Below are 461,373 nucleotides of genomic sequence, written 5' to 3'. Positions count from 1 at the left end.
GCAGCAAAAGAAAGTTTAGAGAACTTGATAGGCTCGTTCACTATCTTTCTGGATAAACCATTTATTGTTGGTGATTTGGTTAAAGTTGATGGAGTTGAAGGAACTGTAGAAAAGGTTGGTTTTAGAAGTACTAGAATACGAACATCAGAGAAAACGATGGCTACAATACCAAATCGGGGGATGATTGATGGAGTTCTTGAGAATCTTTCTTTAAGGAATTCGCGGAAGGTAGCATTTACAATTGGCTTAACTTACGAAACAAACGCAGGCTCTGTTAAGAAAATTGTTTCCGAAATTGAAGATTATATTAGCAATAGAGAAGGAACAGCAGATGTAAGTGCCTCTTTCAAAAGTTTTGGAGAATCAGGATTGAATATTGAGGTTTCTTATTTTGTTGTGATTTTAAACAATGCAGAATTTCTAAAAATCAGACAAGAAATAAATTTGGAGATTATGGATATTGTAATGAAAAATAAATCTGATTTTGCTTATCCAACACAAAGATTAATTAGCGATATACCATTAGCAGCACACGATAAAGAGGTTGGAAACGACACAACGGATTAATCATTATTAAAAATAACAAACAAAAAAGCCGATTTAGAATTACTAAATCGGCTTTTATATTTTTATACAATCCTTTTAGCTAATCGTGGCCAAGGTTGTTATTCCACCTTTCACTACTTGATTAAGTTCTACGTTAACTTTTGTTCCAACGGGAAGAAAAACATCAACACGCGATCCGAATTTAATAAATCCGAACTGTTCGGTTTGAACAACCTGATCGCCTTCTTTAACGTACCAAACAATTCTGCGAGCTAACGCACCCGCAATTTGACGAAACAGTACAGGCGTTCCGTTTTTGTGCTCTACAACTGTGGTTGTACGCTCGTTTTCTGTAGAAGATTTCGGATTCCAGGCCGCAAGGTATTTTCCTGGGTGATATTTAAAGAATTTAACCACGCCTGAAATTGGATTTCGATTAATGTGCACATTTACTGGCGACATAAAAATGGAAACCTGTAAACGTTTATCTTTAAAGTATTCGCCTTCTTCTGTTTCTTCAATAACCACAACTTTTCCATCTGCAGGGCAAATAACTAAGCTTTCGCCAGATGAAAAACTACGACTTGGGTTACGGAAAAACTGCAATACAATAATAAATAATGCAGCAGAGAAGATGTAAACAAACCAACGTAACCAGGTTACATCATAATATTTGTAATCTATAAGTGCATTAATAATGAAAATAAATAATATGCTTAAAGCTATTGTTGTGTAGCCTTCTTTGTGTATGGTCATTGTGCTAGAAAATTTGAAACAAAGGTGCGAAAAATAAATTAATCCTATCTATAAATTATGCTTCTGTGGCCCTATAGATATCAGTTAAATTTCTTCCTAGTCCGTTATAATCTAAGCCATAGCCAACAACAAATTCGTTAGGAATCTCAAAACCAATATATTCAAGTTCTTCTATTTCATATTTAAGAGCCGTAGGTTTTAGCAACAAAGAACTCACTTTTACAGAGGCTGGGTTTTTCTCTTTTATTGTTTTTAAAATATGTGTTAAAGTTAGGCCAGTATCTACAATATCTTCAACTATAACAATATCCCGTCCTTCAATATCATCAGGCAGGCCAATTAACTCTTTAACTTTGCCAGAACTTGAAGTGCCTTCGTATGATGCAACACGCATAAATGCAACTTCACAAGGAACGTTAATTTCTTTAATTAAATCGGCCATAAATAAAAAGCATCCGTTTAGTACGCCAATAAATAACGGGCATTTCTGCTCGTAATCAACGTTCATTTGAATGCCTAATAGGCGAATTCTTTTGCTTATCGTATCGTTTTCTAAAAAAATCTCGAACTCTTTATCCTCTACTTTTATTTTGTGCATGCTAGTATTATTTGCGACGAAGTTAACGGTAATTATCAGATAATTTATTGCCCGTTTTCCAGTTCCTTTTCTTTTCTGCGCTGTTCCCTACGCTCCTGTCTCAACTGCTTTTTAGTTTTTGCAGTGTCAATAGGTTTTGAAATTTTAGTTGTTGTATCTTTTTTTCCACCGCCGAAAATCCGATCGAATAAGCTTTTGTTTTTGTCTTGCATAACAACAGGCGCAACATCATTATCGTCGTCATTATCGAAAACTGCTGTGTCTATAACGGCTGTGTCTGGCGCTAAATAACGACGTAATCCTTCTCTTAATCGAACATTGTAAAAGCCATAACCAGAAGTATCAGATGGTGTTAATCCTCTTCTTGCCATGATGTTACCCATAAACCTGAAATAGTTGAACATATACGGCTTCAAGCTTCCATCAGCCATAAATTTGTACATTGACGCTTTAGGCTTAGGTACAATACTGGCTAAGAAAAGTCCATCACCTATCGTTAAATCAGCAGGTTGCTTACCGAAATAATATCTCGAAGCCTCACCAATACCATAAATGTTTTGGCCTAATTCCATAATGTTAAAATAAACCTCAAGCATTCGTTGTTTGCTAACCAAATGATTATGTTCAATTAGCCAAACTATTAAAATCTCTTCAGCTTTGCGGGCAAGCGTTTTTTGGCGACTTAAATAAATGTTTTTTACCAATTGCATGCTAATTGTACTTCCGCCGCGTTTAAATTTCTTCTCTTTGAAATTTACCGCAATTGATTTACGAATAGATTCTTCTACGAAACCATTATGGGTAAAAAATGAGGGATCTTCAGCCGTTAGAACGGAGTTTACAAAATTCTTGGAAATTGCATTAAGTGGTGTAAAATTCGGATTCGACGGGCCAATTGTAATATCACGCATCGGCTTACCATATTCGTAAGGCGTATAAACAAAAGGGCTGTTAATTTTTTGTAAATCGGTTTTACCCCATTTTAAAATTTTGAAACCAACCGGCGTTAAAGTAGAACTGAACCGAACGCTATCTGGAATTGCAGTGTCTAAGTGAAAGTTTAGGTTGTATTTTATTTTACCTTGAACTTTTAAACCTTCCAACGATTCGAACAAACCTTGTGGAAACGCATCGAAAATAGCCTGTGCATCTTGTTCTTCAGCATCCAATTTAAGTTCGTAAATTTTATTTTTTCCTAAGGTATATTTAACGTATGGATGAATTGAAGCATTTTTTAAATATGCTGTAGAGGTGCTATCCAGTGCAATATAATTAGGTCCGACTAAAACATCTGCGTCAAGCTTGGCGCTTTGAACAATTATATCATTACTCGCAATTCTTGGCTGATTTATCAACATGTTTTTAACCGACCACGAGCCTGAAATTTTATAATCATCTCCGCTATATTTCGCGTTTTTTAATTCGGTTTGAAGCGTATCGAAACTTAATTTTGCATGAAGTTTATTGTTTAGATAAGGTAGCTCCAATTTCTTCCCATCGGCATAAGCGGTAATACTTAATTCCTTGCTTCCTGGATTAACATAACCATCGAAATGCCACGTAGATTCGCCGTTATTAACATTAATGGTCGATTTTAAATCGCCGCCATCTATCGTAGCCACTGTTGCAAAACTTAGTCTAGCTGTATCATTATCATTTAACTTAAACACCATGTTTTTTACATCCATATCATCAGGAATTTTGTATAAAACCTGGTTTAATAAATTACTGGCTATTTCTGATAAGTTTACTTTGCTTTTGGTTTCGGTGCTGTCTTTTTTCTTTCTTTTAAGGATGAAGTCGATGTTACTAATAGAATCTTTAAACACGATGTTTACAAAACCCTCATTAAGCTTTAGTTCTGCTAGTTTAACATTGCCAAAAATTAAAGGGAACAACTTAACACCTACGCTAAGCTCGTTAAGATTAACCAAAGTATCTCTGTCTTTAGGTACAACAGATATTGCAGTCATTTTCACGGTGCTTAATCCCGTAAATCCTGCCGAACCAATTTTAACATCCAGATTATAGTCTTTGTCAGCTTTAGCAATTGCCTTAGCTACCATTTTTTTCAAAAGTGCCTCCCTTTTGCTATAGGCAACCGCTCCAAGCGCAATGCAAACAATAAAAAACACGCCTAAAATCCAGGCACCTATTTTTAAATATTTTTTTGGGACGTTAATTTTGGGTATTCGCATATAGTGTTAAAATGGTTAATTGCTTAAACGTAACAATTAAATGTTTATTTCGTGTTAAAATTACAGTTTAAAAGCCTAAATAAAAGTATTTGTGGCTATGTTTTGTTAATTTTGGATTTAAATTAATATAATGCAGATTAGCCCACAACAAGTTTTAGATGCCTTGAAAAATGTAGAAGATCCAGATCTTAAAAAAGACCTGGTAACCTTAAACATGATTAAGGATTTGCAAATAGTTGATACTCAAATAAACTTTACACTCGAACTTACTACGCCAGCATGCCCTATGAAGGATATGTTGAAAAATGCCTGCACAAATGCAATTAAGCATTTCGTATCAGCAGAAGCGGAAATAAATATCAATATAACCTCTAGAGTTACACAGCCAACAAACTCATCTTCATTAGATAACATCAAAAACATCATTTTGGTTTCATCTGGAAAAGGTGGTGTTGGTAAATCTACAGTGGCTAGTAATTTGGCCGTTGTTTTAGCAAAAGATGGTGCGAAAGTTGGCTTAATTGATGCTGATATTTATGGCCCATCGGTACCAACCATGTTTGATTTGGTTGATGCAAAACCAGGAGCTGAAGAAACCGCAGATGGTAAAACGAAAATCTTACCTATTGAAAAATACGGAATCAAGTTATTGTCGTTGGGCTTTTTTGCTGATCCAGGTCAACCAGTGCCTTGGCGTGGTCCAATGGCTTCGAATGCAGTAAAGCAGTTATTTAACGATACCAACTGGGGCGAACTAGATTATTTAATCGTTGATTTGCCTCCAGGCACTGGCGATATACACATTACAATTACGCAAAGTTTCCCAATTTCGGGAGCTGTTGTAGTTACAACACCTCAGCAAGTTGCATTAGCCGATACACATAAAGGTTTAGCTATGTTCCGCATGCCTGGTATTAATATTCCAATTTTAGGCGTAATCGAAAATATGTCTTACTTTACGCCAGAAGAATTACCAGAAAACAAATATTACATCTTCGGAAAAGGCGGGGGAACAAAACTTGCAGAAAGATTTGACGTTCCGTTTTTAGGAGAAATTCCGATTATTCAGAGTATTGCTGAGGCTGGGGATAATGGAAAGCCAGTAGCTTTAAATGAAAACCCATTGTTGGACGTTATATTTGGAGATATAGCAAGTAAAATTGCTCAGCAAATATCTATCAACAATGCGCAAATGGTGAATTGCTAAAAAATTACTATTTTTATAAATTAATAAACAAATAATGAATTTAACAGAGCAAGTAGAACAAGCATTAGAAACTATCAGACCATATTTAAAGGCCGACGGGGGTGATGTTTCTGTTGAAGAAATTACATCAGATGGCGTGGTTAAGCTAAAGTTATTAGGTAACTGTGGTTCTTGTCCAATGAGTTTCATGACAATGAAATCCGGCATTGAGCAGGCAATTATGAAAGCTGTACCAACTATTACATCGGTTGTTGCGTTAAACATGGCCGAGCAAGAATAGCTTTAACAATATTTAACACCGAAGTTTTATTATTAAAATTACTTTTGTCTTAATGAGATATTGTTTTGCCCTAATCTTGCTTGTTTTTTCTGTCACGGCTTTTGGTCAACAAAAAACCGACAAGGATAAACTGATCCAATTTTCTGGTATTATAACTGATATCGATAGCGGCAATGTAATTCCTTACGTTACTATAACGAATCTTTCTGCAAAAAGTAAAAGGGTAGGTGCCGATTACCGCGGCTACTTTACTTTTATTGTAAATCCTGGCGATACGATTTTGTTTACTGCAATTGGTTACAAAAAGTTTTCTACAATTATCCCATTAGGTACACCAGATAGTAAATACACTATCATGGTAAAATTAAGAGCAGAGGTAATTAATTTGCCTACTGTTCGTGTTTTTCCATGGGCAACTACAGAGGAATTTACCCGTGAATTTCTTTCTATGAAACTAGCGGATGACGATTTGGCAATTGCTAAAAAGAACCTTTCGCGGTCATCAATTAATGGCTTAATACAAGCCTTACCGCGTGATGCTGGAGAAATAGGAAGCCAAAATTATCGATATAATTTCGATCGGATGATTAACAAAAACATGGTTCAAACCAATCCCTTGTTAAATCCTTTTGCATGGGGTAAGCTAATGCAACAAATTTTTGATGGGGATAAACAACGAAGCGATAATTAGTAGCTAACGATGAATTTTTTGCCATTTAAGGCATTTGAATTATCTACAAGCCTATCCCCGATTCAGGTAAAGGAAAGAATAATTTCTAATACATTAGTTGTTAAACAAGAACACTTTAAGCAATACAAAAGACTATTTAAAGGATCTGTTTCTGAAAACTCGTTTAAAATTTCCAGAGTACTTTCTTACAGCAACGGTTTTAAGGCAGATATTTTCGGTGTAGTGGAAATCACAGAAACAGAAACTCTAGTGAAAATAAACATGAAATTGAAACCTCTTGTTTCTATTTTCTTAATAATGTGGTGTAGTTTTGTAGGTTTCGCTTTATTGGTAATTTTAATAGCTGCGATCAACGATTCTAAAATTATTTTAGGATGTTTATTCCCTTTAAATATGTTGGCATTTGCTTATGGGTTAGCAAAGATTTCATTTAATAGCGATGCTAAAACAGTAAAAAAAATCTTGATTGAGATACTTGAAGCAAGAGAACAAGCATAGAGGTATTTTATTAAATAAAAAAAGGGAAAACGTTTCCATTTTCCCTGCAATATTTTAATTAAGAAATTTATCTTTTCTTGCTTTTATTTGGAAACTTCATTTTGTAATCTGTTTTTATATTTCCCTTAGAAATTGCGTCCAGTTTGCTTTTGAGCATCGTTTTACGTAAAACACTTACTTTGTCTGTAAATAATTTCCCTTCAATATGATCATACTCATGTTGAATTACACGGGCCGACATTCCATCTACATCATCTGTGTGCTCTACAAAGTTTTCATCCAGATAATTAATCTTCACATTTGGTTTACGTGAGATATTTTCACGGATATCAGGAATACTTAAACACCCTTCGTTAAAAAACCAAGGTTCACCAGTTTCTTCTAAAATTTGTGCATTGATAAAAACCTTTTTGTAGCCAGGATTTCCATCCTCATCTTCGCCGGTATCTACAATAAATAAACGAATTGGTAAACCAATTTGAGGTGCAGCTAAACCAACACCATTTGCATAATACATGGTATCAAACATATCGCTAATCAATTGTTTCAATTCTGGATAATCTTTGTCAATATCGGTTCCTATTTTTTTTAAAACAGGGTCTCCGTAAGCTACTATAGGTAATTTCATTATGTGTTGTGTTTTTTCAGATCTAAAATCCGACTCATTAATTTGGTATACTTTTGTCAATCTGAGTTCGTTGAAAACAGACTCAAACACCTAAGATGTTTTAGGATTACAGTAATTATTTTACAAAAATAAGAATTATTCCTCTATTGGCGAGAATGTAAAGATATTCAGCTGTTCTATATCTAAAACTTCATTAGCCACGTTTATTATTTGATCGGTAGTTACCGCGTTAATTTTCTCGAAAACGGTTGCTAAAGAATCAATTTGATTGTGGTCGATTAAGCTTTTAGCCATCGAAATAATTAAGCCAATTCTATTTTCTTCGCCTAAAGCAATTTGACCGATAAATTTGTTTTTTGCTTTATGTAATTGCAGTTCGTTTAGCGGTTTTTCCTTAAGCTTTTTTATTTCTTTGAAGATTAGGGATAACGCTTTAATTTGCTTTTCCTTATCTGTTCCAAAGTAAATTGAAAAGATCCCAGTATCACTTAAAGGAGAAAAATTTGATTCGATGGTGTAAGCAATTCCATACTTCTCTCTAATTTGAAGATTCAAAACAGAACTCATGCCATTTCCGCCAAAATAGTTATTTAATAACATTAAAGGCACTTTTTCATGCTGATAGGTTGAATAAGCCTGTGTGCCTAAAATACAATGCGATTGCATAATTGGCTTGTAAATGGCTGTACTGGATTGTTGTAGAATAGCTGGTTTGAAACGTTCTTTAGCTGGTGTATTTTCTTCAACATCGGCAAAGTGTTTTGTGCCTTTATTAACCACGCTGTTTAAAGTGTAGTTGCCCAAAACTGCGATTACGATTTCGTTGGTGCGGTAATTCGCTTTTCTGAAATTGATAACATCTTCCCTGGTAAAATTCTGAACAGAATCAGTTGTACCTAAAATGTTATTTCCCAATGCATGGCCTGCGAAAAGCATATCTTCGAAATCATCGTTAATTGCTTCTTCAGGTTGGTCTAGGTAAGATGCGATTTCATCTAAAATAACACTTTTCTCCTTATCCATTTCTTCCTCAGGAAAAGTAGAGTGGAAAATGATATCGTTAAAAAGGTCTAATGTTCGATCTAAATAAGGGTTTAGAAAAGAAGCATGGACGCAAGTATATTCTTTAGTTGTGTAAGCATTTAAATCTGCGCCAACACTCTCTAATCGATTTAAAATTTGATTTGTACTACGTTTTTCGGTTCGCTTAAAAATTAAGTGCTCGATAAAATGAGCTAAGCCAGCTTTGTTTTCGGGTTCATCTCTAGAGCCTGTGTTAATAATAATGCAAGCGTGAGATATTGCTGAAGCCGAAGGCACATGCAATATGCGAATGCCGTTAGATAAAGTATGAACATTGTATTCCATTGGATGGCAAAGATAAAGCTAATTGCTTACAATGCCTCCTACTCAGAGTATTGCAATTGTAAAGAGGATATCAATTTATGATAAAAACTAAAAATCAGTTAAGCTTTTGGCCTAACTGATTTAGATTGAAGAACTATTTTTCGATACCTTCAAGAGCGCATAAAAATGCCCATCTAAGAGAAACATCTTTCAGGTAATCGAATCGCCCTGAAGCACCACCATGGCCGAATTCCATGTTTGTTTTAAGTAGTAAAACATTTTTATCGGTTTTCGTTGCCCGAAGTTTGGCTACCCATTTTGCAGGTTCAAAATATTGTACCTGACTATCGTGTAAGCCCGTGGTAACCAGCATATTTGGGTAAGCTTTCTTTTCTACATTTTCGTAGGGCGAATAGCTTTTCATATAGTCGTAAGCATCTTTTTTCTTTGGATTTCCCCACTCATCAAACTCATTTGTAGTAAGCGGAATGCTTTCATCTAACATGGTGTTTACCACATCAACAAACGGCACATCGGCAATTATACCATTCCATAAATCTGGAGCCATATTTGCAACTGCACCCATTAATAGGCCTCCTGCGCTACCGCCATGCGCATATAAATGATTTTTTGAAGTGAATTTTTGATCAACTAAATATTCTCCTGCTGAAATGAAATCGGTAAATGTGTTTTTCTTTTTCATTAGTTTTCCGTCCTCATACCACTGGCGGCCCATTTCTTCTCCACCACGAATATTGGCAATAGCAAAAACAAATCCTCTGTTTAGTAAACTTAATCTTGGCGAAGAAAAAGTTGCATCGGTGCTGGAGCCGTAAGAGCCATAAGCATACAGCAATAATGGTGCTTTTCCGTTTTTATCCAAACCTTTTTTATAAACTAAAGCTATTGGGATTTTAGTTCCATCTTTTGCCGTCGCAAACACCCGTTCTGATACATAATCTTTTGCATCGTAACCCCCAAGAACTTCTTGTTGTTTCATTAGTTTTTTATCTTTTTTCTCCAAATCATAATCGTAGGTAGAGCTTGGAGTAACTAAAGATGTATAAGAATATCGAAGCGTTTTGCTGTTATACTCTGGATTGGCTCCAATACCAGCAGCATACACAGGTTCGTCAAACTTTAAATAATAATCGCTACCGTCGTTTTTCAAAACATGAATTTCTCTTAATCCGTTTTTACGTTCAGATAAAACAAGGAAATCTTTAAATTCTTCGCCAGATTCTAATAGGACATCGTTTCGGTTTGGAATCACTTCTTTCCAGTTTTCTTTGCTGGTATTATTTAATGGGCATTCCATTAGTCGGAAGTTTTTAGCATTCCAGTTGGTTGTAATGTAAAACTTACCATCAACAGGCAACACATCGTACAAAACATCTTTAGAACGAGGCGAGAAAACTTTAAAGGCCGATTCTGGATGATCAGCATCTATCATTCTAAACTCGTTAGTTAATGTTCCAGCTGAGGAAATGAAAATATATTTGTCGTTTTTTGATTTTCCAACGCCAATATAGTTGGTATTATCTTTTTCATCATAAACAACTACATCAGTTTTTGCATCGGCACCAAGCTGATGTTTTTTAATCTTCTCACTTAATAAAGTAACTGGATTTTTCGACGTATAGAAAAAGGTTTTATTATCGTTAGCCCAAGCCACAGCCCCCTGTGTATTCGTAATGGCATCTTTATAAATCTCGCCAGTTTCTAAATTCTTAATGTTTATGGTGTATTGTCTTCTCGAAACTTTATCAACACCAAAAGCAAGTAGTTTATTGTCGGGACTAATACTAAATCCGCTGGCGCTGTAATAAGCATGGCCCTTTGCCATTTCATCAACATCAAGAAGCACTTCTTCACGAGCAGTTAAGCTGCCCTTTTTACGGCAATATTTAAAATATTGTTTACCATCTTCGGTTTTTGTATAATAAAAGTAGCCATTTTTTAAAACAGGTACAGATTCGTCTTTTTCTTTAATTCTGCCTTTCATTTCTTTAAACAAATCTGCCTGAAAAGCATCGGTACTTTTCATCATAGTGTCTAAATAACTATTCTCTGCTTTTAAGTAATCAACTACTTTGGTGCTATCTGGGCCTTTCTTAAAATAATCGATCATCCAATAGTAGTTATCCGCTACAGTATCGCCATGTATAATTCGATTATGAGGAATAATTTCTGCTATTGGAGCTTTAGCATCTGGCCATTTCATAGGTTCCATTTCTTTCTTTTGTGGGTTGTTACAAGCCGAAATTGCGCTGAGCAAAACCAGCGATGGTAAGATAAGTTTCATGATTGGTTCGGGATTAGTTAACGCAATTTAACAAAAAACCCGGAACCTTTTAATTTTGCTTGTGTAACGGATTTGATTTGAAGCAAATAGCTAATAAACCAATCACAAGACTATGGTGTTTAATGGTAATATCTTTTGAAAAAGATATTTCTATTTATACAGATAATTAACCAGCCTTTTGTAGTGTAAAAGCGAAGGTTGTGCCAATTCCTGGTGTGCTTCTTACCGAAATAGTTTGCTGATGAGCTTCGAGAATATGCTTTACAATTGCAAGCCCTAAACCTGTACCTCCAACCTCACGAGCACGGTGTGTATCGATACGATAAAAACGTTCGAATAAACGAAGCAAATGTTTCTCCTCGATTCCAATTCCATTGTCGGTAACTTCAATTAAAACCTGATCGTGAAGCTCGAAAATCTTAATAGCAGTTTCTCCGCCTTCAATGCCGTATTTAATGCTGTTAACCATTAAATTAATTAGAACCTGACGGATTTTTTCTCTATCGGCCATAACAGGTGTTATTGCGGTGTATTTATCCTTGAAGAAAAGTTTAATGTTTTTAGCTTTGGCTCTATCTTCCAAATTCTCCATTACCTCCTTAGCTAATTGAACGAAATCAAATTTTAGATAATTTATTGGTGCCTCGCCAGTTTCCAGTTTGGCAATAACATCTAAATCGTTTATTAAATAACTTAATCGTTCTACATTGCTTTCGGCTTTCTTTAAAAATTTCATAGCCATTTCGGGGTCGTCAACAATGCAATCTTGCAAAGTTTCTACATAACCTTGAATAGCAAATAATGGTGTTTTAAACTCATGAGATACATTAGACAGAAATTCTCTTCTAAATTGTTCTTGTTTTTTTAACAAATCTATTTCTTTTTTCTTTGCTCCTGCCCATTCTTTTACTTCCTGTTCTACATCGTTAATTGGATCTGGACTTACATATTCGCCCAGTGCATCCTTTAAATCTTTGCCAAGCTTAAGATTATGAATTAATTTGTAAATCAGCTTAATTTTGGTGTAAATGTATTTCTCTAAAAGATAATAGAAAACTAAAAAACTACTTAAAAAAGAAACGCCGAAAGAAATGGCAAGGTAGTACAAGCTGTGTTGAAAATAAAAGTTAACCATCCCTATGGATAGTGCGACAGCCAAAGCGGTGAATAAAACCAATACACTTAATTTCATTCGGCAATTTAGTGGTTTTTATATTAATGGAATGTTAAGTGAGTTGCTTTTCAGTTAAATATTTCCAATACCTTTTTGGCACATGCTGTACATGCAATTTAGTGTTTTTACGGGCTACAATGTTTGCACTTTTAAAATAATCTTTCCAAAGTGCGGCATAAAGTTCTTCTTTTTCATCCATTAATACAGCTTCGGGCTTTGCTTTATTAATTCCATTGGTAAAACTGATCGTTATTTCTTCAACAGTGATTAAATTGTAATGCAAGCCGTATTTACGCTTTAAATCGTAAATAATCCATTGCTGATCGGCATAACGATTTTTAAAATGGTTGGAGATTAGCGGTAAAACATTGAAATCAGGATCAATACTTGCATAAAACATTCCATCGCCTGTTTTCTGGAAACGAATAAAGGCTTCCATTCTATGCTTTTCACGCTCAACACTTTTAGCATATTTAGATAAGGCAATTACATTTTCATTACCATAATTGCTTTCGGCTCCTGCAGGATTTTGGAAAATATAACAAGCAAAATGGAACAGATGATTGTAAGCTTCTGGTATTTCGGAGAGGTAGCTGCAATAAAATTTACGTAACCAGTCTTTTTTTAATTTCTTTTGTAAGCCAGCCCAAACTCTATCTGCTTTTTCTGATGCAGTTAACACCGTAAAACTTTCAGCAAATGCTTCAGGCTGAAAAATATCGATGGATTTAAGCATTACTTTTCCTGGTTTACGTTCAAACCATTCGAACACAGCAGTTAAAAGTCCAGGAAGTGATCCATCGAAAATATACGTCATTGTAAGCCTACTAATAATTTAAAATAAAATCATTTGATTGCTATCCGTTTTTAAGTATTTACTCTGGCTTTCAGCTAAAATAAAAGCCTTAATCTGCGTGCCTTGATAATCTCTCATCTGATAAGGACTATCCACGCAAGTAATAAAATGTTTAGCTCGGTTATAAGCTACACCAATTTTTTTTAGCTGATCGATTCTCAGTTTACCAAATTTCCGTGCCTTAACAATTTTTTGTGCAGACATAACCCCAATACCAGGAATGCGTAAAATCATCTTGTAATCTGCTGTATTTATATCAACAGGAAAATGTTGCATATTTCGTATTGCCCAACTCAGTTTTGGATCAATATCTACATCCAAATTTGGGTTTGCATCATTTAAAATTTCCTGAACCTTAAAGCCATAAAACCGCATTAACCAATCGGTTTGGTACAACCTGTTTTCTCTTAAAAGCGGTGGCTGCGTACCCAAAATTGGCATCCTTGTATCATTACTAATTGGAACGTAGCCAGAATAATAAACCCTTTTTAGAGCGAAATTTTTATAGAAAGCATTAGCGGTGTACATAATATCTTTATCGCTTTCTGGAGTTGCCCCGATTACCATCTGTGTACTTTGCCCAGCTGGTACAAATTTAGGCACATGTTTAATTAGTTTCTTTTCATCGCGAAGCTGAATCATTTGTTTGTTCACAAAATCTAAAGGTTTAATTACATCGGCATGGCTTTTTTCAGGCGCTAGGAGTTTAAGCCCAACTTCTGTTGGCATTTCCAGATTAATGCTCATTCTATCAGCATAAAGGCCAGCTTCTTTAATTAATTCATCACTTGCCCCAGGGATGGTTTTTAAATGAATGTAGCCATTATAATTTTGTTCCAGGCGAAGCTTTTTGCAAACCAAGAGTAAACGCTCCATTGTAAAATCGGCATTTTTAAAAATTCCCGAGCTTAAAAATAAACCTTCTATATAATTTCTGCGATAGAAATTCATAGTCAGTTCGACAACCTCATCTACCGTAAAAGCAGCACGTTTTACATCATTGCTTTTTCGCGAAACGCAAAACAGGCAATCGTAAATGCAATGATTGGTTAGGAGAATTTTAAGCAATGAAACACATCGCCCATCTTCGGTATATGTATGGCAAATGCCTGAAGAATGACTATCTCCTAGGCCTTTACTATCATTTTTTCTTGTTCCGCCACTTGATGAGCAGGATACATCATATTTGGCAGCATCGGCCAAAATATTTAACTTTTCACGAATTCTATCAAAAGACATAGGACGACTGTTTACTAACAAAGATAGTTTAAAAAACTAAAAATATTAGTAATTAAAAGTGTTAATTCCTATTCTTTATAAGAATAAATTTAACCTTGCGCCCAGTTTTGAAAAACTTTTTTTTGTGTTTTTGGATGAGTGATCATGTATGTATCTTGATAATAACTCAAGTCATTAAAAAATTTATCAGCTTCTAATTCATTATATTTTATGGCACTGAAGTTAGCCGTGATACTTGGGTTGCTAAAAGTTATACGATGGAAATTTCTACCTGTTTTTGAACAAAATATTTCGGATATACTCGTTACATTTTCCCATCCAGAGAAAAATTCCTTTGTTTGATACAGCAAGCTTTTTTTCTCTAAAGTAAAAAAAATGCCTTCGTGGCTAATGGTTGCCTGGCATGGCACGATAATAACATTGTTAATTAACCATCTTAATGTTGCAACCATAATTAAAACGGAGATTACAATTATGGTGATAAATACAAATTCTGGTAAGTGCGATGGTAGGCTAAGTAAAATTAATAAGGTTACACCAGCGATAAGTACTGGAACAGCAATCATCGAAATCAACAAGATGGTGTTTTTATGATAATTTAGATTGAAAGTTTGCATGGTGTTAATTTTTTAATAAATGTAACACCTTGACCACTTGAATAAAATACCCCTTTTTGGGTATTTTATGGAGGGTATAAATACCCTACTCCTTTTAGGGGTTTAGTTTCCTTCCCACTCTTTGTAAAAGTGTTCAAGATACTGAAGCATAAAATTATGGCGCTCTAAGGCTATAGCTTTTCCTGCTTCAGTATTCATCATATCTTTTAACAGCAATAGTTTTTCGTAGAAATGATTAATAGTTGGTGCGCTTGTATTTTTGTAGCTCTCTTTAGTTAAATGCTGCTCGGGTTTTATAGCTGGATTATATAAAACACGGTTTTTAAAGCCTCCATAAGTAAAAGCCCTGGCTATACCAATTGCGCCTATAGCATCTAACCGATCAGCATCTTGTACTATTTGCATTTCCATTGATGTAAAACCTACCTCATCAAAACTATTTTTAAAAGACATATTTTGAATAATCAGTTTTACATGAGAAACTATGTCCTCCTCCACTGCAATCGATTTTAAAAAATCTTCGGCAATAGAAGGTCCTAATTCCTCGTCACCGTTGTTAAACTTAGGATCGGCAATGTCATGTAAAAGCGCAGCCAAAGCAACAACCAAAGTATTGCCCTTTTCAACCTCGTTAATGTTTATTGCTGTTTTATAAACTCGTTCGATGTGAAACCAATCGTGGCCTGCTTCAGCATTTTCTAAGGTTTGCTTAACAAAATCTATAGTCGAATTTACTGTATTATTCATGAGGTCTAATTTCTTCAAAGGTATCAGAAATAAATACAGTAAAAAGAAATTGATTTTGCTTTTAAGAAAATAACAAACTAACTAACTGTGCTAGTTTTTTTCTCCTCAGAAGAAATACTTTTTATTAATTCTACATGATCGAGCGTAAGTAGTTGAGTTGCTTCTACATCTAAAATTTCTGCAACTTGAAACAAACGCTCTATAGTAAGTTTACTATAACCGAGTTCAATTTTACTATATGCATTTTGCGAAATCTTTAATTTCGCGGCCAGATAATCTTGAGTGTAATCTCTATATTCTCTAATTTTTCTAATGTTTCGGGCTACATTCTTCGTCTTTAAAGCCAATAGATCTTCCATAGGTAACGATATTTTTTATATACTAATACCAATAAGTACGCAAATTGTTCAACAAAGGATTTCAATAGGCGTAATTTTTACTCTAAATAGGGGTTTAGGAATGAATAAAGCAAATATTAAATTGGAAAAGAATGAATAAAAAGAATGATTTATCATTTTTCAAATACTTTATTTGCTCAATCGAATGGGTTTTTAATATGCTGCCGAATATACTGTGCCTATATACTAAGACTTACAAATTGTAGAAACATAATTTACCACGAGAATCTGAGTTCCCGTGGTAATATTTTACTTTGATAAGAGTGATGGTTGTTGCCTAATTTTCAACAAGAGGCGCTCTGCGACTTCCATCATATAACTCATATTCTAATAAACGGCAATCTAATTTTCCGTTGTAGAATTCTACTTTTTGTGATGCCTTTAATCCAATTTTCTTTGCTAAATCAGGATTTCCTGTAAAAATATAACCAGTATAACCTTTGCAATCTTTTTTCATGAAATCACCCATACGTTTATAGGTAAGCTCTAATTTGCTGTGAACACCTAACCGTTCGCCGTATTCTGGGTTAAAAACGACTACGCCAGCTTCGCCTTCAGGAACAGGTGTAATTTCGAAATCACAAACCTGAAAATCAATTAAAGTATCAACACCTGCAGTTTTTGCATTCCTACGTGTAACCTCAACTGCATCTTCAGATAAATCGGAAGCAACAATTTTTAAGTCGATATTTTTAATTACCTGATCTTTTAAAATCCTTCTTTCAGCGAAAAACTCTTCCTCATTATAGCCCATAATATGCATAAAACCATAATTCATGCGATATAAACCTGGCGCACGATTAGTAGCAATTAAGGCAGCTTCGATTGCCAATGTTCCAGAACCACACATTGGGTTTATAAAAGGCGATTTTTTATCCCATTTGGTTGCATATATAACACCAGAAGCCAATGCCTCTAACATTGGTGCTTTGCCAGGTATTTTGCGATAACCGTGTTTGGCTAAAGTTTCGCCCGATGTATCCATAAAAACATCAGCTTCTGCATCTTTCCAGTATAAATGAACAACCGTTTTATTTGCATCTGAACCAGAATTTGGGCGAATGCCTTTTTTCTCTTTTAAACGATCTACAATTGCATCTTTAACCTTTAGATTAGCAAAAAGCGGAGTAGTAATGTTTGGGTTATCAACATTAGAAGTTACAGAAAAATAACCCGTAAAATCAATCAATTCTTCCCATTCAATAGCCGAAATTTCATTGTATAAATCGTCTGGCGTAACAGCCTTAAAACTTTTAATTGAATACAAAATCTGACTGGCACAGCGCAAGTTTAAATTTAGCTTAATACACTCTGTAAGGGTGATATTTAGCTCAACGCCTGTAGCAAACGCTCTTTCAATCGTATAACCCAGAGCCGTAACTTCATCTTGTAAATATGGAGAAAGACGTTTGTTGCAGGTAATAATTACCTTGCTTTTATTGTGGAAAACTTGCATCATAATATATGCGAAGTTATCAATAAAATTATTGAGATTTGATGTTTAGAGTACAATATTAGTATTAGTTATGGAAATTAAAGGAAAAGTACACGAAGTAGGTGCCACACAACAAGTAAGTGAAACGTTTAAAAAACGTGATTTAATAATAGAATACGCAGAAAATCCAACATATCCGGAATATATCCGTTTTGAGGCATTACAAGATAAAGCGGGATTATTAGATAGTTTTAAAGCAGGCGATGAGGTTGAAGTTTTCTTTAATTTACGTGGCCGTCCTTGGACAGATAAAACAGGAAAAACATCATATTTTAACAGTTTGGTAATCTGGAGAATCAATGCTATTGCAGCTGGAGCAACAGCGGCAGCTACTCCTGCTTATGCAGCACCAGCTGATGTAAGCAATGCACCAGGTGAAGACGATGATTTGCCTTTCTAAATAAAGAATCTTTTTTAAGTAAACAATTTTGATAAATGCCAGGGCTTTTGCTCTGGCATTTTTTTTAACTAAAAACTTTAAAACAACACAAAAGCTTTGTAATCACTTTGTGTTTTGCGTGTTAAAATATGTTAAAAGCATACGTGTCAAGGGCTTATTAAGTATTTTTACAATCAGTTCGTTTTTTAGATATTGATTCGTAATTTTTTAATCGTCGTTTCATTTAAATAAAACCGACAAAGAGGGTTTAATGAAGAAAAAAAGTTTTTGGTTTATTACCGTATTAATGACGGTAGCTTTGCTTGGCGTTTTTGTAATGCAATTGTATTACATACGGGAAGCTTATAATCTAAAATCGCAACTTTTTGATGAGCAGGTAAATCAAACTTTAACATCTGTTGTTAATAAAATTCAACGCCTTAGTGCTGCAGACCGAATTACCAGAAAGGATGCAGAGAATAAAATAAAGAGAAGCCAGGATGTTAGACAGCGCTTGCTCGATATTAAGGATTTAAAGCAACAATATGCTCAGGCTGCAGAACTTAGAGAGTCTGAACGCGAAAATCAGATAGAAAATTATCTTAACCAGCAAGATAGTTTAATTCGTACCTCTTATTCGGCACCAAAAGTAATTACCGAAAAAGAGTATGCATCGCTTTCAAGCCTGGATAAACCAGGGCTTGGGTCTGCTCGGTTAGATATGCAAATGGACGCTGTTGTAGACATTAAAAGCCTGGTTATAAAAGGCTATAGTATGCGTTCTAAATTGTTTTCGCCTGATACAAAAACTTTTAACTTCAGAACATCTCAAAATTTGCCAGATACGATAAGGTACCAGGTGTTTGAATCGAAAACAGGTAAGCCATTATTGCTTGGGTTGCCAAAAATTTCTGATGATTTAGAAAAGAAATTTAAACGCGAAGATGCTATCGCAAAGCGAAAACTTGAGATACAGATTGCGGCTTTAGGCAAGGTTCCGACAGAATATTCGAGGTATAAAATGCTGGAAGATGTGGCCAGAGAAATATCCGAAGAAAAAACACCAATATTAGAACGTATTAATTTTGGCTCTTTAAATAAAAGATTAAAGAAGGAATTTTTAAATCATAATATCACCCAAGACTATAACTTTCAGGTTAAACTTGCAGAAAAAGATTCCGTGCTGTTTTTGCAAGCATCGAACCCTAATTTTGCATTTTTACCCAGTAATACTTATCGTACCGAACTTTTTAACAACGATTTATTTCGAGATCCAGGGATGTTAGAAGTTAGTTTCCCAGATAAAAACTCGGCTATTATTGGCAATTTGAGTGCTACTTTGGCTTCTTCGGTTGGGCTTTTGCTTGTACTCGTTTTTATATTCAGTTATACGCTTTATGCGATATTAAAGCAGAAAAAAATCTCTGAAATGAAAACAGATTTCATTAATAACATGACACACGAGTTTAAAACACCGGTGGCGACTATAATGATTGCAAGCGAGGCGCTTAAAGATCCAGAGGTTACTGAAGATAAATCGCGTTTAAAACGCCTTGCAAATATTATTTATGATGAAAATGTTAGGCTCGGCAGTCATATAGAAAGAGTTTTGAGTATTGCACGTTTAGAAAAAGGCGAGCTAAAAATGGAAAATGCAGAGGTTGATATGAACGATTTGATTGTGATCGTTTTGGATAGCATGAGCCTGCAGCTTCAAAAGAAAAATGCAATTTTAACTGTAAATACCGATGCAGAAAATGCAGTCGTTTTCGGTGATGAACTTCATCTTTCGAATGTGTTGTATAATTTAATTGATAATGCAAATAAGTACAGTAATGATTCGCCAGAAATAACCATTACTACCAAAAATTCGGGTAAAAATTTAATTATAGATATTTCTGATAAAGGTATTGGTATGACTAAGGAGCATTCGAAAAGAATTTTCGACCAGTTTTACAGAGTACCAACTGGTAACTTACACGATGTTAAAGGCTTTGGTCTTGGGCTGAATTATGTACAGGATATCATCAAAAAACAGAATGGAACAATTAAGGTAAGGAGCGAAAAAGATAAGGGAACTACTTTCGAAATATCTTTACCTTTATAAACATACAAATCAATTATCGGTACAAAGCGGGGCTTTATCGATACATTGAGTAATAGCAGGGATAATTTAACTAATATGGCTTAATTATAAGTATATCCAACTTAAATTAAACCCTGATGCAAAATCTGAATCAAACCTTAAGTGGTAGCGTTTTTAGTGAAAAGAGCGTTTACACGAATAAACTAAAAAAAATGAAAAAAATACTTCTGGTAGAAGACGATCCGAATCTAGGTTTATTATTGCAAGATTACTTACAGTTAAAGGGCAAGTTCGATGTTGTTTTATGTACTGATGGCGAAGATGGTTTAAGGACATTTAACAAGCAAAGCTTCGACCTATGTATTTTAGATGTAATGATGCCTAAAAAAGACGGATTTACTTTAGGTAAGGATATTAGAAAGGTAAACGGACAGGTGCCAATTATTTTTGCAACAGCTAAAACTATGCTCGAAGATAAATCTGCGGCCTATGATTTAGGTGGCGACGATTATATCACAAAACCATTTCGTATTGAAGAACTTTTACTACGTATAAATGCGATGTTTAAACGCGTGTCAAATAAATCGAATAATGGCGATGAGGCTGAGGAAAGTTTATTCACCATTGGTAAATATAATTTTGATTACACGACGCAAATTATTACCAATGAAGATCAGATTCAAAAATTATCAACAAAAGAAGCAGAACTATTACGCTTATTGTGTTTAAAGAAAAATGCTGTTTTAACCAGAGAAGAAGCTTTGCTCACCATTTGGCACGATGATAATTATTTTAACGGGCGCAGTATGGATGTGTTTTTGAGCAAACTTCGTAAATATTTAAGAGGCGATTCTCAGGTTGAAATTATTAACGTACACGGAAAAGGCTACAAACTTTTGGTAAGCTAAACTTCGAAAATCACTATTTAAACATACAAATTTTGTTGAACCGCAGGAATTAAATTTCTTTCCTGCGCAAGGGTAAATAAAGTATCAATTGCTTTTCGGCCTTCTTGCCCTAAATTAATACTGTATTTATTTACATAAAGCTCTATGTGTTTGTACATTACAGCCTCATCCATTTCTTGTGCGTGTTCGCGAATAAACTCAATACACGATTTTGGATGTGCAAATGCATATTCTACCGATTGACGAACCAAGCGGTTTACTTTTAATTGAATTTCGCGATCTAAATTTCTGTTAATTACAATTCCACCTAAAGGAATAGCACAGCCCGTAAGTTTTTCCCAATAATCGCCCAAATCAACAATTTTATTCAATCCCTTATCCTGATAAGTAAAACGATTCTCATGGATGATTAGGCCCAGATCAATTTTTTCATCAATCAACGCCGCTTCAATTTCCGAGAAAACCATTATTTCTTTGTTCTGCAAATGTGGGTAAGCAATGCCTAAAAGGAAATTCGCTGTAGTATATTTTCCAGGGATACCAACCTTTAAATCGGCATTAAGCTCGCCTTGAAATTGGTTTTTGCTAATTAGCAATGGCCCAACACCGAATCCTAATGCGCTACCAGCATCAAGCAAAGCATATTTATTAGCTACATAAGCAAATGCATGAAAACTTAGTTTTGTGATATCTAATTCACCTCGTAACGCTTTTTGGTTTAATGTTTCTACATCATCAAAAACAACCTCAAATTCTAAGCCTTCAGTGTCAATTTTGTTGTGAATTAACGCATCGAAAATAAAAGTATCGTTTGGGCAGGGAGAAAAACCAAGTGTAAGTTTCATACTCCAAAATTAAGGGCTTTAATAAATTACTTCGTCATAATCAATTCATATCTGTAAGAAAAGAGATTGCCCAATCGTTTAGGTTTTTTATTGCTAAACCAATTTTCCAATTATCTTTATTGCGTGGCTCAACATAGTTGGATATGCTTCGTATTTGCAAACAATCTATTTTTTCATAATGGCAGGCATATAAAATGGCAGCACCTTCCATACTTTCTGTAGTTGGATTTAGCCGTTTAATTAAATTTTTAATGTTTTTGTCGTTACCGCTAACCCGATTTACCGTAACGCCCGAAACTTTTGGCAAACCTGTATTTATGGTGCTATTGCTCTTATAAGTATTCTCTCCAAAGCCTAGATCGGTAATGGCAATAAAATTTTCCCCATCTTCTGCACCAAGTTCGGCAAAAGTATCTTCAGTAATGTTAACCACTTTACCTAGCTCTACTAATCTATCGAAGCTTCCTGCAATGCCTAAGTTTAAAACCAGGTTATACTTCGGAGATAAGTGTTTGCCCAAAGAGAAAGCTGTGGCAACCATTCCAACGCCTGTAATTAAAACATCAAAGTTTTTATCTTCGATGAAATCGCCTTCCTGTAAACTAAAATGTTGATACAGGAATGTTAACTCGGCTTTGGTAGCAGCCACAACTAATGTTTTCATGGGTTTAAAGTTAAAGAAAGCACATCGAAAGTTCCGTATATTAAACGGCTAAGTTCATCATTGGTATTACATCTTCCATAATTATCATCAGCCTTTCAAGGTAATACGTATATTTGTACTTTATTTTTTTATAATGATTTATATAACAAGGAAAGCATCATTTAATGCAGCGCATAAGCTGGCCCGAACCGATTGGGATGATGATAAAAATACAGAAGTTTACGGTAAGTGCGCAAATCCGAACTGGCACGGACACAACTATTGGTTATATGTAACTGTTAAAGGCGAAATTAATCCTGAAACAGGTTTCTTAGTGGATTTGAAATGGCTAAAAGATGTAATGAATACTTATGTTGTAGACAAGGTTGACCATAGAAACTTAAATCTTGATGTAGATTTTATGAAAGGTAAACTGGCTTCGACAGAGAATTTAGCAATCGCCGTTTGGGAACAACTTTTAGCTCCGATTGCTGAAAGTGGTGCAGTTTTACATTGCGTTAAAATCTACGAAACTGAGAATAACTATGTTGAATACTTTGGTTAAAAACCTATATTAATGAGCAATAAAGAAGAATATACAAGCGGTTATTCAAAGATAGATCGTTACAACGAAGATAAAATTGAGGCTGTAGCTACCCATTATAAAGATATTTTAAGTCAGTTAGGTGAAGACCCAGAACGTGAAGGATTAATAAAAACACCCGAACGCGTTGCGAAAGCTTTGCAATATTTAACACATGGCTACGATTTAAAACCTGATGAGATTTTAAAATCGGCAATGTTCGAAGAAGACTATAGCCAAATGGTTGTAGTTAAAGATATCGAAGTATATTCTATGTGCGAACACCACATGCTTCCATTTTTTGGTAAAGTGCATATTGCATATATCCCTAACGGTCATATCGTTGGCTTAAGTAAAATCCCTCGTGTGGTTGATGCATTTGCTCGTAGACTGCAAGTTCAGGAGCGTTTAACCAATGAAATTAGAGATTGCATCCAGAATACTTTAAGTCCGATGGGCGTTGCTGTAGTAATGGAATGCAGGCACTTATGCATGGCGATGCGTGGTGTGCAAAAACAAAATTCGGTTACTACAACCTCGGCTTTTACGGGTACATTTTTAAGTAACGATAAAACAAGATCAGAATTTTTAAGATTAATAACCGCAAGTTTGGATTAATCTGCAAAGCCTAAAAGGCATTTTGAAACTGTAATTAATAATATTAACTAAACATTTAATTTCTCCTTAAGGAGATTTAAAGAATATGAAAGCATATATTTTTCCTGGACAGGGAGCACAATTTGTAGGCATGGGTAAAGATCTTTACGAGAACCCACAAGCAGCAGAATTATTTGAAAAAGCAAACGAGATTATTGGTTTCCGTATAAGTGATATTATGTTCGCTGGAACTGATGAAGAGTTAAAACAAACTAATGTAACACAACCAGCAATTTTTTTGCATTCGGTTATTTTAGCCAAAGTTTTAGGCGATAATTTTAAACCTGATATGGTTGCTGGCCACTCTTTGGGCGAGTTCTCGGCATTGGTTTCGGCAAATGCATTAAGCTTTGAAGATGGATTACGACTTGTGATTGCCCGTGCAAATGCAATGCAAAAATCTTGCGAAGCACAACCTTCTACAATGGCAGCAATTTTAGGCTTGGCTGATGATGTGGTAGAAAAAATCTGCGCAGAAATTGACGCAGTTGTTGTGCCTGCAAATTACAATTGCCCTGGTCAGTTGGTTATTTCTGGTAGTATAGAAGGGATTGATTTAGCATGTGCCAAACTAACAGAAGCAGGTGCAAAAAGAGCTTTAAAGCTAAATGTTGGTGGTGCATTCCACTCTCCGTTAATGGAGCCAGCTAAAATAGAATTACAAGCTGCAATCGAATCGACTAATATTTCGGCGCCAATTTGTCCTGTATATCAAAATGTTGATGCAAAACCATATACAGATCCAGCCCAGATAAAAGAAAACTTAATCAAACAATTAACAGGTGCTGTACGTTGGACACAAACCGTTGAGAATATGTTGGCAGGTGGTGCTACAGAATTTATAGAAGTTGGACCAGGAAATGTTTTGCAGGGTTTAGTTAAAAAAGTAAGTCGCGAGGTTACAACTGGTAGCGCAAATGTTGCTTAAATATCCTAAAAAATAATTAGTTTCAACGCCATAAACAAAGCTGTTTATGGCGTTGTTTTTTATCAATATTTAATATCTTTATCAAAATCGATGAAATTGAGCTTTGGTGTAAAAATAAGATTTCTATTGCTTGTTTTGGGTTGCTGTCTCATTGCAACCTCCCTCTCATTAAGTCGGTTTACAACAAAAGATGAACTTTTAGAACGTGATGCTAAGAAAGTTCAGGAAAATCTTCTAGTAAAGGAAGAAATTGTAAATGATTTTCTTTCAGATAAAGTGCAGATTGCACAGGCAAAACATTTTGGAGAGAACGCTCAAAAAAGCTTAGATTTTCTTGAGTTTTATCGAAAAAATGGTATTAATCTTCAAACTTTTCAAAATAATGTTTTAAAGTTCTGGAGTACAATCAAGATTTCTGATATCAATCCATCATCGATTAAAGAAGGCAGCTCTGTGTTGTTTTTTTCTAACGGATGGTATGAGGTTGTTAAAAAAACTGATGGCGATTTCACGCTGATATTTTTAATTTCTATTCAATCTCAATATGCTGTTCCTGAAAATAAATATTTCAAGAATGACATGGATGGGCTTTTATCCGATTCAAAAATTATAACCCTATCATCTTATAATGATAAAGATGTATACTCAATTAGAAGTCGCGATAATACTTTTCTTTTTGGATTAAAGGTTAAACCAGGTTATGCCGATGATTATTATTCGCAGACGCAGTTGTGGCTTTTTGTTGCTGGCATTCTTTGCATCTGTATGTTCTTTAATTCGCTATGTTCTTTAATTGCCCGTAAAGGATATTTAGTTTTTGGAAGCCTGTTGTTTCTTGCTTTTTTTCTTATCGGTAGATTAACAGATGTTAAGTATGGGTGGTTCAATCATCATTTCCCTTTAGAATTATTCGACCCTAAAATTTATGCAAATAGCGATTTAATACCCTCTTTGGGCGATTTATTAATGAACGTTGTTGCTGGAACCTGGTGGCTATTATTTGTTTACAACCATAAGGAGCAATATAAGTTTGGTAAGTGGGTAAGTGAAAGCAAATGGTTAGGCATTTTAATTCATGCTCTTTTACTTGCACATGTAGGTATTATAGCATTCTTTGTTGATGATCTGTTTTTTGGGTTGATAAACAATTCTAAAATCAATTTCGATATCATCAATATTTTAAAACTTAGTGGTAATAGCTGGGTAAGTATAGTGATTTTGTGTTTGGTATGGTTTCAGATTTATATCATTACCATAGTTTCGATCCAGGTTAGTAAACAATTAAATGTAACCAATAGGGAGCGACTAATTCTATTTTTAATTGGCTTTGCTGGTGTTTTTGTCTATCGGCTTGTAAATGATTTTACTGCTTTCTTTATTGTTTACGCGTTGGCTCTATTTATCATTGCCAGGCTATCTTACTTAAACGAGAAACACTTTTCTGTTGGCTTATTGGCGATTCTGTTTTTCTGTCTTGCTTTCAATACTTCCATTAAATATATCAAGTATAAAGATATTAAAGAGCGTAGCGAACGGGAGTTGTTAGCAAGAAAAGTACAGTCATCAGAAGATCCAAATGCAATTATTGCCTTGGGTAAATTAGAACGACAACTGCTCGAAGATGAATTTTTAGTAAAATACTTTACCAAGGGAACAGCAAATTTTGCTACATTAAAGAACCACATTCGTGGCTATTTGGATGGTTATTTAAACCGCTACGATTATAATATCTATGATTACAATAAATTCGAAACGGCATTAAATAATTTGGGTGCTGCGCCTATTGAAAAGTATAAAAAGTTAGTTGAATCGGGCTCAATTAAAATCGAAGCTTCTAACTTTTTTTATCAAATTAATAACACTTTTGGCTACCAGGATTATTTTGGTATAGTACCCGTTTTAAAAGATAATAACCTGTTAGGAACCTTGATTATAGAGCTTCGATCTAAGCCTTATAACTATAATAACCGTTTGCCCGATCTTTTGGCTGAGCAAAAATATGGTAAGGATGAAGAGTTTAAAGGATATTCAATTGCCCTATACAATAACAACAAATTACTTAACCAGTCTGGTGCTTACACGTATCCTTTAAACGGGAGCATTTTTAAAGGTAAGTTAGATGATTTTGTAACCACAAGCGATGATGTGTTGCGCTACAGCCACCTTGTTTTTAAACCTACGCCCAATAAAATGGTTGTAATAAGTAAAGAAAAGGTTGGGTATGTAGAACGTTTAGCAGCACTTTCCTTCTTTTTTTTAGTGTTTATTATATTCTGTATTATTCTTTATGGTTTAGTTTGGCTCATTAAAAATCTCGATGATGATCGGGTGGGATGGTTTAGTATTAACCGTTCATTAATGATTAATGCGAACAAAATCCTTTACAAAACCCGTATTCAGGTTTCGATTGTATTAACAGTTGTCGCTACCTTATTAGTAGTCGGCTGGACAACTTATTTGTACATGAACAACGAATACAGAGGCCAACAGGATGTTTTAATTAAAGATAAGATTAGAAAGGTACAGCAGAACTTTGAGAAGCAAATTTTTAATAATGGAAAAATAAGTGCTGATGAAAATTCCATAGCCGATTTTAATAATTTTGCTGATGTTAATAATGCCGATTTAACCCTGTATGATACTAAAGGCAATGTAATAATGACCACCTATCCTAAACTTTATAATTTTAAAATTATAGGGCGAAAAATGGGTGCAAAAGCTTATTTGAATCTAAATGGACTTCAACGTTCGGAATTTATAAATCAGGAAGAAAAGATTGGTAACCTGACTTATGCTGCGGCTTATGCGCCTATTAGAAATGCACAGAATAGAACCATAGCTTATATAGGTTTGCCTAATTATTCTAACGAGGATGAGTATAAAGATAAAATCGCTCTTTTTGTAAGTAACCTAATCAACCTTTATGCGTTGGTTTTTGTTGCAATTGGTGTGCTTGCAGTGTTCCTGGCTAATCAAATTACCAATCCTTTAACTTTTTTACAAGAAAGCTTCAGTCGTACAAAAATCGGACAAAGAAATGAACCAATAGTTTGGCGTAGGCACGATGAGATTGGTTCTCTGATCAAAGAATACAACAGCATGATTGCAGCACTCGAGGATAGTGCCACTAAACTCGCTCAATCGGAACGTGAGAATGCCTGGAGAGAAATGGCTAAACAAGTAGCCCACGAAATTAAAAATCCATTAACACCGCTTAAATTAGGCGTTCAGTTATTAGAGAAATCGTGGAAAGAGAAAGACCCAAATTTTGAGCTGAAATTTAATAAGTTTAGCAAGTCTTTTATCGAGCAGATTGATAGCCTATCTAAAATTGCTTCCGAGTTTTCTAACTTTGCTAAAATGCCCGATACCAAGCTAGAGCAAACACCAGTTCTGGCTATTATTGAGCAAGCAAGAGAGGTTTTTAAAAGCGCTGAAAATGTAGATATAACTGTTACTAACAAATCTGAGATTAACATTTATATTGAAGCCGATCGTGATCAGTTGTTGCGTACTTTTAACAACTTGTTTAAAAATGCTATAGAAGCAAATGACGGAGACGGGCAGTGCATTATAAATATCTTGGTTTATAACGATAACCGAAATGCCTACATAGAAATTGCCGATAACGGTAAAGGTATTCCTGCGATTTTACACGATAAAATATTTGTTCCAAATTTTACAACCAAAACTTCGGGCACAGGTTTAGGTTTAGCTTTTGTTAAACAAGCAATTGAAAATGCTGGCGGCAATATCAGTTTCTTATCGGTAATAGGAAAAGGAACAACTTTCTATTTGAATTTCCCTTTAGTTTAAATGGACGAAGTTTATCTTAACTCCAGTTGGGCTTTGCCCATTGTTGTGCCGTCTGTGTAGAGAATAACCGTGTAAATGCCTTTAATATAAGGTTTAGGGTTAGCCCAATCAATTGTGAAGGTACTATTGTCGTTATTGTAATTTATAAAAACAGAGTGGGTAAATTGCATTTCCTGTCCGTCGGCTTCGAAACGATTGTTTTCATTTGCCAAAAGATTTCCAGCAGGATCGAAAACTCTCAAAAATACATTATGATGCCCTTTTTCTGCAAGTTCGTTTGGAGTAACGTTGAAACGAATGCTTAATTTTTCTGCTGTAGATGATTTGGTTACCTCAATCTTCTTGCCACTAGATTTTGTTCTAAAGGCAATAATTTCAGCATTTTGAACTTTTAATGCTGCGGCAACTTTTACTTTTGCATTTAAGTTAGAGTTTTCGGCAGCTAAATTGTTTGCCTTATCGTTGGCATTTTTAACTGAATTTTCAAGGCTATCTCTCGCTGTTTTTAAAAAAATATTTTCTTTTTGGAGCTGGATAATTTGATCGTTATAGTTTTTAATAAAAACCTTTAACTCATTTATTTGTGTTTGTGCTTTGTCTAGCTCATCCTGGGTAATTTGTCCTTTTTCGAGTGCGAGCTTTAATTCTGCTATTTTTTCTCTCGCTAGTTTCTGCTCGTCAAGCAGCTTGTCATTTAAATCAAGGTTAAGTGCGTTAACCTTATCTAGTTCTACTTCAATTTTTTCTACCTCTAGCCTAAGTTTATCTTTTTCGGTGCTTACCGTTACCAGCCTTTCGCCTTGTTGCTTATCTTTGAAAAATAAATATCCGTTTGTACCAATTAATGCTGCGATAACAATGATAAGGAAGTAAATTTTATTTCTATCGCCTTTATTAACGTTTTGTGATTCCATTTTTAATAATGCTCTTTCGTTTCAGTTTAATATACTTATGTCTTCACAGGTAAATGGTAACAATCAGGTATGAGTAAATGCGGCGCAAATTAAAATTTTTAATAAACATATATGAGTTTTTAAAAAAAATCGTTTAATTGCTAATGTTCAAATTGTATTATAATTTAAACAGATTAACATTTCTAATAAAATAACTAACAGAAATAATGCTTAAAAACTTTCTATACGCACTTTTATCTTTAACAATACTACCCTATATATTAAATGCTCAATCATTAACAAAAATTGCACCAAAAAGAGAGTTTAGAGGTGTCTGGATAGCTACTTTATCGAATATAGACTGGCCTTCGAGAGCTGGTTTAACCGGTGATCAGCAAAAACAGGAACTAATTGGGATTCTAGAGCGTCACAAAAGTCAAGGAATTAACGCAATATTGTTACAAGTAAGGCCAGCCGCCGATGCTTTTTATGCTAAATCTCGCGAACCATGGAGCCAGTGGTTGATGGGTAAACAAGGCATTGCTCCTGCTGATGGTTACGATCCGCTAGCATTCGCGATAAAAGAGGCACATTTTAGAGGAATGGAATTGCACGCCTGGTTTAATCCCTATCGGGCAAGTATGAATAGTGTAACACCTCTAAGCGCCGATCACATTACTAAAAAACACCCAGAATGGTTTTTTACCTACGGTGGGAAAAAACAATTCGATCCTGGTATTCCAGAGGTTAGAGAATACATTACTCAGGTTATTTTGGACGTAGTAAAAAATTATGATGTAGATGGAATACATTTTGACGATTATTTTTATCCGTACCCAATTGCAGGACAAAAAATAAACGATGGTGATACCTTTTATAAAAATCCGAATAACATCTCGAATATAAAAGATTGGCGACGTAATAACGTGGATCTTTTAATTAAAATGGTTGATGATAGTATCCATCATTATAAGAAATATGTTAAGTTCGGAATAAGTCCATTTGGTATTTGGCGTAATAAATATGAAGATGCAGAAGGTTCGGCCAGTAGCGGGCTATCTAATTATGCCGAGCTTTATGCCGATAGCCGAAAATGGGTAAGAGAGGGTTGGGTAGATTATATCAATCCACAGATTTATTTCACATTTACCAGAAAAGTTGCACCGTTTGGCGTATTGTTAGATTGGTGGGGTAATAACGCATACGGAAGACATGTTTACATCGGTCATGGTGCTTATTTAGTCAATTCGAAAGCAGAAATGGCATGGAGAAATCTTTCTGAAATTCCGAATCAAATCAGAACATTAAGGGATAATAATCGGGTTCAGGGAAGTGTATTTTTCTCATCCAAATCGTTAAGTACAGTCGCCAGATCAGTTGCAGATTCGCTAAAAACAGATTTATATAAATACCCAGCTTTGCCACCACAAATGCCCTGGCTGGATGAAACACCCCCAAATGAACCGCAAGCTTTAACTGCCGATGCCAAGAAAGATGGGGTGCATTTGAAATGGCTGATGCCTTTGAAAGCTAAAGACGGAGAAACTGCTTCAGGCTTTGTTATTTACCGATTTGCAGAAGGAGAAAAGATATCCGTATTAGATCCTAAAAACATCCTAAAAATTAGCTTTGAAGATTTTCTTTCTTTTATCGATACATCAGTTGAAAGTGGAAGACGATACAGTTATTTAGTTACCGCATTAGATCGCTTGAAAAATGAAAGCGAACCTAGTGGCCCTGTTGGTGTAGAAATTCCTTTAGCAAAGGAGTAATTACACCTTAATAATGATGTTCTTTTTGTACATAAAGTAAAGTAAAATATAGAAACCAAGTACATAGGTTATTGCCCAAACTAACGATGCGTTTATTGGCGAAAAAAACGGTGTATAACAGGTTTCGTAAAAGCGAACCAATATGCCCGTTTTATTTCCATCAGGTTTTGTTACCTGAATTAAATTGAGCAGTCTTGGCATTAATCCCGCAAGGAAAAAAACGGTTATCGCATTTACACCATAAACAACAAATGGTGTAGTGAATTTTTTATAACCTTGAACATCAATAATCCAATAGCAGAGCGCTAATGCAACTGAAGCCAGGCCACCAGCATATAAAACGTAAGAACTTGTCCATAGAGATTTATTGATCGGAAACTGTAAATCCCAAAGTAAACCTAAAACGATTGTAGCAATGCCAGCGCTAAATAACCAGGCCACTTTTGTGGCGTTATCTACGTCTTTTCTTCGCATCCATATCCCAACTAAAATGCCAAAAAGGCAAGTTCCAACTGCAGGTAAAGTGCTTAAAACACCTTCTGGATCCCAGGTTTTTGATGATGCCCAGGTATGTGCTTCAGTTAATACGCCTCTATCAATCCAGGCGGCAAGGTTGGTTTCTTTTTCCATATTCGGATAACCAACTCCAGGCACAGGAACCAATGTCATTAATATCCAGTAAATAAAAAGGATTAGAATGAGGGTTTTAAATATTGTTTTTTGACTTGCCTTTAAAAAGATAATACTACTGATTATAAAAACGATTCCAATTCTTTGCAAAACCCCTAATAACCTTACAGTTTGTAAGGCATGAGCAGGATCGTTAATCAGCTTTCCAAAAATAGCAAGGAAAAACCCCAAAAAGTATAATATTAAACCCCGTTTTATGGCCTTAATAATTGTCTTTTTATGTGTTGATGGATCTGCTTTACTGCTACTCATTGCAAATGCAATCGATACACCTACTATCCAAAGAAAGAAAGGAAAAACTAAGTCGGTTGGGGTGCAGCCATTCCATTCTGCGTGCTCTAAAGGTGCATAAATATGGCCCCAGCTACCAGGATTGTTAACTAAAATCATGGCGGCTACTGTTAGACCCCTTAAAAAATCTAAAGAGAGTAATCGTTGTTTAGGCTGGGTCATTATCAGGATGGGTTAGTTTGAGGAACTAATTTAGAATATTGTTTTTATAATGAGAAATAATTCGATGTGGTAGAAGGAAACAAAAAATCCTGCCTTGAATTAACAAAGCAGGATTTCCTTATTTATATACTGTAGCTTTTAATCCTCAAATTTCCAGCGAACAAAGGCTTCCATTGCTTCATATTCTGCTAAACCAAGTTCATCGTAAGCCATAGCTGTTTCACGATTTCTGTCTTCAGCCCTTTGCCAGAATTCTCTAGCATCATCACCAGGGAAAACAGCTCTATCTTTTTGACTTTGGTGTTTGAAAATAGCATATTTCTTACGCTCCAGCTCTTGCGGACTAATTGGCACCGCCATTTCGATTTCATGTGTGTCAAACTCTTGCCATGCACCACGGTACATCCATAACCAGCAATCTTGCGCCCAACTTTCAGTTTTACGCAAACGATTAAGCGCCGCCAATATAATGTTGAAACATACAATATGAGTGCCGTGTGGATCTTCAAAATCGCCAGCTGCAAAAACCTGATGAGGTTTTACTTTTTGCAATAACTCAACTGTTAAGTCGATATCAGCATTCGTAACAGGGTTTTTTTGATTCTTTCCGCTTTCGTAAAAAGGAAGCGCCTGGAAGTGAATATGGTCATCTTCTAAACCACAATAACGAGCACCAGCAATTGCTTCACCTTTTCTAATCAATCCTTTCACCGTTTGAATCTCTGGCGTATCTACCTGGTTTGGTTTTTTCTGCTCCATAAAAGTTCTCATCTTTTGATAAAGATCTTTTAGGTGTGAATTATCCATGCCCATTTTTTCTGTAAAATCTACATTAAATTCTACAAATCGTAAAGCATCATCATCCCAAACAGCAGTATTACCAGATGTTTGATAAGCAACGTGAACATCGTGCTTCTGATCTACCAAGCGGATAAAGGTACCCCCCATTGAAATTACATCATCATCAGGATGTGGAGAGAAAATAATTACCCGTTTTTTAGCAGGCTCTGCCCTTTCAGGACGTTGAGAATCATCGGCATTTGGTTTGCCACCTGGCCAACCTGTTATGGTGTGTTGTAATTTGTTAAAAATGTGGATATTGATATTGTAAACGGGTCCTTTTTCGGTTGCCAGCTGTGCCATACCATTATTATTGTAATCGTCTTCAGTTAATTTTAAAACTGGTTTTTTTAGTGTGTTTGCTAACCAGATTACCGCTTTACGAATAAAATCTTCGGTCCAGATGCAATCCTTAACCAGCCAAGATGTATTAAAGCGGGTTAATCCTGATGCGGCAGGTGCATCGAGAATAAACTCAACATTATCTGATAATTGAAGGTAAGTTGCAGGAACATCCCCAGAGATTTCGCCCTCAACTGCCTTTTTGATAATCGAAGCCTTTTTACGGCTCCAGGCCATTAAGATAATTTCTCTTGCTTTGAAGATCGTGCCAATACCCATGGTAATAGCTTTTGTTGGTACAAAAGTTTTTCCACCAAAATCGCGGGCTGCATCTCGTCTTGTTAAATCATCAAGTGTAACTAAACGTGTTCCAGAATTTGGAGCAGAACCTGGTTCGTTAAAACCAATGTGACCAGTACGACCAATACCTAAAATTTGAATGTCCAGGCCGCCTAAATCTCCAATCTTCTTTTCGTAATCTAAGCAGAATGCAGGAATGTCTTCCAATGCCAACGTTCCATCTGGAATGTGTACATTGTTCTTGTCGATATCGATATGATCGAACAGGTTTTCGTTCATAAAGGTAACATAACTCTGCGCCGCATTTGGCTGCATTGGATAGTACTCATCCAGGTTGAAAGTAATTACGTTTTTAAAACTTAAACCCTCTTCTTTGTGCAGTCTAACCAGTTCGGCGTAAACTGCAATTGGGGTAACACCTGTTGCTAAGCCCAGTACGGCAGGTGTGTTGTTTGCTTGTTTTGTCTTGATAAGAGCCGCAATGCGTTGCGCAACATTAACAGAAGCAATTTTTGGATTTTCAAACACGCTCACAGGGAGTTTCTCGAAGCGCGTTTCCTCCAGTAGATTTAATCTTGCCATTTTTTTTGTATGGATTATGATGTACGGAGCAGTAAATATAACTAGTTATGCCCGATTTTAACAAAGGTTATTTACTTTTATTGCAACTATTTATCAAAAATTAGGTTAAAGCCCAAAACAAACGTTTGATTGTTTTGATTAAAAATCACTCACTTATGAACCCTCAGATAGAAAAACTATATACTAAAGCAAATAAAGCAAAACGCTTAATTATTGGTTTAATGAGCGGCACCTCTATGGATGGTTTAGATATTGCACTTTGCAGTGTAACAGGAAGTGGGATAAAAACAAATATTGAGGTTTTAGAATTTAAAACAGGTGATTTTTCTGATGACTTTAGAGCAAAAATAAAAGCAGTATTTTCCAAAAGACAAGTCGATTTACAATTAGTTTGCTTAATGAATGAACACATTGCCCATGTTCATGCAGCATTGATAAATGAAGCATTGAACGAATGGGGTTATAAAAATGAAGATGTTGATTTTATTGCCAGCCACGGACAGACTATCTTTCATGCACCAAAATCTTTGCACAAAATGGATGAATATCCAAACGGAACCTTGCAAATTGGCGATGGTGATCATATTGCAGTTAAAACAGGAATTATCACACTTTCTGATTTCAGGCAAAAGCATTTGGCGGCAGGTGGTGAAGGCGCACCATTAGCTGTTTATGGCGATTTTTTAATGTTTTCTAAACAAGATGAAGATCGTGTAATGTTAAATATTGGGGGCATTGCTAATTTTACTTACTTGCCAGGTTCTTTAAATGCCAATGAAATTTTTTCTACTGATGTTGGCCCAGGCAATACCTTAATGGACCAGTATATGCAACAACACTATAATCAGTTTTACGATAAAAACGCCACAACTGCTCTAGCTGGCGAACTAAACAGGGAGCTGTTATCTACATTGCTCGATTGTGATTTTTTTGAAGTTGGCTTTCCTAAAACCACTGGTCCTGAATTATTTAATCTTGATTATCTGGTAAACGCCCAAAAAAAATCATCAACAGAAAACATAGAAAAAGAAAATGTGATGGCAACTTTGTGTCATTTCTCGGCAGAAACAATTTCAAATGCAATTAAAAAATGCTTTGGAAATGATGCATCTGCCTACATATTTATGAGTGGAGGTGGGATGCATAATCCCTTGCTTGTTCGTTTATTAAAATCAAAATTGCCGAATTGTATTTTTTCAACAACCAGCGATTTAAATATACATCCAGATGCTAAGGAAGCTGTTCTTTTTGCTGTGCTTGCAAATGAAACGCTTTGCGGAGGCCAAATAAACTTTGGTGAGAGACAAGGGGTACCGTCTATTTGCATGGGTAAGATTAGCCTTCCTGAATAAAATATTTTGTTTGTTGGGGATTTTACTAAATTTGTTTTTATCTAATCTTCACTAAATCCTAATTTTATGGAAAAAATTTACCTCAAATGGTCATCAAGATTTTTTGCAATTTTGATGATTCCACTTCTGTTGCTATTGTTTACAGAAATAGCAAGCGCACAAAATAAACGGTATAACATTACTGGAAAAGTAACAGAAGGCGCAACAAAAGACCCAATTCCTGGAGCTGTTGTCAAAATTTTAAATACGAGTTTAACAACCAGCACAACGGCCAATGGAAGTTACAGTTTTGCTGTAGATTTATCGGCAGGCAAATATCAGATACAAATTTCTTATGTTGGCTATAAAACATTAACCCAAACAGTTGATTTGGGCAGTAGTGATCAGGTGCAATTAAACGGCGCTTTAACTGGTGATGCTGTTGGTTTGGATGAAGTAATTGTAACAGGTACATCGCAAGGAACAACAAGAAAACAACTTGGTAGTTATGTGAGTACAGTTAAAGGTGATGATTTAAATAAAGCACCAAGTGGTAATGTTTTATCTTCTTTGCAAGGTAAAACTCCTGGAGCTCAAATTAGTCAAAACAATGGTGACCCTGCTGGTGGCATGTCGGTAAGGTTAAGAGGTATTAGTTCTGTTTATTCTTCTTCTGAGCCACTTTACATTATTGATGGTGTTATTGCAAACAATTCTACGACCAGAGTAACCAATACCTCTGGAAATTATGATGGTAATAATTTTGTCGGCTCTATTGGGCAAAATAGAATGGTTGATATTAGTCCATCAGATATTGACCACATTGAGATTTTAAATGGCGCAGCTGCGGCAGCTATTTACGGTTCAAGAGCAAACGCGGGCGTAATTCAAATTTTTACTAAAAGAGGAAAGACCGGAGAAACGCAGGTAAGTTTCAATACAAGCTTAACCATTAGCGAACTTAGAAAACAAATAGAGGTTAACCAAGCGCCACTTAAATTTGGTGGTTCTGTTAACGATTTTACTCAAGATATTATTCAAACGGTTGGTAATCCTGCAGTGTTATTAACCAATACAACTCCAGTAACACGTTATAATTATCAAGACTATATTTTTCAAACAGGTGTTGGAACTGATAATTCGGTTTCTGTATCTGGAGGTAACGATAATACAAAATTTTATACTTCGGCGGGTTATTTCAAAAATCAGGGTATTATAAAAAATACCGATTTTACCAGATATAATTTCAGAGCAAATTTAGATCAGAAAATTAACAACTGGGCTAGAATGACAGCAGGCTTCAATTACGTACATAGCGACGCAAATGAAAAACCTGATGGAAATTCATTCTTTTCGCCAATGAACTCAGTAACCATAATTGGTAACTTCCACGATATTTTTGCAAGAGATGCACTGGGTAATTTACTAGCTGTTGGTGAGCGGGGTCGTGTTAACCCAGTTTCTGTTATTGAAGATATTAAGCAACGTCAGTTTTCTAATCGCATTATTGCAAACACAGGTTTAAAGCTAAATCCTGTTAAGAACTTAACGGTAGATTATACAATGGGTGTTGATAATACCATTCAGAATGGTACAACATTTATACCGCCATTTGCCTACAATGTAAGTACAGGCTTTTATGGGGGTGGTGCTACTTTAGATCCATCACTTAATGGTTATGCTAGTGCTGCAAATGCAACTACAACTTTGTTTAACAATGAGCTAAACTTTACTTACGATGCTAAATTAACGTCGCTTTTAAGTTCTACTACACAATTAGGTGGCTCATATCAGTATCAAAAAGATTTATACAGCTTACTTAATGGAAGAGGTTTAGCGCCTTTTGTAGAAACAGTTAATGGTGCAAGTTCAATTTTGCCAAACAATGATAGACGGTCAGAATTTTCTATTTCTGGTGCATATTTGCAACAAAACTTCAAATACAAGGATCATTTATTCGTAACAGGAGCAGTACGTGTAGATCAATCTACTGTTTTTGGTGAAGATAACCGTACTCAATATTATTTAAAGGGGAATATCAGTTACGTGCCATCATCTGCAGATTATTGGAAGGATTTTGGCGTTAGTTCTTGGTGGAATGCCTTTAAAGTTAGAGCTGCCTATGGCGAATCGGGTAATTTAACTGGTATTGGTCCATACGATCGTTATAATGAATATACTTCAAGTTCTTATGTAGGAAAAATTTCTCTTGTTTCGAGTGGACAGTTGGCTAACACAAATGTTAAGCCAGAGCGCCAGAAAGAACTGGAAGTAGGTACCGATATGGGTTTTTTTAATAACCGTTTAAGCTTAACATTTAGCTGGTACAATAAAAATGTGAAGGATTTATTAATCCCAGTGGTGGTTGCGCCAACAACTGGTTTCTCTAGCTTACTAGATAATGCAGGCTCAATTCGTAATCGTGGTTTCGAGTTAATGGTTAGTGGTGTGCCATTAAAAACTAAAGATTTCAGCTGGAACACAACTGTAATTTTTAACCGCAATAGAAATAAGGCCGTTGGTACTGGCGGTTTAAGATTGCTTTCAACTAACCCAGGTGCTCCAGTAGCCATTATCGATGGACAACCAATTGGTGTTTTTTACGGTACTTTCTTTGCCCGCAATGCGGATGGAAGCTTATTGACAAACGCAGCAGGCATTCCTCAATTGGAGCGAGGTGTACAAACATCCTCTACTTCGTACACGGTTCAGCGTGATGCTAATGGCTTACCAAGTGGTACAACTTTACGTAAGGTTCTTGGCGATCCAAATCCAGATTATACAGCATCTTTTGTAAATGATTTCACTTACAAAAAACTAAGCTTACACATTCAGCTGGATGCTGTGCACGGCGGTGAAGTTTGGAACGCAGATTGGCGTACCAGACAAGGTGTTGGAAACGGTAAAGTTGCAGAACAAGAAGATTTAGGTCAATTACCAAGAGGTTACATTGCTGGTGTTTATGCAACCGAGGAATGGCGGATAGACGATGGCTCTTTTGTTAAATTAAGAGAAATTTCATTGAGCTATAATTTAGGTAAAGTTTCATTTGTAAAAGACCTAACGGTTAACGTTAGTGGCAGAAATTTAATTAGCTGGGATAATTACAAAGGTTACGATCCAGAGTTAAACTCTGGAGGGCAATCAACTATTTTAAGAAATATCGATTTTGGTTCGGTGCCAATTCCTCGCACATTTTCTTTGGGTTTACAGGCTAAATTTTAATTCTTAAAAATTAATCGTTATGGAAATTATCAAAACAAAATATTTCTCTTTTATGATAATGATTGCAGCCTCGTCTGTGCTGTATTCATGCAAAAAAGAATATAAAGACCCTAATGGGGCAATTGCTGCCGATGTTTTGGCATCATCAAAAGGTTTGACGGGTGTATCGGTTGGTTTGCAAAGAGTTTATACGGTTAGCAGACCTGGCTTACTTTTTAACTCGATTACAGCAAATGGATTTGTAACCAATGAAGTGCTTTTACGTAATTCTGGAAATATTCCAGAATTGCAATTAAGTACAGGAGGTAGCGCTGTTGATGGAACAAATTCCATTTTACTAAACTTATGGACAAATGCAAATAAAATTGTTTACGATGCGGATAATGTAATTGTTAACTCGGCACTTTTAGCGGACAAAAATTATGCTGCTGGTTTAATTGCTTATTCGAGTATTTTTAAGGCAATGGCTATTGGCAATATGTCTCAATATTGGGAAAAGGTTCCGTCTTCAATTGGGGCTAATGTTTCTTTTGTGACACGTGTAGAGGGTTTTAATAAGGCAATTGGTGTTATTGATAATGCACTTGCAGTTATTGCTGCTAATCCAATGAGTGCAACATTTTTAGCACAAATTCCTGCAGGGATTGATATCACGAATACGCTATATGCCTTAAAAGCAAGATATGCGTTATTTGCAGGAAACTATACGCTGGCTTTGACTGCCGCAAACCTGGTTGATTTAACCAAAAAATCATCTTTTAATTTCGATGCCATAACCCTTAATCCGATTTTTGAAATATCAACATCAACAAATAACGTGTTTCAACCAACGGATGCAAATTTGGGCTTAACAGGTGTTAATATTCCAGATGCAGCAGATAAGCGTGTTGGTTTTTACACTACAACTGCTACAACAGCGCCAACTGTACGTATCAATGGTTTTGGGGCGGCTGTTTCAACCGCTTTTCCAATTTATTTACCTGGTGAGATTACTTTAATTAAAGCAGAGGCTTATGCTCGTCAGGCTTCGCCGAATTTGAGTAGTGCATTAACTGAACTTAATAAGGTTGTTACTAAAACTGCAGCTGCGGATCCATTCGGAGTTGGAGCTGCCTTGCCTGCCTTAACAGGAACATATACACAACAACAACTGCTAGATCTTATTTATAAAAACCGCTGTATAGAACTCTATATGTCGGGTTTAAAACTTGAAGATATGAGAAGGTTTAATCAACCACTTACGGATAGAAAAAGGAATTTTTTCCCTTATCCTTTCCAGGAAAGAGATAATAACCCAAATACGCCAGCAGATCCAACTTTTTAAATAACAAGAGCGCTCCTAATACGAGCGCTCTTCGTTTTTATTGCATGTCATTATTTAATAGTAGCCAGCCTTTTTTTGCTTAATTATTATGCTAATCTAAAACCTGTTAGATGGTATTTTTGTGGGGATCAAGTGCATGTCAAGTCCATAGCAAGTCCATGTTTTTCCGTAAAAAGACGGACTTATTATTTAGTGTTCTTGTTTTTACTTGGAACAAGCCCCGACTATAACCACCAGATGAATGGGCTTATCTATGAAGATAGATGCGAGTTTTATTAGGGATGATCAACCCCTGCCTTACTGATTAAAGAATGTTAATGTTTTTTACACGATAACCAGCAAGTGCTTCATCATTTTGATCTAACTCTGTGATGAGATAACTAATACTTTCAATGGGGCAAACTTTTAACCTCAACGAAATGTCGAGTTTTTCTGAAATGCATAGCACAGCTGATTTTTTTGAAGCAGCCAACATCGCTTTTTTCAATTGATTAATTTCCCAGTCGGTGTCTGTTAACCCCTCTTCTGGATGAATTGCGCTTGTTCCCATCAGGCATAAATCAACTTTAATATCGGATAGTTGACCAATAACATGACCACCATAAGTAATTTGAGAGGTTTTAGAGAAAAGTCCTCCTATTAAAATCACTTCAATATTGTTGTATTTTGCCAGTTCTACTGCTACAAGCGGACTAAGCGTAAAAAAAGTGGCTTCCAGATTCTCTGGTAGCTGTTTTACAAACTCCAGGATGGTTGTTCCGCCACCAGTTAATACAACCATGCCATCTTTTATTAGGCTTGTTGCTTTTTTTGCGATAACAATTTTACTGTCTCTTGCATATACCGTGCTATCATCGAACGATGAATGATAAGATTTCGATAAAGCACCCCCATGCACTTTAAAAAGACGGCCCTGATCAACAAGTTCTTGTAAGTCTCTTCGGATGGTATCTTCCGAAACATTTAGCAATTGAACTAAATCGGATGTGAGCACCCGATTGTGCAGATTGATTTGTCGCATGATAAAATCATGGCGTTCTTTTTTCAGCATAGTTGTGATTGGTTTACGCTAATGTAAAAATTATTTTAATTATTTGCGTGTTTTTGCGGTTTTGTGCAATTATATTTTGTTTCGGCCTAGTAAATAGTTTGTTAAATTGTTTCATTTAATAAAAAACATTTATCATATTAGCTAAATAATTAAAAACGTGCGTTATTGTGCGTGTTTTTTTTAGCTAACTAACTATACAAACAACAAAACTTTTACTAACCATTACTGGCAGTTTATGAAAAAAAAGCTACTCTTAGTTTTTATCGGTACGTTTTTGTTGCTGGCTCATGCCATTGCGCAGCAAATAACCGTTACTGGTCGGGTTACGTCGTCTGACGGGCCTATACCAGGTGTTTCCATTAAAATAAAAGGAGGCACATTGGTATCTCAAACGGGTGCAGATGGAAACTACTCCATTAAAGCATCTAAAACCGATGTATTAACATTTTCTTATATCGGTTATGCAACCGTAGAAAGAAGTGTTGGGAACAACACCACAATTAATGTAGCTATGACAAGCGATGTAGGTAAGCTGGATGAGGTAATTGTTACCGCACAAGGAATTACCCGTTCTACACGAGCTTTAGGTTATGCTACCCAAACAATAAAGGGTCCAGAAATTGCTCAAACACAGAGAGACAATTTTTTAACTGCTTTGCAGGGACGAGTTGCGGGTGCTACAATTACCCCGACAAATGGTACGCCAGGTGCATCTGCAACAATGATTATTAGAGGAGGTGTATCTCTGGACGGTGATAACCAACCATTATTTGTTGTGGATGGATTGCCAATTTCTAACAGAACATTTAGTGAGTATAATCTGGTTGGTCAGGGTACTTTTAACCGTCAAAATGATTATGGCAATAGAGCAATGGATATTAATCCAGAAGAAATTGAAACTTTGACAATATTAAAGGGTCCAGAAGCATCAGCTTTATATGGAACACAAGGCGCTTCTGGGGCAGTAATTATAACAACTAAAAGAGCTAAAGCAGGAACTGCAAGAGTTGATTATAGCAACTCTTTCCGTGTTGAGAATGCTTATCGTTTCCCAGATATTCAAACGGTATATGGTGGTGGTGCAGGGGGCGTTTTTGATGAGGAAGTTAGAACCAGAACCTATTTTGGAGCAAAGTATCCTGCAAATAGAACGATTTACGATAATGTCGGCAATTTTTATAAAACAGGATTTACCCAAAAGCATAATGCATCGGTAGAAGGAGGAAGTGAAAAGCTATCTGTTCGTGCATCAATTGGATATACTGACCAAACTGGCGTTATACCTGGTACTGGTTACAAAAACCTAAATGCAAAAGTTATTGCTACTGCAAATATAAGCGATAAAATTAAAATGAATGCTTCTGTCAACTTTATTAATTCTAACACAGATAAAACATATAAAGGCGCTAATAGCCCTATGCTAAGTTCTTTAACATGGCCTTTGGTTGATGATATGAGAAACTATTTAACGGCTACAGGTGATAGAAGAACCATTACAGGAAGTTACAGCGCGGAGTTAGATAATCCTTACTGGGCTGTAGATAAAAATCCAAACACAGAAAAAAACAACCGTGTACTAACTAATTTTGGAATTGATTACACGCCTACAAGCTGGCTGAGCATGACAGCAAGAGGTGGGGCAGATGTTTCGGCTGGACAGGGGTTGTCAGCCTACCATCCTCAATCTTATGCTTCAAACGTAGCAGGTACAGTTTATTCTGGTGGTGGTATCAATACCTTCAACTCCAACGAAAGGATTTTTAATGGATCATTCGTAGCTTCACTTAAAAAGGATTTTGGAAAGTTTAAACCTGTTTTACGTTTAGGTAGTGATATTACTGACAATTCGTATCAAGTAAATTCTCAATTTGGTACGAGGTTTTATCAAGCAAGCTTTTACAGTATGAATAATACAGACCCAACAACTCAACGTGTAGCTTATACAGATGAGTTGAGGAGGAAAGTTGGTTATTTTGCTTCTGCGGAGTTAGGCTATGATAACTTTTTGTATTTAACTTTAACGGGTAGACAGGATTTATCATCAACATTACCAATTAATAACTATAGCTTTTTTTATCCCGCAACTTCGCTAAGTTTTGTGTTTTCGGAATTAGCTCCTTTTAAGAAACTAGATTGGTTAACTTTTGGTAAATTGCGTGCTTCTTGGGGACAGTCAGGTAAAGATGCTAGAGTTGCCTATGTAACCAAAACTAAATTGGTTGCGCAATCAACAACTGGTGGTGGTTTTGCAACTGATGTTACAGCTGGTAATCCTGATTTAGAAGCTGAATTTACAACTCAAAAAGAAGCTGGTATTGAACTAGGGTTTTTTAATAATCGTTTATCATTAGATTTCAGTTACTATAAAGCGCTATCCAATAAACAAATTACGGCTCCTCGTTTAAGTTACGCAACAGGTGCAATTCTTCAATATATCAATAGCGGTAAAATAGAATCGCAAGGTTTTGAACTTTTAATTAAGGGAACACCGATCAGAACTGCTAATTTTTCTTGGGATATTTCTGCAAACGCATCAAGAAACAGAGGAAAAATTACTTCATTACCGGGTGATCAGGATGTGTTTTATGTGTCGGATAGTTGGTTATTTGATAATGTTAGGGCCCAGTACACCGTTGGATCTTCGATATCAGCATTTGCAGGTATTGATTATCTCCGAAATAATCAAGGTCAGATTTTAATTAATCCTCAGAATGGTATGCCGATAAAAGGGAGCAATTTTACTCCAATAGGCGATAGAGCACCAGATATTTCAGTTGGCTTAACAAATAGTTTTACCTACAAAAATTTTAACGTTTCCTTCTTATTGGATATTAGAAAAGGTGGGGATATTTATAACGCAACAGAACTTTACTTGTATGCAAGGGGAATGTCTAAATTGTCTGAAGATCGTGAGGTACCAAGAGTAATATCAGGAGTGCTAAAAGATGGATTGGAAAACTCTGCCAATCCAACCCAAAATAATATATTGGTAACTCCTTATATTACTACAAGTTATTACTCAACTTATTACAATACATTAGATTTTCTTCAGAAAGATATTAATTGGATTAGGTTGAAGGATATTACTTTAAGCTACAGCTTGCCAAAAAGTCTATTTGAAAAAAGTAGTGTTTTTAAAAGTGTAAACATTTTTGCAACTGGAACAGATTTGCTATTAATCACAAATTACAAGGGAGTAGATCCCGCTGTTAACGGCTTGAGTGCGGCGTCTGGCGGTTTGGGTGGTACTGGGATTGATTTTGGATCATTTGGTTTGCCAAGAGGTTATAACTTTGGTGTAAGGGTTGGATTTTAATAATTAAAAAATGAAAAAGACATATATAATACTAGCTGCTTTTGTAGTAATTGTATTTTCAGGATGCAAGAAATATCTTGATATAAATACAGATCCAGCGACTCCACAAAATCCAGAGAGCAGAACATTAACGCCACCTCTTTTTGCACAAATGGAAAGAGGCATTCAATTTGATTCCAGATATTTAGGTGGATTGATCCAGTATTTTGGTGGAAACGTTAATGTTGGAGAAACTCATGGGTGGATTGCTGGTAGCGATGCTATGGGGGAGATTTGGAGAACAAATTACTATGGTTTAGGTGCAAATCTTAATTTAATAATCGATGAATCTACCAAACAACAAGAATACAATTATGTTGGCCTAGCCCAAGCATTAAAAGCATGGAGTTGGCAAACAACTACTGATTATCACGGAGAAATTATTTTGAAACAAGCCTACGAGCCAAACCGCTATATTTTTGACTATGATAAACAGGAAGATGTTTATGCAGAGGTTGTAAGATTAGCTAACGAATCCATAACCAATCTTTCTCGTACCGATGGTGCTGGTACAGTGGCAAAAATGTCGGCGGCCGATTTGGTTTATGCTGGTGATAATTCAAAATGGATAAAATTTAACTATGGTGTCTTAGCTAGAAATGCTAATAACCTAATTAACAAAGCAAATTATAACCCAGCTAAGATAATCGAATATGTAGATAAAGCTTTAGCTAGCAATGCTGATAATTTTTTGGTTCCAAATACTGGATCAACTTCTGCTAATGGTAATTTCTTTGGACCATTGAGAGCAAACTTAGGTAGTTACCGTCAAACCAGAATGATTGTTGGCTTGCTTGATGGAACCTATTATACTGGTACGCCAGGAACTGTAATTGATCCAAGAATAATTAATATGATTACTCCATCTGTGGATGGGGTTTATAGAGGCACTAATCCAGGTTCAAGCGATCCAGGCACGGTAGCTTTAAGAAATCAAATTCCAAATCCCTGGGGTAGCTTAGGAAGTGCAAATCCTGGTGCAACTTTCGGTAAATATTTATTTAAAGATAATGTGGGCTTTCCAATTATGACATATTCTGAAATGCAATTTATTAAAGCTGAAGCTGCATTTAGAAGTGGAAATACGACTTTAGCTTATACTGCATATTTAAATGGTATCTCTTCAAGTATCGATTTTGTAAGTGGTTTGGGTACGGCTATAACAACTGCTCAAAAAACAGCGTATTTAACCAGTGCATCAGTTAAACAAAGTGCTGGAAATTTAACACTTAGAGATATTATGCTGCAAAAATACCTTGCATTATATGGCTATGGGTTTGTTGAAACCTGGTGTGATTTAAGAAAATACAATTACAATGCTGGCGATACAAAAGGAAATAATCCCTATTTAGGAGTTTTCGTATTCCCTAGTTTATTTTTTGCGGATAATGGAGGAAAACCTGCACAAAGATACCGCCCTAGATATAATTCAGAGTATTTGTGGAATGTGGCAGCACTTAAAGTTATAGGCGCTGATCAACCAGATTATCACACTTATAAAATGTGGTTCTCACAACCTTAATCAGAAAAGTTATGAAAAAAATATTATATATATTATTGGCCGTTATAGCTATGTTTACTGCCTGCAAAAAAGGTGATTTAGTCGAAAGCACTCCTTACAATAAGATTAACGCTGGAGACCCTACATATTCATATCTAAGATTTATAAATATTACTCCCGGAAGTCCTAATATTAATTTCTATTTAAATTCTACAAGAGTTACTGGAGCTTATAATGCATTGTCAGGAGAAACAGGGTTTGGTTACTTGACCTTTTTTCCAAACCTTGGAGGCCAATACGTGCCAATTACACCAGGTAAAAATACAATTGATGCAAAGATTGTTTCTTCAGCAACAACAGACGCCAACTTGAATGTTTTTAACACTCCCATCGAAACGGTTGGTGGTAAGTATTATTCACTATTAACCACAGGTGCTTACACAACAGATAAAAAAATATCTAATTCAGTTTTATTAGAAGAGGTTAAGCCATTATTAGATACAACTAAAATTTTGGTTAGATTAGTTAATTTGTTTAACGGTGGAACTGCAAATTTAGATATGGTGCAAAAAAGTACAGGGCAAGTTTTGATTTCAAATGTTGCACAAAATATGGTTTCGCCATATGTAGCAATTCCATTACCTGGTCAAGCGAATGTTTATGTTTTTAATTATACTGGAACTACCACTGCTCCTATAGCAACATATTCAGTAACTGCAACATTAACTAAAGGACAAGCATACACTTTCTTTGTTCGAGGAATAAATGGATCGACAGCTTTTCCGTTTGGAACAAATTATACAACTTCGTTTTACTAAGTGTAAAGTTATTTCTATCTCATTCAAAAACCAAGTCACATTTTGACTTGGTTTTTTTGTATCTTAATCTTTTTAATTTGATGAAAAAGCTTTTGTTTTTTTTCTTTTTAACGTTAATTTTTAATGAATTGAAGGCTGCGGTTTTTACGGTAACTTCTAACGCTGATTCTGGCCCTGGAAGTTTACGTGAAACTATTGGCCTAGCAAATGCAAATGGAATTAATGAAGTTGATTATATAAGGTTTAATTTACCTGGTTCATCTCTTGCTGCTATTACTATTGCTCTAGAAAGTGAATTGCCGATACTTACATCTAATATGGTTATTGATGGTACTTCACAACCGCTCTCAGTTTTAGGGAATCCAAATATTAAGATTAGCTTAATTAGGGCAACAGCCAATTACTTCAATGGATTGAGGCTGGATAATGCAAAGAATATAGAAATTTATGGAATGTCTTTCAGTAATTTTAAAGCCGATCCACAAGGTTCAATTGACGAAAAAAAATCTGGTATTTATCTTTATAATTCTTCAAATATTATAATTGGCGCCCCTAATAAACAAAATTGTTTTGGTGGTAATTATGCAGGGATCTTGTCTCCCTTTATTATTCCAAAAGCGAATATTGAAAGCATAAAAATATCCTCAAATATTTTTGGCTTAAGTGAAAATGGATTGAATTCAGCTCCAAATGATACAGGGATTGACCTCAGTTTTTTACGCAATGGAATAATTGGAGGAGATACGGCAGAGGAAGGAAATTTATTAGCAACTAATACACGTACAGGAATTGCATTGGGCGCCGCTGAAGATGCCATTAAAATTGCTAATAACATTATCGGATTAGACAAGAATTCAAATTTAAAAGCATCTCCAGCAGCAAATGGAATATACGTTAATGGTGTAAATAGTGCACCCAATATCGTAAATAATATTATTGCTGGACAACTACAAGGTATTTTGATTGACTATGTAAATGGAGGCTTTGTTATCGCTGGTAATAGAATAGGAACAGGTTTAATAGGCTCAGAAAACCTTGCAAATTCAACAGGTATACATATTAACTTTTCTAACATAAAGGGGGTGATAGGTGGAACTAAATTTAATGAAACCAACTTTATTGCTTATAATAGTGTAGCAATTCTTATCGAAAACTCTTATCCCATTTCTATTTTAAAGAATAGTATTTATTGCAATAAAGAGGCTGTAACATTTAAGAACGTTTCGGTAAGTCAGGTCAAAATCAATTCGATAACAACAAATGAAATCAGCGGTGTTTATTTACCAAATTCTAAAATAGAATTATTTCATACTGATGATTGTGGTGATTGCCAAGGAAAAACCTGGGTTGCAACAATATTAGCCGATGCAAATGGAGCCTGGAGTTTTAATGGTTCTGTTGCAAATAGAGTAACTGCCATGGGAACAAATGCTGATGGAGCAACATCTACGTTTTCTAAACCGATTATCGATGATGCCGATAAGCAAATTATTGGAGTTTATTGCGGAAATACTAATGGAAGTATTAAAAATATTCATGTCTTTGATTCTAATGTTTTTCAATGGATTAACGCCGCTGGGCAGGTTGTTGGTAATACAAAAGATTTAGAAAATGTTGGTGCTGGTACTTATTATTTAAAAGCAGGCCAATTAGGTGCTTGCGATGTCAAATCTGCAACTTATACCATCAGCTCTCAAGGAAATGGAATAGATGATTCTAATAAAAAAATTACCGATGTATTATGTGGTAAAGCAACAGGAAGTATCAAAAATATTTTCATAGCAGATAACCTAACCAGAACTTGGTATAATTCGGCAGGTAATATAATTTCAGTATCAACAGATTTAGAAAATGTTATCGCTGGCAGTTATTACTTTAAGGCTTCTTCTGGTGCTTGCGAAATTACTTCTGCTGTTTACACAATAAAAAATAATGACATAACTTTTAAAGTAAAAACGGTTGATATAGCACCTGCGAGTTGTGGCAAAAGCAACGGATCGGTAAAGGTACTCGCCTACGAAACCCAATCTCCAATTGTTTTTAGTTGGAGCGATAATGCAGGAAATGTGGTGAGTAATACAGAAAATTTAATTGATGTTTCACCAGGAACATATACATTAACCGTTTCAAACGGAAATAACTGTACTAATGTGGCGGGCGTTTTTAGTGTTGGATTAACAGAATTACCAATAATTAACCTGTCAAAAATGCAACAATTCCTAAGTTGTGATGGCAAAACGGTGAGCACATCAGCTATTGAGGTTATTGGAAGTACGGGGCCATACATTTATAATTGGCTTGATGCAAATGGTAACAACGTTTACCAAGGGCTGAATATTCAGGGAACAAAGCCTGGGAAATATATTCTGAGTATAACCGATAAATTTGGATGCTCTGTAAATACAGAAACTATTGATTTCACACAATTAGAAAACAAAACACTGCAAATTCCGAATTCTATAACACCGAATGGCGATGGTATAAATGATACCTGGAAAATTATTGGGGCTTCCAATTATCCTGATGCTGAATTTTATGTTTTTAATCGTAATGGCGATAAAATATTTTATTCAAAAGGTTATGTTAAAGATTTTGATGGTACTAAAAACGGTAAAACATTATCGGTTGGAGTTTATTATTATATGATTGATTTAAAAACCGATTGCGGTAAACTCAGTGGTAGCTTAACCATTCTGAAATAAAAAAAGGCAGCCCCTTGGCTAGTCGTGGTCGGAAGATTTTTCTTCCGACCACGACTAGCCCTTGGCTGCCTTTTGTAAACTATTAATTATATGTTATTACAAAATTTTAAATCCTAAACTCAATTGGAATAAGTTTGGTTTTTGCGAGTATTTTTCACTTTTACTGATGTTTGTTAAACCAGCTTCGTAACGTAAATCAACAGAGATACTACCTACGTCAACACCTGCGCCAGCCTGAACACCGAAAGCCTGGTTTTTGTAATTACTAAAATCTGTTGCTTGTTGGTAAGCCGAGCTAAATGTTGAGCTATCATCTAAAACTAGTGATAAAACAGGTCCTGCCATAACACGGAAGTTCAGATTTTTAGCACCAAACTTTGTTCCTAATAAAACTGGAATATCTAATGTTGTGAATTTCACTTTTCCTTCGGCAGCAACTTCAGTATTGCTGTTATTGGTAAAGCTGATAAATTTATTGCCCTTGCTGCCTATGTAAGCCTCTGGTTGTACGTAGAAACTTGCGCCACCAATACGTGCCCAAGCTCCAACCTGGTAGCCTAAACGATTTTCTTCACTTGCAAAATCAGCATTAATTTTGGCAAGGTTTACACCCGCTTTAATCCCGAGATTGAAAGTTTGAGCCTGAGCAGTAGCCCAGCCAATAGATAGAAAAACAATAGAGAAGATGAGTTTTTTCATTTTTTTTTGAGTTTAAATTTGTGAGTTTTATTCCTTTAGTGTTTATAACGCACTTTTAACACAATTATCATGCTAAAGTAAATTGCCTTTCATCTTTTTTATAAAAATGCGTGGAAAAGCTACACATCAGCCATAAATATTTTTACTTTTGCATTAAATCAATTTAGAAATGGCAAATTTTCAACTAACAAAAGATAACGCAGAAAAAGTTAAGATTAAGTTCTTTAGAAAGTATCGTGATCTTGTTAATGAACCTTTAGAATTTGTGCCAGGTGGCGAAGACAAATTGGTTGAAGATATTATGCGACTTGTAAAACGCGATCGTACCTACGTTGAGTTTACGCTACAAAAAGCGCTTGCCGATACTAAAGGCAACAGACTTTAATCTCTTTCTATTTTATTATTTCGTGTTTTAAAATCTTATTCAAAAAGTAACGATTAATTTATGCTTTTGGCCGTATAAGCTGTTTTTAATCTTTATCTCTTTTTGTACATTTACCTTTTGTACTTTGCTAATCAATATAAATAGTTGCCGATAAATTCATCGTGCTATTTTGTTTTCAAGAAATAAGGGAATGAAGAAATTTAAATATGCAATTGTTGCAGCCGTATTCAGTATTGCTGCTATATCCTTTTCTTTTAAAGAGGATTTGTTTCTGGTTTCTAAAAACCTCGATATTTTTGCTTCCCTGTATAAAGAAATCAATATAAATTATGTTGATGAAACCAGTGCGCCTGAACTAATGAGAACAGGTATCGATGCGATGTTGGAAAGCCTTGATCCATATACGGAGTATGTTCCAGAATCGGAAATTGAAGATTACAAACTTAAATATGTAAGCACGCAATATGGTGGTATTGGTGCAGGAACGGTTTTAATTGAAGGTAAGCTATTTGTAAGCGAAATAAGTGAAGGCTACCCAGCAAATAAAGCCGAAGTTAAAGCAGGCGATCAGGTAATAAAAATCAACAATATTGACATTAAAGGTAAGGACAGGGCGCAAATAAGTCAGTTGTTACGTGGTCCAAAAGGTACTGTTGTAGATTTAGCCATTATTAGAGATGGAAAAGAAATAGCCAAGAAATTAACCCGTGAGGAAATTAAACAACCAAATGTTTCGTATTCGGGCATGGTTGGTGATGGTATAGGTTACATTAAACTGGATAAGTTTCTCGAAAACTCAGGACAAGAAGTTAAGGATGCATTAGTGAATATCAATAAAGAAAACCCTAAAGGCATCGTACTCGATTTAAGAAATAACGGCGGTGGAATTTTACAGGAGGCCGTAAAAATTGTAAATCTTTTTGTAGATCGAGATCAGTTGGTTGTAACGCAGAAAGGTAAGAATGTAGAGAAAACCATCACTTATAAAACACAAATTCCTCCAATTTCGCCAACGGTACCGCTGGTTGTTTTGGTTAATGGAAATTCGGCATCTGCTTCGGAAATTGTGGCGGGTTCCTTACAGGATTTAGATCGTGCAATTGTAATCGGTCAGCGTAGTTATGGTAAAGGTTTAGTACAGCAAACCTTTAATTTACCTTACAACAGCTTGGTTAAAGTTACCGTAGCTAAATACTACACGCCATCGGGCAGATGTATTCAAAAATTAGATTATGCACATAAAAATTCTGATGGTATTGCAGAGCGTTTTGCCGATTCGACGGTAACCATGTTCCAAACTAAGGCAGGTAGAAACGTATACAGTGGCAACGGAGTTTACCCAGATGTGGTTGTTGATGCACAAAAATTAAGTCCGATTACGATTACCATGCTTAATAAAAGTATGTTTTTTAATTATGCAAATCGATATAAAAAGGAAAAACCAAGCTTGGCATCAGCAAAAACATTTCAAATTACCGATGCCGATTATAATGCTTTTGCTGCATCGCTGGCAGATAAGGATTTAAGTTATCAAAGTAGAACGGAGCGTTTGCTTACCGAATTGCGATACGAAGCAGATAAAGAAAATAAAACTGCAGAGGTTATGGCCGATTTAGAAAATTTAAAGAACAAGCTAACTTCTGCAAAGAAAACCGATTTGGCTAATCACAAAGCGGAAATAAAAAAGGTGCTCGAAACCCAAATTGTTAGTCGCTATTTCTATGAAAAAGGCAGAATAGAGCAAAGTTTTCAATACGATAAGGAGTTGGCTGCAGCTAAAACACTTTTTACCAACCAAACTCAAATGCTGGCAATTTTAAAAGGTGATGGAAACTATAAAATAATTGGTAAACCTGTAAAGGAAGCAACCATTGTAGATTAATAAATTTTTAAGCTCGTAATATGAAAAATCTATTAATTGCCATTGTTTTTCTATTATTAGGTTTGAGTGCGAAGGCTCAAAACTATGAACCTTCTGCATCCAACTTAAAGCAAAGGGAATGGTTTTCTAATGCCCGTTTTGGCTTATTTATTCACTGGGGGCCCTTTAGTATTCCTGGAAGTGGCGAATGGGTAATGAACGACCGCAAACTCACAGTTCATAATTACACCAATTTAAAAGATTTTTTTAACCCGATTGATTTTGATGCAGCAGCTTATGTAAGTATGGCTAAAAATGCGGGCATGAAATACATTACGTTAATCACCAGGCATCACGACGGATTTAGTATGTGGGATACCAAGTATTCGGATTTTAATATTATGAATACGCCATATAAAAAGGATATTGTAAAAATGGTGGCCGATGAGTGTCATAAACAAGGCATTCAACTTTATTTTTATTATTCTTTGCTTGATTGGCGCAGAGAAGATTTTCCGCATGAAACTGGAAGAACAGGACAAAATTCAGGAAGAAAAGGAAAGGGCGATTATGCAAGTTATTTGCAATTTATGAAAAACCAGTTAACCGAGCTTTTAACAAATTATGGCGAAATAGGTGGAATCTGGTTCGATGGGCACTGGGATCAAACAGCACCAGAGGGTGAAGCAGATCGCTCGTCGCGGATAGATTGGAAATATGATGAAATTTATGGCTTGATACATAAGCTTCAACCGCAATGTATGATTGGTAATAATCATCATTTAACCCCGTTTGCTGGTGAGGATTTTCAAATGTTCGAAAGAGATTTACCTGGCGAAAACGCATCGGGATTAAGTTTTCAAACCGCATCAGATAAATTGCCTTTAGAAACTTGCGAAACCATATCAAAATCATGGGGTTACAACTTAAGCGATACCAGTTATAAAACCAATAAACAATTGGTAAATATGCTGATTAAAGCCTCAAGTTTAGGTGCTAATCTATTGCTCAATATAGGCCCAATGCCAAGTGGTAAAGTTCAACCCGAATTTCAAAATCGACTTGCCTCTATGGGCGAATGGTTAAAAGTTTATGGCGAAAGCATTTATAATACAAAAGCTGGTTTTGTAGAGCCTCAGCCTTGGGGAAGTGTAACCCAAAAGGATAATAAAGTTTATATCCACATTTTAGATTCTAAAAATGCTTCTGTGGCTTTCGATAAGTTTCCTTATAAAAAAATTACGAAAGCTTATTTATTAAAGGATAAAACGCCAATTAAATTTATCCATAAAAAAGGGCTTACTGAGGTTTATACGGGTTTTGCCAACGAAGAAATTGATAACGTTGTCGTATTAGAAGTTGCTAAATAAAGTTAATTTTAAATTGAAATAAAGAATATGTTAGAAAGAGGTAAAACGTTTTACGTATAATTGCCTTTTTATTTTTCTTAAACCATAATAATCATGCAGTTCAAAAAAATAATTCTTCTTTTATTTGTTGTTTTGAGCGTAAATACCTTTGCGCAGCAGAAGACTAATTTTACTCAATACGTAGATCCATTAATTGGTTCGGCTCAACACGGCCACGTTTTTGTTGGTGCCAACGTGCCTTTTGGAGCAGTTCAGTTAGGCCCAAATAATATTATGGAAGGTTGGGATTGGTGTAGTGGTTATAATTATGTTAGTAATACGATAACTGGTTTTGCCCACACACATCTAAGCGGAACGGGTATTGGCGATTTGGGGGATATTTCTATAATGCCTGCTACTGGAAAATTAATTCTAGAAAAAGGTAAAACTGCTGATGGCGAAGGCTATCTTTCTAAATTCTCTCATCAAAATGAGAAAGCTAAAGCTGGTTATTACAGTGTTCTGTTAGATAAATATGGTATTAAAGCAGAACTAACCGCTACTGAACGCGTTGGCTTTCATCAATACACTTTTGAAAAGAACGCTAAAAATCCTCATATTATTATCGATTTAATTGAAGGTATTGGATGGGATAAGGCTGTAGAATCTTCGTTAAAACAAGTTGATGCGACTACAATTGTTGGACATAGAAATTCAAAAGGTTGGGCTAACGATCAACGTTTGTTTTTTGTAATTAAACTATCTCAACCAGTTAAAAACCTGGTATTATACGATAGTACAGTTGTCAAATCTGGAAAAGATTTAAAGGGTAAAAAGCTTAAGGCAGCAGTTGAGTTTGCTGCCATCTCTGGGGATAAATTGCAGATAAAAGTTGCTTTATCGCCAGTAAGTATTGAGAATGCATTGCTAAACCTAAAAACAGAATTACCTGGTTGGGACTTTTCTTCAACTGTAAAAGCTGCAGATTCAAAGTGGAATGCAGCTCTTTCGAAAGTAAAAATTGATGCTTCGGGTACAACAAAAAAGATTTTCTACACGGCGCTTTACCATACCATGGTTGCTCCATCATTATATAATGATGTAAACAAAGATTATTTAGGAACAGATAAAAAGGTTTACAGAAAGGCAGCATTTAATAATCTAACCACTTTTTCCCTTTGGGATACTTATCGTGCTGCGAATCCATTGTTTACTATTATTCATCAGGATAAGGTAAGTGATGTGGTGAATACCATGCTGGCAATATATAAACAACAGGGAAAATTGCCTGTTTGGCATTTAATGGGAAGCGAAACCAATACTATGGTTGGCTATCATGCTGTTCCAGTTATTGTTGATGCCTATTTAAAAGGTTATCGTGGGTTTGATGTAAACCTGGCTTACGAGGCCGTTAAACAATCGGCTATGCAGAAAACCAATGGCATAGAGTATATTCAGGAGTTAAAACATATTCCTACTGATAAAGTTGAAGAGTCGGTTGCCAAAGCTTTAGAATATGCAATTGATGATTATTGTATTGCTATGATGGCAAAAGCTTTAAATAAAACTGAAGATTATAAATATTTCAGCAAAAGAGCACAATTGTACAAAGAATATTTTGACCAGGATTCTCAGTTTATGCGTGGCAAACTATCAGATGGAAAATGGCGGACTCCATTTAGTCCTGTTGCAGCTAAGCATCGTGGAGATGATTATACCGAAGGTAATGCATGGCAATATACCTGGTTGGTGCCTCAAGATGTTGAAGGTTTGATAAAATTATTTGGGGGTGATCAACCGTTTACAAAAAAATTAGATTCTTTGTTTATCGTTCCTTCTGGATTAAATGAGGCAAGTTCTCCAGATATTTCTGGATTAATTGGTAATTACGCCCAAGGAAACGAACCAGGACACCATATCCCATACTTATATGCTTATGCTGGTCAGCCGTGGAAAACAGCCGATTTAATCAGAAAAATCGATGATGAATTTTACACAGCGAAACCCGATGGATTGTGTGGTAATGAAGACGTTGGTCAAATGAGTGCGTGGTATGTTTTTTCATCATTGGGTTTTTACCCAGTAAATCCTGCGAATGGAGCTTATGTATTCGGTACACCTTTGGTTAAGGATGCAATAATAGAGCTCGGAGCTGGTAAAAAATTCAATATAAAGGTTGTAGATAATAGTGCTGAAAATAAGTATATCCAAAAAATAGTATTAAATGGTAAACCTTACAGTAAATCTTTCTTACTGCACAAAACCATTATGGCGGGTGGAAATATTCAGATTTTTATGGGCAGTAAACCTTCTGAAACCTGGGGTGTAAAAGCAGAAGACAGACCTGTTTCGGGCAAATAGGAAATGTATAGTTTTTTAATGTTTACAATCTTATCATCTCAATAAATGAAAAAAATCAGTTTTATTATTCTTTGTTTACTATCTGCTTTTTGGGCAAAATCGCAGCAGCGTTATGAATTGAATTCTGGCTGGCTTTGCGCCAATGTAAAAGAAGTAAATGCAAACGGGTTACAGATTTCAGAAAAAGGTTTCGCCGTTAGCAGTTGGATGAATGCTACTGTTCCTGGAACAGTGCTGACCACATTATTGAATAATAAAAAAGTTCCCGATCCATTTTATGGGATGAATAATGAAAAAATTGCAGACATATACAAAACAGGAAACGATTATTATACTTATTGGTTTGTAAAGGATTTCGATGAAAAGGCAATCGGTAACGAACAGGTTTGGTTGCAATTCAGAGGTATAAATTATAAAGCTGATATTTTTTTAAATGGTAAAAAGGTTAATCCACAGATTATAGAAGGGATGCATTTGCGTTCGCAGTTTAACATTACAAAACTTCTTGCTGCTAATGGTAAAAATCGTTTAGCAGTAATTGTTCATCCGCCAGATGTGGTTGGAAATCCAAATGGTGGGCAAGGTGGCGATGGTACAATTGCACGAGGTTTAACCACGCAATATACTGCGGGTTGGGATTGGATTCAACCTATTCGCGATCGTAATACAGGTATTTGGGATAAGGTAACGATAGAGAAAACGCAAAGTATTAATATTTTAAATCCACATGTAGTTACCCTTGTTCCAGGCAAGCGCTTGGCAGAAGGGAAGCAAAAACCAGCAACAATAAAAGTTTCGGTTGAAGTTGAAAATCCAAGTGTTAAGACTGTTTCTGGGTTTTTGCAATATGCCATAGATGGACAAGTTATAAAGAAAGCGGTAACCATTAAAGCGGGTGAAAGAAGCGAAATCAGCTTTCCTGATTTTACCTTACTAAATCCAAAATTGTGGTGGCCAAATGGTTATGGCGCACAATATCTTTACGATTTAAAAATTCAATTCATCAGCGCAGCTAAAACCTTGGATCAGGAAACTTTAAAAGTTGGTGTTCGACAGATTGATAATATTTGGAATGAGCACACCAAAAGTATGGGTGCTTATGTAAACGGACAAAAGATTTTTATTAAAGGTGGCAACTGGATTATTTCTGACGCGATGCTTCGTTTTACAGATGCCCGTTACGATGCAGAAGTTCGTTATCATAAGGATATGAACCTGAATCTGATTCGCATTTGGGGTGGGGCAATTCTCGAAAGACCTGAGTTTTACAAGGCTTGTGATCAATATGGTTTATTGGTTTTTCAGGATTTTTGGTTTAGTGGCGATTGCAATGGCCGTTGGGTAGATCCAATGAAAAAGGACGACCAATGGACCAGAAGAAAATATCCTGATAATCATCCCTTGGTTTTAACTGCCATTGAAGATCAGGTTAAAATGATCCGTAACCATGCTTCTTTAGCTTTTTGGTGCGGAGGAAATGAAATTACACCGCCAGATGATATTTTGCAGCCAATAAAAAATGATATTCTACCTCGTTTAGATGGAACCCGAATGTTTTTCGATTTCTCTAACAGCGATGAGATGTCTTATAATACCATTGGTGGTAATGGCGATGGACCTTATGGAATCCAAAATCCTCGGAGCTTTTGGGGCGATAAAACTTTTCCATATAACTCAGAAGTTGGTTCTGTTGGGGTTGGTGATTATGAATCTTTAGAGAAATTCATTCCTGCAGAAAATATGCTTGCTCCTCAGTTTAAAGAGAAACCAGATTCGGTTTGGGATTATCATAAATACATTGGCTATGATGAGCATATTAATCCGTATGGAAAAGCGAAAGATGTTAAAGATTTCGCTATGAAGGCACAATTAGTCAATTATGATCAATATCGTGCTTTAATGGAAGGGTTTTCTAACAAAATGTGGGATTGGTACACGGGTTCAATCATTTGGAAAACTCAAAACCCATGGACGGCCTTGCGTGGACAGATGTACGATTACTATTTAGATCCTAATGCTTGTTTGTATGGTTTAAGAAAGGGTAGCGAACCTTTACACGTAATGATGAACCCGATTGATAGTATGGTTACGGTGGTAAATAATGGATTTACAACACGTGATAATTTACTTGTTCAGGCTAAAGCTTATGATATGGATGGCAAGGAATATTTTTATTCTCAGGTTTTCAATTCAATAGGCCCATCATCGGTTAGAAGATATTTTCCTTTAAACGATTTCTTAATTAAATTGGATAAAAAGGAAGGTGTTTTTGTTTCTCTAAAAATTTTAAACGAAGCTCAAGATGTTTTGAGTGAAAACTTATATTGGCTTCCTGGTAAGGATGGCAGATATTCTGGCTTGCAAAAGATAAAAACAGTTGTGCCCATTATAGAAGCTACAGAAAAGAGAAAAGGGCAGATTGCTGTTACGCTTAGCAACGCTAAAGATAATCCTGTTGCATTTTTTAACCGTATCGCATTAGTTGATGCAGTTTCAGGCAAACGGATCTTACCCGCATTCTACTCTGATAACTATATTAGCGTCTTGCCAGGCGAAAGCAAAACGATTACAGTCGATTATTCAGGAAGCCAGAAAACAGCTGTAGAAGTTTATGGCTGGAACGTTGAAAGAAAGAAAATCGAAGTTCGATAACTCCTACTTCGTTATTGCTAGTATGTGCTAGTCGGGATTTGTAGTCCAGACTAGGATCCGCGGATTTCAAATCGCATTTCGGCATTCGAGATTGCAAATCTCGACTAACGGACGATATAAAACAAAAAAGGCGATACTGTTTTGTGCTAGTCGGGATTTGTAGTCCAGCCTTAGGATCCGCGGATTTCAAATCCGCTTTTTTGGCACTTCGAGAATTGCAAATCTCGACTAACGGAAGATATAAACAAAAAAAGCGATACCGTTTTAAGTATCGCTTTTCAATATTTTATATTTTTTAGCTTAGCTTACACCATGAAGTTTCACTTTTAAACCATCCATATTATTATGTAACTGCAACTGGCAGGCTAAACGGGAGTTTGGCAATAAATCAGGCAAAGTATCTAACATTGCATATTCATCATCAGTCATTTCGTTAAGCTTTTCTTCGCCTTCTAATACATCAACACAACAAGTAGCACATAATGCCATTCCGCCACAAGTAGCCAGAATATCATATTCAGATGCTTTTAAAAACTCCATCAAACTTAAGCCCATATCTGTTGGTGCTTCGTGAGAGGTAACTGAACCATCCGGTTCTTGCATATATATTGTAATGTTGTTCTCCATTTTATTGTGCTCTACTTATATTATTAGCAAATATAGGTAATTGCTTAAAATTCAGAAACTCCGTTTACAGTTGTATATTTCATTGTGTATTTAACCCCAGGATTCATATAAGAATAAGCACTATGACTCATTAAGGCTGCCTCGTGGAAACCACAAAGAATCAATTTTAATTTGTTTGTGTAAGTGTTGATATCGCCAATTGCATAAATACCTGGGATATTTGTTGAATAATCATCGGTATTTACCTCAATAGCACTTTTGCTGATATTTAAATTCCAATCTTCAATAGGCCCTAACTTCGGACTCAAACCAAATAAAGGTATTAAATGGTCTGCCTCAACCAGAGATTTTTCCATGGTGCGGTTTTGAACGATTTCAACTTTTTCAAGTTTATCCCCACCGTGAACAGCATGAAGATTACTATTTAAAACGAGGTTAATTTTTCCGCTTTCGGCCAATGCCATAACTTTAGAAACTGAATCTGGTGCGCCACGGAAGCTTTCACTTCTGTGAACCAATGTTAATTCAGAACAAACTTCAGCTAGGTAAATTGTCCAGTCTAAAGCAGAGTCGCCACCACCAGCAATAACCATTTTCTGATCACGATATTTCTCTGGATCAAGAATCATGTAGTTTACACCTTTACCGTTCTCAAAGTTTTCAAGATTTTCTACAGCTGGTTTACGAGGTTCGAAACAACCTAAACCACCTGCTATAACCACAACCTTAGCTTCGATAATGGTACCCATGTTTGTAGTTAGAACGAAATCAGCTTCGCCACGTTTCTCCAAACCTTCGATACGTTCGCCTAAGGTAAACGTAGGATGGAAAGGTTTTGCCTGTTCCATTAAATTATCGATAAGTTCCTGTGCTAATACAGAAGGATAACCAGGAATATCGTATATCGGTTTCTTAGGATAAATTTCAGAAAGCTGACCACCAACCTGAGGAAGGTAATCAATTAAATGGCAACGCATTTTTAATAAACCGGCTTCAAAAATGGCAAATAAACCAACCGGACCAGCGCCTATTACGGCTATATCAGTAGAGATCATTCAAAAAAAATTTACGCAAAGTTACGAAATAAACTTTTATCAATATCCTTATTTAGAAATATTCCAGATAATTTTGTAAGACTGTTATATTCAGTATTTTGTATGCCTAAATTTAGGTAAAAACAAAAGTTAAAGGAATTTAGGTGTTCAAAACAAATTATAATTGGTCTATGGGTTTAGTGGGATAATCTAATTCATCGTTTTAGTGCACTAAATATTTTATTTCTTACTCTCCATAAATCGCTTCATCTTTCCTAACTACAAGTGCTTAATGGATTACCATTTCATTTCTAAATTCTGGAATACGAAACTCCAAATATCTGTGGCTTCCTCGATTAATTTCTTTGTAGGTTTTCCAGCCCCATGGCCCGCTTTTTTATCAATTCTGATTAACATTGGGTTTTCGCCTTTGTATTTTTCTTGCAAAGTTGCTGCAAATTTAAACGAATGTGCAGGTACAACACGGTCATCGTGATCGGCTGTTGTGATTAGAGTAGCTGGATAGTTTACACCTATTTTAATATTATGTAATGGTGAGTACTTTATCAGGTAGTCAAAGTCATCTTTTTGATCGCTTGTGCCGTATTCTACTGCCCAGCCCCAGCCTACTGTAAACTTATGATAACGTAGCATATCCAAAACGCCAACAGCTGGTAGAGCCACTTTGAAAAGTTCTGGTCTTTGGGTCATGCAGGCGCCTACTAACAGCCCTCCGTTCGAACCACCAGATATCGCAATTTTGTCGGGATTGGTGTACTTCTCTTTGATTAGATACTCTGCCGCACCAATAAAATCATCAAAAACATTTTGTTTCTTTTCAAGCATTCCAGCTTTATGCCAAGCTTCACCATATTCACTCCCACCCCTTAAACTCGGCTGTGCATAAATTCCTCCATGTTCTAAAAACAACATCCTCGATAAACTAAAGGTTGGTGTTAAAGAAATCTGGAAACCACCATAAGCATATAAAAATACAGGATTATCGCCATTAAGCTTAATGCCCTTTTTATAAACCATAAACATTGGCACCTTTGTTCCGTCTTTCGAAGGATAAAAAACCTGTTTGGTTTCGTAGTTATCGGTGTTAAACTTTAATGCTGATTTTTTGTAAAGCGTAGATTCACCTTGTTTAATATCGTAACGATAGCTAGTGCCTGGCGTAATAAAGTTTGTAAAGGAGTAGAAAAATTCTATATCGTCTTTGTAGCCACCAAAACCTCCAACTGTGCCGATATCTGGCAGCTTTACATCTTTAATTTTATTACCGCTCAAATCAAACTGAACAATATTGGTGCTGGCATCTTTAAGATATGAAGCCCATAAAAATCCACCACCCGAACTGGCACCTTCTAAAGCAAGTTTTGATTCGGGGATAATTTTCTGCCAATTTTTAGGGTCCGAATTTTTTGGGTCGACCAAAACCACCTGTTTATTTGGTGCATTTAAATCGGTGTTGATTAAAAGCTTATCGCCATCGTTAGTAATTACACTGTGGTTGTTTTCGAAACCTTTAACCAATGATTCGATCTTATTGTTTAAGCTAGTTAAATCCTGGTAGTATAAAGCATTGCCCGAAGTGCCAGCACTTGCATATAAAACTAAAAAGTGCTCGTCTTCCGTAACATCAGCTCCAAAATATAAATTTGGATTTGTATTATCTTCAAAAATTAATTTATCAGCGGTTTGTGCTTCGCCTAACTTATGGAAGTAAACCTTTTGAAACTTATTGGCGCCCGAAAGTTCCATACCCTTAGTTGGTTCATCATATCGACTATAGTAAAAGCCGTCACCTTTCCAGGCTGCGCCAGAGAACTTCGTCCACTTTAACTCGTCGGCTAATTTTGTTTTGCTGGCAACTTCCATAACGTAAATATTGCTCCAATCAGAACCCGATTGCGCTATCGAATAGGCAATGTATTTTTTATCATGTGAAAAGCCTAATAAGGAAACCGATGCCGTTCCATCAGCAGATAGTTTATTAGGATCTAAAAAAAGTTCTTCCTTACCTTCCAAACCTTTCTTTATAAACCAAACGCTTTGATTTTGCAAGCCATCATTTTTGGTAAAGAAATAATATTCTCCAGCTTTAAATGGTGCGCTTTCTTTAGGATAGTTCCATATTTCGGTTAAGCGATTTTTTATATCCTCTCGATATGGAATTTGCTCAAGGTAGTTTTGGGTGATTTTGTTTTCTTCGTCAACCCAATTTTTTGTTTCTGTTGAAGTATCATTTTCTAACCAGCGATATGGATCTGCAATTCTTGTTCCAAAGTAATTATCGGTGGTATAATCTTTTTTAGTTTCTGGATATGTCATTAATAGTGTTTTTCTGGAGCTTTCTCTGTCCTACTCAAAGGCAAATAAACTTAGAGCAAAGAAGCTTAATATGATTTGCTTTTTCATTTCCGCAATGATTTATTTACTAATATATGTTTTTCTCTTTGGCTAGACTGGTTTAGGCTTTATTACTTTAGCCTTTCAGGTTTAATCTTTTTCTGCTTTCCTCTTTTTCCTTTACCTTTGAAACTGTACATGAGTAAAAATATTTATTTCGCTTCCGATTTTCATTTAGGCGCACCCAACTATGCTGATAGTCGTGTTCGCGAAGAGCGGATTGTAAATTGGTTAAATTTCATTGAGCCTAATTGTGCCGAACTATTTTTAATGGGCGATATTTTCGATTTCTGGTTCGAATACGAAAAGGTAATCCCAAAGGGATTTATTCGATTGCAAGGGAAGTTGGCACAAATGGCCGATTCAGGAATAAAAATCTATTTCTTTAAAGGCAACCACGATATGTGGGTTCGCAACTATTTTACCGAAGAAATCGGGATGAAAATTATCAGCGATGAAATGATCATGGAACGTTCGGGGAAGAAATTTTACCTTCATCATGGTGATGGTTTAGGACCTGGCGATCGAAAATATAAGTTTTTACGTAAAATTTTCAGAAGTAAACTTTGCCAATGGCTCTTTGCCCGATTGCACCCAAATTTGGGTATTAGTATTGCTAACGGCTGGAGTGGAAACAGTAAAAAAAGAAAAGGCGCAGAGGAGGTATTCTTTGGTGATCAATATGAATGGTTAGCTATTTACTCAAGAGAAATTTTGCAAAAAGAACACTTCGATTACTTTATTTATGGACACAGGCATTTACCCCTCGATTTAGATTTAGGTAATGGTAGTCGCTATGTAAATACAGGCGAGTGGCTTAATTACAGTTCTTATGCTGTTTTTGATGGGGTTGATTTAAAACTCGAATATTTTAATGCAGAATAAGTTTTTCGCGATTACTATATCATTTTTTACCATCCGAGGTATGTAAAAAATATAGGCTTAGAACTAGATTTCTTAGGTTTTTGAATCTCGAGAATAAAGTATTGATTTTTTCATGTCATTATCAGAATTTACTAATTGTTAAAGCAACAATCATTTCATTTTCAAGATCTTTTAATAAGCCAATTCTTTAATCTGCCTATGCATTCGGCTTTTTTACTTATTTTTGCATTTCTTTATCTATTTGTTATTTTTCAGATGGTAAAGAATTTCAATTTGATTATACTATGTTAGATAAATTAGAGGCCATAAAGCTGCGTTGGGAAGATGTTGAGGAGCAATTAAGTAATCCTGATGTAATTCAGGATATGAAGAGGTTTGCAGCTTTAAATAAAGAATATAAAGATTTAGGCAAAATTGTAGATGAATACAAAATCTACAAAAATGTGATGAGTAATATTGAAGCCAATAAAGAAATTTTAGCGGCTGAGAAAGACCCCGAAATGCGTGAAATGGCAAAAGAGGAGTTAGATTTGTTGTTAAAGCAACAAGAGGAAATGGAAAGCAACATTCGCTTGATGTTGATTCCGAAAGATCCTGAAGACGCTAAGAATGCTGTATTTGAGATTCGTGGTGGTACTGGCGGCGATGAAGCAGCTCTATTTGCAGGCGATTTATACCGCATGTACACCCGTTATTTTGAAACCAAAGGATGGAAAGTTGAAACGGTTGATGTAACTGAAGGAACTGCTGGTGGTTATAAAGAGGTAATTTTAAAAGTTAGCGGAGATGACGTGTATGGTCAATTAAAATACGAAAGTGGCGTGCATCGTGTGCAACGTGTTCCAGATACCGAAACTCAAGGGCGTGTACATACTTCGGCAGCATCTGTTGCGGTACTGCCAGAAGCAGAAGAGATTGATTTGTACATTAATCCAGCTGATATAGAATTACAAACTTCACGTTCAGGTGGTGCTGGTGGACAGAATGTAAACAAAGTTGAAACAAAGGTTCAGCTTACGCACAAGCCTTCGGGGATAGTTGTAGTTTGCCAGCAAGAGCGTTCGCAATTGGGTAACCGGGTTATTGCAATGGAGATGTTGCGTAGTAAGCTTTACGATATCGAATTGCAAAAGAAAAATGGTGATATTGCAGCTAAACGTAAAACGATGGTATCTACCGGAGATCGTTCGGCTAAGATTAGAACTTATAATTATCCGCAAGGAAGGGTAACCGAACATCGCATCGGATTAACAATGTATAACCTGCCAACGATCATGGATGGTGAGATTCAGGAAATTATTGATGGGCTTCAGTTTGCAGAGAATGCTGAGAAGATGCAAGAAGGCGCTGTAAATTAAGGTGTTGTAATTATTTGAAAAAAAAGTTTGCGAATTAAGATATTGTCTCTATATTTGCAACCTCGAAAGAGGAAAGAGGTTCTAACTTTAAAGAAGAACAAAAGGAGTGGTAGTTCAGCTGGTTAGAATGCCTGCCTGTCACGCAGGAGGTCGCGGGTTCGAGTCCCGTCCATTCCGCCAAGTGACATTACAAAATGTATCAAAAGCCTCTAGAATGTATTTCTAGAGGCTTTTTGGCTTTTACAGCATCCCAAAAAATTCTGATTTTCTTAAAATATAGGTGGACAAATAGAGCGCACTTTGCTGTTTATAAAATTGGCGCACCAAAACCGGTATAACAATCCGTTAATCAGGCTGTTCGAATGCCGAGCATCTTGACTGTAAAGAACAACAGGATCAAGCAAAAAAGTTGGGGAGTTGAGAAGTTTATTTAATTTTGTTCAACATTATTATTTTGGACAGCTCAATATTATCTTTTATACTACCAGAAGGGTTAACTGAATACTTCGAACTTGATAAGTTCGAACTTTCTGAAGGCTCTTACCATATTTATCTTTTAGAGAAAAACATTCATCCCGAAGAGTATTCAGGAGAGAAGTTGATTTCTAAAGGCTTTTTCGATGAAATCACCGTTCGTGATTTTCCTTTGCGTGGAAAACCTTGTTTTTTGAAGGTGAAGCGGCGCAAGTGGCAAAATCTCAATACAAAAAAGATTGTTTTCAGGGATTGGAACCTGGTTGCCGATGGCACCAAGATGACTACCGAGTTTGCATTTTTTTTTGAAAAGCTATTTGGATTCAAGCCCAATAAGCTGTAAAACGCTAGGTCATTTCTTTGGTGTTGACGGCAAACGTCTTGAGGAACAATATGCTAGCCATCTGAGTGGATTTACCGTTTGGGATCAGCTGCAGCATGCTGAGGACTGGCTTATATTTCCTGAAAATATGGGTGAATATCTTTCCATAGATGAAACCAGCCTGTCGCAGGGAGAGTTGTATACCGTTTTGACCAATAAGGCTGCAAAAGGTAAAAAAGGTGCCCTTGTTGCAATTATTAAAGGAACCGAAAGCGAATCGGTGATCAAAGTCCTATCTCAGATCAAGGTAGGCTTGCGCAGAAAAGTGAAAGAAGTTACTCTTGATCTTGCTCCAACTATGTCTCGTATCGTTAAACGGTGCTTTCCTCAGTCCAAACTGGTCTCTGACCGGTTCCATGTTCAGCAACTGGCTACCGAAGGCGTCCAGGAAATAAGGATAAGACATAGATGGGAGGCGATAGAACAGGAAAATAAGGAAATGGAGCTGGCCAAGACTGTAAAAAAACGATGGGTGCCGGAATTACTTGAAAATGGTGATACAGTAAAACAATTGCTCGCAAGAAGTAGATACTTACTGTTCAAGCGAGAGGTCAACTGGACACCTTCACAATCACATCGGGCAGAACTTTTATTTGGCTTGTATCCTGATCTTGAACAGGCCTATAAACTGAGTCAGGGTTTGTCCACTATACTCAGTACATCCAAGGACAGGATAATTGCTTTTAAAAAGCTGGCCATCTGGTATAATCAAGTAGAATCCGCTGGATTCAAATCGTTTAACACAATTTCAAGAACAATCCAGAACAACTACGAAACGATACTAAACTACTTCGATAACAGATCAACCAATGCCTCCGCAGAATCCTTTAATGCAAAGATAAAGGCTTTTAGAGCACAGTTTCGAGGGGTTAGAAACGTAAAATTCTTTCTATTCAGATTATCTAAAATTTATGCATAGAATTGCTCCCCAACTTTTTTGCTTGATCCGAACAACAATCTTAATTTTATAACTTTTAAATTATTTTAAAATGAGTGCAAAATTTAGTTTGTTATTCTTCCTTAAGAGAAGAGGGGGACATGTTGGAGGTGATCTTCCGGTTTATTTAAGAATTACAGTTGATGGAAAGAGGGCGGAATTGGCAATTCAGAGAAAATGTGATCCGGAAAAATGGAATGCAAAGAAAGGTTGTATGGTTGGGACAAAGGATTCTGTGAAAGAATTCAACGCATATCTTTTAGCATTTCAAACCAAGGTTTATGAGATTCAGAGGTCTTTTCTCGCTAGTGATAGTCCTCTGGAACCGGAATTAATAAAAAGAAATCTGACTGGCAAAGATAGATCGGCCAAAATGTTTCTTGAAGTTTTTGAGGAGCACAATGAAAATATGCGAAAGCTTGTCGGCAAGGATTATTCTATGGCAACGCTTACTAAATATTCCACCTGTCTTAAATCATTAAAGTTGTTTGTGCAATTTCATTATAAGACTAGTGATATCAATATTCGTTTAATGGATTTTGCGTTCCTTACATCGCTTGAAATGTATTTAAAAACGCAAAAGGGAGTTGGGCACAATACAGCGATGGGCTATGTGAAAAAGGTAAAAAAAATAATCCATTTCTGTGTCGCCAATAAATGGCTTACTTCCGATCCCTTTATGGCATTTAAAGTTTCGATAAATAAAACATCGAGAACCTTTCTCAGTGAGGCGGAGGTGAAAAGTTTAACAAACAAGGAATTCAAAATCCAGCGATTGGCAGAAGTCCGGGATATGTTTCTTTTTAGCTGCTATACAGGGCTTGCATATGTTGATGCTGCAAAGCTCACAAAAGATGTAATTATAAAAGGTGTTGATGGAACAACATGGATTGTGACGGACAGAACGAAAACTGGTGTAATGGCAAATATTCCGCTTTTGCCTCAAGCGGAAAAAATCATTTATAAATACAGTAAACATCCGAAAGTATTGGTTACAGGTAAACTGCTACCAATGATTAGTAATCAGAAAGTAAATGCCTATTTAAAAGAAATATCAGTCCTCTGTGGGATTACGAAAGAACTCTCCCATCATTGTGCGCGCCATACATTTGCGACTACAATCACCTTGTCAAATGGGGTTCCAATTGAAACAGTTTCAAAAATGCTTGGTCATTCCAGTCTTAAGTCTACCCAACATTACGCCAAGGTATTGGACAAAAAAGTTGCCTCAGATATGATGAAACTAAGTCGTGTTTTGTTCTCGAATATAGAGTAATATTAAATTTTAAGTCTCAAGCGTTGTAGCTGTAACAATTGTAACCAAACTGAATCTTGATTTGCATTGAAAGTTTCATAAAGATTTGTTAGAATTGCCTTCTAAAGGAAGAGATCTAGAATTCTCATGGCGGAACACTCGTTGCAAAAATAAATACAAACTCATAGAATATCAGTAGTATCCAGAGTTCAGCACCTTGAATAAATTATATATAAGTAGGAAATGGGGGGTTCTCAAAAAAGGTCATTTAATTCTGTCGTGGGGGAACAGCAGTTGTCAAAAGATCTCTTTAAAGATATAAACTAAAATAAACAACAGACAAAGAAAAGGAGAGTAAACCTAAGGTCGCATTGCTAAATAGGTGACCTTAGGTTTATTTGATATAACAAGATTTATTAGATAACTAGCTGTAAATTGTGTTTTACCCTGCTTTCCTAAAAAGTAATTTCTTAACCTTTAAAATATAAGGGATAAAGACCAATAAAAAGAAAAAAGTAAACATGAGCGCTATATTTAACGATACTTTTTTTGATGTAAGATATAGATCCAATATTAATTCATTGCCTTTAAGTACCTTAACTATAGGGCTACTATTGGGTTTATCGTATAGTCTTGGAATTGTGAAAACATTAATGTTATCTCCAATCTTAATTTTTTGAAAGATATCATTAATTAGCCTCCTGTCTTTTAAAATAAAGGCACGATCCTGATAAGAGGAAAGCTTGAGTATAGCTGTATTAATATCTACGCGATTATTCTTCGTATTTAAAGGAGCAATGTAAGTAACTTCCCCAATAAATGATTTAAGATCACTTTCCTCAACACTGTAACCGTAAAACCCATCAATGGCGTACCACAGAAAAAAGGCTGCTGGTAAAAGTAGAAGCGCTTGCCAATGACCAAACAATATTTTGATTTTTTTCATAAGAGGTTACTATTTATCTAATACTACTTTTCATTAATGTTTTCTGAAAAATTGCCTTTTGTCGGGCTTTTTCTTCTGGTAGAAGGGGCTTCTTTGCAGATTTGAAAACACTTATTTTTTCATTAACACTCATTTTTTTTAGTTCAGGATACTTTTTAGTTAATGAAATTAATAGTGCTCTTTTCAGAATGTCTAGTTTTGCAAACTGATCTGGTTTTTCTAGGCCAGCTTCTCTGTAATAGGATGTCAAGCCCTTGATTGTTCTCTGAGAAACTCTTGTATCTTTGCTATGAGTTCTTTTGATTGAGAAGTCCACTGCTAAAAGCGCCTCTGTTTGCATTTTGGAAATCTCGGAATATACCAAAAAGCTTGAGTCTTTCTTAAGTTTAGTAACCAAAGCATTTCTCATGTAACCTTGCTCAACCCTAGAAAGTTTGCTATAGTCTACATTGGATTTACTTTTCAAGTATATAAAAGAAAATGAAACTGTGCAAATTGCTAATGCGCAGATTATAAAGTTATTTGATATGTTTTTCATGTCTGTTTAAATTTAGTGCCCTGAATATGAGTTGTAACAAGAATTATATGCTTGCTGGAGCTGAGCATAAGACGAGTAATAATCATTCTCGAAGGCAATTCTTTTATCAACGATACAATATAAAATATTTTGCTTAGCTTCAGCAACGTCGGTAACAAAACCGGCTACCCCTTCCCAATCAATACTAGCAAGTGACCCCCCTTGGGTGGCACGTGCATCTAAAATTGCTTCATAAATGGAAGGAAAGATTGACAGTAAGTCCGCAAATGGCATCCCTAAATTGTCTGCATAGCATTGAGCCTCATCGTGATCTAATCGATCATTCAAATTATTTAGATCATCAACCCAACGTTGCGTTTGTATATCTAAGCAGCTTACTAATAGTTGGTTTAGGGCATCATTTGGATCAGGACAATTGCCATAGTCTGCGCAAGGATCATAACTGAACCCACACTCTGGGATTTCTGAAGCATATGGGCCGTTGCAAGGGTCGTATTCGCCGCCGCTCCCTCCTCCATCGTCACTACAGGAAGGGTCTTCATAACAGTGATTATCAACCATAATTTGTGTGCATTCTATATCATAGCCATTACTAGTTTCGGGATTTGGGGCACCCTCAACGCACTCCATTTCATAGACCGGGTCGCATACAGGAGGACAATTTGAACTCATAGTCTTGACCACAGAGTTACTAGTAGCAGCAAGCATTGATCGCTTTTTGGCACTAATAATTGCTACAGAACTCTGTTTAAGATTAACTTTTTTTAATTTATTATCCGAATCTCTTCTATAGATAAAGAGGCTCTTCTGGTTCAGAGATCTGAATTCTAGATAACCAGTAAAGTTTTTTTGCAAATGTTTTATCGTATTCCCACCCGTGTTATTTCCATATTTTGAAATGAAGGATCTATCGGGTATAAATGTTATTATTCGAGACATAACTTTCCCTTGCTCATTACGATAAATCACTATTTTTGAAAAGGACGCTTCGAGCATTGCTAAACCAGACTGCTGGGTACCGGGATTTCCAGCGAACGAGTATGCAGTAAGCCTAGCTTTAGAGAATCTGATTGGAGCCTCAACCATCTCGAGATTACCTTTAGTAAATCTCTTGGCCATTTTCCACTTTATTGTAGATTTTCCACTAAAAATAAGATTTCCGGCAAGTTTAGCTTCTTTTTCCCCTTCATCAATTTTTGCTCTCAAGTGTTTATAATAGTAATCCTGGACGTAGGATATTGAAAATCCTTGCTCAGCAAGAATTTGTTCTTCTTCAGTTGTTAAAGTGTTTTTTCTGCATGATATTAGGCACAGGAACAAAAAAAATAAGGCATAGTGACGCCTAAGATTTGGTGAGGTAAGTTTCATGGAGAGTTAAAATTTAGTTAATCAAGTATACGAATTATTTTTATACAGTGTAGGATAATACTACATAAAAATAAAATTTATCAGTTGATTTTTGTAATCCCAGACTATGAAAGCGTCTTTTAATTTTGACTTATGGACCTAATTTTTTTAATCGCATAAGCTCTAATAAATTTAGATTTTTCAGAATGTACTTTAACTGGTATCGTTAGAAGTGCCTGAGCAGTCTTTAATGCTTTCAAATCGTCTCCTTGCTTTATATAATAATCAAGCAAAGCTTTTCTTGTTCCTAATCTATTTGGAACCATGAAAATAGCTGTCAAATAGAATTTCTCCGCCTTATTATCAGAAAGTTTCTCATAACATTTACCAATTCTCATATAAGTAGTGTTGCTTTTTCTTAAATCTAAGAGCTTTCCATATGTAAAAATAGCTTCATTGTACCTCCCTTGATATTCGCAAACTTGAGCATAGGTGCTCAAAAATGCTGGATCGTCCTTAAGCTTAGCTTTAAGTTGGCCTAACTCGCGATATGAAGTGTTACTAAGACCAAATAGATGTAAGTCTTTAACGTCGTTAAAATTATCTTGCGCGCCAACCTTTCGGAAAATTGAAAAACAAAACGTCGAAAATATAACGCAGGTCATTATCATAGAAAAAAAAGCTAAACTACGCATAGCTTTGCTACTGGGATAATTATATAATAGTGTTGAAAATGAAACTAAAAATAATAACTGAAAAAACACCTTTTCGAAAACGTGTGTAAACAATGCTGCGACAGAAATCATTAAAATAAAAATTATTGACAATGAGCAAAAAAAATGAATTTTCCCTGCATTCATGTACCTATGAATTGATAGCCCTAACGTCAAAAAGACCAATATGATTGTTAGCCATCCAATTATTCCTGTTTCAATAACAAATTGCCAATAATCATTAAAAGCATAGTAGGTGTTGTCTGCTAATAACAGTTCCTTCAAAGTGAATTTTTCAACTTTGAAATAATCCGCCTGATATAGTAAATATATGTTTTTAAATTGCCCATAACCAATTCCGCTAAGCCAATTTTGCTCATAAATACGGCTTGATATTTTATATATGAAGATTCTACCTAAGCTTGAATCAACTTTATAGCGTGACATTAACAAAGTAGTGGTAACCAGGAATAGAAAGATTGATATGTAAAAATTCAATTTCCGAAAGGAGCGATGAAAAACTGAATACAACGTAAATATTAAGGAAGTTAAAGTGCCGATAAAAAATGCCCTACTATCAAGTAGCACTGATGAAATAAAGCATAGTGATAGTACTAAAAATAATAGATATATTTTATTCATGGAGAGTCGATAATATAAGTGAAGATATGAACTTTATATTCTTCTGCACTAGTTAAATTTACAAACGTATTAATATAGCATCAACAAGTTAGTGAAACATTTTCCTTAAATATCAAAGTGCTTAAATTATGAACTGAATGTTTTTTCAGTGAGAGTATAAATCTTAAATTATATACAAAAACTTTTTGCATATTTAATTAGAAAGTTTAAATTATAACATGTTCAGAACTGCATCATGACAGAATACTTTAAATTCCGAAACCCATTTGATAAAAGCCCCCATAAGTTTGAGATTGGTAATCCAATTAAATTTGACAGGAAAAAAGGAGATAATTTTTTCTTTAAAAAATTCTTCAGCCTTGAACCAGCAGAATATGGTGAGTATTATGAATACCATCTCGAGTGGTTTCTAACTAATAATGCAAATGCGGAAAACGAATTCTTTATCCATGTTTTAGATAAAATTGAAGACCAGATTGTCCATTACCATAAAAAAAGTATAACGGCATTAGATACAATTAAAAGCCTTGAAGCCTTAAGGAAATTTAGGGATGTTCTTGTGCGGTTCGACAAGTGGCATATTAAAAAGAGCTTAGAAATAATTGTTTCTGAGAAGGATATCGAGATATTAAGATTTAAGCAAGAAATTCTACGATTAAAGAGTCAAATTAAATCATTAAACCGTTACGAGTCGGATCAAAAAATAAGACTTCTGGACGGGAATTTACCACAGTTAATAGATTTGGTTAAGCAGATTCAGAATCTCGAAATGCCTGATGGGAAAAAGTTAGCTCGCTCACAATCCCAAAGCCCCTGGTATAAGATGATTGCCAGATATTTTCAGCATGGAGAGAACGAAATTTCGATTGAGACCCTTCGAAATTACTTTCCTGCAAACAAAACCAGCAAGCTTATAAAGGGCTCCGATGTTTCAGAATCCATCAAACTCTTTAAAATTGTACCAATCAAATCCGAGCTCTAAAACAAAACAGTTTTGATTTGACCAAACCCTATGAGTGGTCATATAAAATGGTATTTTATGATTCAATTTTGTATAGGCAATGTAGCCAAACTAATTGAATTTTATGTCTATAGAAATTATGACCAAATCTGATTTGATGGATTTCAAATCAGATCTATTTAAAGAACTTAAAACTTTTCTGGCTCCAGAAAAACCGACCGATAAAAAATGGCTTCGCAGCAATGAAGTCAGAAAATTATTGGGCATATCCACCGGAACCCTTCAAACCCTTAGAAATAATGGAACGCTAAGTTTTACCAAAATTGGCGGAACCATGTATTACAGCATGGAGGAGATTAATAAGGTTTTGCAGTTTCCAAAAAAGCCAAATATTCTGAGATGAGAATGGCTACACCATTATCAGTATTCCTGTGCAAGGCAGCGGAAGACCAGGTGATTTCGCCCATACACATTAGTCTCTTTACATCGATCGTTCAATGCTGGGCCAGTGGCGGTCGAATGAATCCGGTTGTTGTCACCAGGAAAAAGCTAATGAGGATTTCAAAGATCAGATCAACCAGCACCTACCATAAGTGTATCACGGATTTATCCAGGTCAGGTTACATTACTTATATGCCATCTTTCAACCCCGCAGGAAGTCTGATTTTTTTAAATAAATAACCTTTTATGAACCTATGGTCTGCGACGGGTTTTTCTAAAAAACTTTGAGGGAGCAAGTTTATGTTTTTGCTATACAAAAACCTTTTTCGCTCTGGCGAAAAAGAACTTGCCTTTTTACTCCCGATGGTCGCAAAAAGTAGGTGAAGAAAAATTAGAACCCTGATGGAAGAACTATTTAGTGCCGGAAAGTCCAAAGGTGGCAGGCCAGTAAAGAAGATAAAACGAGAAAAAATTATTATGGTTCGATTGAGCAAAACGGACCATTTTATCATTGAGGGAAAGGCTAATAAGGCTGGAATTAAAATCAGTGACTGGTTTCGCCAGGCGGCTAAAGCAGGAAAGGTTTCACCGAGAATAAGTCCCGAAGATTTGAAGGTATTCAGGATGCTGGCAGGAATGGCGAACAACCTGAACCAACTTACCAAGCTTTCTCATGAGCAGGGGCTATTGGTGTTCCAGAAAAAGTGCAGGGAGTTGATAGTTGAGATACATGAATTGGTTGCTAGGTATTTAAAAGGATGATAGGAAAGGTTGTGATCGGCAAAAGCTTTGGTGGGTGTGTTCGTTATGTGGCAAATAAAAAGGATGCAGAGATTCTTTATGGGGATGGTATTAGAATGGATAATCCATCCCTTATGATAAAGGATTTTGATTTGCAAAGAAAAATGAATCCGGAACTTTCAAAAGCTGTAGCCCATATTTCTCTTAGCTGGAGTGAAGTTGATAGAGATAAATTGAGTAATGAAAATATGTTGTCAATGGCAATGGAATATTTGAAGCTCATGGGCATAAGAAATACACAGTTGCTTGTTGTCCGCCATAACGATAACCATCACCCCCATTTACACATAATTTATAATCGGGTGGATAATGATGGTAAGACAATCTCTGACCAGTTCCAGTTTAACAAAAACGTTGCAGCCTGCAAAGAAATAACCGTAAAGCATGGGTTGTTTATAGCAAAGGATCGAGACAAAGTTAACAGAAAGGCCCTCAAAGGGAGCGATAAGATCCGTTACCAGCTTTTTGACCAAATCAAAACAGCACAAAAAAGTAGTGAAAACTGGGACAGCTTTGGAAATAAACTATCCAATACCGGTATTGGAATGGTTTTCAAATATAAGAATGGTAGTAACGAAATACAGGGCGTTTCATTCAAGAGCGGAGAATATACTTTTAAAGGTTCGGAAATCGACAGGTCGCTAAGTTATGGTAGACTCAATGCCTTTTTTCAGGATAACTCTGTTCAACAAGATGCTGGTAAAATAAGATTTCCGGATCAGGAACATGATGAAAGCACTGCTAGCAAGGAGACGTTTAGTGAATCCTCTAAACTGACTGAAGTATTGGAAATTCTGTTTACGCCGACGTTCTCGCCAATTCAGGCTGATCCAGAGCCTAGAAAAAAGAAAAAGAAAGGAACCAGTTATGATGAAGAGCAAAGTCAGGGAAGAGGCAGGTAATTACAAATTAAATGCAATCTTATGGAAAACATAAATGAAAAGTTAGAAAATATAGAAGAGATCATGGATCTGCTTATCGGTCAGCTGAAATTCCAGGATGAAAAGTTATCGGCTATTATTGAGCATCAGAATTCGCAGGCGGATGAGGCCATTGCAATTACTACGCCTGATGGAGGAATCATGCCTTCTATTGATGAGCTTAATAGATTTGCAGTTTCGATGAATGAGTTAAAGAAAAAAATAGAGCAGTTACCTGAAGCGTTTAAGGTAAAGCACCAACATCACTATGAGATAAAATCAAAGTTCTATTTTGTTGGTGCAATAATTATTTTTCTTGTTGTTGCAATTTCCTTAGGAAGTTCCATCTCTTTAATCTTAAGGAACAGCGAGCTCAAAACCGAATCAGATAAATTTAAGGTCATACGCGGTGCCTACCCTGAGCTATCCATTGAAATTGACGGGCATTACCTGAAAGACAAAGATAACCTGATGAAAAACGCTGATCTCCAAATCCATCAGCAGCAGGTATTAATCGAGGCAAGCTTAAAGGAAGCCAAGGCAAAAAAAGATTATGAAACGGCACGGAAATCAAAAAAGAATTTAAAGGATAAGCAGAAAAAAGCTAATTGATAATTACCCACCACGCATTTGTGGCCTGCAAACCCTGCCACTCAACCCACCTCAGGTTTGCGTTTTACATCTACGAAAAAATCCTGCCCATTCTAAAATTCCAGAATGGACAGGCATTTGGTGTAGGACTATCTTTTTTTTAAGCCATAGGTTTGCACAATCTGTTGAACGAAGGGCTCCAAGTGGGTATCATAATGTTTCTTTAGTACAGGCAACCGAAAACTTATTTTCGAGAAATAAGATACGACTTCAGCATCAGCGATCGAGCCTAACAAGTAAAACTTCATCGGCTTCTTTTCTGCAGCAGCAAAAAAGAACATGTTAAAAATTGGCGCAAAATTGGAGAGCTTGCCATTAACCATAAATTTTAGGTCAAGGAAATAGTATTCTCCTTTGTCAATAAGAAGAAATTTCAGTTGAGGTATATCACTCGCAACCTGGCAGAAACGAATATCTTTTTGTGTCGGCTTTCCTTTTATGTATCTCAAGCCATAAATCCATTGATAGCACATGAACCTTTCATACACAAGTTGTGGAAGTGCACTTTTCCAAAGATCAAACTGTAATTTTTTCCTTTCGGAAAAAGTTCTGCTATAATTTTCGTCCTTATGGTTTTTCATTTGAAAATAGAAAGAGTTCTCCCACATTTCTTCACAAATGTCGTTCAAATTAAGCTGCTCTGAATTGAGCTCCAGATCGTCTGATATCGTTTTACTGTTTAAGTATGTCAATAATGATTTAAAATTTCTTTTGTCATTATTTAGGGTTGCCGTAAAAGGAATAAGTAGGGTTAATTCTTTTTCTTCATTGTATCTCTCGTGTAGGTTTAAGGGGTCTAAAATACAATATGCGATAACTGGTGTATCATTTTCTAATGAATCCGATAATTGTGGTTCAAGAAAAATATTTCTTCTTGCCTCATTTTTTAGCGGAATAATGGGAAGCGAGACGCTTGGTTTAAAAAGATTTCTAAATGTCTCTTTCAGTTTAACGGTTAGCCCCTTGCTATTGCTCGCGATTTTCAGGTATTTAGAAGTTCCATTATCCGCATCAAAGAAATCCGGATAGTAATAGTCCTCAAAGCTTTTTTCATGATAAAACCATAAATATTTATTTAGAAAAAAGTAGGCATATCTGCTTAGATAAAATTCATCTGTATCCATGCTGCAACTGATAAGTAAATGATCCTGCGTTACTTTCAGGTATATTATTTCGACATCTTCATTTTCGATACTGATCGAGGCGGTAAGTATTTCGTTGACAAAACGCAAATGTTTAATGCTAACTGAAAGATAGCCGCGTTTTGGAGGCCTGAATTCCGAAAGTGAATCTAGGGTTTTCCGTTCAAGCAACCGGGTTCCGTTTTTGAAAGGGAGTTTAAAAAACCTGTAAAAAGGTATATCGGGAGTTAAATTATTCAAAACCTACCCCCATTTCTATTTGCATCTCGTTTTGCAATTTAAACTCAGCTATTTTACTGGTGCAAATCTCTTTAGTAAGTTCAAAGAATGCATATGCCTTTGATACAAGCTTATCTGCGACGTCTGAATCAACTTTAAAAGTGTCCTTATATCTTGCCTGGGAATAGCTCTTTAGTAAAATTTCAAATAATAAAAGATCGTCTTTTGTAGTTCTAAAAAGATTGGAAGGTTCTTCTGAAAAGCAACAGCAGAGATCGAGTTGACGGCCTAAGTGATGAATATCTGATCTGTAAGCGAGATTAACTCTGATCAATGCAATGGTACATTGTTCGATGACCTGGTGGGTCAAAAAAACGGCAATGGCATAATGTTGATTAGCATAACTATCTGCTGCTGCATCTAAAAACCCCTGTGCCAATTTTATCCTATGTTCAAAATGCTTTTTGGCCTTTTCAAAGTTTTGGCTGTGGTCAAACTTTATTTTGATCTCTTGCATCAGGATTCCGGTATTATTATAGAGAAGCCTCCCTTCGTTTAAGATCGTAATGAAAAACCTGTTGTTTTTTTGGATACACTCCTCAATCGTTTCATTTCCATGGGAAAGTATAGTAATCTTGCCATCATTAAAGTGTGAACGACAAAAGTCTTGGGCTTCATGTTCATTCCTTGTTGAGCTTTCCATTATCATTAGCAGAAAGTAATGTGGCTCGTCTTTAATTAGACAGGAGGTAAAGCAACCTGAACGATTGTTGGATTTTAAGATTTTGGAAAATGAGTAAATTTTCATCGGCTCAAATTTCTTTACAAGTATTTCAACAAATGAATTTAGTCTAGCCCAGGTGGATGGTGAATAATTTAAGTTTTCTACTATCATGGCATTTTCAATTTATTTTCTAATTTCCAAATTACCATCGCTGTACCGAACCAACGCAGATTGTTTTATACAATAGCTTGGTTGTTTTTTACCAAAGAAAAATTTTAGATATATTTGGAATATGGAAACCTCAGAAAAAAACACTCGCATGCATTTAGGACGGAAAATTAGCCGCTTAAGGGAATTAAGAGGTATGAAGCAAGACACATTAGCCTTGGAATTGGGTATTAGTCAGCAATCTGTAAGTAAACTTGAACAAAGTGAAGTCATAGAAGATTCTACGCTAGAGAAAATCGCTTTAGTATTGGGGCTTCCTGCTGATTCGATAAGAAATTTCGATGAAGAAAAAATGATTTATAATATTCAGAATAATTACGAAAATTCAAATAATACTGGTGCAAATGTTGGTTACCAAGTCACCTTCAATCCGCTTGAAAAAGTTATTGAGCTATATGAGGAAAACAAGAAATTATACGAAAAGTTATTAGCAAGTGAGAAAGAGAAAGTTGAAATTTTAAAAGGTAACTTTAATAAGACATTTTAACCATATAGCTAGTAGAACAACTTGTCAATATTTTATGGTTTATGAGAAAGAGTTTCAAAATGGATATGTAAAAATGTTAATTTCTTCCCTTGGCTACATGTAGAATATACTTTTATTAAAATCCAAATAGTTTATCATAAGCTGAATTGTTCTAAAAAGCTTTCAGGGTTTACAGTGTATTTGGCATTGCCCTGAAGGTTTCGCCATTTAGCTCACAACCACCTTTTGCATGCATTGGATGGTCAGATTGAATTGTCGGATCTTTTTGATTAGTATTAAATTTTGACTTTCCCCACTGTTTAAAGAAAAATGCTGTGTTAGATTCTTGACATCTATCTTTTATATGCTCTATCCAAACTTTTTTTATTGGTCTTGCTTTTGGCCCTGATTCACCCCCTACTATTACCCAGTCAATATTTTTTAGGTCAAGAAACCGAATCGGGGCTATCATTGGTTCAATCGAAAGGAATTTAGTCTTTGCAGTAGTGAGTCGTAATTCATCGATTCTAAAAGTATATTTTTCACTTTCTACAGAAACCCCCATCCAAATATTATCTGTCCAATTAAGTAAGTTCGATAACTGAAGCAAGCGTTCCGATCTTTTAGTTAGTATTTGATAAGTGTGCTTAGGAGTTTGGTTCATTACTGAAAATACAGCCTGAATATACTCAATCGGAACTTCTGGGTGGAACAAATCACTCATTGAGTTTACAAACACAATTTTTGGTTTCTTCCATGTGAATGGCGTATTGAGTGAGGCTGGTTGAAGTCGTATTTCAAAACCATCTTTATATTTTTCAGCACCCATTAATTTAAGTCGTTTTGCCATAACCTCAGCATAGCAAAATTTGCAGCCTGGACTTATTTTGCTACAACCCGTAACGGGATTCCAAGTTAATTCGGTCCATTCTATGCTAGATTGTGACATGGTTATAGTTTTTTCAAAATTACTGAATTTGCGAGTTTATTTATTAATATTAATTTTTTAATTGATATGTTAACAAGTGGGGTTTTTTGTATGTTTTATCATAATTCACCATTGGAGATGTAGATGCGTATTTTATAAGCCCCTCCTTCTTCATTTTTTTTAGGCATTCGTTAGCGTGTGCACCTAGAAAACCCTTGTTCATGCAGAAATTGAAAAGCTCTTTGTTATTTAGAATTTCGCCAGATAAAATCTTGGTTTTAATTTCATCTTGGAACGACTCGACTCGACTTCGACCACGGTCTCCAGTGAAAATGTTCATTTGATTGACCGTAGCATTATCATAAATATCAAAATTAGCCTGTCCGTTATCAGCATTTCGACTCCATGCAACACCTAAGAACTTATCTACTGCGCGAATATGGGAGGCGCCAAAAATTATCCCGTGGATATTTTTGCCTTTCTTAAGGGAAAAGGGGTATAGTTTCAACTTCGTAGCTTTTGGAAGTTTTTGTCTTAGTTGCTCAATTACACTGATATGTATAAATTTATAAGGATTTTTCTTTGCTTCGACCATGTCGATGTCTAGATTCATTTTGAATTCTTCCTGTTCGCCGAACCGCCAGAAGTATGAAGAAGAAATAAAATATAGGAAATCTGTTTGGAAGGTTTTTTCAAGCTCGAGGAAATATTTTTCAGATGTAAATTTGATTCCATTTTGATCCAAATAAACTAAAGATGGTGTTGATTTTATATTGAGTAATAATTTAGGAAATAAAGTTTCAAAATCTTCATTTGAATATTCGATGTGAACTCTGTGTTTTAAGCTGGGATTACAATCCATAAATTCATCGCATGATTTTTTGAGTAGCGCGAACTTTTCTTGTTCCTTTTTATTAGGCTCAAATTCGTTAAGAAAAATATTAATTTTAACATTATTATTAAAAATGTGCCCTCTTTGCTCTAGAATCCTATTTAAAAGCCTTATTGGACTCCCCGCTATACCTAGCTTATCGTAGCCGGTTCCAGCAAAGAAATCAAAAATTTGAATCACTGGAGTTTTTTGCATTATGAAAGTAGGTAGCCATGCTTGAGCGTAATCCTCGAATATCTCGAGTTTCATAATTGTTTCTTCGCTAAAGGGCTTGTCATGTAGGTTTTTAGAAGCCATGATTTACAGTTGAGAGTGTTAAGCAGCAATCTAATAGTTTTTTGTAAATTAACCAAACTAAAGGAATAACTCTTTCCTCAAAAAAATCTGAATCTACTTCCAATAATTTGGAGAGGGCTTTATCCTTCTTAGTTCTTTTAATTAAGAACTTACCATAGCAAACTTTTTTCATGGTATTTTCGGCTCACTAATTCCCTTTTCTCAGCATAAGTTTAAGTTTTTGAAATAATCATTATTAAGCATTAACTTTGTTTTTACCTCTATTGTTCTATTTCAGCCTTATAGTAATAGAGTTGAATACATTAGGATGAAAAATTTTGTTGCACATCCATACTTTAAAAAATTAATCTAAAAAATGCCTGGAACGATACCTAACCCTTTATGGTTATATAGGATCATACATTGTGACAACATTGATTTTATCCTTAAAAACGGAATCTACGTCAGAGGACATGCTAGTCATGATCCCAATTACATTAACATTGGCAATAAGGACATAATTAGCGTCAGAGATAATTTTAAAGTTAAACTAGATGGTTACGGTAATATTGGAGAATATGTTCCTTTTTATTTTGGCAAGCAATCCATTATGTTATATAACATATTGACTGGACATGGTGTACCTAAACATAATCCTCAAAATATAGTCTATCTTTGTTGCGAAATTAATGATTTAACAGGTACTTGTAAGAAGTATTTCTTTTCCGATGGTCAAGCCAACAAAGCATTCACGGAACACTATAATGATTTAAAGCATCTTGGTGAAGTTGATTGGGATGTAGTACTGGGTGAAGATTTCACTATGAATGGAGATAGTGACAGACCACGGAGGTATATGGCAGAATTTTTGGTTCACGAATTTATACCTGTGGATTGTATAAAGAAAATTATTGTTTTTAATCAGGCTAAAAAACAAGAAGTTGAAAAACTCGTTTTAGATAATGGCTACAAAATTCCAGTTCGAGCAATTAAGGAAGGTTATTTTTTTTATTTCTAATTAGGATGGTAAAAATTGTTAGTGGTAACATGTTGGATGCCAAAGTTGATGCTTTGGTGAATACCGTTAATACTGTCGGCGTTATGGGCAAAGGGATTGCTTTGCAATTTAAAAATTCGTTCCGTAACAATTATAAGGTATATGCTGACGCTTGCAAAATGGGGACTTTCCATATAGGTGAGGTGCTTGCTGTTGAAGATCAAAATCTCGATGGAAAGAAGCTGATAATCAATTTTCCAACTAAGGAACATTGGAAGCAACCTTCAAAAATCGAGTATATCGAGAAGGGTTTAATAGCTCTGGCCAAATATCTTAAAGAACATAAGATTAAGAGCGTTGCATTACCTCCACTTGGTTGTGGCAATGGAGGGTTAAAATGGGGTGATGTAAAACTATTAATAGAAAAACATCTTGCTGACGTTGATAGCGAGATCTTTGTTTATCAACCTAACGATGCAGTCAAAACTATACTTCAGAAGGAAGAGACAGGGGCTAAAACGAAATTAACCCCCGCCAGAGCAATGTTATTATACTGCTTGTTTTATTATGAAGCGATGGGTGAATATACTAGCTTGTTTGCGGCAAATAAGCTTGCGTATTTCCTCCAACGGATGGGTGAGGATCTCAAGCTTAAATTTCAGGCCCACCATTATGGCCCCTATGCACTAGGCGTGGGACATGTTCTGCTTGCAATGAATGGGAGTTTTATTAAAGGCCTCGAACAGAATGAAGCCAAAGCTTTCGAGCCCTTGAAGCTCAATTATGAAAAGCTTGAAGAGGTTAAGGAATATGTGAAGTTAAAGTTGACGGACAAACAGGTGCAACGATTGAAATCATTAATATCCTTCATTAATGGGTTTGAGACAGAACTGTCTTTAGAAGTTTTGTCATCGGTTGCGTTTTTACTGGAAAAGAATCCTCATCAAACCCTTACTGAAATAAAAGAAGGTATTTTTAGTTGGAACTATAGAAAGAAACAGCTTTTTAAGGATAGATATATCGAAATTGCATACGGACACCTAAAGACTTACTCAGGTGCTGAAAATTTATTTGCTGATCTTAGCTAGAAGTCAACTTGTTTGTGGTTGCAATAAGTTATATTCAACATTTAATTAAGATCGATCCAAAAGTGATTCAGCAAAATATATTTTCAATTGATATTTCTTTTGTTATTCCACTTGTATTGATGTATTAATAAATTATTAATACATTTGAATATAGAATTGTTGTTCTTAAATAGATTTATTGGTGTGCATTTAGAGCGCATTATATTTTGTGATTTTTAACTTATTGTTAAATAGATATTTACGTGGTTTAGTTCGAGTCCCGTCCATTCCGCAACAAAAGCCTTAACTTGAAAAAAGTTGAGGCTTTTTTGTTTCAATGCCTTTTCTGATGAAAATAATTAGAATGACATTCAGTAGGTTACGGTTTTAAAAGGGGAAATCTAGCTTAGAATAGTGATAAACTGAAATTAGTATCTATATTTGCCATCCCGAAAGGGGAAGAGGTTCTAACTTTAAAGAAGAACAAATGGAGTGGTAGTTCAGCTGGTTAGAATGCCTGCCTGTCACGCAGGAGGTCGCGGGTTCGAGTCCCGTCCATTCCGCAAACGAAGTCTTAACTTGGAAAAGTTAGGGCTTTTTTGTTTTTTGGCTTAATTTTATTGTAAGGCTTTCTATGTTTATATTATTCAAAGTGTAAAAGATGGATCTTTTATAAAGGCTTTACTGAAATCCACCCTACAGACTTATCCAACATAACAATGGAGAATCGAATATACCCAGTTTAAAAATGCTATGGATTTTTGTTTATCTCGAAGAAGCAAGCTCGGAAAAAAAAGTGGATTCATTAGAGAAAAGGTGCTAGAAAAATATAGCCATGCTCAGGTTTATCAACCTATTGGCTCCTCAAAAAGTAAAATTTCACGATTAAATAGTTTAGAGTGATAATGTTGCCTGTCATCCCCAATATCATTGGGGAAGGGTTCGAGTGCTCCCGACCTTGTTTGGGACAACAAATACCTTAACTTGAGAAAAGTTGGGCTTTTTTGTTTTCCCTGAAATACATCGACATTAATCAGGTTTCGGCAAAATTTTCGCTAGGCTTCTGAAACTTTCGATTAGCCGTACTCTATTAGACTTTATTGCTGCGAACCTGAAAAGCAGTCATCTCTAAAAACTTTAGCCTTTAAGATTTATTAATATTAAAGGAACATGGGTGAAGTAGTTTTGCTTAATCAAAAAAAACAGCATTGAGCGAATTACTAATTGCATCTTTAAAACGTGATGATAGCCTTGCAATGGAGCAAATATTCGGCATCTATTGGGAAAAGGTATTTGATGCTGCGTTTAGAAAAGTTTGTAATGAGGATGTTGCTCAAGACATTACCCAGGAAATATTCATTTCGCTGTGGGAGAATCGGAAAAGTTTAGAATTAACCGGAAATCTCTCTGGATATTTGCATGGCGCTGTAAAATACAAGGTGATTAACTATTTCAGATCCAATGCTATTAAAGAAGGTCATCAGGCAGAATTTGCAGTTTTAATGAATCAGCAGCATGTAAGCACAGCCGACGAAATTTTAATTCTACGAGATACTTCCAAAGAGGTTGAAAATGCGTTGCAAAGTTTACCAGAACGTATGCGGCTAATAATTTCGATGAGCCGAAAACAAGATAAATCGATAAAAGAAATTGCCGCTGAACTAAATATTTCTGCACAAACGGTTAAAAACCAAATTACTGCGGCAATGAAATTACTCCGTGAAAACCTCTCCTATCTGTTGTTTATAACCTTTTTTATCCGTTAATAGAAACTTAACAAATACGTAACATCTTTCGTTAGTACTATTTTAATTTTGAAACGACATGTATTCAAATGACGGAAGAAGAAGCAAAACAGGTGCTGCAAAAATATTTGGATGGAAGGGCAAGTACTGCCGAAGTTAAACAAGTCGAGGATTGGTATCCTCAATTGGATGTTCCTAACCAGGAAGTTTCCGATGAACGAAAACTCTTAATCCGATCTGAGATATTGGTAAACATTAGAAAGGCTATAGCTAAAAAGGAGGATAGAAGATCTTTTTCAGCTACTTATTGGTTCAAGATAGCAGCTGCGGTTACTATACTGGGCTTTATATTTTTTGGATTGTGGAAGCAAAAAGATCAGTACAAAACGGCTTCAACTCAAACTATTGTATTTACAAAAGCAGGCGAGCGGAAAAATATAACCCTTAATGATGGCTCGGAGGTTACACTAGAACCTTTAGCTAAACTAACTTACCCAGGCAAATTCGGTAAAAACTCGCGTAAAATTAAGCTTTTGGCTGGCGAAGCCTTTTTCTCTATAGCCCATGACGAGCAAAGGCCTTTCCACGTCGAGCTTCCTTCAAATTTAAATGTTAAGGTTTTAGGAACTTCATTTAGAATCCGTGCCGATATCGCAAAAAATGAGATAGAAGTTGCTGTTGCTACGGGTAGAGTTGCGGTAAGCAACAATGGTAAACTCATTAGTAAGCTAGTCAAGGACGAAGTTCTTCAATACAGTAAAACTACAGGGCAATCTTCAATTCATATAAACAAGCTCATCACTCCAGTTAAAATAGAATTTAATGGCTCTACCCTTGGTCAGGTAATTAAGCGGATCGAATATGTGTACAGTATTAAAATTTCGCTTTCAGATAAATCGCTCTCTAACTTGAAGAGTACAGCAACCTTTAATAGTGTTCAGCAGCCTAATGAAATTCTTGACATTATTTGCAGTCTGCACCACTTAAAATTCAGCTCAGATAAAAATCGTAAAACATTTAAAATATATAAATAATGAGCGGCTAAGTCATTTAAAGAACCTGTCCGCGTGAATTTTTAAAGGACAAATCACAACAATTTACTAATTATTACAAGCAATCAAACAAATGAAAACAACCTCGTCCAAGAGGACTCTATCTCCTTATCGAATCATGAAATATTCGTGTTTAACATTTTCAATTATCTGCATATTCTGCAGTTCCCTTCTCGCATCGTCTGGCATGGCCCAACGATTGGCGAAAAGCAAGGTTAGCATTAAAATAAGTAAGGGAACCAAACTTAGTGATATTGTTCGCGAAATCGAAGGCATTTCAGGGCTCAATTTCGTTTATAATCCTGATCTTCTTCAAGAAAAAAACACTTATGTAAGTGGAGAATTTAAGATGGAGCCCGTTCGCTCTTTATTAGATAAATTGGGGCTCAGTGTTGTAGAAAAGGACGATTATGTAATATTAAATAATGCAACTTTTAACAAGCCCGACAGGATTGTAACCGGTACGGTTAAAGATTCTACAGGTTTGGCGTTGCCTGGTGTATCTGTTAAGGTAATTGGTACGCAAACAGGAACGATTACTGATGCTAATGGTGCATTCAGAATTGAAGTTGGCGGACAAACGGTGCTCTCCTTTTCGATGATTGGTTATCGTACAAAAGAAATTGCAGTTAATGATAACCAGATAATCAATATTGTACTAAGCGAGGAAAGAGCCTTGTTGGCTGATGTAATTGTGGTTGGTTATGGAACGCAGAAAAAGGAAACTTTAACGGGAGCAGTAAGTTTAGTTTCACTTGATAAATTATCATCAAGATCGGTGAACAGTGTGGGCGAAGTTTTGGCAGGAAAATCTCCTGGTGTAATTGTTACCAATGAAGGCGGCGACCCTACCTCTACCCCACGAATCAACATTAGAGGTGCAGGCGGTATAAATGGCGAAAGCGTTCTTTATGTGATCGATGGTTCTATTTTCTTAGGTACACCACAGCTAAATCCTAACGATATTGAATCTATCTCGGTATTAAAAGATGCTGCGGCAGCAATTTATGGGGCTCGTGCCTCGGGTGGTGTAATTTTAATTACAACCAAAAAAGGAAAAAAAGGAAAAATGCAAATTGCTTTCGATGGTAAGATAGGTCAGCAATCTGTCTGGAAAAAGTTGGAGGCACTTAACGCAGTACAGCGTGCTCAGGTTGCGGCAACTGCCGCGAAAAATGGCGGAACAACGATTTTACCTGCTTTTGATCTAACTAAATATCCTGATGGGCAGGTTACCCGAACCAATTGGATGGACGAAGTTTTTAGAGATGGAATGTTACAGGATTACAACGCTGCCTTAAATGGAGGAAGTGAGAAATCGAACTTTTATTTAAGTTTTAACTACCGTGATGCAGAAGGCATTGTTCTGAATACTAAAACCAAGCGGTATAATTTCAGAATTAATTCTGAGCACGAGCTTACTCCATGGTTAAAGGTTGGCGAAAATTTATCGTATAGCAGCACAAACGGAAATGGTGCAAATACAAGTAGTGATTACACTGGAGCACTTTTATCAGCAATTTATTATCCAACTAATGGTACGCCTTATAACGCTAATGGGAGTTTTGCGGGTTTGCCTGGAGGTCAGTATGCTGGCGACTACGGAGATATTGTTAACCCTGTTGCCGAATTACAACGTATTGATATTAATAATCCCGTAAATGTTTTAGTTGTTAATCCTTATGCTACCCTTCAATTAGCTAAAGGTTTAACCTTTAAATCTAATTTAAGCATTACTAAGTCAAACTCACAGTTCAAAAGTTTCACACCGAAAAGACCAGAAGTCGGTAAGCCAGTATTAAGTAATAGTTTGGTTCAACGGTCGGATGCTTCGAACGATATTTTGGCCGAGCAAGTAATTAACTATCATACCAATTTTGGTGTTCACCAACTCGATTTTACGGGTGGTTATACCTATCAAAAAACAACGAGTAATGGTCTTTACGCATCAGGATCGGGTTTTGATGATGAATCTCATCAATACAGGTATTTAACTAATGCCACGATCATACAGCCATCATCAAGTTATTACGATGCAAAGTCAATTTCTTCTGTTTTCTTAAGAGCCAACTATAATTACAAGGAAAAATATCTTTTATCCTTAATTGGCAGACGAGATGGTTCTTCAATGTTATCAAAGGAAAACAGATTTAGAAATTATGGTTCAATTTCTGCAGGCTGGGCGATTAATAAAGAAGAATTTTTAAAATCAGCAAACTGGTTAAATGAATTAAAGTTAAGAGGAAGTTACGGCATACTTGGTAATCTGGGTAGTCTATCCACTTCGGCTGTAAACCCATTACTTGGTGCAACACAAAGTTACTTTGGGCAAACCCCAACCTTACAAAATGGTTACGTACAAACTATATTGGCAAATAAAAATCTTACCTGGGCAGAAAGCAAGCAAACCAATATTGGTTTGGATTTTACTGTACTTGATCGATTGAGTTTAGTTGCCGATTATTTTATCAAGGAAACGGATAAGATGATTTTAACCCGATCGTTGCCTGGTACGGCGGGATTAAATACCCAAACCATTAATGCGGGTATTGTGAAGGATAAAGGTATAGAGTTGGGGTTAACTTATAACAGTGCAAAAAATACGGCTTTTACTTACTCTGTAAACGCAACACTTACCAAGTTAAACAATAAGGTTCAGGAATTGGCGCCAGGTTTAACACATATCGCCGTTGGAACGAATTTCAGAAACGAATTAGCGCCATTAGCAATCACAATTGGGCAGCCTTTATACAGCTATTATGTTTTAAAAACAGATGGTATTTTCCAAAGTCAGGCTGAAGCAGATAATTATAAAAATGCAAACGGGCAAAAAATTCAACCAAATGCAAAAGCTGGTGATTTTAAATTCATTGACTTAGACGGAAGTGGTTCGATTGATGGCAAAGACCGCTATTTTGCAGGCAGTGCTTATCCTGATTTTTCTTATGGTTTAAGTTTTAACGCAAGCTACAAAAACTTCGATTTTAATGTTTTTGCGCAAGGTGTTCAAGGTAATAAACTTTTCAATGCTGTTAAAAGAACTACTTATAGTGCAAGTGGCCCATCTTACAACAAGTTGGTTGGTATTTTAGATGCCTGGTCGCCAGAAAATCCTAACGGAAAAGTGCCGATTATTTCAACAAGCGATAATAATGGAAACTTTAATGCATCCGATTTCTACATTGAAGATGGTTCTTACCTGCGTATTCGTAACGTAACCTTAGGTTATAGCTTACCAAAATCTCTTACAGGAAAACTTAAAACTGGCGCTATTAGAGTTTATGCAACTACAAACAACTTATTTACCATTACTAATTACTCAGGCTTCGATCCAGAAATCGGCATGGATAATAACGGTCTTGATGTTGGTCGTTACCCACAGGCAAGAAGCTTCATATTTGGTCTAAGTGTTAATCTTTAATCTATAACAAAATGAAAACGAATATAAAATACCTTGTAATATTAGCAGTAACAGTTTTTGCTTCATGCACAAAACAATTAGATATCGTACCAGAAGGCTCACCATCTGCACAAAACTTTTGGAAAACAAAAGAAGATGCTATTAAAGCTGAAGGTGGTATGTATGAAAAATACAATGAAGAAGATTTTTACGGCCGAGGCATGTTCTGGTTCATCAATGCCAGCGATGATATGGTGACTGGCCGTAACAAACCTGAAGCCGATAACATTAAAAATTTTAACCGTACTTATATTGGCGGAGGCTACACCGAATCGCAGTGGAGCATGCGTTACGCCATAATTAAGAGAGCGAACGATATTATTTCCAATGTTCCTGGTATTGCGATGGATGATAATCTGAAAAAACAAATTATTGGCGATGCGTACTTTAATGCGGGTTTGGTCTATTTTCAGCTTGCTGCAAATTATGGTAATGATAAAGCAGGGATACCGATTGTAATGCCAGAGTCTGATGCTTCAGTTGCTGTTCCAAGAGCTAAAAATGTGGCAGAGAATTACGATTATATTATCTCGTTATTTTTAAAGGCGGCAGATAATCTTCCAAACTTTACTGCAATGGCAACCACCGATTACGGTAAAGCGCACAAAACCGCTGCTTGGGCTTATCTATCAAAAGTTTATTTGTACAAGAAAGACTATGCAAATGCAGCTAAATATGCCGATATGGTAATCAATTCGGGTCAGCATAATTTGTTGAGTAATTTTGTAGATGTTTTCAAAGCCTCTAATAATTGGTCTAAAGAGTATATTTGGTCGGTAGTTTGTACGCCTAATGGTGGCGGTACAGGTTGGGGTAGTAAATTGCCAGGGGTAATGTTAACTAACAAAGCCTGGGGTATTTATAATGGGTGGGGTTATTATTTGCCAACTAAAGAACTTTTTGATTCTTACGAAACTAGCGATTTACGTAGAGATGCTACCATTTTAAAACCTGGAGATAAGTTTATGTTCTTTGGTACCGAACGCAGTTTTACTAAAGATGCAGGTGCCACATCAAATTATCAGTTTAAAAAATATATGGAACCGTTTTCTTATGCAAATCCAATCCCAACTCACGTAAATCCGAACGGAGATAATGGTACTACTGATTTGAATATGCCTTTGATGCGTTTTGCAGAAGTGCTTTTAATTAAAGCAGAAGCCGCCATTAATTTAAATGGTGCAGGTGGTGGCGATACAGAATTGAATAAAATTAGAGTTAGAGCGGGGTTAGTTTCAAAAACCGGGATGACATTGACCGATTTAAAACGTGAACGCCGTAATGAGTTGGCTGGTGAATGGGCCGATCGCCATCGCGATTTAGTAAGGTGGGGAGACGCGGAAACAACGTATGCCAAACCATTGCATGATTATGATGGCGCTGTAATCTGGCCAGCAAGAACTTTCAATCCACAAGTGCATGATGTTTGGGCGGTTCCGCAAAGAGAGATTGATAACAGTTCGGGTGTAATAAAACAAAATCCAGGATGGTAAAAAAAACTAAATTTATTTGGTTGTTATTTGTAGCCTTTGGCATTCAGTCGGTTTCTGCACAGCAGAAACTGACTGCCAATAACGGCCATAGTCATAACGATTATAAGCAACAAATTCCCTTGCTAGAGGCTTATTATGCAGGTATGGGTTCGATCGAAGCCGATGTGTTTTATCGTGATGGAGAATTATTTGTAGCGCATGAGAGTAAAGAAATAGAACCTGGTAAAACATTAAAAAAACTTTATTTAGAGCCTTTGTTCGCTTTTTTTAAGAAGAACGGGAATCATGCTTATTCAAATCCACAGCTAAAACTTCAATTGGTTATCGATATAAAAGATGATTACCAAAATGTTTTAGCCACATTATTAAAGCAACTTAAGGATTACGAATTGGTTTTTGATCAGGATAAAAATCCATCGGCCATAAAACTTTTAGTGAGCGGAAACATCCCTCCTGTAGATAAATTTAGTGACTATCCTGCCTTTGTTTATTTTGATGGTCGGCCAGGTAAAAATTATACATCAGAGCAGCTGAAACATATAGGGATGATTAGCGATGACCTTTCTAAATATTCTGTTTGGAATGGAAAGGGCACACCAACACCTCCTGATTTAGAAAAAATGAAAGCTTTAATTGCCGAAGCTCATAAAGCAGGTAAACCATTTCGGTTTTGGGCAACTAAAGATAGTCCGAATAGTTGGAAAGAATTGGAACAAATGGGTGTTGATTGGATTGGAACCGATAATCCAGCAGCATTGAGTAGTTTTTATAAAAACAGAAGCAAATTAGAATTTGTCAATCCAAAGGGTTATCAACCTTATCAGCCTACATACAAAAATGATGGTTTACAAAAAAAGGTAAAAAATGTTATCCTTCTGATTGGTGATGGTATGGGGCTGGCACAAATTCAGGCTGGTTTAACGGCAAATTTTGGGCAATCGAACATCGTAAACATTAAGCACATTGGTTTTTCGAGAACTGAGGCTTTAAATTCTGACTTTACAGATTCTGCAGCTGGTGGAACAGCAATGGCAACTGGGCAAAAAACGAATAATCGTTATATTGGTGTTGATGCAAGTGGTCAGTCATTAACATCCATTCCAGATCGTATGTCTCAATTTGGTATTAAAAGTGGCATTATCAGTAGCGACGATATTACAGATGCAACTCCGGCCGCTTTTTATGCGCACCAAATTGAAAGAACGATGTCGCAGGAAATTGCTGCGGATTTTCTCAAAAGCCCTATCGATATTCTTATTGGTTCACGCCGTAAAAGTTTCATGGAGGGAAAGAATATTGATCTGATAAAGAAGTTAGAACGTAAAGGCTATCAAATTAAAACGAATCTATCCGATTTTACTTCAACAGAAGCGGGTAAACAAGTTGTACTTTTAGATGACTCTGCAACGAGAACTGTTATTGATGGTAGAGGAGAAATGCTTAAAACATCATTGCTTAAAACCATTGCTATTTTATCGAAAAACCAAAGTGGCTTCTTCATTATGGCAGAAGGTGCACAGATAGACCATGGCGGACATGCAAATAATTTGCCAATTGCGGTTACCGAACAACACGATTTTGATAGACTTGTAGGTGAGGCGTTGAGGTTTGCCGATGCAAATGGTGAGACCTTGGTAATTGTTACGGCTGATCACGAAACTGGCGGGCTATCGCTTTTAGATGCATCATATAAAAAAGGCATGGTGCGTGGCAACTTTAGTACGGATGATCATACAAACATTATGGTGCCAGTTTTTGCGTATGGTCCAGGTTCGGGAAGTTTTATTGGAGTTTATCCAAACACATCTATATTTAAAAAAATTATCGAAGCCTATGGGCGGGAATAATTATTAATTAATAACTACTGCTTATCACTATCTAAAGATGTTTAAATCGGTATTACGGGCAAAGATTAAGTTTATTTTAATTTTTTATTAAAAAAATATTGTGAATTAAATTAAATTCCTATATTTGCACCTCCTTAAACAAAGGGAAATGATTCCGTAGCTCAGCTGGTAGAGCATTACACTTTTAATGTAGTGGTCCTGGGTTCGAATCCCAGCGGGATCACAGAAAGCCTTACAGAAATGTAAGGCTTTTTTGTTGTGTGCCGGGCATGGCAATTTACTATACGGTGTAAGTCCGGAGCACGCTTTGCAGTAGGAAGTGCTAGTTTAAGGCAAGGGTGTCGTAGGTGACTACGAATCTGAAGGAAGCCAGAAGCAAATATGGGGGCTTACGAACAGGAACTGTATATAAGGCGGGTCAATGTGGGCGATGTTGCAACACAAACAGAAACCCTATACTGCATAGGCATTGATACGTAGATACAGAGGCCGCATCCATTGAAAGTAGATTGTCTTACCCCGGGAGATCTGATTAAATTCTGTCAAAGGTATGCGCGAATGCCGTAGAGGAAACGCTGTTCAGAATAAGAATGAGCATGTGGTTTAATCAGAAGTCAGCTGACTCCATATTACTGTTTTTTTTTTACAGGAAGGGATGAATGCTAGGATGGCAAAGGAAATATGAAGTTTATGGCAAAGCGTTCACAGCAGAACCACATTAGAGAACTGCTTATATGAGGGTAGGACGGAATCCGAGAGTAAAGTATAAGAGGAGCTGAGCTGAGCCGTGCAACCAATATGCACAATGCCTGGGAAGGAGTTTTTTTTTTTAGTACTATGCTTGAAGAAATATTAGACATCCGAAATGTACAAAGAGCCTTTAGGCGGGTTACCGCTAATAAGGGTGCTTGTGGTATTGATGGTATGCAGACCGATGAACTTCGCGACTACCTCAATACCAACTGGCAGTCATTACGAGCTGATATTTTAACAGGTCATTACCGACCTCACGCTGTAAGAAAGGTAGAGATACCTAAGAATGGTGGCGGTAAAAGGATGCTTGGCATCCCAACGGTTATTGACCGACTAGTCCAACAGTCCATTTCTCAGTGGCTGAGCCCAAAGTACGAGGGTGACTTTTCTTCTGGTAGCTATGGTTTCCGCCCAAACCGCAATGCCCATCAGGCCGTGCTAAAGGCTCAGGAATATCTTAACACAGGTTACACCTGGATTGTGGAACTTGACCTGGATAAATTCTTTGACCGGGTAAACCATGACAAACTCATGCAGCTGTTGTCATTAAAGATAAAGGACAAGCGGACATTGAAGCTTATTCGTCTTTATTTGAGTGCAGGAATCATGGAAAAGGGCTTGGTAAGCCCAAGAAAAGAAGGTACGCCGCAAGGCAGTCCATTAAGTCCATTATTGTCAAATGTTATCCTCCATGAACTGGATGCTGAGTTGGAAAAGCGTGGACATCGGTTCGTACGTTATGCTGATGATTGCAGTATTTACCTGAGAAGCAAGCACTCAGCACATCGGGTGATTGCGAGCATTTCGGTTTATCTGGAAAGCTGCCTAAAACTAAAGGTTAACATGGAGAAAAGTAAGGTAAGCAGGCCAAGCGAAAGTAGTCTGCTTGGTTTCTCATTTTATGGTGGCAAAGAGGGATGGAAGATTCGCATCGCACCCAAATCCTTAAGTGCCATCAAAGAGAAAATAAGAATGCAAACCAAACGCAGCAAACCAATTCCATTACACCAACGGATATCAAATCTTAAGGAAATGATTCACGGTTGGGTTAACTACTTCTCTATTTCAGATGCAAAGAGTTATATGGTAAAACTGGACGAGTTGATGAGAACCAGACTGCGGATGATTCTGTGGAAACAATGGAAAGGTGTAAAGTGCAGAGCGAGGAACCTAATGAAGATGGGCGTGATAAAATCACGGGCTTATCAGTTGGCAAATACCCGAAAGAGTTACTGCAGAACTTCAAACAGCCCCACACTACTCACGACACTTAACAAGGAGTTATTCATTGGCCTGGGATTAGATGGATTCGCTAAGTATTACTATTGGAAAACGACACACCAAACGAAGTTATTCTAGCAAACCGCTGTATACCGAACGGTACGTACAAGGTGTGAGAAGACAGCAGGGAAACTAATTCCCTGCTTCTTACTCGATTCGATTCCATTTTCTTTTCCAAACTTCTCGTTTGTCACATTTTCTGCTTGGTCTATCCCATTTATTCCTGCCATTATTCTACCTATGTTACCTTGCTTTACATTTAATAATAGTTATAACGCTTGATAAAAGCCCCTAAATTAATAGCAATGAAACCACACTTACTTATTCTACTCTTCTGCTTCAGTTCTAAATTATTTGGACAGAAATTACCCGATCCTACTCGTCGCCTAGATTTTACTATAGAAAATGTAAAGTTCGAGAGTGCGGGAGCTACTTTATCAGGAACAGTTTTTAAGCCTAAATACATACAATCGTCAGTTGTTATTGTGCATGGTTCTGGTCAGGAAAAAAGGATGGCAAATATGGCTTCGCTTTTGGCAAGTAACGGAATTGCTGTGCTAACTTATGATAAACGTGGCGTAGGAGAATCGGGTGGTGTTTATGCTGGGCCTGAAGTTGGAACCAATAATATTGATTCTTTAAACCTTAACCTTTTAGCATTAGATGCGAGCGCAGCATTAAATACGCTTGCTGCACATATCCCGACGCATGGCGGATCATTAGGATTAATGGGGTTTAGTCAGGCTGGTTGGGTAATTCCAATTGCTGCAACAATAAATCGTAATGTGAAGTTTATGGTCATTTTTAGCGGTCCAGTTGTTACCACCCTTGAGCAGTTGCGCTTTCAGTTTTATACACAGGGCAATACAAATTTTTGGGAAACTCATACGGAAGCTGATGCTCGTGAACACATAAATAACGACATTGATCGATATAAATTTACAAGTACTGATCCACGAACGGCACTCGGTAAGCTGTCTATTCCTGGGCTTTGGCTTTATGGAGGAAAAGATATACAGGTTCCAGTAAATTTATCAATAGAACGCCTTAATGTGCTTAAGGCAAAAAGTATGCCTTATGATTATCAGGTTTTTCAAGCATATGGGCATAATACAGCATCATCGAAATCAAATGAACCAATGAATGTTGCGATACAATGGATCAAAGGCTTGAGTAACCAAGCCAAAGTAAAAGATTAATATTACAATAATTTTAATCTTTTTTGTATCTATATAAATCGTCAGCAAATGTTTTTTGCCCATCGTTGAAGATGTTTGCACTATTGGAGTTAATAATTAATCCCTGAGCCACTTCTAATAATTTCATTTAGGTTATTATTTGTGCTTCCGCGATTAGTTCAATGTTTTTTGATGCTTTGATTTCAGCTGCAAGGCAATTTTTCAATTAGTAAATCACATCTTAATGTTTATGCACCCATAATGTCTATAGTGAATTGGCATAGCAATTTCTGTTGAAAAGTTGATATCTCTTAAGGTTAATTCGTGTTTCATGCATTTATGGTAAACACTTTCCAATAAACTTGGGCCAAGCGATTTGTATATTTCAATTGCAGCACCAATTACATTGTATGTGATTTCACGCAGGTAGGATTTTGTTATAACAACAAAGGGTTGAAATCTTTTTTTACCATATAGATATATTTCATATAGATTTTAATGGAGTTTCATCTATTCACTTCTATATTTCCATCTTTCTATATGGCTAGTGAATAAATTGTATGGCTCAATAGCTGTAATTTTTGATTATCGTATTAAAGGGATGTATTGCACTTTCTAATCTTGCAAACTTTCTTTAACGGCATTATCTGGCAGGCCAACCATAAGATATTTATTACCTGCGCTAATGCTAACTTCTATTGTGATGGTAAGTGCATTTACACCATACACAGCGCTTCCTTATGTTTTTACAAGCATGAATCATTAAGCTGAAAAATGAATGGGCTGTTATATTATTCTGGGAATGAATAATTTAATTGGTTTTAGCTAATATAAGCATATGATTTATATTTAATAAGAACATTTTACGACTAAGCGTTTATTGTACTGTTTTCAATAGTGCTTAGATCTAAACCTTAAATGCAGAGTATTCAAAAACCATTATTACAAAGCCAATGTTGCATCTAAAAAAAAACGCATCTAGAGAGATGAAATAATAATCAGCCTTTAAGGCTTATCGCTTAAACCTTTATGGTTTTTCCTAAAATAATTTTACCTTTGACCTCACAAAAAATGAAAATATAAAATCCAATTAAGGATCACATAATATGGCTAAAGCATCAGAAATTAAAACGGGTAACATTCTTCGTGTAAACAATGAATTAGTTACTGTTGACGAATGGAATCACCGTACACCAGGTAAAGGCGGCGCTTTTTATACTGGCAAGTTTCGTAACATTAAATCGGGCAGAATTGTTGAAGCTCGTATGAATACCGACGAAGCAGTTGAAATTTGTCGCGTTGAAACCAGCGATTATCAATATCTATACGAAGATGGCGATTATTTAGTAGTAATGGATAACAATACTTACGAGCAACATAATGTTGAGAAAACTTTATTTGGTTCGTCTATTAAATTCTTAAAAGAAGGTATGAGTGTTATTGTTTCTATGGAAAGCGACGAAGCAATTATGGGACAGTTGCCAAACTTTGCTGAATTCGAAATTACTTACTCGGAGCCAGCTGTTAAAGGTGATACATCTACAAATGCTTTAAAAGCTGCAACGCTTGAAAACGGTGTTGAGGTTAAAGTTCCATTGTTCGTTAACCAAGGCGATAAAATTAAAGTAGATACACGTACAGGAGAATATGTTGAGCGTGTAAAATAATTTTTACGAAGAAATTTTATTTAAAAGCCATCAAGTTTAATTTTTTGATGGCTTTTTATATTTTAAACGATTTTAGCATTTTGATAATATCCTAATCGTTATCGAGCTGGTCTTCTACTTCTTTAATAAGCCTGTTTTTACCATTATAATAGGTTTCTGGATTAGAAAAGTCTTCAATAATATGTTCGATTTTTTGATCTTTATCGTTGCTGAGCGTTTTAAATTCGTTAACCACTTGATATGAGTTCATATCCCCAAAACCTCTTAATTGCTTTACTCTAGCCAAAAAATCCTTTAACTGGGTATTTTGCTTTTTCATACCCAAAAATATTAATTCCAGACTATTTAATACTACGTATTATCTACTTTTTTGCAAACAATATCGATTAGTTATATACAATTGTTGTTAAATGTCTCTTAGAGCTAGTTTTTGTATGTGAAATTATCACTTTTGGAAGTGCGAATTTAATTTCTCCAACTTCAGCAAGTTGTTCGATCAGAATTAGAGCTTATCCAGCTTAAAATAACCTAAATGAATTTCATCTTCAATTAAATTAGGCGCCTCAGATATCTGAAGATGATAGTTTTTCTTCTGTTTTTGATCGAGAATATCTTCTACCTTGTGTATATCATCTACATCAATTCCATACTTCTCATCTATATGGGAGTTTGCACCTTTTATAGAATTAGATTTAAAGAATACTGTTTTCTTTGCATCCTGAACAGCCTGCGCTCTATCGTTCTGAACCGTTAATACTGTATAATGTTGCTCTTCGAGTTTGTTGCTTTGATAACCACCCAAATTAATAAAGAAGAGTTTGTTTTCTGAAGGATTAATAAATGCGGAGCGTGCAATAACCTTAACTTCAAATCCATTTACCGTATTTACTTCTCGCCAGCCATCTATATGGATGCTATTACCTGCCTCTGGCCAAAACGATTTTATTTGAGGAACCAGTTCTTTTAAAGAATGTGCAATTCCGAAGAAATAATCGTGTTGTTCTACATTTCTTTTTGGAGCTTTTGACCCTAGCAACAGCATAAAAAGTTTAGGTGTAGGTTCTTGAGTTTCGTTTATCATATCTAAATTTAAACGCATAACTTTTTAACAAGTTTTAAGTAAATCAGTTTTTTAAAAGCGCATTTACAATTTTTGCCGAAGCAGCTTCGCTGAAATCTAAACCCGAATAATCGGGATTATAGCCGCCGATATAGGGTACAGCCATCATATAAATTCTCTCATTCAAAGAGCCATAGCCATCAACTATTTGGAAATTATCATTAATGGTTATTCCTGGCACATCAAGGTAATAATCTTGTTTGTTAGTTTGGCTTATGTTTTTTACACCATTATTTAAAGCAGAAATTGCAGCATTATTATTCCTGAATTTAATCTTTGCTGGGCTAACTGTTCTCTTATCAATAAGGCTTTTATATGGAATTTCTCTAAAAGATAAGTGCGGCTGGCCAACACAATCTACAAAGGTTTTGAAACGAACTGCCTGCTGATGATTATTTTCGTCGGTATAATAATAAATTACGCCACCATCTTCCTGTGGCTCTTCACTGCTATCATCGCCAACAGGAATAATTTCCAATAAGCCAGATTCGTTTAAAGCCAGCATTTCCTCAACCGAACTTTGTGGTACAAATGCAATTACGATCGAAATTAATGGCATTAAGGTTTTCTGTAACCGAAGTGTATCCTCTGCAGAAAAATATTTAGCAGGATAGTTCATAACAAAACTTAATACGGCAAGCATTTCTTTCCAGTAAACAGACTCTTCCTCTTCTATCGATTCTTCGGCTTCTAAATATTCGGCTTTAAAAAGTTTAAACGGATCTTTACCTTCCCTGAAATTCATCATTATGCCAACGAACTCCTCCATGCTTAAATCTTTAATTTTTTGATAGAAACCTGGCCTTTTCTCTATGAATGAATTTTTAAAATTTTTCTCAAAAAGATAATCAAGCGATAAAAAACCATCGTTTATTGCTCGGTTTTTCTCAATCTCCGATGGGCTTAGTACAGCATCTTTTAGTAAATGCGGATCTTCAAGATGAAACCTTACCGCAGGCAATAAACCACTTCTCGAATGCATAACCAATTTAAAGTTTTGCTGCTCTGGATTTAAGGTATAATTCACTTTCCCGTTCTTGTCGGTGCTAAAATTGCCATTTGCTCGGGCCAACGTTCTGATGGCATCAATTGCCGTAAGCGAAGAACCTTTAATGGCAACAGGATGATTTATTTTGAGCTTCAATTTTGATGGCGGGTACGGAGAATCATAGTAACCCGAAATTTTACCTTCGTTTCTTTTAGGCCAGCGGTGCCCTGTAGAAATAATTACCTGATCATATTCATAAACGGATTTATCAACTAATTCTACAACAACTTTATTCAGTTCTGGATAATCGATTATATCTGAAACTTCTTTATTCAGATAAATGGTTAAAGAAATTCCTTTTTCTTTTGCCTGCGTCTTGAGTAATTCGAACTGCGCAGAAAGGTATTGCCCGAAAAATAAGCGAGGCATTACTTTATAGTCATTAAAATGATCTCGATTAATGTGAAAATGCTGCAATGTTTCTTCAGGAACAGTTTGAATCCATTCTTCTACCGAAGTAACCAACTCTGGAATCTCATTTCCCGAAACATTTGTAATATGCTCATCATTTGCACCTTCCAAACTATAGGGCATGCCCGCACCCAACTGATTCTTTTTTTCGAAAATATCAATACTGATATCAATCTCGTTAGATTCGACTAATCTTTTTAACAAAAAAAGGCCGCTTGGTCCGCCGCCCAAAATAGCCAAGTGTTTAAATTTCTTCAATATATTATGATTTGATCCCTTTTGAACTGTGATAACCTTTCTCTTTAAGAAAAGTTTTAATCCTCGGGCTTTATGGCATTAAATTAATAGAAATTTAATTTCATCTACTTTATAACTGCCTTTATCGATTTTTTGATAAATGCTTAAAACAATCTTCTATCGTTTACGTTTTTTAAGCCTCTGAATTAGGATAATTGATGCGCTCTTTCATGCCTTTATTCCTAGGAAAAGAATTAAAAAAGATGGATCAAGGTAGAAAACAAACGCAAATCGAAGCAAGCAATAAAATGATGGGAACATTTCTTATCGCAATGGCAGTATTTATTCTGATAACTTATACATTTAACTTAGTAGATTCGAAAAGCAAGTGGATTAAAAAAATTGAGCAACAATTTGTAGCTAAAAGCCGTTGAATTTATAAAATTTTGCCATCAGATTTTCGAAAAACACAATAATTTGTAGCTAACGCGATGATTAGGATTAACAATCCGCCAAATTCTCTTGTTTCTTCAATCCATGGTTTGGTAGCTTTCATACTTTGTACAATATTTTCTGCTTCATGTTCTTTATACCAAATTAGAACACCTGTTTTATCAAACAAAAGGAAAAGTGCATAAACTAAAAAAACTAAAATTCCAGCCAGGTATGCTTTCGGAAAATATTTCCCTGTAAAGGCCTTATAACAAAACCATGCACCATAAAGGTATATGGGCACCCAGATATACGGGTCGGGATCGTTGTATTGAAGTGCTGCGGAAAGAATAAATAAAAGGCAGAAATTAGATTAAAAGCTTTCAAAAGTGGTTTAGGCTAAGGTTTAGAAAGCTTAAAGATATAAATTAGTAAACAAGTTTATATCCTTGCCCTCTTATGCTGATGATAAACACCGATGGATCGTCTTTTAGGTATTTTCTCAGTTTTGTAATAAACACATCAAGGCTGCGGCCAGAAAAATAATCGTTGTTATTCCATAAAATATTTAAGATGGTGTTGCGCTCAAGCATATTGTTTCGGTTTAGCAAAAGCATCTGTAAAATTTCGGCTTCGCGATTGGTTAAAACTTTTTGAATGCCTGCTAAAACTAAAATCCCTTCAGGATAGTAAAACTGAAAAAGGCCAATTTTTATAGCTTGTTTCTCTTTTTCTTCGGGTTTAAAAACCAACCTGTTTTGACTTAATAAGGCTTTTATTCTGATAACAAGTTCTTCAATGCTGAATGGTTTTTTAAGGTAATCGTTACCGCCGCTTTCAAATCCGGTTACCACATCGTTGGGTAGCGATTTTGAAGTGAGGAAAATAATAGGCGTTAGCGTATCGGTTTGTCTAACTTGTTTTGAAATTGAAAATCCGTCTCCATCTGGAAGCATAACATCTAAAACCAGAATATCAGGTTTACTTGTGTGATATTTAGAAATCGTGTCAGAAGCAGTTTGAGCATGAATCACTTCAAAACCCTTTAATACTAAGGTTTCTTTAACAATTTCAGCTAGAGCAGGCTCATCTTCTGCCAAAAGGATTTTACTCATAGCGGCCAGCCCAAAATTAATGTTGTCCCAATGCCTAATTTACTTTCAATTTTATACCAGCCTGTATGTTGTTGCATGATCTGTTTAACATAGTTTAAACCTAATCCATGCCCTTTAACAGGGTGATTATTGCCCGTACTCACCCGATAAAATTTATCAAAAACCATTAAGGTTTCTTTTTCAGCAATGCCAATTCCATTATCCTTAAGTTTTATAACCAGGTAATTTCTGTTTTTTTCTACGGTAATTTTGATGCTAGTATTGTTAGTTGAATACTTAATTGCATTATCTAAAATGTTGTTGATGGCGTGCTGAAATTGAAACTTATCTGCAATCAAATGACTTTGGTTACTTGTATTTTGATATTGGATCGTAATTGTTTTTGCGTTTGCCAATTGATGCAGGCTAATTAAATCTCTTATGGCATCGTCAATATTAATCTCTTCTTTATTTATTTTTGATATTCCTTCATCATATATCGCCAAATTCATCACTTTATCTACCAAAAGATTCAGGCGCTCAATTTCATTTTTTGCGTAGGCCAAATACCTTTCCGTTTTTTCTTTATCCTCTAAAACAGCTTGATTTTTTAAAGCCTCAATTGCTACTGAAACCGTTGCGATTGGAGTTTTAAATTCATGAGTTATATTACTGATGAAATCGTTTTTTATGGCGGACAAGCGTTTTTCTTTGAAGAGACTTTTTAAAATAAAAATCATGCAGCCAGAGATAATGAGAATCATAGCCAATGATGAAAATAAGATTAAACCAATTTTAGAAAGAGTGTAAGAAATCGGGCTTTTAAACATTGCCCTAACATAATGCTGGTTATCGGTATACCTGTAAGTCGAAAAAGCTTTGGTAATAACTGGGTAAGACTTCGCTAATTTTGAATTTGAAATGCTTTTGTTATTCGTACTATCTTCCTTTTTTACCATAAAACTGTAAGGTACCTCGATATTTCGTTCTTTTAGATAAAGATTAAATGCTGGGCGGAGTCTGGTTGTATCGAATTGATATTTCTTTGCCTGTTCATTCATAAATATACCCAGTTTTTGCGTCCTGTAGTAAATGATGTGTTGTTCAAGGTCTTCGTCTCTCATCAGAAGTGCCAAAGCTCCTGCAACGTGTTTTCTAACACTGGTATCTCTTTTATCTTTCGGAAGTGCTTTACTATAATTAGCTAAGCTAAAAGAAGAGGAAAACTTATCCTTTGCATTTCCTTTGGCAGCTATTGTGTAAACGTACTTTTTATCGTCTTTATGAAACTTTGCACTAATTATGAATGCGTTTGTATCAAGGATTTTATTTTCGACAATTTTTTGTATCGTATCACAGCGTAAACTAAGTTCCTTTTTTATGCCGTCTTCAAAGGCAAGGTTTACTTCTTTTTCGAAATTTACCTTCGTAACGTTATAGTATTTAACAATCCAATAAGCTTGTAATGCCAATAAACCCGTCATTGCAACAAAGCAAACAATAACTAACAAACTGGCCTTTTTACGCATAATTCAAATGTATATAATTCTTAAGTGTCAATTAAGCTCGTTAACATAATATAACCTTAATTAACCTATTGGATAACTTTTCTCAAATTTCCAATCTCCAATTTTGAATAAATATTTTAAAATTATGAAGCTAATATTTTTTAATCTCTTTTTTGCTTTGATAGCAATCAATACTATGGCTCAGGGTTTACAGGCCAGAACTGGAGAACAGTTTCCTGATATCCCGATTCAGAATTTAATTAATGCGCCTATTAAATCAGTTTCGCTTAATAAGCCACAAAACAAAATTTATATTTTAAATATCTGGGGAACCTGGTGTTCTCCCTGCTTGCCAGAAATGGATACCCTTGCAAAATTACAGCTCGCCAATCTGAGTACAATTCAGGTTATCGGTTTATCAGATGATACACCAGAAAGATTACATACCTATTTGAAAAAGAAACCATCCAAAATATGGCTTGCAAGCGATACATCTGGCTTTTTTTATGATTTGTTTGCGCTGGCTTATGTGGGTCAGAGTATCATTATTAATCCTAAAGGAAAAATTGTAGCGCTTGTTAAAAGCGATTCCATTAATCAACAGATGATAGATCGACTGATCAAGGGTGAAGTCATAAGATCGAGCGGAGAAACTAAAAAGGAAAAATTATCTGGTAACGGAGATCCTTTTGCGGTAGACTCAACTTTAAATCATAGCTTTTCGTTAAGAGGTTACATGCAAGGGCAACCTTCGGGCAGTAAAAGATATCTCGATAAAGGAGCCTATAGAAAAAGAAGGATTAGTTTTACCAACACAACAATTTTAGGTTTGTACAGTAATGCATTTGGTATTGTTTCTCAAAAACAACTGGTCTATGAATTGCCAGAAAAAGAAGTTTCAAATTATGAAAATAAAGAAACCCTTTACTCCCTTGATTTACTTGTTAAGCAGGAAGAAAAGGATAGTTTGATGAGTATTTTACAGAAACATCTTTTATTAAATTTACCTGTAAAGGCCAGAATTGAATATCGCGTTATACCCGTTTACGCTTTGGTTAATAAAAGTTATAAAGCCATTGAATCTGCTAAAAATGAGCTTAGCTATAGTTTTAGCGGACGAGGCTACGACGCTACTGGCGCAAAAATGGCAGATTTTGCAGAAAGCTACTTAACAAATGAACTTGCTTTGCCCGTGATCGATGAAACGGGTTTGGATAAACGATACGATATAAAAACCAATGTGGAAATGAGAACTAAAGATGGTATTATGAAATCGATAAATGACATTGGCCTAGATGTAGTTAAAAAGGAGAAGAAAATGAAGATTTTGGTCTTTTACAAATAGCTTTAAACGCAAAGAGGCACGGATTTTTCCGTGCCTCTGCTTTGTTATAGTTAGTAATATCCTATGAGAATAATTCTTGCTCGTCTCTATTTTCTGTTGGGATTTTTTTTAAGAAATCATCAAACGCCGGGCCTACGTGATCAGAGTAAATTCCATAGGCATCTAATATGTAACCCAGTTCATTTTCTTTATCTTCAGTAATGTAAAGTACCGAATTATCTCCTGGATCAGAATCTCCTTCGAAGCGATAAGTTTTAACAATTACTAAATCATCTGGTTTATAAATCTTCCCTGTCTGACTTTGCATTTTACCGTGATCCGTCATCTTTAACTCGTTATCTTTTCCTTTCAGCCTCAATTTCTCTAAAATTTGGCTTAAAGTATTCATGGCAGTTGGCTGTTCCATCGTTATAAGTTTTTATTAAAGGTTAAACAAGTAGTATTCGAAATGGTTTGATCCTTTGCGTTTTTGTTTAAAACTAAATGATTGTCAATCTGTTAATTATTAAACTAAATTTTATAGCATGAAAAAATATCTTCTAACATTAGCAATTGCCAGTGTAGCATTTTTAAGCGCTTGTACTAAAGCAGAAAAAGAAATTGCCTCAGCTGCTTTAACTGAAACTGCTGACGCCTCTAAAACTATTGGAACAGCAAAGTTTTACGAGTTAAGTGATGGTAAAATAAGAATGGATCTGGAAATGAATTTTGCATCCAGGGCGGATAGTAATGTTGCTGTTCATTTTCATGAGCATGGAGATTGCGGTGATATGGGTATGAATACTCATGGGCATTGGAATCCTACAAAGGAAAACCACGGTAAATGGGGTTCAGCAGCTTATCATTCTGGCGATATCGGTAATATCATGCTCGATAATAAAGGACAGGCAAAAATTTCTATAACTACAGATCGATGGAGTGTAAAAGAGGGCGATTTGAAAAACATTATCGGTAGAGGAATAATTGTTCACGGCGGAACCGACGACTATGTAACTCAACCTACGGGTAATTCGGGGCCCAGAGTTGGCTGCGGAGTAATTGAAGCCGTTAAATAACAACTTTTCTAAAGGCAAGGCGGGCGATTGAAGAAATTTGATCGCCGTTTTTATGCAATTTATAATTTGTTGTCATCATGTTGATAAAACCTAAACAATATGGCAACAATCGAAATTTCTAAAAGTGGCAAGGCCGCCAACGGAAGAACCCAAAAAACAGCACCAAGAGTAGATTTAACGGCGATGGTAGATTTAATGTTTCTGCTCACCACATTCTTTATGCTCACCACATCTTTGTCAGAACTTAAGGCGGCAGATATTGCAAAGCCTGTTCACGATGATGTTCCAATAGCGTTGCCTGCATCCAGAACGATGACGATTTTGCTCGGTAAAAACGATCAGGTTGTATATTACATGGGCGAAACAGATCAGGCAGTGCTGCGGAGATTACCAATAAATGTAATAGCAGAAACTATTCTCGCCAATAAATTAGCGATTGCTAAGCTGTATCAAAATAACCCTGCTAAGTTTATGATTGTTGTAGTAAAGCCCACTAAAGATTGTAGTTATAAGAATCTGGTTGATTTAATTGATGACCTCAAAATTGCTGATGTAAAATCTTATTCTATAGATGATGAAAATTTAATTCTAAAGGAAACCGATTTTCTTAAAAGCAAACTTTAGTATAATACATTCTAGGTTAAGTCGGATTTACTTCGGAATTAGTTCGGACTTGTGACAGTTGGGCCCGACTAAAATGCGAATCAAACCTAAATTAACTGTGTTACAATCCTTAATTTGTTATCTACTCATATCGTTATATACTAGAAAAGCCCCGACTTTCTCCGGGCTTTTCCAATAAATATTACCGTTAAAATTAAATACCGAATTCAGCTTTAACTTTATCTACAAAATCTAACTTTTCCCAGGTAAAAAGCTCTACTGAAACTGTTTTTTCTTCACCGTTTGGTGTTCTGAAAGTTTTAGTAACGTTTTCTGGTTTACGACCCATGTGGCCATATGCCGCAGTTTCGCTATAAATTGGGTTTCTTAATTTTAAACGTTGTTCGATAAAGTAAGGGCGCATATCGAAAATCGATTCTACCTTCTTACTGATCTCGCCATCAGTTAAACCTACTTTAGAAGTACCATAGGTAACCACGTTTATAGAGGTTGGTTTTGCAACTCCGATCGCATAACTCACTTGCACTAAAATTTCATCAGCAAGGCCTGCAGCAACTAAGTTTTTAGCAATATGGCGAGTTGCATAAGCAGCACTTCTATCTACTTTACTTGGATCTTTACCAGAAAAAGCACCACCACCGTGAGCACCTTTACCGCCGTAAGTATCAACAATGATTTTTCTTCCTGTTAAGCCCGTATCTCCATGTGGTCCGCCAATTACAAATTTTCCAGTTGGGTTAATGTGGTAAGTAATCTGGTCGTTAAATAAATGAGCGTATTGAGGATATTTTGCTTTAATTCTAGGAATAAGGATAGAAATTAAATCCGATTTTATTTTTGCCAGCATTGTTGCTTCTTCATCAAAATCATCGTGTTGAGTAGAGATTACAATTGCATCAATTCGTTGTGGCTTATTATCATCAGAGTATTCTAAAGTTACCTGCGATTTTGCATCGGGGCGTAAATAGGTAATTTCAGCATTCTCTCTTCTTAAATTTGCCAATTCTATTAATAAAGCATGAGATAAATCAAGCGCCAAAGGCATGTAGTTTTCAGTTTCGTTAGTTGCATAACCAAACATCATACCCTGATCTCCAGCACCTTGTTCTTCTTTCGTTGTTCTATCTACACCTTGGTTAATATCCTGCGATTGTTCATGAATGGCAGATAAAATACCGCAAGAGTTTGCCTCAAACATGTATTCACTTTTGGTATATCCAATTTTCTTGATTACATCACGAGCAATTTGCTGTACATCTAAATAAGTTTTAGATTTTACCTCTCCTGCTAAAATAACCTGTCCTGTTGTTACCAAAGTTTCGCAGGCTACCTTCGATTCTGCATCGAAAGCTAAAAAGTTATCAATTAATGCATCCGAAATTTGATCGGCAATTTTATCAGGGTGGCCTTCAGATACAGATTCTGATGTAAATAAATACGACATTTATTAAATATTTAAGATGAAATTAAAACAATTTAATAAGTGCTAATGTTCCCTGAAACCAGGTTCAATTGTGTATAGGAAGGTATTAGCACTTTTTTTTGAGTGGTTGCAATCCCGTTTCGAATTTCGAAACATCGCAAATCAATCCACTTTTAACGCTGCAAAATTAGCATATTTTCTTTATTTCAAAAATTATAGATTATTTTGTATCCTCATTCAAAAGCTTTGCAAGTCAAAACCAATATCTTATTTGTAATCAATCCCATATCAGGTGGGAAAGCAAAATTACGCATCCCGGCACTTATAGATAAGTATTTGGATAAGGAAAAGTTCAATGCTAACTTCCGTTTAACCGAATATGTGGGGCACGCCACCGAAATTGTAGAAGAGGCAATTACGAAAAATTTTGACATAATTGTGGCAGCGGGCGGCGATGGAACGATAAATGAAGTGGCCAGTAAAGTGCTTGAACACAAAAAAATACTGGGTATTTTGCCACTCGGCTCGGGCAATGGCTTGGCTAGGTTTTTAAATATTCCGCAAAATTTAAAAGAAGCAATATTATTAATCAACCAATTGAAAACCGATGTAATCGATTCAGCTTATTTTAATAATAAAAGTTTTTTTAACCTGGCAGGAATGGGTTTCGATGCGCATTTAAGTGCTGCCTTCTCAAAAGATAAAAAGAGAGGCTTAACGGGTTATATAAAGCTAAGTTTAAAAGAGGTTTTTAATTATAAAGATGAATTATACATTTTAAACATTGATGGGGTTGAATATAAAAGAAAGGCTTTTGCAATAACAGTTGCAAATTCATCTCAGTACGGTAATAATGTCTATATCGCACCAAATGCATCCGTTAAAGATGGCCTGCTCGATGTTTGCATTATAAAGCCCTTTTCATTGTTTAAATTGCCCGTTCTTAGTTACGTAATGTTGAAAGGCACAGCCGAAACTTCCGATATGATTGAGATAATAAAGGGTAAAAACATCAAAATAAGCCGTGCGCAAGATGGACCAGTACATGTAGATGGCGAACCATTAAAAATGGGTAAAGAATTAGAGGCTAAAATCAATCCTTTATCTTTGGAAGTAATTGTTCCATAGAAATTTTAATAATGAAACAGAAAAAAAACAGTTTAAGTGATTTGGGTGGAATTATGTATTCTACCAATCCTGAATTTGAATACGAACAGGAGGTTGATCATACGGTAACAGCTCCAAACCAACAGCAAGATTTGAGGGTAATGCTTGATAAAAAGAATCGTGGTGGAAAAGCAGTAACCTTAATAACAGGCTTTAAGGGTAAAACCGAAGATCTTGAGGTTCTAGGTAAAATGCTTAAAAATAAATGTGGTGTAGGTGGCTCGGTAAAGGATGGAGAAATTCTTATTCAGGGAGATGTTAGAGACAAGGTGATGGTTATTTTGCAAAAAGAAGGTTTTAAGGCAAAAAAAGCAGGCGGTTAAATTATTGCTTAGTGTATTTTTTTAATTTTTTTAACGATAAATTAAACGTTTTAATTTGTTGATTGACAGTTAATTAAATCATAGTGTATAAGCTACAATATGTAAAAAAAGGCATAAAAAAATTCTGTTTTTTGTAAGATATGTCTTTACATTTGCTCCACTAACTAACTTATTGTTATGAGCAAAATGGAACTACAAGCGCCTGATTTAAGCTATTTAAATCTGAAGGCAGGTTTGGGTGTTAAATATCAGTTGTCCGCAGCCGAATTGGTTAAAGAAGCCCTAGAAAATAAAGAAGGCACTTTAGCATCATCAGGCGCATTAGCAATTGATACAGGAAAATTTACAGGGCGTTCGCCTAAAGACCGATTCATCGTTTGTGATGATGTAACGGAAAATACCGTTTGGTGGGGCGATATTAATATCAAATTCAGTCCTGATAAGTTTAACTCGCTTCTAAATAAAATAACATGTTATCTTAGCGATAAGGTTTATTATGTTAGAGATGCATCTGCTTGTGCAAATCCAGATTATTCAATTTCCATAAGAGTGATTACTGAAACGGCTTATCAGAACCTTTTTGCTAATAATTTATTTATCCGGCCTGATGAAAAGGATTTAGGTACAACACCCGAATGGACAATAATTGCAGCTCCAGAATTCTCGGCCGATCCATTAGTTGATGGTACAAGGCAAGAGAATTTTTCTATTATCAATTTTAGCAAAAAAATGATTTTAGTTGGGGGAACAGGTTATACGGGTGAGATTAAAAAAGGTATATTTTCTGTTTTGAACTTCTTATTGCCTATGTACAGAAACACGCTTTCTATGCATTGTTCGGCAAATGTTGGTGTTGATGGAGATTCAGCAATTTTCTTTGGCCTGTCTGGTACAGGTAAAACAACCTTATCGGCTGATCCAAAAAGGGCTTTAATTGGCGACGATGAGCATGGCTGGAGCGAAAGTTCGATCTTCAATTTTGAAGGTGGCTGTTATGCAAAATGTGTTGATTTAACCCTGGAAAAGGAGCCTCAGATCTATAAAGCTATAAAATTCGGTTCCTTGTTAGAGAATATAAACTTTTTTCCTGGCACAAATGATGTAGATTTTGCAAATATCAACAAGACAGAAAATACAAGGGTTGCTTATCCGATAGACTATATTGATAACTCCGTTATACCTTCTGTTGCGGCTACACCTAAAAATATATTTTTTTTAACCGCCGACGCATTTGGCGTACTGCCACCAATCTCTAAATTAGATGTAGAACAGGCTATGTTTCATTTTATGAGTGGCTATACGGCAAAAGTTGCAGGTACCGAAGCGGGCATTACAGAGCCTCAGCTAACTTTTTCAGCTTGCTTTGGTAAAGCATTTTTGCCATTACATCCGTCGAAATATGCCGATTTGCTCGGTAAAAAAATGAAAGAACAAAAAGTTAATGTGTGGTTGGTTAATACAGGTTGGACTGGCGGCCCCTATGGAATTGGCAAAAGAATGAAACTAAGCTACACCAGAGCGATGATTACTGCCGCTATCAATGGAGATTTAGATCATCCAAATTATAAACAGCATCATGTATTTAAATTAATGATGCCTTTACATTGTCCTAATGTACCAGATGAAATTTTAGACCCGTCTAAAACATGGGATAGCCAGGAAGAATACTTTTTAAAAGCATACGAACTGTCGAATGCTTTCAGCGAGAATTTTAAGCAGTTTAAACAGGTAAATAATCCAAAAGTGCCTCAAGAAGTATAAAAAATGTGTTAAATGTGGGTTTAAATGCATTTTTTACTTAAAAAATTTGCAATTCGATTTTTTTTTAGTTTTCATTGTGAAAGAATTGCCTCTGGCTGAGGCAATTTTTTTGTTATATGTACAGTTATAAACGGCAAACTAAAAAGTTAAGTAACGATTTAATTGTTTATTGATTTATTAATTTGTAATTTAAAATCAATTTATAAATTTGTTTTCGCAACAAAATCAGATAAACGTACGTTGTGTGTATTACAAAAGAAAAACAGCTAAAAAATTAAAAACAAGAACTAAAACTAAAAATTAAAAAAAAATGGCAAACGCACCAAAACCAACAACTGTTAAAAAAGAAAGCTCTTCAAGCGCTTCAAATGTATTTGCAACATTTGTGATTCCAATTTGTATCGTTATTGGATTTGTTATCTGGAACTTCGTATTAGGAGCTTCTGACAACTTTATCGGAGGAGACAACAACAATTTACCATTACCTAACAACTATCCAGGTACAGCTTACAAAGGTGGTCCAATCGTAGCCGTTCTAATCGGTTTATTATTAACAACAATCGTTTTCTCTATCGAGCGTTTAATCGTTATTGGTAAAGCAAGTGGAAAAACTAGTTTAGATACTTTTATCATCAAAGTAAAAGGTTTATTAAACGCAGGTAACATCGAAGCGGCTAAAGCAGAATGCGATAAACAAGAAGGTTCAGTTGCAGCTGTAATTAAATCTGGTTTGAAAAAATATAGCGAAGTTGAAGCAGATACTAATATGGATGTTGAGCAATCAATCGTTGCTATCCAAAAAGAGGTTGAAGAAGCTACAGCTTTAGAAATGCCAATGTTAGAGCAAAACTTAACAATCATTGCTACTTTAGTATCAATCGGTACATTAATCGGTTTATTAGGTACAGTAACAGGTATGATTCGTGCATTCGCAGGTTTAGCTAACTCTGGAGCTCCAGATCAGTCGGCATTAGCGGTAGGTATCTCTGAGGCATTGATTAACACAATGACTGGTATCGCTGTATCTACTTTAGCAATTATCATGTACAACATCTTAACTTCTAAAATTGATAAATTAACTTATGCAATTGACGAAGCAGGATTTAGCATCGTTCAAACATACGCTAGTTCACATAAATAAGAATTTTGAAAAAATTTTTACCGGCTTTATGGAAAACCGGAAAAAAGATCATCATTATTAAAAACTAGTAAAAAATATTATGCCTAGAATTAAAGTTAAAAGAACAAGTACCGTAACAGACATGACCGCTATGTGCGATGTTGCTGCCCTGTTACTTACCTTCTTTATTTTAACTGCTACTGCAAGGCAACCTGAACCATTAGCTGTATCAACACCTTCATCTACATATGAATTTAAGGTGCCTGCAGAAAATAATGCCATTTTAACAATTGGACAGAAAAAGGTTTTCTTTGAAGTAGCAGGACAAAAAGTAAGGGCAAGAACTTTAGAATTAATGGGAGAGCAGTATAAAATTGCTTTTACCCCAGAAGAAGTTAACAGATTTTCTGTTATCGCTACATTCGGTGTTCCTGTTGCAAGTTTGAAACAATTTATCAATATGCCAGGTGGCGATCGTATGAATCCAGGAGTACAAACTGGTATCCCTACTGATTCAACTGACAATCAATTAAACGCTTGGGTTTTAAATGCTCGTAAAGCAACTAAAGAACTGAACAATGCTGATATGAGAATCAGTATTAAAGGTGATGCTAAAGAGGAATACCCTACCGTGAAAAAGGTGATTGATATTTTGCAGAAACAAAAAATGAACAAGTTTTTGTTAGTTACAAACGCAGAAGCTAAAAAGACTAAATAAGAAATGGCAGAATTAAACACAGGCGGGAAGAAAGCCACACCAAGGATCGATATGACCCCAATGGTGGATTTGATGTTTCTTTTGGTTACATTCTTTATCTTAACTACATCAATATCTACGCCACAAGCGATGGATATTGCTAAACCAGATAAGGAAGATAATTTGCCAGAGAACAGGTTAGCATTAAAAGCGACCAAAACGATGACTGTTTTATTAGGTAAAAACGATAAAGTAGCATGGTATATGGGCGAAGCTGGAAAAAGTGCTCCAACAATTGAATCTTTTTCTCAAATCGAAAATTCAATCAACGAAAATAGAACAAAAGCAAACGCTTCGGGTGTTGCTGGAGAATTTACAGTTTTAGTAAAACCTACTTCAGGTTCTACTTTTAAAAACTTTGTTGATATGATGGATGAGCTTGAAATTCTTAAGGTAAAGTCTCGTCAGATTGATGATGACAATATCCTTGATAACGAGAAAGCTTTCATGAAAGAAAGAGGTATTTTATAATTAATAAGATCAGTAATCCATGTCGAAGTTAGATATATTTAGAAAGGAATGGCTGGAAGTCGTTTTTGCTGATAAAAACAAAGCTTACGGCGCATATCAATTAAGAAAAGGTAGCGCTGGGAATACTACAAAAGCCCTTATATGGGGTTCAGTTGTGTTCTTGATTTTGTTTTTCTCACCAAAAATCTACAGCTTAATTAAAGGGGCGATTCCAGAGGAAGAGCAGTTAAAAGCACAAGAAGTGGTTTTAGCTCCACCTCCACCGGTTAACCCAGATACACCACCGCCACCACCGGTAGAGCCACCACCACCAAAAGTGGATCAGGTGAAGATGCCACCTCCGATTGTAAAACCGGATATTGAAGTTAATGAGGAGCCACCTACAGTTGAAAAACTGAAAGAGGCAGATCCAGGACAAAAAGATATTAAGGGTGATCCTACTGCGGAAATTAGAATTGCTGAGCCGGTTGGCGAAGGACCTAAACAAGAAGCAGCAGTTGCTGTAGATGATAATAAAGTTTATGACTTTGTTAGTATTGAAAAAGTACCTGATTTTCCAGGTGGTATGAAAAAGTTTTACGAATACTTAGGTAAAGCAATTAAATATCCTCCAATGGCACAGGAAAACAATGTTCAGGGTAAAGTATTCTTATCTTTCGTTGTAGAAAGAAATGGAGAACTTACTGATATTTCAGTTATTCGTGGTCCAGGTAGTGGTACTAATGAGGAAGCTGTTCGTGTACTTAAAGCAAGTCCACGTTGGGTTCCTGGTATTCAGAATGGTAAACCTGTACGTGTTAAATACAACATTCAGGTAAACTTTACTCTTCAGTAACAAAATGTTAAATTTTGATATTTTTAAGCAAAAATCGCCTAAACAGCGGTTTTTGCTCATTTTAGGCCTTGTCATGTTTGTTTTTTATTGCTGCATTGGCCTGGCTTGTATATTCTGGAAAAATCTTCCGCTAAATATAGGCCAACCCTATAAAATAGCAATTGGAATATTCCTTATTATTTACGCTTTTGTACGACTATTAAGCCTTGGGAGGCGCGATTAATATTAAATGAGAAACGTCCTAATATTATTGAGTTTACTAACTGTTTTTTCTTGCAACCGCAAAAAAACAGATGAAATTAAAGAAACTCGTACAAGTGGTACCATAAAGATTTTGGTTGATGAAACTGTTGGTCCTTTAGTACAACAAGAAATTGATGTTTTTAAAATTGATTACCCACAGGCGACATTTTTAACAACATTTAAACCAGAAGAAAAAATAATTCCAGCGTTTTTAAATGATAGTGTAAGGGTTATCGTTTTACCCAGAATGCTAACAAAACAAGAAGAAAAATATTATACCCAAAGAAATATTAAGATTAATACATCGCGTTTCGCGGTAGATGGAATAGCATTAATTACAAATCAAAGTAATATTGATAGTGTAATTAACGTTAAGGATATTGTCGATATACTTCAAGGCAAAAGTTCTGCTAAACAATTAATGTTTGATAACACTTATTCGAGTACATTTAAATACTTGAAACAACTGGCAAATATTAATCAGTTCCCTTCAAAAAACGTTTACGCTAAAAACACTGCTAACGAAGTGATTAAGCTAGTTGCTGAGGATAAGAATTTTATTGGTATTTTGGGCGTTAACTGGCTCTCTGAAAAGAATCCAGAATTTGTTAAGGTAAAAGAAAAAATTAAGACTTTAGGGTTGAAAAATTACAAAGGCAAACCTGGGGATGATCAGTTTTACAAGCCAACTCAAGATAATCTTATAAATGGAGTTTATCCCTTTTTAAGGAATATTAATATAATCGATTGTGAAGGACGTGACGGTTTAGGCACAGGATTTGCAGTATGGCTAAGAAGCCAGCGGGGACAGCTTATCGTACTTAAATCTGAACTTGCTCCACATAAATTAATGCCGAGAACAATAAATTTTAAAGAATAATAATAAATTGAACCACCGGTTGTAAGAAACAATCAAAATTAAAAGAAAAGAATAATCAGATGAAGCTTACATACGATTATGTAAGTTTATAACCATTAAAAAAACAGATTAAAGAACTATGAAAATTTTAAAGAAAGCAATAACCTTAAATGTTGGTTTGGTGTTGATAGGTTCTGCAGTTTTTGCTCAAAATTTAAATGACGCGAAAAAAGCCATTGATGCTGAGCAATATCAGAAAGCATCATCAATGCTTAAATCTTTAGTAAGCTCTCAGGCGTCTAATGGTGATAACTATTACAATTTAGGCCTAGTTTATTTAAAAACAGGTTATATTGATTCTGCAAGAGCAGTATTCAATAAAGGTATATCTGCAGATGCCAAAAGCGCATCTAACTATGCAGGTTTAGGAGAGGCAGATATATTATCTGGTAATGCAACATCTGCTAAAACAAATTTTGATAAAGCGGTAGCAGCTGCTCCAAAAGATTATAAAACTTATTTAGCGATTGGTAAAGCTTATTTAGCGCAAGATAAACCTAGCGAAGATGTGTCTAAGCCAGATTTCGCAAATGCTATTGCTAATTTAACTAAGGCTGATGAACTTGACGCTAAAGATAAAGATGCAGAAGTTTTTATTGGTTTGGGTGATGCTTATGCTTTACAAAAGAAAAATTCTGAAGCCATTGGCCCTTATTTCCGTGTTGGAGATATTGATCCTACAAACAGAAGGGCTGGAACTCAGTTAGGTAAAATGTATAAAGAAGCTCGTTCATTTGCTGAAGGTGAACAGGAATTAAACAAAGTTATTGCTGCTGATGCAAATTATGGCCCTGCTTACCGTGAGTTAGGAGAGCTTTATTTACAATGGAGTAGTTTTGGAACAGATAAGCCAAAAGCTGCAAAAGCAACTGAATTGTACAAAAAATACCTTGATTTAACTGATAAATCTTTAGAATCTCAGTTGCGTTATATGCAATTCTTATTCTATGCGAAAGACTATCAGGCATTAGAGCAAGTTGCATCTTCAATTCAAGTTCCTGCAAACGATCCTAAAGGAATCATTGTTTCCAGATTAAAAGGTTGGTCTGCTTATGAGAATAAAAACTATCCTCAGGCATTAACAAACTTGACTGAATATTTTGCTAAACAAAAGGATACAACCAAAAATCTTGCTTATGATTATCTTTATTTAGGTAAGGCGCAGTTAAAAGCTGGTCAAGATAGTTTGGCTTTAATCAATATTACTAAAGCAGTAGCTAAAGATTCTACCAACGCTGATGCATTATCTGAAGTAGCTAAAAGCCTATACGATGCTAAGAAATTCGGGAAAGCTGCTCAAGTTTATGAGAAGGCTATAAAAGCTAATCCAAATGGAAAAGGCTCATTATATAACTATTATTATAATGCTATGGCTAACTATTTCGATTATGGAGCAAAATATAGCGCTAAACAAAATCCTTCTAAAGATATTTTGGTAAAGGCTGATTCCGCTATCGCAAAAGTAATACAAATTTCTCCTGATACTTATGATGCTTATGTAACTAGAGCTCGTATTAACAGTTTATTAGATGACGATAAAGACCCTAAAGGCTTAATGATTCCTTTTTATGAGGAATACATCAAAAAGATCAGTGAAAAACCAGAATTAGTTACTGCAAATGCTAAAAAACTTTCTGAGGCATATGATACTATCGGTGGTTTCTATTTCTATAAAGACAAAGCAAAAGCAAAAGAATATTTTGATAAAAGTGTATCCGTTTATCCTTCAGGAACGTTTGCTGCTGCTAAGTTGAAAGAGCTAGCGGCGCCTGCTCCAAAGGGAAAAGGTAAGTAATTACAACAGTTAAATAATTTTAGAAAAGGCAGAGTTTGGTTACTCTGCCTTTTTCTTTTACTTTTGCATCAGAAAATAAAGATTATGCAAGCGCAAAGTACCTCAATAGATTTTTTACCAATTATATTTCAAGTAATTGTTGCATTAGGTTTTGTAGTAACCACTTTAGTTGCTACACACTTTTTAGGTCCAAAACGTAAAACCAGTGATAAGCTTGAAGTTTTTGAAGCAGGTGTTAAATCTGTAGGTAATGCTCGTCAACCTTTCTCCATTAAGTATTTTGTTGTTGCTATCCTTTTCGTATTATTCGATATCGAAGTTATTTTCATGTATCCGTGGGCTGTTAACTTCCGTGAGCTTAGAATGGATGGAATGATAGAAATGTTCATTTTTATGGGCACGCTTCTATTAGGTTTTGTTTATGTAATTAAGAAGAAAGTTCTAGATTGGAACTAGCCTATTGATTGTTTTTAACACAAGCAATACTCAATTTACAAGGTTAGTTGGAGATCTGGAGTTTACTTGTGTATCAATTACACTTACTTGCTGGGTTTTAATTTATTTAGAAAGGTTCTAAATCAAGCTAAGCTAGTTTAATTGCCTTTAAAATATTGTAAATTTGTTGCTCATTCTGCAAAGGGATGAGCATTTTTTGTTTATAAACATGAGTGAAATTAATATAGTTGATGCGCCTCCAGGAACCGAAGGACCTGGCTATTTTGCCACTTCTTTAGATAAAGTGATTGGTTTGGCACGTTCAAATTCATTATGGCCTCTACCGTTTGCAACATCTTGTTGTGGAATCGAGTTTATGGCAACCATGGGTTCGCATTACGATTTAGGTCGTTTTGGTGCAGAGCGTTTGAGCTTTTCTCCCCGTCAGGCCGATGTTTTAATGGTAATGGGTACAATTGCTAAAAAGATGGCGCCAGTACTTAAACAAGTATATATTCAAATGGCAGAGCCACGTTGGGTTATGGCTGTTGGTGCTTGTGCAAGCAGCGGTGGTATTTTCGATACCTATTCTGTGTTACAAGGTATTGATGAGGTTATTCCAGTAGATGTTTATGTGCCGGGTTGTCCGCCAAGACCAGAAGCTATTTTAGATGGTTTTCAGCGTATTCAGGATTTGGTTAAAAACGAATCTGGCAGAAGAAGAAACTCTGATTATTATAAGGAACTTTTAGGTCAATACGGTATTAAGTAATGGAAGAAACTACACTAAATAACGATATTCATACTAAGCTGACTGAAAAGTTTGGTGAAAAGGTTACAGCTGTTTCTGAACCTTATGGTTTGTTAACTTTTGTAACGTATAAAGATGTTATCGTAAACGTGCTTTCGCACCTTAAGGACGAATTAAAGTTTAACTTCTTAACTGATATCACAGCTGTGCATTACCCTGGTCAAGATCATGGTATTGCCGTAGTTTACCATTTAAACAACATGGTTGAGCGTGTAAGAATCAGAATTAAGGTTTTCATTTCAGAACAAAATCCAACTATTCCTACGGCAACCACGGTTTGGAAAGGAGCTAACTGGATGGAACGTGAAACTTATGATTTATTCGGAGTTAAGTTTGAAGGTCACCCTGATTTACGCCGTATTTTAAATATGGATGATTTAGGTGTTCACCCGATGTTGAAACAATATCCATTGGAAGACCCAAACAGAGTAGATAAAAAGGACGAATTTTTTGGAAGGTAAACCCTTGGCCTCTAAAGGGGAATTGGATAGAATATATAAGTAAATAATTAACAAATTTGAAAGGAGTTCCGAGTTTTCGGAATTAAGGTCTATGAATCATAACCATCCGGTATATACAGATAACGATCCGCAAAGTGAGTTGGTAACCTTAAACTTAGGTCCAACACACCCTGCAACACACGGTGTTTTTCAAAACGTTTTGCAATTAGATGGCGAGCGTATTGTTAGCGGCGTTTCTACAATTGGGTACATTCACCGAGCTTTTGAAAAGATTGCCGAACATCGCCCGTTTTATCAAATTACACCATTAACTGACCGTTTAAACTATTGTTCTTCACCTATCAATAATATGGGATGGCATATGACGGTTGAGAAATTGTTGAATATCCAAATGCCTAAGCGTGTAGATTATCTTCGCGTAATCATCATGGAGCTTTCCCGTATTGCCGATCACATTATTTGTAACACAATTATTGGTCAGGATACTGGAGCAACAACAACTTTCCTTTACCTTTTTCAATTTCGTGAACACATTTATGAGATTTTTGAGGAGGTTTGTGGTGCCCGTTTAACAACAAATATTGGTCGTATAGGCGGTTTTGAAAGAGATTTCAATGATATTGCTTTTGCTAAAATCAATAAATTTTTAAAGGAGTTTCCAGTAGCTTTGAAAGAGTTTGAAAACCTTTTAACCCGTAATCGTATTTTTATCGACAGAACTGCTGGTGTTGCTGAAGTAACTAAAGAAGCTGCTTTAGAATATAGCTGGACTGGTCCGTTGCTTCGTGCAGCTGGAGTAGATTACGATGTTCGTGTAGCTGATCCATATTCTTCATACCAAGATTTTGATTTCGAAATTCCAGTAGGTACAAGTGGTGATATATACGACAGGTATTTGGTGCGTAATGAAGAAATGTGGCAAAGTTTACGCATTATCGAACAAGCGCTTTTGAAGTTGAAAACAGAAGAAAAAGGTGTTTTTCATGCTGATGTTCCTGATTTTTACCTTCCCCCAAAACAAGAAGTTTACAACAATATGGAAGCATTAATCTATCACTTTAAAATTGTGATGGGCGAAATTGATGCTCCAAAAGCAGAAGTTTATCACGCTGTAGAGGGCGGAAACGGCGAGCTAGGTTTCTATCTGATTAATGATGGTGGCCGTACGCCTTATCGTTTACACTTCCGCAGACCAAGTTTTATAAATTACCAAATGTTTGCACCAATGAGCGAGGGAATGTTATTATCCGATGCCATTATCAACATGAGTAGTATGAATATTATTGCAGGAGAATTAGATGCTTAAAGTAGAAGAACAAACACCTGTAGTGTTTTCATCAGAATTGCTAGCCAAGTTTGATGATGTTAAGAGTCGTTACCCTGAAGGTAAGCACAAATCAGCGTTGTTACCACTATTACATTTGGTGCAGGCAGAATATCTTTGGGTACCTACATCAGCAATGGATCAAGTTGCCGAATATTTAAATATTCAGCCGATTGAAGTTTACGAAGTAGCCACATTTTATACGATGTACTTCTTAAAACCACAAGGTAAATATGCTTTGGAGGTTTGCCGTACTGGTCCTTGCTGCCTGGTTGGAGCAGAAAAAATATTAGAGCACTTAGAAAATAAGTTAGGTATTAAAGAAGGTGAAGTTACAGCAGACGGTTTATTCAGCTTTAGAGGAGTTGAATGTTTAGCGGCTTGTGGTTTCGGTCCGGTATTGCAAATTAGCCCGGAATACACTTTCTATGAAAACTTAACTACCGAAAGTGTAGATAAACTGATTGAAGATTTGAAAAATAAATAAGATTTGAGAAACCAGATATGAGATATGAGAATTGGCAATTTGCCTAACATCTCAGGTCTCACATCTCACATCTAAAAAATAATGAGTCGCAAATTATTACTTGAGCATATAAACGTACCAGGCATCAATACACTTGAAGTCTATCGCCAAAAAGGTGGGTACCGTGCTGTGGAAAAAGCTCTTAAAACTTTAACACCTGAAGAGATTGTTGAAGAGGTTAAGAAATCTGGTTTACGCGGTCGTGGTGGTGCGGGTTTCCCAACGGGAATGAAATGGAGCTTTTTGGCTAAACCAGAAGGTGTTGCACGTTATTTGGTTTGTAACGCTGATGAGTCTGAGCCAGGAACTTTCAAAGATCGCTACTTGATGACTTACATACCTCACGCTTTAATTGAGGGAATGATTGTTGCCAGTTTTGCTTTGGGTGCAAAGGTTTCATACATCTACGTTCGCGGAGAAATGATGCCTCAAATTCGTATTCTGGAAAAAGCAATTGCTGAGGCAAAAGCTGCAGGATGGTTGGGTAAAAATATTTTAGGAACAGGTTACGATTTAGAATTATATGTTCAGCCAGGTGGTGGTGCTTACATTTGCGGCGAAGAAACTGCATTATTAGAATCACTTGAAGGTAAAAGAGGTAATCCGAGAATTAAACCACCTTTTCCAGCTATTGCAGGTTTGTATGGGTGCCCAACGGTAGTAAATAACGTAGAGTCGATTGCTGCAGTAGTACCAATTATTAACGATGGTGGCGATGAATATGCTAAAATTGGTATTGGTAGAAGTACAGGTACAAAATTAATATCAGCATCGGGTAACTTAGTAAAACCAGGTGTTTACGAAATAGAATTAGGTTTACCAGTTGAAGAATTTATTTATTCTGATGAATATTGTGGTGGTATTGCTAACGGTAAACGCTTAAAAGCAACCGTTGCAGGTGGTTCATCTGTGCCAGTTTTGCCAGCTAACCTAACATTGAAATATGCTAATGGCGAACCTCGTTTGATGAGTTACGAATCTTTATCAGAAGGTGGATTTGCTACTGGAACCATGATGGGTTCAGGTGGTTTTATTGCTTTTGATGAAGATCAATGCATCGTTCGCAATACCTGGAATTTCTCTCGTTTTTATCACCACGAAAGTTGCGGACAATGTTCGCCTTGCCGTGAAGGTACAGGATGGATGGAAAAAGTATTGCACAAAATTGAACACGGTCATGGAACGATGAGTGATGTAGATTTACTTTGGGATATTCAACGTAAAATTGAAGGTAATACAATTTGCCCGCTTGGCGATGCAGCAGCATGGCCGGTTGCAAGTGCAATTCGTCATTTCAGAGATGAATTTGAGTGGCATATTAAAGAGCCAGTTAAGAGTCAGCAACAAAATTATGGTATTGCTAACTATGCTGTGCCGATAGAAAAAGTTGTTGTAACGGAAGAGAAATAATTTTCCCACGGTTCGTGTCATCACGAAACGAAACATGAAATATAGAATTGGTTTGTGGAGACACGAATCAGGGCGGGAAAGCAAGAGTTTTAACGCTACGTCATTGCGAAGAACTAAGCAATCCTAATGCGATGACATATTAATAAAGAGATTGCTTCGTGCCTCGCAATGACGGCATGAGCATAAAAAATAAAAGATTATCATTAACCATGAGTGAAAAAGTTAAGGTTACGATAGACGGAATAACTGTAGAGGTTGATAACGGAACCACTATCCTAAATGCTGCAAGGCAAATTGGAGGTGATATCGTTCCGCCAGCAATGTGCTATTATTCTAAGTTAGAAGGAAGTGGTGGTAAATGCCGTACCTGTATTGTTAAGGTAACAAAAGGTTCGGAAAAAGACCCACGCCCGATGCCAAAATTGGTTGCGTCTTGCCGTACAACCGTAATGGATGGTATGGAAGTGTTGAACATTACTTCGCCAGAGGTTTTAGAGGCACGTGCAGGTGTGGTCGAAATTTTATTAATTAACCACCCTTTAGATTGCCCTGTTTGCGATCAGGCTGGTGAGTGTGATTTGCAGAATTTAGGTTACGAACATGGCTTGCAAAAAACTCGTTACGAGTTTGAGCGTCGTACTTTTGACCGTATTGATATTGGCGATAAAATTCAATTACACATGAATCGTTGTATTTTGTGTTATCGTTGTGTTTTCACTGCTGATCAGATTACAAACAAACGTGTTCATGGTATTTTAAACCGTGGCGACCATTCTGAAATTTCAACTTATATTCAACAGGCTGTTGATAACGATTTCTCAGGAAACGTAATTGATGTTTGCCCAGTTGGTGCTTTGACTGATAAAACTTTTCGTTTTAAAAACCGTGTTTGGTTTACCAAGCCAGTTGATGCACATCGCAATTGCGACCATGAAAAATGCAACGGTAAAGTAACGCTTTGGTATAAAGGTGAAGATGTTATTCGTGTAACAGCACGTAAAGATCAGTTTGGCGAGGTTGAAGAATTTATTTGTAATACTTGTCGCTTTGATAAAAAGGCAACTTCAGATTGGACGATCGAGCACCCAACTCATATTGATGATACTTCGGTAATTGCATCGAACCATTACGAAACATTAAAACCACTGCCAGTAATTATGCCAAACGTAGCATTACAGGCAGCGAATGAAATTGAGTTACATAAAACAGTAAAATACTAATGGATACAGGTTTTATCATAGAGAAATTTATTCTGGTAGCTGTAATTTTCGGTATCAGTTTAGTCGTAGCCATGTATTCTACTTATGCAGAACGCAAAGTTGCTGCATATCTTCAAGACCGTTTAGGTCCAGATAGAGCAGGCCCTTTTGGTATTTTACAGCCTTTGGCTGATGGTGTAAAAATGTTTATGAAAGAGGAAATCATTCCCTCTTCATCAAACAAATGGTTATTTATTGTTGGGCCAGGCTTGGCTTTACTTTGTGCTTGTATTGGTACAGCCGTTATTCCTTGGGGAAGTCCGATGGAAATTGGCGGTAAAATGGTTCCGCTGCAAGTTGCTGATATTAATGTTGGAGTTTTATACATTTTTGGTGTAGTTTCTTTAGGTGTTTACGGCGTTATGATTGGTGGTTGGGCATCGAATAACAAATATTCATTATTAAGCGCCATTCGTGCTGCATCACAAAACATCAGTTACGAAATTGCAATGGGTTTGTCTATCATCGCTTTGCTTTTGATGACCAATACATTAAGCTTGAAAGAAATTGTTGACCAGCAACACGGTTGGAGATGGAATGTATTGTACCAGCCATTAGGATTTTTAATCTTCATGGTATGTTCTTTTGCAGAAACTAACAGAGCACCATTTGATTTACCGGAGTGTGAAACCGAGTTAATCGGTGGTTACCATACCGAGTATTCTTCAATGAAATTAGGTTTCTATCTATTTGCTGAATACATCAACATGTTTGTTTCATCAGCAGTAATGGCAACATTATATTTTGGTGGATATAATTATCCTGGAATGGATTCGATGGCGGTTTGGCTAGGTCCGACATGGGCACCACTTTTTGGTACAGGTATTTTCTTTGCGAAAATAATCTTCTTCATCTTTTTCTTCATGTGGGTACGTTGGACAATCCCGCGTTTCCGTTATGATCAATTGATGAATTTGGGCTGGAAAGGTTTAATACCTTTGGCTATTGCCAACATTATAATAACTGGAATTGTGATTGCGATTATTGAGAAGTTTTAATTATGGAATCATTAAGTAATAAGAAAAAAGTACTGGAACAAAAGCCGTTAAGCTTTATGGAAAGGATGTACTTACCTGCTATTGCAAAAGGTATGGGCATTACCATTAGTCACTTATTCAAAAAAGAGGCTACTATAAGATATCCAGAAGTAGAACGTGAATTCTCAGCTAACTTTAGGGGGATGCACTCGCTTAAACGCGATGAAAACGGGAAAGAGCGTTGTACAGCTTGTGGTTTGTGTGCACTATCTTGCCCAGCTGAAGCAATCACTATGATAGCAGCAGAACGGAAGAATGATGAAAAGCATTTGTATCGCGAGGAAAAATATGCAGCAACTTATGAAATTAATATGTTGCGTTGTATTTTCTGCGGATTATGTGAAGAGGCTTGTCCGAAAGAAGCAATTTACCTGGACGGACCAATTGTACCTGCTGATTATTTACGTAAGGATTTTATTTACGGGAAAGATAAGTTGGTTGAAGCTCCATTGGAGATGAAAAAATAAAAATACGGTCCGTGAGGACACGAATCACGGCAATTGAAAAATATTGTCATCCTGAGCTTGTCGAAGGAGTAAACATATAGTACAATCCGTCATTGCGAGGAACGAAGCAATCCTAATGCGATAGACGTTAAATAAATAAGATTGCTTCGTGCCTCGCAATGACGAGGAGTACAAACAAATAACAAATTAATGAGTACACAAGTATTCTATTTCGTAGCCACATTAAGTATCATCTTTTCGCTGATGGTGATTTTTGCAAAAAATCCGATCCATAGCGTTCTATACTTAATTCTTACCTTTTTCACATTCACAGTACATTATGTATTGTTGAATGCGCAGTTTTTGGCTGTTGTAAACTTCATTGTTTATATGGGTGCAATTATGGTATTATTCCTATTTGTACTAATGCTCCTCAACTTAAATAAGGAAACCGAGCCAGTAAAATCTCCTTTGATCAAAATTGTGGGCGTAATTGCAGGCTGTTGCTTAATTGTAACCTTAGTTGGTTCTTTTAAAGCTGCAACCATTACAAGTCCTTTAATTTTGAAAAATCCAGGCTTAGGTTTGGTAGAAAACTTGGGTAAAGAGCTTTTTGGGCCATTCTTATTGCCATTCGAATTATCATCTCTATTACTATTGGCGGCAATGGTTGGAGCAGTTTTATTATCTAAAAGAGATGAGGTAGAAGCATAATGGAAAATCTAACTACACAAATGGCAGGCGTACCACTAAATCATTACATCTATTTATGTGCAATTATTTTCACAATTGGTGTAATTGGCGTGTTAACCCGCAGAAATGCAATCGTAATTTTTATGTCGGTTGAATTGATGTTAAATGCAGTGAACTTGCTTTTAACAGCTTTCTCTGTGCATAGCAACGATCCTTCAGGACAGGTTTTTGTATTCTTCATTATGGCGCTTGCTGCTGCAGAGGTTGCAGTTGGTTTAGCGATTATTGTAATGGTTTACAGAAATACAAAATCGATAGATATTAATGTTTTAAATCGCCTTAAGTGGTAAATATATATTAAGAATGACAATAGAACAATTGATTTGGTTAGTTCCGTTACTTCCTTTTTTAGGGTTTGTAATTAACGGGCTGGGCAGAAAATCTTTATCTAAAGGACTTGTTGGTATCATTGGAAGTGGGGTAATTTTAGCCTCTTTCCTTATCAGCGTAGTTATTTTCTTTAGTTTACAAGGCGATACACAAAAATCTCACGAAGTATTTTTATTCGATTGGATTAGCGCTGGAACATTACACATTCCTTTATCATTTCTGATTGATCCGTTGAGCTCAATCATGCTTTTGATTATTACGGGGATTGGTTTCTTAATCCATCTATATTCGACCAGCTACATGCATGATGATGAAGGATTCGGTAAGTTCTTCTCTTATCTGAACCTGTTTGTGTTTTTTATGCTTTTATTAGTATTGGGTTCAAACTACATCGTAATGTTTATCGGTTGGGAGGGTGTAGGTTTATGCTCATACCTTTTAATTGGTTTCTGGTACACCAATAGTGCCTATGCATCTGCAGCTAAAAAGGCTTTCGTAATGAATCGTATTGGTGATTTAGGTTTCCTATTAGGTGTTTTTTTAATGTTCAACTTCTTCGGAAGCGTTGAGTTTTCAAAAATATTCCCACAGGCAGCGAACATGTTGCCAGGTAACAATACCTTGGTTTTGATTACCATTTTGTTATTTATTGGAGCTTGTGGTAAATCGGCACAGTTGCCTTTATTTACATGGTTGCCAGATGCGATGGCTGGGCCAACACCAGTTTCTGCTTTAATTCACGCTGCAACGATGGTAACGGCTGGTATTTATATGATTGCCCGTTCGAGTGTATTATTTGACCTTGCTCCATTTACCCAACACATTATTGCAATTGTTGGGGCAGCAACAGCATTGGTAGCAGCTATTATTGCGCTAACCCAAACAGACATTAAAAAAGTATTGGCCTATTCAACTGTATCTCAATTAGGGTATATGTTTTTAGGCTTAGGTGTTGGCGCTTATACAGGTTCATTCTTCCACGTTTTAACTCACGCATTTTTCAAAGCATTATTATTCTTAGGGGCAGGTTCGGTAATTCATGCTATGCATCACGAACAAGATATGCGCCACATGGGTGGATTGAGAAAGAAACTTCCAATTACTTTCTTAACGATGATGATTGGTACCATTGCAATAGCTGGTTTGCCGCCATTCTCTGGTTTCTTCTCTAAAGATGAAATTTTAGCGCATGCCTTCCAGTATAGTCCAGTGCTTTGGGGTATTGGCGTATTAACGGCATTCTTAACCGCTTTTTATATGTTCAGAATGATGTTCCTTACTTTCTCAGGAAAATATCGCGGAACGCATCATGAGGAAAGCCATGTTCATGAATCGCCAGCAGCAATGACTACACCGCTAATAATTTTAGCCGTTTTAGCCGCAATTGGTGGAGCAATTAACATCCCTCACGTTTTCGGTGGAAACGAATGGTTAGCACATTGGTTGACTGGAGCGGGTGTTTCGCAACATGAATTAGATTTAAGTCATTCAACTGAGTTTACTTTAATGGGTGTTTCTGTCTTAGCAGCTATTTTTGCTTTACTTTATGCTTATACCAGATACGTTAAAGGTGCTCGTGTTCCTGTTGCAGATGAAGCCCCACGTTCTGCACTGGCAAAATTATCATACAATAAATTTTATCTGGATGAGATTTACGATTTCATCATTACAAAACCTTTAGATGCTTTTTCAAGATTCTTCTATAGGATAATCGATACCAAGTTTATAGATGGAATTGTAAATGGATTAGGTTGGAGTACAAACGAGGCCAGTAAGGGCATTCGTTTATTACAAAGTGGAAACGTAGGTTTCTATATTTTTATGATGGTAGTTGGTATCATCGCATTGCTATTATATACATTTTTATACATATAAAAAGGGTTCAAAAATAAATAATGGAACAACTTTTACTACTTATATTTCTCCCACTTGCAGGTGCTATTATTACGGCCTTTGCAGGTAAGTCGGCTAAAATCGTTTCGACCGTAATTTCGGTTGTTTCTTTGGGGCTTGCTTTGTTTATCGCTTGTAGCTTCATTCCAAATGCAAGTATACAGTTTGAGGCAAATTTACCATGGATTGCAGATTTAGGTATTCGTTTTCATGCGGGTATTGATGGAATTAGCATGCTTGTTGTGTTGCTTACCAATTTGTTGATTCCGATTATAATTTTATCGAGTTACAGACATAATTATAAAAATCCAGCGGCTTTCTACGCATTGATCTTATTTATGCAAAGCGGATTATTATTGGTGTTTACGGCGATGGATGCTTTCCTTTTCTATATCGGGTGGGAAGCCGCTTTAATTCCAATTTATTTTATCTGCGCATTTTGGGGTGGAAAAGATAGAATTCGCATTAACATGAAGTTCTTCGTTTATACAATCGCAGGTTCATTGTTTATGTTGATGGGGATCATTTATCTGTACTTACAGAATCCTGCTCACAATTTTGATATTCAAGCATTTTATGCTTTAAATTTAGATAGCGCACAACAAGGCTGGATTTTCTGGGCTTTCTTTATAGCGTTTGCCATTAAAATGCCAATTTTCCCTTTCCACACTTGGCAGCCAGATACTTATACAGCCGCTCCAACTCAGGGAACGATGTTATTATCAGGTATCATGTTAAAAATGGGTATTTACGGTGTAATCAGATGGTTGTTACCAATTGTACCAACAGGTGTTCAAGATTGGTCTTGTTTGGCAATGGTGCTTTCTATCATCGGGATAGTGTATGCATCACTAATCGCATTTACACAGAAAGATGCTAAGCGTTTAGTTGCTTATTCATCAATTGCTCACGTTGGCTTAATTTCGGCAGGTATATTTGCATTGAATCAGCAAGGTATGCAAGGTGCAATGGTACAGATGTTAAGTCACGGTATTAATGTAGTTGGTTTGTTCTTCGTTTTAGATATTATTTTCTCAAGAGTAAAAACCAATAAAATTGAAGAATTGGGCGGTATCGCTAAAGTTGCACCTCAATTAGCAATTACATTCTTAATAATTGTTTTAGGTACAGTGGCTTTACCAGGAACCAATGGTTTTATTGGAGAGTTCTTATTGCTAATGGGCGTTTATAATTACGGAATTTGGGCAGCAGCAATTGCAGGTTTAACTATTATTTTCGGAGCAGTTTATATGTTGCGCATGTACCAGAACGTAATGCTTGGCAAAACCAACGAATTAACCATTACATTCACCGATATTCAGGGAACTGAAAAATTGGTTCTTTATATTATTTGTGCTTTGATTATTATTTTGGGTGTATATCCGAAACCGTTATTGCACTTAACAGAGGCATCTGTACAACATTTATTAGAACAGGTAAATCAAAAATTAACATCAGTAAAATAAGCAATGAATATTATCATAACCATTAGTATAACCGCTTTTATTGTACTTTATGCAGGTTTGTTTAAAGCAAAGAAAGCATTATTGCCGCTTACTGTTGTTGGCCTTCTTACTGCGTTGGGTTTTACTGCTGCTGCATGGAATGGCAATGCAGTACACTTCGGAATGATGCAAACCGATAATTTCGCTTTAGCATTTTCTGGTGTTTGTATTATCGGAACACTTTTAATTTTCTTATTAACACAAAATTATTTCCACTCGAAGAGTGATAACATAGCAGAATATTACACCTTAATTCTTTTCGCCCTTGCGGGGATGATTATGATGGTGTCTTACAAAAACATGGCGATGTTATTTGTTGGTTTGGAAATCATGTCAGTAAGTTTATATATTCTTGCAGGCATTCGTAAAAAGGATTTTGCCTCTAACGAGGCTTCGTTGAAGTATTTCTTAATGGGTGCTTTTTCAACAGGATTTTTACTGTTTGGTATTACTTTAATTTATGGTGCGTCAGGTTCATTCGACTTAGATAAAATCCAAACTTATTTAGTTGATAACAATAAGGCGATTTCACCAATCTTTTATCCAGGTGTGATCTTAATGATGATTGGTTTATGTTTTAAAATAGGCGCTGCTCCATTTCATTTCTGGACTCCAGATGTTTACGAGGGGTCGCCAACATTAATTACCACCTTCATGAGTACCGTGGTTAAAACTGCTGGTTTTGCTGCTTTCTTAAGGTTATTCGCTGATGTGTTTGCACCACTTCATGATTTCTGGGTTGTCCCTTTAATTGTGATTGTTTGCTTAACTCTATTTATTGGAAACGTTACCGCATTGTTTCAAAAGAACTTTAAGCGTATGCTGGCTTACTCGAGTATTTCTCACGCAGGTTACTTATTATTTTCGTTAGTTGTTCTAAGTGCGAATTCAGAAAACAACGTTTTAGTTTATGCAGCGGCATATACATTTGCATCAATCATTGCTTTTGCTGTATTAATTCTCGTTAAACAAAAAACAGGAAACGATAGCTTTGAAAGTTTTAATGGCTTAGGAAAGAAAAATCCTTTAGTTGCTTTAGCGCTTACCGTTGCTATGTTATCGTTAGCTGGTATTCCCCTAACTGCAGGTTTCATCGGTAAATATCTGATGTTCTTAAACGTAATGGGCGAATATCAAACGCTATTAGTTGCGTTTGCAATTCTAAATGCATTAGTTGGGTTTTACTACTATTTCAAGGTTATTGTTGCTATGTGGTTTAAAGATGGTGCAGAAATTGAACTTTCTACACCAGCACAATACAAAGTTGTTTTAATAATTTCAGTAGCAATTACACTTATTTTAGGTATTTATCCTGCGATTATATTAAACCTGATATAGGTATGCACTTGTTAGAGAATTATTTGTAGTTTTACGAATAATTGAATATGCACGATTTTTGGACTAACCTTCAGCATTTAATTTCTCCCGAAAAATTATTGAGGGAGGGCGGTTTCTATCTTGTTGTATTCGTTATCTATGCTGAAACTGGCCTGTTCTTTGGCTTTTTTCTTCCAGGAGATTACTTACTATTTTTAGCGGGCATGTTTGTAGCAACGGGCAAACTCGATGTTAACATTGCCGTACTTCTTGCAGGACTGTGTATAGCAGCTGTTTCAGGAAATTTTACAGGTTATTGGTTTGGTAGAAAAACAGGGCCAGTATTGTACACCAGAAAAGACAGTTTTTTCTTCAAAAAGCGATACTTAAAAGCTGCTGAGGAATATTACAACAAACAAGGTGCTTTTGCACTCATAATGGGCAGGTTTGTTCCGATAGTTAGAACTTTTGCACCGATTTTTGCTGGTGTTGTAAAATTAGATTTTAAAAAGTTTGCCTTGTATAATATAGCAGGCGGAGTACTTTGGATTTGCTCCCTTACGTTACTTGGCTATTTTCTAGGCAAAAGATTCGAAAAGGAAATTAACGATTACTTACTATATATTATTATTGGCTTTATCATTATCACAACTATCCCTTTATTGATTACCTTTGTGAAAAGTAAAGTAAAAAGCCCCGAAGAGGAAAAAGAAGATTTAAATTAAAATGGCAAAAGACGAAACCCACGCTTGGCATAGCGTATCCCCTGGAAAAAACGTTCCAGAAGTTGTAAACGCAATCATTGAAATTCCAAAAGGCTCAAAAGCCAAATACGAAATAGATAAAGAATCTGGTTTAATTAAATTAGACAGGGTTCTTTTTTCATCAGTAATGTACCCAGCAAACTATGGCTTTATTCCGCAAACTTATTGCGATGATAAAGATCCGTTAGATATTCTGGTGCTTTGTTCGGTAGATGTTTACCCTATGACATTGATTGAAGCAAAAGTTGTTGGTGTTATGCATATGGTTGATAATGGCGAACAAGACGATAAAATTATTGCAGTTGCTGCACATGATATGTCTGTAAACTATATCAATGATTTGGATGAATTACCTCCACATCAAATGAAAGAGATTGTTCGTTTCTTTCAGGATTATAAAGCATTAGAAGAAAAAAATGTAACTATCGAACATTTACTTGGTGTTCGTTATGCGCATAAAGTAATTAAAGAAAGCATAGAACTTTATAATACAACATTTAGAGAATTAGCTTAATGGATTTACCCACGGTTTGCTTGTTTTTGAATTTAAAATTAAGCGCAATCCTTCCATCATCAAATTTGGCGATGGTCGCCTTGCAGGAAACTGATACTACTTCGGTTGGATGGCGGTTATTTTTTGCCTTATTTTTAGTATTGCTTAACGGTTTTTTTGTTGCGGCAGAGTTCGCAATTGTTAAGGTTCGTGCATCGCAAATTGAAATTAAAGCAAAATCAGGCAGTCGCGTAGGGAAAATGGCCAAAACCATTATCCATAATTTAGATGGCTATTTAGCCGCAACACAATTGGGTATAACGCTTGCATCACTAGGCTTAGGTTGGGTTGGTGAAGGCGTTATGCATACCATCTTTAAAAATCTTTTTGATAGTTTGCAATGGGGCTTTAGCGACGCTACAATTCATACGGCATCAACTATCGTAGCTTTTTCGCTAATTACCATCATGCACATTGTGTTTGGTGAATTGGCTCCGAAATCTTTTGCTATTCAAAGACCAGTTGCAACTACTTTATTTGTCTCTGTTCCTTTGCAGATTTTTTATGTGGTTTTTAAACCATTCATTTGGACTTTGAACAGTCTTGCCGCAATTATTCTTAAACCGTTTGGTATTGATACTTCGGCTGGACATGAATCTTTACATAGCACGGAAGAACTGCAATATTTATTAGATCAGGGTAAGGAAAGTGGTGCTTTGGATAATAATGAACATGAGCTGATTAAAAACGTTTTCGATTTTAATGAGCGTGTTGTTAAAAACATTATGGTTCCTAGAACTAAAATTTCGGGAATAGAGCTTACCTCACCAAAGGAAGAAGTTATCGATAGAATTATTAAGGAAGGCTATTCGCGTTTACCTGTATACGATGAGATTATGGACAAAATTGTTGGTATTATCCATGCCAAAGATATTTTGCCTTTAGTTGCAGCAGGTAACCAACACTGGACTTTGAATGATATTATCCGTAAACCATATTTCGTTACAGAAACTAAGAAAATTAACGATTTGATGAGCGAGCTTCAAAGCAATCGCATTCAAATCGCCATTGTTTTGGATGAGTTTGGCGGTACTGCAGGTATGGTAACGCTCGAGGATATTGTAGAAGAACTTGTTGGTGAAATCCAGGATGAGTACGACGAGGAAAAACCATTAGTTGAGAAAATCTCAGACAATGAATTCATTGTAAACGCATCTGCAACGGTTTATGATGTAAATGAGCATTTGCCACACGATTTGCCAGAAGACGAAGATTTCGATACCATTGGCGGTTTGGTTTCTCACGTTTTCGAAAGAATTCCTGAAGTTGGAGAAAGCAACGAATCTTATGGTTATCTGTTTACCATTCTAAAGAAAACAGAGCAAAACATCGAAACGATTAAGTTAGAATTGGTTATCAATGAAGGAGATATGGTTGATAATCACTAATTTCAACTATGCATATTTTTTATACCCCAGATATAACCCAACCCACTTATACGCTTAACGAAGAAGAAAGTAAACATTGCATACGCGTTTTGCGTTTGCCAGTTGGTACTTTAATATATCTTGTTGATGGTAAAGGTGGTTTCTACACAGCTGAAATTGCTACTGATAATCCAAAAAAAGTAAGCCTAAAGGTTCTTAATGTAGAAACGGACTATCAAAAGCGGAATCATTATTTACATGTTGCCGTAGCTCCAACTAAAAATATTGATCGTATAGAGTGGTTTTTAGAAAAGGCTACAGAATTGGGGATTGATGAAATTACACCAATTATTTCAGACCGATCAGAACGTAAAGTGGTCAAAGAAGATCGCCTAAATAAAGTAATTACATCTGCTGTAAAGCAATCGATAAAAGCTTATCATCCCAAGTTAAATGATGCAATTTCTTTAGATGCATTTTTAAAACTTCCTTTCGAAGGGGATAAATTAATTGCCCATTGTATTAATAACGATGGCAAGCAATACATTTCAGATTTAGTTAAACCTCATGGCCGATATTTAATTATGATTGGTCCTGAAGGAGATTTCACTTCCGATGAAGTTGATAATGCTTTGAATAAAGGCTTTAAAGCTTTAACTTTAGGAGATAACAGATTGCGTACAGAAACTGCTGCACTATCTGTTTGTTTTGAGATCAATTACCTAAACCGATAGTTTGTTTGAAATTTTCAATAACCAATTTCGAGTTTTCTAAAATATCAAAAGTACTGGCATTATGCTTAGGTCTTTTGACTTTTAGTTTTCTGCTTTCTGCTTTTCAGCCTGTTCCTTCCTATCGAATGGCGAAATTAAAATATAGCGGCGGTGGCGACTGGTATGCAGATCGTACGGCTTTGCCTAATTTGATTGCTTTTTGCAACGCAAATCTTAAAACAAATTTTTATCCTGAAGAGAGTATTGTTGAGGTTGGCAGCAAAGAATTATTTAACTATCCTTTTGTGTATATGACTGGGCATGGAAATGTGGTTTTTAGTGATCAGGAAGTTAAGAATTTAAGGCAATATTTAACTGGTGGTGGTTTTCTGCATATCGATGATAATTATGGTTTAGATAAATTTATCAGACCACAAATGAAAAAGGTGTTTCCAGAATTGAGTTTTGTAGAGCTACCTGCTAATCATGAGCTATACAATCAAAAATTTAAATTTCCAGCTGGCCTGCCAAAAATCCATGAACATGATAACAAAAGGCCACAAGGTTTCGCCTTAATATATAAAGGCAGAGTAGTTTGCTATTATACGTTTGAATGCGATTTAGGAAACGGTTGGGAAGATTTTGGTACTTATCCTGAGGATACACAGGAAACTCGTACAAAAGCGCTAAAAATGGGCGCAAATTTAGTTCAGTATGCTTTAACTCAATAGATATGCACAAAGTAAAAGTTAACAACAAATTCCTTTTTGATATAGATGCTCAGGATTCAGGTTTACTGATCAACGGTAAATCAATCGCTATGGATACAAGCCAAGTTGGATTAAATTCTACCAATGTAATTTATGAGCATAAATCTTACAATACTGAATTGGTTGAACTTAATAAAGCTGAAAAACTTTGCATAATTAAGGTAAATGGAAATACCTATAAAATTCAGGTTGAAGATCAGTTTGATCAATTATTAAAACAACTAGGATTAGATAATCTTGCCACAAATAAAGTTGCAGAGATAAAAGCACCTATGCCTGGATTGGTTTTAAATGTAATCGTAAAAGAAGGTGCTGAGATTAAAAAAGGCGACAATCTTTTAGTGCTTGAGGCTATGAAGATGGAAAATATTTTGAAGTCTTCTACAGACGGTATTGTTAAGAAAGTTTTAATTAAACAAGGTGATAAAGTAGAAAAGAATCAGATATTAATTCAGTTTAAATAGTCTGCACAAATCTATAATAACAAAAAATGCCCGATTTTCATCGGGCATTTTTTGTTAGGTTATCTTTTAGGATTAAAAGCTTTAGGTTTTGCCTGCTTGAAGTTTCTTTTTCCTGCAGTGCTGATTTCAGGAGCTCCAAGCATTGTCATTGCACAACGGAAACCAACTTCAGCCGAAGCATCGTCTTGTTGTAAGAAACGACGTGTAGCTGGATTTAACCAGTAAGCCATATCGTTCCATGAACCACCTTTATAAACTCTTGATTTATCATTAACTAAAGAAACACCTTCTTCGTTTAATAATTTGTTTTGCTTGTCGCGATAACCTCTTTCGTCAGCCTGGTAATTGGTTACTGCTGCAGTTGGATCTGGAGATTTAGCAATAGAATCTGCTCTTTTTGCTAAAGCTTGTTTCTCTGCCCAAGTTAATTTTTTACCAGAATAAGCATTTCCTTTAATTGGTTTGCCATATTTATCTAAAGCTATTTTTCCATTAGCCGCGTCAGATAATTGCTTATCCTGGAATTGGTTACCACGATAAGGATTAAAAGCTTCTGCATCAGTAAATGTTCCTGTACGATAAACGTCATTTACCCATTCGTTAACGTTGCCAGCCATGTTATAGAGTCCGAAATCGTTAGGGTTATAAGAAAGTACCGGAGCAGTTAAATCTGCTTTATCATTTAATGAACCACCAACACCCATGTAATCACCAGGTGCTCTTTTAAAGTTGGCTTGCACTAAACCTCTTGTTTTTTTACTTGCAGAACTCACGCCTAGGCCGTTCCAAGGGTATATTTTGTTTTGACTTACGTTTTCGTATTCTGTATTACCAATTAAGCCTAAAGCAGCATATTCCCACTCCGCTTCTGTTGGTAAACGATAAGGCTGCATAATTACACCATCTTCTAAAGTTGCATTTCTGGTTGGGGTAGCATTGCCGCCTCTTCCACCTGCTGCCCCAACAGATGCACCTGCACTTGCATTGTAATCTTTAGGTGCGTTCTTTCCTTTGTCATCATACTGGCCATTTAAGTAAGCCTCGGTATTAAATGGTTTATCTGGTCTTGCAGTTGCAGCAGCCGTGGTTGTGTTTCCGCGACCTGTTTTATTTCCTGCTAATTCTTTATAACCAGTTAAAATACCTTTCTGACGTAATATGTATTCATTTGCCTGAGAAGTTCTCCATTCGCAGAAGCGTGACGCTTGTTCCCAGCTTACACCTACAACAGGGTAATCTCTATATGCAGGGTGTCTTAAATAGTTATCTACGTAAGGTTCGTTGTAAGATAATGCACGACGCCAAACTAAAGTATCGGGCAATTCATTGTAATAATATTCACGGTCTTCAGGATAACTGGTTCTAATCCAGTGTAAGTATTCTAACCAATCGGTGTTTGAAACTTCGGTTTCATCCATATAAAACGACGGTACAGTAACCTGTCTTTTGTAGTTGTAAATGTTAGGTTCAACTCCTGCAACCTCAATTGCACTTCCGCCAACAACTAAAACACCACCTTCAATAGGAATTAAGCCAGGTCCAGGTGCACGTTTGTATTTGCTTGCTACAGAAAAACTACTGTAAGTTTTGTTTTTCTTGTCTGCATAAGGAATTCCTGTTTTACTTGAAGCACCGCCTTTGTTGCCTCCACAAGAAGAAAGAGCAGTAACAAGGGTAATGCAAGTAAAAGAATATAGTAATAGTTTTTTCATATGTTGCTTTATAACATGAATTAGGGCTTATTCAACCGATAAATTTACGGAAATTTATATGATTTCGTAAAATTTGTGTTAATAAATGTTTCGTGTATGTTTTTTTAAGCTAAACGTATTAATCTTCAATGTATTGTGGTGGTGGTGAATTAGTTTGCAATGCTTTAACAGAATAGATTTTAAGTTTAATTTTGGAGTGCTTATTGTGTATTTTCATAATTCAAACCATTCATCATTAAAGATTAAACTATGCTTAAAAAAGTTTCGATTGTAATTTTATCCTTATTCATAATCTTTTTTGCTGCTGCAATAGCTATTCCTTTATTTTTCAAAAAGGAAATTGATGCCAAAATCAAGTCTGCCATAAATAAAAGTGTTAATGCAAAAGTTGATTTTAAGGATTTGGATTTAAGTTTAATTAGCTCTTTTCCCAATTTGGGGATAAAAATCAACAATTTAACCATAGTAGGCATTGATAGTTTTGCTAAAGATACATTGGCGAATGTTAAACAATTGCAATTAAATGTTAATTTATTAAGCGTTATTAAGGGCGAAACCTATCAAATTAAATCAGTAAATTTAAATGAACCTAATATTTTTGCCCATGTATTAAAAAGCGGAAAGAGTAACTGGGATATTATGAAGTCCGACTCTACTTCTACCTCTGGTGATACTGCTAAAACAGCCTTCAAAATAGCTTTGCAAAAATATACGATTGAGAAAGGCAAGATTATTTACGATGATGCTTCGCTTGGATTTTTCATGAATTTGGAAAACCTGAACCATACAGGAAAAGGAGATTTTACTCAGGATTTATTTACGCTTCAAACGCAATCAGATATCGAAAAACTGACTGTTAAGTATGGCGGAATTCCTTATTTAAATAAAGTGAAGTTAGATGCAGAACTACCAATTGATATTGATTTGAAGCATATGAAATTTGCTTTCGCTGAAAATAAAATCAAACTAAATGAATTAGTTTTATCTGCAATTGGGTATTTAGCAATGCCAAACGATCAGGATATTGTTATGGACCTTAAGTTCGATGCAAAACAATCGGAGCTTAAAAATTTCCTGTCGCTTATTCCTGCAATTTATGCTGCCAACTTTAAAGATATGGAAGCAACGGGCAAATTTGCTATGAATGGAGTGGCAAAAGGCACCTATAATGATAAATCTTTACCTGCTTTCAATGTAAATCTATCTATAGAAAATGGTAAAGTTAAATATCCTTCTTTGCCTTCGGCGATAAATAACATTCAGGTAAAATCTCAAATTACTAATCCTGATGGAGTTATTGATCATACAGTTGTTAACGTTCCTGCTTTTCACCTAGAATTTGGTCAGGTTCCTGTTGATGGTAGATTGCTACTTAAAAATCCAACTACAGATCCATATGTTGATATGGCATTAAAAGGAAAATTAGATTTGAAGCAATTAACAGCCATATTTCCGATGAAGGATATGACTTTAAGCGGGATTTTAGATGCCGATGTGCAGGCTGCGGGGAGAAAATCATCAATTGATAAAGGACAATATGAGGCCTTTAAAGCATCAGGACAAATATTAGCTAACAACTTTAATTATGCTGGGAAAAATGTTCCAATGCCTGTAAGTGTTTCAACGGCTAAAATGGTTTTTAGTCCGAAAAACATAACATTAAGCAATTTATCTGCTAAAGTTGGTAAGAGCGATTTTGCCGCCAATGGTTCAGTAAATAATTACCTGAGCTACTTCTTTAAAAAGAATCAGGCTTTACAGGGTAATTTTAATATGTCATCGAATTTAATTGATGTAAATGAGTTAATGGGTCCGAAATCAACAACCGAAGAATCTGGAAAAAAAACAGATTCAAAATTATCGGTTTTTGAAGTTCCTGGTAATATAGATTTTAATTTGGCCGCCAAGGCTGGTCGGGTTTTATACGATACCTACGATATTACGAATGCCCATGGCACTTTATTGGTGAAAAACAAAACTGTAACCTTTAAAGATATGGCGATGAATATGCTTGATGGAACGGTAAAAATGAATGGTTCATACGCAACAGTAGATCCGAAGAAGCCAAAAGTAGATGTAGATTTTGGAATTGAAAAAATGGATATTCAGAAGGCATTCTCAGCATTTAATACGGTTAAACTACTTGCACCAGTTGCTAAATACACTAAAGGGATTTTTTCTACAAATTTAAAATTCAACTCCGATTTAGACGAACACATGATGCCTGTTTATTCGAGCATTAATGCAGAGGGCTTAACAAACATTATTCAGGCTGTTCTCGATGGTTTTGAACCGTTGAATAAGTTGGCTTCATCATTAAGTTCTGATAAATTTAAAAAGCTTGAGCTTAATAATTTAATTACCAAATTTAAAATCAAAGATGGCCGCTTAAATGTTGCTCCATTCGATATCAAAAAAGATGGAATTGTGATGAATGTTCAAGGTTCGAATGGTTTAGATCAAACTATGGATTACGATTTAGGGTTAAATTTACCAAGAGCTATGTTAGGGGCAAAAGCCAATGAAACTGCCAATGCTATGATTGCAAAGTTAAATGGTAAGGTTGGAACTAACGTATCTATGAGTGAAACAATAAAGGTAAATGCTGTTTTAGGGGGTACGTTTTTAAAACCAACAATTAATTTAAAATATGGTGCTGGTGATACTAAAACTGCTGTAAAAGATGTTGTAAATAATGCGATTGCCGATAAAAGAGCAGAGTTGGAAACTAAGGCGCAAGCAAAGATCGATACTGTTAAGGCCAAGGCGACAGAAAAGGTTAAAGATGCCATTGCTGATAAATTAAATAGTTTATTTAAGAAAAAGAATTAATTAAATTTAGAGACGATTTCGATCTGAAACAATTGCTAATAAAAGTCGTAGTTTTAGTTAGTAAGAATTTCAAAAAGCGTAAGTTTACTGTAAAATATAATTATGGCTTTTACGTTTGATGAATATATTCTACAAAAATATTAACTTACCAAAAATCTTAAATACGTATCCCTAAGAATGAATCTCAAGTATATTAGTAAGCTTGCTTTTTCTGCTCTATCTGTAGCTTTGGTATTTGGTAAAGCAAATGCGCAGGTTACAATTGGAGGTACCCAAACAAATGGAAGCGAATCTAATAACATTGTAACAGCTGTACCGTTTTTACTAATTACGCCCGATGCAAGAGCAGGAGCAATGGGCGATGCAGGCGTAGCCATTGCTGGAGATGTAAACTCTGCTAGTATAAATCCTGCTAAGCTTGCTTTTTTAGATAAGCCTTATGGTTTTGCACTTTCTTATAGTCCGTGGTTAAAAAGCCTTGTTCCTGATATTAACCTGGCTTATTTAAGTGGTTTTTATAAACTTGATGATCGAAATACAATTGGCGCTTCGCTAAGGTATTTTTCTTTGGGCCAAATTCAATTAACCGATATTAACCAGCAAGATTTAGGTATTTCAAATCCTAATGAATTGGCTTTTGATGTTACTTTCGCACGTTCTTTTGGCAAAGAATTTTCTTTGGGAAGTTCGTTAAGGTATATTTATTCTAATTTGGCATCTGGTCAGTTTTCTTCGAGCGGAATAGTTCGTGGAGGTAATGCGGTAAGTATTGATATTGCAGGTTTATACAAAACCTCTACAACCATGTTTGGTAAAGATGCAATCTTATCGGCAGGTGCTAATATTTCGAATATCGGTACAAAAATGAGTTATTCTGATGGAGGACAAAGTTATTTTCTTCCAACCAATTTTAAACTCGGTGGTGCATCTACAATTGTTATAGATGATTTTAGTACATTCACTTTTGCTTTAGATTTAAATAAACTCCTAGTTCCAACCCAACCTATTTACGATTCAAATAACAATATTATAAGTGGAAAAGATCCGAATCGTTCAGTTCCTGCAGGTATATTTGGTTCGTTTACCGATGCTCCTGGTGGTTTTAGTGAAGAATTAAAAGAAGTTGGTATTTCTACAGGATTTGAATATTGGTATAATCAACAATTTGCTGTTCGTGGAGGGTATAATTACCAAAGTCCACAGAAAGGCGATAGCAGATACTTCACTTTAGGTGCAGGCTTAAAATACAACGTTTTTAATATCGACTTTGCTTATTTGATTGCAAATGCTCAATCGAGTCCTTTGGCAAATACCTTACGTTTTAGCCTTTTATTTAACTTCGGCGATAAAAAGACATTTAAGTAAAACCGATTCAAATTATTTTGGCAATTTCGTGCCAGTAATTCTAAATAATATTTTTTTGATATGAAAATAAGGGTAGGCTTTGGGTTTGATGTGCACCAGTTAAAAGATCAACATCCTTTTGTAGTTGGCGGTGTAACGCTCGATCATCATAAAGGTGCTTTTGGGCATTCGGATGCAGATGTTTTATTGCATGCAATTTGCGATGCGCTTTTGGGTGCTGCTAATTTAAGGGATATTGGTTTTCATTTTAAAAATACAGACGATAGATGGAAAGGAATTAGCAGTATGATTTTGCTTAAAGAAACTGTTAAACTTTTAGCCGAAAAAAACTGGCAGGTTGGCAATATCGATGCGATGCTTTGCCTTGAGGCACCAAAAATTAATCCTCACATTTCTGCCATGCAAGAAAATATTGCCAATGCAATAGGAATTTCTACCGAAGACATTTCGATAAAGGCTACCACTAACGAAACCATGGGCTTTATTGGCCGAGAAGAAGGTGTGGTTGCTTATGCGGTTTGTTTAATAGAAAAACCTTAATAATATTTGAAGCGCATGGCCTGCGTATAAATTTACATTTCTTCCTCTTTTTCGCTTATACGCTTCGCTTCGTCATGCTTCCTCGCTGCAGGGTAACGCTGCAACGAGGGCTATAAAATTGTTTCAGCATTTCATTTTGGCGGTTTGCATGGTGCAAAACCATTGTTTTTAAACCTGACAATAGCGGCAGCCCACGATTTTTTTTATCGTGGCTACAGCGAATGGCAGGACTATCGGCCGCCAAATGTAAACAACAATCGTTTCTAAATCCTTTAAGAAGCCGATTCTTTTACGTTTCCAGTTCTTTTTAGTGTTCCCCAGGTTTCCAATTCGCCTTTTATTGCCTTACGGAAAGAACGGAATAAAACCAGATACATAAGTTGCCTCCAGAAAAACCGCTGAGGAAATATGTATAACAGGTTTTTAAATTTTTCATTCTCCATTTTAAATGCAATTGCGGCAAAAATCATGTCGACTAAAATGAATATGATGTAATAGAAAAGTACTTGTCCGAAACCGTTATGAAGACTTAAAATTCCAGAAAAGCCAGTAAGTGTTAGGTTGTTTATGGCGCTAAGCGAAAATAATCCGCTAATTAATGATATAAGCATAAACAAATCTGCTAGTGGTGAAAATAGTGGAAGTATGATTTGATAAATGAGAATGTTAGGCATTCCAACCATTCCGAAATAGCCATACTTTCTGTTTAATAAAGTCTTGCGGTTTTTCCAAAAACTCTGCATAACTCCAAAACTCCAGCGGAAACGTTGTTTTAATAACATATTTACGGTTTCTGGTGCTTCGGTGTAAGCAATGGCGCTATCGCAGTTTTTTACTTTGTAACCAGCTTTTAAAATGCGCATGGTTAGGTCGCAATCTTCAGCAAGCGTATCGATTGTAAACGCCCCAACTTCTAACACAACATCTTTACGGAAAGCGCCAATAGCGCCTGGAACTACAGTGATGGTGTTAAGCAAGTCAAATGCTCTCCGATCCATATTCTGGGCGGTAATATATTCAATTGATTGCCATTTAGTAATGATGTTGTTTGCATTTCCGACCTTAACTGTGCCAGCTACAGCAGCAATTTTGGGGCTATAGAAGTAACGCATCAGCTCGGTAACCGCATCTGTTTTTAATTGAGTATCTGCGTCAATACAAATGATGTAATCGGCGCTGGCTTTTGTTATACCGTAATTTAATGCAGATGCTTTCCCTCCGTTTTCTTTTCTAAATACCTTAACCTGCGGATGGTTTGAAAAGGCTTCGTTAATAATTTCGAAGGTTTTATCTTTCGAACCATCATCTACAAAAATTAATTCGAAATTTGAATAGGTGGTTTTTAATAAACTATTTATTGTATGAACGGCAGTTATTTCTTCATTATAAGCGGGAATAATTATACTAACCTTTTCTGTAGGGTTTTTTAATTTTTTATAAGCATTTTTTCTTGATCTTTTTCGCTGTCTGATCGCTAAATAGGCAATAAAAATTGTTCTTAATATGGCCAGAACAATTGCAACGCTAAAGATTACATTCAAAATCATATTTCCATAATAGAAGAAATTAATAAAGAAATAATTTCCAGAACCTAAGAAACCGCTATTTGCACTTGATTTTACAGCGGGCATTAATTCTGACCTTTTTTTGCCCATTAAGTCGCCCACTGTAGTAAAAGTGTAGCCTTTTTGTTTAAAGTATTTGATAATTCTAGGCAATGCAGCAACTGTAGCTTCGCGATTCCCTCCTGCATCATGCAATAGCAAGATATTTCCGTTGTCTTGTTGCTTTACTACTTCGTTAAAAATCTGATCGGCTGTTTTGCCTGGTTCCCAATCTTCTGGATCGATTAACTCACCTATGTTTATATAATTTTCTTTACGACTTTGCGCAACAGGTAAAATTTCTGAAGTGTTTTGTGGCTCGGCATCGGCATTAAATGGTGCACGAAATAATATCGTACTATGGCCTGTAACGGCTTCAATTAAACGACGAGTAGCATTTAATTCGAATTTAACACGGCGGGGTCCAATAGCCGACATATCTGGATGAAAGAAAGTGTGATTGCCAATCTCGTAACCGTCATCATACTCCTGCTTTAACAATTCCATGTTTTTCTCGGCCATGATACCCACAACAAAGAAACAGGCGGGTACATTTTCCTTTTTAAGAATACTTAGAACTTGGGGCGTATAAACTGGATCAGGACCGTCGTCGAAAGTTAAAACTATTTTTTTATCCGCTTCTCCAAATCGCTTAATTACATATTGCGTTGGTAAGCGGTTATAAACTTGGTTTTTAATCGTAAAATCATCCGTATTCAGGGTAAACTGAACTGCTCCAGGGTTTGGTGTAGATATTAAATCAAGAATTTCACCATCGCCGATGTACGCAATGCCACCCATTGTTAAGGTCGATATTTTTCGCAAATCAACTGGGTGTTTCTTTAAAGAATCTAAACTTAAATCGTGAGAGATGAATTGCCATAAGCGTTTATCTTCAGCACCTAATCGCCATAAAGCAATACCAGCAACTCCCCAATCATCGGCTTTGCGAATTAAATTAAAATTGGTTGCAGCATCTGTAAAGTAAACTTTGTGATTGATACCACTGCCGTCTTTATAGCTAAAATTTAAATTTGCAGAAGCTGGATCGTAATTAATTTTGCTTTTGTAATTTACGGCAGTGGTCATTGCACTTTCGTAAGTAACGGGTGTTCCAACACTTTTATCGGGCCAATCGTAACCATAGCAGGCTAATGCCAAAATTACTTTACTCGCATCCATTTTGCCGCAAATGTCATCCAGTTTTTCTTCTACCCACTCCTGATGCGAGATGTCGCCTGCATTACTATCTTCCGAATGCTGATCGTAAGCCATTAAAACGATGTAATCGTTATAATGCTGCAAAACTTCTGGACTATAATCGTCGTTCTCTGGAGAGATATCCTGCGAAACAATTAGTTTTTCTGCGTGAAACTGCGTGTAAAGGTTTTTCATGAAGGCATTAAATCCATCACGATTTTCCAGGTTAAGTTCTTCAAAATCTATGTTTATGCCTTTATAGCCGTATTTTTTGGTAATTTCTATTAAATTGTAAATCAGCTTTTGCTGAGCTGGCATATCATTTAATAATCTTTTAACGGCGGGACCGTCCCAATGATCTTTGTTGAAATTGGAAACGACTGCAATTGCCGATTTTCTTCCTTCGTGAATTACACGAAGTGCTGCCGTGTCCGCTTTATCTACAATCGAATCTCCATTTAAGAAAAAGGATTCAGTAGCAACCATATCCAAATGGCCTATGTTCCTTTTTAAATCGGGTAATGATTTGCCAACAGTTCCAGCCCAGCTTACATAGAAAGCCATGTTAATTCGTTTTTCATTACCATGACGGGTTAAAATTCTAAGTTCACGATCTTTTTTAATCTTTTGCAGTTTAGATTTTTCGATTTTAAAATCTTTGTATTGCTGAGATTTTTTTAATTTTTCTAATTGTTTTTCTGTTAGCGGCCCATTGGTATTTATGAATGGTAAACTTGGGTATTGAACAGAAGAGAGGGTAAAGGCAACACAAATTATGGCGCCAATAAAAACTAAGAAAAATGAGCGGCTTACCCAGGTAAAGGTATTCCAGCGGCGTTTGTTCTCAGTTTGAAATATTTGTTTTCCGGACATTTTTTTCAGGTCTGATTTAAGTAACAAATATGATGAAGGAATATGAAGATTGTATGAAAAAATCTAGGGGTAATAGCTTAATATCCTTAATATTGCAAGTTTGCTCTCTATAGAAAAAGGGAGTATAATTTTTTTGAGCGGGTTTAAATCCAAATTACGAAAAAGCCGCTATATTTTATTAAAACATAGCGGCTAAAAATATAAACTATAAACCTGTTTTATTCTTCTAAATACCCGAATTTACCTTGGTTATAATCTGAAATGGCTTGGTCTATTTCGGCCTCTGTATTCATTAAAAATGGGCCGTATTGAAAAATAGGTTCATCGATAGGTTGACCACTTAAAATTAAAATCACACTGTTTTCTAATGCTTCAAGGCTAACTTCTTCACCCTCTTTTTTGAAATGAATAAAGCTATCAACCTGGGCAAGTTCTGTCCCATTTATTTTAACAGAGCCTTCAACGATCATAAAGCCCGTGTTAAAATTTGAAGCAAAATTAAAACTGGCTTTCCCACCTTTATTTAACCTTGCATTGTATAACTCTATTGGTGTAAATGTACTCGCATTGCCAGTGATGCCTTGATAACTACCTGCAATTATTTCAATATTGCCACCATTATCTGGTAAAATAAATTTCGCCATATCAGCTTGTTTAACGGCTTGATATTTGGGTTTGCTCATTTTATCTTTGGCAGGCAAATTAATCCAAAGCTGAACCATTTGAAACGGACCACCTGTTAAACTATATGCCTCTTCATGGTATTCTTTATGCAAAATTCCACTTGCAGCTGTCATCCATTGTACGTCGCCTGGAAATATAATGCCACTGTTGCCCGAACTATCGTGATGCGCTACAGCGCCATGATAAGCAATTGTTACCGTTTCAAAGCCACGATGAGGATGAACACCAACGCCACGCGGCTCTTTCCGTGCTGAAAATTCGATTTTTGAACCATAATCCATGAGGAAGAACGGATTCATATCGATTTCATAACCGCTTGGGAAAAAATTATGTACTCTGAAGCCATCGCCGACCATATGAGGTGCTGGTGCTTTTAATACATTTGCTACTTCTTTTGTTTTTGTTTCCATTATTGGAACCCTTTCCTATTATTTAGCATTTTGCGATAAACCATAAAATGCTTACCGCAAAACGCCATTATTTAAGCTTGTTTTACAAACTGCAACTCGCCCAATAAACGAACTTCTTCGCTAACCATTACACCACCAGTTTCTAATGCTGCATTCCAAGTTAAACCAAAATCAGAGCGATTAATTTTTCCGCTTAAAGTGAAACCTGCCTTAGTATTTCCCCATGGATCGGTTGCAATACCACCAAACTCAGCTGTTAATTTTACTGGTTTAGTTTCGCCTTTAATGGTTAAATCACCTTTAACAATATAATCGCTGCCATCTTTTTCTACCGATGTAGATTTAAATTCGATGTGTGCAAATTTTTCAGCGTCAAAGAAATCGCCACTTTTTAAGTGATTGTCACGATCTGTATTTCCAGTATCAATTGATGCAATATCTCCTTTGAAAGCAATGTCTGAATTTTCAAATTCATCGCCTTCAGATGTTAATTCAGCCGAAAACGATTTTAAACTACCTGTTACAGTAGTAATCATTAAGTGTTTTACTTTAAATTGTAATTCGCTGTGGGTTGGATCTAATGTCCATTTAGTAGTTGCCATATGTTTTGTTTTTGATATGTTTAATATTTACATAACAAAAGTACGGCGAGAAGTTTTTAGAAAAATTGATGTATGATAAGTAATGACAGGATTTTCGAGATTAATTTGATTTTCAGGATTATAAGACATAATCCCGAAGCTTTTAAATCATTTTAAAACAATAGAAGCAATTATGAAAATCTTTAATTCAACAAATCCTGTTTAGGGGCGGAAATGTTTATTTGCCAGTTCTTTTCTCACTCGGCTTAAAGACTCTGGCGTTATGCCTAAGTAAGAAGCAATCATCCACTGAGGCACGCGTAAAGTAAGGTTAGGGTAAAGCTTGATGAAGTCTAGGTATCTTTCTTCGGCTGTTGCGCTTAAAAGCATATTAATTCTTTTCTGCATAAAGCGGATAGAATTATTTAGTAATTTTGCATGCATAGGTTGTAAACATGGAACCTGAATGGCGGCTTGTTCCATAAAATTATTTGGCATTACGATTACTTCCGTAGTTTCAATTGCATCAATAAAAAATATTGATGGTTCATTATTCATGTTATTTCTATCAGAAACTAACCAGTTTTCGGGTGCAAATTGGAGAATATGCTCTTTACCCTTCGAATCAATGGAATATGCCCGAAGTAATCCTTTACAAACAAAAAAGCCATGTTTATTAAGATCTCCAGTATATTGTACAATTTCGTTTTTATCGAATTTTTTAACTTTTAAAACAGAAGAAATGCTGTCGAATTGTTCATCAGTTATTTCTATTTTTTCTTTGAGATAGCTTTTAAACTGATCAATCATAAAAACAGCAATTATTTTTTTACAGGTTTAATATCAGAAAAATCTACACCACATTTGCAATTGCCGCCACACCCATCTTTTTTAACCTGAAGAGATTTAAAAACCAAACGGCCAACATATACCAATGCTACCGCAAAAAGTAAAAAGACTAATATCGTTTGAATATTCATAATACAAATATAAACAGCTTTTGCGGTTGTGGTTTCAGTTAAATGTAAAAAGGTTATGAGCTTGTAGAATGGATGTATTGTTCGACAAGCGCATAATGATAATATTAATCTTCCATAAAGCCAACAGTTCCGCCAACCCAATCAAAATCCGCGTTGTAACGTACACCAATCATTTTTCCTCTACTTAGTCGTGCTAAATTAATGCAAAGCTGAGGTTCTCCATTATCAGGCCATAAATACATCATTCTGATCTCTGCTTTCACACCACCATCGAGTGCCTCTACAACAGGTTCATAGGTAACTTTCCTTTGTAGAATCCAGTTTTCAGGGTCTTTAATGTTGATAATATCATTTTTAGTTACGTCTATAATAACGCCCATTCCAGCAAAAGAGAATAGTGGCTTTAGTACATAATTTTCTAAATCAGCAGGAATACTTTCTATTTGGTTTAGAAAACGGGTTTCTGGTACAAACTCACTATTTAAAAAAGGCATAGTATATTTACTTATTCTGTAGAACCAATTCGGATGAGTTACCCATTCTACATCGAGCTCTTCTCGTGGGTCGAAACTGTTTTTAAATATTTCTGTATTATCGGCAACCTCATCAAATATTAATCGGTTATAAATTCGTTTTAATTGAATTTGTTTACCATTTTCCTCATAAAATAACTGATTACCAATTTTCTTGATGTCTTCCAATGCCAGTATTTTAATGCCGAGCATTTTTTGTGTTACAAAAAAATCGATAGCTGTTTTTTGGTTTGGTGCATCAACATCCATTAAGGCTACTTCGCTTGGTTGATGATTGCCAAGTATTACATCTTTAAGGAGTTGGATATATTGTTTTTCATCGAAATCATTTAGAAAGTGATTAACTGAATTATCGATTTCAAAAACTTGCCTGAAGGAATTTGCTAAGTGCGACTGAAAGCCATATAGTGAAGGGAAGCCCTGCATTTCAATTAACATTGGTGTTAATTCTCCGGCTTCATTTTTACATATACCGAAATCGAAAGTTAAGAAATGTGGCTGTTCGTTTTCGTTTGGAACATTCCAGTTTTTGGGGATTGAATTTTTTGTTAATTCCTTGAAATCGGGTTGCTTAATTAAGCTTATAATTTCTTCGCCTGCTGCAATTAGCTTTGCCTTTAAAGCTTTTGGAATAAATATAGGTGTTTCGGCTACGCGGAAAGGTATCTCACAGTAACCATCTTGCAGTTTTTCTAAGAAATTTTTATATTTCTCTTCAGTAAATTGTTGATTATATTTTTGACGTTTTGCAGGTATCATAATGTTATTCTTTTAGTAATAGCGTAATTGCAAGACACGAAGTAATCTTAATGCTCTTAGTTGATTAGCGAGTGTTTAAAGATTACTTCGTGCCTTGAAATTACGACCGCCGAAAAATAAATAAAATTGATTTTCCAGCTTTAGGCCTCTTGCAAATTTCCTATTGCTTTATTTAAAAAATTAGGAAGGATAACACTTTGCGTTAACACAATTCTGGCTGGATCATCTAAACTATTCAGCATATCTAAATATTTTTGTTCTCCATGTAAATCGGTAATGGCTTTCTTTTTCTCGTCTTGAAGTAAGTACATTTTCATCCCAACTGGATCTGCCTCTGGGTGAAATTGAGTACCTATTATTTCGTCAGTAAAGCGGATTGACATCATGCAGCGTTCCAAATCAACATGTTTTCTTTCTTTCTCAATAGCGAGCAATTTTGCTCCTTTTTTATCGAAAGCATTAAAATCTGGTTCTATAACCTGCCAATCTCTACTATCAACCGAGAAAAATGGATTTGTAATGCCGCTAAAAATCTCATCTTTTTCGCCATCTTCCGTTAAGGTGATTGGGAAAATACCAAAGGCATTTGATCGTCTTTCGGTAACATTTCCTAATTCATATTTACGGCAAGCCAGTTGAAAAGAATGACAGATTAGAAAAGCATATTTCTTCTGTTCATCATTCAATGCATTAAAAGATTCTATTTGATCTAAAAGATTAAAAAAATCATTTTCCCATTTTTCGCCTTTGCTTTCAATCGGGCTTCCTGGGCCACCGCTTGAAATATATGCATCGTAGCTAATATCGGGTATTTCTCCATTTTGCCTTAAATCGAAAACATCGAAAGAAAGGTTAATGTCATTTTCAATTTTAAATCGGGATAAAATTTCCTTAATTCCCCGCATACCCTGATTAGGTGCGCCGTTATTCATATCAATAACGGCGACCTTTAAGTCTCTTTTATCCATTGTAAAATTACTTTGCGCCTATAAGTGTTTGAGTAGTAATATAATCTACTACCGACTCAAAGTTACCAGTTTGTTCGTAAACGGCCAACTGTCTGTCTGCACCAGTACCATGTTCAAGTATTTTGTGAACATAATTCAAATCGTTTCTGCAGCCTAAATCATCTACAACATCATCAACAAAGTCGAGTAATTCTAAAACTAAATTCCGACAATTTACTTCCATTTCTTTGCCGAAATCGATTAAGTTACCGTCAATTCCGTAACGGGCAGCACGCCATTTGTTTTCATTAATTAATGCTCTCGAGTAACTGATAAACTCCATATTTTGCAAACGAAGTTTGTACAGTTTGGCACATAAAGCCTGAAATAAAGCTGTAAACGCCATCGTTTCGTCGATTAACATCGGGCAATCGCAAATGCGGAATTCAACAGTGTCGAAAAATGGATGTACTCTGATATCCCACCAAATTTTCTTTGCATTATCCATGCAATTGGTTTTGATCAGCAGTTTTACATAATTATCATAATCTTCAATGCTGTTAAAAATATCAGGAATTCCAGTCCGGGGAAATTTATCAAAAACCTTTGTTCTGAAGGATTTGTAACCTGTATTTCTCGCTTCCCAAAAAGGAGAATTGGTTGATAAAGCAAATACGTGTGGCAAGAAATACCTTACCTGGTTTGCAATGTGAATGGCTAATTCGCGTGATTGAAAACCAACGTGAACGTGTAAGCCAAAAATTAAATTCGAACGTGCAGCTTCCTGCAGTTCGTTTACAATTTCATTATAACGGGGATGTTCTGTAATTAATTGTTTTTCCCAATGCGAAAATGGGTGCGTGCCAGCGGCACCAATACGTAAGCCTTGTTCACCAGCTAGTTGCGATACTGTATATCGAAGCTGCGAAATTTCTTTTCGTGCTTCTTCAGTTGTTCTGCAAATACCAGTTCCAACTTCTACAACGGCTTGGTGCATTTCTGCCTTTACCTGGTCTTTATGTATTTTTTGTGCAGCTTCAACAATTTTTTGGTCATGCGAGGTAAGTTCCCTGGTAACGGGATCAACTACCATGTACTCTTCCTCTATTCCAAGCGTAAATTCATTCATCCTAGTGCTCATTAATCAAAATCCCTTATTTTTTAGCTGCGGTTTTCTTTGGTTTTGCTGGTGCTTTTTCTGTAGCTGGTTTTGCAGTTTTTGGCGCTGCAGCTTTTGGTTGGGTTTTGGCAATTAATGGTTTACCGCCTACCGAAGATTTTATGTATTCGCCCCATGTTAAATTATCCTGACCATCTTTTTGCGCTTTAGCTCTTTCGATAGCATAGTTTGCTGTAGTTTCAACAACCCAGTCAAAATTCTCTTGTCCTACACTTTTAATATCGGCATCGGGAGCAGGGTTACAGAAATCGATAGCGATAGGCACTCCATCGCGAACAGCAAATTCTACAGTATTAAAATCGTAGCCTAAATAATTACACAATTTCAGTGTGTATTCCTCAACCGTTTTTAGCAATTTTGGGTCTGGACTTTTGCCATCAACTGCATAACGTAAATGATGCGGATTGCGTGGATCGTATTGCATAATACGAACATGTTTGCCGCCAATGCAGTAACATCTAAAATACTGGTCAAAAATAATTTCTTCTTGTAAAAGCATCACCAATTGTTCAGTTCCGCTGTGTTTATCAAAGAAATCTTCTTTATCATGAAGTTTATAAACGTCTCTCCATCCACCTCCGTCATAAGGTTTCATATAAGCTGGAAAACCTGTGTATTCAAAAATAGCATCCCAATCTAAAGGCATAGCCAAGTTTGAGAAAGATTCTCCGGTTGTTCCTGTTGGATGTTGTCTTGATGGAATTAAAGCAGTTTTAGGTACCGGAACTCCAATTTGTTCTGCCAAAGCATTGTTGAAAAACTTTTCATCGGCACTCCACCAAAATGGATTGTTGATTACCGCAGTTCCAGTAATTGCAGCATTTTTTAGCGATGCTCTGTAGAAAGGTACATCTTGAGAAATACGGTCGATAATTACCGAATATCCAAGCGGAGCATTTTGAAATATTTTGTCGATTTTAACAGCTTCGGCAGTAATGCCTTTTTCTGCTTTCTGATTGATTCTTTCGATTACGGCTTCAGGAAAAGAGCGTTCCTGTCCAAATAAAATCCCTATTTTCTTCATTGGTACTATTTTAGTTTAATTGTTTAACTGCTTAACGGGTTAATTGTTTGAAAACCAAAGCGGTTAATTTATTTAGTGTTTTCTTTTTTTAAAGCTGAGCAATGTAGTTCGGAAACATTTCTCTCCATATTGGCCAGTCGTGATCTGCATTTTGTCTAATATCCAGCCAATGATTGATTCCTTTCTGAGTTAAGATTTTCGATAAATTTTCGTTGTCAGGTCTGCACATATCTCGATCTGTAGTGCCTAAAACAATTTTCATGTAATGCAATTCTGGATTACTGTTGTTCATAAGATTATCAACTGGATTGTTGAAGTAAACATCATCATTATAAAATCCATCCAATTGGCCAGTGATATCAAAGGCACCGCTCATGCTAAACATATGACTAACGAGCCATGGATGTCGAAATGCAAAATTTGCAGCATGATAGCCTCCAAAACTACAACCAGCGGTTATAATTTTGCTTTGGCCTGTTTCATGTCTGGCTAAAGGCACTACTTCCTCCAGAAGATACTTATCATACCAAATATGATTTTTTACTCTGTCTGCGGGATGTATGCTTTTGTTGTACCAACTTAACTTGTCAATACCATCAGGACAATAAACCTTAATCTTACCTTCATTAATGAAACCCTCTACAGAGTCTATTAATTTAAAGTCTTTGTTTTCGAAATATCGCCCCATACTCGTTGGGAACAGCAGGATAGGGATGCCGCTGTGACCAAAGATGAGCATGTCGATTTCAGCACTCAAGTTTGGACTGTACCACTTTTTATGTTCTTCTTTAACCATATAGAAAATTGAATGATTTAAGTTATAAATTAAAATCTGTAAAAAGAATATTTCGTAGATGAAATGATACACAAAGTGTAAAAGTTAAGCTTTGATAATTAATAGTTTATCAAGATTTGTAACTTTGTGCCGAATTCTGGCGATTTGCCAAGTGTTAGGGGATTTGAAGCATATGTACACTACAATTTTATCAGTAAAAGTTAATACCATTAATTTTAAAATTCCTTCTGCTAACTTAAAGCGGGAGGTTGAAATAGATTTATACGTACCCGAAGGTATTTTAGGAAACGAAAAAATAGAACTTCTTTTATTAAACGATGGTCAGGATGTGGCCAAAATGGATTTTCCAAAAATTTTAGAAGAAGCTCATCACAATAAAAGAAATCATAGATTAATTGTTGTGGCCATAAAAGCTTCGACAGAAAGATTAATGGAATATGGAGTTGCAGGCGTGCCCGATTTTAAAGGGCGTGGAGCTAAAGCCCGTTTGTACAATGATTTTGTTATAAAAGAACTTTTGCCTTTTGTTAAAAAGAAAATTGCGATGCCGATTACAGGGAAGGTTGCTTTTGCAGGTTTTTCTTTAGGTGGCTTATCGGCATTTGATATTGCCTGGAATAATCCATCTGTTTTTGATGCAGTTGGTGTTTTTTCAGGCGCATTTTGGTGGCGTAAAAAAGATTTGATTGATGGTTATACTGATGCAGATCGAATTATGCACGCGTTAATAGACACTACTTCAACAAAGCCAGACATGAAGTTTTGGTTAATGACAGGAACTGAAGATGAGAAAGCCGATCGTAATAAAAATATGATTATCGATTCGATTGATGATACGATTGATGTTGTGAAATCATTATTAAAAAAAGGATATAAACGACCTGAAAATATTTTCTACTTTGAAAAAGTTGGGGGTAAACACGATGTTGCAACCTGGGAAAAGGTAATGCCAGCTTTTTTAACCTGGGCTTTTGAGATTTAAAATCAATTAGTTGTATTTCTGAAAAATTGCAGAGTCAAAAATGGTCCAATAACAACATTTTTGATTACAGCTTTTAAGCGCACTATTACTCCAGGTATTACAGGTTTTAAATAAGCTATAGCTTCCAATAGCTTCATAAAAGGCATCTGCATTGTCGTAATTCAGTTTTGTTTTTATGTTTATAAAATGATGTTCAGCATCGGTTTTAAAACTAGCTGAAATGTATTTCACAAGTTTAGCATATTGCTCGGTGCTAATCATGATTTTTACACAATCTTTATTTTCCTGAACATATTTATAATAAGTTGTATGCATGGCAGATTTGCTGAGGCCTAAAATCGCATTTAAACCAGTACTTAGTTTTAAATCTGAAAAGGTTGGTGTTTCGAGATAAAATTTTCGATCTCCCCAACCAAATGCCAGATATTCTGAACTTGTATCGGCAGACTTTGTATCCGAAAACTTTATTTCTTTTCTCCAATCCATTTGTTCATTATTCGCTGGTACCACAATATCAGTATGAATTCCATTTGTCATAATGTAAATGGCTACTTCCTGTTTTTGCTTAACATTCTTGTTTAGCGAAATATGTGATAAGCAAAAAGCCGTTAGAAAATATAAGGCTACGAAAGATAAAAAAGCCAGAAAAATTATCTTCAAATACTTTAAAATTTTTCTCATCAACCTAATTCTTAGCTTTTATTGATTAATACCTTTTATCAGCAATGGTAACCTTTAGTGCATTATCAATTTTATTGATGGCCACATCGAAAAACGTGATTTTTGTAAGCTAACCCGATTACCTACCTTCATTTTATGATAAAGGGATTATTTGAAACGCATTTATATGTAGAGGATTTAGAAAAATCGGTAGATTTCTATAAAAATGTTTTAGGATTGAAACAGTGTGGCTATAATGCTAAACGTAAAATTGCATTTTTCTGGATTGGCAAACCAAAAGAAGCAATGCTTGGATTGTGGGAAAAGCCTAAAGCGGAAATAGATATCCGGCATTTTGCTTTTCGTTCTGATCTGGACGATGTATTGAACAAGTCGGTTGATTTTCTCAAATCGAAAAACTTGAAGCCATATAATTTTTTAAAAGATGATTCGGACAAACCCATGGTTTTTGCGTGGATGCCAGCTTTAGCCATCTATTTTAATGATCCTGATGGGCATATACTTGAATTTATTGCCATTATAGATGGCGAAGCAAGACCAGAACTTGGCGTAATTCCATACGAAGAATGGCTTGCTCAAAAAACTCCGTAATCATTTTCGGGGGTAAGTATTAATCCAATGTGTTGTTTTACTCCTAACTAATGCATAGGTCGTTTCTTTAATAGCGCTCAATAAGTTGATGGTTTCCGCATTATTTAAGGTTAGGGTATTTGAATACGTACTGTATGATGAAAATTTAAAAGCATCGTAGCCAATATAGTTTACTGGCATCCTATAGTTGAAAACAAAATAAGACTTTTTATTTTTAGAGTCAATTGCATAATTAAGGTACAATACTTGGTCTGCTTCAGCAGGTGTATCTACAAGCTTTACAGATTGTTCTTTCCCTAGTGATATCTTTATTTTTGCGGATAAATCGGCTGGAATAGGGAGAAAAATACAAAAAGGGCGATTCATAGCTTTTTGTAAAGCTTGTTTACCTTCTCCAGTTATATTCAACGAAAATAGAAATGATGGGCTGGAATCATCCCGCTTCCAGTTATTATAGTCTTGATAGCTGTTTAGTTTGCTGAGTGGAAGCACTTCTGTGTTGAAAGCCTTAATGTAGTCTGGAGTTTTTAGCTTACTCGTATTTATGTATATTTTTAAGTATGGCTTAGATGTTCTGTAAGGATCTGTTAAAATGAAACGTTCACCAGTTTTTACAACTACACCAGTTTTGAGTTTTGCTAAGGCGCTATCTGCATATATTCTCGTGATTGTAATTTGAGTACTATTATTTGTGAGCACATTTCCAATTGCGATTCCGTTATTATAACCAGCATTTATAACGATATTTCCTCCTTTAGTACCGACACTATTTGCAGTTATTGGTGTAGCAGGTTTTGTTTCTACAGGAAGGCCAATTAAATTGGTTGTATTCCGGCCTGGGTCTAATTGAAATTCTGGAGATTGGGTGTATAGTTGGATTTTGGAGACCTGAGTATTTATATTGTCAATAATCTTTGATAGCGGAAAATCAATTTTGTTTTGCTCATAGATACCTAGAAGTGCTTTTGTGAAAGCACCGTGTGGAACACCAGATTCATCCCAAGTTTCTGCTGCCTTGTAATAGGATTTGCTTGCTGCAAGTGTGGCAAATTTAGAATTAGGCGTTTCTGCAGGACGTGCAATTTTTTCGGCATCGTTTAGCGTTAAATCGGCATTCATATCAAATTTTACATCGCTAGCGATTACTATGTCCATATTCATTACTTTTTTTGCAAGTGTGTCACTCTCAGATGCAGGGGCAAAATAATTAGGATCGTCAGAATATGGGGTGTCGTATGGTAAGACGAGTGTGGCAGCCATTCCGCCACTAAAACAACAATCGAATATACTGGTTAGGATAACTTTTTTTTCTACAAACTTGTTGAAGATTCTTTTAAGCGTATTGTCTTTAACTAAACATCCATAATTTTTAGCAAACAGGTTACTCATAATCAAGGATTGATTATATCCCTTTTTTATTGGGTCGCCGTTTAAGAATGAATTATTGATAAACGCTCCATGCCCGCTGTAATAAAAGACGACTACATCGCCAGCTTTACTTTTTGTAATGGTTTCGTTCAAGGCGTTAATTAGGTTTTCTTGTGTGGCATTTTGGTTGGTTAGGAGATTAATGTTTTTCGATTCGAACTCAAAGCGATTCATCAAAAGCGATTTCATGCTCATCGCGTCATTAACACACCCTTTTAGGGAATACACACTTTTTTGGGTTGTCGTTTCGTAATAATCGTTAATTCCAACAATAACCGCGTACTTATTTTGCGCTTTTAATTTCACCGTTGATAGTATAAAAAGGGTAAATAAGATTATTGTGGGGAATTTGCACATGAGGTCGCTTTTTTTACTAAATTTAACATTAAAATCCTTATAATGAAACATATAGCGCTCACATTTGCATTGCTGTTTTTGGTATTTACTGCAAGTGCTCAAAAAAGAGTAATAGATAGTTTAAAAAGAGAGCTATCATTCAAAAAGGCAGATTCTAGCAAAGCCATTGCTTTGTACACACTTAGTTATTATTATCTTGACTATAAACCTGACTCAGCTATGCTTTTGGCTAGACAATCTTATGATTTATCTAAAAAGAATAAATTTTTGAGAGGTGAATCTTGGGCATTGAATAGTATTGCAAGTGCTTTTCATGCGCTTCATAACTATCCGAAAGCAATCGAGTATTATATAGAACAAATTAAGGTAGAGGAAAAACGAGAAGTCCCTGAAAATATTGGTAATGCTTATTTAAGTATTGCATTAGTATATAGTAGCGAGAAGGAGGTTGATAAAGCGCTATATTATGCGCTTAGAGCCGATTCCATAGCAAAAGCCAATAAGCTTCCTGAATTAAAGCTGTTTTCTAAACTAAATATTGGCGATATTTATGAGAAAGCTAATCAACTAAGTTCGGCTATGGTTTATACGCACCAAGCCTATGAACTTTCAATCCTTCAGAAAAAAGATCAACTCACAGGTATAGCGTTAAATAATCTTGGTAATATTTATAACAAACGAGCTGATTATATTAAAGCTTCATCATACTATGAACAATGTATTCCTTTTTTGCAGGCTGCGGAAGATTTTAATAACCTGTCAGAATGTTACATCGGGCTAGCTAGAACTAAAAAAGAAACTGGTAAAATAGATTCTGCAATCTGGTATGCAAAATTGGCTTATGATATTGCAACTAAGAACGAATTTCTAGCGAAGGCTGTTGATGCAAGTGTTTTATTGGTCAAGCTTTACAAAAATAGGGCTAACATTGATAGTGCTTTCGCTTATCAGGAAATTATGGTCAATTTAACGGATTCGATTGATAGTAAGGAGAGAGCAAAACAGGTGCAGAGTATGACGATTGCCGAAGATACTCGTCAGAAAGACATTTCGGAAGCAAAAGAAAAAGAAGTTGAAGAGCGAAAACAAAAATTACAATTACTGGCAATAGGTGTTTTTATTCCCATCTTCTTTTTCATTAGTGTTTTTTTAAGCAGAAAAAAGGTAAACAAAAAAATAATCGAATTCTCTGGAATACTTTCTTTATTAATGCTTTTTGAGTACTTAACCTTATTTATTCACCCCTTCGTTGCAGAGAAATCTCACCATTCACCATTCATTGAAATTGTAGTTTTTGTAATCATTGCTTCTTTGCTTACTCCTGCCCATCATAAAATAGAGCATTGGTTAATTGATAAGCTTTCGAAAATGAGAGCGCATCATTTACAAATCAGGCAAAAATATGATAATGATAAGTTGGATGAATAAATAAAATATCTGCAAATTAGTTTTTAGGTGTCGGAACCTTTGTTCCTTTCATGCCCGTGTCAACAACAGCAGTGTCTTTAGGTGCCGCCATAGTATCAACCATAGTATCAACTTTTGCAGAGTCTGCTGATTCTACCTTTTTTTCGCTGTTACAGCTTTGCAATGATAATGTGGTTAATGCAATTAAAAATGCGCCTGTAGTGATGATTGTTTTTTTCATAATTAATTTAGAATTAAAGTTTATTAAAGATATATCTTTGTGTTGATATTCAGTGTATTACATTAATTATTTATGAAATATATTAACTGCTACAAGTTGTGTATTTATTGCTTTTCGAAGGTGTAACAGTAAATTTGCCATAACCATTGGCGAAGAATTAAATTTTAAGCTTTTCCAAAGCAATAGTTGTGCTTGGCAGAAAATTAACCAGTTTGCCATTATTACTTTCGTAAATAAAATCGCCTATGCTTTTTCCTGTGCACGCTTCGAACTCTCCAACAATTACTAAGCGAATTCGATAATTAGAAAATTTCTGAAGCATCTCCCCTGCTAGTCCGCTTTTTAAATCGAAAAAAATTGATGTAATATTTTGCTCATGAATAATGATGGAGTCAAAACCTTGGTAGTATAAATTGCCTAGCAAGTCCAAACCATCTTCTGCATTTTTAATGATGATCTCATTTGAAATTACCTCGGCAATTTTTATACTATTTATTTGGTGTTCTTTAATCTCCATAAAACTTATTTCTTTTTTGCTACGAAGCTAAAATTAAGAATATTTTTAGGCGATCTAATTATTGAAGTTTCTTTGACAAAAAAACCTCTACCGGATAAAGGAATGTAGATTTTACTTAAGGTGTATTTCTAATTAAAAATGAGATAATTACAACATTATCATAGCATTAAATAGTGAGCTATATAGTAGAAAATCCATTTTTAAACACTATCTTTGCGCCAAATTTATAGGCGCATTTTATGCAAAAGATTAGAAATATAGCTATTATAGCACACGTTGACCACGGTAAAACCACATTGGTTGATAAAATTTTACACTCTTGTTCTGTTTTTCGTGATAACGAACAAAAAGGAGAGTTGATATTGGATAACAACGATTTAGAGCGTGAACGTGGTATCACTATCGTATCTAAAAACGTATCTGTTCAATATAAAGATGTAAAAATTAACATCATTGATACTCCTGGTCACGCGGATTTCGGCGGTGAGGTAGAGCGTGTATTAAAAATGGCTGATGGTGTGCTTTTACTTTGCGATGCTTTTGAAGGTGCAATGCCTCAAACGCGTTTTGTAACGCAAAAAGCTTTGGCATTGGGTTTAAAACCAATTGTGGTTGTAAACAAAGTAGATAAAGAAAACTGTCGCCCAGAAGAGGTTTACGAACAAATTTTCGAATTGTTCTTTAACCTTGAGGCAACTGAAGATCAATTGGATTTCCCAGTAATTTACGGTTCATCTAAACAAGGATGGATGAGTACTGATTGGCAAAAACCAACTACAGATATTTTCGCATTATTAGATGCGGTTGTGGCTAACATCCCACCTGCACCAATTAATGATGGTACTTTACAAATGCAAATTACTTCGTTAGATTATTCTTCTTTCGTAGGTCGTATTGCAATCGGTCGTGTTCACCGTGGTTCAATTAAAGAAAACCAACCAGTTACTTTGATTAAACGCGATGGCAAAATCGTTAAAACAAGAGTAAAAGAACTTTATACTTTCGAAGGTTTAGGAAAAATCCGTACTCAAGAAGTAAGTTCGGGCGATATTTGTGCAGTTGTAGGTATTGATGGTTTTGATATTGGTGATACAATCGCTGATTTCGAAGCACCAGAACAATTACCAGTAATCAGCATTGATGAGCCAACAATGAACATGTTGTTCACCATTAATAACTCACCTTTCTTTGGTAAAGAAGGTAAATTGGTTACTTCTCAACGTATCAAAGATCGTTTGATGAAGGAAATGGAGAAAAACTTAGCGTTGAAAGTTGTTGAAACTCAAGGTGCAGATTCATGGTTAGTATACGGTCGTGGTATTCTCCATTTATCAGTATTAATCGAAACGATGCGTCGTGAGGGTTACGAGTTACAAGTTGGTCAGCCACAGGTTATCGTTAAAGAAATCGATGGTAAAAAACATGAGCCAATTGAAACTTTAATCGTAGATGTACCTGGTGATGTTGCTGGTAAGGTAATCGAATTGGTAACTCAACGTAAAGGTGAGTTGTTAATTATGGAGCCAAAAGGCGATTTACAACACTTAGAATTCGAAATTCCATCTCGTGGTATCATCGGTTTACGTAACAACGTATTAACTGCTACTGCTGGTGAGGCGATTATGGCTCACCGTTTCAAAGCTTACGAGCCTTGGAAAGGTGTAATCCCTGGTCGTTTAAATGGTGTTTTAATCTCTATGGATAAAGGTATGACTACTGCTTATTCAATTGATAAATTACAGGATAGAGGTCGCTTCTTTGTAGATCCAGGAGCTGATATTTACGAAGGTCAGATTTTGGGAGAGCACATTCGCGATAACGATTTAGTAATCAATATCGTTAAAGGAAAAGCATTAACCAACATGCGTGCTTCTGGTACAGATGATAATGCTCGTATTGCACCTGCAATTAAATTTTCTTTAGAAGAAGCAATGGAATACATCCAAGCTGATGAATACATCGAGGTTACACCGCAAAGCATGCGTTTACGTAAAATTTTCTTAACAGAACAACAACGTAAAAATAACGGTAGATAGTTCGCTTAAACGTTATAAATATAATTTAAAGCCTCGATTTAATCGGGGCTTTTTTGTTTTATACTTTAACCGTATGAGGCATTCAAGAACATCTAAAGTAAAAAGGTTTTTATTATATTCTGATCCGATTAGGTGATTAAACATTAGAAAAGCATGTTCCATCACTTTTTTAATTGTCAGTCCTTCTTTCCGCTAAATCTTTTTGACTGCCCTTTCACAGGCCCCAAAATAACAGTCAAAAAGGATATCGCTTCAATAAGGTTTAAAGAACTTAGTTTTGTACTGATAACAAAGTTGATCCATTCAAAATGTAAAAATTAATCATTTGATTGATTTTTAGTCATGCTAAAATCAAAACAACTATTCGGAATAAAAATCTAACACTTCCATGGCACGGTATTATATTTTTGAACGTTAATTTTGCAGTAATACCAAACTAGTCAATCATGATACAAAAAGCAATTTCCTGGTTGGGGATATTTTTTCTATCTACATTATCCCTTCTGCCTTTATTTATTCTTTATTTACTGGCCGATGTTTTTTATGTCGTAATTTATCATGGTTTTGGATACCGTAGAAAGGTTGTCAGAGAAAATCTGATGAATGCCTTTCCAGAAAAATCATTATCAGAAATCGATACGATTGAAAAAAAATACTACAAATTTCTTGCTTCATTAATTTTCGAAGTAATTAAAATGAAGAGTATTTCCAAAAAAGAACTTCAAAAACGGGTTAAGTTTAAAAATGTTGATTTAGTAGAAGCATACCTGAAAAATAATGAAAGTGTACTTTTCTGTTCGTCGCACTATGGCAATTACGAATGGGTTTGTATGGCAATTGGAATGGCATTTTCGGGTGAGCACTACCCAATTTATAAACCACTAAGCAACGAAATTTTCGATAATTGGTTTTTTAACATGAGAAGCAGGTTTGGTAATCGAATGGTTGCTATGCGCCAAACTTTAAGAGCCATACAGGCAAGTAAAGGAACGCCAAATATGTTCACATTTGGTAGCGACCAGGCACCATCTAAAGATGAATCTAATTATTGGACTACCTTTTTGAATCAAGAAACTTCTGTTCAATTAGGAATAGAAAAGATTGCTAAGAAAACTAATCGCCCAGTTTTTTATCTCAAAATAAATTATTTAAAACGCGGTTATTTCGAGGTAGATTGTGTGCCAATTTGTTTGCATCCAAAAGAAACAGCCGAATTCGAAATTACCGAAATGCATACCCGTTTTCTTGAGGAAATGATAAAAGCTGAGCCTGCTTACTGGTTATGGAGCCATAGACGATGGAAATATAAACCAGAGCAAAAAACTTCATCATCTACCTCTAATAATGAGCAAATAACTGCTTAGCAGCCTTCATTTTGAAACTGTATATTTGCTGCATTAATTATCTTAATGAAAGCTTTTAAAAAAACGCTTGGCTATTTATTTCTGCTTATTGTAGTAGGTTTTGCGGGTTTATTAGTATGGCATCCTTATTTGCTGCGGGTTTTACAATACCGTACGCCAAATGCCGAAACCTATAAAATTTTTCCACAAGGTATTGTGCATAAAAGTGATTCTGCTTTCCATTTTTATCGTGCCAGTAAAATGCGAAATGACCTAGACTCATTAAAGGTTTTAGATGGAAATAATCAATCGATTACTTTTGCCGATTATTTTAATAATGGAAAACTATATGCTTTTCTGGTTATTAGAAATGATAGCATTCTTTATGAAAAATATAGTAAAGGTTATAGCGATAGCACGCTTACAACAATATTTTCTGGTGCTAAAAGTATGATTTCTGTTATGATTGGTCAGGCTTTGGCCGAAGGTAAAATTCGAAGCCTAAACGATAAAGTAACTCAATACATTCCCGAATTAAAAACAAATTCTGCGTTCGATCACATTACTTTAAAAAATCTTTTAGAGATGAAATCTGGTCTCGAATTTCAGGATGCTTTGGGTGGAATTGTAAAAGCTTTTTTATCTGATGAGGCCAAGTATTATTACACCTACGATATGAAAGCCGAACTTATGAAAGTGAAGCTCGTAAATAAACCAGGTACGGTTTGGGTTTACAAAAGTATCGACCCGATATTGTTAGGCTGGGTGTTGGAGAAAGCAACTGGCAAATCGGTAACCAAATTTTTTGAAGATAACGTATGGCGAAAAATAGGTACAGAATATGCTGCAAGCTGGGGTTTAGATCATAAAAATGGATTAACTAACACTGCGAGCAGATTTCAGGTGACGGCAATTGATTTCGCAAAAATTGGAAGGCTATATTTGAATAAAGGCAATTTTTATGGTAAGCAAATTGTGCCAAAAAATTGGGTAAGCCAATCGGTTAATATTGGTGGCGAAAAACCTGCATCGACTAAAGGCTGGCAAAAATCGGCGCATCATTATTTATGGTGGATTCCGCAGGAAGGTGATAATGGCGATTTTGCTGCAGAAGGTATGCTAGGACAAAGACTTTATGTGGATCCGAAAACGAATACCATTATTGTTCAGTTTGCAGAGCACGGCGCAGGAAATTATCCTTACAGAAAAATTAGTCGATACCTGGCTCGAATGCCATTTAGTTACCCGACTAATAAGTAAGCATAGAGCACGCAAGATTCTTACTTTAAACTTTGTGGTAAAAAAATTAAAATGCTACATTGCTAATCCATGGAAAACGAAGACGTAAAAATTCTGAAAAAGAAACCTATTTTTCCAGTTACACCCGCTTTACAAAAGTACCTTCGGCTTTATCAACGTGAAGCAAAATTGCCGATAACTTACAACGATTTAATGCAGTTTAACGAAGCTTTCCCATTGATGGATAAGTTTGGCAAAGATTCGCTTTGGGAAGGACCAATTTACGCTCAGGATTTAATTGAAACCTTGCACAGCGGACTAAAAGAAATTTACGCAAACCTTAAAGCTTCGGGTAATCTTCGTATTGTTGAGCATAAATACATCGATAAAATCGAATATTGTACGTTTGGAAACACACATCCTTTTAGAATAAGAATTGTAAATCGATTGAATGATGTTTACGATTATTTTTACATCAAAAAAGCAGATGCATCTCGTATTTATGGCTTAGAAATGGAAGAAATTTTATCTCCAAATCAGGTTAATTATTTGGTAGATGGAGATACTTTAGTGGAAGAACATATCGCTGGAATTCCTGGCGATGTTTTTACGAAAGGACAGTTATACACCCCAGAATTCAATCCGACACGTATTGCAAAAGAGTTTGTAAAGTTTAACGAGCGCTGCTTAATTATGCTTTTGGGCGATATGCGAGCATATAATTTTGTGGTACAAATTACCCCCGATTTTGATGATATTCAATTTCGTATTCGGGCAATAGATTTCGATCAGCAGTTTTACGAAGGCAATTTGAAGGTTTATTTGCCTCAATTTTTTAAAGAGAACCTGCCTTATGTTAAAATGAGTATGGAGCAACTAACCGATAAAACTGTACTTCAATACCAACAAGAAGAAAGGTCATCTATTGTTCATCGGGTGAGAAGCGAACGCCACCGTTTAACTGATTTGCGAGATGTATCAAACAAAGAAGAACTAACAACACCAGAAAATATCGCTATGTTAAAAGATTCTATGGCTGCATATTTTAAAGACCCAAATTATCTGCGCTGTAAAACAATGACTGATATTATCGAACTGAACATTAAAAATATTATCAGACAGGTTAAGCTATAAATAAAACGGCTGGTTTAAATAAACCAACCGCTTTTGAGTAATTTAGAGAGAGCGTTCAAAACGTTTAGGCATGTTGACCCTCGTGCACACCTTCTGCAAATTCCTCCACCATTTTATCGTTAAAAGCAGGTAAATCTTTTGGTGTTCGGCTCGTTACCAAACCTTGATCTACTACAACTTCTTCATCACTCCAATCTGCGCCTGCATTAATCAAATCTTTAGAAATATTTTTTACAGATGTAAGTTTTCTACCTTTAACAACGTCTGCATTAATTAAAGTCTGTGGTCCGTGGCAAATGGCCGCTACAGGTTTTCCTGCGGCGAAAAAGCTCTTTACAAAAGCAATCGCGTCATCATTAACACGCAATTGGTCGGGATTAATCACACCTCCTGGCAAAACCAAGCCATTATAATCGTCGGCATTTGCTTCGCTAATCGTTTTGTCAACATCAACTTCTATCGACCAATGGTCATGGTTCCAGGCTTTAATTTTTCCAGCTTTCGAAGAAATAATGTGAACGTTTGCACCTTCTTCTTTTAACCTTTTTACTGGCTCTGTTAATTCTACTTCTTCAAATCCGCTTTCCGAAAGTACGGCTATATTACGATTACTTAATTGTCCCATTGTATTATGTATTTTATAAATAGATGTATAAAAGACACTTGTAGAATGAGATTGTTTTTAAAAAGTGAGATTTTGGTGCGGTGCTAGTTAAGCTTAAAAAGAAACTTGTTGATGCTAATCGTTCGTTCTTTTGTGTTTAAGGAAGTAAAATAAAAGATTTCCTGCGATAATGACATGATTAAAAATGTTCGGTATTAAGCCGTAATATTTTGTGAAGATTTGAAAACGTTCTTTTAAACTTTCGCGATGCTTTTTCTTACTCATGCCACCAACCAAATATTTAGCAACATAACGATGTACGTTTACAATATTTGAAGACTTTTTAGCGGCTTTAATAATCCAATCAATATCTGAACTGTATTTATATTTCAAATCGTAAGGTGTAAGAATGCTTTTTCGAATATAAATGGCTTGATGACTAATGTTCATGCCATATTTAAAGCTAGTCCAATCGAATTGCTCAGGCGCTTCGTGTCTTCTTCTGCCTAAACTTTCCCAGTTATCATTGTACATTTCAGTTTCGCCATAGTAAATATCGGCGCCTGGTGATGAATCAAAAACCTCCTGAACGGTATGTTCATCGTAAATTTCGTCTCCAGAATTCATAAAAAGCACATAATCTCCAGTAGCTAACGCTAAACCTTTATTCATGGCATCATAAATACCCTTATCAGGTTCCGAAACTATTTTCGAAATCTGATTGCTATACTTTTCAACGATATCCAAAGTACCATCAGTCGATTTTCCATCGATGATAATGTATTCTATTTTTTTATAGGTTTGGTTAATTACAGAGTTGATCGTTCGCTCGATATCGCGAACGTTATTGTACACAATGGTGATTATGGTTAGTTTTGGCATGTGCTAATCCATTAATTTTTTTAAAGTTTCTACATCAGGTAAAACACCTTTGTATGCTGCTGGTAAAACGCTACTTGTTTTATAAGTTGAAACGCCCATTGCTTTGTTAAAATCTCTAAATGAGAATTCCACTACTTTATTTTTCTTCTCCTTGCAGAGGATAATTCCAATTGATGGTTGTTCATGAGGTTGCTTTAGATATTCATCTAAAGCTGATAAATAAAAATTCATTTTGCCCATATATTCAGGCTTAAATTTGCCAGTTTTTAGTTCGAAGACCACCAATGATTGTAAACGCCGATTAAAAAATAAGAGATCTAAAAAGTATTCCTCATCTTCTACAATTAACCGATATTGATTGCCAATAAAAGCAAAATCTGATCCTAACGACATTAAGAATTTCTTGATGTTCTGAACGATTTCGCTTTCTAAAACCCGCTCATCTTTTTCATCGCTATCTTGGATATTGATAAAATCTAACAGGTACTCATCTTTAAATGATTGTAAGGCTTTTTGCCTTATTTCATCATTGGTAATTGTTTTTGAAAAATTATTTGGCAGGCTGCCTGTTTTTTGAAAAGTTTGATTGTTTAAGTGATTTTTGAGTGTGTTTAAACTCCAAAATTCGGTAGCTGTTTTTTGTATATAAAAGATTCTTTCTTCTATTCGTTGGGTTCCTTTTATAATTTCTAGATGATGCGAAAAGCTCAATTCGAAAAAGATTTTTTTCAATTGAGCCGACACTGTCGGTCTAAATGTAATTTCTTCTAAATCAATCACTTCTAATTGGACCAACACTGTCGGCCCAATTATAGAGTGTTCTTCCCAAGACTCAAAAAAAAGTCTCATCCGTTTCATATTTGTTGCTGAAAACCCCCTTAAACCTGGTAGCTCAACTTGTAGATCGGCTGAAAGATTTTCAATAACTTTTGCACCCCATTTTTCCACCTTAATTTTTTGTGAAATAAACTTACCTACAGCAAAATAAAGAGTTAAAAGTTCTTTATTAACCAAAGTAGCTGCCCGATAACGGCTCTGTAAAATTGCCGATTTTAAGGCTTTGATATTTTCGAGATGGCTTTTAGATAGTTCCATATTATTTCGGCTGCAAATCAATCAAAGTTTCGTACAAATGAATATGCTCTGCAGCAATAACTTCCTCCGAGAAATCCGTTAAAATGCTCAGTCTAGCAGCTTTATGTATTTCCTCTTTATTTGGACGATGATATAACCATTCGATACCATTAGCCAAATCTTCGGCATTTTCATATTCGGCTAAATAACCATTTTTTTGATGTTTAACCATATCTGGAATGCCCCCAGTTGTAAACGCAATTACGGGCGTAGCACAAGCCAAACTTTCCATTACCGTATTTGGTAAATTATCTTCTAACGATGGTGTAATAAAGGCATCAGCAGCAGAATAACATTTAGCCAAATGCTCGTCTTTATTTATGGTACCTAAAAAAGTTGTTTTAAAGGGGAATTCTGGCATCTCAGCATTCTCCTTATTACCGAAAATAACCAATTCAATTTTTTCTTTATCGATTCCTTTTCTGCGTGATAAAATTTCTAAGGCTTCGATTAAGTAAGGAGTGCCTTTATGTTTGTCGTTTTTAGAAGGCATAAAGCCACTCATCAAAACAAATTTTTCAGGGTCGATTTTCAGAATTTTCTTAGCCTCCGTTTTTACGTAAGGTTTAAAAATATTGGTTTCGATTGTATTTGGAATTACCGAGGTAGTTCTTGTGCCTAGCAAACTACTAAATTTCACCGATGCTGCCATCCAGTTACTTGGCGCAACAATATGAAAGTTTAATTTGGTATAAGCTTTCTGTTTTCGAAGCCAGGTTTTGTGCGAAATATCATCCTTACCACTAAATTTTAAAATTGGGCAATTACCGCATTGCTGATGAAAATTTTCGCAACCATAACGTACATGGCAACCGCCCGTAAAAGCATTACTATCATGAAAAGTCCAAACAATTGGTTTTTCCAATTCATCAAGCTCTGCTAAAAATTTAGGCGTAAGAAAACCATGGTTTACCCAATGCAAATGAATAATATCAGCATTTTTAACATCGGGATGGTTTTTGATAGATCGGCCAAACCATTGCAAGCTGAAAGGAGTTTTAACCGATTTACTTAACCATTTTGAATAGTATCTTTCTGATAAGATATTATGAACTGCCAAAGCCTTTTGAAAAGGCGATTTGCTGAAAGTATCTATTTTGGGGTTTTGTCCAAATTTATAATAAACCAAAACCTTTGAGTCAATTCCCGAACTTTTTAAAGCATCGCTAAGGCGCAAGCAGGCTCTTCCTGCACCGCCGTTTCCATCATAGGTATTTAGGTGTACTACTTTCAAATCAATCAAAAATACATTTTATTGTTTACGATTATAAAAACTCTTGCGTATTTTCATCCTAATATTTTATTGCTTTTTAATTAAAGGATAAAGCCTTTGCTGATTTAAATAATTATTAAATCCGCTCGGGTTCATTTTCCCACAGCCAAACAAACAAAATCATGATTAAAAACCTAATTAAATCGCTTGCGGCAATTGCATTTTTGCTGCCCTGTAGTTCATTTTCCCAAGGTCAAACGTATTTTGCAGCTTACCCTGCTTTAACGCCAGATGCACAAACTATAGTATTCAGTTATGATGGAGATATTTGGAAAATCCCCGTAAAAGGTGGTTTAGCTTCTAGAATTACGGCCATGCAGGGCGAAGAAATTAATCCGAAAATATCTCCAGATGGCAAGTGGATGGCATTTTCTTCTAATCAATATGGTAATTACGATGTTTACATAATGCCAATGACTGGAGGTGATATTAAACAATTAACATTTAACGATGCGTCGGATGAAGTGGACAATTGGAGCTGGGATTCGAAAACCATATATTTTACATCTGGCAGATTTAATTCTTTTTCGAGCTATAAAGTTGGCATAAGCGGTGGCACAGCTGTTCGCCTTTTCGATAACTATTTTAATACCACACATCATATAGCAGAAGCGCCAGATGGTGAATTATTTTTCAATGATACATGGGAAAGTTATCGATTTGCAAATCGTAAGCATTATAAAGGCGCATACAATCCCGATATTCAATCTTATAATCCTAAAACCAAGGCTTATAAACGTTATACCGATTACCTTGGTAAAGATTTCTGGACTAGCGTTGATGCTAAAGGAAACGTATTTTTTGTATCGGATGAAGGAAATGAAGAGTATAATTTATATACTTTTATTGGTGATAAAAAAACGGCCTTAACCAAATTCGAAACCTCTATTAAACGTCCGTTTGTTTCTGCAAATGGAACAACTGTCGTTTTTGAAAAAGATTATCAGATTTATACATACGATGTTGCCACGAAAAAAACTGAAAAGGTAAATATCAGCACCTCGCGAAATCAGGTTTTAACCAAGGCACAGGAATACGATGTTAAAGGTACAATCTCTGCCTTTGATGCTGCGCCAGATGGTAAAAAAATAGCTTTCATTTCCCGAGGCGAACTTTTTGTTAGCGATGCGGATGGTAAGTTTATTCGAAAAGTAAGCAACAGTGGAGAAAGGGCTATGCAATGTAAATGGCTTGCTGACAATAAAACAATTCTATTTTGCCAAACTTGGAATGGCTATCAAAATTGGTTTACCATAACTGGTGATGGAAAAGGCACTCTAAAACAGATTACAAAGGATAAAGCAAACAATAGGGATATAACTTTGAATAAAACCCGAACAATGGGGGTTTATTTAAGTGGCAGAAATGAGTTAAAATTACTTGATTTAAAAACTTTCGAAAGCAAAATACTGGTTACCGATGAGTTTTGGGCAATTCAAAATTCGACACCAAGTTTTTCTCCTAATGATGAGTATGTGCTTTTTACTGCTTACCGAAATTTCGAGCAAGATATTTTGGTGCATAGCATTAAAGGCAATAAAACTATTAATTTAACCAATACGGGCGTGACTGAAACGGCTCCTGCTTGGTCGCCCGATGGCAAATATATTTTCTTTACCAGTGCCAGAACACAACCCTTTTATCCTTCTGGAAGTTCTGATGTTCATATTTATCGTATGGCTTTAAATAGTTACGACGCTCCTTACCGCTCAGATAAATTTGATGATTTATTTAAAGAAACGCCTGCTGAACCAAAAGACGTTAAACCCGCTGAAGTTGATAAAAAAAGTAAAAAAGTAGGCGATTCTGTTAAGAAAAAAGCTGATGTGAAGCCAACGCCAAAACCCGCTGCTATCATTACAATTAACACGCAAAATATTTTAGATCGGGTAGAGTTAGTTAGCCCAGGATTTGGTAGCCAGTTTGGAACTGATGTTTTTGCCAAAGGCGATAAAACTTATGTTTTTTATTCTTCAAATCATGAAGGCGGTAAAAGCGGGCTTTATCGTACAACGATAGAACCATTTGAGGCAAATAAAACCGAAAAAGTTGGCGATGGTGATGACTATAACATTATTCAGGTTGGGGATAAGTTGTTCACTTTAACTGGTGGTACTATTGGTAAATATAATTTGGATGGAAATAAACTGGATAAGATTGATCATACTTATAAGTTTGCCAAAAATCTAAATGCAGAATTTAATCAGATGTTTTACGAAACCTGGGTTGGCTTGGACGAAAACTTTTACGACGAAAATTTCCATGGCGTGGATTGGGATAAAATGAAAATCCGCTACGAAGCATATTTGCCTTATGTAACCAATCGTAGCGATTTGCGACTTTTGCTTAATGATATGCTTGGCGAGTTAAATTCTTCACACATGGGATTTAATAGTTTTGGTGCAGAAGAGAAAAGAAACTTAACCAATATTACCAATCAAACAGGTATTTTATTCGATAACGAAAACCCATACAAAGTTGATCGCGTTATTGCTAAAAGTAATGCTTCTTATGGTAGTGTTAATGTTTTACCAGGTGATATCTTAACAGCCGTAAATGGCGTAAAGGTAGATGATAAAACAGATCGAGACTATTACTTCAGCAAACCATCTTTGGATAAGGAAATGACTTTAACTTTTTCTCGTAACTGGAAGGAAATTTATACAAATGTTCATCCTCAAAGCTCAGGATCGTTAAAAAATAACCTTTACGATGAATGGATTGCCAAAAACCGTCGGAATGTAGATAAGTGGGGAAATAACCGAATTGCTTATTCTTATATGAAAAATATGGGAAGCGGAGAATTAGAACGTTTTATGCTGGATATGGTTGAACAGGAAGAAAATAAAGATGCCATTATTTTAGATTTGCGCTATAATACTGGTGGTAATGTACACGATGCCGTATTAAAATTTCTTGCTCAAAAACCGTATTTAAAATGGAAATATCGTGGCGGAAAATTAGCGCCTCAAAGTAATTTTGGGCCAGCAGTAAAGCCAATTGTATTGTTGGTTAACGAACAATCCTTAAGTGATGCAGAGATGACCGCAGTAGGCTTTAAACAACTTAAGCTAGGTAAAATTATAGGAACTGAAACTTATCGCTGGATTATTTTTACATCAGCAAAAGGCCTGGTAGATGGCTCTTCGTATCGTTTGCCATCTTGGGGTTGTTATACAATGGATGGGAAAAACATCGAAAAAGAAGGTGTAAAGCCAGATATTTTTGTTCAAAATACCTTTCAGGATAGATTGGCTGATAAAGACCCGCAATTGGAAAAAGCAGTAGCTGAGATTTTGAAAGATTTGAAGTAGTAGTATTTACCCAACCGTTCCTTTATTGAGCAGGTGTCATGTTGAGCTGTCGAAGAACTTTCATATGTTTCGACAAGCTCAACATGACAATTTTTATAAAACATATCACGATTTTCCGTTTCTTTGGGATTGGAATTAATTTAAAACATGGCAAATTTATTAACCGACAGGGCTTTTTGGGTAAATTATTGGGAAAGTAAAAAAGGACTTGCGGTTCAATTACCAGCTAACTATTTATTTCATCGCCAACTGGCTGAAATTGTAGAAAAAGGTAACGTTAAAACAGCAATCGAACTGGGTGGTTTTCCTGGTTATTACGCTGTTTTTTTAAAGAAATTTTTAAAACTTGATGTAACGCTTTTAGACTATTTTGTTCATCCGCCTGTTGTAAACGAACTTTTAAAAAAGAACGGTTTAAAAGAAACAGATATTCATATCATTGAAACAGATTTGTTTAATTACAAGCCTGAACAGCAATATGATTTAGTATTAAGTTGTGGCTTAATAGAGCATTTCAACGATACTGCCGACATTATTAACCGTCATATTGCATTTGTAAAACCTGGTGGAACATTGTTTATTACTCTACCAAACTTTAAAGCTGTAAATGGTTGGTTTCAAAAAAACTTTGATAAAGAAAACTACGATAAACATAATATAGATAGTATGAATCCCGCATTACTAAAATCAATTTGCGAAAAAGCAGGTTTGAAAGAAGTAAAATCAGGTTATTTTGGCCGTTTTAGTGTTTGGTTAGAGAATGAAAATCAAAAATCGACTGGTGTTCGGTTGTTCAAAAAAGCAGTTTGGCTAACGGGAAAAATTTTCACTAAAATTATTCCATTCGAAAGCCAAAGCTTATCTCCATACATTATTTTAGAAGCTAAAAAACCTTAATTATTCTGTCTTTTTATAAACTCCAAACTCGCTCAATGTAATGCATACAGGCGATTTTGTAATGTTTAAACGAAGTTTTGATGTAGTTACAGGTTTTTCTAATTTGATTAATCTTTTAGCACCAATGCTTTCGCCGTTATAGATTTTTGTCCATGCATTATCTTCAAAAATCTCGATATTAAATTCTTCGATTCTTTGTCCTAGCGGAATATATTCCTGCAAACTAATAATATCAAAAGTTTTATTTGCTTTCAAATCCATTTCCAGCTTAGCTTGATGTACATTATCAGCAGTCGCCCAATAACTTTCCTTGTTAAAATCTAAAAGTTTAACCGTTTCGAAAGCTTTACCACGAGTATTGCTGGCCTTAATACTGGCGTTTTTCGCTAAATTATTCGCAAAGGTATGCTTTACCATATCACCGAAGCTTTTTAATGCTTCAACATCGTCATTGTGTAATTGCCCGCGTGTATCAGGAGCTAAACCTAAATCTAAGCCAGCACCGTGCCCAACACTTTGCAAGTACAAATTAAAAAGAGTTTCTGGCGATTTTGGCTTTTCTGTAGGATGATAAAACCAACCTTTTCTAAGCGGAACATCACATTCAGCTGGCATCCAGAATTTGCCATTTCTAATACCCATCGGACTTTGAGGATAATTAGCTTGCCCTGGAACTGCTACATTTTTCCCTTCTGGAGGAAGCGGCGTAAAAGTAGCCCAACTGGTTTCTGCAGCAGTACCATCTTCGCTCCCAACCCAACGAATATCTAAACCAATATCGCTAAATATGTTTGCCATTGGTTGCATTTTTCGGGTTATTTCCCAGGTATTATTCCAATCGTAATAAGTAGTATTATCAATAGAGCGTTTTTCTTTAGCGCCACCATAAAAACCATCTCCGCCGTTTGCGCCATCATGCCAGCTCATAAAAAGTTGGCCATAATTGCTATAAAGTTCTTTAAGTTGCGCTTGATATATAGCTAGATATTTATCAGTTCCATATAATGCATTATTTCGATCCCAAGGAGAGCAGTAAACACCAAACTTTAAACCTTGTTTTCTAGCTTCGAGCTCAATTTCTTTAACCATATCACCTTTTCCATTTCTGAAAGGGCTTTTTGAGATATTATACTCCGTTGTTTTAGTTGGCCAAAGCGCAAAACCATCGTGGTGTTTTGCTACCAGAATCACACCTTTTAAGCCACCAACTTTAGCTGCTTTAATAATTTGTTGTGCATTAAAATCGGTTGGATTAAAAGTTTTTGGGTCAGCATCACCAAATCCCCATTCTTTATTTTCGAATGTAGTAGGCGTAAAATGAATTAAGCCATAAACCTCAATATCGTGCCAGGCTAATTGTCGCTTGGAAGGTAAAGCACCATAAGGTTTCGGAGGATTTTGGGCGAAAACATTTACAGAAATAAATAACAGGGCAATAATGTATAGTTTCATAATTCAAGCTTAGATTAAGCCAAATTACAAAGAAATATTAATATCAATTGATTTGTTACTTTGAAAAATATTGAGCTAACTTTTCTTTTACAAACCTTTTAATTCTAGAAACCATATTTCCTTTCCTATTACTTAAAAAGTTTTTAATCGTTTGATAGGCTGCTTCATTTTCCTTTATAATTTCGGGGAATTGGGTAATGGGTTTTGGATTGATGATAACATTGTAAATATCATTTATACCCGAGTGCACGCCAGTTCCATCATGCCCAATATTATTGACTAATGACTGAGCTGGATTAAGGGTTAAACCATCTTTTAAAAAAATCGAAGCATACCAGCGGATTGCCCAGCTATTATTTTTTCCCTTTTTAAATTCCTGCATCTGCTTCCAGAAATTCATAGAATTTTCAATTGAAAAGGCAGCTTTTTTCTTCGCATCGAACTGATTTAATAAGGTATCGATATTCGGTTCGAAATGTGCCCATGCACTAGCCCAGGTGGCCCATCCCCAACTTGTTGCTGCTCTATAGAAAAATGATTGAGGTAAGCTTTCTGATTTTAAAGGATACATGTATGCACCAATATGCATTACTTTTTCCTCATTGCGGTAACGATTTAAGGCATAGTTAAAATAGGTAAGTGTATGTGGAGAAGTAACTAAATCATCTTCAAAAACAATAACCTGACCATAATCATTTATTAATTGAGTTACTCCAGCTATAACAGAATTTGCTAAACCAGCATTTTCTTTTCTTTCGATTACTTTAACCGATTTAAATCCCTCGGTTTTATTAATAATTGCTCTAACCTCTGCAACTTTTTCATCGTCGTTGCTTGTTTTTGCACCGTCAGAAAAAATGTACAATCTGCTTTCTGCAGCCAGTTCATTTTGTTGCAAAAATTTAATTGTTCGCTGGGTATGTTGCGGACGATTATAAACGAAAAGGGCTATCGGAGCAAGGTTTTGCATGTTAAAATATATGCAGGTTAGAATCTGATTTTTGAGTTAAAACAGTATAAGCATTTGCAAACTGTTCTTGTTTTTTTCGCCCTAATAAATTGCCTAAGGCTCTTTTGATTCTATATTCCAATTCAATTTTTAGATTTTTAGAAAAAGTTTTAGGCGCTTTTCTGTTGATAAACTCATTAAACTTTACGGTTTCTGTAGCAGTCATAGAAACTTTATCTTCTAAAATTTCCAAGCCTTCACTTTGTAATAAAAACCTTAGCGAAGTTGGCGTGTACATATTAATATGGCCATAATCAAGGAAATGTTTCATTTTTTGATCTACACCAAAACGATAATCTTTCGGCACTTCTACGACAATATATTTTGCTACTCTTTTAAGCTCGCGAAGTAAAATTCTTTCATGTTCTACATGCTCTAAAACATGGGCAAGAATTACCAAATCAAAAGTATCATCTTCATAAGGAATTTTATAACCATCAAAAGTTTGCGCTTCTGTTAACTTGGATAAATTTCTTTCCTGAATAATTTCGACACCGCTCTGAGCAATTTCCAAAGCATACAATTCTGGAGCAAAGTTCCAATCGTTTAAAAAATGGAGGATACTGCCATCACCAGCGCCAACTTCTAAAACTTTCTTAGGTTTTATCGCTTTGCAAACATCAACAATATTTTGCGCTTTATATTTCGCACCCAGCATTCGCCAGGCCACATCACTGTTGGTGTAAAAATTATCGTAGGCCGTTTTTACTTCTTCGCTTAACATAGGTGTTGATGAGTTTATATCCCTAAACAGTTATCGGCTTTGTAAAAAACTGAAGTTGCCTTTTCGTAAAACAAACCTGGAGAAATACCACTGAAACTTATTTCTTTAAATCCTTGTGCTAGTAATAAAATTCTTGCAGAATGATATACTTCACGTTCGCTATCATCTAAAACGATAACACCGCTGGCCGATAACGCATCTAAACTATATTTGCAGCATCTAACGCGATCTCTACCATCAACAATAATAATATCGAATTTCTTATTTAATAATGATGCTTTCTTTGCGTATTCACCATCACGCTGCAACTCACAGTAAATCATTTCAGCATTCGATGGACTTGTGTTTTTCACTCTGTCGAACCAGTTTTTATCGTGTTCTACAGAAGTTACGGACCCAGCTCTTTCTGCATAAAAAATAGTAGAATTGCCAGAGCCATATTCGAAAATATTTTGCGTTTTATTAATTCTTTCCTTGATAAAATCGATGAAAGAATAAGTTACCCATGGCAATGCTTTACCATCTCCATCTACCGCTTGTTTTTTGTCAAAAGCAGTAAACCAGCCAATGCTGTTCAGGTAGCCTTTATGTCCGTATGATAATAATGCTTTTAGCCTCGAAGGCTTAGCAATTAGTTCTGTTAATGCTTTTAGAGTATTCAACGTTTAAATATTTTTTGAAATGCTGTGACCAAAAATAATGATTTTAACATCATTATACCTTGCCCGCGAGTTTTTGGGATTAATAAAAGGTAAAAGGTAGACACAAAACAGGCGATTAGCGTTGCAATTGATGCTCCAACACCCGCATATAAGGGTATTAACCAAAAGTTAAGAGCGATATTAATGATTGCCCCAGCTGCGGTTCGGTAAAACGAAATTTTAGTATAACCTTCTGCAACTAAATATTGAGAGCTCGCTGTTCCTAAGAAAACAAAAATACCTGACCATATATGAATTGATAACATCGGACCAGCCCCATCGTACTTGCCCTTATAAATAATATGAATTATATCAGATGCAAAGAAACTTATGAATATTGCAACAGGAATACTTATGTAGATCAATAAATCGTATAAATTTCCCAATCGTTTCTGATATCGATCCAAGTCTGTTTTGCGGGCATTTAATAATGCTGGAAACACCGAAGTAACTATCGCAATTGGAATAAAATACCAAGCTTCACTCAAGTTTTGGGCTGAACTATATATACCTACAGCTTTGCTCCCAATACTTTTAAGCATTACAATATCTATTTTCATATAGATGGTAACCATTACCGCTGAAAGAATAAGAGGCGATGATTTTTTTAATAAAAACTTAGCTCGTTCTTTATCAAAACTCCAATTAAAAATATTTAATCCTCTTTTTTGATAGATGATGACTAAACCAGCAGCTAAAATAAAGCCATCTAAAACGTATGCACAAACAATGTATATTAAAGGCAGATTTAAGGTAATGACAACAATTTTAACAACAGAGGTAACTATGAGGCAAATATTTTGAACCTGAACTACATACTTAGATTGAACTTGTGATTGAAAGTAAGCATCTATAACATTAAATGATTTAAAAAATGATGCTAATGCAAGCAATCCGATCAAAAGGGTTAATGGTTCGCCTGGACTTGGGCTTAACCGATGGCTGATTAAATAAATTCCAACTGCAATTGGGATTAGCAACGCATTTGTTGCCAATCGTAACCAGAGTGATGTGCCAAGAATTTCATCTCGCTTGGCTGGTTCCTGAATAATTTCGCGAATAATAAAAGTATCAAGACCTAAAGCGCCAACTGCAGCTAATATTGCAACCAATGATAAACCAAAACTTAAATCTCCAAATAAAATTGGTCCTAGATAACGGGCAATTAAAAGATTTACAATAAGGCTCAGTGCTTTGCCAAACATTAACCACCCAGTATTTTTTAAGTACTTGTTAAATGCCTCTTCATCAAAACCTTTTATTGCGGGTAATTTCATTATCGCAAAGATGTGAAAAAATGCTTTAGGTTTTTAAGTTAACGGTGCGCCAACCGCAATATCACATCTATGGTTTGGCTTCCCATGCTCAGGATTTAATAATACGCCATTTTTGGCTTCTAAATTTTTGTTTTCTTTTGGATTAATAACCGTTGCTTTTTGAATAGGCTTAGAATCTAATGAAGTACCAACCGCAATGTCGCACCTATGATTTGGCATTCCATGAGCAGGATTTAAGTTTTTATTTGCATTTTTTTGAGTTGCAACGGGAGCAGCTACTGCTTGAGGTTGTGCAGAAGCTTCTTGTGGTTTTACGGATGCTGTTTTGTTTAACGGTGCACCAACAGCTAAAGCGCAATTATGGCCAGCTTGCCCGTGCGGTGGATTAAAAATTAAATTACTCGTTGCTTGATTGCTTGTTGTGGGAATAGGCATAGTTTTTTGTAAGCCTTGCATCCCAGTTGGAGTAGCTGTTACTACTTGAGCGTCTGGTTTTTTGTTATTGCAAGAACAAAACAATATTAAGGCAAAGAAGAAAAATAGATTTTTCATGTTAGCGTTTTTTTAAAGATAAGAATTAAGCTTAATGCTGAAAACTCTTTTCAATACGAACCAACTGCTTAAGGTGGTGTTTTAAGTGAATTTCGATAAAACGCAACCATTGTTTTGCATTCAAATAACCTAACCGAGGATGTTTAGTTTTGCAGTTTTCATTCGCATTTGCAACAAGTGGATAATTATCGGTAAGTGCTTTCTCGAATTCCAGAATAAAATCCATCGCCTCGGTTTTAGTGATTTTTTTTACCCTTTCGGCTAGCCTTTTAGGAACCTTATATTTTTTTGCAGGAGGTAAAGAACCCAACAGTAAAATCAATTTTACAACAAAATGAGTAGGCTTATTCTCGCCTTTTCCTTTTGCACTATTTTCTAAAGCGATTAAAGAAAGTAAACTCGAATCAAAAATATGCGAATAAACTTCACTATAACTCCAACCGTTTATAGGCGGAGTAAGCTCAAAAATTTCTTCAGGATACGAAGATAGTTTCGCTTTATACGCATCGATAATATGATGTAGGGAAATCTTAATTTTTGCAGCATTCATACTTAAAGGTATCAAATCTAGTTTAAAACAAACTTAATAACTCTTCAAGGTGTGCGATTTGCTTTTTTACATCCTCTGGTTTTTCTTTTTTCAATGGATTAAAAAATATTGCTTCCATTCCAAAGCCTAAAGCACCATAAATATCTGCTTCTAAACTATCTCCAATCATAATGCTTTCTTCTTTTAAAGCTTTGGCTTTATCTAAAGCATATTCAAAAATTACTGGGTTGGGCTTATTTACACCAACATCTTCTGATATAATTACATTGGTGAAATATGGATTTAAGCCCGATAAATCCATTTTGGTTAGTGTGGTTTCTTTAAAACCGTTTGATATAATATGTAAAGTATATTTTTGTTGAAGGTAGGCTAACACATTTTCTGCACCATCAAATAAATTAGTTTTTGTTGGCGAGATATTCACATAATCATCTTCAAACTGATGTGGAACCGAATCGGGATGAATACCCAGTTGGATAAAGGTTTTACTGAATCGCTCGGCTCTTAAAAACTCTTTAGTTATCTTCCCAAGATGATAATCGGCCCAAAGCTGGTGGTTGTTCTCCGTATAAGTTGAAATAAAAACCTCGCATGAGTTAAGGCCTAATTCATTGAGTTTATAGGTATGGAAAAGTTCGTTTAGCGTTTCTTGTGCGTTTCTGTCAAAATCCCAAATCGTATGGTCGAGATCAAAGAAAATGTGTTTTTTGTTTTGCAATTTTTAAATTATTAATGTTAACATTATTGAATTGCTGCTAGTTTGAATTTTAAGAATCATTGAGGTTCTAATAACTTAGAAAGTCACCCCGCCTTATACTGAAATCTTCAAAGTTTATTTAAACTTTTTCGCCGTATGCCAAATCTCCAGCGTCGCCTAAGCCAGGTACGATATACGATTTGCTGGTCATTTCTTCATCAATAGCACCAAGCCAAAGCTTCGCTTTTGGTAAATTGGCCCTTACATGTGCTACCCCTTCGGTACTTGCAATAGCCGCAACAATGTGAAGTTCGGCAATTTTATAACGATTAATTAATTCTTTACAGCACATAACCATGCTTTGCCCTGTGGCTAGCATTGGGTCGGCCATAATTAAAATTTTTCCATCTAAATCGGGTGTCGAAATATAATCCATTTGAATAATGAAATCGCCACTCTTTTTAACTTTTCGATAGGCAGAAATAAAGCAGCATTCAGCCTTATCAAAAATGTTTAGCAAGCCCTGTTGTAAAGGTAATCCGGCTCTTAAAATAGTAGCCAATACAGGCTGTTGTTCAAGAACTTCGCATTGCGATGTACCCAACGACGTAATTACTTCTTTTGTGGTATATTTTAAGGTTTTGCTAATCTCATAAGCAAAAAACTCACCAACGCGTTCCAGGTTTTTGCGGAAACGCATAGAATCCTTTTGAATGTTTTCATCGCGAAGCTCGGCGACAAAAGTATTGGCGATAGATTTTGTTTTGCTTAAGTCGAAAGTCATAATATTTGTTGTCAGGTAGATTTTAGCATTTCATCAAAAATAGCCTTCAATTTTTTAAATTTAGCATTTTCTGATAAACTTTTAAGTTGCCAACTACTATAAAAATGCCCGTCAACTAGTTTAACGCCATCAATAAAATTATTAATCATTGTTGTCGCATCGCCAGCACTTTGGTATTGAAGTGCGGTATCGCTTATAGCGTAAGATTTTACATTTAGCGATGTTACTTTTTCTAATTGTAAATCGTACCAGCTAAAAGGCGTACAAGTTCCTGCTCTAAATCCAGTTTGGTTTGCATAACCCATCGAATAATCAGAGCTGATACCAACGGAAAGTAAATGCAAATAACAACTTGGTAGTTGTAAAACTTCTAATTGTTGACTTATCAGATTGACTGAACTATTTTGAGTCTGCTTCAATTTCGTTAAATCAGCTTTCAGTAAACTAGACTTTTCATAGTCAGCGGTACATGGCCTTAATAAACCAACGGTTTTGTCTTTTAGAAACAAACTGCTATGCACATAGTTTAATCGGTTTTTTGCATCCTCAATAAAATTGATAAAATAGATTGGCTGTGTTTTCAGTTTTTCCAAGCTGTTTATTAATTCTTCTGGATTTGTACCTAAACCCGTTAAGTCTTCGAGTATTGTACTAATAAACCGCTGTTTTTTATTAAATACTGAGGAAAATATGAATTTTGTTTTTCGAAAAAAGCCTGTAGGAATATCGGGTTTTAAGGTGAAGTTTATGGTAGGTTGATGAAAGAATTTTTTTTGAAAAAATTTGAATGAAGGATGCTTTTTTATTAGCATATTCTTTAAAATCAGAGCCCACTCATCAATTATCGGCCTTTTTAGAACTTTCCATTTATACTGAAAACTATTTTTAGCCTCAAAATTCCCTTGAGATTTTTCCTTATATAAGTATTCTTCATATCGGCTAAGCATAAAAAAAGATGCAGCAAAAACATCAAAAGGTAAAGTTGAATCTTCTACTGGGAATGGAACGGTATAATCGCCAAAAGTTGTAGTTTTCATTTTAAGCTCTTCAACTTTGTTAGATAAAAGTAGTTTTGTGTTTCTGAAAAATAACTCATCACCAATTGGTTGCTCAGCATAACTGATTTTAGCATGCTCACTCTGCAAAAAATATTCGCGATTTCCTGTAAACTCTACTTCAGCCTTTAAAATATCTTTAAATATAAAATTGAAGATATATTTTATTCGTGGCGTTAATAAGGGAGAAAATACAATTACATGCATATTTTGTAAATAGGGAGCGGTATAAACTTAAATTGTAAATAATTTATCCTGCCAGTAATTGCTTTCTCACAAAATCTTAACGATTAGGGCATAATAAAAATAACACTTTTTAAAATGCTATTTGTATTAAATACAAAATTTAAACTTAAAAGTTTGCCGTGAAACTTCTGTCAGGATAAAGGATTTTTGAGCTTTTTCTTATATTTCCTTTTACAATATGAACGATACTCATCTGGTCATCAAACATATCATAAAGAATTGTGCTGTTTATTTCTACGGTTTTAATAGATGAGATTTTTTCAATTTCCAGATAGATATTTGTGGCTTCATGGTCGATTTCAAAACCGATATAATTCATTGAAACAGGTTTTCCGTTTGCTTTAATTTGTAAATGACCCAGAAGATATTTTTTAACCAAAACATCCATTTGTGTTTTTAGAGCGGGATTTGCCAAATCTGTTTTTTGTTTATAAAGCTTAACCAATATACTCTCAAAATCGTCGCTAAAAATTCTACAGCTTACCTCTAATGTTTTATCTTTTGAATTAAAATTTACTTCTGTTGTGCTAACATGTAGCGGATGTTTAGCCTCTTTGGTTGTGCTAAATAGGGCAAAAACTAAAAATAAGGTAACAAGTTTGGTATTTAACAATTGCATTTTACTGTTTTTAACTTTTTTACGTTTAAAACTTTAATTTTAAGCTTTCAAAAGTACTAAAGCTTAAGGCTTAAAGCTAATTTATTATCATGCCGTTACAAGATTTTATCTTCTACTTCAAATTAGGTTGGGAACATATTATAAGTGCTGATGCATTAGACCATCAATTGTTTATTTTAGCACTGGTTGCTATTTATAGTTATAAGAATTTGAAGCAGGTATTGATTTTAGTAACCGCTTTTACCATTGGCCATTCGTTAACTTTATTTTTAAGCGTAACCGATGTTATTCGTTTTGAAAGTAAATGGGTAGAATTTTTAATTCCTTGTACAATCGTTTTTACATCGATCAGTAATTTATTTAGAACAAACTTTTCGTTAAAATCGGTAAAAATAAATTATTACCTGGCTTTAGTTTTTGGATTAATACATGGAATGGGCTTCGCTAATTCGATAAGAATTATGCTTGCAAAAGACCAAAATATTGGTTGGGGTTTGTTCGGCTTTAATGTAGGTTTAGAGGCAGGACAAATTTTTATGGTGGTTGTTGTACTACTGATTACTTTACTTATTTTTAACTACACAAAAATCAGACGCCGAGATTGGGTGTTATTTATTTCGGCAGCCGTATTTAGCCTGGCTTTAAAAATGGCTTTGGAAAGAATCCCTTTTTTATAAAAATATTATGAATAAACTATTTACTTTAACTGGCTTGCTGCTTTTCTCAGGTAGTTTGGCTTTTGCCCAAAATATTCAGAATAATCCTGGTAGTAACCATGGCAACAAGTTCGAACAGTTGGGCACGATTTTGCCTACTCCAAACGAACAGCGCACGGCAAGTGGTGCGCCTGGTGTGAAATATTGGCAACAACGGGCAGATTATAACATCAAATGTACCCTTGATGAAAAAAATCTATTATTAACGGGTAGTGAGACCATTACATACACCAATAATTCACCAGATCCTTTAACATATATCTGGTTGCAACTTGATGAAAACGAGCATAGCACTGATAAAAATGCAAACTATCAGGATGCAACAAAAATGCCTGCGTTAGGTACAACCCAAAATATTGATAAGTTAAGTTCAACCATTAACAACGGCGATGGTATTAACATTGTTAAACTTACTGATGCAACTGGCAAAAAATTGAGCTATACGGTAAATAAAACCATGATGAGAATCGATTTGCCTGTTGCTTTAAAAACAGGTCAAAAATATATTTTTAACATCGATTGGAATTATAAAATTACAGATAGAATGAGTGTTGGTGGTCGTGGTGGTTATGAATTTTTCCCAGCTGATGGCAACTATTTGTTTACCATGACCCAATGGTATCCGCGTTTATGTGTGTATAGTGATTTTCAAGGCTGGCAAAATCACCAGTTTACAGGAAGAGGCGAGTTTGCTTTAACTTTCGGAGATTTTAAAGTGCAAATGACGGTTCCTTCCGACCACTTAATCGGTTCGACTGGTGAATGTATTAACTACAGTGCAGTTTTAAATCCAGCACAATTAAGTAGATATAATTCAGCTAAAACAGCAACAGCTCCTGTAGAAATTCAAACCCTTGCAGAAGCTAAAACTGCTGAAGGCAAAAAAGCAACAAACACTAAAACCTGGGTTTTTCAGGCCAATAATGTTCGCGATTTTGCATGGACCTCATCCCGTAAATTTATCTGGGATGCAATGCCGCAAAAAATTGCCGCCAATAACAACACCGTAATGTGTATGAGTTTCTACGGAAAAGAGGCTTACAACTTATACAGCAAATACTCAACTCGTGCCGTTGCGCATACCATTAAAACCTATTCTGATTTTACAATTCCTTATCCTTACCCAGTAGCGCAAAGTATTGAGGCTGCAAATGGAATGGAATATCCGATGATTTGTTTTAATTATGGTCGTACGGATGCAGATGGAACCTATAGCGAAAACACTAAAAATGGGATGCTTGGTGTAATCATTCACGAAGTTGGGCACAACTTTTTCCCAATGATTGTAAATAGTGATGAGCGCCAGTGGACCTGGATGGACGAAGGTTTAAACTCTTTCGTTGAATATTTAACCGAAGAACTTTGGGACAATACTTTCCCAAGTAAAAAAGGTCCTGCTTACACCATTGTCGACTACATGAAATTGCCAAAAGATGAGTTGGAGCCAATAATGACCAATTCTGAAAACATTACACGTTTCGGACCAAACGCATATTCTAAACCCGCAACAGGTTTAAATATTCTTCGCGAAACCATTATGGGCAGAACGCTTTTTGATTATGCTTTTAAAGAATATTCTAGAAGATGGGCTTTTAAACATCCTCAACCAGCCGATTTATTTCGTACAATGGAAGATGCAAGTGGCGAGGATTTAGATTGGTTTTGGAGAGGTTGGTTCTACGGAACAGAGCCTTGTGATATTGCTTTAGATACCGTGAAATTCGCAAAAGCCGATTTCCCGACAACAATTCCAGAAGCGAGAGCAAGAATGGTTAAAGTTGATAGACCTGCCGTAAACGCATTTCAGGATATTTCAAAAATAAGAAATCGTGAGGATAAGAAATTAAGCTTTTATGTTGATAAACACCCAGCAGCCCAAGATTTTTATTATAAATATGATAGAGGTTTAGTTTCTGTTGATACCACAACCGCAGTTAAAACACAAGGTACAATGCCTTTTGAAGCTGTGCCTACAAACGAACAACAGAAATACGAAAATAAGTTCTTCTACGAATTAGATTTTAGCAATAAAGGTGGTTTAGTAATGCCAATAATTGTAGAGTTTACCTACAAGGACGGAACCAAGGAAATTGACCGAATTCCTGCTCAAATCTGGAGACACAATGAATTGAAAACATCTAAATTCTATGTAAAGGATAAAGAAGTTGCTTCTATTCTAATTGACCCACTTAGAGAAACCGCTGATATTGACATAAGCAATAATACCTGGGGTGGCAATGCCAAAGAAAGTAAATTCAAGGTTTTCAAAGCGAAAGCAGCATCTTCAGTTCGTGGTCAATCGGTGGGCATGAACCCAATGCAAAAAGCTGCGGGTAAATAGTGAAATTACATCTAGCATTAAAAAAACCTCATGAAATTAATTCAGTGAGGTTTTTTTTTAACCTTTCTGTTAATGCCTTATCGCTCTATATATTCACCTCAAGATTGTTGCTTTAACTTGTCAGTATAGGTTTATTGAGCGGTGTCTCACTGACCGAAATTATTCTATAGGTTCGATTATTTATAACATTTCCTGACTTTTGGCTGTTTAGTCTTTGAGCCTTAAATCGTATATTTGATACAGTCTATGAAATTCAAAATCACTTCAGCATATAAACCAACGGGTGATCAACCTGGCGCCATTAAACAATTAGTCGATGGTGTAAATGCAAATGAAAATTACCAGACTTTGTTAGGTGTAACAGGCTCTGGAAAAACATTTACCGTAGCAAATGTTATCGAGCAAACTCAAAAACCGACACTTATTTTAAGTCATAATAAAACTTTGGCCGCACAGTTGTATGGGGAGTTTAAAAATTTCTTCCCCGAAAATTCGGTTAATTATTTTGTTTCTTATTACGATTATTATCAGCCTGAGGCTTTTATCGCTTCGAGCAATACTTATATAGAAAAAGATTTAAGCATTAACGAAGAGATAGAAAAACTTCGTTTGCGTACAACTTCTGCTTTAATGAGTGGAAGACGTGATGTTATTGTGGTATCATCTATCTCCTGTATTTATGGTATGGGAAATCCAGAAGATTTTTCGAGAATGGTTTTTCGCTTTGGTGTTGGATTAAGAATATCGAGAAATTCGTTTCTACATAGTCTTGTAGAGATTATGTATGCCCGAACAACAACCGAGTTTAAACGTGGAACTTTTAGAGTTAAAGGCGATACTGTAGATATTTATCCTGCATATTTAGACCATGCCTATCGGGTTTCATTCTTTGGCGATGATATTGAAGAGCTTTCTGCTATCGATCCTGTTTCTGGTAAAACTCTTGAAAAACTTGAAGACATGGCCATTTATCCAGCTAATCTTTTCGTTACGCCTAAAGATAGATTCAATCAGTCTATTTGGGGTATTCAGGAAGAACTGGAAATTCGCAAAAACCAACTTATCGCCGACAGGCATTTATTAGAAGCAAAACGACTAGAAGAGCGAACCAATTTCGATATCGAAATGATGAAAGAATTAGGTTACTGCTCGGGTATTGAAAATTATTCGCGTTTTTTTGATGGCAGACAACCAGGCATGCGTCCCTTCTGTTTGCTGGATTATTTTCCTAAAGATTATTTAATGGTAATTGATGAAAGTCATGTTACCGTTCCGCAAATTAGAGCCATGTACGGTGGCGATAGATCGCGTAAATTATCATTGGTAGAATATGGTTTCAGATTGCCAGCTGCCTTAGATAACCGACCGCTGAATTTTACTGAGTTTGAAGCATTGGCACCGCAAACCATATATGTTAGCGCAACGCCAGCCGATTATGAATTAGAAAAATCTGATGGTGTAGTGGTAGAACAGGTTATTCGCCCAACAGGATTATTAGATCCTGTAATTGAAATTAGGCCAGCGATAAATCAGGTTGATGATTTGCTTGATGAAATAGACATTACAATAAAGCAAGGCGGTCGTATTTTGGTTACAACTTTAACCAAAAGAATGGCTGAAGAGTTAACAAAATACCTCGATAGGTTAAATATTAAAACCCGTTATATCCATTCGGAAATTAAAACTTTGGAGCGTGTAGAAATTTTGCGTGGCTTAAGGCTTGGTGAATTCGATGTATTGGTTGGGATTAACTTATTGCGTGAAGGATTGGATTTACCAGAAGTAACTTTAGTTGCCATTTTAGATGCCGATAAAGAAGGTTTTCTGCGATCAGAGAAGTCGTTAATCCAAACTATTGGTCGTGCAGCAAGAAACGATAAAGGGCGTGTAGTTATGTATGCCGATAAGATTACCGACAGCATGGAGAAAACCATTTCTGAAACCAATAGACGTAGAGATATTCAAATTGCATACAATTTAGAACATGGCATAATACCAATGACGGTAGGTAAATCGCGTGAAGCCATTTTAGAGCAAACTTCTGTGTTAGACTTCTCTCAAAAAGCGAGTGATAATAAAGCCAGAGCTTATATCGAAGATGCCGAAATCAGTATTGCAGCCGATCCGATTGTGCAGTATATGGGTAAGGCAGAACTGCAAAAAGCCATTGATAATACAAGAAAAGATATGCAAAAGGCGGCCAAAGACATGGATTTTTTACAAGCCGCCAAGCTTCGTGATGAGATGTTTGCTCTTGAAAAAATGTTTGCAGAGAAATTTGGAAAATAAAATTAGCTCTTGTTTCTGTTAAATAGATTTTATCTTCTTTAATAATTATCATTTCAAAAGCTATTTTTGCAACAAATTGGCAAATATGGACGGACAAAACAGAAAAGATATTTACCCAGGTTTAGAGGTGGGCATTATCTTAAAGAAAGACCAAAGAAGCGGAAATGTTACTTACGGAATTGTTAAAGATTTATTAACTTCATCTTTATTTCACTCCAGAGGCATTAAAGTTAGACTTGATGATGGGCAAGTTGGAAGAGTTTGCGAAATTGTAGAAGATTAATTTGTAATCAAAATGCAATTAAACCAGCAAAAAGTAACAAAATAATTAACGCTACGTCTATATTTGTATAACAGTAAAAATTTAGAATGGGATTAGTTAAGTTCATTTTTATCGCAATATTGGTGCTTTGGATTATCAGAATGTTAATTCGATTGATATTACCAATGTTGTTTAATAACCTTGCAAGCAAAATGCAACAGCAAGCCAGTGGGCAACCACAACAACCTAAAAGAAAACCCGAAGGATCTATTTCTATCGATTATATGCCGCCAAAACCCGACCAGGGAAAAACGGATAAACTCGGAGATTTCGTAGAATACGAAGAAGTTAAATAAAATTAAAGTCCTGATGTAATTCAGGACTTTAATTGTTTTAGGGTTTTAGTTTCTTAAACTTACATTCTACGAAAACACAAAATATTTGATTTCCAAAATCCTCAATAGAATTTGATATTAAATGCCGTTTGCTATTCGGCTTAATTTGAGGTACTTTTGCTAAAAGACATAAATACAACAGATTGAATTTTAACGACTTTAATTTTAACCCCAACTTACACGAAGGCTTAATGGCCATGGGGTATAAAAGCGCTACTCCTATACAAGAACAAGCCATTCCTGTAATTTTAGATAACCACGACCTTATTGCTTGTGCTCAAACAGGCACAGGAAAAACAGCTAGCTATCTTTTGCCAGTGATGGATAAAATTAGTCGTGCAACAGACAGGCATAATAACACGTTAATTTTAGCGCCTACGAGAGAGCTTGCACAGCAAATTGATTTACAGGTTGAAGCTTTGGCTTATTTTACAAACATCAGCTCGCTTGCGGTTTACGGTGGTGGCGATGGCATTGCATACGAACAACAAAAACGTTCGATGCGTGAAGGTGTAGATATTATTATTGCAACGCCTGGACGTTTGATGGCGCATTTATCTTCTGGAGTTTTAAAATTAGAACATTTACAGCATTTAATTTTAGATGAGGCCGATAGAATGTTAGACATGGGGTTTTATGATGACATTATCCGCATCATAAGTTATCTGCCAAAGAAAAGACAAACACTTTTATTTTCGGCAACCATGGCGCCAAAAATCAGAGCAATGGCAGCTAAGATTTTGCACGAACCTCAGCAAATTACCATATCAATTGCTAAACCTGCCGAAGGAATCGATCAGCAAGCTTACAATATTCACGATCAGCAGAAACAGGCTTTACTAACTGAAATATTTAAAAGCGGCCAATATAAGAGCAGCATTATCTTCGCATCAACAAAAGAAAAGGTTAAAGCACTTTACAAAACCTTTAAAAGTTTAGGTATTAAGGCCGAAGCTTTCCATTCGGATTTAGGTCAGAAAGAGCGTGAAGATATTTTACTTGCGTTTAAAAACAAGAGGTTGCCAATTTTAATCGGAACTGATGTTTTATCTCGTGGAATTGATGTAGAAGGAATTGACTTGGTTATAAATTATGATGTTCCAGGCGACCCAGCCGATTATGTACACCGAATTGGGCGTACAGCCAGGGCGGCAACGAAAGGAACGGCAATAACGCTTGTTAACGGCCGAGACAAACGTAAGTTTGATAACATAGAAAAGCTTATTGAAAAACAAGTTCAACGCATGCAATTACCAGAATCTATTGCAACAATGGAAATTACGCATGTAGAAGAGAAAAGACCTCATCAAAACAACGGAAAGAAAAAGGTTTGGCATAAGAAAAAACCGAAACCAACCAGTTAGTTTATTTAACAATATCATGATATTTAGCAGCTGTTTTTTAGAACTATTAAGAGTAAATTAGCTTAATTAAAGAACAATAAAATGGATGCAAAAATTGGAATAACCACCGAAAACAGGCAAGCTGTTTCAGAGCAATTAGCTAAATTGCTAGCCGATGAATATGTTTTGTACACTAAAACCCGTAACGCTCATTGGAATGTGGAGGGCGCTGATTTCTTAGCAAAACATAAATTTTTCGAAGATCAATATAATCAGTTAGATGAATTTATCGATAGCGTTGCAGAACGTATTCGTAAAATCGGTCATTATGCACCAGCTACCTTAAAAAACTTTTTGGCTTTAACTCATTTAACCGAATACAGCGAAAGACATAACGACAGTTTAGGTTACATTAAAGATTTATTAGCCGACCACGAAACAATTATCGAATACATTAGAGGAAACATTAATCCAATTGCTAACGATTATGGCGATGCTGGCACCAGCGATTTTATTACTGGCTTAATGGAAACTCATGAAGAAATGGCCTGGTTTTTAAGAGCTCATTTAAAATAAAATATAAATTTATTTTTTTTGAATGCCAATAGGATTAATTCTTATTGGCGTTTTTCGTTTATCTTTGTGCCAATCAATGGCAAATTTTATTCTTATCGGTTTATGTATTCTGGCTGGAATTCTTTTTAGAAAAAGTAAAACCTTACCAAAAGATGCACATAAAGGAATTAACGCCTGGATTATTTACATCGCTTTACCTGCTGTTTCGTTTAAATATTTGCCGCATATTACTTGGACGAAAGATTTACTTTTCCCTGCTTTGGCGCCAGTTTGTATTTGGATTTTGGGTTGGTTGTTTATAACCTTTTATGCCAAATTTACTAAAGTAGGTAAGGCTACTTCTGGTGGGTTAAAATTAGTAAGCTCATTAAGTAATACATCATTTATTGGTTTCCCATTAATTATTGCTTATTTCAGTGAAAAAGAACTGGCAATCGCCATAATTTGCGATCAAATAACCTTTACGCTTTTATCAACAATTGGTATAATTGTAGCCATTCGATCCTCGCAACAACAAAAATTAAGCGCTAAACTGGTTTTGAAAAAAGTATTAACCTTTCCGCCGCTTATTGGCTGCATTTTAGCTTTAATTATTCCGCATTACATAAATGTTTCTGCTTTAGATATTTTATTTGATAAACTAGCTGGAACAGTTGGGCCATTAGCTTTGTTCTCCATTGGCTTGCAATTAAAATTTGGCGGCTGGTATAGCGAGTTAAAACACATTAGTTTTGCCCTACTTTACAAACTTATTTTAGCGCCAGCTGCGGTTTTAACAATTGCTGTGCTTTTGGGTTTGAATGGAATGATTGCCAAAATAACCATATTTGAAATGGCAATGCCAACACTATTAACCGCTGGTGTGGTTGCCGATCAATATAATCTGAATCCAAAAGTTTCAAACCTGGTCGTTGGTTTAGGGATTTTATTATCCTTTATTACAACTGGCTTATGGTGGCTGGTTTTAACTTATTCAGGCTTATTTTAATAAAAAAACGAATCTAATTAACTTCAGAAAATGAACGTTTTTTTGCACCTTGGCGGTCTGCAGCCCTGCTAACATTTCAAGTCCTCGCTACGCTGCGGGCTTTCCATTTATATCAGGTTTATTTACAAAGGCATCTGCACGGAAACCAACCCAAGTACCACTGTTTTTAATGCATAGCCCCGACAAAAGCGGAAATACTTTTGGTAGCATTTACATTTAATAATTACAAATCCTTAACCAAAAGATTGTAGCAGTGGCGGGAACAAGGTTGCCTAAAAGCGATGAAACTTGCGCTTCAAATCAAATTCTTCTTAACACTCAGGCAAACTAATAGGGATATTGGTCGCTAAACCACCATCAGATGTTTCTTTATATTTTGCATTCATATCCAAGGCCGTTTCCCACATGGTGTTAACAACGGCATCTAAACTTACTTTAGCCTTATCAGGGTTACTTTGCAACGCAAGCTGACTTGCTGTAATGGCTTTAATGGCACCCATCGTATTTCTTTCAATACAAGGAATTTGAACCAGCCCGCCAATTGGATCGCAGGTTAAGCCTAAATGATGTTCCATGGCAATTTCTGCGGCCATCAAAACCTGACGCTGGGAACCGCCTAAACACTCGGTTAGTGCAGCAGCCGCCATTGCCGATGATACGCCAATTTCTGCCTGGCAGCCTCCCATTGCGGCAGAAATAGTTGCGCCTTTTTTGAAAATACTGCCAATTTCTGATGCGCAGGTAATAAACTGAATAATTTTTTCTTCCGTATAACCGTCGCAAAAGGTAATAAAATATTGCAAAACTGCAGGAATTACGCCTGCTGCTCCGTTTGTTGGCGCAGTAACCACACGCCCGAACGAAGCATTTTCTTCGTTAACCGCGAGTGCAAAACAACTTACCCAATCTAAAGTATAATTAAAGCCATTGCCGCCTTTTTTAATGGCTTCTACCCACGAATTGTAATCGGTGTATTCGCTTTTTCCAATTAAGCGTTTATTTAAAGGAAATGCTCTTCTTGCAACGTCCAGTCCGCCTGGCAGAAAACCTGTAGTGTGGCAACCGCGAAAAATACAATCTCTCATTACCGCAAAATGCTGTAGAATGCCAGCTTTTGTAACCGATTCTGGTCGCCATGCAAGCTCGTTTTCCATTACAATTTCACTTACTTTTAAGCCAGTTGATAAACACCAATGTAAAAGATCCTTCGCTTTTTCGACTGGAAATGGCAAATCAACCTGTGCTTTTTGGCTGTTATCTTCTCCTTCTTTTACAACAAAGCCGCCACCAATTGAGTAATAGGTTTCGGAAAAGGCTTTAGCGTTATTTAAAAAAGCTTGAAACGTAACTGCATTTGGATGGAAAGGAAGGCTTTCGGCAAATAAGAAAAGCAAATCATTGTGGTAGTCGAAATCGATGATTAAGTTACCTGCGAGGTTTAGTTTTTTGTCGTTTTGAATTCGCTCAAATGTAGGCGTTACTGCATCTACATCAAAAGTTACAGGATCTGCACCAGTTAAACCTAATAAAATAGCAACATCAGTTCCGTGGCCTTTACCTGTTTTAGCAAGCGAGCCATAAAGCAATATTTTAACCATTTCTACATCTTCTAAAAAATTATGCTCTTTTAGCGATGCAGTAAACTGCTGCGCAGCCCGCCAAGGCCCAAGTGTATGTGAGCTTGATGGACCAATGCCGATTTTAAAAATATCGAAGACAGAAATTTGTTCTTTTATCATGAATTTAGTTAGTTACAGACTACCAATTTAGGGATCAATCCGTTACACAAAGCTATAATAGTTTTATCATAAATTACGATGAAGTGGAAGCAAATATTTATAATACTGCAATCCAATTTTGTTTAATTCTTATTAGATTTGAATTATGCAATTACGCCTCATCTTGTTATTTAGTTTTCTTATTACCTTAAGTGTTCGTGCTCAAAAGGCTCAAAATGTTTACTTTCTTAAAAATAATGGCGATCGGGTATTAATCAAGGAGCAAGCAGATATTATTAGAATAATTGAAGAACCTGATTCGGGAGATACACGTTTTAAGCTATACGAGTTTTATAATAACAGCAAAAGAAAAACTTTAGGTCATTTAATTTCTTTTGAGCCGACATTAATTTATGATGGAGTGGTGATGGGTTTCGACTCTTTAGGAAAGAGAACGGAAACGGTTAACTATAAGAATGGTGCACCATTTGGCTTAGCTACTTATTTTTATCCTAACGGAAAGATTAAAAGGAAAACGGAGTATATCCCAACTAACTCTTCGGCAAACCAAATGATTGGGCTAAATTCTTCTTTAACAAGCTTTTTATTTAAAACTAATTCAAAAATAATATTCGATTCGGATTCATCTGGAACTATTAATATTGAAAATGGGAAAGGACATTTAAAGGAAATAAATAAATATAAAGAATTTGAAATTGTTGAGGAGGGAGATTACCTTGACGGGATGAAAACGGGTGTATGGACTGGTTATGATACCCAAATTGGTTATACATTTAAAGAAAACTATGAGGTTAACAAGCTAGTTTCTGGCGAAAGTGTTAAGGATGGAAAAACCTATCCATATATTGCGAGTATGCAGCCGCCTGAATATAAGGGTGGGCAAAAAGCATGGAATAATTTTATCGCTTCAACCACAAAATATCCTGCTGACGCACTTCGTAACGGTATAAGAGGAACAGTTAAAACAAGTTTTGTTGTAGATAAAACTGGTAACATTGTAGATATTGTTATCGAAAGATCTGTAGAATCATCATTAGATGAAGAGGCGAAAAGAGTATTGCGGTACTCGTCGAGATGGGAACCAGGGAAACAAAGAGGCATTCCAGTTAGAGTTAAATATACTCAGAGTTTTAATTTTGCTTTTTAATTTTAAATGATCGTTGAGGAAGATGATTTTTTAAATCAATAGAGATAACTTGTTCATCCTAAAAATCAAACTCTATAATTTCATTATCCTTTAACATTCGCTCTACAAATTTTTTATGATTTTTAGGTGTTCCTGTAGCAACCCAGTTTCCAGTAATTATATTATTTACTACCTGATGTTTGCCACGCTGCGGTTTAAGTTTGTTTTCTTTGAAAATCTCTTCATAACTGTCTAAATCTCTATTTTCGTGTTGCTTTTTAACAATCCGATAAACCCTTTTGGTAAATCGCTGATCGCCGATTTCTTCAAGAAACGGAAAAATAATTAAAGCTAAAAGTACAACTCCGGTAACTCCAATAGCTTGTTCGTAATATCCAGAACCAACTGCCATTCCAATTGCAGCAACAATCCAAATGATGCAGGCTGTTGTTAAACCTTTAACACGATTTTCTTCTTTAAAGATTACCCCCGCACCGAGAAAGCCTATTCCAGTAACAATGTTTGAAGCGATTCTATCGTGGCTTGTTACGCCTATTTTAATAGATAGAATGGTAAACAATGTAGAGCCTAAACCAATCATCATCATGGTTTTTAACCCCGCCGATTTACTTCTGTATTCTCGTTCGGCACCGATTAAACCACAAAGTAATGTTGCAAGTAAAAATTTATTGATCTCACTTTGTGTTATAAAATGTTGGTTTTCTATAATTTCGTTCATTATCTTACCTTAATAAAGGCAAATTAGTAAAAATCGTAACATCTTAGGCCATTTGCACGACCGTAATTTGTACTGTTCGGCCAATACTTTTCATAACCCAATCCAATTTCTGATGTGCCGCTTGTATTGGTGTAATTTAATTTTGATGTTGTAGCATCGTGGCTAATGCCGACTCTGAACTTTTCTCCATTAGTTCTTCTGTTGAAAATATCGAATATCACCGAAAAAACAATGGCATCATTTCCCTGGCTGCCACCATCGTTTCGATACCAAATACCTGCATTGATACCTGCATATTTAAACTGCGTTCCAAAGCTAAAAGACATTACATTTTGTTGTTTGTAAGCAACAATTGAAGGTATTAAATAGGTTCCATCTATATCGTATTGATCGGGAATAAGTGCTAATTTATAACTCATATTTCCCGAAATGCGCATTGGGAGTTTAGTTTGGTAGCCTGCTAAAGATTCATCTGGGCGATTAAGATGATGCAGCCCGAGCCCAAGCATAAAGTTTTTATATACAACGTTTCCACCAGCAGCAGCGTCAAAATAAAAGCGACTATCTACGTTTGGTCTTTCAGCTCCAGAAATACCCCCAGGAATTACTCCATTAACAATGTCAATCTGATCGCCAAAAACGAGTTTATCCCAATTTAATTTTTGATTGGTTATTCCGCCTTGCAAACCAAAGGAAAGTGTAAAATCATCTCCACCAATAATGTATGAATAACTTAAAGCAATATTGTTTTTTTGCAGATAAGCTGTGCCTTCGCTACTCCTGTTAAAAATTAAGCCAACGCCACTATTTAGTTTCTGCAAGTTTAAATCGGCAGAGGCACTTAGGTAAGAAAAATCGCCCGAAAGGCCTGTCCATTGATTTCTATATAAGGCATTTATACGGATGTCGCCTTCAAACTGTCCTGTTAAAGCAGGATTAAGATAAATTGGAGCATTGTAGAACTGTGAATAAATATGATCCTGTGCCATACTTATTATGGGCAAAATCAGCAATAATAAAACAAATTTAATCCCGCTCCTCATTATCTTATTAAATATATGTTTCCAGTTTTTCTTGGCGCAGATGCATCATAAGTCATCCCTTTCCATTCAGTTCCATTAATAAATTTCACTTCGATTTTCCAGATGTAAACACCCTGTGGCTGTTCTTGCCCTTTAAATGTTCCATCCCAACCCTCTAGAGGAGCACCATCATCTAGTTTGGTGGTTTCCCATAAGGCCTGCCCCCATTTGTTAAAAACTGTCATTTTCCAACTCTCAATTCCTGTTCCTTTAGCTTTAAAAGTGCGGAGCTCATTTTTAGCGCTTGCTGGCATAAATGAATTTGGAAGGTTTAAATAACCAGGAACACCTAAAATTCTTACAATTTGAGATGATACTGCACTACAACCTTCTTTGTTTAATACCTTTAGCGTTACACTGTATTCGCCAATGTTGTTATAAGTGTGGTTAGGGTTTTGTTGTGTAGATTTAGAACCATCGCCAAAATCCCATTCCCAACTAATTGCACCATTCGAACTCGCATCTTTAAAATTAAATGCGAAATTTGGAATGGATAGCGTATTGCCTGGAAGTACTGTAAAAATAGATTGCGGTGGCGCTACTAAATTTATATAATTTGGAATTACCGAGGTATTGGTACAACCCTGAATGTTTTTTGCGGTTAATGATACGGTATAGTTTGTAAAATTTCCTGTAAATGTATGTTGAGGTTCAAACTCATTCGAAGTTGTTCCGTCTCCAAAATCCCACAGGTAACTCACCGCATTTTTGCTGTTGTTTTTAAATTTAATTATCGAGCCATTACATCCAACGGTTTTATCAGATGTAAACCCTACAATTGGTTGTTCTAAAACAACAATGGTTTCGGTTGTATATGTACTCGAGCAATCGTTTTCTGCATAAAGCGTAACTAAATATTGCCCTGGTTTTGCAAAAGTATGCGCTATCATTTCGGGGGCAGAATTTGTTATAGCAGAACTACCGTCGCCAAAATCATAATAAAACCGACTTGCTCCTTTTGTATTGTTATAAAAATTAACTTGTAATGGTGCGCAGCCTTTAAGTTCTGAACCATTTACTACAAGCTCTGGAATGATATCGTTCGGGGAAACCCTTATAGAATACTGCGATTCATTTTCACCACAATCGTTTTTGGCAGTCATTTTAACAACGTAATCTTTAACGGCTATTGTTGTGTAAGTATGTGTGATGCTATTTTTATCAGTGGTTGTTACAAGAGGTGTTCCATCGCCAAAATCGTATGTAAAACTAGTATAGTTACCTGGAGAAGTATTACTAAAGGTAGCGGTAAATGGCGAACAGCCTGATGTTTTATTTGGTGAAAAGGCAGATATTGGCGCTGCTTTTACCAATACTGTTGAGGTTTTACTGAGTGTACCGCAAGCTGTAGATACATCTAGTTTTATGGTATATGTTACATCTTTCCCCGATGGATCAGGTTGGTAGGTAACTGTTGGTGGGGTTGCTAAATTTGAAGTCGTCCCATTTCCGAAATCCCAATTAAATGTTGCTGCTGTTAATGAGCTTGATGTATTTACAACAGTTACAGGTAAAGGTCCGCAACCTACGTTTTTATCTTGGGTGAAGTTAGGCGTTACACTTTCATATGTAGAAAAGGTATGGCTTATTTCGTCTGTTCCACAACCAGCTCCGCTACTAACAACCAGCTTAATAATCACATTTGTATTACCTTTTAGAATAGTATAACCAGGAAAATTTGCCGTTGTACCGATTTGTATATTATCGGCATACCAGGTAAATGTGCTATTTCGGCCTGGATAGAGTCCTGCCGTAATATTCGCGGGTGTAAGTGCAAAAGGAGCACAACTTTTATCACTTAAAAAGTTAATTTCAGCTTTCGCTGGCTGGTTAACAGTTATGGTAACTGTATTGCTTATGTTTTGAGAACCACCAGAACAAGCTCCGCTTGAAACCAGACGACGATAATATACCGTTGCTGTAGGTTGTGGTGGTGAATAATTTATGCTTGTTTCTCCATTAATATTGGCCCATGTTGTACCATTAAGACTCGATTGCCATTGATAAACGAAAGTTCCATCAGCACCAATTGGGGGTGTTCCTATTATTGGTGCTACAGTGGCACCGTTACAGATTGATTGATCTGCAGAAATTCTATTATTTGTTATTGCAGGTAAAGAATTTATAATTACAGGGTTGCTTTCTGATGTACATATTCCGCTTGTGACTATTCGTCTAAAATATGAGTTAGTTGTAACTGTAACATTCAAATTTTGAGAAGTTCCCCCTGTTAATACATTTACCCAGGCAACTCCGTCGATACTAGTTTGCCATTGATTCTGATAAAATCCTGTTCCACCAGTTGGTGTAGAACCAGATATCGTAATACTTTGACCCGAACAAACATTTACATTTGTTGCACTAATAGAGTTAGTAATTGCAGTCGGATAAGTAATTGTAACCTCATCATAACTATCTTGACAAGTTCCTCCGGTAACACTCCACTTAAAAACATAAGAGTTACCTGCTGCAATACCAGACACAGATGTATTATATTGTGTTGGAACCGCTATCGTTACAGCAGGACCGGAAACTTGAGTCCAAATACCCGATACATCATTATTTGCTTGTAGAATTGTTTTGTTTCCACTGCAAATGCTTAACTGATCAGGGCCTGCATCAGCACCTTGAACAATAACAGTTTGCGGTGCAGAAACAACTGTTCCACATGCTCCACTTGAAATGCTTAAGGTTACAGTATAGGTTCCTGCCGTGGTAAAATTAAAGATTGGATCTTTACTAATAGCACTTGTACCGCCTGTAAACGAAACTGCAGGCGTAACCGTCCATAAATAAGTAGTCGGTGTGGCGCAGATATTATCAATTTCTGAAATATTTGAAGGCGCTAAAGTATTTGGCGCACAAACCGTAGTTGATGGTAAAGTAAAAATAGGTTTCGGTGGATCTTGAATACATATTTCTTTTTCAACAGGATCGGCATCACAGGCTCCTGAACTTTTTGATGTCAAACGAATGATATGCTTACCTTTAGTTAAGAACTTGTAAATAAATCTAAAACTTCTTAATTGGTTAGCCTCAATTAAAACATCATCTACATACCAGCTATAAGTTACATCATTTGGTTTACAACCAGGCGCTGTGGTACTTGGGTCTTCGCCTAAAATGGATGTATTAGTAAAAGCAATATCAGTATTGGTACAACCTGGAGTGTCAAAATTGAAAGAGTTTATAGGCTTAACAACAACTTTAGCGTATGCCAAAAGCGGAGTACCCAAGGTTCCGCAAAAATTATTCGAAACGCTAATAGATACATTGAATGCGTTATACACGTTTCCTGAAGGAGTTACCGAATTTCTTCCACAAGAAGAACTTGTGTAATTATGGGAAACACCACCTGCTTTTTGAATGTCGCAAAAATTATAACTTGTTGATGTACCATCGCCCCAATTAATAGTATAAACATCACCAGGAAAATTATTTAAAATTCCAGATTGAGTTAAGTCTACATTGAACTGAAAATTTGCAAGTGGAAGACAAACAGGGTTGTTTGTTCGGGTTGCAAATGCAGTAACTGTGGGATTATTAATTAGTAAATATGCTTTTGTCCCAATTGTTCCATTGGCTCCTACAGCTTTAACAAATACTGTGTAATGCGTTTGCTGTGCAAAAAATGCCTTTGGCGCGCTTAGGTCTAAAACTGTAGACGCATTTCCTAATTCATCCTTTATTGTAGCAGTTACACTATTCGCTGCCAACGAATTATTAGTGAAGAAAAATTCGTTGTTATCCTTACTTGTGCAGGTTCCAAAAGTTTCTTGATGAAGTGGTGTTGCTTTTAAAGTTGTAGAATTAACTGACGCAAAAACAGGAGTTCCTGCTTTAACTTCGAACGTTCCAGATTCACTACTGATATCTCCTGTTGAACTTGCAACAACTCTTACTTTATATCCAGTCCCGTCAGGTGTACCTAGAGGTATAATTCCATTAACATAGGTTGTGTAGAACCCATTATAAGTACCAATTGGAGTTGTTGATACAAAATTTCCATTCAGATCGGAAAGAAATAATCGGAAAATATTGTTGGTCGGAATGCAGGAAGCATTTCCGATTTTAAAAGGCGCAGCAATGGTACTACCTGGTGTATAAGGTCCAGCATCCACAGCTCCAATAGTTAATTGGGCATGGGCTTGTAAAGCAAGAAGTAATAAGGTTGAAAAAATAGCAACTCTATGCGAAATTTTTCTGCACCTGGTTTTCATAAATCTTAACAATAGGGAGTTTGGCTAACAGAAGAAGATTTGCAAAGAAATAAAAACCCGCAATTAGCGACAAAGCCGAAAGGACAATAAAACGTTAATTTATTTGGTAAATATTTATTCGATATTCTTTTCTTCTAATTCATTCCTAAACTACATAAAGTCAATGTTCATATCTAAAATTTTACACGAAAGCGGTTTGTGTTCAATTCTGAGTGTAAGAGAAACCACGTTTTTTATATTTTGTAAACAAAAAAAATCCCCCAAAACTTTAGTTTTGAGGGACTTAATTTTACACGTAAATTTTATGAGCTTGATGATTACATCATACCACCCATACCACCGCCACCCATTGGAGGATGAGCGCCAGCACCAGCTTCTTCTGGTTCATCAGCTAAAACAACTTCAGTTGTTAATAACATTGCTGCAATAGATGCTGCATTTTCTAATGCCACACGAGAAACTTTAGTTGGGTCGATAACACCAGCACCAATTAAGTTTTCGTAAACATTAGTACGAGCATTGTAACCGAAATCTGCAGTTCCTTCTTTAACTTTTTGTACTACGATAGAACCTTCAATACCTGCGTTTTCGCAAATTTGACGTAATGGCTCCTCAATAGCACGACGAATGATTTGAATACCTGTATTCTCATCTTCGTTAACACCTTTAAGATCGGCTAAAGCTTCAACCGCACGGATGAAAGCAACACCACCACCAGCAACAATACCTTCTTCTACAGCTGCACGAGTTGCATGTAAAGCATCATCAACACGGTCTTTTTTCTCTTTCATTTCAACTTCCGAAGCTGCACCAACGTAAAGAACTGCAACACCGCCAGCTAATTTAGCTAAACGCTCTTGTAATTTTTCTTTATCGTAATCAGATGTAGTAGTGTCGATTTGAGCTTTGATTTGGCTAACACGAGATTTAATATCTTCTGAATTACCAGCACCGTTAATTACAGTTGTATTATCTTTATCAACCACAACTTTTTCAGCAGAACCTAAGTAAGTTAAATCAGCATTTTCTAATTTATAACCTCTTTCTTCTGATACAACGATACCGCCAGTTAAGATTGCGATATCTTCTAACATTGCTTTTCTTCTATCACCAAAACCCGGAGCTTTAACAGCAACAACTTTTAACGAACCACGAATTTTGTTAACTACTAAAGTAGCTAGAGCCTCACCATCTAAATCTTCAGAAATGATAACCAATGGTTTACCAGTTTGAACAGTTTTTTCTAAAACTGGCAACAACTCTTTCATGTTGCTGATTTTTTTATCGTAAATTAAAATGTAAGGATTTTCTAATTCCGCTTCCATTTTATCTGCATTGGTAACAAAGTATGGAGATAAATAACCTCTGTCAAACTGCATACCTTCAACTGTTTTAACTTCAGTTTCAGTACCTTTTGCTTCTTCAACAGTAATTACACCATCTTTACCAACTTTGCTCATTGCTTCAGCAATTAACGAACCGATAACCTCGTCGTTGTTAGCAGAGATCGATGCAACTTGTTTAATTTTGTTGTTATCCTCACCAACCGTTTGCGATTGCTCTTTTAAATTAGCAACAACTGCAGCAACAGCTTTATCAATACCACGTTTTAAATCCATTGGGTTTGCACCTGCAGCAACGTTTTTAATACCTGTAGTAATAATCGCTTGAGCTAAAACAGTAGCCGTTGTAGTTCCATCACCAGCTATATCAGCTGTTTTTGAAGCCACTTCTTTAACCATTTGAGCGCCCATGTTTTCAACCGCATCTTTCAATTCGATTTCTTTAGCAACCGTAACACCATCTTTAGTAATTGCTGGAGAACCGAATTTTTTATCGATAATCACATTACGACCCTTAGGACCTAAAGTTACTTTTACTGCGTTAGCTAAGATATCAACACCACGTTTCAGGGCGTCACGTGCTTCCACGTTATATTTTACTTGTTTTGACATTTTGATTTAAGATTTTTGAATTATGATTTACGATTTTTAAATCGCGTCATCTTATAAATTTAACTTTCTACTTATAATTATCCTACAACTGCGTAGATATCAGTTTCACGCATAATTAGGTAATCTTTACCTTCGTAAGGGAATTCGGTACCACCGTATTTACCATAAATAACAACATCGCCAACTTTTACGCTTGCTTTTTTACCGTCAGCATCCTCTTCAGAAACGGAAACTACAGTTCCTTTAGATGGTTTTTCTTTCGCAGTATCAGGGATATACAAACCCGATGCAGTTTTTTCTTCTGCCGCAGCCGGTTCAACAATAACTCTGTTCGAACTGCCAGCAATTGGTTTAAGGTTTAACGCCATAACTTTTATTATTTTTTATTTTGATTTTAAGTTTTTTAACTAGCATACAATTAACACTTTTTATGCCAATTAGCATTCAGGGACAAATTTACACCCGTACTGTCAAATTTATAAACAAATGCAGAATATCATAAAATTTTGGGTGCCAGCTTGGCAGAGGATACCAAATAAAATAGCCATTAATTGAGATTTGAAAAGATACTTCAGTAGTTCTTCGGTTTAAATAGCCCCGCTTTTTACTCCAAGTCCTCGCTACGCTTTGGGCTTTACGTTGCAATCGGGTTTAACTAGCGAAGCTTGTACTGCTATTTAAGTTCTATCCATTAAAACGTTTAAAAACAAAAAAGCTTTCCCTTTTTAGAGGAAAGCTTTTAAATGTTTTGTTAGTATTAAATTATTTCTTTGTTGTATCTACAGTTGGAGCAGGTTTTGCAGGAGCTGCATTATTTGTTGCACCGCCACCAAGTGGAGAAGGCGAAGGCAATTTATTTAAACGATCCTGAATTTCGGTATTACCCGTAGCTGCTGCACCACCACCAGATTTAGCGATAGTTGTAATAGATAAAGTTAATACAACAATAAGTGCCAACAAAAACCACGATCCTTTTTCTAAAACATCGCCAGTACGTTGCACACCAAACATATTGCTGGTACCACCACCTGTTGCTAAACCACCACCTTTAGGGTTTTGTACTAATACAAATAAGCCTAAAGCAACACAAGCAACAATTAATAAAATAATTAAAAAGGTTATCATGATTAAAATATATTTTTAAAATTTCTTTTCTATAGATTGAATAAGGTCGGCAAAGTAACCACTTTTTTCTGGATATTTCAAACTTAATTTTTTATAAGTATCTATCGCTTTGTGATAAAGCATTTGTTCGATGTAAATTTTGGCTAATGTTTCCGAAACAAGGTCGTAATGGTCTTCAGCACTCTTCTTCGCCTTGTTCTCATTATCTATTTGCTCTGGTTTGGGTGGTTTTATTGTTGGGTCTTCTTTTAAAAACTTCTCAATAATCTCAGCACCCTTTACATCTTTTACATCTGCCGATGGGTATTCGGCCAAATGATCAGCAACCTCGAAAGGTGTTTGTATATGGAAAATATGCTCTACATACTGCTGCTGGAACTCTGCCCTTTCCTGGTTTTTTGCCTGAGGTTGTTTGGCAAGCCCTGGTTTAGGCTGCGCATACGGTTGAAAAATTTGCTCGTGCTCTTTACGTGTTTTTGCCAGCCACCATAAAAAGGTATAAGGTAACTGGTCATCATCATATTTAGAAACGTAGCTATTTTCAGGTTCATCTGGAATAACAGTTTCTATTTCAGGAGCAGCAACAATAAGGTCGGTACTTAACTTTTGCTCGAAGGCAAAAAAATCAGTTGCGGCAACGCTTTCAATATAGTTGTTATCTTCAACAGGCAAATCCATTAAATGGTTATCAATACCTGGTAAATTATTAGGCGTTTCTATATTTACTGCCTGAGTAATTTTATGTGTTGTATCTTCCGAAATTTCGCCTATTTCATCAAAAATTTCTTGTTCATCAGCGGTGCTTTCTGCATCAATTTCTTCAAATTCTACTTGGGCAATCTCACTAACCTCTGTTTCTTCGGTAAAGTTGTTGTTTAGTATACTTTGTAAAATATTTCCATTACTATAAAGCGCCGCTTTAGGAATAAATGCTGAATCGGCTTTTGCCAAAAGTAAATGGATAGGTTGTGCGTAAGGAAATTGCTTTAACATTTCCTGCAACATGGGTATATGCTCTTGCCCAACCTTGCCAGGTTGTGCCATTAAATTTGCAAGTAGCTTTTTGTTGTCCATATCGAGGTTTGCTGCTAAGATAAATAATGCAGTCGGTTTTTAAAACAGTTTAAACTACCACTGTGCGAAAGCACGGTTAAAAATATCTTCGGTTAATTGCTTATTAATGTTTTCAATCGCCACTGGTTGAAGCGACTGAATTGAAGCGCCATTTAAAGGAAAATCGTAAAAACGTGAAAAACTTTCTTCGAAGCTTTCTTTCTCGTGGCCTTTTATATTGTTAATATATTTAACAGAAACTGTAATGGTTAAACGGTTGTTTGATGCTGTCGGTCTGGCGCTCGAGGTTAAAGCAACTGGCCTGATGTCATACCCTGTAATCCGTCCTTCAAAAATTGCATCTCCATCATTTGGTGTAATGCTTAGGCTGGTTTGGCTACGGATACGAGATTTTAATGCTTCGGTAAATTGCTGACTTAAAGTTGGGATTACCAATTGTGCGCTGTTCTCAAAAAAGCGAACCGTTACCGTTTTTAAACCCTCAGTTGTTGCTCCGCTAAAGGTGTAAGCGCAAGAACTTAAGGCTGCAATAATCAGAAAGCCAAATATTTTAATCTTCATAGATTTGATCGATTGCGTTTTTATAAACTTAATTCTTTAATCTTTCGGTAGAGTGTCCGTTCAGATATGCCTAATTCTTGTGCAGCAAACTTACGCTTACCTTTATGTTTTTTAAGTGCTTTTTTAATTAAGTCTGATTCTTTATCAACCAACGATAACGATTCTTCAACTTCTTCCGCATCGTGTGCAAAATTGTAATCAGAATTATTGTTGTTGTTATTGGCTGTTGGTTGCTGAATGGTAAAGCCATGTTCTTGGCCTGCAGGTAACTCAACATCTCTGTACAATTGATTAATATATTGCGGATTGTCGGCTAAAACAGTTGCCGTATTGCCACCATGCTGGATAATTTCTGCAACCAGTTTCTTAAGTTCTACCATATCCTTTTTCATATCGAAAAGCACTTTATACAAAATATCTCTTTCTGTAAAGTCTTCTTTCGATTGAGCATTTATCGCCATTGGCAAGTTACTGCCAGCTTCGTTCGGGATGTAATTTAAAATGGCCTGACCAGTTACATTTCTATCTTTTTCTAAAACACAGATTTGCTCTGCAATATTTTTCAACTGACGAACATTACCTGGCCAGCTGTAATTCGTTAAAATCTGAACGGCATCAGGTTCTAAATTTAACCCAGGACTACGGTATTTGTCGCTAAAATCGGCAGAGAATTTTCTGAACAGTAAATAAATATCTTCTTTACGCTCGTGCAAAGCAGGAATACGCAATGGAACTGTATTTAATCTATAATATAAATCCTCGCGAAATTTTCCGTTTTTTACACGGTTATAAACATCAACATTAGTTGCTGCAATAATACGAACATCTGTTTTTTGAACTTTTGATGAACCTACACGAAGATATTCTCCACTTTCTAAAATTCTTAATAAACGAGCCTGTGTCCCTAACGGAAGCTCCGCAACTTCATCTAAAAAAATAGTTCCACCATTAGCCACTTCGAAATAACCTTTACGAGCTTCATGTGCGCCAGTAAATGAGCCTTTTTCATGTCCGAAAAGTTCAGAGTCAATTGTTCCTTCGGGAATGGCGCCGCAGTTTACAGCTATAAAAGCACCGTGTTTGCGGGCACTCATTTGATGGATAATTTGAGAAAAAACCTCTTTACCACTTCCACTTTCGCCAGTAATTAAAACCGACATATCGGTAGGCGCAACCTGACTTGCAATATCTATAGCACGATTAAGTAAAGGCGAGTTGCCAATGATACCGAAACGCTGTTTAATATTTTGTGTATCCATTTATTAGTATCAAGTATTTAGTATCAAGACCCCAGTAATCAGATATCAAAACTTGGAAGTATTTTCCAAAGTGTGAAACTTAACCTTTAGTCTTTCAACTTTATTAAACTATTTTTCCAATCAGCGTAGCCGAAGTACATTTTTCGATCAGTACGTTTGCATATTCGCCAGGTTTAACGCCTTCAATCGCTGGGAAAATCGCCATTGCGCCACTATCACCCCGTCCGCAATAATCCTTATCCGATTTTTTAGATGTTCCTTCTATTAAAACACGAACGGTTTTGCCTACCCATTCTTGTAAACGCAATAAAGAGTGTGCTTGTTGTTTGGCTAAAATTTCAGCCAAACGACGTTTTTTAACTTCTTCAGGAATATCATCTTCTAACTTACGAGCAGCTAAAGTTCCTGGTCTTTCTGAGTAAGTGAAATTGTAAGCAAAATCATATTTAACATAATCTAACATACTTAAAGTATCTTGATGCTCTTCTTCAGTTTCAGTACAAAAACCTGCTATAATATCGGTAGAAATTGCGCAACCTGGAATAATATTTTTAATTGCATCGATACGATTAATGTACCACTCACGAGTATAAGTACGGTTCATTAATTCTAATACACGTGTATTTCCCGATTGAACTGGCAAGTGTATGTAATTGCAAATGTTATCGTATTTAGCGATAGTATGTAAAACCTCATCCGTAATATCTTTAGGATGAGAGGTTGAAAAACGAACTCTTAAATCGGGGTTCACTAAAGCGGTTTGCTCTAATAATTGCGCAAAGTTTATCGTTTCTGTTCCATCTTCTGATGTCCAGGTGTACGAATCTACATTTTGCCCTAAAAGGGTAACCTCGCGATAACCTGCTTCGAATAATCCTTTTGCTTCTTCTACAATCGAATGTGCATCACGGCTACGTTCGCGACCGCGGGTAAAAGGAACTACACAGAACGAACACATATTATTGCACCCACGGGTAATGGAAATAAATGCAGTTATTCCATTGCTATTTAAACGAACTGGGCTAATATCTGCATAAGTTTCTTCACGAGATAAAAGCACGTTTACAGCTTTATGCCCGCTTTCTACTTGCTCAATCAGGTTAGGTAAATCGCGATAAGCATCTGGTCCAACAACTACATCAACCAAACGTTCTTCTTCTAAAAATTTAGATTTTAAACGCTCTGCCATACAACCTAAAACCCCAACAATTAATTTAGGATTACGGCGCTTTTCTACACCAAATTGCGAAAGACGATTCCGTACTCTTGTTTCTGCATTTTCACGAATAGAACAAGTATTAATAAAAATCACATCAGCTTGATGATAATCTCCAGTAGTTTCAAATCCTGTTTCTGAAAGAATAGAGGCTACAATTTCGCTATCGGCGAAGTTCATTGCGCAACCATAACTTTCTATGTATAATTTACGTGCATCAGCTTTTACTGGTGTATCTAAAATTAAAGCTTCACCTTGCTTTGCTTCATCATGCGTTTTATCCTGTACTTGTAAATCAATCATTGTTTAAAAACATTTTGGGATTGCAAAAATACATAAATAAAATTAAAAGTGACAATTTGACATATTTAGTTTGCTTGTTTACAAAACGATTATTTTTAATAACTAGTAGCATCGTATTCTTCTATATTAGTAATCGTACCAAATAAAAAATAATCAAAAAGGATTTTCAAATATTGCTTTAGCCTATTTAATCAAGCTTAATTTCAACCACGGGTTTCGATAGGGTAAATTTCTGCAGCAAAAAATATTTCCATCCAATCGGATTTAAAACCATCAATCAAATTTCAGGTATTCAAATCTTAATCATATTCTCCTATGTTAATGCAACCATTTGTAGAAAATGCAATTTTGCATGGTATTAATCCAAACCGAAAGCATGGCTTTATTATAATTGATTTCGACATTAAAAATGAATCCTCATTGTTAAAATTAAAGATAATGCAGATGGTATATCTACTGTTGCAAAATCGTCCTCTCACCAATTGTTATCAACTAAAATTAGTAAAGAACGATTATCATATATAGTGAAAGAAAGTGGTTTAAATGCGGGTATCGACATTAAAAACGATGAGAAAATTGGAACGATTGTTACCATTACGATCCCAATAAGATCTGGAGAATACATAAACAAAAAGCAGTTATATTTTAGCAAATAATGGTTCAATTACCGCAAATAATAATTTAGGTAAATACAACCTGCAATTAATTGTATTTTACGGAGGTAAAAATCTAATAGGTATGCAGAATGTAGTTATCAAATTTCAAAATCCTTTTAACGAATTTGAACAATCAATTATTTACAGTAACAAAGAGCAAGCCTTGAAAGCTTTTTTAGATGTGAACTGGGAACAATTAAATATCGATATTTACGAAAAGCATGACGATGTAATACACGATTACTATTTTTTTGAATTGAGTTACACCGATTTTTCTAACCAGAAAAACATTTTAAATATTGGTGGTGCGTACACGCATGGCGAAAATTTAGATCTTAATGGTGTGCAGTTTGATATTCGCTACACTCGCCCAATTGAGAAAACCAGCAAAGGCTTTTTTGGGCTTGGTGAGTCAACAACAAAAACGGTTTCTAGCGAAATCTGGATGGAAGAATGCAATAAACCATTTGTAGTAAAATGCCTTAAAGCTTTTTTAAGTCAAGATTCGCTATTCCTGGAAACTGAAATCATTAACAACGGTGTATCAAGTTTTTAACTTAATAGTTCTAAAAAAATACTTTCGGGAAATTATGGAACAAAACACTGCAGAGATAAGCAAGCTTGATAAATGCTTTGATTTAAAGGCGAATTAAATTGATAATCCAACACATCGATAAAAATAAAGAGCTGTGAGAATATCAAAAAAAATACATCGGATAATGAAAAATGATATAAATATTCGCGAGTAATAAACCAAAGTCAGCAAATAATAAATGGCAAATTTTGATGAAGAAACACTAACTAATTTGCTGCATAAATCACATCGAATAATGAATAAAAATTTAAAATTCTATTTTACAGCGACTCTTGTTCTTGTTTCTACATTAATTTTTGCCCAACTACCGGAAGAAATTAAATGGAAACATTTGCAGAAAAACTACAATGCCGATAGCAGTGAATTGGTACTTAGTTTAAACAATAAGTTATTGGATGGCAAGTATAAAATACCTTTCGATGAAGGAGGTTTTGCACTTTATAATATTAAAAAAGGAATAATAACTGGCGAAGCTTTTTGGTATTCGCAAGGCGGAACAATAGAATGCAAGCTTTACTATAAAAAAGGTGTTCGTAATGGTTTAAAAGAAAATTATGATAACCAAGGCAAAGTTTGGTTACATCAGGAATATAAAGATGGCAAGAAAAACGGTGTTAGTGAAATGTATAGCGGTGGCAAATTGGTTAATAAATCCGTTTACAAAGCCGATAAAAAAAATGGTTTATCGCAAACATTTTCTGGCGATAAAGTAATTACCGAAGCTTATTACGAAAATGATTTAAAAAACGGAACATCCAAAAGTTACGGTTTAGATGGAGAGCTAGCGGTAGAAATCGGTTATAAAAATGATAAGCGAGATGGTGTTTATCGTGTTTACAGCAATGGGCAAATCATGACAGAAACTAATTATCAAAACGATTTGCAGCATGGCTTATCCACTACTTACGCATTGGGTAAAAAAAATATGGATGCAGAGTTTGTAAACGGCAAACGTCATGGTATTGCGCACATGTATAAAGCAGATGGCACAACACTTTTTACGCATTATTACCTCAATGGAGAAAAAGTAACCGAAGCAATTTATAATCAATCACAAAAGAAATAATAGTTATCAAAATGAAAAGTATATATCCAGCTTTAATTCTTTCCTTCATCACACTCTTCTTGTTTTCTTGTGGCCCAACCATATCTAGTAAAGATGAACAAGCTTTTAAAACTTCAAAAGCTAAAATGGAAGAAAAATTAGATAACCCAGAAAAGGAAAACTTAGAAAAAGCTTTGCGTGTAATTGTGTTAAAAGCGATGAAAGAGAAATGGAATTTTCCAGAAAAATATAAAGAGAAATCTTTCGATAAAATTTCGATGGAAATGATTGATGGCAAAAGTTATAGCGCAATCATCAGCTTTGCTGAAGAATTTTTAGCAGCTGATCGGGATGAGAAAATTGCCAACAAAACAGCGGAAATAGATAGTTTAGAAAAAGATAAACTGAAGGCGGCTAAAATAACTCAGCAGATAGATGCTTTTAAATTAACTAAAATCTCCATTAGCGAAGACCAATTTTTCTCTGATGATCCCAAATCACCTTTTCTGGATTTAACTTTTAAAAATACTTCTAAAGAAGATATAATTGGAGAGTATATGATCAACATTGAAGTTTACTCTAAAAAAACTGGTGAAAAACTAGCAGCACAAGGCAGTGGAGGTACCTGGAATGATGATTTTGCACTGAAACCCAATGAAAGTTATGATTATCATCAACCGGTATTTAATGAGGCGGTTCAGCATTCTACCTTATGGAAAACAGCAAAATATCCAATCACCGATTTTTCGCCTTACGATTTAGTAATTAAAGCTTACGCCACTAAAATAACTACTAAAAAAGGTGGAGCCATTGAAAGCCCAAAGGCAGACGCCGCTTATTTTGATGCTGAAATTAAAAAGCTGAACGAAGAAATCAAGGGACTTAAAGAAACAAAAGCAACTTTAGATAAATTGGAATTGACGGATAAAAACAGATAGATGCAGTACGTTTTATAGTGAATATCAAGTTTTAGCAGATAATTACTATTACGGCGGAAAAATCCTCCCAGAGGGGATGATTAGAAGAACGATAGATGTAAGGTTTGAAACAGAAAAATCTCCGCTAAAAATAAATATGATTTGGCCAATACATCAGCACATGAAGGGCCAAACCAACCACCAGGTACCACAAATAAAAAAGGAAGTTAACCAAGTTTTAAGCAAGACGATAATGATGTTTAATGCATGTAAAATCAAAGAGCTTATGGGAAAATACAATATCTCTGATTTAGATTTATATCAAATGAAATTAACACGGGCGAAGTAAAATGATAGCATTAATTATCACATTCTTTATCATTTGCCCCATAGTTGGATACTTTTTTTACAAACAAATAAGGGTTAATATAAAACCTGCAACAATAGTTGGAGAGTTTATTTTTATTGGTCTTTTTATACTAACTATGGGCTTGTTTGGTTTAATTTGGTTGCTCAATGGCGATTGTTATTACACTGCAATAGACCCTGTAGATGGTGGATATACACCGTTTGCATTCCAACATTTACCAACTTTGATTGTGTTTTTTGCCCTCGCGGTTTTTGGATTAATTAAACTTTGGTATAAAGGAAGAGTATTACCGCCGTTGTTATTCTCACTCTGTGTTATGTTTGTCATGATCGGCATACCAATAAGTGCGGCGGTTATTCTACAAACCAGTACCAATACAGAGCAAAGTGGCGGAGCATTTTTTTTTGCATTGTTGCCTTTCTTTTACGTCGTTACTAGCATTATCGTATTATTAAAGGTTGTTAATGCGGAAGCAGATGTCGCAAGTACAAAAATCTATCGCAACAAATATCTAAATCTGTTAAACCAAAAATTAGCCAAAACCGAAAAGCAACCACTATTGATTTTGGTCATGATCTTGCCTGTTTTCGCAATTATTGTGGCTATTTTAATGATATTTGGACAAGATGCTAACTCGATAAACAAAGTTTTTACAGAAACCACAACTTGGACGTTTTCACAAAAAACACACCCTCCATTTTTAGATCATGAAGGTCATTATTTATGCACTGTCGCCGTTTGCGGAACACCAGATATTGTAAAACCTTTACGCCTAGGCAAAAGACATGGGCACGAAATTATTGTGAACAGACAATTGTTAATCGCCAATGCTTTCGAAGAATTAATACAGGAGAATGTACCTACCTTACACAAAGTGATTAGAGGTTTTTACGATAAATACGGCTATCCACTATCGAAGAAAATTACAACGACAAGAGCCTCAAACGCAGTTTATCTATTAATGAAACCTTTAGAATATTTGTTTTTAATGGTGTTGTACTTGTGTAGCACCAAACCCGAAGAAAAAATTAACAAACAATATGCAATCTAAGATAAATGTTGTTTCCCCGCTGCTATCTATGGATTTCAAAAGCTGATTATTTAAATAAAAAGACAATATGCTATGAAAAAAATGCTTGTTATGCTATTAATAACATTTTCTTTTTTTGAGATAAAAGCTCAAGAGGCGAAAATTATATCAATTATAAATTTTACTGGCTCAATTGATAAATATCCTATAGAAATGAGATTGGAAATAAATCAAAAGAGTGATAGTGTAGCGGGCGAGTATTATTACAAGAAAAATGGTAATACACAAAAAATCATGCTCGAAGGCATGTTAAAAGACGGCGAATTAAACTTGCAAGAAAATACTTTTAATATTGCAAACCGTAAATATGAAACTACTGGGAATTTTAAATTGAATTACATTGATCAGATTTCTTTGAATGGAACTTGGCAAAAATCCGCTAAAAATACTTTGTATTTAACTGTTAAACTAGCCGCAAAAGAAAATTTAAAAGCATTTAATCCATCGAACTACGTTTTTCAATATGCCAGAAACCGAGCAAAGCTAGACTACATTCCAGCCGATGCGCAATATTATTTCGACTTAGTTTCGCTAAAGGTTTTCATTAACAAAAGCATGCGCTGGATTTTCACAGATTTTGAGGATGTTTATACTAAGGAAGCCGAAATTATACTAGAGGATTTGAATTTTGATGGTTACTTGGATTTTAAAGTTCCGATCTATTATCCTGGTTTAGCCAAAGGCGATTATTCTTATCGCTATTTCATCTATTATCCCGAAAAACGTGGTTTTATCCAAAACACACAGCTTAATGAAATGGGCGTCGTATTTTTTGATGCCGTTAGAAAAGAAGCTCAAACCATAGATGCAGATGGAAGTGGAAACGAAGGAACTAAATATTTTCGCTGGCAAAATGAGAAACTGTTTTTGATAAAGGAAGAAAGGGTTTACGAAAACGATATTTACACTCATATTACTTCATATAAAATCGAAAACGGTAAATCTGAACTGGTTAAAACCGAAAAGAAAAAGTAACAAAAAATAGTCATTCTTTCGGTTGTCCATCAATTCTTTTGATAGATAAAACTTATGCAGAAATTCCCATCAATTGCGATAACATGCATTAGGTGTAAATCAGGCGAGAAATTTTGGCAGATAATCTCCACGCTACTAATCTTCTTTGGAATTTTCGTCGTCATTATTGCCACGATCGGTTTTTTTACACGGTAATTTCAATATAATTCGAGGCTAATAATTAATATCTCTGTTAGAAAGAATGTACAGAACACTGTCAATTTTCTCAAACCGAGTAATTTGCATCAATATTTGCATTACTTTGAATAAAATTTCGCTACAATTTTTCTATGAAGCATAAAATTATTAAAACGATAAAATGGTTTTTTATCATTCTAAGTACGCTAATAGTATTACTTTTTTTGACTACCTATTTTTATTTGAAAAAGCCTTTATTTGGTAAAGCGGCAGAAGGTGCAAGATTAGAGCGCATGAAAAAATCACCACATTTTAAAGATGGTGTTTTTCAAAATATTAATAACACTCCAGCGGTAACCGAGGGTTACAGCACCCTGGGAATTATTGCCGATAAATTATTCACCAACTACCCAAGATTAACGCCAGTTGATAGTATTCCATCGCAAAAGGTAGATTTATTGAAACTACCAACAGATTCAAATGTGCTGGTTTGGTTTGGCCATTCCTCTTATTTTATTCAATTAGATGGAAAACGCATTTTGATTGATCCAGTTTTTAGTGGCAATGCTTCACCTATTCCAGGAACAGTTGTTGCATTTAAAGGAACAGATCGATACAAAGTAGAGGATTTACCAAACATCGATTATCTTATTCTTTCTCACGACCACTATGATCATGTTGACTATGAGACTTTAATTAAGCTCAGAGCCAAAACCCAAAAAGTAATTTGCGGTTTAGGTGTTGGTGCAGATTTTGAAGAATGGGGCTATAAACCCGAAAATATTTTAGAAAAGGATTGGAACGAAACCATTGATTTTGGCGGAGGATTTTTTATTCATACTACACCAGCAAGACATTTCTCGGGCCGAGGCTTTACCAGAAATAATACGCTATGGATGTCGTATGTATTACAAAGCCCAACAATGAAAATCTATATCGGTGGCGATAGTGGTTACGATACGCACTTTGCAGAAATAGGTAAAAAATTCGGTCCGATTGATTTGGCTGTACTCGAAGATGGTCAATACGATGTAAAATGGAAATACATTCACTTGCAGCCTGCCGAAGTTTTAAAAGCGGCAAAAGATTTAAACGCAAAGCGATTATTTCCCGTGCATTCTTCGAAATTTGTTTTAGCCAATCACCCCTGGGATGAACCTTTAACAAAAATTACAGCGTTAAACAAAACAACGAAAATTCCGCTAGTTACGCCCATTATTGGTGAGTTTGTTTATTTAAAAAACGACAAGCAAGTTTTTCGACAGTGGTGGGTGGGCGTTAAGTAAATTGTAAGCTAGCAAGTATGGCACTGAAAGCTATTTTTAAAGGATTATGATACGTGAAAACAAACACTTAGCAGCGCTAATAAGAGATAGAAAAACCTATCTAATCGTTGGTGTGGTTATTCTGTTAATGAGTTTATGCATCATTTTTCCATTCGAAAAACACGAAAGCAATTTCATTTCAGATTTCGTTTACACCTATATCTCCTTGGCCATTGCCCTATTGGTGCTTATGTATGGCTTGATGGGCAAGAATTTCTTTAAAGGTCTGCTGTTTTTAATTTTTAGCTCCATTTTTAGTTTCTGCGCCTGGATGTTGTTTTACCCTCTTGGCTTTCTTTCTACATTATTGGCCTTCTGGTTAGGAATTCCATCGGGCATAATTGCAGGTTTAATTTTCCTGATAGCCGATTATAAATTCATCAATGATGAAAATCGAGTAAAGCTTTTTTTAAAAAGAATGCTTCTTTTTTTATTGCTACTGGCGATTGTTTCCCTATCATTCCTTTATGGTAGCGACTTGATATCTTACATTTATGAAAAATTTAAATAGTTTTTTGCTCTCTCTTCCTTATAACTGAACAGTATTAATTGTTTAAAGATATTAAGTTTCTTGATTGATTAATGGTATTACTATGCATGAATGCATAGTAATAATTTGAATTAACCATCTACCTATCAGTATTTTAAATTACTTAAATGTTTCTTTTTCTTAAATTTTGATGGCTTTTTCAATAGATAAATAAGCCTTTTGGCACAGTGGTTGTAATTACGCTGTTACATTTAACTAAACAGATCGGTTGTCTACCACAGCAGATTTTAACATTGAAAAACAATAAAATGAAAAAGACAGTTCAAATTTTCAGCATGCTTTTAATAGCACTAACAGTAATGGTATCGTGTAAAAAAGACACCGATCCAGCAGATCGCGATTTTTTCGTTGGAACTTATAAGGGAACAGTTTCTTACCGAAATGGCCAGACTGTAACCAACAGCACCGACGGTAAAGTAACCGTAACTAAAGTAAGTGATACGTACAGTTTCTTTTTTGGTAACAACATTCCTGATATTACAGGGGTTAAATTTCAGGAAAGCGGAAATACTTATGTAAGTGTTGGTACAGGTTTAATTGGAATTACCATCGATGCCAGCTCTTTAAAAATGGCAGTTTCGAACAGTAATGGTACCTGGACAGCCGATTGTACAAGATAATATTTTAAACTTTCAAAAAATCCCGATGTGAATCGGGATTTTTTTTTGCCCAATATTTTTAACATACTTTTTTAAGAAAAAATCGTGTTAAGTTCCGAATTTATCTAGATTTATAAAATGAGTGCTGAACTAAAAAAACATATTGAGGAAGTTGTTTTACTAACTGATGAAGAGTTTGCACATATTAATAGCCATTTCAAGTTTAAACATTTTAAAAAGCATCAGTATCTAATTCAAGAAGATGAACAAGTAAAAAATATCTATTTTGTAATTAAAGGACTTTTAAAAGCAACATTTACAGATGCAAATGGTAAGGAATATATCATTCAGTTTGCTATGGAAAACTGGTGGATTTCAGACTTCCAGGCTTTCTACAGCAACGTTAAATCAATTATAAATATTATCTGTTTAGAAAATGTAGAGCTCCTTTCTATCTCAAAAGAAAACTTAGATAAACTCTGCGATGAAAGCCACAAAATGGAGCATTTTTTTAGGATAAAAAATAGTTCTGGTTATGTTGCATTGCAGCAAAGAATTTTATCGTTACTAACAACTAGCCCTAAAGAAAGATTTGAGCAATTGTCTCGCCAATATCCACAACTTTCTCAGCGGGTTTCTAAAACCGTTATTGCAGCCTATTTGGGTATTTCGAGAGAAACACTGAGTAGGCTTTCTACAAAATTGTGATTTGACTCACAAAAAATCTGTGATTCAAGTCCTGTGCAGCCGAACATTTTAGCCCTAATTTTGTCTTACACTTAGGATAAAAATATATGAATAAGAAAGTTTTATTCGTGCTTACGAGCCACGATGAATTAGGAAACACAGGTTTAAAAACAGGTTTTTGGTCAGAAGAATTAGCTGCCCCATATTATACTTTAACAGATAAAGGAATCGAAATCACTCTTTCATCGCCAAAAGGTGGTCAACCACCTATAGACCCTAAAAGCGAAGATCCAACATTTCAAACCGATACCACCAGAAGAATGGATAAAGACACCGTTCTGTTAAATAAATTAAAGCAAACAATTCCCTTAGCAGAGGTGAAAATGGAGGATTATGATGCTGTATTTTATCCTGGAGGACATGGCCCGCTTTGGGATTTGGCAGAAAGTGCTACCTCTCAAAAATTAATAGTCGATTTTTACACCGCAAATAAACCAGTTGGCTTTGTTTGTCACGCCCCTGGTGTATTAAAGGATGTTAAAATTGATGGAGCATATTTAGTTAACGGAAAAAATGTAACGGGCTTTACCAACACCGAAGAAGAAGCGGTTCAGCTAACCAAAGTAGTTCCTTTTTTAGTAGAAGATATGTTGGTGAAAAATGGTGGAATTTATACCAAAATAGAAGATTGGAATCCTTACGCTGTTGTAGATGGTTTATTGGTAACTGGTCAAAACCCAGCATCATCAGAAAAAGTAGCCGAAGAGTTGTTAAAACTATTATAAAACTAAATTTATAGAGGTTGCAAAACAAAACATCCTCTATAAATTTATTTTACTCCAATTCTTCTTCATCTTCCTCTTCGGGCACATATTTCTCAATAGCCTGCCCAATTGCATTCACTTCTTCATCTTCCTCAAAAATTGGAAGTTCGGTTTTGTAATCCATCTTCAACCAAATGGAAGAAGTATCTTTTTGAATTTGAATGTATTCTCTTCCATCTTTAAAAATGGTATATGAGTCGTTTCCCTCAGGAAAAACCGAATAATTTATTGGGCCTATTTCTATATCAAATGGTTCTTGCATGGTGAGTTTTTTTGGTAAAGATAAGGCTTTGCCAGAAAGCACAAATTACCTTTTACAGTTTTTTTGGAAATCAATAACCGTAGTTCATGGCAGATAACAGTCCCGCTCACTACAATTCCTCAAGAAACCTGTCTATCAAGCAAGCATTCCCAAAAAAAATAAATACAGATGTTTAAATGGGAGATTTCTGTTGCAATAGGGTTTAAGCTGCTACAAAATTGCATCTATCTGCGGCACCTAAACCCCGTTGAGTGGAAAATCGGAATGCCGAATTTTTTTTCGGGAGAGGATTTGAAACAAAAGACGGGAGAGAAACTGACGAAAGCACTACTGCACTTGATTTTAAAAAAAATAAATTTTTATCTTTAATAATGGATTTTACTAAAGCGGAAAACAGAATTTGCAGGTCTATTTTTGAAATCGGTTTACAGCGGCAATTTGCAGCAGGAATGAATGAATTTACCACCATATTGCAACAATGGCAGACTGAAAAACCTGCAGATAATAGAGCACATTATTATGCAGTTTTTAATGCAGTAAAAGATTTTGATAAAAAAATTGCAATTAGATATGATGGTTTGAGGAACTCGATGTATTATGCAACAATTATCGGTTTACTAAATGATGATGTTATTAAAAGCGATGATTTATTTGCGTTTTCTGAGGAAAGAAAATTACAATTGCTGGAGGCTGCAAAAAGATGGAAAGCGCTTCATTAACTAAAAAATTACGCCATCTTGCTTAAAAATCGCGTCATTTGTATTACTTTACACCAAACAATTTACCGAAAGATTAGAAGATGAAGTTAACGTTTTGGGGTGCGGCGCAACAGGTAACAGGAAGTATGCACCTGCTCGAAGTTGAGCATTATAAAATACTGATAGATTGTGGTTTGGATTATGAAAAGGAAACCTATCAGGAAGATAATCAACAATTCCCTTTCGATCCGGCCGATATTAATCTGGTTATTTTAACTCACGCACATATCGACCATTCGGGTAATTTACCAACCTTGGTGCGCCTCGGTTTCGATGGTCAGGTGCTTTGTACACCGCCGACCGCCGATTTAACTTCGATTTTGTTGTTCGATTCGGTTGAACTTTTTTTACGTAAACAAAGCAGAAAACCAAGAACAAAGCGGGGTAATTTCAGTGGTCCGAAACCTTTGTATTTGCATAAACATGTAATGGATACGATTGATCGTTTCGTAACAATTGCTTTCAACAAGCCTTTCAAAATTAATGGCAATATCAGTTTAACGTTTGTGCCTGTTGGGCATTTGCTGGGTGCTGCGGCAACCATTTTAACGATAAACGATAAAGGAGAAGAAAAGAAAATTGCTTTCTCGGGCGATATTGGCAGAGAAAACTATCCTGTTTTAGTGAAGCCAGAACCAATACCTGAGGTTGATTATTTTGTATGTGAATCTACGTATGGTGGCCGATACCACACAAAAGACCAAACTTTAGAACAGCGTTTGGTAAAAGAAATTGAAGAAGCATGTATCAAAACGCCTGGCCGTTTAATTATCCCAGCATTTAGTATCGGTAGAACACAGTCATTGGTTTTTGCATTAAACCAAATTTTTACTAAAAAGTTATTACCTCCTGTTCAAATATTTGTCGATAGCCCGATGGCCATACAAGCGACTGATGTTTACCGAAAACACCATAATTTGGTTAATCAGGAAGCGAAAGATTTCTACAAAACCATGGGCGATGAATTTGAATTTGAGCATTTGGCTTATGTTCAAACCATGAAAGAAAGTAAAGATGTCTCTAATTACTTTGATCCCTGCATCATCATTTCTTCGGCAGGAATGTTGGAGGGTGGGCGTATTCAGGATCATTTATATTACAACATCCAAAATTATTATTGCACCATTCTTTTTATTGGTTATTGCGCCAAGGGAACGCTGGGATATAAACTTTTAAGTGGTGCGCCAATTGTTAGAATTAAAGATCGTGAAATGATGGTTTACGCCACCATTCGCCAAACCGATTTGCTAAGCGGCCACGGCGATCATGATGATTTGGTTAGAACGGTAAAACAAACTGGCCAACCAAAAAAGGTTTTTCTGGTTCATGGAGAGGATAAAAGCTTACAAAGCTTGGCATCAGCTTTAACGGAAGATGGGTTTAATGTGGTTGCGCCTGAAAAAGGAGAGGTATTTGAGATTTAGTGTATCAGTCGTCATGGTTTAAATGTAAAACGATACCATCAGAGGATTTGCTCTTTAGCCTAACACAGCTTCAGCAGCAAATCTTCGTTCTACTATAATACGGCCTTAACATTTTTTTAGCATAGGTTATCACAGCCACATCACTGACTTCAATAGAAAAATTTTCAGTCGTTAATTTTGTTTCTTTTTGTTGTCAAAAAGACAAAAGCCTGTCTGGCCAGTACAAAAAATTAATTTTTATTCAATAGTGAATGTATCGTCATTCATCAACCAATTTTAATTATCTCCTCACTTGCCCATCACCCCTCACTACCCATTTATAACTGGTTAATTCCTCTAATCCCATCGGACCACGGGCATGAAGTTTTTGGGTACTAATGCCAATTTCTGCACCTAAACCAAACTGAGCGCCATCGGTAAATCCTGTTGATGCATTGGCATAAACCGCAGCGGCATCTACCTCAATTAAAAATCGGGTTATATTTTCTGCATCTTCGGAAATGATTGCCTCGCTGTGTTTAGAACTATAATATGCAATATGATTTAAGGCTGCATCAAAATCATTGACAATTTTAACTGCCATTTTTAAAGATAAAAATTCCGTTCCGAAATGTTCTTCAGTTGCGGGGTTTAAAAGTGCTGATGGATAAGTGGATTTTAAAATTTCATAGCTTTTTTCATCAGCAAAAAGTTCAACTTTTCCATCAGCCAAAGGCGATAAAAGCTCAGCTAAATTATTCAATCTATTTGCATGGATTAACACACAATCCAACGAATTACAAACACTCACCCGTCTGGTTTTGGCATTAAAAATAATTGCCTTACCTTTTTCTAAATCACCCGATTCATCAAAATAAGTATGAACAATGCCCGCTCCAGTTTCAATTACAGGGATTTTGCTATTCTCCCGAACATAATCAATCAACGATTGACTGCCGCGTGGAATCAATACATCTACAAAACCTCTTGCGTTTAGCAAAGCTTCGGTGGCTGCTCGTTCTGCTGGTAATAAGGTTAAAACATTAGGATCGATTTCATGCTTGATTAAAACACTTTGAATCACTTTTGAAATGGCTAAGTTCGAAAACTCGGCATCGCTTCCACCTTTTAAAACTGCAACATTTCCCGTTTTGAAGCAAAGCGAAAAAACATCAGCAGTAACATTTGGTCGGGCTTCGTAAATTACACCAACCACACCCAACGGTACCCGAACTTTTTTTAAATTCAAGCCATTATCTAAAATTCTTTCTGATAAAACTTCTGTCAACGGACTGGTTAAATTCACTACGCTTTCGATATCGCCAGCAATGGTTTTTATTCTTTCAGCATTAAGCTTTAGTCTATCATATTTTGGATCTTCGACGGGCATTTTTGCAAGGTCTTTTAAGTTTTCCTGCAAAATATGCCCTGTGTTTGCAATTAAAGCATCAGCCAAATCGGCTAAAACAGCATTTGTTTTTTCCTTACTTACGCCATTCAGTTTGCGACTGGCTAGTTGCGCCTTTTCGAAGTATTGTTTGTATTCCATTTTTGTAGTATCAATCAAGCATCAAGCTATTATTCTATGCTTTAGTTTTACACAAAGCGCAAAGAAATTGAGAAAATGAATCTAGCTTTGTGTGTTTCTGTGTATTTTCCTTGTATACTTTGTGGTTAAATTAGGCTTTCAGCTTAAATCGCCGAATAAAAATAATCGTAATGCACTAATGCCTTTTGTTTTTTCTGCCCAATTCTTTCTTTCGCTTTATCAGATCCGTATTCTGCAATGCCTAAACCTATTAATTGGTTATTTTCATCTATAATTTTGATGATGTCGCCTTTTAAAAAATCGGATTGTATTTCAATAATGCCGATGGGAAGCAAACTTGTCGCTTTACCAGATGTTAAGACCATTTTTGCTCCATCATTTAGTTTAACAATTCCAGTTGCCGCCGTTTCCGAATGTGCAATCCATTTCTTTTTACCTGATTTAATTTTTTCAGGAACAAATCGGGTATGAACCAAATCTTCATTTAGTAAAGAAGTAAGCACATTATCTTTCGTTCCGTTAGCAATATGAACTGCAATGCCCAATTTGGCAACTTTTTGCGCCATCGTTGTTTTGGTAATCATACCACCACGACCGAAAGATGATTTACCAGTTTGTATAAAAGAAGCCAGATTAGTAACCGAGCCTTTGATTTCTTCTATTACCTCTGAAGTAGCGAGCTTCGGATCGCCATTGTAGATTCCATTAACGTTTGAAAGGATGATTAATGCATCGGCATTTAACATTGAAGCAATTAAACCAGCAAGCTCATCATTATCGGTAAACATTAATTCGGTTACCGAAACCACATCATTTTCATTTACTACAGGGATTACCTCATTCTGAAGCAAAATTTGCATACAGTTTTTCATGTTAAGATAATGTGCCCGATCGCGAAAATCCTCTTTGGTAACTAAAACCTGCGCACACTTTATATGATGTTCGGCAAAGAAATTAGAATAGGTATTAATCAGTTTTACCTGACCAATGGCTGCTAATAGCTGTCTTGTGGTTACTGCATCTTGCTTTTCGGAAACTTTAATTAAGCTTCTTCCAGAGGCAACAGCACCAGAAGAAACTAAAATGACTTCGATGCCTTGTTGCTTAACTTCGGCCAGTTGATTTACAAGATGATTGATTCTGCTTTCATCTGGCAACCCGTTAGCTTGCGTAATTACATTCGACCCAACTTTAACAACTATTTTTTTGTACCCTAATTTCATTATTATTCTATCACATTTTAATGATGCCAATTTAACATCAATTTTCTTAATTAAGATGATTATCAATAGACTTAGTAGATTTTTACGAAAATGATAATTGTTTGTTTTTAGATAATTACGGATTTGAATTTATACTTGTGACAATAGCTGAAGGCTTTCGGTAACGAAGAAAATATTTCTTTATTCTTAGAAGTGTATAATGGGAAAAGTGAAATTTGCCAAGAACTGAATACCTTTTGTTTTTAAATCTGATAAAGCAGAAAGTCCGCAACTGAGGTACGAATGCGGACTTGGAGCGATAGCAGGGCTAGAGTTTCCGAAGTGATAACTGGCATTCGTTTCCAAATAACTAGACTTCATGATCTGTCAGTTTTATAAATCAGTCGATTAAATTTACCACCAGAGACTTAATATATTATAAAACAGCCCAGTATTTCTTAATATAATTAAGAAATTAACATTAACTTAACATTGGGCTTGTAGCTTTGCAGCATATTAAAAATTAACATGAACAATATTTTTAAGTTCTTTACGCCTCAGGATAGAAAATTCCATCCTCTTTTTGAGCAAGCTGGTAGCAATGCATTGAAAATTGCAGAAACTCTTTTAGAAATGGTAAGCACGGCTGATGCTGAAAGCAGAAAAACAATTTTTAAAGAAATTGAGCGCTTAGAGCACGTTGGTGATGATATTACCCATTCGATTTTCCTTGAATTAAGCAGAAACTTTATTACACCGTTTGATAGAGAAGACATTCACCAACTGGCAACTGCTGTTGATGATGTTGCTGATTATATTTATGGTACTGCAAATCGTATGCAAATGTATAACATGAATGCGATTAGTGAGCCAGTTGTTAAAATTGCTGAGTTATTGGTAGAAATGTGTACTGATATTGATAAAGCAATTAAAGAATTACGCAGCTTTAAAAACATACGTGTAATTGCTGATGCTTGTATTCGTATTAACAGCGGTGAAAACCAAGCTGATTATGTATTTACTTTAGCGGTTGCCCGCTTATTTGAATACGAAACAAATGCAATTGAATTAATTAAACAAAAAGAGGTTTTACAAACGATAGAAAAAGCGACAGATAAGTGTGAGGATGTAGCGAACGTGCTTGAAACTATCTTAGTTAAAAACGCTTAATAAAAAACAAACATGGTAACTACCTTATTGGTTGTTGTTGTAATTCTGGCTATTGCTTTCGATTACATTAATGGCTTTCACGATGCCGCTAACTCGATTGCAACAGTTGTTTCTACAAAAGTTTTAACGCCTTTTCAGGCTGTTTTGTGGGCTGCACTTTTTAATTTTGCAGCATACTTTTATTTTACCGACCACAAAGTGGCCAACACGGTTGCTAAAACGGTAATCGAAAATTATATCACTTTAGAGGTTATTCTTGCTGGTTTGGTTGCCGCAATTATATGGAATTTGTTAACCTGGTGGTACGGTATTCCATCAAGTTCATCGCATACATTAATTGGTGGTTTTGCTGGTGCAGGTATGACACATGCCTTACTTACGGGAGCGAGTCCGCTTGATGCTGTAAACATGGGTTATGTGGTGAAAATTGTGTCTTTTATTGTATTAGCACCAGTTATTGGTATGGTAATTTCGGTAATTATAACATTGGTTATTATTAACGTTTGTCGCTATGCGAAACCTGCTACTGCTGAAAAATGGTTTAAACGCTTGCAACTTTTATCTTCTGCAGCATTAAGTTTTTTCCACGGTGGTAATGATGCGCAAAAGGTTATGGGTATTATTGCAACGGCCTTAATTGCCGCTAAAGTTATTCCTAACTTCGAAGCTATGCCAGGTTGGGTGCCAGTTGCGTGTTACTCTGCTATATCTTTAGGTACAATGAGTGGTGGTTGGAAAATTGTTAAAACCATGGGTTCTAAAATTACAAAGGTTACTGCGCTGGAAGGTGTAGCTGCCGAAACTGCTGGTGCTGTAACACTTGGTATTACAGAGCATTTTGCAATTCCTGTTTCTACTACGCATACCATTACAGGTTCGATTGTAGGTGTAGGTGTTGTTAAAAGTATATCGGCAGTGCGTTGGGGTGTAACGATTAACCTAATCTGGGCGTGGATTTTAACCATTCCTGTTTCCGCAACCTTAGCTGCCATTATTTATGCAGCAATTTATTACTTCAAATAAAACAAAATCCTTTATATTATACTCAAAATACCTAAGCCGAAAAGCTTAGGTATTTTTGTTTTCACCATATTAGAAATCTAAGGTTTGTACTTTTTTTCTTAGATGTCTTACATGGCAAAGAAAAACTTATAAATTGTCTTTCATCTCCTTAGCCACTTCTTTCGCTAAAACATCATCGCTTTGTTCCAAATTCTTAACGATGTTTTCTTTGTTTGCCGCAGAATGATTCTGACTCATTTTAAAAACATGATCGATATTAGTAACCGAGATTTCGAAGCCTGTAATCGCTTTTAAATGTTTTTGAATATAATCTTCTCCGATTTTATTGAAAGCCGCAGGACTGCTTTCAGGGTTTTCATACTTATCTGTTAAATCTTTAATTACCTGATAAGTTTCTTTCGAATTTAAGAGTCTGATAATTCCCTTTGCCTGAACGGTTTTATAATTCCAGGTGGAAGCAGACTTTGGATTTTCGTAAACTGAGGCACTTATGTAAGCATGAGCACCAGTAAAGATCGCCAGCACATTTTTATTTTTCTGAAAAGCGTTAAAGTGATCAGTTTTCGTCATAATGTGGCCGATTAGTTTAATCGAATCTCCATCTATAACAGTTTTAACTGGGATTTGGGTTGCAACGGGAAACGCTCCATCGAAACCCACCAGGGTTACAAAAGTATTATTATGCAAAAAATCAAGAATTTCCTCCTGATTATCGGTTGTAAAGTATGGTAATTTGTACATCGCTTTGGTATGAGGAAAGATATAAATCGGTTTTTTGTGTTATTAAGATTAACCTTGTTTTAAAAACAAATGGGTTAAAACTTAACACTCAATTCTACAAGGTCGGTACCTTTTTTAGGTAATACCCAATCTGGTCCAGCCTGAATAAGCCGTTTTGCTTCTTCATCAGCCTGCTTATTAAGCGACTTAATTACGCTGATATTTGTTGGTCTTCCGTTCTTTTTAACTTTAAAGCTTAAAATAACATACTGTTCAGGACCGTTTGGATTGTAAAGTTTATTGTTGCTCTCTAAATATTGCTGGTAATTTACAGTCGAAACAGGAACAGGTTTTGTAATTTCACCTATTGATTTATCCAGGTTTTCTACCGCACGTAAAACAATTTTTTGTGGCGCAACAGTTTCCTTTTTTTGCCCGTTAGATCTGGTAATTAAAGCAATTTCATTTAAAGATCTATCACCAGTTAACGCCATTCTTATCGCATTCGGATCCGTTGTAACCGCTCGATCGTTAAAGCCTTGTGCCTTAACCAAAACCTCTTTAGTCTTATAATCACTATCAACAGGTAAAGAGAAAAATCCATTAGCATTGGTCGCTGTTACGGCTTTCGAATTTGCTAGTTTTACAATTGCCCCTTTAACGGGTTGCCCATTTTGCGTAACTACATTGCCACTATAAACCAAACTACTTCCCGAAAGTACAGGAGCCGAAGCAACAACAGCTTCTTCTGCTACTGCTTTTCTTTCTGAAAAGCTTTCTGCTTTGGCTTTGCTTGGCGCCATATTATCTGATAGTATTTCACTAGCAGCCTCACGCTCTGCATTTCTTAAAACAGGCGCAGATTTAGTGTTTTTGGCTAAAGCGCCAGTTTTGGCCTCAACAATAGCTTTATCAATTAAGGTAGTTTTAGCAACATCCTCAGCAACATCTTTTTTTGGTTCAACCGAAGCAATAGTTGTATTAGAATCTAAATTTACCATAACACCACTTGCATTTCGCGATGCAACTTCGTTGTTTCTGCGAGTAGTTTCACGCATGAAAAACAAAATGCTAACCGCGATAAACGCAACAGTGGCCGTTGCCGCAATACTTAAACGATGCGTGGTAATGCCCCAAAGTTTACGTTTAACAGGTTTTTGAGAAACTCGATCGTGAAGTTGTTTTTGAAGAATAGAAAGCGTTTGCTTGCGTTTTGGCGATTGTTTAAGCCCTTCTAAAGCTTCGGCAACAAAAGGATCTTCTAAAGCCTGTCTTTCTACAAAGTGCATAGCTTTAGCATCAAGCTTACCATCTAGGTAATCTTCTAGAACATCAATATCTAACCAATCGTTATTCACTACTATTTTTCTCTATACAAATTTTCAAATTTCGCTTACCGTTTTGAATGTAACTTTTAACTTTAAGCATATCGTAGCCCGTAATATCGGCCACTTCTTTGTAGCATTTTTCTTGTAAATAAAATAAATCTACGCTTTTTCGCTGTTCTTCGGGCAAAGTTTCCATGCACTTTTCCATAATGGTAAGCTGCGTTTCTTTTGTATTGTCAATATCCAGATGCACAAACTCTGTATTTTCCACAAAAGTATCATCAATAGAAACGTTATTTTGCTTTGCAGATTTCCGCAGTGCCATTAAACAATGGTTTCGTGTTAAAACATGCAGCCAGCTTTTAAAATTCTGAACCTCATGAATTTTGAGTTTGGTTACCAGTTCTTCAAAAATTTGCATAACCGCATCTTTACTCTGCTCCTCATCTTTAAAATAATTTAAGCAAACCCCGAAAACCAAATGCATATATTTATTGTAAAGCGTACCCAACGAGTCCAAATCGCCCGAGTTTTTATACTCGGCAATTAGTTTGGCATCGTCTTGCTGGTTATTCCCAGCTGTTATTTTTATAAACTTCAAAAAATTGGGCGCTTAATCGTATAATCTTTCAAGTATAAAAAATATTTCTGAGTGCGCTGCTATAAAATCATTTGGAGTTGTTTTTTGAAAGCAAAACCAGTTCGTTTTTGGTTACGATAGTCCCGCTTTTTATTACAATCTTAAACTTCTGGCATTTGAATGAATGAAGCATTTGTTTCATTGGTAGCAGATGCTTCGTGCCTCAGCATAACACGCAAATTCAGAGTTGCTGCATCAAAGGAGCATTTACATTACAATCGGGTTTAGATAACTCAAATTTGTGCAAGAAACGCCAGTGGCATTAAAGATTTACTAATTCAATTTTTCACAAAGCTTTATCTTTGGTGGGCAACAAAAATTTATGGCAGTTATTTTGCATAGCAAAGTTAAACACACAAAAAATGAAGAGAATTAATATTTTATCTGCATCCCTAGCATTAATATTATTTACAAACCTAAAGGCCAACGCTCAGTTTAAGCTAAGCGATATTTTCAAGAAAGTAACCGAAAAATCTACAACGGGTGCTACTGGAACCCCTTCTACTTTAGAAATCGGACAAGGTATAAAAGAGGCCTTGCAAATTGGTGTTTCTGCAGGAGCAGATCGGTTATCTGCTAAGGATGGCTTTTTAGGCAATTTGGCGGTTAAAATTTTAATGCCTTCAGAAGCACAAAAAGTAGAAAGAACATTACGCAGTATTGGCTTAAACTCGCTTTGCGATAATGTGATTACCAGTTTAAACCGTGCCGCAGAAGATGCAGCAACAGAAGCCAAACCAATTTTTATATCGGCGATTAAAGGAATGACGTTAACTGATGCCACAAACATTCTTTTAGGCAATAAAAACTCGGCAACAGAATACTTTAAACGAGTAACCACCGCACAGTTGATGCAAAAATTTAGTCCGATTGTAACGACCAGTTTAAGTAAGGTAAATGCAACCAAATACTACAGCGATTTAACTTCACAATACAATAGGTTGCCTTTAGTTAAACCGGTAAATACGAATTTAACAGAATATGTTACTCAGAAAGCCATCGATGGTTTATTTATAGAAGTTGCAAAAGAAGAATTAAAAATAAGAGATAATTTTAGTTCGAGAAGTTCGACTTTGCTACAAAAAGTGTTCGGTTATGCAGATAAGAAGAAAAGTTAAGTCTTATTAAAATCATAAAAACAACAGATTCAGGTTTCCAAAGAGCCTGAATCTTTTTGTTTAAAAACAATTTGTAAAATTGTACATGACTAAGTTTAACATCCTTTTAGCAACGCTTTTTATTTCTTGCCTTGCGCTATTTTCTGCCTGTAAATCTAACGGCGGCTCAGAAGAGCAATCAAAAGCAATGCTTGATACCGTTTCGTTGAGTGGCAAAAATTTTGCCTTAGCTTACCAGGATGGAAGCAAAATTGTAGCTACAAGTATCGATACCATGAAGCAGATTTCGTTCGGCGGTGCAACAAACCCAGCGATTTCACCCGATGGAAATAAACTAGCCTATACCGTAAACGATACCGCTGGGCACAGAGCCATTTGGGTTGCAGATATGGAAAACAAAAGCCAGTTGCAATTAAAAGTTAATAACGATAATTATTATCAGGCGGTATGGTCGGCAAGTGGAAATGAAATTGCTTTCAGCATTTTTAACGATAAAAAACTTTGGAAAGTTGGTGTAATTAAAGCAGATAATTCGGGATTTGTAATACTGGATAACGCATCGAAAATTAACGTGTATTCGCCAACCTGGAAAAGCGATAAAGAACTTCTCGCTCAAGATTTGCTTAACCTTTATACTTTTGATATTTCTGGAAAATTAATCGACACAAAATCTATAGCCAGCTTAATTGGAAGTGATTTCAGCATTGCGAGCAGCAATCGCTTTTTTTATACCAAAGATGGTGCGAAATTAATTTTTAATGCGGGCAATAAGGATGTTGTTGATGGATTGATAGGCCCAAGTGAAGCTGTTTATGTATTGGATTTATCGAGTAAAAAGGTAGAACGTATTTCGCCAAAAGGTTTAAATGTTCCATATGTTTTTGTAACCGCCGATGACAGAATTTTCTTCAGTGGTGCTGAAAAGCCATTTACAAACAGCAAAATATATGTTTCTGATTTAAGCGGTAATATAAAAACCATTGTGGATAAGGGGACTAATCCAACTGGAGCATTGAAATAGGTGTTAATGCTATCGTTAGTCGATATTTTTAGTGCTTTCTCTTTTTAATACGAAATTTTATAGCGCTGCACATCCTTTAAGTTACACTGATTAGCCCAACTTATTTAAGCCCGATTTAGCGTAAAATACTTTTTTGTTGCAGATACTTAAATTGGTTTCGCAAAACACAGATAAAAAAGATTGAAGCGAGAGCGGGGCGGCCGTTTCAAAAATGAGCCGAAACCTGCCTTTCTAAAAAAAATAAAAAAAAATTAAAGTAATATTAATTTTCATCCGTTTACTGGTTATAATGCAAGCAATAGTGCCAACAAACGAATCTCAAAATATAATCTCTACGGTTGCCAACTATGGTAAGCGCTTATTTAGTTTCATTCGCGGGCGGGTGAAAACGGATGAGGATGCGGAGGATATTTTGCAGGATGTGTGGTATCAGTTAAGCAATCAACCCGAAGCAGGTGCAATTGAGCAGATTAGTGGTTGGTTGTACCGAGTAGCTCGCAACAAAATTACCGATAAACACCGTAAACAAAGGGAAGCTTTATTGGATGATTTTAGTTATGAAGGAGAAGATGGCGAAATTAATTTCAGAGAAATTTTATTGGCAGAGTCTTTCTCGCCAGAGGAAGAAAGTTTAAAGAAACTTTTTTGGGATCAGTTATTTCTTGCTTTAGAAGAATTGCCCGAAAACCAGCGATATGTTTTTGTTCAAAATGAACTAGAAGACCGCACTTTTCAGGAACTGGCCGATGAAAGCGGCGAAAATATCAAAACGTTAATATCGAGAAAAGGTTACGCTGTAAAACACTTGCGTAATCGTTTACAAAATTTATATCAAGAATTTATTAATTATTAATTTGCAGAAGATGAGAAGTAGAAAATTTAGCAAGGGCAAGAAATTCATTTTCTTTTTACCCGTTGTGGCATTAATTGCCGCCGCATTAGGGTATGTTGTAATGTATTTGTGGAATTGCATTTTGCCTGAAGTAACTCATGCAGGGCGAATAAATTTTTGGCAGGCCCTTGGTTTATTGGTGCTGTGTAGAATTCTATTTGGCAACTTTAATAAAGGCAATGGTGGTCCTGGCAATCATTTTCGCGAAAAAGCATGGGGTTTGCGCTCGAAATGGGATAGTATGAATGAGGAAGAACGAGCAAAATTTAAAGAGGAATATAAACGAAGATGTGGCGGATGGGGCCATAGAAATAAAGAATAATTTAAAGCCAGCTGAAAAGCTGGCTTTTTTTATGGGATAAATTCAGCTAATGTTTAACATCGAGCTTATATGTTTCAGATGGTTAACTAAGATTCACTTGGTTTCCTTAGATGGTAAAAATATTTTTCAAATTATTTAAAGTAAAAATAAATCTCCACCGTCTACCTTTTTAAATAGCAAGAAATTGCAAATGAAACCATCATGAGCTGAGAGTCAAAACTTAAGTTTCAAAACTCATGATTAGCTTCATCACGATTAAAACAAGAAATAACAACATGAAAAAAATATTAAAAGCCATAGGATTCGGGATTGTACTTGGTGCAACTGCTTTCTTCATTCCATTCATATTTAAGTTTATTCTAATTGCAATGGTAATTGGAATGGTGTTCAGAATGTTTGCTCATAGCAAGCGCCGACATTTCGCTCAACGTTTCGATGCTTACTATGCAAATAGTAATTACAATCAAATTATTCCTATTGATGGACAATGGTACAAGCCAGCGGTTCAAAATAACGGAGTGGAAAATAACATTAACGTAAATTATTAACCGACATGAAAGCATTTAGAATATTATTAGCCTTAGCAGTTGCAGGTGCTACTTTTTACAGCTTAAATGTACTGGCTGTTCAAAATGGATATCGCGATAGATTGGATTTTAAAAACAGGCATTACCACGAACATGATTGTAATCATGAGCACCGCAGAAATCATGGCTACATACATCGCGATAGAACATTGATTGATACTGCAACAACAAAAGCAGATACAACAGAAAAAATTATACCCATAAAATAAGCAACTATGTCACGCGTACTCTTTTTATCAAACCCATATGATACTTCAGCTGAGCCGATCTTGAGCTTTGCAGATGAGTTAATTCATAGCGGAAAGGAAGTTACTTTTTTTAGCTCAAATGAATTTAAAAATCCCGTTGAAGGAATTGGTGCTGATTTTAAACCTTATGCTCAGGATTTGAATATTTTCAATAACAAAGAAAATAAAGAGCCAAAGTCAGGTTTAATTAGCGCCTTGCTCGAACCGATGAAATTTATAGATGATATCGTAGGGCAGATAAAGGGTTTAAAATTCGATTACGCGGTATTTGCACCTGCTTATCCTTATGCAAATATAATTACCCAATTATTGGGTATACCAAAAACTCAGTTTGGTGTTTCCAATTAATTTTTGTGGCCGAATAAGCCATTACTTAACAAGTAGTAAACAATTAAAATTAAAAAAACATGTACAACGAAAATAGATGCCAAACAGGCAAAATGAATAGAGGCTGTGGCCCAAAAGGCGGCAGATTTGGCGGACACCACCATGGCGGTAGATTCGCACAACAAGCACAAGAAATGTTTAATCGTGGATTTGGACTTAGACGCGTTCCCGTAAACATTGAAGAAACAGAAGGCAGTTTTATTATTCACTTATTTGCACCTGCATTGGTTAAAGAAAACTTAAAGGTTGCAACAAAAGATGATATTTTAACCATCTCTTATAAACCAAACGAAAGTGTAGAAAACCCAGAAGCATTTAGCCGAAGAGAATATCGGAACGAGGCTTTTGAAAGAGCTTTCGCATTAAATGGAAAAGTACTTAACGAGGAAATTTCTGCGACTTACGCTGATGGAATTTTAAAAGTAACCTTACCTAAAAATCCCGAAACAAATACACCAGAAAAAAATATTTTGGTAGATTAAGTTTTGTCTATTATACTTTTGCAAAGTCTCGATTTTCATCGAGACTTTTTTGTTTCTGCAGCTTGTTTGATTGTCGCTCTAAATCCTCAAACTTAAAATATCATGTATAGCGTTGTCAATAAAACCATGCTGAAATTTAAAGCCAGAATTTAATAAAACAGAAGGTTTAACCCATCTGCTTTTTAAAATCAATTCGGTTTCCGTACCAATAATTTTCGCACCTATTTCTAAAAGCCACGCTGGCGCTGGTAATCCGAATGGTACACCATAGGCTTTTCATCAGTTCATTATTTTTAATTGCATCTGGTGCAGTGCAGTTAACTATGCCTTTTATTTCTTTTTGATTTAAGAGCCATTCTATACTCAAAGCAACATCTTGCTCATGTATCCAGCTAACATATTGCATTCCGTCTCCCTGTTTGCCGCCCATACCTAACCTAACCAAATTGAGCAGCCGTGGAAAAGCTCCGTCCTTTCGTCCTAAAACAATGCCCAGTCGTAGAGCAATTTTACGTGTTTTTGGATTTGTAGCCTGGAAAAAGGTTTCTTCCCAGATTTTGCAAACATCAATAGAGAACCCGTAACCGATTTCACCAGTTATTTCATCCTGTGCTTGGTCCTCTGCATGGCGATAAATGGTAGCAGAAGTAATATTTATCCATAACAATGGAGGCCTTTCCAACTGCTCTATAACTCGGTTTAACAAGTTGGTTGGTAACACTCTAGAGTTTATTATTTCCTGACGATTTTTATCGTTGTACCTGCAGTTCACATTTTTCCGCAGAGATTAACCATTAAACTAGCACCACTTTAATTATTCACCCAATCGCCTTCAGTTTTGGCATCCCATAATATGGTTTTAATGTTACCTTCTATGGCTTTTGGTTTTCTAGATAGAATGATTACTTCATCAGCTATGCTGCTAAAATGTTTGGCTAAAACACCGCCTAAGTAACCATTGCCGCCTGCGAGTACTATTTTATTGTATTTCATGATTTACAGTGCTAATATTAAAGCCAATACAATTAATCGATAAATTACCCAGGTAAAGCTCATTATCATGCCTAACTCTAGAATTTTACTACGACGTAAATGCTCTAAAAACATTAATCCAGCAGTTACTGAAAAATAGGCGATAAAAAATATGGGTTCAATATAAAAGTAATTTGCAAGCGATAATGGAATTAAAAGTAGCAATGAACCAGCGAAAGATATCGTCATCATATTACCTAAGTAGTTCCACGTTTTATTACTGTTGTAGAACAACATTACAGCTGCCTGAAAAAACATTTGTCCGCCACAAATTAAGTATTCCCGGTAGCTGTTTCCTAGTGGGACAAAATCAGTTAATAAATGTGCATAACCAGTTAGAATATAAGCGGTAATAAACCAGGTTAAAATTAAATATATAATACGATAGTGAAGCCTAAAATCTGGCTGTACAGTATTTACTTTAACTTTTGCTGGAATTATTACTTTTCTATTGTGTGAAATGAAGCATAAAACTTTTTCATAATCCACAGAAAGGGACCAAAGCCAAACAAAGGTTTAAAAACAGGCATGGCATGACCAATAATTTTGAATAAACCAGGGATGCCATAAATTACCTCGCCGTTTTCTGTGTTGATTAGAGCAATTTCGTTTGCAGCTCTTTTTTTGTCTACAAATGGGCAAATGTCTGCTGGCATTTCCTGATAGGCTTCACGGCCATCAACAGGTAACATTTTTAGTTTGGTAAAAGCTTTTGTGTAAGCAAAACACATTGGGCATTCATTATCGAAAAGGATAACATGGTTGGCTAACGTTTTCATATAAATTAAGTTTTTAAATTTTCAGTAAAAATTGAAAGTTTGTGTTAAAAAATAAAGCCAGTTAAGGCTCTTGGTAATCAGTTTATATTTATAGCTAATAGATTACTTAAATACTTTTAATATGGAGCCCCAAAACCAGCTTTCTTCTGCCTTTAACATCGTTTCGATGGTTTTATCAGCATTGTTGGCCAATTTGTTAATATCAGCTATAGATTTTTTGAAGGTTTTAAATTCAGGATCTTGATCATCGCCTGTAACGTCTGATAATTCGCTCAAAACTTTTAGAACAGGTTCTAGCTCTCGTTTCTTTCTTTCTTTGGCAACCTGACGGGCAATATTCCAAACATCTTTGTCAGCAAAGAAATATTCTTTTCTTTCGCCTGCTTTATGTTGTTTTTCTATTAAACCCCAGCCAATTAAATCGCGGAGCGTCATATTTGCATTTCCTCTGGAAATACTTAACTGCTCCATAATTTCCTCGGTTGTTAAGGCTTCCGAAGAAATTAATAACAACGCATGAACTTGAGCCATGGTGCGATTAATGCCCCATTCAGAGCCTAGCTTGCCCCAGGCTTCTATAAATTTAAGTTTTGCTGCTGCTAATTCCATATACAAATATAAATATATTTTTAAACTTTCAATATATTTTGAAAGTTTATTTTTATTGAAGTTATTTCATTAAATTCTTGTTGGTTTTAATTTGATGTACTTTAAATTTTTCTTGCATTTTTTGTAAGTAGATTGATGGTTTTAGTAAGCTTAAAATTTTTAATGTAAAGGCTTTCAATTTATTCCTTTAATATACCGTTCTATTTTTTATTTTTGACGTTCGTTTAAACTTAAACAAACCTTAATGAATAACTGGTTTAAAAACAATGGCACTCATTTAGCCATTATTGCAATTTTCGTAGTCATTTGTTTTGCCTACTTCAGTCCTGTTTTACAGGGCAAAACGCCTGTCCAAAGCGATGTCATCCAATCGAAGGCGATGCAAAAAGAAATTATGGATTTCAAAGAGAAAGACGGTAAAGCCCCACTTTGGACAAACCAAATGTTTGGTGGAATGCCAGCTTATCAAATCTGGGTTCCTTACGCATACAATGGTGCAACTTACGGCATTGCCTTAATTACAAAAGCATTTCCTAGTCCTGTAGGTACCGTATTATTATTGCTTATCGGCTCTTACTTCTTATTTATTGTATTAAAGGTAAATCCGTGGCTAGCGGCTGCGGGGGCCATAGCGTTCACTTTTACAACCTATAATTTTGTGCTCATAGCCAGCGGGCATAGTAGTAAAGCTTTAGCTATTGGATTTTTTGCGCCAATTATAGCAGGTATTATTCTAACAATGAGGGGTAAGTACTGGTATGGCGCAAGCTTAACTGCATTATTCCTGGCTTTAGAAATCAGAACCAATCACGTTCAGATGACTTATTACCTAATGTTATCGATTTTGATTTTTGTTGGAATAGAAATCTATCAGGCATATAAAACAAAAACATTACCAGCTTTAACCAAAGCTTTCGGCTTTTTAGCTGTCTCTGTTATACTTGCGGTAATGATTAATGCGAGTTTATTGTGGTCTACAGCAGAGTATGCTAAAGAAACAAATCGTGGTAAATCTAATTTAACTGTTGCGGCTTCTGCTGGTAAAGATACAGGTATGACTAAAGAATATGCATATCAGTGGAGCCAGGGTGTTGGAGAAAGTTTTACTTTTTTCATTCCTGATTTATATGGTGGTGCAAGTAGTGTTGATGCTTTGGTTAAGCCAGAAAGCAATATGTACAAAGCGGTTTCAGAAGTAACAGGAGGAGATCAGAATCAAACTATTCAGGCTATTCAATCTCTTGGTCAGCAGTTTAATATGCAACAATATTGGGGCGATAAACCATTTACGCAAGGTGGTTATTACTTTGGGGCTATTATTTGTTTCCTTTTTATATTTGGTTTGCTAATTGTACGTAATCCATTAAAATGGTGGATTTTATCTACAACCGTATTGTTTATCTTGCTTTCTTACGGAAGACATTTTCCTTTAATAAGCGATTTATTCTTTAACTACTTCCCGCTTTATAATAAATTCAGAGCGGTAGAATCTATCCTCGCCGTCGTTGGTTTAATGGTTCCTGTTTTAGCAGTATTAGCCATTAAAGAAGCACAAGAAGGAACTACAGAACAAAAGGTTTTAATAAAAAAATTAACATGGTCAGCCGGAATTGTAGGCGGTTTTTCTTTAATTGTAGCATTAGCACCAACGTTATTATTCAGCTTTAAGGCTTCAAACCATGCCGAAATTGTTCAGGCATTAACCCAGGCCCTACAAAATAATGCAGCACTTGCTCAAAAAGTAGCAAACGGTTTAGTTGAAGATAGAATCTCTATTGCCCGAGCAGATGCTATACGTTCTTTCCTTTTCGTACTTGTTGGTTTTGGAATTGTTTGGGCGTTGATTAAGAAGAAAATGAATCTTCAGTTGGCGTTAGGCTTACTTTCTTTTGCCATATTGCTTGATATGTGGCAAGTGGATAGAAGATATTTAAATAATAATAACTTCGAGGTTAAGAAAGATCTTTCTGATTATTTCCAGCCGCGTGATGTTGATAATTTTATCTCAGCAGATAAAGATCCTAATTTCAGGGTTTTCGATATGAGCATCAATACCTTCTCAAATGCAAGTACATCAGCTTTCCACAAAACAATTGGTGGTTACCATGCAGCTAAATTGAAACGTTTTGATGAATTAATTCAGAATCAATTCTCAAAAAGCATCAATCAGGATGTTTTAGATATGTTGAACACGAAATATATCATTACACAAGATCAGCAAAATGGTTCCTACAAAATGCAACGTAACGCTACCGCTTGTGGTAATGCATGGTTTGTAGAAAGTGTACAATATGTTAAAAATTCTGATGAAGAAATGAAAGCCATCAGCAGTTTTGATGCAAAAAAAGAAGTAATTGTTGATGAAAGCTTTAAGGGCTTAATGAACAGCAAAATTCTAGGCACAGGACAAGAAGGTTTTATTAAGTTAACCAATTACAATCCTGATCATTTAACCTATGAATATTCTACAGCAAAGGATGTTGTTGCTGTGTTCTCTGAAATTTATTACAATAAAGGTTGGAAAATGTACATCGATGGTGTAGAAAAGCCATATTTCAGAGCTGATTATGTTTTGCGTGCAGCACAATTAGAAGCTGGTAACCATAAATTAGAGTTTATTTTTCACCCAACTTCTTATTACGTTGGCGAAAATATTTCACTAGCAGGTTCAATTCTTTTAGTGGCAGGTTTAAGCTTTGGTTTTTATTCAGAAAACAAAAAGAAAAAAGCAGCAAAGGCTTAGCAATAAGTTAGCTAAATAAATTACAAACCCATAGGCAGCAGCTTATGGGTTTTTTGTTTTTATTAAACAATTAAAAGATTTCTGTTTCAAAATACTCATCCAAAATTCCATTTAACATACTTTATCAGTTTGGTAATAAATTTAACAATGGCGTAACATTTGTTTGATAAACAGTGTCTTACCTTTGTATTGTAAATCAGATATTATGTTGGAATCATTTTTTGCCATCTGTCTCTTAATAATCATCATTTATTTTTTTAGCCCTTTTGAGGTTAAACTAGATGAGGAAGAAGAGTGGTAATATAATCTCAATCTGTTTAAACTGCCTAAACCAGGCGGTAATAAAGCCCCCTCCCCTAAAAATTCCCTTTTATGGATAAAAGAAATGTCGATGTAGTCGTTATATCCGATGTACATTTAGGTACCTATGGTTCTCATGCCAAAGAACTTTTGAAATATCTAAAAAGCATAAAGCCTAAAACACTCATTTTAAACGGAGATATAATCGATATCTGGCAGTTTAGTAAAAGTTATTGGCCCGAATCGCATATGAAGGTAATTCGTAAGCTAATGAAATTTGTTTCAGAGGGTGTAGAAGTTCATTATTTAACTGGCAATCACGATGAAATGCTGAGAAAGTTTGATGGCATGGAAATGGGCTCCTTTCATTTAGGAAATAAATTAATTATGGAGCTCGATGGCAAAAAAGCCTGGTTTTTCCATGGCGATGTTTTTGATGTAACCATGCAACATTCTAAGTGGCTGGCTAAAATGGGCGCTGTAGGTTACGATACTTTAATTTTGATAAATAGCTTTGTTAACTGGTTTTTAACGGCTTTTGGAAGAGAGAAAATGAGTTTCTCGAAAAAGATAAAAGCCAGATTTAAAGATGCGGTTAAATTCATTAACAGTTTTGAACAGGTTGCAGCAGAACTTGCAATAGAGAAAGGTTACGAGTATGTGGTTTGTGGTCATATTCATCAGCCAGAGAAAAGAGAAATTAGCCTAGAAGGCGGGAAAGTTACGTATCTGAATAGCGGAGATTGGGTAGAAAGTTTAACAGCGCTCGAATATAATGATCAAAGCTGGAGCATTTTTAAGTATGAACATAAAGATTTTGTTAAGGATGAAGTTGATGAAGGAATTCTTTCGGATGCAGAAGATTTAAAGAGTAAATTAGACATTAATCTACTTTTACAAAATATTAAGTATGAAATTGCCCGATAATTTTAGATATTCGGCTTTTAAGAAATGAAGATACTTTACGCAATACAGGGGACTGGAAATGGGCATATTAGCAGGGCAAGGGAAATTATTCCATTACTCCAAAAATATGGTGAGTTAGATATTCTGGTTAGTGGAACACAGGCAGATGTTAAGCTGAGTCAGCCTGTTAAGTATCAATTACACGGTTTCAGTTTTATTTTTGGTAAAAAGGGCGGAGTAGATCATTTCAAAACCTGGCTAAGCATGAATCTTTTCCGTTTCAGGAAGGATATGAAGCAAATTCCAATAAAGGATTACAACCTGATTGTAAACGATTTTGAACCAGTAAGTGCCTGGGCATGCAAATTACAAGGTGTAGAGTGTGTTTCATTGAGCCATCAGGCAGCATTTAAATCTAAAAAAGTACCACGCCCTAAAACCATCGACTGGGGAAAAGTTATTTTAAGCCACTACGCACCAACCAAATATCATATTGGTTTTCATTTCGATCGGTACGATAGCTTTATTCATACACCAGTTATACGAGCGGAGATTAGAAGTTTAAAAAGCGAAAATCTAGGCCATTATACCGTTTATTTACCAGCTATCGATGATAAGCGATTGGTTAAACTTTTAACCCAGATCCCTGAAGTTAACTGGCAGGTTTTTTCTAAACATAATAAAGAAGCTTACCAGGAGCAAAATGTTTTTGTAGAGCCCGTTAATAACGAAAAGTTTAATAAAAGCCTTGCAACCTGCGAAGGGCTTTTTACGGGCGGAGGTTTTGAAGGGCCTTCCGAAGCACTTTATTTAGGTAAAAAACTGCTGGTAGCACCTATGCGTTTTCAATTCGAACAACAATGTAATGCCTATGCATTAAAGCAATTAGGTTTGCCTGTTATTTGGGGAAGTAATAAAAAGTGGCTCCCGATAATTAAAGATTGGGTTGCAAATGATCAGAAACACCAATTTAATTTTCCTGATGAAACCGCAAAAATCATTGATGATATGGTTAAGAAATACGCAAGAGTTTAAGTTTTAGCCTTTCAGCTTTCAGCTTTTTATCTTTACTTTGCCTACTCTTAAAGAAGGCATGATTAATCAGTTCAGAAAATTAAATCCGGTTAACCTCATTTTGCTATTGGCTTACACATTTTTCATGCGTATGGTCATTTTTTATGAAACACCCGCCCATTTGAACTTCGATTTTTTAGAGCCATTTGCACGCTTGCTGATCGATGTCGATTTAGAAAACGCATTTTCATCATCAGCTAACATCTTCTTCGCGGCAATTTTGGTTTTTACCCAGGCATTAATATTTAACCGAATAATTAATAACCATAATTTACTTGCAAAACCAAGCTTTTTACCTGGATTAATGTATATAACAGGTGCAAGTTTATTTTTGCCTTTTATGATTTTAAGTCCAGCCTTAATTTGTAATTTCTTACTAATCTGGATAATCGATAAGTTTTTAAAGCTCAATAAAAGTGCAAATTCGATAACAACAGTATTTGATATCGGAATGATTATAGCCATTGGAACCTTAATTTACTTTCCATTTATGGCCATGTTGTTAATGATCTTTCTATCCCTTTTGCTTTTCCGCCCTTTTAACTGGCGAGAGTGGGTTGCGGGTTTGGTTGGTTTTTTAACTGTATTTTTCTTTCTTGCCGTATTTTACTATTGGGAAGACAACTTAAACTCTTTTTATCAGATATGGAAACCGCTTGGCAATAAATTTCCTTCTGTTTTTAAGATTAATTACAACGATTATTTGGTTCTGATTCCTGTTGCCGTAATTATTATTCTGGCCTCCTTGCAGCTTCGAGAAAACTTTTTTAGAAGTTTTATCAGTACCCGAAAAGGCTTTCAGATGTTGTTTTTCATGTTTCTGGTTTCATCAGCAAGCTTCTATTTAAAACCAGATTTTCGAATCTGGCATTTCTTGCTTTGTGTTCCGCCAGGAGCGGTACTTCTGGCTTACTATTTTAGCAATGCAAAGAAGCGTTGGTTTTACGAAACACTGTTTTTACTGTTTGTTCTTTCCGTACAGTACTTTCTGTTTGTTTAACCTTTTTTAACAAAATGATACCTCGAAACTTGGTAAAGATTAATAGCTTTGTGACGTGATTGTAGAATTTTGCAATAATCAGTGCTTTTTGTAATAATCCAGTAATCGGTTCTTATTTAAATAAATGCATAATTTAAGTATTGATATAGGTAATACATCAACCAAAGTAGCCGTTTTTAAAGGGAAGAAAATTGTCCATTATCAACGGTTTAATAAAATTACAGAAGATGATTTACAGCCTTTAATCACACAGTTTGAGGTCGAAAAATCGATAGTTAGTACCGTTGATGAAGAAATAACGCAGCTTGAAGATTTTCTACAACAAACAACAAAATACGTACGTTTTTCAGCTTTGCTGAGTAATGGCGTGCATAACAAATATAAAACACCAGCTACTTTAGGCCTAGATAGATGGGCCGCGGTTTTAGGAGCCAAAGGGATTTTTGGAAAGCAACCTTGTTTGGTTATTGATGCAGGAACTTGTATCACCTACGATTTATTGAATAGTAGAAGCGAATACTTCGGAGGAAGTATTAGTCCGGGAATTACCATGCGGTTTAAGGCAGTTCACGAGTTTACTGGTCGCCTGCCATTAATAAATTGGAGCGAAGAAGAACCTATTCCTGATGGAGAAAATACCGAAACAGCTATAAAAAATGGTGTTTTGCAAGGGGTTATAAATGAAATTGAAGGGTTTATTGCCCTTAATAAGATAAAAGAAAGTGCCTTAAAGGTTATTATAACAGGGGGTGATGCCATTTTTTTGTTTAAGCAATTACAAAACAGCATCTTTGCGCCTCAAATAATAAAAGATCCTTACTTGGTATTAAAAGGATTAAATGAAGCTATTGCAGATTAAAATGTACAAAAGAATAAATTATATTACAGCCATACTCGTTCTAGTTTGTGGTTTCAGTGTTCAGGCACAGGTTACAACTTCATCCCCATATTCTAGATATGGTTTTGGAAACGTTAAAGGCTCTTTACTTCCGCAATTAAGGGCAATGGGTGGTATTTCTACCGCTGTAAATAAAGTTAATGGCTTTAATTACATTAATATGCAGAATCCAGCCTCATATTCTGGTATTAACCTAACCACAATCGATCTCGGTATGAGTGCTAGTTTGAGCAGCTTATCCAGAAATAATTCCTCAGAAAGCAATTTTAACGCAACTTTTAGCCACCTTGCTTTTGCAGTTCCGGTAAGTAGAAAATCGGCTATAAGTTTTGGTGTTTTACCTTATTCTGATTTAGGTTATAGCTATAAAAACACAGTAAAAATAGACACCATGTCTGTAGATCAGCTTTATCAGGGTGAGGGTGGTTTATCGAAAGCATACCTTGGTTACGGTCGTCGCTTTGGCGATCACTTAAGTATTGGTGGTAATGTGGAGTATATTTTTGGTAATTTAATAAGCACAAGAGCAACTGAATACACCGATGCTGGAGCAATCAATTCAAAATTGCAAAATAAAAATAGCGTTGGCGGTTTCAATTATTCTTATGGTATTCAGTATAATTTTAACATAGCGCCTAAAACTATGATAACCCTAGGCTACTCAGGTAGTAGCTCTGGTAAAATAAATTCAAACCAGTCTTACTTCGCTACCATTTATAATAAGGATGCTAATGGTAATGAAAATACCGCGTTAGATACGTTAAGCGCTGTAGTAAGTGCTAAATCGAGCATTAAATTACCAATGTCTCATAATTTTGGTATTTCCATTCAACAAACGGATAAGTGGTTAATCGGAGCCGATGTTAGAACCAGTAAATGGTCTGATGTGAGCATTAATAACGTTAATCAAGGTTTACAAAATAGCTATGGTGCTTCAATCGGCGGACAGTTTACGCCAGATATTACATCTTACAACAGTTATTTTAAACGTGTTGATTATCGCTTAGGTTTCAATTATGATAAAACCTATATCAAAATAGGCAATCAGGATATTAAGCAAATGGGTGCTTCGCTAGGATTTGGTTTCCCACTTCCTTCTTCAAACGGTTTATCTTTTTATAAAATTAACTTTACAACAGAAGTTGGTCAGCGAGGTACACTTAATAACAATTTAGTTAAAGAAAAATTCATCAACTTTCACTTAGGCTTTACCTTAAACGATACCTGGTTCCGTAAGTACAGGGTAGATTAATGACATTGAAGGCATTTTTATATGGCTTTGTTCTGGTGTTACCATTATTTTTGGTTTCCTGTGGAGATGATGACCTGAAAAAAGCCAATGCCATTTCCAATCAAAAAGTTGTTTTAAATAGAGATCGTACCCTCGGGGTAGAAATTATTTACAGCGATTCGGCCAGAGTAAAAGCCAAAGGCAATGCTCCTATTATGGATAAGGTAACACCCGAAGGCGGAGGATCTTATCAGGAAATGATCAAGGGTGTTAAAATTGATTTTTTTAACGCCAATCAGCCAGGCGTGGTCGACGGCACCTTAATTTGCGATTATGCCATCAGGCGTGATCAGGAGATGAAAACCTTTTTCAGGAAAAATGTAATTGTTAAAAATGCCAAAGGCGATACTTTCTCTTCTGAAGAGTTGATTTGGGATGAATCAAAAAAGATTTTCTATTCTACACAAAACGTTACAATCAAAACCACCGATGGTAATATTCTTAATGGTGTAGATTTCGAAGCACCACAGGATTTTAGTACTTATAAAATAAATACTGCCACGGGGCAGGCTGTATTAAAGGATGAAATCGTGCCTTAAAAAAGCCTTTTTTTTGCTTCGCTATTTGCTTAAAAATTAAACAGTTGATAAATAAAATTTTGTGTTTTCTTTTTTGAGGCAAATTTGTATCTTGCGCCCTCTTAAAAAAAACTAAATAATATAAAGTACAATATGGGATTAATGACATTTTTGCGTAACCGTGCAGGCTATATACTAGTGTTTGCTATTGGTTTTGCAATTGTTGCATTTTTAGTAGGCGATGCAATTAACGTGGGTAAGCCTTTTTGGGCTGCGAACCAAAAAACAGTAGGTTCGGTTGATGGAAACGATATCAGCATTGATGATTTCGGACCAAAAGTAGAGCAAAATTTAAATCAGTTTAAACAACAATATGGCGGCAGTGCAAACGCACAAATGCAATCAATGGCTGTAGATCAGGCTTGGAATGCAGAATTAGCTAATGTATTGTTAAATAAAGAATACGATCGTTTAGGTTTAACTGTTTCTGAAGATGAATTGGTTGACTTACTGGTTGGTCAGAACCCAAGCCCATTAATTAAACAATACTTTACCAACCCTCAAACAGGGCAGTTGGATCGTATGCAGTTAAATAGCTTTTTAAAATCTAAAGAGCCGCAAGCACAAAGCCAATCGGCAATGTTGCAAACAGAAGTTAAAAACCAAACTTTACAACAAAAATATTCTAACTTAATCCGTAATTCGGTTTATGTTACTTCGTTAGAAGCTACAGATGAATATACAAATCGTAATAAACTGGCTAACTTTAAATATGTTAATCTTGATTACACAAGTATTCCTGATGCATCAGTTAAATTAACAGATGCTGATTATTCAGAATATTACGATCAAAATAAAGCACGTTTTAACAACCCGTCAGAAACCCGTACTTTCGAATACGTTGCTTTCAGTATTAAGCCAACTAAAGCAGATTCTGCAGCGGTTAAAGCTCAAATCGAAAAAATTGCTACCGATTTCAAAGTTGCGGCTAACGACTCTCTTTTCGCTGCAATTAATTCAGATGTTAAAGTTCCATTCACTTATTTATCAAAAGGAAAATTAGATCCGGCAGTAGATTCGGCTGTATTCTCTTTACCTGCAGGTAGTTTTTACGGTCCAGCTTTATCTGGTAATTCTTACAAAGTAATTAAAGTAGTTTCAAGCCGTTTCTCTCCTGATTCAGTAAAAGCTAGTCATATTTTAATCGATCCGGCTAAAGTTGGTGGCGAGGAAAATGCTGTTAAATTAGCCGACTCTTTAAAAGGTTTAGTTTCAAAAGGTGGTAGTTTTGCTGAATTGGCTAAAACTTATAGCGTAGATGGTTCGAAGGATAAAGGCGGTGAGCTAGGTACTTTCGCTCGTGGTGCAATGGTACCTGAGTTTGAAAACGCAGCATTCGACGGAAATACCGGCGATTTAAAAGTTGTTAAGTCTCAGTTTGGTGTTCACTTAATCAAAATTGAAAAACAAATCGGTTCTTCTAAAGTAGCTAAGTTAGCTTATGTAGAAAAATCGCTAGCAGCAAGTAGTAAAACACAAGCAGCAGCTTATAAAGCAGCAAGCAATTTCTTAGCATCTGCTAAAGGAAACGATTTTGCTAAACTCGCTGAAAAGGATAAATTAAAACTTGCCGTAGCAGATAAAATTACTGCAACACAAGGTTTTGCTCCAGGTTTAGATAATCCTCGTAAATTAATTCAAGCTGCTTATGCTGCGGATAAGGGTGACGTTTTACCTGAAATTTACACAATGGCTGATGCATACGTGGTAGCACGCTTAACTGATGTTAAACCTAAAGGTATCCTGCCATTAGATGCAGTTAAAAAGGAAATTCAGCCAATGGTGCTTAACGCAGCAAAAGCTAAATTATTAAAAGCTAAATTTGAAGGTGCTGGTAAAGGTAGCTTGGAGCAGATAGCATCTAAAGTTGGCCGTTCAGTATTACCAGTTCAAAATATTGTTTTTGCAAACCCAATTATTCCAGGTGTAGCTCAGGAAAATGCATTGGTAGGTTCTGTATTCGGTTCTCAGCCAGGTAAAGTTTCAAATGCTGTTAATGGCGAACGTGGTGTATATGTGTTCACAGTTGAAGGATTCTCAAGTCCAGCTCCAATTGCTAACATGTTTAAACAAAAAGAAACAATGATGTTAACCTTGGGTCAGCGTTCTTTAGGATCAGCTTTCCAGGCTTTACAAGATAATGCTAAGATAAAAGACAATCGCGTGAAATTCTATTAATTAGAAATTGCGTAATTTTGTAACCGTTCCGATGTATAGTCGGAACGGTTTTTTTATTTACGTGCCATGGAAATTCAGGAAAACTTCGTTAATAAAGTTGCAAATAGTGGTTTAATCTCCTTAAACCTGGAAGAATATTATCATCCGGGAGAAAGAGTTGTTTATGATATCAAGGAAAATCTTTTCCATGGCTTAATGCTAAGAGAGAAGGATTTCAGAGAGTTTATTAAAACGCACGACTGGGCGCAATATCAAGATAAAAATGTTGCCATTATCTGTTCTGCTGATGCTATTGTGCCAACCTGGGCATATATGTTACTGGCGAACCGATTAAAACCTTATGCCAACGAAGTGGTGTTTGGTGGTTTAGATACCTTAGAAGCAATGTTGTTTACAAAAGCGTTAGCCAAAATTGATCCTCAAACTTTTGCAAACGAACGTGTAGTTGTTAAAGGTTGCGGCGATATAGATGTGCCCGTATCTGCCTATGTAGAAATTACCAATTTGTTAACGCCTGTTGTTAAAAGTATCATGTTTGGCGAGCCTTGCTCAACCGTGCCTGTGTATAAAAGAAAAGACTAATTTTGGTTTGCTTTTTGCATAGTTGTAACGAATAGCTGCAAATGAGTCGTTTATTATGTAGATATTCACGCAAATGAAACACACAAAGCAAATGAAAAAGATATTTTTTATTCTCACGTTAACGTTAAGCAAGTTTATTGCTTCGGCGCAGGAATTGCCGCTGAAAAAGGACGCTGTTTTTCAAGACGGCGAAGTTTTAAGCTATAAGTTAAAGTACGGATTTATTACAGCTGCCGAAGCGACTATAAAAGTTCTGAATTCTGATTTGAAGTTTGATAACAAACCCACTTATAAACTAACAGTCGATGCAGAAACCTCTGGAACTTTTGATGTCTTTTACAAAGTAAGGGATCATTACGATTCTTATATCGATAAAACAGATTTGCTTCCGTATTTCTATCAGGAAAATATTAGAGAGGGAAGTTACAAGAGACAAGATAAAGCTAGGTTTACGCAGGATGCCAAAAAGGTAGTGTCGAACAGGGGGACTTTTACCACACCGACTACACAAACATTTGATTTGGTTTCTGCTTATTATTTCGCCCGTAGTTTAGATATTACAAAACTTAAAACGGGTGATAAGTTTAAATTAAATTATTTTCTTGGCGATGAAATTTCTGCCCTCGAAATTGAATATATCGGTAAAGAAACTGTGAAAAGTAAACTGGGTAACATTCGCTGCCTTAAATTTAGTCCTTCTATTAAACCAGGTAGAATCTTTAAAAAGGATAGTCGTTTGTATCTTTGGGTTACCGATGATGGAAATAGAGTGCCTGTAAAAGCACAGGTGGAAATTTTAGTTGGTGCGGTAACCATGGAGTTAAAATCTGCCTCAGGTTTAAAATATGCTTTAGCAAAAGAGTAATGATGATAGAAGTTGAACAAGTGCTGGTGCACGAAGATGTTTTAAAAGAAAATTTCGTTTGCAATTTAAGCAAATGTAAAGGTATTTGTTGTGTAGAAGGCGATTCTGGTGCTCCTTTAGATAATGAGGAAAAAGCTATTTTAGAGGAGATTTACCCTAAAATTAAGCATTTCTTAAATGAGAAGGGCATAAAAGCAATTGAAGAACAAGGTACTTATGTAGTTGATGCGGATGGAGATTTGACTACACCATGCGTTGATACAAATAAAGAGTGTGCATACGTACTTTTCGAAGGTGGTATTACCAAATGTGCTATCGAAAAGGCTTATGAGCAAGGTATTGTAGATTGGCAGAAACCGATCTCCTGCCATTTATATCCAATCAGAATAACCAAATACCCCGAATTTGAAGTCTTAAATTATGACAGATGGCACATTTGCCACGATGCCTGTACATTCGGTCGGGAGTTAAAAGTGCCTGTATATAGTTTCTTAAAAGGACCACTTATCCGCAAATACGGCGAAGAATGGTATAAAGAATTAGAAAGCTCCGTTGCGGCAATGTAAACTAACAGTAAGTCGAACAACTAATTCTTAGCGCAACCCTGCTAAATCAGGTTTCTGGTAATTTTTCCTTTTATGATATAAAGTGCCGTGATACTATTTTTCTCAACAATCGTATCACCCTTAAAATTTGGATTAGATGAACGTAAAATCAGCTTGTTTTTATCGCTATGCTCAAAAATCAGTTTAATGCTGCGTAAATGATTCGACTTTTCATTAGTCATGATTACATAGGCTTCTCCCCATTGTAAAACATCGAAATTCGTTATTTCTCTAACTGCTATAATTTCGCCTGAAGCATATTTCGGGTACATGCTATCTCCATAAACAGGTAAATAAGCAGTACAATCATTAAAAGGCTTATAGTTTACAAAATATTCGGCCTGCGATTCCTCCAAGATAGATAAATCTTCATCTGCTAAACTGACATTAAAGTAAGGAACCCCTTCTTTAGTTTCAGAAATTACAGGGCCTTTTTTTAGGAAAGGTTCTCCTTCACCGTCTTCAAGCCATTTAATATTTACATTAAACTTCAAAAACAATCTATCCTTTATCGCATTAGAAATTCCAATTCTTTCTCTTAAAATATCAGAAAGTGATCCTTGCTGAATGTTCAAACTTTCCGCAAATTCTTTTTGTGTTTTAAAATTTAGTCTATCTAGGATGATTTTTAGTCTTTGATTTTCAGTCATTTGCAGTTATATTAGTAAGTAATGCGAATAATTATTCATAATACTTACTTAATTTATTATGTTTGTTTAAGTAATCGCAAGATAATATTAATCAATGTACTTAAACGAACCAAATATGAAAGACAAGATTTTATATTCTGAACCTCTGTTTCTTTTTCTCGAATCTTTTTTTGAATCAAGAACTGTATCTCAACATATTCGTTTTCTGGAAGAGTGGTTGCAACTGGTTTTGACGGATAAATTTTACACCAAATGGAATAACCCAGCAGATATACTTTTCTTTTATAACCAGTTCGTCGAACTTTACGAGCATTCGTCCAAATTGATCGAAGATCAAAGAGCTTCGGAAGAGGTTGATTCAATTTCTGCAGCTAGGGCTCAGCTAAAGCTTAGTTACGAGCCACAATATTTATCAGCAGAAGAAATTTTAAATCCGCTGTTAGCGATTCAAGGCGTTTTTAAAGATTACGATTTTGCTTATTATAAATCAGCGCTCTACGAATGGCTTGAAGAAGCCCTTAATTCGGCTTTATCAGATATTGATGGAGCAGAGATATTTCCAATATATGCAAATACAAAAAAACTTATCGAAGCCAATTGGTTGTTGCTTCAATATTTGGTAAGTAAAGATCAGCAAGAAAAAAATGTAAAAGCATTAATTTGCTTTGAACAAACATGCCCGCTTCTTCTGCAGAAATCATATTTAAATGATCCCTATAAAGAAATTGAATCGTTTTTTAGTGGTGCGAGTTTGGGCGAATATCGCAAAGATTTAAAAGATTGGTTTAGGGCAGCACTAATAGAGCATGTTTCCTTTAAGCGAAGCAGTAAGCTAATTTATTTTCACAGCCAGCTTATTCAGCTCATACATGCGGGGTATTTAATTGTAAACAATAACTTAATCTATCAACGAAACGAGCCCTATTGCAGTAATGCAAATACATTTAAAGACTGGATAATTGGTGTGAAAGCTAAAACCGAAGAAGAAACTGGTGTTGAAACATGCAATTATGATGTTTTTGCATTAAGTGATGCGGAAAAACGCGATCCTTTACAATACGTGTATAAAACGTTGAAGCTGAAAAAAATTAAAGAGATTAGATATGGATTACAAGAATGGCTTTACTGTGCTTTAAGTAAGCAAAACAGTTTGATGGACATAGAGGATCAGTATATTTTAAAATTGTATGAAACCCTAGAGAAGTTACTGGAAGCCTTTTTTCTGTTGGTTACAGGTAATCATATAAAAGCAGAATTTGACGCTGAGGGGAAAACGTTATGATTGAATTGGCAAAAATAGACTGCGAAGAAAATGATCAAGACTATTGGAGCATTAATGATGAAAACAGTGGCCGATTAACTGATTTACTTAAGTTGCTTGTTCGGGTAATCCCAATTGCTTATATTTTTCGTTGTAAAGATTGCAACGAACAAATCAGGCTAATTATTATCACCGATCAGCATCAATATCAGGATTCAGATAAAACCAAAACGCTTTTAAATTTTCTTAGTGTGGGGCGCTCTAATATTCATCTAGCTTATTTTTGCTACGGAACCATGTTTGATTTCCTACAAAGAGGTCACTTATTCTTTTCTGTAAACTGCACCGCTGCCAATTGTATTTTCAAAAAGAAGGGTTTAATAATGCTGCCAGCGCGTTCTGATTTATTAATTAAAATAACCGAAGATGCGCTGCGTGGTTTTAACCTGGAAATGGAAAAGGTTTCCAGCTTTTTTTATGGAGCAGAGGTATACTTTAAAGAAAACAAACTTAATATGGCTGCTTTTATGCTTCATCAAACTTGCGAACAGTTATATCGCCTAATCATTTTGATTTTTAGGCGAAAGGATTTTAAAAGCCATCAACTTCAACTCCTCCGAAAAGAAGCTGCATTCTACTATCCTCAAATTTATAATATGTTTCATGTTAAAGAAACCAAAGAACTTAAATGGATTACCCTTTTACAGGATTCTTATTTGGGTGTTCGCTATCAAGATGATTATTTTATTAAACCAAAAAACTGCATTTTTTTAAAAGAAAAAATTGAAGAAATGCTCTTAATAATCAAAACAGAATTGTTTCAGACTTTGGTTTAGGCGATAATGGATGAAGTCTAAAGGACTTTGTCTTGTAACATATCCCTCGAAAATGATTGTTGCAGAAGGTAATTTAACTGAATGATATCATTTTTTGCCGATTTGTAAAAGTGTAATAAGTTGTTTATGTGTAATATCTATCTTATTTTAGCGGATTGAAAAAAACATTTATCCAGATCAAGTGAAAAAAATCTTAATTACCGGTGGAGCCGGCTTCATTGGCTCTCATGTCGTACGCCGTTTTGTAAACAACTATCCTCAGTATGAAATTGTAAATCTCGACAAGTTAACTTATGCAGGGAACCTGGCAAATTTAACGGATGTGGAAAATAAGCCTAATTACAGGTTTGTTAAGGAAGATATTACAGACGCGACTGCGATGAATGAATTATTCAAAACAGAAAATTTTGATGCGGTAATACATTTGGCAGCAGAAAGTCATGTAGATAGATCAATTACCGACCCAACAGCTTTCGTAATAACCAATGTAATTGGTACGGTAAACTTATTAAATGCTGCCCGTGAGTATTGGAAAGGCGATTATGATAAAAAACGTTTTTATCATGTAAGCACAGATGAGGTATATGGTGCATTAGGAGAAGAAGGTATGTTCACAGAAACAACAGCTTACGACCCACATAGCCCTTATTCAGCTTCAAAAGCAAGCTCTGATCATTTCGTGCGTGCGTATCACGATACTTACGGTATGGATTGCGTAATCTCAAATTGCTCTAATAATTATGGCTCACATCATTTTCCTGAAAAATTAATTCCGCTTGCCATTAACAATATTAAAAATAACAAGCCAGTTCCAGTTTACGGTAAAGGCGAAAACGTTCGCGATTGGTTATGGGTAGAAGATCATGCCCGAGCTATTGATGTAATTTTCCACAACTCTAAAACTGGAGATACTTACAATATTGGTGGCCATAACGAATGGAAAAACATTGACTTGATTAATCTGCTTTGCTCAATTATGGACCAGAAATTAGGTCGTGAAGAAGGTGAATCAGCTAAATTGATTACTTATGTAACTGATAGAGCAGGTCATGATTTGCGTTATGCAATCGACTCATCTAAGTTACAGAACCAATTAGATTGGGTACCAAGTCTTCAATTTGAAGAGGGCTTAGCTAAAACAGTTGATTGGTATCTTCAAAATGAAGATTGGTTGAACAATGTAACTTCAGGTAATTATCAATCTTACTACGAACAACAATACAACAATAAATAATGGAGATTCAGGAAACAGGTTTAAAGGATTGTGTGATTATCAAACCCAGAGTTTTTGAAGATGCAAGAGGTTATTTTTTTGAGAGCTTTAATAAAAATACCTTTGAAGAGAAAACTGGAATGTCGGGTGCGTTCGTACAAGACAATCAATCGTTTTCATCTTATGGTGTAATCAGAGGTCTTCATGCGCAATCAGGTGAATTTGCACAGGCAAAATTGGTTCGAGTGATCAAAGGCGAAGTTTTAGACGTTGCAGTAGATATACGCCCAGGTTCACCAACTTATGGTAAACACATTTCCGTGAAATTAAGTGCGGAGAATAAGTTACAGCTTTATGTTCCTCGAGGATTTTTACATGGTTTCTCTGTGTTAAGTGAAACTGCTGAATTCTTCTATAAATGTGACAACTTTTACAATAAAGCATCTGAAGTTGGTGTAATGTACAATGATAAAGATTTGGCGATCGATTGGATGATTCCCGCAGATCAGGAGGCCGTTTCGGACAAAGATTTAATCTTAAACAGCTTTTCTTCTCTAAAATAATATGAATAAAATATTAGTAATCGGCGCTGGCGGTCAGTTAGGTCAATGCCTTAAAACCGTTGCAGAGCGTAGAGGGATTTCGGAAATTGTTTTTCCTGTAGAACAGGAAGCAAACATCCTAAATCAGGGATTATTAAACAGTCTTCTGGAAAAGGAAAAACCAAAATTCGTGATCAATTGTGCAGCTTATACTGCGGTAGATAAAGCGGAAGATGAAGTTGATTTATCGAAAGCGGTAAATGAAACAGGTGCTGCTAATCTGGCGAAAGCTTGTAAAGCAAATGGGGCAACTTTAGTTCATATTTCTACTGATTTCGTGTTTGAAGGAAATGAAGTAAAACTTTTAAAAGAAGAAGATGCTGCAAATCCTATAAACGTTTACGGTGTAACCAAACTGGATGGCGAAAATGCGGTAATCGATATTTTAGATGAGCATTTTATCTTACGTACCAGCTGGTTATATTCTGAGTATGCAAACAATTTTGTGAAAACCATGCTTAAGCTTGGTGCTGAACGCGATGAGTTAGGTATTATTGCAGATCAGGTAGGTACGCCTACCTATGCAATTGATTTAGCAAATACAATTTTTGATATTATCCAATCTGAAAATAAAAGCTATGGGTTATATCATTACAGTAATGAGGGCGTAACCTCGTGGTTCGATTTTGCTAAAGCCATATTCGATATTAGCAATACCGCGGTTAAGGCAAATCCAATTCCAGGTTCAGCATACCCAACAAAAGCAAAACGTCCGGCTTTTTCGGTAATGGATAAATCGAAAATTAAATCTACTTTTAATATACAAATTCCATATTGGAGAGATAGCTTGGTGGAGTGTATTAAACAATTGAATAAATAATAAATTAATGAAGTGTAGATTAGGAACGATCTTAATCTATAATCTCAAATCAAAGACCAAAATATGAAAGGCATAATCCTAGCCGGTGGCAGCGGAACACGTTTACATCCTTTAACTTTAGCTTGTAGCAAACAAATGATGCCGGTTTACGATAAACCGATGATCTATTATCCTTTATCAACTTTAATGCTTGCTGGGATCAAAGAAATTTTAATTATTTCTACCCCGCACGATTTACCAAATTTTGAGAAACTATTGGGTGATGGTGCTTCTTTAGGTTGTAAATTTAGTTATGCCGTACAGGCAGAGCCAAACGGATTAGCACAAGCATTTGTAATTGGAGAAGAATTTATTGGTAAAGATAAAGTTGCTTTAGTGCTTGGTGATAATATTTTTCATGGCGATGGAATGGCAAAGCTATTACAAGCCAGCTCCGATCCAGAAGGTGGAGTTGTTTTTGCTTATCAGGTTTCTGACCCCGAACGTTATGGCGTAGTTGAATTTGACGAAAATAAAAATGCAATTTCGATCGAAGAAAAACCTGAGCAACCAAAATCAGATTATGCGGTACCAGGATTATATTTTTATGATAACGAAGTTGTAGAAATTGCTAAAAATATCAAGCCATCTCCACGTGGCGAATATGAAATTACCGATATTAACAAGGTTTATTTAGAAAGAGGTACTTTAAAAGTTGGTGTTTTATCTCGTGGTACTGCCTGGTTAGATACCGGAACTTTTACCTCATTAATGCAGGCAGGCCAGTTTGTTCAGATTATTGAAGAACGCCAGGGCTTGAAAATCGGCTGTATTGAAGAGATTGCTTATCGCATGGGTTTTATCAATGCAGAACAGCTTAAAGCAATTGCTACACCACTTGTTAAAAGTGGTTATGGAGCTTACCTACTAAAACAAATTAAGTAAGTTTAATATAAAATTATTAAAAAAGTTCTTGTCAGTTTAAAACTGGCAAGAACTTTTTTTTTGAATAAGATGTTATAAGTAGTGTTATCAAACAGGGTAGATATTAAGGGTTGTGTCGCAGTTAGTTCGGCGTTGGTTCGCAGTTAGTTCGGGGTTGTGACAATCGTATCCGACCAAACTCCGAACTAAATGTAAATTAAGTTTGACTTAATGGTTATCTTTTTATTATCTTGGTATAATCATCCCATAATCTTTTAAAAAAAAATTATGGCTCTACTAAATGATGGAATTAACGGTGGCTTCACCGGAAAAGCAGGCAGTATTATTGGCTACCAGCTAAACGGAAAATGGATAATCAAGGGATTACCCAAATTGAGTAAAAAAAATAAGGAAGGCACCCTTTCACAAAATGTCTGTCGTAAAAAATTTACGCTGATGCAGGCATTTCTTTCTCGTGTTCTTGGTTACATTAAGATAGGTTTTAATATCGAATCCAAATTGAGAATGATGACTGCCCATAATGCAGCAAAATCGTATAACATGCTCCATGCTTTCGACGAGTATGATGAGATTGATTACTCAAAAATTTGTTTAACCTACGGTAATTTAACAGGGGTTAAAGATCCACAATACCTTACGAATGATCTGGGGATTCAATTTACATGGACTCATGAAATCTATCCAAGTTATAACAGGAATTATGATCAGGTTATGATCCTTGCTTTTAGCCCTAAAGATAATATTGCCTTTTCTGTTTGTAGTGGTTCGAAAAGAAAATCTGGTACAGAGGTTTTAGAAATTCCTTCTTTTTATAAAGGGAGCAAATTCCATACCTGGATTTCCTTTGTTTCTGATGATCGGTTGAGTATTTCGATGAGTAGCTATGTTGGTGTAATTACTTATTGAGGGTACCGTACCTTGTAGTTTGTTGCGCTGCTTGAATATGAATGCTTTGGTTTTTAATGAAAGTTGGAAGGCTATAATCATAACCTAAACTAATGATTTTAGTTATCTTTACCCCGATACATTAAGTAAATGGATAAAAAAAAGCAGCTAGCAATTATAGGATTAGGTTATGTTGGATTGCCATTAGCAATTGAGTTTGCCAAAAAATATTCAGTTGTAGGCTTTGATATAAATGAGCACAGAATATTAGAATTAAATAATGGTCATGATCATACCCAGGAAGCAAATCTTGATGAGCTAAAAAATGTAATCGATAATTGCGATATCAAATTTAGTTCAAATCTTCCCGATATCAGTCAGTGTACGGTTTACATTGTTACCGTTCCGACACCTATAGATCATTTGAAAAGACCCGATTTGGAGCCTTTACTTACCGCATCAAAAATGCTGGGAATTGTATTGAAAAAAGGAGACACAGTTATTTACGAATCAACGGTATACCCAGGTTGTACAGAAGAAGATTGTGTTCCTGTTTTGGAGAAGATTTCGGGATTAAAGTATAATGTAGACTTCTTCTGCGGCTATTCACCAGAACGAATTAACCCTGGAGATAAAGTTAATACATTAACCAAAATAAAAAAAGTAACCTCAGGTTCTAATCCTGAAACTGCAGTAGAAATAGACAACTTATATTCAAGCATTATTATTGCAGGTACACATTTAGCTCCGAGCATTAAAGTTGCAGAAGCTTCAAAGGCGATTGAAAATGCACAACGCGATGTTAATATTTCGTTTGTAAATGAACTTGCCTTAATTTTTGACAAGATGGAAATTGATACAGCAGACGTATTAGCTGCCGCAGCTACCAAATGGAATTTTTTAAATTACAAACCTGGTTTAGTTGGTGGCCACTGCATCGGTGTCGATCCGTATTATTTGGCATTTAAATCAGAGTCGTTGGGCTATAAACCTGAAGTTATTTTATCTGGTAGAAGAGTTAATGATAACATGGGTATGTTTGTAGCGAACAAAGTTATCAAAATGATGGTTGCCAGAGATAAAACCATCAAAAATGCCAAAGTACTAATACTTGGCTTCGCTTTTAAAGAAAACTGTCCAGATACCAGAAATACCCGTGTTATCGATATTTATAAAGAATTAAGGTCTTTTTCGATCGATGTGGATGTGTATGACCCCTGGGCGGAGGCCGAACTTGTGCAGGCAGAATACAATATCTCTTTATTAAAAAATGAGCCCTCAGAACATTATGATGCGATTATTTTGGCTGTCGCTCATACACAGTTTTCGGAACTGAATTATGCGGCTTTCAAAGAAGCTGGAGCGATAATTTTTGATACAAAGTCATTTATCGACAGAAAATTATCTGATGCAAGATTATAATCTGAAAAACATAAAGAAGTTGTTAGTTGATTATTTTAGTTTTTCAACTCACCAATATTATTACCTATATTTGCAAGCTTAAACTCTATGAAATAATTTATGAAGGTTGCTCTTATTACTGGTGTTACCGGACAGGATGGTGCTTATTTAGCCGAATTTTTGCTAAAAAAGGGGTATTTTGTTCATGGTCTAAAAAGAAGAAGTTCTCTGTTCAATACAGATCGAATTGATCATTTATACCAGGATCAGCATGAAAATAATGTGCATTTTAAATTGCATTATGGAGATTTAACCGATTCGACCAACCTGATCAGAATTATACAGGAAACTCAACCAGACGAGATTTACAATTTAGCGGCCATGAGCCATGTTCATGTAAGTTTTGAAATGCCAGAATATACTGCAAATGCAGATGGTATTGGCACTTTAAGGTTGCTTGAAGCCATTAGAATTCTCGGTTTGACAGGGAAAACGAAAATTTATCAGGCTTCAACTTCTGAGCTGTACGGCTTGGTACAAGCAGTTCCACAGAGTGAAACTACGCCTTTTTATCCACGTTCCCCTTATGCTGTAGCAAAAATTTATGGTTACTGGATCACGGTGAACTATCGTGAGGCTTATGGCATGTTTGCTTGTAATGGTATTTTGTTTAATCACGAGAGTCCTTTACGAGGCGAAACCTTTGTAACGCGTAAAATTACAAGAGCCGCAACTAAAATCGCTCTAGGTTTACAAAATTGTCTTTATTTAGGTAATCTTTCTGCTCAAAGAGATTGGGGACATGCGAAAGACTACATCGAAGCGATGTGGCTTATCTTACAGCAAGAACAAGCAGAAGATTATGTAATTGCAACTGGTGTTACCACAACCGTTCGTGATTTTGTTCGTATGAGTTTTGCTGAGCTGGGCATTGAAGTCGAGTTTTCAGGTAAAGACGAAAACGAAAAAGGCGTAATCATTAACGTGGATGAAGAAAAAGCCATTGCTTTAGGTTTAAATTTAGATAATTTAAAACCAGGTCAAACTATAGTTAAGGTAGATCCAAAATATTTCCGTCCAACTGAAGTAGACTTATTACTTGGCGATCCTACAAAATCAAAGACTAAGTTAGGCTGGCAGCCAAAATACGACTTACCTGCTCTAGTTAAGGATATGGTAATTTCCGACCTTCAATTAATGAAAAAAGACGAACACCTGAAAGAGGGTGGTTTTAAAACCTTAAATTACTTTGAATAAACGATAAGCTCAATAGCTAATCGCAATAATACATCTATGAAACAAAAATTAGTTCTTTTAACATCTTTCATTTTTTTTATATTTTTAATCAACACGGATGTGTTGGCTCAAAGTAACTATGCCAATCAAAAGGTAGATGAACTTTCTGATGCGCAAATTAAAACCTTGATGCAACGTGCAGAATCTTTGGGCTACAGCGATGCACAATTGGAGCAAATGGCTTCTGCTCAGGGCATGAAGCAAGATGAGATATTAAAACTTCGTAAAAGAGTCGAAACCATCAGAAAACAAGGTTCTTCAAGTGTTGTTGCAAAGCAAAATGCTGGTAAAAGCAGTTCTAATAACACAGATCGACAATATCTTGGATCGAGTGACAGTACCTCAACAAATCAACCCACTAAGCAAGATTTAATCGATAAAGCTTTCGATGATTTAAAGCCGAAGATTTTTGGTTCACAATTATTCAAAAATTCTAACATCACTTTCGAGCCTAATTTAAGAATGGCTACTCCAGCTGGTTATGTTATTGGTCCGGATGATCAATTGCTGATTGATCTGACGGGAGATAATGAGGCAAATTATGATTTGAAAGTTAGTCCAGAGGGATCAATTCGCTTAGAATACGTAGGCTTAGTAAAAGTTGGTGGTTTAAGTATTGATGAGGCCCGTTCGAAGATCAAAAATCTGATGGGTTCAACCTACCCAGGCTTGCGTTCTGGAAGGACCAACTTAGCTATTAATTTAGGGAATATACGCGGTATTAAAATTATTTTAAATGGGCAGGTTACAAAACCTGGCACTTATACTTTATCATCTTTATCCAGTGTGTTCAATGCACTATATGCTGCTGGTGGCCCGAATGATAACGGTTCTTATCGTAAAATCCAAGTGGTTAGAAATAACCGTGTAGTGGCTACCGTAGATTTTTATGATTTAATTATCAATGGTATGCAAAAGGGTAATATTCGTTTGCAAGACCAGGATGTAATTAATGTTCCAGTTTATGAAAATAGGGTAGAAGTTGTAGGAGAGGTTAAAAACCCTGCGATTTTTGAAACTTTAGCTGGGGAGCATTTTCAAAATGTATTAAACTTTGCTGGTGGCTTTTCAAATATAGCCTATCAATCAGCTGTTAAAGTTTTCCAAAATACAGCAAGAGAAAGAAAGATCAGCGATATTTTTGCTGCTGATTTTAATACTTATATCCCTAAAAATGGTGATAAATTTTTTGTAGAACCCATTTTAGATCGTTTTGAAAACAGAGTTGAAATTAATGGTGCAGTTTTCAGACCAGGTTATTTTGAACTGGAAAAAGGCATGACCTTAAAGCAACTCATTCAAAAAGCTGATGGTTTAAAGGAAGATGCCTTTATGAACCGGGGTTACATTAGTAGACTGAACACAGACAATACACTCGCCTTGGAATCTTTTGATGTGGCTGCAATTATGAATGGCAGTCAGGCTGATATACCTTTGAAAAGAGAAGACAAAATTACCATTTCTTCAATTTTTGATTTAAGAGAAGAATATAAAGTTACGGTACAAGGAGAGGTGAGAGAACCAAATCAGTTTCCTTATGCTGAGAATATGAATCTTGAAGATGCGATTCAAATGGCTGGAGGATTCAAAGAAGGTGCATCACCAAATCGGGTAGAAATATCAAGACGAGTTCGAAACAGTAATGTTCAATCTACTGCAGCTAGTACAGCTGATGTATTCACCATAAATATTGATCGTAATCTTAAATTAGTTACAGATACTATTTTTAAATTAAAGCCATTTGATATCGTTTCGGTTAGAAGTGCAGAAGGTTATGTGGTTCAAAAACAAGTTAAAATAGAAGGAGAAGTATTATACCCAGGTACTTATACGATCAAAAGTAAAAATGAGCGTATTTCGGATTTAATCAAGCGAGCAGGAGGATTAACTGCATTAGCTTATACAGATGGTGCTTCTTTAAAAAGGCCAGGCCGAGATACTACTCTATTCCAAAGCCAAAAAGATTCTTTACAAAAGGAATTATTAATAAGAAGAGCAAAATATGGAGATTCCTATTCGATGCAGGATTTGCTCGGGAATTCTAAATCAGATGAGCGTAAACAGGAAGAGCAGGCAAGAATCATGAATTTGCAAAGAGTAACGCAATCTGGAGTAGATACTACATCATTTAGAAGACAGCCTCAAGTAATTGCTTCAGATATGGTTGGCATCGATTTAACCCGAATTTTGAAAGCGCCAGGTGAGCGATATGATTTATTATTAGAGGATGGCGATGTTATTAAAGTGCCTAAGCAATTGCAAACCGTACGCGTAAGCGGTGAGGTACTCAATCCAAATAATATTGTTTTCAGAACGGGCAAAAGCTTTAAGGCCTATGTAAATGGAGCTGGTGGTTTTACAGCAAATGCCCTAAAAGGTAGGGCCTATGTTAAATATGCCAACGGATCAGTTGAAGGCGCAAGGAGCTTTTTATTCTTCAATAATTATCCTAGGATTAAACCTGGAGCCGAAATTTTGGTGCCTAAGCGAGCAGAAAGAGAAAGATTGACCGCTGCTGCCTGGATAGGCATTGGAACAGGTTTGGCTTCCTTGGGAGCAATAATTGTTTCATTACTTAGATAGGAATCTTCTATCCACATCATTAATAGCACCAAAATTTATTTAAAATATACGTAATGCCAACAGAAATTAAGATAGTAAATCAAACTGAAGATGGCGAACTCTCATTGAAAGAACTTATTCTTTTTTTAAAGGAATGGGTTAAGTTTTTACTCTCCAAATGGGTTGTAATTGTGATTTTTGGATTAGTGGGTGGGTTATTAGGTTTTCTGTATGCGAACTCTAATAAACCAATTTATACAGCCAAAACTACATTTGTGTTAGAGGAGGAAAAGGCATCTGGCAATTTAGCTTCTTTATCAGGACTAGCATCAATGGCTGGATTGGATTTAGGCGGAAGTGGAGGAGGTATTTTTCAAGGCGACAATATCCTTGAATTGTATAAATCAAGGAATATGATTCAGAAGACTTTGCTTTCTAAAGTCGAGATAAATGGAAAGCCAATGCTGTTAATAGATAGATATATTGAATTTAAAAATCTTAAGAAAACTTGGGAAGATAAGGGGATTGCTGGTGAGATTAATTTTGATATTGGGAATAAAACAAGGGTTCAGGATAGTATTTTGGGCACTATTGTAGCTGATATTGACAAGAACTTGTTGAGTGTAACAAAACCAAATAAAAAATTAAGTATAATAAAAGCTGAAGTTAAATCCACAGATGAAGCTTTTTCTAAAACATTTAATGATCAGATCGTAAAAAATGTAAATGATTTCTATGTTCAAACCAAAACAAAAAAATCATTAGAGAACGTTGCCATTTTACAGCAAAAGGTTGATTCTGTTAGAACTGTAATGAATGGTTCCATATATACCGCTGCTGTTGTATCAGATCAGACGCCGAACCTAAACCCTACGAGACAAATTCAGCGTGTAGCTCCTGTTCAAAAAGCTCAGTTCTCTGCAGAAACTAATAAAGTGATTTTAGGTGAGTTAATTAAAAATCTAGAACTTTCAAAAATCTCCCTTCGAAAAGAACAGCCATTAATCCAAATAATTGATCAACCTATTTTTCCTTTAGATAAAGATAAACTAAGTAGAATAAAAGGAATAATTGTAGGAGGCTTATTTGGTGGTTTAATTATTTGCTTGTTTCTGATAGTTCGAAAGCTATCTAAAAAGGTTTTATCTTAGATATAATGAATATTTTAAGTTTAATAGGAAGAAAGAAAGAGTTATTTCATAACGATATCACTCGAAATGAAGAGCAGTTAAAAAAAGTTGTTAGTCAATCTAAATTTTTAGTTCTTGGTGGGGCAGGCTCAATAGGTCAAGCCGTAACCAAAGAAATTTTTAAACGCCATCCTTTAAAGCTTCACGTTGTAGACATTAGTGAAAACAACATGGTTGAGTTGGTAAGAGATATTAGAAGTTCTTATGGCTATATTGATGGAGACTTTCAAACTTTTGCATTAGATATTGGATCAATAGAATATGATGCGTTTATCGAGGCTGATGGCCTTTACGATTATGTACTAAATCTTTCTGCATTAAAACACGTTAGAAGCGAAAAAGACCCTTTCACTTTGATGCGAATGATTGATGTAAATATTTTCAACACAGAAAAAACCATAAACCAATCCATTACTAAAGGTGTTAAAAAATATTTCTGTGTATCCACCGATAAAGCCGCTAATCCAGTTAATATGATGGGTGCATCAAAACGTATAATGGAAATGTTTTTGATGCGAAAAAGCAAAGAAATAGCGATCTCAACTGCTCGTTTTGCAAATGTAGCTTTTTCTGATGGTTCGCTGTTGCATGGTTTTAATCAAAGAATACAAAAAAGACAGCCAATTGTGGCTCCAAATGACATAAAAAGATATTTTGTCATTCCTACAGAATCTGGGGAGTTATGTTTAATGTCTTGTATATTCGGTGAAAACAGAGATATCTTCTTCCCTAAATTAAGTGAAAACTTACATCTGATCACTTTTGCTGCTATTGCCATAGAGTATTTAAAAGAATTGGGTTACGAGGCATTCGAATGTGAAAATGAAGAACAAGCAAGAGAATTAATTAGTAGCTTACCTGAAGAAGGAAAATGGCCGTGTTTATTTACTGCCAGTGATACTACTGGGGAAAAGGATTTTGAAGAGTTTTTTACTGAGCATGAAACGCTGGATTTAGAAAGGTTTGAAAATTTAGGCATTATTAAAAATGAGCCTAATTATAATGAAAGTAATCTGCAGCTTTTTACTGATCAAATTTATAAAATGAAGCAGGACAGAAAATGGTCTAAAGACCAGATTGTAGCTTTATTTCACCAAATGATACCTGACTTCGGACACAAGGAAACGGGTAAATACTTAGACGCAAAAATGTAATGACAATTGATTTCGAGAATATTTCAACAATCATAAAAAAACAATTTCCTAATCAGGATTTTATACCATTACATGCACCCTTGTTTATTGGTAACGAGCGTAAATATGTAATGGAAACACTTGACTCCACATTTGTATCTTCAGTAGGTAGTTTTGTTAATCGCTTTGAAGAAATGATGAGTGAAATTACAGGAGCAAAGTATGCCATCGCTATTGTAAATGGAACAAATGCTTTGCATATGGCTTTAATACTGGCAGATGTGAATGCAGGAGATGAAGTACTTTCTCAAAGCTTAACATTTATAGCTACATGTAATGCCATAAGTTATATTGGTGCAAAACCCATCTTTTTAGATGTTGATAAGGATACACTAGGATTGTCTCCAAACGCAATAAAAGTTTTTTTAGAAAATAATGCAATAAAAAAGGCCGATGGATTTACCTATAATAAAAAAACAGGGAAGCGAATAAAGGCTTGTGTGCCGATGCATACTTTTGGCTTACCTTGTCGTATTGATGAAATAGCTAATATTTGTGCCGAATGGAATATTACGCTGATCGAAGATGCAGCAGAATCTTTAGGTAGTTATTATAAAGGAAAACATACTGGTATTTTCGGTGAGATTGGTACGTTTAGTTTCAATGGAAATAAAACGGTAACCAGTGGCGGGGGCGGCGCATTAGTTACAAATAATGAAAAGCTTGCAAACCGTGCCAAGCATCTTACTACACAAGCTAAGGTAGCTCATCCCTGGGCATTTGTTCATGACCAAATAGGCTATAATTATAGGATGCCAAATTTAAATGCGGCGTTGGCTTGTGCACAGCTTGAACAATTAACAAGGTTTGTTGATAACAAAAGAGAATTAGCTCAATACTATAAAACTGCGCTTAAAAGTAGTGGAGTAGAGTTTGTTGATGAAATTGTTGATGCTAAAGCTAATTATTGGTTAAATGCAATTTTGCTGAAAGATAAAGAAGAACAACAAGCTTTTTTAGGGTACATGAATAGTAATGGTGTAATGGCAAGGCCTGTTTGGGAATTAATGCATCGGTTGCCTATGTTTAAGGATGCTGAAATACAAAATCTTAAAAATAGCGAATGGATTGCAGACCGATTAGTTAACATACCGAGTAGTGTAAGATTATAAAAAATGAGAGCTGCTTTAATTGGTTATTCAGGACATTCTTTTGTTATAATTGATACTTTGTTGTCTTTAAGCTATAATATTGAAGGCTACTGCGAACAACAAGAGAAAGAAAATAATCCGTTTGGTATTAGGTATTTAGGGAGTGAACAGGATGCCAGAACTTTAGAGCAATTAAAAAATATCGATGTTTTCTTAGGCTTAGGTGATAACAAACTCAGATCGAAAATTTATCTACATTTGATTGAAAAAGGCATTAATTGCCCATCCATAAAGCATATCAAGGCAATTGTTTCTCCAACAGTTTCAATAGGAAAAGCAACCGTAATTATGCCTGGTGCTATCATTAACGCTATGGCTAAAATAGGGCAGGCTGTAATTTGTAATACATCAAGCGTTATTGAGCATGAGTGCGTGATTGGAAATTATACCCATATCGCACCTGGAGCCGTGTTGGCTGGAAATGTAAAGGTAGGCGATGGCTCTTTTATAGGAGCAAATGCAGTTATTAAACAGGGTGTAACAATTGGTTCAAATGTAACTATTGGTGCAGGCGCGGTAGTAATTAAGGATATTGAGGATGGATTAACATTTTTTGGTAATCCAGCAAAAAAAGGATAAGGATGAAGACATTAATTATTGCAGAAGCAGGAGTAAATCACAATGGAGACATAGAAGCTGCGAAAAGATTAATCGATGCCGCTGTTACAGCTGGAGTAGATTATGTTAAATTCCAGACTTTTAAAGCTAATAAGCTGGTTAGTAAAGCGGCAGTAAAAGCGGATTATCAGAGCCATAATACTGGCAATTCAACTGAAAGCCAATTGCAGATGTTACAAAAGCTAGAATTATCGATAGCCGATCATTATGAATTGATCGATTATTGTAAATCTAAGGAAATAAAGTTCTTTTCAACTGCATTCGATCTGGATAGTCTCACCTTTTTAAAAGAACTCGGGTTAACATTATTTAAAATTCCTTCTGGAGAATTAACAAATTTACCTTACTTAGAAAGGGTGGCATTGTTGGCAGAAGAAATCATTTTATCAACTGGCATGAGTACCATGCAAGAAATAGGCGAAGCAATCCAAGTTCTAAGAGAAAAATCTACTTCGAAAATAACAGTATTGCATTGTAATACAGAATATCCTACACCTTATCAAGATGTTAATTTATTTGCGATGCTGGCTATTGCTAAAGAATTTAATGTTGAAATAGGTTACTCAGATCATACTCTAGGCATAGATGTGCCAATTGCGGCAGTAGCTTTGGGTGCAAAAGTAATTGAAAAACATTTCACACTAGATCGCACATTACCGGGTCCGGACCACGCAGCCTCTTTAGAGCCAAATGAGCTCCAAGCCATGGTAAGTGCTATCCGAAATGTAGAAGCGGCTTTAGGTTCTGAAGTTAAGGAACCAAGCTCTTCAGAGTTGAAAAATATCGCGATCGCAAGAAAAAGTATTCATTTGGCCAACGAAAAAAAGGCTGGAGAAATTATTTTAGAATCAGATTTAGAAATGTTAAGACCAGGTGACGGCATTTCTCCAATGAGAATGAGAGATATTATCGGGAAAATAGCTGCAGTGGATTTGTCAGCTGGTCAAAAATTAACGATTGAAGATATCAACTAAATGAAAATAGGTGTCTTAACAAGTTCGAGAGCCGATTATGGAATATATTTTCCACTATTAGAGCAGATAAAGAAAGATAATTTTTTTAAATTAGAAATAATTGCTTTTGGAACGCATCTCTCTAAAAATCATGGATATACGCTGGTAGATATAGAAAGAGACGGATATCAATGTATCCATACTATTTCGTCATTAATTTCAAATGATGACGAGCAATCTATTGCTTCCTCATATGGTTTAACTGTTTTAAAGTTTGCAGAGTTTTGGGAAAACCATAAATATGACTTAGTGTTCTGTTTGGGCGATCGTTTCGAAATGAGTGCCGCAGTACAGGCAGGTATTCCTTTTGGTGTTAAGTTTGCTCATATTCATGGAGGGGAAACAACGTTAGGTGCTATAGATAATATATATAGACATCAAATTACTTTGGCATCATATTTTCATTTTACAGCGACAGATATTTTTACAACAAAAGTTAATAATCTAATTGATTCATTTGAAAATGTCTTTACTATTGGTTCTTTGAGTTTAACCGATATTAAAGAATTTATACCCATCGAAAGACAAGAGTTTTATAATAAATTTTCAATTCCTGAAGATGATTTCGTGTTGGTTACTTTTCATCCAGAAACAATGGCATTAAAAAGTAATATTCATTATGCTAATGAGATGAAGGAAGCCTTGGCTTTAATTTCGGAAAAAATATTTGTTGTTGTAACAATGCCAAATGCTGATACACAAGGATCTGTTTATAGAGAAGTAATAGAAAAGCTGAAAAAGGAAAATTCAGAGAGAATTTTGTTAATCGAAAATTTCGGGAAATTGAACTACTTCTCAGCAATGCATTATTCGAAAATTTTGTTAGGAAATACTTCGAGCGGAATTTTAGAAGCGGCCTCATTTAGCAAGTATGTTGTAAATGTTGGAGACAGACAAAAAGGGAGAGCTCAAAGTAATAACGTTTTAAATTGCGAATTTGAAAAGAATGCAATTTATGCTACTGTAAATGAAGCAATATATAAAAGTGAATTCCTTGGTGAAAACATTTATTTTAAGGAAAATGCCGCAGGCAAAATAATTGAAACAATAAAGATGTGTTTATGAGAATATACAAGGATCATTTAATCCTTTCGGGATGTAAAATAAAAGAAGCCTTAATTCAGTTTAATGAATTGTCGCAGGATGCTATCTTGTTTGTAGTAGATTTAGAGGATAAATTAATAGGAGCATTAACTGACGGAGACGTAAGGAGAGGTTTACTTAAGGGTTACACTATAGAAAGCAAGGTTGATGAAATCATTCAAAATAATCCTAGGTATATAATTAAAGGGCAGAATAGTCTAGAAAAAATTATTGAGTACCGCGATGGAGACTTTAAAATAGTTCCAGTGGTTGATGAAAATCAAAGAGTGGTTAATGTCATAAATTTCAGGAAAATTAGATCTTATTTACCTATCGATGCAGTAATTATGGCTGGAGGAAGAGGCCAGCGTTTACAGCCTTTAACGGACTCTATTCCAAAACCACTTTTAAAGGTAGGAGGTAAGGCAATCATGGAGCATAATTTAGATCGATTAGCTTTGTTTGGAATCGATGATTTTTGGGTTTCAGTAAAATATTTGGGAGAACAGATCGAGAATCATTTTGGAGAAGGAAAAGAAAAGAACATTAAGATCGAATATGTTTGGGAAAAGGAAGCATTAGGAACTATTGGAGCCGTTTCTAAAATTAAAAATTTTGAACACGATTATATTCTGGTAACAAATTCTGATTTGTTAACAAACATAGATTACGAGCAGTTTTTTTTGGAATTTATTAATCTAGACGCAGATTTAGCTGTATTAACTATTCCATATCAAGTAAACATTCCGTATGCAGTTTTGGAAACTAGTGATGGCAAGGTAAAAAGTTTTAGAGAAAAACCAACCTATACCTATTACTCAAATGGAGGTATTTATCTAATAAAAAGAGAAATGTTAAAGTATATCCCAGAAGATACTTTTTTCAATGCAACAGATTTGATGGAGGAACTTATCAAAAACGATTTAAAAGTTATTTCATTTCCATTTTCTGGATACTGGTTAGATGTTGGAAAACATGAAGATTTTGAAAAAGCTCATATAGACATTCATAATATAAAATTTTAAATGAATATATTAATAACACTTTGCGCTCGGGGCGGTTCTAAAGGTATACCAGGAAAAAACATTAAACAGATTGGTGGTAAACCTTTAATCGCTTATACTTTAAATGTTGCGAATGCTTTTGCAAAACAACACAACGCAAGTATAGGGCTATCTACTGATGATGAGATGATAAAAAAGGTAGCTGAATCGCTTGGCCTTAAAACTTCTTACAGTAGACCCACCTATTTAGCTACTGATTCTGCTGGGAAAATAGAAACTATTCGTGATTTAGTGTTTTACGAAGAGCAGCAAAATAAGATAAAATATGATTACGTTCTTGATTTAGATTTGACCTCCCCATTAAGAACTTTAGAAGATTTAAATAAGGCATATTTAACTTTTGAATCAGCCGATGCTTTAACTTTATTTTCAGTAAACCCAGCAGCCAGAAATCCATATTTTAATATGGTTGAGAAAAAAGAGAATCATTACTATGGATTGATTAAAACTAATCCAGACGGATCGGTTTTAAGCAGACAAAGTGCTCCTGCTGTGTTCGATTTAAATGCTTCATTTTATTGGTACAGGAGAGCATTTTTTGATATGGATTTACAATCGCCGATTACTTCAAAATCGATCATTTATGAAATGCCACATATTTGTTTTGACTTAGATCATCCAATTGATTTTGATTTTTTGGAGTATCTTATCGTCAGCAAAAAGATTGATGACTTGATATGAAGGTATTAATTGTTGGTTTAGGCTCTATTGCCAAGAAGCACATAAAAGCATTGAATGAAATTTCTTCTGAGATTGAAATTTATGCATTGCGATCATCTTTTGACGCCACAATAGAAGAAGGTATATTTAATATATTTAATATCATCGACCTAAAATCGATCGCAATTGATTTTATAATCGTCTCCAATCCAACAAATCATCACAAAGAAACCATACAATCATTAATAGAATACCAAATCCCTTTTTTTATAGAAAAACCGATTTTTGACAATCTGGATGCTGAAAGCTTGTTAGATGATATCAAAAGAAGTAATATCACCACGTACGTAGCATGTAATTTAAGGTTTTTAGGGTGTATCGCTTTCGTTAAAGATTACATAAAAGATAAGCGTATTAATGAAGTAAATAGTTATTGCGGTTCTTACTTACCAGATTGGAGACCAGGGAGAGATTTTCGTACAATATATAGCGCAAATAGAGATATGGGAGGTGGAGTACATATAGATTTAATTCACGAAATGGATTATATTTATTGGCTTTTCGGCCCGCCTGATTGCTCACACGTTACCAAAACTAACAATTCTTCATTGGCAATTTCTGCTATCGATTACGCTAATTATTTATTAGAATATCCGCCTTTCTGCGTAAATATTGTGTTGAACTATTACCGTAGAGATGCTAAAAGAAGTTTAGAGATTTTAATGGATGATGGTTCAATAAATGTTAATCTACTTGAAAACAAAGTTATCTATAATGGTTTGGTTATATTTGAATCGTTAAAAAACATCCAGGATACTTATAAAGATCAACTGAAATTTTTTATGGAAGAAGTGTTAACTGGAAAGGTTAAATTTAATACAGCTGATGAAGCATTTAAAATATTAAAATTATGCATGGCGACAGGTTAGGTGGAAATATAGTTATAGTTACTGGTGGCAGTGGGTTAATTGGAATTCCAATACTCGAACATTTAAAGCATAACGGAGCAAAAGTTATTAATGCTGAAATAAACATAGATACTGATTGGTCTGTGGGTAACTATAAATGCGATGTTACCAATGAAGATAGTGTTGATGAACTGATTGAAGCGGTAATTGAAAGGTATGGACGTATTGATGGACTTGTAAACAATGCTTATCCTAGAACTAAAGATTGGGGCCTTCGATTTGAAGATGTTAGTTATTCATCATGGCAACAAAATGTAGATATGCAGTTAAATTCTGTATTCTTAATTTGCCAGAAAGTTTTAAAATATATGAAAGCAAATGGATCGGGCTCAATTGTTAACATAGCCTCGATTTATGGAGTAGTTGGAAATGATTTTACAATTTATGAAGGTTACGGTGGAACCTCTCCTGCAGCATATTCTGCAATTAAAGGAGGTGTAATTAATTTTAGCAGATACCTTGCTTCTTATTTCGGGAAGGATAATATTAGAATAAATTGTATCTCACCTGGAGGAATAAAAGATGCTCAACACCCCTCTTTTATAGAAAAATATGAGAATAAATCTCCTTTAAAAAGAATGGGAAAACCAGAAGAAATTGCACCAGCGGTAACATTTCTTCTATCTGATGAATCCTCATTTATTACAGGCCATAATTTAATGGTTGATGGTGGCTGGACCGCTATATAATTTAAATACAAAATTAATTTAAAAAAGATGCTTACTAGTTTAACATATCCTTTTGATACTGATATCATTTTAAGAAAAAAAAAGGCAATTAAGCGAGAATTGTTACTTTCAAATCCATCAAGGGATATAAATATTGCGATACTTGGAGGAAGTACAACTGAAGAAATAAAAAATATTTTAGAACTCTTTTTATTGAAGGATGGATTTCTGCCAAGTTTTTATCAATCTGAGTATAACAAATTTTATGAAGATGCCGTATTCAATAATGAGGAATTAAAAGCATTTAAACCAGATGTAATATTGATTCATACTTCTGAAGTTAACATTACACAATACCCGAAAATTACGGACAACGAAGAGGATATAAATCGTTTATTACTAAATGAAGTAGATAAATTTAAGTCTATTTGGAAATCACTGCTACATTACGATTGTGCAATCATTCAAAATAATTTCGATCTACCAATAAACAGGAGCTTAGGTAATTTAGACTGTTACGATATTCATGGGAAAACTTTATTTATTAGTAAACTTAATCTTGAATTTTCAAAGTGTGCACAAGAGATCAAGAATCTATATTTAAATGACATTAATTATCTCTCTGCAGCTCTAGGCCTGAAAAACTGGTTTGATAGAAACTTATGGCATTCGGCAAAGTATGCGATAAATTTTGATTCCATTCCAATGTATGCTCAACAAATTGCCAGTATAATTAATGCAATAAATGGTAATTCAAAAAAATGCCTTGTTTTGGATTTGGATAATACTTGCTGGGGGGGCGTGATTGGCGATGATGGGATTGACGGAATTTGCTTAGGTAGCGAAACCGCTCAGGGAGAATCATTTATGTATTTTCAAAATTATGTTAAAGAGTTGAAAGATAGAGGCGTAATTTTGGCCGTTTCGTCTAAAAATGAACATGAATTGGCAAAAGAGGGCTTTACACATCCAGATAGTATTCTGAAGTTTGAAGATTTTACATCATTTAAAGCAAACTGGAATCCAAAATCTGAAAATATTAGTGCCATTGCAACTTCAATTAATATTGGTTTAGATAGTTTAGTTTTTATAGATGATAACTCTGTAGAACGGGAAATTGTTTCTGCTCAGCTACCTTCGGTTAGTGTTCCTGATGTGGGCAATGATGTTTATAATTTTGTTGATCATATAGAAAAGAATGTTTTTTTTGAAACAGTTTCCTTATCTAATGACGATATTAATAGGAATAAATTTTATAAAGACAATAGCACAAGAGTCGAGCAGCAATCCTTATTTGAAAATTATGACGACTTTTTGAAGTCATTAGAAATGGTTGCTGAAGTAAAAGCATTTGAATCATTGTATCTTGATAGAATTACTCAACTAATTAATAAAACAAATCAGTTTAATTTAACTACAAAACGCCACACAATTGGAGAGATAGAATCCATATCTTCGAGCGAAGAATATATTAAACTTTACGGTAAATTGGCAGATAAATTTGGCGATAACGGACTAATTTCGATATTGATCGGTAAAATTAAAACAAATATTTGCCATATAGATCTTTGGCTTATGAGTTGTCGAGTTCTCAAAAGAAATATGGAACACGCTATGTTAGATGCATTAGTGGAGCAATGTATAAATCAAAATATTTCAACTATTATAGGATATTATTACAAAACGCCTAAAAATAACATGGTTGCTAAATTTTATGAAACTCTTGGTTTCACCATAGTTGAACAACACGGAGAGGATACAATTTGGAAACTAGAATTAAAAAATTACGATAAGAAAAATAATATAATTCAAATAAAAAATGAATAAAGATCAAGCTTTCGAAAAGGTACAGGAAATTTTTAGAGATATTTTTGATGACCAGAATTTGCTAGTAAAAGCTTCTACAAACTCTAGCGACATTGAAGATTGGGACTCTTTAAACCATATTAATCTTGTAGTTGCAATAGAAAAAGAGTTTAAAATAAAATTTAATTTCAGTGAACTGTCGGGCCTTAAAGACGTTGGCGCTATGGTTGACTTAATTATTGAAAAGGTAAAATTGTAATGAACGAATTTAGGCTTTCTGACATTTCTATTGGTTTAGAACAATCATTCGAAGTTCTGCTAGACCCAGAAAAACATAAGAAATTTTTAGAAATTACTGGAGATCATAATCCGTTACACATAGATCCAGAATATGCTAAAGTTCGAGGTTTCGAAGGGAATGTTGTTTACGGACTTCTCACATCTTCCTTTTACTCTACGTTGGTTGGTGTTTATCTCCCTGGAAAGTTTGCAATTTTGCATAGTATAGATGTTAAGTTTTTAAAACCAGTTTATATTAACGATTTATTAAAAGTTTCGGGAGTTGTTTCTTATATAAATGAGGCTTATAAACAAGTTGAACTTAAAGCATCTATCGTAAATCAGAAAGGTGTTAAAATTTCAAAGGCTATAATAAAAGTAGGGTTAATAGATGAATAATATTATTTTCATAACTGGAGCATCTTCAGATATTGGTGTAGAATTTATTAGAAGTATAAAGGAAGACTGCTTAATTATAGCGCATTATAATACTTCTAATCATTCTTTAAATGAATTATCTAAAGAACTAAAAAATAAGATGAATACGATACAGGCAGATCTTTCTTCTGAAAAGGAAGTTGAAGACATGCTTAAATACATCGTAGAAAAATATGGTACTCCAAATAAGATTGTTCATTTGGCGGCCTCTAAGTTCGAAAACATTCGATTCAAGAATGTGGAGTGGTCAAAATTTCAGAAGGAAATAGAAATTAGTTTAAAATCGATTGTTTTAATTTTAAATATGTTTCTGCCGAAGCTAGCGATCGAAAAAAGAGGTAAAGTGCTAATCATGTTATCTAGCGTAACTTTAAACGTTCCACCTAAAGCACTGGTCTCGTATACAACTATAAAATATGCATTATTGGGGCTGATGAAATCTTTGGCTAGTGAATATTCAGATAAAGGAATAACAATAAATGCAATTTCGCCATCAATGGTAGAAACAAAGTTTCTTTCGGAAATTAATGAAAAATTTGTGGAGATAGCTGCAGCAAGTCATCCTTTAAAAAGAAATGCAAACATAGGAGATATAATCCCTGCAATGCATCTTTTACTTTCTCCAGAATCAGATTATATAAATGGTGTGAATATACCAATAACAGGAGGAAGTATTTTTTAATGATAAGATTTGCAAAAATAGATGATATTAAGAAAATTATGAATTTTATTCATAATGAATGGAAAAACGATCATATCCTTGCCCGAGATGAGGAGTTTTTTAAGTATGAGCATCAATATAAAGATAAAATAAATTTCGTTATTTCAGTAGATGATAATAATATAAATGGGATATTAGGATTTATTCCATCGTCATGTGGTACCGAAGCAGATATTTGCACCGTAATGTGGAAAGTTACTAAAACCGCTGCCAATCCAATACTAGGAATTAATTTGCTCGAATTTTTATTGAATTGTAATAAATTCAGAACAGTAAGCAGTGTCGGAATAAATGAGAAGACGGTAGGGATTTATAAGTTTTTGGGGCTGTATACCGATCGTTTAAAACACTACGTTCTAATAAATCAGAGTTTTAAAAACTTTAAGATAGCTCAGATTTCTAAGTCGCTTGAGCCCAAATCATTTCATGATTCTGAAGGTTTTGAACTGGTTAATTTAGAGCGTAATTTTGAATTTGATTTCTCAAAGCATACTTCAAATGTGTTATACAAAGGTTCCGAATATTTTATAAAAAGATATTTTGAACATCCCATTTATCAATATAAAATCTTTGGTATAATTAAGAACGGACACATTTCTTCTTTAATCATTACGCGATTGCAAGAGGCAGAACAGAGTAGAGTATTACGGATTGTTGATTTCATAGGGGATGAATCAGAGCTTAAACATATCTCAATATATCTATATAAATATTTACAAGAAAATAATTTGGAATATGCCGATTTTTATTGCTTTGGTTTAGCCCCATTTAGCTTAACGAGTTCTGCCTTTGATGAAGTTGATCAAGATATTGAAGAAATAATAATCCCTAATTATTTTTCGCCTTTTACCAGGAAAAATATAAAAATTAATTTTTTTACAAATACTAAGGATTTAAATAACCTAAAGCTTTTTAAAGCAGATGGAGATCAAGACCGTCCAAATTGACATATGAAATCAAATTTAACTATTGTTATGTATCATTATGTTCGGGATCTTGTTAATACCCGATATCCTGAAATAAAAGGCCTTGATGTAGAGGCATTTTTCAATCAGGTTGAATATTTGTGTAAGCACTATAATGTCATCACCACCGAAGAGGTTATTCATCATATTGATAAAGGAAGCGCTTTGCCAACTAAATCTGCATTACTAACTTTTGATGACGGTTATATTGATCATTACACGAATGTATTTCCAGTCTTAAGTAATTTTGGAGTTCAGGGTAGCTTTTATATTCCTGTTAAGGCAATAACTGAGCATGCAGTGTTAGATGTAAATAAGATTCACTTTATTTTGGCTTCATGTTTGAATAAGTCGTTAATTGTTAATGATTTAGAGAATTTGATTTTAAAATATGAAAAAAACTATGCGCTTGAATCTTTTAGCTATTATTATAAAAAACTTGGTATTGCCAACAGGTACGATAGTAAAGATGTCATTTTTATAAAACGCTTATTACAGGTTGAACTTGTTGAAGAATTAAGATTAAAAATTGTAGATGAACTTTTTGTTAAATATGTAAACATCCAAGAAAATATTTTTGCAAAAGAATTATACATGAATAAAGAGCAGCTTATTCATATGCAGAAATCGGGCATGCATATTGGAAGTCATGGCTATAATCATTATTGGTGGAATAATTTGAATGAATCGGATTTGGAGAATGAAATTGATAAATCAATTAGCTTTTTAGCCGAACTTGGTGTTGACATGAGCAATTGGACTGCCTGTTATCCTTACGGATCTTTTGATGATCAGGCTGTAAAAATGTTAAATAAAAAAGGATGCAAACTTGCTTTAACTACACAAGTTGATGTAGCTCTACCAAAAATTAACAATAGATTTATTTTACCACGTTTAGATACAAACGATTTACCTAAAGAAAAGAACAGCAGTACAAATGAATGGTATGAAAAGACGTTGTAGATGGAATAATCAATAAATATGCTAGTCACAGACATAATCAATAAAATTAAAAGCAACTTAAAAGCAGACAGAATAGGACCAGATATACCTTTCACACACTGGAAATTATTTTATCCAAAATCAATGCTAAAATTATGTAAAAGGAAATTTAAACAATTTCCAGATACTGCCGTTTTTAGGCCAGGTGCTTACGCTGTGGGATGTTCTCAAATTGAAATCGGGCAGCGTGTTGTAATTAGGCCAGGTTGCATGTTATTTGGTGAATCACCAGAATTAGCTGTAACTATAATAATTGAGGATGATGTGATGTTAGGGAGTGGTGTTAACATTTATATTAACAACCATCGTTTTGATAAGGTAAATATCCCGATAATAAACCAAGGCCATTATCCACCAAAGCAAGTTATTTTAAAAAAAGGGTGCTGGATTGGTGCTAATGTAATTATACTACCTGGAGTAATAATAGGAGAAAATGCAGTTGTGGGAGCTGGGGCTGTGGTGACGAAATCTGTCCCCCCTAGAGTAGTAGTCGCTGGCAACCCTGCGAGAGTCATTAAAAATATAGGTTAACATGAAATTTAGTAAGGTCGTTTATGTCCGATATTTACCTTTAACTAAGGCTATTTATTCAGACTTTTACTTTCAGGAATTAATACAAAATAATATTCAGGTAGAATATTTAGACATAACAGAGCTGTTTTATCCTGAAAGAGTGACAAAAGAGGCTTTCGAATTCGCAGGAACAACAAAGGTTACATCGTATAAGCATTTAGAACGTTATTTGAAAGAGCAGCCCAACAATGAGGTACTATATATCTCTATAATGACTTTTGAATCTAGAGTTTTTAAATTACATAGGTTATTTACAAAGTTTAATCTGAATTTAGGAGTCTTTGGAAGGGGTGATTTCCCAAGTGATATATCAGATGTGAAATCTAAATTAATAAGAATTTTAAAAATTGTTTCGTTCGAAAGAATTATGCTTTTTTGTGCTAATAGAACAACAATTCTATTAAAAAAAATTGGTTATATAAAGCCGTATGATTACATTTTTAAGGCAGGGAAATTTGGGCATTGGCGACTTGGTATGGGAAGTGAGATTGATTTTCAACAAGCCAAAATTGTGGAATTGAATACCGTTGACTATGATGAATTTTTGCCAAACAGAAAAAAATGTTATAGAGATAGAAATAATTATATTCTCTTTTTAGATCAATATTTACCATATCACCCAGATGCTAGATTTTTAAATATAGAAACTGTAGAACCTAAAAAATACTTTCAGGAGATGAATGATTTCTTCGATAAATTGGAAGAAGAAACAGGACAAAAAGTTATTATTGCAGCTCATCCAAAAGCTGAACTATACAAGAAAATTAATCCATATAATAATAGGGATATTTTTTTTAATAAATCAAATGATTTAGTAAAAGAAGCGTCTTTGGTTTTGACTCACGCAAGCACAGCAATTTGTTTTCCCATTTGCTATGAAAAAAGGTTGATCTTATTAGATAGTGATTATCTGAATGATGTCTTACCCCATTTTACCTTAGTCGCCAAAGCTATTGTGAATGCTTGTGATGCAAGTCTAATTTCAATAGATAAAGAATATGAAATCCCGCTGACAAATGAAATAAATTCAGAGAAATACTCTGATTTCAAGTATAAATACTTAACTTCTCTAGAGAGTGAAAATCAATTTTCAAAAGATATTTTTGTGAATTTTTTGAAGTCAGAAGATAAATCTATCTAATAAAGAAATGAAACAATTTTTAAAAATCTACTTATGGCAATTCATTTCTTTACTATTTAATTTTGCCTCTATTTTTATAGTAACACCTTATCTATCTTCCAATCAAAACATATACGGTATTTATATGCTTATAGTAGCAGCCTACATGTTTTTGTCCTATGCAGATTTTGGATTTCTTGGAGCAGGATTGAAATTTGCCTCTGAGTGTTATGCAAAGAAAGACTTAAAACAGGAAATTAAAATTATTGGATTTACTGGATTCATTTTTTTTGTGTTCGTATTATTATATGCTTTCGGTATAATGCTCCTCTCCTTTCAACCTGAATTACTAGTTAAAAATCTCGGAAGTGATGATGAAAGGTCAATTGCTAGTAATCTTCTCTTGATATTAGCTTTCTTTTGTCCTGTTTTTGTAATGCAAAGGATGGTGCAGATCATTTTTGCTGTACGATTAAAAGATTATCTTTTTCAAAGAATATTCATAGTAGCTAATGCTATAAAAATTATTTTTGCTCTCATATTTTTTACAAATGAGAATTATCCAATTGTGGCATACTTCATGTTTTCGCAAGTATGCACCTTATCTGCTGTAGCATTGGGTTTTTATGTTGCTAGGATTCAATTTGGCTATAGCATCAAACTGTTGTTTGGGTCTTTTCGATTTTCAAAAGGAATATATGAAAAGACAAAAAAATTGGCCTTTGTTTCAATATTTCTTACTGTTAGTTGGGTTTTATTTTATGAACTAGACCCTTTCGTGATTTCAAGGTTACTAGGAGCAAATTTTCTTGCAATTTTTGCAATAGGCTTTACCTTGATGGAGTACTTTAGATCGGTTTTTGGAATCGTTTTTAGTCCTTTCATTGCAAAGTTCAATCATTTTATAGGGGTAAAAGACTATGATGGTTTACATGCTTTCTTTAATAAAGTTTTGGTGCTGGGGTTACCATTAACCGTTTTTTCTGTGCTAACAATTTCTATAACTATAAAATACTTTATATTTACCTGGGTTGGTGATAAATATGCCGATTCAGTTCCTATTGCACAAGTATTGGTTTTAAGTTTTTTGTTCAGCTTTTTATCTTCACCTACTGGAATTCTTATTATGGCTTATGAACGTGCAAAACTTCTTTACGTTACTAATGCATTGCTACCAATAATATACTGGGTAGGGGTATTTATAACCTTTAAGTTTATTGGTTTACAAGCTTTTGCTGACTTTAAAGCGGTAGCTTTCTATGCCGTCGCAATTGTTTATCTAAATATAATTGTAAGGCTTTTAAAAATAAAATTTTGGCCTTTTTTATGGAAGTTGCTGTCTCCAGCTTTATTATCAATTTTATTTATTATAATCGTTACATTTTTCACAAAATCGCATCTCCCTACAGAAAAAGATAAAATAAATTTACTGATTTATTTTATCTACAACGGCTTGGTAATTAGCATCGCGTTTGTTATATATTACATTTGTTCTCTAGAATATAGAAATATTATAAATCCAATTTTATCTCACGTTTTTCGTATCAAAGGTAAAACGTTATTTACTAGGTAAGATTATGAAAATACAAATATGATTTTACGATTTTAAAATTCTTTTTGTTTTAAGTTAACTATGTTGACTTTTATAATTACGCAGCATACAAGTTCATACATGATTAAAAATATAAGAGTAATAGACCTAAACAAAATTTTAAAGGTATCCAATTTGGGTATTTTGATTTTGTTGTGGTACTCCTATTTCAAAAATGGAGAAGCGCTTTACGTTAATTTCCACACTGTTTTATTAGGGACTGTATTGTCCTTTCAAATTGGAGTTTTTTTGTTTTTTGAAAGGAAAAAGAGAGACCCTTTTGTTGTCTTACTCTGTTTGCAAATGATTTTTTATTTTTTATTAAGAATTGTAACACTATTAAATTATTCATTTTCAAACGTTTTTGAACGATACCTATTTAGAGCGCCAGATTTAAATTATGCATTGGTTTTTATATTGATGGCCAATTTAGTTTTCTATTTGGGCTTGACAATTAATAGTATTAGACCATCTATAGTTGACAAAGTCCGAGATGTTATTCCTATAAAAACTCATTTGGTTATAATATTTGTTTTAATTGGCTACTTCATAACGTTTTGTAATGTTTTGGGATTTGAGGCTTTAAAGAATTTAATAGCTATGATACAGAGTTTGTTCGTGAATTTAGGGACAATGATTTTTATGGCAATTGTTTTTTTATTCCTTTTTAATAATACTGTGAGTAAAAAAGTAAAAAATATAGTTCTTTTTGGCGTTGTTTTTTTGGTGTTAACACAAACACTTACAGGAAGTAGATCCGCATTACTGACGTTGATAAATTATGTTCTTTTTGCATTATTAGCCATTAAGGATTGTGTTAAAGTCAAAACAAAGATTTTAATTTTGTTTTCTGTCATACTTCCAGTAATGATTATCATCTTTGCAGTGTCAACCTTTCTGCGTACCAACTTAGAAAACCGGGAATCTATTGGTAGTGAGACATTTGAAGTTTTAAAAGAATTTGATCTAACTTCCGCTGCCGATGAAGGTTCTGATTTAGTTTTAATGGGGGTTTTTGATCGAATCGGATTTTTAGATTTTTGTGCCGAGACTGTAGTAAACAGCGATAAATATTCGGGGATATTTAATCCTTGGTTTTATTTTAAGAGTATAGTCGATAACATTTTGACACCTGGATTTACTGTTTTTGATACGCCGAGAGTTTCAAATTCAACAGTATTTGTTTATAATGATAGGGGTAAGCCGAATCTAGCAGGAGTAAGTGAAGTATATCAATCGGATGAATTTACATTATATGGAGAGTTTTATGCATTATTTGGAAAGTGGTTTTCATTAATTCCAATATTCTTAGTTGGTTTTCTGTTTAAAAAGGCTTATTTAGTAGTGGAACCAGAAAATATTTATTTATTTTATCTAAAAAGGGCTATAATTTTGTTCGTTTTTTATTCTACATTGAATAGCTTCGGTTTAGATTGGATCTTATTAGATGTTGTTGCAATATTCTTTACATATAAAATATTTAAAGGATTTTTTAAGTTTAAGAAAATATAAAATAGTTAAAGTTTGCTTGCTACAACCTCCATTAATAAAAGAACTACAAAGGTTTAAAAATAGTTTTAAGTAAATATGTAATTTTTTGAGGATTAAATGACGATAGGTTTTATGTTAAATATGCAAAATCTGAAAAATAAATAAAAGGAATAATTTTTTAAATTATAAATAAATGAAAAACGTATTAATAACAGGTGGGGCAGGTTTTATAGGCTCAAATTTGGCTCTTAAATTAATTGAAAAAGGTTATAATGTTACTGTTTTAGATAATTTATCTGTTCAAATTCATGGAGATAATGCTGAAGAAAACTCTTTTTTGTTTTCTACTATTAAGAATAAAGTAAAGTTTATTAAAGGTTGTGTTACTAATGTTGAAGATTGGAAAAAAGCACTAGAAAATCAGCATGCTATAATCCATTTGGCAGCAGAAACGGGTACTGGACAATCAATGTATGAAATAGAAAAATATACAAATATAAACATTGGTGGTACAGCTATAATGTTAGATTTATTAGCAAATAATCCACATTCAGTAAAGAAAATTATCGTTGCATCTTCGAGATCGATTTATGGTGAGGGTAAGTATTGGTCAGATGAACTTAAGGCTGCAGTATATCCAAAACATAGAATTGACCATTACATGCAAGCCAAAGACTTTGAGGTTAAATACAAAACATTGGAGCAACCATTGAAATTGGTAGCAACCGATGAGGAATCAAAAATTCATCCTTCATCAGTATATGGTATTACAAAGCAAAATCAAGAACAAATGGTTATGACGGTTTGTCCTACTATTGGTATTGCTCCAGTTGCTTTTAGGTATCAAAATGTATACGGCCCCGGGCAATCCTTATCAAATCCTTATACAGGAATTTTATCAATATTTTCAACTCTAATTAAAAATGGGAAGGATATCAACATTTTCGAAGATGGCAAAGAATCGAGAGATTTTGTTTTTATAGAAGATGTTGTTTCAGCCACAATTCTTGGTTTAGAGAAAGAAGACGCTAATGAAGAAGTATTTAATGTAGGAACAGGTGAAGCTACTGATGTAATAACTGTTGCAAATGAATTAATAAAAAATTATAATAGTGATACAAAAGTAAATATTACTGGTAATTATCGGTTGGGCGATATTCGTCACAATTATGCAGATCTTACTAAAATTACATCATTGTTAGGGTTTACACCAAAATATAACTTTGAAAAAGGAATTAGAAAATTTACAGAATGGGTTTTGACTCAGGAAATTAAGGAAAGTAAATATGAAGATTCGATAGCGGAAATGAAGCAAAAAGGATTGTTTAAATAGTAAATAGATGGATGTAAATTTAGAAGGTAAAAAAGTATTATTTATAGGCCCAGCATTTTACGATTATCATACTCTAATTAAAAAAAAGATTCAGGATTTAGGAGCAAATGTTACTTTTCACCCTGAGATGAGAGGAGCTTTTTTTATCGCAATATTAAATACGGTATGGCCATACTTAATCGTTCTAAATCAAAAAATTTATTATTATTATTTATGGTTATTGATAAAAGATAAGGACTATACCCATTTTTTATTAATTAGGGGCTACAAGTTTCCAAACTTTTTTATAAAAAAAATAAAGGCAAAGAATCCAAATATTGAATGTATTATGTACCAATGGGATTCTAATAAAAACGATCCATATTATCATTTAATAGATTATTTTGATAAAGTATACACGTTTGATTATAAAGACTATAAAGAGCAGGAAAAACTTCGGTTTTTGCAATTGTTTTATACGGAAGATATAGATAAAATTAATAAAAAGGAAGATGCCCCCGTAAAATATACTTTCTTTTGTTTATCTGCTTTTACCTTAAGTAGATACCAAGCTATTCTATCTTTTACCGATTTTTGTGATAAGAATAACTTTAAATTAAAATCATATTGTTATATTCCCTATAAAACATATATTAAGTATAAATACTTAAAACGTATTCCTTTAGATAAAAATTTATTGTCTTTTAAATCTTTACCTAGAAATCAATACCTTGATTTTTTGGAAAATTCGGCAATTGTTGTTGATTTTAATCATGCTAATCAAACGGGATTATCTATGAGAGTTATTGAAACTTATGGAGCTAGGAAAAAAATATTCACCACTAATTTGTCCATTTTAGATAATCCCATTTTTTCTCCAAGTTGGGTACAGACTTTAGATTTAGAAAAAATAGAGATGCCCATTTATGCAGGTGACATTAATTTAGAAGATATGGAAGATTTATCATTTGATACTTGGGTAAAAGTTCTGTTCAGTTAAATAGTAGAGAAGAATATTAAAAATATAAAACGGTAATTTTTACAATGAAAGTCTTATTTATCGCTCCACTTCCTCAACCCGTTAATGGTCAATCGAAAGCTTCTAAAATGGTTTTGGATAGTCTTGCGGAGAATGATGATGTAGCAATCGTTAATCTTAGTAAACAAAGTTTAAAAAATGGATTTAATTCGGCAGGAAGATTTTTTGAAATTTTTAAAGCTGCAAAAAATGTTTGGAAAAATAGAAAAAATAATGATCTCATCTACTTTTCTATTGCCGAATCATTCGCTGGAAATTTAAGAGATTTATTAATTTATTTGATTTGTTATTCGAGTCGAAAAAAAATAATAATTCATATGCTGGGTGGCGCAGGTATGACTGAAATACTGCAAGGAAAAGGGTTATTTAGTTATTTAAATCGGCAAATTATTTCTAGAATTGGAGGAGTCATTGTCGAGGGAGAAATCAATTTTATTACTTTTAGTAAAGTAATTTCAAAAGAGAAAGTGCATATTATCCCCAATTTTGCAGATGATTTTTTATTTGTTAGCGATAGGGAAATTACTAAAAAATTTGAGACTACGGATCCTGTTCAGATTTTATACCTGAGCAATTTAATACCTGGAAAAGGATACGATGAATTGGCAAGTGCCTACATTGCCCTAGATGCAAGATTCAAAGCAAAAGTATTTATCAATTTTGTAGGTGGTTTTGAATCTTTACAAAGTGAAAAGGAATTTCTTACTAAAATAGCGCCACACAAAGGATTAAATTATTTAGGTAAGTTTATTGATGGTGCTGAAAAAAGAAAATTGTATTGTACATCCCATGTTTTTTGTTTGCCAACTTATTACCCTTTTGAAGGGCAGCCAATCAGTATTTTGGAAGCATATGCCACTGGATGTGTAGTTATAACAAGCAACCACAGCGGAATTCCTTTCGTTTTTTCTGATCGAACCAATGGTTTTGGGGTGGAAAAGAAATCGATTCCTTCGTTGAAAAAAGCTATTGAAGAAGTTGTTAGTTGTAAAGATGAATTAATTAATATAGCATTTAATAATAGAGATGAAGCGAATGAAAAATATAAAACTTCAATTTATCAGGAAAAAGTAAAGGAAGTTTTTAAAACATTTAGATAATATTTTTAAATATGAAAAAGTCAATTGCTCTAATTGGTGGAAGTGGTTTTATTGGAACAAATTTGGCTAATTTTTTTGCTGAAAAAAACTATAATGTTCTTGTTATTGGAAGAAGTTCAATTGATAAAGAAAGATTCAAATCTGATAACATTAAAACAGTTTTAATTGATGTTAACCATACATCTAAATTAATTGAAGCTCTTGAGGAATATGAAAATGTAATTTGGCTAGTTAATAATTTATTACCCGGCCTAAAGATGGATAGTTTGGTGGATGATTTTAACTTAAATGTAAGCCCATTAGTTAAATTTCTAGAATTATCTAGGGATGCAATGCAAATGAAACGTTTTATTTTTATTTCATCTGGCGGAACCATATATGGTGACTCAGTAAATAATACATTTTTTACTGAGACTTGTCCTGCTAAACCAATCTCAGCTTACGGGATGTCTAAAATAGTTTCAGAAAACTATGTTGAATATATTACAGATAAAGCTAATTTTGACAGTTATATTCTGAGGCCATCAAATGTATATGGAAACTTCCAAAATTTGGTAAAACCTCAAGGTATAATTGGCTTTGCGTTTAATGCTGTAATAAATAACAGTACAATAGAGTTATTTGGAGACGGGATGGTAACTCGCGATTTTGTTCATGTTCTTGATCTTGCAACAGCAATAGAATGTTGTGTAAATAATATTTATGAAGGTTCAAAAGTTGAAAAATATAATGTGGCAAGCCAAAATGGTTACACAATTAAAGAAATTATCGATTTAATCAAAGAAATTACACATACACATATAAAAACGATCTCTAAACCTTTAAGAGATTTCGATTGTATTTATAATGTTTTAGATATAAGTAAAATTGAAACAAATCTCCACTGGAAGCCAAAAATTGATATTAAAGAAGGTTTAGATTCTGTTTGGAAATGGATGAATATTAAATCGTGATAAAATAAGATGTTTTTTTCGATTGTTAAGAAATGAAATATACTTTTTTTATAAAAATAAAATAAAATGAATAAAAGAAATTATCAAATATGTACTAAAACGATAATGGATACTTCAGATCCTGGTATCATTTTTAATGAAAAAGGAGAAAGTGACTATTATACAAACTACATAGATACGATATTGCCTAATTGGCACACCGATGAGCGAGGTTATAAGGAGCTTATGATGGAGGCTGAGAAAATTAAGGCCGATGGTAAAGGGAGAGATTTCGATTGTATAATTGGTTTAAGTGGCGGACTTGATAGTTCATATGCAGCTTATGTTGCTAAAGAAATTATGGGTTTAAGACCCTTAATTTTTCATGTTGATGCAGGCTGGAATACAGACAAAGCTGTTGGAAACATTGAGAAACTAGTTAATGGATTAAACTTAGATTTATTCACCGATGTTATTAACTGGCAGGAGATGAAAGATTTGCAGGTAGCTTTCCTTAAGTCTCAAATTGCCGATCAGGATTTGCCTCAGGATTATGCTTTTTTTTCAGGCTTGTATAAATTTGCTAAAAAAAACAAAATTAAATATGTTTTAACTGGAGGTAATTTTTCTACAGAATGTTGTCGTGAACCTGAAGAGTGGGGCGGTTTTCCAGGTATCGATACCAGGCTAGTAAAGGATATTCATTCTAAATTTGGTAAAAGACCACTTAAAACCTTTCCACTTGTAGATATATTAAGTTATAAAATTTATTATCGCTACGTATTAGGTATGAAAGTTTTTAAACCTTTAAACCTAGTACCATATAACAAAGAAGATGTAGAAAAACTTCTATTAGAAAAATATGGTTGGGAAAGTTTTCAGCACAAGCATCATGAGTCTCGTTTCACGAGGTTTTACGAAGATTATTGGTTGCCACGTAAATTTGGCTTTGAAAAAAGAAGAGCTCATTTTTCTAGTCTTATTTTAACTGGCCAAATGACTAGAGAAGAAGCTTTAGGTCGCATATCAAAGCCAGAACTCTCTGAAGATTTTTTACAGAAGGAGTTTGATTATGTTGCAGATAAACTTGATTTAACAAGAGATGAGCTGCAAAAAATCTTCGAGGGTGAGAATAAAACCTATAAAGATTATAAAAATAAAATGAATATTATCAAGGCTGGCTCTAAGGTAATGATGAAGATAGGCTTGGAAAAAAGATTATTTAGATGATAACAATAATTGACTATGGTGTTGGAAATATCTATGCATTTCAGAATGTGTATAAGAGATTGAACATTCCTACCAAGATTGCCAAAACAGAACAAGATTTGGAAGGTGCAGAAAAACTCATTCTTCCAGGTGTTGGATCATTCGATTATGCAATGACGCAGTTGAATAATTCTGGAATGAGAGAGAAATTAGATGCATTAGTCCTTGAGGATAAAAAACCTGTAATCGGGATATGTGTAGGCATGCAGATGATGGCTAATGGAAGCGACGAAGGTAATTTGGAAGGATTGAAATGGATTGATGCTGAAGTGAAAAAATTCGATGAGGCTACTATAAAAAATGTAACCAAATTACCACACATGGGATGGAATGATGTAAATCCTATAGATGGGCATCCACTCTTCAAAAGTTTGGAAAAAAATGCTCTTTTTTATTTCCTACATAGTTTTTATTTTTACTGTAATGATATCAATGATAGCATAGCTCAGTCAGACTATGGAATTAACTTTACATCATCAGTTAATCATAATAATATTTACGGTATTCAGTTTCACCCTGAAAAAAGTCATCACTATGGTGAGACTTTACTTCACAATTTCGCAAAAATTTAATGCTTCGCCCAAGAATTATTCCCAGCCTTTTAGTGCATGATAATGGACTAGTTAAAACGGTTAACTTCAAAAATGCCAAATATGTTGGAGACCCAATAAATGCTGTTAAAATTTTTAATGAAAAGGAAGTTGATGAGCTAGCCGTTTTTGATATTGACGCTACGGTATTAAATAAAGAGCCAGATTATGCGCTTATTGAAAAATTAGCTAACCAATCTCGAATGCCTTTATGTTATGGAGGTGGTGTTAAAACTGTTGAGCAGGCCCAGCGTATATTTGGTTTAGGTATAGAAAAAATTGCTCTTAGTAGTGCAGTAATAAATAAGCCAGAATTGATAATGGAAATTGCTGATCGGGTGGGTAGTCAAAGTGTAATCGTCGTATTAGATGTGAAAAAGAAATTGCTTGGTGGGTATGAGGTATATACTCATAATGGAAAAAAAAGCAGTGGCATTAATCCTTTTAAATTTATTGAAGAGGCTGAAAAACTCGGAGCGGGAGAAATCATTATTAACTCCATTGATCAGGACGGAGTAATGAAAGGTTACGATATGAACTTAATTGATAAAGTCAGAGAAAAGATATCATTACCAATGACCGTACTTGGAGGTGCTGGCTCATTAGATGATATTGGAAAAGTGATTAATAAGCATGGTATAATTGGCGTAGGTGCTGGAAGTCTTTTCGTTTTTAAAGGAGTTTATAAAGCTGTACTTATTAACTATCCGAATAGAAGTGAAAAAGACGAACTCATACATAAAAACCACATAGGTTAATTTAAAGATGAAAATTGAAAATAAAACATTACTGATAACTGGTGGAACAGGATCTTTTGGATCGGCTGTTTTGAACCGTTTCTTACATACTGAGCATTTCAGCGAAATCCGTATTTTCTCTCGCGATGAGAAGAAGCAAGATGACATGAGAAATTCGCTAAAAAGTGATAAACTAAAATTTTATATAGGCGATGTAAGGGATATAAATAGCGTAGAAAGGGCAATGTATGGTGTAGATTATGTTTTTCATGCAGCAGCATTAAAACAAGTTCCATCTTGTGAGTTCTTTCCAATAGAAGCTACAAAAACCAACGTGTTTGGAACACAAAATGTGATATCGGCAGCAATTGCAAGTAAGGTAAAAAAAGTTATTTGTCTAAGTACTGATAAAGCTGCTTATCCAATTAATGCTATGGGTATTTCAAAGGCCTTAATGGAAAAGGTAGCTATTGCGGCATCAAGAGATTCATCTGAAACCACTGTCTGCTTAACCAGGTATGGAAATGTTATGGCTTCAAGAGGATCAGTGATTCCATTATTTTTGAAGCAAATTCAAGCTGGACAAGCCCTTACTATAACGGATCCAAATATGACCAGATTTTTAATGTCGTTAGAGGATGCAGTAGATCTTGTATTATTTGCATTTGAACACGCAAATCCAGGAGATTTATTCGTCAATAAAGCTCCTGCAGGCACTATAAGAGATTTAGCTCAGGCGCTGAAAGAGTTATGTAAGGCAGACAATGAAATTAAAATTATTGGAACTCGCCATGGTGAAAAATTGTATGAAACACTTTGCACTCGTGAGGAAATGACCAAAGCTGAAGATATGGGTGAGTTTTATCGCATTCCTGCAGACAATAGAGATTTAAATTACGCTCAATATTTTTCTGAAGGTGAAGAAGAAATTTCTGTAATTGAAGACTATCATTCTCATAATACTGAACAGCAAGGTGTTGAAGGTATGAAGAAACTGCTTAGCAATTTGCCCTTGATTAAAAGAGAAGTGTTTGGCGATTTAACAGTGGTGCAATACGCAGGTTAATGAGTGATTTGGATATTATAAAAGGTGGAAGTCATACTGATCAACGTGGTACCATTACCTTTATGAACGATTTTGACATGCAGCCAGTTAAACGGTTTTATCGCATTGAACATAAAGATACTAAAACAGTTAGAGGCTGGAGGGGTCACAAAATTGAGCAGCGATGGTTTCATGTTTTGCTTGGGGCATTTATTGTTAGCCTTGTCGAAATAGATAATTGGGATCAACCATCGCAGAATGCTAGACAGCAAACTTTCATTCTTAAATCATCCGATATTTCCGTTTTATATATTCCTGCTGGATATGCCAGCAGTATTAGGGCTATAGAAAAAAACTCTGAGATGATCGTATTTGGTGACTATCCGATAGAAAATGCAAAACATGACGACTATTTATATCCGTCTGATTTTTTTACCAATGCTCAAGTTTAATAAATGAAAATTAAAATAGGAATTACTGGTCAGGAGGGATTTGTTGGCCAGCATTTATATAATACTATCGGTCTATTTCCAGAAGAATTTGACAGAGTTCCGTACAATATAGATTGTTTTACAGATGAAGAGAAACTATGTTCATTTGTAAATGAATGTGATGTCGTTGTTCACCTCGCCGCAATGAACAGACACAATGATCCTGAAGTCCTATATCAAACAAATATTGGATTGGTAAAAAAGCTAATTAATGCCTTAGAAAATAGCAACAGTAAAGCACATGTTCTGTTCTCATCTTCGTCCCAGGAAGATAGAGATAATTTATACGGTAAAAGCAAAAAAGAAGGGCGTGAATTACTCGAAAATTGGGCTAATAAAGCAGGGGGAATATTTACAGGACTAGTTATTCCAAATGTCTTTGGACCATTTGGACATCCTTATTATAATTCATTTATTGCAACATTCTCTCACCAATTAAGCCATAATGAACAACCAAAAGTAGAAGTTGATGGTGAAGTTAAGCTTATCTATGTTGGAGAGTTAGTTGAAGTTATTATCAATGAAATTAGGTCCGCAAAAGGTAATCCACTTTTTGTAATTCCACATACATCTGTAAATAAAGTTTCGGCAATACTAAATTTGTTAAATAACTACAAGGAGCAATATTTTGTCTCAGGCATTATCCCTCAGCTTGACTCTAAATTTGAGTTGAATTTGTTTAATACTTTTAGATGTTATATCGACATCAAGAATCATAATCCTGTCCCCTTTGTACAACATAAAGATGCAAGAGGTGCTTTCGTAGAAATTATTCGATTAAATGTTGGTGGGCAAATTTCTTTTTCTACAACACTTCCAGGTATCACAAGAGGTAATCACTATCATACTCGGAAAGTTGAAAGATTTGCCGTGATTAAAGGAAAAGCATTAATCCAATTACGAAAGATAGGTACCGATGAGGTTTTAGATTTCTACCTTGATGGTGCGAAACCTTCATATGTTGATATGCCAATTTGGTACACGCATAACATTAAAAATATTGGGGATGAAGAGCTGTATACCAATTTCTGGATTAATGAATTTTATGATCCAGAGGACGCAGATACCTACTTTGAAGAAGTTTAAATTATAAACAAGAATATAAATTGATGAAAGAGAAATTAAAAGTAATGACCGTTGTCGGCACAAGGCCAGAAATTATTAGACTGGCCAGAGTAATGGCTGCTTTAGATGGTTCAGATGCGATAGAACACATCATTGTACATACGGGTCAAAACTATGATTACGAATTGAATCAGATTTTTTTTGACGATTTATCCATTCGTAAACCTGATTTTTTTTTAAATGCTGCAGGTAAAACGGCAACTGAAACTGTTGGACAAATCATAATTAAAATAGATCCGCTTCTAGAAAGTGAAAAACCTGACGCTTTTTTAGTTTTGGGCGATACTAATAGTTGTTTATGTGCTATTCCAGCAAAAAAGCGTCATATCCCTATCTTTCACATGGAGGCTGGTAATCGTTGTTTTGATCAACGTGTTCCTGAAGAAACTAACAGAAAAATTGTAGATCATATTTCTGATATTAATTTAACCTATAGCGACATTGCTAGAGAATACTTGCTTAGAGAAGGCCTACCTGCTGATCGAATCATTAAAACTGGTTCGCCTATGTTTGAGGTGTTAAATCATTATATGCCATCTATAGAAAACTCGGATGTGTTGGCTAAACTGAAATTAGAAAAACACAAATATTTTGTTGTTTCTTCTCATCGTGAAGAGAATATTAGCAGTGAAAAGAATTTTACAGGATTAATGGAGAGCTTGAATTTAATAGCTGAAAAATATGGGTATCCAATCATTGTAAGTACGCATCCACGTACCAAAAACATGATTGAGTCCAAGAAAATAGAGATGAGGCCAGAAGTTCAATTTTTAAAACCGATGGGTTTTAATGATTACAATGCCTTACAAATGCACTCTTTCGCAGTATTGTCAGATAGTGGTACAATCTCAGAAGAGTCATCAACTCTAAACTTTCCAGCACTAAATTTAAGAGATGCTCATGAAAGACCTGAAGCAATGGAAGAAACTTCGGTAATGATGGTTGGGATGAATAAGGAACGTATTATGCAGGGACTTGTTCAGCTACAGTACCAAAAAAGAGGAGCAGAAAGGAATTTTAGAAGAGTTGCAGATTATTCAATGCCTAATGTATCTGAAAAAGTGGTAAGGATTATTATCAGCTATGTAGATTATATTAAAAGGGTGGTTTGGAGCGAAGGAATTTAGTATATGAGAAATCAAAGGAAAGTTTTAATACACAGTATTGCATTTAGTCCAGATGGTGTATCTACAGCTTACCTGTATAATGATATTGCCCTAGCTTTTAATCAGGCTGGATACGAGGTAATTGTTTTAACAACTACTCCACATTATAATGTTGTTAAGGAAAATCTAGCCCAACAGCCTTTAACAAGGAAGGTTTTTGGACTTTATTACACCAGTATGTTTAATGGTGTAAAAGTGATGCACGTACCTCAGAAAAAGTTCAAATCTACTGCTTTAAGATTGTTAGGTTTTATTTACTGGCACATTGTATCTTTAATTCTGGGTTTAGCTCAGAAAAATTTATCAGCGATTTTATCACCTTCACCTCCTTTAACTATTGGCTTAATAAATCTGATTATTGGAAAAATGAAAGGCGCTAGAGTGCTCTACAATGTCCAGGAAATTTATCCTGATTTTTTGATAGAGCAGGGCGGTTTAAAATCGAGGTTCATTATTAAACTTTTGAAGTGGCTGGAAAGATTTGTTTATAACAAATCGGATGCAGTAACAACTATTGATGAAGTGTTTTATAATACCATAGAAGGAAGGTTTATTGACAAAAGCAAACTTCACATTATACCAAATTTTGTTGACACGAGCTTATATAAGCCCCTTTCGAAAGCTGAAATATCGTTGGATATTGTTGACTTTAAACCTAACGATAATTTAAAATTAATGTATGCAGGAAACATAGGACATGCACAAGATTGGGAGCCATTAATCAAGACTGCAATTTTATTAAAGGATGACAAAGTAGATTTTTATATCATTGGAGAAGGCGTGATGAAGTCGTACTTAATAGATCAGGTTAAGCTCCACAATTTGAGTAAAGTTCATATTTTGCCATACCAACCTAGAGAATTAATGCCACAATTATTGGCATTTGCAGATTTACAGTTCATTTTTATGTCGAAAGAGATGGAAGGTCATGGATTTCCTTCCAAGGTTTATACCATAATGGCCTGCGCTAAATCATTGATCGTATGTTCAGGAGAAGGAACCCCCATTATCAATTTTTTAAGTAAACATAAATGTGCAAAGCTGATCACAAATCAAGATTCAAATATTAAAACTGAAATAATAGTTGATTACTTAAAATCAGTGACAAAAGCCGAGTTGGAAGAAATGGGAAATGTTGGGTATGAAGCTGTAAAAACATTGTATAGCAAAGAAGTTGTAGCCAATCAGTATGTTAGTTTAACAAATGCTTTAATATGAAGTTGGAAGTTTTGATTACTGGAGCAACAGGTTTTGTTGGAATGAATTTGATCCCATATTTAAACAAACTTAGTATAGGAACGAAGGCATTAAACCGATCAGACTTATCTGGAGATGTAAAATTTGACAATACAGATGCGATCATTCACCTTGCAGGAAAGGCACATGATATTAAGAAAGCATCAAATCCGGAGGAGTATTATAAAGTCAATTTTGAATTGACCAAAAAATTATACGACGATTTTTTAAAATCTGATGCTAGGAAATTTATATTTATTAGTTCAGTAAAAGCTGCTGCCGATATCGTTGATGGGATACTTTCTGAAGACCAAGTTCCTAATCCGAAGACTGATTACGGCAAATCAAAATTAATGGCAGAAGAATATATTCAAGTTCAGCCATTGCCTGTAGGTAAATCATACTATATTTTGCGCCCATGCATGATACATGGTCCAGGTAACAAGGGTAATCTTAATTTATTATACAGTTTCATTCAGAAAGGTATACCATACCCGTTAGCCTCTTTTGATAATAAAAGATCTTTTTTGAGTATTGAGAATTTATGCTTTGTTATTGCCAAGCTAATAGAAGATGAAATTCCATCAGGTATTTATCACATTGCAGATGATGAGTCGCTATCTACTAGTGAGGTGGTTAGAATATTAGCTGCTTCCCTTGAAAAGAGGCCTAAACTGTGGGCAATTCCTCGTAAATTAATTATCGGACTGGCTAAAATTGGAGATGTACTTAAACTTCCACTTAGTACCGAACGTTTAAATAAGTTAACGGAGAATTATGTAGTAAGTAATTATAAAATAAAAAAGGCTTTAAAAACAGAACTGCCGGTATCCAGCCAAGGCGGCTTGTCTGCAACAGCAAAATCATTCGGTAATATTTAGTTATTCCAAACCCTAAAGCTAAATAGGAGAAATAATTATCTTTACCAATTAATAATTCTAATGAAACTAATATCAATAGTAGCCATCTTATCAATCCTTTTTATAATAGAACTGATTTATTTTAAGATCGCTGCTTCTTTTAATATAATTGATAAACCCAATGCAAGAAGTTCACACCAAACTATCACATTAAGAGGTGGTGGGATAATATTTTGCTTGTCGGCAATAATTTACTTCACTTTGTATGGATATCAATATCCATACTTTATGGTAGGTCTTTTGGCAATTACTGCCATTAGCTTTATTGATGATGTTCTCACGTTAAACAATAAGATAAGATTAAGTATCCATCTGATTGCTGTGTTGCTAATGTTTTACCAATGGGGTCTTTTCGACTTAAATTGGTATTGGATTCCAGTTGCATTAGTTTTTGTTGTTGGAACGATCAATGCTTATAATTTTATGGATGGCATTAATGGGATAACAGGTTCTTATAGTTTGTTGGCTATAGGAACATTATATTTTATTAATGAAAAGGTTGTTTCTTTTACATCATCAGACTTTCTAATTATAATCGGTTTATCGTTAATCGTGTTTAATTTTTTCAATTTCCGTAAAAAAGCAAAGTGTTTTGCTGGTGATGTGGGGAGTGTAAGTATTGCCTTCATTATAGTTTTTTTGGTTGGACAATTGATTCTAACAACTGAAAATTTTAACTACATTTTGCTTTTATTGGTTTATGGATTGGACGCTGTGATCACAATAATTTTTAGGGTTTTTCGTAAAGAAAATATATTTAAAGCCCATCGGAGCCATTTTTACCAATATCTGGTTAATGAAAAAAAATGGTCTCATTTGGTTGTTTCTGGACTTTACTTTTTTGTACAATTTGTTGTTAATATTCTAATCATCTTATTTATAAAGGATTCTTATATCTTGGCAATAGGCTTAGTGTTATCTTTTGGGTTATTATTCTTATTTGTTCGATTCTCCGTGGAGGGGAAAAAGAGGTTAATTGGGGCATAATCCTTCGACTCCGCTCAGGATGACAAGTTGCCCTTCGACTTCGCTCAGGGTGACAGTTAAGCCTATATTGTATTTTCTCACTACACTTTAAGGCCAGAAATAGTTTTTGATGTTTTTAGGTCAGGATTTGCCCTTCGACTTCGCTCGGGGTGACAGTTAAGCATTGTATTTCCTCACTCCACTTTGAGGCAAGAAATAGGTTTTGTTGGTCTTCAGTCTGAAAGGTTGCCCTTTTACACCGCACAGGGTGACAGTAACGTTCAGTTTCAGCGTACTTGTTTTAATCATGGCATCTTAATTGAGTGTAGTATGAGGATGTATAGAAATATAAAATTTAGCAGTAAAAATATTATATTTACCTTTACATGAAATAAAGCCTATTGAATCTTGTTTACACAAATTAATATTGTTCCCCGCTGGATTATATTCCTGCTGGACATCATCATCTGTACTTTTTCAATGGTATTTGCCTATAGTTTAAGGCATAACCTTGATTTAACTGCGGTTAACATTCCTGAGCTTGCCAGGAATATATTGATTCTAGGGATAATTAACATAGCAGTTTTTCTGAATATTAAAACCTATGCGGGTATAATCCGATACACTAGTGCACAAGATTCGTTCAGAATATTATTTTCTGTAATTATCAGTAATGGTACTTTTTTTATCCTGAATCTGATTTCCATCACATTTTTTAAAGAATCATTAGTTCCTCATACAATCCTTATCACCAATGGTTTAGCAAGCTTTCTTTTGTTAATTACTTACCGGGTTTTAATCAAATACTTTTTTCTTTACATTAAAAATTTAAAACTGGATAAAAGGAAAGTAATCATTTACGGCGCTGGCGAAGCTGGGCTGGCTACGAAAAGAACTTTTGATCATGATGGAAGTGTTAATAAAACCATTGTCGCTTTTGTGGATGATGACGAGCGGAAAGTGGGTAAAACAATTGATGGAGTTAAAATTTTAGATGCCAAGAAGTTAGAAAATTTAATTGAAGAACATGAATTGGATGAAATTATTTTTGCTTCATATACCATCCCTGATGAGCGAAAAGACCAGATTATTGATTTGTGTTTAGAGAATGATATCAAAATTTTAAATATTCCCCCACCTGATGTCTGGACGAACGGTAAACTTCAACCTGCTCAAATTCAGAAATTAAATATCGAGGATTTACTAAACCGTAAATCAATTGATATTGACATTGAAGGCATTGGGAAAATGCTGGATCGGAAACGCATTTTGATTACTGGAGCTGCAGGTTCCATTGGGAGTGAAATTGTTCGTCAATTATCTAAATTTGATGTTGGCTTAATTATCCTTTGCGACCAGGCCGAATCAGCTTTACACGAATTATACCTTGAATTAGAAGAGAATAATAAAAATAAAAACTTTCATGCTTTTATAGGTGATGTTCGGGATGAACAACGGATGGATGTTTTATTTAGCACCTATAAACCACATTACGTTTACCATGCCGCGGCCTATAAACATGTTCCGTTGATGGAAGATAATCCTGCCGAAGCGATAAAGGCTAATGTTTTAGGAACCAAAACCATAGCAGATAAATCCGTAAAATACGGTGTACAGAAGTTTGTAATGATTTCGACAGATAAAGCTGTAAATCCTACAAATGTGATGGGCGCTTCCAAACGTATTGCAGAAATTTATGTACAATCGTTAAACAATTCTTTAAGTCAGGATAAATTTATTTTCAGCAATGGCTTGAGCTATATTAACGAATTGGAAATTAAACCCATTACTAAATTTATAACTACCCGTTTTGGCAATGTGTTAGGCTCGAATGGTTCTGTAATACCCCGCTTTAAACAGCAAATTGAAAAGGGTGGTCCTTTAACGGTTACCCATCCTGAAATTACCCGGTATTTCATGACAATTCCAGAAGCTTGCCGATTGGTTTTGGAGGCCGGTTGTATGGGTAAAGGTGGCGAAATCTTCATTTTTGATATGGGTAAATCTGTTAAAATTGTTGAACTCGCCAAGAAAATGATTCGTTTAGCTGGATTAGAACCAAACGTTGATGTTAAAATCGAGTATTCAGGTTTACGTCCAGGAGAGAAATTATACGAAGAATTGCTAAATGATAACGAGAATACAATGCCCACTCACCATCAAAAAATTATGATTGGAAAAGTTCGCGAGTATGTTTTCAACGAAATCGGAGAAGAAATCACAGCACTTATTCTTTCCGCTAAATCAAATAACGACAGACAGGTCGTAATCAATATGAAAAAATTGGTTCCTGAATTTAAAAGCAAAAACTCTGTTTTTGAAGAATTGGATCAACAATCATAATCTTTAAATGATCAGAAATATACTTTATTTATTCGCTATCTCGTTATTGCTATCTTGCAAAACAGATTCACCAAGTGAAACCGTAGTTTACAATAATAACTTTGAATCGAATGATTTAAATCACATCAGTGGTGGTGTTATCGAACAATATAATGGTTCAAAGGTTTTAGGACGATACAACAAGGGTTCTTTTAAACTTGCCTTGGATGGCTTGCCAAAACATGCATTGGTTGAGGTTAGTTTTGATTTATTTATCCATGATAGTTGGGATGGAAATAAAACTGGCGATAGCGGGCGAAACGGACCCGATATCTGGAAATTTGTTATAGATGGAAGTGAGTTTATTAATACCACTTTCTCAAACTCTGATTGTGGCACATCAACCTTCTGCGATCCGCAATCTTATCCTGCAAATTATCCGAACAATAATAATAACCCTAAAACTGGTGCATTTAACAAAAATTTGCCTGGTGTGTGCTTAAATGCCAACCAAATTGGTGGAACAGCACAATATAAGATTTCTAAAACCATCAACCATTCGAATTCCTCAATAGTAATTGAGTGTTTGGATGAATTGGTGCAAACCAATACAGCTGATCCCAAATGTGACGAGAGCTGGTCTGTAGATAATTTAAAAGTAAAAGTAATTGCATTGTGAGGTTAATAAATTATATAAGCGTTTTAGGAATTATCATATTATTTGCCAGCGAAAGCCGCGGGCAAAGCTTGCCTGTCGGAACCATTTCCTTAGAAGATTATTATAGAAGGAGCCAATTAGCTGGACAATTGGATTCTACGATTTCATTTACGGTCAGACCGATTAACCCTAGATTAATAAAAGGGGTAAAGGATGGTTTTTACCCAGATTCCAGTGAACAACGCCATAATATTTTAGAAACCGAAGCGTATTTTAAATCGAAGGATGGAAAATTAAAAGGTAGTTTTCTCCCACTTAGTTTTCAAACACAAATAAATTCCCACCATCCTTATGGATGGAACGATGGGGCCATGATTCCTGCTAAAGGCTTACAAGCCATGTTAAGTGGTGGTGTATATGCAGAATATGGTATTTTAAGTGTTCAATTGCGTCCTGAAATTGTATTGGCCGCAAACTCCAGTTTCGAAACTTTTGATAAAGATCATTACGATATCATCAAAGCCAGGTATTACGATTTTTATAACAAGATTGATCTGCCCGCCAGATTTGGAAGTGGAGAATATTCGAAGATCTATTGGGGCCAAAGTAGTATTCGTTTGAACTATAAAGCCATGTCTTTGGGCTTGTCTACAGAAAATTTGTGGTGGGGTCCAGGTATGAGAAACTCTTTGTTAATGAGTAATACGGCACCAGGATTTAAGCATATAACATTAAATACCAGAAAGCCCATAAAAACCGCAATCGGTAGTTTCGAAGGGCAGGTTATTGCGGGACGACTGGAAGGATCAGGATATGGACCTTTGGAGCCTAATATAGAGTACCTAGGGTCAGCGCTTTACGAGCCAAAACCGAACGACTGGCGTTATTTATCTGGCATGGTTTTGACCTGGCAGCCAAAATGGGTTCCAGGATTGTTTTTAGGTTTTACCAGAAGTTCACAAACGTATAGTAAAGACCTTAGTGGTTTAACTGATTATTTGCCAATTTTTTCTACTATAAAACAAGTTAAAGCAGATGAGCCCATCAATAAGAGAGATCAGAGAAGTTCACTATTCTTTAGGTGGCTGTGGACTGAAGAACAAGCTGAGGTTTACTTTGAATTGGGTAGAAATAATTATTCGGGATCTTTAAGAGATCGTGTATTAGAGCCGAATGTTTCAAGGGCATATATTTTTGGCCTGCGCAAATTATTACCAATTAACAAAAGCCTGGATGAAGGTATTATGGTCAATTTAGAGGTTACGCAAATGGCTGAAACCTCAGTTGATAAAATTAAAACGGCATCTGGCTGGTACACGAGTGAAAGTATTCGTCATGGTTATACCAACAGGGGGGAGTCATTAGGTGCAGGCATTGGGCCTGGTTCTAACCTCCAATCATTAGATATTAGCTGGGTGAAAGGATTAAAACGTTTAGGGATTCAGTTTGAGCGTTTTCTTCATAATGATGATTTTTATTATTATGCCTATGTGGATAGCCAGGATCCTAGACGGCATTGGACCGACATTAGTGCGGCGGTTAGTGGGGAGTGGAATTATAAAAACTTTATTTTTAATGCTAAGCTTCAAGGGATTAAATCATTAAATTATCAATGGTATCTATTTCAGGAACCGACTGCTAACACGTACTGGGTAAATGGTCGTGACGCGTTTAATGTTCAGTTTCAAATGGGATTAACTTACAGATTTTAGCATGAGAAAGATATTTATAGTTTTTAGTATTCTATTTGCTAGTTGCGCTGTTCGCCTCTCTGCCCAAACTTTGCCTGTTGGAACTGCTGGCCTGGAAGATTATTACAGAAGGTTACAATTAATTGGAAAGCTGGATTCTTCTATTTCATTTACACAAAGACCCTTAACTTTGCCTAGTGTAAATGATGTATTTAACCCAGATTCTATTGATAATAATCAAAAGTGGACGAATGTTAAACCGATCTATTTTGCTAAAGGATTAGGTGAATTTAGGTTACTGCCAGTTAGCTGGCAACAACAATTCAATAGTCATCATCCATATGGTTGGAATGATGGTGGAATGATTCCTGCAAAAGGTTACCAGACAATGGTAAGTGCAGGTTTTTTTGCGAAATTTGGCCCGCTTAGCATTCAGTTGAGGCCTGAATATGTTTATGCTGCTAATAGTCATTTTAGGGGTTTTGGAGATGGGCGATCAGATGCTGACTTAATAGCATATTACTATGATTATAATTTGATTGATGCACCTGAGCGATTCGGAACATCAGCATACAGTAAACTATCATGGGGGCAAAGTAGTATAAGACTAACTTTTGGACCGGTATCTTTTGGACTGTCTAACGAAAATTTATGGTGGGGACCAGGAATGCAAAACTCCATTATGATGAGTAATAATGCGACTGGTTTCAAACATTTAACATTAAATACAGTAAGGCCTATCCGTACCTATATTGGCTCATTTGAAGCGCAGGTTATAGGCGGTAAACTGGAAGGTTCAAAGTTAAGTCCATTGGCTCGAACGACCACCTCTGCAGGTGTTGATTTGTTTACAGATAAAGGCGATGATTGGCGTTATTTATCAGCGCTAAATATTAGTTATCAGCCAAAATGGGTTCCTGGTCTTTTTCTGGGGTTTACCCGGTCATTCCTCACCTATCATAATGAGTTAAATTCTTTTTCAGATTATTTTCCGCTATTTTTACCATATCAAAAGGTTAAAATTAATACAGGTTTAGGTGAGACAACAAACCGCGATCAGCGTACTTCTTTTTATACCCGTTGGTTATTTCAGAAAGCTAAAGCAGAAGTTTACTTTGAATACGGCTTAAATGATAATTCTTACAATTTGCGTGATTTCTTAGGTTCACCTGAACATTCCAGGGCATACTTGCTTGGTCTAACAAAAATAGTGAGCTTAACAAGAAAGGATGAATTTATTAGAGTAAATGCAGAAGTTACGCAGTTATCTCAAACAGTTGATTATTTAACCAGGGAAGCAGGAAGTTATTATTACCATAATCCAATTTTGGAGGGTTACACAAATATGGGTGAAGTATTAGGGGCAGGGATCGGTTCTGGTGGAAATTTGCAATCTCTTGATGTAAGTTGGGTTAAAGGTTTAAAGCAAATTGGTTTTACTTTTGACAGATATGAGCATAATATGGATTTTGCCAAAAATGCAGGTTTTATAACTCTAAATGGCCAGAGTAGAAGATGGGTTGATTTGGCCTTTGGCGCAAAGGGAACCTGGAATTACAAAAACCTCTTATTTAACGTTAAATTACAGGGCATTCAGTCTTTAAATTATCAATGGGTGTTAAAAGATTTTGAGCCAGGCAAATTTTACATTCCACATAATGATGTATTCAACTTTCATGGTGAACTGGGTGTAAGTTATCGTTTTTAATGAATCGGAATTATTTTTATAATTTACTTTTATCCGTTGTAAACATTCTTTTTCCCATAATAACATTCCCCTATGCTTCACATATTATAGGGCCTGATGGGATTGGAAAGGTGCAACATGCTATTTTTTTTGCGGAGAGCTTTGCCCTTATTGCAGCATTGGGCATTCCCTTATACGGGATTTCTGCAATTGCAAAATCAAACAGCAATGCTAAACGCTCAAAAACATTCTCCGAATTAATTCTGATTCATGGAATTACAGGACTGATTTTTTCAGTGGTTTATTTCCTAATAATTACTACAGTTCCGTTTTTTAAGCCACATTTACCTTTATATACAACTGCAGGTTTAATTGTGCTTTTGGGCTTTACATCCGTCGATTGGTTTTATTCGGGGTTGGCGAAATTCAAACTAATTGCGCTTCGTTCTGTATTCATAAAACTTATTTCTGTTGTACTACTATTCGTATTTGTAAAATCGTCGTCAGACTTTTTAAACTATTTATGCATACTGATCTTCTCTTTGGTCGGGAATAATATTATCAGTTTAATTTTAATCAGAAAACATACTAGATTAAGATTAAAAGGTATTAAAATTAAAAAGCATTTAAGGCCAGTATTATTTGTATTGGGCTCAAATATCGCTATTAATATGTATGCGATTTGGGATACCCTTTTGCTTGGTTTTTTAACGAATGATAAAACTGTAGGCTTATATTTTGCAGCGGTTAAACTGGTTAAGTTCTCCATCCCTTTCATTATTTCCTTAGGGGTGAGTATCATTCCATCCTTAACACTGAATATGCATAATAAAAATAAGGCGGAAGTTGATCGGCTTTTAGCTGAATCTTTTCAGTTTATTATCTTTTTAGCAATACCAATTGCGATCGGTACTTTTTCCCTAGCAAGAGAATTTATTCTTGTGCTTTCTGGTAACGAGTTTTTGGCTGCTATACCAACCATGCAAGTGGTTGCCATATTACCGCTATTTATAGGATTAGGCCATTTTTTTTCCCTTCAGATCTTAGTGCCATCAGGCCTTAATAAACAAATGTTTTACGCCACGTTTGCAGGTGTTGTGAGTAGTTTGGTCTTAAACTTTAGTCTGATCCCTTTTTTCGGTTCAGTAGGTTCTGCAACAGCGAATATCGTCTCGGAATTTGTTGTAACTGGCTTATTTTATTACTATGTAAATAAACATTTTGAAATCCACATTAATTGGTACCTTTTATTAAAAGCTGCGATATCTTGTATCCTTTTTATTCCCATTGTATATTTAACTCGATATTTCTTTCAAAGCCCTGTATTGGTTCTGTTCCTATCTGGCATATCATGTGCACTTATTTATTTATTATTTCAGCGATTTTTCTTTAAAAATCAGTTTTTGATTAAAATATCTGATCAGTTATTTTTAAAATTTCAGAACTTTGCTGCAAAGTAACATGGAAGAAAAGATATCTGTAGTAATGGCCACTTACAATGGGGCAAAATATCTGGAGAAACAATTGGATTCTATATTGAAGCAAAGTTATGCTGCAAGTGAATTAATTGTATCAGATGACCATTCAACCGACGGTACTCAAGATATTTTAAATAAACATAAGGACTTAGACGTATATCAAAATAAAAATGCCCGTGGGGTGATCAGTAATTTTAAATATGCTGCTTCAAAGGCAAATTCAGCTAACTACCTGGCTTTTTCGGATCAGGATGATATTTGGCTTAGCGAGAAACTTCTATTGTGTTTAAAGGCTTTAAAATCGATTGAAACCGAAAAGCTTCCTTGTTTAGTCTATTCCGACCCTATCGTGATTAACTCGAAAGATGAGGTGATTTCGGAATCTTTGTGGAGCATATTAGGTTTTAATCAATACGAGCATAAGCTGCCTACAATTCTTTTTGGAAACCCAGCAGGTGGTTGTACCATGTTGGTTAACCCAGAATTAGCTAAGTATATTTCTGCCATACCAAACGATTGCTTAATGCATGATGCATGGCTTACTTTAGTTGCCTACACTTTTGGAAAGGCATTAGTATTAGCAGAACCTGTTTTAAAGTACAGACAGCATGAAACAAATGTTACTTTTTCTGAGGATTATAAAAAGCACAGCAGGGTAACTCGGGTTTTAAACGAAATTAAATTATCTCTCAAGGGGAAGAGCGATCTGTTTTCTGAGCAATTTATTTTTGTCAGAAAATTTTATAATCATTTCGTTGCTGATCTGACTCCAGATAAAAAGGTAATCTTCGAATCTTTTTTAAAATTGGAAAACAAATCTTACCTACATAAAAAACTTGCCTTTAGAAGGGCTATGAAGGCTTAGTATTAAGTTCTGGCTTTTTCAACATTAAAAGCAAAAGACATAAAGCAAAACCTGCTAAAATCCCCCCGGTTAGTGCGCCTGAAGCATACTTCATTCTATTTTTCTTCAAAGGCAAATCTGGAGTATCTATGATCTGAAAAGTAGGTGTTTCCTGCATTAACATGGTTCTGCTTACTTCAAGATTTTTAATGATTTCCGAATAAATGGTTTGTAACACTCTTTTATCTCGTTCCTGCACTTCTGGGGCAACATTTGCTGTTGCGTACGCTGGGTTTAAATCTAAAAGCACTGCATTTGCACTGGCTGTACTGTATGTTTTTTTATTTAATAATTTGCCAATGCTATCTGCACGAGCTTGTAAGCGATCGACATTTGTACGAAGGCGTTTTGTCTTTGTTTTGATATAGAAATCGCTTGCCTGATCAATTAATCGTGTACAGAAAACGCTTGCCAGCTCCTCATTTTTCATAGTTGCTTCTAGGGCGAAAAAGCCTAACTTTTTATCAGGTTTGCTAACAGATATGTTTTTTTCGGCAATCTGGATAATCATGACCTGCAAAAGACTGTCTTGTAAACGTGTATAATTCTTAGGATCTTCTGGAAACTGAAAAGCACCTTTAGCACCAGGAAGTTTAGCCCATTTTTCGTTTAATTTATTTGTTTGTGCATATAGGTCTGCTAAGGTTTTTTTACCACCATCGTAAGGGCTCAGCAAGGTTTGCTTAATCATTTTATGGCTGATTAAAAGTTGTAAAACATTATCTCCTGCCAGTATCCCTCCTGTACCACCTGCCAATCCGCCAATGTCGAAACCAAATTGTCCTGCTAACCCAGAAAGTAAAGAGCCACCGCCACCTTTACTATCTTCTACAATAAAGCTTAATTTTGCAGTATAAGTTACTGGCCATACCCAAGCCGTAAGAATACCTAAAAGGCCACCCAAAATGCCTGCAATAATTATCTTAAACCGAAATTTCCATAAATAGCTTACATACTCTTTTCTCGATTGAATCATATCTTTAAAAGAATATTCTTCTTCAACAACATCATTGTATTTTGATTTCTCTTCCGAAGAACTCATAATTATTTAAATAAAATGGCAATTAAACTGATAATTCCTGTTAAAGCTGAAGCAACCGTTGTAATCTCGGCAAATCCTAATTTATTTTTCCCCGATTTTTCTGGAACAACGATTTGACTTCCAGGGGTTACTCTTGGGTAATTTTTAATAAATAAGAATGTTTTTACAGGTTGATTTGTTCCGTTTGCATATCTAATGTAGGCGCCCTTTAACCTTGCATTTTCGGTAACGCCACCTGCTGCATCTACGTAATATTTAAAATTAGAGTTGGAATAGCTCAATAACTGCGGATTATTTACGGAGCCAATAACCTCAACAAAAGGTAAGTTTTTTGGAATAAAAAGACTATCTCCAGGCATTAAAACAGTTAAATCATTTTGGTGTCTTTTGCGTTTTCCAGTTAAGTCGATATCAACTCTTAAGCCATTTCGGAAAAGTTGTGCGTTTTCGATAGAACCCATTGCCGTAATTCCACCAGCCCTTTTAATAAATTCCATTCCAGTTTCATCTCTTCTTTGTTGAGCATAATCTCCAGGGAAAAGCACTTCACCTCTAACTTTAATGTTTCCTAACGACCTGTAATTAACCAAACGCGGTACATAAATATAATCAAGCGGTTCTAATAGGAAATTACCTGTTTGAGCGCTAAGCGCAGAATCAATATTAAGTGTTATAATGGTTACCAATCTGTTTGAAAGTGTATCACTAGTATCTTTTATTAATCTCGAAATTTCAAGACGATGGCTCGCCGCATCATTAGTAAAACCTTTGGCCATGCTCACTGCATCCGCTACGCTCATTCCTTTTCTATATTGGAAAGAACCAGGAACTCGTACATAACCTCCGATACTAATCGAAGTTTGATCTCTTAAATCTTTAGTAGATAAAATAAAAACAGAGTCTTCCCGAACTAAATTGATGTCCTGATCTTTGCCAGACATAATGTTACTAAGGTTAAAAGAAACCATTTCCTTTTCTAAATCTGGTTTTATTCTCTTAATGTAGCCGTTACTCATTACTGCATCGTCTCTTAATCCGTCAGCCTTTGTAATTAACGACTTTAATGTAATTCCCTGACTTAATTCAAAAGTACCAGGTCTGTACACGGCACCATCAATAACCACGCGGTTGGCAAATCTTTCTAAAATTTCACCGAAATGCACTGAGTCGGCATTTTTTAGCACAAAACGATCAAATAAATCGGCAGGAATGTCTTTCACGCTGCGCTCTTTATCGCCAACCTGACTAACCTTTGCAATTCCTTTATAAGCTAAATCGCTAAAGCCGCCAGTATAATTAATTAAATCGGTAAGTGTTTCAGCTTCTTTTAACTCATAATAAGCTGGTCTTTTTACTGCGCCATCTATTACAACCCGTTTAGTGTAAACAGGGATTCTAATTACATCCTGATCTTGCAAGCTAATGTTATCTGATGAAATACCTTTTTGAAGGAAGTTATATAAATCGACAATTTTGATTACCCGATTTCCTCTTATTACCTCAATTTTTCTTAAGGAACCGCGTTCTGTAGGGCCTCCACTTTGATATAATGCATTAAATAATGTAGATAATGAAGAAACAGTATAACTACCTGGTTGAACTACTTCTCCTATAATGGTTACCCGAATGCTTCTAACTGTGCCTAAACTAAGGTTTAATTTCGTTTGGCCAGAGCCTAATGCAGGGTAGGCCTTAATCATTTTTGATCGGATTTGAGCAGTTGCCTGCTCAATGCTCATTCCATTTACATAAATTAAACCAGCGTAAGGAATCTTAACATTCCCATCAGGCGTTACTTTAGCATTTGTAGTACTTTCATTTAGGCCAGTTAAGGTAATGGTAAGTTCATCATCAGCACCCAAAATATAACCTTTGGGAGTCGCAATTCTTATATTAGGTTCGAATTTTAAATTTGGATTGCTAAAGAATTCATAGCCATAAATCGGGCTGCGTTTTTTTATCGGATTAGCTTCGCTGAATCGGGTAGTATCTCGGTTTTTAGTGCTTTCAACTTTTTTAGGTTGGGTGGCATCATTTGTAGTTTTTGCTGTTTTTCCACCAGCTTGAACCTGGGCCAATCTTTCTTTATACTTATCTACTTCTGCAGGATCCATTCCTTTTGCGGTAAGTAATTTTATCGCATCTGCTTCAGACATGCCAGATGATTCAAACCTTCTTGATATTTCCAGGATCTGGGCATCAGACAGTTGATCAACTTTAACCTTACTTAAATTATCTGTGGAAATTTGTGCTGATACTTTAGCCAAAGGAAATAAGAGGCAAATAAAAAGAGCACAAAGAATAAATTTAAAACGCATGAATGTATAATTAATATTTTTAATCGTTACAAATATAAGCTAAATAACTAAATGCTAGATTTATTCGTAAGTACTGATTTTAAAAGGCTTGCACAACCTTGAATTTGATGCGATTAGGCATCTAAAGTTTGCTGAAAAATTTCAAGGATTGATTTCTGATATGCCTCTAAAGAATATAGATTATTAATCCTTTTGCGTCCCTCGATACCCATTTCAGTAATTTTCGCTGGCTGAGCGATTAAATCAGAAATTTTATCGGCTGCAATTTGTGCATTATCGAATGGAATTAAAAGCCCTGTTTCGTTTTCCATTACCATTTCAACGGCACCACCATGATTGGTGGCAACAACAGCCGTTGCACTAGCCATGGCTTCTAAAATAACCGTCGGAAAAGGATCGGGAAGTATTGATGGGAGCACGAAAATATCAACAGAATTTAATATGTTGGCTATATCTGTTCTATATCCAATATATTGGATGGCATCTGCAAGGTTTTCGTTTTGTATTCGGTTGGTTAGCTTATCAACCAAATGCTCATTACCTGTGTAGGCATCGCCAGCCATTACAAATTTTGTTTTAGGATGAGCCTTCAGAATGTTTTTTGCAATATCGATGAAGTAATCCTGTCCCTTCCAATGGTTAACCCGCCCAATCATTGCAATCAGGATTCCTTTTTCGCTAAGGTTTAATTCTTGTCTTAATACGCCTTTAGTGTTTTCAAATGCAGTAGTATCAATACCATTATAAATTCTGGTAATGGGTTTCTTTAAAACATGCTTTTCCCAATGGTTTTTTACTGCATCAGACACCACGATAGTGTTATCGCTATATTTTCCTAATAAATAGCCAATAGTTTTAGTGAATGCTTTTGGCTTGGTTATGATTTCATGAACGTGCCAAATATGCTTTATTTTTCTTTTTTTAGCTAAAAATGCACCAATAAAAACACCCGTTGTGTTGGAGTAAATTAAATCGATGTTATTATCATCAATTAATTTATTAAGGGTTTTCCAGGCGTTTTTAGTTACCGTTAATCGGTTTAAAATCCCTGGTACAGAAAGGTATTTTCGTCTTAAAATTCCTAAGCGGATGATTCTGATATCCACATCTAATTTGGCAAGTTCATCTACCAGTGGTCCGCTTTCTGATAAAACAACGATTGGTTTATGTTTACCTTCAGCAAGAATCTTAACCACAATGGAGAGGATTTTACTGCCGCCGTAAAGATCTGACGTATTATTTAAGACAAGAATATTCATTAACTAATTCTACTTTTAATCACTTTGGCTGGTACGCCTGCAACAACTGAATATGGTGGAACATCTTTATTAACAACACTGCCAGCAGCAATTACAGATCCTTTTCCGATGGTGACACCAGCGAGGATCACCGTATTTGCAGCAATCCAGCAATCATCCTCAATTCTTACAAATTCTCTTTTAACCCCTTGTTTCATAATGGGTTGATCAAGCCCTGCGTAAAGATGATTTTCGGCATAAATGCTAACCCTTGGAGACATAATCACGTTATTGCCAATTTCTATCAAACCCGAACAACCAATGTACGAATATGGACCAATGCTTGAATTGTTCCCGATTTTAAGGCCAACGCCTATATCAGATCCATAAGCGTTTACGGGGCGGATAATTGCAAACTTGCCGATGGTTACTCTGTCGCCCGCAACAATTCCGTTATAGGCCATGCAATTTATCTCTGCATAATCCTCTACAATAAAGTCTTTGCCTACATTAAGGTATTTCGCATAGCGGATGGAAGCACCTTTACCTACTAAAACCAATCCTTTAGAATGTTTGAAATACAGGCGATGATAACATCCTCTGATAAAAAAGAAAGATAACCGAAAAAGTGTAGTTAATATATCTAGTCCTTTCCAATCATCTGGAAACCGATCCTTTATAAAACTAAAATTCCTCAAAAACTTGCTCATTATGTGGCAAAACTATGGATTTTTTTCGATTATAACCTTTTGAAAAGATTAATGGTCTGCTTTGCAGTTATTTCCCAGCTAAACTGATTAATTCTTTCTTTGCCTTTTGCAATAAGGCTATTTTTTAAATCTGCATCTTCTATGATCAATCTCATTTTCTGATAAATATCTTCAGGATTAAAAGGATCAAATGATAAGGCGGCGTTTCCTGCTATTTCTGGTAAACAACTATTGTTTGCGATTGCGACAGGCAAGCCCTGTTCAAAAGCTTCTAAAACAGGGATTCCAAAGCCTTCATTTATAGAAGGGAAAACATACATCGATGCATTTTTATAGTAATGAATAAGTTTATTATCGGGTACGTAACCTGGTAATATAACATTTTCATTAAGCTTGTTTTGGTTTATGAAATCCAGAATGGCAGTTTGGTCGTTCATATCTTTTTTGGGACTGAACTGACCTACCAAAACAAGTTTAACCTCGGGATGAACATCAATTAAAAGCAAAAAAGCCTTTAACAGGGTTATGATGTTTTTTCGTTTTTCCATTACCCCAACATGGAGAATGTATTTTTGTTCGGTGAGTGTTTCTGTAAGCTTAGCATCATCAGCCATTGAAGCATCAAGAGATTTCGGACCCTCGTGTATAACCTGAATCTTTTCTGCAGGCAAATTAGAAAATTCTGTTATTCTTAATTTCGCATACTGTGTCGGAGTGATAATTGCATCTGCTTTTTTTGCTGCATTAACCCCTAATTTATGAAAAAGAAATAACCAAAGTTTATTGTAATGCTCAGGATATTCAAAGAAAAAAGCATCGTGCAGTACGGGCACGGTTTTAGTGCCCATTTTAAAATATGGAACAAAGAAATCGGCACAAAAAATTACATCACAACTTTTTAAACGAGCAATTATTGGAAGAACAAGTTGTTTCCAAAAAGTGAAACGTATATGCTCAATAAGCTTTAGAAATTTATTTTTACCAGTATAAACAGCTATAAAAGTATCTAAATACACAAATTTAACTTCCGAGTCATTTTGCTTTTTAAAAGCTTTAATCAGTTCTTCCGTATAGGTTTTTACGCCAGTTTTTGCGATACGTAAATCTCTAATATCTATCCCAACTTTTAACATTACTTTTTATAGGTAAATGCCAAAGATACGAACAGAATTTAAGTAGCCAAAGTTTATTAAGATGGGTTTAAAAACCTATATTTGCGGCAATGTCCAAAAAGATAAAACTCGCAATTGTAGGAATAAGAGGGCTTCCAAATAACTATGGTGGTTTCGAAACTCTTGCAGATTATCTTGTTCAATACCTAGCTGATGAAATTGATATTACCGTCTATTGTTCATCAAAAGATATGGATAGTCGGTTAAGCGAATATAAGGGTGCGAAACTAAAATATATTCCAGTTACGTCTCACGGCTCATTAGGCATCTTGTATGATAGTCTTTCTCTGATCCAAGCCCTGATTAAATACGATAAGATTCTTTTTTTAGGTTTTGGTGGTGGTTTTGTAATGCCGTTTTTAAAGATGTTCAGACATAAAATGATCCTGAATATTGGCGGTTTAGACTGGAAAAGAAATAAATGGTCGCCGTTTGCGCAAAAAGTGATCAAAAAGGCAGAACAGCTATTAATTGCAAACAGTAGTTGTATTGTTTCGGATAACGTTGGGATTCAAAATTATATTAAAGAAACCTACAATCGCGAAAGCACATTAATTGCTTATGGCGGTGATCAGGCAAAACAACAGCCGATCGATGCGAATTGGATTTTAAAATATCCATTTTTGAAGGGAGAATATGCCTTTACCGTATGCAGGATTCAACCCGATAATAATATTGATTTAATGCTGGAAGCTTTTGTAGAAGGTGAAATTCCTTTTGTTTTACTTGGAAACTGGAACAATTCTGAATACGGAATACAAACAAAGGCGAAATACGCTGGCATCAAAAATCTGATTTTGCTTGATGCAATTTATGAAAGAGAAGAATTAGATGTTTTAAGGAGTAACTGTAGTCTTTATATTCACGGGCATTCTGCAGGAGGCACAAATCCATCGTTGGCGGAAGCTATGCATCTGGCTTTGCCAGTTTTTGCTTTTGCTTCTGGTTATAATGAAAATACCACTGCAAATTTGGCTTTATACTTTAAAGATGCAGGTGATTTAAGCCTGCTATTAAAAGACTATAAGCAAATTGATTTAAAAAAAATGGGACAAGCTTTACAAGCTTTTGCCCAAAAGCATTATTTATGGCACGATATTGCTGATCAGTATAAGAAGTTAATTTTGAATTGAAATAATAAATATGGTAAATATAGCATTGATTGGTGCGGGTAAAATGGGCTTGTCTCATTTGTCTATTCTAGGTGCCCACCCCGATGTAAAAATTACAGGAGTTTGCGATACTTCGAAACTTGTTACAGATGTTTTAACAAGGTATTCAGGTTTCGATTGTTTTTCTGATTATAAGAAAATGATTAGTAAAACTAAACCTGATGCAGTATTTGTTGCTGTACCAACAAAGTTCCATGCGCCAATTATAAAAGATTTATTAGAGCAGGGCATTCATGTTTTTGCAGAAAAACCATTTGTTTTAAATGCCAAAGAAGGTTTGCCGCTTTTGGAATTGGTAAAACAAAAAGGGCTAGTCAATCAGGTTGGTTACCATAACAAATTTGTAGGGACTTTTCAGGAGGTTAAAAAACTAATTCTGGATAAGGCAATTGGAGAGGTTTATCATTTCCAGGCAGAAGCTTATGGCCCAGTTGTAATTAAAAAGAAACAAGAAAGCTGGCGCTCAGTTGCATCAGAAGGCGGTGGTTGTTTAATGGATTATACTTCTCATGTTGTAGATCTTTTGAATCACTTGATTTCACCAGTAGAAGAAGTTTTCTCGAGCTTGGTTAAGCCTGTATTCTCAAATCAGGTAGATGATGCGGTTTATGCTTTATTAAAGTTGGAGAATAAGGTAACTGGTGTTCTTTCTGTTAACTGGAGTGATGATACTTACAGAAAAATGTCTACATCGATTACGATTTTGGGTACTGAAGGAAAAATTATCTGCGATTCCAGCGAACTTAAAGTTTACTTTAAAGCAGACACAAACAGGGCGGGATATACTAAAGGCTGGACCATTAAAAATGTAACCGACTTAACAGAAGAAGTTGATTTTTATTTAAGGGGTGAAGAATATTCTGCACAGATTGACCATTTTGTTAAGTGTGTAGAAGGTAAGGCAGAAAATAATATTAACACATTTGCAATGGCATTTAAAACAGACCAGGCAATTGAAATGATAAGAGAAAAATCAGCGGTATAAGATGGATAGAATATTATTTGGCGATAACCAGTTTTTTGCGGTTAACCATATTTCAGATGAGAAATCAAGAGCGCAATCTATTAAATTTAAAGATAATTCGGCGATTATTAAAACCCTTGATATCGCGATTGAATCGGGCATAAATACCTTTATGTGTACCACACATGATCGGATTTCTGATATTTGCGATACCATTAGGAAACATCCTGATCAATACAAAGATTTTAAAATCTTTCCATGTATGCCTTATGCGCACAAGTATGCTAATGCGGTAACCGAACTTGGTATTTTAGGTACATTAAAAGAATATGTTCCAGGTAATTTCATTGGTTCTATGTTTAAGGGCGGTATGGCTTTTTTATCTAAAGATTATCTTTCGATGATGGAGTTACTGGTTGATGCAGAAATGAAAATGTTTAAAGGCATTAACACACCAGTTATTTTTCTTCAAAATGTTGTAGTCGATTTATTGTTAGGTTTAGGCATGAAAGAGATTTTAATCGCGTTTCATGCCCATGTTAAAGCTAAGTACAATGCCGAAGCTGGTTATATTACCATGAATATGCCTAAACTTTTAGATGTATTGAATGAGGGTGGAATTGAAAATCCAATTATTTGTGCATCTATAAATAAGCAAGGTTTCAGAATGTCTGGAGGCAAAGAGCTTTACGAAAAAACATTAAGAGAACGTAAATTCAGAGCCATTGCCATGCAGGTATTTGGTGGTGGAGCAATTCCTGCAAAGGATGCCCTTGAATATGTTTGCGGGTTACCAAATATCGAATCTATTTTATTTGGCGCTTCTTCTAAAGCAAATATTGATGATACGGTATCAATAATCAAAGCATTTGATAAAAGTAAAGTATAGATTAAATTTTTGCAGCTTGAGCTTCTAAATTTTTAGAAGATACATGAGCTGGAATTAAGCTTTTGTACGAAACAACATTTATAAATAAACCTGATAAGAACCAGCTTACATATGATATGTAAGCTGATGATTCTAATTCAGACGTTAGCATTGGTATAATAACGCCAATTTGAATTAAAAGTAATGTGAGGCAAAGTGTTTTGTTTTTGCCTGTAAGTTTTCTGTACGATATCCAACAGGTTCTGATTAGATAAATATGTGCAGCGAGGTAAAGCGTAAGGCCAATAATACCTGTTTGTACGCCAATAATAATATATTGATTTTCGCCTCCAGTGCCACCACCAGTTGTTGAGGCTAAAACTCCAGATGCCCCAAGACCAAGGCCTAAAGGTTGCTTAACGATGGCTTCTATACCTTCAAGCCAGGCAATAATATGTCCCACGCTAGAAGGGTTTGTGAAAGTGATGGTTTCGTAAATAAAATCGTACAAATCGGGATGGAGTACAAATAGGAAAAAGATAAAATAAAGTACACCTGCTGCAACCATAAAATATATCGAGCGTAAAATGAGTTTATTTTTGGTAACCAGCGCATAAATGTAAATCATAATCAAATAGCTGGCTAAAGATGCTCGCGATAGAGCGAATAATATGCTGAACTGGGTTGCAATAATTGCTAAAATGCCAATAGTATTCGGTTTGAATTTATATTGATCATTGGTGTAAAGGCCTGCAATTATAGACAATGAAATAAGTGTCGCCGCTCCAAATTCAATTGGATTTGCAAAAAAACTGGCAAACCTTTTTAGTCCTGTAGAGGTTTCAAATGTCCAGGAAAGACCATAATTTCCTTCAGGTTCTTGATTGTAATAGTAAAAATTAAAATCTGCGTATCCAGTTAAAGATTGGAAGTGCTGGCTGGTTAAAATCTCAAACACCAATAAAACAGATGCAAGAATAATAACGACCAGAAAAAATTGGAAATACTTGCTAATGTAGATTTCTTTGAGGCTAATCAACCTTCCTGTAAAATATACAAAAACAAAAAAAGTTGTGCTTTTAAATGAAACTGCCTTTTCTAAAAATGGCAACGGACCCACGGGCAGAAAAACATATAAAAGCGTATAGGCGAAGTAGGCTAATATAATATAGTCGATTGTCTGAAAACGAAATTTTCTTTTTAACTCCCAAACACTTATGCCCAATGCAACCAGGATAAGGAGCTCTTTTAAAGGCTGCATTAACGGTATTATGCCTTTAAAGCCAGATTGTAACGCAACCGATAAACTGGTGATGTAGATTGGTAACCCAAATATTAAGAAAACAAATATACCTTGCTTGTTTTTTGCAACGAGTTGCTTTAATGAGAAGAAAAAAGCGGATAAATATATAAAAGGAATTATAAACAAGGTGTTTCTACTTTGGTTTCAAATCTAATGAATTTCCTTTATGTTTGCAGAGATTCATGAAAGTTATCTATACGACCTGTACTTATAATCACATTGCCAGAGCATTTTCTTTAGCAGAATCTGTTGGTAAATTTCATCCAGAATGTAAGTTTATTATTTGCTTGATCGGAGAAATATCTTCAGAAGAAATAATGACTGCTCGTGGGGATCAAGATCAGCGCTATGAAATTTTAAAAGCTTCAGATTTAAAAATTTCATTCTTGCCCGAAATGTATTTAAAGTATAGTACGCTTGAATTAAATGCCGCTCTGAAGCCATATTTTGCTTACCACATATTTAACACGTGGAATGATGTGAGCGACATTGTGTTTTTTGATAGTGATATATTACTTTATGATCAGATAAATGTTATTTTCGAAAAGTTAGTTACTCATAGTATTCTCTTAACGCCGCATTCTTTAAGTTCGGTTGAAAGTGGTTATAGTTTTGATGATCGAAACTTTTTAAGTTCAGGGGTTTTTAACATCGGATTTTTTGCGGTTAAGAGAGATGAAAATGCCTTTGCCTTTCTGGATTGGTGGATGAAAAAGTTGAGAAACGAATGCTTTATCGATGTAAAAAACGGAATGTTTGCAGAGCAGCTTTGCTTAAATCTGGTTCCGATTTATTTTAAAGGTGTTCACATCATGCGCCATTTAGGGTGCAATGTTGCGTACTGGAATCTGCATGAACGAATAATTGCTCCTGCTTCCTCTGGTTATACCGTTAATGGAAACGAATCGTTAATTTTCTATCATTTTAGTGGGGCTACAATGGATTGTTTAGAGGTAGATAGCTTATCTAAGCATCAAAACCGCTACAGTTTCACCAACAGGCCCGATGTTCGCCCATTATTTGAAGATTATATTAAGAGCTTAAAAGATCACAACTTTGATAAATACAACAGTTACTACAGCATTAATAATAGCATAAAAACAAAATCAAAGCTTCTCATCTTCATCGTAAATAATTACAAAAAAATTCATAAAAGAATCTTTCATAAATAACCGAAAAAGCCATTCAGTTTTAGTCTGTTATAAAGCTTGTTGGCAAATTGTTTGATTTTTTTTTCAAATGGTATTATTGGCTTGTTTTTTGTGGATGTGGGATGATAATACAGGGTTTCGATCAATAATATTGGCTCCAAATTATATGTATTATAACCAGACTAGCTATATTTGAAACAACTTTACCCCATCAATGATTGAAAGCAATAGTACTTATTATAAGACAATAAGTATATTAATAGACCTCCTTCTTGTTAATCTTGCTGGATATCTGGGATACATCTATCTATACGGAAATTCTGATAGTAACGATGGGCATCAATTCAGTGTTTTGCATATTCTACTAATCAATTTTGTATGGTTTAATGTAACGCAAATCACCAAACTATATCAGGATATGTTTATCAAGGATGCAATTCCGACAATAAAGCAATCATTCTGGAGTTTGTTTTTTTTCTCAGTAGTTATAATCATATTGGTTATCTATTTAAGAGATTTCAGCATTTCTTATAAGCTTTTAATTACTACTGGATTACTTTTTACACCCGTTTTCTTTGCTGGTAAAATTGGATTCTTATTATTAAGGAGATCCAAAAGATCTAAACTGATAAATTACAAGGAGGTTGTAATTGTAGGTGCTGGTCCTTTGGGCCAGGATTTAAAGAGTTATCTAGATAAAAACCCTCATTTGGGTTATAAGGTTGTCGGCTTTTTTGATGATGCACTTGAAAAATTGGGTCAACGGTATATCCTTGGAAATGTTGATGAATGTATCGATTACGTAAAAGACAGTAATGTAAAAGAAATTTACTGTGCCTTGCCAGATCGGGCGTTAAAAAAAATTGATGTTTTAATGCGACAGGCAGATAAAGCGATGATTCGTTTTAAGCTGGTGCCAGATGTTAAGGATTATTTTAAGAAGAATGTAATGGTGCAGCTGTATGGGCATTTGCCTGTATTAAGCCCGCGAACTGAACCTCTGGAAACACTCAGTAACCAGGTTATAAAGCGAATTTTTGACGTTGTTTTTTCCATCCTGGTTGTTGTATTAGTTATGAGTTGGCTGGTTCCTCTTATGGCTATTCTAATTAAAATGGAATCGAAAGGCCCAGTATTTTTTAAACAACTTCGTTCGGGAAAGGATAACCAATCTTTTTACTGCCTGAAATTTAGAAGTATGTATGTAAATGGCGAAGCCGATACAAAGCAGGCTACTCCTAAAGATGTTCGTGTAACTAAAATTGGTGCTTTTATGCGTAAAAGCAGTATCGATGAAATGCCGCAGTTTTTTAATGTGCTTTTGGGTGAAATGTCGGTCGTAGGTCCCCGTCCTCACATGTTGCAGCATACAGCCGAATATTCTGCCTTAATCGATCAGTTTATGGTAAGGCATTTTCTTTTACCAGGCATTACTGGCTGGGCTCAGGTAAATGGTTTCAGAGGCGAAACCCGGGAAGATGGCTCAATGGAAGAAAGAGTTAAAGCTGATATCTGGTACTTAGAAAACTGGTCGTTATTACTCGATTTAAAAATTACCTTTTTAACCATTTGGCAAGTGCTTGTGGGGCATAAAAACGCAAATTAGAATTCCATAAGTCTAAATTTAATACAGAAATTTGATGATTTCTAAGACAAACCAAATTATTTTCCGTCCTTTGCGAAATCATTTTAATGAGAAAACTATGTTGATGAAGAAACTTTTACCCTTTTTATTCCTGATTTTTATTGTTAGCCAAATCCAGGCTCAATCTCAATACCAACCCTATTCATATCAATTTTACCAAAAGCTTAATAGAGAAGTTTATAACCCTGAAACTCGTTTTCACAGTAGTTTAAAGCCTTTTTTTATTGATGATAGTTTATTGGTTGAACATGGTAAACAATTATTGAGTGTTGGAATTGATTCTACAAGGCATTCGTGGGTTAGCCGAAAAATATTTAATGAGCATTTGATAGACATTCAAAAACCCGAATATACTTTTTATGCAGATTTTTTACCTGATTTTCAAATCGGTAAAGATTTCTCTGGAAAGCAAAATCTATGGTTAAATACCCGTGGGTACCAGGTTGGTGGTACGGTTGGTAAGAAATTCTCTTTTTACACAAGCGGCTTTGAAAATCAAGGACAATTTGCAAAATATTATACTGATTATGCAAGAAGCATAAATGTTGTTCCAGGCCAATCCTATAATCGTGATTATGGCTCAAATTTTGGTAAAACATCATTAGATTGGTCTTATGTTACCGCATCAATTTCCTATACGCCAGTTAAATATTTAAACGTAACTGCTGGTTACGATAAAAACTTTATTGGTGATGGTTATCGTTCCATGCTTTTATCTGATGTTGCTTCTCCTTCCCCTTTTTTAAAGCTTACTGGAAATTTAGGTAACGTTCAATACATGGCATTATGGACTTCAATGCAAGATCCAAATATTCCAAAATTATCATATGATGCTGGAAACCGTAAAAAGGGTGGTGTTTTTCACTATTTAGATTGGAATGTAAATAATCGACTATCTGTTGGGTTTTTTGATGCAATTATTTGGGGCGAAACCGATGATTTAGGAAATAAAAGAGGATTTGATTGGGGCTACGCGAATCCAATAATTTTCTTGCGTCCGGTTGAAGCTTCGAGTGGTTCACCTGATAACTCAATGATTGGTTTAACTGCAAAATATAAGTTATCAAAAGAAGTTATTGCTTACGGCCAATTTGCTCTTGATGAATTTGAGGCTAAAAATTTCTTTTCAAGTAACGGAAGTTCGAGAAATAAGTACGGATGGCAATTAGGTATTAGAGGTGCTGATATTTTCAAAATAGAAAACCTAAATTATTTGCTGGAGTATAATACTGCAAAACCGTATACCTATACTGGTCGTACACCAATTGTTAGTTACACTTCTTATTCGGAGCCATTGGCACACCGATTAGGTGCCAATTTCAGAGAGTTGCTTGGGATTGCAAATTATTCATATAAAAGATTTGATTTTACGGGTCAGTTGCAATATGCTAAATATGGTTTAAGTGTTAATGGCCAGGATTACGGTAAAGATCTTAGTATTCCTTACTATGATGCTAAAAACCAACTTGGTAATTATACTACTCAGGGTCTTCGTACAGATTTGTATTATGCAGAAGGAAGAGTGGCCTATATTATCAATCCAAAATATAACCTTCGCTTAGAATTGGGTGGTATTTACCGCAGAGAAAGTAATGCTGTTGGAACAAGTAATACAGGAATTATTACCTTCGGATTAAGAAGTTCATTCAGAAATCTTTATTCTGACTTTTAATAGTATTTAATAAAAAGTAAAGGCCTCGTTTAAATTTTAAACGAGGCCTTTACTTTTAAATCTGGATTTATTATTATCCAACCATTGTATTTGTTGTGCGTTTAACCGCTACTTTTCTAACCGCTTCAATAATCGATGCTTTATCGTAACCACATTCTGCCCAAAGTTCAGCTTGTTCTCCGTGCTCGATAAACTCATCTGGGATCCCTAAACGAATTACACTTGCATTATAGTTATGATCGGCCATAAACTCTAATACTGCAGAGCCAACGCCACCTTGTAGAGAACCATCTTCTACCGTGATTATGTGTTTATATTTTGAGAAAACCTCATGAAGCATTTGCTCATCTAAAGGCTTAACAAAACGTAAATCGTAATGAGCTGGATAAATGCCTTCGCTATTTAATTCTGCACGCGCTTCAACGGCAAAATTTCCAACGTGGCCAATTGTTAAAATGGCAACTTCTTCGCCATCACATATTTTTCTGCCTTTACCAATTTCTAATGCTTTGAAAGGCCTTTTCCAATCGGGCATAACCCCATTACCACGTGGGTAACGAATAACAAACGGACCAGCATTTTCTTGCTGAGCAGTAAACATTAAGTTACGTAACTCTTCTTCGTTCATTGGCGATGAAACCACTAAATTCGGAATGCAGCGCATATAAGCAATATCGTATGCGCCATGATGTGTTGCACCATCAGCGCCAGCCAAACCAGCTCTATCTAAACAAAAAACTACATTTAGTTTTTGTATGGCTACATCATGAATTACCTGATCGTAAGCTCTTTGCATAAAGCTCGAGTAAATATTACAAAAAGGCACCAACCCTTGCGCAGCTAAACCTGCTGAAAAAGTAACCGCATGTTGCTCTGCGATACCCACATCAAAAGCTCTGGTGGGCATTGCTTTCATCATAATGTTTAACGATGAGCCAGACGGCATTGCAGGCGTAATCCCAACAATTTTGGCATTAGCTTCAGCCAGTTCTACCATGGTATGCCCGAAAACATCCTGGTATTTTGGGGGCTGCGGTTTATCTGCTATACTTTTTTTAATCTCGCCCGTAATCTTATCAAAAAGACCTGGTGCATGCCATTTTGTTTGGTCTTTTTCGGCTAAGGCAAAGCCTTTACCTTTTACGGTAATGCAATGCAATAACTTAGGTCCGGGAATTTCCTTTAAGTCTTTTATAATTGATGCCAGGCGTTTAACATCATGGCCATCAACAGGACCGAAATATCTAAAGTTTAAAGCTTCGAATAAATTGCTTTGTTTAAGAAGTGTTCCTTTTATACTTTTCTCAATCTTCTTAACATATTTATGTGCATTTGGGCCAAGCTTAGAAAGTCCAGCTAACACATTAGAAATATCATCGCGAAAGCGGTTGTAAGATTTTGAGGTTGTAATGCTTGTTAAATATTCTTTTAATGCACCAACGTTAGGATCGATAGACATGCAGTTATCATTCAAGATTACTAACACATTGCTATTTTCTATTCCTGCATGGTTTAAGCCTTCAAAAGCTAAACCTGCTGTCATTGCGCCATCGCCAATAACGGCAACGTGTTGTCGATCTGTTTCGCCTTTAATTTGAGAGGCAACAGCCATACCTAAAGCTGCTGAAATAGAAGTAGATGAGTGACCAACACCAAATGTGTCGTATTCGCTCTCACTTATTTTCGGAAAACCACTTATGCCTTTATAAATACGGTTAGTATGGAAAAGTTCGCGGCGACCAGTTAGTATTTTATGACCATAAGCCTGATGGCCAACATCCCAAACTAACTTATCATAAGGCGTGTTTAATGCATAATGTAAGGCAACTGTTAATTCGACAACACCTAGGCTCGAGCCAAAATGCCCTCCGTTTACACTCACAACATCGATAATGTATTGACGTAATTCCTGGCTTATTTGCTCTAAGTCAGCTTCACTATATTGCTTTAAGTCAGCAGGATAGTTAATTTTAGATAATAGGGGACCAGCTTTTACTTGCATTCGGTATTTTGGGTAAAAAACAAGATACAAAGAAAGGTATTTTTGTTTTAATATTTAAGAAAAAAACATTCAATAACTACAACAGCTGATGAACAGGTAAAATTAGTCGATAATCAGTGGCAAATCGTTGAGTAAGATATATTTTTAACAAACCAGGAATTAAATTGTGTTCGATAATTTATTAAGTTTGTTTTAGAGATGCAAACTGAGAATTTTGAAATTAAACTTCCCGTTTTCGAAGGCCCATTCGATTTATTATTATTTTTTATCGAACGCGATGAACTTAATATTCAGGATGTAGAAATTTCAAAAATTACCAACGACTTTTTATCCTACATTCATAAGTTGTTGGGTTTAAATGTTGAGGTAGCTAGTGAGTTTATTCTCGTTGCGGCAACCCTAATGCGCATAAAATCTAAAATGCTTCTACCGAGGATTGAAATTGATGAAGCTGGAAATGAGATTAATCCAGAGCAAGATTTAATTGCCCGACTAATTGCATATAAACAATTTAAATCGGCTGCCGAGGAGCTTAGGTTTTTTGAGGATGCCAGAATGCAGCAGGAGCGAAGAGGTAATATCGAAAATGATTTAACGCTTGCCGCAGAATCCTCCACTCATCAAGACGAACTTTTATCGCTAGATTTATATAAACTACTTATGGTTTACCACAGAACCATGCAGAAATATGAGCTGCGGAGCCAGGAGGTTAAGCATACTGTTGTTCAATATCCATATACAATTGAGCAGCAGAAACATTTTATATCTAATCTTTTAGATATTAACAAGCAAATCGATTTTGCTATGGTGCTTAAGAATTCGGAGAATAAAGTACATTTTGTTTATAATTTCCTGGCCATTTTAGAAATGTTGCAACAACAAATCGTTGAGATAACCATTGGGAGCGGCTTTAATAACTTTAATGTAAAAGCAGTTGACTAATACGGCCTTAGTTAATTTCAAAATTGTTACTTTTGCCAAAAAAATAACAAACCTATTTTAAGGATGAAACGTGATAACCAAATTTTTGAACTTATTGATAAGGAATTAGACCGCCAAGAGCACGGTTTAGAACTTATTGCATCAGAAAACTTTGTAAGCAAGCAGGTTATGGAAGCCGCTGGCTCAGTATTAACCAATAAATATGCAGAAGGCTTACCAGGTAAACGCTATTATGGCGGCTGCCAGGTTGTAGATGTTGTAGAGCAAATTGCTATCGATAGAGCAAAAGAATTATTTGGTGCTGCATGGGTTAATGTACAGCCACATTCTGGTGCACAGGCCAATGCTGCTGTAATGTTAGCTGTTATTCAACCAGGCGATAAAATTTTAGGTTTCGATCTTTCGCATGGCGGTCACTTAACTCACGGTTCTCCAGTAAATTTTTCAGGAAAATTGTATCAGCCGTTTTTCTACGGTGTAGATAAAGAAACTGGTTTAATCGATTATAAAAAATTAGAAGAAGTTGCTTTAGCAGAAAAACCAAAATTAATTATTTGTGGTGCTTCGGCTTATTCTCGTGAGTGGGATTACGCTTTCATCCGTTCTGTTGCTGATAAAATCGGTGCTTTGGTTTTAGCTGATATTTCACACCCGGCAGGTTTAATTGCTAAAGGTTTATTGGCAAATCCACTACCTCATTGCCATATTGTAACTACTACTACTCACAAAACTTTACGTGGTCCTCGTGGTGGTATGATTATGATGGGTAAAGATTTTGAGAATCCATGGGGCTTAAAAACACCAAAGGGCGAAACACGTATGATGAGTAACTTGCTTGATATGGCTGTTTTTCCAGGTACTCAAGGCGGCCCCCTAGAACACATTATTGCGGCTAAAGCAATTGCTTTTGGTGAAGCATTAAGCGATGAGTATGGTGTTTACATTAAACAAGTTGCAGCCAATGCACAAGCTATGGCTAAAGCTTTTGTAGCTAAGGGCTATGGCATTATTTCTGGGGGAACAGATAATCACTTAATGTTAATCGACCTTCGTAATAAAAATATAACAGGTAAGCTTGCTGAAAATGCTTTAGAGAAAGCAGAAATTACCGTAAACAAAAACATGGTTCCTTTTGATGATAAATCACCATTTGTAACTTCAGGTATCCGTGTTGGAACTGCTGCAATTACCACTCGTGGTTTAAAAGAAGCAGAGATGGAAAAAATTGTTGATTTAATCGATCAGGTTTTAACAAACCCAGAAGATGAAGCTAATTTAAACGCAGTGAAAGCTGAAGTTATTAAGTTAGTAAGCACTTTCCCGCTTTATAAATAATATCTCTTTTTTGTTTACAACAAGGCCCTTTTTCATAATTGAACAAGGGCCTTGTTATAAATTATTATTTTTAATATTTAGGTTTTGCGGATGAAGAAATTCTATATTCTATTTTTTATAATACTATTTATTTCCTGCAAGAAAGAGATAAAATTACCGCGAAGTTTTAAAAACATATTAATTCTTGGCAATAGCATAACCATACATGTTCCCGATGCCTCAATTGGTTGGTATGGCAATTGGGGCATGGCAGCTACTTCTAAAGACAAAGATTATGTTCATGTTCTAGAGAAATTAACGAGGGCGGCGATACAACCAGTTAACATTTCAGGATGGGAGAATAGTCCGCTAACGTTCGATTTATCGATTTTAGATAAACATTTGCTTAATAACCCAGATTTGGTGTTGATCAGGCTGGGAGAAAATATCAGAGATCCTAAGAATTTGTATTCATCGTTAGAGGCTTTACTAAATAAAATAAAAACCAGTAGTCCTGCTGCTAAAATTATGATTACAGGAACATTTTGGTTAAATACTCATGTAACTGCCATTTTGGAAGATTTTGCCAATCAGAATGGATTAATGTTTGTGCCATTATCGCATTTAACGAGAAACGAAAATATATCTTTTATTGGAGATTTAATCAAAGGGGAGGATGGGCTTATCCACTCGGTAACTAACCAGGAGGTAGCAGATCATCCTGGAGATGCGGGCATGCAAAAAATTGCTGAAGCTATAGCTTTAAAGATTGAAGCGCTAAACTTAAAGTCTTTTTAAAAGTAAAGGGCCGATATTCTTTTGAAGAAATATCGACCCTTACCATCTAAATTAACGCTCTCGAATATATAAACGCTATGAAATATAATTTGTTTTATCAAAAGTGAAAAAAATTAATAATTTTCGTAACAACCTAAAGATGAGGGAAAAATTCTTGTTATGTTGTTTAAATCATGATTCAGGTAAAGATTAAAATAGACATCTGCGGATAAATCAAGTCCTTTTTTTAAAGCTGGACTATTATTCAGTAATGCAAAATTACCTTGACTGGAAGAAGCAAACAAGGGATCGATATTAATCATATTGCCATTGTTGTTATAGCCTGTATTTGTAGTCTTAATTAAATTGTTGAAAAGATTTGATTGAACGATTGCCGTGCTTTTCTTTTGAATATCTAACTCATTAGTTAAGCTACCCCAAATAATATTATTGGTTAAATTTAACTGTAAATTGTTAAAAGCCTTAGTTGTTAGGTAATCAGAGAAAGTTAAAGCTGCGGTTTTTCTTGGGAAATTTAGGTTAAAACCTGCAAAGGTGTTTTGCTTTAAGTTATAGTTTCCTCCGCCGATGGCGTATATTAAATAATTGCCGCAATTATGCATTAGGTTATTAAAAGCTAATAATTCTGAATGGTAACCAATGTAAGCCGCAACCTGCATGTTTTTAACTATGCTATTGGTTAAAATTAACTTGGGCGTATTATTTGCCGATAAAGAATCGGATGTAATGCCAACTGAGGCATTTTTAAGAATTGCATTTTTAATTACTCCAGTTCCGCTCGACTTGAGATAAATTCCTTTCCACTGGCCAGGCTGATCGCTGTAAACGGTTTCTAATCTGTCGCTACAGAACTCTATCGGCTCTGAAACTGTTCCCGAAGCGTATAACGAACCTTCAACATTCATAATCGCATCTTTGTGAAAGTAAACTTTGGCCCCAGGCTGTATGTTTAATGTCGAACCATTTTTTATTGTTACTGAACCATTTATAATATAAGGTAAGTTTTTGTTCCAGATGGTATTTGTAGTAATACTTTGATTATCTATAAACACAGCATTTTGTCCGTAAGCTTCAAGTTGGATAACTTGTCTGTTTTTGTTTATAGTTAAAACTATAGAATCTTTTACCAGAAAAGATAAACTTTTGGAATCTGGATTTATCGTAACCTTAACAAATAGGTTTAAAGAATCCTGACCATTTAAAATTAGATTGGTTTGAGAAGGTAGATTTTGTCCGTTAATGTTTATACTGAAAGGAGAAGAGTTGCCACCTGAGAGTTTGATTTCTGAAATATTTAACGCATCGTTGTTTTTGTTTGATATTTTGATTTTTCTAACTGTAGAGCCGATTGATGTAAAAACGGTATCGAATAAAATGGCATTGCTCGAGAAACTTAACTTAGCATTGGGATCGGTTGTAATGCGTTCATCCTTTCGGCAGGCCGAAATTAAGATTAACAATAAAAAAACTCCAATTATTGAACGCATAATCCAAATATGAGAAAATTATTCAGCGAAAGCGAGTGCGGCAATACTAACTTTTGCTGCCCCGTTTTCTAAAAGCGTATTTGCACATGCCTCCAATGTTGCGCCAGTTGTAATTACATCATCAACTAATAAAATATGTTTTTCTTTAATATTTTCTGGTTTGTTTATCTTGAAAACTGCTTTCATATTTTCGTAACGGTTATATCTGCTTTTTCTGGTTTGGCTTTCTGTAGAAATCGCTCGGACTAAAATATTTTCAGCAAACGAAACTTCCATCTTCGCTGATACGCCTTCTGCTATAAAAGTACTTTGGTTGTAGCCTCGTAGTTTAAGTTTCTTTTGGTGTAATGGTACTGGGATTATTAAATCAATATCTTGATAAATTGCTGCATTCTTTAATCTTTCTCCAAGTAAATTGCCAAGTGAAATACCAACCTCAGTTTTTCCATTATATTTAAGATTATGAATCAGGTTTTGAACTTTGGCTCCTTTCCTGAAATATAACATAGCCATTGCTGCGTTTATGGGCAATCGCCCCCAAAGTTGTTTAGCTACTCTATTTTCGGCATGATGATGATAATCTGTAAAGGGTAAATCGTATAAGCATTTCGTGCAAATTAAATGTTCGGCACTAAAAAGTGGCGTTCCACAGGCATTGCAAAGATTTGGAAATAGTAATCCGATTAAATCAGAGCTCCATTGCTGCAACCATGTGTTATTTGATTTAGCGATTCCCATATAATTATAAATAAGCCGCAATTTGAAATATTGCCTATTTAAATATAGTGTTTCTTCGGGTAGATTTAAAAATGACTGTAAAACTTGTAGTCATTGCCCTCAATGTGTGGAGAAACTCCACAATTTGATTTTTCTGGCACACCATTAAATTGCTGAAAATCAAATAGTTGATTTGTTTGACCTGCTTTGGCATTATTATGAAACATTAGCAAGTATTGTTACACATATTAAATTTTAAAAATCATACTATGAAAAAGTTCATTTTATCAGCTACATTTTTAGCGTTCGCAGGGTTCTCAGCAGTACAAGCAAGTGAAGTAAAAGATTTAAAAACTACTGCAATTGTTGCAGTTCAAGATAGTGCAGTAAAAACTCCAGTTAAATTGGAAGAATTACCTGAGCCAGTAACAACAGCATTAAAATCTGATGCTTATAAAGGTTGGACCGCAACAGAAGCTTGGTCGGTTAAAGAGGGTGCAAAAGAGTACTATTTAATTAACGTTAAAAAAGAAGCAGAAACAGGTTCTGTTAAAATTGACAAAGACGGTAAACCAGTTCAATAATCAATTTCAAATATATAATAAGCCTTTAAGGCATAATTAACATAAGCGTAGCCTCCGTGCTACGCATTAAATAAAAACTATAACCATGAAAAAATTAATTTTATCAGCTGCGTTCTTAGCATTTGCAGGATTCTCAGCAGTACAAGCGAGCGAAGTAAACACAATTAAAAATGCTGCAATTGTTGCAGTTCAAGATAGTGCAGTAAAAACTCCAGTTAAATTGGAAGAATTACCTGAGCCAGTAACAACAGCATTAAAATCTGATGCTTATAAAGGCTGGACCGCAACCGAAGCTTGGTCGGTTAAAGAAGGAGCAAAAGAATATTACCTAATCAATGTTAAAAAAGAAGCAGAAACAGGTTCTGTGAAAATTGATAAAGACGGTAAACCAGTTCAATAACCCTCAAAAATTTCATCTACCTTAATAGAAAGGCCAGTTTTTAACTGGCTTTTCTTATTTTTGTTGTATGGCGAGAATCCTGATTCTAGAAGACGATACAACATTTGCTCAATTACTTGAAGGTTTTTTAACTAAAAACAAATATGAGGTTACGCTCGTAACTCATATTAAGCAATCTTTTAAATTAATCGAAAATCAGGAATTCGATTTGCTTTTAATTGATTATCGTTTGCCAGACGGAATCGGTTTCGAAGTTTTAACTCATGTCAGAGATTTGGGACTTTCTATCCCGATTATTATCATGACAAGCTTTAACGATGTTCGTACAGCAGTAAAATCTATACAACTTGGTGCTTTCGATTACATTACAAAACCAGTAAATCCAGATGAACTTTTAATGGTCATCAAAAATTCTTTAACTAAAAAGGATTCGAAAGACATTATAGTTGAAAAAGTTGATTCTGATTTAATTAGAGGCAAAAGCGCAATTGCCGACAGATTATATGAACATATTGCATTAGTTGCTCCGACAGATATGTCGGTAATTATTCAAGGTGAGAGTGGAACGGGAAAAGAATTTGCCGCCAGAACCCTTCATCAGCAAAGTAAACGTGCTGGTAAGCCATTCGTAGCCATCGATTGTGGTGCTTTATCGAAAGATTTGGCTGCAAGCGAATTATTTGGGCATGTAAAAGGTGCATTTACTGGTGCTTTAAGCGATAAAAAAGGTCAGTTTGAAGCTGCAAACGGCGGAACTATCTTTTTAGATGAAGTTGGGAACCTAAGTTATGAAGTTCAGATAAAGTTGCTGCGGGCCTTGCAGGAGAGGGTAATTCAACCTTTAGGTAGTACGAAACAAGTTGCTGTTGATGTTCGGATTATTACGGCCACAAACGACGATTTAAATAACACTATTCAACAGGGCGAATTTAGAGAGGATTTATATCATCGATTAAATGAATTTAAAATTCAGTTACCTGCCTTGCGGGATCGAGGTTCTGATTTGGAATTATTTATCAATCATTTTATACAGCTATCTAATCGGGATTTAGATAGAAATGTTAAAAGTATTTCAGCTGATGCAAAATCGTTATTGCTTAATTACGACTGGCCAGGTAATTTACGGGAATTAAGTAATGTAATTAAACGAATGGTTTTATTAAGTCCAGGCGATATTGCGCAGGTTAATGCATTGCCTGATGAAATGACCATTGCGGTTAATCAGCAAACTTTGCCAGGCAGTTCATCAGATTTGAAAGCTGTAAATGAACAGAACGAAAAAACTTTGATTGCAGAAACACTAATCAAGGCAAAATATAATAAATCAAAGGCAGCAAAAATGCTTAATATCGACCGAAAAACGCTTTACGCGAAGATGGAACGATATGGGATTGAGTAATTCTTAACTTCACCGCACAAGAAAAAATGCAAGGAAGGTTTATTATTTTTCGCGAATCTTTGCATTAAGGTTAGCTTTATTTGCGGTTATTTAAACCATATAATCCATTTCTTCCATAACTTTTATCAAGGCATCCAACTTCTTCAACTGCAGCAAAATTTCTTCTTTATGCTGATTTGTAATTCCTTGTTCAGCTACTTCTATTTCAAGTATTCTAAATGCGTGTGCTAAAGTTTTAGAGCCCATTTGTGCTGTTCTGCCCGCAAGTCGATGAACAAGTAATCTCGTTTTATCCTGGTTATTTTCGTCGAGATAAATTTTTAATTCAGCAGCATCATCAATGCAATCTTGTTTAAAACGGTTGAGAATTTTCTCCAGCATTTGCTGGTCGCCAAAAGTCATTTTCTCAATTGATGAAAAATCGAATTCAGGTTGTTCGGTAATAATTTCTGTTTTATCAAAAATTGATAATAAATCTACCGTCTGAAAAGGTTTCATAATTAAGCCATCAAAGCCCTCGCTTAAAACCATTTTACGTTCTTCAGGTAAAACCTGAGCTGTAATGGCGTAAAACTTAATGGTTTTTGGAAGTTTTCTCTTTAAGATGTGGCAAAGCTCCAAGCCCGTCATTTCAGGTAGGCGCATATCAACAAGTACATATTTCAAGTCGTCAAGCGGTGTTTCGTTTAAAATGTCGGCCACCAAACTAAAACTTTTATAAGGGATTTTATTCTTCTCGAAAATTAAACCACATAAATCCAGGATTAATTTATCATCATCAATTATCCAAACCGTACCTGGATTTACAATTGTATAATGATCCAAGTCTAGCAGGTCATTTGTGCGTTCTTCAGTTTCTTTATAAGTTAAATAAATATTAAAGGTTGTACCTAAACCTGGCTTGCTTTTTACATGGATGCGGCCACCTTGCGCTTCGATTAGTGACTTAACAATAGGCAATCCTAAACCTGTTCCAGTTTGGTTAATTACATATTTTTCAGGCGATTCAATTTGTTCGAATTCATTAAATATTTTCGGAATATCCTTTTCTTCAAAACCTATTCCAGTATCTTTTATTGTAAATTGAAAATGTAAGCTATCGTGTTGTTTCTTGCATGATACAGCTAAATTAATCTGGCCTTTTAGCGTAAATTTCACAGCATTGCCTAAAATGTTAAACAAGATTTGTTTCAATCTAAAGGCATCGCCTTTAACAAATTCAACATGGTCTAAATCTAAGTCGGTAATTAATTTAAGCGATTTCTGTTCGGCAAGAGGGCGCATTACAGAGGTAACTTCATCCAAAATTTTTCTAATATCAAATACCTGGTTATTAAAGCTAAACTCTCCCGAAATAATTCGGTTATAATCTAAAACCTCGTTTACAATTTGTAACAAATGGATGGAAGACTGGTAAATTGCATCAATGTCTTTTTTCTTAGGATTTTCTTGTTGTGTGATCAGTTCGGCGTAACCCAGTATTGATTGTAAAGGCGTACGAATTTCGTGGCTCATATTCGAAAGAAAACGCTGTTTGGCTTTGCCATGATATTCGGCTTCGTCTTTAGCAGCCTCCAGTTCTTTTCTATATTTATTGCTCTTGGTAATATCGGTTAAAATGAGATAAAGCAAAATGACAGTAATCAAAAAGAATGCAATAATGATTGTTGTAATTTGGGTGATACCATCGTTAACCACCTGCTTCGCTTGTATGCCATTTAAATCTACTTGTGTTACCGCTTGCGCTTCAACCTCTCTCAAAATTTGCAGCATTTGATTGGTTAAAGTATTACTGGCATTCGATAAATCAGCTTCACGTTTTAAAAATTTCTCACTCTTTTGCCGCTGTTCTTTTTCAATGGTTTTTAAAGAGCCAGTCATGCTTTTCATAATGCTGTCTTCGGCCTTGGCGTTTAAAGTATCGCGTTTTACCTTAAACTCTTCATTAATAATTTTGTAAACATCGGCTTTCTTTTTGCCAAATAACTTGCTCAAAAAGCCTCTCGATTTTTCTTCTTCTTCGGGTGCAACGGTAGTGGTAGAGGTTGTGGTTTCAGTTGTTAAAACTGCGCTATCTGTTTGTCTGGTTCGAGTGGTAACCAGTTCATTTAATTTCTGAACCTCGTCAGAGAAAGATTTAGTATTAACCAGCGTTTCACGAACTTTTAAATAAGAAATAAATTGTTTATCTCTTTCTACGAGTAGATTTTTGATGGATTTTATTCGTACCAGTTGCAGCGAATCGCCATTATATAACTTACTTAAAGTATCTAAACTCGATCTTAATTTTCGCGATTCTTTAAGGAAGCTGTTATTGTTTTGCTTATTAAAAGCTTCATCGCGTTGCAGCTGATCTAACCTCGCAATTTTGTGCGATAAATCGTTTACAATTCTTAATCGATCATTTGGTGCAGAAATTTCTTCAACCGTATTCAGCATTCTGGTAAAAGCAAACTTGCTTATTCCCCAAGCCAAAAGCAAGGCAAAACAGGCGAATAAAAAACCAATAATCACTTTACTTTTTATTGCCCTGAAAAAACGTTTCTGAATAACGGCCGCCATTTATATTAGATTCTGTCGTACTATTTAACGTAAGTTTTCGCCAAAAAGACATGTTGAACTAATTAATACAATTACCTAACCTAAAAGGTTTGAAATAATTACTTAATTTTATTCCAGCCTAAACTATGAATCGCATCGACCGCCTTTTTGGAATTTTAACTTTACTGCAATCGCGGAAATATATAAGCGCAGAAAAAATTGCCGAGCGATTCGATATGAGCGTTCGCACAGTATATCGTGATATTAAAGCTTTAGGCGAACAAGGCATTCCTGTAAGCTTCGAGCAAAACAAGGGGTATTTTTTGGTTCAGGGTTATTTTCTGCCACCAGTTTCTTTTAATATGGATGAAGCAAACGCCCTTTTATTAGTAGAAAGCTTGGTTAATGGTTTTGCCGATAATTCCATTCGCTCACATTATTCATCAGCGTTAACAAAGGTAAAGGCTGTTTTAAAAACCAGTCAGAAAGAAAAACTGGAAACCATGAATCAGCACATCAAATTGCAAGTTCCAGAACGATTATCTTTCAATTACGAATACCTGTCATTAATACAGAATGCAATTTCCGATAAGCAAATGATCGAATTAGATTATAAAAATGCAAAAGGAGAAATAAGCAAACGCCAAGTAGAACCAATAGGTTTAATCTTTTATGCTTTTAGTTGGCATTTAATTGCCTGGTGTCATTTCAGAAACCAATATCGCGATTTCAACCTAACACGAATTATTTGTCTTAAAAACCTGGAAAAATCCTTCTTAAAAACTGAGCACATGCCACTGAGCGATTATATGAGTATGCTGCCTGTAAATTTCTAATTATTTGAAAAGCAAATCACAATAGATTGTAAGCGGCATAGCCCTCGTTTCAAATCCGCTCGTGATGAAAAATCGAAATTCGGTTTTCTGCTAAGTAATGTTTAGGTGGTACAAAATGGTAATTTCGGTTATAAACCAAACTAGCTAAATGCTCAGCAAAAACCACAGCTGCGCCTTTTCTAATTATATTTCGCTTTGCATTAAATATCTTACATAAATCCAACGCTTTAAAAATCTAAAAACTTAAATTTGCCACAACAAAAATCAAAATATAATGAGTTTCAGAATAGAACACGATACCATGGGCGAGGTTCAAGTGCCTGCCGACAAATACTGGGGTGCACAAACCGAACGCTCACGCAATAACTTCAAAATCGGTCCAGAAGGTTCGATGCCTAAAGAAATTATTCATGCTTTTGGCTATTTGAAAAAAGCGGCAGCTTTGGCTAATACCGAGCTTGGCGTACTTGCTGCAGATAAAGCAGAATTAATTGCAAAAGCGTGCGATGAAATTATTGCAGGTAAGTTAGATGATCAATTTCCATTGGTAATTTGGCAAACAGGTTCTGGTACGCAAAGTAACATGAACGGAAATGAGGTAATTGCAAATCGTGCTCACGTAATTAATGGTGGCGCATTGGCTGATGATAAAAAAGTGCTTCACCCGAACGATGATGTAAACAAATCGCAATCATCTAACGATACTTATCCAACTGCAATGCATATTGCAGCCTATAAATTAACGGTAGAAAATACCATTCCAGGTTTAACACATTTAAGAAATGCCTTAGCTAAAAAGGTCGAAGAATTTAGTTCGATAGTTAAAACTGGCCGTACCCATTTTATGGATGCTACGCCTTTAACTTTAGGTCAAGAATTTTCGGGTTATGTACAACAAATCGATAACAGCATCAGGGCAATTAAAAATGCTTTGGTAATGGTTGCCGAATTGGCTTTAGGTGGTACCGCTGTTGGTACAGGTTTAAATACACCAAAAGGTTACGATGTTTTAGTAGCTCAAAAAATTGCCGATTTAACAGGCTTGCCTTTTGTAACTGCTCCAAATAAATTCGAAGCATTAGCCGCTCACGATGCAATGGTTGAACTTTCTGGTGCTTTAAAACGTACTGCGGTTGCTTTAATGAAAGTTGCTAATGATGTACGTATGTTAAGTTCTGGCCCACGTTGTGGTATTGGCGAAATCGTAATTCCCGATAACGAACCGGGTTCTTCAATTATGCCAGGAAAAGTTAATCCTACGCAGCCAGAAGCGCTAACCATGGTTTGTGCTCAGGTAATCGGTAACGATGTTGCAGTTTCGGTTGGTGGTATGTCTGGCCATTTCGAGTTGAACGTTTTCAAACCATTAATCGCGGCAAACGTGTTACAATCTGCTCGTTTAATTGGCGATGCCTGCGTTTCTTTCACCGATAAATGTGCAGAAGGCATTACTGCTAACTTGCCCGAAATTGAGAAACACTTACAAAACTCGTTAATGTTGGTTACTGCTTTAAACCCTCATGTTGGTTATGAAAATGCAGCTAAAATTGCAAAGAAAGCACATAAAGAAAACAAAACTTTAAAGGCAGCAGCTGTAGAGTTGGGCTTATTAACTAACGAACAATTCGATGAGTGGGTTCGTCCGGAAGATATGGTTGGTAGCTTGAAATAACCACATTAAGAAAGTAAAAACACGGTCATTCTTAGCATATTCGAAGGATGAATGTTTTTACTTTCGACTTTGAATGAAAATTTTGGGTAAAGCAAAGACAGTAGTTTTTCGGATTCGATAGTCCCGCTTTTTGCTTCAAGTTTTTGAATTTCTGAAATGCTGAGGAACGAAGCATCTGTTTCATACCTCAGCATTATAATATATTAACGGTTGCTACAACAAAAAGCTTTCCGCTACAATCGGGTTTATTTAACTCAAAACAGTGCTCGAATTTAAAATAGTTGCCCTGCTAAAAATGCAAAAGTCAAAAAACAAACATCTTGGTTTGAAAATCATCCATCGTTCCTCAAGGTTAAAGCCTTTGTATATCATTCTTTTTGCCTTTTCTGTTTTGCAGCTTGCCTGCTCTCCTCGTCCTAATATTCAGGGTAAAGGCGAAGCATTTATGCAAGGCATTTGGAACGAAGATTCAGTTGCTTTTAGCGATAAATTAAAAAACTATACCCAACATCACTTTAAATTTAGCTGCGATTCAGTTTATATAGATTTTGTAACGCATAGTAAAATTAATTTCTACGAAGATTCTTGCTATAACAATGGCGTTTGGAAAGAATACGCAAAAGGTGTATATGCTGTAAAAGGCGACACCTTATTTGTTGGAGCAACTTTTACCTATGCCAACTATAAACAAAAAATATCTGGCTGTTATCGCATTGGCCGTTACGACCAAAATTTTCTCATCAAAAAACGTACTTCCGATTCCATTTTACTCGAAAGTTTGAGTGATCAGCGAGAGATTAAACTTTCGTTTAAAGAAAAAATAACCTGCGTACAAAAAAAGTTATAAAAATGATATCATCAATTAAAAAGAAATTAGTTATTGCATTAGCGGTAGTATTATTGGCTTACGTGCCAACTCAAGTTAAAGCCTGGGGCATGATCGGTCATCGTGTGGTTGGCGAAGTTGCCGATAGTTACCTGACACCAAAAGCTCGCAAAGCGATACAAGCTATTTTAGGCTCCGAAAGTTTAGCCATGTGTGCAAACTGGGGCGATTTCATTAAATCGGATTCTACTTATAACTATATGTATAACTGGCACTTTGTAAACCTTCCTGGAGGATTGGATAAACAAGGTGTTTTCAGTATTTTAGAAACAGAGAAGGCGCCAAACCTTTACAATAAAATAATCGATTTAACGGCGGTTTTAAAGAAAAAAAGCAGCACTGCATCCGAAAAACAATTAGCCTTACGCATGTTAGTACACATGGCAGGCGATTTATGTCAGCCTATGCATGTTGCCCACAAAGAAGATTTAGGTGGTAACAGGGTTTCTGTACTATGGTTTAATGAAAAATCTAATTTACACCGTGTTTGGGATGAGCAGTTAATCGAGTATCAGCAATTAAGTTATACAGAATATACGAAGGCAATCAATCACCCATCGGCAGTGCAATTATATAATTGGAAAAACACCAGTTTAAAAGATTGCATTTACGAATCTTACACCGTTTGTGCTAAAATATACGATAAAACCAAACCTGATTCGAAATTAAGTTACCGCTATAACTTTGAGTGGGTTGATACACTTAATCAACAGCTTTTAAAAGGTGGTGTTCGTTTAGCAAAGATGCTGAATGATATTTACGGATAGTTTCTCTAAAAAAAAAATCCTCCAAATTCTGGGGGATTTTTCTTTTGTCCTTTGTAGCGTATTAATAATTTACTACGTTTAACTTATCAAATCTAATCAAATGAAAAAGCTATTATTAATGCTCGTAATCTGTACTGCACTATCGTGTAAAAAAGATGTAGACAAAACGCTTACCAGCACAAACTGGAAAATAGAATCGACTACCGTTACACCAGCAATGACGATTGGCACTAAAACAAGCTCAAACTATCTTGAATTAATGGGACCGAGTAGTTGCGACGCCACAATGACTATTTCGTTTGCAAAGGATGGTACTTTCACAGCGGGGTCGAATGGCGCATTATGCGATCTTTTCGTAATTAACAAAAGCGTTACAACCTGGAGAAGAGATGGCGACAAAATATTTTTATCATCATCGCCAAATTCACCATTAATATTAAAAGAAGGTAAACTTGTACAAACCGTAACTACCGCTCCCCAAGCTGGAATTGTTTATACTTTTGTTTACATCTATAAAGAGAAGTAAAAAAACTTTATTTATTATTTTAAGGGCCTATAATTTTGAAAATTTTAATGGTTTGTCTTGGCAATATTTGCCGTTCGCCACTTGCCGAAGGCATTATGCGCCATTTATCTGATGAACAAAATCTAAATTGGAAAATCGCATCAGCAGGTACAGGGCACTGGCATATTGGAAACGCACCTGATCATAGAAGTATTTCGGCAGCTAAATCTTTTGGCTACAACATCAGTAATCAGCGGGCGCAACAGTTTAATCATAAAATGTTCGCCGAATATGATTTAATTCTGGTGATGGACAGAAATAATTTGAGGGATGTTCAAAGCCTTGCAAAAAATGATTTAGAGCGGAAAAAGGTGAAGCTTTTTTTGGATAACGATGAAGTTACAGACCCATATTGGGATAACAGTCTGTTTAGCCCAGTTTGCCAACAAGTTGAAGAAAGATGTAAAGAAATTATCAAACAACTTTCTTAATTTAGGTTGATTCAAATCTCTAACCAACCATAATTATGAAAAAGATTCTTTCTTTTTGCCTGTTACTACTTGCCGTTACTTTCCTGCAAAGTTATATTTCAGCTAAAAAAACACCTAGGGTTTTAGTGTTCTCAAAAACTAAAGGTTTTCGACATGCTTCTATTGAAGCTGGAAAAATAGCTATTCAGAAATTAGGTGCTGAACATAATTTTACTGTAGACACCACTGAAAATGCAGCTTTATTTACAGAAGCAAACCTGAAGAAATATGCAAGCGTTATTTTTCTAAGTACCACAGGTGATGTTTTAGATGATGCACAGCAAGCAGTTTTTGAACGTTACATACAAGCTGGAGGTGGTTACGTGGGTATTCATGCTGCAACCGATACAGAATACGATTGGCCTTGGTATGGTAAATTGGCTGGAGCTTATTTTTTAGATCATCCAGCGCAGCAGGATGCACGCTTTGTTATTAAAGATAAAAAACATCCTTCAACAAAGTTTATGACCGATTCTGTTTGGATGCACAGGGATGAGTTATATAACTTTAAAAGTATCAACCCAGATATCAAGGTACTAATTACATTAGATGAATCTTCTTACAAAGGCGGTAAAAATGGTAAATTCCATCCATTTAGCTGGTACCACAATTTTGATGGTGGAAGAGCTTTTTATACTTCAATGGGGCACACCGAGGAAAGCTGGAAAGAAGATCGCTTTTTAAAACATTTATACGGTGGAATCGAGTATGCCATAGGTAATCAAAAGAATCTGGATTACTCAAAGGCACATTCAAAGTTGCTTTAATTTTATTGTGGGAGGTTTATTGATCTCTCACAAATAAAAATTCAACTAGTAGAAAAGCTGAGATAGCACGTTCGAAGGTGTATTAGTAGCAGGTTTTAGCGCAGTAAATTTTGCAAGTTGAGCCACAGTTAAAGCTGTTCCCAATTTCGATTTTAATCCTGAAGCTAATTTTCCAAATTTACTTTGGTATGCAGCAGGATCAGTTTTTTTGGTCGCAATAATGGTTGCTTTTTGAACTAAGAAATCTTTTACTATAGTGCTTACCGTAGGTTTTTGCGCTGGGGTTAAACTCAAGGCAGGTGTTAACTTACCTAAAATACCAGAGGTAAGACTTGTAGCATCAAAGCCTGTTGCCGATGCAGCAGCTGAACCTACTTTACTTAAAATTCCCTGTGCGTTCGAAGCAAAGTTTAAGCCTAATATAAGTGCGGATAAAATCAATATTTTTTTCATTTGTAAATTATTTTTTACGAATATAGTAGATTTACACCTTTTAAGAATGAAGATTTTATTAAGATTTAATTTCTTTGGCGTTAACCAGGTATATGAAATTAAGCATACAAAAAGATGCAACTGCTCCAAAAGTATGCCATAAGAAATGTGTTCCCATTGGCAATATTTCCCACTTATCGGCAATACGGAAGGTTAGAGCGAATACAAATGCAATTAGTGCAAAACCCACCCACTTCCCATTCTTCCAGTTGGTTTTAAGCAAATAGCCAAAAACAGGAAATAAAACCAATGCAGCCATAAATGCATAATTTATGTTAATGAATATTTGAAAGTCGCCTCCTGTAAATTCTTTTCTTAAGAAAAATTGAAACATCGCGTAGATAAAAACAATAAAAACAGCAAAATACCATTTCGTTATTCTTGCCAAAAAATAGACTCCAGCCGATAGGCAGAGCAGCATAATTGGCAACCAATCCATCATAATAAATATCGGCCATCGCCTAAACCCATGGTAAGTTGTTCCGCCAATTCCACCGATATAAAGTAGTACCAAAACAAGACTCATGAAGGTGTGCTGCTTAAAATTACCCCTAACTTTAAAAGTAAAATAAACTGCTATGGCCAAAAAGAAACAACTGGTTATGGCATTTAAAGGCTCGGGGAATAGTTGATAAAGATTTGTTTCGGTGTACATGGTACCACCATCGGGAGGATTTAGAGTAAAAGCGTTCATAATGTAAGGATTTGATGGTTTTTGAATATTTGCAATCTGCATTTATAAAACAAATTTATTAGCCTTTTGAGTTCGGATTTTAAGTAAAAAATATGCGACTGTAGCTTAACGCAATCCTAACATTTACAGATTTTGTTTGTCTGCGGTCTAATTAAGGCCTATTTTGATTATCGATTTAAGCGTAGTATAGCTAATTGTTGTAAGTATTTAAAAAAGATGACAAACTTTTTTTTGATTGCTTGTGTTGAATTAGTACATCGAAACTATAAAAAATAAAAACATGAAAACTACAACAGCAACCGCAGAGGTTTTAAACGATTTAGTTCAAATTAACAACGACCGTATAAAAGGTTATGAAAAAGCTCGTCAGGAATTAACAGATGGCGATGCGGATTTAAAATCTTTATTTTTAAATATGATTGAAGAAAGTCAGAAATATAAAATGGCTTTGGCTACAGAAATTGCAGCTTCTGGTGAAGACATTGATACTGGAACCACTACTTCTGGTAAAATTTATAGAGGTTGGATGGATGTTAAGGCTTTATTCACAGGTCACGATCGCCAGACTGTTTTAAATAATTGCGAATTTGGAGAAGATGCAGCTCAAAATGCATATAAAATGGCACTAGAAGAAGAGGAATTGCCTTCTAATATCAGGGAGTTGATTTCCGATCAAAAAGCATCATTAAGAACTTCACATGATGAAATCAAAAGATTACGCGATTCACAATAATGAATTAGCTTTTTAAATAGAAACCCGCTTACTGAATTTCAGTAAGCGGGTTTTTATTTGATTACTTTTTTACAAGAATTTAAGCTTCTAATTCCCGATCCAAATGTTCCGTAACTCTTTGGATTGTATTATCAATCGTGTTACTTAAAATGGTTAAATACGAGCCTTTCTTAGCAGTTTCAATTGCAATCTGCAAGCATTCAGTACTTTTATTGTTAATGATAATCTCTTTGTTCGGGTCTACTTCCGTAATTCCTTTTACCAATAAATCTACCAGTTCTTGTTGTTGGCGACCGCGTAAATATTTCTCCTGGCAAATATAAATTTTATCAAACATTTGTGCCGAAATTCTAGCCGTTTCCATAATGTCTTCATCTCGTCTATCGCCAGTTGCCGAAATAATACCAACGTGTTCAGTTGCTTCAATACTTTGTAAATAAGCTTTAATTCCATTAAAGCCATCAGGATTATGAGCAAAATCGACTAATACTTTAAATTCTTTAAACCTGAAAATATTCATCCTTCCTGGCGTATGCGCTGCCGACGGAATAAAAGTTTCGAGCGATAAGCGGATATCTTCTGGTTTGTAACCCCATAAATAGGTAGCCAAAGTTGCAGCTAAAACATTCTGAATCATAAAGTTTACGGAGCCACCAAAAGTTAGTGGAATATGCGTTGCTTTATCAACTCTTAATTTCCAATCGCCTGTTTTGATTGTGATAAAGCCATTTTCATAAATAGCTGCAATACCACCTTTTCTGCAATGTTCCTTAATTACAGGATTATTTTCATCCATACTGAAGTAAGCAACATTACAACGGGCATCTCGTGCAATTTTAACGCAATAACCATTGTCGGCGTTTAATACAGCCCAACCTTTACGGCGCACAGCTCCAATAACTACAGCTTTTACTCTGGTTAAATCATCAAGATTATGAATATCAGAAATACCTAAATGGTCTTCCTGAATGTTGGTCACCACGCCAATATCGCAAGCGTTAAAGCCTAGGCCTGCCCTTAAAATGCCTCCTCTGGCTGTCTCCAAAACAGCAAACTCTACTGTTGGATCTTTTAAAATAAATTCTGCGCTTACGGGGCCAGTTGTATCGCCTTTCATCAACATGGTGTTATGAACGTAAACGCCATCGCTGGTAGTAAAACCAACACGCTTACCATTGCTGCGGATAATATGTGCAATTAAGCGGGTTGTTGTAGTTTTGCCATTTGTTCCCGTTACCGCAATAATTGGAATTTGTGATAATCTGCCTTGCGGATAAAGCATATCTACAACCGACGCTGCAACATTTCGAGGTAAGCCTTCGCTTGGTGCCAAATGCATTCTGAAACCAGGTGCAGCGTTAACCTCCAAAACAACACCACCATTTTCGGTAAGAGGTTGAGTAAGGTTTTGGGCCATGATATCAATTCCGCAAATATCCAATCCAATTACTCTGGAAATCCTTTCGCAAATAAAAATATTTTGGGGGTGAACAATATCGGTTACATCAATTGATGTTCCACCTGTACTTAAGTTTGCGGTAGATTTTAGGTAAACGATTTCGCCCTTTTCAGGAATCGTTTCCAATGTATATTCTTTTTTGGCTAGTAAATCTAACGTGTCTCTATCAACCGAGATTTCGGTAAGTACATTTTCATGCCCATAACCACGACGCGGATCTTCATTTTCTTTATCAATTAATTCCTGAATGCTGTGAATTCCATTTCCTCTTACATGGGCAGGATCGCGTTGCGCTGCTGCAACAACTTTATGGTCGATTACTAATATTCGAAAATCAAAGCCAGTAATAAACTTTTCAATAATAACCCTTCGAGAATAAGTCTTTGCATATTCAAAAGCTGCTTTTGCAGCCTCCATAGTTTTAACATTAATGGTTGCACCTTTACCGTGATTGCCATCCAAAGGCTTAAAAACTAATGGAAACCCAACTTTATTTACCGAAGCTTCTAACTCATCTGGATTTGAAATGGTAACACCCGATGCCACAGGAATTGCCGCTTCCGTTAATAAGCGTTTGGTTTCTTCTTTATTACTTGCAATATCAACAGCAATACTGCTTGTTTTTTCCGTCATGGTAGCTCTAAAACGAACCTGGTTTTTACCATAACCCAACTGCACTAACGAACTTTTATTAAGCCTAATCCACGGAATATTTCTGCTAACCGCTTCCTGCACAATTGAACCTGTACTTGGGCCAAGGGCTTCGAGTTCGCGGATTTCTTTCATCCTGCGGATATCGTGTTCTAAATCGTACTCTACATTATCAATTAAAGCTTGTGCAATTTTTACAGCTGCTTCTGCCGCATAAACACCTACCTTTTCTTCCAGATAACTAAAAACAACGTTATATATTCCTTCAGTTTTAGTTTGGCGGGTACGGCCAAAACCAGTTTCCATTCCAGCAATAGTTTGAATTTCTAACGCAATATGCTCTATTACGTGCCCCATCCAGGTTCCTTCTTTTACGCGAGTAAAAAATCCCCCTTCAACACCCTTCGAACAACGATGGCTAAACATACTGGGAAGCAATTTCTCAATTCGCTCACTAAATCCCTCAATTGTGTTTGTTGGTCTTTGCTCTAATTCCTCCAAATCTAGTCGCATTTGAATTAATTTTTTGCGACTTATTGACCAAATATTCGGCCCTCTTAGTACTTGTATGTTTGATATCTTCATGTAATGCTTTGTCGTTTTTTGTTAAACAAGGAATTGGGATTGCCTTTTTAGTTCAAATTTTGATAATGAAATTGATGATTGTAAATTATGCATTTATTTTGAAAGTAGATGCTGCAAATACCTAAATCAAATATTTGATATAATTGTTTTATTTTCAGTATGAAGAGTAGCGAATTTTGACAGAATTATTTTAACGTTTGTTAATAAAGTGAATATTATTGACAAAAAAAGTCGTGTTTTTTATCATAAGCTGATATATTTGAGTTTTTTGATACAATAATAATACACAACAAATGGTTCCGAAAGGTAAACTCATCATTATTGGTGGTGCAATAAACACAGGCAGCTTTGCAGAAACGCAATTTGGATTGCCCGAAAACATGAATTTCTTTGAACGTGGGATTTTAAAAAGAATTACAACCGAATCGATAAAAGATATAGAATCACGTTTTGAAATTATCACTACGGCTTCTTTAATGCCTGAAAAAGTAGGTGAAGAGTATATTAAAGCCTATGCACAATTAGATGTTCATAATGTTGGTGTATTAAACATTGCAAATCGCGAAGATTCAAATTCGGAAGAAAATTGTGAGCGTATTAAAGCTGCCGACGTAATTATTTTTACAGGCGGAGATCAGCTACGCTTATCTTCAATTTTTGGTGGCACGAAAATCCATCAAATCCTTTTAGAAAAATATAAAAATGAATCTGTAGTAATTGCAGGAACTTCGGCTGGCGCAGCAGCAAGTTCTAAAAATATGATTTATCAGGGCAGCAGTAAAGATGCTTTACTTAAGGGCGAAGTTAAAATTACTGGTGGATTAGGGTTTATTGACGATGTAATTGTTGATACACACTTTGTTCAACGCGGAAGAATTGGCCGTTTATTATACGCAGCAGCAAGCAACCCAGGTATATTAGGTATTGGTTTAGGCGAAGATACAGGTTTATTTATCTCAGATGGGCACATAATGGAGGCGATTGGCTCTGGAATGGTTATTTTGGTTGATGGCCGCCAGATGGCTGATACAAACTTAACTGATGTTGAAATGGGGCAACCTGTATCGATAAAAAATATGGTGGTACATGTAATGTGCGATGGCGATGTTTATGATTTAACTGATCACAGTTTAGTTATTCACCATCCAAAAGTTATTCCAGCTGGGTAAGGCTTAAGTATAAAATTGATAGTAAGGCGAACAACGCATTATGTTTCTATTCTTGATGTTGAAATCGCAATACTTAACCACTATATTTTGATGCCTATTATTCACGCCTCGATCCTAACAAAATGAAATTAATTATACACGGTGGCTTTTTTAGTGAATCATCCACCAACCAGGAAACAAAAAAAGCCAAACAAGATGCATTAGCACATATTGTTACGCTTGGTCACGAATATTTAAAAACCCATACTGCCCTCGAAACGGTTGTTTATACGGTTGCTTTGTTAGAAGATGACGAACTGTTTAATGCTGGTATTGGTTCTCAAATTCAAAGCGATGGTAAAGTGAGATTAAGTGCCGCTTTAATGGATGGTAGAACAGAGCAATTTAGTGGTGTAATCAATCTGGAAGATGTTAAAAATCCTATTGAAATTGCCAAAGAACTATTAAAGTATGATGATCGTGTTTTAAGTGGTGAAGGCGCTCAGAGTTTTGCCCGTAAAAACGGATTTGATTATATTAGTCCAATTACTCCTCAACGTCAATCAGAGTACGAAGCGAAATTAAATCAACAAAATAATAAAGGAACTGTTGGCTGTGTCGCTTTAGATCACGATGGTAATCTTGCTGCTGCAACCTCTACTGGAGGAAAAGGCTTCGAAATTCCTTGTCGCGTTAGCGATTCTGCAACGGTAGCGGGTAACTACGCCAACCAATATGCTGGCATCTCTTGTACAGGTGTTGGCGAAGATATAGTAAGTGGCGCTTTAGCTGCAAAAATTGTAACCAGGGTAACTGACGGTTTTAATTTGAAAGATGCTTCTGATAAATCGTTTAATGAACTTAAAGCATTCGATGGCTTTGCTGGAGTAGTTGGAATCACTGCAAAAGGCGAAGTTTACCATTGTGATTCGCATCCATATATGGTTTGGGCCGCTTTTGATGTTAATTTACAGGTATTTAGCTAAAAATTGAATTAAAGTATTATTTTTGTTGCATGACTAAAATGGTTATGGCTTTTTTAAGCCTTTTTGCCTCTTTACAACTTTACGCACAAAATATAGATAAATCGGATAACCAGGAGCCTGGATTAGGTGGCAGCGCCATAAATATTGCGGTTTCTAAGTATGATTTGGCTGAAGGAAATAACTACTTTGAAGATGCAGAAGACCTAGAGAAAAAAGGTGATTTTAGTGAGGCTTTAACTCTATTTGGAAAAGCGGCTTTTGAATTTAATGCTGTAAAAAACTTTAATCTTTATTGCCAGGCGCTCATTAAAATGAGCAATATGCATTATCAGTTAGGTCGTTTTAGTGATGCAGAACAGATACTGTTGAATGTAGTTTTAAAAAATTACTCTAAAATGGGTAGTAGAGTTGGGCAAATGAATACCTATAATATTTTAGGTAAAGTTTATTTAGCCAACAACAAATACACACAATCTATGTGGTTTTACACACAACAAGGTATTCTAGCTAAGCAACTAAAAAGTAATACTTCATACATTGAATCTGTTTTAGGCCTTGTGCAGGTAAAAATTAAGAAGAAAGATTTTATACTCGCATCAAAAGATTTAAATCAAGCAGAACTTTTAGCTAGCTCAATCAAAAGCAATCAGTATAAAGCACAAATAAAAGATGCACGCGATGTTATCGCAAGCAAACTCTCTTCAAAGAAATAGTAAAACCTTCAATGTATTATAATTCACATTGAAGTTTAACTGATTTACGCTATTGCAAATTAATTTAACACTATTTAACATAGCCATAATTAGAGTGTAATCTTACACCCAAATTCCTACTTAAAGTCTTCATTTTAAAACAAAAAGCTTACAATATCGTTATTTTCGAAGATTGATAAATAAAAAGCTTTTAGTTAGATTTGATACGTTTTAAAAAGAGACGGTAATAAAGCTGTCTCTTTTTTGTTTATTTGAGAAAATGGTATCATATTGGCTATATAGAATTAGAAATGGATTTTAAATTATTTAAAGAGATGTTGAAGAGAATATTTTTTGTACTTTTTACCGCTGCAGTACTAGCTTGCCAAGCGGCTCCTAAAACACAGCCTGTTGTTGATGGTGTTACCAATGTTAAACCAGATGAACAGCAGCAATTGGTTATTAGAGAAGTTGTTAACTTAATAGAAAGCTACAATTACAAGAAGCTGGAAATAAATGATTCCATTTCTTCACTAATTCTAGATAAGTATATCAAATCTTTAGATCAGGGTAAAAATTACTTTTTAGCCTCTGATATTAAAGAATTTGAAAAATACAGATATTCTTTGGATGATGATTTCAAAAACGGCGATTTAAGTGCTCCATTTTATATCTATAATGTTTATGCAAAACGCCTAAACGAATATTTCTCTTATTCTCTAGCTCAAATTAAAAACAAATACGATTTTAATCAAACTGATTCTTACACTTATGATAGAGAGAAAATGCCATGGGCAGCTTCTATTACCGCTTTAAATGATACCTGGAAAAAACGTGTTAAGTACGAATTAATTAATCTGAATTTAGCGGGAACAGCAGCAGGTAAAAATGTAGAAACATTAACGAAGCGCTATCAAAATCTTCAATCGCAAACTGCTAAAACAAATAATCAAGATGTATTCCAAATTTTAATGGATGCATTTACAGAATCGATTGATCCACATACAAATTACTTTAACCCAGTAAATGCGGTTGCTTTCAACGAAGATATGTCTCGCTCTTTCGAAGGTATTGGTGCTCGTTTACAATTGGAAAACGAAGTTGTAAAAATTTCGGAAATTATTGCTGGCGGACCAGCTTTTAAAGATAAGCAATTAAGTCCTGGTGATAGAATTATTGCTGTAGCCCAAGGCGATGGCGAGTTTGTTGATGTTGTTGGCTGGAGATTAGATGCAACTGTAGCTAAAATAAAAGGCGCTAAAGGAACGAAAGTTCGTTTAAAGGTAATTCCTTCGGGCAAAGAAATGTCCTCTAAACCGTTAATCATATCATTAGTTCGCGATAAAATAGTTTTGGAAGAAACTTCTGCAAAAAAGAAAGTTAAAACCATAAATCAAAACGGTAAAGAATACAAAATGGGTATTATTACTTTACCTGCTTTCTATGCTGATTTTAAAGCTGCTAACGCTGGCGATAAAAACTACAAAAGCACAACCCGCGACGTTAGAAAACTAATCGACTCCTTAAAAACATTTGATAAAGTTGATGGAATTATAATGGATTTACGCGGTAACGGTGGTGGTTCTTTGGTTGAAGCTATTTCGTTAACAGGTTTGTTTATCGATAAAGGTCCTGTTGTACAGGTTAAAGATTTACGTAATAAAATTGAAGTTGATGAGGATGAAAACTCGGGCGTTGCTTGGGATGGCCCTTTCGGCGTAATGGTTGACCGTTTAAGTGCTTCAGCTTCTGAAATTTTTGCAGGTGCAATTCAGGATTATGGACGCGGTATTATTATGGGTAGCCAAACTTACGGTAAAGGAACGGTTCAATCATCTATCGATTTAAATAAGTTGGTTAATCCAAGTATGCTTCAAAGAATGGCTGCTATAGTAACTAAAAATAAAACAACAGGAACAGCTCCATCAGCTACAACTGCTGCCGATATTAACCTGGGTCAGATTAACCTGACTATGGCTAAATTCTATAGAGTAGCGGGAAGTAGTACTCAGCATAAAGGTGTAACACCAGATGTTGTATTCCCATCGGTATATCCAATGGATAAAATTGGTGAAGATACAGAACCGTCTGCTTTGCCTTGGGATGTTATTCCAAGCTCGAACTTTAAAATGGTTGCGAATTTAACACCAGTTAAACCAAATCTGATTAAAAACAGCGAACAACGTATTGCTAATTCTTTGGATTTTAAATATCTGAAAGAAGATATTGCAGAAATGAAGAAACGTGATACGGAAGTATCGGTTACACTGAATGAAGCTAAGCTTAAGGCAGAACGCGAAGCACAAGAAATTAAATCTTTAGCCCGTGTTAACGAATTAAGAACAGCAAGAGGCTTACCTACAATTAAAAAAGGCGATAAAGCAACTAAACAAGATGCTTTCGACTTTATTGAAGATGAATCTTTACATGTGATGGGCGATTTCATGCAGCAATCTGGCAACTACGTTATGAACCTTGGTTTAATGCCAAAGAATAACTAATCAGAGCATAATATAAAAGTAAAGCCGCTTAAGTGTAAACTTAAGCGGCTTTTTTATGTTTAATGATTAGAATAGAAATTATTTATTCAATGGCGAATTTGGCTCGTTTTGTCTGTTCATTTGCATCGCCATCATTTCTTTCATCGTTTTATTCATCCCTTCGGTACTACCATCTAAAAAGATAATATTTCCTTCGCCATATTCTGCAAATTGTTTAATTGCTTCTGTCCACATAGTGAAAAGAATAACCGATGTATCTAAGTTGGCTTGTTGCATTTCATGTGCAGCATTAGTCATACCCTTTGCCACCTCTTCTCTAAACAAAGCAATACCCTGACCGCGAAGTTGCGCCGCTTCACGTTCTGCCATAGCTGCAATCTTAATTGCATTACCATCAGCTTCTGCACCCTTTGTTTTGGTAATTAATAAAGCCTGTCCTTCGTTTTCAGCAGCTGCTTTTAAGTTATTAGAAGCTACCACACGGCTCATTGAGCGCATAATCTCTTCATCAAAGGTAATGTCGTTTAACTGTAAATCCTGTAAGTGATAACCCCATCCATCTAAAACCTGATCGATTTGTTCCTTGACATGAAGTACAATTTCGTTGCGCTGAGCCAAAACATTAGCTTGCTTTTGTGTTGCAACATAAGCACGAATCGAACCTTCAATAGTTCTGATTAAGGCCTGCATTAAATTGGTTGCATCAACAAATTTAAAGGCAACATTTTTAATGGTTTCCTCATCCTGATTAACAACAGAGTACAAAAGCATCGCTTTGAAATAAACGTTAGCCTGATCTTGTGTAACAGCCTGAAAAGATAATTCTACAGAACGATTCTGAATCGAAATGCGTGAATAAATTTGCTCAATTAACGGGATTTTAAAGTTTAATCCTGGTCTTAACTGTCGCTGATATTTTCCAAAAACAGTAATTACAGCGATGGTTCCTTGTTTTACAGTTACGAACGAACTTAAAAGGATTATAACCCCGAAGATAATTAGAATGTAAATTGCGTATTGCATAATTAGATTTTTTTGATGAAGTTATAAAAAAAATCATACAAACTACATCCTCCTTTTTGTAGCTTTACTTAACTAACTAATTTTAACCATATGAAAAAAAGTATATTTCTTCCAGCGGCAGCTTTACTATTTTTAGCTGCTTGCCAGAATGATAAAAGCCATCAGGTTACTGAGGCAGACCAACGCACTATGTTTTTTGATACAGCTGGAATGGATACAACTGTAAAGCCAGGTGATAATTTTTTCCTTTATGCGAATGGAAAATGGATAAAAAATACTGAAATTCCGAAAACGGAAACTGGTTGGGGTTCATTTTATACTTTGTATAACGATAACCTTAAAAATTTAAAAGGTATTTTAGAAAATGCTGCTAAAGGAAATGCCGCAAAGGGAACAGCGGAGCAAAAAGTTGGTGATTTTTATACCAGCGGAATGGATTCTGTTACCATCGAAAAATTGGGCATTGAACCAATTAAGCCTTTATTGTCGAAAATTGATGCAATTAAGAATGATAAAGATTTAATTAATTTTATTGCTGATGGTTATAAAAATGCAGAAGGCGATTTACTAGGATTTTCAGTTGAGCCAGATGATAAAATTAGTTCTAAAAATGCATTGGTATTCTCTCAGTCGGGGATTAATTTACCTGAAAGAAGTTATTACCTGGATCAGGATGATAAGGCAAAAAAGATAAGAAGTCAGTATCAAGCGTATATTTCTAAAATTTTTACACTTGCTGGCGATTCAGCTAATGGAACTAAATATGCTAGCGATATACTAAAGCTCGAAACGGCTTTAGCTCAATCGCATTTTACACCTGTAGAGCAACGCGATCCTCAAAAAAATTACAATAAGTTCGCTGTCAGCGATTTCCAAAAGCAAGTGCCTAATATCGATTTCAAGTCAGTTTTAAGCAAATTAGGTGCTAGTGTAGATACTATAATTGTTCGTCAGCCGAAATATTATGTCGCTTTAGGTAATCTTATAAAAACACAACCAATCGCAATCTGGAAAGAAAAGCTAAAATTCGATGCATTAAATGAGAGTGCTTATGCGCTAACACAAAAGTTTAGAGATGCAAGATTTGAGTTTTTCGATAAAACACTTTCAGGTCGCCAATCTCAAACTGAGCGTTGGAAATCGATGGTTAATAACGCAGATAATAATCTTGGCGATTTGCTAGGCCAGTTGTATTCTGAGCAGTATTTTAAACCTGAGGCTAAAAAACGTATGCTTGAATTGGTTAATAACTTACAGAAAGTGTACGAGCAACGCATTAAAAATTTAGATTGGATGAGTGCTGAAACAAAGAAAAAGGCACTTGAAAAATTAAATGCTTTCGTTAAAAAAATCGGTTATACTGATAAATGGAAAAAGTACGATGACGTAGAGATCGCTAAAAATACCTTTTTTGCAAATCTTCAATCCGCTCAAAAAAATGCCTATAAAGAAATGATGGCTAAGTTGGGTAAAGCTGTAGATAAGAGCGAGTGGTTTATGACTCCGCCAACAGTAAATGCTTACTACAATCCGGCCTATAACGAAATTGTGTTTCCTGCAGGGATTTTGCAATTCCCTTTCTTCGCCTTCAATGCTGATGATGCCATTAACTATGGTGCAATCGGTGCTGTTATCGGACATGAAATGACTCATGGTTTTGATGATCAAGGTCGTCAATACGATGCTGTTGGGAATTTAAAAGAATGGTGGACTAAAGACGACGCTGCTAAGTTTAAAACTAAAGCAGATAAGGTAGAGCAGTTTTACAGCAAATTTGCGCTTCTTGATAACCAGCACGTAAATGGTGCATTAACTTTAGGCGAAAACTTAGCTGATATAGGTGGTTTAAATATCGCTTTTGATGCTTTTAAGCTGACCGAACAAGGAAAAGAAAATAAAAAAATTGATGGTTTTACACCTGACCAACGCTTCTTTTTAAGTTTTGCACAAGTATGGCGGATTAAGAATAGAGATGAGCGTATGCGTATGCGTTTAAAAGCAGATCCACATAGTCCTGAAATGTTCCGTGTTAATGGGCCAGTTTACAACATGGAGGCTTTTTATAAAGCATTTAATGTTCCTGCAACAGCGAAAATGTATATCGCACCAGAAAACCGATTGGGCGTTTGGTAATCTGAAGGAGTATCAATTATTTATGTTATTTGAGCCTGGTTTCAACAATTGAAACCAGGCTTTTTTGTGCAATTAAAACAAAAGTTAAAATCAGTTGTCTTATCATAATCAATTTAAAACCTATGAATGTAAAACGCACTTTCGGAACCATATTAACCATTTTGGGGGTAATAGCCCTTATATATGCTGGTTATGGGTTTGTCAATCACAGCCAACAAACACGTGGCTTAATGGTTTATGGAATAATAGGTCTGTTATTCTTTCTTTCAGGAATTGGTTTGGTGAAAAATACTAAGGATGAAGTTTAGTTATTCAGGTAAATAATTGTCTGCTGGTAAAAAGAATATTTTAAATAATATTTATCATATTTGATTTATCCCTTATTGTTGCAATTCACTCATCCCAAAAATAATTAAAATTTAATTATGGGGAAAGAAGCGCATTACAAATTAATTACCGAAAGAATACGTTTAAGGCGTACAGAACTCGAATTTAGTCAGGAGTATATGGCTGAACAGTTAGATATCTCGCAAAATACATATTCTAGAAATGAAAGAGATATTAGAAATGTTCCCTTAAAGCGGGTACTTCAAATTGCTGTTTTATTAAAACTTGATATCCTTGAACTTTTAAAGGTGTAAGGATTTATTTCCGTTTTATAAATTTCCTTGATAAAATATAAAGGATTATTACAGCCCCGATAGCGAGCCCAAGATAAGAACCATCTTTAAAGCTTTCAGCTTTGGTAGATTGAAGTATAACAAGAATCATTATTGTTTTTTCTTGTGTTTGATAATTTGAAACTGGCTAAAAGCAACTAAACAGCCCGCTATTATAATAATTCCAGCCGATAATAAGTTTTTCGGATTTTGGTTAATGTAGTAAGCGGCCATTAACACCAAAAATGCTGCTGCAATACCAATTATATAATGAAGTATTAATCCCTTTTTCATTTGTTAAAATTTTATCTTCAATCGTGCTAACTAGAATTTAAAAACCAAAGATTCTGAAATAAATTAAGATAGATGTAATAGAAGATTAATCTTTCAAAGTAATTTTATTATTCTCGAATTTTAACTGATGACCAATAAAATCTTCATCTGTGAGTTGTTTTATCCTTTTAAAAGCAGCAAAGCTATCATCAACTGTTAATCGGCTTATTTTATCCTGCTTAATTGAAACCACGTTTGCAGATAGAAAATCGCCTTTGCCATTTACTTTAAGCTGAAGTAAAGGTGCAATTCCATTATTACCTTTTAGGCTAAACATCCCATAAGTGCAAAAATTCCCCAGGCTATAAGCAATAAATTTATTCTTGTAAACTTCAACTGCACGGGTTACATGAGGTCCATGGCCTAAAACTACATCAGCCCCTGCATCTATAACTGCGTGAGCAAAAGCATAAACGTTGCCACGATTTTCTTTGTAAAAAATCTCATTCTTACGTTTTACGTGCTCAAATCTTGCTCCTTCGCCGCCGCCATGAAAAGAAACAATTACTAAATCTGCCATCGTTTTTAATCGGGCAACAAGCGCCTTTGCACTATCAATTTTGTTAATCGACACCGTATTTTCATTTGGTGCAAATGCACAAAATGCATACTTCACGCTATCTTTTTCAAAAATCTCGAAAGGTTTATTGAGTTGTCCTGCATAATGAATTTGCAGAGAATCTAAAATTCTGGCTGTATTTTTACGTCCTTTAGCATCAAAATCGCCAACATGGTTATTAGCAATACTTAATACGTTAAAGCCAGCTTTTTTGTAAATACCTGCATAACGTTCGGGCATGCGGAAAGCATAACAGTTGTTCGGGTTAATGCCATTACATTTATTAGAATTTCCAGAATTTAAAAAACAACCCTCTAAATTTCCAAAAACGATATCGCCATTCAGCAAGCTATCTACAGCTTCAAAACTATTTACAGCATCATCTGGTGGCAGGTTTGTTTTTGATGGAAAAGCCGATCCAAGCATAATATCGCCCACGGCAGTAATTGATATGGTATCTTTCAGTTTCCTGATTATTGTATCTTGTTTTACTACAGGAACTTTAACCTGTGCACTGTTACTGGTACAACTAATAAATACGATTATTCCAATGGAGGATAAAATTATGCTTTTTAAAAATTTCATTTAAATCTATATGGTATAAAAAAATCCTCCAAAATTTCTTCAGGAGGATTATATCTATTTAATCAATAATCGTAAATCTACAATCGTCAATTTTCTATTCAACTGTAAAATCTTTTTTAAACGATTCTAAAATACGGCCACCCTTGTAAAAATAACGGCTGTAATAAGGCTCGTTTAAATTGCTAATTACAACACCACGAGAACTAGATGCGTGTGCAAATCTATTATCGCCTAAGTAAATACCAATATGAGAAATGCTTCTGCTTTTTATCTTGAAGAAAACCAAATCACCCTCTTTTAAATCTTCTTTAGATAATGGATCAACCATGCTAAAAATATCTCTTGAGTTTCTTCTAATCGTAGTGTTGAAAACTTTATCGTAAATCGCTTTAGTAAAAGCAGAACAATCTATCCCTTTTTTTGTATTTCCACCGAAACTATAAGGGGTTCCAATCCATTCGTATACAAACTTGTATAGTTTTAAGTTAGAAGTCGCATCAACGGCAACGCCCATAACTTGAGAAAAATACTGTGATGCTAAATTGTCAGGGTCTGTTAATTCTTTGCCTGTTTCTTTTGTTTTTGTTTGCGCAAATGCGGTAGAGAGCGTGCAAATAGCGATTAGGGATGAAAACAAAAATTTTTTAATCATGTTATACAGTTATGTTTGGGTATTCACTTACACATTAACGTAAACCACATGGGCTTATTGTTGGTTGCCAAAAGTATTAATTATACAAATGTTATCCAAATGTTAGATGTTAAAAAGTGAAAGTTATTAACATTTTAACGATATCGAGCTGAAAACAGCTCTTTTTTGAATGATTTTTATCTAGAAAAGGAACTCCTGTAAAACATCAAAAAAATCTCATCTAGCGTGTTGTTAAACACTGGATTATAAAAAGATATTAAACAGGCTCAAGGTGATTCAGTTTGCGTTAATAACATGGTGCTATTTGCCAATTGCAATAATTTATAAAACTAATTTGGAGTTCTAAGTTACAACCTCCAGGCCAAATTTAACTAAGCCCGACAGCAGCAATTATACTTTTTTGTTGTAGTAATTAAAATTTCTGCAGAAATGTTACCAAAAAAGATAATGCGTATGGCGGGACTGCGTTAACCGAAAAGCATCTGCAATTGCCTTTCTGTAAATATTTATAATTAGGAGTAAAGGTGGTTTTACAGAATTAAATTTCCCGATAAATTGAATCTATAATGCGATAACTTGCGAAGTTTGAAATCTATAAAATCGGTGTTTTGACAGAAATAGGTAGGATTTAACTTATTTAATTGTAAAACAAGTGTTAAATATAATATCGGGTCAAATAACATGATGTTTTTACACTAAAAAGTGCCAAAAATTACAATAAAAAAATTAGATTTGCTGTCGCAAAAAAACAAATACCATAAAATGAGTGCAGTAGAAATAAATAAAGATACTTGGTTAAAGTGGTTCGAATCGATGTTGCTTATGCGTAAATTCGAGGAGAAAACTGGCCAGTTATACGGACAACAAAAAATACGTGGCTTTTGTCATTTATACATTGGACAAGAAGCTGTAGTTGCAGGCGCTATATCTGCAATGCAAAAAGGTGATTCTATGATTACAACCTACCGTGATCACGCTCATGCTTTAGCTTTAGGTGTAAGTGCTGATAGCATTATGGCTGAAATGTATGGTAAAGCTACAGGTTGCTCTAAAGGTAAAGGTGGTTCGATGCACATGTTTAGCAAAGAACATAACTTTTATGGTGGCCATGCAATTGTTGGAGGTCAGATTCCATTAGGTGCTGGTGTTGCTTTTGCAGAAAAATACAAAGGAACAGATAATGTTAATATTTGTTATATGGGCGATGGCGCTGTACGCCAGGGTGCATTAAACGAAACTTTTAACATGGCTATGTTGTGGAAATTGCCAGTAATTTTTGTTTGCGAAAACAATGGTTACGCAATGGGTACTTCGGTACAACGTACCACCAACATGACTGATATTTATAAAATTGGTTTAGGTTTTGATATGCCATGTGCGCCAGTTGATGGTATGGACCCAGTTGCGGTACATAATGCAATGGATGAAGCGATTCAACGTGCTCGTAAAGGCGAAGGACCAACTTTCTTAGAAATGAGAACTTACCGTTACCGCGGTCACTCAATGTCTGATCCAGCTAAATATCGTACTAAAGAAGAATTAGAAGATTACAAAGCAAAAGATCCAGTAGAGCACGCAAGAGAAACTATTCTTAAAGAAAAGTATGCTGATGAAGCTTGGATTGAAGAAGTAGAAACTAAAGTTAAGGCAATTGTAGATCAGGCTGTAAAATTTGCAGAAGAGTCTCCTTGGCCAGATGCATCGGAGTTATACAAAGATGTATATAAGACTGAGAACTACCCTTACGTAATGGACTAATTTTATAAAAGATTTCAATTAATTAGATATAATGGCTGATGTAATTAAAATGCCCAAAATGAGCGACACCATGACCGAAGGGGTTTTGGCGAAGTGGCACAAAAAAGTAGGCGATAAAGTGAAAAGCGGCGATGTTTTAGCAGAAGTAGAAACTGATAAAGCAACAATGGATATGGAATCTTATTGGGATGGCGTTCTTTTATACGTAGGTGTGGAAGAAGGAACAGCTGTACCAGTTGATGCTATTATGGCCGTTATTGGTAAAGAAGGCGAAGATTACAAAGCAGCATTAGAAGCTGAAAAAGGTGCTGAAGCTCCAAAGGCTGAAAGCACTGATGCGCCTAAGGCTGAAGATAAAAAAGAAGAAGCTGCACCTGCACAAGGTGGTGGTTTAAGCGAAGAAGAATTAGCTTCAAAAGGTGTTACGGTTATACGCATGCCTTTGTTAAGCGATACGATGACTGAAGGCGTTATTGCTGAATGGCATAAAAAAGTTGGCGATAAAGTTAAAGATGATGATGTTTTAGCTGATGTAGAAACCGATAAGGCAACTATGGAAGTTATGGGTTATGCAACTGGAACTTTATTACACATCGGTGTAGAAAAAGGTTCGGCAGCTAAAGTAAACGGCATTATTGCTATTGTTGGTCCAGAAGGAACTGACGTTAGTGGTATTTTAGCGGGGGGAGCTCAAAGCTCAAAGCCTAAGGCTGAAAGCGAAGAAAAAACTGAAGCTCCGAAAGAGGAAAAGCAAGCTACAACTGCTGATGCAGGTTCATCTGCTCCTGTAGCAGAAAGCTCATCATCATCTGATAGCCGCGTAAAAGCATCTCCTTTGGCTAAAAAAATAGCTAAAGATAAAGGGATCGATTTATCGCAAGTTGCAGGTAGTGCAGAAGGTGGTCGTATCATTAAAAAAGATATTGAAAACTATAAACCAGCTGCTGCGCAAGCAGAAAGTGGAAAGCCTAAAGCTGAAAGCACTGGTAGCCCAGCTGCCGCCCCAGTTATCCCAACTTTTGTTGGTGAAGTGAAATTTACTGAGCAACCTGTTTCGCAAATGCGTAAAGTAATTGCAAAACGTTTAGCTGAAAGTTTATTTAGTGCTCCACATTTCTACTTAACGGTAAGTATTGATATGGACAACGCAATGGCCGCTCGTACAGCAATCAATGCAGTTGCTCCTGTTAAGGTTTCATTTAATGATTTAGTAATAAAAGCAGTTGCTGTTGCATTGAAAAAACACCCAGCTGTTAACTCATCATGGGGTGGCGATAAAATCCGTTTCAATGAGCATACTAACATTGGTGTTGCTATGGCTGTTGAAGATGGTTTATTAGTACCTGTTGTGCGTTTTGCTGATGGTAAATCTTTATCCCACATCTCTGCTGAGGTAAAAGATTTCGGTGGTAAAGCAAAAGCTAAAAAATTACAGCCTGCAGATTGGGAAGGTTCTACTTTCACCGTTTCTAACTTAGGTATGTTTGGTATTGATGAGTTTACATCAATTATTAACTCTCCTGATGGTGCAATTTTATCAGTAGGTGCAATTCAAGCTGTTCCTGTAGTTAAAAATGGTGCTGTTGTACCTGGTAACGTTATGAAATTGACTTTAGGTTGCGATCACCGCGTTGTTGATGGTGCAACTGGAGCACAATTCTTACAAACGTTAAAAGGTTTATTAGAAGAGCCAATTAGATTATTAGCATAGTATGAGTTATCCTGAACTGGCTTGCGTTGAGCCATGCTGAAGGATTTTTAATAATATTTAAGCCATTTCTGAAAAGAAATGGCTTTTTTAGTTTAACAGTTATCCTAAATAAAATCTCCCGAAGATTTACGCCGAATTCGCAGAGAAAATCGAATTTGAAAAGCTTAAATATTAACTTTAGTTGCTGATGAATAAAATATTTGAGAATCATTGATCTGCGTGAAAATTAATTAGTAACATAAAAAAAGCCAGCAGTTATTCACGAGGGCACTGAAAAAGTAGACTCAAAATGGTCTATAAAAAGATTAGCGGATGAGTAGGTCATAAGATCTCCATCCGCTTTTTGTTTTTTGAGTGTTTTTATATTTTTTACTGATTCCAATTCATCAAGTTCTCTCGAGGAATTTCAGTGTTTTATAGCCCTTTTTGGCATGTTTTTTTTGGTAATAATGATCCCGTTTTAGAATTTTAGTATTCTTTTTAGATTTACTACGAATATCGTAAGTGCACCTTGCATTCTCATGTTTTCAAGGCCATAGGAATTTGCTCTGTCATATCCATGCACATTTTTCAATTCACTATTTTTCGCCTCAATTTTATATCTGTGTTTTGACTTTTCCCTGAAGTACTCGCTTTGTTGGAACATCTCCTGCTCTTTGTGCTCATCTGGTTTTATTGCAACCGAGTACGTCCTGCTTTTGGCTTCTGCTTTGTAGCAGCCATCCTTTAGCGGGCATACTTTGCATTTTTCGATATCGAAATAATAGGTCATAACCTGATTGCTCTTATCTACCTTTTTGCCCTGCACCCGTTTATACATGGCCAGGTGCCCTGCAGGGCATACGAACATATCAGCGTCTTTGTTGTAATCAAACTTTTCTTCCTCTTTTCTAGTACCATGAGTAATAGCAGGGTTCATCCTGGCAACGATCTTAATCTTATTTCCGTTCAAATCCTTAAGCTTGAGGTTGTTCTTGCCGGCATAGGCTGCATCACCTATGATAGTATCAACCTCCATTCCGTTGGCCTGTGTCTGGTTCAATAATTTTGGCAGCTCAGGACCATCGCCTTTCTCCCCGGAGGTAACAACAGCGGCCGTTATGATACGTTCCTCTGTCATTGCCAAATGAGTTTTGTAACCAAAAAAACTGCTGTCAGCTGTTTTATGACCAACCTTGGCATCCATATCTTTGGATATCACATAACTCTCCCGGGTATCTTCCACTGTTTCCTTTAAGAGGTTTAGCTTCTCTTTCACAGCAGGGATTTCACTTAATGCTTCATCAGACTCGATAAGTTTTTGTAACTCCTTGCAGTATTCTATTTCTTTAAGGATATCATTTGAATCATTTTTCTCAGGCATCTGCCCCTTGAAGTCATCATCCATTAGATACACTGCTTTTCGAAGCAGTTTCGAGCGTTGCCTGAGCACTTCAATAGGTGAATATGGATTGGATCTGGAAAGTGAATGCGTCGCATCGACAATGATGGACCTGGATTTAATAATGCCTTTTTCCAAGGCCAGGGAAACAGTTTTGCCAATTAGAAGGTTTAAAAGATCCATATCCTTAAGGCGGAGCTTTCTGAACTTGGTCAATGAGCTTGAATTGATCACATCTTCTTCTGGGGACATCTCCAGGAAATATTTGAAGGACATATCATAGCGGGAACGCTCTACGACATCAACATCTGAAACGGTGAATATGGTTTTCAAAAGTAGGTATTTGAACATGCGTACTGGACTCTCAGCATTACGCCCGTTGTCCGTGCAGTATCTATCCAAAAGCTCATCATATATAAAGCCAAAATCTATAAGCTCATTAATCTTGCGCAGTAAGTTCTCTTTGGGAACAATCAGGTCATAAAGCCTGGAAAACTCGCTAAACTGGATTTTTTGTTGTTGAAGAAGCATCTAAAAGCAATAATAATACACCTTTAAGATACAAAAAAAGGAGTAGAAAAACTAGTTCTCTACTCCTTTTATCCCATTTTAACAAGGGACTTTTTCAGTGCCCTCGTTATTCACTGCCAGCTTTTTGTTATTAAGGGGGACGATTTTCCTCGCTTATTTTACCAAAGTAAACGGTACATATAAACCGAAGGTGATATTTCTACCAGTATTGTAAACACCCAAATTCGGGTTTTCGTAATCAAAACGACCAGGTTTAAACCTGCTTAAAGCATCATAATATTTCTGATTTAATAAGTTGTTTCCAGAAACAGATAGTTTAATTGGTTGCTTGCCTAAATTAAAAGTTGCACCAATACCTGCGTTAAGTAAAGTATAACCGCTTGTTGGCGTTTCAAAAACATCATCAACACGTGTTTGCTTAAAGGCAGAATTAATACCTACCGATAAATAAGCATCATTAGTGCCTTTTAACTTTGGCTCAAAGCGTAATTCGTTTCTTAATGTTGCTGCTGGGATAAACGCTAAAGGTCGGTTTAAAGTACTGTTTTGCGCATGAACGTAGCCAAAAGTATTTTCGAAATGAATAAACGAAACTGGGTGAATGGTTAAACTCGCTTCGGCTCCGTAAAGGTTTGCATTAACCTGTCCGTAACGGTAAACTGGATATAAATCGCCTTCTGCCGTAATGGTTTCGCCATTATTTGAAGCATAAATAAAGTTATGTACATAATTGTTGTAAATACTTGCGCTAGCACTCACAATTTTGCCCTCATATTCTAATGCAGCATCAACCTGATAACTACGCTCAGGACTTAGGTTTGAGTTTCCAATTTCGTAACGATAAGTACCCTCATGCACACCATTCGAAGCTAATTCGGCTGGATTTGGCGCACGGAAGGCAGAACCTGCATTTGCTTTAAAATTCCACTCTTCGTTAAACTGATGTGTAAAACCTAACGCACCACTCACATTCGAAAACTTGTTTTGAAATGGAGCAAATAACTCATCGCCATCTATAAATAATTGCTTTCCATTGTTCTTGCGATAATCGTAACGAGCACCAATGCTAAAAGTGTTGTTATCCCAGTTTTTCTTTGCGAAGGCAAAAACGCCAATTCCGTAAGTATTATAATCAGGAATTAAATATTCAATTCCTTTGTTCTGGCTTTTGCCTGCATCGGCACTAATACCAAAAACAGGTTGCCATCCGTTGGTTTCGTGGATGTAATATTTTAAATCTGCATTGTACGTTTTAAGATCGAAAAATAATGACGGTTCTGGCCCATCCTCTAATTCACGACGTTGATTTTGCTGATAACCGAAATCAGCCTTTAAATTGCCGTTTCCTAAAACAAAATTATTATTTAAAGCAATTTTAAAGTGTCTGATATCCTGGCGAGGATAATCTAAATCTCTGTTTTTATAATCCGATGTAATAAACGCTTCGCCGTCTTCTTTAACAAAATTTCCATTTGCATCTAAAGTTGGTTCGTAAAAGCCAATGTTATTACGGAAACTCGATACGTTTAAGTGCGTATAACCCCAGCTTTTATTTAACCCAACCATTCCGCTTAAATCGGTTTCATTAAAACCAGAATTTGGGAAATAACCTGTTGGTGTTTTAAAGGAATAGGCGTTTTTGTAAGTTCCACGAGCTCTCCACACAAAACCATTTTCGTTACCATTTAACATTAGTGAGTTTGCAGTAAGGCCATTATTTGTAGAGTAATTGGAAATAAATTCACCTTTAACTTGCCCTTCTGGAGCGGAGCTTGGCTCCAATAAATTGATCACACCACCTAGCGCATCAGAGCCATACATTAAAGATGCTGCTCCACGTAAAACCTCAATTCTATCCGATTTAAACTGATCAATTTCAATGCCGTGTTCATCACCCCATTGCTGTCCTTGTTGCTTTATACCGTCATCTAAAGTTACAATACGGTTATACCCTAAACCTCTAATCACTGGCTTAGAAATCGATGGTCCAGTAGTAATCTGCGAAACACCAGGTATTTTAGTTAGTGCATCAATTAAATTTGTTGATGGTTGGAGAAGCTGGTCTTTACCAACCACTGCCGATGAAGCGCTGTTTCTTTTGCTTGTACTACTGATTAAACTACCCGTAATTACGACTTCTTTAGTTTCGATTGCGGTAGATTGCAATGCGAATTCTAAGCCAGCTGCGGTTGCAAAGTTTACAACTTGTGTAGCTGTTTTGTAACCAATAAAATGCACTTCAACTAAATAACTTCCTTTTGATGGAAGATTGCTTAAAGTAAATTCTCCATCGCCATTGGTAACGGCAGTTACTTTTAAATCGGGAATAAATATGGTTGCGCCAGGTAAGGTTTGCTTGTTACCAGCATCTATAACCTTACCTTTTATGTCTTTAAGCACATTTGCAAAAGCAGTTGTACTTAATAATGTATATAGAATTACGAAGCCTATAAGCTGTAATTTTTTCATGATTTGCGTGTTTTGAATAGCTAGAAATAACAAAAGCCTAGGCACAAATAGCTGCCATGCTCAAGTATCTCATAAATAAATAAAATTTAATTTAGCACAGAAAGTGCTCTAAGCTGAAAAAATTAAGCTAAAGGAGGACCGCGTAAAGATGTGCGCTTAATTTCAGTATAAAAACTTTTAAGAACAGGACTAACCTGACTAAATGTTTTTGCTGAAAGATATATTTTATAAAGATGATGTGTTTGAACGTAGTTTTTTTCGAAGCCTGCATTACAAATTAAGCAATTATCGGCGTGTGCCTGAACATGACTTAAATGTTTACAATTAACTTCTTTGGTAATAACTGGAACGGGTTGGTGATGATGTAATAGATTCCAGGGTGTTAAAGCAATTGCAAAAACCATCAGCATTAATGCTGAACATAAACGGTTAATATTTTGCCTGTGCTTTTTCAATGTTTCAAAAGTAGCGATTAGTATGCAATTATATACCTTTGCAAGGTAACATTGCTTTTATAGTGATGATAAAATGATATTTAGCATGAAATTCATTAAAAAAAACATATTCAATACTTTATTTATTGCAGTTCTTTTATTAATTGTTTTTGTACCCGATGCAAAAGCATTCTTTTTAAAAGGATTAATGGAAATCGGGTTTTATTCGCCGGAGGTTAAGGCAACAAAAATAGAAGTTGGTAACCTATCGGGCATAAAATTTAAAAATGTTAAAGGCGAATTAGTTGATTTGGGTGAATTAAAAGGTAAAGTGATTTTTTTAAATTTCTGGGCAACCTGGTGTCCACCATGCATAGCTGAAATGCCATCAATAAATAAGCTTTATACTCAGTTTAAAAACGATCCAAATGTTATTTTCATTTTTGCTGATGCCGATGGAGATTTAATTAAATCAGGTAAATTTATGACAAACAGAAAATTTGATATGCCAGTTTATAAGGTAGAAAGTGAGATCCCTGAGCAGATTTTTTCTGGTGCGTTACCAACTACTGTAATTTTTGATAAACAAGGCCGCATATCTTTTATGCATGAAGGCATCGCCAACTATTCAAACAAAAAGTTTGTTGATTTTTTGAACAAACTAAAGATTTAAGCATAATGCTAGACGTTTGTTTTATTTAACAAATTAGCACTGATTGGGTAATCTAAACCTGATATTAGCGAAAAGCCCCCGATTTTTTCTCGGGGCTTGTAGTGTTAGCAGGGCTGGTAAAACCAAAGAATTACTGCATTTGCTTTTCTAAAAATAGATTTATAAAGTTAATCTACACAAGGTAAAAAGTTAATTTATTCGTTACTTTTGCCGCTATGATTTCATTTTTCGAAGCTTCGTTAAAGCAACTTTCTATACACCATACTGGGAATAAATTACTGGAAGAATATTATAAACTATCTGATGAGCCTTTGAAAATTGAGGATGAATTATTGGGTAATTTGCTAATACAGTATTTCTTAAAGCCATTTGAGAAAGTTAACGAAGTCTATCGTTTTTACCACCCTAACGATAACTTGCAGCTGAACGAAGTTTTCCATTTTGCACACGAGATTTTTGAAAATAATGAACTTTTTCACGAGGATTCTCAACAATTAGCAAAATATCTATATGATGTAGCTAACCACCCGAAAATTAAATCTGGTGAATTGTATGTGGCTTATTTTGAAAAGGTGCAGATTGAAGGGGAGCAGTTGGATGTTATTGGTATTTTCAAGTCGGAGACTAAAGATACTTACCTAAAAGTGTACCCAGAATTGGATGGTTTTGGTGTGAGTTATGAGCAGGAGGCGATAAGCATTAATAAATTGGATAAGGGTTGTTTGATTTTTAATGTTGATCGGGAAGAGGGTTACAAAGTTGTGGTTTTGGACCAGGCGAAGAGTAGTAATGAAAGTGCTGTTTACTGGAAGGATGAGTTTTTAAAGCTAAAAATCAGAAACGATAGCTACAATCAAACCAATAATGTTTTGGGTGTTTACAAGAATTTTGTTACCCAAAAACTAGATGATGACTATGAAATAAGCAAAGCAGATAAAATTGATTTGCTTAACCGTTCGATGAAATATTTTAAGGAGAAAGAAACTTTTGATATTGAAGAATTTGGCAACGAGGTTATAGGCAATGCAGAGGGAATTGAATCTTTTAAAAATTATAAGAAAAATTACGAACAGGAATTCGAAAGTCCGATTGCCGATAATTTTGAAATAGCAGAATCGGCAGTAAAAAAACAAGCACGAGCTTACAAAAGTGTTTTAAAGCTTGATAAGAATTTTCATATTTATATTCATGGCAATAAGGATATGATTGAAAAAGGTTATGATGATGATAAATCAATGAATTTTTATAAGGTTTATTTCAGAGAGGAAGAATAATTTAATTGTTTGCGAACTGCCGATTTTATGCTAATAACTCGTTTTAAATTTTCTGTTGAGCCTTTAATGCCAGGTATTGGTTAACCACATTGATAGTTAGTTTTTGTGGGGAGGTTAGTATGGAAATTATACCGTATTTATTCAGTTCGAGTACCATTAGCTTTTTTTCGTAAATAAATTTCTCGGCAACAGTTTTATGATAAATACCTTCTACATCTTTTGCTGGTTCGGTGCTAAGACTTTTTAATTCTGTGTTTTCAAAAAATACAACAACAAGCAAATGATATTTTGAAATCCTTTTTAAGTAAGGGATTTGCCTTTGCAGCGCAGATAAACTTTCGAAGTTGGTAAAAAAAACAACCAAACTTCTTTGTTTAATTAGGTTTCTTACGGTGCTGTATAAAGCCTCCATATTACTCTCCAGGTAGCGCGTTTTTTCTTTATATAAAACCCGAATGATGTGGCCAAGCTGAGATGCTTTCCGATCGGCAGGAACTATCGAGCCTATTGTTTCGGATAGGGTAATTAAACCTGCTTTATCCTGTTTAAGCATGGCAACCTTCGATAATGCGACACTTGCATTGATCGCATAATCTAACAAGCTTAATCCTTCGAAAGGCATGCGCATTACACGCGATTTATCGACAATGCAATAAACATTTTGCGAACGTTCATCGGTATAGGTATTTACCATCAAGTCGCCTTTTCGTGCGGTTGCTTTCCAGTTTATGGTGCGAATATCGTCCCCACCAACATAATGTTTAATTTGATCGAACTCGGAGCTTTGACCAATTTTTCTGATTTTTTTTATGCCAAGCTCCGTAAGGTTACGAGAAATTGCCATTAATTCGTACTGACCTAAATTAATGAAAGAAGGATAAACGGGAAGGATTTTAGCGCCGTCGAAATTATATCTTCTATTAACGAGGCCTAACGGAGATCCAGTGTAAACTCTTATAAAACCAAAATCATATTCGCCACGTTTTGTTGGCCTTAAATTGTAGTGAATGGATTTAATATCGGCAGGTTTTAGCGATAGTCTAAAATCCTTATCGCGAAGTTGAAATTGAAAAGGAACTTCATCAATTACCCGAAGTTTAACGCTAAAACCATATTTATTTTTTATTTCAATTTGTATCGGGTTTTCATCGCCATTGCTTAATCTTTTTCCCGTTAACCGCTGCGCTTCGATGCCACTTTTATTTCGGTAAAGAATGAAAACATCCAATATTAATAAAACAAAAATAACTCCTGTAGCTATTTCGGGAATTTCGCCTAACCAGCTAAAAAAGAACTTCAAAATAAAAAGCAAAACACAACAAGCCAACGCCATAAATAAGCGGTCGGTTAAAAATAAGTTGGTATAATATTGCTGAAATATTTTTTTCAATTGTTTAATGTTTTTTATCCTCCGATAGGTTCAGGATGACAGGTTTATTATGATTTTTTTTAAATTGTTAACGGTTTTATCTAGGAATTTCTGTTCTTTTAATAATCTGGTTTACCACATCTGTAGTTGTTAATCCTTCCATTTCCTTTTCTGGCGATAAAATAATACGGTGTGCTAAAACAGGAACTGCGACGGTAATAATATCATCTGGGGTTACGAAATCGCGGTTTTGAATGGCTGCTAGAGCTTTTGCACTGTGAACAATAGCAAGCGAGGCCCTTGGCGAAGCACCTAAGTAAAGAGAAGAATTATTTCTGGTTTCGTTTACAATTTTGGCAATAAACTCAAGCAGTTTTGGCTCTACAAATAAGCCACGAATAATACTTCTGGCCGATTGAATTTGTTGAACAGAAAGTACAGGTTTAACATCGTTTAATAACGTTTTGTTAACTAAGGTGTGCTGAGCTATTAATATTTCTGTTTCCTCTTCCAGAGATGGGTATTTTACTTCAATTTTGAAAAGAAACCGATCTAACTGTGCTTCTGGTAAACGGTAAGTTCCTTCCTGCTCAATTGGGTTTTGCGTGGCTAAAACCATAAAAGGTTCATCCATTTGATAAGTTGTACCATCAATAGTAACCTGACGCTCTTCCATAACTTCGAATAGGGCAGATTGCGTTTTTGCAGGCGCACGGTTAATTTCATCAACCAAAATTATATTGCCAAAAATAGGGCCTTTTCTAAATTCGAAATCTCCAGTTTTAGTATTGAAAATCGGTGTTCCTAAAACATCAGATGGCATTAAATCGGGCGTAAATTGTACCCTCGAAAACTGTGCATCGATTGATTTTGCCAATAATTTTGCACTTAAAGTTTTAGCCACTCCAGGTACACCCTCAATCAAAATATGTCCATCGGCAAGTAAGCCAACTATTAAAAAGTCGATTACTTGTTTTTGCCCGATGATGATATTACCAAGTACGGTTCTGATTTGGGTTACGGCTTCATTCAAAGCACTTAAATCCGTGCGTTGGTTAAATTGTTCCTGCTCCATTAGGTTTAGTATTTTTATAAAATTGTTCTATAATATCGTTTAGGTTAATTAATTCGCCATCGCTAAAACTATTTGCCAAAGGTATTTGCATAAAATACCTGGTTATGTTTTTAGCCATTGGTTCGTTTATACCTGTTTTTAATCTTAGTATTTCTGCGAAATTGCTATCAATTTCATTGGTTTTAAGGTAGTATCGCGTCCGCAAATGCTCCATAAAATAGTTTATTTTCTTATGTGCAATATCCAGATTGTTTCTTTCATGATAATACACACTTCCAACTACGTTGGCGAAAGCTACAGATGCATTGGTGTAAGGATCGGCTATTGGAATAATTCGCTGCATGCGTTTAATGTCGTAAAAAACAAATAACAATAAGCTAAAAATACCGAGGTAATAAGCATATTTAAGTTCAGGGTGTTTAAAGAAAACCCTGAGCATGTCTTTCTCGTCAGTTTTTATAATAGTCGAATATTCGTCGTAAATTATAGTTTCCGAATTTTGCAGATAGCTTAGCGTTTTTGCAGCGTATTCTGCTCCATATTTATCCAGTAGGTTAAAATTGCTGTAGAAACCCGGGCCTGCAATTAAATAAAGCGAACCCTTACCGTAATTATATTTGACGAAATTTGGGTCGCTGTTCGAGTTTACACCCAAAATGATTGCCTTGGTTTTATCTATCTTATTGAAATAATGATTACCTATACCTTTATCAAAGCCATAATTTACAACGGTTTTAAGATTTGGGTTTGTAAAATTAACCGAGCTGCCATCGCCAGAAAATTTCACCGATAAATCGAGTTTTAAAACATCCCGAAGGTATTTGCCTAAATCATAAGTCGCAATAAAAACGCTATTCCCTTCGAACATGTATTTTTTTAACTGTTCGAAATCTGTTTTAGTAATGTTAACCTTTGGCGAAATAATTAAGTAAGCACTATTTTTAAAACCTTTATCTTTTACTGTGTTGTAAAACGGAAGATTAGAATTTTTAACACTTGCCTTTGGACTTATATCTTTCAGTCGGTTGTATAAAATAAATGTTCCATAAGGAATTTTATCTTTTTTGAGGTAGGATGCCGACCAATCGGTTGGAATGGGTTTATTAAATTGAGCAACCAGATAAATCATTATCATAATAACTCCAAAGGCAAAATAAATCTTATACCCCCTCATTTAATTTGCGAATTAAAATGGTTAAAAGATTGATTTATGGGTTCAAAAGTTTGCGCATCAATAGGGAAATCTCCATACCAGATGTAATCGAATTGATGAGTTAACTGACTAAATTCCGTTTTGATTTCGGGTTTACTGATTTCTGTTAAATAGTTGTAATTGGTTTTTTCTGGCTGCCATTGAATAAGTTCTGCATCGGTTAGCTTTTTTAACGTGCGTAAATATAATAGCCGAACCGCTAAGCGATATTTTCCCTGGTCGATCAGTTTTGTAATTTCGGTTTCGTAATCGATCTCATGGATATTCTCGTTCAAAATATCATAGGGCAGCACAATCTCTTTTGATTTTTTGCTGAAGATGTTATCTGCCCCTATTATTTTTATGATGATGTAAACCAGAATGGCTACACCCAAGCCAATAAAGAAATATTTGGATAAAGGGTTTGAGGCTGCGCCTTGAAATAAATCGCCTATCATTTGCCAAAACCACATCCAAAAACGATCCCACAAAGATAAATCCTTTATTTGGGCAATATCGTATTGAAACGCTGGCTGCTCGGCATAAGCTTCTATTGCTGCCTTATTAAATTTGGCAGGCGTTATTTTGCTGCTGTCGATATTAATCGGGTATTTTACTGCAGTCTTTAAATTTTGAGCATAGGTATTTAACGATGCAAAAAGCAAACAAAATACCACAGATAATTTAAAGATAAATTTGGTCATCCTAATATTCTTCTGGTCTTGTATCAGCTGGTTTTTCTGTTGTGCCAAAATTAGAAATACGCTCCATTAAACCCGCACTTTCTTTCTGCTCTACCAAGCTGAAATAAGATAAGGTAATGGTTACAATCGGGATTATTGTACAAACCTGACAAAGGTATTGAAGCACCGTACTGAGCATTGTAAATACTAACGACATTTGAGGTTTTCCGCTATGCGAAAATATGCCAATCATACTAAATATTGTTGTTGGCAATACCACCAGCGACATACACGCATATACGATAATCCAGATGATGAATAAGGTGCCAAAAGTTAACCAGAAATTATCTTTAACAATTTTAAAACTACGGCTAAATGAATAAGCTAAACTTCCGTTTTCGATAACCATAATGGGGAAGGTTATCGTAATAAACGGAAAAAGCCAGAAACCAGGCACCAAACAAAACAAAAAGGCAACAATAAGTAATAATGTTAAAAGTAATGAACTGCCAAAAACCCTGAAAAAGTAGTGTTTAAAATAACCCCAAACCTCATCAGTAGTTGGCGTTTCATTTCCTTTTTGCACATAAATGGCGATATAGGATAACGCGAAAACGGTTGTACTTGCATAACCTGCGAACGAAAATAGAATGGCGAGAAAATACTCTAAGCCATATATGCCGCCAAACCCAAAAGGGTTTTTGCCCGAAGCACCTATGTTATTAATTATGTTAACAGCCTTGTACTGCTGTAAAAGCATAGAAAGCATTCCGCCTAAAACAAAAAGCCCACAAAAAATAAAGTAATTTTTTACCAGGGGCTTAAAATTCTGACGAATAAAAGTGAAGGTATCATTTATAATTTGACCAAAATCTCTGATTTTTTTAAATTCAATTTTTAAGAGCATAGTATTTAGATGAGTGTTTTTTTATAGATTTTAACTGGATAGATAAATACATACCAAATTATAAAGGCTGCTGAAGCTAGTAAAATAAAGCCACTTAACCACATTGGCATTTCTGTATGTCGGGTGATAAAACTTTCGAAAAACGCAGCAATAATAAAAATTGGAACGAGACCCAACACAATTTTTAAACCATCTTTTGCACCCTTTAAAATAGAAGCTTTACGGGTATAAGTTTTTGGGAATAGCATGCTGTTTCCTAAAACTAAACCTGCTGCGCCAGCTAAAACTATTGCTGATATTTCTAAAGTCCCATGAATCCAAATAACCAAAACAGATTGAAGACCTAAACCCTTACTGAAAAAGAAATATTGAAAAGAGCCAAGCATTACGCCATTTCTGAAAAGCGATACAATAGAACCAAAAGAAAAGATTATCCCTAAAACGAAGGTATAAATAGCAACAAATATATTATTGGCGCCAATTTGTACGAACATTAACACTGGGTTTTCTTGCTTATAAACACCAAATGGATCTCCTTTAGAAATATTGTCATTTGTCATGTTTACATATCCATCGCCTAAAATTAACCTAATAAAAGTATCGTCGTATTTTGCAGATATAGCACCAATAGCACAAGAAACTAAGAAAAAGGCGAGGGCATAAATTACCTGTTTTTTATGTTCTAAAAACAGTAGAGGTAATTCCGTTCTCCAAAAATGAACGAATCTGTTCGATTTTTCTTTCTTGTTTTTATAAACAGATCGGTGAAGTTTTGATGCCAAGCCGTTTAGGTAAGCTGTGGTTTTTGAGTTTGGATAAAAAGTTTTAGAATAAGCCAGGTCGTTGGTTATTTCTACAAATCTATCAGCTAATTCATCTGGATTTGCCTCTTGCAGTTCATTAAAGCGTTTCCACTTTTCTGTATTCTGTTTTACAAATAAGGCTTCTCTCATTAATGATTATTCTAATCCTGGGTTAAAATAGTTTAATTTTTTCTGGATACAAAAAAATGGTTGTAAAAGATAAAAAAGGAAACGCTTTCTGGCTTCTTAATAAATTCATGGACAAGAAAAGCCCCTTTACTGTGTGGCTTAATTTTTTTAAAGGTCAGATAATATCTTTATGGTTAAAAAAAATTATGTTTGAAATATGGAAACCATCAGAGTTAGCACCGCTCAAAACGTAGATATTGATTATGAAGTAGCTGGCCTAGGCGAGCGAATCGTTGCCCGATTGATTGATCTGGCTGGTTTCGCTGTCCTGTACATTGTCGTATTAATTCTTATGATTGCTTCATTTAGGAATTCGGGCACTTTAGGCGTTGTGTTAATTATTATTTTTCTGGTGATTTTTGTGTTTTATGATCTGGTTTGCGAGCTGACTATGGATGGACAAACCTTTGGTAAAAAAATCATGAAAATAAAGGTAATTAGTTTAGATGGAGGCCAGCCCACTTTTGGACAATACATGATGCGCTGGATTTTTAGAGTGATAGATTTTGGATTTATATTCGGATGGGGACTTGTTGCACTGGTTTGTGTGGCGGTATCAAAAAACCACCAACGAATTGGAGATATGCTGGCAAAAACAACATTGATTAAAACTGTACCAAGAACGAAGATAGATCAGGTTGCGTTCGGATTTGCCTTGCCTGATGATTACCAGCCTGTTTTTAAAGAAGTATTACACCTAAACGATCGAGATGCCGAGCTTATTTTCGAAGTTTTAAGTGGATTTTATCAAACGGGAAATACAGATTTAATTTATAGTATGGCAACGAAAATCAAAGAACACATTGCGATTGTTATACCAGCGGGGATGAACGAATTACAGTTTTTAGAAACCGTGATGAAAGATTATAACCACTTAACGGCTCAGATGGATGCTTAAAGAATAAACATTTTATAGAGGTATGCAAACACAACAAAATTTCCAACGGTAATTACTAGCACTTTAAATACAATTGCTTGATTTTTAATTGGGAATTTGTAAAATAATCCCGCCGTAATGAAGAGTATTAATAAAGGAACGGTTGGTGGATACAAAGACCAGCTTTTGTTAAAATCGCCCTGAAAGAATGCAATTAACGACCTTTGAAATCCACAGCCAGGACAATCAATGCCTGTTAAAGCTTTAAAAGGGCATGGTAATAAATGATTTTGCAGCCAATCAATAAAATTGATTAAGCTGCAAAAAAAATAAGATAATATTATCGATAACATTAAACTACAGGCGGAGTTGGAGGCGTGTCGTTCGGGTTATTAAATGGATTGTTTTGATTTCCAAATTGATTATTTGGATTATTGAAAGGGTTATTTCCAAAGCCATTGTTTTGCGCTTCTGCAGCTGAGGGGCCTAAATATTTAGCATCTCCAAAACCTAGAATTGGCCAGAAAATAAAACTTAGAAATATAAGCCCGATTGTAAAACCTTCTGATTTTCCATAACTTTTACTCATCAAATTTATTAGCCATATTCCAAAAACAAAATTTGTGCACGGCAGAAGGAGCCACAATATCCAAATCATTGGTTTTCCAACAATTTCTAACATGATAATGATATTATAGATAGGGATAATTGCGGCCCAACCAGGCTTACCTGCTTTTTCAAATGTTTTCCACATTCCAGCCACACTGATGACCCAAATGACCAAGATAAAAAGAAAATAAGCCCCAATGAATGCGGCAAGCGCACCTGAGCCAGCTGATGATTGATAATCGTCCATAGTTTTAGTTTTAATTAATTTAAATAGTTAAACTAATTTATAATTTTTAAACTAAAAACAGAACAAGCTGATATTAAATTATTTAAGTGCGGCAGAAATTTTCGGCGTTAAGGCATTAACCCAGTTATGGTACATTTTTCCACTCGGATGTAGGCCATCCTCGGCAATTAATGATGGGTCATTTGCTGCCACTCTCGAATCGGGCGTAATATTGGTAAAACTTACGCCAGCATCCATAGTTATTTTTGCTGCAGCCGCATTAAAAGCATCAATCTCTGTAGCTATTACTTCTGGTGTTTTCGACGCATTTTTTCCGAATAGAGTTACGCCCCAATCTGGTATAGAAATTACAAATACTCTGGCTTTTCTTCCGCCTGAAAAGTCGATTGCAGTTTGTAATAATTCTGAAAATTCTTTTTTATATGTTTCTAGGGGATAACCTCGGTATTGGTTGTTAACGCCAATTAATAAAGTAACAACATCAAACTTTTGAGTAAGCTTTGCTTGCCTAATTGCGCCCTGCAATTCATCGGTTGTCCACCCTGTTACGGCAATAATTTTTGGTGTTTCAATAGTTAATCCTTCCATTTTTAGCGCATCTTTTAACTGAAAAGGAAAGGATGAAGATTGAGGTACAGATTGGCCAATTGTGTAAGAATCGCCTAATGCTAAATAGCTAAAAGTGCCACTTGTATTTGTTATAGGAGGAATATTATTAGTTGGACTAGCAATTGACATTGGCTTTTCTTTAGTACAGGCCGAAGATAATAAAGAAAATAAAACGATGCTTGATAAAAATTTCATACCCTAATTTACGCAAAATTGGAGTTGTTAGATTTTCGAATTACTAGACCAACTCCATCTTAAAAAGTTCAGCGATATGATTTTTTAATTTTTCTTTAACCTCTTCAATGTCTGGTTTGTAGCCCAATTCTTTTTCAAGTGAGGTAACATCTTTATCATCAATACCGCAAGGCACAATGTTTTTAAAATAATCCAAATCGACATTTACATTAAAGGCAAAACCATGCATGGTTACCCAACGACTACATCGAACGCCCATAGCGCATATTTTGCGAGCCTGATCATTATCTGCATCAAGCCATACTCCAGTATAACCTGGATAACGGCCAGATTCTATTCCATAATCTTTTAAAGTTAGGATTACAGCTTCTTCTAAAGTGCGTAGGTATAAATGAATATCAGTAAAAAAGTTATCTAAATCTAAAATTGGGTAACCCACAATTTGTCCAGGTCCGTGGTAGGTAATGTCTCCGCCGCGATTTATTTTATAATAGGTAGCCTGTTTATCTTTAAGTCCCTGTTCATCCAATAGTAAATTATCTTGATGGCCACTTTTGCCCAAAGTGTAAACATGTGGATGCTCGTTAAAAATCAGGTAATTCGGCGTAGGTAAATGTGTGCCGTTAACACGGTTTTCGCTTTTAATAGCTACCGTTTTATTTAATAAGTCTTCTTGTCTATTCCAGGCTTCCTGATAATCGGTTAAACCCCAGTCAATAAATTGCGTTAGAATAGCTTTTTCTTCTGAACCAGGAGTTTCAGTTGCATGATTTAAACCAAGATCTTTACTCATATATTGTTAATTTTTGGGGCGAGATGCGTTTTTAGTGTTGAGGAGCCTGTACATAGCCCAGCATATACCCATCTTTTGTTTTAAAATACTGTACAGTAAGCTCACGGGTTCCGTTAGGTAATTCTACCAGGGCATTTAAGCTACCACCTTCTGTTTTTAATTTAAATGGTTTAATGTGGATGTGTTGCTTAAACTCCAATCCTTTTTTACCATGCCACTTGTAAATGGCCTCCTTAGCACACCAGCAAACATAAAGTCCTTCTGTATTATCACCAATTTGCTTTTGGGCAAGCTCAACATCACTTAAAAACTTATGTTTTATGCTTTTTATTTTATGCTTGATCAATTCAATATCAACGCCTACTGCATAATCTTTACTAATCATAACAGCAGCGTAATCGTACGAATGGCTTAAAGAAATTTTGTAATCAAAATTGGTGAGATAGGGCTTCCCATCTTCATCAAACTGGCAGTCGATGTATTCTTCCGTATTTAAAAGTTTTCTAAGCAAAAGCCGTGTACTGAGCCAGTGCAGAAGCCTCTTGCCATTATTAAAAGAAGAGATTATGTCCCATTCGTGTTGCTTAAGCTGTAAGCCAGCTAACATTTCTTCTTCAGTTTCTTCAATTTTCCAAATTGCCAGAACCGAATGCTCATCAATATTTTTATTATAAATTATTGGCATTTATAAATTTGGGATTAGCATGCAATATTATCTTAAATAAATGATAATTTAGGCCAAAAATACGCATAATAATGATATTATCAGATAAAAGGATTCTGGAAGAGATAGATAAGGGAACAATTATAATAGAGCCTTTTGATAGGAGCTGTTTGGGCACAAACTCGTACGATGTACATTTAGGTAAATACTTGGCTACATACAAAAGCAGAGTGCTCGATGCAAAAAAACACAATGAAATTGAGCATTTCGAAATTCCTAAAGATGGTTTTGTGCTTCATCCAGGCACCTTGTACTTGGGCGTAACTTTAGAATATACCGAAACACATGGTCATGTTCCTTTTTTAGAAGGTAAAAGTAGTACAGGTCGCTTAGGTATTGATATTCATGCTACTGCTGGTAAAGGTGATGTAGGTTTTTGCAATACCTGGACATTAGAAATTTCTGTAGCCCAGCCAGTAAAAATTTATGCAGGCATGCCTATTGGTCAACTAATATATTTTGTGGTTGAAGGAAATATTGAAACCATGTACAACTCTAAAGGCAATGCCAAATACAACAATAAAACTACAAAACCAGTAGAAAGCATGATGTGGAAGAACGTTTTCTAACAGAAATAATTCATTTTATCTTCATAAAAATATGCCTCGGGTTTCGTACCTTGAGGCATATTTATTTTTTACATCACGCCAAATGAAATCCAAAATTACGCTCCTTTTGAGCTTCCTTGCCGTGCTTATCGGTTTTGCAGCATTTAAAATTGATGATGATCCTTTCTCAACGATTATTAAAAAACTTGAAGATTACAGTACAAAGTATCAGCAAGAAAAAGTTTACCTCCATTTAGATAAACCATATTATGCCATTGGCGATGACATTTGGTTTAAAGCTTATGTGTTAAACACCAAGACTCAACTACCAACGGATATCAGCAAAATATTATACGTAGAGTTAATTAACGAGAAAGACTCGTTAAAAAGATTAGTTAAATTGCCAATAATGGGAGGTATAACCTGGGGCGATTTTAAACTTACCGATTCACTAGGCGAAGGTAATTACAGAATCAGAGCTTACACCAATTACATGAGAAATTTTGGTACAGATTTCTTTTTTGATAAAACCATTAAAGTAGGTAACAGTTGGGCGAATAAAGTTTTTACCAATACCGAATATAAATTCAGCAAAGAAAACAACGCTGAAAAAGTAGCCGCTACAATTCATTTCGAAGATAAAAATGGAGTTGCGTACACAGAAAATGATGTAAGCTACGACGTACAATTAGACTTTCGAACAATTGCTAAAGGCAAAACCAAAACCGACCTTAAGGGCGATGCTCTAGTTAATTTTTCTAACAGCCAAAGCTTTCTGAATAAGAAGGGTAAAATCATCGCCACAATAACACTCGATAATAAGCAGAAGATTGTTAAATCCATTCCGATAACCTCAACTAGTAATGATATTGATGTTCAATTCTTGCCAGAAGGTGGAACACTTATCGAGGAACTTCCTCAAAAAATTGCAATAAAAGCTTTAAACGGCGCTGGTAATGGCGAAGATGTAAAAGGTAAAATTGTTGATGAAACTGGCGAAACGGTTACCAATATTGCAAGTGCCTACTTAGGTATGGGTAATTTTACCCTAAATGTACAGCCTGGTAAAACCTATACAGCCAAAATTAATTTTAAAGATGGTTCAGAAAAGGACTTTAAATTACCTGTTGCACAAAAAGCAGGTTATGCTTTAGCCATTAACAATACCGATACAGGTAAGGTTTCGGTTAAAATAATGACTAGTGCAAGCCTTACTAATGGTGATGAAGTAAAAATTGTAGCTCAACATGGTGGTAACATTTACTATGTATCAAAAGCTAAAGTTGATAAGCAGGTTTTAATCGCTAACGTTCCTAGAAGCAAACTGCCATCAGGGATTGTTCAGTTTACCTTATTCTCCGCAACAAATCAGCCAATAGCAGAACGTTTAATTTTCAACAAAAACAAATTCGATGTTATTGATTTAGAACTAAGTGCTTCAGCTGCATCCGATGCAAGAAAAGGGAAAACTACTTTTACTTTTGATGCAACAAATGAGCAAAAACCCATTCAGGGAAGTTTTTCTGTTTCGGTAACAAACGCAACTAAGGTAGCACCTGATGAAAATAACGAAAGCAATATTTTTGCATCGCTTTGGTTAACTTCTGATTTAGCAGGTCATGTAGAAAAACCAAATCATTATTTTTTAAATGACGATGCGAAAACAGCCCGAGAACTAGATAATTTAATGCTTACTCAAGGCTGGAGAAGGTTTTTATGGAGAAATGTAATCAATAATGCAGGCCCAGCAATTACCTATAAACCTGAACAATCTATTTCGATAAGCGGAACCGTTACAAAAGGAGGAACGCCAGTTCCAAATGGAAAAGTTATGCTCATGTCTACCAAAGGCGGTTTTCTAGTTTTAGATACGATAACTAATGCGGAAGGGAAATTTAATTTCGATAATCTTTCTTTTAATGATAGTGCAAAATTTATTGTTCAGGCCAGAACAAAAGCCGATAGAAAGTTTGTAGATATTAATGTTGATGCTGTTCCATATCAAATCGTTACCAAAAATAAAAACAGTGCAGATATTGATGTAAATGTGAACAATACTTTAATGAAATATATTAAAGAGAGTGATAATTATTTTAATGAATTAACGCGTTTGGGTTTACTCGAAAAAACTATAAAACTTGATGAAGTTGTGATCACGGATAAGCGTTTGGTAGCTAAAAATTCATCAAATTTAAACGGTGCTGGTAATGCCGATTTTGTACTTTCAGCTAAAGATTTGCAAAGCTGCGTAAACTTATCGCAATGCTTAAATGGGCGCCTACCTTTTGTTATTTTCAAAGGAGGGATACCATATTCTACTCGTAGCCAGAATATACCAATGACAATTATGCTCGATGGTATGGAAGTGGAAGGCGAATTTCTAGATAATTTAACCCCTAACGATATAGAAACAATAGAAGTTTTAAGATCAGCTGGCAATACCGCAATTTATGGTAGCAGAGGTAGTGGTGGCGTTATAATCATCACAACGAAACGAGGAGGGGGCGAGGTATCTTATAATAATTATGCTCCAGGTATAGTTGTTGTTAACCCGAAAGGCTTTGCAGCTTTAAGAGATTTTTACTCGCCGAAGTATGATAATGCTTCAACAACAAATAGAGCAGATTTTAGAAGCACTGTTTTTTGGTCGCCACAAGTTGTTTCGGATAAAGATGGGAAAGCTAAATTCGATTTCTATAATGCTGATGAGGCTGCAACTTACCGCGTAGTAATAGAAGGTATTGATGCTTTAGGCCATTTAGGAAGAAAGGTTTACACTTATGACGTTAAATAGGAAAAAATAAATAAATTTGAATTAATATGCATGCATAATACAATTGATGATTAGCTTGCTGCTTAATACTCAAATTTGATACTATTAACATGAATACAATTAAAGTAAGTGTAAAAGACCGTTTAGCAACCATAACATTAAATAGAGGAAAATCGAATGCGTTAAACCGCGAGCTGATTACCGAATTGGATGATATGCTTAAAAATATCTCTGCTGATGATAATATTGGGGGCGTAATTTTAACAGGAACGGCTCCATTTTTTTCAGCGGGCTTAGATTTGGTAGAACTGTATAATTACAACGAAGAAGAGGCAAAATCTTTTTTTAATTTGTTTTTTGGGTTTACAGCAAATTTGGTTTCCTTTAAAAAACCTATTGTTTCGGCAATTAGCGGCCATAGTCCAGCTGGCGGTTGCGTCATTGCATTAGCCTGCGATTATCGCGTAATGGCAGAAGGGCAGTATATTATCGGTTTAAACGAAGTTCCCGTTGGGATAATTGTACCCAATAGTATTTTTCAATTATATGCTTTTTGGATAGGCCAGGCAGAAGCCTCGCGTAGTTTGCTAACTGGTAAACTTTATAATCCAGAAGAAGCTTTAAAAGTTGGGTTAATCGACGAAATCGTTAAAAACGAAAGCTTACTTACGGCTGCCGAACGAAAGATTAAGAAATTTATGGAATTAGAAAGTAATACCTGGTCGCAAAGTAAACTAAATATTCGCGAAAAGCTTATTGCCTCTGTAAGCTCCGACCAGTCGGCAGCACTAGCTAAAATGTTAGAGCAATGGTGGTCGCCAACCACCCGCCACATTCTAAAAACGATTTTAGAAAATCTTCAGAGAAAGTAAATCGAGGTTTCTAATTCAGTTTAATATTTAACCAGTTTAAACAATAACCAAATATGTTTAGTTATAATTCGCCAATGCTAAGAGATGGTTCTCTTGAAGGTAAAACAATTGTAATTACAGGAGGTGGTACAGGTTTGGGTAAAGCCATGGGTATTTACTTCTTGAAATTGGGGGCAAATCTTGTTATTACAAGTCGTAAACAAGATGTTTTGCAAAAAACCGCCGACGAAATGGAAGAAAAAACTGGCGGTAAAGTTTTAGCTTTAGCCTGCGATGTTCGCGAAATAGAACAGGTAGAAAATGTTTTAGCTAAAAGCATAGAAAGATTTGGTCAGGTTGATGGATTAGTTAATAATGCTGCTGGAAATTTTATTTCTCCAACGGAACGATTATCTGCAAATGCATTTTCTTCTATAATCGACATTGTTTTAAAAGGCACAGTAAACTGCACGCTTACTTTTGGTAAGCACTGGATTGCAGCAAAACAACAGGCAACTGTATTAAATATTGTAACCACTTACGCTTTCACGGGCTCAGCTTATGTTGTGCCTTCTGCTTGTGCTAAAGGCGGCGTTTTGGCTCTAACTCGCTCTTTGGCTGTAGAGTGGGGCAAATATGGCATTCGAACAAATGCCATAGCGCCAGGTCCTTTCCCTACAAAGGGTGCCTGGGAGCGCTTGTTACCAGGAGATTTAGCTAAAAAATTCGATTTCAAAAACCGCGTACCTTTAAAAAGAGTTGGCGAGCATCAGGAGCTAGCAAATTTGGCTGCGTTTTTAATCAGCGATTTTTCGGGATATATTAATGGCGAAATTATTACCATTGATGGTGGAGAATGGTTGCAAGGCGCAGGACAAATGAACGGTTTAGAAGCTATTCCAAACGAAATGTGGGATATGCTTGAGCAAATGACCAGAAGTGCAAAATAATGTAAAACCTAAGTATGTAAAATGGATGATGTTTGAGTCTTTAATCATTTTCCGTCGCACATCTTCCATCTTACATTTTTATTATCTTTGCCGATATGAATATCTTACTATTAGGTTCAGGTGGCAGAGAAAGTGCATTCGCCTGGAAAATCAGCCAGTCTTCACTTTGTGATAAATTAATTATTGCACCTGGAAATGGAGGTACAGGTGCTTTTGGTACCAATATCAACATCAGCGTAAATGATTTCGATTCTATCAAGAAAATTGTTCTTGCTGAAAATATTGAAATGGTAATTGTTGGCCCTGAAGAGCCTTTGGTAAATGGTATTCACGATTTTTTCTTAGCTGATCAAGCAATTGCACACATCCCCGTTATCGGGCCGAAAAAAGAAGGTGCAATTTTAGAAGGTAGTAAAGATTTTTCTAAGCAGTTTATGGAACGTCACGGCATTCCAACTGCAGCTTCAAAATCTTTCACTCCCGAAACGCTTGAAGATGGTTTGGCTTATCTTCAAAACCATGCGCTTCCTGTTGTTTTAAAAGCAGATGGATTGGCTGCGGGTAAAGGTGTATTAATTTGTACTGAAACTATCGAGGCTCAAGAAGAGTTAAAATTAATGCTTGGCGGAAAATTCGGTGCTGCTGGTGCTACAGTGGTTATTGAAGAGTTTTTAAGCGGAATTGAACTTTCTGTATTTATTTTAACTGATGGTGAGAATTATCTTACACTCCCATCTGCAAAAGATTATAAAAGAATTGGTCAGGGTGATACTGGTTTAAATACAGGTGGAATGGGTTCCGTTTCTCCAGTTCCATTTGCAACCCCAGAATTTCTTCAAAAAGTTGAAGAAAGAATTATTAAACCTACGGTTGATGGTTTAAAGAAAGATAATATCGATTATACTGGTTTTATCTTCTTCGGATTGATAAAAGTAGGAGAAGAACCTTTCGTAATTGAGTACAACGCACGTATGGGTGATCCAGAAACTGAAAGTGTTATTCCTAGGGTTGAAAACGATTTGGTTGAGCTTTTTATGGCTACTGCAAATAAAACTTTGAATCAGGTTAAATTAGAAATTAGTGAGCAAACTGCTGCAACTGTTATGATTGTCGCGGGCGGTTATCCTGGCGATTATTTGAAAGGAAAAGCCATTTCGGGTATCGAAAATCTCCGTCACTCTAACGCTTTCCATGCGGGTACGCTTTTAGAAAACGATGTGGTTAAAACAAATGGAGGTCGTGTAATAGCCATTACCAGCTTACAAAAAGATTTATTTACGGCATTACAATCGGCAACGGCCGATGCGGGTAGAATTTATTTTGATGGGAAATACTTCAGAGAAGATATCGGTTTTGATCTAGTTTAATCTATAAAACCTATAAAAAAGAAAGCTTCCAGATTTTTAGTTTGGAAGCTTTCTTTTTTATATCAAGAATTGGTTTTTATTCTGATTTATTACCCAATAATTCTTCAAGTTTTACATGCAAAGCTTCTTCTCTTAAATCTTTTGCAATGATTTTACCTGTTGGGTCTATTAGAAAGTTAGCTGGAATGGAGGTGATACCATACATTCGTGCCGCTTCATTGCTCCAGCCTTTTAAATCCGATACCTGTGTCCAGGTTAATTTATCTTTTTCAATTGCATTTAGCCAAGCATCTTTTTTACCTGGCTGATCTAAAGAAACGCCTAAAACCGTAAAACCTCTATCTTTAAACTTGTCATAAGCTGCAACAACATTAGGATTTTCACTACGGCATGGCCCACACCACGAAGCCCAGAAATCAATCAAAACATATTTACCTTTAAAGTCAGATAACTTAACTGGTTTTCCGCTTGGGTCGTTTTGTGTAAAATCCATCGCAAGAGCGCCGATTGCCGTTTTTCTATCATTCATTAAAAAAGCATCTAACTGTTTTCCCATTGATGATGATTTTAGCTCTGGTGATAATAAATCGAAGGCTTGAATGGCATTTTCCTTTTGTTGGGGATTGCTAGCCATTTGGCCAACCGTATTTAAACTGATAAATGAATTTGGGTTTTCATTTATAAAGCCCAGCAATACTTTCAACAATTGACTTGTTGCCTGCTCGAATTTAAGGCGAATTGTATCTACGATTTGTTCATCTCGCTTTTGCTGATCAGTAAAACTATTGTATTCTGCATCAATTGCAGCCAATTGATCGTTAATGGGTTTAGTTAATGCTTTTAATTTTTTAGATTCATTATTAATTGCTGAGCGAGAAATTACCGCTTTTTTTAACGAATCTTGCCCATTAATTCTAATCTTTTCAGGTGCTACATATAGCGATAAGGCATCTAATTGATCATCTTGGTTTGACGGATTGGCAAAAGGATTTTTATTTAAAAATAATACGCCTTGCGTCGGACCCGCTAAATTTCCTCTAAAAACAAACGAACCTCTAGCATTTTTTACTATTGCAGAATCAGAAACATTTTGTGCACCGTCCTGATAGATTAAATATATTTTATCTCCTTTTTTCAAATCCTTTATTTTGCCATTAATTTTAAATGGCTTCTGGGCGAAGGCTGTAAATGGTAATAATGCTAATGCAAATAATATTTTTTTCATTAAGTGTTTTATCTGTGTAACCAAAAATAGGTATATATACTTTTTAGAACGCGCTCGCTTGTGTAAAATTATGATAACTTTTACACTACTTCATTACTGAAATTATAGTTATTTGATTGTAAATCAATTATATACCTGTTTTTTTGATTGTTATAAATCCAACACTTTTATAGCGGGAATCATTTAATGCCAGTTGTAAAGCTTAATTGTTGCATACAGTAAAACCAGCTTTACAAGCGATTTATGAAACTGAACAAACTGTTTTAAAGATAGATTCGATTTATGAATTTGTAAATTCAAAGCTTTGAGAAAAATTTTAATTTAACTTTTGATAAGTACGCCACCATAAATCTGGCATATCGCCATTTACGGCCATTTGATAATCATCGTACCTACAAGGAACCAAATGGTAACGTTCGTTTTTAGATTGACCTGAGGGATAAGGAACCTGCATCCACCAGCGATCTGATTTTTTACTCTTCACAAAAGTCATCTCTCCAGATCCATCTTTTAAACTGGTTCTGTAAATTATAAATTGCGATTTCGGAGTTAAAGGGAAATCTTTTTTGCGTGCATAAAAACCGTCGATAAAGTACCAAACCATTTCCGCTAATAGAAAAGCAGTTTGTCCGTTATTATCGTAAGCAGGGTTAAATTCATAAAATCCGATAGAAGTTAATTTATCGTTCATGCCAGCGTAACGTGTAATTCGGCAAGCTTCTTCTCCGTCGAAACCATTTGGTGTTGCATTTCCATTTGCTGCGGCATCTGCAGAACGAATGCAGCCCATATCGAAGCTAATCATATTTGCATTACGAATTATGGGCTCGGTTAAGGTAATATCTTGTGAAAACTCGCCTAAACGGTGAACATCAAAGTATAACTTATCCATTACACTTAAGCTTTCCTGATTTACAAAATAAGTTTGGTAACCAATGTTGCTAAAATTGAAAAGGTAATTTGGCTGATGTAAGAAAATTTTATTCAGATAACAATCTGAACGTGTTGCAATGCCTTCCTGGTTGTCATCATCTATATCAAATTGGTTATCCACAATAACCAAATCAACTTTTTGCTCTAAATTTTCATATCCCAGGTATTGAGCGTAGGTTAAATCCTGGCCGCCTCCGATAATTACAGGAATAATATCATTTTTTATCAATTCCGAAACAACCATCTTTATTGCGATATATGTATCTGCAACAGTAGCACCAGGTCTTATATTTCCTAAATCTACCAAGCGACTGGCAAATGCACCTTCGTTAAGTTTGTAAAATTTCTCCCTAAAATAATCTGGACCAATACCACAGCCTTCATTATCAACCGCACTTCTACCATCAAGTACCCCAAAAATGGCGATATCAAATTTGTTTTCCTCAAAATCGGGAAAAGATTCGGTATAGAATTGTGTTTTTAAACCAAGCTGGCTGGTAAAAAAGCCTTGCTTTGGAGTAAATTGTTCGGTATTTAAGGGAGAAAAGAAATCGGTTAATGACATATATTTAAAACTATCGCCTCAAATATCTATTTTTGAATGCGTATTTTCACATGTAGTCCGAAAAAAATAAATGATACTTGTAACTGGCGGAACAGGATTTTTAGGTTCTGAATTAATAAAACAGCTAACAGATAGTGGTTTAGCCGTTCGAGCCTTAAAACGGAGTACTTCCAAAATTCCTAAAATTTTAGATAATAACCCGTTAATTGATTGGGTTTTAGGTGATATAAATGAACCCGCAAATCTGGAGGATGTTTTTGTCGGAATAACTAAAGTATTTCATTGTGCCGCTTTTGTTTCTTTTAATCCGAAAGATAAAAAACAACTTTTTCATGTTAATATAGATGGTACTTCAAACATTGTAAATCTTTGCGTTGAACATAATTGCAGGTTATTACATGTAAGTTCGGTTGCTGCATTAGGTGAGGCAAAAAAAGGAAAACAGATTACTGAAAAGGATTTTTGGGAATACGATGCAAAGGCGCATGCTTATGGTTTATCTAAGTATGAAGGTGAAATGGAAGTTTGGCGTGGCATTACCGAGGGTTTAGATGCTGTAATTGTTAATCCATCGGTTATAATAGGTACAAATGCAGGTTTCGAAGGGAGTGGCGCAATTTTTAAATTAGTAAAGGGCGGTTTTCCTTTTTATACTGATGGAGCCTCGGGCTTAGTTGATGTTGAGGATGTGGTTAAAGCAATGATATTGCTGATGGAAATTCCAGCTACCGCCGAGCGATATATCATCTCTTCTGAAAATTATCATTATAAAGATTTATTTACTGAAATAGCAAATGGATTTAAAGTTAAGGCACCAAAAACGGAAGCGAAGCCGTGGATGTTGGGGATCGCCTGGAGAGCTTTAAAATTCTTTTCTATTTTTACAGGAAAGCAACCATCAATTACTAAAGATGCTGCAAAAAGCAGCTTATCTTTAAGTTATTATAACAATGAAAAAGTAATTAACGAAACAGGAATTACATTTAAGCCTGTTGGCCAAACTATACAAGAAATTACCCAATATTTAAAATAATGCCGAAAGAGAAAGCCTACTACATAATCGATTTTGATAGCACTTTTACTCAGGTTGAAGCACTTGACGAGCTTGCCAGAATTTCGTTAAAAAAGCATCCCGAAAAGGAAGCTATTTTTCAGAAAATTGAGGATTATACCAATCTCGCAATGGAAGGTAAGCTTTCGTTTTCCGAGAGTTTAGCTCAACGGGTAAGATTACTTGAGGCTAATGAAGAACACTTAAAGCAGTTAATTAAGCATTTAAAAAAGAAGGTTTCAACTTCATTTTCTCGCAATGCCGAGTTTTTCAAAAAACACGCTGATGAAGTTTTAATTGTTTCAGGTGGATTTAAGGAATTTATTACTCCAGTTGTAAGTCAATACCACATTAAAAAGGAAAATATTTATGCCAACACTTTTGTAACCACAGGTGATGGTAAAATTATAGATTACGACCATGCAAATCCATTAAGTGAAGAAGGTGGAAAGGTAAAACTACTTCAACATTTAAAACTGGAAGGGGAATTATTTGGCATAGGCGATGGTTATTCTGATTTTCAGCTACGCGAAAGTGGCATGATTAATAAATTTTTTGCTTTTACCGAAAACATTGCCCGTGAAAGCATTGTGGCTAAAGCCGACCACATTACGCCGAGTTTTGATGAATTTTTGTACGTGAACGATTTGCCTCGTGCCATCTCTTATCCAAAAAATAGAATTCTCTGTTTGGTTATTGGTGATGTTAATCCAGCAACAACGGCGATTTTAAAAAATGATGGTCTTTCAATTAGACAGAAAACATCTTTCGAAGAAAAATATGTTAAGGATGTTGGGATTATTATTTTAGCAGATGGTGAAAAACTAACGAAAGAACAGCTAAAGAATGCTGTTAAGTTAAAAACCATTGGGTATTTGGGGAATGCGAAAAATAAAATCGATTTCGATTTATGCACGAAACAAGGCATTGTGGTTTTCGATGATCCGAAAAACAATCCGCGTAATATCGATTTCATTCCTAAACGAGTGGCCGATTTTATGAATACTGGAGCAACTTATTTAAGTAGCAATTACCCGAATTTACAATTGCCTAAAATTGATAAATCTCACCGTTTAATTCACATTCATAAAAATGTTCCAGGTATTATGGCGAAGATAAATACTGTTTTTGCTAAGCACGATATTAATATTGTAGGACAATTCTTAATGACAAATCCCGAAATTGGATACGCCATAACAGATATAAATGCGGAGTACGATAAACAATTGTTTAAAGCCTTGAAAAAAATTGAACACACCATAAAATTCAGGGTGCTGTATTAAAATCGATTATCAGTATTCCTACTACAGTGGAGAAATCTTTTTACTAAGATTAAGATTTCTTCACTTCTTTACACGCCAAACGGAAAGACGATGGACTTAGCTTAAAAACGAGTGCTTTTTTAAAAGCCTGTATTTCGGATTTCCTATAGCCTGAGAGCGATAAATTCCAGTATGGCCAGAAAATAAATAAGCCGTTGTACAAGCCAACGCTATATATATACCCGAACTTACTCCAAATAATTCCATCCCCATAAAAATACAAGCTAATGGCGTATTTGCTGCGCCTGAAAATACGGCAACAAAACCCATTCCTGCTAATAATCCAACAGGTAAGGGGAGAAATAAGCTTAAAAAACTTCCTAAGGTTGCACCGATAAAAAATAATGGGGTAACCTCGCCACCTTTAAATCCAGCACTTAACGTTAATGCGGTTAAAAATAGCTTTATGGCAAATGTGTAATATGGTTCTTGGGTAGTAAAAGATTCTGAGATTACAGGAATACCTAAACCAATATATCTGGTTGTAGCGGATAAGTATATTATTGTAATAAGTATGAAACCTCCAATTACAGGTCTTAATGGTGGATATTTTACTTTTTCAAAAATGCGTGATAAACTGTGATTTAGAATCGAGAAGCTTCTGGCTGCTAATCCAAAAATAATTCCAGCCAATAAAGAGCAAAATAAGTTTAAGATATGCATGTCTGGAACAAAAGCTATAGAATAATGTGTATGGCCAACACCCCAAGTTTTACAGATATAATCAGCAATTATTGCAGTTATAAAAGACGGTAATATTGCACTATAAAATAAGCTTCCAATAACGAAAACCTCCAGTCCAAAAACGGCACCCGCTAGTGGTGTTCCAAATACTGAAGAGAAACCAGCGCTAATACCACATATTAAAATAATCTTTCTATCACTTGGTTCGAGTTTAAATATTTTAGTAAACTGGTCGGCAAATGCACCTCCAATTTGTACTGCAGTTCCTTCTCTCCCAGCAGAGCCTCCAAATAAATGCGTAATTATAGTCGCCGCAAATATTAGCGGAGCCATGATCAGCGGGATTATATTTTTAGGGCTTTGTAATTCTTCAATTAGCAAATTATTTCCTTTTACTACTTCTTTACCCCAATAATGGTAGGCTGCGCCGATTATTAATCCCGCAAGGGGCAGCAAGCCTATAATCCAGAGGTGTTGTTCTCGATATTGAGTTGCCCAGTTAAGCGCTTCTAGAAATAAAGCTGAAGCAGAACCAACAATTATACCTAGTAAAGCTGAAAAGAAAATCCATTTCAGTCCATTCCAAAATAAAGCACTAAAATCTATTTGAATAATACGATTGAGATACAGAAGAAAACCTTCTGTTAGTTTTTTAACAGGCATTTAAAATTAATTTTAAATAAAATCGTAGGAGTCATCAGCCTGTTTTGGCGGTTTTGGCGGTACCCCATCGCCATTGTTTCAAATGTATAAATTTTAGTTATTTGTTCAAAATCTTTAACACCTTTGTACTGATAAACCAAAACGATGGATTTTACACCAGAAATAAAAGACAAACTCAATCAGTTACAGGAAAAATATACAGCAATGGGGCAGGATATGGCCTCTTATCTCGATGGTTTGCTCTACGCTGATTTTCTAACCTATTGGGACTATATCCATTTGGATACCTTGTTGAGTTTACAAAGCCCAAAAACTCCTTTTCCTGATGAAGAGATTTTCATCATGTATCATCAAATTACAGAGCTCTACTTTAAGTTGGCCTTGCATGAGTGTAAACAAATAGCCGAACATGAAAATTTGACAGTCGAGTTTTTTACTGCCCGTGTTAAAAGAATAAATGCTTATTTTAATGCTTTAACAACCTCTTTCGAAGTAATGGTTGATGGTATGGAGAAAGAACAATTTCTAAAGTTCAGGATGTCGCTCTTACCTGCGAGTGGGTTTCAATCAGGGCAGTATCGAATGATTGAAATCTGCGCCACAGATTTTATCCGTTTAGTTGACAAAAGCAAACGAGAAGAATTAAGTAATGCAAGCATTGATGAGCAGTTCGAAAATATTTACTGGAAATTCGGTGCAACGGAATTGGCTTCTGGCAAGCAAACTTTAACCTTAAAACAGTTTATTAAAAAGTATTCAGCTCAGTTTTTACAACTGGCAAAGGATAGAACTTTAACTAATTTTTCGGCACTTTACCATAAATTAGAGGCTTCGGGAAGCAATGTTGCTGCCTTGGCTGAAGAATTAAAAAAGTTAGATTTGTACGTAAATGTAGAGTGGCCACTTTCTCATTATAAATCGGCTGTTCGTTATCTGGAAAAAGATCCCGTTGATGTTGCGGCAACAGGTGGAACAAACTGGCAGAAGTATTTGCCTCCGCGTTTCCAAAAAAGAATTTTTTACCCATTCTTATGGACTCCAGAACAAATGGAAAAATGGGGAAAAGGGTGGGTGCTTAGTGTACTCAAAACACTAAAGAACAAAGATTAATATCCTAAAAAGCTATTTAAAAAGCGTCTTTTTTCGTAATTTGCGCCAAATAGTTAATGACAGAATGAGTGGATTATTGAATTTTAGAATGAGCGTAGAAAAACTACGGTCATTTGATCATTCACTCATTCAAAATTCAATAATATGACCGAGACATTAGATATCAAAATTGCGAAGGCTGATCAAACAAGATTATCAGTTACCGATTTTTCGCAATTACCTTTCGGTAAAGTTTTTACCGATCACATGTTTACCGCTGATTATGAAGACGGCGAATGGAAAAACCTTCAAATTTTGCCATATGGGCCAATTTTAATGAGCCCTGCAATTTCTGCGCTTCATTATGGCCAGGCAATTTTCGAAGGTTTAAAAGCTTATCGCCAGCCTAACGGTGGAATTAGTGTTTTTCGGGCTGATAAAAATTTCGAGCGTTTTAATAAATCTGCTGCAAGGATGTCTATGCCTTCTATTCCTGAAGAAATTTTTATGCAAGGTTTAGCAGCTTTAATTAATATCGATGAAAAATGGGTGCCTTCACAAGATGATTACGCTTTATACATTCGTCCTGTTATGTTTGCTACCGATCCTTATTTAGGCGTTAAAGCATCAGATACTTATAAGTTTGCGTTACTTACTACGCCAACCGGCCCTTATTACAGTAAGGCTTTAAAGGTTAAAATCGAAACTGAATTTACCAGAGCAGATGAGGGTGGTGTTGGTTTTGCTAAAACAGCAGGTAATTATGCTCGTTCTTTATATCCTTTCGAGGAAGCGAAAAAAGAAGGATACGACCAGTTAATTTGGACGGATTCGATTAACCATGAATATATCGAAGAGGCAGGTACTGCAAACCTTATTTTTGTAATTGATGGTAAATTAGTTACGCCTTCGGTTCGTAGTACCGTGTTGGATGGTGTTACCCGCGATACTATTATCAAATTAGCTAAAGCTGCTGGAGTAGAGGTTGAAGAACGTAGAGTATCAGTTAAAGAAGTTATAGAGGGTATTGAAAGCGGTAGTTTAACTGAAGCTTTTGCTGCAGGAACTGCTGCAACTGTAACGCAAATTGGTGAAATTGGCTACTTAGGTAAAACATATAAATTAACAGATTCAGCTACAAGAACCATTTCTAATGGCATTGCTAAAAAACTAAACGATATTCGTTACGGTTTGGCACCAGATGAATTTGGATGGAACTGGGTTTTGTAATTCGTTAAAGACTTAAAATATAAATGCCCCAATACATTGTACTGGGGCATTTTTTATATCAAAGCTTTCCGCTTTAAGCTTATTTATCTAATATCACAACACCTTTAGCTTCAAAAGCCAGTTCTTTTTTAGGATCTGTAATTTTAGCTACTTCTTCAGGCGATTTTTTCGCATCCTCAGCATAGTGACGTAAGGTTTCTACAGAGATGGTTTGCTTTTTAGCAACACCGTCTAAAACAACTTGCTTGCCTACAATATCCATTGGCATAAAGAAAGCATAATCTTTAAAAGTAACTCTCATTGGTTCACCGTTAGCCATTTCTAACGTCATCCAGCATCCTTTTTTCTTACATACATCTACGACTTTACCTTCAATTTTCATATCGGTAGTTGTTTTGCTACCCATAGCGGCCTCCATTTTTGCGGCAGGTTTAACATCGCCAGGTGTAACTGCTTCACCAAATTTTTGGCCTTTATATTCTGTCTGAGCAAAAGTGAATGTAGCAATTAAACAAAACGCTAAGCTTAAAATAATTTTTTTCATGATGGTATTCTTTAAGAGATATATTGATTAGTTATTCCGATAATTATCTGTTTCAAAGTTATTTAAAATTTTTCTAAATAGTGAAAACAAAAAAAATCCTCGCTAGTTCTCACTAACGAGGAAAATCATCCCTATTGTTATAGATCACATCCCATGATGTACAACATAACATGTAAGGCAAATGTTAAACCAAACTTAATATTTGAAGTAATCGGCTTGTATTGTGTTGTTTTTCAGCGATTTATGATTTTGTAAAACTTGTGCCAATATTTTTCTGCTTGGGGAATCGGGGAAAATCATCTTCTAACTGTAGAAACTTGTTGATATGGTTCCCCGTTTTTTAGCGTCGCTTTACCCAAATATTAAACTAAATACTTCTTCAATTTTACTAACGGCCTTAATTTCTATATTATATTTTTCTAAGGCTATTCCCTTTAGGTTGTATTTAGAAATATATATGCTTTCGAAACCTAATTTATCTGCTTCTGCTATTCTTTGCTCTATTCTGTTAACAGCTCTAATTTCTCCAGATAAACCGACTTCAGCTGCAAAACAATTTTTAGAAGAAACGGCAATATCCTGGTGCGATGAAATAATGGCAATTAATACAGCTAAATCAATTGCAGGGTCTTCAACCCTAATGCCTCCAGCAATATTTAGAAATACATCTTGTGCACTTAATCTAAATCCACAGCGTTTTTCTAAAACGGCTAAAAGCATGTTCATCCTTCGCGTGTCAAAACCAGTAGCCGATCTTTGTGGATTGCCATAGGCAGCAGAACTTACCAGCGCTTGCGTTTCGATTAGCATTGGTCTTGCGCCTTCCAGCATTGCCGCAATTGCAATTCCGCTTAATTCTTCGTCGCGTTGCGATAACAATATTTCTGAAGGATTCGAAACCTCTCTTAATCCACTACCTTGCATTTCGTAGATCCCCAGCTCAGCTGCTGCTCCAAATCTATTCTTTATGGAGCGTAAAATGCGATAAACATGATGTCTGTCGCCTTCAAACTGTAAAACAGTATCAACCATGTGCTCGAGTATTTTCGGGCCCGCGATAGCGCCATCTTTTGTGATGTGCCCAATTAAAAAAACGGGTGTTCCTGTTTCTTTAGCAAAACGTAATAATTCTGCAGTACATTCGCGTACCTGCGATACGCTTCCAGGTGTAGAATCGATATGTGCCGAGTGCAAAGTTTGTATAGAATCAACAACAACAATTTCGGGTTCAAGTATTTCAATTTGTTTAAATATATTTTGAGTAGAGGTTTCGGTTAAAATATAGCAATCAGAAGATGGACTTTCTTTTATCCTTTCTGCCCGCATTTTAATTTGTTGTTCGCTTTCTTCCCCAGAAATGTAAAGCAGTTTTTTACCTTTTAAATTTAAAGCCAATTGCAGCATTAAAGTCGATTTACCAATGCCAGGCTCACCTCCAATTAAAATCAATGAGCCTTCAACTAAACCGCCACCCAATACGCGATCCAATTCTTTATCGCCTGTAGGTATTCTTCGCTCAGTAGAACTTTGTATTTCATCAACCTTGCTTGGTTTACTAAGTTTTCTTGAAGTAGCTTCAGTTTTCCATGTTGGAATGGAGGTTGAACTTTTTTCGACGATTTCTTCTACAAAAGTATTCCACTGGTTACACGAAGGACATTTACCTAACCATTTTGCAGATTCGTATCCACAACTTTGACAGAAGTATGCTGTTTTAGTTTTTGCCAATTTAATTTTAGATTTTAGACTTACGAATTTAGATTTTATACGCTGGAAAAACTAAATCATTTTTGTAAAAAAAAACGCCTAATTCCAATAAGGTATTAGGCGTTTTTATAAAATTCTTTCTTTAAAGTTTTATCTCTTCATCTTTTGATGAGATAAAATGAAACTCTGTTAAATAGTATGCAGATTGTGCTTTTACTTTTATCCATTGGCCATATTTAAAGAACCAACGACGTTGTAAGCTAAAAATTCCTTTTGTGATATAAGCTTCGATGTAAGGATGGACACAAAGTGTAATTCCTTTTTCATTTTGCTCTCTTAAGATGTAATTCAGGTTGTTCTCAATATCATCCATAAGAACAATACTGGCTTTTATTTCACCTGTTCCATCACATGCAGGGCACTTCTCTACAGTAACAATATTCATTTCCGGGCGAACACGCTGTCTGGTTATTTGCACCAATCCGAATTTACTCGGGGGCAAAATCGTGTGTTTAGCACGATCCAAAAGCATCAATTCGCGTAAATAATCGAATAAAATTTTACGGTTAGTTGGTTTGTGCATATCGATAAAATCGATTACCACAATACCGCCCATATCGCGTAAACGCAATTGACGAGCAATTTCTTTCGCCGCCTCTTTATTTACCTGTAAAGCATTCTCTTCTTGATTTTCTTTACTGGCAGTACGGTTACCGCTATTAACATCGACTACATGCAGTGCTTCTGTGTGTTCTACCACCAAATAAGCACCACCTGGCAAGTTTACTGTTTTGCCAAAAGCATTTTTGATTTGCTTTTCAATACCGAAATGATCAAAGATTGGTTCTTTTTGTTTGTACAGTTTTACAATTTTTTCCATTTCTGGAGAAATATCATGTACATAAGAACGAATATCATCGAACAACTCAGGCGTGCTCACGTAAACGTTTGTAAAATCAGGATTCAGAATATCACGAATTAACGTAGATGATCTGTCCATTTCACCCCAAACTCTTTTTGAAGGTTCGGCAGTAGGAAGTTTTTTAATAAAGGTTTCCCACTTTGCAACCAAATCTAAAAGATCTTTTTGCATTTCGGCAACACCTCTTCCTTCGGAAACGGTTCTGATGATTACCCCAAAATTTTGAGGTTTAATACTTTCGATAATCTTTTTAAGGCGATTACGTTCTGTATTACTTTTTATTTTTTTTGATATGGATATGGTATTGGAGAATGGCACCAGTACCACATACCTGCCGGCGATAGATAGGTCGGAACTTAAACGCGGTCCTTTTGTAGAAATTGGCTCTTTGGCAATTTGTACAGGAACGAGCATATTTTTACTAAGCACATCAGAAATTTTGCCCGCTTTATTTATATCAGCTTCGAGCTTTAAATTATCTAACAGTGTGCCTGTAACCGAGCCATTACGCTTGATCTTAGTTAGCTTAATTAAAGATTGTACCTGTGGGCCCAAATCAAAGTAATGCAAAAATGCATCTTTTTCATAACCAACATCCACGAAAGCAGCATTCAGGCCAGGCATAATTTTTTTAATGCGGCCTAAATAAATATCGCCTACAGCGTAGTTATTATTGATTTGTTCTTTATGAAGCTCAACAAGTTGTTTGTCTTCAATCAAAGCTATGGTAACTCCGGCAGGAGTCGAATTGATAATTAATTCTTTTACCAACAGCTACAGATTTAAGGCTTTCGCCTATTAACAAATGGATAGTAATCAAGAAAATATTGATATAGCCAGAGATTATATAAGAAAAAAAATCATATATAAGTGTTTAAACCTCATAGTAAGCTATGAGGTTTAAAGGCTAAATCAAAATAAGAAACTATTTTTTCTTATGTCTGTTTTTTCTTAAACGTTTTTTACGTTTGTGAGTAGCCATTTTATGTCTTTTTCTTTTTTTACCGCTTGGCATAATTTTAAGTTTTAAATGTTTTTATTAATCCGTTAATTAACTTTTATTCTTTAGTTCAGCAACCTTTTTATCGATAAATGATGATAAAGTTGGATTTGCCGCTAATTTTTTGCTTTTTAAATAAGCCTCTACGGCTTCTTTGTTTTTGTCTAAGTTTTCTAAAGCCGTAGCTAAATAAAAATAGGCTTCAGGTGTTGGCGCTGTAGCAATAACTGTGTTAAAACGAGGAATTGCTTTATCGAACTGACCTGATTTAATTGAAAATAAACCAAGGTTCATATTTGCTTTAAGATTTTTAGGGTCTTTAGCAACAACTTCTAACAACATTGCAATACCTTGCATTGGTGCGCCTAAGCCATTTACTATCGTTACGCCTAATCCTGTTTTGGCATCTATGTTTTCTTTGTCTAATTCAAGCGCTTTTGTGAAAGAAGTATTCGCTTTCTGCAATAAAGCAGGTTGTGCTAAACTATCTTGTGTACTCTCAAAAGCTTTTAAAAATTTATTGCCAGATGCTAACCAGTTTGTAGCTGTAGGTTTAGCTTCGGCAACAACTTCTAAATAAAGTGCAGAAGGTGTCAATTGTTCAACATCATCCCATTTCTGAGCTAGTTTTTGAGCCAATTCAGTTTTTTCTGTACCAGTTGCACCTTTGTAGCTGTTTTCTAAGGCTGTAATATCAGTCGCTAAACTTTTATTAATTACATTTTTAGCAGCTTCAGATGTTTGTTGAATGCTTAATCCAGAAGTAGAAGGAGCTGCTGCCTGGGCCACTTGACCCGATGATGGCATTTTACCATTTTCTTCTGTTGGTTTAATTAAACCTTTAATATCTCTAGTAAATAAGAAGGCAACAAGCAATAAAATCGCTCCAATAATGATGGTTTGTTTTAATTTTATGCTGCTATTCATATTTTTAGATTTAAGCTTCTACTTGAATTTTTTTAGAGTTATTTTTTACTTTATCAACAAAAACTTTTGCTGGTTTAAAGCTTGGAACAAAATGTTCTGGGATAATTATTGCAGTGTTTTTAGAGATATTTCTAGCTGTTTTTTGTGCTCTCTTTTTAACAACAAAGCTTCCGAAGCCTCTTACGTAAACATTTTCACCGCCAATCATGCTGGTTTTGATAACCTTAAAGAACGCCTCAACCGTTTCCTGCACATCAACCTTCTCAATTCCGGTTTTTGTTGATATTTCTGAAATAATATCTGCCTTAGTCATATTTTATTAATTATTATGTATTGTGTATTTTAATATTATCACTGATTTGGGGTTGCAAAAGTATTGCTTTTTAATGAGATAGGGAAATAAAAGATGATTTTTTTATCACGGTTCTTATCAGGCTATTGCAAGTTTTTTTAAAAACAAATAATTACACCGTAATTTGCAGCAATGACATTCCAAAATGAGCTTATAAATTGGTATCTGAATAATAAAAGAGATTTACCCTGGCGGCATACAAATGATGCTTACACGATATGGCTCTCTGAGATTATTTTGCAACAAACCAGAGTTGAACAGGGGTTACCGTATTTTAACAAATTCCTAGAGAATTTTCCAACTGTTGCAGATTTTGCTTCCGCAACAGAAAGTAAGGTATTAATGCTTTGGCAAGGATTAGGCTATTATTCCAGAGGAAGAAATATGCATGCTACAGCGCAATTTGTCATGAGTAATCATAATGGCAATTTTCCGAACCAGCACGATGATTTGATCAAGCTTAAAGGAATCGGAGCGTACACCGCTGCAGCAATTTCTTCTTTTTCAGCCGGAGAGGCGAAAGCTGTTGTAGATGGAAATGTGTTTCGGGTTTTAGCCAGGTATTTTGGAATTAGTACAGCAATTAATTCTCCGGCAGGTAAAAATGAATTTTTTAAGCTCGCTAATGATTTGCTTTATGCCGAAGATTCTGCATTATACAATCAGGCAATAATGGAATTTGGCGCACTGCAATGCAAACCTAAATCCCCCAATTGTGCTGTTTGCCCAATAAGTATAGATTGTTATGCCTTTCAGAATAAAGTTGTAAATCAACTGCCTGTTAAGATTGGAAAGGCCGAAAAGAAGCATAGATATTTTAATTATTTTGTATGTAATAACGGTACCGAAGTTTTAATGAAAGAACGCCAGGCAAAGGATATATGGCAACATCTTTATGATTTTCCGAATATTGAAACGAATTCTATTTTAATAATTGAAGATACCGACTTCGTTAATCAGATAAAAGACATGTTTGGAGAGGAGGCAGATTTTAAGCTGATTACTTATAAAAAGCATATATTAACGCACCAAATAATCCATGTTCAATTTTTTGCTTTAAAAAATTATATATTTAACTTTAGTAAACAAAAGGAACTTAATTGGGTTTCTTTAGATGTACTAAATGAACTACCTCAACCTAACGTTATCAAAAACTTTATAGATGAGAACTTTTAATAAATGAATAGACTAACTAACTTTCATTTGATTTAACAATCGCTTTAAGATAAAACTAACCAAAAACAATATTTTATGTCTGGGATTAACAAAGTTATTTTAGTAGGGCACTTGGGAAAAGACCCAGAAGTGCGGCATTTGGATGGAGGCGTTACCGTAGCCAGCTTTCCGCTCGCAACATCAGAAACGTATAATAAAGATGGTAAGCGTGTAGAACAAACCGAATGGCATAATATAGTTTTATGGAGAGGTTTGGCGGAAGTTGCTTCAAAGTACTTGCAAAAAGGTAAACTAGTTTATATTGAAGGTAAGTTAAGAACTCGATCTTTTGAGGATAAGGAGAAGGTGAAAAAGTACGTAACTGAAATCGTTGCAGAGAATTTCACTATGCTTGGACGAAAAAGTGATTTTGAGCCTGGTCAACCAGTAAACCATGTTCAGAATAATGTAGAATCGAAAATAGAAGATGAATTTACAATACGACCAGATGATGAAAATGGTGATCTGCCGTTCTAAATTCAATTCGTTATAAAACAAAAAAGGTTGCCAGAAATAAAATGGCAACCTTTTTTTATCTCTCCGTTTTACGTTATTCTACGGTTACAGATTTAGCCAAATTTCTTGGCTGATCTACATTACAACCTCTCATCACTGCAATATGATAAGATAAAAGCTGCAATGGAATTGTTGCTAATAAAGGTAAAAATGCTTCATCAGAATCAGGAATCTCAATGCAATAATCAGCCATTTTTTTAACTTCAGTATCGCCTTGAGTTACAATTGCAATAACTTTTCCTTTACGGGCTTTTACTTCTTGTATATTACTGATCACTTTCTCGTACGATGAATTTTGAGTTGCAATAAACACAACTGGCATTTCTTCATCAATTAAAGCGATTGGGCCGTGTTTCATTTCTGCTGCAGGATAACCCTCTGCATGGATGTAAGATATTTCCTTAAGCTTTAAAGCGCCTTCTAATGCGACAGGGAAACCACTTCCTCTACCTAAGAATAAACAATTTCTCGAATCCTTAATTTGTGCCGCAACTTCCTTAATTATGTCGTTAGATTCAAGCGCAGTTTGGATCTTATCAGGGATATTATCTAATTCAGTTAATAAACTAATCAATTTAGATTGAGTAATGGTACCTTTTTGTTGAGCCATGTAAAACGCCATAAGCGTTAAAACCGTAACCTGAGCAGTAAATGCTTTTGTTGATGCCACACCAATCTCTGGACCTGCATGGGTATATACGCCTGCATGACTCAATCTTGGAATTGAAGCTCCTGCAACATTACAGATTCCGAAAATGGTAGCACCACGCTCTTTAGCCATTTCTATTGCCGCCATAGTATCAGCAGTTTCTCCTGATTGAGAAATTGCAATTACAACATCTTTTTCTGTAATAATCGGATTACGGTATCTGAATTCTGATGCATATTCAACTTCAACTGGGATCCGTGCGTATTCTTCGATTAAATATTCTCCAACCAAGCCAGCATGCCATGATGTACCACAAGCAACGATAATTATACGGTCGATATTTTTAAGTTTTTCTACAAACTCTTTAATACCGCCCAATTGCACCTTACCTTCTTCGGGATAAATACGGCCACGCATACAATCTCTGATAGATCTAGGTTGCTCGTAAATTTCCTTTAACATAAAGTGATCGAAGCCACCTTTTTCAAGCATTTCAAGCTTTAACTCTAATTCCTGAATTAGTGGGGTTTGAACAACATTATCTAAATGCTTTACTAATAAATCATCTTTTGTTACTAAAGCAATTTCATTATCGTTAAGGTAAATTACATTCTTCGTGTATTCAATTATTGGTGTCGCATCAGAAGCAATAAAGTATTCGCCTTTGCCGACTCCAATAACCATCGGACTGCCTTTTCTTGCAGCAATTAAACGATCTGGATACGCTTTGTCCATAATCACAATCGCGTAGGCACCGCTAACTTCGTGTAAGGCTAGTCTTACTGCTTCGAGAAGATCTATTTGTTCAATTTTTTGAATTTCCTCGATTAAGTGAATCAAAACTTCCGTATCGGTATCACTTTTAAATTCATGACCTCTACCTAAAAGCTCTTCTTTAAGCGTAGCATAGTTTTCAATAATACCATTATGAATGATCGATAACTGACCATCGTTTGAAGTATGAGGATGGGAATTCCGATCCGACGGTACACCATGTGTTGCCCAGCGGGTATGTCCCATGGCAATTGTTCCCGATTTATCTTTATCTTCTGCAAATTCTTCTAAAGCAGCAACTTTTCCAACTTTCTTGTAAATATGATCGCCGCTATTGTTCATTAATGCAATTCCAGCACTATCATAACCGCGGTATTCTAATCTTTTAAGGCCTTTTAAAACAATTGGCCAAGCTTCTCTGTAGCCTATATAACCTACTATTCCACACATGTTTTTATAAGTATTTTGCGCCAAATATACTAAACAAACGTTTGCTTTATAGGGGTATTGATTTTTTTATTGGAAAAATTTGAAACTAAAAAGCCCCGCTTGTTTAACAAGCAGGGCTTAGCGTATTTAAACAAAATCTTAATTTATTTTTGTGTAATAAATATTAAGTTTTAATCTGTTGGTTGTGCTACCAAAAGTTCCAATAACCGCTCTCGATGCCGAGTAAGTAGTTCTTGATGTGCCTAAATTAAATGCTGTTGCCGTTAAAGAAGATGGAGCAATGTATGTTCCGTAATCAATCTTAGTTCCGTCAATAATATCTTGTACATACGCTGTAACATTAAATACATACCTGTTTTTTAATGAATCGTAATAACCTCCAAATACTGCATCCGATTTTGCTCTAGCATCACCTGTATAAGTTGCGCCAGTCGAAGAAGTTCCAGATTGATCGTGGTCTGGTAAATTTACTTCCTGGCTTGCAATATCCCAGCGATATAGCGATAATCTTTGTGAAGGTGCAAATGGTAAAGCGAATGTTCCAGCGCTTAAATCAACCACTAATTCTGCCTTGTTAATAATTGCCTTTCCGTATGTGGTTGTAAAGTTTTTAAGCGTAGGGAAAGAAATTTTTGTTCTTACACCACCTAAATCTTGCAAATAAGTTACACCGTATTGAGTTGGATTAGCTGCTGGACCAGGATTATCTAATTGAGTTTTAACTGCTGTACTTGTGTAATCGTGGTTAATATTTGCTGTAACAGTCCCACTCGAAGTTCCAATAGGGAAATTAGTGGATACCGTATCAATCCCACTTGATGCGTTTGTTGTTTTGTAAACCAATTGCAGGTATGAATTGGTGCCAGCAAAGTCTAAAAAAGCAACCCCTCCTGTTCCGGTAGAGCTTGTTTTGTTTATTTCTGCATATAAGCCTTTAAAATACTGAACAAATTTATCACTTGTTGAAGTGCCTGTCGTTGGAAGGGTTAAAATTGTATTCTGAATAAAAGCTTTATTCAAAGGAATTCTAATTTGAGCAGGAACCGTTCTTGCTGTATCCTTTCCTCCAGCCACAATATCCGTAATTTTGATTTTCGTATTTGGGAATATTTTACTGTTAAAATTACCTAACAAAGTTCCATTATGTGGAATTGCATCAGAAGCTTTAAGTTTTAAAATTGGAGCAGTTAACTGGTAAACATCGATACTGTATTTTGATGTAGCCGTATCGCCATAAAACTGCGGTGCTAAATTTAAAACCAAAACGGCCGAATCTAAAACAGGTGAAGTTTTAAAATCATAGCTAAGACTGGGAGGCGTAACCGTCATACCCACGCTCGACTCTGTTTTACCGAAAATTGGATCAACCATATAGCCGATCGGATGTTGAGTTAATATACTGGTATTAAAATCAGGCTCCTTTAAAGTTTGAGAGGTAACCTGCTGATCATTCACCAACGTGCCTTGAATAGCTGTGTTTGGGTCAACATCTAAACCAATATTACTTGTGTTTTTACAAGATGCAAAAAGAAAAAGACCTATCAACAGGGTTAATAAGTCTTGTTTTATAAATTTCATATTTAAAATAATAATACCTAATTAAGCAACAGAAACCAATTCTTCATTTGAAATTTCTTCGTAAAAAGTGTAGAAGTTTTCAAAATTTTCGGTTAAGTTATAAGCTAAAGTTGGCTTATTTGAATCTTTAACAAATTTTAACATAGCTTCATCAAGATTTTCATCTGCTAAAACTACTGCATCCGAGTGTGTTATTGCTCCAATGTGTAAGCTGTTTAAATCTGCAGGTTCAAATGCTTTAGTATCATCTTCTGTCATATTAGCCATTACAGCTTTCTTCGAGAAGTTAGCATTTAATTTTTCAGTAAAACCGCCTTCATATACAGAGTATACTACTTTAGAATTTTTGAAAGTAGGATCGTTTTTGTAAGTTGTTTTAATGTAAGCAGGTACCAATGAACTCATCCAGCCATGGCAGTGAACAATATCAGGAGCCCAACCTAATTTTTTTACCGTTTCTAAAGCGCCTTTACAGAAAAAGATTGTACGCTCGTCGTTATCGTCAAAGAATTTTCCACTTGCATCAGCAAATACTTGCTTGCGTTGGAAATACTCTTCATTATCCAAGAAATATACCTGCATGCGTGCAGCTGGTATAGAAGCCACTTTAATAATTAAAGGGTTATCGTTATCATCTATGATGATGTTCATTCCCGATAAGCGTATTACTTCGTGTAAACGATTTCTTCTCTCGTTGATGTTACCGAATTTTGGCATTAAGATGCGGATTTCGAATCCTTTCTCTTGCATTGCCTGTGGTAACTGGCGAGTAATTTCAGAAATTTTAGTAAGCTCGAGGAAAGGCGACATCTCGTGTGTAACAATCAGCAGCTTCGTTTTTGCCATCTCCATATTCTAAGAAAATATTAAGTTAAATAAAAGATAATGAGCTGCAAAGATAAGAATAATAATACTATTTATCAATATAGCAAGCATTTGTTTGGTTTCGTTTATATTAATTTACACCTTTACGGCTTTAATTCAGATTGTTCAAATTGGAAGTATTCAAAACTAAAGAAGCACTTAAGGCTTATTTAAAACCACTAAAGGCATCAGGTAAAAAAATAGCACTTGTACCTACTATGGGTGCTTTACATAATGGCCATATTTCATTAATAAAGTTAGCGCAGGAAAATGCTGATGTTATTATATGCAGTATTTTCGTTAATCCTACTCAATTTACCGATCCAAAAGATCTAGAGAAATATCCGCGACCAATTGAACATGATCTGGCCATGCTTAATGATGCTGGTTGTAATGGTGTTTTTATGCCAAATGTTACAGAAATGTATCCCGCAGGTGCAGATGAAAACTGGCACATAGATTTAGGCAAAGCCGAATTTTTATTAGAGGGCGAATTTAGAAAAGGCCATTATCAAGGCGTTACTCAAATTGTTAAGAAACTTTTTGATGCAGTAGAACCAGATCTAGCCATGTTCGGTCAGAAAGATTTTCAGCAAGTACTAATGATTAAAAATATGCTCGCTCATTTCAATCTGCCAATAAATATAATCACATGCCCAATTATTCGTGAAGATGATGGACTGGCTATGAGTAGCAGGAATATTCATCTTTCTGAAACAGACCGAAAAAATGCTTTGGTTTTAAGTAAATCTTTGCAGTTTGTTGCCGATAATTTCACGAAATATTCTTTGGAGGAACTTGAAGAAAAAGCAAAGTCGCTTTACAACAATATAGAAGGCGTTACACTCGATTATTTCACAATAGCCGATGGCAATACGCTGGAGCCTGCAAACTCTAAGGATGAAAATAGTTTAGTGGCTTTAGTAGCAGCTCAGGTTGGCACAACCCGACTTATAGATAATATTATAATTAAATAACTTAAGAGGGAAGAAATAGTTGAGCTATTGCTAGTTCTACATCATCCGTTTCCCATATTGTATCTTCATCGCACTTTTCGTTTTTTTCATCCAATCCTTTATTACTAACTTTGCCAAATGGTTATCACAATATTAAAATCGAAAATACACCGTGTTAAAGTAACACAAGCTGAATTGAATTATGTAGGCAGTATTACGATTGATGAAGATTTAATGGATGCAGCTAACATTATCGCTAATGAAAAGGTGCAAATTGTAAATAATAATAATGGTGCTCGTTTCGAAACTTATGTAATTAAGGGCGAAAGAGGAACAGGAACCATTTGCTTAAATGGCGCAACAGCTCGTCTTGCTCAACTTGGCGATATACTTATTATTATGTCTTACGGTTCTCTACCTATCGAAGATGCAAAAAAATACAATCCAATACTTGTTTTTCCTGATGATAACAATCACTTGTTAAAATAAACATTTTGATATTCAGCCTTAAATCGGTGTTAAAATACCTGATCCTCTTTTTTGTGGGTGTTGGCATTTTATATTTAGCATTTAAAGGGCAGGATTTAAATGGGATTTGGCTTGAAATCAAAAATGCTAAAATCCATTGGGTAATGGCTTCATGCGTTTCATTATTGATCGCGCACGTACTTAGAGCTGCAAGATGGCGAATGCTTTATCAATCAATAAATTATAAAGTTGATTTTTGGCATACTTATCACGCTGTAATTATTGGCTATCTGGCAAATTTAGCGCTTCCGCGTTTTGGCGAAATAGGCCGCTGTTCTATTATGCTTAGAACAGAAAAGGTTCCCATGTTTTCTTCAATAGGAACCGTAATAACAGAGCGATTGATAGATGTATTGATTCTGTTTTCGGGCGGAATATTTATGCTGGTTTTTCAGTACAACCTGGTTTCTGGTTTTCTTTATAACAATCTGTACCTAAATCTTGCTCTTAAACTGGGAAGTTTGAATTACTTTTCGCTTATCGGTATTGGGCTATTGTTAATGTTCTTTTTATTTCTGATGATTTATTTTATTAAGAAAAAATTGAGCAAGAAGTTTTTAAGAATACTGGCAGGGTTGAAACAAGGCTTTAATTCTTATGGCAAACTTAAAAATAAAGCCTTATTTATGCTTTATACTTTCGGCATCTGGTTTTTCTATTGCCTTTCCATGTATTTAGCTTTTTCTTCTATACAGATTACCAGTAATTTAGGCTTTAATGCCGCTTTTACGGCATTGGTTTTTTCGAGCTTCGCAATGGTTGCGCCAGTGCAAGGTGGAATCGGTGTTTTTCATTGGATGGTTGCACAGTCATTGGTTTTATATTCGCTTTCTTTTAAAGATGGTTTGGCTTACGCAACTATAATTCACTCTTCACAAATTCTGTTAACCTTAATTTTAGGAAGCCTGAGTTTATTGGCCGTCTTAACCAAAAAGCAAAAGGTAACCAAGGCAGTTTAAGTTCCTTTATATCCATGGTAACCTCGGATATAACTCGGTAATACTTCGGTATAACCTCGGTATATTGATACTGTAGATAAGCTGGTTATTAACTGAGGATTCTGCAAAGTAAAACAGACTAAGCAAGGCCAATAGAAATTTTATTGCTTCAATTTGTTATGGAGAAAATTCTGATAAAAATAAATACTATGCAGCCATAGTATTTTTAATCTATAAACCCTACATTTGGTTCACTAACCTTTTATACATAATTGTTATGCATTTTGAATTAAGTGAAGAACAAATAATGATTCAGCAGGCGGCCCGCGATTTTGCAAACCAAGAGTTAAAGCCTGGAGTAATCGAAAGAGATGAACATCAAAAATTTCCTGCAGAACAGGTAAAAAAGCTCGGAGAACTTGGTTTTCTGGGTATGATGGTTGATGAAAAATATAATGGAAGCGGTTTAGATGCAATCTCTTACGTACTTGTTATGGAAGAGCTTTCTAAAATTGATGCCTCTGCATCTGTTGTGGTTTCGGTAAACAACTCACTGGTTTGTTATGGCTTGCAAGCCTACGGAAGTGAGGCTCAAAAAGAAAAATACCTCAAACCTTTAGCGTCGGGAGAAAAAATTGGTGCTTTCTGTTTGTCTGAGCCCGAAGCGGGTTCTGATGCAACTTCTCAGCATACTACAGCCGAAGATAAAGGAGATTATTATTTATTAAACGGCACTAAAAATTGGATTACCAACGGCAGCACTGCATCAACTTATTTAGTAATTGCGCAAACCCATCCCGAATTAAAACATAAAGGTATTAATGCCTTTATTGTAGAAAAAGGAATGGAAGGTTTTACTGTTGGTCCGAAAGAAAATAAACTTGGTATTCGTGGTTCTGATACACACTCTTTAATGTTTAATGATGTTAAGGTGCCAAAGGAGAATAGGATAGGGGAAGACGGATTTGGCTTTAAATTCGCTATGAAAACTTTAGAGGGTGGTAGAATTGGCATTGCAGCACAAGCATTGGGTATTGCTCAGGGTGCTTTTGAGCTGGCAACGAAATACGCAAAAGAACGAAAGTCGTTTGGAAAACCGATCGCAGAACATCAGGCAATTGCTTTTAAACTCGCCGATATGGCCACCCAGATTGAAGCTGCAAGGCTGTTGGTTTATAAAGCCGCATGGCTGAAACAACAAGGCTTACCTTATACGCAGGCTGGCTCGATGGCAAAATTATTTGCATCGAAAGTTGCCATGGATGTAACTGTAGAAGCTGTTCAGGTACACGGAGGTTATGGTTTCGTAAAAGAATACCACGTAGAAAGATTAATGCGTGATGCTAAAATTACACAGATTTACGAAGGGACATCTGAAATTCAGAAAATGGTCATTTCGAGAGAAGTGATCAGATAGTTTTAAGCGTACACTTGAAATAAATAAAGAGGTTATATGGAAATAATACATTCCATATAACCTCTTTCGTTTTAAATCTTTGCAATAAAAAGTCTAACTAGTCTTTGTCGCCCGCTATTGCTCCAAAAACTGCTTTAACCAAAGCAACTACAATTGCTAAAAAAGCCGCAGAAAAGAAACCAGATGTATTGAAAGATGCCATCATATTATCGACCAATAAAATCATCAGTACGGTAATTATAAAAGACATTAAGCCTAGGGTTAAAAAATTAACGGGAAAGGTTAATAATCTTAAAATAAAGCCAATAGTTGCATTTGCCAAAGCAATTAAAATGGCCGCAATTATTGCACTTCCGTAGCCATCTACGCTTACACCAGGAACTAGTTTTGCTCCAATAAAAACGGCTAATCCCATTAAAAGGACTTCGATAATTAATCTCATAATGTTTAATTTAGTAAAATGTTTAAATCTGTTAAATGTTTGATATACGTTGTTGTTGCGTTAAATTTAGGCTCTTGCTCTAATAATAGCAACGCTCCTGTAATAAAATTTTCTGCTGATAGCAGTTCAATTGTAATTAAAAATATTGATGAAGCCAGTTTGTTTCAGGTTAGAAATGCATATCACACTAATCCTGATTCAGTTAATTTTATTTCGGTTTTATTAACACCGAACGAAACAGATAGTTTGCAAAATGAAGAATATATTGCGGGCCATACAAAATTACAGGGCGATTCTGTTCTGTTTGTGCCAGAAGAACCATTTTTAGCGGGAAAAAGTTATCTGGTAGAAAGTTACATCGGCGTTAAATTTGCTGATGGTGGTAAGTTGCTAAAAGGTACAATAAAACACAACCTCGAACCACAACAACAAGTGCTAAAAAGATAATCGAAACTGTAAATTCCTGTATCATAGTTTGATTATTTCTAAATAATTTGTACATTTGCATCGTAATCGAAGAAAAGAGAAGGGGACAATGTCCCCTTTTTCTATGAAATTCAGGTTAAAATATGCAGGTAGAAAAGAGAGTTATAGCACTCGTTGAAGAAAAAATTGCTGATCGGCCAGAACTTTTTTTGGTTGAAGTGAGAATGTTGCCAAACAACAAGCTAATTATTCATGTTGATGGTGATGAAGGCATAAGCATACAGGATTGTGTGGCAATAAGCAGGCATGTTGGTTTTCATTTAGAAGAAGAAAATGCAATTGAGCAAGCTTATAATTTAGAAGTTTCTTCTCCAGGTGTTGGCGAGCCATTAAAGCTAATCCGCCAGTACAATAAAAATATTGGCCGTACAGTAAGCATTAAATTCGCAGGCGGACAAAAAAAGGAAGGTAAACTTTTAGAGGTTACAGAAAACAATATTCTGATTGAAGAATCAGTTAAAGAAAAAGGTAAAAAGGCGGTTACAGTAGAAACATCTGTACCGTTTAATGATATAATAGAAACAAGTGTGTTAATTTCATTTAAGTAAAAATGAGTACTACAACAATTAATTTAATTGACTCTTTCCAGGAGTTTAAAGATTTCAAAAATATAGATCGCCCTACGGTGATTAGTGTGTTGGAAGAAGTTTTTCGTAGCATGTTGCGTAAAAAATACGGAACCGACGAGAACTGTGATGTTATCGTGAATCCGGATAACGGGGATTTGGAAATCTGGAGAACGAGAAAAGTAATGGAAGATGGGTTTTCTGAAGATGATGATTTGGAAATTGAACTTGCTGAAGTTTCTAAATTAGATAGTACTTTAGAAGTTGGTGACGATTATATTGAACAAATTACTTTAGAAAGTTTCGGTCGCAGAGCGATTTTAGCTGCCCGCCAAACTTTGGTTTCTAAAGTATTGGAATTAGAAAAAGACGAAATTTTCAAAAAATATAAAGACCGTGTAGGCGAAATTATAACAGGTGAAGTTTACCAGGTTTGGAAAAAAGAAACTTTGGTTTTGGATGATGAAGGTAATGAACTTTTAATGCCTAAAACAGAGCAAATTCCTGCTGATTATTTCAAAAAAGGAGATTCTGTGAGAGCAGTAATTTCTAAAGTGGAAATGATTAATGCAAATCCTAAAATTATTATTTCGAGAACTGCACCCGAATTCTTACAACGTTTGTTTGAACAAGAAGTTCCTGAAATTTTCGACGGATTAATTACCATTAAGAAAATCGTTCGCGAACCAGGAGAACGTGCTAAAGTTGCAGTAGAATCTTACGACGATCGTATTGATCCGGTAGGTGCTTGCGTTGGTATGAAAGGTTCTCGTATTCATGGTATCGTTCGCGAATTGAAAAACGAAAATATTGACGTGATTAATTTCACAAATAACATTTCATTATATATTACCCGTGCTTTAAGCCCAGCAAAAATTACCTCTATTAAATTAGATGATGAAACTAAACATGCATCGGTTTACTTAAAACCTGATCAGGTTTCATTGGCAATTGGCCGTGGCGGACACAACATTAAACTAGCTGGTAAGTTAACTGGTTACGAAATTGATGTTTACCGTGAAGCTGGTGAAGAAACAGATGAAGACGTTGATTTAGAAGAATTCTCAGATGAGATTGATAGCTGGATTATCGACGAATTAAAGGCTATCGGATGCGATACTGCTAAGAGTGTTTTGGCACTTACAGTAGAAGATTTAGTAAAACGTACCGACCTTGAAGAAGAAACCATTAAAGAAGTGGTTCAAATTTTGAAGTCAGAATTTGAATAAGTGGTGTAATTGCCAAATAAACACTACTTTTGTATTAAAATAAAAAAATAACAGGAGCTAAATGTCAGACGACAAACCAATCATTTTAATTAAAGCTATTAAAGAACTTAATATAGGCATGGGTACGGCCGTAGAGTTTTTAAACAAAAAAGGGTTCTCAGCCGAGAAAAGCCCTATGTTTAAACTTTCGGGCGATATGTATGATGCCTTATTAAAAGAGTATCAGGGAGATAAGATCGTAAGAGAAGAAGCCAAACAAATAGTGATTGGTAAGATACGTCGTGACGAGCCTGAGACTGAAAAGCCAGCTGAAGCACCGAAAAAGAATGCCGATTTTGAGAAAAACGAAGAGATTTTAATAAAAAATACTCAAACGTTTACACCTCCGGTAGAAAAACCTAAAGTTGAAACCCCAAAAGCAGAAACACCTGCTGTTGTAGAACCTGCAAAGGAAACTAAAACAGAAGCTAAACCTGTTGAGGATGGAAACTTACCTGGTGTTAAGGTTGTTGGTAAGATCGATTTAAATGATCTTAATTCTAAAACAAGACCAGTTAAAAAGGAAGAAACTCCTGTAGCTGCGCCGAAAGTTGAAGAAGCACCAAAACCAGTTGTAGAACAACCGAAAGCAGAGGTTAAACCTGTTGAAGTTAAAAAGGAGGAAGCTCCTGTATCTACGCCGAAAGTTGAGGAAGCACCAAAACCAGTTGTAGAACAACCGAAAGTAGAGGTTAAGCCTGTTGAGGTTAAACCAACGGAAGTTAAGCCAGCAGAAGTTAAACCTGCACCTCCAGTTAGTAATGAGCCAGAAGTTATTAAAGCTCGTACCGTTAAATTAACAGGTCCTAATATTATTGGTAAAATTGTTTTACCAACAACTCCTGATAGAAGAAACGGTCCGGTTGCATCATCTAGCGATAGCGAAGCTGCAAAACGCAAGCGTAAACGTAAAAAAACTCCTGGAGCTCCAGGCCAACCAGGTCAACATGGTGGCCAAGGTCAGCAAGGTCAAAATCCTGCTGGTCAAGGTCAAGGTGGTGCACCAGGTCAACCTCGTCAACCGTATCAAGGTAACAGACCAGGCGGTGGAACTCCATATCAAGGTAACAGACCTGCCGGACAAGGCGGAACTCCTTATCAAGGAAATAGAAATAATAACAGACCAGGTTTCCAAAATAGAAATGCTACACCAAGCGGACCTAAAGAAGAGCCTACTGAGAAAGAAATTCAAGATCAAATCAAGGCAACGCTTGCTCGTTTAAGTGGTGCAGGTAAATCTGGTAAATTTGCTCAACGTGCTAAGTTACGTCGTCAGAAACGTGATGATGTTGCATTTAACGCAGAAGAAGCAGCAAATGAACTTGAATCTCAATCGAAAATATTAAAAGTAACAGAATTTGTTACGGCTAATGAATTAGCGAGCATGATGGATGTACAGGTTACCAAAATTATTGGTACATGTATGAGTCTTGGTATGTTCGTATCGATTAACCAGCGTTTAGATGCTGAAACCTTAACTATTGTTGCTGATGAGTTTGGCTACGAAATTCAATTCGTTAAACCAGATGAAGATGAAGAAAACGTAATTGAGGAAGAAGATAACGAGGCAGACTTAATCGAAAGAGCCCCGGTTGTTACGATTATGGGTCACGTCGATCACGGTAAAACTTCATTGCTGGATTATATCCGTAAAGCAAATGTAGTTGCTGGTGAGGCAGGTGGTATTACACAGCACATCGGTGCTTATATGGTAACTACACCAACTGGTAAAAAAGTAACATTCTTAGATACGCCTGGTCACGAAGCATTTACAGCGATGCGTGCCCGTGGTGCTAAGGTTGCCGATATTGCAATCATTGTAATTGCGGCAGATGATGCAGTGATGCCTCAAACAAAAGAGGCTATCAACCACGCACAAGCGGCAGGTGTTCCATTGGTATTTGCTTTCACGAAAGTAGATAAACCAGGTGCAAACTCTGATAAAGTGCGTGAGCAGTTATCAGTAATGAATATCTTGGTTGAAGATTGGGGCGGTAAATTCCAGTCTCAGGAAATATCAAGTAAAACCGGACTAAATGTTGATTTACTTTTAGATAAGGTATTATTAGAAGCTGAGTTATTAGAGCTTAAAGCTAATCCAAATAAAAGAGCTACAGGTTCAGTAATCGAATCTGCATTAGATAAAGGACGTGGTATTGTAACTACTGTATTGGTTCAGGCTGGTACATTAAGAGTTGGAGATCCAATTTTAGCTGGTAGTTATAGCGGACGTGTTAAAGCGTTAACCAACGAACGTGGTATGAAGGTTGATTCTGCAGGCCCATCGCAACCCGTACAGGTTTTGGGTATGCAAGGTGCACCAACAGCAGGTGATCGATTCAATGCATTAGAGAGCGAAACTGAAGCTCGTGATATTGCAAACAAACGTATGCAGTTACAACGCGAACAAGGTTTACGTACGCAGAAACACATTACATTGGATGAGATTGGTCGTCGTTTGGCTATCGGTAACTTTAAAGAACTTAATATCATTGTTAAAGGTGATGTGGATGGTTCGATAGAAGCATTAGCCGATTCATTATTGAAACTTTCGACTGAGCAGATTCAAATTAACATCATTAGTAAAGGTGTTGGTCAGATTTCAGAATCTGATGTATTGTTAGCTTCGGCTTCAGATGCGATTATTATTGGTTTCCAGGTTCGTCCATCAACAGGTGCACGTAAACTAGCAGAAGCTGAGCAAATCGATATCCGTTTATATTCTATCATTTACGACGCAATCAACGAGATTAAATCGGCAATGGAAGGTATGTTGGATCCAGAATTTGAAGAGAAAATTGTGGCTAACGTAGAGATTCGTGAAACGTTCAAAATCACTAAAGTGGGTACCATTGCAGGTTGTATGGTATTAGATGGTAAAATTACACGTAACAGCAAAATCCGTATCGTTAGAGATGGTGTTGTAGTTTATACAGGTGAATTAGCATCGTTAAAACGCTTTAAAGATGATGTTAAAGAAGTATTAAAAGGCTATGAATGTGGTCTGAATATTCAAAACTTTAACAACATTGAGGTTGGCGATATCGTAGAAGCTTACGAACAAGTAGAAGTAGCTAGAAAATTATAATATTTAGTTATAAATAATAAAGGTCCTGATGAAAATTTCGTCAGGACCTTTTTTGTTACCTATATATTTGGCTACAATAAGTTTCTATACACATCAATTGTTTTATTTGCACATTTTTCCATTGTGAAATTTAATATTTGCTGAGATCCTTTTTTTATCAAATCATCTTTCAATGCTTTATCATCAACTAAGTGTTCAATCTTTGCTAAGATGTCTTCTGGGTGGAATGGATTGAAGTATAAGCTTGCATCTCCGGCAATTTCTCTAAAGCAGGCTATGTCGCTCATAATAATAGGCGCCTTTTGTTTAAAAGCCTCTAAAATAGGTAAGCCAAAGCCTTCATAAATTGACGGGAAGATGAATGCAGAAGTATTTTGGTACAAAAGGTCTAACTCACGTTCTGTAGCTGTTATTTGAGTTACCCGATCCATAATCTTTAATTTTAAGAGATGCTCGATTTCAGCATGCTGGAAAGGCCCTCCGCCTGCACAAATGAGCTTAAAGTCTTTTCTTTTTTGTAAGAATGCAGCAGCAGCGATAGCAAAGCGATAAAAATTCTTGTAAAAAGATCGATCTCCAACGAAAAGTAAATAATTTCCTTTGCTGATATCGGTTTCGGCACCTGTTTCACCGCTTTCCTGAGATGGAGTAAACCCATGGTGAATTACTGTAATTTTTTCATCAGGAATCTGGAAGATATTTTGAAGGTCTCTTTTTGTATTTTCAGAAATGGCAATAATATGGCTTGCTTTTTCGATACACTGCCTCTTTTCAAAAGATGACTTATCATCATTAGGAAAATATTCTGGCATAATTTCATGAATCATATCATGAACGGTTAATACAAAAGGTTTTTTTAGCCGCTCCAAAAAATAAGTGTGATAATAAGTAGGATGAAAAATATCAAAGTCATTTTTATCAATTACTCTTTTAGAATAGGCTCTGTTCCAGAGATATCCTCTTACTCTTTCCTTAAAAATAAGTTTTCCAACAGGATTATTGCTTAACAAGCCATTAAAATCTTTTAAATAGTAATTATTGGAATAAAGTGCGGAAATTTTAGCTTGAATATCATCTTGTTTTTGTATTGTATGATAAACATTTGCAAAATAACGCGAAATTCCTCCATAGCGTTGTAGAGAGAACGTTTGGTGGTCAAATAAAACTTTGATCATCTTTTATAACTTAGGGACAATCTAAAATATAAAAAAAAAAGTCTTTTTTGTGCTAAACTTTAATAAATCAGCTGATTAAAAAAAAATCATCTTCATGAATTCTAAATCATTACAGAATATTATCCTATTTAATTTCAAGTATTAATGTTCTTGCGCTTATAAAAATAAACTATTAAGAATTAATTATGATTTCGCTTAAAATGAATAAGGTTGGAAAATCATATGGAATTTTTGGCTTAAGAAGCGACTTTAATAATGTAATATTTTACGTACTTAAATGTTAAAAAAATAATTAATTTAAAACTGAAGCTCTTTTTTTGCAGATATTCGCCTTTCACAAATTATGCAGCAAACAGAACAAAGTCTTGTAGACCCAACACCTAAAAAAAACTTCGATTTTATTGATTCAATAAGATGCATTTCTATGATGTGTATTGTTTTTGAGCATAGTGCACATGTTGGGGTTTATATTTTTAAAGGGTTAACATTAAATAATCTTTTTTACATGAGTTTAATCCAGTTAGCCAAACCTGGAACCATTGCTTTCTTTTTGTTGGCTGGATTCTTAATTGGTAGCAAATTTAAAGATTATACTCCAACAGCGTATTTTAAGAGAAGACTATCAAACACGTTTATTCCCTGGGCAATTTGGTCTTTATTTTTCGTTTTAACGATGTCCTGGAAAATGTGGATCATTAATCATAAAGAACCCGATTTTAAAGTCTTAGACATTATACTTAAATCATTTGAAGATGTTTACTTATTCTCAAGCTATTGGTTTATTATTAATTTTTTAATTTGTATCGGTACACTATTAATCTTTAGAAAATATCTTTATTCTATTTGGTTGGGGATTGTGCTGTTAATTTTTACGCTAATATATAGTGTAAATATATACTACGAATGGTTTCCTCCTATGCACACTTATGCAATGTTTGGTTTTGTGTTTTTTTTATGGCTCGGCGCACAAATGAATAGACATTGGGAAAAAGTGCAGGAATTTATTAGTAAGATATCGTATTGGCTATTGTCTATTTTATTCATCGTAACCTTAGCTCTATCTATTTTTGAGGTTACTGTATTGTATAAAATGGAAAGTACTGATCCTTATAATACTTTACGGTTAACGAATATTGTATATTCTTTAGTTGCCTTTGTTATCCTGTTAAAAATAAGAAATTTCAATTTTACAAAATACTTCAAATCTAGAGAAACAACTTTTGGAATTTATTTAATTCATTACATATTAGTTTTCAATTTACTTGCCGAAATCCTACACCCATTTCACTTTCCTCCACTCAAAGATCTTTCAATGGTGGGAATATTGGCGCTATCGCTCTTTAGATTTATTATTATATATTCGCTAACATTTGCAATTGTAACCGCTATAGGTAAATCTAAATTAAAATGGATTATTGGCAGATAAAAAAATATGGGATTAAGAACTATGTTAGGTTTAAAGAAAAAAAAACCTACTGAAAAAAAAATTAATATAGGTAGTTATACTTTAGTAGCAAATTATCAGCATGAACTTGATGAGTATTTAGAACGGTATCAATATTATTCTAAAAATTTTCCAAGAATTGCAATGTATATCGAGGAGAAATACAACGAGTATGTAATTGTTGATGTCGGCGCTAACATAGGCGACACATTGGCACTTTTACGAAGTGATAATATCGATCAGCATATTCATTTAATTGAGGGCGACCCTATTTATGTTGGTCTTCTCGAAAGGAATTTGCACCAATTTTCGAATGCAACCTTACACAAAACTTTCTTAGGAGAAGAAACAAGCCAAATACAAATAACGATAGACAGCACACGCGGAACTGCAAATATCAACGTAGGCACAGGTGTAACTACTGATGTTATTACGCTCGACGATCTGGTAAAAAAAAATAGTATTAAAAATATTAAACTCCTTAAAACGGATACCGATGGCTTTGATTTTAAAATACTAAGAGGTTCATTTGATGTATTAAAAAGAGATAAACCAGTCATATTTTTCGAATACGATAATGTTTTCCTTTCACAACAGAATGATGATGGCTTGAGTATTTTTAAGGATTTTCTAAATTTAGGCTATAAGAAGGCTATCTACTACGATAATTTTGGCAAGTTTTTGCTTTCTACTGATATCGATAATTCGGAATTGCTTGCCCAGCTTTATTCTTATATAAATAAAAAAGAAGGCTGTACAATCTTTTATTATGATGTTTGCTTATTTCATGAAGAAGATGAAGAATTGGCTAATGAAATAATTTCAAAAGAAATTAAATTTTACGCTTAGCGGTTTTAATCTATTTCAAACTCTTGTAAACATCAATCGTTTTAGTAATACATTTTGCCATTGAGAACTTTAAAAGTTGCTTAGAACCTTTTAAAATTAATTCATTTCGTAATGTCGTATTACTGATGATGAGTTCCATCTTTTCAGCAATGTCGAATGAATTTGAAGGATCAAAGTATGCGCAGGCATCTTCGGCAATCTCTCTAAAGCAAGCAGTATCACTGGCAATTATTGGGCAGTTATTTTTAAATGCTTCAAGAATTGGTAAGCCAAAGCCTTCATATAATGATGGGAACACAAAAGCGATTGCATTTTTATAAAGCAAGTTTAGTTCTTGTTCTGATGCTGTAATCTGAATTACTTTGTCCGTCAGGTTTAAACGATTTAATAATTCTTGTTCTGCGTTTTGTAGCGGACCACCGCCTGCGCATATTAATTTAATATCTTTCTCTTTTGAGCATATTAAGGATAATGCAAAGGCAAATTTTGAGAAATTTTTGTACGCCGTTCTTTCTCCAACAAAAAGCATATACCTGCCGTTGTTGGTTTCTCCCCGTTGAATAACTTCATCGTTATTCTCCATATAGCCATGATGTATTACCGAAATTCGATCGTGAGGAACATTAAGAACTTCGATTAAATCTTTTTTAGTGGTGTGAGATATGGCAATAATATGAGCAGCATTTTGAATGCATAAACGCTTATGTGTCGGTAAAATATCACCACTACTAAAGTATTCGGGCATAATTTCATGTATCATATCATGAACGGTTACAACATATGGCTTTTTCAGTTTTTTTAAAAAATAAGGATGATAATAGGTTGGATGAAGAATATCAAAATCATTTTTACTTATTCTGTATTTAGAATACTGCTTGTTCCATTTATAACCTCGCTTCTCTTCCGAAAAGATCCATTTACCCAAACTATTACTTAGTAAGCCATCATAATCCCTAATGTAATAATTGTTACTGTTTAAAATAGAAATGTCTGCTTCTACACCAAAGCCATTTTGCATAGCATTATAAACATTTGCAAAATATCGCGAAATACCACCGTAACGTTGTAGCGAAAATGTTTGATGATCGAAAAGTACCTTTGGCATAACAAGTAGGTTTATCGGATTTGTAAAAAGGTTAGTTCTTCAATTTCCACCAAAGGTATTTAACAAAGGTTTTCAGTCCTAAATTTTGTCTTACTAAAGCGGTTTTTTCTCTATTAAACTTAACATCAATCGTGTTTGCAGAGTAACCACCAGAAGCGTGCTCCGCAATATCTAAATCATGATATCTAAATTTAAGATGCGGATCACCAAAGCATAAAATATTTAAGTGATAATCTGCATTTACTTTATAATCTATATAGTACTCATACTTATTAAAAACGTATGCAGGGTAAAAAATGGCTTGATGGCAAATATTATATCGAGCTATATTTTTTTTGCTGGTTGCGCTTATAATTCGCTTATTATTTTGGGTAACATTGCCGTAATAAATTGTAGCATTATCCTTTAAATAATTTAGGAATTTGGAGAAATCTGGTAGTATGGAATCATCTACACCAATAAAATAAAGCCATTTCCCTTTAGCTACCTTTGCGGCCTTATTCATGGCATCGTAAATTCCTTTATCGGGCTCGCACAATAAAAAGTTAATCATTTCCTTGTTGCTTTCGAGTATTTTAAAGGTATTATCTGTGCTGCATCCATCTATAATCACTAACTCAACCGATGGCGATTTATACTGAGCAACATTTTTTAAGAACTGCCCGATATATTTTTCTGCATTGTAGGTTACACAAATTATAGATACTAAAGGAGCTATCGATTTATCTTCTGCCATATCGAACTAACCTTTTATAAAAACTTTATTAATGTCTTCTATAAACTTATTCTCTTCATTAAAAAGAACTGCTCTGTAATTGGCAAAGTTCTTAATCTCCTCATCGTAATTATTTAAACAGCTATAAATGGTTTCAATAATCTGATCAATGTTTTCTTCTTTTTTTTCAAAACGATATTTTTCAAGGATTGGCATATCCTCTGCATATTTAGCGGAGCCATCTTTTCCAATGATCATGCAACAATTCATAATACACGATTCTCTAGGCATTCGCTCTTTACCAGGATGGTAGCCAAAATCAATATACAGTTTTGCTTTATTCATCCATTCAGCAACTTCTGTTGGTGTTAAGTCGATAAGTGGTACCCAATTTAAAGCTGGGCACAACTTCATAATGCTATCCAAAAACTGATCGTTCTTTTTGGGATTATAGATTATAATATCCTCTTTTTTTATATCAGGATTAAACAGATCGAAGAATGCATGATTCATATAATCTGAAATTTGTCCCATTGGTGTAATCCCTTGTTCCTGTAGATGTACTTTTGAAAAATATGAATGTGCAATGTTAGCAATATTAAGCGCTTTAATATTTTCGAATGTTGCAAATTGAACAGGTTTATATAGTTTTCTTAACCAATAAGATAACTTTCGCTTGGTTCTGCGAATTTTAGGGTTGATTCGAAGATAGTAATTGGTAACACTTAGCCACCAAATCGCCAGTCTTATTTCTGAAAACTTATCTTCAAACAAAGGGTCTAATGAAGTTTCAGGCAAAATTAAAATATGACTAGCATTATTCTCCACCTTCCTAACATAAGGTATGTTATATTTTACGTAAAACGGATGTACTGGATTATTTGAATGATCTTGTGGCTCGTAATACATTACTGCTTTAAACCCCAACTTATTTAGGTGATAAGCCATTTGATGCAAAGCTTCAGGACCACCAGTTGCAAAATTTGGTGCGCAAAGAAAGTATATAATCGTATTTGGATAAACGGTTAACATAGCTTAATCTGATTTTTTTAGGTGGTACGATTTCTTAGTTTTGAAAAACTTATAATATTGCTTTACAAAGAATTTAATAAATTGGGTATCATAGATTATTGCAGTAAACCAATTTCCAGATATATAAAATCTTGTTATTGTTGTACACATAAACCTGCTTCTAAGCGCATAGTTATATTTTTTAATAAGTGCCTTTTTTAATGAATAGAATGATTTATCGGCGTTACCATCGCTTTTATGCATTAAGTTGAACTCAATTATGTAAGCATTATAACCTAAAATATCTGCAATAATGCATAAGTCGGTACCGTAAAGATGAAAGCCCGACAAATCGCTAGATAAAGCTAAATTAGCACTGCTCTTTACAATAATGAAATTTTCATCAACAGTTTTTGTACGTAATGGCAAAAACTTTTCTTTAATAACATTACCATTTCCTTGTGTAAGATTTGTGCCAATCCATTTTAAATTAATACCTCCTGCATTAGCTAAAATTGCCCAGTTTTTATCTCGTTCTTCGATTTCTTGGATACGTTTCTCCAGATGCGTTCTATCATGGTCATGAACCAGTACATCTTGATGGCATAGAATGATATACTTGCCTTTCGCTTGTTGCAAAAAAATATTTAAACCTTGATATGCATCAAAGGTGCAGCTAGTTGAGTTATCGATAAATAAATACTCACAGTCGGTTGTACTAAATCCTTTATCAACAAAAGATTGTAGCATCTCATTATATTCTTCTTTACGGGTAACAAGGGTGCATATCGAAAATTCGAAATCATATTCTGATGCTTTAACGGAACTAGCGATATTTAAAATACTGTTCATATTAATCGTTAAAAGCTTGCATATCTATTAAACGTTTATACAAGCCGTTTTGCGACATTAATTCCTGATGACTACCAGTTTCTAACACTTCGCCCTTGTCAATAACAACAATTTTGTCGGCATGTTGAATGGTACTTAGCCGGTGTGCAATAACTATCGATGTTCTGTTTTTCATCAGGTTGTTTAAAGCATCCTGAACCAGTTTTTCAGATTCGGTATCTAAAGCAGAAGTTGCTTCATCTAAAAGCATGATTGGCGGGTTCGCTAAAACAGCTCTTGCGATACAAACTCTTTGTCTTTGTCCGCCAGAAAGTCTGTTTCCTCGGTCGCCAACAAAGGTTTGATAACCATCTTCCGTATTTTGAATAAACTCGTGAGCGTTGGCAATTTTAGCTGCCGCGATAACTTCTGCTTCCGATGCATCGGGTTTTGCAAAAGCAATATTGTTAAATATGGTATCGTTAAAAAGAAATGACTCCTGATTTACAGTACCCATTTGGCTGCGAATACTTTCGACTGTTAAATCTTTATAATCGTATCCATCAATTTTAATTGTTCCTGATTTTGGATCATGAAAGCGGGGAATCAAATCCATTAGGGTACTTTTACCACCACCAGATGGGCCCACCAAAGCAACGGTTTGCCCTTTCTGAATATTCAGGTTAATGTTTTTAAGCACTTGCTTTTCTCCATAACTAAAAACAACATTTTCAAAAACAAGTGCATTACTAAACTCACTTAAGTTTTCTGCATTTTCTTTATTTATAAGTTCTGGTTTGGTATCTATCAGCTCCAAAACACGTTCGCCTGCAGAAATGCCTGAATGTATACCGCTGAATGAATCTGTTAAAGCTTTTATAGGTTGCATAACCTGACTAAAAGTAGCTAGATATACTACAAAAGCACCTCCTTTAAGGTCTCCTTGTCCAGTTAAAATCATAGTGCCACCATATAAAAGGATAAAAACAACGACCAAAACACCCAAAGTTTGAGAAACAGGTGACGCAAGCTGTTGTCTTCTTGCCATCTTTCTGTTTAAAAAGGAGTAGAATTTGTTTTCTTCGCCGAACTTATTTTTAACACGTTCTGCAGCATTAAATGCTTTAATGATTTTAATACCACTTAAAGATTCATCTAAAAAGCCAATCATTTTTGCAAAAGATTCATGCGATTGGGTAGCTTGCTGTTTTAATCTTTTAACAATTTTACTGATTATAAAACCAGAAACAGGGATAACCAGTAATGAAAATAAAGTTAATTTAACAGAAATAGATAATAGGACGGCTACAAAAAATATTAATTGTAATGGTTCTTTGAAAACCACTTGCAAGGTATTGGTTACTGTAAATTGTACCACTTGAACGTCAGAGGCTACTTTTGAAATAATATCACCTTTGCGCTCGTTGTTGAAGTAGCCAACGTGTAGGTTCATTACATTATCAAATACCTTTTTGCGCATATTAAGTAAGGTGTGAACCCTTAAATCCTCCATATAACGCTGAGAAAAATAACGGAAGAAATTAGCGAGAAACACGGTAACAACAATTACTGCGCAAATTATTTGAAGTGCGTAAACATCGCCATGTTGTGTACTTATTTTATCAATATAAGCTTGAAAAAGTTCTCTTGGGTCTAAAAGCGATTTCTCTCCTGAAGAAGGCAAAGGTTTAGAAAGGCTATCTTTTAAAAACAAAGCCTGCATTAATGGCCCTAATAAAGTAAAAAGGAAGGTATTAAAAACAATAGCGAAAAGCGTTGCAATAACATAAGGTATGGCGAACTTTTCTATTGGCTTGGCAAAGGATAATAAACGAAAATAGGTCTTCATTTTATATAAAATGGAATATGTATAATGGATGACGGGTTAAAAACATCTCCAAAAAATTTAATTAAAACTTGGCAAATGTACGGTTTTCAAACAGACCTTTATGTCTTGAGGCTTTGAGCCTTATAAAATTACAATCGTTTTATGTTTTTCTGAGCAACAGATTGATTTATGATTTCCATTACATCAGATATACCTATGGAGGAATTATACTTTTGCTTTAAGGTTTCAAGTTTTTGGCGGCTACTGCTAATTGCCGCAAATGAAGCTATATATTGTTTACATGCATCCAAAATCCAAAATTTACCAGTTAAAAGTTTAGGAATAATTTCAGCAAACAATAAATGTAAAGGAAGTAAGTTTAAACGTGCGCCATTAAGCTGGATGCGTTGCAAAAAAAACCGGTTTCTATAGTATATCTTCTTTATAAAATCTGATTTGATTTGCGTTTTTGTACTCCCGCTGATGTGATGGAAACAGAAAGCCCGATGTTCGTAATAACATTTCCAGCCCAATTGCCAGGCTCTTAAGCTTAAATCAAAATCTTCTGAGGAGAAGGGAGAGAATATTTCATCAAAACCACCAAGCTCTTTTAGCTTTTTTGCATCCACCAGTGCATTGGCGCCAGAAAGATAAGCCGTGTAAACATCTTCATCCTGTGGGTTTTCGCTATAGTAAAACTTGTTGGCTTTAATTCTGCACCCACTATAATAAAGTAAACGAGCAGCATCTTCTATCTTCGTTTCATCAAAACTCATAATTCTGGCCATTACGCCAAAAGTATCTGCTTTGCTAAAATATTTCCATTGATGTTCAAAATAATCTGGGGTAAGTTTTACATCCGAATTTAAAAGCAGAATCAATTCGTATTTAGCTTCGCGGATGCCGTGATTACAGGTATAGGAAAAACCTCTGTTTTTATCGTTATTCAGAAGTTTAACGTTCTTATACTGTTCCTTTAAAAAGTTAATGCTATCATCTTTAGAGCCATCATCGATTACAATAACTTCAAATTCTGTATTTGCCTTTTGTGCCGCCACAAAAACTGATGGCAGGTATTGCTCCAGTAAATGTTTGCCGTTATAATTTGGTATTACGATAGAAACGCTTTTTTGCATTTACTTTACAATTTTGTAATTACGATATTCGAAAAGACGTAAGCCTGTTAAATCTTCAATTTTTTGTAGTAACGTTCTACGGAAATTCATTTTAGGGGTTTGTTTTGTTAAATCCTGTTCAAATTTCCAGTTTGCCGATTCAATTCTCGGTTTCAGAACCTTTGGATGGGTGCCTTTAAAATGAACTAAGCGATCTGCATTATGCATATCAAACGTATTTTGCACTGGATAATTTTGCTCGATCCATTCTTCCGTTTGATAATATTGATTAAAGTTTCGCACTTTGCCTTGTAAGCCTTTTGGAGGTTTTACCCAGCCGTAATGGTAAATGTACGCATCGATTAGTTTAACTTTAAGCTTTCGTTCTTTAATTCTAAAGCCCTGCGCATCTTTATAAGAGTGTACGCCAGGTAAGTTTTTTAAAATTCTAACCTCTCTTCTATACCAACGTCTCGATTCGGCAAGGTAATCGTAAGAAGCATAAAAGTGCTTGTATTTTAACAGCAACGCTTCAATATTATTGTCATCAAGCGCAGCTTCCATTTCTTTTTTGATCAGGGGCAGATAATCTTCGTGAATTGCTTCATCACCCTGAATGTACACCATCCAGTCGGTATCTTTTGGAATTGCAGCTAAGGCTTTATTGGTTTCGTCTGCGAAAACATGACCGCCTTCTTTTAAATCTTCATCCCAAATCGTATCAATTACTTTTATTTTATTAGGATCGATGCTTTTTATAAGCTGGGTGGTTTCATCCGTCGAATTTCCTAAAGCAACAACAAAATCATCGCAAAGCGGCAAAATAGAAAGAATGGCTTCGCGTACCGGGTAATCGTTTGCAATTGCATTTCTGATAAAGGTAAAGCCAGTAACTTTCATTTAAATTTTGTTGTTGATTTAGACCGATATCCGGATTATAATTTTGTTAATTTGTACAAATATAGTTTTATTGATGAATACCCATCTATCTCTTTTAGGCGAAATTAAGCAAGGTAATTATAAGGTTTTAGCCCGGATTTTAACTTTGGTTGAGAACGATATAAAACCTGCTGAGTTGATTTTGAGAGATTTAGATAGCAAAGCAGAAGTTCCTGTTGTAGGCATAACTGGCCCACCGGGTGCAGGGAAAAGCACATTAGTAAATGCAATAACGAATTATTTTACTGCTAAAGATAAGCGGGTTGCAATTTTGGCTATTGATCCAACTTCGCCATTTAACTACGGTTCTTTATTGGGCGATCGGATTAGAATGGCTGCTCAATTTAACAAGCCAAATGTATTTATCCGTTCTCTTGCTACGCGTGGTGCATTAGGTGGAATTTCAGCCAAAACAATTGAAATGGTTGATGTTTTGAAAGCCTCGAATTTTGATTTAATACTTGTAGAAACAGTTGGTGTTGGGCAATCGGAAGTAGAGATTGCTGGCTTGGCTGACAGGACGGTAGTTGTTTTAGTTCCTGAGTCGGGCGATGAAATTCAAAATATTAAATCCGGATTAATGGAGATAGCAGATTGTTTTGTTATTAACAAAGCCGATCGGGATGGAGCAGCAACATTTGCCAATAATCTGAAAAAAATTGTTCATCAAGGCTTAAAGACAATTCCAATACTGAAAACTATCGCCGATAAAAATGAAGGTATAGAAGAATTATGTAAATGGATGATTAAGCCTTTAGATAAAGGATTACATCAAACAAAAGAATTTTTATATGCAGAAAAGGCCTGGAAAATTATTCAGCACTATAAAATGAAAAATATAGATAGAAAAAAGCTTCGCGAAGATATTCGCGAAGCTTTAAAAGAAAGTGATTTTAATATTTATCGCTTTGCAGAACAGTTTATACAATCTGTATAATCATTACCCTTTCCGTATACTTGGTTAACCCTTGATATACTATTTGTTAACCCTTTCCTTACCCTCTGTTAACCCATTAGGTAAAGAAATAGTAAAGAAAGGGTTAACAAAAGGCGAATGGCATAGCCTGAAGGTGTAATCGAAGTGCAACTATCAAATGCTAGTGGAGTGCATCAGTTATACTATCCATTCATAATATCTTCAATCTCTGCAGCTTCCACTGGGATATCAGCCATTAAATCAATATTTCCAGTCGCTGTAATCAGGATATTGTTCTCTAAACGAATACCTAAACCTTCTTCTGGAATATAGATGCCTGGTTCTACCGTTAATATGTTTCCTGCAGCGAATGAAGTATATCGCCCTGCAAAATCATGAACATCAATTCCTAAATGGTGAGAAGTACCGTGCATGAAATATTTTTTATAAGCAGGCCACGCTGGGTTTTGATTTTTAACATCAGCAGTAGATAATAAACCAAGATTAACAAGTTGTTCCGTCATAATTTCGCCAACCTGCTCATGGTATGTATTCCATACGGTTCCTGTTACAAGTAGCTTTGTAGCCTCTTTCATTACATGCAAAACAGCATTGTAAACATCTTTTTGTCTTTGGGTAAATTTTCCGTTAACAGGCACCGAACGACTCATATCTGCGTTATAGTTGGCATATTCTGCACCAAAATCAAACAGAATTACATCGCCAGCTTTACATTCCTGGTTATTATCGATGTAGTGCAAAATGTTTGCATTATGGCCCGATGCAATAATTGGCGTATAGGCGTGTCCAGTTCCACCCTGACGAATAAATTCATGAATAATTTCTGCTTCAATTTCGTATTCCTTAACACCAGGCTTAATAAATTTTAAAACCCTTTCAAAGGCATCACGCGTAATGCCACAAGCCTTTTTTGTTAGTTCGACTTCGATATCAGATTTAACAGCTCTTAAGCCCCTCATGATCGGTGCAGAACGTTCGTAATGATGTAAAGGGTATTTCGAGCGCATTTGCTCGATAAAGCGAATATCACGATAAGGTACGGTATGCGCATACCTATCATTCTCATTTGTATTTAGGTAAATGTTATCAGCATAATTCACAATGCTATGCAGGATATTATCAAAATCTTCCAGCCAAAAAATGCTTTCAATACCAGAGGTAGCCTTTGCTTGTTCTTTGGTGTACTTATATCCTTCCCAAACTTTAATATAATCATTTGTCTGTCTTAAAAACAGGACTTGTCTGTACAAAGGGTTAGGACAATCGGGATAAAGCAGCAATATTGTCTGCTCCTGATCGATTCCTGTTAAATAAAATAAATCTGGATTTTGCTTGAAAACGAAATTCTGATCGCCACTTCTAGGGAATTCATCTTGCGATTGAAATATAGCTAAAGAGTTGTCTTTTAGTTCTTTAATGAAGTTTTTTCTATTTAAAATAAATAGATCCTGATTGATTTTTGGGTATTTCATAACTATTATAAGGTAAAATAGGTGATGGCCAAATGTAAGAAAATGATTAATTATAGTGAAGTTTGGAACGGAGTTTGTATAAAAGTTTGAAAATTTAATATTTTGTTTAATTTTGCAGTTACTAAAAAATTAATCAATTAAATTGTTTAACCCTTAAAAAAGAAAAAAGATTATGAATTATTCTACTTTAAAGAAAAGTGTTGCACTTTCTTTAGTGGCATTAACAGGAGTAGCTACTCTTGCTGTCGCTCAAGATGCTCCTGCAACAACTTCTTCTACCAAAGTATTTGGTGGAAGAGGACAGTACAGAACTTGGTCAATCGGTGTGAACGGTGGTGTTTTAGCTCCAGTTGTTGCTATTGGCGGTTCTAACGATTTTAACCAATGGGATGTTAACTTAGGTTACGGTTTAAATATCCGTAAACAATTAGGTCATTCTTTTGCATTAGAATTGAATGGTGTTCGTGGTAAAGTTTCAGGTTCAAATGTTTCTACAAATGGTCCTATTGCTCCAGGTAGTGCAACTGCTAAAGAATACGAAACTCAATTACAATATGCTGTAGATTTACGCGGTGTTGTTAACGTTGGTTCTATCGATTTCTTACGTCGTGAGAATTCAGTAGGTTTCTTCGTTACTGCTGGTGCTGGTTATATGGCTTATGCTCCAAAAGTAACTTATACTAATGGTAGCGTTCGTGATTGGAAAGGTCAAGCTACAGGTCCTGTAGGCGATCCACATGAAGCTAAAGATTACGTAAAAGGCATGTACATTCCAGTAGGTGTTGGTGTTAAATTTAAAGTTTCTGAGCGTGTTAACTTCAACTTAGGTTACACAATGAACTTTATTGATGCTGATAACTTTGATGGAGTTTATGCTCAAGGTACTACTAAAGATAAATTCTCTTACGGTTATGCTGGTTTAGAATTCTCTTTAGGTTCTTCTGCTAAACCTAGCTTAGAGTGGACTAACCCATTAGCTACTATGTACGATGAGTTAAAAGATCCAACTTTACGTCAAGAAGTTGAAGCTTTGAAAAACCGTGTATCTGCTGTTGAAAAATCTGTTGAAGATTTGAAAAAAGATACTGATGGTGATGGTGTTGCTGATCAATTCGACAAATGCCCAGGAACTCCTGCAGGTACTGCTGTTGATGGTTCAGGATGTCCACTTCCTAAATTCGAAGCTGCTAAAGATTCTTCAACTGTAACAGGTTTTGAGAAAATTGGTTTCGATTTCAACTCTTCAGTATTAAAAACTGAGTCTTACCCTACTTTAGATAAATTATCTTCAGTGTTACGTGAAAACGGTGGTAAAGTAACTGTAAACGGTTACGCTTCAAGCGAAGGTACTGCTGCATATAACTTGAAATTATCTAAAGACAGAGCTAACTCTGTTAAAACTTACTTAGTAAACTCTGGCGTTAACGCTAGTCAAGTTGCTACTAAAGGTAATGGCGAAGCTAATCCAATTGCTTCTAACGATACTGAAGAAGGTCGTATCCAAAACCGTCGTGTTGAAACTGCTAGAAACTAGTATTTCAATATAAAATTTTAAAAAAGGGTCGCGACTTTATGTCGCGACCCTTTTTTTATTTCATACATTTGCTTTATGTACTTCTTTAGAAAAAAGGATCCGAATAGACCTAATAACATTAATATAAAGATTATGCATTTTATTAATGCATTGGCTATTTTAGTTTTTCTTGCGGGCATCATTTATAAGCTTATTCAATGGCTTACTAAATCTTAAAAATCACTACAATATTCGAAATGAAAAAAATTATTAAAACCACCAATGCACCAGCGCCAATTGGGCCATACAATCAGGCTGTATTAGCAGGAAACTTTCTTTTTGTATCTGGTCAGGTTGCTATTAATCCCGAAAATGGTGAATTAAACATCAGTAATATAGAAGAGGAAACTCATCAAGTTATGCGTAATTTAAAAGCGGTTTTGTTAGAGGCTGGCCTTGATTTCGAAAACGTTGTAAAAACCACTATCTTTTTAACTGATATGGGAACCTTTACTCAGGTAAATGAGATTTATGGAAAATACTTCACTTCAGATTTTCCTGCACGAGAAACGGTACAAGTATCGGTACTGCCTAAAAATGTTAATGTAGAAATTTCGGTAATTGCCATTGTATCATAACTTTGGTATCGAGTAAAAGCAAATACTTTTTAGCAGGCATTATTCCCTACATTATCTGGGGAACAATGTCTGTTCCGCTTAGAAATATAAAACATTTCCCACCCCAGGAAATTTTATATTATCGAATATTTATTTCCATCATTATGGTTTGGGGAACCATTCTTTTATTCAGAAGAGCAGCACTTAAAAAAGATATAATCCATGTTCGATCATTAAAAAAAGGTGAGAAAACAAAGCTGGCATTACTCACTATTTTATCTGCTGTTCTAATTACGGGCAATTGGTTTACGTATATTTTTGCAGTAAATAGTGTAAGTTTAAAGGCGGCTGCTTTTGCGTACATGGTTTGCCCGCTTATAACAGCGTTATGTGGATTTATTATTCTTAAAGAAAGGCTTACCAGAACTAAGATTATTGCAATTGCTGTAGCGTTTATAAGTATAATTTTACTCGCAACGGGTTCTTTGTATGAGGTAGCCTGGGCGGTAATTATAGCTTCATTTTATGCGCTTTATGTAATTGTTTTAAAAGTTATTAAGCAAGTAGATAAGTTTAATTTCCTAGGTGTGCAGCTAATTCTTTCTGGATTAATCATGTTGCCGATGTACTTTGTAAATTCAAATGCTTTTCCTACTGATACTTATTTTTGGACACACATTTTCTTAATTGCAATTGTTTTTACTATAATTCCGCTTTTTCTAAATTCGTATGCGCTATTGGGGATGCCATCTTCAGCCTTAGGAATTTTGATATATTTAAACCCGATAGTTGCTTTGGCAGTTGCATTTTTCTATTTTAAAGAGAAAATAGATATACATCAGTTATTTGCTTACTTGCTTTTACTGCTGTCGATAATTATTTTTAATGCACAATTGCTAAAAAGTGTTGCTTACAAGAAAGACTAATTATTTTGTTCAATTCGGTTTTAGATACTCCTGTAGAATTCATTAAAGGTGTTGGCCCAAGCAGGGCCGATGTTTTAAAAAAAGATCTTGGTCTTTTTACCTTTCAGGATATGCTTGCACATTATCCATTCCGATATATCGACAGAACAAAGTATTTCAAAATCAATCAGATTAATCTCGATTCTCAATACATTCAAATTATTGGGCGGGTCATTAGCAAAAAAGTTATTGGGGAGAAAAGAGCCAAACGGATTATTGCCGTTTTTAAAGACGAAACTGGAATAATGGAACTGGTTTGGTTTCAGAGTTTAAAGTGGGTAGAAGATAATATTGTGGTTGGTACGGCTTATGTAGCCTTTGGGAAACCAACATTGTTTAACGGTACTTTTAGTATTTCTCATCCAGAAATGGAGCTTTATCAAAATAAACCCGCTGGACGAGGTAATTTAACTTTACAGCCTGTTTATAATTCAACTGAAAAGCTTAAAAAATTTAATCTCGATTCGAAAGGATTACAGCGCTTAATAGCAGGTTTATTGGATCAGGTTATTCCGCAGGTTCCAGAGAATTTGCCACCTTATATTTTAAATAAATATCAGCTTCCAGATAAAAGAATGGCTTTGCTAAATATCCATTTTCCTAAGAACCAGAAAGATTTAAATGCTGCCGAACGAAGGCTGAAATTTGAGGAACTATTCTTTATTCAATTGCAGCTCTTGCATAATAAGCAACTGCGCCAGTTAAAATTTAAGGGTGTAACTTTTGAGAAAGTTGGCGAAAAGGTTAACCGTTTTTATAAAGAGTTTTTACCTTTCGAATTAACAAACGCCCAAAAGCGTGTTGTTAAGGAAATACGGATTGATACCCAACGCGGTGTTCAGATGAATAGGCTTGTGCAGGGCGATGTAGGAAGCGGGAAAACAGCTGTTGCTTTAATGAGTATGCTTTTGGCAAACGATAATGGCTATCAGGCTTGTATGATGGCGCCAACTGAAATTTTGGCTCGACAACATTATGCTTCCATAACTGAACTGGTAACCGATGATTTGGTTAGAGTTGCCATTTTAACTGGAAATACGAAGAAAAAGGACAGAATCATTTTACACGAACAGTTGGAAAATGGGGAAATTGATATTCTGATTGGCACACATGCTTTAATTGAAGATAAGGTTCAGTTTAAAAATTTAGGATTGGTGGTTATCGATGAGCAGCATCGTTTTGGTGTGGAACAGCGGGCGAAACTTTGGCGTAAAAATGTTATTCCTCCACATATCCTGGTAATGACTGCAACGCCAATTCCACGAACTTTGGCCATGACTTTATACGGCGACCTGGATGTTTCGGTAATTGATGAGTTACCCGCAGGAAGAAAACCAATTGAAACCAAGCATCTTTTTGAAGGTCAAAGATTGCGGATGTTTGGTTTTATGAAGCAGGAAATTGCTAAAGGCAGGCAGGTTTACATTGTTTATCCTTTAATAAAAGAAAGCGAAAAATTAGATTTGTTGCATCTGGAGGCAGGAGTAGAGCAGCTGAGCTATCAATTTCCCCGTCCAGATTATCAGATCAGCATTGTGCATGGCCAAATGCCAAACGCAGATAAACAGTTTGAAATGCAACAGTTTATTGATGGTAAAAGCCAGATTATGGTTGCAACTACGGTAATTGAGGTTGGTGTAAATGTTCCAAATGCATCGGTAATGGTTATCGAAAATGCCGAACGTTTTGGTCTTTCGCAACTGCATCAATTAAGAGGAAGGGTTGGGCGTGGTTCAGACCATTCTTTTTGTATTCTCATGAGTGGAAACAAACTCAGCAAAGAAGGTAAAGTTCGGTTAGATACCATGGTTAGAACGAATAATGGGTTCGAAATTTCGGAAATAGATTTACAACTTCGAGGGCCTGGAGATATTACCGGAACACAACAAAGTGGTGTACTTGATCTAAAACTTGCTGATTTAGCTAAAGATCAGATTATCTTATCGGAAGCTAGAAATACCGTAATCGAACTTTTTGAAACAGACCCACAGTTAGAAAAGCCTGAAAATGCTTTACTTAAAGCGCATCTCACAAAACTTGAAAGAGGAATATCATTCGATAAAATCTCTTAATATCATTTCTTGGTAAGGTTTCTAATGTAGTTTTAATTCTGTTGCGATTTTAATTTTTCAACACTTAGTTTTGCAAATAAAAATATTCAGTGGCAGATTCAGACCCCAACTCCGTTTTAACAAAGCCAGACCCATTTGCGGCTCTACGTTATAAAGAATTTCGTTCTTTTTTAGGTATGCGCTTCTTCTTTACGCTTGCTTATCAAATGCAGGCCGTTGTAATTGGTTACCATATCTACGATTTAACACACGACCCATTAAAACTTGGTTTAGTTGGCTTATGTGAGGCCATTCCAGCTATAGGAATTGCTTTGTATGGTGGTTACATTGCTGATAAGAGCGAAAAACGTGGTTTGCTTATCAAAATTTTCTCGGGCGTATGGTTCGCATCCGTTTTAATGTTGATCATAACGAGTAAATATCTTCATCTTAAAGAAGATTTAATTGTATTGATTATGTACGGTTTGGTCTTCTGCATAGGATTAGCCCGTGGTTTCTTTGGTCCCGCTACATTCTCTCTAATGGCTAAAATTGTTCCGAAAGAATTATATCCTAATTCGAGCACATGGAATAGCAGCAGCTGGCAACTGGCAACGATTATTGGTCCGTTGGTTGGTGGCTTGGTAAATTGGCTTTGGGGCATAACGGCCGCGTATAGCGTAATTGTTGTATTGGTTTCTATATCATTGATCTGTATTTTCACTTTCAAAAAGCATCCATCCACTTACGTTCCGAAAGAAAGCATCTTTCACAGCTTAAAAGAAGGGATTAACTTCGTTTTTAAAACCAAAATGATGGTTTGGGCTATGAGTTTAGATTTGTTTTCTGTATTTTTTGGCGGAGCTGTTGCCTTGTTGCCCATGTTTGCTAAAGATGTTTTTCATCTGGGTTCGTTCGGTTTGGGTATGATGCGTGGTGCTGCATCTTCTGGAGCGGTAATTACGATGTTAGCTATGACCCGTTTTTCTCCAATGGGCAAACCGTGGCGTAATTTACTTATCGCGGTAACGGGTTTTGGCCTAAGTATCATCTGTTATGGGTTGTCGAAAAACTTTTATTTAACGCTATTCTTCCTGTTTCTGGAAGGCTCGTTCGATAGTGTAAGTGTAATTATCCGTCAAACCATTATGCAGTTGCTTACGCCCGATGATATGCGAGGAAGAGTATCTGCGGTAAATAGCATGTTTATTGGTTCATCAAACGAAATAGGAGAGTTTGAATCTGGTTTATCGGCTAAATTGCTAACGTTGGTTCCAGCAGTTGTATTTGGTGGAAGCATGACAATTGGCATTGCATTTTTAACCTGGTTGAAAACAAGATCACTTACGAAGTTAAGCCTTCAAGATATAAATGAGCAAACTTCTAAAGCCGCTTAATTCTTAACCTCATCTCAACAGAAAGACAAATTAACTCAAATTGTATTTCCTATCTTCGTTGTATGCAAATTCAGGTAATAAATAGCCAAATTTCTGATATCGAAACTATTTTTCAGTTTTACGATATGGCAATTGCTCATCAAAAAAAAGTATTTAATAAACACTGGCAGGGTTTCAGCAGAAGCCTTGTAGAAACAGAAATTGCAGAAAACAGGCAATATAAAATCTTGGTTAATGGCGAGGTCGCCTGCATTTTCGCGGTAACTTTTGAAGATAAATTAATTTGGGGCGATCAGGATGTCGATTCTATTTACATTCATCGTATTGTTACGCATCCAGAGTTTAGAGGCTATTCTTTTGTTAAAAAAATTATTAAATGGGCTAAAGCACTCGCTCCGTTAAATGGCATAAAATATATCAGAATGGATACTTGGGCCGATAACGAAAAACTTTTAGCCTATTACACTGGTTGCGGTTTTGATTATGTGGGCGTAGTAACGATGCAGGAAACTGAAGGATTACCTAAACACTATGAAGGGATAAGCTTAAGCTTATTTGAGATTAAAGTATAGATTGACTGAAATCTAATTTCCAGGCATACATCCCTTCGCCTTCTGCAATTTTAATAAAGTTATTTTTCTTTAATATAGAGTAGGAAGCAACATTTTCGATCTCGGTCGATGCTGAAATACTTTTTACATTTTGCTGTTCCATTGCCCATTCTATAATCCTGGCAATAGCCTCCGTCATAAAACCACGGTTCCTAAATTCCTCATAAGTACCATAACCAATTTCGATTTCGCCATTGGCATCTGGTTCGCCAACAAAGCAAATATCACCTACCATCCTGTGGTCGGGTTTAGAAATAATAGTCCACAAAGTGTGATAGAGGTAGTTTTTATCTTTATCGAATACATTAGGCAATATGGTTTGCCACAACGCTTCCTGTAATTCGGCTGATATGTTTTTTTTTGTTGGAAAGAGATCAAACTCTTTTTCAAGGGAATGATCATCTTTAATGTATTTTAATAACTGATCGTGGTTAAGCGGTATTAAAATGAGGCGTTCCGTTTCTATCATTTCTGGTAATTTAAACGGTTGAATATAATAAGAAAAGTAATTTAACTCCTTGAAAATTAAATCAAATTTTTGTTAATTAAATTTTAATATACCTTAATTATTTGTCCAGTTATAATACCCAAAACACTTTTCTCGAATGCTTTAACAACCTTATCCATACTTACAGGAATTTCGCCAGGAAAAGCATCGAAGTAAGAAGGAGAATCTTCTACAACATTTGGGCTTACGGCATTAATACGAACGCCATTTTTAAGTTCTGCCGATGCAGCATAAACAAAAGAATTTAAGCCGCCGTTTGCAGTGCTTAATGCCGCTCCTGATAGAACAGGATGCTCAGCAAGTATTCCAGAGGTTAACGTAAACGAACCATTGTTGTTAATGTAGTGTTGCCCGATTAGAACAAGGTTGATTTGTCCTAAAAGTTTATCCAATAAGGCCTCTTTAAAATTAGTACCCGTTATTTGGCTTAATGGTGCGAAAGGGCCTTTGCCACTTGTACAAATCAATGCATCAAAGTTTCCGATCTTATCAAACATTGCCTTAATGGATTTTTCATCGGTAATATCTACCTGAATATCACCATTCGTTTTACCTACACGAATAATTTCGTGATTTTGGGAAAATGCAAACGAAACTTTTTTGCCAAGTGTTCCTGTAGCTCCAACTATAATTATTTTCATAATATTGAGTTTTTATTGAAGACTATTTAACGCCTGCTTAACTGCATTATCGTTTTGGTTTGCCGCTCTATAGTAGCCGACATCACCTAAGTAATAACGGCAAAGCAAAGCCTTCAAATCGTTTAGAATAACGGTTTTAGAATTGTATAATTGAAAACGATCGATGGTTACATTTTTGCGCTGTAAATAACCGATGAAATCCTTAAAATCAAGGTCGTTTAAGGTAAAAACATTTACATTTTGTTCAATATACGCCTGACTATATTTATTGGTGAGGGTGTTAAAAACGTAATCAGACAGTACCTTTTTGCTAACCAGGTTGCTGTAAAATTTATTATAACCAATGGTATCGAGTTTCACAAAAATATCAGGCTGAATTCCACCTGTAGTTTTCGGCTTTCTCGGCTGCGATAAATTTATGCCACCATTTTTTTCGAGGGAATCTTTAAATGAGGTTAAATCGCCTGTTAATTCGCCATCATTCATGCGTTCATCTAATTCATGCTTGTAAGCATCGTAACCTTTTTTATAAGATTTTTGAATGCTTCGCCCCGATGGTGTATAATATCTTGCAATAGTTAAATTCAATGCCGAACCATCATCAAAAGCAAATTGTTCCTGTACCAATCCTTTACCAAAAGAACGGCGACCAACAATAATTCCACGACCTAAATCCTGGATGGCTCCTGCCACAATTTCACTTGCCGACGCTGTGTTTTCGTTAATCAGAATGGCTAATTTTCCTTGTTGAAATGCACCATTGCCCGTAGAAAAGTAATCCGTACGTGGCTCGTGTTTGCCTTGGGTATAAACAATTAACTTATTTTCGGGTAAAAACTGATCGGCTAGGCCAGTTGCAGCACTAAAGTATCCTCCTCCGTTATCACGCAAATCGAGAATCAGCTTTTTCATTCCTTTTGCTTTCAGGCTTGCTGCTGCTGCACTAAAATCACTATCTGTATTTGCACCAAATTTGCTAATGCGTACGTAACCAGTTTCTGGATTTAACATATAAGCCGCATCAATGCTACTGATACTTACCTTACCTCTTGTAACCATTACACGATTTGGTAGCTGGTTTCCGCTGTGCATTAAAAGTACGTTTACACCGCTTCCAGCTTTGCCTCTAAAACGGCCTGATAGCTGATCCTTGCCTAAATTTCTTCCGCTTACAGTCGCGGTATCTATACTTAAAATTTTATCACCAAGTTTTATGCCTGCCTGGTATGCAGGGCCATCTTTAATTACGCCAGTAACCATCATGGTATCGTTAAGCATATAATATTCTATGCCGACCCCTTCAAAATTTCCCTCTAAATTATCCTGCATATCCTGTGCATTTGCAGGAGGCAGGTAAACACTATGAGGATCAAGTTGATGTAAGACGCTATCGATAGGTAAATTTTGCAAAGAATCCGTGTTAATATCATCTACATAATTTCCATTAATGATATGTAGGATTTCATCTAGTTTTGCAGAATTATTTGCAGTTAACGAAGGGCTTTTTTTAACGCCAAAGCCCTGGTCTTTGATGAATTTTATGCCCAAAAACATCCCAACTATTAAAATTACAGAATAGCTTGTCGCGATTAGGATATTATTACGGGTATTCTTTTTCATTGGCGTTATGCAAATTTATGAAAATTAGCGGGTTGATTATTTTTTTAACCACATTTTATCGTCTTTTGTTTCTAATTTTTAACATAAATTAACGCCAAAAAACCGTTCAGCTAATTTTATAACATATATTTTTCGTTTTTTAGGGTAGTTTTTAGAAAGAATTTACCGAATTTTATCAAAATTAAATTTATGAACAGAGTTACCGAGCAAGAATCAAACTACAACGACATCGATAAAATGTCGGTAATGGAAGTTCTGCAGGGCATCAACAACGAAGATAAAACTGTAGCCTTTGCAGTAGAAAAATCTTTGCCTCAGATCGAAAAACTAACTTCGGCAGTTGCCGAAAGAATGAAAAAAGGCGGTCGTCTTTTTTATATCGGAGCTGGTACGAGTGGCCGTTTAGGCGTAGTCGATGCTTCAGAATGTCCGCCTACTTATGGTGTGCCGTTTGATTGGGTTGTAGGTATTATTGCAGGTGGCGATACGGCAATTAGAAGAGCTGTTGAGTTTGCCGAAGATGATGCAGAGCAGGCCTGGAAGGATTTGCAGGAATTCGATATTAATGAAAATGATTGTTTAGTAGGCTTGGCGGCGTCGGGCACTACGCCTTATGTGGTTGGCGGCTTAAATACTGCCCGAAAACTTGGCGTTTTAACAGGATGCATTGTTTGTAATACGGGAGGCCCAATTGCGGCGGAATCTGATTTTCCAGTTGAAGTAGTGGTCGGACCTGAATATATTACAGGTTCTACTCGTATGAAATCTGGAACGGCGCAAAAACTGGTTTTAAACATGCTGAGTACCACAGTTATGGTTCAGTTAGGGCGTGTTGTTGGAAACAAAATGGTTGATATGCAGTTAACTAATAATAAATTGGTTGATAGAGGCATACAAATGGTTGCCGACGAATTAAATATTGGTTATGATGAAGCTGCCGATCTTTTATCGGTTCATGGAAGCGTACGTAAAGCGGTAGAAGCAAAGCAACAAGGAGTTAAAAGTTAAAAGCTACTTGTTTAAGGACGAATTTTCAGAAAGAACCCATATAGTTTAATTTTTAGCAAAGCCATTAGCTAGCTTTTAACCTTCAACTTTTAACTTAAAATGCACGAAATCGAACCTTATTACCAGTGGAGAGATGAATACATTTCGGCAGAAGATGAGCGTTCGCCATTTTACAATACCGAATATTCGGAACTTTACTTCGATAAACAGATTTACAATTTTTTACTCCATCCGCAGTGGGATGAATTTGGATCGAACACGCTTTACATGAAAGTGCTCTATGCAGATTACGATCGGAGTTACGCTATAATTGAATTAATCGGTGAATGGAATGATGCGATAAATAACGACATCATGCTGCTCAAACGGGATATTTTAGAGTTGATGATGGATGAAGGCATAAACAAATTCATCCTTATTGGTGAGAATGTTTTAAACTTCCATGCTTCTGATGATAGTTATTATGAAGAATGGTTTCAGGAAGTAGAAGATGGCTGGATTGTGGGCGTAAATTTCCAGGAGCACGTTATTCAGGAGTTTAAAGATAATAGCATCGATTATTATATTAATTTTGGTGGTGCTTTTGATAATCTTCCCTGGCGTACACTAAAACCGTTACAGTTCTTTAAGAAAGTTGAAGAATTACTGACAAAAAGATTGAACTAAATTGTTATTTTTAAAATCATTAAATACACAAAATAAAAAATGGAACAACAAAATTATCAATATCAGGAAAACAGCGTTTTTGTACAAGAAGGTTCTGTTTCTAAGAAATTCTTCGCAAATGTTTTCTTATGGATGTTTGTGGCATTAAGCTTATCAACAGTTGCTGCATATCTTTTCGGTACAAACGAACAATTTATGCAATACTTAATTAATATCAATCCAGAAACAGGAAAAGCTGGTATGTCAATTTTTGGCTATATTGCTATGTTTGCACCACTTGGTTTGGTTCTGCTAATGGGTTTTGGTTTAAGTAAACTTTCATACCCAGCATTAGTTGGAGTTTTTGTTTTGTATTCGGTACTAACAGGTATCAGTTTAAGCTTTATCCTTCTTGCATACACTTCAGGTTCGGTAGTAAGCTGTTTTGCAGGTGCTGCTGGTATATTTGGTATTATGGCTGTAATGGGTTACACCACAAACATCGATTTAAGTAAATTCGGACCAATTTTAATGGTTGGCGTGATCGGTTTAGTTATTGCGAGTGTTGTTAATATGTTTATTCAAAGTGAGCAATTCAGTTTATTTATGGCTTTCATCGGTATCGCTATTTTTACAGCTTTAACCGCTTACGACGTTCAAAAAATTAAACGTATTGGCGAAGGAATAGAAGCAAGTGGCGAGCAGGTTTTACAAGTAGAATCTAAGAAAATGGCCATTGTTGCAGCATTATCTTTATACTTGGATTTCTTAAACATCTTCCTTTTCTTACTTCGTATTTTCGGAAGCAGAAAGTAATCTGTAAACAGAACAATATTCTTAAGGCTATGCAGTTTTGCGTGGCCTTTGTAATTTTATTTGGTAGCAAAGCGATAATTTTTGGAATTGATGTTGCTTTGTTGCATTTTTGTATGCTTATTAAGAAAGACGGAGGGATTAGACCCAACGAAGTCTTAGCAACCTGTGCCAACAAGGTGCTACATTCTAATCTCAGCAGTGGCGAGAGCAGATAAGTTTTAGTGGTAGTTTACACGCCAACTTTTAAGATAAGCTTTTTAAGTATCAGGTATAAAGTATCAAATATAAAGACATGTTCGTCTAATATTTTTTGCTCGTTATCTGCAGTTAGATCGATGTCAAGAAATCTTGCTACTCGACACTAACAACTTTCTACTAGAAACAACAAATGAGCATTAGAGAAGAATTAGAAAAACGTATTTTGGTAATCGATGGTGCGATGGGTACCATGATTCAGCGTTATACTTTAACGGAAGAAGATTTTAGAGGGGAGAGATTTAAAAATCATCCTTGTGATGTTAAAGGCAATAACGATTTGCTAAACATTACACGCCCTGATATTATCAAAGCCATACACCTCGAATATCTAACATCGGGCGCTGATATTATCGAAACCAATACCTTCAGTACGCAACGTATTTCCATGGCCGATTACCAGATGGAGGATTTGTCTTACGAGATGAGTTTCGAAGGTTCGAGAGTTGCAAAGGAAGCGGTTGATGAGTTTATGTCCAAGAATCCTGATCGGAAATGTTTCGTTGCTGGCGCTATTGGCCCAACTAATCGTACCCTTTCTATGTCGCCAAACGTAAATGACCCTGGTTACAGAGCCGTTTATTTTGATGAATTAGAAGAAGCTTATTACGAGCAGGTACGTGGCTTAGTGGATGGGGGTGCAGATGTACTCTTAATTGAAACCATTTTTGATACTTTAAATGCTAAAGTGGCTATTGTAGCCATCAAAAAATACGAAGAAGTAATTGGGCGGAAACTGGAAATTATGATTTCTGGTACCATTACCGACGCTTCGGGCAGAACTTTATCTGGACAAACTGCAGAAGCTTTCTTAAATTCTGTGATGCATGCAAAACCCTTAAGTATCGGTTTTAACTGTGCTTTAGGGGCAAAAGAAATGCGCCCTCACATTGAAGAATTGGCAAAGAAAGCAGGTTGTTATGTATCAGCTTATCCAAATGCAGGCTTGCCAAATGAGTTTGGTGCTTATGATGAGCAACCGCATGAAACCGCACACTTGGTTGATGATTTTATTGCATCAGGTTTTGTAAATATTGTGGGTGGTTGTTGTGGCACAACGCCAGAACATATTGGTTGTATTGCCAATAATGCAAGAAAAGCAGCTCCACGAAAATTACCAATAATTGAGCCTTTTATGCGTTTAAGCGGCTTGGAACCAGTAACTATTAAACCAGATAGCATTTTCGTTAACGTTGGGGAGAGAACGAACATCACAGGTTCTCCAAAGTTTTCTAAATTGATTTTAGGCGGAGATTACGAAGCTGCTCTTGCCGTTGCCTTGCAACAGGTAGAAGGTGGCGCACAGGTAATTGATGTGAATATGGATGAAGGTATGCTCGATTCAGAAGCAGCCATGACCAAATTCTTAAACCTCATTGCTTCAGAACCTGATATTGCCAAATTGCCAATCATGGTCGATTCTTCTAAATGGTCGGTTATTGAAAATGGTTTGAAGTGCTTGCAGGGAAAAGGAATTGTAAACTCGATTTCACTTAAAGAAGGCGAAGATAAATTCAGAGAGAGCGCCCGTAAAATTATGCAATACGGTGCTGCGGTAGTGGTAATGGCTTTCGATGAACAAGGACAAGCCGATAATTACGAACGTAGAAAAGAGATTTGTAAAAGAAGTTATGATATTTTGGTGAGTGAAATTGGTTTTCCTCCTGAGGATATCATTTTCGACCCGAATATTTTAACCGTTGCAACGGGATTGGAGGAGCATAATAACTACGCTGTTGACTTTATAAATGCCACAAGGTGGATCAAAGAAAATCTGCCACATGCAAAAGTGAGTGGTGGAGTTTCGAATATTTCATTTTCTTTCAGAGGAAATAATACTGTTCGCGAAGCGATGCATTCTGCCTTTTTGTATCATGCCATTCAGGCGGGTTTAGATATGGGCATTGTAAACGCTGGTATGTTAGAGGTTTATCAGGAAATTCCACCTGAGCTTTTAGAGCGTGTGGAAGACGTTTTGCTTAACCGCAGAGATGATGCTACCGAACGATTGGTTGAATATGCCGATACCATAAAAAGTAAAGGTAAAGAAGTCGTTCGAGATGAAGAATGGAGAAAAGGAACGGTGGAAGAGAGGTTATCGCATTCGCTTGTAAAAGGAATTGTAGAATACCTGGATGATGATGTTGAAGAGGCTCGTCAGAAATATCCCCGTCCGATTCAGGTTATTGAAGGTCCGTTAATGGATGGGATGAATATTGTAGGAGATTTATTTGGCGCAGGCAAAATGTTTCTACCGCAGGTGGTAAAATCGGCAAGGGTAATGAAAAAAGCCGTGGCCTATTTATTACCATTTATTGAGCAGGAAAAGTTAGATAATCCAGACCAAAATCAAAGTTCATCAGCGGGTAGGGTTTTAATGGCTACGGTTAAAGGTGATGTACATGATATTGGAAAGAATATTGTAGGCGTAGTATTGGCTTGTAATAACTTTGAAATTGTAGATATGGGTGTAATGGTTCCTGCACAGGAAATCATTAAAAAAGCCAAAGAAATCAATGCCGATATAATTGGCTTAAGTGGTTTAATTACACCATCGTTAGATGAAATGGTTCACTTCGCCAAAGAAATGGAGCGTGAGAATTTTACCATTCCTTTAATTATTGGTGGAGCAACAACTTCTCGTATTCACGCTGCAGTTAAGGTAGCGCCAAATTATTCGGGGCCTGCCATTCACGTTTTAGATGCTTCGAGGAGCGTTACCGTTTGTAGCACCTTAATGAATCCTGAAACAAAAGATGAATATGTTGCAGGCATCAGGGCTGAATATGATAAAGCACGTGAAGCGCATTTAAACAAACGTTCTGATAAACGTTTTAAAACGCTTGAACAGGCTCGAGAAAATAAATTCAAAATCGATTTTGAGCAAAACCTTCCAGTTCCTGAATTTACAGGCACCAGGGTTTTCGATAATTATCCTTTGGAAGAATTGGTTCCATATATCGATTGGACACCATTTTTCCATACCTGGGAACTTCGCGGAAGTTATCCGAAAATATTTGATGATAAAAATGTTGGCGATGAAGCCAAAAAGCTATTTGATGATGCGCAAACTTTGTTAAAACGCATTTTGGACGGTAAGTTGCTAACAGCCAGGGCTGTAATTGGTTTTTGGCCTGCTAATACGGTTGGTGATGATATTCAGTTGTCTGTTGACGGTGATGAGTTACCAGCTAACGCTCAACATGCAACAGGTGATAAGCAAATGGTTACCATTCACACGCTTCGTCAACAGGCAGAGAAAGTAGATGGACAACCGTACTATGCCTTATCCGATTTTATCGCACCAAAAGAGAGTGGAATACAAGATTATTTTGGTGGTTTTGCTTTAACTGCGGGTATTGGGATAGATGCTTTGGTTGAGGAATTTGAATCGAATCACGATGATTACAACAGCATTATGGCCAAGGCTTTGGCCGATCGTTTGGCTGAAGCATTTGCCGAGCGTATGCACGAACGTGTGCGTAAAGAGTTCTGGGGTTATGCAAAAGAAGAAAACCTGAGCAATTCTGAATTAATTAAGGAAGAGTATGCAGGAATTCGTCCAGCGCCAGGCTATCCTGCCTGTCCTGAGCATACCGAGAAAGGAACTCTGTTCGCATTACTTGATGCAGAAAATAAAATCGATTTACATTTAACTGAAAGTTACGCCATGTATCCAACTGCTGCGGTAAGCGGTTTCTACTTTGCTCATCCACAATCAAGATATTTTGGTTTAGGAAAAATTACAAAAGATCAGATTGATGATTATTCCATTCGTAAAGATATGTCGGTTGAAGAGGTAGAAAGATGGCTTTCGCCGAATTTAGCCTATTAGTTTTTTGGTTGTTTAGTTTATAGTTGTCTGGATTGCATGATTTTTAATTACTAATATGGCGTATCAAAAATATACTGAATTGGAGGTTTGGAAAAAGGCTCGACAGTTTGCTACATATATTTATAATCTTACATTTTCTTTTCCTAAGGAAGAAACCTATGGGTTAATTTCTCAAATAAGGAGATGTGCAGTTTCGGTTCCTTCAAATATTGCAGAGGGTTCTGGAAGACAACATCCAAAAGAAACTGTTCAGTTTTTAGCGATTGCTAGAGGATCATTATATGAATTGGAAACTCAAATTTATGTTTCTTTTGATATTGGGTTTGTTTCTGAATTACAACTAAACGATTGTCTTTCCCAAATAAAAGTATTGGGTAAATTGACTAATGGTTACATAAGATTTTTACATAAAGAATATATTAGGTAATTGCGTTTTACGATGAAGTTTGAAATAGCCTATTTATCTAAAAAACCAATAACCAAACAACTAATTAACCAATGAAGATTACAGACCATATAAAAAACGCAAAGGGTAAAACCTTATTCTCTTTTGAATTATTACCGCCGATAAAAGGACAAAGTATTCAGTGGATTTATGATGCCATTGATCCGCTTTTGGAATTTAACCCGCCTTTTATCGATGTGACTTCACTCCGCGAAGATTATATTTACAAAGAGCAGGAAAATGGCTTGTTGCAGAAGGTTTCTTACCGTAAGCGTCCAGGAACTATTGCCATTTGTGCGGCAATCATTCATAAATATAAAATTGATGCCGTTCCGCATTTAATTTGTGGTGGTTTTACCAAAGAAGAAACAGAGAATGCACTTATCGATTTGCAGTTTTTAGGAATCGATAACGTTTTAGCTTTACGTGGTGATGCCCGTGCAGCCGATCATTCTTTCGTGCCTACTAAAGGCGGACATTGTTATGCAACAGATTTGATTGAACACATCAAAAATCACAATGATGGTAAGTTTCTACACGAAGATATTGAAACGTTTAAAAGTGATTTCTGTATAGGCGTTGCAGGTTACCCTGAAAAGCACTTTGAAGCACCAAACTTAAATGCCGACTTTAAATATTTGAAGAAAAAGGTAGATATGGGCGCCGAATTTATCGTAACTCAAATGTTTTTTGACAATCAGAAGTACTTCGATTTTGTTAAAAAATGTAGAGAGAATGATATTAATGTGCCGATTATCCCAGGTTTGAAACCAATCAGTACGCTTACACAGTTAAATGTTTTGCCAAAAATCTTCCACATCGATTTACCTGATGAATTAACGGATGCATTATCTCACGCAAAAAATAATGCTGAAGCGAAAGAAATTGGTACAGAAGCCATGATTAAGCAATGTAAAGAGCTTATGGAATTTGGCGCACCTGTATTGCATTTTTATACTATGGGAAGGCCAGAACAAACTAAGCAAATCGCAAGAGCAATATTTTAATCAAGCAGTCGTAGTGTTTTTGGCGTTTTAACACGCTGTAAGCTATATCTTTTTAGCTGTCCTTCGACTTCGCTCAGGATGACAGCTAAAAAGGATGCCGCTTCATCGTTAAAGCAAACCTAACAACAAGCCAGTCTTTGAGCAATTTAAACGACGATTTACAAAACCTTGAAGCAATACCTTTAGAAAATTTCAGTAATCTAAATTTTCTTCCCGAAAACTTCCGCCGTTAAAAAGCTTTATCAGCATGGTTTACTTTAAGAGTTATGGTAAATGTGGATATCGGCAAATTGTAGAAAGCAATGTAAACATGGCCCAATTATTTGCAAGCTTTATAAACGACAACTTTGTTTTATTAGCGCCTGTTCGTTTAAATGCGGTTTGTTTTTCTTTAACAAATGAAAACTTGGTATCTGATTCGTTAATAGAATGAATGCCACTGTGAAGGTATTTGTTATCTCAACCTTCTACAATAGGAAGAAAGGAATAAGAGCGGCTTTTGTAAATTATAGAGCAACAGCTGCAGATATTGACTTCGCTAAAACCGAAATGCTTAAAATTTTGACAGAACTTTAACTTAAAAATTCTATTTTAAGCCCAGAGGTTTTATCTTTGTAACCATGAACGCAGGTATTTTCAAATACATTTTAATCTGCTGTTTTGCTTTAACATTACTTTTTAAGGCAAGCGGTGCATTATCTGTTTTCAAAAAATCAGTTAGCCAAATCGAGTATTCTGAATCAGATAAAGAATCAACAGAAAAGGAAGAAAAACAAGTTGAAGCTGAATACTTGTACGATCATTTGGTTTCTTATCACGATTTGAAATCACCTGTTTTGATTCCAACAAAGGTTTTACTGCCCTTAAATTTCTTTATACCTGCATATTTTCCTGAGGTTTTAACACCTCCTCCTTCATCATTGGTTTAATTTCTTAATTAAACTGTTACGACTTAATACCGTAGCCTATTCTTTTACATTTAATAATTCTATCATAATATGAAACGAGCAATTTCATTATCATTTGCGGTATTTTTAATATCTGCATCTTTAAAAATTAGTGCACAAGAAGTTGCACAAACAAATATTAAGCCCATAAATAATTCAGTTTCTGTGGTTACACAGTTACAACCAGTAAGTTTTAATTACGATAAACAATGGGCGGATAAGCTGAAAATCTCAGACAAATCGCAATTTGGTTTCGTAACAGCTGATGTGCAGAAAGTATTGCCAGCTTTGGTTACCAAAACCGCTAAGGATTATTCGTCTGGTAAAAATTCTTTCCGTTCGGCTACTGTATCAAAAGTTGATTATGAAAGCCTTATTCCACTTTTAGTGGGGAGTATTAAAGAGCAGCAAGAACAAATTGAACAATTAAAGAAAGAGATTAATGTGTTAAAATCTCGAAATACAAGATAGTTTTTTAGTTTAATAGGTTGGTTTGGCCAGGATATTAATATTCTGGCCTTTTTTGTTTTTAATGAATCCTGTTTACCTTGCAAAAAATACCATACACGGATTTAAGTAAATCAAATGGCTTAAGTTTATCCAACATTTATTTATGAGAAATATATTAATTGCCTTTTTTATAGTAATCGGTTTTACAAAGAAAACAATTGCTCAAGAAATTATTACACCTGCAATTCCAAAACCTGAAAGAGAATTTCGGGCGGCATGGGTAGCATCGGTTGCTAATATCAATTGGCCAAGTAAACCAGGTTTATCTACGCAGCAACAGCAAGATGAGGCCATTGCTTTGCTGGATATGTTGAAGAAAAATAACTTCAATGCGGTAATATTTCAGGTTAGGCCGCAAGCCGATGCTTTATACAAGAGTAATCTTGAGCCTTGGTCTTACTTTTTAACTGGAAAGCAGGGGCAGGCTCCTAAACCTTATTACGATCCTCTAGAATTTTGGATAGAAGCTGCTCACGAAAGGGGATTAGAATTACATGTTTGGCTAAATCCATATCGTGCTCATCATATTTCTGGAGGTCAGCCATCTGAGTTTTCGGTTGTTAAAAAACACCCAGAACTGGTGTATAAATTAAAACAGGGTTATTGGTGGCTTGATCCTTCAAAAAAAGGAACACAAGATTTATCGGCTGCCGTAGTTAAAGATATAGTGAAACGTTATGATATTGATGGTGTTCATTTTGACGATTACTTTTATCCTTATGCTGAATATAATGGTGGAGAAGATTTCCCCGATTCGGCAAGTTATGCTGAGTATCAAAAAACTGGAGGCCGATTAGAACGTGGAGATTGGCGAAGAGAACAGGTTAATGTGTTTATTCAAAGAATTTATAAAACGATAAAAGAAGAAAAAAAACAAGTAAAATTTGGCATAAGTCCTTTTGGAATTTGGCGTCCAGGCTTCCCTGAATCTATTAAGGGATTCGACCAATACGATAAACTTTACGCGGATGCGAAACTCTGGCTAAATGAGGGTTGGATTGATTATTTTATGCCTCAATTATATTGGCAAGTAAACAACATTCCTCAAAGTTTTCCTGTGTTGCTAGGTTGGTGGCAATCAGAAAACACTAAACAACGTCATCTTTGGCCTGGAATGAACAGCGGAATTGGTGGCGGAGATAAAAATAGCGATGAAATTATTAATCAAATTATGATTACCAGAGGTATCCTGCCAAAATCGCCAGGTGCAGCGCACTGGAGCATTGCTGCTTTATTAACCCACGAAAGTTTACGAAACGATTTACTTAAAGGTCCATATAAAAATGAAGCTTTGGTGCCTGAATCGCCTTGGCTGGATAATGAAAAACCGATTGCACCTAAAGTTTCCACAGAAGATCGAATGACGGATATTTATATTAAGTGGAACCCTGCAAATGAAAAAGATGATTTTAAATATGTTGTTTATACCAACTACGGTGGTAAATGGAGTTACGTTATTCTGAATTATAAGAGCAGATTTTTACAGGTTCCAAAATCCATATTTGCCGATGCAGCAAAATTGGTTTCTCAGAAGCTACAGGGAATAGCCGTTACTGCAATCGACAGGACTGGGAATGAAAGTGTTGTTCGAATTGAGCAAGTGTTTTAAGGATTCAAAGTCCTTAGTTTGTAAGTCGGGATTGCAAATCCCGACTAGTGGATAGAGTTGCTCGAGATTTGCAATCTCGAGCATTATTTCTGTGGATTTATAATCCACCCGAGATTAAGCTTTATCTAATAAATAACTTTTAAATATTTCAAAATCAGCTTTTAATTTATCTGCATGCTGCAGTTTGCTCTCTAAAGCAGTTACCTGTTCTGGTATTTCAATTTTTGCTGCAATATCTTGAGGGAAGATATCTGGGAATTTACAAGCGTGAGCGGTAGATAAGAACACAGCAGCACTTTCATCAGCAGGGTTTTCTTTTCTGAATTTTTCAATGGCTAAATAAGCAATGGCGGTGTGCGGACAAGCAACATAATTAAATTTAGCATCGATTTCTTTAATGCCTTCAAGGGTTTCTTCATCATTGAAACGATAAGAAGTAACAACCTTTTTCAAAGCATCAACATTATTGTTAAACAAATCCATAATGCGAATCCAATTACTTGGTGCACCAACATCCATCGCGTTAGAATAGGTTTGAGTTGATGGTTTGGTTTCATAAACGCCAGTTTCCAAAAAGCGTGGAACCGTATCGTTTATGTTTGTTGCAGCGATAAATTGTTTTACTGGTAAGCCTAATTTATAAGCTAATAAACCAGCGCCGATGTTGCCAAAATTTCCACTTGGAACAGAAAAGATTACATCATTTAAGCCTTGTTTTTTAAGCTGCGCATAAGTGTTGAAGTAATAAAAAGTTTGCGGAATTAATCTCGAAATATTAATCGAATTTGCAGAAGTCAAACGAAATTTTGCGTTCAGTTCATCATCAGCGAATGCTTGTTTAACAAGGGCCTGGCAATCATCAAAAGTTCCTTTTACCTCAATGGCTCTAATATTTTGTCCGTTTGTGGTTAATTGCAACTCTTGTATCGGACTTACTTTTCCCTTTGGATAAAGAATAGTAACACGAGTATTTGGTACACCTAAAAAACCCAGAGCTACAGCGCCACCTGTATCGCCAGAGGTGGCGACCAAAACATCCAATAATTGTTCTCCATCCTTTAAAAAATAAGCCATTACACGACTCATGAACCGTGCTCCGAAATCCTTAAAAGCCAATGATGGGCCATGGAAAAGTTCCAGTACAAAAGTTTTATCATCAAGTTTTACAGCTGGTGCTTCGAAGTTAATCGCATCATCAATCAAAGCCTTTAAATCGTCAGCAGGAATTTCATCTTTCAATAAAGTTGATGCGATTTTATAAGCGATTTCTGGTAAAGAATATTGTTCAATATTTTGGATAAAATCTGCATCCAGTTGCGGAATTTCTACTGGCATATATAAGCCTTTATCCTGCGGCATGCTGTTAAAAACGGCTTCTTTAAAAGAAACACGTAAATCTTTATTGTTGGTTGAGTATAGTTTCATTAGTGGTTTAAGGTTTATGGTTTAAGGTTTAGGCGCTTTATCCTCACGCTTTTGCCTTAAACCTCATGTCTTTCTTACATTACCCTCGGTCCCTCGGCGTTAACCGAAGAAACGTAAGCTTTGCTGTTGATATTAAGTTTATGTAAGTGTTGCTGTTGGGCTTTGGTTATTTTTTTTGCAGTATCCTCGTCTTTGGTTAAGGCGAAAACCGATGGGCCCGAACCTGAAATTCCGAAACCAATTGCACCATTTTCCATAGCTAGATTTCTCATTTCTTCGAAGCCTGGAATCAGGATCGAACGTGTTGGTTCTACCAAAACATCTTTCATACTTCGGCCAATTAAATCAAAATCATTCATGAATAACCCGCTAACTAAGCCTGCAACATTTCCCCATTGGGTTACTGCATCCTTTAAAAATACCTTGCTACGAATCATCTCACGGGCATCTTTTGTAGGTACATCAACTTGTGGATAAACAATTGCGGCATACATTCCAGCAGGTGTTGGTAATGAAATTACATCCAATGGTTCGTAACTTCTAACTAAAACAAAACCACCCATTATTGCAGGAGCAACGTTATCTGCATGACCATAACCGCAAGCAAGTTCTTCACCTTTCATGGCAAAAGGAACCAGCTCTTTAGGTGTTAATAAATCACCCATCAATTTGTTAATGGCAAATAAACCCGCAACCGTACTCGCGGAGCTCGAGCCTAAACCGCTACCAATGGGCATCTTCTTATGTAATTCGATTTCAACACCAACATCCAATCGGTTAATGTGTTGCAAATAATGTTGAACGCTGGCGCTTACTGTATTTTTGGCAGCATCTAAAGGTAATTTACCATCATCGCCGGTAATCCTTTTTATGATCACACCAGGCGAATCGGTTAAGCGCATTTCAACTTCATCGCCAGGCTCATTAACAGCGAAACCCAGTACATCGAAACCGCAAACTACGTTGGCAACAGTTGCAGGAGCGAAAACTCTAACACTCTGTCCCCCTAAAATAGGAGTTGCCTTTCCATTCTTCATGTCTAATGTTTCAGCAGGGCTTATATTGTTATTTGACATTTTCTATTTTTTTTTTACTGCCTAAGGATTAAATCCAAGGCTATTTACTTTTTAGTCTCTTTCTATTTCCATCACGCCTGTAGTTCCGGCTTTAGGGGGCTATGGGGTTTATGGGTTCTGCCCAACATTTATAATATCTGCAAAAACACCTGCGGCCGTAACTTCTGCACCAGCACCAGGGCCTTTTACCACTAGCGGACGAGATTTGTACCTGTCTGTGGTAAAAGAGATAATGTTATCACTTCCCGAAAGCATATAGAAAGGATGGCTATCATCAACCATTTGCAAGCTGATTTCTACGCTGCCATCTTCCAGTTTCCCGATGTAACGTAAAACTTTACCATCGTTTGCAGCTTTGTTTTTTAAATCTTCGAAGTAAGCCGAGTTCGCCTGTAATTCGTTATAAAAATCTTCAACAGATGTTGCGTTTAAGCAAGCCTCAGGTAAAATATTGTCAATTTTCACATCAGCAGCTTCTAAAGGATAGCCTGCATCGCGAGCCAGAATTAACATTTTACGCATGAAATCTTTTCCATTTAAATCGTCGCGTGGGTCTGGTTCGGTATAGCCCAATTCCTGTGCTTCTTTTACGGTTTCGTAAAAACCAGCTTCTCCTTTAAAGTTATTGAAGATGTAAGAAATCGTTCCAGATAAAATCGCTTCGATGCGGGCAACTTTATCGCCACTCACCATCAACTCTTTTAATGTGCGGATAATCGGTAAACCTGCGCCAACATTGGTTTCATAATAAAAATCCACACCGAATTTACGGGCGGTATCTTTAAAAGATTTGTATTGAGCAAAATCGGCAGAGTTACCTTTTTTATTACAAGTAACCACCGAAATGCTACTTTCAAAAACACCCTGATAAAATTCAATTGGCGTTTCTGCTGCGGTATTATCCACAAAAACACAGTTTGGCAAATTCATGGCTTTCATTTTAGCTACGAAAGTGGCCAAATCTGCCTGTGTTCCATTGCTGCTTAATTCAGTTTCCCAATTTTCCAGCGACAAACCTTCTGCATTGAAAATCATTTTTCTGGTGTTACAAATTCCCGCAACCTTAACCTGTAAATCATTATTGGCCGCCAAGAATGGCATTTGCTCTTTCAATTGATTGAACAAAGTTTTACCAATATTTCCTGTTCCTAGGCAAAAAATATTTAGTGTACGTTTTAAGTCGGTAAAGAATGCATCATGCACCGCATTTACTGCTTTCGATAAATCATCTTTACTGATAATTACCGAAATGTTATATTCTGAAGAACCTTGTGCAATCGCCCTAACGTTAATACCATTACGACCCAAAGCATTAAATAAACGACCACTCATACCTGGTGTGCGTTTCATATTTTCGCCAACAATAGCTAAAACAGCCAGGTTGTTTTCAACCTCTGGGAGCTCCAGTTTTTTAGCGTCTAATTCCAGTTCAAATTCTTTTTTGATTAAGCTGATTGCCTGGCTGGCATCTGTCGGTTTAACTGCGAAAGTTATACTGTGTTCTGAAGATGACTGCGTAATCAAAACTACATTAATTTGCTCACGAGAAAGCAAAGAAAACAAGCGGCCGCTAAAACCAGCCTTACCAACCATACCGCTTCCAGTTAGGTTGATGATACTAATGTGGTCGATCGATGAGATGCCTTTAATGGGTAAACTCGAAGACTTTACATCACTTTTAATATAAGTTCCTCCGAAATCAGGCTCGAAAGTATTTTTAATTACAATTGGAATTTTTTTCATGAACGCAGGAATCATCGTTGGCGGATAAATCACTTTTGCTCCAAAATAACTCAATTCCATTGCTTCTGTATAACTCAATTCTGGTAAAGAAAATGCTTTTTTAACAATGCGGGGGTCGGCAGTCATCATGCCGTTTACGTCTGTCCAGATTTCGATTTCCTCGACATTTAAGGCAGCGCCCCAAACCGCCGCCGTGTAATCAGAACCACCGCGACCTAGCGTGGTAACTCTACCCGCTGCGTTGCTGGCAATAAATCCAGTAACGAAAAGCACTTTATCTTTGTTGGCCTGGTAAAAGTCGTTAATTAAGATCTCTGTTAATTCGGTATCAACCTTTGCCTGGCCGAAGTTGCTGTCGGTTTTAATTAATTCAGCACCGTTCACATACATTGCATTGCCAAAACTTTGAGCTGCAATATGTGCAATCATAAAACTCGAGCAGCGTTCGCCGTAGCTTAAAATTTGGTCTTTCGTTTGCAAACTCAACTCACGTAAATTGGTTACTGCCTGCAATAAATCTTCTAACTCATTAAAAAAGATTTTTAAGCGGGTAAATACTGGGTTTTGAGCTGCCGCTGGTAAAAGCGAGCGGATAACGGCAAAATGTTTAGCCTCAATTTCTTTTAAATGTACGTCGTAATCCTCGCCACGCTCGGCCATTTCAGCCATATCGGTAAGCAAATTAGTTACGCCACTCATTGCCGATAATACAACTATCGGATTGTTCTTCTGTTTTTCTTCGCCAACCAGGCGTAAGAGGGTTTTAATGTTCTCGGCCGAACCTACGGATGTGCCGCCGAATTTTAATACTTTCATTTTTTTTAGTTTAAATGAACCTTGCGGGTTTGTTAATTAATTTTGGTTTATGCAGTTTTCAATGGTTTTGGGTAAAAAAAAGCGCCCCGATTTGTGTCGGGACGCTTTCTGTTTTTATATTTTTTCAATTTACAACAAATTAGCCTCCCTGATTTTCTCCGGTGGTAATAATAATCGTTGTAATAATTGATGTGTTAAAATTCATATCGTCTTTGTGTACTTTGTACACCGTAAAGTAGGAGATTATTTTTTTAAAATGCAAATGTTTTTTAAATTTTCTTTAAAATTTTTTAATAAAACGTTTAAGTGGATTGAATAATGATATTTTTTGAACTGAAAACTAAAACAGATAAACTGTCATTGTGGACGGAGCAAGGCGGCAATTTCGCTTTCAAAATTAAATCATTAGAAAAGGTGCTTCAGTAATTCTTCAGTTACAGCAGTCCTGCCATTTGCTACAATCTTTTTGTGGATGCAATTGCGTTGCTATTATCGTAATTGCGAGGAGGCAAGAAGTTGTTCTTTATTTAAATAAGTAAAACAAAAAGTATTTTCGCTCCTGTCACGTTTAATTAAATTAGTTTTGAATTACTATTTGAGTCTGTTACCGTTCTGGTGGTTTAAGGAATTTGACGTCGGTCGTCATTGCGAGGTTACGAAGCAATCTTCAAGCATTCGCTGTTCGAACCCAAAAGTGTAAAATTGCTTTTATTTGTCTTTTTTCATATTCAATCCAGTTGGTTTCAACCAACAGATAATAGACAGTTACATCATATCAATTACCTTATCCCAATATAAATCTCTACTTCCGATTCGTTTCCATTTTGAGATTTTTCACCATACACCTCAAAATCGGCGTTGTATGTACGATATAAAGCAATATTATTTGCCCAAATCTCTTTCCAGGTTTCTACAACCGCGTTCGGCATTTCTCCCTTTGCAACATATCTTAAAAGCCTTTCATTATTAATTTCTCTACCAACCATTCCATCAGGAATATTGTCTAATGAATTTACCCTTTGCCCAATAATCGTGGTGTATTTTCCAGTATAGTCACTTTCGTAATCGGTATAAACGGCATAAACATCTTCGCTTTCCCTATTCGGTATTTTATTGAAAATCTCTTCTCCATAAAATCTGCTCCAAAGTTGTCCCAAATCGGTTGTGGCCTGGTTATTTTGGTTTTTGGTTTCAACTGAGATGCCAATAATTTTGAAGTTTTCCATTAGTTTAGGTTTTAAACGAAGATATTGCTTGTAACAGAGATTATGAGTTAATGTTTTCCACAAAATCACTTATAAACAAGGTGTTTAGTAAGCTTATTGGGTTGTTTGTAGATCGAATACGAATTTTAAATTACTTTAACTTTCTATATGTTCAAATCCTTAAAACAGAATTTTTAAAAGCTAAAGTTTCACCTATCCTTATATAATTTTGAAATTATTTAAAAATTGACTTATCCTACTAAAAACGTAGATTTTATCTAATGTATAGCTACGAAAATATGACGATTTGAGGTGCTTTTCCTGTTTAAAAATACTTGGCTTTTTGCTACCTTTGCAGCAAATTTATTATTCATACCCGCATGAGCTTAAATATCCATTACAAGGAAGATTTTCAAAATCGTCATATTGCACCAAATGAGGCAGATACTGCTGAAATGTTGCAGACTGTTGGCGTAAATTCTATTGATGAGCTAATTGAACAAACTGTTCCGACGGCGATTAGGTTAAAACAACCTCTAAATTTGCCTGCAGCGAAATCAGAAACTGAATATCTTGTTGCTTTAAAACAGACTTCGTTGTTAAATAAAGTTTTCAAAAGCTTTATCGGTCAGGGTTATTACGATACGATTACTCCAGGTGTAATTTTGCGTAACGTTTTCGAAAATCCAGGATGGTACACGCAATACACGCCATACCAGGCGGAGATTGCTCAAGGTCGTTTACAGGCATTGTTGAATTTCCAAACGATGGTTATTGATTTAACTGGAATGGAAATTGCCAATGCATCTCTTTTAGATGAAGGTACGGCTGCGGCTGAGGCGATGTTTATGCAATACAGCACGCGTAAAAATCAAGCTGCGAAAAAGTACTTTGTTTCGGAATTAGTTTTTCCTCAAACGATAGATATTTTAAAAACCCGTGCTAATCCTTACGGTATCGAATTGGTTATTGGAAGTCATTTAGATTTCGTTGCTGCTGAAGATTTCTTCGGTGCAATTGTTCAATATCCTGCAGGTAATGGCGAGGTTTTCGATTATAAAAACTTTGCTTCTGAATTACATAATCAAAATATTAAATTAACAGTTGCGGCTGATATTTTAAGCTTAACCTTATTAACGCCTCCAGGCGAATGGGGAGCGGATATTGTTGTAGGAACAACTCAACGCTTCGGTATTCCGATGGGTTTTGGTGGTCCACATGCTGCGTTCTTTGCAACTAAAGACGAATATAAGCGTTCAATCCCAGGTCGTATTATTGGTGTAACCATCGATAGCCATGGCGATTACGCTTTACGTATGGCTTTGCAAACCCGCGAGCAGCACATTCGTAGAGATAAAGCAACTTCAAACATTTGTACTGCACAAGCATTGTTGGCTATTATGGCTGGTTTCTATGCGGCTTACCACGGTCCGAAAGGTTTAAAAGCTATTGCAGAACGCACACATGGTTTGGCGGTAAGTTTAGCCTCAACACTTAAAGGTTTAGGTTACGAGCAATTAAATTCAGCTTATTTTGATACGATTCGTTTCGATTTAGGCGATTTAAAAGGTGGCATTCATTCAGGTTGTTTAGATAACGAAATCAACTTAAACTATGTTGGTAATGTTGCTACTATTTCAATCGATGAAACTACCACTTTTGAAGACATTGCTTTAATCGCTAAAATCTTTGCTAAAGTAAAAGCAGTAGCCGCCGATCAGGTAGAAGTTGTTGAGAATGTTGAAACCGTAATTCCATCAGCTTTACAGCGTACTTCTGAGTATTTAACACACCCAATTTTTAACTCGCACCATTCGGAGCATGAAATGTTGCGTTACATTAAATCTTTAGAGGCGAAAGATTTATCGCTTTGCCACTCGATGATTGCTTTGGGAAGTTGTACAATGAAATTGAACGCAACTGCAGAAATGATCCCAGTAACCTGGTCTCACTTTGGTCGCGTACACCCGTTTGCGCCAGCTGATCAAGTATTAGGTTATTATTCGGTTTTCAACGAACTGGATAAATGGTTAAGTGAAATTACTGGTTTCGCTGCCATGAGTTTACAGCCAAACGCTGGTGCTCAAGGCGAGTACGCTGGTTTGATGGTTATTCGTGCTTACCACCAAGATAGAGGTGATTTCCACCGTAACGTAGCTTTAATTCCTGCATCTGCTCACGGTACAAATCCTGCTTCTGCAGCAATGGCTGATATGAAAATCGTTGTCGTAAAATCGTTGGAAAACGGTAACATCGATGTGGAAGATTTAAAAGCAAAAGCAGAATTACATAAAGACAATCTATCTTGTTTGATGGTAACTTATCCATCAACTCACGGTGTATTCGAAGAAAGCATCATCGAAATTTGTGAAACGATTCACGCTAACGGTGGACAAGTTTACATGGATGGTGCAAATATGAATGCTCAGGTTGGTTTAACAAGTCCAGCTAATATCGGTGCCGATGTTTGCCACTTAAACTTGCACAAAACTTTCTGTATTCCTCACGGTGGTGGTGGTCCTGGTATGGGTCCAATCGGTGTTGCAAAACACTTGGTTCCTTATCTTCCTGGTCACGCTGTGGTAGATATCGATAAAGGAAAATCAATTTCTGCAGTTTCATCTGCACCATGGGGTTCAGCTTCAATCTTGATTATTTCACATGCTTACATCGCTATGATGGGTGCAGAGGGATTAACCAACGCTACAAAATATGCGATTTTAAACGCAAATTATATGAAAGCTCGTTTAGAGCAACACTATCCAGTGCTTTATTCAGGTGCTCAGGGTCGTTGTGCACACGAGATGATTTTAGATTGCCGCTCTTTCAAAGCTTTCGGAATTGAAGTTACCGATATTGCAAAACGTTTAATGGATTACGGTTTCCATGCACCAACGGTTTCTTTCCCTGTTGCAGGTACTTTAATGGTTGAGCCAACAGAATCTGAGCCTAAACATGAGTTAGATCGTTTCTGTGATGCACTAATCGCTATTAAAAAGGAAATAGATCAGGTTGAAAATTTAACTTTTGATAAGGTTGATAATCCATTGAAAAATGCACCTCATACCGTTTCAGTAATTACAGCTAACGAATGGGAACATGCTTACAGCCGCCAAACTGCTGCTTTCCCGCTTCCTTATGTGTTGGAACGCAAGTTTTGGCCATCGGTTGGTCGCGTAAACGATAGCCACGGCGATAGATCGTTAATTTGTGCTTGTCCACCAGTGGAGAGTTATTTAGAAGAAATAGTTCCTTAAGGATTAGGGTAAAGGGTTTAGGGTTTAAGGTTTTTCCTTTCCAAAGCGAACTCCATCATGGTTTGCCTGCTGTAAGCAGGCGAGACGGATCATAGCCTTGGTTTGTGTCCTCACAAGCCAATCATCTGCAAGTTTTATGAATCATTTTCATACGACTTGCAGATTTTTTTTGAAATCGAATGTCCAATAAAATGATTCTATTCCGATTGGTATCCGTTTTGCAATAATTATAGCATAAACCTACCGCGTTGGTTTGTGTCCTCACAAACCAAGGCGGTAGGTTTTTTTTGGTCGCCATTTCGAGCGAAGCCGAGAAATCATTATAATGAAAAACGTAGGTTCAAAGATTTCTCCATTTCATTGCGTTTCAGTCGAAAAGACGATTTTGATTTTACGGCTGCGGCCTTGGTTTGTGTCCTCACAAACCAATCATCTGCGAGTTTTTTTTGGTTGCCATTTCGAGCGAAGCCGAGAAATCTTTATAATGAAAAACTTAGGTTCAAAGATTTCTCCATTTCACTGCGTTTCAGTCGAAAAGACGATTTTGATTTTACGACTACGGCCTTGGTTTGTGTCCACACGAACCAATCATCTGGGAGTTATGAATCATTTCCATAAAGCTTTGTAGATTTTTTTTGCAAGTATTTCTGTTGTAGGGGCAGGTTTAAAGAGAAAGTAACGATCTCAAGCAGCAGCAAATGCACTTCTTACGCAAACGTTTTCGTATCATTCTCATTACTAGGACTAATTGAACCTGCTTTTAGTAATTTTATCAAAGGCTAAATCAGCCATTTAAAACCAGCTTTGATACTATTGTGAAAGCTTTTTTAAACATAAAAATACTAGCCAAACTTAAAATAATGATGAATTTATTTCTAATACTTCAACGAAACCAAAAAATGCTGCTTTCCTTTTTTTTGGTTTTATCAGCAACATATAGTTATGCTCAAGATGAGCAAAAAGAGAAGGAGCCAATTAAAATAGTTAGTGCTAAAAAAATCAATTCAACTACTGTTGAGGTACTGTATGCGAATAACGAAAAACTGCTCTTCGATTTTTATAACGAGAATATTTTTCGCTTGTTTCAAGATAATACAGGAGGAGTTCTCCGTGATCCAGCAGCAAAACCTGATGCTAAAATTTTAGTCGATAATCCAAGAAAATCACTTTCTAGTCTTTCGTTTAAGGATGATAAAAGCCAAATTTCCATTACAACAAATTTGGTTGATGTAGAGGTAGATAAAAACACTTCGCTACTTAAGGTTATAAATCTAAAAACCAAAGCCACGGTATTAGAATTATTAAAACCAATTGCGTTCGAAAAGAAAGGTGTGGTGTTAATTTTAAAAGAAAATCCGCAAGAATACTTTTATGGTGGAGGTGTTCAAAATGGTCGTTTTTCTCATAAAGGGAAAGCTATTGCTATCGAAAATCAAAACAGCTGGACAGATGGGGGCGTAGCTTCTCCAAATCCATTTTACTGGTCTAGCAATGGTTATGGCATTATGTTTTATACTTTCAAAAAAGGTAAGTATGATTTCGGTTTGAAAGAAAAAGGAATTGTAAAATTAACCCACGAAACCAATTACCTCGATTTATTTGTAATGGTTAATGCTGGTGCAGTTCCTTTGTTAAATGATTTTTATCAATTAACGGGCAACCCAGTTCTTTTGCCAAAATTTGGATTTTACGAAGGACATTTAAATGCTTACAATCGCGATTTTTGGAAAGCAGATTCTACAGGTATTGCGTTCGAAGACGGAAAAAAATATAAGGAAAGTCAGAAAGATAACGGCGGAATAAAAGAATCGTTAAACGGGGAGAAGAATAATTATCAGTTTTCTGCTCGGGCAGTTATCGATCGTTACAAAGCGCACGATATGCCACTTGGTTGGATATTGCCAAATGATGGCTATGGCGCTGGTTATGGCCAAACCGAAACTTTAGATGGAAATATTCAAAACTTGAAAAGTTTTGGCGATTACGCCAGGAAAAATGGTGTTGAAATTGGCTTATGGACACAATCAGATTTGCATCCGAAACCTGAGGTAAGTCCGCTTTTGCAAAGAGATATAATTAAAGAAGTAAGAGATGCAGGCGTTCGCGTACTGAAAACCGACGTGGCTTGGGTTGGTGCTGGTTATTCTTTTGGTTTAAATGGTGTGGCCGATGTTGGAAAAATAATGCCTGATTATGGGAAAAATAGCAGACCATTTATTATTTCATTAGATGGCTGGGCAGGAACACAGCGTTATGCAACCATTTGGAGCGGCGATCAAACTGGTGGTGTTTGGGAATATATCCGTTTTCATATTCCAACTTACATCGGTTCAGGTTTATCAGGTCAACCGAATATTACCTCTGATATGGATGGTATTTTTGGTGGCAAAAGTCCAATAATTAATGCTAGAGATTTTCAGTGGAAAGCTTTTACCCCCATGCAGTTAAATATGGATGGTTGGGGCTCGAACGAAAAATATCCTCATGCTTTGGGTGAATCTGCTACTTCCATTAACCGAACTTATTTAAAACTGAAATCGGAGCTTTTACCTTATTCTTACAGCATTGCAAAACAGGCATTAAATGGTTTGCCAATTATGCGGGCCATGTTTTTAGAATATCCTAATGCTTATACTCAAGGTAAGGCAACGCAATATCAGTTTTTATATGGACCATCATTTTTAGTTGCGCCAATTTATCAAGCAACAAAAGCAGATGAAAAAGGAAATGATATTAGAGATGGAATTTACTTGCCAGAAGGTGTTTGGATTGATTATTTCACAGGTGAAAAATATGATGGTAATCGAATCCTTAATAACTTCGATGCCCCAATTTGGAAACTGCCTGTTTTTGTAAAAAATGGAGCGATTATTCCGATGGTTAATCCTAATAATAATGTTTCAGAAATTAATAAGAAATTACGGATATATGAGTTTTATCCAGCTGGAAAAACTTCTTTTACAGAGTACGACGACGATGGTACAACTGAAGCTTATAAATATGAGAAAGGTGTATCTACTTTAATAGAAAGCAATGCGGATGACAAGTTAGACATTCATATTCACGCTGCACAAGGTAGTTTTACTGGCTTCGAAAAAGTAAAAGCTACCGTTTTACGTATCAATCTAACCGAGAAACCTAAGTCTATTTCTGCTAAAATTGGAAAACGGAAGGTTAAACTTAAAGAAGTTAATTCGTTGGGCGATTTTTCAAAACTGGAAAACGTTTATTTCTACGATGTTGCTCCAAATTTAAATCAATTTGCCACAAAAGGTAGCGATTTCGAAAAGCGTGTTTTAACTAAAACCCCTCAATTGTTGGTGAAATTAGCAGCTGCTGATATTACTTTGAATGAAATTTTAGTAGAAGTTCAAGGCTTTGTATTCCAGCCTGTAAATAAACAAAAGATAAAAACAGGATCGCTATCCGCACCAAAGCATGTAGCAATACCCGATAAAAATAGTGAAGCTTTTAGCTTAAAACCAAGTTGGAGCAAAGTGGATAACGCTGATTATTACGAAATCGAATTCGACAATATGAATTACAGTACCATTAAAGATACTACATTGGTTTTCGATGGCTTAAGCCCTGAAACCTACTATTCATTTAGGATTCGTGCTGTAAATAAAGATGGGAATTCGAATTGGGAAACATTTAGTGGGAAAACAAAACCCAACCCTTTGCAATTTGCCATTCAAGGCATTGTTGGCGAAACTACCGCCAAAAATCAGGAGAGCTCAGGCATTGAAAATCTTTTCGATTTCGATGAAAGTACTATTTGGCATACTGCATGGGGCACTAAATCAGTTCCTTTCGATTTGGTGATGGATTTAAAATCAGTTAATCAATTAGAGAAATTTAACTACGTTCCTCGCTCGGGCAGAGGGAACGGTATTTTATTAAAAGGTACAATTTACTATAGCAATAATAAAGAAACGTGGACAACCGCAGGAACTTTTGAATGGAAAAATAATGGCGATGTAAAAACCTTTGCCTTTAACGGCCAGCCAAGCGCGAGGTATATTAAAATTGCCATTACCGATGCTGTAGGAGGCTTCGGATCGGGTAGAGAGTTATATGTTTTTAAAGTGCCTGGAACAGAAAGTTATTTGCCTGGCGATATTAACAATGACCGTTTAATTGATAGAAATGATTTAACCTCGTACATTAATTATACTGGACTGAAAAAAGGTGATGCCGATTTTGAAGGTTATATAAGCAATGGCGATATAAACAAAAATAATGTAATCGATGCTTATGATATTTCTGTTGTGGCTACCCAGTTAGAGGGCGGAGTAGGCAGTAATAACATAGATAAAGTTTCTGGTAAAATTGAAATTTCAACTTCAAAACAAGCTTATAATAAAGGTGAAACGATTGAAATTAAAGTGAAAGGGACTGATTTATATTCGGTAAATGCACTGGGTTTTGCTTTGCCTTACAATTCGCAAGATTATGAATTTGAAAGCATAAAAATAGTTGGAACAAAAGCTATGGAAAACCTAACAAACGATAGGCTACATACGGATGGTAAGAAAGTGCTTTATCCTACTTTTGTTAATGTCGGCGAAAAAGAAACACTTAATGGGACGCAAGAATTGTTTATTATAAAACTGAAAGCTAAGCGAAATATTAAATTTGATTTAAAAGCTGTTGATGGATTGCTTGTTGATAAGAAGCTGAATTCGGTTAAATTTTAAGATTACAATAATCGTTATTGTGAGGTACGAAGCAATTTATTTTGTTGCAAGGATTACTTCGTACCTTACAATGACGACATTTTTGTTTAATTTTTCTTTGTCATTCTGAGGAACGAAAAATCTCAAGGCAATGAAAAACTACCTTATTAAACTACCAAACTAATTTACTTCGTTAAATTTTAGACAGTGCTAATCGATTGTAGATTCTTCATTTGCATTCAGAATGACACATTTTGTAAACTGACAGAGCGTAATAAGTTTAACTAAACTGTCCAAAATGCCATAAATTCCCTGCAGGATCATGTAAAAAACATTCACTTCCCCAATCTTCATTTCGAATTGGTGTTACTTTAACGTTATATTTTGCGGTTAAATCTAAAGCTAAAAGTTCCTGATAAAAACGAGATACATCATCAACCTCCATAAAAATCATGGTATTATCTACCCAATCTTTAACGTAGGCATTTTGCAAGTAAAAAGCCACTGCTCCACTTTTAAAAACAGACATTTGATTGCCTAAGGTAGTTTCTTCGAAACCTAAATCGCGGTAAAAACTTCTAGATGTTTCGAAATCTTTAGCACCAATAAACGGACGGATTGATTTTGCGTTGTGATTCATTTCTTTGTTTTGAGAAAACTAATATAGCGAAATAACAATTAGGCGGTTTACAACCTTACCTAGTAGCAATAGTTTTTATTGTTTAAACGGGATTGAAGCGATATACTTTTAAGCTGTCATTCTGAGCGCAGTCGAAGGAAAAGCTAAAAGATATAGCGTAAAGCCCGACTAACGTTAATTTGTTTGCGGAATTTGCTTTTCAAATCATTTTTAAACGAACTCCGATTAAACCTCATCAATATTTTTTAGTCAATAGAATGATTTTAAATAAATCGACTATTTTTGAAAAACTTAACATAGGTCAATAACAGATTACCGAACGTTAATATATCTTTGTATCAAATTATAAAAAACCAGAAAATGAAATTAAAAATCTCTTCAATCTTTTTATTAGTTGCAGTTGTGTCTTTATCAGCTTTTACAACTATTAAACCAGTTACTTACACTGTAGATGCAGCAAAATCGACCATTACTTGGGTTGGTAAAAAAGTAACAGGTTCTCACAACGGAACAATCGCTTTACAATCAGGTACTTTAAATGTTGATGGTAAAAAAGTAACAGGTGGTACTTTCACTATCGATATGAACTCAATTAAAGATGCTGATGGTAGTGCTAAATTGGAAGGTCACTTAAAAGCTGATGATTTCTTCGGTACAGCTAAATTCCCAACGGCTACTTTCGTTATTACTAAAGTTGCTGGTACAACTGTAACAGGTAACTTAACTATTAAAGGTATTACTAAACCATTAAGTTTCCCTGCAACTGTAACTGTTAATGCTGATGGTACTGTATCTGCTTTAGCTGGTAAAATTGTTGTTGATAGAACTAAATACGACATTAAATATGGTTCAAAATCATTCTTTGATAGCATTGGTGACAAAGCAATTAACGATGAGTTTGAATTAGCTGTTAAATTGGTAGCTAAAAAATAATTTTCCAAGTCTCGGAAAAAGAAAAAGGTCTCGATGTAAATCGGGGCCTTTTTTTGCTAATTGATTTTTACCATCTAAGTTATATCAAAGATTTTAATAACAATTTTTATAAAATAAATAAACATGCTAAGCTGTCCTAAGATTTCTCCTATGGTGATTTAATCTGTTTCATCGGATGCAGATGCTTCGTGCCTCAGCATGACAGGCTTATTCAAGGTTGCTACAAACAAAAAGTATTTTCGCTGCTTTCGGGTTTATGTACTTACTGAGCGACTAGGAATAAAGACTTTCAAACTGCAGGATTTGGCTAAAGCCCTGGTTACTTCATTTATTATCCGTCAGTTGAAACTGACGGCAATGAAATCATATTCAATTGCACTTTTGCTTTAGCTCTTTTGAACTTTTATTTAAGCTTTAATCTTTCCGCTTTAGTCTTTCACCTTTAATCTTTAATCTTTCCGCTTTAATCTTTCACCTTTTATCTTTCAGCTTTAGTCTTTCCGCTTTTATCTTTCAACTCAATTCCCCTTATCTAATCTTAAACCCGCCTTCAATTTCATCTACAAAACCAGTCGCTTGTTCTTTGCTGTGGTAAAATAAACATTCCCAGTTTTCGGCAGCTGCTCTTTTACCAAACTCTTTGCGTAATTCCATCGCTTTGCGGCCATCGAAATCGTACTTAGCAATAAAGTTTTTAATCAATTCGCCAGGTTCAGGTAAAACATCTCCACCAAAAAATACCTTTTGATTGCCCTCTGATAGAAGAAAAACCTGATGGTTTGGACAATGTGCTCCTGTAAATTCAAAAGCAATGGTTTCATCTAAATTTCCATCGCCTTCTACAAATTTAAGTTGAGCGTTGCGTTGTATAAACTCGAAAATATCTGTGTGGTAAGATGAAGAAGTGCTGCTGAAAGCAGTTTCCCATTCACCACGATTAATTACATATTCAGCATCGGGGAAACTTAGTTCTGTTTTATCGCCAAGTTTATGAATCATTCCGCCAGAGTGGTCGTAATGTAAATGCGACATTAAAACTTTAGTAACATCAGTAGGGTCGAAACCTGCATTACGAATATTTTTATGCAGAATTAATTCGCCATGATCATCACTAAAACCTAATCCAGTATCAAAAAGAACTAAGTCATTTTTTAACTCAACTAAAAAAGGTTGAACGTTTATAAATAAAGATGCTGGTCTATCTTTAAAGCTATGAATAGCAGAATCGAAAGGAACAAATTTCTTTGATGCATCGACTGAATATGTGCCTTCGAATAGGGTGTGAACTTGCAAAATATGAAGATTTAATTTGTACAGCAAAGTTAACAATCTATTTGCTTAT

Annotated in this window: 413 protein-coding genes, 3 tRNA genes and 2 riboswitches (1 of these 418 cut by a window edge); of the genes, 260 read left to right on the top strand and 156 right to left on the bottom strand. The window is 35.5% G+C overall.

Annotated elements, in window-relative coordinates:
• A protein-coding gene (locus ACZZZI_RS09915) for a mechanosensitive ion channel family protein (RefSeq protein WP_344768403.1) crosses the window boundary here: on the top strand, nt 1-567 show its end. The gene continues 603 nt to the left of window position 1, outside the view; the window shows 567 of its 1,170 coding nt (coding positions 604-1,170); its start codon lies off the left edge, out of view; the stop codon is at nt 565-567.
• 75 nt (nt 568-642) lie between these two features.
• Here ACZZZI_RS09915 and ACZZZI_RS09910 read toward each other — a convergent pair whose 3' ends face one another.
• From ACZZZI_RS09910 to ACZZZI_RS09900, 3 genes are read right to left on the bottom strand one after another with little or no spacing between them, the layout of a single operon-like run.
• Nucleotides 643-1,302: a phosphatidylserine decarboxylase family protein gene (locus ACZZZI_RS09910; RefSeq protein ID WP_316754723.1), complete on the bottom strand. Its 660-nt coding sequence runs from the start codon at nt 1,300-1,302 to the stop codon at nt 643-645.
• 55 nt (nt 1,303-1,357) lie between these two features.
• Complete coding sequence (gene hpt, locus ACZZZI_RS09905; protein WP_463489331.1) at nt 1,358-1,900, bottom strand: hypoxanthine phosphoribosyltransferase; 543 nt, start codon at nt 1,898-1,900, stop codon at nt 1,358-1,360.
• A gap of 44 nt (nt 1,901-1,944) precedes the next feature.
• Nucleotides 1,945-4,098 (bottom strand): transglycosylase domain-containing protein, encoded by a 2,154-nt coding sequence (locus tag ACZZZI_RS09900; protein WP_463489330.1) that lies wholly within the window; start codon nt 4,096-4,098, stop codon nt 1,945-1,947.
• A 130-nt stretch (nt 4,099-4,228) separates the two neighbouring features.
• Here ACZZZI_RS09900 and ACZZZI_RS09895 point away from each other — a divergent pair, with 130 nt between their 5' ends.
• From ACZZZI_RS09895 to ACZZZI_RS09880, 4 genes are read left to right on the top strand one after another with little or no spacing between them, the layout of a single operon-like run.
• Entirely contained in the window at nt 4,229-5,305 is a 1,077-nt protein-coding gene (locus ACZZZI_RS09895) for an Mrp/NBP35 family ATP-binding protein (protein ID WP_344768409.1), read from the top strand.
• Nucleotides 5,306-5,339: 34 nt separating this feature from the next.
• Complete coding sequence (locus tag ACZZZI_RS09890) at nt 5,340-5,585, top strand: NifU family protein (RefSeq protein WP_316754714.1); 246 nt, start codon at nt 5,340-5,342, stop codon at nt 5,583-5,585.
• Between the two features lie 52 nt (nt 5,586-5,637).
• The gene (locus tag ACZZZI_RS09885) at nt 5,638-6,276 is read left to right on the top strand and encodes a peptidase associated/transthyretin-like domain-containing protein (protein ID WP_316754712.1); all 639 of its coding nucleotides are present in this window, start codon (nt 5,638-5,640) and stop codon (nt 6,274-6,276) included.
• Between the two features lie 9 nt (nt 6,277-6,285).
• Complete coding sequence (locus tag ACZZZI_RS09880) at nt 6,286-6,774, top strand: hypothetical protein (RefSeq protein ID WP_316754711.1); 489 nt, start codon at nt 6,286-6,288, stop codon at nt 6,772-6,774.
• A 67-nt stretch (nt 6,775-6,841) separates the two neighbouring features.
• Here the strand turns inward: ACZZZI_RS09880 and def are convergent, their stop codons facing one another.
• The 10 genes from def to ACZZZI_RS09830 form a co-directional block, all read right to left on the bottom strand.
• Complete coding sequence (def, locus tag ACZZZI_RS09875) at nt 6,842-7,402, bottom strand: peptide deformylase (protein ID WP_316754709.1); 561 nt, start codon at nt 7,400-7,402, stop codon at nt 6,842-6,844.
• 135 nt (nt 7,403-7,537) lie between these two features.
• Nucleotides 7,538-8,770: a M16 family metallopeptidase gene (locus ACZZZI_RS09870; protein WP_463489329.1), complete on the bottom strand. Its 1,233-nt coding sequence runs from the start codon at nt 8,768-8,770 to the stop codon at nt 7,538-7,540.
• A 133-nt stretch (nt 8,771-8,903) separates the two neighbouring features.
• On the bottom strand, nt 8,904-11,054 hold the full coding sequence (locus tag ACZZZI_RS09865) for a S9 family peptidase (protein ID WP_316754705.1): 2,151 nt from the start codon (nt 11,052-11,054) through the stop codon (nt 8,904-8,906).
• Nucleotides 11,055-11,220: 166 nt separating this feature from the next.
• A complete protein-coding gene (locus tag ACZZZI_RS09860; RefSeq protein WP_316754703.1) occupies nt 11,221-12,246 on the bottom strand; it encodes a sensor histidine kinase in 1,026 nt (341 codons plus the stop codon).
• Nucleotides 12,247-12,280: 34 nt separating this feature from the next.
• Nucleotides 12,281-13,045, bottom strand: a complete 765-nt coding sequence (locus ACZZZI_RS09855) for a TIGR03915 family putative DNA repair protein (protein ID WP_463489328.1) — start codon at nt 13,043-13,045, stop codon at nt 12,281-12,283.
• A gap of 18 nt (nt 13,046-13,063) precedes the next feature.
• Complete coding sequence (locus tag ACZZZI_RS09850) at nt 13,064-14,323, bottom strand: putative DNA modification/repair radical SAM protein (protein ID WP_463489327.1); 1,260 nt, start codon at nt 14,321-14,323, stop codon at nt 13,064-13,066.
• Nucleotides 14,324-14,412: 89 nt separating this feature from the next.
• Complete coding sequence (locus ACZZZI_RS09845) at nt 14,413-14,940, bottom strand: hypothetical protein (protein ID WP_344768427.1); 528 nt, start codon at nt 14,938-14,940, stop codon at nt 14,413-14,415.
• Nucleotides 14,941-15,042: 102 nt separating this feature from the next.
• Nucleotides 15,043-15,687 carry an HD domain-containing protein gene (locus ACZZZI_RS09840; protein ID WP_463489326.1) on the bottom strand — a complete coding sequence of 215 codons (645 nt, stop codon included), beginning with the start codon at nt 15,685-15,687 and terminating at the stop codon, nt 15,043-15,045.
• Nucleotides 15,688-15,764: 77 nt separating this feature from the next.
• Nucleotides 15,765-16,046 (bottom strand): helix-turn-helix domain-containing protein, encoded by a 282-nt coding sequence (locus ACZZZI_RS09835; RefSeq protein ID WP_344768431.1) that lies wholly within the window; start codon nt 16,044-16,046, stop codon nt 15,765-15,767.
• A 316-nt stretch (nt 16,047-16,362) separates the two neighbouring features.
• On the bottom strand, nt 16,363-17,541 hold the full coding sequence (locus tag ACZZZI_RS09830; RefSeq protein ID WP_316756812.1) for a THUMP domain-containing class I SAM-dependent RNA methyltransferase: 1,179 nt from the start codon (nt 17,539-17,541) through the stop codon (nt 16,363-16,365).
• A gap of 70 nt (nt 17,542-17,611) precedes the next feature.
• Here ACZZZI_RS09830 and ACZZZI_RS09825 point away from each other — a divergent pair, with 70 nt between their 5' ends.
• The 3 genes from ACZZZI_RS09825 to ACZZZI_RS09815 all read left to right on the top strand — a co-directional run bounded on the left by ACZZZI_RS09825 (nt 17,612) and on the right by ACZZZI_RS09815 (nt 20,953).
• Nucleotides 17,612-17,980, top strand: coding sequence for a DUF3127 domain-containing protein (locus ACZZZI_RS09825; RefSeq protein ID WP_316754691.1), 369 nt, complete (start codon nt 17,612-17,614; stop codon nt 17,978-17,980).
• A gap of 250 nt (nt 17,981-18,230) precedes the next feature.
• On the top strand, nt 18,231-20,066 hold the full coding sequence (locus tag ACZZZI_RS09820; RefSeq protein ID WP_463489325.1) for a sensor histidine kinase: 1,836 nt from the start codon (nt 18,231-18,233) through the stop codon (nt 20,064-20,066).
• Between the two features lie 191 nt (nt 20,067-20,257).
• Nucleotides 20,258-20,953 carry a response regulator transcription factor gene (locus ACZZZI_RS09815; RefSeq protein ID WP_463489324.1) on the top strand — a complete coding sequence of 232 codons (696 nt, stop codon included), beginning with the start codon at nt 20,258-20,260 and terminating at the stop codon, nt 20,951-20,953.
• 17 nt (nt 20,954-20,970) lie between these two features.
• Here ACZZZI_RS09815 and ACZZZI_RS09810 read toward each other — a convergent pair whose 3' ends face one another.
• Together ACZZZI_RS09810 and mqnB are read right to left on the bottom strand one after the other, a co-directional pair.
• The gene (locus ACZZZI_RS09810) at nt 20,971-21,798 is read right to left on the bottom strand and encodes a menaquinone biosynthesis family protein (RefSeq protein WP_344768436.1); all 828 of its coding nucleotides are present in this window, start codon (nt 21,796-21,798) and stop codon (nt 20,971-20,973) included.
• A gap of 40 nt (nt 21,799-21,838) precedes the next feature.
• On the bottom strand, nt 21,839-22,462 hold the full coding sequence (mqnB, locus tag ACZZZI_RS09805) for a futalosine hydrolase (protein WP_463489323.1): 624 nt from the start codon (nt 22,460-22,462) through the stop codon (nt 21,839-21,841).
• Nucleotides 22,463-22,595: 133 nt separating this feature from the next.
• On the opposite strand from mqnB, the gene ACZZZI_RS09800 reads away from it, so the two are divergent.
• From ACZZZI_RS09800 to ACZZZI_RS09785, 4 genes are all read left to right on the top strand, one after another.
• A complete protein-coding gene (locus ACZZZI_RS09800) occupies nt 22,596-23,006 on the top strand; it encodes a 6-pyruvoyl trahydropterin synthase family protein (protein WP_316754683.1) in 411 nt (136 codons plus the stop codon).
• Between the two features lie 12 nt (nt 23,007-23,018).
• Nucleotides 23,019-23,642: a GTP cyclohydrolase I FolE gene (gene folE, locus ACZZZI_RS09795; protein ID WP_316754681.1), complete on the top strand. Its 624-nt coding sequence runs from the start codon at nt 23,019-23,021 to the stop codon at nt 23,640-23,642.
• An 85-nt stretch (nt 23,643-23,727) separates the two neighbouring features.
• A complete protein-coding gene (gene fabD, locus ACZZZI_RS09790) occupies nt 23,728-24,609 on the top strand; it encodes an ACP S-malonyltransferase (protein ID WP_463489322.1) in 882 nt (293 codons plus the stop codon).
• Nucleotides 24,610-24,699: 90 nt separating this feature from the next.
• Nucleotides 24,700-28,425 carry a sensor histidine kinase gene (locus ACZZZI_RS09785; protein ID WP_463489321.1) on the top strand — a complete coding sequence of 1,242 codons (3,726 nt, stop codon included), beginning with the start codon at nt 24,700-24,702 and terminating at the stop codon, nt 28,423-28,425.
• An 11-nt stretch (nt 28,426-28,436) separates the two neighbouring features.
• On the opposite strand, the gene ACZZZI_RS09780 is transcribed toward ACZZZI_RS09785, so the two are convergent.
• Nucleotides 28,437-29,339, bottom strand: a complete 903-nt coding sequence (locus ACZZZI_RS09780) for an oligosaccharide--protein glycosyltransferase subunit 2 (RefSeq protein ID WP_316754674.1) — start codon at nt 29,337-29,339, stop codon at nt 28,437-28,439.
• Between the two features lie 206 nt (nt 29,340-29,545).
• Between ACZZZI_RS09780 and ACZZZI_RS09775 the strand changes: the two genes are divergently transcribed.
• Nucleotides 29,546-31,090 carry a glycoside hydrolase family 10 protein gene (locus ACZZZI_RS09775; RefSeq protein ID WP_463489320.1) on the top strand — a complete coding sequence of 515 codons (1,545 nt, stop codon included), beginning with the start codon at nt 29,546-29,548 and terminating at the stop codon, nt 31,088-31,090.
• Here the strand turns inward: ACZZZI_RS09775 and ACZZZI_RS09770 are convergent, their stop codons facing one another.
• Nucleotides 31,091-32,170 carry an acyltransferase family protein gene (locus ACZZZI_RS09770; RefSeq protein ID WP_463489319.1) on the bottom strand — a complete coding sequence of 360 codons (1,080 nt, stop codon included), beginning with the start codon at nt 32,168-32,170 and terminating at the stop codon, nt 31,091-31,093. It abuts the gene before it with no gap.
• A gap of 201 nt (nt 32,171-32,371) precedes the next feature.
• Nucleotides 32,372-34,297 carry a glucosamine-6-phosphate deaminase gene (gene nagB / locus ACZZZI_RS09765; RefSeq protein ID WP_463489318.1) on the bottom strand — a complete coding sequence of 642 codons (1,926 nt, stop codon included), beginning with the start codon at nt 34,295-34,297 and terminating at the stop codon, nt 32,372-32,374.
• Between the two features lie 155 nt (nt 34,298-34,452).
• On the opposite strand from nagB, the gene ACZZZI_RS09760 reads away from it, so the two are divergent.
• From ACZZZI_RS09760 to ACZZZI_RS09750, 3 genes are all read left to right on the top strand, one after another.
• Complete coding sequence (locus ACZZZI_RS09760; RefSeq protein ID WP_463489317.1) at nt 34,453-35,649, top strand: anhydro-N-acetylmuramic acid kinase; 1,197 nt, start codon at nt 34,453-34,455, stop codon at nt 35,647-35,649.
• A 66-nt stretch (nt 35,650-35,715) separates the two neighbouring features.
• Entirely contained in the window at nt 35,716-38,853 is a 3,138-nt protein-coding gene (locus ACZZZI_RS09755) for a SusC/RagA family TonB-linked outer membrane protein (protein ID WP_463489316.1), read from the top strand.
• A 19-nt stretch (nt 38,854-38,872) separates the two neighbouring features.
• The gene (locus tag ACZZZI_RS09750) at nt 38,873-40,177 is read left to right on the top strand and encodes a RagB/SusD family nutrient uptake outer membrane protein (protein WP_463489315.1); all 1,305 of its coding nucleotides are present in this window, start codon (nt 38,873-38,875) and stop codon (nt 40,175-40,177) included.
• Between the two features lie 304 nt (nt 40,178-40,481).
• Here ACZZZI_RS09750 and ACZZZI_RS09745 read toward each other — a convergent pair whose 3' ends face one another.
• Nucleotides 40,482-41,228, bottom strand: a complete 747-nt coding sequence (locus ACZZZI_RS09745) for a DeoR/GlpR family DNA-binding transcription regulator (RefSeq protein ID WP_463489314.1) — start codon at nt 41,226-41,228, stop codon at nt 40,482-40,484.
• A gap of 235 nt (nt 41,229-41,463) precedes the next feature.
• Here ACZZZI_RS09745 and ACZZZI_RS09740 point away from each other — a divergent pair, with 235 nt between their 5' ends.
• The 4 genes from ACZZZI_RS09740 to ACZZZI_RS09725 all read left to right on the top strand — a co-directional run bounded on the left by ACZZZI_RS09740 (nt 41,464) and on the right by ACZZZI_RS09725 (nt 49,604).
• Complete coding sequence (locus ACZZZI_RS09740) at nt 41,464-44,544, top strand: SusC/RagA family TonB-linked outer membrane protein (protein ID WP_463489313.1); 3,081 nt, start codon at nt 41,464-41,466, stop codon at nt 44,542-44,544.
• A gap of 10 nt (nt 44,545-44,554) precedes the next feature.
• Nucleotides 44,555-46,105 carry a SusD/RagB family nutrient-binding outer membrane lipoprotein gene (locus ACZZZI_RS09735; protein ID WP_463489312.1) on the top strand — a complete coding sequence of 517 codons (1,551 nt, stop codon included), beginning with the start codon at nt 44,555-44,557 and terminating at the stop codon, nt 46,103-46,105.
• Nucleotides 46,106-46,116: 11 nt separating this feature from the next.
• Complete coding sequence (locus tag ACZZZI_RS09730) at nt 46,117-46,902, top strand: DUF4397 domain-containing protein (RefSeq protein ID WP_463489311.1); 786 nt, start codon at nt 46,117-46,119, stop codon at nt 46,900-46,902.
• Nucleotides 46,903-46,982: 80 nt separating this feature from the next.
• On the top strand, nt 46,983-49,604 hold the full coding sequence (locus ACZZZI_RS09725) for a gliding motility-associated C-terminal domain-containing protein (RefSeq protein WP_463489310.1): 2,622 nt from the start codon (nt 46,983-46,985) through the stop codon (nt 49,602-49,604).
• A 96-nt stretch (nt 49,605-49,700) separates the two neighbouring features.
• On the opposite strand, the gene ACZZZI_RS09720 is transcribed toward ACZZZI_RS09725, so the two are convergent.
• On the bottom strand, nt 49,701-50,303 hold the full coding sequence (locus ACZZZI_RS09720) for a porin family protein (RefSeq protein WP_463489309.1): 603 nt from the start codon (nt 50,301-50,303) through the stop codon (nt 49,701-49,703).
• A gap of 169 nt (nt 50,304-50,472) precedes the next feature.
• On the opposite strand from ACZZZI_RS09720, the gene ACZZZI_RS09715 reads away from it, so the two are divergent.
• The 5 genes from ACZZZI_RS09715 to ACZZZI_RS09695 all read left to right on the top strand — a co-directional run bounded on the left by ACZZZI_RS09715 (nt 50,473) and on the right by ACZZZI_RS09695 (nt 58,911).
• Nucleotides 50,473-50,688, top strand: coding sequence for a hypothetical protein (locus ACZZZI_RS09715; RefSeq protein ID WP_344768462.1), 216 nt, complete (start codon nt 50,473-50,475; stop codon nt 50,686-50,688).
• Between the two features lie 190 nt (nt 50,689-50,878).
• The gene (locus ACZZZI_RS09710) at nt 50,879-52,570 is read left to right on the top strand and encodes a S41 family peptidase (protein ID WP_463489308.1); all 1,692 of its coding nucleotides are present in this window, start codon (nt 50,879-50,881) and stop codon (nt 52,568-52,570) included.
• A gap of 20 nt (nt 52,571-52,590) precedes the next feature.
• Entirely contained in the window at nt 52,591-53,919 is a 1,329-nt protein-coding gene (locus ACZZZI_RS09705; RefSeq protein ID WP_463489307.1) for an alpha-L-fucosidase, read from the top strand.
• 93 nt (nt 53,920-54,012) lie between these two features.
• A complete protein-coding gene (locus ACZZZI_RS09700; RefSeq protein WP_463489306.1) occupies nt 54,013-56,259 on the top strand; it encodes a GH92 family glycosyl hydrolase in 2,247 nt (748 codons plus the stop codon).
• A gap of 45 nt (nt 56,260-56,304) precedes the next feature.
• Complete coding sequence (locus ACZZZI_RS09695; RefSeq protein ID WP_424057725.1) at nt 56,305-58,911, top strand: glycoside hydrolase family 2 protein; 2,607 nt, start codon at nt 56,305-56,307, stop codon at nt 58,909-58,911.
• A 300-nt stretch (nt 58,912-59,211) separates the two neighbouring features.
• Here the strand turns inward: ACZZZI_RS09695 and ACZZZI_RS09690 are convergent, their stop codons facing one another.
• The 3 genes from ACZZZI_RS09690 to ACZZZI_RS09680 form a co-directional block, all read right to left on the bottom strand.
• Nucleotides 59,212-59,538, bottom strand: a complete 327-nt coding sequence (locus tag ACZZZI_RS09690) for a 2Fe-2S iron-sulfur cluster-binding protein (RefSeq protein WP_344768472.1) — start codon at nt 59,536-59,538, stop codon at nt 59,212-59,214.
• A 44-nt stretch (nt 59,539-59,582) separates the two neighbouring features.
• On the bottom strand, nt 59,583-60,593 hold the full coding sequence (locus ACZZZI_RS09685) for an NAD(P)/FAD-dependent oxidoreductase (protein ID WP_344768474.1): 1,011 nt from the start codon (nt 60,591-60,593) through the stop codon (nt 59,583-59,585).
• 276 nt (nt 60,594-60,869) lie between these two features.
• A complete protein-coding gene (locus ACZZZI_RS09680) occupies nt 60,870-62,909 on the bottom strand; it encodes a prolyl oligopeptidase family serine peptidase (protein ID WP_463489305.1) in 2,040 nt (679 codons plus the stop codon).
• Between the two features lie 216 nt (nt 62,910-63,125).
• On the opposite strand from ACZZZI_RS09680, the gene ACZZZI_RS09675 reads away from it, so the two are divergent.
• From ACZZZI_RS09675 to ACZZZI_RS09650, 6 genes are all read left to right on the top strand, one after another.
• Nucleotides 63,126-63,872, top strand: coding sequence for a UDP-2,3-diacylglucosamine diphosphatase (locus ACZZZI_RS09675; protein WP_463489304.1), 747 nt, complete (start codon nt 63,126-63,128; stop codon nt 63,870-63,872).
• A gap of 284 nt (nt 63,873-64,156) precedes the next feature.
• Nucleotides 64,157-65,230 (top strand): peptide chain release factor 1, encoded by a 1,074-nt coding sequence (gene prfA, locus ACZZZI_RS09670; protein WP_316754624.1) that lies wholly within the window; start codon nt 64,157-64,159, stop codon nt 65,228-65,230.
• A gap of 103 nt (nt 65,231-65,333) precedes the next feature.
• Nucleotides 65,334-65,410: transfer RNA gene (locus ACZZZI_RS09665), tRNA-Asp, on the top strand.
• A gap of 274 nt (nt 65,411-65,684) precedes the next feature.
• Complete coding sequence (locus ACZZZI_RS09660) at nt 65,685-66,047, top strand: ISAon1 family transposase N-terminal region protein (protein WP_463488484.1); 363 nt, start codon at nt 65,685-65,687, stop codon at nt 66,045-66,047.
• On the top strand, nt 66,022-67,005 hold the full coding sequence (locus tag ACZZZI_RS09655; protein ID WP_463488483.1) for an ISAon1 family transposase: 984 nt from the start codon (nt 66,022-66,024) through the stop codon (nt 67,003-67,005). Before ACZZZI_RS09660 ends, ACZZZI_RS09655 begins: the two co-directional genes overlap by 26 nt.
• Nucleotides 67,006-67,075: 70 nt before the next feature.
• A complete protein-coding gene (locus ACZZZI_RS09650; protein ID WP_463489303.1) occupies nt 67,076-68,299 on the top strand; it encodes a site-specific integrase in 1,224 nt (407 codons plus the stop codon).
• Between the two features lie 421 nt (nt 68,300-68,720).
• Here ACZZZI_RS09650 and ACZZZI_RS09645 read toward each other — a convergent pair whose 3' ends face one another.
• From ACZZZI_RS09645 to ACZZZI_RS09630, 4 genes are all read right to left on the bottom strand, one after another.
• Nucleotides 68,721-69,224 carry a hypothetical protein gene (locus ACZZZI_RS09645; protein ID WP_463489302.1) on the bottom strand — a complete coding sequence of 168 codons (504 nt, stop codon included), beginning with the start codon at nt 69,222-69,224 and terminating at the stop codon, nt 68,721-68,723.
• 13 nt (nt 69,225-69,237) lie between these two features.
• Nucleotides 69,238-69,762 (bottom strand): hypothetical protein, encoded by a 525-nt coding sequence (locus ACZZZI_RS09640; RefSeq protein WP_463489301.1) that lies wholly within the window; start codon nt 69,760-69,762, stop codon nt 69,238-69,240.
• Nucleotides 69,763-69,774: 12 nt separating this feature from the next.
• Nucleotides 69,775-71,130, bottom strand: coding sequence for a hypothetical protein (locus ACZZZI_RS09635; RefSeq protein WP_463489300.1), 1,356 nt, complete (start codon nt 71,128-71,130; stop codon nt 69,775-69,777).
• Between the two features lie 119 nt (nt 71,131-71,249).
• Entirely contained in the window at nt 71,250-72,464 is a 1,215-nt protein-coding gene (locus tag ACZZZI_RS09630) for an O-antigen ligase family protein (RefSeq protein WP_463489299.1), read from the bottom strand.
• Between the two features lie 235 nt (nt 72,465-72,699).
• Between ACZZZI_RS09630 and ACZZZI_RS09625 the strand changes: the two genes are divergently transcribed.
• From ACZZZI_RS09625 to ACZZZI_RS09605, 5 genes are all read left to right on the top strand, one after another.
• Nucleotides 72,700-73,446 (top strand): hypothetical protein, encoded by a 747-nt coding sequence (locus tag ACZZZI_RS09625; protein ID WP_463489298.1) that lies wholly within the window; start codon nt 72,700-72,702, stop codon nt 73,444-73,446.
• 103 nt (nt 73,447-73,549) lie between these two features.
• Entirely contained in the window at nt 73,550-73,828 is a 279-nt protein-coding gene (locus ACZZZI_RS09620; protein WP_463489297.1) for a helix-turn-helix domain-containing protein, read from the top strand.
• 440 nt (nt 73,829-74,268) lie between these two features.
• Nucleotides 74,269-74,628 carry a plasmid mobilization protein gene (locus tag ACZZZI_RS09615; RefSeq protein ID WP_463489296.1) on the top strand — a complete coding sequence of 120 codons (360 nt, stop codon included), beginning with the start codon at nt 74,269-74,271 and terminating at the stop codon, nt 74,626-74,628.
• Complete coding sequence (locus tag ACZZZI_RS09610; protein WP_463489295.1) at nt 74,625-75,569, top strand: relaxase/mobilization nuclease domain-containing protein; 945 nt, start codon at nt 74,625-74,627, stop codon at nt 75,567-75,569. The genes ACZZZI_RS09615 and ACZZZI_RS09610 overlap by 4 nt, the downstream gene beginning before the upstream one ends.
• A gap of 21 nt (nt 75,570-75,590) precedes the next feature.
• The gene (locus tag ACZZZI_RS09605) at nt 75,591-76,199 is read left to right on the top strand and encodes a hypothetical protein (RefSeq protein WP_463489294.1); all 609 of its coding nucleotides are present in this window, start codon (nt 75,591-75,593) and stop codon (nt 76,197-76,199) included.
• A gap of 128 nt (nt 76,200-76,327) precedes the next feature.
• Here ACZZZI_RS09605 and ACZZZI_RS09600 read toward each other — a convergent pair whose 3' ends face one another.
• Nucleotides 76,328-77,551: a hypothetical protein gene (locus ACZZZI_RS09600; protein WP_463489293.1), complete on the bottom strand. Its 1,224-nt coding sequence runs from the start codon at nt 77,549-77,551 to the stop codon at nt 76,328-76,330.
• 61 nt (nt 77,552-77,612) lie between these two features.
• A complete protein-coding gene (locus ACZZZI_RS09595) occupies nt 77,613-78,494 on the bottom strand; it encodes a HEPN domain-containing protein (RefSeq protein WP_463489292.1) in 882 nt (293 codons plus the stop codon).
• Between the two features lie 121 nt (nt 78,495-78,615).
• Between ACZZZI_RS09595 and ACZZZI_RS09590 the strand changes: the two genes are divergently transcribed.
• Entirely contained in the window at nt 78,616-79,038 is a 423-nt protein-coding gene (locus tag ACZZZI_RS09590) for a helix-turn-helix domain-containing protein (RefSeq protein WP_463489291.1), read from the top strand.
• Nucleotides 79,039-79,207: 169 nt separating this feature from the next.
• On the opposite strand, the gene ACZZZI_RS09585 is transcribed toward ACZZZI_RS09590, so the two are convergent.
• Nucleotides 79,208-79,966: a DUF5131 family protein gene (locus ACZZZI_RS09585; RefSeq protein ID WP_463489290.1), complete on the bottom strand. Its 759-nt coding sequence runs from the start codon at nt 79,964-79,966 to the stop codon at nt 79,208-79,210.
• A 49-nt stretch (nt 79,967-80,015) separates the two neighbouring features.
• Nucleotides 80,016-81,134: a three-Cys-motif partner protein TcmP gene (gene tcmP, locus ACZZZI_RS09580; protein ID WP_463489289.1), complete on the bottom strand. Its 1,119-nt coding sequence runs from the start codon at nt 81,132-81,134 to the stop codon at nt 80,016-80,018.
• Between the two features lie 355 nt (nt 81,135-81,489).
• On the opposite strand from tcmP, the gene darT reads away from it, so the two are divergent.
• From darT to ACZZZI_RS09525, 11 genes are all read left to right on the top strand, one after another.
• A complete protein-coding gene (gene darT, locus ACZZZI_RS09575) occupies nt 81,490-82,131 on the top strand; it encodes a type II toxin-antitoxin system toxin DNA ADP-ribosyl transferase DarT (protein ID WP_463489288.1) in 642 nt (213 codons plus the stop codon).
• Nucleotides 82,132-82,136: 5 nt separating this feature from the next.
• The gene (gene darG / locus ACZZZI_RS09570; protein ID WP_463489287.1) at nt 82,137-83,198 is read left to right on the top strand and encodes a type II toxin-antitoxin system antitoxin DNA ADP-ribosyl glycohydrolase DarG; all 1,062 of its coding nucleotides are present in this window, start codon (nt 82,137-82,139) and stop codon (nt 83,196-83,198) included.
• Between the two features lie 468 nt (nt 83,199-83,666).
• Nucleotides 83,667-83,740 (top strand) — tRNA-Asp (locus ACZZZI_RS09565).
• Nucleotides 83,741-84,385: 645 nt separating this feature from the next.
• On the top strand, nt 84,386-84,943 hold the full coding sequence (locus ACZZZI_RS09560; RefSeq protein WP_424059674.1) for an RNA polymerase sigma factor: 558 nt from the start codon (nt 84,386-84,388) through the stop codon (nt 84,941-84,943).
• A gap of 68 nt (nt 84,944-85,011) precedes the next feature.
• Nucleotides 85,012-85,956, top strand: a complete 945-nt coding sequence (locus ACZZZI_RS09555; RefSeq protein ID WP_463489286.1) for a FecR family protein — start codon at nt 85,012-85,014, stop codon at nt 85,954-85,956.
• 217 nt (nt 85,957-86,173) lie between these two features.
• Nucleotides 86,174-89,395: a SusC/RagA family TonB-linked outer membrane protein gene (locus tag ACZZZI_RS09550; protein WP_463489285.1), complete on the top strand. Its 3,222-nt coding sequence runs from the start codon at nt 86,174-86,176 to the stop codon at nt 89,393-89,395.
• Nucleotides 89,396-89,406: 11 nt separating this feature from the next.
• A complete protein-coding gene (locus ACZZZI_RS09545) occupies nt 89,407-90,927 on the top strand; it encodes a RagB/SusD family nutrient uptake outer membrane protein (protein ID WP_463489284.1) in 1,521 nt (506 codons plus the stop codon).
• Nucleotides 90,921-92,774: an alkaline phosphatase gene (locus ACZZZI_RS09540; RefSeq protein WP_463489283.1), complete on the top strand. Its 1,854-nt coding sequence runs from the start codon at nt 90,921-90,923 to the stop codon at nt 92,772-92,774. The genes ACZZZI_RS09545 and ACZZZI_RS09540 overlap by 7 nt, the downstream gene beginning before the upstream one ends.
• Before the next feature lie 150 nt (nt 92,775-92,924).
• Nucleotides 92,925-92,997 (top strand) — tRNA-Lys (locus tag ACZZZI_RS09535).
• A 614-nt stretch (nt 92,998-93,611) separates the two neighbouring features.
• Complete coding sequence (gene ltrA / locus ACZZZI_RS09530) at nt 93,612-94,886, top strand: group II intron reverse transcriptase/maturase (protein ID WP_463489282.1); 1,275 nt, start codon at nt 93,612-93,614, stop codon at nt 94,884-94,886.
• A 227-nt stretch (nt 94,887-95,113) separates the two neighbouring features.
• Nucleotides 95,114-96,007 carry an alpha/beta hydrolase family protein gene (locus ACZZZI_RS09525; RefSeq protein ID WP_424058281.1) on the top strand — a complete coding sequence of 298 codons (894 nt, stop codon included), beginning with the start codon at nt 95,114-95,116 and terminating at the stop codon, nt 96,005-96,007.
• A gap of 213 nt (nt 96,008-96,220) precedes the next feature.
• On the opposite strand, the gene ACZZZI_RS09520 is transcribed toward ACZZZI_RS09525, so the two are convergent.
• Nucleotides 96,221-96,403, bottom strand: coding sequence for a GxxExxY protein (locus tag ACZZZI_RS09520; protein WP_463491787.1), 183 nt, complete (start codon nt 96,401-96,403; stop codon nt 96,221-96,223).
• 689 nt (nt 96,404-97,092) lie between these two features.
• Here ACZZZI_RS09520 and efp point away from each other — a divergent pair.
• The gene (efp, locus tag ACZZZI_RS09515) at nt 97,093-97,653 is read left to right on the top strand and encodes an elongation factor P (protein ID WP_316754564.1); all 561 of its coding nucleotides are present in this window, start codon (nt 97,093-97,095) and stop codon (nt 97,651-97,653) included.
• A gap of 91 nt (nt 97,654-97,744) precedes the next feature.
• Here the strand turns inward: efp and ACZZZI_RS09510 are convergent, their stop codons facing one another.
• From ACZZZI_RS09510 to ACZZZI_RS09500, 3 genes are all read right to left on the bottom strand, one after another.
• The gene (locus tag ACZZZI_RS09510; RefSeq protein ID WP_316754562.1) at nt 97,745-97,972 is read right to left on the bottom strand and encodes a hypothetical protein; all 228 of its coding nucleotides are present in this window, start codon (nt 97,970-97,972) and stop codon (nt 97,745-97,747) included.
• Between the two features lie 183 nt (nt 97,973-98,155).
• On the bottom strand, nt 98,156-98,752 hold the full coding sequence (locus ACZZZI_RS09505; RefSeq protein WP_463489281.1) for a DUF1543 domain-containing protein: 597 nt from the start codon (nt 98,750-98,752) through the stop codon (nt 98,156-98,158).
• Nucleotides 98,753-98,777: 25 nt separating this feature from the next.
• Nucleotides 98,778-100,490 carry an FAD/NAD(P)-binding protein gene (locus ACZZZI_RS09500; protein WP_463489280.1) on the bottom strand — a complete coding sequence of 571 codons (1,713 nt, stop codon included), beginning with the start codon at nt 100,488-100,490 and terminating at the stop codon, nt 98,778-98,780.
• A gap of 242 nt (nt 100,491-100,732) precedes the next feature.
• Between ACZZZI_RS09500 and ACZZZI_RS09495 the strand changes: the two genes are divergently transcribed.
• Complete coding sequence (locus ACZZZI_RS09495; RefSeq protein ID WP_463489279.1) at nt 100,733-100,903, top strand: hypothetical protein; 171 nt, start codon at nt 100,733-100,735, stop codon at nt 100,901-100,903.
• A 2-nt stretch (nt 100,904-100,905) separates the two neighbouring features.
• Here ACZZZI_RS09495 and ACZZZI_RS09490 read toward each other — a convergent pair whose 3' ends face one another.
• The 3 genes from ACZZZI_RS09490 to ACZZZI_RS09480 form a co-directional block, all read right to left on the bottom strand.
• A complete protein-coding gene (locus ACZZZI_RS09490; RefSeq protein WP_463491785.1) occupies nt 100,906-101,253 on the bottom strand; it encodes a transmembrane 220 family protein in 348 nt (115 codons plus the stop codon).
• 76 nt (nt 101,254-101,329) lie between these two features.
• Nucleotides 101,330-102,016, bottom strand: a complete 687-nt coding sequence (locus ACZZZI_RS09485) for a response regulator transcription factor (protein WP_344769407.1) — start codon at nt 102,014-102,016, stop codon at nt 101,330-101,332.
• Entirely contained in the window at nt 102,013-103,524 is a 1,512-nt protein-coding gene (locus ACZZZI_RS09480) for a sensor histidine kinase (RefSeq protein WP_463489278.1), read from the bottom strand. Before ACZZZI_RS09480 ends, ACZZZI_RS09485 begins: the two co-directional genes overlap by 4 nt.
• A gap of 124 nt (nt 103,525-103,648) precedes the next feature.
• Between ACZZZI_RS09480 and ACZZZI_RS09475 the strand changes: the two genes are divergently transcribed.
• Entirely contained in the window at nt 103,649-104,848 is a 1,200-nt protein-coding gene (locus ACZZZI_RS09475) for a redoxin domain-containing protein (protein WP_463489277.1), read from the top strand.
• 61 nt (nt 104,849-104,909) lie between these two features.
• Here the strand turns inward: ACZZZI_RS09475 and ACZZZI_RS09470 are convergent, their stop codons facing one another.
• Complete coding sequence (locus tag ACZZZI_RS09470; RefSeq protein WP_316754545.1) at nt 104,910-105,254, bottom strand: hypothetical protein; 345 nt, start codon at nt 105,252-105,254, stop codon at nt 104,910-104,912.
• Between the two features lie 118 nt (nt 105,255-105,372).
• Here ACZZZI_RS09470 and ACZZZI_RS09465 point away from each other — a divergent pair, with 118 nt between their 5' ends.
• Nucleotides 105,373-105,903: a superoxide dismutase family protein gene (locus tag ACZZZI_RS09465; protein ID WP_344769411.1), complete on the top strand. Its 531-nt coding sequence runs from the start codon at nt 105,373-105,375 to the stop codon at nt 105,901-105,903.
• Nucleotides 105,904-106,002: 99 nt separating this feature from the next.
• Entirely contained in the window at nt 106,003-106,527 is a 525-nt protein-coding gene (locus ACZZZI_RS09460; protein WP_344769412.1) for an ExbD/TolR family protein, read from the top strand.
• A gap of 193 nt (nt 106,528-106,720) precedes the next feature.
• On the opposite strand, the gene metK is transcribed toward ACZZZI_RS09460, so the two are convergent.
• Complete coding sequence (metK, locus tag ACZZZI_RS09455; RefSeq protein WP_316764446.1) at nt 106,721-107,971, bottom strand: methionine adenosyltransferase; 1,251 nt, start codon at nt 107,969-107,971, stop codon at nt 106,721-106,723.
• A 204-nt stretch (nt 107,972-108,175) separates the two neighbouring features.
• Between metK and ACZZZI_RS09450 the strand changes: the two genes are divergently transcribed.
• The 29 genes from ACZZZI_RS09450 (at nt 108,176) to ACZZZI_RS09310 (ending at nt 135,479) form a co-directional block, all read left to right on the top strand.
• Nucleotides 108,176-109,078, top strand: coding sequence for a diacylglycerol/lipid kinase family protein (locus ACZZZI_RS09450; protein WP_463489276.1), 903 nt, complete (start codon nt 108,176-108,178; stop codon nt 109,076-109,078).
• An 11-nt stretch (nt 109,079-109,089) separates the two neighbouring features.
• Nucleotides 109,090-109,440, top strand: coding sequence for a translation initiation factor (locus tag ACZZZI_RS09445; protein ID WP_344769417.1), 351 nt, complete (start codon nt 109,090-109,092; stop codon nt 109,438-109,440).
• 177 nt (nt 109,441-109,617) lie between these two features.
• Nucleotides 109,618-111,201, top strand: a complete 1,584-nt coding sequence (gene pckA / locus ACZZZI_RS09440; RefSeq protein WP_463489275.1) for a phosphoenolpyruvate carboxykinase (ATP) — start codon at nt 109,618-109,620, stop codon at nt 111,199-111,201.
• Nucleotides 111,202-111,511: 310 nt separating this feature from the next.
• Nucleotides 111,512-112,342 carry a MotA/TolQ/ExbB proton channel family protein gene (locus ACZZZI_RS09435; RefSeq protein WP_316764434.1) on the top strand — a complete coding sequence of 277 codons (831 nt, stop codon included), beginning with the start codon at nt 111,512-111,514 and terminating at the stop codon, nt 112,340-112,342.
• Between the two features lie 79 nt (nt 112,343-112,421).
• Nucleotides 112,422-113,039: a biopolymer transporter ExbD gene (locus ACZZZI_RS09430; RefSeq protein ID WP_316764431.1), complete on the top strand. Its 618-nt coding sequence runs from the start codon at nt 112,422-112,424 to the stop codon at nt 113,037-113,039.
• A gap of 3 nt (nt 113,040-113,042) precedes the next feature.
• The gene (locus ACZZZI_RS09425; protein WP_316764428.1) at nt 113,043-113,549 is read left to right on the top strand and encodes an ExbD/TolR family protein; all 507 of its coding nucleotides are present in this window, start codon (nt 113,043-113,045) and stop codon (nt 113,547-113,549) included.
• 19 nt (nt 113,550-113,568) lie between these two features.
• Nucleotides 113,569-114,384 carry an energy transducer TonB gene (locus tag ACZZZI_RS09420; protein WP_316764425.1) on the top strand — a complete coding sequence of 272 codons (816 nt, stop codon included), beginning with the start codon at nt 113,569-113,571 and terminating at the stop codon, nt 114,382-114,384.
• Between the two features lie 229 nt (nt 114,385-114,613).
• Entirely contained in the window at nt 114,614-115,507 is an 894-nt protein-coding gene (locus ACZZZI_RS09415; RefSeq protein WP_316764422.1) for a PstS family phosphate ABC transporter substrate-binding protein, read from the top strand.
• A 118-nt stretch (nt 115,508-115,625) separates the two neighbouring features.
• Entirely contained in the window at nt 115,626-117,341 is a 1,716-nt protein-coding gene (locus ACZZZI_RS09410) for a tetratricopeptide repeat protein (protein WP_316764419.1), read from the top strand.
• 84 nt (nt 117,342-117,425) lie between these two features.
• The gene (locus tag ACZZZI_RS09405; RefSeq protein ID WP_316764416.1) at nt 117,426-117,797 is read left to right on the top strand and encodes an NADH-quinone oxidoreductase subunit A; all 372 of its coding nucleotides are present in this window, start codon (nt 117,426-117,428) and stop codon (nt 117,795-117,797) included.
• Between the two features lie 208 nt (nt 117,798-118,005).
• Entirely contained in the window at nt 118,006-118,548 is a 543-nt protein-coding gene (locus ACZZZI_RS09400; RefSeq protein ID WP_039472971.1) for an NADH-quinone oxidoreductase subunit B, read from the top strand.
• A complete protein-coding gene (locus ACZZZI_RS09395) occupies nt 118,548-119,048 on the top strand; it encodes an NADH-quinone oxidoreductase subunit C (RefSeq protein WP_316764413.1) in 501 nt (166 codons plus the stop codon). The genes ACZZZI_RS09400 and ACZZZI_RS09395 overlap by 1 nt, the downstream gene beginning before the upstream one ends.
• Nucleotides 119,049-119,139: 91 nt before the next feature.
• Entirely contained in the window at nt 119,140-120,354 is a 1,215-nt protein-coding gene (locus tag ACZZZI_RS09390) for an NADH-quinone oxidoreductase subunit D (RefSeq protein ID WP_316764411.1), read from the top strand.
• Nucleotides 120,347-120,859, top strand: coding sequence for an NADH-quinone oxidoreductase subunit NuoE family protein (locus tag ACZZZI_RS09385; protein ID WP_316764409.1), 513 nt, complete (start codon nt 120,347-120,349; stop codon nt 120,857-120,859). Before ACZZZI_RS09390 ends, ACZZZI_RS09385 begins: the two co-directional genes overlap by 8 nt.
• 81 nt (nt 120,860-120,940) lie before the next feature.
• Nucleotides 120,941-122,308, top strand: coding sequence for an NADH-quinone oxidoreductase subunit NuoF (nuoF, locus tag ACZZZI_RS09380; RefSeq protein ID WP_316764406.1), 1,368 nt, complete (start codon nt 120,941-120,943; stop codon nt 122,306-122,308).
• Nucleotides 122,309-122,517: 209 nt separating this feature from the next.
• Entirely contained in the window at nt 122,518-123,528 is a 1,011-nt protein-coding gene (locus tag ACZZZI_RS09375) for an NADH-quinone oxidoreductase subunit G (RefSeq protein WP_344769430.1), read from the top strand.
• Nucleotides 123,528-124,565: an NADH-quinone oxidoreductase subunit NuoH gene (gene nuoH / locus ACZZZI_RS09370; RefSeq protein WP_316764398.1), complete on the top strand. Its 1,038-nt coding sequence runs from the start codon at nt 123,528-123,530 to the stop codon at nt 124,563-124,565. Before ACZZZI_RS09375 ends, nuoH begins: the two co-directional genes overlap by 1 nt.
• A gap of 2 nt (nt 124,566-124,567) precedes the next feature.
• On the top strand, nt 124,568-125,071 hold the full coding sequence (locus tag ACZZZI_RS09365; RefSeq protein WP_123205668.1) for a NuoI/complex I 23 kDa subunit family protein: 504 nt from the start codon (nt 124,568-124,570) through the stop codon (nt 125,069-125,071).
• A 189-nt stretch (nt 125,072-125,260) separates the two neighbouring features.
• Nucleotides 125,261-125,764 (top strand): NADH-quinone oxidoreductase subunit J family protein, encoded by a 504-nt coding sequence (locus ACZZZI_RS09360; protein WP_056086867.1) that lies wholly within the window; start codon nt 125,261-125,263, stop codon nt 125,762-125,764.
• On the top strand, nt 125,764-126,093 hold the full coding sequence (gene nuoK / locus ACZZZI_RS09355; RefSeq protein ID WP_010601897.1) for an NADH-quinone oxidoreductase subunit NuoK: 330 nt from the start codon (nt 125,764-125,766) through the stop codon (nt 126,091-126,093). The genes ACZZZI_RS09360 and nuoK overlap by 1 nt, the downstream gene beginning before the upstream one ends.
• 19 nt (nt 126,094-126,112) lie before the next feature.
• Entirely contained in the window at nt 126,113-128,008 is a 1,896-nt protein-coding gene (gene nuoL / locus ACZZZI_RS09350; protein ID WP_463491783.1) for an NADH-quinone oxidoreductase subunit L, read from the top strand.
• Nucleotides 128,009-128,028: 20 nt separating this feature from the next.
• The gene (locus ACZZZI_RS09345; protein ID WP_424058294.1) at nt 128,029-129,492 is read left to right on the top strand and encodes a complex I subunit 4 family protein; all 1,464 of its coding nucleotides are present in this window, start codon (nt 128,029-128,031) and stop codon (nt 129,490-129,492) included.
• Nucleotides 129,493-129,495: 3 nt separating this feature from the next.
• Entirely contained in the window at nt 129,496-130,869 is a 1,374-nt protein-coding gene (locus tag ACZZZI_RS09340; protein ID WP_316764386.1) for an NADH-quinone oxidoreductase subunit N, read from the top strand.
• 47 nt (nt 130,870-130,916) lie between these two features.
• Nucleotides 130,917-131,573, top strand: coding sequence for a DedA family protein (locus ACZZZI_RS09335; protein ID WP_424058295.1), 657 nt, complete (start codon nt 130,917-130,919; stop codon nt 131,571-131,573).
• Between the two features lies 1 nt (nt 131,574).
• Entirely contained in the window at nt 131,575-132,126 is a 552-nt protein-coding gene (locus ACZZZI_RS09330) for an inorganic diphosphatase (RefSeq protein WP_316764380.1), read from the top strand.
• A gap of 71 nt (nt 132,127-132,197) precedes the next feature.
• Nucleotides 132,198-133,553: a hemolysin family protein gene (locus ACZZZI_RS09325; RefSeq protein WP_410478699.1), complete on the top strand. Its 1,356-nt coding sequence runs from the start codon at nt 132,198-132,200 to the stop codon at nt 133,551-133,553.
• A gap of 8 nt (nt 133,554-133,561) precedes the next feature.
• A complete protein-coding gene (locus ACZZZI_RS09320) occupies nt 133,562-134,266 on the top strand; it encodes a 16S rRNA (uracil(1498)-N(3))-methyltransferase (RefSeq protein WP_463489274.1) in 705 nt (234 codons plus the stop codon).
• Between the two features lie 125 nt (nt 134,267-134,391).
• On the top strand, nt 134,392-134,976 hold the full coding sequence (locus ACZZZI_RS09315; RefSeq protein WP_316764449.1) for a DUF4159 domain-containing protein: 585 nt from the start codon (nt 134,392-134,394) through the stop codon (nt 134,974-134,976).
• A gap of 2 nt (nt 134,977-134,978) precedes the next feature.
• On the top strand, nt 134,979-135,479 hold the full coding sequence (locus tag ACZZZI_RS09310) for an acyl-CoA carboxylase biotin carboxyl carrier protein subunit (RefSeq protein WP_316764370.1): 501 nt from the start codon (nt 134,979-134,981) through the stop codon (nt 135,477-135,479).
• 59 nt (nt 135,480-135,538) lie between these two features.
• On the opposite strand, the gene ACZZZI_RS09305 is transcribed toward ACZZZI_RS09310, so the two are convergent.
• Nucleotides 135,539-137,191: an SUMF1/EgtB/PvdO family nonheme iron enzyme gene (locus tag ACZZZI_RS09305; RefSeq protein WP_316764368.1), complete on the bottom strand. Its 1,653-nt coding sequence runs from the start codon at nt 137,189-137,191 to the stop codon at nt 135,539-135,541.
• 249 nt (nt 137,192-137,440) lie between these two features.
• Here ACZZZI_RS09305 and ACZZZI_RS09300 point away from each other — a divergent pair, with 249 nt between their 5' ends.
• The 3 genes from ACZZZI_RS09300 (at nt 137,441) to ispF (ending at nt 141,928) form a co-directional block, all read left to right on the top strand.
• A complete protein-coding gene (locus ACZZZI_RS09300) occupies nt 137,441-140,023 on the top strand; it encodes an AsmA-like C-terminal region-containing protein (RefSeq protein ID WP_463489273.1) in 2,583 nt (860 codons plus the stop codon).
• Between the two features lie 177 nt (nt 140,024-140,200).
• Nucleotides 140,201-141,388 carry a type IX secretion system outer membrane channel protein PorV gene (gene porV, locus ACZZZI_RS09295; protein WP_316764363.1) on the top strand — a complete coding sequence of 396 codons (1,188 nt, stop codon included), beginning with the start codon at nt 140,201-140,203 and terminating at the stop codon, nt 141,386-141,388.
• A 60-nt stretch (nt 141,389-141,448) separates the two neighbouring features.
• A complete protein-coding gene (gene ispF, locus ACZZZI_RS09290; RefSeq protein WP_424057191.1) occupies nt 141,449-141,928 on the top strand; it encodes a 2-C-methyl-D-erythritol 2,4-cyclodiphosphate synthase in 480 nt (159 codons plus the stop codon).
• Between the two features lie 272 nt (nt 141,929-142,200).
• On the opposite strand, the gene ACZZZI_RS09285 is transcribed toward ispF, so the two are convergent.
• The 10 genes from ACZZZI_RS09285 to ACZZZI_RS09240 all read right to left on the bottom strand — a co-directional run bounded on the left by ACZZZI_RS09285 (nt 142,201) and on the right by ACZZZI_RS09240 (nt 153,499).
• The gene (locus ACZZZI_RS09285; protein ID WP_463489272.1) at nt 142,201-145,605 is read right to left on the bottom strand and encodes a glycosyltransferase; all 3,405 of its coding nucleotides are present in this window, start codon (nt 145,603-145,605) and stop codon (nt 142,201-142,203) included.
• Nucleotides 145,606-145,823: 218 nt separating this feature from the next.
• Nucleotides 145,824-146,699, bottom strand: coding sequence for a pirin family protein (locus tag ACZZZI_RS09280; RefSeq protein WP_463489271.1), 876 nt, complete (start codon nt 146,697-146,699; stop codon nt 145,824-145,826).
• A 71-nt stretch (nt 146,700-146,770) separates the two neighbouring features.
• Nucleotides 146,771-147,301, bottom strand: a complete 531-nt coding sequence (locus tag ACZZZI_RS09275) for a YceI family protein (protein ID WP_316764354.1) — start codon at nt 147,299-147,301, stop codon at nt 146,771-146,773.
• A 201-nt stretch (nt 147,302-147,502) separates the two neighbouring features.
• Entirely contained in the window at nt 147,503-148,090 is a 588-nt protein-coding gene (locus ACZZZI_RS09270; RefSeq protein ID WP_344769459.1) for a Crp/Fnr family transcriptional regulator, read from the bottom strand.
• Between the two features lie 11 nt (nt 148,091-148,101).
• Nucleotides 148,102-148,260 (bottom strand): FeoB-associated Cys-rich membrane protein, encoded by a 159-nt coding sequence (locus ACZZZI_RS09265; RefSeq protein ID WP_230142220.1) that lies wholly within the window; start codon nt 148,258-148,260, stop codon nt 148,102-148,104.
• A gap of 104 nt (nt 148,261-148,364) precedes the next feature.
• Nucleotides 148,365-149,552 carry a hypothetical protein gene (locus ACZZZI_RS09260; RefSeq protein ID WP_344769463.1) on the bottom strand — a complete coding sequence of 396 codons (1,188 nt, stop codon included), beginning with the start codon at nt 149,550-149,552 and terminating at the stop codon, nt 148,365-148,367.
• A 140-nt stretch (nt 149,553-149,692) separates the two neighbouring features.
• Nucleotides 149,693-150,520: a type 1 glutamine amidotransferase gene (locus tag ACZZZI_RS09255; RefSeq protein ID WP_463489270.1), complete on the bottom strand. Its 828-nt coding sequence runs from the start codon at nt 150,518-150,520 to the stop codon at nt 149,693-149,695.
• Between the two features lie 7 nt (nt 150,521-150,527).
• Nucleotides 150,528-151,628, bottom strand: a complete 1,101-nt coding sequence (locus ACZZZI_RS09250) for a carboxylate-amine ligase (protein ID WP_316764338.1) — start codon at nt 151,626-151,628, stop codon at nt 150,528-150,530.
• Nucleotides 151,629-151,653: 25 nt separating this feature from the next.
• Entirely contained in the window at nt 151,654-152,703 is a 1,050-nt protein-coding gene (locus ACZZZI_RS09245) for an ATP-grasp domain-containing protein (RefSeq protein WP_344769467.1), read from the bottom strand.
• A gap of 88 nt (nt 152,704-152,791) precedes the next feature.
• Entirely contained in the window at nt 152,792-153,499 is a 708-nt protein-coding gene (locus ACZZZI_RS09240; protein ID WP_344769469.1) for an esterase family protein, read from the bottom strand.
• 172 nt (nt 153,500-153,671) lie between these two features.
• Between ACZZZI_RS09240 and ACZZZI_RS09235 the strand changes: the two genes are divergently transcribed.
• A complete protein-coding gene (locus ACZZZI_RS09235) occupies nt 153,672-154,481 on the top strand; it encodes an alpha/beta hydrolase (RefSeq protein ID WP_463489269.1) in 810 nt (269 codons plus the stop codon).
• 6 nt (nt 154,482-154,487) lie between these two features.
• Here the strand turns inward: ACZZZI_RS09235 and ACZZZI_RS09230 are convergent, their stop codons facing one another.
• Complete coding sequence (locus ACZZZI_RS09230) at nt 154,488-155,162, bottom strand: TIGR02117 family protein (protein WP_463489268.1); 675 nt, start codon at nt 155,160-155,162, stop codon at nt 154,488-154,490.
• Nucleotides 155,163-155,297: 135 nt separating this feature from the next.
• Here ACZZZI_RS09230 and ACZZZI_RS09225 point away from each other — a divergent pair, with 135 nt between their 5' ends.
• A complete protein-coding gene (locus tag ACZZZI_RS09225) occupies nt 155,298-155,753 on the top strand; it encodes a VOC family protein (protein ID WP_463489267.1) in 456 nt (151 codons plus the stop codon).
• Here ACZZZI_RS09225 and ACZZZI_RS09220 read toward each other — a convergent pair whose 3' ends face one another.
• Nucleotides 155,754-157,487: a caspase family protein gene (locus tag ACZZZI_RS09220; RefSeq protein WP_463489266.1), complete on the bottom strand. Its 1,734-nt coding sequence runs from the start codon at nt 157,485-157,487 to the stop codon at nt 155,754-155,756. It lies immediately after the preceding gene.
• 93 nt (nt 157,488-157,580) lie between these two features.
• Between ACZZZI_RS09220 and ACZZZI_RS09215 the strand changes: the two genes are divergently transcribed.
• Nucleotides 157,581-158,966, top strand: a complete 1,386-nt coding sequence (locus ACZZZI_RS09215; RefSeq protein ID WP_463489265.1) for a tetratricopeptide repeat protein — start codon at nt 157,581-157,583, stop codon at nt 158,964-158,966.
• A gap of 16 nt (nt 158,967-158,982) precedes the next feature.
• Here the strand turns inward: ACZZZI_RS09215 and ACZZZI_RS09210 are convergent, their stop codons facing one another.
• Complete coding sequence (locus tag ACZZZI_RS09210) at nt 158,983-159,186, bottom strand: hypothetical protein (RefSeq protein WP_463489264.1); 204 nt, start codon at nt 159,184-159,186, stop codon at nt 158,983-158,985.
• Nucleotides 159,187-159,343: 157 nt separating this feature from the next.
• Nucleotides 159,344-159,703, bottom strand: a complete 360-nt coding sequence (locus ACZZZI_RS09205; RefSeq protein ID WP_463489263.1) for a DUF4180 domain-containing protein — start codon at nt 159,701-159,703, stop codon at nt 159,344-159,346.
• A 239-nt stretch (nt 159,704-159,942) separates the two neighbouring features.
• Here ACZZZI_RS09205 and typA point away from each other — a divergent pair, with 239 nt between their 5' ends.
• From typA to ACZZZI_RS09185, 4 genes are all read left to right on the top strand, one after another.
• Nucleotides 159,943-161,739, top strand: coding sequence for a translational GTPase TypA (typA, locus tag ACZZZI_RS09200; RefSeq protein ID WP_316764310.1), 1,797 nt, complete (start codon nt 159,943-159,945; stop codon nt 161,737-161,739).
• 446 nt (nt 161,740-162,185) lie between these two features.
• Nucleotides 162,186-163,103: a lysophospholipid acyltransferase family protein gene (locus ACZZZI_RS09195; RefSeq protein WP_463489262.1), complete on the top strand. Its 918-nt coding sequence runs from the start codon at nt 162,186-162,188 to the stop codon at nt 163,101-163,103.
• Nucleotides 163,104-163,148: 45 nt separating this feature from the next.
• Nucleotides 163,149-164,342, top strand: coding sequence for a serine hydrolase domain-containing protein (locus ACZZZI_RS09190; RefSeq protein ID WP_463489261.1), 1,194 nt, complete (start codon nt 163,149-163,151; stop codon nt 164,340-164,342).
• Nucleotides 164,343-164,411: 69 nt separating this feature from the next.
• Nucleotides 164,412-165,455 carry a hypothetical protein gene (locus tag ACZZZI_RS09185; RefSeq protein ID WP_316764304.1) on the top strand — a complete coding sequence of 348 codons (1,044 nt, stop codon included), beginning with the start codon at nt 164,412-164,414 and terminating at the stop codon, nt 165,453-165,455.
• Nucleotides 165,456-165,519: 64 nt separating this feature from the next.
• Here the strand turns inward: ACZZZI_RS09185 and ACZZZI_RS09180 are convergent, their stop codons facing one another.
• From ACZZZI_RS09180 to ACZZZI_RS09165, 4 genes are all read right to left on the bottom strand, one after another.
• Complete coding sequence (locus tag ACZZZI_RS09180; RefSeq protein ID WP_316764302.1) at nt 165,520-166,080, bottom strand: type 1 glutamine amidotransferase domain-containing protein; 561 nt, start codon at nt 166,078-166,080, stop codon at nt 165,520-165,522.
• A 114-nt stretch (nt 166,081-166,194) separates the two neighbouring features.
• Nucleotides 166,195-166,941: a glycosyltransferase family 2 protein gene (locus ACZZZI_RS09175; RefSeq protein ID WP_463489260.1), complete on the bottom strand. Its 747-nt coding sequence runs from the start codon at nt 166,939-166,941 to the stop codon at nt 166,195-166,197.
• Between the two features lie 3 nt (nt 166,942-166,944).
• On the bottom strand, nt 166,945-168,036 hold the full coding sequence (locus tag ACZZZI_RS09170) for a PDDEXK nuclease domain-containing protein (RefSeq protein ID WP_463489259.1): 1,092 nt from the start codon (nt 168,034-168,036) through the stop codon (nt 166,945-166,947).
• A 1-nt stretch (nt 168,037) separates the two neighbouring features.
• Entirely contained in the window at nt 168,038-169,318 is a 1,281-nt protein-coding gene (locus ACZZZI_RS09165) for a glycosyltransferase (protein WP_463489258.1), read from the bottom strand.
• Between the two features lie 152 nt (nt 169,319-169,470).
• Here ACZZZI_RS09165 and ACZZZI_RS09160 point away from each other — a divergent pair, with 152 nt between their 5' ends.
• Complete coding sequence (locus tag ACZZZI_RS09160; protein ID WP_463489257.1) at nt 169,471-172,662, top strand: S41 family peptidase; 3,192 nt, start codon at nt 169,471-169,473, stop codon at nt 172,660-172,662.
• A 147-nt stretch (nt 172,663-172,809) separates the two neighbouring features.
• Nucleotides 172,810-173,559 (top strand): class I SAM-dependent methyltransferase, encoded by a 750-nt coding sequence (locus ACZZZI_RS09155; protein WP_424057059.1) that lies wholly within the window; start codon nt 172,810-172,812, stop codon nt 173,557-173,559.
• Here the strand turns inward: ACZZZI_RS09155 and ACZZZI_RS09150 are convergent, their stop codons facing one another.
• The 11 genes from ACZZZI_RS09150 to ACZZZI_RS09100 all read right to left on the bottom strand — a co-directional run bounded on the left by ACZZZI_RS09150 (nt 173,560) and on the right by ACZZZI_RS09100 (nt 183,225).
• Nucleotides 173,560-175,011 (bottom strand): alpha-L-fucosidase, encoded by a 1,452-nt coding sequence (locus ACZZZI_RS09150; protein ID WP_463489256.1) that lies wholly within the window; start codon nt 175,009-175,011, stop codon nt 173,560-173,562.
• Nucleotides 175,012-175,066: 55 nt separating this feature from the next.
• Complete coding sequence (locus ACZZZI_RS09145) at nt 175,067-175,981, bottom strand: glycosyltransferase (RefSeq protein ID WP_463489255.1); 915 nt, start codon at nt 175,979-175,981, stop codon at nt 175,067-175,069.
• 1 nt (nt 175,982) lies between these two features.
• On the bottom strand, nt 175,983-176,744 hold the full coding sequence (locus ACZZZI_RS09140; RefSeq protein ID WP_463489254.1) for a class I SAM-dependent methyltransferase: 762 nt from the start codon (nt 176,742-176,744) through the stop codon (nt 175,983-175,985).
• A gap of 14 nt (nt 176,745-176,758) precedes the next feature.
• On the bottom strand, nt 176,759-177,406 hold the full coding sequence (locus ACZZZI_RS09135) for a class I SAM-dependent methyltransferase (protein ID WP_463489253.1): 648 nt from the start codon (nt 177,404-177,406) through the stop codon (nt 176,759-176,761).
• Nucleotides 177,403-178,722, bottom strand: coding sequence for a flippase (locus tag ACZZZI_RS09130; protein WP_344769503.1), 1,320 nt, complete (start codon nt 178,720-178,722; stop codon nt 177,403-177,405). Before ACZZZI_RS09130 ends, ACZZZI_RS09135 begins: the two co-directional genes overlap by 4 nt.
• A 33-nt stretch (nt 178,723-178,755) precedes the next feature.
• A complete protein-coding gene (locus ACZZZI_RS09125; RefSeq protein WP_463489252.1) occupies nt 178,756-179,274 on the bottom strand; it encodes a hypothetical protein in 519 nt (172 codons plus the stop codon).
• A gap of 31 nt (nt 179,275-179,305) precedes the next feature.
• Nucleotides 179,306-179,824 carry a DUF1569 domain-containing protein gene (locus ACZZZI_RS09120; RefSeq protein ID WP_463489251.1) on the bottom strand — a complete coding sequence of 173 codons (519 nt, stop codon included), beginning with the start codon at nt 179,822-179,824 and terminating at the stop codon, nt 179,306-179,308.
• Nucleotides 179,825-179,846: 22 nt separating this feature from the next.
• Nucleotides 179,847-180,542: a YjjG family noncanonical pyrimidine nucleotidase gene (locus ACZZZI_RS09115; RefSeq protein ID WP_424058078.1), complete on the bottom strand. Its 696-nt coding sequence runs from the start codon at nt 180,540-180,542 to the stop codon at nt 179,847-179,849.
• A gap of 118 nt (nt 180,543-180,660) precedes the next feature.
• Complete coding sequence (gene upp, locus ACZZZI_RS09110; protein WP_463489250.1) at nt 180,661-181,305, bottom strand: uracil phosphoribosyltransferase; 645 nt, start codon at nt 181,303-181,305, stop codon at nt 180,661-180,663.
• A gap of 11 nt (nt 181,306-181,316) precedes the next feature.
• Nucleotides 181,317-182,567: a DUF7033 domain-containing protein gene (locus tag ACZZZI_RS09105; RefSeq protein ID WP_463489249.1), complete on the bottom strand. Its 1,251-nt coding sequence runs from the start codon at nt 182,565-182,567 to the stop codon at nt 181,317-181,319.
• A 145-nt stretch (nt 182,568-182,712) separates the two neighbouring features.
• Nucleotides 182,713-183,225: a DUF6702 family protein gene (locus tag ACZZZI_RS09100; protein ID WP_463489248.1), complete on the bottom strand. Its 513-nt coding sequence runs from the start codon at nt 183,223-183,225 to the stop codon at nt 182,713-182,715.
• Between the two features lie 89 nt (nt 183,226-183,314).
• On the opposite strand from ACZZZI_RS09100, the gene ACZZZI_RS09095 reads away from it, so the two are divergent.
• The 8 genes from ACZZZI_RS09095 to ACZZZI_RS09060 all read left to right on the top strand — a co-directional run bounded on the left by ACZZZI_RS09095 (nt 183,315) and on the right by ACZZZI_RS09060 (nt 192,135).
• Nucleotides 183,315-183,902, top strand: a complete 588-nt coding sequence (locus ACZZZI_RS09095) for a HupE/UreJ family protein (RefSeq protein ID WP_344769513.1) — start codon at nt 183,315-183,317, stop codon at nt 183,900-183,902.
• 7 nt (nt 183,903-183,909) lie between these two features.
• Nucleotides 183,910-186,282 carry a M1 family metallopeptidase gene (locus ACZZZI_RS09090; RefSeq protein ID WP_463489247.1) on the top strand — a complete coding sequence of 791 codons (2,373 nt, stop codon included), beginning with the start codon at nt 183,910-183,912 and terminating at the stop codon, nt 186,280-186,282.
• A gap of 246 nt (nt 186,283-186,528) precedes the next feature.
• Nucleotides 186,529-188,571, top strand: coding sequence for an excinuclease ABC subunit UvrB (gene uvrB / locus ACZZZI_RS09085; protein ID WP_463489246.1), 2,043 nt, complete (start codon nt 186,529-186,531; stop codon nt 188,569-188,571).
• An 85-nt stretch (nt 188,572-188,656) separates the two neighbouring features.
• Nucleotides 188,657-188,854 carry a YwbE family protein gene (locus ACZZZI_RS09080; protein WP_188416177.1) on the top strand — a complete coding sequence of 66 codons (198 nt, stop codon included), beginning with the start codon at nt 188,657-188,659 and terminating at the stop codon, nt 188,852-188,854.
• Nucleotides 188,855-188,940: 86 nt separating this feature from the next.
• A complete protein-coding gene (locus tag ACZZZI_RS09075) occupies nt 188,941-189,189 on the top strand; it encodes a DUF4834 domain-containing protein (protein WP_463489245.1) in 249 nt (82 codons plus the stop codon).
• A 182-nt stretch (nt 189,190-189,371) separates the two neighbouring features.
• On the top strand, nt 189,372-190,592 hold the full coding sequence (locus ACZZZI_RS09070) for a DEAD/DEAH box helicase (RefSeq protein ID WP_424058228.1): 1,221 nt from the start codon (nt 189,372-189,374) through the stop codon (nt 190,590-190,592).
• Between the two features lie 81 nt (nt 190,593-190,673).
• A complete protein-coding gene (locus ACZZZI_RS09065) occupies nt 190,674-191,147 on the top strand; it encodes a Dps family protein (RefSeq protein ID WP_316764229.1) in 474 nt (157 codons plus the stop codon).
• Between the two features lie 76 nt (nt 191,148-191,223).
• Nucleotides 191,224-192,135 carry an AEC family transporter gene (locus ACZZZI_RS09060; RefSeq protein ID WP_424058227.1) on the top strand — a complete coding sequence of 304 codons (912 nt, stop codon included), beginning with the start codon at nt 191,224-191,226 and terminating at the stop codon, nt 192,133-192,135.
• Nucleotides 192,136-192,446: 311 nt separating this feature from the next.
• Here the strand turns inward: ACZZZI_RS09060 and ACZZZI_RS09055 are convergent, their stop codons facing one another.
• Nucleotides 192,447-193,874 (bottom strand): L-serine ammonia-lyase, encoded by a 1,428-nt coding sequence (locus ACZZZI_RS09055; protein ID WP_463489244.1) that lies wholly within the window; start codon nt 193,872-193,874, stop codon nt 192,447-192,449.
• 145 nt (nt 193,875-194,019) lie between these two features.
• On the opposite strand from ACZZZI_RS09055, the gene ACZZZI_RS09050 reads away from it, so the two are divergent.
• The gene (locus tag ACZZZI_RS09050; RefSeq protein WP_463489243.1) at nt 194,020-195,021 is read left to right on the top strand and encodes a TonB family protein; all 1,002 of its coding nucleotides are present in this window, start codon (nt 194,020-194,022) and stop codon (nt 195,019-195,021) included.
• 58 nt (nt 195,022-195,079) lie between these two features.
• Here ACZZZI_RS09050 and ACZZZI_RS09045 read toward each other — a convergent pair whose 3' ends face one another.
• From ACZZZI_RS09045 to miaB, 10 genes are all read right to left on the bottom strand, one after another.
• A complete protein-coding gene (locus ACZZZI_RS09045) occupies nt 195,080-195,739 on the bottom strand; it encodes an MgtC/SapB family protein (RefSeq protein WP_316764218.1) in 660 nt (219 codons plus the stop codon).
• 23 nt (nt 195,740-195,762) lie between these two features.
• Nucleotides 195,763-196,782 (bottom strand): PorP/SprF family type IX secretion system membrane protein, encoded by a 1,020-nt coding sequence (locus ACZZZI_RS09040; protein ID WP_424057539.1) that lies wholly within the window; start codon nt 196,780-196,782, stop codon nt 195,763-195,765.
• Nucleotides 196,782-201,041, bottom strand: a complete 4,260-nt coding sequence (locus tag ACZZZI_RS09035) for a PKD domain-containing protein (RefSeq protein ID WP_463489242.1) — start codon at nt 201,039-201,041, stop codon at nt 196,782-196,784. The genes ACZZZI_RS09040 and ACZZZI_RS09035 overlap by 1 nt, the downstream gene beginning before the upstream one ends.
• Before the next feature lie 317 nt (nt 201,042-201,358).
• Nucleotides 201,359-202,996 (bottom strand): chaperonin GroEL, encoded by a 1,638-nt coding sequence (gene groL, locus ACZZZI_RS09030; protein ID WP_316764211.1) that lies wholly within the window; start codon nt 202,994-202,996, stop codon nt 201,359-201,361.
• Nucleotides 202,997-203,073: 77 nt separating this feature from the next.
• Nucleotides 203,074-203,364, bottom strand: coding sequence for a co-chaperone GroES (locus tag ACZZZI_RS09025; RefSeq protein WP_029281770.1), 291 nt, complete (start codon nt 203,362-203,364; stop codon nt 203,074-203,076).
• 394 nt (nt 203,365-203,758) lie between these two features.
• Entirely contained in the window at nt 203,759-204,121 is a 363-nt protein-coding gene (gene secG, locus ACZZZI_RS09020; protein ID WP_463489241.1) for a preprotein translocase subunit SecG, read from the bottom strand.
• Between the two features lie 15 nt (nt 204,122-204,136).
• Nucleotides 204,137-205,195 (bottom strand): hypothetical protein, encoded by a 1,059-nt coding sequence (locus ACZZZI_RS09015; RefSeq protein ID WP_463489240.1) that lies wholly within the window; start codon nt 205,193-205,195, stop codon nt 204,137-204,139.
• Nucleotides 205,196-205,249: 54 nt separating this feature from the next.
• Entirely contained in the window at nt 205,250-205,756 is a 507-nt protein-coding gene (locus tag ACZZZI_RS09010; protein ID WP_316764194.1) for an LptE family protein, read from the bottom strand.
• A 20-nt stretch (nt 205,757-205,776) separates the two neighbouring features.
• Nucleotides 205,777-207,015, bottom strand: coding sequence for a sigma 54-interacting transcriptional regulator (locus ACZZZI_RS09005; protein ID WP_316764191.1), 1,239 nt, complete (start codon nt 207,013-207,015; stop codon nt 205,777-205,779).
• 103 nt (nt 207,016-207,118) lie between these two features.
• Complete coding sequence (gene miaB / locus ACZZZI_RS09000) at nt 207,119-208,534, bottom strand: tRNA (N6-isopentenyl adenosine(37)-C2)-methylthiotransferase MiaB (RefSeq protein ID WP_316764188.1); 1,416 nt, start codon at nt 208,532-208,534, stop codon at nt 207,119-207,121.
• A gap of 738 nt (nt 208,535-209,272) precedes the next feature.
• Between miaB and ACZZZI_RS08995 the strand changes: the two genes are divergently transcribed.
• The 11 genes from ACZZZI_RS08995 to ACZZZI_RS08945 all read left to right on the top strand — a co-directional run bounded on the left by ACZZZI_RS08995 (nt 209,273) and on the right by ACZZZI_RS08945 (nt 218,305).
• Entirely contained in the window at nt 209,273-209,746 is a 474-nt protein-coding gene (locus ACZZZI_RS08995; RefSeq protein ID WP_463489239.1) for a hypothetical protein, read from the top strand.
• 274 nt (nt 209,747-210,020) lie between these two features.
• On the top strand, nt 210,021-210,851 hold the full coding sequence (locus ACZZZI_RS08990) for a toxin-antitoxin system YwqK family antitoxin (RefSeq protein ID WP_463489238.1): 831 nt from the start codon (nt 210,021-210,023) through the stop codon (nt 210,849-210,851).
• A gap of 11 nt (nt 210,852-210,862) precedes the next feature.
• Complete coding sequence (locus ACZZZI_RS08985; protein ID WP_463489237.1) at nt 210,863-211,768, top strand: hypothetical protein; 906 nt, start codon at nt 210,863-210,865, stop codon at nt 211,766-211,768.
• 76 nt (nt 211,769-211,844) lie between these two features.
• Complete coding sequence (locus tag ACZZZI_RS08980; RefSeq protein WP_424059441.1) at nt 211,845-212,096, top strand: hypothetical protein; 252 nt, start codon at nt 211,845-211,847, stop codon at nt 212,094-212,096.
• Between the two features lies 1 nt (nt 212,097).
• Nucleotides 212,098-213,168 carry a DUF6688 domain-containing protein gene (locus ACZZZI_RS08975; RefSeq protein ID WP_463489236.1) on the top strand — a complete coding sequence of 357 codons (1,071 nt, stop codon included), beginning with the start codon at nt 212,098-212,100 and terminating at the stop codon, nt 213,166-213,168.
• Nucleotides 213,169-213,240: 72 nt separating this feature from the next.
• Nucleotides 213,241-214,182: a DUF6705 family protein gene (locus ACZZZI_RS08970; protein ID WP_463489235.1), complete on the top strand. Its 942-nt coding sequence runs from the start codon at nt 213,241-213,243 to the stop codon at nt 214,180-214,182.
• A 419-nt stretch (nt 214,183-214,601) separates the two neighbouring features.
• The gene (locus ACZZZI_RS08965) at nt 214,602-215,645 is read left to right on the top strand and encodes an MBL fold metallo-hydrolase (protein WP_463489234.1); all 1,044 of its coding nucleotides are present in this window, start codon (nt 214,602-214,604) and stop codon (nt 215,643-215,645) included.
• Between the two features lie 46 nt (nt 215,646-215,691).
• Nucleotides 215,692-216,195 carry a hypothetical protein gene (locus tag ACZZZI_RS08960; RefSeq protein WP_316764168.1) on the top strand — a complete coding sequence of 168 codons (504 nt, stop codon included), beginning with the start codon at nt 215,692-215,694 and terminating at the stop codon, nt 216,193-216,195.
• 287 nt (nt 216,196-216,482) lie between these two features.
• The gene (locus ACZZZI_RS08955; RefSeq protein ID WP_316764165.1) at nt 216,483-216,854 is read left to right on the top strand and encodes a hypothetical protein; all 372 of its coding nucleotides are present in this window, start codon (nt 216,483-216,485) and stop codon (nt 216,852-216,854) included.
• Between the two features lie 117 nt (nt 216,855-216,971).
• Nucleotides 216,972-217,541, top strand: a complete 570-nt coding sequence (locus tag ACZZZI_RS08950) for a Crp/Fnr family transcriptional regulator (RefSeq protein ID WP_463489233.1) — start codon at nt 216,972-216,974, stop codon at nt 217,539-217,541.
• An 86-nt stretch (nt 217,542-217,627) separates the two neighbouring features.
• The gene (locus tag ACZZZI_RS08945; RefSeq protein WP_463489232.1) at nt 217,628-218,305 is read left to right on the top strand and encodes a type 1 glutamine amidotransferase domain-containing protein; all 678 of its coding nucleotides are present in this window, start codon (nt 217,628-217,630) and stop codon (nt 218,303-218,305) included.
• Nucleotides 218,306-218,354: 49 nt separating this feature from the next.
• Here the strand turns inward: ACZZZI_RS08945 and ACZZZI_RS08940 are convergent, their stop codons facing one another.
• Nucleotides 218,355-218,606 (bottom strand): hypothetical protein, encoded by a 252-nt coding sequence (locus ACZZZI_RS08940; RefSeq protein ID WP_316764159.1) that lies wholly within the window; start codon nt 218,604-218,606, stop codon nt 218,355-218,357.
• A gap of 251 nt (nt 218,607-218,857) precedes the next feature.
• Here ACZZZI_RS08940 and ACZZZI_RS08935 point away from each other — a divergent pair, with 251 nt between their 5' ends.
• On the top strand, nt 218,858-219,325 hold the full coding sequence (locus ACZZZI_RS08935) for a hypothetical protein (RefSeq protein WP_424057516.1): 468 nt from the start codon (nt 218,858-218,860) through the stop codon (nt 219,323-219,325).
• An 80-nt stretch (nt 219,326-219,405) separates the two neighbouring features.
• Nucleotides 219,406-220,788, top strand: a complete 1,383-nt coding sequence (locus tag ACZZZI_RS08930; protein WP_463489231.1) for an MBL fold metallo-hydrolase RNA specificity domain-containing protein — start codon at nt 219,406-219,408, stop codon at nt 220,786-220,788.
• Between the two features lie 280 nt (nt 220,789-221,068).
• On the opposite strand, the gene ACZZZI_RS08925 is transcribed toward ACZZZI_RS08930, so the two are convergent.
• The 3 genes from ACZZZI_RS08925 to ACZZZI_RS08915 all read right to left on the bottom strand — a co-directional run bounded on the left by ACZZZI_RS08925 (nt 221,069) and on the right by ACZZZI_RS08915 (nt 223,899).
• A complete protein-coding gene (locus ACZZZI_RS08925) occupies nt 221,069-222,316 on the bottom strand; it encodes a glutamate-5-semialdehyde dehydrogenase (RefSeq protein ID WP_463489230.1) in 1,248 nt (415 codons plus the stop codon).
• Between the two features lie 143 nt (nt 222,317-222,459).
• The gene (proB, locus tag ACZZZI_RS08920) at nt 222,460-223,539 is read right to left on the bottom strand and encodes a glutamate 5-kinase (RefSeq protein ID WP_344769566.1); all 1,080 of its coding nucleotides are present in this window, start codon (nt 223,537-223,539) and stop codon (nt 222,460-222,462) included.
• 186 nt (nt 223,540-223,725) lie between these two features.
• Nucleotides 223,726-223,899 (bottom strand): hypothetical protein, encoded by a 174-nt coding sequence (locus tag ACZZZI_RS08915; RefSeq protein WP_463489229.1) that lies wholly within the window; start codon nt 223,897-223,899, stop codon nt 223,726-223,728.
• Nucleotides 223,900-224,046: 147 nt separating this feature from the next.
• On the opposite strand from ACZZZI_RS08915, the gene ACZZZI_RS08910 reads away from it, so the two are divergent.
• Both ACZZZI_RS08910 and ACZZZI_RS08905 read left to right on the top strand, forming a co-directional pair.
• The gene (locus tag ACZZZI_RS08910) at nt 224,047-224,688 is read left to right on the top strand and encodes a DUF47 domain-containing protein (RefSeq protein ID WP_316764141.1); all 642 of its coding nucleotides are present in this window, start codon (nt 224,047-224,049) and stop codon (nt 224,686-224,688) included.
• A gap of 12 nt (nt 224,689-224,700) precedes the next feature.
• On the top strand, nt 224,701-225,711 hold the full coding sequence (locus tag ACZZZI_RS08905; RefSeq protein ID WP_316764137.1) for an inorganic phosphate transporter: 1,011 nt from the start codon (nt 224,701-224,703) through the stop codon (nt 225,709-225,711).
• Between the two features lie 126 nt (nt 225,712-225,837).
• Here the strand turns inward: ACZZZI_RS08905 and ACZZZI_RS08900 are convergent, their stop codons facing one another.
• The 3 genes from ACZZZI_RS08900 to ACZZZI_RS08890 form a co-directional block, all read right to left on the bottom strand.
• A complete protein-coding gene (locus ACZZZI_RS08900) occupies nt 225,838-226,452 on the bottom strand; it encodes an FMN-binding negative transcriptional regulator (protein ID WP_463489228.1) in 615 nt (204 codons plus the stop codon).
• A 74-nt stretch (nt 226,453-226,526) separates the two neighbouring features.
• Nucleotides 226,527-227,789, bottom strand: a complete 1,263-nt coding sequence (locus tag ACZZZI_RS08895) for a hypothetical protein (RefSeq protein WP_463489227.1) — start codon at nt 227,787-227,789, stop codon at nt 226,527-226,529.
• Nucleotides 227,782-228,360 (bottom strand): RNA polymerase sigma factor, encoded by a 579-nt coding sequence (locus ACZZZI_RS08890; RefSeq protein WP_316764128.1) that lies wholly within the window; start codon nt 228,358-228,360, stop codon nt 227,782-227,784. The genes ACZZZI_RS08895 and ACZZZI_RS08890 overlap by 8 nt, the downstream gene beginning before the upstream one ends.
• Nucleotides 228,361-228,761: 401 nt before the next feature.
• Here ACZZZI_RS08890 and ACZZZI_RS08885 point away from each other — a divergent pair, with 401 nt between their 5' ends.
• The 8 genes from ACZZZI_RS08885 (at nt 228,762) to ACZZZI_RS08850 (ending at nt 233,456) form a co-directional block, all read left to right on the top strand.
• Nucleotides 228,762-229,517, top strand: coding sequence for a DUF4197 domain-containing protein (locus ACZZZI_RS08885; RefSeq protein ID WP_463489226.1), 756 nt, complete (start codon nt 228,762-228,764; stop codon nt 229,515-229,517).
• A gap of 85 nt (nt 229,518-229,602) precedes the next feature.
• Complete coding sequence (locus tag ACZZZI_RS08880; protein WP_463489225.1) at nt 229,603-230,538, top strand: hypothetical protein; 936 nt, start codon at nt 229,603-229,605, stop codon at nt 230,536-230,538.
• A 289-nt stretch (nt 230,539-230,827) separates the two neighbouring features.
• The gene (locus ACZZZI_RS08875; protein WP_316764117.1) at nt 230,828-231,391 is read left to right on the top strand and encodes an RNA polymerase sigma factor; all 564 of its coding nucleotides are present in this window, start codon (nt 230,828-230,830) and stop codon (nt 231,389-231,391) included.
• Between the two features lie 10 nt (nt 231,392-231,401).
• Nucleotides 231,402-231,752 (top strand): hypothetical protein, encoded by a 351-nt coding sequence (locus ACZZZI_RS08870; RefSeq protein ID WP_344769584.1) that lies wholly within the window; start codon nt 231,402-231,404, stop codon nt 231,750-231,752.
• A 275-nt stretch (nt 231,753-232,027) separates the two neighbouring features.
• The gene (locus tag ACZZZI_RS08865) at nt 232,028-232,300 is read left to right on the top strand and encodes a hypothetical protein (RefSeq protein ID WP_316764111.1); all 273 of its coding nucleotides are present in this window, start codon (nt 232,028-232,030) and stop codon (nt 232,298-232,300) included.
• A 5-nt stretch (nt 232,301-232,305) separates the two neighbouring features.
• Nucleotides 232,306-232,548: a hypothetical protein gene (locus tag ACZZZI_RS08860; RefSeq protein WP_463489224.1), complete on the top strand. Its 243-nt coding sequence runs from the start codon at nt 232,306-232,308 to the stop codon at nt 232,546-232,548.
• A gap of 6 nt (nt 232,549-232,554) precedes the next feature.
• Complete coding sequence (locus tag ACZZZI_RS08855; protein ID WP_463489223.1) at nt 232,555-232,935, top strand: hypothetical protein; 381 nt, start codon at nt 232,555-232,557, stop codon at nt 232,933-232,935.
• A 92-nt stretch (nt 232,936-233,027) separates the two neighbouring features.
• A complete protein-coding gene (locus tag ACZZZI_RS08850) occupies nt 233,028-233,456 on the top strand; it encodes an Hsp20/alpha crystallin family protein (RefSeq protein WP_463489222.1) in 429 nt (142 codons plus the stop codon).
• A 78-nt stretch (nt 233,457-233,534) separates the two neighbouring features.
• On the opposite strand, the gene ACZZZI_RS08845 is transcribed toward ACZZZI_RS08850, so the two are convergent.
• From ACZZZI_RS08845 to ACZZZI_RS08820, 6 genes are all read right to left on the bottom strand, one after another.
• Nucleotides 233,535-233,648, bottom strand: coding sequence for a DUF1731 domain-containing protein (locus ACZZZI_RS08845; protein ID WP_463489221.1), 114 nt, complete (start codon nt 233,646-233,648; stop codon nt 233,535-233,537).
• Nucleotides 233,623-234,177 (bottom strand): hypothetical protein, encoded by a 555-nt coding sequence (locus tag ACZZZI_RS08840; RefSeq protein WP_463489220.1) that lies wholly within the window; start codon nt 234,175-234,177, stop codon nt 233,623-233,625. Before ACZZZI_RS08840 ends, ACZZZI_RS08845 begins: the two co-directional genes overlap by 26 nt.
• A gap of 89 nt (nt 234,178-234,266) precedes the next feature.
• The gene (locus ACZZZI_RS08835) at nt 234,267-234,449 is read right to left on the bottom strand and encodes a hypothetical protein (protein WP_463489219.1); all 183 of its coding nucleotides are present in this window, start codon (nt 234,447-234,449) and stop codon (nt 234,267-234,269) included.
• A 3-nt stretch (nt 234,450-234,452) separates the two neighbouring features.
• A complete protein-coding gene (locus tag ACZZZI_RS08830) occupies nt 234,453-234,977 on the bottom strand; it encodes a hypothetical protein (RefSeq protein ID WP_463489218.1) in 525 nt (174 codons plus the stop codon).
• Nucleotides 234,929-235,267, bottom strand: a complete 339-nt coding sequence (locus tag ACZZZI_RS08825) for a hypothetical protein (protein ID WP_463489217.1) — start codon at nt 235,265-235,267, stop codon at nt 234,929-234,931. Before ACZZZI_RS08825 ends, ACZZZI_RS08830 begins: the two co-directional genes overlap by 49 nt.
• Before the next feature lie 102 nt (nt 235,268-235,369).
• A complete protein-coding gene (locus ACZZZI_RS08820; RefSeq protein WP_316764096.1) occupies nt 235,370-235,876 on the bottom strand; it encodes a GbsR/MarR family transcriptional regulator in 507 nt (168 codons plus the stop codon).
• Between the two features lie 244 nt (nt 235,877-236,120).
• On the opposite strand from ACZZZI_RS08820, the gene ACZZZI_RS08815 reads away from it, so the two are divergent.
• The 11 genes from ACZZZI_RS08815 (at nt 236,121) to ACZZZI_RS08765 (ending at nt 248,857) form a co-directional block, all read left to right on the top strand.
• Nucleotides 236,121-238,619 carry a YfhO family protein gene (locus ACZZZI_RS08815; protein ID WP_463489216.1) on the top strand — a complete coding sequence of 833 codons (2,499 nt, stop codon included), beginning with the start codon at nt 236,121-236,123 and terminating at the stop codon, nt 238,617-238,619.
• Between the two features lie 372 nt (nt 238,620-238,991).
• Nucleotides 238,992-239,846: a UDP-2,3-diacylglucosamine diphosphatase gene (locus tag ACZZZI_RS08810; protein WP_463489215.1), complete on the top strand. Its 855-nt coding sequence runs from the start codon at nt 238,992-238,994 to the stop codon at nt 239,844-239,846.
• 24 nt (nt 239,847-239,870) lie between these two features.
• Nucleotides 239,871-240,860 (top strand): glycosyltransferase family protein, encoded by a 990-nt coding sequence (locus ACZZZI_RS08805; RefSeq protein WP_316764085.1) that lies wholly within the window; start codon nt 239,871-239,873, stop codon nt 240,858-240,860.
• Between the two features lie 58 nt (nt 240,861-240,918).
• The gene (locus ACZZZI_RS08800; RefSeq protein WP_463489214.1) at nt 240,919-241,899 is read left to right on the top strand and encodes a DUF6427 family protein; all 981 of its coding nucleotides are present in this window, start codon (nt 240,919-240,921) and stop codon (nt 241,897-241,899) included.
• 124 nt (nt 241,900-242,023) lie between these two features.
• On the top strand, nt 242,024-242,758 hold the full coding sequence (locus ACZZZI_RS08795) for a type III pantothenate kinase (protein ID WP_463489213.1): 735 nt from the start codon (nt 242,024-242,026) through the stop codon (nt 242,756-242,758).
• Between the two features lies 1 nt (nt 242,759).
• Complete coding sequence (locus ACZZZI_RS08790; RefSeq protein ID WP_463489212.1) at nt 242,760-244,049, top strand: hypothetical protein; 1,290 nt, start codon at nt 242,760-242,762, stop codon at nt 244,047-244,049.
• Nucleotides 244,049-244,627 (top strand): hypothetical protein, encoded by a 579-nt coding sequence (locus tag ACZZZI_RS08785; RefSeq protein WP_316764076.1) that lies wholly within the window; start codon nt 244,049-244,051, stop codon nt 244,625-244,627. The genes ACZZZI_RS08790 and ACZZZI_RS08785 overlap by 1 nt, the downstream gene beginning before the upstream one ends.
• Before the next feature lie 132 nt (nt 244,628-244,759).
• Nucleotides 244,760-246,844, top strand: coding sequence for a SurA N-terminal domain-containing protein (locus ACZZZI_RS08780; protein WP_463489211.1), 2,085 nt, complete (start codon nt 244,760-244,762; stop codon nt 246,842-246,844).
• Between the two features lie 66 nt (nt 246,845-246,910).
• Complete coding sequence (locus ACZZZI_RS08775) at nt 246,911-247,426, top strand: DUF2480 family protein (protein ID WP_316764066.1); 516 nt, start codon at nt 246,911-246,913, stop codon at nt 247,424-247,426.
• Between the two features lie 91 nt (nt 247,427-247,517).
• Nucleotides 247,518-248,291 (top strand): DUF3108 domain-containing protein, encoded by a 774-nt coding sequence (locus ACZZZI_RS08770; protein WP_463489210.1) that lies wholly within the window; start codon nt 247,518-247,520, stop codon nt 248,289-248,291.
• 2 nt (nt 248,292-248,293) lie between these two features.
• Entirely contained in the window at nt 248,294-248,857 is a 564-nt protein-coding gene (locus ACZZZI_RS08765; protein WP_463491780.1) for a DUF3109 family protein, read from the top strand.
• A 41-nt stretch (nt 248,858-248,898) separates the two neighbouring features.
• On the opposite strand, the gene ACZZZI_RS08760 is transcribed toward ACZZZI_RS08765, so the two are convergent.
• Nucleotides 248,899-249,546 carry a LexA family transcriptional regulator gene (locus tag ACZZZI_RS08760; RefSeq protein WP_344769613.1) on the bottom strand — a complete coding sequence of 216 codons (648 nt, stop codon included), beginning with the start codon at nt 249,544-249,546 and terminating at the stop codon, nt 248,899-248,901.
• Between the two features lie 115 nt (nt 249,547-249,661).
• Between ACZZZI_RS08760 and ACZZZI_RS08755 the strand changes: the two genes are divergently transcribed.
• From ACZZZI_RS08755 to ACZZZI_RS08510, 50 genes are all read left to right on the top strand, one after another.
• A complete protein-coding gene (locus tag ACZZZI_RS08755; protein WP_463489209.1) occupies nt 249,662-250,828 on the top strand; it encodes a hypothetical protein in 1,167 nt (388 codons plus the stop codon).
• Nucleotides 250,825-251,643, top strand: a complete 819-nt coding sequence (locus tag ACZZZI_RS08750; protein ID WP_463489208.1) for a HEPN domain-containing protein — start codon at nt 250,825-250,827, stop codon at nt 251,641-251,643. Before ACZZZI_RS08755 ends, ACZZZI_RS08750 begins: the two co-directional genes overlap by 4 nt.
• Nucleotides 251,644-251,824: 181 nt before the next feature.
• Entirely contained in the window at nt 251,825-252,877 is a 1,053-nt protein-coding gene (gene rfbB / locus ACZZZI_RS08745; protein ID WP_316764053.1) for a dTDP-glucose 4,6-dehydratase, read from the top strand.
• Complete coding sequence (rfbC, locus tag ACZZZI_RS08740) at nt 252,877-253,419, top strand: dTDP-4-dehydrorhamnose 3,5-epimerase (RefSeq protein WP_316764052.1); 543 nt, start codon at nt 252,877-252,879, stop codon at nt 253,417-253,419. The genes rfbB and rfbC overlap by 1 nt, the downstream gene beginning before the upstream one ends.
• Nucleotide 253,420: 1 nt before the next feature.
• Entirely contained in the window at nt 253,421-254,278 is an 858-nt protein-coding gene (rfbD, locus tag ACZZZI_RS08735; RefSeq protein ID WP_344769620.1) for a dTDP-4-dehydrorhamnose reductase, read from the top strand.
• A gap of 63 nt (nt 254,279-254,341) precedes the next feature.
• Nucleotides 254,342-255,202, top strand: a complete 861-nt coding sequence (gene rfbA, locus ACZZZI_RS08730; RefSeq protein ID WP_316764046.1) for a glucose-1-phosphate thymidylyltransferase RfbA — start codon at nt 254,342-254,344, stop codon at nt 255,200-255,202.
• A 267-nt stretch (nt 255,203-255,469) separates the two neighbouring features.
• The gene (locus ACZZZI_RS08725) at nt 255,470-256,108 is read left to right on the top strand and encodes a DUF6266 family protein (protein WP_463489207.1); all 639 of its coding nucleotides are present in this window, start codon (nt 255,470-255,472) and stop codon (nt 256,106-256,108) included.
• A gap of 129 nt (nt 256,109-256,237) precedes the next feature.
• Nucleotides 256,238-257,509: a nucleotide sugar dehydrogenase gene (locus tag ACZZZI_RS08720; RefSeq protein ID WP_463489206.1), complete on the top strand. Its 1,272-nt coding sequence runs from the start codon at nt 256,238-256,240 to the stop codon at nt 257,507-257,509.
• A gap of 99 nt (nt 257,510-257,608) precedes the next feature.
• Nucleotides 257,609-258,745 (top strand): GDP-mannose 4,6-dehydratase, encoded by a 1,137-nt coding sequence (gmd, locus tag ACZZZI_RS08715; RefSeq protein ID WP_316763130.1) that lies wholly within the window; start codon nt 257,609-257,611, stop codon nt 258,743-258,745.
• 36 nt (nt 258,746-258,781) lie between these two features.
• Nucleotides 258,782-261,367 carry an SLBB domain-containing protein gene (locus ACZZZI_RS08710; RefSeq protein WP_463489205.1) on the top strand — a complete coding sequence of 862 codons (2,586 nt, stop codon included), beginning with the start codon at nt 258,782-258,784 and terminating at the stop codon, nt 261,365-261,367.
• A gap of 104 nt (nt 261,368-261,471) precedes the next feature.
• The gene (locus ACZZZI_RS08705) at nt 261,472-262,497 is read left to right on the top strand and encodes a Wzz/FepE/Etk N-terminal domain-containing protein (RefSeq protein ID WP_463489204.1); all 1,026 of its coding nucleotides are present in this window, start codon (nt 261,472-261,474) and stop codon (nt 262,495-262,497) included.
• Between the two features lie 5 nt (nt 262,498-262,502).
• The gene (locus tag ACZZZI_RS08700) at nt 262,503-263,690 is read left to right on the top strand and encodes a UDP-N-acetylglucosamine 4,6-dehydratase (protein ID WP_463489203.1); all 1,188 of its coding nucleotides are present in this window, start codon (nt 262,503-262,505) and stop codon (nt 263,688-263,690) included.
• Nucleotides 263,690-264,841 carry a LegC family aminotransferase gene (locus ACZZZI_RS08695; RefSeq protein ID WP_463489202.1) on the top strand — a complete coding sequence of 384 codons (1,152 nt, stop codon included), beginning with the start codon at nt 263,690-263,692 and terminating at the stop codon, nt 264,839-264,841. Before ACZZZI_RS08700 ends, ACZZZI_RS08695 begins: the two co-directional genes overlap by 1 nt.
• A 3-nt stretch (nt 264,842-264,844) precedes the next feature.
• Complete coding sequence (locus ACZZZI_RS08690; protein WP_463489201.1) at nt 264,845-265,459, top strand: acetyltransferase; 615 nt, start codon at nt 264,845-264,847, stop codon at nt 265,457-265,459.
• A gap of 2 nt (nt 265,460-265,461) precedes the next feature.
• Nucleotides 265,462-266,472, top strand: a complete 1,011-nt coding sequence (gene neuB, locus ACZZZI_RS08685; RefSeq protein ID WP_463489200.1) for an N-acetylneuraminate synthase — start codon at nt 265,462-265,464, stop codon at nt 266,470-266,472.
• Entirely contained in the window at nt 266,473-267,576 is a 1,104-nt protein-coding gene (gene neuC, locus ACZZZI_RS08680; RefSeq protein ID WP_463489199.1) for a UDP-N-acetylglucosamine 2-epimerase, read from the top strand.
• Nucleotides 267,573-268,619, top strand: coding sequence for a nucleotidyltransferase family protein (locus ACZZZI_RS08675; protein WP_463489198.1), 1,047 nt, complete (start codon nt 267,573-267,575; stop codon nt 268,617-268,619). The genes neuC and ACZZZI_RS08675 overlap by 4 nt, the downstream gene beginning before the upstream one ends.
• A complete protein-coding gene (locus ACZZZI_RS08670) occupies nt 268,620-269,339 on the top strand; it encodes an acylneuraminate cytidylyltransferase family protein (protein ID WP_463489197.1) in 720 nt (239 codons plus the stop codon).
• Nucleotides 269,336-270,247, top strand: coding sequence for a Gfo/Idh/MocA family protein (locus ACZZZI_RS08665; RefSeq protein WP_463489196.1), 912 nt, complete (start codon nt 269,336-269,338; stop codon nt 270,245-270,247). The genes ACZZZI_RS08670 and ACZZZI_RS08665 overlap by 4 nt, the downstream gene beginning before the upstream one ends.
• The gene (locus ACZZZI_RS08660) at nt 270,229-270,975 is read left to right on the top strand and encodes an SDR family oxidoreductase (RefSeq protein ID WP_463489195.1); all 747 of its coding nucleotides are present in this window, start codon (nt 270,229-270,231) and stop codon (nt 270,973-270,975) included. The genes ACZZZI_RS08665 and ACZZZI_RS08660 overlap by 19 nt, the downstream gene beginning before the upstream one ends.
• A gap of 27 nt (nt 270,976-271,002) precedes the next feature.
• The gene (locus ACZZZI_RS08655; RefSeq protein WP_463489194.1) at nt 271,003-272,781 is read left to right on the top strand and encodes an HAD-IIIC family phosphatase; all 1,779 of its coding nucleotides are present in this window, start codon (nt 271,003-271,005) and stop codon (nt 272,779-272,781) included.
• Entirely contained in the window at nt 272,774-273,019 is a 246-nt protein-coding gene (locus tag ACZZZI_RS08650) for an acyl carrier protein (RefSeq protein WP_463489193.1), read from the top strand. The genes ACZZZI_RS08655 and ACZZZI_RS08650 overlap by 8 nt, the downstream gene beginning before the upstream one ends.
• Nucleotides 273,019-273,438, top strand: a complete 420-nt coding sequence (locus ACZZZI_RS08645) for a MaoC/PaaZ C-terminal domain-containing protein (RefSeq protein WP_463489192.1) — start codon at nt 273,019-273,021, stop codon at nt 273,436-273,438. The genes ACZZZI_RS08650 and ACZZZI_RS08645 overlap by 1 nt, the downstream gene beginning before the upstream one ends.
• Nucleotides 273,431-274,159: an SDR family NAD(P)-dependent oxidoreductase gene (locus tag ACZZZI_RS08640; RefSeq protein ID WP_463489191.1), complete on the top strand. Its 729-nt coding sequence runs from the start codon at nt 273,431-273,433 to the stop codon at nt 274,157-274,159. The genes ACZZZI_RS08645 and ACZZZI_RS08640 overlap by 8 nt, the downstream gene beginning before the upstream one ends.
• The gene (locus ACZZZI_RS08635) at nt 274,159-275,145 is read left to right on the top strand and encodes a hypothetical protein (RefSeq protein WP_463489190.1); all 987 of its coding nucleotides are present in this window, start codon (nt 274,159-274,161) and stop codon (nt 275,143-275,145) included. The genes ACZZZI_RS08640 and ACZZZI_RS08635 overlap by 1 nt, the downstream gene beginning before the upstream one ends.
• Before the next feature lie 3 nt (nt 275,146-275,148).
• Nucleotides 275,149-276,126 carry a polysaccharide deacetylase family protein gene (locus tag ACZZZI_RS08630; RefSeq protein ID WP_463489189.1) on the top strand — a complete coding sequence of 326 codons (978 nt, stop codon included), beginning with the start codon at nt 275,149-275,151 and terminating at the stop codon, nt 276,124-276,126.
• Between the two features lie 18 nt (nt 276,127-276,144).
• Nucleotides 276,145-276,696 carry an acyltransferase gene (locus ACZZZI_RS08625; protein ID WP_463489188.1) on the top strand — a complete coding sequence of 184 codons (552 nt, stop codon included), beginning with the start codon at nt 276,145-276,147 and terminating at the stop codon, nt 276,694-276,696.
• A gap of 1 nt (nt 276,697) precedes the next feature.
• The gene (locus ACZZZI_RS08620) at nt 276,698-277,879 is read left to right on the top strand and encodes a hypothetical protein (protein WP_463489187.1); all 1,182 of its coding nucleotides are present in this window, start codon (nt 276,698-276,700) and stop codon (nt 277,877-277,879) included.
• A gap of 7 nt (nt 277,880-277,886) precedes the next feature.
• On the top strand, nt 277,887-279,431 hold the full coding sequence (locus ACZZZI_RS08615) for a lipopolysaccharide biosynthesis protein (protein WP_463489186.1): 1,545 nt from the start codon (nt 277,887-277,889) through the stop codon (nt 279,429-279,431).
• 99 nt (nt 279,432-279,530) lie between these two features.
• Nucleotides 279,531-280,961 (top strand): hypothetical protein, encoded by a 1,431-nt coding sequence (locus ACZZZI_RS08610; protein WP_463489185.1) that lies wholly within the window; start codon nt 279,531-279,533, stop codon nt 280,959-280,961.
• 172 nt (nt 280,962-281,133) lie between these two features.
• A complete protein-coding gene (locus ACZZZI_RS08605; RefSeq protein ID WP_316763077.1) occupies nt 281,134-282,273 on the top strand; it encodes an NAD-dependent epimerase/dehydratase family protein in 1,140 nt (379 codons plus the stop codon).
• Nucleotides 282,274-282,280: 7 nt separating this feature from the next.
• Entirely contained in the window at nt 282,281-283,252 is a 972-nt protein-coding gene (locus ACZZZI_RS08600; protein ID WP_463489184.1) for a hypothetical protein, read from the top strand.
• Nucleotides 283,253-283,296: 44 nt separating this feature from the next.
• Complete coding sequence (locus ACZZZI_RS08595) at nt 283,297-284,391, top strand: glycosyltransferase family 4 protein (protein WP_316763073.1); 1,095 nt, start codon at nt 283,297-283,299, stop codon at nt 284,389-284,391.
• An 11-nt stretch (nt 284,392-284,402) separates the two neighbouring features.
• Nucleotides 284,403-285,344, top strand: a complete 942-nt coding sequence (locus tag ACZZZI_RS08590; RefSeq protein WP_316763070.1) for an NAD-dependent epimerase/dehydratase family protein — start codon at nt 284,403-284,405, stop codon at nt 285,342-285,344.
• A 66-nt stretch (nt 285,345-285,410) separates the two neighbouring features.
• A complete protein-coding gene (locus tag ACZZZI_RS08585) occupies nt 285,411-286,553 on the top strand; it encodes an N-acetyl sugar amidotransferase (RefSeq protein WP_316763067.1) in 1,143 nt (380 codons plus the stop codon).
• Nucleotides 286,550-287,164 carry an imidazole glycerol phosphate synthase subunit HisH gene (hisH, locus tag ACZZZI_RS08580; protein ID WP_463489183.1) on the top strand — a complete coding sequence of 205 codons (615 nt, stop codon included), beginning with the start codon at nt 286,550-286,552 and terminating at the stop codon, nt 287,162-287,164. The genes ACZZZI_RS08585 and hisH overlap by 4 nt, the downstream gene beginning before the upstream one ends.
• On the top strand, nt 287,164-287,940 hold the full coding sequence (locus tag ACZZZI_RS08575; protein ID WP_316763060.1) for an AglZ/HisF2 family acetamidino modification protein: 777 nt from the start codon (nt 287,164-287,166) through the stop codon (nt 287,938-287,940). The genes hisH and ACZZZI_RS08575 overlap by 1 nt, the downstream gene beginning before the upstream one ends.
• A 7-nt stretch (nt 287,941-287,947) precedes the next feature.
• The gene (locus ACZZZI_RS08570) at nt 287,948-288,985 is read left to right on the top strand and encodes a polysaccharide biosynthesis protein (protein ID WP_316763057.1); all 1,038 of its coding nucleotides are present in this window, start codon (nt 287,948-287,950) and stop codon (nt 288,983-288,985) included.
• Entirely contained in the window at nt 288,985-289,416 is a 432-nt protein-coding gene (locus ACZZZI_RS08565) for a WxcM-like domain-containing protein (RefSeq protein WP_316763053.1), read from the top strand. Before ACZZZI_RS08570 ends, ACZZZI_RS08565 begins: the two co-directional genes overlap by 1 nt.
• 3 nt (nt 289,417-289,419) lie before the next feature.
• Complete coding sequence (locus ACZZZI_RS08560; RefSeq protein ID WP_463489182.1) at nt 289,420-290,541, top strand: polysaccharide biosynthesis C-terminal domain-containing protein; 1,122 nt, start codon at nt 289,420-289,422, stop codon at nt 290,539-290,541.
• Nucleotides 290,542-290,564: 23 nt separating this feature from the next.
• On the top strand, nt 290,565-291,707 hold the full coding sequence (gene wecB, locus ACZZZI_RS08555; protein ID WP_463489181.1) for a non-hydrolyzing UDP-N-acetylglucosamine 2-epimerase: 1,143 nt from the start codon (nt 290,565-290,567) through the stop codon (nt 291,705-291,707).
• Nucleotides 291,708-291,710: 3 nt separating this feature from the next.
• A complete protein-coding gene (locus tag ACZZZI_RS08550) occupies nt 291,711-292,964 on the top strand; it encodes a glycosyltransferase family 4 protein (RefSeq protein ID WP_463489180.1) in 1,254 nt (417 codons plus the stop codon).
• Nucleotides 292,961-293,863, top strand: a complete 903-nt coding sequence (locus ACZZZI_RS08545; protein WP_463489179.1) for an NAD-dependent epimerase/dehydratase family protein — start codon at nt 292,961-292,963, stop codon at nt 293,861-293,863. The genes ACZZZI_RS08550 and ACZZZI_RS08545 overlap by 4 nt, the downstream gene beginning before the upstream one ends.
• Nucleotides 293,864-293,923: 60 nt before the next feature.
• Nucleotides 293,924-294,889 (top strand): MraY family glycosyltransferase, encoded by a 966-nt coding sequence (locus ACZZZI_RS08540; RefSeq protein WP_463489178.1) that lies wholly within the window; start codon nt 293,924-293,926, stop codon nt 294,887-294,889.
• 387 nt (nt 294,890-295,276) lie between these two features.
• Complete coding sequence (locus ACZZZI_RS08535; protein WP_316763038.1) at nt 295,277-297,211, top strand: polysaccharide biosynthesis protein; 1,935 nt, start codon at nt 295,277-295,279, stop codon at nt 297,209-297,211.
• A gap of 7 nt (nt 297,212-297,218) precedes the next feature.
• On the top strand, nt 297,219-297,869 hold the full coding sequence (locus ACZZZI_RS08530; protein ID WP_316763035.1) for a hypothetical protein: 651 nt from the start codon (nt 297,219-297,221) through the stop codon (nt 297,867-297,869).
• A complete protein-coding gene (locus tag ACZZZI_RS08525; RefSeq protein WP_463489177.1) occupies nt 297,866-299,560 on the top strand; it encodes a capsule assembly Wzi family protein in 1,695 nt (564 codons plus the stop codon). Before ACZZZI_RS08530 ends, ACZZZI_RS08525 begins: the two co-directional genes overlap by 4 nt.
• 1 nt (nt 299,561) lies before the next feature.
• Nucleotides 299,562-301,247: a capsule assembly Wzi family protein gene (locus ACZZZI_RS08520; RefSeq protein ID WP_463489176.1), complete on the top strand. Its 1,686-nt coding sequence runs from the start codon at nt 299,562-299,564 to the stop codon at nt 301,245-301,247.
• Nucleotides 301,247-302,686 (top strand): flippase, encoded by a 1,440-nt coding sequence (locus ACZZZI_RS08515; RefSeq protein WP_316763026.1) that lies wholly within the window; start codon nt 301,247-301,249, stop codon nt 302,684-302,686. Before ACZZZI_RS08520 ends, ACZZZI_RS08515 begins: the two co-directional genes overlap by 1 nt.
• 1 nt (nt 302,687) lies before the next feature.
• Nucleotides 302,688-303,569: a glycosyltransferase gene (locus tag ACZZZI_RS08510; protein WP_344769679.1), complete on the top strand. Its 882-nt coding sequence runs from the start codon at nt 302,688-302,690 to the stop codon at nt 303,567-303,569.
• Here the strand turns inward: ACZZZI_RS08510 and ACZZZI_RS08505 are convergent.
• The 5 genes from ACZZZI_RS08505 to ACZZZI_RS08485 form a co-directional block, all read right to left on the bottom strand.
• Nucleotides 303,556-304,650: a hypothetical protein gene (locus ACZZZI_RS08505; RefSeq protein WP_463489175.1), complete on the bottom strand. Its 1,095-nt coding sequence runs from the start codon at nt 304,648-304,650 to the stop codon at nt 303,556-303,558. The two genes, ACZZZI_RS08510 and ACZZZI_RS08505, sit on opposite strands and share 14 nt — an antisense overlap.
• Nucleotides 304,651-304,652: 2 nt before the next feature.
• Nucleotides 304,653-306,968, bottom strand: coding sequence for an SLBB domain-containing protein (locus ACZZZI_RS08500; protein WP_463489174.1), 2,316 nt, complete (start codon nt 306,966-306,968; stop codon nt 304,653-304,655).
• Nucleotides 306,969-307,081: 113 nt separating this feature from the next.
• Nucleotides 307,082-308,227 carry a glycosyltransferase family 4 protein gene (locus ACZZZI_RS08495; protein ID WP_463489173.1) on the bottom strand — a complete coding sequence of 382 codons (1,146 nt, stop codon included), beginning with the start codon at nt 308,225-308,227 and terminating at the stop codon, nt 307,082-307,084.
• Complete coding sequence (locus ACZZZI_RS08490; RefSeq protein ID WP_316763012.1) at nt 308,227-308,916, bottom strand: acyltransferase; 690 nt, start codon at nt 308,914-308,916, stop codon at nt 308,227-308,229. The genes ACZZZI_RS08495 and ACZZZI_RS08490 overlap by 1 nt, the downstream gene beginning before the upstream one ends.
• A 29-nt stretch (nt 308,917-308,945) precedes the next feature.
• Entirely contained in the window at nt 308,946-310,049 is a 1,104-nt protein-coding gene (locus ACZZZI_RS08485) for a glycosyltransferase family 4 protein (protein ID WP_463489172.1), read from the bottom strand.
• 89 nt (nt 310,050-310,138) lie between these two features.
• On the opposite strand from ACZZZI_RS08485, the gene ACZZZI_RS08480 reads away from it, so the two are divergent.
• Genes ACZZZI_RS08480 through ACZZZI_RS08470 form a run of 3 tightly spaced genes read left to right on the top strand, consistent with a single transcriptional unit; the run spans nt 310,139 to nt 313,113 of the window.
• Nucleotides 310,139-311,221 carry a DUF1972 domain-containing protein gene (locus tag ACZZZI_RS08480; protein ID WP_463489171.1) on the top strand — a complete coding sequence of 361 codons (1,083 nt, stop codon included), beginning with the start codon at nt 310,139-310,141 and terminating at the stop codon, nt 311,219-311,221.
• 10 nt (nt 311,222-311,231) lie between these two features.
• A complete protein-coding gene (locus ACZZZI_RS08475; RefSeq protein ID WP_463489170.1) occupies nt 311,232-312,245 on the top strand; it encodes a Gfo/Idh/MocA family protein in 1,014 nt (337 codons plus the stop codon).
• Between the two features lies 1 nt (nt 312,246).
• Nucleotides 312,247-313,113, top strand: coding sequence for an aldo-keto reductase family protein (locus ACZZZI_RS08470; protein WP_344769694.1), 867 nt, complete (start codon nt 312,247-312,249; stop codon nt 313,111-313,113).
• Between the two features lies 1 nt (nt 313,114).
• On the opposite strand, the gene ACZZZI_RS08465 is transcribed toward ACZZZI_RS08470, so the two are convergent.
• Entirely contained in the window at nt 313,115-314,353 is a 1,239-nt protein-coding gene (locus ACZZZI_RS08465) for an O-antigen ligase family protein (protein WP_463489169.1), read from the bottom strand.
• A 224-nt stretch (nt 314,354-314,577) separates the two neighbouring features.
• Here ACZZZI_RS08465 and ACZZZI_RS08460 point away from each other — a divergent pair, with 224 nt between their 5' ends.
• From ACZZZI_RS08460 to ACZZZI_RS08450, 3 genes are all read left to right on the top strand, one after another.
• A complete protein-coding gene (locus tag ACZZZI_RS08460; protein ID WP_463489168.1) occupies nt 314,578-315,567 on the top strand; it encodes a hypothetical protein in 990 nt (329 codons plus the stop codon).
• A gap of 193 nt (nt 315,568-315,760) precedes the next feature.
• Nucleotides 315,761-317,152, top strand: a complete 1,392-nt coding sequence (locus tag ACZZZI_RS08455; RefSeq protein ID WP_463489167.1) for an undecaprenyl-phosphate glucose phosphotransferase — start codon at nt 315,761-315,763, stop codon at nt 317,150-317,152.
• Between the two features lie 103 nt (nt 317,153-317,255).
• Complete coding sequence (locus tag ACZZZI_RS08450) at nt 317,256-318,863, top strand: gliding motility protein RemB (protein ID WP_316762987.1); 1,608 nt, start codon at nt 317,256-317,258, stop codon at nt 318,861-318,863.
• Nucleotides 318,864-318,936: 73 nt separating this feature from the next.
• On the opposite strand, the gene dxs is transcribed toward ACZZZI_RS08450, so the two are convergent.
• Nucleotides 318,937-320,865: a 1-deoxy-D-xylulose-5-phosphate synthase gene (gene dxs / locus ACZZZI_RS08445; RefSeq protein WP_316762986.1), complete on the bottom strand. Its 1,929-nt coding sequence runs from the start codon at nt 320,863-320,865 to the stop codon at nt 318,937-318,939.
• A gap of 198 nt (nt 320,866-321,063) precedes the next feature.
• Here dxs and ACZZZI_RS08440 point away from each other — a divergent pair, with 198 nt between their 5' ends.
• From ACZZZI_RS08440 to ACZZZI_RS08430, 3 genes are all read left to right on the top strand, one after another.
• Complete coding sequence (locus ACZZZI_RS08440) at nt 321,064-321,807, top strand: segregation and condensation protein A (protein ID WP_316762981.1); 744 nt, start codon at nt 321,064-321,066, stop codon at nt 321,805-321,807.
• A gap of 63 nt (nt 321,808-321,870) precedes the next feature.
• Entirely contained in the window at nt 321,871-323,142 is a 1,272-nt protein-coding gene (glyA, locus tag ACZZZI_RS08435) for a serine hydroxymethyltransferase (protein WP_316762979.1), read from the top strand.
• A gap of 90 nt (nt 323,143-323,232) precedes the next feature.
• Nucleotides 323,233-323,919: an SGNH/GDSL hydrolase family protein gene (locus tag ACZZZI_RS08430; RefSeq protein WP_463489166.1), complete on the top strand. Its 687-nt coding sequence runs from the start codon at nt 323,233-323,235 to the stop codon at nt 323,917-323,919.
• Between the two features lie 113 nt (nt 323,920-324,032).
• Here ACZZZI_RS08430 and ACZZZI_RS08425 read toward each other — a convergent pair whose 3' ends face one another.
• Both ACZZZI_RS08425 and ACZZZI_RS08420 read right to left on the bottom strand, forming a co-directional pair.
• A complete protein-coding gene (locus ACZZZI_RS08425; RefSeq protein ID WP_463489165.1) occupies nt 324,033-325,406 on the bottom strand; it encodes a hypothetical protein in 1,374 nt (457 codons plus the stop codon).
• Nucleotides 325,407-325,424: 18 nt separating this feature from the next.
• Nucleotides 325,425-326,144: a ComF family protein gene (locus tag ACZZZI_RS08420; protein WP_463489164.1), complete on the bottom strand. Its 720-nt coding sequence runs from the start codon at nt 326,142-326,144 to the stop codon at nt 325,425-325,427.
• A 248-nt stretch (nt 326,145-326,392) separates the two neighbouring features.
• Between ACZZZI_RS08420 and ACZZZI_RS08415 the strand changes: the two genes are divergently transcribed.
• The 3 genes from ACZZZI_RS08415 (at nt 326,393) to ACZZZI_RS08405 (ending at nt 328,506) form a co-directional block, all read left to right on the top strand.
• Entirely contained in the window at nt 326,393-326,707 is a 315-nt protein-coding gene (locus ACZZZI_RS08415) for a hypothetical protein (protein ID WP_344769711.1), read from the top strand.
• A gap of 85 nt (nt 326,708-326,792) precedes the next feature.
• Nucleotides 326,793-327,107 carry a hypothetical protein gene (locus ACZZZI_RS08410; protein WP_265799702.1) on the top strand — a complete coding sequence of 105 codons (315 nt, stop codon included), beginning with the start codon at nt 326,793-326,795 and terminating at the stop codon, nt 327,105-327,107.
• Between the two features lie 67 nt (nt 327,108-327,174).
• A complete protein-coding gene (locus ACZZZI_RS08405) occupies nt 327,175-328,506 on the top strand; it encodes a sigma-54-dependent transcriptional regulator (protein ID WP_463489163.1) in 1,332 nt (443 codons plus the stop codon).
• 90 nt (nt 328,507-328,596) lie between these two features.
• Here ACZZZI_RS08405 and ACZZZI_RS08400 read toward each other — a convergent pair whose 3' ends face one another.
• Nucleotides 328,597-331,068 (bottom strand): hybrid sensor histidine kinase/response regulator, encoded by a 2,472-nt coding sequence (locus ACZZZI_RS08400; RefSeq protein WP_463489162.1) that lies wholly within the window; start codon nt 331,066-331,068, stop codon nt 328,597-328,599.
• Nucleotides 331,069-331,193: 125 nt separating this feature from the next.
• Here ACZZZI_RS08400 and ACZZZI_RS08395 point away from each other — a divergent pair, with 125 nt between their 5' ends.
• The 7 genes from ACZZZI_RS08395 to ACZZZI_RS08365 all read left to right on the top strand — a co-directional run bounded on the left by ACZZZI_RS08395 (nt 331,194) and on the right by ACZZZI_RS08365 (nt 337,010).
• Nucleotides 331,194-331,883 carry a helix-turn-helix transcriptional regulator gene (locus ACZZZI_RS08395; RefSeq protein WP_463489161.1) on the top strand — a complete coding sequence of 230 codons (690 nt, stop codon included), beginning with the start codon at nt 331,194-331,196 and terminating at the stop codon, nt 331,881-331,883.
• 274 nt (nt 331,884-332,157) lie between these two features.
• Nucleotides 332,158-333,555, top strand: coding sequence for a class II fumarate hydratase (gene fumC, locus ACZZZI_RS08390; protein WP_463489160.1), 1,398 nt, complete (start codon nt 332,158-332,160; stop codon nt 333,553-333,555).
• A gap of 295 nt (nt 333,556-333,850) precedes the next feature.
• Nucleotides 333,851-334,402, top strand: a complete 552-nt coding sequence (locus ACZZZI_RS08385; RefSeq protein WP_463489159.1) for a fumarate hydratase — start codon at nt 333,851-333,853, stop codon at nt 334,400-334,402.
• A gap of 2 nt (nt 334,403-334,404) precedes the next feature.
• Complete coding sequence (locus ACZZZI_RS08380) at nt 334,405-335,208, top strand: S1/P1 nuclease (protein ID WP_424056896.1); 804 nt, start codon at nt 334,405-334,407, stop codon at nt 335,206-335,208.
• Nucleotides 335,209-335,308: 100 nt separating this feature from the next.
• Entirely contained in the window at nt 335,309-335,734 is a 426-nt protein-coding gene (locus ACZZZI_RS08375) for a hypothetical protein (RefSeq protein ID WP_424056895.1), read from the top strand.
• Between the two features lie 35 nt (nt 335,735-335,769).
• Nucleotides 335,770-336,204 (top strand): low molecular weight protein-tyrosine-phosphatase, encoded by a 435-nt coding sequence (locus ACZZZI_RS08370; protein WP_463489158.1) that lies wholly within the window; start codon nt 335,770-335,772, stop codon nt 336,202-336,204.
• A gap of 35 nt (nt 336,205-336,239) precedes the next feature.
• On the top strand, nt 336,240-337,010 hold the full coding sequence (locus ACZZZI_RS08365) for a ThuA domain-containing protein (RefSeq protein WP_463489157.1): 771 nt from the start codon (nt 336,240-336,242) through the stop codon (nt 337,008-337,010).
• Nucleotides 337,011-337,055: 45 nt separating this feature from the next.
• On the opposite strand, the gene ACZZZI_RS08360 is transcribed toward ACZZZI_RS08365, so the two are convergent.
• Together ACZZZI_RS08360 and ACZZZI_RS08355 are read right to left on the bottom strand one after the other, a co-directional pair.
• On the bottom strand, nt 337,056-337,463 hold the full coding sequence (locus ACZZZI_RS08360; protein WP_424056892.1) for a hypothetical protein: 408 nt from the start codon (nt 337,461-337,463) through the stop codon (nt 337,056-337,058).
• A 58-nt stretch (nt 337,464-337,521) separates the two neighbouring features.
• A complete protein-coding gene (locus ACZZZI_RS08355) occupies nt 337,522-338,196 on the bottom strand; it encodes a hypothetical protein (protein ID WP_463489156.1) in 675 nt (224 codons plus the stop codon).
• Between the two features lie 280 nt (nt 338,197-338,476).
• Between ACZZZI_RS08355 and ACZZZI_RS08350 the strand changes: the two genes are divergently transcribed.
• On the top strand, nt 338,477-338,929 hold the full coding sequence (locus ACZZZI_RS08350; protein ID WP_316762928.1) for a ferritin-like domain-containing protein: 453 nt from the start codon (nt 338,477-338,479) through the stop codon (nt 338,927-338,929).
• Between the two features lie 79 nt (nt 338,930-339,008).
• Here ACZZZI_RS08350 and cphA read toward each other — a convergent pair whose 3' ends face one another.
• The gene (gene cphA, locus ACZZZI_RS08345; protein ID WP_463489155.1) at nt 339,009-341,624 is read right to left on the bottom strand and encodes a cyanophycin synthetase; all 2,616 of its coding nucleotides are present in this window, start codon (nt 341,622-341,624) and stop codon (nt 339,009-339,011) included.
• A 293-nt stretch (nt 341,625-341,917) separates the two neighbouring features.
• Between cphA and ACZZZI_RS08340 the strand changes: the two genes are divergently transcribed.
• The 4 genes from ACZZZI_RS08340 (at nt 341,918) to ACZZZI_RS08325 (ending at nt 346,951) form a co-directional block, all read left to right on the top strand.
• A complete protein-coding gene (locus tag ACZZZI_RS08340; protein ID WP_344769741.1) occupies nt 341,918-342,793 on the top strand; it encodes a cyanophycinase in 876 nt (291 codons plus the stop codon).
• A gap of 122 nt (nt 342,794-342,915) precedes the next feature.
• Nucleotides 342,916-343,758 carry an isoaspartyl peptidase/L-asparaginase gene (locus ACZZZI_RS08335; protein ID WP_463489154.1) on the top strand — a complete coding sequence of 281 codons (843 nt, stop codon included), beginning with the start codon at nt 342,916-342,918 and terminating at the stop codon, nt 343,756-343,758.
• A 44-nt stretch (nt 343,759-343,802) separates the two neighbouring features.
• Entirely contained in the window at nt 343,803-344,471 is a 669-nt protein-coding gene (locus ACZZZI_RS08330; RefSeq protein ID WP_463489153.1) for a hypothetical protein, read from the top strand.
• A gap of 290 nt (nt 344,472-344,761) precedes the next feature.
• Nucleotides 344,762-346,951, top strand: a complete 2,190-nt coding sequence (locus tag ACZZZI_RS08325; RefSeq protein ID WP_344769747.1) for a carboxy terminal-processing peptidase — start codon at nt 344,762-344,764, stop codon at nt 346,949-346,951.
• Nucleotides 346,952-347,029: 78 nt separating this feature from the next.
• On the opposite strand, the gene ACZZZI_RS08320 is transcribed toward ACZZZI_RS08325, so the two are convergent.
• On the bottom strand, nt 347,030-347,974 hold the full coding sequence (locus tag ACZZZI_RS08320) for an SPFH domain-containing protein (RefSeq protein ID WP_316762913.1): 945 nt from the start codon (nt 347,972-347,974) through the stop codon (nt 347,030-347,032).
• A gap of 90 nt (nt 347,975-348,064) precedes the next feature.
• On the opposite strand from ACZZZI_RS08320, the gene ACZZZI_RS08315 reads away from it, so the two are divergent.
• The 3 genes from ACZZZI_RS08315 to ACZZZI_RS08305 all read left to right on the top strand — a co-directional run bounded on the left by ACZZZI_RS08315 (nt 348,065) and on the right by ACZZZI_RS08305 (nt 350,748).
• Nucleotides 348,065-350,107 (top strand): M13 family metallopeptidase, encoded by a 2,043-nt coding sequence (locus ACZZZI_RS08315; RefSeq protein ID WP_463489152.1) that lies wholly within the window; start codon nt 348,065-348,067, stop codon nt 350,105-350,107.
• Between the two features lie 122 nt (nt 350,108-350,229).
• A complete protein-coding gene (locus ACZZZI_RS08310) occupies nt 350,230-350,415 on the top strand; it encodes a hypothetical protein (protein ID WP_316762905.1) in 186 nt (61 codons plus the stop codon).
• 117 nt (nt 350,416-350,532) lie between these two features.
• Nucleotides 350,533-350,748, top strand: a complete 216-nt coding sequence (locus ACZZZI_RS08305) for a helix-turn-helix domain-containing protein (RefSeq protein ID WP_316762903.1) — start codon at nt 350,533-350,535, stop codon at nt 350,746-350,748.
• A 129-nt stretch (nt 350,749-350,877) separates the two neighbouring features.
• Here ACZZZI_RS08305 and ACZZZI_RS08300 read toward each other — a convergent pair whose 3' ends face one another.
• From ACZZZI_RS08300 to ACZZZI_RS08290, 3 genes are all read right to left on the bottom strand, one after another.
• Nucleotides 350,878-351,060, bottom strand: a complete 183-nt coding sequence (locus tag ACZZZI_RS08300; protein ID WP_316762899.1) for a hypothetical protein — start codon at nt 351,058-351,060, stop codon at nt 350,878-350,880.
• 85 nt (nt 351,061-351,145) lie between these two features.
• The gene (locus ACZZZI_RS08295; protein WP_463489151.1) at nt 351,146-352,243 is read right to left on the bottom strand and encodes a CapA family protein; all 1,098 of its coding nucleotides are present in this window, start codon (nt 352,241-352,243) and stop codon (nt 351,146-351,148) included.
• A gap of 94 nt (nt 352,244-352,337) precedes the next feature.
• Nucleotides 352,338-352,895, bottom strand: a complete 558-nt coding sequence (locus ACZZZI_RS08290) for a C40 family peptidase (RefSeq protein ID WP_316762894.1) — start codon at nt 352,893-352,895, stop codon at nt 352,338-352,340.
• Nucleotides 352,896-353,657: 762 nt separating this feature from the next.
• On the opposite strand from ACZZZI_RS08290, the gene pdhA reads away from it, so the two are divergent.
• Nucleotides 353,658-354,653, top strand: coding sequence for a pyruvate dehydrogenase (acetyl-transferring) E1 component subunit alpha (pdhA, locus tag ACZZZI_RS08285; protein WP_316762891.1), 996 nt, complete (start codon nt 353,658-353,660; stop codon nt 354,651-354,653).
• A 31-nt stretch (nt 354,654-354,684) separates the two neighbouring features.
• Entirely contained in the window at nt 354,685-356,364 is a 1,680-nt protein-coding gene (locus ACZZZI_RS08280) for a dihydrolipoamide acetyltransferase family protein (protein ID WP_463489150.1), read from the top strand.
• A 460-nt stretch (nt 356,365-356,824) separates the two neighbouring features.
• Here the strand turns inward: ACZZZI_RS08280 and ACZZZI_RS08275 are convergent, their stop codons facing one another.
• The 3 genes from ACZZZI_RS08275 to ACZZZI_RS08265 form a co-directional block, all read right to left on the bottom strand.
• The gene (locus ACZZZI_RS08275; protein ID WP_463489149.1) at nt 356,825-358,276 is read right to left on the bottom strand and encodes an IS1182 family transposase; all 1,452 of its coding nucleotides are present in this window, start codon (nt 358,274-358,276) and stop codon (nt 356,825-356,827) included.
• A 153-nt stretch (nt 358,277-358,429) separates the two neighbouring features.
• Nucleotides 358,430-360,745: a TonB-dependent receptor gene (locus ACZZZI_RS08270; RefSeq protein WP_463489148.1), complete on the bottom strand. Its 2,316-nt coding sequence runs from the start codon at nt 360,743-360,745 to the stop codon at nt 358,430-358,432.
• Between the two features lie 122 nt (nt 360,746-360,867).
• Nucleotides 360,868-361,200 (bottom strand): hypothetical protein, encoded by a 333-nt coding sequence (locus ACZZZI_RS08265; protein WP_344769761.1) that lies wholly within the window; start codon nt 361,198-361,200, stop codon nt 360,868-360,870.
• An 85-nt stretch (nt 361,201-361,285) separates the two neighbouring features.
• On the opposite strand from ACZZZI_RS08265, the gene ACZZZI_RS08260 reads away from it, so the two are divergent.
• Nucleotides 361,286-361,852, top strand: coding sequence for a TlpA family protein disulfide reductase (locus ACZZZI_RS08260; RefSeq protein WP_463489147.1), 567 nt, complete (start codon nt 361,286-361,288; stop codon nt 361,850-361,852).
• A gap of 215 nt (nt 361,853-362,067) precedes the next feature.
• The gene (locus ACZZZI_RS08255) at nt 362,068-363,126 is read left to right on the top strand and encodes a nucleoid-associated protein (protein ID WP_463489146.1); all 1,059 of its coding nucleotides are present in this window, start codon (nt 362,068-362,070) and stop codon (nt 363,124-363,126) included.
• Between the two features lie 43 nt (nt 363,127-363,169).
• Here ACZZZI_RS08255 and ACZZZI_RS08250 read toward each other — a convergent pair whose 3' ends face one another.
• The 6 genes from ACZZZI_RS08250 to ACZZZI_RS08225 form a co-directional block, all read right to left on the bottom strand.
• Nucleotides 363,170-364,516: a DUF58 domain-containing protein gene (locus tag ACZZZI_RS08250; RefSeq protein ID WP_463489145.1), complete on the bottom strand. Its 1,347-nt coding sequence runs from the start codon at nt 364,514-364,516 to the stop codon at nt 363,170-363,172.
• A 76-nt stretch (nt 364,517-364,592) separates the two neighbouring features.
• Complete coding sequence (locus ACZZZI_RS08245) at nt 364,593-365,570, bottom strand: AAA family ATPase (RefSeq protein WP_463489144.1); 978 nt, start codon at nt 365,568-365,570, stop codon at nt 364,593-364,595.
• Nucleotides 365,551-366,744: a DUF4350 domain-containing protein gene (locus tag ACZZZI_RS08240; RefSeq protein ID WP_463489143.1), complete on the bottom strand. Its 1,194-nt coding sequence runs from the start codon at nt 366,742-366,744 to the stop codon at nt 365,551-365,553. The genes ACZZZI_RS08245 and ACZZZI_RS08240 overlap by 20 nt, the downstream gene beginning before the upstream one ends.
• Nucleotides 366,741-367,466, bottom strand: a complete 726-nt coding sequence (locus ACZZZI_RS08235) for a DUF4129 domain-containing protein (RefSeq protein ID WP_463489142.1) — start codon at nt 367,464-367,466, stop codon at nt 366,741-366,743. Before ACZZZI_RS08235 ends, ACZZZI_RS08240 begins: the two co-directional genes overlap by 4 nt.
• A 1-nt stretch (nt 367,467) precedes the next feature.
• A complete protein-coding gene (locus ACZZZI_RS08230) occupies nt 367,468-368,352 on the bottom strand; it encodes a hypothetical protein (protein WP_316762864.1) in 885 nt (294 codons plus the stop codon).
• Between the two features lie 5 nt (nt 368,353-368,357).
• Complete coding sequence (locus tag ACZZZI_RS08225; protein WP_463489141.1) at nt 368,358-369,305, bottom strand: stage II sporulation protein M; 948 nt, start codon at nt 369,303-369,305, stop codon at nt 368,358-368,360.
• 196 nt (nt 369,306-369,501) lie between these two features.
• Between ACZZZI_RS08225 and ACZZZI_RS08220 the strand changes: the two genes are divergently transcribed.
• Nucleotides 369,502-370,242 carry an RDD family protein gene (locus tag ACZZZI_RS08220; RefSeq protein WP_463489140.1) on the top strand — a complete coding sequence of 247 codons (741 nt, stop codon included), beginning with the start codon at nt 369,502-369,504 and terminating at the stop codon, nt 370,240-370,242.
• Here ACZZZI_RS08220 and ACZZZI_RS08215 read toward each other — a convergent pair.
• The 5 genes from ACZZZI_RS08215 to ACZZZI_RS08195 all read right to left on the bottom strand — a co-directional run bounded on the left by ACZZZI_RS08215 (nt 370,239) and on the right by ACZZZI_RS08195 (nt 373,359).
• The gene (locus tag ACZZZI_RS08215) at nt 370,239-370,574 is read right to left on the bottom strand and encodes a DUF2752 domain-containing protein (RefSeq protein WP_463489139.1); all 336 of its coding nucleotides are present in this window, start codon (nt 370,572-370,574) and stop codon (nt 370,239-370,241) included. The two genes, ACZZZI_RS08220 and ACZZZI_RS08215, sit on opposite strands and share 4 nt — an antisense overlap.
• On the bottom strand, nt 370,574-371,077 hold the full coding sequence (locus ACZZZI_RS08210; RefSeq protein ID WP_316762853.1) for a DUF5684 domain-containing protein: 504 nt from the start codon (nt 371,075-371,077) through the stop codon (nt 370,574-370,576). Before ACZZZI_RS08210 ends, ACZZZI_RS08215 begins: the two co-directional genes overlap by 1 nt.
• A 78-nt stretch (nt 371,078-371,155) precedes the next feature.
• Nucleotides 371,156-371,881, bottom strand: coding sequence for an SGNH/GDSL hydrolase family protein (locus ACZZZI_RS08205; protein WP_463489138.1), 726 nt, complete (start codon nt 371,879-371,881; stop codon nt 371,156-371,158).
• Between the two features lie 43 nt (nt 371,882-371,924).
• Nucleotides 371,925-372,674 (bottom strand): lipoyl(octanoyl) transferase LipB, encoded by a 750-nt coding sequence (lipB, locus tag ACZZZI_RS08200; RefSeq protein ID WP_424057421.1) that lies wholly within the window; start codon nt 372,672-372,674, stop codon nt 371,925-371,927.
• Nucleotides 372,675-372,705: 31 nt separating this feature from the next.
• Nucleotides 372,706-373,359, bottom strand: coding sequence for a 4'-phosphopantetheinyl transferase family protein (locus ACZZZI_RS08195; protein ID WP_463489137.1), 654 nt, complete (start codon nt 373,357-373,359; stop codon nt 372,706-372,708).
• A 71-nt stretch (nt 373,360-373,430) separates the two neighbouring features.
• On the opposite strand from ACZZZI_RS08195, the gene dcd reads away from it, so the two are divergent.
• The 5 genes from dcd to purD all read left to right on the top strand — a co-directional run bounded on the left by dcd (nt 373,431) and on the right by purD (nt 379,887).
• A complete protein-coding gene (gene dcd, locus ACZZZI_RS08190) occupies nt 373,431-373,967 on the top strand; it encodes a dCTP deaminase (protein WP_316762843.1) in 537 nt (178 codons plus the stop codon).
• A gap of 82 nt (nt 373,968-374,049) precedes the next feature.
• Nucleotides 374,050-376,740: a carboxypeptidase-like regulatory domain-containing protein gene (locus tag ACZZZI_RS08185; protein ID WP_463489136.1), complete on the top strand. Its 2,691-nt coding sequence runs from the start codon at nt 374,050-374,052 to the stop codon at nt 376,738-376,740.
• Between the two features lie 89 nt (nt 376,741-376,829).
• A complete protein-coding gene (locus tag ACZZZI_RS08180) occupies nt 376,830-377,591 on the top strand; it encodes an enoyl-CoA hydratase/isomerase family protein (protein WP_463489135.1) in 762 nt (253 codons plus the stop codon).
• 53 nt (nt 377,592-377,644) lie between these two features.
• Nucleotides 377,645-378,520 carry an SDR family oxidoreductase gene (locus ACZZZI_RS08175; RefSeq protein WP_316762834.1) on the top strand — a complete coding sequence of 292 codons (876 nt, stop codon included), beginning with the start codon at nt 377,645-377,647 and terminating at the stop codon, nt 378,518-378,520.
• A 95-nt stretch (nt 378,521-378,615) separates the two neighbouring features.
• Nucleotides 378,616-379,887, top strand: coding sequence for a phosphoribosylamine--glycine ligase (gene purD, locus ACZZZI_RS08170; RefSeq protein ID WP_316762831.1), 1,272 nt, complete (start codon nt 378,616-378,618; stop codon nt 379,885-379,887).
• 76 nt (nt 379,888-379,963) lie between these two features.
• On the opposite strand, the gene ACZZZI_RS08165 is transcribed toward purD, so the two are convergent.
• Together ACZZZI_RS08165 and ACZZZI_RS08160 are read right to left on the bottom strand one after the other, a co-directional pair.
• Entirely contained in the window at nt 379,964-381,112 is a 1,149-nt protein-coding gene (locus ACZZZI_RS08165) for a redoxin domain-containing protein (RefSeq protein ID WP_463489134.1), read from the bottom strand.
• Nucleotides 381,113-381,428: 316 nt separating this feature from the next.
• Nucleotides 381,429-382,610 (bottom strand): formimidoylglutamase, encoded by a 1,182-nt coding sequence (locus tag ACZZZI_RS08160; RefSeq protein WP_344769796.1) that lies wholly within the window; start codon nt 382,608-382,610, stop codon nt 381,429-381,431.
• Nucleotides 382,611-382,680: 70 nt separating this feature from the next.
• On the opposite strand from ACZZZI_RS08160, the gene ACZZZI_RS08155 reads away from it, so the two are divergent.
• Nucleotides 382,681-383,643 (top strand): NAD-dependent epimerase/dehydratase family protein, encoded by a 963-nt coding sequence (locus tag ACZZZI_RS08155; RefSeq protein ID WP_463489133.1) that lies wholly within the window; start codon nt 382,681-382,683, stop codon nt 383,641-383,643.
• A complete protein-coding gene (locus ACZZZI_RS08150) occupies nt 383,643-384,944 on the top strand; it encodes an HAD-IB family phosphatase (RefSeq protein WP_463489132.1) in 1,302 nt (433 codons plus the stop codon). Before ACZZZI_RS08155 ends, ACZZZI_RS08150 begins: the two co-directional genes overlap by 1 nt.
• Before the next feature lie 96 nt (nt 384,945-385,040).
• Here ACZZZI_RS08150 and ACZZZI_RS08145 read toward each other — a convergent pair whose 3' ends face one another.
• Nucleotides 385,041-386,330 carry a voltage-gated chloride channel family protein gene (locus ACZZZI_RS08145; protein ID WP_463489131.1) on the bottom strand — a complete coding sequence of 430 codons (1,290 nt, stop codon included), beginning with the start codon at nt 386,328-386,330 and terminating at the stop codon, nt 385,041-385,043.
• 18 nt (nt 386,331-386,348) lie between these two features.
• Nucleotides 386,349-386,411, bottom strand: a riboswitch (Fluoride riboswitch).
• A 63-nt stretch (nt 386,412-386,474) separates the two neighbouring features.
• Here ACZZZI_RS08145 and ACZZZI_RS08140 point away from each other — a divergent pair.
• Both ACZZZI_RS08140 and ACZZZI_RS08135 read left to right on the top strand, forming a co-directional pair.
• Nucleotides 386,475-387,440, top strand: coding sequence for a tryptophan 2,3-dioxygenase family protein (locus ACZZZI_RS08140; protein WP_463489130.1), 966 nt, complete (start codon nt 386,475-386,477; stop codon nt 387,438-387,440).
• Between the two features lie 144 nt (nt 387,441-387,584).
• On the top strand, nt 387,585-388,649 hold the full coding sequence (locus ACZZZI_RS08135) for a branched-chain amino acid aminotransferase (protein ID WP_316762813.1): 1,065 nt from the start codon (nt 387,585-387,587) through the stop codon (nt 388,647-388,649).
• Between the two features lie 79 nt (nt 388,650-388,728).
• Here the strand turns inward: ACZZZI_RS08135 and ACZZZI_RS08130 are convergent, their stop codons facing one another.
• From ACZZZI_RS08130 to ACZZZI_RS08110, 5 genes are all read right to left on the bottom strand, one after another.
• A complete protein-coding gene (locus ACZZZI_RS08130; protein WP_316762809.1) occupies nt 388,729-389,193 on the bottom strand; it encodes a DUF4920 domain-containing protein in 465 nt (154 codons plus the stop codon).
• Between the two features lie 351 nt (nt 389,194-389,544).
• On the bottom strand, nt 389,545-390,921 hold the full coding sequence (gene radA / locus ACZZZI_RS08125) for a DNA repair protein RadA (RefSeq protein ID WP_316762806.1): 1,377 nt from the start codon (nt 390,919-390,921) through the stop codon (nt 389,545-389,547).
• 121 nt (nt 390,922-391,042) lie between these two features.
• Nucleotides 391,043-392,593, bottom strand: a complete 1,551-nt coding sequence (locus ACZZZI_RS08120) for an Rne/Rng family ribonuclease (protein ID WP_344769807.1) — start codon at nt 392,591-392,593, stop codon at nt 391,043-391,045.
• A 280-nt stretch (nt 392,594-392,873) separates the two neighbouring features.
• Nucleotides 392,874-393,749 (bottom strand): tetratricopeptide repeat protein, encoded by an 876-nt coding sequence (locus ACZZZI_RS08115; RefSeq protein WP_344769809.1) that lies wholly within the window; start codon nt 393,747-393,749, stop codon nt 392,874-392,876.
• A 10-nt stretch (nt 393,750-393,759) separates the two neighbouring features.
• Nucleotides 393,760-394,062 (bottom strand): HU family DNA-binding protein, encoded by a 303-nt coding sequence (locus ACZZZI_RS08110; protein WP_056093708.1) that lies wholly within the window; start codon nt 394,060-394,062, stop codon nt 393,760-393,762.
• A gap of 171 nt (nt 394,063-394,233) precedes the next feature.
• Here ACZZZI_RS08110 and mutY point away from each other — a divergent pair, with 171 nt between their 5' ends.
• Together mutY and ACZZZI_RS08100 are read left to right on the top strand one after the other, a co-directional pair.
• On the top strand, nt 394,234-395,277 hold the full coding sequence (mutY, locus tag ACZZZI_RS08105) for an A/G-specific adenine glycosylase (RefSeq protein WP_463489129.1): 1,044 nt from the start codon (nt 394,234-394,236) through the stop codon (nt 395,275-395,277).
• 75 nt (nt 395,278-395,352) lie between these two features.
• On the top strand, nt 395,353-395,793 hold the full coding sequence (locus tag ACZZZI_RS08100) for a single-stranded DNA-binding protein (protein WP_316762789.1): 441 nt from the start codon (nt 395,353-395,355) through the stop codon (nt 395,791-395,793).
• A gap of 73 nt (nt 395,794-395,866) precedes the next feature.
• Here ACZZZI_RS08100 and glmS read toward each other — a convergent pair whose 3' ends face one another.
• From glmS to ACZZZI_RS08085, 3 genes are all read right to left on the bottom strand, one after another.
• Entirely contained in the window at nt 395,867-397,705 is a 1,839-nt protein-coding gene (gene glmS, locus ACZZZI_RS08095; protein WP_316762787.1) for a glutamine--fructose-6-phosphate transaminase (isomerizing), read from the bottom strand.
• A gap of 138 nt (nt 397,706-397,843) precedes the next feature.
• Nucleotides 397,844-399,283, bottom strand: coding sequence for a DUF4270 family protein (locus ACZZZI_RS08090; RefSeq protein WP_463489128.1), 1,440 nt, complete (start codon nt 399,281-399,283; stop codon nt 397,844-397,846).
• A 21-nt stretch (nt 399,284-399,304) separates the two neighbouring features.
• Complete coding sequence (locus ACZZZI_RS08085; RefSeq protein ID WP_316762781.1) at nt 399,305-400,129, bottom strand: glycogen/starch synthase; 825 nt, start codon at nt 400,127-400,129, stop codon at nt 399,305-399,307.
• Nucleotides 400,130-400,278: 149 nt separating this feature from the next.
• Here ACZZZI_RS08085 and panC point away from each other — a divergent pair, with 149 nt between their 5' ends.
• The 4 genes from panC (at nt 400,279) to ACZZZI_RS08065 (ending at nt 403,986) form a co-directional block, all read left to right on the top strand.
• A complete protein-coding gene (gene panC, locus ACZZZI_RS08080) occupies nt 400,279-401,124 on the top strand; it encodes a pantoate--beta-alanine ligase (RefSeq protein WP_316762778.1) in 846 nt (281 codons plus the stop codon).
• A gap of 117 nt (nt 401,125-401,241) precedes the next feature.
• A complete protein-coding gene (gene panD / locus ACZZZI_RS08075; protein ID WP_316762775.1) occupies nt 401,242-401,592 on the top strand; it encodes an aspartate 1-decarboxylase in 351 nt (116 codons plus the stop codon).
• A gap of 5 nt (nt 401,593-401,597) precedes the next feature.
• A complete protein-coding gene (locus tag ACZZZI_RS08070; RefSeq protein ID WP_316762772.1) occupies nt 401,598-402,590 on the top strand; it encodes a lysylphosphatidylglycerol synthase transmembrane domain-containing protein in 993 nt (330 codons plus the stop codon).
• Nucleotides 402,591-402,846: 256 nt separating this feature from the next.
• Complete coding sequence (locus tag ACZZZI_RS08065; protein ID WP_463489127.1) at nt 402,847-403,986, top strand: acyl-CoA dehydrogenase; 1,140 nt, start codon at nt 402,847-402,849, stop codon at nt 403,984-403,986.
• A 97-nt stretch (nt 403,987-404,083) separates the two neighbouring features.
• On the opposite strand, the gene ACZZZI_RS08060 is transcribed toward ACZZZI_RS08065, so the two are convergent.
• Entirely contained in the window at nt 404,084-404,428 is a 345-nt protein-coding gene (locus ACZZZI_RS08060) for a phage holin family protein (RefSeq protein WP_344769831.1), read from the bottom strand.
• 18 nt (nt 404,429-404,446) lie between these two features.
• Between ACZZZI_RS08060 and ACZZZI_RS08055 the strand changes: the two genes are divergently transcribed.
• From ACZZZI_RS08055 to infB, 4 genes are all read left to right on the top strand, one after another.
• Nucleotides 404,447-404,875 carry a hypothetical protein gene (locus ACZZZI_RS08055; RefSeq protein WP_424057434.1) on the top strand — a complete coding sequence of 143 codons (429 nt, stop codon included), beginning with the start codon at nt 404,447-404,449 and terminating at the stop codon, nt 404,873-404,875.
• Between the two features lie 122 nt (nt 404,876-404,997).
• Complete coding sequence (gene rimP / locus ACZZZI_RS08050) at nt 404,998-405,462, top strand: ribosome assembly cofactor RimP (RefSeq protein WP_316762760.1); 465 nt, start codon at nt 404,998-405,000, stop codon at nt 405,460-405,462.
• Between the two features lie 2 nt (nt 405,463-405,464).
• Nucleotides 405,465-406,709 (top strand): transcription termination factor NusA, encoded by a 1,245-nt coding sequence (gene nusA, locus ACZZZI_RS08045; RefSeq protein ID WP_316762759.1) that lies wholly within the window; start codon nt 405,465-405,467, stop codon nt 406,707-406,709.
• Nucleotides 406,710-406,770: 61 nt separating this feature from the next.
• The gene (gene infB / locus ACZZZI_RS08040) at nt 406,771-409,836 is read left to right on the top strand and encodes a translation initiation factor IF-2 (protein ID WP_316762756.1); all 3,066 of its coding nucleotides are present in this window, start codon (nt 406,771-406,773) and stop codon (nt 409,834-409,836) included.
• 71 nt (nt 409,837-409,907) lie between these two features.
• On the opposite strand, the gene ACZZZI_RS08035 is transcribed toward infB, so the two are convergent.
• Nucleotides 409,908-411,011, bottom strand: coding sequence for a glycosyltransferase family 4 protein (locus tag ACZZZI_RS08035; protein WP_463489126.1), 1,104 nt, complete (start codon nt 411,009-411,011; stop codon nt 409,908-409,910).
• Nucleotides 411,012-411,354: 343 nt separating this feature from the next.
• Between ACZZZI_RS08035 and ACZZZI_RS08030 the strand changes: the two genes are divergently transcribed.
• Both ACZZZI_RS08030 and ACZZZI_RS08025 read left to right on the top strand, forming a co-directional pair.
• The gene (locus tag ACZZZI_RS08030; protein WP_463489125.1) at nt 411,355-412,437 is read left to right on the top strand and encodes an acyltransferase family protein; all 1,083 of its coding nucleotides are present in this window, start codon (nt 411,355-411,357) and stop codon (nt 412,435-412,437) included.
• 6 nt (nt 412,438-412,443) lie between these two features.
• Complete coding sequence (locus ACZZZI_RS08025) at nt 412,444-413,304, top strand: FkbM family methyltransferase (protein WP_463489124.1); 861 nt, start codon at nt 412,444-412,446, stop codon at nt 413,302-413,304.
• 10 nt (nt 413,305-413,314) lie between these two features.
• Here ACZZZI_RS08025 and ACZZZI_RS08020 read toward each other — a convergent pair whose 3' ends face one another.
• From ACZZZI_RS08020 to ACZZZI_RS07990, 7 genes are all read right to left on the bottom strand, one after another.
• On the bottom strand, nt 413,315-414,409 hold the full coding sequence (locus ACZZZI_RS08020; protein ID WP_463489123.1) for a glycosyltransferase family 4 protein: 1,095 nt from the start codon (nt 414,407-414,409) through the stop codon (nt 413,315-413,317).
• A gap of 31 nt (nt 414,410-414,440) precedes the next feature.
• On the bottom strand, nt 414,441-415,145 hold the full coding sequence (locus tag ACZZZI_RS08015; protein ID WP_463489122.1) for a glycosyltransferase: 705 nt from the start codon (nt 415,143-415,145) through the stop codon (nt 414,441-414,443).
• 6 nt (nt 415,146-415,151) lie between these two features.
• On the bottom strand, nt 415,152-416,156 hold the full coding sequence (locus tag ACZZZI_RS08010; protein ID WP_463489121.1) for a hypothetical protein: 1,005 nt from the start codon (nt 416,154-416,156) through the stop codon (nt 415,152-415,154).
• A gap of 3 nt (nt 416,157-416,159) precedes the next feature.
• Nucleotides 416,160-416,987: a hypothetical protein gene (locus tag ACZZZI_RS08005; protein WP_463489120.1), complete on the bottom strand. Its 828-nt coding sequence runs from the start codon at nt 416,985-416,987 to the stop codon at nt 416,160-416,162.
• Nucleotide 416,988: 1 nt separating this feature from the next.
• A complete protein-coding gene (locus ACZZZI_RS08000) occupies nt 416,989-418,815 on the bottom strand; it encodes an ABC transporter ATP-binding protein (RefSeq protein ID WP_463489119.1) in 1,827 nt (608 codons plus the stop codon).
• Between the two features lie 128 nt (nt 418,816-418,943).
• Nucleotides 418,944-419,930 (bottom strand): glycosyltransferase family 2 protein, encoded by a 987-nt coding sequence (locus ACZZZI_RS07995; protein ID WP_463489118.1) that lies wholly within the window; start codon nt 419,928-419,930, stop codon nt 418,944-418,946.
• Nucleotides 419,931-420,809 carry a glycosyltransferase family 2 protein gene (locus ACZZZI_RS07990; RefSeq protein ID WP_463489117.1) on the bottom strand — a complete coding sequence of 293 codons (879 nt, stop codon included), beginning with the start codon at nt 420,807-420,809 and terminating at the stop codon, nt 419,931-419,933.
• Between the two features lie 73 nt (nt 420,810-420,882).
• Between ACZZZI_RS07990 and meaB the strand changes: the two genes are divergently transcribed.
• Nucleotides 420,883-421,785, top strand: coding sequence for a methylmalonyl Co-A mutase-associated GTPase MeaB (gene meaB / locus ACZZZI_RS07985; RefSeq protein WP_463489116.1), 903 nt, complete (start codon nt 420,883-420,885; stop codon nt 421,783-421,785).
• 182 nt (nt 421,786-421,967) lie between these two features.
• On the opposite strand, the gene ACZZZI_RS07980 is transcribed toward meaB, so the two are convergent.
• On the bottom strand, nt 421,968-423,257 hold the full coding sequence (locus ACZZZI_RS07980; RefSeq protein ID WP_463489115.1) for an aminopeptidase P family protein: 1,290 nt from the start codon (nt 423,255-423,257) through the stop codon (nt 421,968-421,970).
• A gap of 172 nt (nt 423,258-423,429) precedes the next feature.
• Here ACZZZI_RS07980 and ACZZZI_RS07975 point away from each other — a divergent pair, with 172 nt between their 5' ends.
• The 7 genes from ACZZZI_RS07975 (at nt 423,430) to ACZZZI_RS07945 (ending at nt 430,372) form a co-directional block, all read left to right on the top strand.
• Nucleotides 423,430-424,791: an OmpA family protein gene (locus tag ACZZZI_RS07975; RefSeq protein ID WP_424059944.1), complete on the top strand. Its 1,362-nt coding sequence runs from the start codon at nt 423,430-423,432 to the stop codon at nt 424,789-424,791.
• 75 nt (nt 424,792-424,866) lie between these two features.
• Complete coding sequence (locus ACZZZI_RS07970) at nt 424,867-425,007, top strand: DUF6728 family protein (RefSeq protein ID WP_316762719.1); 141 nt, start codon at nt 424,867-424,869, stop codon at nt 425,005-425,007.
• 20 nt (nt 425,008-425,027) lie between these two features.
• Nucleotides 425,028-425,408: a RidA family protein gene (locus ACZZZI_RS07965; protein WP_344769861.1), complete on the top strand. Its 381-nt coding sequence runs from the start codon at nt 425,028-425,030 to the stop codon at nt 425,406-425,408.
• A 2-nt stretch (nt 425,409-425,410) separates the two neighbouring features.
• Complete coding sequence (locus ACZZZI_RS07960) at nt 425,411-426,313, top strand: EamA family transporter (RefSeq protein ID WP_463489114.1); 903 nt, start codon at nt 425,411-425,413, stop codon at nt 426,311-426,313.
• A 5-nt stretch (nt 426,314-426,318) separates the two neighbouring features.
• On the top strand, nt 426,319-428,424 hold the full coding sequence (recG, locus tag ACZZZI_RS07955) for an ATP-dependent DNA helicase RecG (RefSeq protein WP_463489113.1): 2,106 nt from the start codon (nt 426,319-426,321) through the stop codon (nt 428,422-428,424).
• Between the two features lie 89 nt (nt 428,425-428,513).
• On the top strand, nt 428,514-429,800 hold the full coding sequence (locus tag ACZZZI_RS07950; protein ID WP_344769864.1) for an MFS transporter: 1,287 nt from the start codon (nt 428,514-428,516) through the stop codon (nt 429,798-429,800).
• 62 nt (nt 429,801-429,862) lie between these two features.
• Complete coding sequence (locus ACZZZI_RS07945) at nt 429,863-430,372, top strand: GNAT family N-acetyltransferase (RefSeq protein WP_463489112.1); 510 nt, start codon at nt 429,863-429,865, stop codon at nt 430,370-430,372.
• Here ACZZZI_RS07945 and ACZZZI_RS07940 read toward each other — a convergent pair.
• The 3 genes from ACZZZI_RS07940 to ACZZZI_RS07930 form a co-directional block, all read right to left on the bottom strand.
• Nucleotides 430,362-430,880: a GNAT family N-acetyltransferase gene (locus tag ACZZZI_RS07940; RefSeq protein ID WP_463489111.1), complete on the bottom strand. Its 519-nt coding sequence runs from the start codon at nt 430,878-430,880 to the stop codon at nt 430,362-430,364. The genes ACZZZI_RS07945 and ACZZZI_RS07940 overlap by 11 nt on opposite strands.
• A gap of 83 nt (nt 430,881-430,963) precedes the next feature.
• Nucleotides 430,964-431,560, bottom strand: a complete 597-nt coding sequence (locus ACZZZI_RS07935; protein WP_463489110.1) for a short chain dehydrogenase — start codon at nt 431,558-431,560, stop codon at nt 430,964-430,966.
• A gap of 12 nt (nt 431,561-431,572) precedes the next feature.
• Nucleotides 431,573-433,180, bottom strand: coding sequence for a S41 family peptidase (locus tag ACZZZI_RS07930; protein WP_316762696.1), 1,608 nt, complete (start codon nt 433,178-433,180; stop codon nt 431,573-431,575).
• A 189-nt stretch (nt 433,181-433,369) separates the two neighbouring features.
• On the opposite strand from ACZZZI_RS07930, the gene murQ reads away from it, so the two are divergent.
• The 9 genes from murQ to ACZZZI_RS07885 all read left to right on the top strand — a co-directional run bounded on the left by murQ (nt 433,370) and on the right by ACZZZI_RS07885 (nt 444,257).
• Nucleotides 433,370-434,188: an N-acetylmuramic acid 6-phosphate etherase gene (gene murQ, locus ACZZZI_RS07925; RefSeq protein ID WP_463489109.1), complete on the top strand. Its 819-nt coding sequence runs from the start codon at nt 433,370-433,372 to the stop codon at nt 434,186-434,188.
• Nucleotides 434,189-434,287: 99 nt separating this feature from the next.
• The gene (locus ACZZZI_RS07920; RefSeq protein ID WP_316762690.1) at nt 434,288-434,854 is read left to right on the top strand and encodes a hypothetical protein; all 567 of its coding nucleotides are present in this window, start codon (nt 434,288-434,290) and stop codon (nt 434,852-434,854) included.
• 39 nt (nt 434,855-434,893) lie between these two features.
• Nucleotides 434,894-435,649, top strand: coding sequence for a Bax inhibitor-1/YccA family protein (locus ACZZZI_RS07915; RefSeq protein WP_316762684.1), 756 nt, complete (start codon nt 434,894-434,896; stop codon nt 435,647-435,649).
• A 114-nt stretch (nt 435,650-435,763) separates the two neighbouring features.
• Nucleotides 435,764-435,867, top strand: a riboswitch (SAM riboswitch).
• A gap of 170 nt (nt 435,868-436,037) precedes the next feature.
• Nucleotides 436,038-439,739 carry a methionine synthase gene (metH, locus tag ACZZZI_RS07910; RefSeq protein WP_463489108.1) on the top strand — a complete coding sequence of 1,234 codons (3,702 nt, stop codon included), beginning with the start codon at nt 436,038-436,040 and terminating at the stop codon, nt 439,737-439,739.
• Nucleotides 439,740-439,794: 55 nt separating this feature from the next.
• Complete coding sequence (locus ACZZZI_RS07905) at nt 439,795-440,166, top strand: four helix bundle protein (RefSeq protein ID WP_463489107.1); 372 nt, start codon at nt 439,795-439,797, stop codon at nt 440,164-440,166.
• 71 nt (nt 440,167-440,237) lie between these two features.
• Nucleotides 440,238-441,191 carry a methylenetetrahydrofolate reductase [NAD(P)H] gene (gene metF, locus ACZZZI_RS07900; protein WP_344769873.1) on the top strand — a complete coding sequence of 318 codons (954 nt, stop codon included), beginning with the start codon at nt 440,238-440,240 and terminating at the stop codon, nt 441,189-441,191.
• A 620-nt stretch (nt 441,192-441,811) separates the two neighbouring features.
• The gene (locus ACZZZI_RS07895; protein WP_424059501.1) at nt 441,812-442,120 is read left to right on the top strand and encodes a hypothetical protein; all 309 of its coding nucleotides are present in this window, start codon (nt 441,812-441,814) and stop codon (nt 442,118-442,120) included.
• Between the two features lie 69 nt (nt 442,121-442,189).
• Nucleotides 442,190-442,609, top strand: coding sequence for a tail fiber domain-containing protein (locus ACZZZI_RS07890; protein WP_316762665.1), 420 nt, complete (start codon nt 442,190-442,192; stop codon nt 442,607-442,609).
• Nucleotides 442,610-442,751: 142 nt separating this feature from the next.
• A complete protein-coding gene (locus tag ACZZZI_RS07885; RefSeq protein ID WP_463489106.1) occupies nt 442,752-444,257 on the top strand; it encodes a glycoside hydrolase family 10 protein in 1,506 nt (501 codons plus the stop codon).
• A gap of 114 nt (nt 444,258-444,371) precedes the next feature.
• Here the strand turns inward: ACZZZI_RS07885 and thrC are convergent, their stop codons facing one another.
• The 4 genes from thrC to ACZZZI_RS07865 all read right to left on the bottom strand — a co-directional run bounded on the left by thrC (nt 444,372) and on the right by ACZZZI_RS07865 (nt 450,543).
• A complete protein-coding gene (thrC, locus tag ACZZZI_RS07880; protein WP_463489105.1) occupies nt 444,372-445,682 on the bottom strand; it encodes a threonine synthase in 1,311 nt (436 codons plus the stop codon).
• 74 nt (nt 445,683-445,756) lie between these two features.
• Complete coding sequence (locus tag ACZZZI_RS07875) at nt 445,757-446,719, bottom strand: homoserine kinase (RefSeq protein WP_424059505.1); 963 nt, start codon at nt 446,717-446,719, stop codon at nt 445,757-445,759.
• Between the two features lie 147 nt (nt 446,720-446,866).
• On the bottom strand, nt 446,867-449,317 hold the full coding sequence (thrA, locus tag ACZZZI_RS07870; RefSeq protein WP_316762658.1) for a bifunctional aspartate kinase/homoserine dehydrogenase I: 2,451 nt from the start codon (nt 449,315-449,317) through the stop codon (nt 446,867-446,869).
• A gap of 779 nt (nt 449,318-450,096) precedes the next feature.
• Nucleotides 450,097-450,543 (bottom strand): GyrI-like domain-containing protein, encoded by a 447-nt coding sequence (locus ACZZZI_RS07865; protein ID WP_463489104.1) that lies wholly within the window; start codon nt 450,541-450,543, stop codon nt 450,097-450,099.
• Between the two features lie 359 nt (nt 450,544-450,902).
• Between ACZZZI_RS07865 and gcvP the strand changes: the two genes are divergently transcribed.
• Nucleotides 450,903-453,779, top strand: coding sequence for an aminomethyl-transferring glycine dehydrogenase (gene gcvP / locus ACZZZI_RS07860; protein WP_463489103.1), 2,877 nt, complete (start codon nt 450,903-450,905; stop codon nt 453,777-453,779).
• An 860-nt stretch (nt 453,780-454,639) separates the two neighbouring features.
• A complete protein-coding gene (locus tag ACZZZI_RS07855) occupies nt 454,640-458,479 on the top strand; it encodes a TIM-barrel domain-containing protein (RefSeq protein ID WP_463489102.1) in 3,840 nt (1,279 codons plus the stop codon).
• A gap of 259 nt (nt 458,480-458,738) precedes the next feature.
• On the opposite strand, the gene ACZZZI_RS07850 is transcribed toward ACZZZI_RS07855, so the two are convergent.
• Nucleotides 458,739-459,098, bottom strand: coding sequence for a VOC family protein (locus ACZZZI_RS07850; protein ID WP_463489101.1), 360 nt, complete (start codon nt 459,096-459,098; stop codon nt 458,739-458,741).
• A 360-nt stretch (nt 459,099-459,458) separates the two neighbouring features.
• On the opposite strand from ACZZZI_RS07850, the gene ACZZZI_RS07845 reads away from it, so the two are divergent.
• Entirely contained in the window at nt 459,459-460,031 is a 573-nt protein-coding gene (locus tag ACZZZI_RS07845) for a YceI family protein (RefSeq protein ID WP_316762646.1), read from the top strand.
• Nucleotides 460,032-460,559: 528 nt separating this feature from the next.
• On the opposite strand, the gene ACZZZI_RS07840 is transcribed toward ACZZZI_RS07845, so the two are convergent.
• Nucleotides 460,560-461,324 carry an MBL fold metallo-hydrolase gene (locus tag ACZZZI_RS07840; protein WP_424060346.1) on the bottom strand — a complete coding sequence of 255 codons (765 nt, stop codon included), beginning with the start codon at nt 461,322-461,324 and terminating at the stop codon, nt 460,560-460,562.
• Nucleotides 461,325-461,373 lie beyond the last annotated feature (49 nt).

Source organism: Pedobacter sp. AC190, from assembly GCF_979258025.1.
Note: the sequence above shows the minus strand (reverse complement) of the source record. Positions and strands in the feature narration are given on the sequence as shown.

Coding starts and splice junctions, on each gene's coding strand:
- ACZZZI_RS09910 (WP_316754723.1), bottom strand. CDS start 1,302: ATGACCATACACAAAGAAGGCTACACAACAATAGCTTTAAGCATATTA.
- hpt (WP_463489331.1), bottom strand. CDS start 1,900: ATGCACAAAATAAAAGTAGAGGATAAAGAGTTCGAGATTTTTTTAGAA.
- ACZZZI_RS09900 (WP_463489330.1), bottom strand. CDS start 4,098: ATGCGAATACCCAAAATTAACGTCCCAAAAAAATATTTAAAAATAGGT.
- ACZZZI_RS09895 (WP_344768409.1), top strand. CDS start 4,229: ATGCAGATTAGCCCACAACAAGTTTTAGATGCCTTGAAAAATGTAGAA.
- ACZZZI_RS09890 (WP_316754714.1), top strand. CDS start 5,340: ATGAATTTAACAGAGCAAGTAGAACAAGCATTAGAAACTATCAGACCA.
- ACZZZI_RS09885 (WP_316754712.1), top strand. CDS start 5,638: ATGAGATATTGTTTTGCCCTAATCTTGCTTGTTTTTTCTGTCACGGCT.
- ACZZZI_RS09880 (WP_316754711.1), top strand. CDS start 6,286: ATGAATTTTTTGCCATTTAAGGCATTTGAATTATCTACAAGCCTATCC.
- def (WP_316754709.1), bottom strand. CDS start 7,402: ATGAAATTACCTATAGTAGCTTACGGAGACCCTGTTTTAAAAAAAATA.
- ACZZZI_RS09870 (WP_463489329.1), bottom strand. CDS start 8,770: ATGGAATACAATGTTCATACTTTATCTAACGGCATTCGCATATTGCAT.
- ACZZZI_RS09865 (WP_316754705.1), bottom strand. CDS start 11,054: ATGAAACTTATCTTACCATCGCTGGTTTTGCTCAGCGCAATTTCGGCT.
- ACZZZI_RS09860 (WP_316754703.1), bottom strand. CDS start 12,246: ATGAAATTAAGTGTATTGGTTTTATTCACCGCTTTGGCTGTCGCACTA.
- ACZZZI_RS09855 (WP_463489328.1), bottom strand. CDS start 13,045: ATGACGTATATTTTCGATGGATCACTTCCTGGACTTTTAACTGCTGTG.
- ACZZZI_RS09850 (WP_463489327.1), bottom strand. CDS start 14,323: ATGTCTTTTGATAGAATTCGTGAAAAGTTAAATATTTTGGCCGATGCT.
- ACZZZI_RS09845 (WP_344768427.1), bottom strand. CDS start 14,940: ATGCAAACTTTCAATCTAAATTATCATAAAAACACCATCTTGTTGATT.
- ACZZZI_RS09840 (WP_463489326.1), bottom strand. CDS start 15,687: ATGAATAATACAGTAAATTCGACTATAGATTTTGTTAAGCAAACCTTA.
- ACZZZI_RS09835 (WP_344768431.1), bottom strand. CDS start 16,046: ATGGAAGATCTATTGGCTTTAAAGACGAAGAATGTAGCCCGAAACATT.
- ACZZZI_RS09830 (WP_316756812.1), bottom strand. CDS start 17,541: ATGCAAGTTTTCCACAATAAAAGCAAGGTAATTATTACCTGCAACAAA.
- ACZZZI_RS09825 (WP_316754691.1), top strand. CDS start 17,612: ATGGAAATTAAAGGAAAAGTACACGAAGTAGGTGCCACACAACAAGTA.
- ACZZZI_RS09820 (WP_463489325.1), top strand. CDS start 18,231: ATGAAGAAAAAAAGTTTTTGGTTTATTACCGTATTAATGACGGTAGCT.
- ACZZZI_RS09815 (WP_463489324.1), top strand. CDS start 20,258: ATGAAAAAAATACTTCTGGTAGAAGACGATCCGAATCTAGGTTTATTA.
- ACZZZI_RS09810 (WP_344768436.1), bottom strand. CDS start 21,798: ATGAAACTTACACTTGGTTTTTCTCCCTGCCCAAACGATACTTTTATT.
- mqnB (WP_463489323.1), bottom strand. CDS start 22,462: ATGAAAACATTAGTTGTGGCTGCTACCAAAGCCGAGTTAACATTCCTG.
- ACZZZI_RS09800 (WP_316754683.1), top strand. CDS start 22,596: ATGATTTATATAACAAGGAAAGCATCATTTAATGCAGCGCATAAGCTG.
- folE (WP_316754681.1), top strand. CDS start 23,019: ATGAGCAATAAAGAAGAATATACAAGCGGTTATTCAAAGATAGATCGT.
- fabD (WP_463489322.1), top strand. CDS start 23,728: ATGAAAGCATATATTTTTCCTGGACAGGGAGCACAATTTGTAGGCATG.
- ACZZZI_RS09785 (WP_463489321.1), top strand. CDS start 24,700: ATGAAATTGAGCTTTGGTGTAAAAATAAGATTTCTATTGCTTGTTTTG.
- ACZZZI_RS09780 (WP_316754674.1), bottom strand. CDS start 29,339: ATGGAATCACAAAACGTTAATAAAGGCGATAGAAATAAAATTTACTTC.
- ACZZZI_RS09775 (WP_463489320.1), top strand. CDS start 29,546: ATGCTTAAAAACTTTCTATACGCACTTTTATCTTTAACAATACTACCC.
- ACZZZI_RS09770 (WP_463489319.1), bottom strand. CDS start 32,170: ATGATTTTAGTTAACAATCCTGGTAGCTGGGGCCATATTTATGCACCT.
- nagB (WP_463489318.1), bottom strand. CDS start 34,297: ATGGCAAGATTAAATCTACTGGAGGAAACGCGCTTCGAGAAACTCCCT.
- ACZZZI_RS09760 (WP_463489317.1), top strand. CDS start 34,453: ATGAACCCTCAGATAGAAAAACTATATACTAAAGCAAATAAAGCAAAA.
- ACZZZI_RS09755 (WP_463489316.1), top strand. CDS start 35,716: ATGGAAAAAATTTACCTCAAATGGTCATCAAGATTTTTTGCAATTTTG.
- ACZZZI_RS09750 (WP_463489315.1), top strand. CDS start 38,873: ATGGAAATTATCAAAACAAAATATTTCTCTTTTATGATAATGATTGCA.
- ACZZZI_RS09745 (WP_463489314.1), bottom strand. CDS start 41,228: ATGCTGAAAAAAGAACGCCATGATTTTATCATGCGACAAATCAATCTG.
- ACZZZI_RS09740 (WP_463489313.1), top strand. CDS start 41,464: ATGAAAAAAAAGCTACTCTTAGTTTTTATCGGTACGTTTTTGTTGCTG.
- ACZZZI_RS09735 (WP_463489312.1), top strand. CDS start 44,555: ATGAAAAAGACATATATAATACTAGCTGCTTTTGTAGTAATTGTATTT.
- ACZZZI_RS09730 (WP_463489311.1), top strand. CDS start 46,117: ATGAAAAAAATATTATATATATTATTGGCCGTTATAGCTATGTTTACT.
- ACZZZI_RS09725 (WP_463489310.1), top strand. CDS start 46,983: ATGAAAAAGCTTTTGTTTTTTTTCTTTTTAACGTTAATTTTTAATGAA.
- ACZZZI_RS09720 (WP_463489309.1), bottom strand. CDS start 50,303: ATGAAAAAACTCATCTTCTCTATTGTTTTTCTATCTATTGGCTGGGCT.
- ACZZZI_RS09715 (WP_344768462.1), top strand. CDS start 50,473: ATGGCAAATTTTCAACTAACAAAAGATAACGCAGAAAAAGTTAAGATT.
- ACZZZI_RS09710 (WP_463489308.1), top strand. CDS start 50,879: ATGAAGAAATTTAAATATGCAATTGTTGCAGCCGTATTCAGTATTGCT.
- ACZZZI_RS09705 (WP_463489307.1), top strand. CDS start 52,591: ATGAAAAATCTATTAATTGCCATTGTTTTTCTATTATTAGGTTTGAGT.
- ACZZZI_RS09700 (WP_463489306.1), top strand. CDS start 54,013: ATGCAGTTCAAAAAAATAATTCTTCTTTTATTTGTTGTTTTGAGCGTA.
- ACZZZI_RS09695 (WP_424057725.1), top strand. CDS start 56,305: ATGAAAAAAATCAGTTTTATTATTCTTTGTTTACTATCTGCTTTTTGG.
- ACZZZI_RS09690 (WP_344768472.1), bottom strand. CDS start 59,538: ATGGAGAACAACATTACAATATATATGCAAGAACCGGATGGTTCAGTT.
- ACZZZI_RS09685 (WP_344768474.1), bottom strand. CDS start 60,593: ATGATCTCTACTGATATAGCCGTAATAGGCGCTGGTCCGGTTGGTTTA.
- ACZZZI_RS09680 (WP_463489305.1), bottom strand. CDS start 62,909: ATGACATATCCAGAAACTAAAAAAGATTATACCACCGATAATTACTTT.
- ACZZZI_RS09675 (WP_463489304.1), top strand. CDS start 63,126: ATGAGTAAAAATATTTATTTCGCTTCCGATTTTCATTTAGGCGCACCC.
- prfA (WP_316754624.1), top strand. CDS start 64,157: ATGTTAGATAAATTAGAGGCCATAAAGCTGCGTTGGGAAGATGTTGAG.
- ACZZZI_RS09650 (WP_463489303.1), top strand. CDS start 67,076: ATGAGTGCAAAATTTAGTTTGTTATTCTTCCTTAAGAGAAGAGGGGGA.
- ACZZZI_RS09645 (WP_463489302.1), bottom strand. CDS start 69,224: ATGAAAAAAATCAAAATATTGTTTGGTCATTGGCAAGCGCTTCTACTT.
- ACZZZI_RS09640 (WP_463489301.1), bottom strand. CDS start 69,762: ATGAAAAACATATCAAATAACTTTATAATCTGCGCATTAGCAATTTGC.
- ACZZZI_RS09635 (WP_463489300.1), bottom strand. CDS start 71,130: ATGAAACTTACCTCACCAAATCTTAGGCGTCACTATGCCTTATTTTTT.
- ACZZZI_RS09630 (WP_463489299.1), bottom strand. CDS start 72,464: ATGAATAAAATATATCTATTATTTTTAGTACTATCACTATGCTTTATT.
- ACZZZI_RS09625 (WP_463489298.1), top strand. CDS start 72,700: ATGACAGAATACTTTAAATTCCGAAACCCATTTGATAAAAGCCCCCAT.
- ACZZZI_RS09620 (WP_463489297.1), top strand. CDS start 73,550: ATGTCTATAGAAATTATGACCAAATCTGATTTGATGGATTTCAAATCA.
- ACZZZI_RS09615 (WP_463489296.1), top strand. CDS start 74,269: ATGGAAGAACTATTTAGTGCCGGAAAGTCCAAAGGTGGCAGGCCAGTA.
- ACZZZI_RS09610 (WP_463489295.1), top strand. CDS start 74,625: ATGATAGGAAAGGTTGTGATCGGCAAAAGCTTTGGTGGGTGTGTTCGT.
- ACZZZI_RS09605 (WP_463489294.1), top strand. CDS start 75,591: ATGGAAAACATAAATGAAAAGTTAGAAAATATAGAAGAGATCATGGAT.
- ACZZZI_RS09595 (WP_463489292.1), bottom strand. CDS start 78,494: ATGATAGTAGAAAACTTAAATTATTCACCATCCACCTGGGCTAGACTA.
- ACZZZI_RS09590 (WP_463489291.1), top strand. CDS start 78,616: ATGGAAACCTCAGAAAAAAACACTCGCATGCATTTAGGACGGAAAATT.
- ACZZZI_RS09585 (WP_463489290.1), bottom strand. CDS start 79,966: ATGTCACAATCTAGCATAGAATGGACCGAATTAACTTGGAATCCCGTT.
- tcmP (WP_463489289.1), bottom strand. CDS start 81,134: ATGGCTTCTAAAAACCTACATGACAAGCCCTTTAGCGAAGAAACAATT.
- darT (WP_463489288.1), top strand. CDS start 81,490: ATGCCTGGAACGATACCTAACCCTTTATGGTTATATAGGATCATACAT.
- darG (WP_463489287.1), top strand. CDS start 82,137: ATGGTAAAAATTGTTAGTGGTAACATGTTGGATGCCAAAGTTGATGCT.
- ACZZZI_RS09555 (WP_463489286.1), top strand. CDS start 85,012: ATGACGGAAGAAGAAGCAAAACAGGTGCTGCAAAAATATTTGGATGGA.
- ACZZZI_RS09545 (WP_463489284.1), top strand. CDS start 89,407: ATGAAAACGAATATAAAATACCTTGTAATATTAGCAGTAACAGTTTTT.
- ACZZZI_RS09540 (WP_463489283.1), top strand. CDS start 90,921: ATGGTAAAAAAAACTAAATTTATTTGGTTGTTATTTGTAGCCTTTGGC.
- ltrA (WP_463489282.1), top strand. CDS start 93,612: ATGCTTGAAGAAATATTAGACATCCGAAATGTACAAAGAGCCTTTAGG.
- ACZZZI_RS09525 (WP_424058281.1), top strand. CDS start 95,114: ATGAAACCACACTTACTTATTCTACTCTTCTGCTTCAGTTCTAAATTA.
- efp (WP_316754564.1), top strand. CDS start 97,093: ATGGCTAAAGCATCAGAAATTAAAACGGGTAACATTCTTCGTGTAAAC.
- ACZZZI_RS09510 (WP_316754562.1), bottom strand. CDS start 97,972: ATGAAAAAGCAAAATACCCAGTTAAAGGATTTTTTGGCTAGAGTAAAG.
- ACZZZI_RS09505 (WP_463489281.1), bottom strand. CDS start 98,752: ATGCGTTTAAATTTAGATATGATAAACGAAACTCAAGAACCTACACCT.
- ACZZZI_RS09495 (WP_463489279.1), top strand. CDS start 100,733: ATGGATCAAGGTAGAAAACAAACGCAAATCGAAGCAAGCAATAAAATG.
- ACZZZI_RS09485 (WP_344769407.1), bottom strand. CDS start 102,016: ATGAGTAAAATCCTTTTGGCAGAAGATGAGCCTGCTCTAGCTGAAATT.
- ACZZZI_RS09480 (WP_463489278.1), bottom strand. CDS start 103,524: ATGCGTAAAAAGGCCAGTTTGTTAGTTATTGTTTGCTTTGTTGCAATG.
- ACZZZI_RS09475 (WP_463489277.1), top strand. CDS start 103,649: ATGAAGCTAATATTTTTTAATCTCTTTTTTGCTTTGATAGCAATCAAT.
- ACZZZI_RS09470 (WP_316754545.1), bottom strand. CDS start 105,254: ATGGAACAGCCAACTGCCATGAATACTTTAAGCCAAATTTTAGAGAAA.
- ACZZZI_RS09465 (WP_344769411.1), top strand. CDS start 105,373: ATGAAAAAATATCTTCTAACATTAGCAATTGCCAGTGTAGCATTTTTA.
- ACZZZI_RS09460 (WP_344769412.1), top strand. CDS start 106,003: ATGGCAACAATCGAAATTTCTAAAAGTGGCAAGGCCGCCAACGGAAGA.
- metK (WP_316764446.1), bottom strand. CDS start 107,971: ATGTCGTATTTATTTACATCAGAATCTGTATCTGAAGGCCACCCTGAT.
- ACZZZI_RS09445 (WP_344769417.1), top strand. CDS start 109,090: ATGAAACAGAAAAAAAACAGTTTAAGTGATTTGGGTGGAATTATGTAT.
- pckA (WP_463489275.1), top strand. CDS start 109,618: ATGAGCAAAATGGAACTACAAGCGCCTGATTTAAGCTATTTAAATCTG.
- ACZZZI_RS09435 (WP_316764434.1), top strand. CDS start 111,512: ATGGCAAACGCACCAAAACCAACAACTGTTAAAAAAGAAAGCTCTTCA.
- ACZZZI_RS09430 (WP_316764431.1), top strand. CDS start 112,422: ATGCCTAGAATTAAAGTTAAAAGAACAAGTACCGTAACAGACATGACC.
- ACZZZI_RS09425 (WP_316764428.1), top strand. CDS start 113,043: ATGGCAGAATTAAACACAGGCGGGAAGAAAGCCACACCAAGGATCGAT.
- ACZZZI_RS09420 (WP_316764425.1), top strand. CDS start 113,569: ATGTCGAAGTTAGATATATTTAGAAAGGAATGGCTGGAAGTCGTTTTT.
- ACZZZI_RS09415 (WP_316764422.1), top strand. CDS start 114,614: ATGAGAAACGTCCTAATATTATTGAGTTTACTAACTGTTTTTTCTTGC.
- ACZZZI_RS09410 (WP_316764419.1), top strand. CDS start 115,626: ATGAAAATTTTAAAGAAAGCAATAACCTTAAATGTTGGTTTGGTGTTG.
- ACZZZI_RS09405 (WP_316764416.1), top strand. CDS start 117,426: ATGCAAGCGCAAAGTACCTCAATAGATTTTTTACCAATTATATTTCAA.
- ACZZZI_RS09400 (WP_039472971.1), top strand. CDS start 118,006: ATGAGTGAAATTAATATAGTTGATGCGCCTCCAGGAACCGAAGGACCT.
- ACZZZI_RS09395 (WP_316764413.1), top strand. CDS start 118,548: ATGGAAGAAACTACACTAAATAACGATATTCATACTAAGCTGACTGAA.
- ACZZZI_RS09390 (WP_316764411.1), top strand. CDS start 119,140: ATGAATCATAACCATCCGGTATATACAGATAACGATCCGCAAAGTGAG.
- ACZZZI_RS09385 (WP_316764409.1), top strand. CDS start 120,347: ATGCTTAAAGTAGAAGAACAAACACCTGTAGTGTTTTCATCAGAATTG.
- nuoF (WP_316764406.1), top strand. CDS start 120,941: ATGAGTCGCAAATTATTACTTGAGCATATAAACGTACCAGGCATCAAT.
- ACZZZI_RS09375 (WP_344769430.1), top strand. CDS start 122,518: ATGAGTGAAAAAGTTAAGGTTACGATAGACGGAATAACTGTAGAGGTT.
- nuoH (WP_316764398.1), top strand. CDS start 123,528: ATGGATACAGGTTTTATCATAGAGAAATTTATTCTGGTAGCTGTAATT.
- ACZZZI_RS09365 (WP_123205668.1), top strand. CDS start 124,568: ATGGAATCATTAAGTAATAAGAAAAAAGTACTGGAACAAAAGCCGTTA.
- ACZZZI_RS09360 (WP_056086867.1), top strand. CDS start 125,261: ATGAGTACACAAGTATTCTATTTCGTAGCCACATTAAGTATCATCTTT.
- nuoK (WP_010601897.1), top strand. CDS start 125,764: ATGGAAAATCTAACTACACAAATGGCAGGCGTACCACTAAATCATTAC.
- ACZZZI_RS09345 (WP_424058294.1), top strand. CDS start 128,029: ATGGAACAACTTTTACTACTTATATTTCTCCCACTTGCAGGTGCTATT.
- ACZZZI_RS09340 (WP_316764386.1), top strand. CDS start 129,496: ATGAATATTATCATAACCATTAGTATAACCGCTTTTATTGTACTTTAT.
- ACZZZI_RS09335 (WP_424058295.1), top strand. CDS start 130,917: ATGCACGATTTTTGGACTAACCTTCAGCATTTAATTTCTCCCGAAAAA.
- ACZZZI_RS09330 (WP_316764380.1), top strand. CDS start 131,575: ATGGCAAAAGACGAAACCCACGCTTGGCATAGCGTATCCCCTGGAAAA.
- ACZZZI_RS09325 (WP_410478699.1), top strand. CDS start 132,198: ATGGTCGCCTTGCAGGAAACTGATACTACTTCGGTTGGATGGCGGTTA.
- ACZZZI_RS09320 (WP_463489274.1), top strand. CDS start 133,562: ATGCATATTTTTTATACCCCAGATATAACCCAACCCACTTATACGCTT.
- ACZZZI_RS09315 (WP_316764449.1), top strand. CDS start 134,392: ATGGCGAAATTAAAATATAGCGGCGGTGGCGACTGGTATGCAGATCGT.
- ACZZZI_RS09310 (WP_316764370.1), top strand. CDS start 134,979: ATGCACAAAGTAAAAGTTAACAACAAATTCCTTTTTGATATAGATGCT.
- ACZZZI_RS09305 (WP_316764368.1), bottom strand. CDS start 137,191: ATGAAAAAACTATTACTATATTCTTTTACTTGCATTACCCTTGTTACT.
- ACZZZI_RS09300 (WP_463489273.1), top strand. CDS start 137,441: ATGCTTAAAAAAGTTTCGATTGTAATTTTATCCTTATTCATAATCTTT.
- porV (WP_316764363.1), top strand. CDS start 140,201: ATGAATCTCAAGTATATTAGTAAGCTTGCTTTTTCTGCTCTATCTGTA.
- ispF (WP_424057191.1), top strand. CDS start 141,449: ATGAAAATAAGGGTAGGCTTTGGGTTTGATGTGCACCAGTTAAAAGAT.
- ACZZZI_RS09285 (WP_463489272.1), bottom strand. CDS start 145,605: ATGTCCGGAAAACAAATATTTCAAACTGAGAACAAACGCCGCTGGAAT.
- ACZZZI_RS09280 (WP_463489271.1), bottom strand. CDS start 146,699: ATGGAAACAAAAACAAAAGAAGTAGCAAATGTATTAAAAGCACCAGCA.
- ACZZZI_RS09275 (WP_316764354.1), bottom strand. CDS start 147,301: ATGGCAACTACTAAATGGACATTAGATCCAACCCACAGCGAATTACAA.
- ACZZZI_RS09270 (WP_344769459.1), bottom strand. CDS start 148,090: ATGATTGATCAGTTTAAAAGCTATCTCAAAGAAAAAATAGAAATAACT.
- ACZZZI_RS09265 (WP_230142220.1), bottom strand. CDS start 148,260: ATGAATATTCAAACGATATTAGTCTTTTTACTTTTTGCGGTAGCATTG.
- ACZZZI_RS09260 (WP_344769463.1), bottom strand. CDS start 149,552: ATGATACCTGCAAAACGTCAAAAATATAATCAACAATTTACTGAAGAG.
- ACZZZI_RS09255 (WP_463489270.1), bottom strand. CDS start 150,520: ATGGATAAAAGAGACTTAAAGGTCGCCGTTATTGATATGAATAACGGC.
- ACZZZI_RS09250 (WP_316764338.1), bottom strand. CDS start 151,628: ATGAATGAATTTACGCTTGGAATAGAGGAAGAGTACATGGTAGTTGAT.
- ACZZZI_RS09245 (WP_344769467.1), bottom strand. CDS start 152,703: ATGAAGAAAATAGGGATTTTATTTGGACAGGAACGCTCTTTTCCTGAA.
- ACZZZI_RS09240 (WP_344769469.1), bottom strand. CDS start 153,499: ATGGTTAAAGAAGAACATAAAAAGTGGTACAGTCCAAACTTGAGTGCT.
- ACZZZI_RS09235 (WP_463489269.1), top strand. CDS start 153,672: ATGTACACTACAATTTTATCAGTAAAAGTTAATACCATTAATTTTAAA.
- ACZZZI_RS09230 (WP_463489268.1), bottom strand. CDS start 155,162: ATGAGAAAAATTTTAAAGTATTTGAAGATAATTTTTCTGGCTTTTTTA.
- ACZZZI_RS09225 (WP_463489267.1), top strand. CDS start 155,298: ATGATAAAGGGATTATTTGAAACGCATTTATATGTAGAGGATTTAGAA.
- ACZZZI_RS09215 (WP_463489265.1), top strand. CDS start 157,581: ATGAAACATATAGCGCTCACATTTGCATTGCTGTTTTTGGTATTTACT.
- ACZZZI_RS09210 (WP_463489264.1), bottom strand. CDS start 159,186: ATGAAAAAAACAATCATCACTACAGGCGCATTTTTAATTGCATTAACC.
- ACZZZI_RS09205 (WP_463489263.1), bottom strand. CDS start 159,703: ATGGAGATTAAAGAACACCAAATAAATAGTATAAAAATTGCCGAGGTA.
- typA (WP_316764310.1), top strand. CDS start 159,943: ATGCAAAAGATTAGAAATATAGCTATTATAGCACACGTTGACCACGGT.
- ACZZZI_RS09195 (WP_463489262.1), top strand. CDS start 162,186: ATGATACAAAAAGCAATTTCCTGGTTGGGGATATTTTTTCTATCTACA.
- ACZZZI_RS09190 (WP_463489261.1), top strand. CDS start 163,149: ATGAAAGCTTTTAAAAAAACGCTTGGCTATTTATTTCTGCTTATTGTA.
- ACZZZI_RS09185 (WP_316764304.1), top strand. CDS start 164,412: ATGGAAAACGAAGACGTAAAAATTCTGAAAAAGAAACCTATTTTTCCA.
- ACZZZI_RS09180 (WP_316764302.1), bottom strand. CDS start 166,080: ATGGGACAATTAAGTAATCGTAATATAGCCGTACTTTCGGAAAGCGGA.
- ACZZZI_RS09175 (WP_463489260.1), bottom strand. CDS start 166,941: ATGCCAAAACTAACCATAATCACCATTGTGTACAATAACGTTCGCGAT.
- ACZZZI_RS09170 (WP_463489259.1), bottom strand. CDS start 168,036: ATGGAACTATCTAAAAGCCATCTCGAAAATATCAAAGCCTTAAAATCG.
- ACZZZI_RS09160 (WP_463489257.1), top strand. CDS start 169,471: ATGATTAAAAACCTAATTAAATCGCTTGCGGCAATTGCATTTTTGCTG.
- ACZZZI_RS09155 (WP_424057059.1), top strand. CDS start 172,810: ATGGCAAATTTATTAACCGACAGGGCTTTTTGGGTAAATTATTGGGAA.
- ACZZZI_RS09150 (WP_463489256.1), bottom strand. CDS start 175,011: ATGAAACTATACATTATTGCCCTGTTATTTATTTCTGTAAATGTTTTC.
- ACZZZI_RS09145 (WP_463489255.1), bottom strand. CDS start 175,981: ATGCAAAACCTTGCTCCGATAGCCCTTTTCGTTTATAATCGTCCGCAA.
- ACZZZI_RS09140 (WP_463489254.1), bottom strand. CDS start 176,744: ATGTTAAGCGAAGAAGTAAAAACGGCCTACGATAATTTTTACACCAAC.
- ACZZZI_RS09130 (WP_344769503.1), bottom strand. CDS start 178,722: ATGAAATTACCCGCAATAAAAGGTTTTGATGAAGAGGCATTTAACAAG.
- ACZZZI_RS09125 (WP_463489252.1), bottom strand. CDS start 179,274: ATGAAAAATCTATTTTTCTTCTTTGCCTTAATATTGTTTTGTTCTTGC.
- ACZZZI_RS09120 (WP_463489251.1), bottom strand. CDS start 179,824: ATGAATGCTGCAAAAATTAAGATTTCCCTACATCATATTATCGATGCG.
- upp (WP_463489250.1), bottom strand. CDS start 181,305: ATGACTTTCGACTTAAGCAAAACAAAATCTATCGCCAATACTTTTGTC.
- ACZZZI_RS09105 (WP_463489249.1), bottom strand. CDS start 182,567: ATGCATGTAATTGTATTTTCTCCCTTATTAACGCCACGAATAAAATAT.
- ACZZZI_RS09100 (WP_463489248.1), bottom strand. CDS start 183,225: ATGCAATTGTTAAATACCAAACTTGTTACCTTATTTTTAGTTTTTGCC.
- ACZZZI_RS09095 (WP_344769513.1), top strand. CDS start 183,315: ATGCCGTTACAAGATTTTATCTTCTACTTCAAATTAGGTTGGGAACAT.
- ACZZZI_RS09090 (WP_463489247.1), top strand. CDS start 183,910: ATGAATAAACTATTTACTTTAACTGGCTTGCTGCTTTTCTCAGGTAGT.
- uvrB (WP_463489246.1), top strand. CDS start 186,529: ATGAAATTCAAAATCACTTCAGCATATAAACCAACGGGTGATCAACCT.
- ACZZZI_RS09080 (WP_188416177.1), top strand. CDS start 188,657: ATGGACGGACAAAACAGAAAAGATATTTACCCAGGTTTAGAGGTGGGC.
- ACZZZI_RS09075 (WP_463489245.1), top strand. CDS start 188,941: ATGGGATTAGTTAAGTTCATTTTTATCGCAATATTGGTGCTTTGGATT.
- ACZZZI_RS09065 (WP_316764229.1), top strand. CDS start 190,674: ATGGATGCAAAAATTGGAATAACCACCGAAAACAGGCAAGCTGTTTCA.
- ACZZZI_RS09060 (WP_424058227.1), top strand. CDS start 191,224: ATGGCAAATTTTATTCTTATCGGTTTATGTATTCTGGCTGGAATTCTT.
- ACZZZI_RS09055 (WP_463489244.1), bottom strand. CDS start 193,874: ATGATAAAAGAACAAATTTCTGTCTTCGATATTTTTAAAATCGGCATT.
- ACZZZI_RS09050 (WP_463489243.1), top strand. CDS start 194,020: ATGCAATTACGCCTCATCTTGTTATTTAGTTTTCTTATTACCTTAAGT.
- ACZZZI_RS09045 (WP_316764218.1), bottom strand. CDS start 195,739: ATGAACGAAATTATAGAAAACCAACATTTTATAACACAAAGTGAGATC.
- ACZZZI_RS09040 (WP_424057539.1), bottom strand. CDS start 196,782: ATGAGGAGCGGGATTAAATTTGTTTTATTATTGCTGATTTTGCCCATA.
- ACZZZI_RS09035 (WP_463489242.1), bottom strand. CDS start 201,041: ATGAAAACCAGGTGCAGAAAAATTTCGCATAGAGTTGCTATTTTTTCA.
- groL (WP_316764211.1), bottom strand. CDS start 202,996: ATGTCAAAACAAGTAAAATATAACGTGGAAGCACGTGACGCCCTGAAA.
- ACZZZI_RS09025 (WP_029281770.1), bottom strand. CDS start 203,364: ATGGCGTTAAACCTTAAACCAATTGCTGGCAGTTCGAACAGAGTTATT.
- secG (WP_463489241.1), bottom strand. CDS start 204,121: ATGATAACCTTTTTAATTATTTTATTAATTGTTGCTTGTGTTGCTTTA.
- ACZZZI_RS09015 (WP_463489240.1), bottom strand. CDS start 205,195: ATGGACAACAAAAAGCTACTTGCAAATTTAATGGCACAACCTGGCAAG.
- ACZZZI_RS09010 (WP_316764194.1), bottom strand. CDS start 205,756: ATGAAGATTAAAATATTTGGCTTTCTGATTATTGCAGCCTTAAGTTCT.
- ACZZZI_RS09005 (WP_316764191.1), bottom strand. CDS start 207,015: ATGGATACACAAAATATTAAACAGCGTTTCGGTATCATTGGCAACTCG.
- miaB (WP_316764188.1), bottom strand. CDS start 208,534: ATGATTGATTTACAAGTACAGGATAAAACGCATGATGAAGCAAAGCAA.
- ACZZZI_RS08995 (WP_463489239.1), top strand. CDS start 209,273: ATGCAGAATGTAGTTATCAAATTTCAAAATCCTTTTAACGAATTTGAA.
- ACZZZI_RS08990 (WP_463489238.1), top strand. CDS start 210,021: ATGAATAAAAATTTAAAATTCTATTTTACAGCGACTCTTGTTCTTGTT.
- ACZZZI_RS08985 (WP_463489237.1), top strand. CDS start 210,863: ATGAAAAGTATATATCCAGCTTTAATTCTTTCCTTCATCACACTCTTC.
- ACZZZI_RS08980 (WP_424059441.1), top strand. CDS start 211,845: ATGATTAGAAGAACGATAGATGTAAGGTTTGAAACAGAAAAATCTCCG.
- ACZZZI_RS08975 (WP_463489236.1), top strand. CDS start 212,098: ATGATAGCATTAATTATCACATTCTTTATCATTTGCCCCATAGTTGGA.
- ACZZZI_RS08970 (WP_463489235.1), top strand. CDS start 213,241: ATGAAAAAAATGCTTGTTATGCTATTAATAACATTTTCTTTTTTTGAG.
- ACZZZI_RS08960 (WP_316764168.1), top strand. CDS start 215,692: ATGATACGTGAAAACAAACACTTAGCAGCGCTAATAAGAGATAGAAAA.
- ACZZZI_RS08955 (WP_316764165.1), top strand. CDS start 216,483: ATGAAAAAGACAGTTCAAATTTTCAGCATGCTTTTAATAGCACTAACA.
- ACZZZI_RS08950 (WP_463489233.1), top strand. CDS start 216,972: ATGAGTGCTGAACTAAAAAAACATATTGAGGAAGTTGTTTTACTAACT.
- ACZZZI_RS08945 (WP_463489232.1), top strand. CDS start 217,628: ATGAATAAGAAAGTTTTATTCGTGCTTACGAGCCACGATGAATTAGGA.
- ACZZZI_RS08940 (WP_316764159.1), bottom strand. CDS start 218,606: ATGCAAGAACCATTTGATATAGAAATAGGCCCAATAAATTATTCGGTT.
- ACZZZI_RS08930 (WP_463489231.1), top strand. CDS start 219,406: ATGAAGTTAACGTTTTGGGGTGCGGCGCAACAGGTAACAGGAAGTATG.
- ACZZZI_RS08925 (WP_463489230.1), bottom strand. CDS start 222,316: ATGGAATACAAACAATACTTCGAAAAGGCGCAACTAGCCAGTCGCAAA.
- proB (WP_344769566.1), bottom strand. CDS start 223,539: ATGAAATTAGGGTACAAAAAAATAGTTGTTAAAGTTGGGTCGAATGTA.
- ACZZZI_RS08915 (WP_463489229.1), bottom strand. CDS start 223,899: ATGAAGTCTAGTTATTTGGAAACGAATGCCAGTTATCACTTCGGAAAC.
- ACZZZI_RS08910 (WP_316764141.1), top strand. CDS start 224,047: ATGAACAATATTTTTAAGTTCTTTACGCCTCAGGATAGAAAATTCCAT.
- ACZZZI_RS08905 (WP_316764137.1), top strand. CDS start 224,701: ATGGTAACTACCTTATTGGTTGTTGTTGTAATTCTGGCTATTGCTTTC.
- ACZZZI_RS08900 (WP_463489228.1), bottom strand. CDS start 226,452: ATGTACAAATTACCATACTTTACAACCGATAATCAGGAGGAAATTCTT.
- ACZZZI_RS08885 (WP_463489226.1), top strand. CDS start 228,762: ATGAAGAGAATTAATATTTTATCTGCATCCCTAGCATTAATATTATTT.
- ACZZZI_RS08880 (WP_463489225.1), top strand. CDS start 229,603: ATGACTAAGTTTAACATCCTTTTAGCAACGCTTTTTATTTCTTGCCTT.
- ACZZZI_RS08875 (WP_316764117.1), top strand. CDS start 230,828: ATGCAAGCAATAGTGCCAACAAACGAATCTCAAAATATAATCTCTACG.
- ACZZZI_RS08870 (WP_344769584.1), top strand. CDS start 231,402: ATGAGAAGTAGAAAATTTAGCAAGGGCAAGAAATTCATTTTCTTTTTA.
- ACZZZI_RS08865 (WP_316764111.1), top strand. CDS start 232,028: ATGAAAAAAATATTAAAAGCCATAGGATTCGGGATTGTACTTGGTGCA.
- ACZZZI_RS08860 (WP_463489224.1), top strand. CDS start 232,306: ATGAAAGCATTTAGAATATTATTAGCCTTAGCAGTTGCAGGTGCTACT.
- ACZZZI_RS08855 (WP_463489223.1), top strand. CDS start 232,555: ATGTCACGCGTACTCTTTTTATCAAACCCATATGATACTTCAGCTGAG.
- ACZZZI_RS08850 (WP_463489222.1), top strand. CDS start 233,028: ATGAATAGAGGCTGTGGCCCAAAAGGCGGCAGATTTGGCGGACACCAC.
- ACZZZI_RS08835 (WP_463489219.1), bottom strand. CDS start 234,449: ATGAAATACAATAAAATAGTACTCGCAGGCGGCAATGGTTACTTAGGC.
- ACZZZI_RS08825 (WP_463489217.1), bottom strand. CDS start 235,267: ATGAAAACGTTAGCCAACCATGTTATCCTTTTCGATAATGAATGCCCA.
- ACZZZI_RS08820 (WP_316764096.1), bottom strand. CDS start 235,876: ATGGAATTAGCAGCAGCAAAACTTAAATTTATAGAAGCCTGGGGCAAG.
- ACZZZI_RS08815 (WP_463489216.1), top strand. CDS start 236,121: ATGAATAACTGGTTTAAAAACAATGGCACTCATTTAGCCATTATTGCA.
- ACZZZI_RS08810 (WP_463489215.1), top strand. CDS start 238,992: ATGGATAAAAGAAATGTCGATGTAGTCGTTATATCCGATGTACATTTA.
- ACZZZI_RS08805 (WP_316764085.1), top strand. CDS start 239,871: ATGAAGATACTTTACGCAATACAGGGGACTGGAAATGGGCATATTAGC.
- ACZZZI_RS08800 (WP_463489214.1), top strand. CDS start 240,919: ATGATTAATCAGTTCAGAAAATTAAATCCGGTTAACCTCATTTTGCTA.
- ACZZZI_RS08795 (WP_463489213.1), top strand. CDS start 242,024: ATGCATAATTTAAGTATTGATATAGGTAATACATCAACCAAAGTAGCC.
- ACZZZI_RS08790 (WP_463489212.1), top strand. CDS start 242,760: ATGTACAAAAGAATAAATTATATTACAGCCATACTCGTTCTAGTTTGT.
- ACZZZI_RS08785 (WP_316764076.1), top strand. CDS start 244,049: ATGACATTGAAGGCATTTTTATATGGCTTTGTTCTGGTGTTACCATTA.
- ACZZZI_RS08780 (WP_463489211.1), top strand. CDS start 244,760: ATGGGATTAATGACATTTTTGCGTAACCGTGCAGGCTATATACTAGTG.
- ACZZZI_RS08775 (WP_316764066.1), top strand. CDS start 246,911: ATGGAAATTCAGGAAAACTTCGTTAATAAAGTTGCAAATAGTGGTTTA.
- ACZZZI_RS08770 (WP_463489210.1), top strand. CDS start 247,518: ATGAAAAAGATATTTTTTATTCTCACGTTAACGTTAAGCAAGTTTATT.
- ACZZZI_RS08765 (WP_463491780.1), top strand. CDS start 248,294: ATGATAGAAGTTGAACAAGTGCTGGTGCACGAAGATGTTTTAAAAGAA.
- ACZZZI_RS08760 (WP_344769613.1), bottom strand. CDS start 249,546: ATGACTGAAAATCAAAGACTAAAAATCATCCTAGATAGACTAAATTTT.
- ACZZZI_RS08755 (WP_463489209.1), top strand. CDS start 249,662: ATGAAAGACAAGATTTTATATTCTGAACCTCTGTTTCTTTTTCTCGAA.
- ACZZZI_RS08750 (WP_463489208.1), top strand. CDS start 250,825: ATGATTGAATTGGCAAAAATAGACTGCGAAGAAAATGATCAAGACTAT.
- rfbC (WP_316764052.1), top strand. CDS start 252,877: ATGGAGATTCAGGAAACAGGTTTAAAGGATTGTGTGATTATCAAACCC.
- rfbD (WP_344769620.1), top strand. CDS start 253,421: ATGAATAAAATATTAGTAATCGGCGCTGGCGGTCAGTTAGGTCAATGC.
- rfbA (WP_316764046.1), top strand. CDS start 254,342: ATGAAAGGCATAATCCTAGCCGGTGGCAGCGGAACACGTTTACATCCT.
- ACZZZI_RS08725 (WP_463489207.1), top strand. CDS start 255,470: ATGGCTCTACTAAATGATGGAATTAACGGTGGCTTCACCGGAAAAGCA.
- ACZZZI_RS08720 (WP_463489206.1), top strand. CDS start 256,238: ATGGATAAAAAAAAGCAGCTAGCAATTATAGGATTAGGTTATGTTGGA.
- gmd (WP_316763130.1), top strand. CDS start 257,609: ATGAAGGTTGCTCTTATTACTGGTGTTACCGGACAGGATGGTGCTTAT.
- ACZZZI_RS08710 (WP_463489205.1), top strand. CDS start 258,782: ATGAAACAAAAATTAGTTCTTTTAACATCTTTCATTTTTTTTATATTT.
- ACZZZI_RS08700 (WP_463489203.1), top strand. CDS start 262,503: ATGAATATTTTAAGTTTAATAGGAAGAAAGAAAGAGTTATTTCATAAC.
- ACZZZI_RS08695 (WP_463489202.1), top strand. CDS start 263,690: ATGACAATTGATTTCGAGAATATTTCAACAATCATAAAAAAACAATTT.
- ACZZZI_RS08690 (WP_463489201.1), top strand. CDS start 264,845: ATGAGAGCTGCTTTAATTGGTTATTCAGGACATTCTTTTGTTATAATT.
- neuB (WP_463489200.1), top strand. CDS start 265,462: ATGAAGACATTAATTATTGCAGAAGCAGGAGTAAATCACAATGGAGAC.
- neuC (WP_463489199.1), top strand. CDS start 266,473: ATGAAAATAGGTGTCTTAACAAGTTCGAGAGCCGATTATGGAATATAT.
- ACZZZI_RS08675 (WP_463489198.1), top strand. CDS start 267,573: ATGAGAATATACAAGGATCATTTAATCCTTTCGGGATGTAAAATAAAA.
- ACZZZI_RS08670 (WP_463489197.1), top strand. CDS start 268,620: ATGAATATATTAATAACACTTTGCGCTCGGGGCGGTTCTAAAGGTATA.
- ACZZZI_RS08665 (WP_463489196.1), top strand. CDS start 269,336: ATGAAGGTATTAATTGTTGGTTTAGGCTCTATTGCCAAGAAGCACATA.
- ACZZZI_RS08660 (WP_463489195.1), top strand. CDS start 270,229: ATGCATGGCGACAGGTTAGGTGGAAATATAGTTATAGTTACTGGTGGC.
- ACZZZI_RS08655 (WP_463489194.1), top strand. CDS start 271,003: ATGCTTACTAGTTTAACATATCCTTTTGATACTGATATCATTTTAAGA.
- ACZZZI_RS08650 (WP_463489193.1), top strand. CDS start 272,774: ATGAATAAAGATCAAGCTTTCGAAAAGGTACAGGAAATTTTTAGAGAT.
- ACZZZI_RS08645 (WP_463489192.1), top strand. CDS start 273,019: ATGAACGAATTTAGGCTTTCTGACATTTCTATTGGTTTAGAACAATCA.
- ACZZZI_RS08640 (WP_463489191.1), top strand. CDS start 273,431: ATGAATAATATTATTTTCATAACTGGAGCATCTTCAGATATTGGTGTA.
- ACZZZI_RS08635 (WP_463489190.1), top strand. CDS start 274,159: ATGATAAGATTTGCAAAAATAGATGATATTAAGAAAATTATGAATTTT.
- ACZZZI_RS08630 (WP_463489189.1), top strand. CDS start 275,149: ATGAAATCAAATTTAACTATTGTTATGTATCATTATGTTCGGGATCTT.
- ACZZZI_RS08625 (WP_463489188.1), top strand. CDS start 276,145: ATGCTAGTCACAGACATAATCAATAAAATTAAAAGCAACTTAAAAGCA.
- ACZZZI_RS08620 (WP_463489187.1), top strand. CDS start 276,698: ATGAAATTTAGTAAGGTCGTTTATGTCCGATATTTACCTTTAACTAAG.
- ACZZZI_RS08615 (WP_463489186.1), top strand. CDS start 277,887: ATGAAACAATTTTTAAAAATCTACTTATGGCAATTCATTTCTTTACTA.
- ACZZZI_RS08610 (WP_463489185.1), top strand. CDS start 279,531: ATGATTAAAAATATAAGAGTAATAGACCTAAACAAAATTTTAAAGGTA.
- ACZZZI_RS08605 (WP_316763077.1), top strand. CDS start 281,134: ATGAAAAACGTATTAATAACAGGTGGGGCAGGTTTTATAGGCTCAAAT.
- ACZZZI_RS08600 (WP_463489184.1), top strand. CDS start 282,281: ATGGATGTAAATTTAGAAGGTAAAAAAGTATTATTTATAGGCCCAGCA.
- ACZZZI_RS08595 (WP_316763073.1), top strand. CDS start 283,297: ATGAAAGTCTTATTTATCGCTCCACTTCCTCAACCCGTTAATGGTCAA.
- ACZZZI_RS08590 (WP_316763070.1), top strand. CDS start 284,403: ATGAAAAAGTCAATTGCTCTAATTGGTGGAAGTGGTTTTATTGGAACA.
- ACZZZI_RS08585 (WP_316763067.1), top strand. CDS start 285,411: ATGAATAAAAGAAATTATCAAATATGTACTAAAACGATAATGGATACT.
- hisH (WP_463489183.1), top strand. CDS start 286,550: ATGATAACAATAATTGACTATGGTGTTGGAAATATCTATGCATTTCAG.
- ACZZZI_RS08575 (WP_316763060.1), top strand. CDS start 287,164: ATGCTTCGCCCAAGAATTATTCCCAGCCTTTTAGTGCATGATAATGGA.
- ACZZZI_RS08570 (WP_316763057.1), top strand. CDS start 287,948: ATGAAAATTGAAAATAAAACATTACTGATAACTGGTGGAACAGGATCT.
- ACZZZI_RS08565 (WP_316763053.1), top strand. CDS start 288,985: ATGAGTGATTTGGATATTATAAAAGGTGGAAGTCATACTGATCAACGT.
- ACZZZI_RS08560 (WP_463489182.1), top strand. CDS start 289,420: ATGAAAATTAAAATAGGAATTACTGGTCAGGAGGGATTTGTTGGCCAG.
- wecB (WP_463489181.1), top strand. CDS start 290,565: ATGAAAGAGAAATTAAAAGTAATGACCGTTGTCGGCACAAGGCCAGAA.
- ACZZZI_RS08550 (WP_463489180.1), top strand. CDS start 291,711: ATGAGAAATCAAAGGAAAGTTTTAATACACAGTATTGCATTTAGTCCA.
- ACZZZI_RS08545 (WP_463489179.1), top strand. CDS start 292,961: ATGAAGTTGGAAGTTTTGATTACTGGAGCAACAGGTTTTGTTGGAATG.
- ACZZZI_RS08540 (WP_463489178.1), top strand. CDS start 293,924: ATGAAACTAATATCAATAGTAGCCATCTTATCAATCCTTTTTATAATA.
- ACZZZI_RS08530 (WP_316763035.1), top strand. CDS start 297,219: ATGATCAGAAATATACTTTATTTATTCGCTATCTCGTTATTGCTATCT.
- ACZZZI_RS08520 (WP_463489176.1), top strand. CDS start 299,562: ATGAGAAAGATATTTATAGTTTTTAGTATTCTATTTGCTAGTTGCGCT.
- ACZZZI_RS08515 (WP_316763026.1), top strand. CDS start 301,247: ATGAATCGGAATTATTTTTATAATTTACTTTTATCCGTTGTAAACATT.
- ACZZZI_RS08510 (WP_344769679.1), top strand. CDS start 302,688: ATGGAAGAAAAGATATCTGTAGTAATGGCCACTTACAATGGGGCAAAA.
- ACZZZI_RS08505 (WP_463489175.1), bottom strand. CDS start 304,650: ATGAGTTCTTCGGAAGAGAAATCAAAATACAATGATGTTGTTGAAGAA.
- ACZZZI_RS08500 (WP_463489174.1), bottom strand. CDS start 306,968: ATGCGTTTTAAATTTATTCTTTGTGCTCTTTTTATTTGCCTCTTATTT.
- ACZZZI_RS08495 (WP_463489173.1), bottom strand. CDS start 308,227: ATGAATATTCTTGTCTTAAATAATACGTCAGATCTTTACGGCGGCAGT.
- ACZZZI_RS08490 (WP_316763012.1), bottom strand. CDS start 308,916: ATGAGCAAGTTTTTGAGGAATTTTAGTTTTATAAAGGATCGGTTTCCA.
- ACZZZI_RS08485 (WP_463489172.1), bottom strand. CDS start 310,049: ATGTTAAAAGTTGGGATAGATATTAGAGATTTACGTATCGCAAAAACT.
- ACZZZI_RS08480 (WP_463489171.1), top strand. CDS start 310,139: ATGTCCAAAAAGATAAAACTCGCAATTGTAGGAATAAGAGGGCTTCCA.
- ACZZZI_RS08475 (WP_463489170.1), top strand. CDS start 311,232: ATGGTAAATATAGCATTGATTGGTGCGGGTAAAATGGGCTTGTCTCAT.
- ACZZZI_RS08470 (WP_344769694.1), top strand. CDS start 312,247: ATGGATAGAATATTATTTGGCGATAACCAGTTTTTTGCGGTTAACCAT.
- ACZZZI_RS08465 (WP_463489169.1), bottom strand. CDS start 314,353: ATGCAGCCTTTAAAAGAGCTCCTTATCCTGGTTGCATTGGGCATAAGT.
- ACZZZI_RS08460 (WP_463489168.1), top strand. CDS start 314,578: ATGAAAGTTATCTATACGACCTGTACTTATAATCACATTGCCAGAGCA.
- ACZZZI_RS08455 (WP_463489167.1), top strand. CDS start 315,761: ATGATTGAAAGCAATAGTACTTATTATAAGACAATAAGTATATTAATA.
- ACZZZI_RS08450 (WP_316762987.1), top strand. CDS start 317,256: ATGAAGAAACTTTTACCCTTTTTATTCCTGATTTTTATTGTTAGCCAA.
- dxs (WP_316762986.1), bottom strand. CDS start 320,865: ATGCAAGTAAAAGCTGGTCCCCTATTATCTAAAATTAACTATCCTGCT.
- ACZZZI_RS08440 (WP_316762981.1), top strand. CDS start 321,064: ATGCAAACTGAGAATTTTGAAATTAAACTTCCCGTTTTCGAAGGCCCA.
- glyA (WP_316762979.1), top strand. CDS start 321,871: ATGAAACGTGATAACCAAATTTTTGAACTTATTGATAAGGAATTAGAC.
- ACZZZI_RS08430 (WP_463489166.1), top strand. CDS start 323,233: ATGAAGAAATTCTATATTCTATTTTTTATAATACTATTTATTTCCTGC.
- ACZZZI_RS08425 (WP_463489165.1), bottom strand. CDS start 325,406: ATGCGTTCAATAATTGGAGTTTTTTTATTGTTAATCTTAATTTCGGCC.
- ACZZZI_RS08420 (WP_463489164.1), bottom strand. CDS start 326,144: ATGGGAATCGCTAAATCAAATAACACATGGTTGCAGCAATGGAGCTCT.
- ACZZZI_RS08415 (WP_344769711.1), top strand. CDS start 326,393: ATGAAAAAGTTCATTTTATCAGCTACATTTTTAGCGTTCGCAGGGTTC.
- ACZZZI_RS08410 (WP_265799702.1), top strand. CDS start 326,793: ATGAAAAAATTAATTTTATCAGCTGCGTTCTTAGCATTTGCAGGATTC.
- ACZZZI_RS08405 (WP_463489163.1), top strand. CDS start 327,175: ATGGCGAGAATCCTGATTCTAGAAGACGATACAACATTTGCTCAATTA.
- ACZZZI_RS08400 (WP_463489162.1), bottom strand. CDS start 331,068: ATGGCGGCCGTTATTCAGAAACGTTTTTTCAGGGCAATAAAAAGTAAA.
- ACZZZI_RS08395 (WP_463489161.1), top strand. CDS start 331,194: ATGAATCGCATCGACCGCCTTTTTGGAATTTTAACTTTACTGCAATCG.
- fumC (WP_463489160.1), top strand. CDS start 332,158: ATGAGTTTCAGAATAGAACACGATACCATGGGCGAGGTTCAAGTGCCT.
- ACZZZI_RS08385 (WP_463489159.1), top strand. CDS start 333,851: ATGCAAAAGTCAAAAAACAAACATCTTGGTTTGAAAATCATCCATCGT.
- ACZZZI_RS08380 (WP_424056896.1), top strand. CDS start 334,405: ATGATATCATCAATTAAAAAGAAATTAGTTATTGCATTAGCGGTAGTA.
- ACZZZI_RS08375 (WP_424056895.1), top strand. CDS start 335,309: ATGAAAAAGCTATTATTAATGCTCGTAATCTGTACTGCACTATCGTGT.
- ACZZZI_RS08365 (WP_463489157.1), top strand. CDS start 336,240: ATGAAAAAGATTCTTTCTTTTTGCCTGTTACTACTTGCCGTTACTTTC.
- ACZZZI_RS08360 (WP_424056892.1), bottom strand. CDS start 337,463: ATGAAAAAAATATTGATTTTATCCGCACTTATATTAGGCTTAAACTTT.
- ACZZZI_RS08355 (WP_463489156.1), bottom strand. CDS start 338,196: ATGAACGCTTTTACTCTAAATCCTCCCGATGGTGGTACCATGTACACC.
- ACZZZI_RS08350 (WP_316762928.1), top strand. CDS start 338,477: ATGAAAACTACAACAGCAACCGCAGAGGTTTTAAACGATTTAGTTCAA.
- cphA (WP_463489155.1), bottom strand. CDS start 341,624: ATGAAGATATCAAACATACAAGTACTAAGAGGGCCGAATATTTGGTCA.
- ACZZZI_RS08340 (WP_344769741.1), top strand. CDS start 341,918: ATGGTTCCGAAAGGTAAACTCATCATTATTGGTGGTGCAATAAACACA.
- ACZZZI_RS08335 (WP_463489154.1), top strand. CDS start 342,916: ATGAAATTAATTATACACGGTGGCTTTTTTAGTGAATCATCCACCAAC.
- ACZZZI_RS08330 (WP_463489153.1), top strand. CDS start 343,803: ATGGCTTTTTTAAGCCTTTTTGCCTCTTTACAACTTTACGCACAAAAT.
- ACZZZI_RS08325 (WP_344769747.1), top strand. CDS start 344,762: ATGGATTTTAAATTATTTAAAGAGATGTTGAAGAGAATATTTTTTGTA.
- ACZZZI_RS08320 (WP_316762913.1), bottom strand. CDS start 347,974: ATGCAATACGCAATTTACATTCTAATTATCTTCGGGGTTATAATCCTT.
- ACZZZI_RS08315 (WP_463489152.1), top strand. CDS start 348,065: ATGAAAAAAAGTATATTTCTTCCAGCGGCAGCTTTACTATTTTTAGCT.
- ACZZZI_RS08310 (WP_316762905.1), top strand. CDS start 350,230: ATGAATGTAAAACGCACTTTCGGAACCATATTAACCATTTTGGGGGTA.
- ACZZZI_RS08305 (WP_316762903.1), top strand. CDS start 350,533: ATGGGGAAAGAAGCGCATTACAAATTAATTACCGAAAGAATACGTTTA.
- ACZZZI_RS08300 (WP_316762899.1), bottom strand. CDS start 351,060: ATGAAAAAGGGATTAATACTTCATTATATAATTGGTATTGCAGCAGCA.
- ACZZZI_RS08295 (WP_463489151.1), bottom strand. CDS start 352,243: ATGAAATTTTTAAAAAGCATAATTTTATCCTCCATTGGAATAATCGTA.
- ACZZZI_RS08290 (WP_316762894.1), bottom strand. CDS start 352,895: ATGATTAAAAAATTTTTGTTTTCATCCCTAATCGCTATTTGCACGCTC.
- pdhA (WP_316762891.1), top strand. CDS start 353,658: ATGAGTGCAGTAGAAATAAATAAAGATACTTGGTTAAAGTGGTTCGAA.
- ACZZZI_RS08280 (WP_463489150.1), top strand. CDS start 354,685: ATGGCTGATGTAATTAAAATGCCCAAAATGAGCGACACCATGACCGAA.
- ACZZZI_RS08275 (WP_463489149.1), bottom strand. CDS start 358,276: ATGCTTCTTCAACAACAAAAAATCCAGTTTAGCGAGTTTTCCAGGCTT.
- ACZZZI_RS08270 (WP_463489148.1), bottom strand. CDS start 360,745: ATGAAAAAATTACAGCTTATAGGCTTCGTAATTCTATATACATTATTA.
- ACZZZI_RS08260 (WP_463489147.1), top strand. CDS start 361,286: ATGAAATTCATTAAAAAAAACATATTCAATACTTTATTTATTGCAGTT.
- ACZZZI_RS08255 (WP_463489146.1), top strand. CDS start 362,068: ATGATTTCATTTTTCGAAGCTTCGTTAAAGCAACTTTCTATACACCAT.
- ACZZZI_RS08245 (WP_463489144.1), bottom strand. CDS start 365,570: ATGGAGCAGGAACAATTTAACCAACGCACGGATTTAAGTGCTTTGAAT.
- ACZZZI_RS08240 (WP_463489143.1), bottom strand. CDS start 366,744: ATGAGGGGGTATAAGATTTATTTTGCCTTTGGAGTTATTATGATAATG.
- ACZZZI_RS08235 (WP_463489142.1), bottom strand. CDS start 367,466: ATGACCAAATTTATCTTTAAATTATCTGTGGTATTTTGTTTGCTTTTT.
- ACZZZI_RS08230 (WP_316762864.1), bottom strand. CDS start 368,352: ATGCTCTTAAAAATTGAATTTAAAAAAATCAGAGATTTTGGTCAAATT.
- ACZZZI_RS08225 (WP_463489141.1), bottom strand. CDS start 369,305: ATGAGAGAAGCCTTATTTGTAAAACAGAATACAGAAAAGTGGAAACGC.
- ACZZZI_RS08220 (WP_463489140.1), top strand. CDS start 369,502: ATGGAAACCATCAGAGTTAGCACCGCTCAAAACGTAGATATTGATTAT.
- ACZZZI_RS08215 (WP_463489139.1), bottom strand. CDS start 370,574: ATGTTATCGATAATATTATCTTATTTTTTTTGCAGCTTAATCAATTTT.
- ACZZZI_RS08210 (WP_316762853.1), bottom strand. CDS start 371,077: ATGGACGATTATCAATCATCAGCTGGCTCAGGTGCGCTTGCCGCATTC.
- ACZZZI_RS08205 (WP_463489138.1), bottom strand. CDS start 371,881: ATGAAATTTTTATCAAGCATCGTTTTATTTTCTTTATTATCTTCGGCC.
- lipB (WP_424057421.1), bottom strand. CDS start 372,674: ATGAGTAAAGATCTTGGTTTAAATCATGCAACTGAAACTCCTGGTTCA.
- ACZZZI_RS08195 (WP_463489137.1), bottom strand. CDS start 373,359: ATGCCAATAATTTATAATAAAAATATTGATGAGCATTCGGTTCTGGCA.
- dcd (WP_316762843.1), top strand. CDS start 373,431: ATGATATTATCAGATAAAAGGATTCTGGAAGAGATAGATAAGGGAACA.
- ACZZZI_RS08185 (WP_463489136.1), top strand. CDS start 374,050: ATGAAATCCAAAATTACGCTCCTTTTGAGCTTCCTTGCCGTGCTTATC.
- ACZZZI_RS08180 (WP_463489135.1), top strand. CDS start 376,830: ATGAATACAATTAAAGTAAGTGTAAAAGACCGTTTAGCAACCATAACA.
- ACZZZI_RS08175 (WP_316762834.1), top strand. CDS start 377,645: ATGTTTAGTTATAATTCGCCAATGCTAAGAGATGGTTCTCTTGAAGGT.
- purD (WP_316762831.1), top strand. CDS start 378,616: ATGAATATCTTACTATTAGGTTCAGGTGGCAGAGAAAGTGCATTCGCC.
- ACZZZI_RS08165 (WP_463489134.1), bottom strand. CDS start 381,112: ATGAAAAAAATATTATTTGCATTAGCATTATTACCATTTACAGCCTTC.
- ACZZZI_RS08160 (WP_344769796.1), bottom strand. CDS start 382,610: ATGTCATTAACCGATTTCTTTTCTCCCTTAAATACCGAACAATTTACT.
- ACZZZI_RS08155 (WP_463489133.1), top strand. CDS start 382,681: ATGATACTTGTAACTGGCGGAACAGGATTTTTAGGTTCTGAATTAATA.
- ACZZZI_RS08150 (WP_463489132.1), top strand. CDS start 383,643: ATGCCGAAAGAGAAAGCCTACTACATAATCGATTTTGATAGCACTTTT.
- ACZZZI_RS08145 (WP_463489131.1), bottom strand. CDS start 386,330: ATGCCTGTTAAAAAACTAACAGAAGGTTTTCTTCTGTATCTCAATCGT.
- ACZZZI_RS08140 (WP_463489130.1), top strand. CDS start 386,475: ATGGATTTTACACCAGAAATAAAAGACAAACTCAATCAGTTACAGGAA.
- ACZZZI_RS08135 (WP_316762813.1), top strand. CDS start 387,585: ATGACCGAGACATTAGATATCAAAATTGCGAAGGCTGATCAAACAAGA.
- ACZZZI_RS08130 (WP_316762809.1), bottom strand. CDS start 389,193: ATGAAAAAAATTATTTTAAGCTTAGCGTTTTGTTTAATTGCTACATTC.
- ACZZZI_RS08115 (WP_344769809.1), bottom strand. CDS start 393,749: ATGAATAGCAGCATAAAATTAAAACAAACCATCATTATTGGAGCGATT.
- ACZZZI_RS08110 (WP_056093708.1), bottom strand. CDS start 394,062: ATGACTAAGGCAGATATTATTTCAGAAATATCAACAAAAACCGGAATT.
- mutY (WP_463489129.1), top strand. CDS start 394,234: ATGACATTCCAAAATGAGCTTATAAATTGGTATCTGAATAATAAAAGA.
- ACZZZI_RS08100 (WP_316762789.1), top strand. CDS start 395,353: ATGTCTGGGATTAACAAAGTTATTTTAGTAGGGCACTTGGGAAAAGAC.
- glmS (WP_316762787.1), bottom strand. CDS start 397,705: ATGTGTGGAATAGTAGGTTATATAGGCTACAGAGAAGCTTGGCCAATT.
- ACZZZI_RS08090 (WP_463489128.1), bottom strand. CDS start 399,283: ATGAAATTTATAAAACAAGACTTATTAACCCTGTTGATAGGTCTTTTT.
- ACZZZI_RS08085 (WP_316762781.1), bottom strand. CDS start 400,129: ATGGCAAAAACGAAGCTGCTGATTGTTACACACGAGATGTCGCCTTTC.
- panD (WP_316762775.1), top strand. CDS start 401,242: ATGGTTATCACAATATTAAAATCGAAAATACACCGTGTTAAAGTAACA.
- ACZZZI_RS08065 (WP_463489127.1), top strand. CDS start 402,847: ATGCATTTTGAATTAAGTGAAGAACAAATAATGATTCAGCAGGCGGCC.
- ACZZZI_RS08060 (WP_344769831.1), bottom strand. CDS start 404,428: ATGAGATTAATTATCGAAGTCCTTTTAATGGGATTAGCCGTTTTTATT.
- ACZZZI_RS08055 (WP_424057434.1), top strand. CDS start 404,447: ATGTTTAAATCTGTTAAATGTTTGATATACGTTGTTGTTGCGTTAAAT.
- rimP (WP_316762760.1), top strand. CDS start 404,998: ATGCAGGTAGAAAAGAGAGTTATAGCACTCGTTGAAGAAAAAATTGCT.
- nusA (WP_316762759.1), top strand. CDS start 405,465: ATGAGTACTACAACAATTAATTTAATTGACTCTTTCCAGGAGTTTAAA.
- infB (WP_316762756.1), top strand. CDS start 406,771: ATGTCAGACGACAAACCAATCATTTTAATTAAAGCTATTAAAGAACTT.
- ACZZZI_RS08035 (WP_463489126.1), bottom strand. CDS start 411,011: ATGATCAAAGTTTTATTTGACCACCAAACGTTCTCTCTACAACGCTAT.
- ACZZZI_RS08030 (WP_463489125.1), top strand. CDS start 411,355: ATGCAGCAAACAGAACAAAGTCTTGTAGACCCAACACCTAAAAAAAAC.
- ACZZZI_RS08025 (WP_463489124.1), top strand. CDS start 412,444: ATGGGATTAAGAACTATGTTAGGTTTAAAGAAAAAAAAACCTACTGAA.
- ACZZZI_RS08020 (WP_463489123.1), bottom strand. CDS start 414,409: ATGCCAAAGGTACTTTTCGATCATCAAACATTTTCGCTACAACGTTAC.
- ACZZZI_RS08015 (WP_463489122.1), bottom strand. CDS start 415,145: ATGGCAGAAGATAAATCGATAGCTCCTTTAGTATCTATAATTTGTGTA.
- ACZZZI_RS08010 (WP_463489121.1), bottom strand. CDS start 416,156: ATGTTAACCGTTTATCCAAATACGATTATATACTTTCTTTGCGCACCA.
- ACZZZI_RS08005 (WP_463489120.1), bottom strand. CDS start 416,987: ATGAACAGTATTTTAAATATCGCTAGTTCCGTTAAAGCATCAGAATAT.
- ACZZZI_RS08000 (WP_463489119.1), bottom strand. CDS start 418,815: ATGAAGACCTATTTTCGTTTATTATCCTTTGCCAAGCCAATAGAAAAG.
- ACZZZI_RS07995 (WP_463489118.1), bottom strand. CDS start 419,930: ATGCAAAAAAGCGTTTCTATCGTAATACCAAATTATAACGGCAAACAT.
- ACZZZI_RS07990 (WP_463489117.1), bottom strand. CDS start 420,809: ATGAAAGTTACTGGCTTTACCTTTATCAGAAATGCAATTGCAAACGAT.
- meaB (WP_463489116.1), top strand. CDS start 420,883: ATGAATACCCATCTATCTCTTTTAGGCGAAATTAAGCAAGGTAATTAT.
- ACZZZI_RS07980 (WP_463489115.1), bottom strand. CDS start 423,257: ATGAAATACCCAAAAATCAATCAGGATCTATTTATTTTAAATAGAAAA.
- ACZZZI_RS07975 (WP_424059944.1), top strand. CDS start 423,430: ATGAATTATTCTACTTTAAAGAAAAGTGTTGCACTTTCTTTAGTGGCA.
- ACZZZI_RS07970 (WP_316762719.1), top strand. CDS start 424,867: ATGTACTTCTTTAGAAAAAAGGATCCGAATAGACCTAATAACATTAAT.
- ACZZZI_RS07965 (WP_344769861.1), top strand. CDS start 425,028: ATGAAAAAAATTATTAAAACCACCAATGCACCAGCGCCAATTGGGCCA.
- ACZZZI_RS07945 (WP_463489112.1), top strand. CDS start 429,863: ATGCAAATTCAGGTAATAAATAGCCAAATTTCTGATATCGAAACTATT.
- ACZZZI_RS07940 (WP_463489111.1), bottom strand. CDS start 430,880: ATGATAGAAACGGAACGCCTCATTTTAATACCGCTTAACCACGATCAG.
- ACZZZI_RS07935 (WP_463489110.1), bottom strand. CDS start 431,560: ATGAAAATAATTATAGTTGGAGCTACAGGAACACTTGGCAAAAAAGTT.
- ACZZZI_RS07930 (WP_316762696.1), bottom strand. CDS start 433,180: ATGAAAAAGAATACCCGTAATAATATCCTAATCGCGACAAGCTATTCT.
- murQ (WP_463489109.1), top strand. CDS start 433,370: ATGAACAGAGTTACCGAGCAAGAATCAAACTACAACGACATCGATAAA.
- ACZZZI_RS07920 (WP_316762690.1), top strand. CDS start 434,288: ATGCACGAAATCGAACCTTATTACCAGTGGAGAGATGAATACATTTCG.
- ACZZZI_RS07915 (WP_316762684.1), top strand. CDS start 434,894: ATGGAACAACAAAATTATCAATATCAGGAAAACAGCGTTTTTGTACAA.
- metH (WP_463489108.1), top strand. CDS start 436,038: ATGAGCATTAGAGAAGAATTAGAAAAACGTATTTTGGTAATCGATGGT.
- ACZZZI_RS07905 (WP_463489107.1), top strand. CDS start 439,795: ATGGCGTATCAAAAATATACTGAATTGGAGGTTTGGAAAAAGGCTCGA.
- metF (WP_344769873.1), top strand. CDS start 440,238: ATGAAGATTACAGACCATATAAAAAACGCAAAGGGTAAAACCTTATTC.
- ACZZZI_RS07895 (WP_424059501.1), top strand. CDS start 441,812: ATGAACGCAGGTATTTTCAAATACATTTTAATCTGCTGTTTTGCTTTA.
- ACZZZI_RS07890 (WP_316762665.1), top strand. CDS start 442,190: ATGAAACGAGCAATTTCATTATCATTTGCGGTATTTTTAATATCTGCA.
- ACZZZI_RS07885 (WP_463489106.1), top strand. CDS start 442,752: ATGAGAAATATATTAATTGCCTTTTTTATAGTAATCGGTTTTACAAAG.
- thrC (WP_463489105.1), bottom strand. CDS start 445,682: ATGAAACTATACTCAACCAACAATAAAGATTTACGTGTTTCTTTTAAA.
- ACZZZI_RS07875 (WP_424059505.1), bottom strand. CDS start 446,719: ATGAAGAATGGAAAGGCAACTCCTATTTTAGGGGGACAGAGTGTTAGA.
- thrA (WP_316762658.1), bottom strand. CDS start 449,317: ATGAAAGTATTAAAATTCGGCGGCACATCCGTAGGTTCGGCCGAGAAC.
- ACZZZI_RS07865 (WP_463489104.1), bottom strand. CDS start 450,543: ATGGAAAACTTCAAAATTATTGGCATCTCAGTTGAAACCAAAAACCAA.
- gcvP (WP_463489103.1), top strand. CDS start 450,903: ATGAGCTTAAATATCCATTACAAGGAAGATTTTCAAAATCGTCATATT.
- ACZZZI_RS07855 (WP_463489102.1), top strand. CDS start 454,640: ATGATGAATTTATTTCTAATACTTCAACGAAACCAAAAAATGCTGCTT.
- ACZZZI_RS07850 (WP_463489101.1), bottom strand. CDS start 459,098: ATGAATCACAACGCAAAATCAATCCGTCCGTTTATTGGTGCTAAAGAT.
- ACZZZI_RS07845 (WP_316762646.1), top strand. CDS start 459,459: ATGAAATTAAAAATCTCTTCAATCTTTTTATTAGTTGCAGTTGTGTCT.